The following is a 448,355-nucleotide window of genomic DNA, read 5'->3' on the forward strand; positions in this document are numbered from 1 at the left end:
AAGCGCCTCATCGATTCCCCCAAAAGAATCACTGGAGAATCATAACAGCCGCGCAGCGTTTTCACACAGCCAGGGTCATAAGCAGCCTATCGGCCCTCTGATTGCCGACTTCCGGTGCGGGCCGAGAGCGGACATCCTTGGCGCGACCTGCCGGGTTCGGGACAGGCCCACAACCGACCTTGCGCTCAAATTTTGCTCTTCGCCATATGGGGCACGATCTGTCGGCGCAATAGGAATCGGTCCGGTCAGGCTGGCTGGCCGGCCACTTTCGCGAGGTATCTGTTCCTCTGCATTTGGGTGAGGCCGGGTGACTGGCCTGACGCCCAAAGGGCGGCCAGCGACTCGGCCGAAGCGAGATGCTCCATCTCCGGCAGAGCGGCCGTCTCAAGCAACATCGCGATCCTCTTTCCCGCCTGAACAGCGTCCTCGCTATTTCGGCATGTCCACCAATAGTCGCTCGGCTTGTCCATAAACTCACCAATTCGCTTCCGCCAGTGCCCATCACCTGGGAAGATGCTCGGGTCGCGGTCCAGTTTGCCAAGCCGTATGCTCAGGTTGATCGTGATCAATAGGCGGGTCTTGTTGCTCATTTGGCTGCTCTGGAACTCGACAAGGAGCTTCGCGTCGCCGCGATCGGCCGAGAAGCGCAGCCCGTTCTTTCGGAATCCGCGCTTCTCGAGAAGTTCGGCTACGGACGCCGCGATGATCTTCTTCCAATCTTCGAGTGCCATCAGCCGACCTAAGCGCTGCAGGATGGCGCAGCTTCAGTGTTGCTGCGCGTGAGTTTCAGTCACGCCTTAGCAGCCACGACAGATGCCGCGAATTTTTGCGTCAATCTTCTTCTGCTCGTCGACCCACTCAGCAGGCCAATGTCCGCCTGCCCAAGGCAACTGCTTCCCGCCTGCAAAGTTGATGGGTAATGTAAAGGCGAAGCTATCGTCGCTCAACTCTGCGGGCGGCTCCGGAAATGGCTCCGCTCGCTCAATCATACTGAGGGCCGCCGTATCGAGTAACGCGGAGCCGGTGCTTTCCACCAGTTCTCTGGAAATCAGTTTTCCCTGCCGATCGATGACAAACTTGACCTTGGCCGTGCCACTTTGACCGGCCGCCCCGGGCGGAAACGTTCTCTTGCTAACTAACAGTATGACAATCTTCTTTTTCCACGCTTCGAGCGCACTTGCCTGAGCGCCGACACTTTCCGTTTGCGCATATGAGAAAGACGCCGAAGCCAATAGAAGTACGAACAGGCCGGCCAGCAAGGGGATTCTCGCGTTCATAAGCTGATGTCATCACACGCAAAGATAATTCATCACCAAGAATGCGATACGGCGCAGTCGCATAAAGCGCCCGTCCGCTATGGACGGGTGGGCGCTTCGGGTCAGAAGCACACCTACGGGGGGGTGACGGTATCGCGGTTCGTTCGTCAGCCCCCGGGACCGTCTTTCATGATGTAGCCCATCAGGCCGTCCACGTTGTGCTCCAGATCCCGGATGATGTTCTTGACGACGTCTCCGATCGAGATCACGCCCACGACCTTGCCCGCGTCCAATGCGGGCAGATGGCGAAAGCTGCGCTGAGCCATCATCGCCATGCAACCGTCCAGCGGATGGTCCGGCTTGACCGTCACCGGGTCGCGCGTCATTTACCTGGCTCACCGGCGTCTGCTTCGCATCGAACCCGGGCAGCAGCACCTTGATGGCGCAGTCACCTTGGGTGACGATGCCGACCAGCACGCCGTCGTCGATGACCAGCACCGACCGGCCCCGATTGTCGCGCATCTGGCGCAAGGCTTCGACGACCATGTCGCCGGAACGAACATGGATCAGGGCGCCGCTCTTCTGGGCCAGAGCGCTTCTGACTGTGCTCATCGATCTCCCTCTCGTGGGCTCTGCCCGACCCTGCCTTGATCAGGATAGTCGAAATATCTCACCTCGTCAGCACCGCGCCGATGCCGTCGGCCTGCCCACGAACCGAACTCGGTCAAGGGTCAAAAGCAGAGATCGGTGGACGTTTCTCGAAACGCCGGCCTCGGGCCGATCGCAGAAGTCCAGCGAGCCTGGAACGGCACCTTAGCCCGCCGGCGCGGGTTCTTCCCGAGTCGGGCACCCAATGGCGCATGGACGCGCCGCAGCGCGAGCGCTGCATGCATCGACTGCCCAGGAAATGAGCCGCTGCCTTCGCGAAGCCCGCGGCCCGGCGACCGCCCCGTTGTCAGCTGCCCTTTCAAGTCATTGAATGAGTTCGGACTTCGTCCGGCCTGCGGCGATGCCGGGGATTGTACACAATGGCATAGCGCTTGCTTCGTCTGTTGCGAGGCATTCTCGTGGAGAGGCAAGCGGCTGGTATGGCGAACTCATCTGCATCGGCAACCGCTACGATCACGGCCGAGCCGGAGCCGATCACGCTCGATCTCTCCAAGACCGCGCTGGTCATCATCGACATGCAGCGCGACTTCATGGAGCCGGGTGGATTCGGCGAGACGCTGGGCAACGACGTCTCGCAGCTCGCCCGTGCGGTTGTCCCGATTGCCAACGTGCTGGCGGCGGCACGCATGAGCGGCATGCTGGTGATCCATACGCGCGAGGGGCACGCGCCGGATCTCTCCGACGCGCCGCCGGCCAAGGTCGAGCGCGGCGCGCCGTCACTTCGCATCGGCGATCCCGGTCCGATGGGGCGCATCCTCATCCGCGGCGAGGCCGGCCACGACATCATTCCCGCGCTCTATCCTGTCGACGGCGAGGTCGTGATCGACAAGCCGGGGAAGGGCGCCTTCTACGCCACCGAACTCGGTGACGTGCTGAAGCATCACGGCGTCGAAAACCTGCTGGTGTGCGGCGTCACCACCGAGGTCTGCGTCAACACCACCGTGCGCGAGGCCAATGACCGCGGCTATCGCTGCGTCGTCATCTCCGACGGCTGCGCGTCCTACTTCCCGGAATTCCACGAGATGGGCCTGAAGATGATCAAGGCCCAGGGCGGCATCTTCGGCTGGGTCGCTGACTCCGCCGCGGTTCTGAAGGCCATGAGCTGAGAGAGAGCTGAGAGACGAGTCGAGACGAATGAGTTCGGTCATGTAGTCGCTGCAAGCAACAGGGGAGCAAGGCGATGAGCGGAAGCGGGACGGCAAGCTCGGTCAAGGCGGATTTCAAGCCGGTGCTGTGGACACCCGGCGACTGGAACGCGTTCTTCGGTTTCGGCACCAACATCCTCGTCAACATGCTCGTCCTCACCGGGCTGTTGCGCTTCGTGCTGAAGATGCCGGACAGCCTGGTGTTCGGCCGCATCCTGCCGGCGCTCGGCCTCATGATGTGCCTGTCGACCCTGTACTACGCCTTCCTCGCCTATCGCCTGGCGCAGAAGACCGGACGCAGCGACGTCTGCGCGCTGCCCTCGGGCGTCAGTGTCCCGCACATGTTCATCGTGACCTTCGTGATCATGCTGCCGATCACGCTCAAGACCGGCGATCCGCTGAAGGGCTGGTCGGCCGGGCTCGTCTGGGTGTTCTTCCAGAGCTTCATCCTGATGATCGGCGGCTTCGTCGCGCCCTATATCCGCAAGATCACGCCGCGGGCGGCGCTGCTCGGCACGCTGGCCGGCGTCTCGGTCACCTTCATCTCGATGCGGCCGGCGCTCGAGATGTACATGACGCCGCAGATCGGGCTGGTCTGCTTCGCGATCATTCTGGTGAGCTGGTTCGGCGGGGTGAAATATCCGAAGGGGCTGCCTGCCGGCCTGGTGGCGATCGCGGTCGGCATGATCATCGCGTGGGGCTCGAACCTGTTCGGCCTCGGTCTCGGCGGGCTCAGCGTCAAGGGCGTCGGGGACGCCTTTGCGAGCTTCGGCTTCTCGGTGCCGCTGCCGGCCTTCGGCACGGTGTTCTCCGGCTTCGAATATCTCGGGATCATCCTGGTGACTGCGATTCCGTTCGGCATCTACGACCTCGTCGAGGCGATGGACAATGTCGAGAGCGCGGAAGCCGCGGGCGACGAATATCCGACCACGCGGGTGCTGACCGCCGACGGCGTCGTCAGCCTGATCGGCTGCATGATGGGCAACCCCTTCATCAACGCCGTCTATATCGGCCATCCCGGCTGGAAGGCGATGGGCGGCCGCATCGGCTATTCGGCAGCGACCGGGCTGATGGTGATCGTGCTGTCCTGGCTCGGCATCATCTCGGTGCTGCTGGCGCTGGTGCCGGTGGTCGCGATCTCGCCGATCCTGCTCTACATCGGCATGCTGATCGGCGCGCAGGCGTTCCAGACCACGCCGGTCAAGCACGCGCCGGCGATCGTGCTCGCCTTCACGCCGCATCTCGCCGCCTGGGCCAAGCTGCAGATCGATACCATGCTGGCCTCGACGGTGGCCGCGGCGCAGAGCGTCGGCGGCCTCGCGGCCGACAAGGTCGATGCGGTCAAGACCGCCGCAATCGCGGCGCTGCCGCAGCAGGGCGTGCTGTATCACGGGCTCGAAGTGATGGGCGGCGGCTCGATCCTCGCCGGCCTCGTGCTCGGCGCGATCGGCGTGTTCGTGATCGAGCGCGACTTCATCAAGGCGGCGGCCTTCGCGCTCGCCGGCGCCGTCATGACCTATTTCGGCTTCATGCATGGCGAGGCCGTCGGCATCGGCGGCGGCTTCGGCGTCACGCCGGCGGTGGCGCTGGCCTATGCGGCTGTCGCAGGCGGGCTGTTCGCACTGGGGCGGCTCGGCACGTCCGAGAGCTACCTGGCGCATGCCGACATGCATGTGGCGCCGGCAGAATAGGTATCTTTTCAACGGGAACGACAACCGGCGGCATGGCCGCCGGTTATGATTTTCACGCGCCCGGCTGATCGAGATAATAGCGCAACAGCGCCTGGCCCGGCTCGGACAGCCATTCGGCCGCCCCGGTGACATAGCCTTCGATCAATCCCCTCGTGCCGACCAGATAGGTGATCGGCATCGCCGGCGTCGCGAAGATCGAGGCATCGGCATTGGCCGGATTGGTCGCTTGCGCATGCGGATCGGCGAAGGAGGCGCGGGGCATCGCGATCGCCTCGGCATAGCGGCGGATGCTCTTGATGTCGCGCCGGTCGGTGCAGATGGTCCAGACGTCGAGCGCCGGAATCCGCATCCGCTCGAGCCCGGCCAGCGTCGGCAGGTCGACCTTGCACGCCGCGCACCAGCTCGCCCAGAGATTGACCAGCGTGACATGGCCGGGCTTGGGCGCGAGCGTCACGTCCTTGCCGCCCATGTCCTGCAGCTTCAACGGCGGCAGCGCCTGGCGCGGCCGCTCGACGATGAACTGGGTGCGGCCGCTGCGGAACACCGGCGGGCTCGGGTCCTGTGCGCCGGCGCAAGCAGGCCTGCTTGTCAGCAGCAGCAGGCTGGCCGCGGCCAGCAGCAGATCGCGCCGTGCGGGCGCGCTCAAAGCCTCAGCCATGGACGTAGGCCCAGCCTTTGCGCTGCAGCTCGACGACGCGGCCGATGCCGAACGGCACCAGCCTGGCGCCGTCGATCAGCTGGATCGTGAGGTTCTCCTTGCTCTCCGCGATCGACTTCGACGAGGCGCACATGCTGAAGCCGATATGCGGATACATCTGCCGCAGCGCCGCGAGCGGCTCCTTGAGCGGTGATTTGTCGGCGCGAAATACGTCGATGCCGGTGCCGTTGGCGACGACCTCGATCGCGGGGGTCTGTCCGAGACTGCCGAAATGCCGCGTCAGATTGCCGGAATAGCTGATGGCGTGACCCATCACATGGGGGTCGTTGCGGTCGATCAGCACGACAATGCCGGCGCGATGCTGGGCGACGGCCGGGACGGCGGGGGCTGGGGCGCCGAGGGCTGTCGCGCCAGCGAGAAAGCCGCGGCGCGACACGTCAGGGATCGGTTCGCTCATCATGGCTTCCTTCAAAGCACGCGATGCGCCGGCGCTGGATGGCCAGCGCCGGCGATGCTCGGATCAGCCGCGCGGCGCGATCGGCGCCTTGCCGTTGCGGCCCCACAGTACGAACAGCGACAGCGCCAGCAGCAGGATGTTCAAGGGCGTGACTGCCGCTTCGCCGCGGGAGATGTGGAAGGCGAACGCGAACACCTGCAGCGTGGCACAGCCGATTGCGGCCAGCACGGTCAGGCGCGGCATGATGCGGGTCAGCGACGGCAACAGGATGCCGAGCCCGCCAGCCAGATCGATCAGGCCGATGGTGCGGACGAAGGCCACCGAATATTCGCCGGTCCACGGCATCATCTGGGCGAGTTCCTCGATCGGCGTGAAGACCTTGGTGACGCCGGCGAAGCAGAACAGGGCGAAGAGCAGGGTCTGGGCGACCCACAGGCCGATGCGCAGCGCCAGCGGGGGCTGGAGTGGGCTGAGATCGGTGGTCGATACGGTGCTGGACATCGTCGGAGCTCCAAATGAAAAGGTGCCCGACATTGATAATTTCTTCTGGTTTGATCATTATGCTTTTCGTTAAGCCATCATTTTCTATGGGTTGATGATAAGTGGATACGCTGGTCAGTATTCGGGTATTCTGCCAGGTCGCGGAGCTCAAGAGCTTCGCGGCCGCCGCCGATCGCCTGGGGCTTTCGCCGGCGATGGCCTCCAAGCATGTCATGCAGCTGGAGCAGCGGCTCTCGACCCGGCTGCTCAACCGCACCAGCCGGCGGGTCGGCCTGACCGAGGCCGGCCAAGTCTATTTCGACCAGGTGCGGCCGATGCTGGAGTCTCTCGACGAGGTCGAGGCCGTCGTCAGCAAGGCGACCGTGATCCCCCGCGGCACCCTGAAGGTCAGCGCGCCGGTATGGTTCGCCAATCCGCTGTTTGCCGGCACGCTCGCAGCGTACCGCGCGCGCTATCCGGACGTGGTGATCGATCTCGATCTCAGCGGACGCCTGGTCAATCTCGTCGACGAGGGGTTTGATCTGGCGCTGCGCGTCTCGGCCACGCCCGGCGATGGGCTGATCGCGCGGCCGCTGTCGCCGGTGCTGATGCAGCTCGTCGCCGCGCCGAGCTATCTCGCCGCCGCCGGGCGGCCGAAGGCGGTGGCCGATCTCAATGGCCATGCAATGCTGAAATACGCGTTGTACCCGCTGCGGGCCATGATCCTGCCGACCGGGGACGGTGAGGTGACGGTCAACTTCAACGAGGTGCTGATCAGCGGCAACGAGACGCTCCTGCATCACGCCGCTGTCGCCGGCATGGGCATGGCGGTGCTGCCGCGCTGGCTGATGGCCGACGACCTCGCCAGCGGCCGGCTCGAGACGGTGCTGCCGGAGATGCTGACGATCAAAGCGCCGCTGATGGCGGTCTATCCCAGCCGAAAATATCTCTCCGCCAAGGTCCGCACCTTCATCGACTTCATCGCCGCCGATCCCCTGATGAAGCAGGCCTCGGACGGACCTCTAGCCGCGATCGATCCGACGGCGGCGGGGGTGAGAAAGGGACGGAAGGCAGGATCTTGAGCATATTGGGTCGCCGGAGGTCTCCATGCCGTCATGGCCGGCCACGACGCGTAACCCATGGCACGGCTCGTTCGTAAGCGGCGTTCTGCAAGCTCGAACGACTGCCTGATAGCTCGCGAGACCTTGCCCGCTCACGGCCGCACCGCCGGCGCCTCCACCGGCATCCCTTGCGCCCGGGACATCAGATACAGCTCCAGCGCGATCATGTCGGGGGCGTCGAAATCGTAGGCCTGGGCGCGCACCCCGGTCATGCAGCCGCGCAGGCGGCGCTGCAGCGAGCCCATGCCTTGCCATTCCAGCCGGTAGATCGGATAGCCCGTCGGCTGTCCCTGCGTGATCGCGGAGCCGGCGAGATGCTTGCTCCAATTGTCATCGTGACAATTGGTGCAGGCGAGATTGAGCTGGCCCTGCCGCTGAAAAAACAGCTCGCGACCGCGCGCGATGAAGGGCTTGAGCCGCGGATCGTCGCCAGCGGTGATCGGCATCCCGCGCGATTGCTTCGCGATCAGCGCCGTCAGTGCCAGCAGCTCGCGGCTCTCTGCTGCGAACGGCGCCGCCTCCTGATGCTGTTTGCGGCAGAGATTGACGCGCTGGCCGAGATCGACCGGCGCACCGCTGGTGGCATTGAAGGCGGGATAGCGCGCGGCGACGCCCTTCATGCTGACATCGACCGGGCCATGACAATCGCCGCACGCCTTGTTGGCCGTGCCTGCCTTCGTCGTCCACAGCGCCTCACCGTCGAGCACCGACAGCATCGCCGGATTGGCGGTGTCGTCGTCCTGCATCGCCCTGGTGTCCGACGACATGAAGTCATAGCCGGAGCGGCGCTCGGACTCAGCGATCTCGCCGGCAAGCACGGGCAAGGTCAGGACGATTGCCGTGACGACAGTGAGAAACGCAGACCGCATCATTCGATCGTGATCGCGGCGGCGGTGGTGGCGACGAACCCGTTGTCGCCGATCCATTCGAACTCGAAGCGGCCGCTCTCGGTAGCCGTGGTGAAGAACGACAGGAACGGATTGGCCGCGATGGCCGGATAGAGATCGGCGCGAAAGATCTCGGTGCCGTTGAAGCGGCAGGTGAAGCTGGTGATGATGTCGCGCGGGATGGCTTCGCCTGCGGCCGTATGGCGATAGCCCGGCTCCATGACGTGGCTCATCAGCGTCTTGATCTCGATGACGGCGCCGCGCTTGGCCTTGGCGGGAACGTTGACGAGGGCGGCAGGCATCACGGCATCTCCTCGGTGCAGGCGGCCAAGGTCACGATGACGTCGGCGCTCGCCGACCAGAACGAGCCGTCGGAGAGCTTTGCGATCGCCACGACCTTCTGGGTGTCGGCGAGCCGGATGCGCGTCGTGACCTGGGCGCGGCCGGCGCTGGCCGTCAGGTGAAAGCTGGCGACGTTGGGCTGCGGGTTCTTCTCGTTGAAGACGTGGATGCTCTTGACGAAATCGTCAGGCGTCATCGGGTGATCGACGCTGACGGTCATCGGCACGGTGTTGCCGTTCTCGACCAGCGGCGGGATGTCGAGTCGGATCTTGCCGGCGTTCACCTTTGCCTCGCCGACGAGGTTGCGGATCGCGGACGCCAGCATCGCCGGGGTCGCCTGCGCAGGCCGGACCGTGATCAGCGGCAGTGCGCCCGCGGCGGTCAGCGTTCCCGCCAGTTGCAGCAGGTGGCGGCGGGACATGTGGGACGGTTCGAACATGCCGGTCATATGGGCTCACTCGCGCAAGGTCGCGAGATAGGCGACGATGTCTTCGATCTGCTCTGCCGACAGGATCGGCTTGTCGCGCCAGGCGGAACCGACGCGCGTCAGCCCGTCAATGCGATAATAGGACGGCATGATCGTTTCCGGATTGAGCCTGGAGGCATCGACCAGCCGCAAGCGGAGCTGCGGGATCGTCGAACGGCTGCCGGCCCCGGCAAGGCTGGGTGCGAGATCGCCCTGGAAGTGCGCTTCCGGAAACGGGCCGGAGTGACAGAGGATGCAGGTCGAGCTGCGCGCGACGACGAGTGCGCGGCCGCGGGTGGCGTCGCCGGGCCGTCCGGTGAGGGACGAGGCGATGCCGTCGCCGGTGATCGTAGCGGGCGCGAGTGTCTGCGCCGCGACAGCGGCGGGCAGGGCGGCCACGAGCGCGGCGATGACAAGGCTAGCCGAAGGCATCGTGGGTCAGCGCCTTAAACCAGGCCGTCGCCGCGGCGGCCTCACGCGCGCGCGTCTCGCGCGATGCGTCGACCGGGCTGGCCCGTCCGCCCTCGATCTCGGCGAAGATGTCTCCCTTGGGCTGGTAGACGCCGGCGAGCGAGAATGCGTCGTCCGGCGCGACGATGCTGTAACAGATGCCGGTCAGCGGCGGCGGCTCCGACCGCCGTCCCGTCAGATCGCGCACGATCACGGCCGCGCACGCCTTGCCCTGCGCCTGGGCGGCGCCGGCCGATTTCGGGATGCCGCCGCCGAGACAGGCGTCGCCGATGACATGGACGTCGGGGACGAGCTTCGAGGCGAAGGTCGCGGCATCGATCGGGCACCAGCCGGTGCGGTCGGCCGCGCCGGCGAGGGCGGCAATGCGGCCGGCCTTCTGCGGCGGGATGATGTTGGTCACATCGGGATTGTAATTGCCGAACTCGGTGACGACGGTACGCGTGGCGATCTCGACGCCGGTGACGCGGCCGCCCTGCGACAGCGGAATGCGCTCGATCATGCCGGGGTAGAGCTGCTGCCACGCCTGCTCGAACAGCTTCTGCTGCGAGAAGCTGTCCTTGGCATCGAGGATCAGCACCTTCGACTTCGGCTTGTGCGCCTTGAGATAATGCGCGATCAGGCTGGCGCGTTCGTAAGGCGCGGGCGGACAGCGCGACGGATTGGCCGGGACGGCGATCGCGACGGTGCCGCCATCCGGCATCGCCTCGATCTGCGTCCGCAGCAGCAGCGTCTGCTCGCCGGCCTTGTAGGCGTGCGGCATGACCGCGGAGGCGGCCTCGTCGTAGCCTTGCAGGGCTGTGAAATCGAGGTCGATGCCGGGCGCCAGCACGAGGCGGTCATAGGCCAGCGCGCTGCCGTCGGCGAGCGTCACCTTGTGGGCGGGCGCATCGACCGCCGTGGCCGCCCGCAGCACAGTGCTCACGCCTTCGGCTGCGATCTTGTCATAGCCGAACTGCTGGGCACTGATATCGCGCAGGCTAGCGATGACCTCGTTGCTGAGCGGACACGCCGTGAAGGTCGTGTTGGCCTCGACCAGCGTGACGTCGAGCTTGCCATCGGCTTGGCGCAGCGCGCGGGCGCAACTGGCGCCGCCGAAGCCGCCGCCGATCACGACGACGCGCGCCATCGCTTGTGCGCGCAGCACGGCAGGGGCGGCGATCATGGCAACTGACGCCGCGATCAGGCCGCCGACCTCTCTGCGCGTGCGCTGCCGGGACATCGTCATCATCCTGCAATAGCACGGCGCCAGCCATTGTTCCCAACGGCCGCCGCCACGCGGGTCATGCGAAGGTGATGTTCTGGTCGCGCAGTGGCAACGAGCGGATGCGTTTCCCAGTGGCGGCAAAATACGCATTCAGCACGGCGGGCGCGGCGACGCCGATGGTCGGCTCGCCGACGCCGCCCCAGAAGCCGCCGCTCGGGATCATGATCGCTTCCACCTTCGGCATCTCGGCGATGCGCATCGAGTTGTAGCTGTCGAAGTTGGTCTCGACGATCCGTCCGTCCTTCACGGTGCAGCCGCCGTAGAACAGCGCCGAGAGGCCGTAGACGAACGAGCCGGCGATCTGCCGCTCCACCTGCGCCGGGTTGACGACGTAGCCGGGATCGGTCGAGGCGACGATGCGGTGGATCTTGATCTTGCTGCCGTCGATCACCGAGATCTCGGCAGCACCCGCGACGTAGCTGCCATAGCCGTGCAGTTGAGCGAGGCCACGGGACACGCCGTCCGGCGCCGGCGTGCCCCAGCCGATCTTCTCCGCGACAGCGTTGAGCACCGCGAGATGCTTGGGATGATCGGCCATCAGCTTGCGGCGGAAGTCCAGCGGATCCTGGCCGGCCGCATCGGCGAGCTCGTCCATGAAGCATTCGAGATAGATCGCGTTCTGGTTCACGTTGACGCCGCGCCAGAAGCCCGGATTGATGTGCGGGTTGCGCATTGCGTGTTCGATCAGCAAATTCGGCACGGAGTAGCCGATCGTGGCTTCGCCCGATGGTGCGAGCCCCTGGAAGGTCGCGGGGTCCTTGCCGTTGACCAGCGCGTCGGGCCGCAGGCTGAACAGGATCGACTGGCCGGAGATGCGCATGTGCAGTGCCGTCAGATTGTTGTCGGCGTCGAAGCCGCCGGTCAGCTTGCACTGCGTGATCGGGTGATAGCGGCCATGGGTCATGTCCTCCTCGCGCGACCACAACAGCTTGATCGGCGTGCCCGGCATCTCCTTGGCGATCTTCACCGCCTGGCGGACATAGTCGGTCTGGCCGCGCCGGCCGAAGCCGCCGCCGAGGATCAGCTTGTGCACCTCGCATTTGTCGGCGGGCAGCCCTGAGGCTTCCAGAACCGCGGCGAACGCCGCCTCGCCGTTCTGCGTGCCGCACCACACCTCGCATCGCTCGGGCGTGTAGAGCGCCGTGGCGTTCATCGGCTCCATCGTGGCGTGGTTCTGATAGGGATAGTTGTAGACGGCCTCGACCTTCCTGACGGCGCTCGCCAGCGCCGCCTTGGCGTCGCCGTTCTCGTTGCCGACAAAGGCGGGGCCGGACTCCAATCCTTCCGCGAGCCATTTGGCGATCGAGGCCGAGGAGACCTTGGCGTTCTCGCCTTCGTCCCACACGATCGGCAGCGCATCGAGCGCCGTCTTCGCGTGCCACCAGGTGTCGGCGACCACGGCCACGGCGGTGCCATCGATCGCGACCACCTTCTTGACGCCCTTCATGCCGGCGATCTTGGCCTCGTCATAGCTCTTCAGCTTGCCGCCGGTGACCGGACAGTCCTTGATCGCGGCGTTGAGCATGTTCGGCAGCTTCATGTCGGCGCCGTAGATCATCGCGCCGGTGACCTTGTCGGCGGTGTCGAGCCGTCTCACGCCCTTGCCGATCAGGGTCCAGTCCTTCGGATCCTTCAGCTTGACGTCGGCAGGCGGCGTCAGCTTCGCGGCGGCTTCCGCCACCTTGCCGTAGGTCGTCGTGCGGCCCGACGCCTTGTGGGTGATGACGCTGTTGGCGGCGGTGCATTCGGCCGCCGGAACCTTCCATTCGTCGGCGGCCGCCTGGATCAGCATCATGCGCGCGGCGGCGCCGCCCTTGCGGACGTAGTCCTGCGACGAGCGGATGCCGCGGCTGCCGCCGGTGGAGAAATCGCCCCACACGCGCTTGCGGGCGACGTTCTGGCCGGGCGTCGGATATTCGGTCGTCACCTTGCTCCAGTCGCAGGCAAGCTCTTCCGCGACGAGCTGGGCGAGCCCGGTCAGCGAGCCCTGGCCCATTTCCGAGCGGGCGATGCGGATCACCACGGTGTCGTCGGGCCGGACGACGACCCATGCATTGACCTCGGGTGAGCCATCGGCTGCGCGCACCACCTGCGGGCCGCCGAAGGGGATATCGAGGCCGAGGGCGAGGCCGCCGCCGAGCGCGGCGGTGCCGATGACGAAGGCGCGGCGGTCGAGGCGCGGCGTCACATGCTGGTTCATGTCGGCCTCCTCAGGCGTTGGCCGCGGCGTGGATCGCCTCGCGCACCTGCGCGAAGGTTCCACAGCGGCAGATGTTGGTGATGGCGTCGTTGATGTCCTGATCGCTCGGCTTCGGATTGTCCTTGAGCAGTGCCGCGACGGCCATGATCATGCCGCTCTGGCAGTAGCCGCATTGCGGAACGTCGTTCTCCACCCAGGCCTGCTGCACCTTGTGCAGCCCGTTGTCGCTCGCGAGCCCCTCGATGGTGGTGATCTGCTTGCCCTGGGCCTCGGAGACGGTGACGCCACAGGAGCGCACGGCCGCGCCGTCGAGATGCACGGTGCAGGCGCCGCATTGTGCAATGCCGCAGCCATATTTGGTGCCGGTCAGTCCGGCGTTCTCGCGGATCGCCCACAGCAGCGGCGTGTCGGGCTCGACGTCCAGAGTATAGGATTGTCCGTTGATCGTGAGGTTTGCCATCGCAGATCCCTTTCGTTCAACTCGCCAGTTGAACAGAGGGCGGCAATGTGGCGCGAACGTTTGCATCCTTCAAATCAAGAATATGCGTTTGCCGCGCGGGAAGATTTGTGATGAGCCGGGGTTGTAGTTGCTTCGGCTCATGGGCCGCGCGGCGGAGCTACGGCAAGCCGCAGAAAGCTCATCACGCTGCCCAGCGCGGCGAAACCTGCGCCGAGGGCCAAGGCAAGGGTGGCTCCGTCGTGCCCCGCAAGGCTGAAGCACAAGGCGGCCAGCGCCGCGCCGGTGGTCTGACCGGTCAACCGGGCCGTGGCGACGATGCCGCTGGCGCCGCCGCTGCGATGGGGCGGGGCGCTCGACATGATAGCCTTCATGTTCGGCGCCTGGAAGAAGCCGAACCCGATGCCGCAGATCAGCATGCGCCAGACGATGTTGGCGACGCTCGGGTTCTCGGGCAGCATGGCGAGCAGGGCCATGCCGGATCCGAGCATCACCAGGCCGATGCCGCCGAGCAGGCCGGCGGGAAAACGGTCCGACAGCCGCCCGGCGATCGGGGCCATGATCGTGACCGCGAGCGGCCAGGGTGTCATGAAGAACCCGGTCTCGACCTGCGAACGCTGGAGAATGTCCTCGAAATAGAACGGCAGCGACACGAAGCCGAGGCCCTGCACCGAGAAGGAGCAAACCGCGGTCGCCGCCGACAGCGCGAAAACCCCGCGGCGGAACAGATCGATCGGCAGCATCGGCGCCGGGTGGTCGGCCTGGCGGCGGGTCAGGATGACGCCGAGCACGAGCGCGCCGACAAGCTCTGCCAACACCATGGCCGGCGTCGCGCCATGCGCTGCGCTGCCGATGCCGGTGATGAACAGGCCGAGGCAGAGCGCAGCGAGCCCGGCGCCGAGAAAGTCGAAGCCATGCTCGGCGCGCGGCGTTCGCGGCAGCATCTTCATGCCGATCGCGATGGCGATCAGGCCGAAGGGGAGGTTGATCGCAAACAGCCAAGGCCAGGAGCCGAGCGAGAGAATGGCGGACGCAATGGTCGGGCCGAAGGTGAAGGAGATGCCGACCACGAGCGCGTTGTGGCCGAGGCCGCGTCCGAGCATCTTTCCGGGATAGACGAAGCGCACCAGCGCGGTGTTGACGCTCATGATGCCGCTGGCGCCGAGGCCCTGCAATGCGCGGGCGACGACCAGGGTCGGTAGCGACCACGCCAGCGCGCAGCCGACCGAGGCCAGCGTGAACAGCAGGAGGCCGCCGAGATAGATGCGCTGATGGCCGACGATCTCGCCGAGCGCGCCGAGCGGCAGCAAGGTCGCCACCAGCGCGATCTGGTAGATGTTGACCACCCAGACCACCTCGGCCGGGGAGACGTGGAGATCGGCCGAGATCGACGGCAGCGCGATGTTGGCGATGGCGACGTCGAGCGAGGCCATCGACAGCGCGGTGAAGATCGCCGCGATCGCCCAGGGACGCTGGCCCGGCGGCAGGCCGTCGGCGGTGCCGTCGCCGGCGAGCCTCGAAGCGTGGTGGCGGTTGGACATGGAGACCTTTGGAGACCTTCGGTTCGCGGGGCGCGTCCGGATCAGCATGTACACGGGAGCAGGCGAGCGCCCCAGCCGTCGCGGGCGCATGGCGGTATGCGCCCGGTCGCAAGGAACGGGTTGAAGCCGGCTACACGCCCGGCCTTGCCAGCCGCTCGATCGTCTGGTTGTGCCGCGTCAGGAGCTCGCAGGCGTGGCCGATCTGGCGGGCGCGCAGGGCCTGCAGGATCAGCCGGTGATCCTGGTTGGTGCGCGGACGCCAGCCGGCATTGCGGGCCATCGCCAGCACGAGGCGCGAATTCGCGAGGCGTAGTCCGTCGAGGCTCGCCAGCAGCCGCGGCATCGCGCAGGGCGCGACCAGCGCGCGATGAAAGGCGCGGTTTGCGGTCTCGAACTCCTGGATGGTCTCCGCATTATCGGCCTCGATCAGCGCCAGCTCGATCGCGGCGAGATGCGCCGGCGTATAGCGCGGCGCGGCATTGCGCAGCGCGATCACCTCGAGCGCTGTGCGCATCTCGACGATCTCCCTGGTCGACTTCGCATCGAGCGGTGCCACGCGTACGCCGCGTCGCGGCGCGGCGACCACGAGATAGAGCGCCTCGAGCTGCCGGAATGCCTCGCGCACCGGCACGTGGCTGGAGTTGAACTCGCGCGCGACGTGGTCCTGCCGCAACGGCGCGTCGGGTGGCAGCGCACCGCTGACGATGCGATCGGTGATGGCTTCGGCGATCCGCTGAGCGGTGGTGAGATTCTCGTCCGGCATAGTCATAGATTATCTATCGAAAAAACCGATGCAGCGGAAGCCCTCGTCCGATACGGTGCTCGAATACAGAGAAATCATAGATAATATCTATGATAATCTATAATTTGGCGTGGAGCGAGCATGGCGGATCGAAGCGGCGCGGGCCCTGATCGAATGGCGGTTGGCAATGCCATCCGTCATGACTGGACCAGAGACGAGGCTGAGGCGCTCTATCGCCTGTCATTTCCGGACCTGATGTTCCTGGCGCAGTCGGCGCATCGCCGGCAGTTCGATCCCACCCGCGTCGAGACGGCGAGCCTGCTCAGCATCAAGACCGGCGGCTGCCCGGAGGATTGCGGCTACTGCTCGCAGAGCGCGCATTACGACACCGGGCTCAAGGCGACCAAGCTGATGGACCGCGACGAGGTGGTCGCCACCGCGCGGCGCGCGAAGGCCGCCGGGGCCGAGCGCTTCTGCATGGCCGCCGCCTGGCGCAGTCCGAAGGACCGCGACCTCGATCAGGTCTGCGACATGGTCAGCGCAGTGAAGGATCTGGGCATGGAGACCTGCGTCACGCTGGGCATGCTGACCCCGCCGCAGGCACAGCGGCTGAGAGAGGCCGGGCTCGACTTCTACAACCACAATGTCGACACCTCGCCCGAATTCTACGACCGCATCATCACCACGCGCGCGCTGCAGGACCGCATCGACACGCTCGCGCATGTCCGTGACGCCGGCATCAAGGTGTGCTGCGGCGGCATCATCGGCATGGGCGAGGAGGTCGATGATCGGCTCGGCATGCTGGTGCTGCTGGCCAATCTCGCTGAGCATCCCGACAGCGTGCCGATCAACATGTGGAACGAGGTCAAGGGCGTGCCGGTCAACGCTACGGCCGCGCGGCCTGATCCGATTGCGCTCGTGCGATTGATCGCGGTGTCCAGGATCATGATGCCGGCCAGCGTGGTGCGGCTGTCCGCGGGCCGGCAATATATGAGCGACGAGCTGCAGACCCTGTGCCTGCTCGCCGGCGCCAATTCCATCTTCATCGGCGACGTGCTGCTGACCACGGCCAATCCGCTCCGCGACCGCGATGCCGATCTGCTCGCGCGGCTCGGCATGACATCGTCGCTGTCGGCGCGCCCGGGCGCGCCGATCGCCGCCGGCGAGGGCGCGGAGGCTTCGTCCCCGGCCTGATTCAACCCTCAGCGCGATCTCGGCGCGACGGCGCCCACGGAACTGCCTTGTCGTGCCGGTCCACGTCCGCGGCTGACCGAAAGAGAGCGGAGCCATGCCCATGCCGCCCGACAGATTGGCGATCTATTCCGACGGTCTGCAGAGACTCGCGGCCGATGACCGGTTGCGGCGCCTCAGTCCACGGGCCGGTCTCGATTTCTCCTCCAACGACTATCTCGGTCTCGCACAGGCCCCGCGGATGAAGCGCGCGGTCGCCGCGGCCATGGAGGCCGGCACGCCGGTCGGCGCCGGCGGCTCGCGCCTGCTGCGGGGCAATTGCGAGGAGCACGAGCGGCTCGAGGCGGAGGCGGCACGCTTCTTCGGTGCCGAGAGCGCGCTGTTCTTCGGCTCCGGCTACATGGCGAACTTCGCCGTGCTGACCACGCTTCCGCAGCGCGACGACCTGCTGGTGCTCGATGCGCTGGTTCATGCCAGCACCCATGAAGGCGCGCGCGCCGGCCGTGCCGAGACGTGCCAGTTCATCCACAACAACGCCCAGTCGGCTGAGGACGCGATCCTGATCTGGCGCAGGGGCGGCGGGGTGGGCCGGCCCTGGATCGTCGTCGAAAGCCTCTACAGCATGGATGGCGATCTCGCGCCGCTGGCGGATTTGATCGCGATCGCCGAGCGCCACGATGCCTTTCTGCTGATCGACGAGGCCCATGCGACCGGGGTCCACGGCGCGCAGGGCCGCGGTCTGGCCGCAGCCTACGAGGGACGCGAGAGCGTCGTGACCGTTCACACCTGCGGCAAAGCGTTGGGCGCAGCCGGTGCGCTGGTCACCGCAAGCCGCGTGCTGCGCGACACGCTGATCAATCGCTGCCGGCCTTTCGTCTTCAGCACGGCGCCGTCGCCGCTGATGGCGGTGGCGGTGATGGAGGCGCTTGCGATCCTGCGGGAAGAGCCGGAGCGGCAGCGGAGGCTGGCGCAGCTCGTTGCCTTCGCCCATGGCGCGATCGCCGCGCGCTTCGGTGAAAGCTGGTCGCCGTCGCAGATCATTCCCTGCGTCGTCGGCGACAATGCGCGCGCGATGAACCTGGCTGCCGCGCTGCAGGCGCGGGGCTTCGACGTCCGCGGCATCCGCCCGCCGACGGTGCCGCCGGGCACGGCGCGGCTCAGGCTGTCGCTGACCTTGAACATCGACGAGCCGGCCATCGCGGCGCTGCTCGACGCGCTCGCCGACGAGATCGGAAGGCCGCGGCCATGACGCTGCGCATCGTGGTCACCGGGACCGACACCGGGATCGGCAAGACGGTGTTCGCCGCCGGCCTCACGGCGCTGCTCGGGGCCTGCTATTGGAAGCCGGTCCAGGCCGGCCTTGCCGAGGAGACGGACTCCTGCTGCGTCCAGCGGCTCGCCGAGCTCGCCGACGACCGCGTGTTGCTTGAAGCCTATCGGCTGGCCGAGCCGGCCTCGCCGGATCGCGCGGCGCGCCTCGCAGGCATCAGCATCGATCCGCTCCGCCTCCGTCCTCCGCGGGCCGCCGGCCGGCCTGTCGTGATCGAGGGAGCCGGCGGCGTCATGGTGCCGCTCGATTCCGGAACGCTCTATCTCGATGTCTTCGCGCGATGGCAGCTGCCGGTCGTGCTCTGCGCGCGCACCAGTCTCGGCACGATCAATCACTCGCTGCTGTCGCTGGCGGCGCTGCGCAGTCGTGGCATCGACGTGCTCGGCATCGCCTTCATCGGCGACGGCCACGACGACAACGAAGATACGATCTGCCGGCTCGGCGAGGTGAGGCGCCTTGGCCGGTTGCCCTGGGTCACGCCGCTGACGGCGCGATCGCTGCAGCACGTGTTCGCCACCCAATTCCAGCGCACGGATTTCGAACCATGATGCGCAAGGCAACCTCGCCGATCTGGCATCCCTTCACGCAGCATGCGCTCCAGCCCGAGATGACGGCGGTCGCGCGCGGCGAGGGCGCCTATCTCTTCACCGCCGACGGCAGGCGGATCATCGACGCGATCGCGTCGTGGTGGGTGGTCACGCACGGCCATTGCCATCCGCATATCGTGCGCGCGATCCAGGACCAGGCCGAGCGGCTGGATCAGGTCATCTTCGCCGGACATAGCCACGAGCCGGCCGAGCAGGTGGCCGCCGGGCTGCTCGCGCTGGTGCCGCCGAGCCTCACGCACGTGTTCTTCTCTGACAGCGGCGCCACCAGCGTGGAGGTCGCGCTGAAGATGGCGCTCGGCTACTTCAAGAACATCGGCGAGCCGCGCTCGCGCATCGTGGTGATGCAGCATTCCTATCACGGCGACACCATCGGCGCGATGTCGGTCGGCGCGCGCGGCGTGTTCAATGCGGCCTATGAGCCGCTGCTGTTCGACGTCGCCGTCGTCCCGTTTCCAGTGCAGGGCCGGGAACAGGCGACTCTGGATGCGCTCGCTACAATTTGCGAGAAGGACCGGCCGGCCGCCTTCATCGTCGAGCCCCTGGTGCTCGGCGCCGGCGGCATGCTGATGTATCCGGCCGAGGTGCTGCGCGAGATGCACCGGATCTGCAAGGCGTTCGGCGTGCTGTTCATCGCCGACGAGGTGATGACCGGCTGGGGCCGCACCGGCACGTTGTTCGCCTGCGAGCAGGCGGACATCGCCCCCGATATCGCCTGCTACGCCAAAGGACTGACTGGAGGCGCGATGCCGCTTGCGGTCACGCTGTGCAGTCCCGCTATCTACGAGGCGCACTATTCGACCGACCGCGCCTGCACGTTCTTTCACTCCAGTTCCTACACCGCCAATCCCATCGCCTGCGCGGCAGCGAGCGCCAATCTCGAGCTGTGGCGGCAGCCGCAGACGCGGGCCCGGGTCGCCTCCGTCGCGGCCGCGCAGGAGCGCTGCCTCGACCGCCTGCGTTACGACGAGCGATTTTCCGACCTGCGGCGCTGCGGTACCATCACCGCGCTCGATCTCCATGCCGACGAGCCGGGCTACCTCGCCGAGGTCGGCCCGAAGCTGCAGGCCTTCTTCCGCGACAGCGACGTCCTGCTGCGTCCGCTTGGCCACACCATCTACGTCATGCCGCCTTACTGCGTCACCGCCGGGGATGTCGAGACGGTCTATGCCGCCATCGACGAGGCCGTCGATCACGTGCTCTGAGGGGCTGTTCTGCGGCCCGCGATTTGCGCTCCGCGATCCCGCGCACTAGCATCGTGCCAACGTCGTTGCAGAGGAAACAGTCATGAGCGCGCCGGTCAGCGGAGATGGCACCAAGGATCCGAAGGAGGCCAGCGCGGCCGTGAGCGCAGCGCAGCAGGCCGTGCTGGAGGCGCTGCCGTTCGGCGACAACGCCGATTTCGATGATGCCGCCCGCGGCTTTCTCGGCACGATCGATCAGGCCAAGGTGACGACGGCGCAGGGGCGCACCGTCTGGAGCCTTGCGCCTTACTACTTCCTTGACGCGGAGCAGGCGCCGCCGACCGTCAATCCCAGCCTGTGGCGGCAGGCGAAGCTCAACATGCATCACGGCCTGTTCGAGGTCGTGCCCGGCGTCTACCAGGTGCGTGGGCTCGACATCGCCAACATGACGCTGATCGAGGGGGACACCGGCGTGATCGTGGTCGACACGCTGACCTCGATCGAGGGCGCGCAGGCCGCATTGGAACTGTACTACCAGCACCGCGGCGTCAGGCCGGTCACGGCGGTGATGTTCACGCATACCCACACCGATCATTGGGGCGGCGCGCGCGGCGTGGTCGACGACGACGCGATGGCCAGCGGCCGCGTGCCGCTGATCGCGCCGAACCTGTTCATCGAGCATGCGGTCTCCGAGAACATCATCGCCGGCCCTGCGATGCTGCGCCGGGCGCAATATCAGTTCGGGCCGCTGCTCGCGAAGGGGCCGAAGGGCCATGTCGATTGTGGGCTCGGCAAGACCATGGCGGCGGGAGCCGTTGCGCTGCTGCGGCCGACCGACCTGATCATGGCGACCGGGGACACCCGGGTCATCGACGGTCTCACCTTCGAATTCCAGATGGCGCCGAACAGCGAGGCGCCGGCGGAAATGCATTTCTTCGTGCCGCGCTATCGCCTGCTGAACCTCGCCGAGAACTGCACGCACAACTTCCACAACCTGCTGCCGTTTCGCGGCGCCGACGTGCGCGACGCGCTGGCGTGGTCGAAATATCTCGGCGAGGCGCTGCAACTGTGGGGCGGCAAGGCGGAGGTGATGTGCGGCCAGCATCATTGGCCGATATGGGGCGCGAGCCGTGTCGACGGCATGATCCGCGAACAGCGCGATCTCTACAAATTTGCCCACGACCAGACCGTGCGGCTGATGAATCATGGCCTGACCGCAAGTGAGATCGCCGAGCAGATCAGGCTGCCCCGGAGCCTCGAAGGGGCATGGCATGCGCGCGGCTATTACGGCCACATCCGCCACAACGTGAAGGCGATCTACCAGAAATATCTCGGCTGGTATGATGCCAATCCGGTCAATCTCGATCCGCTGCCGCCGGTCGAGGCCGGCCGGAAATACGTCTCCTATATGGGCGGGACAGAGGCGCTGCTGGCGCGGGCGCGCGCGGACTTTGCCAACGGCGAATACCGCTTCGTCGCGCAGGTCGTGGGTCATCTCGTCTTCGCCGAGCCGGACAATGCCGAGGCGCGCGCGCTGCTGGCCGACACGCTGGAGCAGCTCGGCTATGCCGCCGAGAGTGCGACCTGGCGCAATGCCTATCTGTTCGGCGCGCAGGAGCTGCGCCAGGGTATGCCGGAGGTTCCGGCTCGGCCCGGCCTGCCGCGCGAGACGCTGGCGGCGCTGCGCACCGAGCAGCTATGGGACGTGCTCGGGGTTAGGCTGAACGGGCCCAAGGCGGAGGGCAAGCATATCGTGCTGAACTGGACGTTCACCGACACCGGCGAGCGCTTCGTGCTCACCTTGCAGAATTGTGCGCTGACCTATGCGGTCGGCGTGCAGGCGTCGACCGCCGATGCGGGGTTCACGCTGGCGCGTTCGACGCTCGATGCGGTCATTGCCAAGGCCACGAGCTTTCCGGAAGCGGTCGCCGCCGGGAAGATCAGCTTCGCGGGCAATCCGATGCGGCTGGCCGAGCTGATGTCGCTGATGGACGAGTTCCCGCGCATGTTCGAGATCGTCGAGCCGAAGCGGGCTGCCGTCACCTGAGATGAGGCGGAGGCCGGGCTCGCCGAACTTGCCCGGCCTCCTCATGCTATTCGGCGCTGCTGACCAGCCGGATGCGCGGCGCAGCGATGTCGATCAGGCTGCGATAGGCCGCGAGATAGTCGAGCGCCATCCGGCGCGCGGTGAAGCGTCGCTCGAACTGCGCGCGCACGCGGGCGCGGCTCAGCTCGGGCAGGCGACTGACGGCCGCTACCGCGCTGAGCTCGTCCTCGACGATGAAGCCGGTCACACCGTCGTCGATCACTTCGGGAACCGAGCCGCGGTTGTAGGCGATCACGGGCGTGCCGCAGGCCATCGATTCGATCATCACCAGGCCGAACGGCTCCGGCCAATCGATCGGCAACAGCAGGCCGAGCGCGCCGGACAGGAACTCCGGCTTCTCGTGATCGCTGATCTCGCCGATGAACTCGACGAGCGGATTGCCGTGGATCAAGGGACGGATCGTCTGCTCATAATAGTCTTGGTCAGCGCGATCGATCTTGGCCGCGATCTTCAGCGGAATCCCGCAGCGCATGGCGATCTTGATGGCACGGTCGACACCCTTTTCCGGGGCGATGCGTCCGAGCACGGCGAGATAGCTCGGCGTCACCGGCTTGGGAATCAGGAGCGTTGCGGGCAGTCCATGCAGCACGGTGCGCACCCAGTTCGCATTCGGCACCGGCCGGCGCTGCGAGTCCGAGATCGAGACGACGGGAACATCCTTGAAGACCGAGAACACCGGCTGGTGCTCCGGAAGATCGAGCCTGCCGTGCAAGGTGGTCAGGAACGGTGTGGGTTGCCGGTGGAACAGGGAGAACGGGTAGTAGTCGAGGTGGAAGTGCAGAATGTCGAACTGTTCGTCGTCGCATTGCTGCCGCACGTTTTCGAGCATCACCATGTGCAGCGCGTTCGGATCCCTCACCGAGCCGTCGAGGCGCAGTGCTTTCGGCCATGTCGGAGAGAGCTTCGCCGAGGTCTGCGAATCGCCGCTGGCGAACAGGGTGACGTCGTGTCCGAGGGCAACGAGCTCTTCGGTCAACCAATGGACGACCCGCTCAGTGCCGCCGTAGAGCTTCGGAGGCACGGCCTCCGTCAATGGAGCTATTTGCGCAATGCGCATCTCATCGTCTCCTGTTCGTGACCGATCATGGATGAATCCCCAATGGCACCGGCACTGCCACAGCGGGAACGTTGTCGCATGTGCGAAGTTCCATTCACGCGATCACTCTTTCTTCGACACAACGTGTTCCGTGCCGTCTCATTGATGCCATCCCCGCTCTCCAACGCTGCTGCCGCGGCATCGTCGGAGGGCAGGTTGCGCCGCGAAGGCGCACGGAACCCGAGAAACCGTTCGTCGTTCATCTGGCCGCATCAGGTGTCGCCACGACCTCGCTCATCAACGGGAAGACCATGGATCAGCTTTCTGGCTACGCGCACCGACCCTTTCCCTTCGTGATGCGCTATCTGCGCAAGCGCCCCACCGCCCACCTCGTGATTCTGATGGCCGTCATCGGTGCGGTTGCCTGTTCGGTAGGCACGCAATATGGCGTGAAATCGCTCGTCGACAGCCTCTCGGCAGGGCCTGCGGGCGGCGGCAACGTCTGGGCCGCGTTCGTGCTGCTGATGGCGCTGATCGCGACCGACAACATTCTTTGGCGTGTTGCCAGCTGGATCGCGAGCTTCACCTTCGTCCGTGTCACCGGAGATCTCCGGCGCGACATCTTCCGTCATCTCACCGGGCATTCGCCGAGCTATTTCGGCGACCGTTTGCCCGGCATGCTGTCGAGCCGCATCACGGCGACGTCGAACGCCGTGTTCACCGTGGAGAACATGTTCGTCTGGAACGTCTTGCCGCCATGCCTCGCCACGGTCGCGGCGATCTGCCTGATCGGAACCGTGAGCGGCCCGATGGCCATCGGCCTGCTGCTGATCGCGGCGATGATGGTGGCGGCGATGTTCCGTCTGGCGGCCGCCGGCAAGCCGCTGCATGACGATTTCGCCGACAAGGCGGCCATGGTCGACGGCGAGATGGTCGACGTGATCTCGAACATGCCGCTGGTGCGCGCGTTCTGCGGCCTGCGCCACGAGCACGACCGGTTCGACGCGACGGTCGACAGGGAGCTGGAGGCACGCGGGCGCAGTCTCCGCTACCTCGAGAAGCTGCGCATTCTGCACGCGACGGTGACGATCGTGCTGACGATCGCGCTCATGGCGTGGGCGATCTCGCTGTGGCAGCGGGGCGGGGCGACGACCGGCGACGTCGTGCTGGTCTGCACGCTCGGCCTCTGCATTCTCAACGCGACGCGGGATCTGGCGGTGGCGCTGGTCGATGTCACCCAGCACGTGGCGCGCATGAGCGAGGCGATCGCGACCCTGCTGCAGCCGCACGAGCTGCGCGATGACCCGCAGGCCGAGCCGCTGGTCAAGAGCGGTGCGGCCATCGCCTTCGACAACATCACCTTCCACTATCCTGGCGGTCACAAGCTGTTCGAGAATTTCACGCTGCGCCTGCAGCCGGGCCAGCGCGTGGGCCTGGTTGGACAGTCCGGCGGCGGCAAGTCGAGCCTGTTCACGCTGCTGCAACGGTTCTATGATCCGCAAGCCGGGCATATCACGATCGACGGCCAGGACATCGCCAAGGTCACCCAGCAGAGCCTGCGCGAGGCGATCTCGGTGGTTCCGCAGGACATCTCGCTGTTTCATCGCTCCATTCTGGAGAACATTCGCTACGGACGTCCGAGTGCGACCGACGACGAGGTGTTGCGGGCGGCGATCGCGGCGCGCTGCGACTTCGTCGAGACGCTGCCGGAGGGATTGCAGACAATGGTCGGGGATCGCGGCGTCAAGCTTTCGGGCGGGCAGCGCCAGCGCATAGCGATCGCGCGCGCCTTCCTCAAGGATGCGCCGATCCTTCTGCTCGACGAGGCCACCGCCGCGCTCGACAGCGAGTCCGAGGAGGCCATACGTGAGGCGTTGAGTCGTCTGATGCGCGGCCGCACCGTCATTGCGATCGCGCATCGCCTTGCGACCTTGCGGAATTTTGACCGCGTGGTGGTGCTGAAATCGGGCAGGATCATCGAGGACGGCGCGCCTGACCGGCTGATGCAGGACGAGGGCCCGTATCGTGAGCTCGTCACCCAGGAGATGAACCGGCTCGCCAAGTTCGCCGCCTGATCGTAGCGTCGGGTCGCGTCGAGAACGTGCACTCTCGGTTGTCTGGGCACTTCAACATCGCATGAGGCCAACATGTCCGCCGAAGTCGCAAGCACACTGTCGTTGATCACCCAGACGGACGAGCCTGTCGAGCAGCCGTTCTATATTCCCATGACGGGGCCGGCGTCCCGGCCGCGGCGCTCGCTCAAGCACGACGATACGTTCATCGTCCTCGACGGCCATGGCGACATCGGCGCCTCGGCCGGCGGACCGGACGGTCTCTTCAACGCCGATACGCGCTATCTCGCGCGGCTCGAATTGACGCTGGACGACGTTCAGCCCCTGCTGCTCGGCTCGAGCCTGCGCGACGACAACTCCGCGCTGACCGTCGATCTCACCAATCCCGACATCTACAGCCAGGGCCGCCTGGTGCTGCCGAAGGATATGCTGCACATCGTGCGCACGATCTTTCTCTGGCATGGCACGGCCTATCAGCGCATCGGGCTGCAGAACCATGGCGATCGCCATGCCAGCTTCGATCTCAAGCTGACATTCGACAATGATTTTGCCGACCTTTTCGAGGTGCGAGGCACCGTGCGGCCGCGGCGCGGCATCGGCTCGAGCCGGCTGGTGGACCCGTCCGAGGTGGTCCTGCACTATCGCGGCCTGGACAATGTCCTGCGCACCACCGACGTGAGCTTCGATCCGCGTCCGACGCATCTCACCGTCAATGTCGCAACCTATCATTTCGACCTTGCCCCGCAGGAATCGGCCTCGCTGTTCGTGGCCGTGATGTGCAACGCCAAGGCCGGCGAGCGGCCCCGGCCCTTCTTCCGCAGCCTGCTCGCCCATCGCCGAGAGATGCGCCGATGCACCGTTGGCGCCGCCAGCATCGAGACCTCCAACGACATCCTCAACGAGGTGCTGTGCCAGGCAGCGGCCGATCTGAACATCCTGATGACGGATACGCCGGAGGGGCGTTATCCCTATGCCGGCATTCCCTGGTATTCGACCACATTCGGTCGCGACGGGCTGATCACCGCGATGCAGATGCTGTGGGTCGATCCGCGCATTGCCCGCGGCGTCCTGCGCCGGCTCGCCGTGCATCAGGCGCGCACGACCGATCCGCTGTCCGATGCCGAGCCCGGCAAGATCCTGCACGAGATGCGCGGCGGCGAGATGGCGGCGCTGCGTGAGGTGCCGTTCGGCTGCTATTATGGCAGCGTCGATTCCACGCCGCTGTTCGTGCTGCTCGCCGGGCTTTATATCGAGCGCACCGGCGACATCGACACCCTGAGGGAGTTATGGCCGGCGATCGAGCTGGCGTTGCGCTGGATCGACGGCCCCGGCGATCCCGATCGCGATGGCTTCGTGGAATATCAGCGCGCCTCCGAGCAGGGTCTCGCCAACCAGGGCTGGAAGGACTCCTACGACGCGGTGTTCCATGCCGATGGACGTCTCGCGGAAGGTTACATCGCGCTTGCGGAGGTGCAGGGCTATGTGTTTGCCGGCAAGCAGCTGGCGGCGCGTTGCGCCCGTCGGCTCGGAAAGGCCGAGATGGCGGACCGGCTCCAGGCCGAGGCCGCTGATCTCGCGGAACGGTTCGAGGACGCCTTCTGGTGCGAGGATCTGAACACCTATGCGCTCGCGCTCGACGGCCACAAGCAGCCCTGCCGCGTCCGGACGTCCAACGCCGGGCAGCTGCTGTTCAGCGGCATGGTGCGCGAGGATCGCGCCCGCAAGCTTGCCGCCGAACTGCTGCGGCCGCATTTCTTCTCGGGCTGGGGCATCCGCACCGTGGCCTGCGGCGAAGCGCGCTACAATCCGATGTCCTACCACGACGGATCGATCTGGCCGCACGACAATGCGCTGATTGCGCTCGGCCTGTCGCGCTATGGCCTCAAGCATGCGGTCGAGCAGGTGTTCGGCGGCCTGTTCGAAGCGGCGTCCTACATGGATCTGCGCCGGCTGCCGGAGCTGTTCTGCGGCTTCCGGCGCGAGAAGCATCGCGGCCCGACGCTCTATCCGGTGGCCTGCGCGCCGCAGGCCTGGGCCAGCGCGACGCCGTTCACCTTGCTCGAGGCGGCGCTCGGGCTCGAGTTCGACGCCGCGCGCGGCGAGATCCGTCTGCGCAATCCGCGGCTGCCCGCCTTCCTGGACTGGGTGGTGCTGCGCGATCTCAGGCTCGGCAGCTCCACGATCGACCTGCGCATTCGCCGCCATGGCGAAGACATCTCCATGGAGGTGCTGCGGCGGCGCGGTCAGATCCAGGTCTCGCTGGTGCTGGCGCAATGATGGCGTTGAAACCCGCTCTCCACCGAGCTGCTTGCGGCTGTCTCGTCACGCTGCCGTTGCTCATCGGTCCGTATGTCGGCGACGGGCATGCGCAGCAGCCGTCGCCGGCACCGCCTGCCAAGGATGCCGCGGCGCCCGCGAAGGAGCCGGCACCGCCGCCCTCGGTCACCATCCTCGGCGCGCGCGATGCGCATGGCGTGCTCGGTCGCGACGTGCGCAGCTCGACCGGCGAGGACATGGGCCACATCGTCGACGTCATCGTCGATCTCACCGGCACGGTGCGCGCCGCGGTGATCGATTTCGGCGGCTTCCTCGGCGTCGGCAGCCGCAAGATCGTGGTCGACTGGACCGCGCTCGATTTCAAGCACATCGCCGAGAAGAGCGACCAGGTCACGCTCGACCTCACCAAGGAGCAGGTGAAGGCCGCGCCCGAATACAAGGAGGACAAGCCCGTCGTCGTGCTCGGCGCGTCCGGCAAGCTGTCTCCCTGGGATTTCGATCATTGAGTTGATGCGTGAGATTGCCGGTCCGGCCTGCGCGTGCAGCGGAACACGGTGGGGATGTTCTGTCCCGTCCGCCTCATGAGTTGAGATGAGTTGAGATGTGAGAGCCATGCCGATTGCACGGCCGTCGAGATCGCCTGACCGGGAGCCCGAGCCTGACGGTGCGGCAGAGGCGGGCGCGCGTCCGGATGCCGGGGAGGATCATGGCCAGACTTCAAGACCAGCGCCGTCGCGGCAGAGCCTGCACGGGCTGGATTGGTTCATCTTCTTCCTGGCCGACGTGCAGACCGGCTTCGGTCCCTTCATCGCGGTCTATCTGACGACGCAGAAATGGACGCAGGCGCAGATCGGCCTGGTGCTGTCGATCGGCGGCATCGTCGGGCTGATCGGGCAGATGCCGGGCGGCGCGATCATCGATGCGGCCAGATCCGAGCGCCGCGTCGCCGGCCTTGCCATCGCGGCCATCGGCGGCTGCGCGCTGGCCTATGCGGCTTGGCCGATCTTTCCCGTGGTCGCGGCTGCCGCAACGTTGCATGCGGCGGCGAGCTGCGTGCTGGGACCCGCGATCGCGGCGATCAGCCTCGGCCTGGTCGGGCCGCGCGGCATGGCGGAGCGGCTCGGCCGCAATGCGCGGTTCGCGTCGCTCGGCAATGGTGTGGCCGCGGCCGTGATGGGCACCTGCGGCTATCTGCTGTCCAGCCGCGCCGTGTTCCTGGTCACCTTCATTCTCGCCTTTCCGACGCTGATCGCGTTGTCGCGAATCCGCGAGCGCGAGATCGACGTCGCGCGGGCGCACGGCCGGGCCGATCACGAGGACAAGGAGGTCGCGCGGCTGTCGAATCTGCTCGGCCTGCTGCGCCAGCGCGCGCTGCTCGTGTTCGCGCTCGGCGTGTTCCTGCTGCAACTCGCCAATGCGGCGATGCTGCCGCTGATGGCCGGCGTGGTGACGACGAAATCGAGCGAATGGGCGCCGATGCTGATCGCGTTCTGCATCGTGGTGCCGCAGGCGATCGTGGCGCTGACCTCGCCCTCGGTCGGCGCGGTGGCGCAGCAATGGGGCCGCAGGCCGCTGCTGATGCTCGGGTTTGCCGCGCTCGCGATGCGCGGCGCGCTGTTCGCGGTCGTGCACGATCCCTACGTGCTGGTGGCGGTGCAGATCTTCGACGGCGTCACGGCGGCCGTGTTCGCCGTCATGATTCCGCTGACGGTGGCCGACGTCGCCTTCGGCAGCGGGCATTTCAATCTGGCGCAGGGAATCGTCGGGACGGCGTCCGGAATCGGCGGATCGCTGTCCACCGTCGTCGCCGGCTTCGCCAGCGACCGCTACGGCAGCGCCACCGCCTTCATCGGTCTGTCGGGCGTGGCGCTGACAGGTCTTCTTCTGATCGCGCTGCTGATGCCCGAGACCGGGCACCGCCGGCGCAGGGCGTGAACGGGCAGGGCGCCTCAGGCGTCCATGCTGCGCAGGCGCTGGCGGTTGCGCAGCACGATCTGGCGGGCACCGGAGAAGCCGAGAACGCCCTGGCTGTGCAACTGCGACAGCGCGCGCGACACGGTCTCCAGGGTCAGGCCGAGATAGTCGCCGATATCGCGGCGGCACATCGGCAGCGCCATCATGCCGGCGACGGCGAGGCGGCGGTCCATCTCGAGCAGGAAGGTCGCGACGCGCTCCATCGCGGTCTTGCGGCCCAGCAGCAGCATGTGGTCCTCGGCATGGCGGAGATCGCCGGCCGTCATGGTCCAGAGCTTGCGGGCGACCGCGACGTCGACGCCTGCGGCCTGTTCGAGGCTGCGGCGTTTCACCAGGCGCACGGTGGTATCGATGATGGCCTCGGCGGCGAGGCGATGCATGGAGCCGAATTCGAGGCCGAAAACGTCACCGGGAAGATGGAAGGCGCCGATCTGGCGGCGGCCGTCGGAGAGCAGCTTGTAGCTGCGAACCGCGCCGGAGATCACCTGGTAGACGTACTCGGCCGGCTCGTCCTCGCCATAGATCTCCTCGTCCTTCTTGTAGGAGAACTCGCTGGCGATGAGCCCGGCATGGCCGGTGATCTCGGCAAAGGGATTGGCGGCAGGAGAGACGACAGGAGAGGGGACGGCGTGGGGGGCGTTGGTGCTGACGACCGAATTGGTAATCGACTGATTGAGCATGACCATCTCCTTGCGGCGGATGGCGATGTGGTACACGGCGGCTCCCGTTAAGGACATTTCGGCCGTTATCTTAAGGGGGGTTCCTTACGTAGATATACGTAGCCGGCCCGCTCAGGAGACGCGCTGGGCGGTACCCGAATGGTCGTTGGCGATCGCCTTGCGGATCCGCTTCACCAGATTGTCGTCGAGCAGCGGCTTGAGCAGGAAATCCTGGATCCCGACGGCCGCCGCGCGCGCCGCAAGCCGGTCATCGTAGTGCCCCGTGATCAGCACCACCGGCGCGGTCGCCCCCTGCTTGCGCAACCGTTCGGCGAGCTCGACGCCGTTGATCTCCGGCATCTTGTAGTCGACCACGAAGCAGTCGACGGGCGCGTGGTCCGAGGCCTTGAGCAGCGCGGTGCCGCTGCGAAACGTGCGCACGTCGAAGCCATCGGCCTCCAGCAGGAAGCGCAGCGAGCCGAGGACGTCAGCATCGTCGTCGGCTACGTAGACCGTAGGTTTTGTGTGAGCCGACATCGCACGTGCCGCGAGAATGTGATGTTGAACCGAGGCGCAAGATAACACTCGATTCTGTCAAGGTAGCTTGATCTAGCTCAATCCTTCAGCGCGCCTGCGCGCATCGCCAGACGCACCAGCTCGGAGAGGCTGTTCGCTCCCATCTTGGTCATCACGTTGGCCCTGTAGACCTCGATGGTGCGCGGACTGATGTCGTATTCGCGCGCGATCAGCTTGTTGGAGAGACCGGCCATCAGTCCATCCATCACCTGGCGCTCACGGGGGCTCAGGCTGGCGACGCGCGCCAGGATGTCCTGCGTGACCGATTCGTTCTTCGCGGCCGGCTCGGCCTGCTGGATGGCCGTTTCGATCATGGCGACCAGTCGCTCGTCCTCGAACGGCTTCTCCAGAAAATCGACCGCGCCGAGCTTCATCGCCTCGACCGCGAGCGGCACGTCGCCATGGCCGGTCATCACCAGGATCGGGAAGCTGCTGCCGGCGGCCTTCATGCGCTTGAGCAGCTCGATGCCGTCGATGCCGGGCATCCGCACGTCCGAGACGACGCAGCCGAAAGGGAGCATCGGCAGTCGGCCGAGAAAGACCTCCGCGTTCTCGAACAGCGTGACGTCAAAGCCTGATGAATCGAGCAGGAAGTTGAGCGAATCCCGCATCGCCTCGTCGTCGTCGATCACATAGACCTTGGCCCGTTCAGCCATCGTGCTCAACCTTGGTGGAGGCCGCGGGCAGGGTGAAGCGGAACGTCGCGCCTCCCGCTTCGTTGTTCTCGGCCCACATGCGCCCGCCATGGGCCTCGATGATGGACCGGCTGATCGAGAGGCCGACTCCCATTCCGGTGTCCTTGGTGGTGAAGAAGGTCTTGAAGAGATTGGGCATGACGTCGTCGTGGAATCCCGTTCCGGTGTCGGACACCGAGACCTCGATCAAGTCGTCGCTGAGTCTGCAATTTGTCGCACTGAGCTCGCGGCGTTCGGAATGAGACATCGCCTCGAGTCCATTGCGGAACAGATTGACCAGGACCTGCTGGATCTGGACCCGGTCGGCGAGCACGAGATCGGCCTCCGGATTGAGTTGGAAGCGCAACTGGACGTTCTGCTCGCGGGCGCCGGAAAGGCCGAGGGCGCCGGCTTCCTCGATCAGCTTCGACAGGCTCTCGACCCGCTTCTCCGATTCGCCGCGCGAGACGAAATCGCGCAGACGGCGGATGATCTGGCCGGCGCGAATCGCCTGCTCGGCGGCGCGGTCCATCGCGCTCTCGATCTTGGGCGTGTTCGGATCACTGCTGCCGGCCAGCAGCCGGCGCGAGCCTTTCATGTAATTGCTGATCGCGGCGAGCGGCTGGTTGAGCTCATGCGCCAGCGCCGAGGCCATCTCGCCCATGGCGCTGAGGCGCGACACGTGGACCAGTTCCGACTGCAGTTCCCGCAGCCGTGCCTGGGTCTGCTGGTGCTCGGTGAGATCATGGGCGAAGCCGGTGAAATAGGGCTTGCCGCCGGACTGCATCTCGCCGATCGACAGATGCATCGGGAATGTCGTGCCGTCGCGGCGGCGGCCGGTCACGATGCGGCCGATGCCGATGATGCGGCGCTCGCGGCTGGCATGGTAGCGGGTGAGGTAGCCGGCATGGCGCGAGCGGTCCGGCTCGGGCATCAATTCGCTGACGTCAAGGCCGACCGCTTCTGCCTCGGTGAGGCCGAACATCCGCTCCGCCGCGGAGCTGAAGAACTGGATGGTGCCGCTGCCGTCGATCACGATCATCGCGTCCGGCACGGTGTCCAGGATCGAGCGGAAATGCTGCTCGCGCAGCCGCAGCGTCTCCTCCAGCCGCTTCTCCTGGTCGATGTCGAGGGCGATGCCGCGCAGATGATGCGGCGCGCCGGCCTCGTCGGGGACCACGCCGGCAAGCACGCGAATCCAGTGGCCGCCGCCGGACACCTTGAACGACATGTCGAACCCGGTGCTCCGATGGCGCGAATCCTCGATCGCCGCCTCGACCGGCGCGCGATCCTCGGGCGCGAGCAGCGCCAGGAAGGACCCGTAGGTCACCGGCTGATCGGCCGCCACGCCGAACAGCTTCCGCGTCGTCACCGACCAGTAGAACTCGCCCGAGGCCAGATCGAGATCCCACGCGCCGAAGCCCAGCCTCCGAGCGTCCTCGGGAGCGTCGTCGAGCCTGGCGGATGCATCCGGGAAGGGGTGGGTGAAGTCGCGCAATTCGAGGCCTTTGATCGATTCGCCGTTGTCCGATTCGCCGTTGCCGCCGCGGCCGGGAGGCCGACCACCGCGGTATCCTATACCAGATTGCGCCCCTGCAACCCGGCCCGACTTAAACTTTGGTTCGACAATTCAAGGCTTTCTCCGATCCTGGGCCGGGTTCCAACGGTGTCCTGCCGCCCGTGCTTCACCGCCGCACCTTGATCTATCTCATCACGGCAGGTGATTTCACCTCTAAGAGCTGCATGGAAGCAATGTTTGGAGAGGCGGGATGACGTTCGCGACTGTCATGGTGAGCCTTGCGCTCAGTCAGCCGAATGAGGCCCGCCTTCAGGTCGCGGCCGACTTGGCGGCGCGCTTTGACGCAGGTGTCATCGGCGTGGCGGCCGCGGAATTCGCGCCGCCGCTGTATTTCACGACCGGCGAGCAGGCGCAGGATCTGATCGAGCAGGGTGAGGCCGCGCTGCGGAATCGATTGGCCGAGCTCGAGCAGCAGTTCCGCACCGCAGTGGGTGACCGGGCTGCGTCGTTGAGCTGGCGCAGCGCCGTGGATTTCCCCGCGCGCTACGTGCTGGCGCAGGCCCGTGCCGCCGACATTCTCGTCACTGGCGGCGTGCCGCCCGGGGTGTCCGATGCGTTCGCGGTGGCCAATCCCAAGGATCTCGTCATGCAGGCCGGGCGCCCGCTGCTCGTGGTGCCGGACAACGTCAGCAGCCTCGATCTCGGGACCGTGCTGGTGGCCTGGAAGGAGACACCGGAGGCGCGCCGCGCTTTGACCGATGCCCTGCCGCTGCTCGCCAAGGCGAGCGGCGTCGTGGTCGCCGAGATCCCGGAGACCGCCTCGGAATATGACGCCTGCGCGGCGCGTCTTGCGGACGTCGTCGCATGGCTCGGCCGTCACAAGATCGTCGCATCGGCGCGCGTCGCGGAACCGGGGCAGGGGCGCAACGTTGCGGCTACGCTCGACGCCGTCGCCATCGATGTTTCGGCCGGTCTCGTCGTGGCGGGCGCCTATGGCCATTCCCGATTCCGCGAGCTCGTGCTCGGCGGGGTCACCGAGCATCTGATGACGCGCAGCGAGCGTTGCGTTCTGCTGTCGCACTGAAATTCGACCCGCTCCATTCGAGAACAGGATTGCCGCCTTGTACAGATTTCTCGAGGAAACCGCCGGCAACTACATGACGCGGAACGTCACGACCGTGACCCGGGAGACGACGATCCGCGAGCTCGGCGAGATGTTCGACCGCGACGATTTCAACACCTACCCCGTCGTCGAGAACGACGAGGTGATCGGCATCGTCACCAAGTTCGACGTGCTGAAATGCTTTGCCTTCACGCCGAATCAGATGCTGCCGCGCTACAGCGACCTGATGAACCGGACGGTCGCCGACGTGATGACGTCCGAGTTCATCTACGTCAGGCCGGATACGAAGCTGACGCGCGTGCTGCAGCTGATGGTCGAGCATCGCATCCGCAGCCTTCCCGTGACCGATGCCGACAACCGCGTGGTCGGGATCGTCGCGCGCGAGGACATCGTGCGAGCGCTGGCGGCTGCCGCCAAGGATTGAGCGCGGCGCGCTGAGTCCGAAGCCTGCTACGAACGTCTAATGACGGCCGGCATGCATCGCTGCATGCCGGCCGTCGCCGTGTCTGCGAGCGAAACCGCGTCGGACCGCGTCGTCGTGCAACACTCCGCCTGTTTACCGGCGAACTGGTCGCAAAGTTGATTTCGATCAATTCCACGTGTGAACGATTGTGGTTGCTGGGCTCGTGTTCTTTCAGCGAGATTCCGCATGAGCGCGTCCTCATCCACAAAATCCATGACCATCGGCGAAAGTGGCTTGTCGCTCACTTTTGCCGTCACCGCCTTCCTGTGCGTCTTCGCTGCGGCGAAGGCACTGGATACGGCCTTCGCGTTCCACGCCTCGCTCGCGGCTGCCGCCAGCGCGGCGTCCGTCTTCTTCATCCTCAACCGCTACTTCGAGCGCCGCGAGCTGCCTCCGCAGGAGATCAATGGTCGGCCGAACTACAATCTCGGTCCGATCAAGTTCGCCTCGTTCATGTCGATGTTCTGGGGCATCGCCGGCTTCACGGTCGGACTCATCATCGCCTCGCAACTGGCCTGGCCCGCGCTGAACTTCGACCTGCCATGGACCAGCTTCGGCCGCCTGCGGCCGCTGCATACCTCGGCGGTGATCTTCGCCTTCGGCGGCAACGTGCTGCTGGCGACGTCGTTCTACGTCGTGCAGCGAACCTGCCGCGTGCGTCTCGCCGGTGATCTCGCGCCCTGGTTCGTGGTGATCGGCTACAACTTCTTCATCCTGATCGCGGGCACGGGCTATCTGCTCGGTGTCACCGAGGGCAAGGAGTATGCCGAGCCCGAATGGTACTCGGATCTTTGGCTGACGATCGTCTGGGTGGTCTACCTGCTGGTCTTCCTGACGACGATCATCAAGCGCAAGGAGCCGCACATCTTCGTGGCGAACTGGTTCTATCTTGCCTTCATCGTCACGATCGCGGTTCTGCACCTCGGCAACAATCCGGCGCTTCCGGTGTCGCTGTTCGGCTCCAAGTCCTACATCGCCTGGGGTGGCGTGCAGGATGCGATGTTCCAGTGGTGGTACGGCCACAACGCGGTCGGCTTCTTCCTGACCGCCGGCTTCCTGGCCATCATGTACTACTTCATCCCGAAGCGGGCTGAGCGTCCGATCTACTCGTATCGGCTGTCGATCATCCACTTCTGGGCGCTGATCTTCCTCTACATCTGGGCCGGCCCGCACCATCTGCACTATACGGCGCTGCCGGACTGGACGCAGACCCTGGGCATGACCTTCTCGATCATGCTGTGGATGCCCTCCTGGGGCGGCATGATCAACGGCCTGATGACCCTGTCGGGAGCGTGGGACAAGCTGCGGACGGACCCCGTGCTGCGCATGCTGGTCGTCTCGGTCGCCTTCTACGGCATGTCGACCTTCGAAGGTCCGATGATGTCGATCAAGGTGGTCAACTCGCTCAGCCACTACACCGACTGGACCATCGGTCACGTGCACTCCGGTGCGCTCGGCTGGGTCGGCTTCGTCTCCTTCGGCGCGCTGTACTGCCTGGTGCCGTGGATCTGGAACCGCAAGGGTCTCTATAGCCTCAAGCTCGTGAACTGGCACTTCTGGACGGCCACGCTGGGCATCGTGCTCTACATCTCCGCGATGTGGGTCTCGGGCATCCTGCAGGGTCTGATGTGGCGGTCCTACACGGCGCTCGGCTTCCTCGAATACTCGTTCATCGAGACCGTCGAGGCGATGCACCCCTTCTACATCATCCGTGCCGCCGGTGGCGCGCTGTTCCTGATCGGCTCACTCATCATGGCCTACAATCTCTGGATGACGGTCCGTGTCGGTGAGGAAGAAGTTCAGTCGCCCGTCGCCCTTCAGCCGGCGGAGTGAGGTATCAACCATGTCTTTCTGGCAACGACACCAAGTCTTCGAGAAGAACTCGATCATCCTGGTCATCGGCATCCTGCTGGTGATCGCGATCGGCGGCCTCGTCGAGATCACTCCGCTCTTCTACCTGAAGAGCACGATCGAGGCGGTCGACGGCGTGCGTCCCTATACGCCGCTCGAGCTGGCCGGCCGCAACATCTACGTCCGCGAGGGCTGCTATCTCTGCCATTCGCAGATGGTTCGTCCGCTGCGCGACGAAGTGGAACGCTACGGCCACTTCTCGCTCGCCGCGGAGAGCATGTACGACCATCCGTTCCAGTGGGGCTCCAAGCGTACGGGTCCTGACCTCGCCCGCGTCGGCAACAAGTACTCCGACGACTGGCATGTCACCCACCTGACCAACCCGCGCGCCATCGTCCCGCAGTCGATCATGCCCGGCTATCCCTTCCTGAAGGAGGCCGAGCTGAACGCCGACAACGTCGCCGATCACCTGAAGACGCTGCGGGCGGTGGGTGTGCCCTACACCGACGACCAGATCGCCAACGCCGCCGCCGACCTCAAGGCGCAGGTCGATCCGGATGGTGCCGGTGCCGAGGCGCTCACCAAACGCTATCCGAAGGCGGTGGTGCGCAACTTCGACGGCAAGGCGGGTGCGCCGACCGAGATGGATGCGCTGGTAGCGTACCTGCAAATGCTCGGCACCTTGGTCGACTTCAAGATCTACAACGAAAAAGCCAATCTGCGCTGAGATCAGAGGCGAACATCATGAAGCCCATCATTGCAGTCGAAAACATCGCGTCGTCACTCGTGACGACGCTGTGGACCCCGATCTTCGTCGCGATCTTCATCGCGATCGTGACCTATGCCCTCTGGCCTCGCAACAAGGCCGCTTTCGACGAGGCGGCGAGCATGCCGTTGCGGGAGGATTAATTCATCATGGCTGACCATACCGAAGTCGACAGTGTCTCCGGCACCCCCACCACCGGCCACGCCTGGGACGGCATCAAGGAGCTCAACACCCCGCTGCCGCGGTGGTGGGTGATCACCTTCTACATCACCATCGTCTGGGCGATCGGCTACTGGATCGTGTATCCGGCCTGGCCGACCATCTCCAGCAACACTCAGGGCCTGTTCGGCTACTCGTCCCGTGCGGACGTGGGGGTCGAGCTTGCCAATCTCGAGAAGATCCGCGGCGCCAAGATGGCCGCGCTCGCGACCGCCTCGCTCGCCGACATCGAGAAGGATCCGGCGATGCTGGCCCTGGCGCGTGCCAAGGGCAAGACCGTGTTCGGCGACAACTGCGCCGCCTGCCACGGGACCGGCGCGGCCGGCGCCAAGGGCTTCCCGAACCTGAACGACGACGACTGGCTGTGGGGCGGCTCGCTGGAGCAGATCCAGCAGACCCTGCTGTACGGCGTGCGCTCGGGTCACCCGAAGACGCGCGAGGGCCAGATGCTCGCCTTCGGCAAGGACGGTGTCCTGAAGCCGGCGGAGATCGTCACGGTCGCCAACTACGTCCGCGAGCTGGCGGGCCTGCCGACCCGGCCGGGTTATGACGCCAAGGCCGGCGCCAAGGTCTTCGCCGAGAACTGCGTGGCCTGCCATGGCGACAACGCCAAGGGCAATCCGGAGCTCGGCGCGCCGAACCTCACGGACAAGATCTGGCTGTACGGCTCCGACGAGGCGACCTTGATCGAGACCATCACCAATGGTCGCGCCGGTGTCATGCCGGCCTGGGAGGGCCGTCTCGACCCGACCACGATCAAGGCGATGGCGGTCTATGTCCACTCGCTCGGTGGCGGAAAGTAGCGGAAATCCAACGGAACTTTCCCTTCGATTGAGCTGGATCAACTGAGCGGCCGGAGGTGGACATACCTTCGGCCGCAACTGCGAGAAGACCCCCAGCCATGATCCGCCAGCCATGAACCAGACGGTAAGACCGGACGACCTGAAGCCTCAGGACCTGCAGCCCGTGGACGATTACGGTCCGCTCTATGCTGCGCACAAGAAGGTCTATCCGCAGAGCGTCTCGGGCACTTTCCGCCGGATCAAATGGGGCCTGATGGGCTTCTGCCTCGGCGTCTATTATTTCCTGCCGTTCGTGCGCTGGAATCGCGGCCTCGGCGCGCCCGACCAGGCGGTGCTGATCGACTTCTCGAACCACCGCTTCTATTTCTTCTTCATCGAGCTGTGGCCGCAGGAGGTGTACTACTTCACCGGCCTCCTGATCATCGCCGCCATCGGCCTGTTCCTGATGAACGCGATCGGCGGCCGTATCTGGTGCGGCTATCTGTGCCCTCAGACGGTGTGGACCGACCTGTTCTATGCCGTCGAGCGCCTGATCGAGGGTGACCGGCGGGAGCGCATGAAGAAGGATGCCTCCGGCGACCCGATGAAGCTGGAGCGGATTTCGGAGCTCGTGCTCAAGCATTCGATCTGGCTGATGATCGCGTGGTGGACCGGCGGCGCCTGGGTGCTGTATTTCAGCGATGCGCCGACGCTCGTGAAGGATCTCATCACCTTCCAGGGGCCGATGCTCGCCTATGTCTGGATCGCGATCCTGACCGCGACGACCTACACGCTCGCCGGCTTCATGCGCGAGCAGGTCTGCGTTTATATGTGCCCGTGGCCGCGCATCCAGGCGGCGCTGACCGACGAATGGGCGCTCAACGTCACCTACCGCTATGACCGCGGCGAGAGCCGCATGTCGGTCAAGAAGGCCGCCGAATTGCGCGCGCTCGGCCAGCCGGCCGGCGACTGCATCGATTGCAAGCAATGCGTGGCGGTGTGCCCGACCGGCATCGACATCCGCGACGGCGCCCAGATGGATTGCATCCAGTGCGGCCTCTGCATCGACGCCTGCGATACCGTCATGACCAAGATCGGCCGCCCGACGCGGCTGATCGGCTATGACAACGACATCAACATCCATCGTCGACAGGAATGCAAGCCGCCGATCTACAAGCTCGTGCGCCCGCGGACCATCGTCTATGCCGCGATCATCGCCGTGGTCGGCGGCGCCATGGTCTACAAGCTCGCGACCCGGTCGCTGCTCGAGGTTAACGTGCTGCACGATCGCAATCCGATCGCGATCAAGCTGTCCGACGGCTCGATCCGCAATGCCTATACGGTGCGCGTCCTCAACAAGCACGGCTTCGATCGCGTCATCGCCATCGACATCGAGGGGCCTGCCAATTCGACCGTCCACGTCGTCGGTGCGGATTCGGTGACGCCGGACCGGCCGATGATCGTGATCGGGCGCGACCAGACCGAGGAGCTGCGCCTCTTGGTGACCGCTCCCGAGGAGAACAATCCCGCGAAGTCCATCCCAGTGAAGTTCCATGTGACGGATATCGGTCTCGGCGTCGTCGCCTCCGCCACCGACAATTTCGTCAGCCCGTAGAGCTAAGGAGCCTGTCAATGGCCAGCCGTTCCAATCCTTCTTTCCAGCTGACCGGAGGCATGGTGCTCGCGATGCTCCTCGCCTTCTTCGGGACCGTGATCGGCGTCAACGTCTACATGATGAAGATGGCGATCTCAACCCTGCCGGGCACCGAGGTCGACAGCGCCTACAGCGCCAGCCTCGGCTACGAGAAGGAGATCGCGGCGGCGCGCGCCCAGGAGGCGCGGCGGTGGCAGGTCGAGGCGCATATCGAGCGTGGCGCCGGCGGCGCCGCCATCCTGCAGGTCAACGCGCGCGACGCGAGCGGCAATCCCGTCTCGGGCCTGACCTTCCAGGGCCGGCTCGAGCGTCCCGCCGACAAGCGCGCCGATCAGGACGTCGCCCTCGCCGAGGTCGGCATCGGCATCTATCGCGGCACGGCGGAGGCGATCGCGCCGGGCCAGTGGGACCTCGTGCTCGAAGGTGATTCCAGCGGCCGCCGCCTGTTCATGTCGAAGAACCGCGTGCTGCTGAACTGAAGGGACTTCCGATCATGCATGTGACGCGTGACTTCTCCCATTACGTCAAGGATCTCGGCGCCGGCCTGAAGCACATCGACCTCGCGGTCGAGGGTGTCAGCTGCGCCGGCTGCATGGCCAAGATCGAGCGCGGCCTCTCGGCACTGCCCGACGTGACGCTCGCGCGGGTCAACCTGACCGACCGCCGCGTCGCGCTGGAATGGAAGCAGGGCACGCTCGATCCGGCCAAGTTCATCGACCGCCTCGCCGAGCTCGGCTACAAGGCCTATCCGTTCGAGAAGGCAAGCGCCGAGGCCACCGAGGCCGAGGAATCGCGCTTCCTGCTGCGCTGTCTCGGCGTCGCCGCTTTCGCGACCATGAACGTGATGATGCTGTCGATCCCGGTGTGGTCCGGCAATGTCAGCGACATGCTGCCGGAGCAGCGCGACTTCTTCCACTGGCTGTCGGCCGTCATCGCATTGCCGGCCGCGGCCTATGCCGGCCAGCCGTTCTTCCGTTCGGCATGGCGCGCGCTCAAGAGCGGCAACGTCAACATGGACGTGCCGATCTGCATCGGCGTGATCCTGGCGCTGGGCATGTCGGTCGTCGAGACCTTCCACCACGCCGAGCACGCCTATTTCGACGCCGCGATCATGCTGCTGACCTTCCTGCTGGTCGGCCGCTATCTCGACCAGAACATGCGGCGGCGGACTCGCGCCGTCGCCGGCAATCTGGCCGCGCTGAAGGCGGAGACCGCGACCAAGTTCATCGGCCCCGACGAGATTTCGGAGGTACCGGTCGCCGCCGTTCGCGCCGGCGATCTCGTGCTGCTGCGGCCCGGCGAGCGCTGCGCCGTCGACGGCGTCGTGGTCGAGGGCCGCTCCGAGATCGACCAGAGCCTGATCACCGGCGAGACGCTGTACGTGCCGGCCGAGCAGGGCACCGCGGTCTATGCCGGTTCGCTCAACATTTCCGGGACGCTGCGCGTCCGGGTCTCGGCCGCGGCCGAGGGCACCTTGCTCGCCGAGATCACGCGCCTGCTCGACAACGCGCTGCAGGCCCGCTCGCGCTACATGCGCCTCGCCGACCGCGCCTCGCGGCTGTATGCGCCGGTGGTGCATGCGACCGCTGCGCTCACCGTGCTCGGCTGGGTGCTGATGGGCGCGAGCTGGCACGACGCCATCGTCACCGGCATCGCCGTGCTGATCATCACCTGCCCCTGCGCCCTCGGGCTCGCGATTCCCACCGTGCAGACCGTGGCGTCGGGCGCGATGTTTAAGTCCGGCGTGCTGCTCAATGCGGGCGATGCGATCGAGCGCCTCGCCGAGGCCGATCACGTCATCTTCGACAAGACCGGCACCTTGACGCTGCCGGAGCTCGAGGTCGTCAACGCCGCCGACATCCCTGCAGATGTGTTCGCGCTGGCCGGCCAGCTAGCGCTGTCGAGCCATCATCCGGTGGCCGCGGCGGTGGCCCAGGCCGCCAATGCGCGGTCGCCGCTGATGGGCGCGGTCGAGGAGCCGGGCCAGGGTGTCCGCGCCGTCGTCGACGGCGTCGAGATCAGGCTGGGACGTCCAACGTTCTGCGGCGCCGAGGCGCTGGTTGCGCAGACCGGCAGCGTCGATCCCGAGGCCTCGGTGGTGGCCTTCAGCCGCGGCGACAGCAAGTACCTGTTCTCGGTGCGCCAGGGCTTGCGCCCCGACGCCGCCAAGATCGTCGCCGGCCTGCAGCGGCGCGGCATCAAGGTCGAGATCCTCTCGGGCGATCGCGAGGCGGCGGTGGCCGCGGCCGCCAAGGCGCTCGGCATCGGCGAGTGGCGCGCCGGCGTCACGCCGGCCGACAAGATCGCGCGCATCGAGGAGCTGAAGCGCGCGGGCGTCAAGGTCATGATGGTCGGCGACGGCATGAACGACGCGCCGTCGCTCGCCGCCGCGCACGTCTCGATGTCGCCGATCTCGGCCGCGCATCTGAGCCAAGCCACCGCGGATCTCGTCTTCCTCGGTCGTCCCCTGGCGCCGGTGCTGGCCGCGATCGACTACGCGCGCAAGGCGCTGCATCTGATGCGGCAGAATCTGTGGCTCGCAGTCGGCTATAACGCCCTGGCGGTGCCGCTGGCGATCAGCGGCGTCGTCACCCCGCTGATCGCGGCAGCCGCGATGTCCGGCTCGTCGATCATCGTCATGCTGAATGCGCTGCGTGCCCGCAAGGTGGCCGGGGAGGCCGCGTCATGGAAGTGATGATCATTCTCGTCCCGCTCGCTCTGGCGCTCGGCCTTGCCGGCCTGGTCGGCTTTCTCTGGTCGCTGAAGAGCGGCCAGTATGAGGATCTCGAAGGGGCGGCCTGGCGCGCCATCGCCGACGACGATGAGCAGGCCCCGCCGGCTCAGCCCGAGGCCGCGCCGAGCCGGTCCTGAACGCCTGGCAGCGTCATCCGACGCGCCAGGTATCCCGCGACCGCGAGCGCGGCGGCGATGCCTGCCACGCAAGCCGTCCAGCCGAACCGGTCGAACAACTGGCCGAGCACGGCCGTTCCGATGATGCCGCCGGCGAAATAGCTGGCGAGGTAAAGACCGCTTGCAACGCCCTGATCGTGGGCGGCGGTCTTTCCGACGAAACCTGTGGTCACGGCCTGGGCGAAGAACGTGCCCGCTCCGACCAGCACCATGCCGGCGAGCACCGCCCCGAGCTGTGACGACAGCATCAGGACGAGGCCGAGGCCTGCGGTTGCGAGTGCGCCCCAGATCGCGCCCTGTGTGCCAATCCTTGCGACCGTCCGGCCGGCGAGCAGCGTGGTGACGATCGAGGGCAGGAAGACGAAATACACCAGTCCGACCTCCATCATGCCGAGCGACAGCGGCGGTCGCACCAGCACGAAGTTCACGAAGGTGAAGGCGCCGATGAAGGCGAACAGGACGCAGAAGCCGACGCCGAAGGCCGCGCGCAGCCGGCGGTCGCGCAGGTGATCGGCGATGGCCCCGCCGCGCAGCCGCATCGTTCCCTGCACACGCATGGCCGCGCCTCCGACCGCGAATGCGGCGAGAAGGGCACCGCAGACATTGAGCGCGGCGAAGACGTAGAAGGTCGGCTTGAGGCCCAGGGCACCGGTGAGACCGGCCGAGAGCAGGCGCCCGACCAGATTGCTGGCGACGTTGCCGGTGATATAGGCCGCGAAGGCGCCGCCGGCCTCGCTGGCGGTGCACTGCTCGCCGAGATAGGCAAGGGTGAGGGCGAACGTCGAGGCCATGCACAGGCCCTGCAGGATGCGCAAGCCTGCGAACACCGTCAGGTCGGGCGCGCTGCCGAGCAAGGCGGTGAAGCCGGCGAGCAGGGCAAGGCTGGCGACGATGCCGATCCGGCGATCGATCAGCGGGCTGAGCAGGCCGATGACCAGGCTCGCGATCGCCATTCCCAGCGTGCAGGCGTTGACGGCAAGCCCCATCTCGGCCGCGCTGACCTGATAGTAGCGCGCGAGGACCGGCAGCATCGCCTGCGCCGCGAACAGATCGACGAGGCTGAAAAAGGCGAGCAGGCCGACCAGGACCGCGCGCCGCGCCGCCCTTCGTGCATTCACATCGGCGGCTCCAATCGGCAACCGTGCGGACAGATCCGTCATGGCAATCTCCTCGGCTCCACAGGCAACGCGGCCGTATCCGGATCGCCTGCCTGAAGGGGGCGATCCGAAGGCGGCTGGCGGAGGCCCGCGATCTACATGTTGTGATCGTGCGGATCCTTGCGAACGTCGCCGACATAGAGGATGACCGTCTCCTTGCCGTCGTTCTTCCACCAATGCGACGTGCCGAACACCTCGGCTCTCAGATCGCCGGCCTTGTGCAGGATCGGCTCGGCGCAGTTGCTGGCATATTCGATGATCTCGCCCTGCTGAACGAAGATCAGCGCCGGGCGATCGTCATGGCTGTGCCACGGCACGATGCCGCCGGGCGCGATGGTCAGCTTGCGGAAGCGCAACTCGCGGTCCTTGATATTGGCGGGCTGCTTGGCGAGATCGATCGCGCCAAGCGTGACGTCGGTAACGCCGACCGCCTTGACGTCGGCTTTCTCACGTACGCCGGCCTTGATCCTGTCGGCCGGACACTCGCCGGCGCGGGCGCCGGACGCCGCGATCACCGTCGTAGCAACGGCCAGGACGAAAGCAGCGCTCAGGCGGCGCGCGCGTGTAGGTGCGATCTGCATCAACATGTCATTGTCTCCTCTGATGGAACAGCGGCCCGCGCCGAGCGGGCATCGCGAGGCGCACCATCGGGGAGCAGGGGACATGATGGAAATGCATCCTTTCTCTGGAGCCGATAGACCGCCGCTATCGATAGGCGGACGCTATCCTCGCGATTGGACAACGGCATTTCTCAAGCAGAGCAGGTCGCGCTTGTAATGCGGACGCCCGATGACGGGCGACAGCATTCATGAGGAGGAGATATCCATGACCCGCCTGTCCAAGACCTTGATCGCCGCGGCCGTGGTCGCGGTCTCTGCCACCGCAGCCATCGCGCAAGGCGGTCTCGATCTCGCGCCCGGCATGGCCTATGTCTACAGCGCCGGCAAGACCAGCATGATGACGATGGCCGCCGGCGACGCCAATCATCGGGCCATGATGCGCCACGCCAGGAAGGTGCCGAACAACACCGTCTTCTTCATGAGCGACGGGCAGCTCTATTCGGCGTCCGGCATGCTCGATCCCACCGGCAATTTCTATCGGCCCTGAGCGCGACGGTCGGGCAGGCCGCCCTTGTGGTCGGCTTGCCCGGGAAACTATCATGGTTGGGGTCCTGAACCTGCCGGAGCTGCTCATGACAGTGCTTTCACCCGCGGATGCCGAGCGGCTCAGACAGGCCTTCCTGCAATGCAGGGAGATGCAGGGCACCCTGCGTCAGCAGCTCGAGGCCTATGCCGCTGCGGGTCGCGAGATCTTTCCGGCCTACGCATCCGCCGTCGACCGCCTGGTGGCGCGGCTCGGAGACAACGGCGGCGGCGAGACTGCGCCGCGGCCCGGTGAGACGATGCCGCCATTCGTCCTGCCCGATGAGGCTGGCCGGCTGGTGAGCCTGCAATCCTGCCTCGTCCGGGGGCCGGTCGCCGTGATGTTCTTCCGCGGCCATTGGTGCCCCTATTGCCGGCTCAACGTTCGCGCGGTGATCAAGGCGCAGGAGCGCATCGACGCCGCGGGCGGCGCGATCGTCGCGATCATGCCGGAGCTGCAGGCGTTCACGCAGCAGTTCAAATCGGACGCCGGCGCCACCTTCCCTGTGTTGACGGACCTCGACAACGGCTATGCCTTGTCGCTCAACCTCGCGATCTGGCTTGGTCGTGAGATCCAGCAACTACTGGCGCACCAGGACCTGGCGAGCTTCCACGGCAATGACGGCTGGGTGTTGCCCATTCCGGCTGCCTTCGTGGTCGGGCGTGACGGTCTCGTAAAGGCGCGTTTCGTCGATCCCGATTTCCGCAAGCGGATGGAAATCGACGATCTGGTCGAAGCGCTTCGCCAGGCCGCGGCTCAGGACAGCTGAGCGAGCCATTCCTGCCAGTTCCTGCCGCGCAGCATGCGCATCACGGTCGAGGCAACCGCCGTGCGTTCACGGCCAGCAACGCCGTAGAGATGAACGGTGCGCCGCACGTCGAGTCCGTCGACGGTGGCCCGATGCAGGGTCTCCGGCAGCGTGGTCGTTTGCGGCACCACACCGATGCCGACTCCGGCTTCCATCAGCGCGATCAGGTCGCGTTCGGAGTGGACATCATGAGTTCGTCCGAGGTCGACGCCGCGTTCGCGGAGCAGCGTGCGCAACCTGTCCGCATGTTCGCAATAGTTGCGGCACAGCAACGCGTCACCGCCCAGATCATCGATCGCGATCGGATCCTGCCCGGCCAGCCGGTGCCGGCTGCTCACGGCGAGCGCGAAGTCCTCCGTGAAGAGAGGCCAGACATCCAGCCGATCCCAGGTCTCGTCGATCTCCGAGGCGATGCCGAGCTCCGCTTCGCCGCTCTTCAGATGCTCTGCGATCATGCGGCTGCTGCCGCGTAGAAACCTGAGCTCGAGCTGGTTGAACTGGCGCTGCAGCTGATCGAGCAGCGGGATCAGCAGCGCAAGGTCGACCGAGTCGGCGAGCGCGATCCGGAGCGTGCCGAGCTCTCCGCTCTTGAAGGACGAGGCGAGGGTTCGCGCGCCAACGGCAGCCTCGTAGCATTGCTTCAGCAGTGGATGCATGCGCTGGCCGAGCTCGGTGAGTTGCGCGGCCGGCCGCTCACGCCGGAACAAGTCGCCACCGAGCTCGGCTTCGAGCTGCTTGATCGCACGCGTCAGCGACGGCTGCGTCACGTTGCATTCCTCGGCCGCGCGCGTGAAGTGCAGCAGCCGGGCAACGGCAAGAAAATACCGAACCTGATGCATTTCCATCGAGGTGCTCCGTTCGATCGGGCTGACGTCCCGGGTGCAATATCCTACCAAGCGGGGCTTGGCACCAGCGATTGCGATAGCGAGCACCTATCGTGTGGCGAGCCAAACGGCATTTCCATTGGTCATGGCGGCCCGGCAATTTGTGCAGGCACGGGGCTCAACTGCTCGGACGAAGGCGACGCCATGGCTGTAGATTCACTGAAAGCCCGATCCACATTACCTCCGTTGTCCGGCAGGGTGGCGGTGATCACCGGCTCGACCAGCGGCATCGGTCTGGGGATTGCGCAGGCACTTGCCGGTGCCGGGGCGCACGTCATGCTGAACGGCTTCGGAGCTCCCGAGGAGATCGGCCGCATCAGGTCGCAGATCGCTGCGGAGTTCGGTGTTCGCACCGGCTATGCTGCGGCCGACATGACGCAGCCGGAAGCGATCGCGAGCATGATGGCCGGTACCCTGCAGGAATTTGGCCGTATCGACATCCTGGTCAACAACGCCGGCATTCAACACGTCGCGCCGCTCGAGCAGTTTCCCGTCGAAAAGTGGGACGCCATCGTTGCGGTCAATCTCTCGTCGGCGTTCCACACGATGCGGTTGGCACTGCCGTCGATGCGGCGGAATAGCTTCGGTCGCATCATCAACATCGCCTCGGCGCATGGCCTCGTCGCGTCGCCGTTCAAATCGGCCTATGTCGCTGCCAAGCATGGCATCATCGGCTTGACCAAGGTCGCGGCGCTGGAGGCGGCCGAGATCGGCATCACCTGCAATGCGATCTGTCCAGGCTACGTCTACACGCCGCTGGTCGAGGCGCAGATCGACGGACAGGCCAGGGCGCACGGCATCTCCCGCGATCAGGTCATCCGCGATGTCCTGCTGGCGCAACAGCCGAACAAGCGCTTTGCAACGGTGGAGGAGATCGGTGCGCTCGCCGTCTTTCTCGCCAGCGATGCCGCCGCATCGATCACCGGTGTTGCCCTGCCGGTCGATGGTGGTTGGACCGCACATTAGCGGTTGGGCGATGTAACAGCGACGGGAAACCTGCGAACAGGACAATGCATCAGGAGGGAGACATGAGGAGGGAGACATGGCCGACGTCGACGACACGATGTGCGCGATGATCGATCGCGGCAGGCTGCCCGGGCAGGTGGTTCTCGTCCTGCAGGGCGGTGGTGCGCTCGGTTCATACCAGGCCGGCGTCTATCAGGCGCTGCACGAGGCTGGTCTGGAGCCGGACTGGGTGATCGGGACATCGATTGGCGCCATCAATGCCGCTCTCATCGCCGGCAGCCCGGTGCAGGAGCGCATGACGCGGCTGCGGGAGTTCTGGAAGCGGATGCACCGGCGGCCAGCCTGGACAGTGCGCACGGCCTTTCCGGATTTCAACGAGCGGCTGTCCTATTGGACGACCGTGACGCATGGGATTCCGGGCTTCTTCCGTCCCAACGCCCTGGCGCATGCCGGGGAGTCCTATCCGCTCGGTGCCGAGCAGGCCGGCTATTACTCGACCGCTCCGCTGCGCGAAACGCTGCAGGAGCTCGTCGACTTCGATCGTCTCAACAATGGCGGTCTACGCCTCACGGTCGGGGCGGCGCATGTCAGGACGAGCCGGATGCGCTATTTCGACAGTCGCGACGAGGTGCTGGATGTCCGCCACATCCTGGCATCGGGCGCGTTGCCTCCCGCGTTTCCGGCAGTTCGCATCGATGGCGAACTGTATTGGGACGGCGGCATCCTGTCGAACACGCCGACCGAGGTCGTGTTCGACGACAATCCGCGAAAGGACTCGCTGATCTTCGCCGTGCATCTGTGGAATCCCGAGGGAGCCGAGCCGACGACCATGGCGGAGGTGTTCAACCGCCACAAGGACGCGCAATATTCGAGCCGGATCTCGAGCCATATCGCGCGCCAGCAGCAGACGCATCGGCTGCGGCATATCATCAATCAGCTTGCGGTTCATTTGCCGGAGTCGGCCCGCAATGATCCGGCGATCCGCGATCTTGTCAGTCACGGTTGCCAGACGCGGATGCATGTCGTCCGGCTGCTGGCCCCGCAACTCGCTCGCGAGAGCCATACCAAGGATATCGATTTCACCGAGCGAGGCATCATCGCGCGCTGGACTGCGGGCTATCAGCACACGCGATCGGTCCTGCAGCGCAGGCCCTGGTCGGGCGAGCACGATCCGCTCTCCGGCGTGGTGTTGCACGATCCCTCGGTGACGCTTGCAGCGGCTGCGGAGTAGAGGGCCCGATGAGCCGAGTCGATCCGATTGGCGCGGTATCGCGGCATTCCGATACCGCTCGGATCAGCTCGGTTTAAGGGATTAGTCGCCATTCGTTCTTAATCATTATGGCGCGGCAGCATCGCCGCGATTCGTGTTTGCCGACCGCGCGGGGACGTCGCCGGAGGCCGCTGCGCCAGCGCGTATCGGCCGACGCGAGCGTGACCGGCCGGGCAGCGATATTTGATTGGGAACGGCCGATGTCCGAGCGCTCGGTGCTGCAGAATGAGACGATCAAGCCGGAGACCGGTGCGGTCAGTCTCAAATGGAAAATTCTTGCCGGCAATCTGCTGACCGGCTTCTTCGCGATGGCCTTCGCCTTTGCCCTCGCATGGAGCGGGTGGGGCGACTTGCGCAAGCGCGAGCGGGCGGAGCAGGTTCTGAACGCCTTCGAGCTCGCACTGAAGGTCAATGCGCAGATCCCGCTCGAGCGCGGCCAGTGGAATCTGCTCGCGGCGGCCGGGTCCGCGTCGGCGGATGATGTCGCCAAGCTCGACACGGCCATCGCCACGACGGACGAGTCGCTGGCACGGGCCAAGACCGCCGCGCAAGTTGCGGGCCTGCCGACGACCAACATCGATGCCGCAGCGACGACACTGCGTGGCGTCCGTTCGGCGGCGCGCAACGCTGTACCGCTTCCGGCCGCGCAGCGTCCGGCGAACATCCAGGCGACGACCACGGATGGCCTCGGTCGGGCGGCCGAGTCCCTGAATGCCGCCATCGACGAGACCGCGATCGAGCTGTCGGGGGCCGGTGGCGAGGTCGAGAACCTGTTGCCTTCGGCTCAGCTTGCGCAGCTGTCGCAATCGATGCGCACGATCAACGGCGCGCGCTCCGCCGTGCTGCGCTTCTTCATCCAGAACGTCAGCTGGACCCCGGCGCGTCTTGCCGAGGTGACCGAGCAGAGCGGACAGGTGACCCTGCTGTGGCAGCAGATCGAGCTCGCGGCGCGCAGCGTTCGCAATACGCCGGAGGTGTCCGCCGCGCTGGAGCACGTGCGCACGACCCTGATGGGTGCTGGCGAACAGCGCTACCGTCAGATCGTCACGGCGGGGCGCGACGGACAGCCGTCGCCGGTCACGGCTGAGGAATGGGGCCGCTGGACCACGCCGATGCTGAACAACGTCATCGTGCTGCGCGATGCGGCGCTGAAGTCCGCGCATCAGGCCATCGATCAGGCGATCGGCGCGGCGCGGCTGCGGCTGTTCATCGCGCTCGGCGTTCTGCTGCTGGTGGCGATCGTGTCGGTCGCCGTGGTCATCGGCGTCGTCCGCGGCGTCATCGGCCCGCTGGTCGGACTGACCGGCGTGACCCTGCGCCTCGCCAATGGCGAGCTGAGCGCCGATATTCCGAACGAGTCCCGCAAGGACGAGATCGGCGCGATGGCGCGCGCCCTGAAGATCTTCAAGGACGCGCTGATCGCCAAGAAGGCCTCGGACGAGGCCGCGCAGCGCGACGCGCAGGCGCAGATCGATCGGGCCCAGCGGCTGGATGCGCTGACGCGCAACTTCGAGTCGACGATTGCCGACATCGTCAACACCGTGTCGTCGGCGGCCTCGGGCCTCGAAACGTCGGCGGATATGCTGACAAACACCGCTAGCCGCTCGCAGGAGCTCAGCACGGTGGTGGCGGCTGCGTCGGAGGAAGCGTCCGCCAACGTTCAGTCGGTCGCCTCCGCCACCGAGGAGCTCTCCTCGTCGGTGACCGAGATCAGCCGTCAGGTCCAGGCGTCGGCCCGCATGGCCGGCGACGCCGTGCAGCAGGTGCGCCAGACCAATGGGCGCGTCGCCGAGTTGTCGCAGGCCGCAGCCCGCATCGGCGACGTCGTCGAGCTCATCAACAGCATTGCCGGACAGACCAATCTCCTCGCACTCAACGCCACCATCGAGGCGGCGCGCGCCGGCGACGCCGGCCGCGGTTTCGCGGTGGTTGCGACCGAGGTGAAGGCGCTTGCGGAACAGACGGCGAAGGCGACCGAGGAGATATCACAGCAGATCTCGGGCGTGCAGGCCGCGACGCAGGAATCGGTGAATTCGATCCAGGCGATCAGCTCGACGATCGAGCGGCTTGCCGAGATCGGAGCAGCCATTGCGGCGGCGGTCGAAGAGCAGGGCGCGGCAACGCAGGAAATCTCGCGTAACGTGCAGCAGGCCGCCCACGGCACCCAGCAGGTCTCGTCCAACATCACGGACGTGCAGCGCGGCGCCTCGCAGACCGGCACGGCCTCCGCCGAGGTGCTGTCGTCGGCCAAGTCGCTGGCTGGAGATTCCAACCGCCTCAAGCGGGAGGTCGGCAGCTTCCTGGAAGCGGTCCGCGCAGCGTAAGAAGCCGTCCTTTCAAGCGGGCTACGACGCCAGCATCTTCCGGTACAGTGCGTTGTAGCAGGCGGCCGACAGGTTCCAGCTGAATGAGCGTGCCATCGCCGACAGCCGCATCTCGTTCAGCCGTTCGGTGCTGGTGAACGCCGAAAACGCGCGCTTCACCCCGCCGAGGAAGGATTCCGCCGACGGCTTCTCGAACAGGAATCCGGTCTCGCCATCGGTGATGGTCTCGGCGAGGCCGCCGGTCTGGTGGCCGATCGGCAGCGAGCCGAAGCGCTGGGCATACATCTGGCTCAGGCCGCATGGCTCGAAGCGCGACGGCATCAGGGTGAAGTCGCTGCCGGCGAAGATGCGCCGCGCCTGTGCATCGTTGAAGCCGATGGCGACCCCGATCGCGTCCGGCCGGCGGCGGTGGGCCTCCATCAGCGCGCGCTCGATGGCGGGCTCGCCGGTGCCGGTGACCACGATCTGGCCGCCGGCGCCGACGATCTCATCGGCGGCTTCCAGCACCAGGTCGATGCCCTTCTGATGGACGAGGCGCGCGACGATGCCGAACATCGGACCGCGCGACACGGCGAGGCCGAACTGCTTGCGGACGTAGTCGGCGTTGGCCTTCTTGCCCTTCCAGTCGCCCGCGGCGAAGGGCTGCGCCAGCTGCTGGCAGTAGCGGGGATCCCAGCTCTCGTCGATGCCGTTGAGAATGCCGGTCAGCTCATCGGCATTGGAGCGCTGCCGGAGCAGGCCCTCCAGCCCGCAGCCGAGCTCGGGCGTCGTGATCTCCTGGGCATAGGTCGAGCTGACCGTGGTGAGATGCGACGCATAGATCAGACCGCCCTTGAGAAAGGACAGTTTGTCGTAGAACTCCAGACCGTCGATGTGGAACGAGGATTCGGGGGCGCCGATCCGGCGCAGCGACTCGCGCGGGAACAGGCCCTGATAGGCGAGGTTGTGGATGGTCAGGATCGACGGTACGTCGACCCCGCGCCACGCCAGATAGGCCGGCACCAATGCGGCCTGCCAATCATTGGCGTGGACCAGATCGGCTGCCCAGTTCTTGTCCAGCGTGCCCGCCGCCAACTCGGCGGCGGCGGCGGCGAGACGGCCGAAGCGGATGTCGTTGTCCGCCCAGTCCTGCCCGCTTTCGTCGCCATAGGGGTTGCCTGGCCGGTCGTAGAGCTCGTCGCAGAGCAGGACGTAGACCGGCAGGCCGTCGCGGGTCGACGACCGCCCCAGGGCGCAGCCCGGCATCTCTGCCAGGGGCGCGCAGTGGCCGACGATCTCGATGTGAGTGAGTTGCTCGATCACGTCCCGGTAGCCGGGCAGCATGATCCTGACATCGGTGTGTGAGCGCAGCGCCCGGGGAAGTGCCGCCGAAACGGCAGCCAGTCCGCCCACCCGGACGAAATCGTCCATTTCGGTCGTAACGAACAGAACCCGCAAGAGATGTCCTCGATCAAGCCCCATGTTCGTCCTATGCAAGAAAAGGTCCAAATTCAGTCATGAAGAAAGGCGCTGCCGCACCGCGGCGGGACGCCAAACGCTTTCGACATCGAATGGTTCGATCTAGAAACGACCTGCACAACGATCGATGGCTTACGCTTTGTGAATCCGCGACGGCAAAGCGGACCTTCGGCCTCGGTGCCGAGCGAGAAGAGTTCAAACCAGGGAGCTGCCAGGGTGAGTCTAGTGGGAAACGATGAGAGCCGTTTGACAGGATGTTTCGAGGGACTGCGCGTCCTCGACTTCTCGACCACCATCGCCGGCCCGCACTGTGCCCGCATGCTTGCCGATATGGGAGCGGAGGTGATCAAGATCGAGTCAGTCGAAGGTGAAACCATGCGCACCCGGCCTCCGATGCGTCATGGCTGCTCTACCGCTTTTGGTCAGCTCAACGTCGGCAAGAAGAGCGTCGCGCTCGACCTCAAGTCGCGCGACGGTGTCGCCGCGGTGCGTCGGCTGGTCGCATCGGCCGATATCCTGGTTGAGAACTTCCGCCCTGGAGTGATGCAGCGGCTCGGGCTGGACTATGCGGCCTTGAGCGCGCTGAATCCGCGGCTGATCTACTGCTCGATCTCGGGCTACGGCCAGACCGGCCCATCGGCGGAACTCCCGGCCTACGCCCCGGTGATCCATGCGGCTTCGGGCTACGACATGGCGCATCTCGCCTACCAGCCGGGGCGCAGCCGACCCGATTATTGCGGCATCTACCATGCCGACGTCGTCACCGGGACCTACGCGTTCGGCGCCATCGCCTCCGCTCTGTATCAGCGCGAACGCAACGGGCGCGGCCAGCACATCGACTGCTCGATGCTGGAATCGATGCTGAGCCTGACACTGAACGAGATCCAATGGTCGCAATTTCCCGTCGCGCAGCCGTCGCGGCCGACCTTCGGCCCGGCGGAGTGTCGCGACGGCTATGTGATGATCGCCATCGCCAGCGAGAAGACGTTCCAGAACCTGATGACCGCGATCGGCCATCCGGACTGGGTCGATGATCCCAGATTCGCAAAATATTCCGACCGGCGGGCAAACTGGGGGGCGCTGATGGATGGCGTGGAAGCCTGGTCGCGCCGGCTCACCGTCGCCCAATGCCTGGAGGCATTGAATGCGGGCGGCGTGCCAAGTTCGGCCTACCGCAGTGTGGCCGATGCGCTGGCTGATCCGCAGATCGCGCATCGCGGCGCGCTGGCCGATGTGGAGGATGCCGCCGGCAACTTCAAGGTCGTCAACCTGCCGTTTCGGATGTCGGAAGCGAAGGTTGCGGCCGGCCCGCGGGCCGCAAGCCTCGGAGAGCACACCGTGGAAATCCTGCGGGGGGCTGGCGTAGGCGACGCTGCAAAACCTTGAGCCCGCTAAGGCAAAACGCTGCAGGGCTGCCATGACCGCAGGCGCTGCGCGCAGCCTTGCCGCTCCTCGCGTTTCCAGCCAATGTCGCGATATCGCAAGAACAGTCCGGACCAGCCGGACGCGCTCATGCCGGGGAGGAGGTCCAAGGCGACGTTGCCGCGCGCAGCCTCGCCGCTCGTCCCGTCGATGCGCCGTCCGGTCGCGCCCGCACCGGACTACGGGAGTGAAACCATGAAGAGCTTCAAGGTCACCGATTTCAATGCGCCGCTGACCGAGGTCGACGAGCCGACACCGCAACCATTCGGCAAACAGGTGCTGATCAAGGTGAAGGCGGCCGGCGTCTGCCACAGCGATCTGCACATCTGGGAAGGCGGCTATGATCTCGGGCACGGCCGCAAGCCGCTGTCCCTCAAGGATCGGGGCGTGTCGCTGCCGCGGACCATGGGCCATGAGAGCGCCGGCGAGATCGTGGCGTTCGGGCCGGAGGTCACCGAGGCGGAGAAGGGCGGGCTGAAGGTCGGCGACGTCGTGCTGGTCTATCCCTGGATCGGCTGCGGCAAGTGCGCGACCTGTCTCGCCGGCGACGAGAACATGTGCCTGAAGCCGGCCTCGCTCGGCGTCTATTGCGACGGCGGCTATGCCGACCACATGACGGTGCCGCATCCGCGCCACCTGATCGATCTCAAGGGGCTCGATCCGGTGACGACCGCGCCTTACGCCTGCTCCGGTGTCACGACCTACAGCGCGCTCAAGAAGGTCGAGAAGGATTTCGACACGCCGATCGTGATCTTCGGCGCCGGCGGCCTCGGGCTGATGGCGCTGTCGCTGTTGAAGGCAATGGGCGGCAAGGGTGCGATCGTGGTCGATATCGACGCGCGCAAGCGCGAGGCGGCGCTGGCGGCCGGCGCGCTGGCGGCGGTCGACGGCAAGGCGCCGGATGCGCTGGAGCAACTGAACAAGGCCGCAGGCGAGCCGATCCGGGCCGTCATCGACCTGGTCGGCAATGCCGCCACCGCGCAGCTGGGCTTCGACTGCCTCACCAAGGGCGGCAAGCTGGTCATCGTCGGCCTGTTCGGCGGCGGCGCGCCGTGGGCGCTGCCGCTCATTCCGATCAAGGCGGTGACGATCCAGGGCAGCTATGTCGGCAATCTCCGCGAGACAAAGAAGCTGCTCGACCTCGTCCGTGCCAAGCACATCGCGCCGATCCCGGTGACGCCGATGCCGCTCGCCAAGGCCAACGATGCTCTGCGTGAGCTGCAGAAGGGTCAGCTGGTCGGCCGCGCCGTGCTGACGCCGTAGGACACACCCTCTCCATCGTCATTGCGAGGAGCGAAGCGACGAAGCAATCCAGAGTCTCAACCTGGGCCCTGGATTGCTTCCGCCGTCGCCCTTCGGGCTAAGGCGGACAAGTCGCTTCGCTCGCAATGACGGCGCTAAATCCCTCGTGTGACGAAGAAAAAAGCATGCCCTCCACCAACGCACTCCACATCGCAGTCCTCCCCGGCGACGGCATCGGGCCGGAGGTCATGGCGCCGGCACTTGAAGTGCTGCGCAAGGTCGAGGCCAAGGCCGGCCTGTCGTTCCGGTTCACCGAGGCCCAGGCCGGTGCGAACAACTATCTCGCGACCGGCGTCTCGATCGCCGACTCCACGATCCGGCTGTGCGAAGAGGCGGACGCGATCCTGCTCGGCGCCTGCGGGCTGCCGTCGGTGCGCTATCCCGACAACACCGAGATCGCGCCGCAGATCGAGCTGCGCTTCCATTTCGACCTCTATGCCGGCGTGCGGCCGGCGCGGCTGATTCCGGGCGTGCCGAGTCCGATCGTCGGCGCCGCCGAGCGCGGCATCGACTTCGTCGTGATCCGCGAGTCCACCGAAGGCCTGTTCGCTTCGATGGGCAAAGGTGTCGTGACACATGAGGAGGCGCGCGAGACCCTCGTCATCACCCGCAAGACATCCGAGCGGCTGTTCAACTTCTCCTTCAAGCTCGCCGCCCGGCGCCGCGCGCGCGGCCGCTCGGGGACTTTAGCCTGCGTCGACAAGGCCAACGTCTTCAAGGCCTTCGCCTACTTCCGTAAGATCTTCGACGAGGTCGCTCAACTTCATCCGGACGTGAAGACGGACCGCCTCTACATCGATGCTTGCGCGCTCATGCTGGTGAAGCGCCCGTGGGATTTCGACGTTCTGGTCACCGAGAACATGTTCGGCGATATCCTGTCCGATCTCGCCGCCGGTCTCGTCGGCGGCATGGGCATGGCGCCGTCGGCCGACATCGGCGATCGCCAAGCCGTGTTCCAGCCCTGCCACGGCACCGCGCCCGACATCATGGGGCAGGGCAAGGCCAACCCGACCGCGATGATCCTGTCGGCCGCGATGATGCTGGACTGGCTGGCGGACACCCATGGCATCGAGGGGGCAGCCGAGGCGGCCCAGCGGATCGAGCAGGCCGTCGACCAGGTCTACGCATCCGGCCTCAAGCCATTCGAGTTCGGTGGCAATGCCGGCACGATCGACGTGACCAGGGCGGTGCTGGAGGCGCTCTAACGTCCCTTGAAGGCTGGCTTGCGCTTCTCCATGAAGGCGCGGCGGCCCTCGCGGAAATCCTCCGAATCCATGCAGATGTCGCCGATCCGCTTGATGGCTTCCATGTCGCGGCGGCTTTCGTCCTTCAGCACCTCGGCGATGGTGATCTTGGCGGCCTTGACCGCCAGCGGCGCATTGACGGCAATGGTGCGGGCGATCTCCAGCGTGGCCGGCAGCAGTTCGTCGTTGCTCATCATCCGGTCGACGAGGCCGATCCGCAGCGCCTCCGCGGCATCGATCCGCAGGCCCGTATAGAGCAGCAGCCGCGCCTGCGACGGGCCGACCAGTGACACCAGGTTGCGCAGGCCGTCATAGCCATAGGCGATGCCGAGCCTGGCGGCGGGGATGCCGAACTGGCTGTCCGCGGCGGCGAAGCGCATGTCGGTCAGCATCGCGATCTGCAGGCCGCCGCCGAGGCAGAAGCCGCTGATGCAGGCGATCGTCGGCTTCGGGTAGCCGGCGAGCAGCGCCCGCTGGGCGGCGCTTCGCTCGGCATAGGCCTCCGAGGCCGCGGCATTGTGGCGGCTCTGCTCGAACTGGCTGATGTCGGCGCCGGACACGAAGGCCTTGCCGCCGGCGCCGGTCAGCACCACGACCCGGATCGCGTCATCGTCGCGCAGCGCGACCAGTGCCTGGCCAAGCCCCTCCCACATCTCCAGCGACATCGCATTGCGCTTGTCCGGGTTGTTGAAGGTGATGATGCCGACGCCATCGCCCGCTCTGGTCATGAGGATCTTGTCCCCGGCGAAGGTGGTGGGGAGCTCGGAGATAGTCGGCATGTGGGTCCGTCCGCAGGAGGGCAGGCGGCCGGCATCGTTCACCGCGCCGGTGACGGCGTCAATGCAAGTTCAGGACATGATGGGCAGGCAAAGGGACGTTCGGGCCGAGCTCTCGACCTGTGCACGGGTGGCCCAGGAGAGGACGCGCAGCGTTCATGATCAGCGTCGGCCGGACGGAACCGAAACGCCGGCATGCGGCCACTTCCTATGACGGCAGAGAGCACGAGATTATAAAAGCGACGAAGCCTCAGACCGCGCAGCGATCGCTGTGCGGACGAGAAGGGCCGGTGTGTCGGCCGCGCCGATCGCTCGGCCTTGAGCCGAGGCAGTGAACTCGCCCGAGCTGGCAGAGCGCCTGGCGCCCCCAAGTTGCGCCCTCGAGCGAAGATGGCCCATATCCATCACGGGCAGACCTGTCTGACGGATCAGACAGCCTTGCCTATTCTTCGTTCGCTGCGATCGATTCCATCAAGGATACCAGCTGACGTTGCACGGTCTGGTCCTTGATCTTGCTGTAGGCGCGCAGCAACCGCAGGCTGAAGGCTGAGTCCAGGAACAGGAGGCTCTCGACCTCGCGCGCCTTGCTGTCGCCGTCGTAGAAGAACGTCACAGGCACGTCGAGCGCGGTGGCGATCTGCTGCAGACGCGCAGCGCCGACCCGGTTGACGCCCTTCTCGTACTTCTGGACCTGCTGGAAGCTCACGCCGAGCTTCTCGCCGAGCTCGGCCTGCGAGATCTTCTGCTCTACACGCCGCAGGCGAATCCGCTTGCCGAGCTCGATGTCGGGCTTGCCCGCACTGCGCTGCTTCATTTTCTTTGCCGCTGATTTGTTCATACTGATTTTACCGTCCTTCCATCGGAAAGCCCCCGAATAGATGGGTCAGGGGTTCACCCATATATACTGTTTTAAGTTGCTGTGGATGAATGAATTCGTCTTTAAACCACGGGTATTTGCCAGGGTTAAAAGCCTCGACCAGCCAGTCGATCATGTGACGCACCCTAGGGATGCGTCCGGTGGTGGCATGATAAGACAGCCAGATGTCGTAGGACCACTTGAGGTCAACCTCCAGTGGTATGATCTTCCCGCCCAGGGCACTCGCATAGGTTGGGAAGACCCCGATGCCGGCGCCGTGCGCCACGGCCCAGTAATTGGCGCTCGAGACATTGGTGGTCATCGCGATCAGGTCCCGCTGTTCGAAACCGGGGAAGATGGTGGCGAAGGCGGCATTGGCGGCGGCTTCGTCCGCCACCTGCAGAACCAAGCGGTGTTTGACGAGATCGTCAATCGTCTTTGGGATGCCAAATATCTCCAAATATTTCTCGCTCGCAAAGCACATCAGGTGCATGCGGCCAAGCCGGACCAGCTTGACGTCGAGCGCCGCCGGCCGGGAGAGGTGGATGGCGACGTCGGCCTCGTGACGCGACACGTCGGCCGAGCGCATCGCGCAATAGAGATCGACCATGACGTTGGGAAAGCTCTGCTGAAATTCGACCAGCCGGGGCGCCAGCCAGAACGTGCCGAGCCCCTCGGTCACCGCGACCCGGACCTCGCCCGACGCAGCGCCGGCGAGACCATCGCCCGCGCGCAGCAACTCGAATGACGCGGCCTCCATGTGCTCGACGGCGGAGACCACCAGCGCGCCTTCGTCGGTCAGCCGAGCGCCGTGGACATCGCGCGTGAACAGCGTCGCGCCGATCTGCCGCTCGAAATCATCGATGCGTCGCCGTACGGCATTGATCGAGAGCGTCAGCCGCTCGGCCGCGGAGCGAAAGCTGCCGGCCCTGACAACCTCGAGGAATATCCGCGCTGCATCCCAGTCGGTGAGGCTTGCCTGCGCCGATTTGCTCACGGTCGACTTGGCCGGGGCGGCCCGGCCCGTCGCAGTTCTTGCCGGCTTGCTCGCCGTTGCGCCCTTGGCGCCGCCACTCTCTCGGCTCAGTTCAATGCTCGATCCTGCCCCAGCAGACGAGCCGCCGTGCTCCCCTGGTGCCAGCGTCGCAGGGGTCTCGGCTAGTTCCCGGCGTTCCTTCTGAGGAACGCCCCGTTCCGCCGCAACGCGCATACAAGCTCTCTCCGCCTGCTAGAGTGATTCCGATAAATTACGGGCAGGGCACGTTCGTGCCATGATTTGGTTGAGCGATCGAGGGTCGATGAGTCTGCCACCTTCAGTTCTCTGCAGCATGGTCTTACCGCCAGCAGATGCGCGGTCTGACACATCATGTAGGACAGGGACACGCTTAACGCGAGTCGAACCTAAGATCGACGGTTTTTGCCTCGACCGCAATGAAATGGTATTCGAAGATGGGCCGTTGTCATGCTATCGTGATGAACGGATCGTGGCGCTAATTCATCGAATGCCGGGGAGCGGTGATGTCTCTTCACCCTGCGTCATGCCAGGACGCCGTCGTGCCGTCCCAGGGGGTAGGTGCATGGCTCGGCTGAGCCGCATCGGCAAAGCGCAGGGGAGCAACGACATGACGTATTTGGAAGCCATCCGCGAGTCGGGAGTTGCTCGGCTCCATCTCGTCGCACGCTACTAGAACGGAAACGACGCCTGTGGCCAATTCAGACGAACAAATGCTTGCAGTGCTTGCGTCCCTCGAGCAGTGCCGCGCCATGCTCGCGGCGACGGGCAATCGCGAATCGGCGCATTTGGTCTCGGTTGCCATCCTCGACCTGCGCATGAAGCTGAACCGTCTGAGCGAGGACGATCTGAAATCGCTTTGCGATGAGATGGTTCAAGCCGACAATCCCGACAAGCTGCGCGATGCGAAGCTGCAGCCAGGTCAGCGCCGGCCACCGTTGCTTCGAGTGGTGAAATAGCACAGTTCGGTGTGTGCACAAGGGTGCATTTGGCGCATTTGTGATATGTCGTGATCCCACGGTGAGGCGCGCGCCGGCTCGCAGACGAGCCGGTTGAAGCGAGGCGACACTCCCATCGGGGCGGGGGGCTTCGCCAATGAGGCCCCGATCCGGGGACGTCGGGCTCTATCCTGGCGAAAGCCCGCAGGCCGTGATCATCGTTGACCGCCGTAACTTCGGCACGTCTGTTGCGTATTCCCCGCATCGGCGGCAAGAAGCGTCGTGCCCCGGCTTGCGCCTGGAGGGGCGTATCGCGGGACTCGCATGATCCAGAACGTATCGATTCCGGCCGCGTTCATTGCTGGCTTGGTCAGTTTTCTTTCGCCCTGCGTGCTACCGCTGGTTCCTCCGTATTTGATCTATCTCACCGGCGCCACGATCGAGCACATCGAGAGCGACGAGCCTCCGGCCGCGTCGCGTCGCGCCGTGATGATCTCGGCCGCACTGTTCGTGCTGGGCTTCTCCACCGTGTTCGTGATGCTGGGGGCGAGCGCCTCGCTGATCGGCGGCCTGATCCGGGCCTGGTCGGAGCAGTTGTCCATCCTCGCCGGCGTCGTCATCATCGTGATGGGCCTGCACTTCCTCGGCCTGACGCGGATCTCGTTCCTGATGCGCGAAGGGCGGCTGCCGATCCCCAAGCCGGTCGGCCTGTGGGGCGCCTATGTCATGGGGCTCGCCTTCGCCTTCGGCTGGACGCCGTGCATCGGGCCGATCCTGGCGGCGATCCTCTCGATCGCAGCTGCGGAGACGACGGTCGCCAAGGGGGCCGGGCTTCTTGCCGTCTATTCCGCCGGCCTCGGCATTCCGTTCCTGGTCGCGGCGTTCATGATCGAACAGTTCTCGGCGCTGTTCATCCGCATGCGTGGCCATCTCGTGAACATCGAGCGCGCGATGGGCGTGCTGATGATCGCCACCGGCATCGGCTTTCTCACTGGCGCGGTCTCGACCTTCAGCATCTGGCTGCTCGAGACGTTCCCGGCGCTGCAGAGGTTCGGCTGACGCGGCTCAATCGTCGAGCTTGCAGGTGATGGTGTAGACCACGCCCGGCGGCAGGAAGTCGACCGTGGCCTCGCCGCCGAGCTGATCGCGCGCGCTGCGCTCGATCAGGCGGGAGCCGAAGCCGCGCTGGATCGGCGCCGAGACCACCGGGCCGCCGGTTTCCTGCCACACCAGCCGCAGCCGTGCCGGCAGCTTCTTCGCCGCGTCGGCCGCGTTCGCCAGCTCCCAGGACAGATCGACCGTGCCGGTGTCGTTGGAGAACGCACCATATTTGGCGGCGTTGGTTGCGATCTCATGCACGATCATCGACAGCACGACGGCGAGCCGCGGCGACAGCGCCACCTTCGGGCCGGAGATCCTGATGCGGTCGGGCGTGTTGAGGCGGTAGGGCTTGAGCACGCGCTCGATCACGTCCTGCAGCTCAGAACCCTGCCATTTCTCCTTGCTGAGCAGATTATGCGCCTCGGCGAGCGCGCCGAGCCGGCCCTCGAACTTCTCACGCTCAAGGCGGCTGGCGCTGCGGAAGGTCTGCACCGCGATCGCCTGCAGGATCGCCAGCGTGTTCTTGACCCGGTGATTGAGCTCCTCGATCAGCAGGTCGTGCAGCATCTCGGCGCGCGCGATCGTCGTCGCCATCCGCACCGCGAAGGCCAGACCGATCGCCAGCATGATGCCGCCGAGCAGGCTGGTGACGGCGAGGTTGCGCCACAACGGCGCAACCAGCGAATCCTCGGCGATGCCGGCGCCGATGGTCCATCCGGTGAGGGTGGAATGGGTGAAGCTCGACAGCAGCGGCACGCCCTCGAGCGATACGCTCGACAGCGTCGCCTCCTGCTCGCTGCGCATGCGATCAAACACCGAGGGCGAGGCCTGCTTGCCTATCGTCTCCGCCGGATTTGGCACGCGCGCGAAGACGGTCGCCTGGCGGTCGAGCAGCGACAAGGTCCAGTCCGGATTCGGCCGCTGCTTTTCCAGGATGGTCTGGAACATCTCGATCGGCGGGCTGAACGAGATGTCATAGACGACCTCGCCGTCGCGAAAGACGGGCACCTCGACGGTGACGATCAGGCTCTTCTTCACGACGCCGTAGAACAGGTCGGAATATTGCGGCTGCCGGGTCTCGAACACGCGGCGGGTGATCTCGCGGTTGTTGCGCGTCGGCAGGTGAGCCGTATCCGTCGTCGCCGACGAGAACAGCTGGCGTCCGTTGCGGTCGGCGACCACGATCGTGCCGTTCTTGCCGTACTGCTCGAGGAAGCCCATCGCGATCGGCCGGAAGCGTTCGAAATCGCCGGTGGTCAGAGCATCGGTCAGCGCCAGGACCTGGACGCCGCCGGTCATGCGCTGCATTTCGGCATCGAGCGTCAGCCGGATGCTGCGCACCGTCTCCAGCACGCGCTGACGGGCGTCGCTGCGATCCTGCATGTAGCTGTGCAAGACGATTCCGCCTGCGAACAGGATGAGCGGCAGTGTGGTCCCTGCGACCAGAAGAGCAAGCCGGATCGGCAGGGAGAGTTTTGGCACGGATGCCCCGTTTGAGCTGGCGCTGCTGATCGCCGTTGGGACTGACGCAGGCGGGAGACGCGTCGGGCGGAGGCGAATTTGTGCGGCGAGCGCATATCAGGCTGGAGCGGCTGCCTCCGCAAGGGCTCGGCGGTTGCAGCCGTTCACATGACTGTCAGCATAAGAGAGCACCGCGTGCACGCCAAGCGCAACGCGCGGGGATCGCCGGTTCCCTGAGCGGCTTTACCGCCACGACGCCGCTCCTAGACGTTGCTTTCGGTGATCGCCGCGTACACCATCGTGCGCAGCTCGCGGCGGATCGGGTAGGCGCTCGACGGCAAGACCTGGGTCATGAAGATCGTGATCAGCTCCTCGGCCGGGTCGATCCAGAACGCCGTGGAGGCCGCACCGCCCCAGGCATATTCGCCGGCGCTGCCGGGAATCAACGTCTTGGCCGGATCCATCGTCACCGAGAAGCCGAGACCGAAGCCGATGCCGTTATAGGCTGCTTCCGCGAACATCGAGCGCGACAGCGCCGGCAGGTCGACGCCGCCCGGCAGATGGTTCGAGGTCATCAGCTTCAGCGTCTTCGGTCCGAGCAGCCTGACGCCGCCGAGCTCGCCGCCATTGAGCAATGCGCGGCAGAACGTCAGATAGTCGGCCGTGGTCGAGCACAGGCCGCCGCCGCCGGAGATGAAGTCGGGCGGGTTCAGGAACGAACTGGTCGCCGGGTCGTCCTGCAAGGTCAGGCCGCCCTTGCGATCGGCGGCGTGGAACGACAAGGCGCCGCCGGCATCGGCCGAGTAGCACGCCGCCAGCCGGTGCGCCTTCGCCGCGGGCACGTGGAAATCGGTGTCGCTCATGCCGAGCGGATCGAAGATGCGCTGCTTCAGGACTTGCTCGAACGGCTGGTCGGCGATCTTGCCGACGAGATAGCCGACCACGTCGGTCGAGACCGAGTAGTTCCAGGCCTCGCCCGGCGAGAATTCGAGCGGAATACGCGAGAGATCATCGATCATCGACTGCAGCGTTCCCGCCTTTTCGACTGCGCCGATCTTGGCGTCGCGATAGGCGGCATCGACGTTCGATCGCTGCTGGAAGCCGTAGGTCAGGCCGGAGGTGTGGCGCAGCAGGTCGACGATCAGCATCGGCCGCGACGGCGGCCGGCTGACAAAGGCCGGCGCGGTGCCGGCGACGAACACGCCGAGATTCTTCCACTCCGGAATGTATTTCGCGACCGGCTCGTCGAGCGCGACCTTGCCTTCCTCGACCAGCATCATGAAGGCGACCGAGGTGATCGGCTTGGTCATCGAATAGATGCGGTAGATCGTGTCGTCCCTGACCGGGACCTTGCGCTCGACGTCGGCATAGCCGAGCGAGCTCGCATGCACGATCTTGCCGCGGCGATAGACCATCAACTGCGTCCCGGGAAAGCGGCCGGCCTCGACATAGCGCTGCCGCAGATGGGCATCGATGCGATCGAGCGCGGCTTTCGACATGCCGACGGTTTCGGGCGAGGCGGGTGTCGGGGCGAGCATCGGGCGTCTCCGCTATGATCGGTTTCTGGCGGCCTGCGCGAGGATCGGCCGCGCATCCCGTTTGTTCCGGGTGATAGCCGAAAATCGCGCCGCGTCCAATGGCAGGCCAGGCATGCGTCGTGTACCCTTTGCGCCGGGAGGAATTGGCAATGACACAATTCAATGAAGGCGAGCTCACGGAGGCCGTCGTCGCGAGCTTCGAACGGACACCCGATCCGCGCGCGAAATTCCTGCTGCAGGAATTGGTGAAGTCGCTGCACGATTATGTGCGCCGGACGGAGCTCACTTTCGACGAATGGGCCGCCGCCATCGACTTTCTCACCCGCACCGGACAGACCTGCACCGCAAGCCGGCAGGAGTTCATCCTGCTGTCCGACGTGCTCGGCGTGTCGATGCTGGTCGACGCCATCAATCATCGCGACCGGGCAGGGGCGACGGAGACGACCGTACTCGGCCCGTTCTACGTCGGCGAGCACAAGGTGACGCCCCACGGCACCGACATCTCGGCGGATCTCAAGGGCGAGAAGATGTTCGTCCAGGGACGGGTGACCGATCTGGCGGGTGCCCCGCTGGCAGGCGCCGCGGTCGATGTCTGGCATGCCGACGACGAGGGCTTCTACGATTCGCAGCGGCCGTCCTATGAAAGCGATGGTCCGTCGTCGCGGGCGCGCTTCATCACCGATGCTGATGGCCGCTTTTTCTTCCGCACCATCCTGCCCTGCAGCTATCCGATCCCGACCGACGGACCGGTGGGACGGATGATCCTCGAGACCAAGCGTCATCCGATGCGCCCGGCCCATGTGCATTTCCTGGTGGACGCCAAGGGCTACGAGCCGCTCATCACCCATGTCTTCGTCGGCGGCGACGAATATCTCGACAGCGACGTCGTCTTTGGCGTCAAGGACGAGCTCATCGCCCAGGTCGAGCGGCGCAGCGACGCGGTGATGCCGGACGGCAAGCTGGCCATCGGGCCATGGCACTTGATGACCTATGATTTCCGCATGAAGCCGGGAGCGGGCGTGGCGCCGAGGCCGCTTGGCGCGATCGCGCCTGAACCCGCCTGATCCGCGGCTGGCAGGTCCGCCTACCAGCCGCCGTGGCGAGCCGCGAGCAGGATGATCACTGCGATCGCGAGCAGCGCAGTCGTCGCCTTCCAGAACAGCAGCGGATTGCGCTCGATCAGGGGCGTCCGGCCGCCGCCGATATAGGCGGGATTGGGGTGCCGAAGGTCGAAGACGAATTCCGAGAGGCTCTCGTAACGTTTGGCGGCGACGGGATGGACGGCGCGCCGGAGTGCGCCATCGATCCAGAGCGGGACGGTTTGGTCATCGCCGGAGGCCGGGTGATAAAGCACCTTGCGAAACTGCGCCCGGGTTCGTGCACGTGCCATCTGCGCGCCGTAGGGCAGCCGGCCCGTCAGCATCTGGTAGGCGATCACGCCGAGCGAGAACTGGTCGGACCATTCGGAGCCGCCCTCGCCGAGAAAATATTCCGGCGCCGTATACTGCTGGGTGCCGAGGATGCTGTCGTGGTCGGCAGCCGGATCGGCCTCGACCACGCCGCTGACCCGCACCGATCCGAAATCGATGATCTTCACCGTCCCGGTCCGGTCGATCATGATGTTTGCAGGCCGCAGATCCTGGTGCAGCACTTCCTTGCGATGCAGCGCCTGCAGCCCCCTGGCGATCTGCTCGATGATGTCTCTGACGGTATCGAGATCGGCTTTGGGATGGTCGATCATCCATTGCGCCAGGGTCTGGCCTTCGACGAATTCGGTGACGACGTAGAGATGATCGCGGCGACGCGTCGATGGGAAGGCCTTCAGCACGTGCGGGTTGTCGATCCGCCGCGCAATCCAGTCTTCCATCAGGAACCGTTTGAGATAGGCCGGGTCGCCGCGCAGGTCGATCGAAGGCACCTTGAGGGCGACGGCGAGCTCCGTCTCGACGTCGACGGCCAGATAAATGTGGCTGCGGCTGCTGGCGTGGATCTCGCGCACGATCCGGTAGCCCTCGAAGATCATCCGCGCGTCCAGCAGCGGCGCCGGCGGCAGCTGCTCGGCCTGGACCGGAATCTCGGCGGCATCGCCGGCACCGAGTTCGTCGATCCGCACGATCTGGATCGTGAGATTGTCCGCGCTGCCCTGCGCCAGCGCCTCAGCGACGATGATACGGGCCGCCTGGTCGAGGTCGTGGGAATTCTCTTTCAACACGTTGGCGACAAAACGATTGCCTACGTGTTCGTGAACGCCGTCGGTCGCGAGCACGAAGATGTCGCCGCGCTCGATCCGAATGGCCTGATAGTCGATTTCGACCTCGGGATTGACCCCGAGCGCACGCCCCAGATAGCTCTGCTGCGACGAGATGATGACGCGATGATCGTCGGTGAGCTGCTCGAGCGAGTGGCCTGCGGGGCGATAGATGCGACAATCGCCGATATGGAAGAGATGCGCCGTGGCCGCCTTGATTACCATCGCACTGAGCGTGCAGACGTAACCCTTGTCGCGGTCATAGGCGTATTGGCTGGCTCTGGTCTGGGCGTAGAGCCAGGAGTTGGCCGCGGCGATCACGCGTCGCGCCGAGGTCTTCACCGACCAGGCATCCGGCGTACAGTAATAGTCGGTCAGGAAGCTCTTGACCGCCGACTCGCTCGCAATGTGGCTGACCTCGCTGCTGCTGATCCCGTCCGCGATGGCGATCGCGATGCCCTTCAGGCTGAGCGCCGGCTCATCGGGAATCAGTGCGCCGTGGAAGTCCTGGTTGCCCGGCTTCTGCCCTTTGTCGGAATGCGCTCCGATGGTGATCCGCAATGGCATTTGGGCTATCGAGCGATTTGAGGAGAGCCCGACCTTAACTGAAGCCGGGCTCTCCAAGGGAGACGGAAATCAAGCCGCGACGCGGGCTGCGATCTTGGCATCACGCTTCGGCTGCGTCCTGACATGGGTGGCGTACAGCGTCAGGCCGGTGAACGAGAGACCGCCGACGAGATTGCCGAGCACGGTCGGGATCTCGTTCCAGATCAGGTAGTCCATGATCGAGAACTTCGCATGGAGCATCAGCCCCGACGGAAACAGGAACATGTTCACCACCGAATGCTCGAACACCATGTAGAAGAACACCAGGATCGGCATCCACATCGCCAGCACCTTGCCCGGGACCGTCGTCGAGATCATCGCGCCGACCACGCCGGTGGAGACCATCCAGTTGCACAGCATGCCGCGGATGAACAGCGTCGCCATGCCGGCCGCGCCATGCGCCGCGTAGCCGAGCGTCCTGCCTTCACCGATATTGCCGATGACAGCGCCGACCTTGTCCGGCTCCTGCGTGAAGCCGAACGTGGTCACGAATGCCATCATGAAGGCAACGGTCAGTGCTCCGGCGAAATTGCCGATGAAGACGAGGCCCCAGTTGCGCAGCACGCCCGCGAGGGTCACGCCCGGACGCTTGTCGATGAGCGCCAGCGGCGACAGCACGAACACGCCAGTCAGCAGATCGAAGCCCAGCAAATAGAGCATGCAGAAGCCGACCGGAAACAACAGCGCGCCGATGATCGGCTGGCCTGTGTTCACATTGATGGTGACGGCAAACCAGGCCGCGAGCGCCAGGATCGCGCCAGCCATGTAGGCGCGGATGACGGTGTCCCGGGTCGACATGAAGATCTTGGACTCACCTGCGTCCACCATCTTGGTCACGAATTCTGAAGGCGCGAGGTACGACATTCAAACGTCCTTTGTTTGCTCTCGGGAATAGATTGCGCGCTGCCTTGCGAGAGGTTCTGGCTCTCGCGGGACATCGCCACGGGCAGGCGGATCGGATGTCGAATGCGGGGAAGGGCGTCACGACGACCGCGCCGAGGTGACCCCAGTCGCGAGCGCGCGTCCGTCCCGGAGATCAGGCGCCATCGGCCTCGACAGTCCGGCGAACCGCAGTCATCGTTGACTTGTAGGCGTCGAAGCAATGCCTGTGCCAATTTTGACGCCAATCAAAAGATCATCGATTTCAATCGATTACGTTTGGACGTCCGGGCCGCGGCTGCTTGAAAGGGCTGATTTGCTGTCCTGGTGCTCATGGAACAATCGCGCCATGCCCACTTTGTGTGCGGCGCACACAAAGTGGGCGAATCGCAAATTTTGGATGCGGGCTTCTGCCTCTGATGGATTGCTGTGCACAGCTAAGCGATTGAATCAGTTCCTGAATTCAAAACTGATGCGTTGGCACGAAGCTTGAAAGAGCATTTGCGACGCCATCGATGCCGTCCGCGCAATCCTCATCCGAATCGTGACGCTGCCCCTTCCGAGGCCACCTCGGAACACGCGCCTTCGTGCGTGGCGCAGCGACCCGCAACGGACGGCCTTTTCACCCATCGAGCGCTCTTCAGACAAAGGACGACAGCACTCATGACGAAGACTGCCAATCCTGCTCGCCGCGACGGCTTCAGCCGTCGTCAGCTTCTCAAGGCGGGCGCCGGCACGGCTGCGCTGCTAGCAGCCGCGAAGCTGAACTTGCCGGGCGGAGCGTTCGCCCAGGGGGCGGGGCCGGAAGTCGCCAGCGCCAAGCTCGGCTTCATCGCGCTCAGCGATGCCGGTCCGCTGTTCGTGGCCAAGGACAAGGGCATCTTCGCCAAATACGGCATGCCCGACGTCGACGTACAGAAGCAGGCCTCGTGGGGCACCACGCGCGACAACCTCGTGCTCGGCTCTGAAGGCAACGGCATCGACGGCGCGCACATCCTGACCCCGATGCCGTACCTGATCTCCTCGGGCAAGGTGACGCAGAACAACCAGCCGACGCCGATGTACATTCTGGCGCGGCTCAATCTCGATGCGCAGTGCATCTCGGTCGGCAAGGAATATGCGGACCTCAAGCTCGGCCTCGATACCGCGCCGTTCAAAGCCGCGCTGGAGAAGAAGAAGGCCTCCGGCAAGTCCGTGAAGGCCGCGATGACCTTCCCGGGCGGCACCCACGATCTCTGGATCCGCTACTGGCTCGCCGCCGGCGGCATCGATCCCGACAAGGACATCGAGACCATCGTGGTGCCGCCGCCGCAGATGGTGGCCAACATGAAGGTCGGCACCATGGACTGCTTCTGCGTCGGCGAGCCGTGGAATGCGCAGCTCGTCAACCAGGGTATCGGCTACACCGCCGTCACGACGGGCGAGATCTGGAACAAGCATCCCGAAAAATCCTTCGCGATGCGCGCCGCCTTTGTCGACAAATATCCGAAGGCCGCGAAAGCGTTGACGATGGCGGTGATGGAAGCGCAGCAGTGGGCCGACAAGATGGAGAACAAGCAGGAGCTTGCGACCATCATGGCCAAGCGGCAGTGGATGAATTGCCCGGTCGAGGACGTCGCCGGACGCACGGCCGGCAAGTTCGACTACGGTACCGGCAAGGTCGTCGAGAACTCGCCGCACATCATGAAGTATTGGCGCGACTTCGCGTCCTATCCATTCCAGAGCCACGATCTCTGGTTCATCACCGAGGACATCCGGTGGGGCAAGTATGAGGCTGGCTTCGACGCCAAGTCGCTGATCGCCAAGGTCAACCGCGAGGACATCTGGCGCGAGGCCGCCAAGGAGATGAACGTCGCAGCCGCCGAGATTCCGACCTCCAAGTCGCGCGGCAAGGAGACCTTCTTCGACGGCAAGGTGTTCGATCCGGAAGATCCCGCCGCCTACCTGAAGTCGCTGTCGATCAAGCGCGTCGACGCCTGATCAGGACCTCCCGCTGCGCGCGCAAGGCGCGCGGCCTCTCTCATTGCACGGAGAAAGATTTCCGATGTCCATGCCAGCGTTGACCAACGATAGCGCTCCCCAGGTCGTGCCGACCGCGGCGGCGTCCACCTCGGCGTCCATCGTGACCATGACGCCCAAGCAGGCGCCGAAAGCCGAACGCTATGGAAAGATGGCCCGCGAGGCCGCGGTGCGCGTGGTGCCGCCGTTGATCGTGCTGGCGCTGTTCCTGCTGATTTGGGAGCTGGTCTGCCGCCGGGCCGGCTCGGCGCTGCCGCCGCCCTCCCGGGTGTTCAGCGATACCCGCGAGCTGATCTTCGATCCGTTCTTCGATCATGGCGGCATCGACAAGGGACTGTTCTGGCATCTCGAGGCCAGCCTGCGCCGCGTCGCCTTCGGCTACGCGATTGCTGCCGTCGTCGGCGTCGGTGTCGGCACGCTGATCGGCCAGTCGGTGTGGGCCATGCGCGGCCTCGATCCGATCTTCCAGGTGCTGCGCACGATCCCGCCGCTCGCCTGGCTGCCGCTGTCGCTGGCGGCGTTCCGCGACGGCCAGCCGTCGGCGATCTTCGTCATCTTCATCACCTCGGTATGGCCGATCATCATCAACACCGCGGTCGGCATCCGCAACATTCCGCAGGACTATCGCAACGTCGCCGCGGTGGTGCAGCTCAATCCGCTGGAGTTCTTCGCCAAGATCATGATTCCGGCGGCCGCGCCCTACATCTTCACCGGCCTGCGCATCGGCATCGGCCTGTCGTGGCTCGCGATCGTCGCGGCCGAGATGCTGATCGGCGGCGTCGGCATCGGTTTCTTCATCTGGGACGCGTGGAATTCCTCGCATATCAGCGAGATCATCCTGGCGCTGTTCTATGTCGGCATCATCGGCTTCGTGCTCGACCGCCTGATTGCGGTCGTCGGCAAGATCGTCACCCGCGGCACCGCGACGAATTGAGAGGTAGAGATCATGGCCTATCTGAAGCTCGACCACGTCGACAAGACCTTCACCCGCGGCACCGCCACCACCGAAGTGCTGAAGGACATCAACCTCTCGATCAACAAGGGCGAATACGTCTCGATCATCGGCCATTCCGGCTGCGGCAAGTCGACGATGCTCAACATCGTGGCGGGGCTCACCACGGCCACGACCGGCGGCGTGCTGCTGGAGGAGCGCGAAGTCAATTCGCCGGGACCCGACCGCGCCGTGGTGTTCCAGAACCACAGCCTGCTGCCCTGGCTGACGGTCTACGAGAACGTGCGGCTCGGCGTCGACAAGGTGTTCGCCAAGACCAAGACCCGCGCCGAGCGCGACGCCTGGACCATGCACAATCTGAACCTGGTGCAGATGGCCCATGCCAAGGACAAGCGGCCCAACGAGGTCTCCGGCGGCATGAAGCAGCGCGTCGGCATTGCCCGTGCGCTCGCCATGGAGCCGAAAGTGCTGCTGCTCGACGAGCCGTTCGGCGCGCTCGACGCGCTGACGCGGGCGCATCTGCAGGACTCGGTGATGGCGCTGCACCAGAAGCTCGGCAATACCATCCTGATGATCACGCACGATGTCGACGAGGCGGTGCTGCTGTCCGACCGCATCGTGATGATGACCAACGGCCCGAGCGCGCATATCGGCGAGGTGCTCGAGGTCGCCCTGCCGCGGCCGCGCAAGCGGCTCGAGCTGGCGACCAACGCCACCTACGTCAAGTGTCGCCAGCGCGTGCTGGAGTTCCTGTATGAGCGGCATCGCTACGTCGAGGCGGCGTGACGATTGGAAAGCGGAGAGCGCATCGAACCGCTCTCCGCGTCGGGCAACTAACGGGTTCTCGTTTCCATCATAAGGATTTCCCATGACGCCGTCTCAGATCGCATTGGTTCAGAATAGCTTTGCCAGGGTCGCGCCGATCTCCGATCAGGCCGCGACCATCTTCTACGATCGGCTGTTCGAGGTCGCGCCGCAGGTGCGCGCGATGTTTCCCGACGATCTCACCGAGCAGCGCAAGAAGCTGATGGCGACCTTGGCGGTCGTCGTCAATGGATTGACGAATCTGCCCGCGATCCTGCCGGCGGCAAGCGCGCTCGCCAAGCGCCACGTCGATTACGGCGCCAAGCCGGAGCACTATCCGGTGGTCGGCGCCGCGCTGCTGTGGACCCTCGAGAAGGGACTTGGCGACGGCTGGACGCCCGATGTCGCCGATGCCTGGACCGCGGCCTACGGCACGCTGTCCGGCTACATGATCGCGGAAGCCCATGGCAAGGCGCAGGCGGCGGAGTAGGCGCTTTGAGTGAACCGCTCGTCATCGTCGGCAACGGCATGGCTGCCGCAAAGCTGGTCGAGGAATTGTCGCAGACTGCGCTCGGCCGCTACGCGATCGCCGTCATCGGCGAGGAGCCGCGGCTCGCCTACAACCGCGTGCTGCTGTCGTCGGTGCTGGCCGGCGAGGCCGCGTCCCACGAGATCGAGCTCAAGCCGGCGGCCTGGTGGCGCGAGCGCGGGGTAACGTTGAAATACGGTGCGCGCGTCACCGCCATCGATGTCGGCCGTCGCGAACTGCGGATCGAGAACGACGAGAACGTGGCGTTCTCGCGCCTGGTCCTCGCCACCGGCTCGCTGCCGCTGCGGCTGCCGGTGCCGGGCGCCGATCTGCCGGGTGTGCACACATTCCGCGACAGCCGGGACACGGATGTGCTTCTGGCGCTGGCGGCGAAGAAGGGGCGCGTGGTGGTCGTCGGCGGCGGGCTGCTCGGGCTGGAAGCGGCCTATGGCCTGGCGCGTGCCGGCGCCAGGGTGACGCTGTTGCATCTGATGGACCGGCTGATGGAGCGGCAGCTCGATGCGCCGGCCGCCGCGTTGCTGAAGGCGCTGGTGGCACGCAAAGGGATCGAGGTTCTGCTCAATGCCAGCACCGCGGCCATCCATGGCGATGGTCGCGTCGAAGGAGTCGAGCTGGCCGATGGGCGGCGCCTCGCTGCGGATGCGGTGATCTTCGCCGCCGGCATCCGGCCGAATGTGACACTGGCGAAGGAGGCGGGGCTCGCCGTCAACCGCGGCATCGTCGTCGACGACGCGATGCAGACCTCGGCCCCCGGGATTTTCGCGCTCGGCGAGTGCGCCGAGCACCGTGGCACCTGTTATGGGCTGGTCGAACCTGCCTATGAGCAGGCGCGGGTGCTGGCGCGGCATCTCGCCGGCCGCCAGGCGGCCTATGGCGGCAGCGTCGTCTCGACCAATCTGAAGGTGTCGGGCGTGTCGGTGTTCTCGGCCGGCGACTTCATGGGCGCCGAGGGCAGCGAGGCGATCGTGCTCAACGACGTCAGGCGCGGCATCTACAAGAAGCTCGTCATCGCCGAGGGACGCCTCACCGGTGCCGTGCTGATCGGTGAGACTCAGGACGCGTTGTGGTATCGCGACCTGATCCGGAGCCGCGAACCGGTCGCAGCGATCCGGACAGCGATGATGTTCGGCCGCGCGGGGGCGCGGCCGCAGGCAGCGTGAGAAGGGGCCACGCACGACGATGACGACGCTCGATCCGAAGCTGCCGATGGTGCGCACCGCCTGTCCCTATTGTGGCGTCGGTTGCGGCGTGCTCGCCACGCCCGACGGTCGCGGCGGCGCGGCGATCTCCGGGGATCCTTCGCATCCGGCCAATCTCGGCCGGCTCTGCTCCAAGGGCTCGGCGCTCGGCGAGACGCTCGGGCTGGAGAGCCGCCTGCTGTACCCGATGATCCGCTGCAAGGGCGGCATGCAGCGGGTGGCCTGGAGCGATGCGCTCGATCACGTCGCGACCCGGCTGAAGCACATCGTCGCCCGCGACGGCGAAGACGCTGTGGCGTTCTATCTTTCCGGCCAGATGCTGACCGAGGACTACTACGTCGCCAACAAGCTGATGAAGGGCTTTCTCGGCTCGGCCAATGTCGACACCAATTCGCGGCTGTGCATGGCCTCGTCGGTCGCCGGCCACCGCCGTGCCTTCGGCGCCGACACCGTGCCCGGCACCTATGAGGATCTCGATCAGGCCGATCTGCTGGTCTTCGTCGGCAGCAACGCCGCCTGGTGCCACCCGGTGCTGTACCAGCGCATGCTGGCCAACAAGCAGGCGCGCGGCGCCAGGTTCGTGGTCATCGATCCGCGTCGCACCGACACGTCGAGCGAAGCCGATCTGTTCCTGGGATTGAAGCCCGGCGCGGATGCGGCGCTGTTCGCCGGCCTGCTGGTGCATCTCGCCGACAGCGGTGCGCTCGATCACGACTACATCAACGCTCACACCGGCGGCTTCGACGAGACCCTGGCCCGCGCCCGGAGCCTCGCCGGCAGCGCCGCGGCGACCGCGCTCGCCACCGGCCTGTCCGAGGTCGACGTCGCCGCCTTCTTCAAGCTGTTCCGCGATACTCCCAAGGTCGTCACCCTCTATTCGCAGGGCGTCAACCAGTCGGCGCAGGGCACCGACAAGGTCAACGCGATCCTCAACTGCCATCTTGCGACCGCGCGCATCGGCAAGCCGGGCATGGGGCCGTTCTCGCTGACCGGCCAACCCAATGCGATGGGCGGCCGCGAGGTCGGCGGGCTCGCCAACCAGCTCGCGGCCCACATGGGCTTCACGCCGCCGGACATCGACCGCGTCCGCCGCTTCTGGAAGGCCAAGGACATCGCCACCCATGAGGGTCTCAAGGCGGTGCAGATGTTCGAGGCGATCGTGCGCGGCGAGATCAAGGCGCTGTGGGTGATCGGCACCAACCCCGCGGTGTCGCTGCCGGACGCCGATCTGGTCCGCGCCGCGCTCAAGAAGCTCGAGCTGCTCGTCGTGTCCGAGAACGTCCGCTCCAACGACACCGTCGATGCTGGCGTCCACGTGCTGCTGCCGGCGCAGGCCTGGGGCGAGAAATCGGGCACGGTCACCAACTCCGAGCGCCGCATCTCGCGCCAGCGCGCCTTCCTTGCGCCGGCCGGCGAGGCCATGCCGGACTGGTGGATCCTGAGCGAGGTCGGCAAACGGCTCGGCCACGCGGGCGCCTTCAATTACAACTCTGCGGCGGACGTGTTCCGCGAGCACGCGGCGTTGTCGGCGTTCGAGAACGACGGCACGCGCGACTTCGACATCGGCGCGCTGGCGACGCTCACCGACGACGAATACGACGCGATGGCGCCGGTGCAATGGCCGGCGCGCGCGGGCAGGCCGCCCGAGCCGCGCTTTTTCGCCGAAGGCGCCTTCTTCACCAACGATCGCAAAGCGCGCTTCGTCGCGCCGGAGGTGCCGGCGCTGCGCGGCGAGACCACCGCCGCCCGCCCGCTGCGCCTGAACACCGGTCGCATCCGCGACCAGTGGCACACGATGACGCGCACCGGCTTGAGCCCGCGGCTATCAGCGCATCTGCCGGAGCCGTTCGTCGAGGTGCACCCGGATGACGCGCTGCGCTATGGCCTGATGCATGACGGTTTCGCCAAGGTCACGACCGAGCACGGCCAGTGCATCCTCAAGGTCGTCGTCAGCGAGCGCCAGCAGCGCGGCATGCTGTTCGCGCCGATCCATTGGAGCGCCACCAACTCATCGCATGGCCGCGTCGGCGCGCTGGTCGCCTCCTACACCGATCCGTTCTCCGGCCAGCCCGAGGCCAAGGCGACCCCGGCTGCGATCAGTTCTTATGAGTACGTATTCCGCGGCTTCATCCTGTCGCGCAACGAGCTCACGCTGCCGTCCAACCTGTGGTGGGCGCGCGCGACGGTGCAGGGCGGCTTCGGCTATCTGTTCGCCGACAACGGCGATCTGTCGCGCTGGCCGGCCTGGTTCAAGGCGCGCGCCACCGACGATGTCACGGACTACATGGATGTCGGCGGCGGCGTCTATCGCGCCGCGTCGTTCGCCGACGATCGCATCGAAACCTGTTTGTTCGTCGGCCCCGGCCATGATGCTGGCGACTGGAACGTCGTGAAGACGATGTTCGCCGCCGACCGCCTCGACGACGACCAGCGTCGCACGCTGCTGTCCGGCCGCGCGCCCGACGGCGTCGGCGGCGGCCCGATCGTCTGCGCCTGCTTCGGCGTCGGCCGCGACACCATCTGCGATGCGATCACGGCAGGTGCGCGCACGCCCGCCGCCATCGGCGCGCAGCTCAAGGCCGGCACCAATTGCGGCTCGTGCATTCCGGAGATGAAGCGGCTGATCGCGCAGACGGCCACGGACGCCCCGCCCATCGCGGCGGCGAGCTAGCCGAGAACACTGTCGTTCCGGGGCGAGGCCAACGGCCTCGAACCCGGAATCTCGACATGGTGGAAATGAAACAGCGCAAGACAAGCTCGGGATTCCGGGTTCGACGCTGACGCGTCGCCCCGGAATGACGTGGGTGTGGAAGCGTGTCAGATGCCTTGAGCAGGGAGGGCACCCAATCGACGCCGTGCGCCTCATCCACTATGCTCCCGCGCATGAAGCACAAGACATTCGGAACCGGCGGCGGCGGCGTCTCCGTCATCGGGCAGGGCACTTGGTATCTCGACCACGCCGATCGCAGCCGCGCCATCGCCACGCTGCGGCGCGGCCTGGATCTCGGCATGAGCCACATCGACACCGCCGAGATGTATGGCGATGCCGAGCTCGTCATCGCCGAGGCCATCGCCGGCCGACGCGACGAGGTGTTCCTGGTGTCGAAGGTGCTGCCGAGCAACGCCTCGCGCAAGGGCACCGTCACCGCCTGCGAGCGCTCGCTGCAGCGGCTGAAGACCGACCGGCTCGACTGCTATCTCCTGCACTGGCCGGGCTCCTATCCACTCGCGGAGACGGTGGCGGCGTTCGAGGAGCTCAAGGCGGCCGGCAAGATCGCGTCCTGGGGCGTCAGCAATTTCGACGTCGACGATCTCGACGAACTGCTGGAGGTCGCAGGCGAGGGCAAGATCGCCTGCAACCAGGTGCTCTATCATCTGCAGGAGCGCGCCATCGAGCATGCCGTCATCCCGTGGTGCGGCCAGCATGGTGTTGCCGTGGTCGCCTACTCGCCGTTCGGCCATGACGACTTTCCGGAACGCCGCAGCGCCGGCGGCGAGGTGCTGCAGCGGATCGCGGAGCAGCATGGTGCAACGCCGCGCCAGGTCGCGCTGGCCTTCCTGACGCGGGCGTCGTCGCTGTTCGCGATCCCCAAGGCGTCGCGGCCCGAGCATGCCGAGCAGAATGCGGCGGCCGGCGACATCGAGCTCACCGCGGCCGAGATCGCCGCGATCGATCGCGCCTTTCCGCGCGGGCCGAAGCCGCGTGGCCTGCCCATGCTGTAATGCAGCATCACGGAAAATTACGGATGTTTGCTACCCCGGCGCGTAGCAACGCATAAGTGCTGCCCGCTTCGATGGGTTGTCGCGGCGTCGCGATTGGCGTCTTGTCGCCACTCACCGAATCGTCCTGTTTCCAAACTTCCGAGTTCGACCGTGACCCCGCCACCGAGTGCGGCCGCCGCCGCGCGCCTCGACGACGTGCCGACATCCGTGCAGGAGAAGCCGCAGGCCACGCGCAAGCGCGCGCCCGCGCGCGCCGACCGGCCGTTCCGCGGCATCGCGCTGATCCTACTGTCGACCGTGTTCCTCGGCACCTCGGACGTCACCGCGAAGTATCTGTCGAAGACGCTGCCCTCGATCGAGATCACCTGGATCCGCTTCGTGGTATTCGCAGCGATCATGGTGCCGGCGATGATCCCGGGCTCGCCGCTGTTCGCGATGCGCACCGAGCAGCTCAAGTTCCAGCTGCTGCGCGGCGTTGCGCTGCTCGGCTCGTCGCTGATGTTCATCACCGGTTTACGCTATCTGCCGATCGCCGAGGCCTCCGCGACCGGCTTCGTCGCGCCGCTGTTCGTCACCGCGCTGTCAATCATCTTCCTCAGCGAGAAGGTCGGCCTGCGCCGCTGGGTCGCAACCGCGGTCGGGCTGTGCGGCGTGCTGATCATCCTCCGCCCCGGCACCGGCGCGTTCCATCTTGCCGCGCTGTTCCCGATCGTCTCGGCGTTCGCCTGGGCCTGCACGCTGATCATGACGCGGATGATGAGCGGCCGCGAGCATGCCATCACCATCATGACCTATTCCTCGATTGCCGGCGTCTGCGTGCTCACGGCAATCGTGCCGTTCGTATGGACCACGCCGTCCTGGCAGGACATCGGCTTCGGCGTGCTGGTCGGCGTCGCCTCGACCATGGGGCAGTGGATCGTGGTGCTGGCATTCCGCTATGCCGACGCCTCGGTGCTGGCGCCGTTCTCCTACACCCAGCTCCTGTGGGTCAGCATCCTCGGCTTCCTGGTGTTCGGCGAGGTACCGGACGTCTGGACCATCGTCGGCGCCGCCTTTATCGTCTCCAGCGGCCTCTACACCGCCCATCGCGAGCGCGTCCGCCGCTCGCAACTGCTCCAGGTCGCCGGCGAGAGCTCGCCGAATCCTTGAGCCATCGGTCGCACGCCCCCAGGCCATTACGGGGGAGCGACTTTTTGGGTGGATGCGTTGCGTGTCCGCTACACCTACGATCAAACGCGTAACGTGCTGATTTCAAATAAGAAACAGTAACGCCGTCGATCTCGGCGGGCGCCGTGCGCCTGCTAGGTCTTGGATTGCATCACGGGGTGCAGAGCAAGATCGGGGGATTGCGTGCGGAGGCGGGTCGAAACGGCGGTGTGTCGGACGGCGCGGGCCGTGTGGGGCGCGCTGGGACTCATGCTCGGGCTCTGTGGGCTCGGGCTGACGACGTCGGCGCAGGCCCAGACCGACTACACCTGGGGCGGCACCGGCTCGTCCACTGCGACCTCCGACTACAATCTCTCGACCAACTGGGAGAGCCCGCCGGCCGGCGCGCCGCCGGCATCGAGCGGCCAGGAGGCGCTGTTCGGCGCCACCGGCGCATCGACCATCACGGTCACCGCGCCGATCAATCCGGATTCCTGGATCTTCCTCAGCAACGCCCAGTCCTATTCGATTGGCGGCGCCGACGTGAATTTCGGCGTCGCCGGCTCCGGCTGGGGCTTCATCAACAACGCCAATTCCGGCCAGACGATCACGATCGGCAACAATCTCGGCGAGACCGTTGCCGGCGTGCGCGCCGAGCTGCTCGGCAACAGCACCACCATCCTGCTCGGCACCAACTCCTATTCCGGCGGCACCTTCATCGGCAGCGTCGCGACGCTGCAGCTCGGCGACGCCACCCACACCGCCCGCATCATCGGTGACGTGTCGAATTTCGGCATCTTCAACATCGTCAGGGCCGACACCTCCGGCATCACCTCGCTCACCAATGACGGCGGCACCACCAACTTCCTCGGCGCGAACTCCGCCGGTGCGATGACGATCGTGAACCAGTCGATCGCCACGACCGCGTTCGGCGTCGCCGGCGGCACCGACACGGCCACGGCGGGGAACGCCGTGATCACCAACCATCAGGGTCGTACGCTGTTCAACGCCAACACCAGCGCCGGCAACGCGACGATCACCAACGATACGTTCAGCATGCTGGCGTTCGTCAATGCCGCCACGGCCGCCAATGCGGTCATCACCAATGGCGGCAATTCGTACGTGATGTTCGGGATCGGCTTCGGCAGCGACACCCCGTCGGCCGGCAATGCCACCATCATCAACAACATGAACGGCCAGGTCCAGTTCAACGCCCATTCCACCGCGGCGAACGCGACCGTCACCACCAATGACGGCGGATCGACGCTGTTCTTCGATCATGCCAGCGCCGGCTCCGCCACGATCATCACCAATGATGGCGGCCGCACCCGCTTCCTCGACAATACGACCGGCGGCACCGCCCAGTTCGTCACCAATGGCACCGGCGTGGTCGATTTCTCCGGTAGCGTGGGTGTCAATGGCGACGGCCGCATCACCGCCGGCTCGCTGGCGGGTTCCGGCAACTACTACATCGGCGCCTTCAACACGCTGGTGGTCGGCGGCAACAATCTCTCCACCGAGGTCTCCGGCGTGATCGGCGACACCGATCCTTGCGGGTGCGGCACCATCGGCCCAGGCTCGCTGACCAAGGTCGGCAGCGGCAAGCTGATATTGTCCGGCATCAACACCTACACCGGCACGACCACGGTCGATGGCGGCATCCTCGCCGTCAACGGCGCCATCGCCGGCAGCAGCGTCACCGTGAATGCCGGCGGGAGGCTCGGCGGCAACGGCATCGTCGGCAGCACGCTGGTCAATGGCGGCGCGCTCGCGCCGGGCAATTCGATCGGGCTGCTCACGGTGCAGGGCAGCCTCACCTTCACGGCGGCCGCGAGCTACATGGTCGAGGTGTCGCCGGCCAATGCCGACCGGGTCAACGTGACGGGCACCGCGACGCTCGGCGGCGCGACCGTGCAGGCGGCGTTCGCCCCTGGCAGCTATGTCAACAAGCAGTACACGATCGTCAACGCCGCCGGCGGCATCAGCGGCACCTTCAACACGCTGATCAACACCAACCTGCCGGCCAACTTCTCTTCGAGCCTGAGCTACGACGCCGACAACGTCTATCTGAACCTGACGCTCGGCACGGCCGGGACCAACACCAACCAGCAGAACGTCACGGACACCACGACCGGCTATTTCAACCGCACCGGCGGCATCCCGCTCGCTTTCGGCGCGTTGACCCCAGCCGGTCTGACACAGGCGTCCGGCGAGATCGCCACCGCCTCGCAGCAGGCGATGTTCGACTCGATGAATATCTTCCTTGGCCTGATGACCGATCCCTTTGTCGCCGGGCGCAGCGCGAACGCATCTGGTCCGGCTGCAGCGTTCGCCGACGCAGGACAGGGCGCCGCGCCGCGCGATGCCTTCGCGCGCATGCCGGTGAAGGCCACACCGGCCCAGCGCTTCGATGAGCGCTGGAGCACCTGGGCGGCGCCGTTCGGTGGCGGTTCGTTCGCCGACGGCAATGCCGCGCTCGGCTCGAACAACGCCACCATCCGCGAGGTCGGCTTCGCCGCGGGCGCCGATTACATCGTGTCGCCGAACTGGCTGGCCGGCTTCGCGCTGTCGGGCGGCGGCACCAGCTTCGGCGTCAATGGCGGCGGCAGCGGCCGCTCCGACCTGTTCCAGGCCGGCGCCTTCGCCCGCTATCGCAGTGGTCCGGACTATCTCTCCGCGGCGCTCGCCTATGGCTGGCACGACGTGACCACCGACCGCGCCGTGACCGTCGCCGGCGTCGACCAGCTCCGCGCCCGCTTCGATGCGTCGGCCTATTCGGCCCGCCTCGAGGGCGGCCGCCGCTATGCCACGCCGTGGGGCGGGATCACGCCCTATCTCGGCGGCCAGGCGACGGCTTACGTGCTGCCGTCCTATGCCGAGCAGGTGCTCTCCGGCGCGGGCACCTTCGCGCTGAGCTATGCCGGCAAGACCGTGACGGATGCGCGCACCGAGCTCGGCGCGCGCGTCGACCGGTCGTTTGCGCTCGCCGACGGCATGCTGTCGCTGCGCGGCCGCGCCGCCTGGGCGCACAATTTCAACCCCGATCGCACCATGACCGCGGGCTTCCAGGCGCTGCCGGGCACGAGCTTCGTCGTCAACGGCGCCGCGCAGTCGCGCGACCTCGCGCTCACCACGGCCTCGGCCGAAATCGCCTGGCGCAACGGCTGGTCGGCGGCCGCCACCTTCGAAGGCGAATTCTCGTCCATCAGCCGCTCCTACGCCGGCAAGGGCGTGGTGCGCTACAGTTGGTGATCGCGCGACGTCGTGTGGCTTGGAGCCGGCGTGCACCGATGCTAGGGGTGCGCTGAGCAACAAGAACAACAGGGAGCACGACGCCATGATCAACCTGACGCCCGAGACCGTCCTGCCCGACGACGGCACCAGCGGCACGCTGGTTGGCCGGGTCTGGCGCCCCGACGTGGACGGACCGGCCGTGGTCGCGGTGCGCGATGACGGTGTTTATGACGTCACCTCGGCTTTCCCCACCGTCAGCGCGCTGTGCGAGCAGGATGATCCGGCGACGGCGCTACGCGGCATGGGCGGGCAGCGCATCGGCGACCTCGCCGCCATCCTCGCCAACACCCCGCCGGATCGCCGCGATCCGGCCAAGCCATGGCTGCTGGCACCGGTCGACCTGCAGGTCCTGAAGGCGGCCGGCGTCACCTTCGCGATCTCGATGCTGGAGCGCGTCATCGAGGAGCGGGCGCGCGGCAATCCGGCCTCGGCCGAGGCGATCCGGAAAGAGGTGGTGCGCCTGGTCGGCGACGATTTCTCCAAGCTGAAGCCCGGCTCCGACCAGGCGATGCACCTCAAGCAGGTGCTGATCGAGCAGAACGCCTGGAGCCAATATCTCGAGGTCGGCATCGGCCCCGATGCCGAGGTCTTCACCAAGGCGCCGACGCTGTCATCTGTCGGCACCGGCATGGATGCCGGGCTGCATCCGAAATCGACCTGGAACAATCCGGAGCCGGAGGTCGTGCTGGCGGTGTCGAGCCGCGGCCGGATCGTCGGCGCGATGCTCGGCAATGACGTCAACCTGCGCGACTTCGAGGGCCGCTCGGCGCTGCTGCTGTCGAAAGCCAAGGACAACAACGCCTCCTGCGCCATCGGCCCCTTGCTGCGCCTGTTCGACAAGACCTTCACGCTGGATGACGTCCGCAAAATGGACGTGGCGCTGAACGTGACCGGCAGCGACGGCTTCGTGCTCGACGGCCATTCCTCCATCAGCAAGATCAGCCGCGATCCGACCGACCTCGTCGCCCAGACCATCGGTGCCGTGCATCAATATCCCGACGGCTTCGCGCTGTTCCTCGGCACGATGTTCGCGCCCGTCAAGGATCGCGACGCACCGGGCCAGGGGTTCACCCACAAGCGCGACGACATCGTCACGATCTCGGCGCCTCAACTCGGTCGTCTCGTCAACCGCATGCGCAACAGCGACGAATGCGAGCCGTGGACGTTCGGCGTGGGTGCGCTGATGCGCAGCCTGGCGCGGCGGAAGCTGATCTGAGGCACGCAGCCTCCACACCCACGATGTCATTCCGGGGCGCGCGACAGCGCGAGCCCGGAATCCATACGCCGCAGCGCTCGTGAGGCAGACGGCCTGAGTTACGATCGCGCTCCATCACGCAGGCTGGTGGTTATGGACTCCGGGCTCGCTCGCTTCGCGAGCGCCCCGGAGTGACGGAGAGACTGGGGGGCTCCTGCGTCATCTCACACATGCCCCGAGGCCATCTGGCTGGCGGCGCGGCGCGGGCGCTCCTGCAGCGATGAGGCGTCGCCCAGCGCGCGCTCGCGCACCAGCGAGAGTGCGTGGTCGCGTTCGGCGGCCGTGCTGCGCCGTGGCTCCGACCGGCGCAGGCCCAGATCGTCGTCGATCGGATCCTTCGGCACCAGCGACAGCGCCCGCTCGAACGGATCGAGCGACGCGTCACGCCCCCTGCCGCCGTCACGGCCCGGCTCAGGCTCGGGCGGACGTCGCGCCACGAGCGTCTTGATGCGGCCGATCAGGCCGGATGGCGCTTCTGGTGGCGCGGAATCGAACGGGTCGGCATAGAACGTCGCGCCGGCCTTCTCGACCATCCCGGCGAGCGCGGTCACCATGCGCGGCGAGCCGCAGGCATAGACGACATCGGAGGCCGTCAGCGTCGGCATGTGCGGCTCGATCCGTCCGGTGCGGATCGAGGGATGATTGACCGGACCTTCCTCGACCGTCGGGATGATCGTGACGTTCGGCAGCCGCGCCAATTGCGCCAGGATCGGCGTCATATAGAGCTGCGGCAGCTTCTTGGCGCCGGCGATGATCACCATGGGACGGCTGCGCTGCTCGCGTAGCGCCATCGCCGCGATCGCCCAGATCGGCGCGAAGCCGGTGCCGCTGCCGGCGAGGACGAGACGGCCGGTGCCGCCCGGGCGCAGGAACGCATGCCCATACGGCCCCTGGATACGCAGCCGATGGCCGGGACGGATGCCGCTGCCGAGCGCGGTCGTGACGCGGCCGCCACGCACGCGCTTGATGTTGAGATGGATGACGCGGCCGCCGATGCGGCCGTCGAACGACGCCGTCGGACTGTAGGCGCGTGCCGGATAGCCGTTGAAGGTGAACTTGAAGTACTGCCCGGGCAGATAGCTGATGCTCTTCTCCGGAGCGATCATCAGCTCCATGATGTCGGGCGCGACCTCGCGCAGGCCGACCAGCCGCGCCTTGCTGGTGTCGATTTCCGGCACGTCCTCCAGCTCGACGTCGAGATCGGAGACGACGCGCGCCTGGCAGGCGTAGATCATGCCCTGCGTATGCGTCTCGCCGCACACCGTCTGGCCCTTGGAGACGTGAACCATGCAGGTGCCGCAGGTGCCGGCGCGACAGTCGAACGGAATCTCGACGCCGTTGGCGAGCGCGCCATCGAGCAGCACGTCACCCGCGCGGACGCGGAACTGGCGGCCCTTGACGGTGACGGTCCTGAAGTTCGACATGGTTCACTCCTCGATCGGATACGCTGTGACGATGGTGGGATGAGACCGCGGGGATTCACGCCTTGCCGGGCGACACGCGGATGAGATTCTTGTTGGCGGTGCTCTCGAACCGGCTCGACCAGTAGTTCGACGCCATCACCGGCCGCTTCAGCCAGCTCACCTTCGGCGAACGCAGCACCAGGAACCAGAAGAAGAACGGCGTCGTGATGAGATGCGAGACCAGCGGAAACCAGTCCGGCAGCAAGGATGCCGGGCCGGGCAGGCGATACCAGTAGTAGGTGCTGATCGCGGCGGCCGCGAAGATGCGATGCATCCGGGTGCGGGCGGCGGGCCTGTAGCGCAGGATATGCTCGCCGATCCTGAAGACGACGTAGCTGACGAGCGCGGCGCCCAGCGGCCACACATAGGCGGTGATGATCGCGGCCTGGTCGACCTGCTGCGGCGGATAGTCCGGCACTTGATACCAGCCCCAGACGAAGCCGGGGAAGCTGCCGATCAGGAAGTTGCCGAGGAACTGCTGGACTTTGGTGGGCACGCCCGCCGTCGGCGTCAGCTCGGGCGTGGAGTCGGGACACGGATTGCTGCAGGCCTCGCAGATGTTGCAGCGGGCATTCTTGAAGGTCAGGGCAGGGTTGGTGCCGTAGAGCCGCTCGACGGGGTGGATCGGACACAGCGAGGTGCACCAGCCCGAGCGCATTTCGAACACAGAGCCCATCGCGAATGCCATGACCGCGGCCGACAGCAGCATGACCGCCGTCAGCGGACCGTCAACATTGAGCCCGATTCGCCGCATCGGCACGACGATGAAAAGAAGCGTCACGCTGATCACCGCGAGCGTCGCCGCGCCCCATTCCGGCATCCGGATGTTCTGCGAGATGCCCATCTTGTTGGGCAACAGATGGAATGTCGCCATTGGACAGATGTTGCGCCACAGGCCGGGCGAGATCGTCACCAGCGCGGGCGCGATCGGAATCAGGAGATTCCACATCAGGGCGATGCCGAGGGGAGGGAAGAACAGCAGCAGATTCACCAGCAGCACGCCGACGACCAGCATGACCGTCTGCATCGTCAGCCAGAATCGCCGCTCGGCCCGTCCGGTGCTGCGGCTGCCGGCCTGTGCGGCCGGCTGATACCTGGCGGGAGCCACCTTCACCGCCACGTGCGCGAGCGGCCGGGCATCTCGATGTTGCGAAGCGTAGTCGTGTCGGGGCGAACGTTGAGCGCTGTTGTTCTGCATTGCTTTCCAGGACGCGAGTTGGTCTTCACGATCGCGCCGACGTCACGTTCACAGGCGCGGAGTTGTTAGTCCCGCAATCCCTGTGACTTCGTGTCGCAGCGCATGCTGTGACGCAGAATCTGACGGCGAGATGTGGCGCTTTTTGACGGCCAATATGGACGTCCCTGGGCCATGCTGCGGTCGGCCTGCGGCCGTTTGATCTGGATCAAATCGAGGAACATCAAGGATTTGATCGGGGGCTGGAGCAGTTTTTCCAGATCGTTTGATCTGGATCAATGACGGCCTCGGCTGTGACGTAGTTCGGGCGTGATCAGGGCAGTGCGCAGATGATTTTCGACGCTGCCATAACGACCCGACGGGCAAATCAGATCGCGCGCTAAAATCCTGTCCAGCCGTCAGGCAAAAAATAAATCGCTTGCCGATTTCGTATAATCAGCATTACAGTCCAGCCCGTTCCGTTGCGTCGGAGGGGACGTATCGCGGTCGTCATGGACGTCGGCAGCGGAATGCGATGGGCGTGTGTCGTTGCAGCGTGATCATTCGCGCCGACGAACAATGATGCACGCACGGTCAAGTCGCGCGGTCCTGGCACCCCGATGCTGGTGTCCCCGCGGCGGCGCGCGGACAGCGCGTCGTCGCGCACGGTGGCCAAAAGCCGGCGCACCGGGGAGAACGCGAAGCAGCCGTCAAAACCATCGCGCAGGGAGGGCCGGGCGTCTTCGGCCAGACCTGTGGTACCTGCCGCCTGCATTTTTTCCGCAGGCGGGCCACGGGCGCGGCCAGCGCCCGGCCTTCCCTGCGCCCTTCACGTCATAAGGGCGATGATATCGGCATCACCCGGACGCAACGCGCCGCGGGAGTGAGAACGCATGTGACCATCCCGGTCGGTCCTGGACTCACGATTGTGGCAAATCCGATGACACAACAAAGGTCGTTATTCCGGGACGCGTCGCGCAGCGGCGCGGGCCCGGAATCCATACGCACGATCGTGGTTATGGATTCCGGGCTCGCCCTGCGGGCGCCCCGGAATGACGGCGCAGGGAGAGGGGCTCATGCGAGGTCTCTCATGGCCGAGCGCCAGAGCTGGCCGAAAGTCTCGCTTGGCTCTCCGCTGTCGTACCGGACAAGCGTGCGCAGCACGCGCAGATCCGGGACCCATAACCCCAGGGAGATGTTGTTGCGCACGATGTTGGACCAGTCGTTCTTCGCAACGTCTGCCGCGGAGTATGGGTCCCTGCGTTCGCAGGGACGACAGCTGAGGTCGTGGCGATGGCCTGCCTCACACCGGCAGCGCGATGGAGTACTTCACCTGGCTCAGCGCAAAGCTCGATTCGATCGAGGCGATGCCGTCGAGGCGGGTCAGCTTGCTCTTCAGGAACGCTTCATAAGAGGAGAGATCGGCCGCGACCACGCGCAGGAGATAGTCGCGATTTCCCGTCATCAGATAGCACTCCAGCACCTCGGGCCAGGCCGAGATCGCCTTTTCGAACCGCTTCAAATCCTCCTCCTTCTGCCGCGCCAGCTTGATGGAGATGAAGACCGAAACGTGCAGCCCGAGCGCCTTTTGGTCGACGGTCGCGAGATAGCGGGTGATGACGCCGCGCTCCTCCAGGAGCTTGACGCGGCGGTGGCAGGGCGAGACCGACAGCCCGACCTTGTCGGCGAGCTCCTGCATGGTGATGCGGCCGTCGGCCTGGAGATGGCCGAGGATCTTGCGGTCGATGGCGTCGAGCTCGGGCATTGGGATAAAATCGCTCAAAGTGGATCCTGAATGGGAAAATATCTCAACAATCGGCAACTGCACGCGAAAAATTGAGAATTATGGCCGGTGCGACAGGATTAAAATCGGCGAATCCAACAAGGCCCCGGGGAGCAGCGCGCCATGGCCACGCCATCCGCATCGTCAGACCGTCTCGACATCCTGAACGCGCTGACCCGCAAGGCGCTGTGGCTGTCGTCCTGGACCATCCATCACGCCAACCACATCCGGCCGAACACCGACGGCCTGAAGGTCGGCGGCCACCAGGCCTCCTCCGCCTCGCTCGCGACCATCATGTCGGCGCTGTACTTCTCGGTGCTGCGCCCGGAGGACCGCGTCGCGGTGAAGCCGCATGCGAGCCCCGTCTTCCATGCCATCCAATATCTGTTCGGCCGGCAGACGCGCGAGAAGCTGGAGAATTTCCGCGGCTTCAAGGGCGCGCAATCCTATCCGTCGCGCACCAAGGATGTCGACGATGTCGACTTCTCGACCGGCTCGGTCGGCCTCGGCGTCGCGCAGACTTTGTTCTCCTCGCTGGTGCAGGACTACGTACACGCGCATGGCTGGATGAAGGGCCGCCGCGAGGGCCGCATGATCGCGCTGGTCGGCGACGCCGAGATGGACGAGGGCAATATCTTCGAGGCCCTGGCCGAGGGCTGGAAGCACGGCCTGCGCAACACCTGGTGGATCGTTGACTACAACCGCCAGAGCCTGGACGCCGTCGTGCGCGAGGGCCTGTGGGAGAAGTTCGAAACCATGTTCCGCAATTTCGGTTGGGACGTGGTGATCGTGAAATACGGCCGGCTGATGCGAGAGGCGTTTGCCGAACCCGGCGGCGAGGCGCTGCGGCGCTGGATCGATAACTGCCCAAACGCGCTTTATGCGGCGCTGTGCTTCCAGGGTGGGGCTGCCTTCCGCAAGCACATCCAGGACGAGATCGGCGATCAGGGCGACGTGACCCGGCTGCTCGACAAGCGCACCGACGACGAGTTGCTGGCGCTGATGAGCAATCTCGGCGGCCACGACATGGCCAGCATGCTTGATGCCTTCGAGTCCATCGACCACGACCGCCCGGTGTGCTTCATCGCCTATACCATCAAGGGCGTCGGCCTGCCGTTCCAGGGCCACAAGGACAATCACGCCGGCCTGATGACCGTCGCCCAGATGGAGAAGTGGCGCGCGCAGCAGAACATTCGCCCGGGCCATGAGTGGGACAAGTTCGAGGGACTGACGCAGGATGCTTCGACGCTGGAGTCGTTCCTCGCGTCGGTGCCGTTCAATCGCGATGGCCGCCGGCTCGATGATGCGGTGTTCGACGTGCCGGAGCGGCTGACCTTCACCGCGGCGGCGCAGATGTCGACGCAGCAGGGCTTTGGCCTGATCCTCAACGATCTCGCCCGCAGCGACACCGCGCTGGCCTCGCGCATCGTGACCTCGTCGCCCGACGTCACCGTCTCGACCAATCTTGGCGCCTGGGTCAACCGCCGTGGCCTGTTCGCCCGCGCGGAGAAGGCGGATTTGTTCCGCAGCGAGAAGATCCCGTCGACCTTCAATTGGGCGGCCTCGCCGAAGGGCCAGCATATCGAGCTGGGGATCGCCGAGATGAACCTGTTCATCATGGCCTCGGCGCTTGGCCTGTCGCACGCCATCAACGGCGCGCGGCTGCTGCCGGTGGTCACCTTGTACGATCCCTTCATCGAGCGCGGCCTCGATGCGCTGAACTACGCCTGCTATCAGGATGCGCGTTTCATGGTGGCGGCCACGCCGTCGGGCGTGACCTTGGCGCCGGAGGGCGGCGCGCATCAGTCGATCGCGACACCGTTGATCGGCATGGCGCAGGACGGGCTGTCGTCGTTCGAGCCGGCCTTCGTCGACGAGCTCGCCGCGATCATGAAATGGGGCTTTGCCCACATGCAGCGCAAGGCAGGCGAGGGCGGCTCGCTCTATCTGCGGCTGTCGACGCGCACCATCGATCAGCCGCAGCGGATCATGACGCCGGAGCTGGAATCCGACATCGCCGCCGGCGCCTATTGGCTGCGCAAGCCGGGACCGAATGCCGAGGTGATCGTCGCCTATACCGGCGCGGTCGCGCCGGAGGCGATCGAGGCCACCGGCCTGATCGGCGAGTCCCGCCGCGACGTCGGCCTGCTCGCGATCACCTCGGCGGACCGGCTGCATGCCGGATGGACGGCGGCGCGCAGCCTGCGGCGGCATCGGCGCGGCGTGCAACATCTCAGCCACATCGAACAACTGCTGGCGCTGCTGCCGCGCGATTGCGGCATCGTCACCGTGATCGACGGCCATCCGGCGACGCTCGGCTGGCTCGGCTCGGTGCGCGGCCATCGCGTCGAGGCGCTGGGGGTTGAGAAATTCGGCCAGACCGGGACGATCGACGACCTCTATCGCCACAATGGGATGGACGCCAACGCGATCATCGATGCGGCCGAGAGCCTCACTGGCGCGCCGGTGCGGCATCGCAAGATGGCAGTGTGAGGGCGGGCCAAAAACGGGGACGCCGTCTCCCTCACCTGGATGAAGGAGACGGCGTCGCAACTTGGATCAAATGTCTACGTACTGAAAGGCTGCGCAATAAGAACTGGCGAAAATATCGGTTCTGAAATCTTATCCGGCGTCCTTTCGAGATGCCGGGATGTCTATGAAGAGGAGATTAGCCAGAGCGATCGAACGGCGATGTGAAGCAGTTCACATCTTGGAAATGAATCTTCGACGGCGGGAATTCTGCCATCCGGAATGATGGCGATCTGGAGGGGGCGAAGGGGACACGCGGTTGCTGCGATGCAAAATGGAGCGGCGACGAAACGCAGGCCGGTCGGCTTGCGCCGGTCGCGGCCTTGCTCCTATATCCGCGGGACGCAACCCCGGTCCCCGCATGTGGCGGGTTCATCCCGCGGATCGCGCGTGCCAGGATGCCGGCCGCGTGCTGCCGCCCCCTCCAGATGCTTCCACGTGAAGAGGTTTTCCGATGGTCAATCGCCTGCAATTCTACATCGACGGCGCCTGGGTCGATCCGGTCGTCAAGAAGTCCACCCAGGTCATCAATCCGGCGACCGAGGAGGCGATGTACGAGGTTGCGCTGGGCTCCAAGGCCGATGTCGACAAGGCCGTCGCCGCCGCCAAGCGCGCCTTCGAGACCTTCTCGCAGACCTCGCGCGAGGAGCGCGTCGCGCTGCTCGAGAAGATCATCACGATCTACAAGGGCCGCATGAAGGAGATCGGCGCCGCCGTCTCCGACGAGATGGGCGCGCCGCTGCCGATGGCGGAGAAGCTGCAGGCCGGCGCCGGCCTCGGCCATCTGATGTCAACGCTCGACGTGCTGAAGAAGTACGAGTTCGAGGAGACGCTGCCTGCGTCCGTGGTGGTGCGCGAGCCGGTCGGCGTGGTCGGCATGATCACGCCCTGGAACTGGCCGCTGAACCAGATCGCCTGCAAGGTCGCGCCGGCGCTGGCCGCGGGCTGCACCATGATCCTGAAGCCGTCGGAATTCACTCCGACCTCGGCGCTGATCTTCGCCGAGATCCTGCATGAAGCCGGCGTGCCGAAGGGCGTGTTCAACCTGATCAACGGCCTCGGGCCGGAGGTCGGCGCTGCGATGAGCGAGCATCCGGACATCGACATGATCTCGTTCACCGGATCGACCCGCGCCGGCATCGACGTCGCCAAGCGCGCGGCGCCGACCGTGAAGCGCGTCAGCCAGGAACTCGGCGGCAAGTCGCCGAACGTGATCCTGGAGGGCTCCGACCTGGTGAAGGCAGTGACCGGCGGCGTCATGCATATGTTCAACAACTCCGGCCAGTCCTGCAACGCGCCGTCGCGCATGATCGTGCCGGCCGCGCGCATGAAGGAAGTCGCTGCCATCGCGAAGGGCGTCGCCGACAAGACCAAGGCGGGTGACCCGCGCGGCGAGGGCACCACGATCGGCCCGGTCGTCAATCGCGGCCAGTGGGACAAGATCCAGGCCCTCATCAATAAGGGTATCGAGGAGGGCGCGACCCTCGTCGCCGGCGGCCCGGGCCTGCCGGAGGGCGTCAACAAGGGCTTCTATGTGCGGCCGACCATCTTCGCCGACGTCAAGCCTGAGATGACGATCTCGCGCGAGGAAATCTTTGGACCAGTGCTCGTGATCATCGGCGCCAAGGACGAGAACGAGGCGGTGCGTATCGCCAACGACACGCCCTATGGTCTTGCCGGCTATGTCACGGCCCCGACGATCGAGAAGGCCCGCGAGGTCGGCCGCAAGATCCGCGCCGGCAACGTCAACCTGCAGGGTGTCCCGAACGACCGCACCGCGCCGTTCGGTGGCTACAAGCAGTCCGGCAACGGCCGCGAATGGGGCCGGTTCGGTCTCGAGGAGTATCTCGAGGTCAAGGCCATCGCGGGCTACAACGCGGCTTGATTGGTCTCCGTCATTGCGAGCGCAGCGAAGCAATCCAGGGGCCGGGAAGGAAGTCTGGATTGCTTCGTCGCTTCGCTCCTCGCAATGACGGCCAATTATCCCCCCAGCGCGCCCTGCGTGTTGACGTAGAGCGCGTAGATCGACTGGCTGGCGGCCATGAACAGCCGGTTGCGCTTCAGCCCGCCGAAGCAGAGATTGGCGCAGCGCTCGGGCAAGGCGATGCGGCCGATCGGGGCGCCGTCGGGCGCGAACACCATGACGCCATCGAGTTCGGGCGAGCCCATCCCCCAGCCGCACCAGAGATTGCCGTCGACGTCACAGCGCATGCCGTCCGGCGTGCCCGGACCGGCATCGATGTGGACGCGCTTGTTGGCGAGCTTGCTGCCATCGGCGGAGACGTCATAGGCGAGGATCTTGCGGTTCGGCACGCCGCGGGATTCGACGATGTAGAGGATGGATTCATCGGGCGAGAAGCACAGCCCGTTCGGTCCCAGCACGCCCTCGGCGACGATGGTCGCCCGGCCCGTGGCCGCGTCGATCCGGTACACGTTGGCGTCGATCTCGGACTCGGCCTTGTAGCCCTCGTAATTGCCGAGCAAGCCGAAGGTCGGATCTGTGAACCAGATCGAGCCGTCCGATTTGACGACGACGTCGTTTGGCGAGTTCAGCCGCTTGCCGTCGAAGGAGTCGATCAGCACGGTGATGGAGCCGTCATACTCGGTCCGCGTGACGCGGCGGCCACCGTGCTCGCAGGTGACGAGCCGGCCCTGGCGATCCCGGGTGTTGCCATTGGCGAAATTGGAGGGCTTGCGAAACACCGAGACCGCGCCGCTTTCCTCCTCCCATTTGAGGATGCGCTGGTTGGGGATATCGCTGCACAGCAGATAGCGCCCGTCGCCGAACCACACTGGCCCCTCCGCCCAGCGCAGGCCCGTCGCCAGCCGCTCCACGGCCGAGAGCTTGAGCCAGTATTTCTCGAAGCGCGGATCCAGCGCCTGGATCGCCGGATCGGGATAGAAGGTGGCAGGGCGCCAGCCCTGCGCGTGAGCGTTTCCGTCGGACATTTGGCCGGTCCTGTTATTGCGCGGTTGCGATCTCTGCTATCATTGGCCCGCCACAACCGCAAACCTGCGGACCCAACACGAGGGATGAAATGCCACGTATCTTGATGACCGGTGCGAGCGGTGGAATCGGCACTTCCTTGCGGAAGCTGCTGCCGCCGATCTATCCGGACCTTCTGCTCAGCGATCTGAAACCGCCTGCCGATCTTTCCAGCCAGGAGACCTTCAAGGCGGCCAATCTTGCCGACCTCGCCCAGGTCGAGGCGCTGTGCGAAGGCGTCGACGGCATCATCCATTTCGGCGGCTATTCGGTCGAGGGACCGTGGAACGACATCCTGCAGGCCAACATCATCGGCGGCTACAACCTGTTCGAGGCGGCCCGCCGCAAGGGCGTCAAGCGCGTGGTGTTCGCGTCGTCGAACCATGCGGTCGGCTTCTACCCGCGGCACCGCAAGATCGACAATGAGGTGCAGCCGCGCCCCGACGGCCGCTACGGCGTCAGCAAGGTGTTCGGTGAGGCGGTCGGCTCGCTCTATGCCGACAAGCATGGGCTGAAGGTGACCTGCATCCGCATCGGCAATTTCGGCGACAAGCCGCTCGACAAGCGCCGGCTGTCGATCTGGCTCAAGCCGGAAGATCTGGTGCAACTTTGCCGCATCGGCCTCGAGCATCCCGACATCCATTTTGAAGTGCTCTATGGCGCATCGCTGAACGAGCGCGCCTGGTGGGACAACCAGCGTGCCTATGACCTCGGCTATCGCCCGACCGGCCGCGCGGAGGATTTCCGCGAGCACGCCTTGGCCGAGCAGGCCAAGCTGCCCGCCGATCCGATCGGCGACTATTTCCAGGGCGGCGCGTTCTGCACCACTGAGTTCGACGGCGACACCAGCCGGATCATCGACTGGGGTTGATCCGACCTCGTCATTCCGGGGCGCGTCCGCAGGACGCGAACCCGGAATCTCGATGTGAGAGCGCAAGACAATGTCTGGATTCCGGGTTCGCGCTTCGCGCGCCCCGGAATGACGTTGAGAATGAAAGAAGAGAAGACCATGACCGATGGATTGCGCAAGGGACTGACCGCTTACGGCGATGCCGGCTTCTCGCTGTTCCTGCGCAAGGCCTTCATCAAGGCGGCCGGCTATTCGGACGACGCGCTCGATCGCCCGATCGTCGGCATCACCAACACCTACAGCGACTACAATCCGTGCCACGGCAACGTGCCGCAGATCCTGGAGGCGGTGAAGCGCGGCGTCATGCTGTCGGGCGCGATGCCGTTCGTGTTTCCGACCATCTCGATCGCCGAGAGTTTTGCGCATCCGACCTCGATGTATCTGCGCAATCTGATGGCGATGGAAACCGAGGAGATGATCCGCGCGCAGCCGATGGATGCGGTGGTGGTTATCGGCGGCTGCGACAAGACCCTGCCCGCGCAGATCATGGCTGCGGTGTCGGCCGATCTGCCGACGGTGGTCATTCCGGTCGGGCCGATGGTGGTCGGGCATCACAAGGGCGAGGTGCTCGGCGCCTGCACCGACTGCCGACGTCTCTGGGCGAAGTATCGCGCCGGTGAGATGGACGGCAGCGAGATCGACGCAGTCAACGGCCGGCTCGCTCCTTCGGTCGGCACCTGCATGGTGATGGGCACGGCCTCGACAATGGCCTGCATCACCGAGGCGCTCGGACTGTCCTTGCCGATGAGCGCGACCATCCCGGCGCCGCATGCCGAGCGCTTCCGCTCGGCCGAGGCCAGCGGCCGGGTCGCGGCCGAGATGGCCAAGGTGAAGGGACCGAAGCCGAGCGAACTGCTGACCCCTGCGGCGTTCCGGAATGCGCAGGTGGTGCTGCAGGCGATCGGCGGCTCGACCAACGGGCTCGTGCATCTCACCGCCATCGCCGGCCGGACGCCGCATAAAATCGACCTCGATGCATTCGACAGCATCGGTCGCGAGGTGCCGGTGCTGGTCGATCTCAAGCCGTCCGGCGATCACTACATGGAGCATTTCCATCACGCCGGTGGCGTGCCAAAGCTGATGAAGCAGCTCGGCGATCTCATCGATCTCGATTGCCGCTCGATCACCGGCCAATCGCTGCGCGACATCGTGGCCGCCGCCGAGGACGTGCCGGGGCAGGACGTGATCCGCGCGCGCGACGACGCGATCAAGCCGGAAGGCGGCCTTGCCGTGCTGCGCGGCAATCTGGCGCCGCGCGGCGCGGTCATCAAGCATTCGGCGGCAAGCCCCAAGCTGCTGCAGCACACCGGGCGCGCCGTCGTGTTCGAGTCGATCGAGGACATGACCTTGCGGGTCGATGCTCCCGATCTCGACGTCTCGGCCGACGACGTCCTGGTGCTGCGCAACGCCGGGCCGAAAGGCGCACCCGGCATGCCGGAGGCGGGGTACCTGCCGATCCCGAAGAAGCTCGCGCGCGGCGGCACGAAGGACATGGTGCGCATCTCCGATGCGCGCATGAGCGGCACCGCCTTCGGCACCATCGTGCTGCATATCACCCCGGAGTCCGCGGTTGGCGGCCCGCTGGCGCTGGTGCGGAGCGGCGACATGATCCGGCTCGATGTTCCCAAGCGCAGCATCGACCTGCTGGTCGACGACGCCGAGTTGGACCGGCGTCGCGCTGCGCTGAAGCAAGCCGCAACGCCCGAATGGGCGGAGCGCGGCTATGCGCATCTCTTCCATGAAACGATCCTGCAGGCCGACGACGGCTGCGATTTCGATTTCATGCGCCGGAAAGGGAAGGGGTGAGCGCAGTCCTACTTTCCCTTGCTGGTGAACCGCTTCACGGCGGCGCGGAATTCATCCGTGTGCATGCAGTTGATGATGGCATCGCGCTCGGCGGCGAGCTGGTCTTCGACCGAGCTGGTCGGCGCGCGATGGATCAGCGCCTTGGTCGCCGCGATCCCCGCCGGCACATTCTGCGCCAGCCGCGCAGCCAGCGCGTCGGTGGCTGCCGCGAGCTCGGGGGCGGGGACGACTTTCGCGACCAAGCCCCATTCATGGGCCTGCGCGGCCGTGAAGCTGTCCTCCGCCAGGAAGATCTGCAGCGCCCGCCTGATGCCCACAGTGGCGACCACGCCAACTGTACCGCCGCCGTCGGGCGACACGCCGAGCTTGGCATAGGCCGGCGTGAAGCGCGCGTCCTCGGCGGCAATGCAGAGATCGGCGGCGAAGGCGAGCGACATCCCCGCGCCGGCGGCGGAGCCGTGCACGCTCGCCAGCACGATCTTGGGCATGCGCCGCAGGCTCGCGATGAAGGCATGGTAGTGATGCAGCAGTTCGCTGACGACAGGCGTGATGGCGTCGGCCTCGGCGGCAGCGCCGATCGTCTGCAGGTCGCCGCCGGCGCAGAAGGCGCGGCCTTCGCCTTTCAGGATCAGCACGCGGATGGTCTCGTCGGCCTCTACTTGGGCCGCAAGCAGCTCCAAGCGCTTCGCAATCGCAAGGTTGATGGCGTTGAACGCTGCCGGGCGGTCGAGCGTGATGGTCGCGATCGCACCTTCGATAGTCAGGCGGGCAGGTTCCGCTACGGCGTCCGACATTCATACCTCCCGGGCGTGGTTCTTGTTGCCGCATTTAAACCGTACGGCGGGACCGGTGACAATGCCGGGCAAGTCTGCCAAAACCCGGTTCCGTCGGCATGGACAGTGACAGAATGGGGCAGGGTGCAGTGACGAAGGGACCGGTGGTGATCGTGGGTGCGGGGCATGCGGGATTCCAGCTCGCGACCTCGCTGCGTCAGGCAGGCTTTGCTGATCCGATTCATCTGATCAACGACGAGTCGCATCTGCCGTATCAGCGCCCGCCGCTGTCGAAGGCGTATCTGAAGGGCACCGGCGGTCCCGAGACCCTGATGTTCCGACCGCAGAAGTTCTACGCGGACCAGACCATCGATCTCGTCTACGATCGTGCCATCGCTGTTCAGCGCGATCAGCGCCGGGTGCTGCTCGCCTCCGGTAAGACGCTCGACTATGGGCACCTCGTGTTCGCGACCGGTGCGCGCAACCGGCTGCTCGACATCCCCAACGCCAATCTCCCGGCGGTGCGCTATCTGCGCATTCTCGACGACAGCGAAGCGCTGCGAGGCTTGCTCACCGATGCCAAGCGGGCCGTCGTCATTGGCGCCGGCTTCATCGGTCTTGAATTCGCAGCGACCGCGCGGATCAAGGGCCTCGAGGTCGACGTGCTCGAGCTCGGCGCCCGGGTGATGGCGCGGGCAGTGACCGCCGAGATCTCGGACTACTTCCAGAAGCAGCATGCGGAAGCCGGCGTGCGCATCCATCTCGGCGTGCAGGCCACCAGCATCGAGGCCGACGGCAACAAGGTCACCGGCGTCAGCCTCAGCGATGGTCGGCACATCCCCGCTGACCTCGTCGTGGTCGGCGTCGGCGTGCTGCCGAATGTCGAGCTCGCTGCCGAGGCTGGATTGCCGGTCGCCTCCGGCATCGTCGTCGACGAATATCTGCTCACCAGCGATCCGCACATCTCGGCCATCGGCGACTGCGCCCTGTTCGTCAGCCAGCGCTTCGGCGGGACGCTGCGGCTGGAGTCGGTGCAGAACGCCACCGATCACGCCCGCTGCGTCGCGGCGCGGCTGACGGGCGACGTCAAGCCCTATGACGGACAGCCGTGGTTCTGGAGCGACCAGGGCAATGACAAGCTCCAGATCGCGGGGCTCACCACCGGCTATGACCAGGTCGTTCTGCGCGGTGATCCGGCGCAAAAGGCGTTCTCCGCGTTCTGTTACAAGGAGGGCCGGCTGGTCGGCATCGAGTCGGTCAACCGCGCCGGCGACCATATGTTCGGCCGCAAGTTGCTGGCTGCGGGCGGCACCTTGGATGCAGCCAAGGCCGCTGATCCCAGCTTCGACCTGAAGAGCGCTCTGGCCTAGAGCCACGCGCGAACCTCCTCCTCGGTCGGCATCGACGGGCCGGCGCCCATGCGCTGCACCGAGATCGAGGCGGCGACGTTGGCATAGCCGATCGCATCCGCGATATCAGCGCCCTGCGACAGCCGCGCGGCGAGCGCACCGACGAAGCAGTCGCCGGCACCGGTGGTGTCGACGGCCTTCACCGCGCGGCCTTCGACCAGCCGGGCCTCGGCACCAGAAACCGCGACCGCGCCACGCGCGCCGAGCGTGACGCAGACCGTCTGGTCGTCGCGAGGCTTGAGCGCGCGAACCGCCTCATTCACCTGCTGCGGCGTCGGCGCGTCGCCGAGCTCGATGCCGGCCAGGAAACCGAGCTCGGTTTCGTTGAGCACGAGGACATCAACCAGCGCAAACAGCGGGCTGTCGAAGGCGCTCGCGGGGGCGGGGTTGAGGATCGTGGTGGCGCCGGCCGCTTTGGCACGCTGGAAGAACGCGACAATCGTCGCTTGCGGGATCTCGAACTGGCTGACGGCCACGTCTCCCGAGCCAAGAGACACCTGCGCCACATCGTCGGCGCTGACCTCGGCGTTGGCGCCTGATATCACCACGATCGTGTTGTCGGCCTTGGCCAGCGTGATGATCGCGGTGCCGGTCGACGCGCTGGCGCTGTCCTTCACGGCGGTGAGATCGATGCCCTGAGCCGTGAGAAATGCGCGCAACTGCTCCCCGAAGGCGTCGCGACCGAGCCGGCCGATCAGCGCCGTCGGCGCGCCGAGCTTGGCCGCGGCGACGGCCTGGTTCGCTCCCTTCCCGCCCGGAAAGTACATCACCGACCGGCCGGCGACGGTCTCGCCGATGCGCGGATGGCGCTCGGCCGCCGCCACCACATCCATGTTGATGCTGCCGGCGACGACGACCCGCCCCATCCGCCTGCTCCCCACAACCGCTAGACGCGAGCCTCGAATTCCTGCCGGACCAGCTCGATATCGGCGAGCGTCGGCAGGCCGGCCTCGTTGCCGAGCTTCTGGATCTTGAACGTCGAGGCCGCGCGGGCGAACTCGAAATGCTCCTTCCAGCCCTTCGCAGGATTGGCGAGGTACGAATACACATAGGCGCCATGGAAGACGTCGCCGGCGCCGTTGGTGTCGATCACGCGCTCGCGCGGGATCGGATAGGCGGGCAGCGTATGCACGGCGCCGACCTCGTCATACCAGAGCAGGCCCTTTTCGCCCTGGGTGACGCCGCCGATGCGGCAGCCGCGGCTCTTCAGGTAGTCGAGCATCTTCTCCGGCGTGAGGTCCATCTGCTCGCACAGCCGCTCGGCCACGATCGCGACGTCGATATATTCCAGGAGCTCATGGGTGTTGGTGCGCAGGCCGCCGCCGTCCAGCGAGGTCAGGATGCCGGCCTCGCGGCACAGCTTGGCATAATGCAACGCCGCGTCGGGCTGGTGCCCGTCGACATGCAGCGCCTTGCAATTGCCGAGATTGAGCAGCGGGAACGGGTGGATATGCGCATCGTCGCGGCAGCGCACGATGGCGCGCTTGCCGTCCTTCGGCATGATGAAGGACAGCGAGGAGGCATTGACCTTCCGGGGATGGACGGAGATGCCGTATTTCGCGGTCATGTCCTGGAACATCCGCCCGAGCCAGTCATTGGCGACGGTGGCGATCAGGTCGGGCACGATGCCGAGCTTGGCGCAGCAAAATGCCGCAGTCACCGCATTGCCGCCGAACGAGACGGCATAGTCGGATGCCACGTGCTTCTCGTCCCCCGTCGGCATGTGGTCGGTGATGAACGTCACGTCGATGTAGGTCTGTCCGATGAAGAGGGCCTGCATTGCCATTTCTGTCTCACTAAGGGGTGATCGCGGCCCCGGCGCCGCAGATTAGCAAGCGGTCAAAGCGGATCAACGCTGAAATTCTTCGCCAAATCGTCACCTTGGTGGTTGAGATCGGCCGTCTGCTACCGGTGGCCCCCTGCCGCCGGCGCTCGGGTCGCGCTATGGTTGCCGGCCTGCAGAAGCGCAGATTCGGGAGTGGAATATGACTGTCTATGCGGGTCCGGTCTTCGAGATGGCCACCAATCAGTTCAACGTGATCGCCGACCACCTTGGCATCCCAGCCGACGAGCGGGACCGGCTGCTCTTGCCGAAGCGGGCGATCACCGTCTCGTGTCCGATCCACAAGGATGACGGCACGATCGCGGTCTATGAAGGCTACCGGGTCCAGCATCTGCTGACGATGGGGCCGACCAAGGGCGGCACGCGGTTCGCTCCGACGGTCGACATTGGCGAGGTCGCCGCGCTCGCGATCTGGATGAGCTGGAAATGCGCGTTGGTCGGGTTGCCCTATGGCGGCGCCAAGGGCGGCATCAACGTCGATCTCTCCAAACTGTCGAAGCGCGAGCTCGAATCGCTGTCGCGCCGCTACATGCAGGAGATGATCCCGTTCGTCGGCCCGCATACCGACGTGATGGCGCCCGACATGGGCACCAACGAGCAGGTGATGGCGTGGTTCATGGACACGTATTCCATGTACCAGGGGCAGACGGTGATGGAGATCGTGACCGGCAAGCCGGTGTTCTCCGGCGGCACGTTGGGGCGCCGCGAGGCGACCGGCCGCGGCGTCGCCCATGTGTCGCGGCGGGTGATGGATGAGCTGGGCATCGACCCGACCAAGTCCACCGCGGTCGTGCAGGGCTTTGGCAATGTCGGCTCCTATGCCGCGCTCGGCTTCCACCAGATGGGCATGAAGGTGATTGCGGTCAGCGATCACACCGGCGCCCTCCATGATCCGCGCGGCCTCGACATCCCGGCCTTGATGGCGCACGCCGCCAGGCACGGCAGCATTGCCGGCTTCTCCACCGAGCTCGCCTTCGATCCGCGGGAGATCCTGACCCTGGCCTGCGACATCCTCGTGCCGGCCGCGGTCGAGCGGGTGATCGACGCCAAGGTGGCGGCGAACCTGAAATGCCGCGTCATTGCGGAAGCCGCCAACGGCCCGACCACGCCGGATGCCGATCTGGTGCTCGACCAGCGCCGCAACGAGATCTTCCTCATTCCCGACATTCTCTGCAATTCCGGTGGCGTCATCGTCAGCTATTTCGAATGGGTGCAGGACCTGCAGCAGCTGTTCTGGGAGGAAGAGGAGGTGATGCGCAGGGAGTACCAGATCCTTGACCGTGCCTTCGAGCGCATGCTGACGCGCGGCAAGACCGACGGCATCTCCCACCGGACCGCGGCGATGGCGATCGGCGTGGAGAAGGTGCGCGCCGCCAAGAACTCGCGAGGGCTGTTTCCGTGATCACCGGCCTCGACCACGTCGTCGTCCTGCTGCAGGACATCCAGGCCGGCAGCGCCGCGTTCGAGACGCTGCTGGCGCGCAAGCCGTCCTGGCAGAATTCGGGCGAGGGCGCCGATCGCGTCCTGTTCACGCTCGACAATATGAGCCTGGAGCTGATGGCGCCGGCGGGCCAGGGCGTGGCCGCCGACCGCATCCGCAACGTGATCAAGATCTGGGGCGAGGGGCTCGCCAGTATCTGCTTCGCCACCGGCGATATCGGCAAGATGCATCGGCGGCTCGAGCGGGTCGCGCTGAAGCCGGATCCGATTGCCGAGGTCGACAGCACCGACCGCATCTCGGGCCAGACGCTGCATTGGAAGCGCACCCGCGCCATGACCGATCTCACGCGTGGCGTGCGCATGTTCTTCCTCGAGCTCGCCGAGCCGCGCCCGCCGTCCGCCAAGACCGCCGATACGGCCGTGCTCGGCCTCGACCATATCGTGATCTCGACCGAGGATCCCGAACGCGCCGCCGCGCTCTACGGCGCGCGGCTCGGCCTCGACATGGCGCTCGACCGCAGCCATCAGGAATGGGGCCAGTTGATGTTCTTCCGCTGCGGCGACCTGATCGTCGAAGTGGTGAAGCGGCCGGTCGCCGGCAACGACAAGGCCCATGACAAGCTGTGGGGCCTGAGCTGGCGCGTCGCCGACATCGAGGCGACGCGCGCGCGGCTGCTCGCCGCCGGCCTGCAGGTCTCCGAGCCGCGCGCCGGCCGCAAGCCGGGCACACGGGTGATGAGCCTCTACAGCGGCACCTGCGGCATCCACACGCTGATCCTCGAGAAGACCCCGCGCGCGGCGGAGTGAGGTCGAAGCCGAGCCGACGGCGTCATGGGCCAGCCGCCCGTGATATAGGTCGGAACGGCATTCGGAGTCTTTGCCACGCCGATGATCTCTCCTTCCGAACCGGCTCCCGCCACTGTGTCCCGTCCACGCCGCGTCTTCATGCTTGGCGCGACGGGAACGATCGGCCGTGCCACGGTACGCGCGCTCGTCGCGCGCGGGCACGAGGTGGTCTGCTTGGTGCGTCCGCGCCATGACGCCGTGAAGATCGCGGGCGCCACCGTCAGGACGGGGGATGTCACCGATCCCGCCTGCCTCGCACGTGACGGCTTTGGCGGTGAGCGGTTCGACGCCGTGGTGTCCTGCATGGCCTCGCGGACCGGCGTGCCCAGGGATGCCCAGGCGATCGACTACCAAGCCCATGTGAACGTGCTGGATGCCGCGCGGAGTGCCGGTGTGAGTCACTTCGTCCTGCTGTCCGCCATCTGCGTGCAGAAGCCGCTGCTGGCGTTTCAGAGGGCCAAGCTGGCGTTCGAAGCGCATCTGATGGAGCAGGGGCTGACCTACTCGATCGTCCGCCCGACCGCGTTCTTCAAGTCGCTGTCGGGACAGGTCGCGCGGGTGAAGCAGGGCCGGCCCTATATGGTGTTCGGCGACGGCCGGTTGACGGCGTGCAAGCCGATCAGCGACGGGGACCTCGGCGACTATCTGGCCGGATGTCTCGATGACGAGCGCCGCTGGAACCGGGTGCTGCCGATCGGCGGCCCAGGCCCCGCCATCACGCCGATCGAACAGGGCGAGCATCTGTTCGCGCTGCTCGGACGCAAGCCGCACTTCCGGCACGTCCCGGTGGCGCTGCTCGATGTCATCATCGGCGGGCTCGATGTCGCCAAGCGGATCGTGCCGTCGCTGGCCGACAAGGCGGAGCTCGCCCGCATCGGCCGCTACTACGCGACCGAATCCATGCTGGTGCTCGATCCCGCCACCGGCCGCTACGACGCCGACGCCACGCCGTCGACCGGATCGGAGACGCTGTTCGACTACTACGCCAGGCTGATCCGCGGCGAGGCGACCGCCGAGCGCGGCGATCACGCTGTGTTTTAACCTCGATCTCTCCGCGTCATTGCGAGGAGCGCAAGCGACGAAGCAATCCAGAGTCGCGGGCGCGGCCCTGGATTGCTTCCGCCGTCGCCCTTCGGGCTTTGGCGGACAGGTCGCTTCGCTCGCAATGACGGAGAGATGAGACATGCGGTCTTCTTCTCGCGGCGCGTTTCGCGTCCGAGCTTTACCGTTCGTCCTGCCCTCTTCGAGAAGAGGGCACGGGGAATGCCGGGCGCTGGCCGCACCCATGGCCCGCCTGCGGAAAAAATGCAGGCGGCAGGAACCACAGGTTCAGCCGAGAACACCCGGCATTCCCCGCGCGATGGTTGAACGGCTGCTTCGCGTTCTCCCCGGTGCTCCGGGCTTTCTGGCCACCGTTGCCCGCGCGGCGCGTGAGCGCCGGCGCAAGCGTGACACCAGCGTCGGGGTGTCAGGACCACGCGACTTGACCGTGCGCATCGCTGCCGTTCGTCCGCGCGAGGTTCACTCGCGCGCAGCACCGACACGCCCACCGCATCCCGCACCCGACGTTCGTGACGACCGCGAAGCGCCCCTCGTGTGAGGCGGGACGATAGCTCTATAGCATCTTTCCCGGAAAGTCGAAATAGAAATCTTATTAATCGAAGGGAAATTTCCCAATCGTGAGAACCACTATCGCGGCAATCCCTGTATGCCCCATTGATGCCAGCGCAACTCAGGCCTGACTTAAAGTGTACAACAGGATGAATTTTGGCAAATGGGTTCTCGCGAATCTCTACTGTTTGCTTATCCGAAGACTAAGCTCCAGAGCCGCTCCGGCAGATTCAAATCCGCAACGCCACGAGAAACGCCGAGAATATGGAGGCCGAGCCACGGCATTACATATCCGACTATGCCGAGCAATAGCAGTATCTGAGCGGCGACGCCAAGCGTTGCGCCTACGAACGTTTGAGCGGTGAGTACAAGTGCAATCCAGGGGCGATCAAACGATGGCACAGCCTTTCCGTTAGGTAAGAAACGCAGCAACAGAGCGCGTAAACCTGGGACCCCGCGCAAAAATGCGGCGCCTCCAATCATAAGGTTCACAAAGCTTGGTATCATGGAGGAAATCAAGAGCGCGTAGAGCCACCAATACTCCGGCTCGGCAGGGTGGCTAGCAATTCCGTCAAATAGCGATTGTAGCGGCAGAATGGGCTTGCCGCCATGGTGAATCCTGATCGTGTCAAATGCCTGCACAGCAACCACCATCGCGATGGCTAAGATCATAATGATCATTGCTGCTAGGGCCGTATCTAGTAGCGCGAGCAAGTACGGCCACCAGCCGCCTCGTTCGAGGCCTCGGCGTAAGAGCGCCCTAGTCATTCCCAGGGAGGCCCAATCAAAGGGTGCGTTGACGAGCGTAAGAAGACCGAGAAATAGCAACAATGGGCCTGATGGATCTAAGGAACTCGTTGATGTAAGAACCGCTGGTGCAGATAGGCAGAAGGCGGTTAGCGCCATCACGATTGTGGCGAGCAGTAATCCCTCCTTCTGTTTTGCTATGGCAATACGATTAATTAGGCGTAGAGCAATGATAATCGCTGTGAAGGCAAAGTAAAAAGTGACGGCTATGGCGGTGGCCACGGTCAATACAATTAGCGCGATGGTTAAGACGATAGCCGTTGAAGTAGTGCCCGCATAGGCGGAAGCTGCGCTAACAATCGAAAAAGTCCCTGCGACTGCACCGACGAAAATTATCGCGAAAGCGACCGCGAACGCGACAGCTAGAGCGCCAGCATAGGGGAGCGTGATAGACCCGGTTAATGCGACGGCGATTGCGACGGCGCACACCCCATTGATAACGACAGTGCTAGCGCCCGCACCTGCTACGACCGTAGCGAGAACTACAGTCAGGGCTCCCCATGCATAGATATCTAGCTTGTCTTTTTCTTTGTATGATAGCCAAACGACAAAGCCGGTGATAGCGCAGAACGGGGCCGCCAATACTCGCTGCCAGCCCGCTACTCCGGATTGCAAGCCGAGGGCGGTTTCCGCCGGGCCGGCATGGCCGGAGATTATCCAAATTAGTACTATAGTGGCAAAGGGGTAGATCAGGGCAAGCCATAAGCAACGATCAAAAGCTGGCGCTGTCCAGAGCGGCTGCGGTGCGTGAAGTCCAAAAGCTTTTGGAAAGAGCGTGCGATCTGCCATGCCCGTATCCCCAAGAAAGCGTTCAACTTTGTCGAGAAAGGCGGTGAGACGTTCGTGGTAGATTCTTGCCGCAGTATTGTTGCCAGTCAGATTCTGGCGAAGTGCGTCGTAGGACGTGCGCGCTGGACTCCCTATGGGGGCGCCACCTGCGCCAAGCACCGCGACTGTGCGTCGGTAAAGCAAAGAAAATGCTAGCGCTAAGATCGCAGAAATAAGCGTTAGGCCGGTGGTGAGCAGAATCGTTGCCTGGTTTGAACTACCGGCGAGCCAAGCGCCCGTCGCGGCCGCAGCGGTCACCACAATATGAGTTAATGTCTTGAAAATATTGGTATCAAGCGATTGGCTGGTCATCCTGAGCCTTCCCCGTTGGCTCAACCAAAAGTTATATGATAATCATTCGAAAGATTCTGGTTGGGTGTCAATCCTTCAATCAACGGGTAGGTGAGCGGCCGTACTTTGTCGTATTTGTGGGTGGGCGACCGCAGTGGTATGGCCGAAGGTGGAGCACGGTGCTTGGCTGCTCGTTGCAGGACCATAAGATGCAGAGTTTGTGAACAACTTCATCATCAGAGCAAGGAAGCAACGACTCCAGGGCAACTGTTGTCCTCTGTTGATGCTATTCGTTTCCAACTAGTCTCTTACGGCTGGCTCTGAACCACACACGGCACGTTCGCAAACCCGCGAAACCGCACCCGGCCGCCGCGCACTGGCTCGCCCTCGAGCTGATAGTTCGGAAACCGCGCCAAGAACCGCCCAATTGCCACGGCGCCCTCCAGCCTTGCCAGCGCCATCCCTGCGCATTGATGGGCGCCGGTGCCGAAGGCGAGGTGGCGGTTGGCGAGGCGGGTGATGTCGAAGCGTTCGGGATCGTCGAACTGGGCGGGATCGCGGTTGGCAGCGCCGATGCACAGCGTGACCGATGTTCCGGGCGCCAACGCGATGCCGCCAAGCTCGACGGCTTCCGTCGTCATCCGATTGCCGAGCTGGTTGGAGCTCTCGTAGCGCAGGATCTCTTCGACCGCGGTGCGGATCAGGTTGGGGGCCTCGATCAGCCTCCTGCGCTCGGCCGGATGCTGGCCCAGCAGCACGAGGCCGTTGCCGATCAGATTGGTGGTGGTCTCGTGGCCGGCATTGAGGAGGAAGATGCAGTTGTGCAAGAGCTCCGTCTCGCTCAGCCGCTCGCCGTCGGCCTCGCCCTGGATCAGCCGGGTCAGCACGTCGCGTTCGGGATTGCCGGGAGCCGCGCGCCGCCGCGCGACCAGGTCTTTGAGATAAGTCAGCATGTCGCCGACCGCCTGGTTGCCACGGGCGAATTGCTCGGCCGACAGCACCGGCTCGAGCGCGCCGAGGATGGCGAGCGACCAGTCGCGCAAGGGGGCGCGCTCCTCGTGCGGCACGCCGAGCAGGTTGCCGATCACCTCGATCGGAATTGCCGCGGCGAAATCCTCGATCAGCTCGAAGCGGTCCTTGGCGGCGATCCAGTCCAGCAGTCCGTCGACCAGCGCGATCAGCGCCGGCTCCATCTCGGCGATCGCGCGCGGCGACAGCGCGCCCATGATCAGGCGGCGCACCCGGGTGTGCGCCGGAGGATCGTTGAAGACGAGGCTCGTCGTGTGATGCTCGTACAGCAGCGAGTTGCCGTATTTGGGCGCGAACTCGCGCTTCTTGTCCGACGAAAACGTCCTGGTTGCCTTGTAGGCGGTGACCAGATCGTCGTAGCGGGTGAGGAAATAGGAGCCGTTGCGCATGCGCTTGACCGGGGCGTGCCGGCGCAGCGCGCGATAGGTCGGGTAGGGATCGGCGTAGAACTCCGGCGTCAGGCTCTCGAGATCGAACTGGCTGGCGAGCGCTGCGTCGTCGGTCATGTCTGGTCCTCCCGGCCGATTCTTGTTTTTGTCCCGGCGACCGTCGCACGGCGAGCGGCGGAAGAAAATGTGCCCGCCGCGGTGGTCCCCGCGCGGCCTTGCGTCCACCGATGGAGCGGTGCCCCAGATCCGCCGCTTTGAGAGGTATAAAATTGCCTTTGGCGCCGGTGAAATCCCGCCTGCAATTTCAGGGACTTGGCCGCCGACCCTGCTGCGCCGCGGCATCTTTCTTGACACAGATCAAGTGAGTATTTACTCACGGCCGATGTCCACTTTGCGCATGACAAGCGATCTCCGCAGGCAGCTGATCCTCGGTGCAGCCAAGCGCTGCTTCGCGCGTCATGGCTATGCCGGCACCACGACCAAGAGCGTGGCCGCCGCGGCGGCGATCTCGGAAGCGCTGCTGTTCAAACATTTCCCCTCCAAGGCGGCGCTCTATGCGGAGATCCTCACCGAGGAGTGCGAGACCGATCCGGATTTCGAGGTGCTGCTCAGCCAGGAACCTTCGACCGCGACGCTGGTCATGCTGATGGCCGGGATGGTCCGGCATTTCCTCGGCATTGCCGACGGCCCCAATGAGGAAGAAGAGCAGCGGCTGCGGCTGATGGCGTCGAGCCATCTCGACGATGGCGAGTTCGCAAGGCTGCTGTATACGAAGATCGATGATCTGATCGGCGCCAAGTTCGTTAACTCTCTGGACAGCGCCGTTGCCTCCGGTGACGCCGTGCGATTGGCGGCCGCGCCGCGCGATCTGTTCTGGTTCGCGCATCACACGGTCTTGATGGCGGCATTGACGCGGCTTCCATCCATTCCCTGTGTGCCGTATGGAACTGCGGCGAGCCTGGAGCGCCAGCTCAGCGAATTCATCCTGCGCGGCATCGGACTGACCGACGCCGCCATTGCGTGCTACCTCGATCACGAATTGTCGCAACCTCCGGCCCGGCCGGCGACGGCAGAAAGTGCATGACATGAACATTGCGACGGAACCCAAGCTCTCAGGAAAGCCGGTCCACGGCAAGCCGCGCAAGCGCACCCGCCCGGTGCTGTGGTTCATCGTGGTTGGCGGCCTGCTCGTGGCGCTGGTCGGCGGTCTCGTATGGTTCAACATGTTCCGCGACAAGATGATCGCGCAGTTCTTCGCCAACATGAAGCCGCCGCCGCTCAACGTCAGCGTCGCGACGGCGAGTTCGGAGACGGTGCCGAACCTGTTGACCGCAGTCGGCGATCTCGCCGCCGTGCATCAGGTCAACGTGACCTCGGACGTCAGCGGCCGCATCACCGACATCATGTTCACGCCGGGCTCCACGGTGAAGCAGGGCGCGCCGCTGGTGCAGCTCTATGACGCGCCGGATCAGGGCGATCTCGCCAACTACAAGGCCCAGGTGACTGTGGCGCAATTGTCGCTTGATCGCGCCAAGCAGCTGGCGTCGCGCCAGTTCGGGCCGCAGGCGACCGTCGACCAGGCCCAGGCCGCCTACGACCAGGCCCAGGCCGGCATCGCCAAGACCGAGGCGCTGATCGCGCAGAAGCTGGTGCGCGCGCCGTTCGACGGCGATCTCGGCGTCCGCAAGGTCGAGGTTGGCCAGTATCTCAGCGCCGGCACGCAGATCGTGTCGCTGACCGATCTGTCGGAGCTGTGGGTGAACTTCACCGTGACGGAGAAGGACAGCGGCCAGCTCAAGGTCGGCCAGACCGTCCGCATCGGCGTCGATGCCTATCCGGGCCGGACCTTCGAAGGCAAGATCACCACGATTGAGCCGCAGATCGCGACCGACACGCGCAACATCCGCGTGCAGGCGACGATCGCCAATCCGGAGCGCATCCTGAAGCCGGGCATGTTCGCCACCGCCACCGTGGTGCTGCCGGAGAAGCCGCCGGTGCTGACGGTGCCGGAGACCGCGGTCGACTACACGCTCTATGGCGACTCGGTGTTCGTCATCAACGAGAAGAAGACCGACGACGGCAAGACCGCGCTGACGGCCGACCGCATCTATGTGCAGACCGGCGACCGCATCAACGGCCGCGCGGTGATCCTCAAGGGCCTCAAGGAAGGCGATCGCGTCGTCGCCGTCGGCCAGCTCAAGATCCAGTCCGGCGCCGCGGTCGCGATCTCCACCGATCCGCTGCCGCCGGTCCCGGCGAAGCCGCCGCGCTACTGAGCGACCTCTGATCCAATGCCGGGCCGCCCTGAGGCGGCCCGCCCGGACCTCATCTGACTTCTGCTGACGGGATTGCCGCGATGCGTTTCACCGATATCTTCATCAAGCGCCCGGTGCTGTCGGTCGTGGTCAGCCTGCTCATTCTGCTGCTCGGCCTGCGCGCCGCCTTCGTGCTGCCGATCCGGCAATATCCGAAGCTGTCCAACACCGTCGTCAACGTGACGACCGTCTATCCCGGCGCCTCCGCCGACCTGATGCAGGGCTTCATCACCACGCCCTTGGAGCAGGCGGTCGCATCCGCCGAGGGCGTCGACTACATCACCTCGTCCTCGGTGCAGGGCACCAGCACGATCCAGGTGTTCATCAAGCTCAATTTCGATCCGAACCAGGCGCTCACCGAGGTGCTCGCCAAGGTGAACTCGGTCCGCGACCTCATTCCGAAGGAATCCAACGATCCCATCGTCACCAAGACGACGGGACAGACGACCTCGGTGATGTATCTCGGCTTCTCCAGCGAGGAGCTGTCGGGCTCGGCGATATCAGACTATCTGACGCGCGTGGTGCAGCCGGTGCTGTCGACCGTCGATGGTGTCGCTGCGGCGAACATCCTGGGCGGGCAGACCTTTGCGATGCGGATCTGGCTCAATCCGGAGAAGATGGCCGGCCGCAACGTGTCGCCGACGGACGTCGCGGCGGCCATCGCCGCCAACAACTTCCAGTCCGCGGCCGGACAGGCGAAGGGCTATTTCATCGTCTCCAACGTCACGACCAACACCGGCCTCACCGACGTCAACCAGTTCAAGCGGATGATCGTCAAGGCCAAGGACGGCGGCTTCGTCCGCATGGAGGACATCGCCACCGTCGAGCTCGCCGCGCAGAGCACCGACGCCAGCGTCGCCTTCAACGGCGAGCGCGCGATCTTCATCGGCGTCGACGCGACGCCGCAGGGCAACCCGCTCAACATCGTCAAGGGCGTGCGCGCGCTGTTCCCGGACCTCGAGCGCAATTTGCCGCCGTCGATGAAGATGAAGGTGGCCTACGATTCCACCAAGTTCATCCAGTCGTCGATCGACGAGGTCGAGCACACGCTCGGCGAGGCCGTGCTGATCGTCATCGTCGTGATCTTCCTGTTCCTGGCGTCGCTGCGCTCGGTCATCATTCCCGTCGTGACCATCCCGCTGTCCTTGATCGGCGTCTGCACGATGATGCTGGCGTTCGGCTTTTCCATCAACCTGCTGACCCTGCTCGCCATGGTGCTGGCGATCGGCCTCGTCGTCGACGACGCCATCGTGGTGGTGGAGAACATCCATCGCCATCTGGAGGAGGGCAAAGCGCCCGTGCAGGCCGCATTGCAGGGCGCCCGCGAGATCGTCGGTCCCGTCGTCTCGATGACGATCACGCTGGCTGCGGTGTATGCCCCGATCGGCTTCCTCGGCGGTCTCACCGGCTCGCTGTTCCGCGAATTCGCGTTCACGCTCGCCGGCTCGGTCATCGTCTCCGGCGTCATCGCGCTGACCCTGTCGCCGATGATGTGCTCGGTGCTGCTGCGCAGCGCCGAGGAGGGCCGCTTCGCGCGGCTCGTCAACCGGGTGTTCGGCGCGATGACGCGCTGGTACGGCCGCCAGCTCGACCGCTCGCTCGACTACCGGCCGGTGACGGCGCTGTTCGCGCTGACGATCCTCGGCCTCGTCGGCTTCCTCTACATGCACACCTCGAAGGAGCTGGCGCCGGAGGAGGATCAGGGCATCGTGTTCTCGATCACCAAGGCACCGAAATACGCCAACATCGACTACATCAACTTCTACACCGACAAGGTCGACAAGGCGTTCCAGAAGTTCCCCGAGACCGATCTTCGCTTCGTTCTGAACGGCATCCTCGGCCCGCAGGGCGGCTTTGCCGGCATGCTGCTCAAGCCCTGGGATGAGCGCACGCGCTCCTCGATCAAGCTGAAGCCGCTGGTGCAGGCGGAGCTGTCCAAGATCGAGGGCATCAACGCCTTCGCCTTCAACCTGCCGGCGCTGCCGGGCGGCCCCGGCGGCCTGCCGGTGCAGATGGTGATCAGCTCGACCAGCGGCTTCCAGGCGGTCTATGAGCAGATGGCCAAGCTGAAGGACGCCGCCCGCAAGAGCGGCATGTTCATCGTCTCCGACAGCGACCTCGAGTTCAATCAGCCGGTGGTCAAGGTCTGGATCAATCGCAGCAAGGCGAGCGATCTCGGCATCACCATGCAGTCGATCGGCAACACGCTGGCCGTACTGCTCGGCGGCAACTACATCAACCGCTTCAACCTCGAGGGCCGCTCCTATCAGGTGATTCCGCAGGTGCCGCGTGACAAGCGGATCTCGCCGGAATCGCTGTCCGGCTACTATGTCGCGACCTCGGCCGGCCAGCAGGTGCCGCTGTCGACCGTCGTCAACATCGAGACCGCGACCGACCCGAACTCGCTGACGCATTTCAACCAGCTCAACTCGGCGACCTTCTCCGCCGTGCCGATGCCGGGCGTCACCGTCGGGCAGGCGGTCGACTTCCTGGAGAAGCAGGCCAAGAACCTGCCGTCCGGCTTCAGCCACGACTATCTCGCCGACGCCCGTCAATACGTCCAGGAGGGCAATCAGCTTGCCATCACCTTCGGCTTCGCGCTGATCATCATCTTCCTGGTGCTGGCGGCGCAGTTCGAGAGCCTGCGCGATCCGCTGGTGATCATGATCAGCGTACCCATGGCGATCGTCGGCGCGCTGATTCCGCTGTTCTTCGGGCTGGCGACCATGAACATCTACACCCAGGTCGGCCTGCTGACGCTGGTCGGCCTGATCACCAAGCACGGCATCCTGATGGTGGAGTTCGCCAACGAGCTGCAGCTCAACGAGGGGATGGACCGCCGCACCGCCATCGAGACGTCCGCGCGCATCCGCCTGCGGCCGATCCTGATGACCACGGCGGCGATGGTCACCGGCCTGATCCCGCTCTTGACCGCGACCGGCGCCGGCGCCGCCAGCCGCTTCTCGATCGGCCTCGTCGTCGTCGCCGGCATGTCGATCGGCACCTTGTTCACACTGTTCGTGCTGCCGGCCGTCTACACCGTCATCGCCACCAACCACCAGGCCGCCGCCAAGTCGCTGCGCGCCCGGCAGATCGCCCAGTTCGACGCCGAGACCGACCACGCGCTGAAGGCGACGTGAGCGGGCAGTTTCTTTGGGGGGCTGAAGATCAACGGCGGCTGCTCCTGGCAGTCGCCGTTTTTGTCGGGCCGTCTCTTTCTCCCCTTACTGTCGTCACGGCCGGCGGCGCCCGCCGCGGCGCTCAGCACAGCGGCCTCTTGAAGAACAGATGGTCGAGCAGGATCAGCAGAGCGGCGATGCCGATGATGATGAAAAACGCGAAGGCGTAGTGCAATGACCGATGGAAGTGCGCGCGATAGGCGCGGGAATATTCGTCGGCAGTGACACGGCGGAGCGTGAACCAGCCGCGCCATTCCGGTGCATGGCTCGCCATCAAGACCCGCTCGCGAAACGCCAGCGCCCAGATCACGACGCCAGCCCCCATGTCGACGATCGTCAACAATCGCAGGAGATCCTCAGCCATTCGAGCTAGCATGGAGAGACCTCGCTCACTCCTCCTGCTGTGGATCGAGCGCGTCGCGCAGGCCGTCGCCCAGCAGGTTGAGCGACAGCACGACCAGGAAGATCGCAAGCCCCGGCCAGATCGCCATCCACGGCGCGTTGGTGAGGAAGCGCTGGGCGGCGTTGAGCATGCTGCCCCAGGACGGGGCGGGCGGCTGCTGGCCCAGGCCTAGGAATGACAGCGCGGCCTCGGCGATGATGGCGGCGGCGACCGACAACGTCGCCTGAACCAATAGCGCCGGCATGATATTCGGCAGGATGTGCCTGACCGCGATCTGCAGGTCGGTATCGCCGACGCTGCGGGCGGCCTCGACATATTCCTCGACCTTGACGCTCATCACCTCGCCGCGGGTCAGCCGGACGAAGATCGGCGTCGCCGAGATGCCGATCGCGATCATGGCATTGCCGAGGCTCGGTCCCAGGAACGCCGCCAGCGCGATCGCCAGGATCAGGAACGGGCAGGCCAGCATCGCGTCGGTGATGCGGCTGATCAGGGCATCGAGGAAGCCGCCGCGGTAGCCTGCGATCATGCCGATCGGGACGCCGATCGCCAGCGCGATGGCGACCGAGATCGCTCCGGCCAGCAGCGAGGCCCGCGCGCCGTAGATCACGCGGGCCAGCACGTCGCGGCCGAGATCATCGGTGCCGAGCCAATGCGCCGCCGACGGCGCCTTGCGCACCAGCGCCCAGCTCGTCTTGATGGGATCGTAGGGCGCCACCACCGGCGCTGATACGGCGAGCAGGATGAAGGCCGTGATCAGGCAGAACCCGACCATGGCGCCTTTGCGCTTCACCAGTCGGCGCAAGGTGCGCTGCATCGGCCGCTCGAGCGGAGCGAGGGCGCGGGCTCCGTGCGGAGCTGACAGCATCGTCTCGGCCATCTCAGCTCCTCAGCCGCGGATTGACGAGGACATAGGCGAGATCGGCGATCAGGTTCAGCATGATGTAGACGGTGGCGGTGACCAGCACGACGCCCTGCACGACGGCGTAGTCGCGATTGAACACGGCATCGACGATCAGCTTGCCGAAGCCGGGAATCGAGAAGATCTGCTCGGTCAGCACGGCGCCGGACAACAGCGTCCCGAGCTCGAGCGCGCCCAGCGTGATCACCGGCGTCAGGGCATTGCGCAGCGCGTGGCGCAGGATGACCTGGCGTTCGGAGATGCCCTTGGCGCGCGCGGTGCGGATGTAGTCGCTGCCCAGCACCTGCAGCATCGCGCTGCGGGTGTGGCGCATCAGGATCGCGGCGATGGCGTTGCCGAGCACGAAGGCCGGCATGATGGTGGCGGCGAGGCTGGCCCGCCAGTCCTCGGCGGGCGAGACGTAACCGGAGGCGGGGAGCCAGCCGAGCTGGATCGAGAACAGGAAGATCAGCATGATGCCGAGCCAGAAGTTCGGCGTCGAGATGCCCCACAGCGCAAACAGGTTGGCGGCATAGTCCCAGGCCGTCCCGCGCTTCACGGCGGAAACGATGCCGGCGGGAATGCCGATCAGGAACGCGATCACGATCGCCATCGAGGCGAGCTGCAGGGTTACGGGCAGCTTCTGCAGGATGAGGTCGCGCACCGGCATCTTGATGCGCAGCGACTCGCCGAAATCGCCCGAGAGCACGCCCTTGATCCAGTAGCCGTACTGAACCGGAAGCGGCTGGTCGAGCCGATACTGTTTGCGGATCTGCTCGATCACCGCCGGATCGCGCTCCTCGCCGGCCATCACCAGCGCGGGATCGCCGGGCAGGAGCTGTTGCAGCGAGAAGATGAGGATGGAGACAAAGATCAGCGTCGGGATGATCTGGGCGATGCGGCGGGCGAGGAACGTCAGCATGATCTGCGTCCCTCGCGGCAGTCACCCGGCGCGTCATCGGAAACCGGTCGTGCTCCCAGCGTTCCCTCCCCCACAAGGGGCGAGGGAGCGCAGCGCGCGCGAGGCGTCGCGGTCGCGTCCCAACGAAGGGGGGCCAAGTGACTGCTCACTTCAGCTTCAGGCCGATCACGCGCACCAGGCCGTCCGGCATCTGCTTGTAGCCCTCGAGCTTCTTGGTGTGCGCGATCAGGATGCGTCGGTGGTAGAGGTAGAGAATCGGCTCGTCCTCGATCTCGAGCTTGGTCAGCTTCTCGTAAAGCGCCTTGCGCTGGGCCATGTCGGTCACCAGCCGTGCGTCGCTGAGCGCCTTGTCGGCCTCGGCGTTGGCCCAGACGCTGTAGTTCTGCGGCGCGTTGCTGTGCAGGAACACGTAGCTGTTGCCGTCGGGATCGATCCGGCCGCTCCATGACAACATGAACGCCTGATAGTCGCCGGCCTCGGCCTGCTTCAACGAGGTCGCAAACTCCGTCACTCGGATCTTCATGTCGAAGCCGGCCTCGGCGGCCATCGACTGTACGACCTGGGCGGCCGCCTCGGTCTCGGCGCCCTTCGGTACCATGAAGTCGACCGCGACAGGCGTCGTCACGCCGGCCTCCTTCAGCAGCGCCTTTGCCTTCTCGACATCGCGGGCACGCACCGGGAAGGCCTTCTGATAATAGGGATGCGAGGGATTGACCCACTGGTTGCCCGGCATGAATTCGCCGTTGAAGACCACCTGGTTGAGCGCCTCGCGGTCGATCGCGAGATCGAGCGCCTGGCGCACCTTCGCGGACTGGCTGAGTGGGCCCTTGGCCTTGTCCTTGCCGATGTTGAGCGTGATGCCCTGATAGCCGAGCTCGATCGCGGTCGACAGCGCAAGCTTGGAATCGGCGCGCACGTCCTTGATGTCGGTGGCGAGCACGCGCTCGATCAGGTCGAGGGCTCCGGACTTCAGGTTCGCCAGCCGCACCGTGGCGTCGACGATCGGCTGGTAGACGATCCTGTCGATGAAGACGTTGTCCTTGTTCCAGTAGTCGGCGAACTTCTCGAACACGATGCGGTCCTGCTGGACGCGCTCGACGAACTTGTAGGGACCGGCGCAGACCGGATGCAGGCCGAACTTGTCGCCGGCCTCCTTGGCCGCCTTCGGCGACACCATCATGCCGGCGCGGTCGGTGAGCTGGGCGATCAGCGGCGAGAACGGCGCTTTCAACACCAGCTTGATCGTCAAGGGATCGACGACGTCGACATGATCGAGCGAGGCCAGCTCCGGCTTGCGGAACGAGCCGGGGAGGGTGAGATGGCGGTCGAGCGAGAACTTGGCGGCCTCAGCGTCGAACGGCTCGCCGTCATGAAACTTGACGCCGGGCCGGAGCTTGATGGTGACCTCCTTGCCGTCGGCCGAGGTCTGCTGCGACAGCGCGAGCTGCGGCACGATGTTGAGCTTGTCGTCGATGTCGAACAGCTTGTCGCAGGTCGCGGCGAAGACGATGCGGCCGACATAGGTGCGGGCCATGGTCGGATCGAGAACGTCGGGGTCCTCGGCAAGGCCGATGCGCAAGGTGGTCTGCGCCTGCGCGACCGGCCCCCAAGAGGCGACGACAACGGCCGCGACCGCGGCCAAGCACCAGTTCCTCATCATCCGATGTCCCTCACGCGAATGCAGCCTGCGTTGTTGCACTATCAATACCAACCCCGATCACGCGCCGTGCTTCCGGCTCGGTCATGTCTGGTTCGCGAGCGCGGCGGCGATGCCGGCATCAATCGTGGCGCGATCCGTGATCCCTGCCGGATTGTCGCGCGTCGGCATGAACTGCCGGAACACGGCCCAATGCTTGCGGCTAACGCCCTCCAGTCGTTCGAGCTCTGCCAGCGGATCGGGGTGATCATCGACACGCAGATCGAGCTCGGACCATTCCTCCTTGCCGTGGACCAGAAGAGCGGCCGACTGTTTGCCGCGCTTGTCACCGCCGGCGGCCTCGCCGGCCTTCATGGCCGCGATCAGGCGCAGGGCGAGGGGCAGGGCGCTGTTGGCGAGAAAGGCGTTCGCGGTTTCGTTCAGCACCTGCGGGCCGGCCAGCATGTTGCCGGCAATCGAAAAGCCACGGCCTTCGAGATGGCCGCACCAGTCGATGCAGTCGCGGCCGGTGTGGGCGGCAATCTGGCCGTTGTGATCGAGGATGTGGAGCTGGCGGCTCTCGCGGCCGGGATCGGCAGATGTCAGCAGTTGCACGATCTCGCGCGGATGCCGGCCGTCGTGCAGCAGCGTGACGCCGTCGATGCCGTAATAGGGATTGACCAGCGCCTGTGTGGCGATGCCGCCGTGGCCGGCGACGATGAAGGGCACGCGCGCGCCGACGGCGAAGAAGCGGGTGGCGACGGCGATGCCGATCCGGCCGGTGAGATCGTCCTTGGCAATGATCGACCAGGTCATCGTCGCGTTGCTCTCTTATCGTCCGGCGGCGTAACCCTGCATGCCCCGTGGATTGGCCGCGGCGCGGCGGCGGCGGCCGACGCGTGAGGCCGCGGTGAGCCGGCCTTCCGACCAGTCCGGCCCGACCTCGACGACATGGCCGCGGCGGCGCAGCTCCTCGACGGTCGCCTTGGGCACGCGGCCCTCGACCACGAGCACGCCGGGGCGCGCGGTGCGCGGCCAGAACGAGATCGGGAAATGCTCGGAGTGCCACGCCGGGGCGTCGATCGACTCTTGCAGGTTCATGCCGGCATGGACGTGGCGCAGGAAGAACTGCGTGTTCCACTGGTCCTGCTGATCGCCCCCCGGCGACCCCCAGGCGACGTAAGGCTCGCCGTCGCGCAGCGCCATGCTCGGGGACAGCGTGGTGCGCGGCCGCTTGCCCGGCACCAGCGCGGCCGGATGATCCTCCTCGAGCCAGAACATCTGCGCGCGCGTGCCGAGGCAGAAGCCGAGCTCGGGGATGACCGGCGATGATTGCAGCCAGCCGCCGGAGGGCGTCGCCGAGATCATGTTGCCTCGGGAATCGATGATGTCGAAATGCACGGTGTCGCCGCGCACCTCGCCGAAGCGGCCGACGGTCGGCTCGCCCGAGCCCATTGCGCCGACGGCCTCGCGGCGGCCTTGGGCCTCGCGCAGCTTCACCTTGGCGCCGTAGCCGTCGAGCGTGCCGGGACGCAGCTCGAGCGAGGCCTTTTCCGTAATCAGCTTGCGGCGCTCGTCGTTGTAGGCATCCGATAGCAGCGTCTCGATCGGGATGTCGGCGAAAGCAGGATCGCCGTAGAATGCCTCGCGGTCAGCGAACGCCAGCTTCGCCGCTTCGATCTGCCAATGGATGAAGTCGGGTCCGGTTGGATCGAGGCCGTCGAGCGCAAAGCCCTTGAGCAGCGCGAGCTGCTGCAGCAGCACCGGGCCCTGGCTCCAGACGCCGGCCTTGCAAACGGTGTAGCGGCCATACTGATAGGTCAGCGGTGCCTCGATGGTCGGCTGCCAGCGCGCCATGTCGTCGGCTGTCAGCACGCCCTTGTGGCGCGAGCCCGAGACGTCCATCACTTCCTGCGTCCGGCAGAAGCGGTCGATAGCCTCGGCGACGAAGCCCTGCGACCAGGCCTTGCGCGCGCGCTCGATCTGCGCGTCACGATCAGCACCCGCGCTTTCGCCTTCACTCAGGATGCGTGCGTAGGTTTCCGCGAGCTGTGGATTGGTGAACAGCGTGCCCGGCCTCGGCACCTCGCCATTGGGCAGATAGAGCGCGGCCGAGGTCGGCCAATGCGTCTTGAACAGCTGCTCCACGGTCTGGATCGTCGCCGAGATGCGCTCGACAAGCGGATAGCCGTCGCGCGCGTAGGAAATCGCCGGCTCCAGCACGTCGCGCAGCCGCATCGTGCCGTAGTCGCGCAGCAGCAGCATCCAGGACTCGAACGTGCCGGGCACGCAGGCCGCGAGCAGGCCGGTGCCGGGCACCATGTCGAGGCCTTCGTTCCTGTAGTGCGCGATGGTGGCGCCTGATGGCGCCGGGCCCTGGCCGCAGATGACCTCGGTGCGACCGCGCTTGACGTCGTGCAGGATGATCGGCACGTCGCCGCCGGGACCGTTGAGATGCGGCTCCACCACCTGCAGGGTGAAGGCCGCGGCGACGCCGGCATCGAAGGCGTTGCCGCCGCGCTCCAGCATCGCCATGCCTACCGCGGTGGCGAGCCAGTGCGTGGAGGTGACGACGCCGAAGGTGCCGTCGATCTCGGGGCGGGTCGTGAAGGGATCGGGGTTGATGAAGCTCATGTGACTTTCATTCTGATGATCGGTCCGTCCGCATCACGACTCGTTGCCTCATGCAGGAACGGCCGCGCTCGCCGGCTGGTTCACCGCATGGCAGGCCACGCCGCCGATGAGTTCGGGCGACTGCTGCCGACAGAGATCGAATGCAAGGGGACAGCGTGGGTTGAAGGTGCAGCCCGAGGGCGGATTGATCGGGTTCGGGATCTCGCCTTTGACCGGAATGCGCTGGCGGCCGGACATCGACAGGTCCGGCACTGCGCCGAGCAGCATCTTGGTGTAGGGCATGCGCGGGTCGCTGAACAGCGTGCGGCCATCGGCGATCTCGACGATGCGGCCGAGATACATCACGCCGATGCGGCTCGCCATGTGGCGGACGACTGCGAGATTGTGGCTGATGAACAGATAGGTCAGGCCGAACTTGTCCTGCAAATCGCGCATCAGATTGAGGATCTGCGCCTGCACGGAGACGTCGAGCGCCGAGGTCGGCTCGTCGCAGACGATGAACTCGGCCTCAGAGGCGAGCGCGCGCGCGATGGCGATGCGCTGACGCTGCCCGCCAGAGAATTCGTGCGGGAATTTCTGGCCGTCGTCGGGATGCAGGCCGACCAGCGTCAGCAACTCGCCGACGCGGTCCTTGATCTGGCGCTCACCCTCGATGATGTCAAAGGCGCGGATCGGCTCGGCGATGATGCTATCGACGCGGAAGCGCGGATTGAGGCTCGCGTAAGGATCCTGAAACACCATCTGGATGCGGCGGCGCAGCTTGCGCCGCACCTGGGCCTGGCGCGCTTCGCTCATCGACACGCCGTCGATGATGACCTCGCCCGACGTCGGCGCCAGCAGCCCGACCACCATGCGTGCGACCGTGGTCTTGCCAGAACCGGATTCGCCGACCAGCGCGAAGGTCTCGCCCTTCCTGATGCCGAAGCTGACGCCGTCGACCGCCTTCAGGAACTCCTGCGGCTGACGCTCGATCACGCGGTTGAGCCAGGGTTTCGAGACGTCGAAGACCCGGCGCAGGTTCTTGACCTCGACGAAATCGGTCATGCCGCGGTCTCCGTCGCGCGATCGTACAGATGACAGGCGACGGCCTGCGTGCCCTGGCGCAGCGGCTCCGGCCGGTCGACGCGGCAGCGGTCGAAGGCGAAGCTGCAGCGCGGATTGAACGAGCAGCCGGGCGGGATCGCGGACAGTCGCGGCATCGAGCCTGGGATCTGCACCAGCCGCTTCTCCTCGCCCGCGAGCGTCGGGATCGCGCCCATCAGCCCCTTGGCGTAGGGGTGCAGCGGGTTGTTGATCACCTCCTGCACCGGGCCGATCTCGGCGACGCGGCCGGCATACATCACGGCGACGCGGTCGCAGGTCTCGGCGATCACGCCCATGTCGTGGGTCACCAGCATCACGGCGGTGCCGTGGTCGCGGCCGAGCCGCTTGATCAGCGAGATGATTTGCGCCTGCACGGAGACGTCCAGCGCGGTGGTCGGCTCGTCTGCGATGATCAGCTCCGGCTCGGCGCACAGCGCCAGCGCGATCACGACGCGCTGGCGCATGCCGCCGGAGAATTCGTGCGGATAGCCGTCGATGCGCTTCTCGGGCGCCGATATGCCGACCTCGGCGAGCAGGTCGATGGCTCGCTTGCGCGCCTGCTGCTCGGTGAGGTTGGTGTGGGTCCTGATGGTCTCGATGATCTGGTCGCCGACGCGATACAGCGGATTGAGCGAGGTCAGCGGATCCTGGAAGATCATGCCGATGCGCTTGCCGCGCACCTTGCGCATCTCCTCCGGGGGCAGGTTGTCGATCCGCAGGCCGGAGAGCTCAATCTCGCCGCCGGAGATGCGGCCCGGAGGATCGATCAGGCCGATCACGGCAAGGCCGGTGACGGATTTGCCGGCACCGGATTCGCCGACGACGCCGAGCACCTCGCCCTTGGCGATGTCGTAGGAGACGCCGTCGATCGCGCGCAGGGTGCCGCGCCGGGTCGCGAACTCGACCTGCAGGTTGCGCACGGACAGAACGGGGGCGGTCATGAGCTCAAGCCTCGGAAGGACGCATTCACGCGGGTCATCGCAGTTTCGGGTTGAGGGCGTCGCGCAGCCAGTCGCCGAGCAGATTGATGGCGAGGATCAGTCCGGCCAAAGCGATGCCGGGGAAGGCGACGATCCACCATTCGCCGGCGAACAGATAGTTGTTGCCGATCCGGATCAGGGTCCCGAGCGACGGCATCGTCTCCGGCATGCCGGAGCCGAGGAACGACAAGGTCGCCTCGGTGATGATCGCCAGCGCGAGGTTGATGGTGGCGATCACCAGCACGGGACCGGTGGTGTTGGGCAGCACGTGGCGCAGCATGATGACGGGCGCGGGCAGGCCGATCAGTTGTGCCGCGGCGACGTAGTCCTTGTTCTTCTCGACCAGCACTGAGCTCCGCACCGTGCGCGCATATTGCACCCAGAAGGAGAGGCCGATCGCCAGCACCAGCACGACCAGCATGCTGAGCCAGTCCAGCCGGTTGCCGGACACCGACTTGGCGATGCCGTTGACCAGCAGCGCAATCAGGATCGGCGGAAAGGTGAGCTGGACGTCCGCGATGCGCATGATCACTGTGTCGACCCGGCCGCCGAAATAGCCGGCGATCAGGCCGAGGCCGATGCCGAGCGCGCCGGAAAAGGCGACGCCGAGAATGCCGACCAGGAGTGAGATGCGCAGGCCGTAGAGGATGGCCGAGAGCACGTCGCGGCCCTGCTCGTCGGTGCCGAGCAAGAACGGGCTCTGTCCGTCGGCGGTCCACAGCGGCGAAATCCGCGAGTTCAACAGCTGCAATTGGGCCGGGTCGAACGGGTTCTGCGGCGACAGCAGCGGCGCGAAGATCGCCAGCAGGAAGAACAGCAGCGTGATCACGGCCGCGGCGACCGTCAGCTTGGAGCGGCGGAACGAGTAGAACAGGTCGCTCGCAAGCGCACGCTTCAGCCATCCGTCGGCGGCGCGCGGCGTCTCGACGGGCGTGGGGTGGGGAAGGGCTGCGTCGCTCATGATCAGGCCGGACGGCTGATGGTCGCGCGCAGGCGCGGATCGACCACGGTGTAGAGGATATCAACCACGAGATTGATGGTGACGAAGATCAGCGACACCATCATCAGGTAGGCCGCCATGATCGGGATGTCGACATTCTGCACCGCCTGCACGAACAACAGGCCCATGCCCGGCCATTGGAACACCTGCTCGGTGATGATCGAGAACGCGATCACCGAGCCGAACTGCAGGCCGACCACGGTGATCACCGGCACCAGCGTGTTGCGCAGGGCATGGCCGAAATGAATCGCGCGCGTGGTCAGCCCACGGGCACGAGCGAAGCGGATGTAGTCGGTGCGCAGCACCTCGAGCATCTCGGCGCGAACCAGCCGCATGATCAAGGTCATCTGGAACAGGCCGAGCGTGATGGAGGGCATGATCAGCGCCTTCCAGCCGGAGACGGTGAACAGGCCCGATGTCCACCAGCCGAACCTGACGGTGTCGCCGCGGCCGAACGACGGCAGCCAGCCCAGCGTGACCGAGAACAGGTAGATCAGGAGGATGCCGATCAGGAAGGTCGGCAGGGAGATGCCGATCAGCGACAGCATCTGGAACAGCTTGGCGAGCAGGGAGTCGCGGTGCAGCGCCGAGAACACGCCCATCAGGATACCGCAGAACAGCGCCAGGATCGTCGCGCAGACCGCGAGCTCCAGGGTGGCGGGCATGCGCTCCTTGAGCAGATCGGAGACCGGCTGCCGGAACTGATAGGAGACGCCGAACTTGAACTGCGCCGCGTCGAACAGATAGCGACCGAACTGCACGATGAAGGGATCGTCGAGCCCGAGCGACTGGCGGATGCTGGCCCGTTCCGCGGCCGACGCGTCGATCGGCACGATCTGGCTCACCGGGTCTCCGGCGAAGCGGAACATGGCGAACGCGATGATTCCGACGGCGATCATGACGCCGATGGCCTGAATTGCTCGGCGAAGCGCGAAGGCGAGCATCTGATCCTTTCAGGTCCTTCGAGATGCGGCGGCGCGTAGCATCTGCCGCAGGAAATGAAAAGTCCCGAAAAGCAGTTCTGCTTTCCGGGACTTGTCGTTGCGTCTGGACTACTCGGTCTTGGTGGCGAGGAACAGCAGCACGGCGTTGTCGGCGCGCAGCGGAATCTTCACCTTCTTCGAGACGCCCCAGGCCACCGCCTGCTGATGCAGCGGGATGTAGCCGTAATCGTTGATGCCGATCTCGAAGGCCTGCTTGATCAGTTGATTGCGCTTGGCGGTATCGGTCTCGACCAGGACCTTGTCGGTCAGGGCGTCGAACTCCTTGTTGCAGTAATTGCCGAGATTGGCCTCGCCCCGGGTCGGGTCCTTGGCATCGTCACGGCAGCCCATGATGTCGTGCATCACGTTGTGCGCGTCCATCGAGGAGGGCGTCCAGCCGAGCAGGAAGAACGAGGTGTTGTAGCCGCCGGGCTTCAGCACCTTGGCGAAATACTGCGCCTTGGGCTGGGCGTTCAGGTTCACCTTGACCCCGATGCGGGCGAGCATGCCGACCACGGCCTGGCAGATCGCGGCGTCGTTGACGTAGCGGTCGTTCGGGCAATCCATGCCGACCTCGAAGCCGTCGGGATAGCCGGCCTCGGTCAGCAGCTTCTTGGCGGCGTCCGGATCATATTTCGGCCGGGTGAAGTCCTTCGACAGCGCATAGAGCTGCGGAGCGATCATCAGCGCCGACGGGGTCGACAGGCCGCGCATGACGCGGGTCTTGATCAGCTCGACGTCGATCGCCTTGTAGAAGGCCTCGCGGACGCGGATATCCTTGAACGGGTTCTTGCCCTTGACGTTGGAGTACAAGAGCTCGTCGCGCGTCTCGTCCATGCCAAGGAAGATCGTGCGCAGCTCCGGTCCCTTCAGGACCTGGGCATTCGGGCTGGAATCGACGCGGCCGATATCCTGCACCGGGACCGGCTCGATGACGTCGACCTCGCCGGACAGCAGCGCGGCGACGCGCGTGGCGTCGGAGGCGATGGTGGTGAACACGATCTCCTTGAGATTGTGCTCGGGCTTGCCCCACCAGTTCGGATTGACCTTGAACACGGTCTTCACACCGGGCTGATGGCTCTCGATGATGAAGGGGCCGGTGCCGTTCTCATGCAGCGCGGCGTAGCTCGGCGTGGTTGCCGACACCGGCGTCGGCGCGACCGAGTTGTTGTCCTCGCACCACTTCTTGCTCATGATGTACCACGTATCCCATTGCGAGATCAGGATGGGATTGGGGGCATCGAGCTTCACGTCGACTGTGTAGTCGTCGACCTTGATGAATTTTGCGTCCGGCGGAACGTTGGAGAGGAAGTTGGAACCGGTGGCGCGGACGCGATCGGCGGAGAAGATCACGTCGTCGGCCGTGAAGGGTTCGCCATTGTGGAACTTGACGCCCTTGCGCAGATGGAAGCGCCAGCGGGTCGGCTCGGGCGTTTCCCAGCTCTCGGCCAGCGCGGGGATGATCTTGAGATCCTTGTCGCGCGCGGTCAGTCCCTCATAGACGTGAGCATGGTGCGCAATCGTGGTCGATTCCTTGAAGGTGTAGGGATCGAGCGATTTCAGGGTGCCCTGGTTGGCATAGCGCAGGGTCTGGGCCGAAGCCGGCATGACGGCGAGGCCGAATGCGACCGCTGCCGCGATGAGCAGGGATTTGCGTCCCGACATATGTCCAAATTCTCCGCGTTTGACGCTTGGTTTTTCGGCAGGCGCGATTGTGTCCGGCCTGTTTTGCTTCGAAGTTCGTGTTGTCTGCAGCGCCTCTTGCACGAACTTCAAGAAGCAACAAGACGCCGGGCGATATGCCTGCAAGTCTGATGCCGCGCCGGAATGAACTGATCCCGTTGGCTCTGGCCTGGCGGTGCGTCGTGCGACCCGCGGCAGATCGATCCGAATATGTTGCCAGAGTTCAGCGGCGGCACACAAGTGCAGTTTGTTTAAGCCTAAACGATATGGTTATCCCCCCGCCGCCGCTGTGCGGCGCACGCGAGCGGCGGCTTCCGGGATGGGGCTGAGGGCTCGCCGGATTGACCATGTCCCGGGAATTGCGCACCTGCAGCAACGCGCCGCTTGCTAGAGGGGGGCCGGCGCGGTGATACTGGACCCCCCCTGCCGCGAGTCCGGGATGGTCTTCCTGGTGAAGGGAGCCCGGCCCGGGGCTCGCGTCGGGATGGTTCGAACAGCGGAGCGGACATGAAAGTCAATATCGAGATCGATTGCACACCGCTCGAAGCGCGGCAGTTTTTCGGACTTCCCGATGTCGGTCCGATGCAGGCTGCGGTCATGGACCGGCTGCAGAACCAGATGACGAGCAACATCGACAAGCTCACGCCCGAAGCCATCATGCAGAGCTGGTTCACGTTCGATCCCCGCTTGGCCGAACGGTTTCAGGACCTGATGCTGACCATGACAGGCCTCGGCGGCAGCCGCTCGAACGACAAGAAGTCGGCCTGACGCGGCCGACGGCCGCACGGATTACGCTTGCGCGGAACTCCGAAGGGACGTGGCGTGACGTCACGGCATGGAGCAGGCTCCATGCCGGAGCCGAAGACCGGTCGAAAAAGACCGGCTGAACACTTCAGGGGAGGACGCATGACCGATCCGTCTTGGATGCCGGCGCTGCAGTTCGCGACGACCAACGGCATCCGCATGGGCTATTACGAGGCGGGCCCCGTCAGCGACCGGCCGCCGATGATCCTCTGCCACGGCTGGCCGGAGCTGGCCTTCTCCTGGCGGCATCAGATCAAGGCGCTGGCCGAGGCCGGCATCCGCGTCATCGCACCCGATCAGCGCGGCTATGGCGCGACCGACCGGCCGGAGCCGGTCGAGGCCTATGACCTCGAGCATCTCACCGCCGACCTCGTCGGCCTGCTCGATCATCTGAAGATCGACAAGGCGATCTTCGTCGGTCACGATTGGGGCGGCTTCGTCGTCTGGCAGATGCCGCTGCGATACCCCGACCGAGTCGCGGGCGTGGTCGGCATCAACACGCCGCATCTGCCGCGCGCGCCCGCCGATCCCATCGCCATCATGCGCAAGCGGTTCGGCGACATGATGTACATCGTGCAGTTCCAGGATCCCGCACGCGAGCCGGACCGCATCTTCGGCAGCCGTGTCGGGGAGACCTTCGATGCCTTCATGCGCAAGCCGCTGCCGCGCAGCGATACGCCGCCGACGGAGCCGCCGGACGGCGGGATCGCAGCCTCGCCATCGCTCAACCTGGCGTTCCCGCAGATGATCGCAGCCTATGACGCCGCCAAGGACACGCGGCAGCCGATCCTGTCGGAGGCGGAGAAGCAGGTGTTCGTCGACACCTTCACGCGCACCGGCTTCACCGGCGGCATCAATTGGTATCGCAACATGACGCGCAACTGGCAGCGCGCCGAAGGGCTAGATCAAACGGTGCGCGTGCCGTCGCTGATGATCATGGCGGAGAACGACGCCGTGCTGCCGCCCTCGGCCGCCGACGGCATGGAGAAGCTGGTGCCGGACCTGGAGAAACATCTCGTCCGCGACAGCGGCCATTGGACGCAGCAGGAGCAGCCCGCGGAGGTCAGCGCCAAGCTGATCGAATGGCGGCGGCGACGGTTCGGTTGAAGAACGGCCGAGGCAGATTGCACGTCCGAGTGAGAGGCTGCGGCCGAGCCAAACAACAACAGATGTCGTCAAGCCTGCCGACGCAGCGCGTCGGCTCTCCTAAGCCGCCTGCGGATTCGCGCCGTGCGCGTGCTCGGCGATTGCGTCGATGATCTGCGGCCACATCGGCCGCGGAGTAGCGTGACCCATGCCGTCGATCATCAGGAGCTTGGCATTCGGAATCGACTCCGCCGTGTCCTTGCCGGCGGTGGGATGGACCAGCGGGTCGACCTTGCCGTGGATCACGAGTGTCGGCGCCGTCACCAGATGCAGCCGCGGCTTGCGGCTGCCGGAGGCCAGGATCGCGCGCAACTGACGTCCGACGCCGGCGGGATTGATGCCGCGCGCGAAGCAGCGTTCGGCGAGTGCCACGTCATTTACCTCGTCCTCGGGAAATGAGCCGACGCGCAGCGCCTTCCAGGTCTTCTGGAAGCGCTTGATGTAGTCGTCCTTGGTCTTCGGCGGCGGCGCCATCAGCAGCATCGCGACCTCGCGCGTCGGCGGCGGGATGCGCGGATTGCCGGTCGTCGACATGATCGACGTCAGCGAGCGCACGCGATGCGGAAAGGAGATCGCGATCTCCTGCGCGATCATGCCGCCCATCGACGCGCCGACCAGATGCGCCGACTTGATGTCGAGCGCGTCCATCAGGCCGACCGTGTCCTTGGCCATGTCGAGCAGCTTGTAGGGCGCGGAGACGGGAATGTTGAAGAAGCGCAGCTTGATCAGCTCGAACGGGGTCAGCCGGCGGCCGCCATGCAGCTTGCTCGATTGGCCGATGTCGCGGTTGTCGAAGCGGATCACGCGGAAGCCGCGGCTTGCGAGCTGTTCGCAGAACTCGTCGTACCAGATGATCATCTGGCCGCCGAGGCCCATGATCAGCACGAGGGGAGGGGCCGCCGGGTCGCCGAAGATCTCGTAGCAGATGTCGATACCGTTGGCGCGCACAGTCTGCGGCGGCTGATGAGCAGTTGCAGTCACTTGATCCCTCGTTCAAGGCCTTGGAACCCTCTATGGCATGGTTCTGTTGGTCGAGAGAAGCAAGCTACAAGTTCTCCCGCACCGCAGCGAAGGCGTGCTATGATAAGTTGTGTTTGAGTCTTGTATTGGTCTGAAGGAGCGTGCCGATGGCGAACAAAGCTGGCGACCCGATCGCATTCTGGCAGCAGATGGTCGGAGAGATGCAGAAGAGCTTCAGCGCCTTCACGCGGCTGCGCCCGATGGGTGCGACGCCCCGTCCATCCTCCGATGGTCCCGCAACTGGTTCAGGAAACGGACAGAAGCCCATGGTTGATCTGATGGAAAACTACTTCGCCGGCATGAACGTGCCGAGCCGTGGTCAGCTCACCGCCTTGAATGAGCGGCTCGCCTCCATCGAGGGCGAACTGGCGGAGACACGGGTGTTGTTGAAGGAGCTGCTGGCTTCCGCGCAGGTGCCCGCGACGACGCCCGCCGATCTCGCTCCGCAGTTGAATGAGATCAAGAGCGTGCTGGATTCGCTTCTCTCCGCGTCCAAGGCGCCGGCGCCAGTCGTGGCGCCGCCGCGCGACGTCACGCCGGACTTGAAGGCGATCAAGGACTTGCTCAACGAGCTTCTTGCCGCGACCAAGGCTCCGCAACCGGCGGCAAAACCCGCCGTCGACGTCACGCCCCAGTTGAGCGAGATCAAAGCATTGCTCGACCGGACGCTGAACGCCGCCAAAGCACCCGATCCGTCACCGACAGTCGCGATCGAGGCAGAGCTGCGCGAGATCCGGGCCATGCTCGACACGTTGATGAAGCCGTCTCAGCCCGTCGACGCCGCGCCCAAGGCTGATGAGGCGGCTCCAAAGCCGGCCGAGCCGGCCCGGCCGGGGAAGAACCGCAACAAAAAGCACGGCGGCGCCCCTGCCGAGCACTGAGGCTCACCCGAACGTTCCGACGTGCGGCGGGTCGCTCAGCGGTTGCCAGTCCTTTCCTCCCATCCAGGATGGTGCGTTGCAACATTTATGTTGCGTCGCACCATCCAGAATGATATAGCTGAGTCACTCCGGTTTCATAAGGGACGGAGCGAGCCATAGCTCAGAAGCATTGAGGATGGAGACAGCCATGACCACCGAGACCAATACCGTGTTCGACACCGTCAAGGACGCCTTTGCACCGGTGACCGACGCGTTCAAGAATCTGCAGACGATGGAAGTGCCGGAGTCCGCGCGGGAGTTCGTCAAGAAGACCGCGTCGACCGCCAAGGAGCGCGCTGCGGAGGCCCTCGCTGGCTCCGAGAAGGTGACGTCGGCGATCGAGACCGCCGTGTTCGACGGCGTGACCGAGGCCGGCAAGATCAGCCGGAACATTCAGCAGGCGCTGTATCAGGACACCGAGGCCTTCTTCGACGGCATCGACCGGCTGGCGTCCGCCAAGTCGATCAGCGAAGCCGTTCAGATCCAGGGTGAGCTGGCCCGTGCCCGTGGCGAGGCGCTCGTCGCCCGCGCCAAGTCGACCAGCGAGTATGTCGGCAAGCTCGTCACCGAGGGTGCAAAGCTCGCCCAGGAGAACATGGCCAAGGCCTACAACAAGACCGCCTGATCGCCTCGCGCATCAGCCGATCGACCTGCAAGGCCCGCATCGTGCGGGCCTTTTCTTTTGTGACCAGGCGAAACCGGATAAAGCGGAGACATGGCGCAGCCTCTGTCCCGCATCGTCAATCAACTGAAGAGCGAGCCGTCGCGCACGGGCTCGCTGATCATCACCGTGTTCGGCGACGCCATTGTGCCGCGGGGCGGCAGCGTCTGGCTCGGCAGCTTGCTCGCCTTCTTCGAAGGGCTCGCCATCGACGGCAGCGTGGTGCGCACGGCGATGTCGCGGCTGACGGCGGAAGGCTGGTTCGAGCGCAGCAGAATGGGCCGCAACAGTTTCTATCGCCTGACCCGGCGCGGCGAGCAGACCTTCGCCGGCGCCACCCGCCACATCTACGATTCGCCGCCGGCGGAATGGAACGGCAGCTTCGAACTGCTGCTCATCGGCAGCGCCGAGGATCGCGAGCAGGCGCGGACTGCGCTGCGCGATGCGGGCTTCGGCAGCCCGCTGCCCGGTGTGTTCGTGGCCCCCTCGAGCATCGCCGTCCCTGACGCAGTGGAGGGGGCCATCCGCCTGCAGGCGTCCGCCGGCTCCGACATGGCGCGACGGCTGGTCGCCGAGAGCTGGGCGCTGGAGCGGACGGCGGAGGCGTACCGCAAGTTCAGCGCCTCCTTTGCGCCGCTCAAGGACAGCATCGCGCGCGGCGAGGTGTTGTCCGACGGGCAGGCCTTCACCGCCCGGATCCTGCTGATCCACCACTATCGGCGCATCGTGCTGCGCGATCCGCTGCTGCCGGCCGAGCTGCTGCCGGGGAATTGGCCTGGACGGCAGGCCCGGGCGCTGTGCGGCGAGATTTATCGGTTGCTGCTGCCGGGTTCCGAGCGCTGGCTCGACGCGCATGCGACAAATGAGGAGGGGCCTCTGCCGGCGGCCGGAGCGGCGCTGCTGCGGCGTTTCGCCGTTGAGAATGAGGGCCGTTGATATATTACAGAATTCGATTGCACGGATGAAATCTCGTTATATATTGGCGTCAACCAAGTCCTGGGAGGACGCCGCCGCATGTACACGCAGGCGCTCAATTCGCCCGAGGAGGGCAGCTTCGCCGAGGACGCTGGACGCGCCTCGCGCTTTCAGGCGCGCATCGATGCCGAAGAGCGCATCGAGCCGAACGATTGGATGCCGGCGGCCTATCGCAAGACGCTGGTCCGGCAGATCTCGCAACACGCCCATTCCGAAATCGTCGGCATGCTGCCCGAGGGCAACTGGATCACGCGCGCGCCGAGCCTGCGCCGCAAGGCGGCGTTGCTCGCCAAGGTCCAGGACGAGTGCGGCCACGGGCTGTATCTCTACGCCGCCGCCGAGACGCTCGGCGCCTCGCGCGAGGAGCTGGTCGATGCGATGCTCGCCGGCAAGGCCAAGTACTCCTCGATCTTCAACTACCCGACCCTGACCTGGGCAGACATCGGTGTGATCGGCTGGCTGGTCGACGGCGCCGCGATCATGAACCAGATTCCGTTGTGCCGCTGTTCCTATGGTCCCTATGCGCGTGCGATGATCCGCGTCTGCAAGGAGGAATCGTTCCATCAGCGGCAGGGCTACGAGATCATGCTCACGCTCTGCCGCGGCACGCCCGAGCAGAAGGCGATGGCGCAGGACGCGCTGAACCGCTGGTGGTGGCCGGTGCTGATGATGTTCGGCCCGCCCGACCAGGCCAGCCAGCACAGCGACACCTCGACCAAGTGGAAGATCAAGCGCTTCTCGAACGACGAGCTACGCCAGAAGTTCATCGATGCCACCGTGCCGCAGGCGCAGTATCTCGGGCTCACCATTCCCGATCCCGAGATGACGCAGGACGAGCAGGGCCATTGGGTGCACGGCCCGATCGACTGGAACGAGTTCAAGCAGGTGCTGGCCGGCAACGGCCCGTGCAACCGCGATCGCATGGCCGCGCGCCGCAAGGCGCATGCCGAGGGCGCCTGGGTGCGCGAGGCCGCGACCGCCTACGCCGAGAAGCGCGCGCGGCGCCGGATGGCACAGGCTGCCGAATAGGACAGGGAGATCGAAATGGCGACGCCGAACACGCCGTTGTGGGAAGTCTTCATCCGCAGCCGCAACGGGCTTGCGCACAAGCATTGCGGCTCGCTGCACGCGCCGGATGCGACCATGGCATTGCAGGCGGCGCGCGATCTCTACACCCGCCGCGGCGAGGGCCTGTCGATCTGGGTGGTGCCGTCGAGCGCGATCACCGCGTCCGATCCTGCCGACAAGGGCATGATGTTCGAGCCGGCGGAGTCGAAGATCTATCGGCATCCGACGTTCTACGAGGTGCCCGAGGAAGTCGGGCATATGTAAGTGCGGACGGCCGTCAGCCGTCGTTATTGCGAGCGCAGCGAAGCAATCCAGACTGCCGGCTCGGATGAATTCCTGGATTGCTGTGCTCGCAATGGCTGAGTTCGTGGCGGGCCTGATCGGATCACAACCATGACCGCTCCCTCGATCACCGTCTGCGAAACGCCGCTGGTGCTCTACACCTTGCGCCGCGCCGATGATGCGCTGATCCTCGGCCATCGCCTCTCCGAATGGTGCGGCCATGCGCCTGTTCTCGAAGAGGACATGGCGCTCTCCAACATGGCGCTCGACCTGATTGGCCAGGCGCGCGAGCTCTATGGCTACGCCGCCAAGGTGGAGGGTCACGACAATGACGAGGACAAGCTCGCCTATCTTCGTGATGTCAGGCAGTACCGCAACCTGCTGCTGGTCGAGCGTCCCAATGGCGACTTCGCGTACACGATGGTGCGGCAGCTGTTCTACGCGGCCTTCGCCGATCTGTATTGGCGCGGCATGATGGACTCGACCGATGCGACGCTGGCGGCGATCGCGGCCAAGTCGGAGAAGGAATGCGCCTATCATTTGCGCCACGCCAGCGAATGGGTGATCCGGCTCGGTGACGGCACCGACGAAAGCCACGCCCGCGCGCAAGCCGCGATCGATGACCTCTGGGCCTATACCGGCGAGATGTTCAGCGTCGACGAGAGTGAGCGCGGTCTGATCGACGCGGGTATCGCGATCGATCCGACGCAACTGCTGCCGGAATGGCTGTCGATCGTCTCGCATGTCGCGCGCGAGGCGACCCTGGTGCTGCCGGAGAACGAGTGGATGCAGCAGGGCGGCCGCGACGGCCGCCACAGCGAGCATCTCGGCCATCTCCTCTGCGAGCTGCAATACATGCAGCGCAGCTTCCCCGGTGCGACATGGTAGTTCCGGATTTCAGCCCCGCCGAGCTGCGCCAGCGCGCCTGGGACGCCGCGGCATCGGTGGCCGATCCGGAAATCCCGGTGCTGACGATCGACGATCTCGGCGTGCTGCGCGAGGTCGAGGTGGTCGGTGACCGCGTCGACGTCGCGATCACGCCGACCTATTCGGGCTGTCCGGCGATGAACATGATCGCGCTGGAGATCGAGCTGGCGCTCGAGCGCGCCGGCTTCCGTGAGACCCACGTTCGCACAGTGCTGTCGCCGGCCTGGACCACGGACTGGATGAGCGAGGCGGGGCGGCGCAAGCTGCGGGAGTACGGCATCGCGCCGCCGCAGCCGTCGAGCGGGCGCCGCGCTCTGTTCGGCGTGGCCGAGGTCGCGTGTCCGCAATGCGGATCCGTCGACACCGAGCAACTCGCCGAGTTCGGCTCGACCTCGTGCAAGGCGCTGTGGCGCTGCAGATCGTGCCGCGAGCCGTTCGATTATTTCAAGTGTCACTGATGCAGCAGCCGTCATCGCGAGCGCAGCGACTTGTCCGCCGAAGCCCGAAGGGCGTAGGCGGAAGCGATCCAGAGTCCCGCGCGCGGTCCTGGATTGCTTCGTCGCTTCGCTCCTCGCAATGACGGGAGGATGAACCCGATGTCGACCACGCCACGCTTCCACCGTCTCGCTATCCGTGACCTGCGCCGCGAGGCGCCCGATGCCGTGTCGCTGACCTTTGCCATTCCGAACGAGCTGGCGGCGGACTATCAGTTCGCGCCGGGGCAATATCTCACGTTGAAGACCACGCTCGGCGGCGAGGAGGTGCGGCGCTCCTATTCGATCTGCTCCGGCCCCGATGATCACGAGATCCGCATCGCGGTGAAGCGCGTCGATGGAGGCGCGTTCTCCAGCTTCGTCACTGACGAACTGAAGCGCGGCGACGAGATCGACGTGATGACGCCAACTGGACGTTTTGGCGTGGCATTGCAGCCGGAGGCCGCGCGCACCCACGTCGGCTTCGCGGCGGGCTCCGGAATCACGCCGATCCTCTCGATCGTGAAGGCCGTGCTGGCGCGGGAGCCGCACAGCCGCTTCTTCCTGTTCTACGGCAGCCGCACCACCGCAGGCATGCTGTTCCGCGAACAGCTCGAGGAGCTGAAGGATCGCTTTCTCGACCGCTTCTCGCTGTTCCACGTCATCTCCGGCGAGGAGCAGGATCTGCCGATCCTGCACGGCCGGCTCGACGGCGAGAAGGTGCGCGTGCTGCTGCGCTCGCTGGTGCCGGCCGAGAGCGTCGATCACGTCTTCATCTGCGGTCCCACCGGGATGAGCGAGGATATCGAGGCCGCCTGCCGCGCGCTCGGGATCTCCGACGACCGCGTCCATGTCGAGCGCTTCGTCTCCGGCGCCGGCGGCAAGCCGCGGCCCAAGATGGTCGTTCCGGACTCGGCGCCGCCGAAGGCCATCGCCGCCCTGATCATCGACGGCAAGCGCCGCGAGGTTCCGGTCGCCGACGGCGAAGCCATCCTCGACGCCGCGCTGCGCGCCGGCGTCGACCTGCCGTTCGCCTGCAAGGGCGGCATGTGCTCGACCTGCCGCGCCAAGCTGGTGGAGGGGAGAGCGGAGATGGAGCTGAACTACTCGCTGGAGCCATGGGAGCTGCAGGCTGGTTTTGTGCTCACGTGTCAGGCCAGGCCGGTGACGGAGCGGGTGGTGGTGGACTACGATCATGTGTGAGGAACTACGCTCGCCGTCATTGCGAGGAGCGAAGCGACCAAGCAATCCAGAATCTTCGCGCTGCCCTGGATTGCTTCGCTTCGCTCGCAAGGACGAGCCGCGACCATTTGCCGAACCTCACACTCGCGACACCAACAATTACCCCACCGGCCGCTTGTCCTTGATCCGTTTCGCCTTGCCGGCCGAGCGCTCCAGCGTGTCGGGTGGGACGACTTTCACCTTTGCCGTGAGGCCGATGGTGTTCTTGATGTGGATGGAGATGCGCTCGGCGTGCGCGCCGAGGCCGGTCTCGTCCCAATGCTCGGGGCGCGACTCCGCGTAGATGGTCAGCTCGTCCATGCGGCCCTCGCGCGTCAGCTCCAGCATGAAATGGCCGCCGCACCACTCGGTCGACAGCAGGATCTCCTCGATCTGTGACGGGAACAGGTTGACGCCGCGCAGGATGATCATGTCGTCGGAGCGGCCCGTGACCTTCTCCATCCGTCGCATTCCCGGCCGCGCGGTGCCCGGCAGCAGCCGCGTCAGATCGCGGGTGCGATAGCGGATGACGGGAAAGGCCTCCTTGGTCAACGAGGTGAACACCAGTTCGCCCATCTCGCCGTCGGGCAGCACCTTGCCGGTGTCGGGATCGACGATCTCCGGATAGAAATGATCCTCCCAGATGTGCAGCCCGTCCTTGGTCTCCAGGCATTCCTGCGCCACACCAGGGCCGATCACCTCGGACAGGCCGTAGATGTCGGTGGCGTCCATCGCGAACGCATCCTCGATCTCGGCGCGCATCGCATTGGTCCACGGCTCGGCGCCGAAGATGCCGATCCTGAGCGAGCTCTGCCGCGGATCGAGGCCCTGACGCTTGAACTCGTCGAGGATTGCCAGCATGTAGCTTGGCGTCACGGTGATGATGTCAGGGCGGAAATCATTGATCAGCTGCACCTGCCGCTCGGTCATGCCGCCGGAGATGGGCACCACCGTGCAGCCGAGCTGCTCGGCGCCGTAATGGACGCCGAGGCCGCCGGTGAACAGGCCATAGCCGTAGGCGTTGTGGATGATCATGCCGCTCCGGCCGCCGGCGGCGCGGATCGAGCGGGCCATCACGGCCGACCAGGTCGCGATGTCGTTCCTGGTATAGCCGACCACGATCGGCTTGCCGGTCGTGCCCGAGGAGGCGTGTACCCTTACCAGTTGCTCGCGCGGCACGGCGAACATGTTGAACGGGTAATTGTCGCGCAGGTCGGTCTTCACCGTGAACGGAAACTTGGCGAGGTCGGCGAGCTCGCGGAAGTCGGAGGGATGCACCCCCGCCTTGTCGAAGGCGCGGCGGTAATGGGCGACGTTGTCGTAGGCGTGCTTCAGCGACCAGGCGAGCCGGCTCGTCTGCAGCGCCATGATCTCGTCGCGCGAGGCTCGCTCGGCTGCGTCCATCTCGGGAACGTAGCTGCCGGTCGATTGAAGCTTGGTCGATGTCATGGTCAGGTCCTCCGGCAGGGGCGCGGGGCGATAGGGAAGCGGATCAGCTCGCGGCGGCCGGGACCAGCGTGCCGCCGATGCTGCGGGAATGGCCGCGGAATTCGGCGATCACCGTGTCGCCTGCCGTAACGCGGACATCATAGATGCCTGAGCGCCCGCTGCGGGATACCTCGTGCGCGCGAGCAAGCAGAACGTCGCCGAGCTTGCCGGGGCGGATGAAGCTGATGCTGCCCTGCGCCGCCACGGTGCGGTCGTTGTGCGAGTTGCAGGCAAAGGCGAAGGCGGAATCGGCCAGCGTGAAGATGAAGCCGCCATGGGCGATGCCATGGCCGTTGACCATGTGCGGCTGCACCGTCATCTGCAGCGTGGCGCGTCCGGGGCCGATCTCGACGATGTGCATGCCGAGCCCCTGGCTGGCGCGGTCGTCCTGCCACATGGCGTCGGCGCAGGCGCGGGCGAGAGCGTCGGCGGAAAGTGTCGCCACGCCGCTCACCGTGCGGCCTCCATGCATGCGCAATGCGTCGGCCACCCCTCAGGATGCGCTTCTGAAATCACGGCGTTCTCTCCCGTCGATGCTTGTTGGAACAAGCATTCTCATCTAGTTAGGTGCGACATCGTGGCAAATATTCTGCGCGCGTCAAGCGAAAGCGCTGCCTGCGCAACGCGCGTGTTGTCCGCAACCGGAAGGAATCCTGAACGTGCCCGAAGCCGCCAATCTGTCCATGATGGCCGGTCTCATGATCGGCCTGGTCTATGGCGTGGTGGGGCTGCTCAGCGGCTTCTGCATGATGAGCAGCCTGCGCGGCTGGTGGGCCGACGGCGACCGCCGGCTGGTGCGAACTTACGCCCTGGCGATGGGCATCGCCATCATCGCCACGCAGCTGCTCGCGGCCAACGGGGCCGTCGATCTCGGCAAGTCGATCTATCTGCAGCCGACGTTCTCGGTGCCACTGATGCTCTTGGGCGGTGTTCTGTTCGGCTACGGCATGGTGCTCGCCAACGGTTGCGGTTCGCGCGCGCTGGTGCTGCTCGGCCGCGGCAATCTGCGCTCCTTCGTCGTCGTGACCGTGCTCGCGATCGCGGCGGAGATGACGTTGAAGGGCCTGATCGCGCCGCTGCGCATCGCGCTGATGCAGGGCTCGCAGACCACGGCGACCGCGACGTCGCTGCCGGCTGTGCTGTCGGTCGGTGGCCTGCATGGTGCAGCGGCGCGGCTGCTGCCGGCGCTCGGGCTCGGCGGCGCGCTGATCGTCTTCGCCCTTGCGCATGCGCCATTCCGGCGCGCGCCCGGCCAGATGCTCGCCGGTCTCGTCGTCGGCCTGCTGATCGCGGCCGGCTGGTTCGCGACCGGCACTCTCGGCGCGGACGATTTCAACCCCGTGCCGGTCGCGTCCCTGACCTTCGTCGCGCCGATCGCCGATGCCCTGCAATACATCATGCTGTCGACCGGCTCGACTGCCAATTTCGGCATCGCCACCGTGGCCGGGGTGCTCGCCGGCAGCCTCGTCACCGCGTTGGCCACGCGGCGCTTCAGGCTCGAAGGCTTCCACTCTCCGCATCACATGCTGCGCTCGGTTGGCGGCGCCGCGCTGATGGGCATCGGCGGCGTGATGGCGCTGGGCTGCTCGGTCGGGCAGGGCCTGACGGGGCTGTCGACCCTGGCGCTGCCGTCCTTCGTCGCCATCGCGGGAATCTTCATCGGCACGGCGGCCGGCCTGCGCGGAGCGTTGCGCGTCAGGCCGTTGAAGAGCGAGCCGCAGGCGGCGCGTTAGTCTCATTGTGTCACGACCACCGTCATTCCGGGGCAATCGTCGATGCGAAGTCGCGAAGCGGCTGCGCGTCGGCGATTGAACCCGGAATCTCGACATTGCCGGAAATGGACGCAAGGCAATCTCGGGATTCCGGGTTCAAGGCCTCACGGCCTTGCCCCGGAATGACGGTGGTTTGACTCAGTCGAATGAGCTCACTCCGTCGCGCGCGTGACGATACGGATCTCCGACGTCAGCGTCCGGTGCACCGGGCATTTGTCGGCGATCTCCATCAGCTTCCTGCGCTGCTCCTGATCGAGCGCGCCGTCCAGGTGGATCTCGCGGTCGAGCTGATCGATCAGCCCGACCTTGGTCTCGCACTCCGCGCAGTCCTCCGCATGGATCTTGCTGTGGCGCAAGGTGACCGTGATGCGGTCGAGCGGCAGGAATTTGCGGTCGGCATAGAGCCGCATCGTCATCGAGGTGCAGGCGCCGAGCGCCGCGAGCAGGAGGTCGTAGGGGCCCGGGCCGGTGTCCTGGCCGCCGACCGAGAGCGGCTCGTCGGCGGTGAGATGATGCGGGCCGAGCGCGATGGCCTGCTGCAGCTTGCTCGACCGGGTCTCGCGCACGACCACGTCGCGCGGACCATCCTTGGCTGCCGGCTCGGCGGCCGCCGGCGCGACGTAACGGCCGGCCCAGCTCGCGATCACCTCGGCGATGTAGGCTGCGTCCTCCTTCCTGCTGATGAGATGATCAGCGTGATCGAGCGAGATGAAGCTCTTCGGATGCCTGGCGGCGACGAAGATCTTCGTCGCGTTGTCGATGCCGACGGTGTCGTCGACAGGCGAGTGCATCACCAGCAGCGCCTTGTGCAGATGTTTGACCCTGTCGAGCAGGCGCTGCTCGATGACGTCGTCGAGGAACGAGCTGCTGATGCGGAACGGACGGCCCGCGAGCGAGACCTCGGCCGAGCCGTCGCGGCGGATCGCCTCGAGGCTGTCCTTGAATAGCGCGGTGACGTGGCCCGGGTCGGAAGGCGCCGCGATCGTCACCACGGCTTTCGCATCGGGAATGTCGCCGGCGGCGGCCAGCACGGCGGCTCCGCCGAGGCTGTGGCCGATCAGGATCGCCGGCGCCTGTCGGGTCTCGCGCAGATGATTGGCGGCGCGGACGAGGTCGGCGACGTTGGAGGAGAACGTCGTATTGGCGAAGTCGCCTTCGCTGGAGCCCAGGCCGGTGAAGTCGAACCGCAGCACGGCGATGCCATGCGCCGTCAGCGCCATGGCGATGCGCCGCGCCGCATGCGTGTCCTTGCCGCAGGAGAAGCAATGCGCGAACAGCGCATAGGCCCGCGGCGCGCCATCAGGCAGATCGAGCGCCGCGGAGAGCTTGTCGTCGCCTGCGCCTTCAAACTGGAAACGTTCGGTCGGCATGATGTGGTCTCCATCCGTTGCGTCTTAACCGCCGTGCGAGGCGATGACACGGCATCGTTCCCCGTTGTCATACAACAGATCTGGCCATACACGCAGACATGGTGGCGTACCCTCGCGGCCTGCACGGCCCGAGCTCTGCGGATATTCCGCCCTCTTGAAACAAGAGGGCGCAGGGAAGGTCGGGAGCCTGCCGCCCCCATGGCCCGCCTGCGGAAAAAATGCAGGCGGCAGAACCACAGGTACGGCTGAGGACATCCCGGCCTTCCCTGCGCAATGGTTGGAACGGCTTATACGTGCTCTCTCCGGGGAACGGCCTTCTTGCCCCCGTCATCGCGATGCGCGTCATCCGCACCACGACTTGACGCCAGCACCGCGGCGCCGAGACCACACGATTTCACCGTGCGCACCGGATCGTTCGTCCGCACGGAAGACCATGCTGCGACCCGTCGCGCCCACCGCATCCCGCGCTCCACGTCCGTGACGATCGCGATACGCCCCTCTGCAACGAGGCGGGATGGCGAGGAATAAATCACGATTTTCAGAAAAGCGCAAGGGGAGATTATTTAGGGGGCGAGGCTGGACGTGGGACCACATGATTGACGCCAACACCTTCCGGTCAGACCGAGGGCTGTCGCATTTGACGAACGGAGTTTTGTGCCGCCTGTCTCCAGGTCGTCATGGCCGGGCTTGTCCCGGCCATCCACGCCGTTCGGCATGCTGGGAACGACGTGGATGCCCGGGACGAGCCCGGGCATGACGGAGTAACTGGTGTGATGGTTCGTTACGACGTAGGTCAATATGCGATTGGACTGCGGTCGGCCCGGACCAGCGATCGATCTCACGACCAGGCGCCGATCAGTCTCGCGGAGGCAGGAGCTCGATCTCCTGTTCGCCATGCCGGATCGCGGTCGGCAGGTCCTGCGAGACGAGATCGGTAATCCATCGGACGAGCGCCGGCAGCGCTTCGTCCTTCGCTTGCCGGCGGAGTGGGGGTAAATCCCGCTCGTGCGCGGTGCCGACCTTGATGTTGAGACGCTCGTAAGGAATGTCGCCGTCCGGCGGCCGATATCGTGCATCGAACAGACGCCTGCCGTGGCTGCGAACGAGGTGGATGCGAATGCCGCCGAGATCTCTTGCGGTCAGTGCGGCGAGGATGACGCTCGGCTTGAGAAGGTACCCATAGCCTTTGGGGATCTTGCCGGTTTCTGAGGTGAACTCCATGCTGCATCTCTGGCACGTTCGGATATCGCGGTGACCGCGCTTCGGGTCGGAAGCGATAGCATGCAGTCCGTAGGGTGGGCAAAGCGAAGCGTGCCCACCAATCTTTTCTCATCGGCGGGGCGATGGTGGGCACGACGCGTTCCGCGTCTTTGCCCGCCCTACGGCTCCGCGGGCGTGTCGATACGCGAGCCCGTCAGTCCGAATAGCGCTGCTCGGCCCAGGGATCGCCGCGGTTGTGATAGCCGCGCACCTCCCAATAGCCGGGCTTGTCGGAGTCGAGAAACTCGATCGCCTTCAGCCATTTCGCGCTCTTCCAGAAATACAGATGCGGCACGACGACGCGCACGGGGCCGCCATGCTCTCCAGTCAACGGCGCGCCGGACCAGCTATGCGCGAGCAACGCATCCTCGGTCGCGAAGTCTTCGAGCGTCAGGTTCGTCGTGTAGCCGTCATAGGAATGCAGCACGACGAATTCAGCGCTGTCACGCGGCCGGCAGGCGGCGAGCAGGTCACGTGTGGCGAGCCCTTCCCATTGATTGTCGTAGCGCGACCAGGCCGTGACGCAGTGGATGTCGGAGACGAACTGGCGCTGCTCCTGGGCGAGGAAGGCGCGCATGTCCCAGAACAGCGGGTTCTCGACGGCGCCATAGACATCGAGTCGCCAGCGCTCTGATGTGACCGACGGTGTCAGGCCGAGGTCGAGCACCGGCCAGTCGCGGGTCAGATGCTGCCCCGGCGGCAGGCGCTGGTCCTCCGGCCTGATGATGCGGCCGGTCAGGAATTTGCCCTCGCGCGCCCAGCGTTCCTTGCTGCGGGTCAGCTTGCTCTCGGGCGGCAGGCTGGACTCGTCGGCCATCTCGACACCTCGTCAATTCGTGCGGGCTTTTTCGTGCGGGCTCATTCGTGCCGGTGCATCGCAGACGCATGCTTGGTGTCGCGCATGGTCGCATAGATCAGCAGCGACAGGAAGATCACGCCGGTGAGATAATAATAGAACCACGTCTCGTGCCCTATACTCTTGAAGTAGAGGGCGATCGCCGGCGCGGTGCCGCCGAACAGCGATACGGTGATTGCATAGGGCAGGCCGACACCGAGCGCGCGGACATTGGTCGGAAACAGCTCGGCCTTCACCACCGCATTGATCGAGGTGTAGCCCGCCGTGAAGATCCAGGCGCCGCAGATCAGCAGGAAAGCTGTGAACGGCTCCTTGGTGCCCTTCAGTACCGTCAGGATCGGGATCGTCGACAAGGTGCCGGCGACGCCGAAGAAGATCAGCAGCGGCTTGCGACCGATGCGGTCGGAGATCGCGCCATACAGCGGCTGCAGCACGCAGGCGAACAGCAGCGAGCCGAAGATCACCATCGTGGTCTGGTCCTCGGTGAGGCCGACCGAGAGCTTCACGAAGGTCTGCATGTAGGTGGTGAAGGTGTAGAACGCGGCGGTGCCGCCCGCGGTCAGGCCGACCACCAGCAGCAGCTCCCGCGGATATTTGAACAGGGCGGTGATCGAGCCGGAAGGGCCTACGGTCTTCTTGGCCTCCACGAAGGCTTCGGTCTCGTGCAGGTTCCGCCGCATCACCGCGACGAAGATTGCGAGGCCGGCACCGATCGCGAACGGAATGCGCCAGCCCCAGGCTCTCAATTCTTCCGGGGTCAGGAACACCTTCTGCAACAGCAAAAGCACGATGATCGCGGTGAGCTGCCCGCCGATCAGGGTGACATATTGGAAGCTCGAATAGAAGCCGCGATGCTTGGCGTCGGCGACCTCGGAGAGATAGGTGGCGCTGGCGCCATATTCGCCGCCGAGGCTGAGGCCTTCGATCACGCGGGCGAGCGCCAGGATGATCGGCGCGGCGATGCCGATGGTGGCATAGGTCGGTGTCACCGCGATGATCAGCGAGCCGAAGCACATGCAGAGCACCGAGACGGTCAGCGACAGCCGCCGGCCATGGTGATCGGCGAGATAGCCGAACAGCCAGCCGCCGAGCGGGCGCATCAGGAACGTCGCGGCGAACACAACAGCGGCGTTGAGCTGCTCGACCACCGGGTCCTTCGACGGAAAGAAGGCCGGCGCGAAGTACAGCGCGAACGCCGTATAGGCATAGAAATCGTACCACTCGACCAGGTTGCCGGCCGAGCCGATCAGGATCGCCTTGATGCGCCGCTCGACGTCGGTGAATGTGGTAGTGTCCGCGGCAGGCGGCAGCGCCTGGTCTGTCATATCCGGTCTCCGGCAAGCATGATTTGCGGCCCTTCTACGGCAGCCGCCCGGATTGCCAACAGCCGATAACGGACATGGGTCCCATGTTCAGAGCATGGAACTCGGCGGATGGCGGCCTTGAAAAAAAGCCCCGTTCGTCGGCCATCGCGCCACGAAAGCAAGTCCCGATCCTCATGGTGAGGAGCGCCGCAAGGCGCCTCTCGAACCATGAGGCCGCCGACCAAACTAGCCCTTCGGCGCGCGCGGATCGATCGGGGTCGAGCTGGCCACGCCAAGAACATCTTCCAGCAACTTGGCGCCGGCGAGCAGCTCGGCGTCGGCGCGCGGCGCCGCGATCATTTGCAGGCCGATCGGCAGGCCCGTTTCCGTGAAGCCGCAGGGCAGCGACAGGGCTGGGCAGCAGGCCAGCGTGATCGCATAGACGATGCCGAGCCATTGCACGTAGTTGTCGAACTTCTGCCCGGCGCATTCGGCGACGTAGCGGTTCTCGACCGGGAAGGGGGGCACGATGGTCGCCGGCGCCAGCAGCAGATCATACGTCTCGAAGAACTTCACCGCGCGCGCGGTGATCGCGATGCGCTGCGCCTCGGCGCGCGCGATCTGGGCGACCGTGAGCTTCAGCCCTTCCTCGATGTTCCAGATCACCTCGGGCTTGAGCAGGTCGCGCTTGGTGCGCAGCAGCTCCGCCTTGCTCATCGCGAAGTCGAGCGCGCGCAGCACGTGGAAGCATTCATGCGCCTCGCTGAAATCGGGATGCGCCTCCTCGACGATCACGCCGAGCTCGGCGAAGCGCTGCGCCGCCTTGCGGGTGACGGCAGCGACTTCGGGATCGACGGGCGTGATGCCGAGATCGGGCGAGTAGGCGACGCGGACCGGCTTCTGGCCGGAGCGCGCGGCGGCCAGGAACGACGTCGCAGGCGAGGGCAGCGAGATCGGATCCGCGACGTGCTCGCCGCTCATCGCGTCCAAGAGCAGCGCGAGGTCCGCGACGTTGCGGGCCATCGGGCCCTGGACGGCGAGATTGCGGTCGATGGTCACCGCCGGCGTATTCGCGACGCGGCCGAAGCTCGGGCGCAGGCCGACGATGCCGCAGAAGCTGGCGGGATTGCGCAGCGAGCCGCCCATGTCCGAGCCGTGCGCCAACCAGGCCATGCCGGTGGCGAGCGCCACCGCGGCGCCGCCGGAGGAGCCGGCCGCCGAGCGGGACGTGTCCCAGGGATTGCGCGTCGCGCCGAACACCTCGTTGAAGGTGTTGGCGCCGGCGCCGAACTCCGGCGTGTTCGACTTGGCGTAGATCACGCCGCCATTGGCTTCGAGATGCTCGACCATGAGATCGGAGCGTTCCGGAATCCGGTCCTTGAAGATCGGCGAGCCCTGGGTGGTGAGCACGCCGGCGACGTCGGTGAGATCCTTGATCGGCACGGGCAGCCCGGCCAGCACGCCGCGCTCGGCAGCCGGCTTCTGCATCAGCGCCTTGGCGTGATCGCGCGCGCGATCGAAGCACAGCGTCGGCAGCGCATTGACCTTGCCGTCGACGGCTGCGATGCGCGCTTCCAGCGCGTCGAGGCAATCCAGCGGCGTGACCTTGCCGGACTTCAACTTGTCGACGACGGCGCAGGCGCTCTCGCGGATCAATCCCTGGTCGGCCAAAGCTTAGTTCTCCTGATGGCAAGCGTCCCGGCGCTTCGCTGTAGATCACGTTTCGGCTGAGGTGGAAAGGTCGCGGCGATCAACCCCACCCTGCGCTGATGCCGCCATCGACGGTATAGATCACGCCGGAGGTGTAGCCGGCACGGTCCGAGGCCAGGAACGCCATCAGGTCGGCGATCTCGCTGACATGCGCGGGGCGGCCGAGCGGCAGGGTCTTCTGGAACTCCGTGTAGCGGCTCTCGTCGCCGAACAGGTCGCGGGCCCGCGTCTTCAACAGGGTGACGTGACGATCGGTGCCGACCGGCCCGGGATTGATGCCGACGACGCGGATGTTGTCGGCGAGGCTCTTGGAGCCGAGCGCGCGGGTGAAGGCCATCAACGCCGCATTGCCGGCGCTGCCGCAGATGTAGTTGGCGTCGAACTTCTCGCCGGCCGCGCCGATGTCGTTGATGATCACGCCGCCGCCGCGCGCCTTCATCTGGGCATAGACCAGCCGGGTCAGGTTGATGAAGCCGAACACCTTGAGGTCCCAGGCATGCCGCCAGGCCGCCTCGTCGATCTTGTCGATCGCGCCCCCCGGAATATCGCCGGCATTGTTGACGAGAATGTCGATGTCGGACGCCTCCTGCGCCAGCCGCGCGACGTCTTCGGATTTCCGCAGGTCCACCACATGCGCGGCTGCATCGATCTGGTGCTTCGATCGGAGCTGCTCGACCAGGGCGGAAAGGCGATCGCCGCTGCGCGCAGCGAGCCGGACGTGGCAGCCTTCCTCGGCAAAGGCTTCGGCCGCCGCGGCGCCGATTCCCTTGGACGCGCCGGTGATGAGAACGCGCTTGCCGCGCAGATGAAGGTCCATGGAGGCTCTCGCTGAGGGGAGGGAGACCGGATTGTCGGGCGCGTCAGCCATGCGGTCAATCTTGCACCGCAGCGTTGCGCTTCCCGGCCGTTTGGTCCATTCAGGCGATCGACAAATCAGCCTGGACAACCGGCGCCAACACTCAAGGATCCGCTCGATGAGCAAGAAGCCCTATCGCATCGCAGTCATTCCCGGCGACGGCATCGGCAAGGAGGTCATGCCCGAGGGCATCCGCGTGATCGAGGCCGCCGCCAAGAAGCATGGCGTCGCCGTGCAGTTCGACCATTTCGACTTCTCGAGCTACGACTACTACGAGAAGCACGGCCAGATGATGCCGGACGATTGGAAGGCGCAGATCGGCGGCCATGACGCGATCTATTTCGGCGCCGTCGGCTGGCCGGCCAAGATCGCGGACCACGTCTCGCTGTGGGGCTCGCTGATCAAGTTCCGCCGCGAGTTCGATCAGTACGTGAATCTCAGGCCCGTGCGCCTGATGCCCGGCGTGCCGTCGCCGCTGGCTGGCCGCAAGCCCGGCGATATCGATTTCTGGGTGGTGCGCGAGAACACCGAGGGCGAGTATTCCTCGGTCGGCGGCCGCATGTTTCCGGACACCGACCGCGAGTTCGTGACGCAGCAGACGGTGATGACCCGCACCGGCGTCGACCGCATCCTGAAGTTCGCCTTCGAGCTGGCACAGTCCAGGCCGAAGAAGCATCTGACCTCGGCGACCAAGTCCAACGGCATCTCGATCACGATGCCGTATTGGGACGAGCGCGTCGAGGCGATGGCGAAGAACTATCCGGGCGTGAAGTGGGACAAGTACCACATCGACATCCTCACCGCGAACTTCGTGCTGCACCCGGACTGGTTCGACGTCGTCGTCGGCTCCAACCTGTTCGGCGACATCCTGTCCGATCTCGGCCCGGCCTGCACCGGCACCATCGGCATCGCGCCGTCGGGCAACATCAACCCGGAGCGCCATTTCCCGTCGGTGTTCGAGCCGGTGCACGGCTCGGCGCCCGATATCGCGGGGCAGGGGATCGCCAATCCGATCGGCATGATCTGGTCGGGCGCGATGATGCTGGAGCATCTCGGCGAAAAGACCGCGGCGCAGTCGATCGTCGGCGCGATCGAGCGCACGCTGGCCGAGCGCACCTTGCGCACGCGCGATCTCGGCGGCAATGCCGACACGGTGGCGTGCGGCAAGGCGGTCGCGGAGATGGTGGATTAGGAACGCTGTTTGTCGTCGCTCCGGCGGACGCCGGGTTACATAGCCACGGTTAGTAAGGCGGATTAGCGGAGCGTAACCTGCCTTACTCATCGTTGCTGGACGACGGCGGATTACGCTCCGCTAATCCGCCCTACGCGATTGCCACCGTCCGCTCTCGATCAATCACGCGGTATAGGTTGCCTGCGTTGGCCGGGACGACAGCGGTAGTTTAGGCGACAGCTCGACCAACAACGTCATTGCGAGGAGCGCAGCGACGAAGCAATCAGGGTCGCCGCGGGACTCTGGATTGCGTCGCTGCGCTCGCAATGACGGAGGAGAGAGCGTTTACTCTGTCGCCACCCGCCGGCAGTGCTCCCACGCGGCGTGGATCAGGTTTTCGCTCGCCTCCGGGGTGCGGAAGGCCGAGTGCGCGGACAGCGTCACGTTCGGGATCGTGGTCAGCACGTGACCGGCGGGCAGCGGCTCGGTGTTGAAGACGTCGAGGCCGGCGTGGCGGATGTGGCCGGAACGCAGGGCGTCGATCATCGCGGCCTCGTCGATGATGGCGGCGCGGGCGGTGTTCACGAAGATCACGCCCTTGCGCATCTGCGCGATGCGCTCGCGCGACAGGAAGCCGCGGGTCTCGTCGTTGAGCAGGAGGTGCAGCGAGACGACATGGCTCTGCTGCAGCAGCGTGTCGAGGTTGACGAAGTCGACGCCCGGATGGCTCTTCGGCGAGCGGTTCCAGGCGATCACCTTCATGCCGCTGCCCGACGCGATGCGCGCGACCTCGGCGGCGATGCCGCCGAAGCCGATCAGGCCGAGCGTCTTGCCGGTCAGCTGCATGCCGTCGTCGCGCAGCCAGTTGCCGGCGCGCATCTCGCGGTCCATCTGCGCGATGCCGCGCGCCGAGGCCCACATCAGCGCAATGGCGGCTTCGGCAACCGCCGTGTCGCCATAGCCCTTGATCAAATGCACGGTGATGCCGAGCTGGCTAAGCTCCTCGGGGTTCATGTAGCTGCGCGCGCCGGTGCCGAGAAAGACGACGTGCTTGAGGCCCTTGCACTGCTTCGCGACCTCGGTGGGCAGGGCGGTGTGATCGACCACGCCGATCTCGGCGCCGTCGAGGATCGTGGGCCAGTCCTCCGGCTTGATGTCCGGATCGAGATGCACGCGCATCTCGGGATCGCCCGATTTGCGCTGCCGCTCGAAGATCTCGGCCAGCGACTCGTTGGCGTCGATGAATACTCCGCGCACGGATACCTCCTAGTTGTCCTGCCTGGCTAGTGCGGCAACAGAGGCGAACTCCCTCCCCCCTTGTGGGGGAGGGTTGGGGAGGGGGTAGCCCCGGGCGACACCGCCGTTGTGGACCCCCACCCCCGACCCCTCCCCGCAAGGGGGAGGGGAGCCCAGCGTGCCCGCGCTATTCAGGCTTGTGATTGATCATTGATATTGGAGTAGATTGAAGCAGTAGATCACGACGCCACGCCCGCCAGCGATAGCACGGTGTGCAGCAGCACATTCGCGCCGGCGGCGCAGTCGGATTGCGTCGCGTCCTCCAGCTCGTTGTGGCTGATGCCGTCCTTGCAGGGCACGAACACCATGGCGGCCGGCATGATCGTGTTCAGATTGCAGGCGTCGTGGCCCGCTCCCGACGTGATGCGCCGGTGCGAATAGCCGAGCGTGCCGGCGGCGCGCTCGACGGCATCGACCAGCTTCGGATCGAAATGCGTCGGCGGCTTGCGCCAGACCTGGTCGATCGCGATCTCGACGCGGCGCTTCTTCGCAATTTCACCCGCGGCCGCGCGCAGGCTGGCATCGAGTGCGTCCAGCGTATCGGCATTGGCGCTGCGGCAATCGATGGTGAAGGCGATCTCGCCGGGGATCACGTTGCGCGAGGGATTGGCGATGACGGCCTCGCCGATGGTCGCGACCGCGTTCGGCCCGAGCTTGATCGCGATCTGCTCCAGGGTCAGCGCAAACTCCGACAGCGCCAGCAGCGCGTCGCGGCGCAGCGGCATCGGCGTCGAGCCGGCATGGCTCTCGAAGCCCGTGACCTTGCCGTCGTACCAGAACACGCCCTGGCCGTGGTCGACCACGCCGATGGTCTTGTTCTCGGCCTCCAGGATCGGACCCTGCTCGATGTGCAGCTCGACGAAACCGGAGAATTTCTGCGTGCCGACGGCCGTCGCGCCGCGATAGCCGATCTCGTCCAGCGCCGCGCCCACGGTCATGCCTGCGGCATCTGTCCGCGACAAAATGTCCTCGACCGTGAAGTCGCCGACATAGGCGGCCGAGGCCATCATGGCCGGCGCGAAGCGCGAGCCTTCCTCATTGGTCCAGTTGACGATGCACAGCGGCGCGTCGGTCTCGATGCCGGCGTCGTTGAGGGTGCGGATCACCTCCAGCGCGCCGAGCGTGCCCAGAATGCCGTCGAACTTGCCGCCCGTGGGCTGGGTGTCGAGATGCGAGCCGAGCCCGACCGGCGGCTTCGCCATGTCGCGCCCCTTGCGAAGTGCAAACATCGAGCCGAGCGTGTCGACGCGCACTTCGAGCCCGGCATCCTCGCAGGCTTTCCGGAACCAGTCGCGGACCTGCTTGTCCTCCTGGCTCAGGGTCAGCCGCCGCACGCCGCCCTTCGGCGTGGCGCCGAACCTGGCGGTCTCGTGGATGCTGTCCCAGAGGCGGGCGGAATCGATCTGCAGATTGGTGACGGCGCGGCTCATGCTTGAATTCCCTGTACTCCGGCATCCTGTCCATCGCGCGCCGCGACGAGCCCGTCAACCGATGCAGAGGGATGGCTGGCCGTCTGCGCCGTCCGGACTGCGAGCTCGGCGACGCGCTCGATCGCGATCATCTCGGGCGACGACAGCCAGCTCGCGGTGAAGGTCAGCGGTGGAATCCTCAGGTCCGTCTTCAACTCCTGCAGGCGGCCGCTCTCGATCTCGTTGGCGACGATCGCGGCCGGAATAACGGCGACGCCGAGCCCCTCGACCGCCATGTGGATCACGGTCGCCAGCGAGGCGCTGGCGTGCAGCCGCATCGGCGGCAGATGCGGGCGGTTGAACAGCGAACGCACGTTGTCATAGGGCTGGGTGTTGCGCGGAAAGGTGATGATCGGAAACCGCGCCATCTGCTCGGCGGTGACCACGCCCGTGCCGAAGCCGAGGGCAGGGCTGGCGAGGAAGCTGATCGGATAGTCGCACAGCACGCGGCTGCGGATGCCGGACTCGGAGGGCGCGCCCAGCGCGAAGGCGAGCTCGATCTCCTGCGCCAGCAGCCGCGCGTGCAGATGGGGCGTGACGTCGACCTCGATCTCCAGCGACAGATTCGGATAGCTCTCGTTGACGCTCTTGATCAGCCGCGGCAGCCAGTCGTGCACGATGGTCTCGGCGACGCCGAGCCGGAGCACGCCGCGCATCGCCGAGCGGTCGCCGACCTCGGCCAGCATCTCCGCGCGCAGGCCGATCAGCTTCTCGGCATAGACCAGCATCTGCCGGCCGCTCGCGGTCGGGGACGCCACGCGATGATCGCGGTTGAGCAGCTTGACGCCGAGCTCGCGCTCGAGCTGGGCGATGCGCTGGGAGATGGCGGGCTGGGTCGTATTGAGGCGCTGCGCCGCGCCGCGGAAGCTGCCAAGCTTCACGACCCAGAGGAAGGTCTCGATGGAACGGAAATCCAGCATCGCGCCCCGCTCGGATCAATTTGTCTTATCGATCCTGATTAAAAACGAAGATTAGACTTTATAGCATGGCTGATGTTCAGTGAGTTTGTCGAGATATTAGGCAAGTGGCACAAATGACTGTTTCTGCGGCAGTGCAGCAATCAGCCGGCGAGACGGATCTTCTCCCGAGCCATCGGGCCCGCCTGGATTATCGCGCGGGCAGGGGCTGGAGCACGGCGGGCGTCGCCAACGGCTTCGTCCAGGGCAATCTGGCTGTTATCCCCGAGCAGTACGCCGGCGCCTTCCACCGCTTCTGCCAGCTCAACCCGAAGCCGTGCCCGATCATCGGCATGTCCGATCCGGGCAATCCGCACATTCCGGCGCTCGGCGCCGATCTCGACATCCGCACCGACGTGCCGCGCTATCGCGTCTGGCGCGATGGCGAGATGGTCGAGGAGCCGACCGATCTCATGGCGCATTGGCGCGACGACCTCGTCGCCTTCGTGCTCGGCTGCTCGTTTTCCTTCGAGGAGGCGCTGATGGCCGACGGCCTGCCGATCCGCCACATCGAGCAGGGCTGCCGCGTGCCGATGTATCGCACCAACATCGCCTGCACGCCGTCGGGGCCGTTCGCGGGGCCGATGGTGGTGTCGATGCGTCCGTTCAAGCCGGCGCAGGCGATCCGCGCGGTGCAGATCACGACGCGCTTTCCCGCCGTGCACGGCGCGCCGGTGCATCTCGGCCATCCCGACCAGATCGGCATCGCCGACATCAGCAAGCCGGACTACGGTGACCCGGTGCCGGTTGGCGCCGACGAAATTCCTGTCTTCTGGGCCTGCGGGGTGACGCCGCAGGCGGTCATCGCTGCGGCCAGGCTGCCCTTCGCCATCACCCACGCACCGGGCCTGATGCTGATCACCGATCTCAAGAACAAGGATCTCGCCGTCCTCTAATCAGGCAGCCATGCTGCTCATTGAGCCTTTACCGTCGACCTCAACCGCTTCATCGATGCGCTTTCATCAGAGGATCTTGCCATGACCATCACGCGCCGAAACGTCCTGCTTGGAGCCACCGCCGCCGCTGCGCTCGGTCCGATCGCCGCCCGCGCCCAGACGTCGGAAGTGAAGATCGGCGTCATCTATCCGTTCTCCGGCGCCAGCGCCCAGATCGGCGTCGATGCGCAGCGCGCGTTCGAGACCGCGGCGGAAATCATCAACGGCAAGTATGATTTCGATCTGCCGCTCGCCCGCACCGAAGGCCTGCCTAGTCTCGGCGGCGCCAAGATCAAGCTGGTGTTCGCCGACCACCAGGCCGACCCGCAGAAGGGCCGCGCCGAGGCCGAGCGCCTGATCACCCAGGAGAAGGTCGCAGCCGTCATCGGCTCCTATCAGAGCGCCGTCGCGGTGACGGCGAGCCAGATCTGCGAGCGTTACCAGATCCCGTATCTGTCGGCCGACAATTCCTCGCCGAGCCTGCATCGCCGCGGCCTGAAGTATTATTTCCGCGCCGCCCCGCATGACGAGATGTTCTCGCAGGCGATGTTCGACTTCTTCGACGCGATGAAGAAGAAGGGCACCAAGATCGACACGCTGGCCCTGTTCCACGAGGACACCATCTTCGGCACCGATTCGAGCAATGCCCAGCTCAAGCTCGCCAACGAGCGCGGCTACAAGATCGTCGCCGACATCAAGTACCGCGCCAACTCGCCGTCGCTGTCGGCCGAGGTGCAGCAGCTCAAGGCCGCCAATGCCGACGTGCTGATGCCGTCGAGCTACACCACGGACGGCATCCTGCTGGTCAAGACCATGGCCGAGCTCGGCTACAAGCCGAATGCGATCGTGGCGCAGGACGCCGGCTTCTCCGAGAAGGCGCTGTATGACGCGGTCGGCGACAAGCTCGAAGGCGTGATCTCGCGCGGCTCGTTCTCGCTCGATCTCGCCGCCAAGCGGCCGATGGTCGGCAAGATCAACGACATGTTCAAGGCCAAGTCGGGCAAGGACTTCAACGACTACTCGTCGCGCCAGTTCATGGGCCTGATCGTGATGGCCGACGCCATCAACCGCGCCAAGTCCACCGACGGCGAGAAGATCCGCGACGCGCTGGCCGCGACCGACATGCCGGGCGAGCAGACCATCATGCCGTGGAAGCGGGTGAAGTTCGACGAGAACGGCCAGAACAACGACGCCGATCCGGTGCTGCTGCAATATGTCGGCGGCAAGTTCGTCACCATCTTCCCGACCCAGGCCGCGGTGGCCCAAGCCACCTGGCCGATGAAGTAAGCGTCTTCGGCCCGAGGGGCGGGGAGACCATGGCGGAGCATCTGTCGTGCTCCGTCATTGCGGGGAGCGCAGCGACGAAGCAATCCAGGGGCCGCAAAGAAGGTCTGGATTGCTTCGCTTCGCTCGCAATGACGGGGAGCAAGTGAAGTGACAGCAGAAACAATCATCCAAAGTCTCGCCAGCGGCCTCTTGATGGGCCTGCTCTACGGGCTGATCGCCGTCGGCCTGGCGCTCATCTTCGGCCTGATGGACGTCGTGAACTTCGCCCACGGCGAGTTCCTGATGATCGCGATGTACGCGACCTTCTTCCTGTTCGCCTATTTCGCGCTCGATCCGCTGCTGTCGGCGCCGATCGTCGCCGCTGCTCTCTTCGTGTTCGGCGCGGTGGTCTATCTTCTGATTGTCAGATTTGCGGTCAGGGCGAAGGCCAATACCGGCATGGTGCAGATCTTCTCCACCTTCGGTCTCGCCGTGCTGATGCGCGGTGTCGCGCAGTACTTCTTCACCCCTGACTATCGCAGCATTCCGCACTCCTGGCTGGGCGGCAAGACGATCTCGATCGCCGGCATCTATCTGCCGCAGCCGCAGCTGGTCGGTGCCCTCATTGCGATCGCCGCCTTCGCCGGCCTGTACTTCTTCATCCACCGCACCGATTTCGGCCGCGCGCTGGAGGCGACGCGTGAGGATGCCGGCGCGGTGGCGCTGGTCGGCATCGACAAGAACAAGGTGTTCGCACTCGGCTGGGGCCTTGGTGCGGCGCTGGTCGGCTTTGCCGGTGCGGTCATGGCGATCTTCTTCTATGTCTTTCCCGACGTCGGCGCGTCGTTCGCGACCATCGCCTATGTGACGGTGGCGCTCGGCGGCTTCGGCAGCGTATTCGGCGCCTTTGCCGGCGGCATCGTGGTGGGCCTCGTCGAGGCCATCACCACGCTGATCCTGCCGCCGTCGCTGAAGACTGTCGGAATCTACGGGGTCTATCTCCTCGTCGTCTTCATCCGCCCGCGCGGCCTGTTCGGATCGATCTGATGGACAAGGCATTCATCCAACGCCGTCGGCGCGACCTCGTCCTCGCCGCCTTCCTTGCGGCCATCGCCGCCGTCGTGCCGTTCTTCGTCAAGGACGTCTACGTCCAGAACATCATGGTGCTCACCCTGATGTACGCGGCGCTGTCGCAGAGCTGGAACATCCTGTCCGGCTATTGCGGCCAGATCTCGCTCGGGCACGCGCTGTATTTCGGGCTCGGGGCCTACACCACCGCAATTCTGTTCACCAAGTTCGGCGTGCTGCCGTGGTTCGGCATGCTCGCCGGCGGTCTGATCTCGGCGCTGATCGCCATGGCGCTCGGCTATCCCTGCTTCCGGCTCGGCGGCCATTACTTCGTCATCGCGACCATCGTCATCGCCGAGATCACGCTGCTCTTGTTCCAGAACTGGGATTGGGCGGGGGCGGCACTCGGCATCGACATTCCGGTGCGGCGTGACTCGTGGCTGACCTTCCAGTTCACCCGCTCCAAGCTGCCGTACTTCTACTTTGCACTCGTGCTCGCCTGCGTCGCCTGGTTCGTGACCTGGTGGCTGGAGGATTCGAAGTGGGGCTATTGGTGGCGCGCGGTGAAGGACAACCCGGTCGCCGCCGAGAGCCTCGGCGTCGACGTGTTCAACTCCAAGATGGGCGCGGCGGCCGTCTCGGCCTTCCTGGTCGCGATCGGCGGCAGCTTCTATGCGCAGTTCGTGTCCTACATCGATCCTGAAAGCGTGATGGGATTCCAGTTCTCGCTCTTGATGGCGCTCCCGGCCGTGCTCGGCGGCATCGGCACGCTGTGGGGACCGATGCTGGGCGCGGTCATCCTGATCCCGCTGACCGAGTTGACCCGCTCCTTCATCGGCGGCTCCGGCCGCGGCGTCGACCTGATCGTGTATGGCGGCCTGATCGTTGCGATCTCGCTGGCGCGGCCGCAAGGTCTGGTCAGCCTGTTCTCCCGCAAGCCGAAGCCGGCCGTTCAGCCCGCGAGAGAGGCGGTGGCGTCATGACCGCGCTGCTGGAAACCCGTAAAATCACCCAGCGCTTCTCGGGCCTGACCGCCAACTCCGACGTCTCCATCAAGGTGGGGCATGGCGAGATCGTTGGCCTGATCGGTCCGAACGGCGCCGGCAAGTCGACCTTGTTCAACCTGATCGCCGGTGCGTTCAAGCCGACCGAAGGCGCCATCATCTTCGACGGCGAGGACGTCACCGCGCTGCCGGCCGCCGAACGCTGCCAGCGCGGCATCGGCCGCACCTTCCAGGTGGTGAAAAGCTTCGAAAGCATGACGGTGATCGAGAACGTCATCGTCGGCGCGCTCGTCCGCACCACCAACATGCGCGAGGCGCGGCGGAAGGCGCATGAGGTCTTGGAGTTCTGTGGCCTCGGCGCCCGCGCCGATGTGCTCGCCAGCGATCTCGTGCCTTCGGAGAAGCGGCGCCTGGAAGTGGCGCGTGCGCTCGCCACTGAGCCGAAGCTGCTGCTGCTCGACGAGGTCCTGACCGGCCTGACGCCGGTCGAGTCACAGAAGGGCGTCGAGCTCGTGCGCCGCGTGCGCGACACCGGCATCACGGTGCTGATGGTCGAGCATGTCATGGAGATCGTGATGCCGCTGGTCGATCGCGCCATCGTGCTCGATCTCGGCAAGGTGCTGATCGAAGGCAAGCCCACGGACGTCGTCCGCGATCCCAAAGTCATTTCCGCCTATCTCGGAGACCGCCATGCTGTCGGTGCGTGACATCACCACCGCCTATCAGGGCCTGGTTGCGATCTCGAATATCTCGATCGATGTCGAGAAGGGCGAGATCGTCTGCGTCGCCGGCGCCAATGGCGCGGGCAAGTCGACCTTGTTGAAGTCGATCGCCGGGGCCGAGCGGCCGCGTGCCGGCAGCATCACCTTCGACGGCAGCCGCATCGACGGCATGGCGCAGCACCTGATCACGGCCAGGGGCATCGCCTATGTGCCGGAGAACCGCCGGCTGTTCCCGCGGCTCTCGGTGCGCGACAATCTGCGGCTCGGCAGCTATCTCTATCGCGGCGAGGCCAACCGCGAGGAGCCGCTCGACTTCGTATTCACACTGTTTCCGCGGCTGTCCGAGCGGCTCGAGCAGCGCGCCGAGACCTTGTCCGGCGGCGAGCAGCAGATGCTGGCGATCGGCCGCGCTCTGATGACCCGGCCGCGGCTTCTGATGCTCGACGAGCCGTCGCAGGGCATCATGCCGAAGCTGGTCGACGAGATCTTCCAGGCCGTCAAGCGCATCCGCGACGCCGGCATGACCGTGCTGATCGTCGAGCAACGCATGGCCGAATGCCTGGAGATCGCCGACCGCGCCTACATCCTCCAGACCGGCCGCGTGCTGATGCAGGGCACGGCAGCGGAGATCAGCGGCAACAAGGATGTGCGGAAGGCGTATTTGGGGCTGTGAGGCGATATGTTCAATTGCCTGCTCTGCGTCGTTGTGTTCGCGGCGCGTAGCGAAGCCATCTAGAGTCCCGTCCGAGGCCCCTGGATCGCGTCGCTGCGCTCGCGATGACAGCGTTCGTGGAAGGCGCGGTGTCCGCCACAACCGTCATTGCGAGCGCAGCGAAGCAATCCAGGGGCCAAGGCAAAGTTCTCTTTGGCTAAGATGTCGAGCAACAGCGGCGACTGTTCGGTCAGCCGCCGCGGCTACACCATCCCCTTGCCGGCGTCGGACCCCTGGCGGCGCTGCCGCGCCTGCAGCATCAGGATCACCGACAGCGCGGCGAAGATCACGACGAAGGACACCGCCGATGTCAGCGTGCCCAGCGCGTAGATGTCGGGCTTGGTGACGGTCGTCGTCAGGCCCTGCAATTCCAGCGGAAGCGTATTCACCGAGCCGATCGCCTGGCTGGAGCGGGCGAGTTCGTCCCAGGACAGGGTGAAGCCGAACAGGCCGATGCCGACCACGGATGGCAGGATGATCGGCAGCACGACGTGGCGGAAGGTCTGCCAGGGCGTGGCGCCGAGGTCGCGTGCGGCTTCCTCCAGCCGGCCGTCGAAGCGGTTGAAGATCGCGAACATGATCAGGAGTCCGAACGGCAAGGTCCAGGTCAGATGCGCGCCGAGGCCCGAGGTGAACAGGCCCATCGCGGTGGTGTAGCCGTCTGCGAGCCAGCCGAGCCCGACATCGGCGCCGTGCTTGTTGATGAAGTCGTCGATCAGCCGGAACTCCAGCGCGATGCCGAGCGAGGTGATGATCGAGGGCATGATCAGGCTGGCGATCGCTGTGTAGAACAGGATCGAGGCGCCACGGAACGGCTTGCGGAACGCCATGCCGGCCGCGACCGACAGCACCACCGTGATTACCATCACCACGAGGCCGAGCGCCAGCGAGCGCTTGAACGCGGCGCCGATGTCGACGATGCCGCCGCCGGAAAACACCTTGCCGAACCAGGTCAGCGACACGCCGTTCATCGGAAACGTCAGGCCGCCATCCGGTCCTTGGAACGACAAGATGTAGATCGCGATCATCGGCCCGTACAGGAACAGCACATAGGCTGCGAAGAAGGCCGCAAGGATGTAGAAGGAGCGGGGGCGCTTGTCTCCCATCTCAGAGCTCCTTGCGCACGTCGACGATCCGCGTCAGCGCGGAGATGATGATGATGGTGATGCCGAGCAGGATCACGGCATTGGCCGCGGCGGCCGGGAATTGCAGTGCCGACAGCCGGGACTCGATGATCTTGCCGGCGGAGGCGATCTGCTGGCCGCCCATCACGCCGACGGTGACGAAGTCGCCCATCACGATGGTGATGACGAAGATCGAGCCGATCACGATGCCGGGCTTCGACAGCGGAATGACGATGTTGACCAGTGTCTGCCAGCCCGATGCGCCGGCATCATAGGCGGCCTCGATCAGGCGCTTGTCGATGCGGATCATCGAATTGAAGATCGGCACCACCATGAAGAACGTGAACAGGTGCACCAGCGCCAGCACCACCGAAAATTCGGAGAACAGCAGCCATTCGATCGGCTTGTTGACGATGCCCACACCTTGCAGGCCCTGATTGACGAGGCCGTTGCGTCCCAGCAGCGGGATCCAGGCGATCATCCGGATCACGTTGGAGGTCCAGAACGGGATCGTGCACAACAGCGACAGCACGATCTGCCAGGTCTTGCTGCGAACGTGGAAGGCGAGGAAATAGGCGACCCAGAAGCCGATCATCAACGTCAGGCCCCAGGTCAGCAGGCACAGCTTCAGCGTCTTCAGATAGGTCTTCAGGATCGTGCACAGTTCGGGCAGGTTGGCGACGCAGCCTTCGAAGGTGTCGGTATAGCCGCGGAAGCTGAACGCCGGGATCATCTCATATTCGTTGTAGTCCCAGGCGCTGACGACGACGACGAGCACCAGCGGCAACAGGAAGAACAGCGCGAATACCAGCATCATCGGGCCGGCCTGCAGCCACGCGATCGAGCGCTGGGTCAGCTTGCGGAAGGTGCTCTCCGCGGGCGCTACGGTGTCGGGCGAATTGTCGATCGTCACGGCCACGTGGGGAAACCTGTCGTCCGGTGCGGATGTTTCGAAACGTCTGAGACGAGCTGCCGCGCCCACGACGTCGCGGGCGCGGCAGCAATGGCGGTCACATCAGGCGGCGATGAACTCGTTCCACTTGCGGACCATGTAGTCGTTCTCGTCCATGACGGCGTTCCAGCAGACGACGTTGCCCATGCGGTCCTCGTAGGAGCCGCCGTCGCGCACGGCGCCGGCCTTTTCCATCAGGGTGCCGTCGGGGGCCTTGATGTCGTTCTTCGCCGGCTTGCCTTCCATCCAGTAGCCCCACTCGTCCTCGGTCATGTTGGCCTTGGCGGTGGAGAGCACGGCCGAGTAGTAGCCCTGGCGGTTGAGATAGGCGCCGGCCCAGCCGGACAGGTACCAGTTGACGAACTCATAGGCCCAGTCGAGCTTCGGGCTGCCGCCCACCGCCTTGGAGACGCAGAAGCCCGAGGCCCAGGAGCGATAGCCTTCCTTGAGCGGCTGGAACACGCAGGGGATGCCCATCGAGCGCACCTTGGTGACGGCCGGCGACCACATCGACTGGATCACGGTCTCACCCGAGGCCATCAGGTTGACGGACTCGTTGAAGTCCTTCCAGAACGCGCGGAACTGGCCGGCCTTCTTGGCCTCGGTCAGCACCTTCATCGTCAGGTCGATCTCGGCCTTGGTCATGTTGCCCTTGTCGGCATATTTGTATTGGCCGGTCGCCTCGACGACGAGGGCGGCATCCATGATGCCAATCGAGGGAATGTTGAGGATCGAGGCCTTGCCCTTGAATTCGGGGTTGAGCAGCTCGGCCCAGGAGTTGATCGGGCGCTTGATCAGGTCGGGGCGGATGCCGAGCGTGTCGGCGTTGTAGACGGTCGGGATCAGCGTGACCCATTCGGTCGGGGTTGCCGAGAAGGTCTTGGAGTTTGCGCCGTCGAGATAGAGCACCTTCCAGGGCGCGGTGCCCTGGCCGCCGATCTTCTTGCCGTTCGGCAGCTCGCCCTTGGTGAAGACGGGCGTGATGTTGTCGAATTCCTTGATCTTGCGCGCGTCGAGCGGGAAGATGTTGCCCGACGGCACCAGCTTCTTGAGCGAGAAATATTCGGTGTCGAGCACGTCGAAGGAGTTCGGCTGGGTGATGACGCGCTTGGTGACGTCGTCGGTCGTCGCCGTGATGTATTCGATCTTGATGCCGGTGTCGGCGAGGCACTTCTTGGAGATCTCGTCGCCCTCGTTCACGGCGGTGCCGAGATAGCGCAGCACCTTGGCGTCGGCGGCGTGGACGTAGGGCGCGCTGAGCAGCGTGCCGGAGCCGGCGAGACCGGCAACGCCCGCCGCGCCCTTGAGCAGCGAGCGGCGGCTGATGGATGTCGTCTTCGATCGATCAGTCATGATCATCTCCTTGGGAAAGAACGAGCAAACGAAAATCAGGTGACCAGCTCCGCAGCCGGAGCGGCTGCGGCAGGGCGGGGCGTCAGTGCGTCAGCGAAGGCCATGTTCCAGGTGACGACGACGCGCTCGCCGATGCTGTGGGTCTGTGCATCGAACTGATCGTCGCTGAGCTGCGCCGAGATCTCGGGGCCACCGTCGGTCGCGACCGCGACCAGCACATAGGTGCCCTGATATTCGATCTTGCTGATGGTGCCGGGCACCACCGGGCCGTCGATCGCCGCATTCGGCGCCTTGAGCTGGATGCGGTCGACGCGCACGGCGAAGGTCTCGCCGTTCAGCGGGATCACGTTGTGGCCGCCGATGAAGCGGGCGGCGAATTCGGTGCGCGGATGATTGAAGATGTCGCGCGGGCTGCCCTGCTGCTCGATGCGGCCGCCATTCATCAGCACCACGAGGTCGGACAGCGCCATGGCCTCGTCCTGGCCATGGGTGACGTGAACGAAGGTGAGCCCGAGCTCGCGCTGCAGTCGCTTCAGCTCGGCGCGCATGCGCAGGCGCAGGAACGGGTCGAGCGCCGACAGCGGCTCGTCGAGCAGCAGGATCTGCGGCGAGGTGATCAGCGCACGGGCCAGCGCCACGCGCTGCTGCTGGCCGCCGGAAAGCTGCGCCGGCAGGCGGCCAGCATAGCTCTGCATGTCCACCAGTTCGAGCAGCTCGCGTGCCTTGGCGTGGCGCTCGGGCTTGGACACGCCTTTCATCTTCAATGCAAACGCGACGTTGTCGATCACCGACAGATGCGGAAACAGCGCATAGGACTGGAACATCATCGCGGTGCCGCGTCCTGCGGGCGGCAGCTCGGTCACGTTCCTGGCGCCGACGATGATGTCGCCCGACGTCGCGGATTCGTGGCCGGCGATCATGCGCAGGGTGGAGGTCTTGCCGCAGCCGGACGGGCCGAGCAGACAGCAATAGGAGCCGGCGGGAATCCGCAGGTCGATTGCGTCGACGGCGGTGACGTGACCGTACATCTTCGTCACCTTCACCAGTTCCAAGCTCGCGCCCGCCGCCATCCGCCCTCCGTCGTCCTGTCCCGTGTCGGTCATGATCGCAGCTCGCTCCGTCGGGCGCCCGCGATCCGGCCCGTCTGATGTCTGCAACGGATATGCCAAGGGTCGCCGTGGGCGCGGAGCAGCGCGTGAAAATTGCGCGCTGGATGAGATGCGTATGCAACGCTCGAAAGGGCATTCCCCGGTCCCGGCGTCAGTCCGCTCAGATGGGCCGCCGATCCGGCCAAACAGCCGCGCCCACGCCGATGTGGAGGCATTTTGCCCTGTCCTTTCGTGCTCCGGGCGTGCTCAGCGATAGGCTGCAATCGATGGTGGAAGAGCGGGGCGCATCCGCGCGCCGCGGCAGCGATGAGCTGCCGGTGTTGTCCCTGCTCGACCGATCCGTCCCTGATTGCTGCCGAAGTCGCACTTTGCCTGAATATTAGGCATCGTTGTCCTCCCGAGGCAAGGCAGCTTGATGAGCGACAAGGCGGCGCAGGCTACCTCGCATGCAGGCCGGGCTGGCGGGACGCTAGATCCGCCGTGCCCGCGATCTCGCCTGCGCGGCGGCCACCAGCATGCGCTCGGCAATGCCGCGCAGCTCGCTGACCGCGATCGGATCAGAGGCGGCGAACGCGTCATAGGAGTCGGCTGCGATCGGAAACCAGCGATAGAAGCGGGCCTCCTCGTAGAGCACCCGGGCAGCGGCATCGATCTCGGCCGGCGTCGTTGCGAAATATTGCATGCCCATCCATCCGCCGGCGGGATCAGTGATGACCGTTGTGATCGGGCAGGGTGAGGCCGAAGACTTTGACCAGATCGTCGACCTGCTGCGGCGACAGATGACGCGGGTTGAGCCCGCGCAGCAGCAGATAGAGCTTTGCGGTCTCCTCGAGCTCCTCCATCGCGAACACGGCGGCTTCCAGCGTGTCACCGGACACGACGGGCCCGTGATTTGCGAGCAGCACCGAGGCGTATTTGCCGGCGAGACCCTTGATGGCATCGGCTACCGCGGGATCGCCCGGACGATGATAGGGCACCAGCGCGGTCTGGCCGCAGCGCATCAAGTAATAAGGTGTCAGCGGCGGCAGCGCGGCGCGCGGATCGATCTCCGGCAGCATCGAGATCGCGACCGAATGGGTCGAGTGCAGATGCACGACGGCGCGCGCGGCGTCGCGCGTCTGGTACAGCGCCGTGTGCAGCGGCACCTCCTTGGTCGGCGCATCGCCCGAGACCAGTCGCCCTTCGGCATCGAGCCGCGACAAACGGGCCGGATCGAGGAAGCCGAGCGAGGCATTGGTCGGCGTCACCAGCCAGCCGCCATCATCGAGTCGCACGCTGATGTTGCCGGACGAGCCCGGCGTCAGTCCGCGCTCGAACAGCGAGCGGCCGAACCGGCAGATGGCCTCGCGAATCGCAGTTTCCGCCACGGGTCTTTCCTCGCATGTCGCTGTTTTGCCGCTTTGTCTCACGCTTTGGCAACGCGGCCAAGCCGTGATACCCAGAGTGCAGTCCGGGGCAACCGGACGTCTCCGGGAAACGCTTCAGGGATCTGCCGCATGCCGTCGCCATCGCAATTGAAAGTCGCCGTGATCGGGCTTGGCTCGATGGGATTCGGCATGGCGACCTCGCTGAAGCGCGCAGGCTTCGAGGTGACCGGATGCGACGTCTCGGCGGACGCGGTGGCGCGTTTCGTGGCCGACGGCGGCAAGGGCGCGACGACTCCCGCCGAGGCGGCTGATGGCGCCGACATCGTGGTCAGCGTCGTGGTCAATGCGGCGCAGACGGAAGCCATCCTGTTCGGCCCGGGCGGTGCTGCCGAAACCATGCCGAAGGACGCCGTGTTCGTCTCCTCCGCGACCATGGATCCTGACGTTGCGCGGCGGCTGGCGAAGCAGCTCGAAGCCACCGGCCGGCACTACCTCGACGCGCCGATCTCCGGCGGCGCGCAGCGCGCCGCGCAAGGCGAGCTGACGATCCTGGCCTCGGGCAGCGCGGCGGCGTTTGCCAAGGCGCGGCCGGCGCTCGATGCGATGGCGGCCAAGCTCTATGAGCTCGGCGATGCCGCCGGGCAGGGCGCTGCGTTCAAGATGATCAACCAGCTTCTCGCCGGCGTGCACATCGCAGCGGCGAGCGAGGCCATCGCCTTCGCCGCCAAGCAGGGCCTCGACATCCGCAAGGTCTATGAGGTCATCACCGCCTCGGCCGGCAATTCCTGGATGTTCGAGAACCGCATGCCGCACGTGCTCGACGGCGACTACACGCCGCGCAGCGCGGTCGAGATCTTCGTCAAGGACCTCGGCATCATCCAGGACATGGCACGCAGCCATCGTTTTCCGGTGCCGGTCTCGGCCGCCGCGCTGCAGATGTTCCTGATGACGTCGGCCGCCGGCATGGGCCGCGACGACGACGCCTCTGTGGCGCGGATGTATGCGCAGGTCACCGGCACGACGCTGCCGGGCCCCTCCAAGTAGCAGCACGACGAGTATTCACGCCATGCCCCGCTTCGCCGCCAATCTCTCGATGATGTTCACCGAGCATCCGTTCCTCGACCGCTTCACGGCCGCCGCCAAGGCCGGCTTCACTGCGGTCGAATTCCTGTTTCCGTATGACCATCCGGCCGAGGAGGTCGGCCAACGGCTGCATGGCAACGGCTTGACCCAGGCGCTGTTCAACCTGCCGCCCGGCAATTGGGATGCCGGCGAGAAGGGCTTTGCGGCGCTGCCGGAGCGCTTCGACGATCTCAAGGCGAGCCTCGAGACCGCGCTGCCCTATGCCATGGCGACCGGCGTGAAGCGGCTGCACATGATGGCGGGGATCGCCGAGCGCAGCGATCCGAGGGCGGTGGAGGCGTACTACAAATCGGTCGCATGGGCGGCCGAGTTCTTCGCGCCCCACGGCCTCGACGTCGTGATCGAGCCGATCAATCCGCGCAACGTGCCCGGCTACTTCCTCAACGATTTCGGCTTCGCCCGCGATCTGATCCGTGAGCTGAAGATTCCGAACCTGAAGCTGCAGTTCGACATCTATCATTGCCAGATCATCCATGGCGACGTCACGATGCGGCTGCGCGAGATGATGGACATCATCGGCCACATCCAGATCGCCAGCGTTCCCTCGCGCAACGAGCCCGACGGCGAGGAGCTCAACTATCCGTTCCTGTTCGGGGAGCTCGACCGGCTCGGCTATGCCGGCTTCGTCGGCTGCGAGTACAATCCGCGCGGCCGCACCGAGGACGGGCTCGGCTGGTTCGCGCCCTACAAGGGAGTGAAGCCGTGAGCCTGAAGCTCGGCTGCATCGCCGATGACTACACCGGCGCCTCCGATCTCGCCAACACCCTGACCCGCGCCGGCCTGCGCACGGTGCAGACCATCGGCGTACCGGCTGATGACCTCACGCTGCCCGAGGTCGATGCCGTCGTGGTGTCGCTGAAGAGCCGCTCGATTGAGGCGTCGCTTGCCGTGGCCCGCTCACGCGAGGCCGACACATGGCTGCGCGCACGAGGCGCCGACCACGTGCTGTTCAAGATCTGCTCGACGTTCGATTCCACCGACGCCGGCAATATCGGTCCTGTCATGGACGCGCTGGCGGGCGATGCCGGTGAAACGATCGTGCTGGTGACGCCGGCGTTCCCGGAAACCAGGCGGACCGTCTATCAGGGCAACCTGTTCGTCGGCGGCGTGCCGCTCAATGAGAGCCCGCTCAAGGATCATCCGCTCAACCCGATGCATGACGCCAATCTGGTGCGCGTGCTCGGCCGGCAAAGCCGACGGAAGATCGGTCTGGTCGATCTCGCCACCGTGGTGCATGGGCCGGAGGCGATCAGCCACCGGCTGCAGGAACTGGCCGGGCAGGGCATGGGTGCCGCGATCGTCGACGCCGTGTTCGATGCGGACCTGACCGCGATCGGTGCGGCCGCCTTGAAGAGCCGGGTCTCCGTCGGCGCGTCCGGCATCGGGCTCGGTCTGGCGCGCGCTTTGGTCGAGGCCGGGCGCGTGCATTCCCACGGCTTGGCGCATCACGCCGATGCCCCCGTCGGCGGCTTGGCCGCCTGCCTCGCCGGCAGCTGCTCGCAGGCGACGTTGCAGCAGATCGCGCAGGCCGAGACCATCATGCCGGTGCTGCATCTCGATGCGGCGGGTCTGGTCGCCGGTCCGGACGAGACGCAGCGCGCGCTCGCCTGGGCGCGTGAGCGCATCGCCAAGGGGCCTGTGCTGATTGCCTCCAGCGCGACGCCGGATCAGGTCAGCGCGCTGCAATCCAGGCACGGCCGCGAGGCGGCGGGGCACGCCATCGAGCAGGCGATGGCCGATCTCGCCGAGGGGCTGATCCAGGCCGGCGTGCGGCGGTTGATCGTCGCCGGCGGCGAGACCTCGGGCGCTGTCGTTGATCGGCTGGGGATTCCGGGCTTCCTCGTCGGTCCGGAGATCGCGGCCGGCGTGCCCGTGCTTCGCACGATCGGCGCCGACGCAGGCGACATGCTGCTGGCGCTGAAGTCCGGCAATTTCGGTGGGCCGCAGTTTTTCGCCGACGCGCTCGGGCTGATGCGCTAACTGCGCGTCAGCCGACTCCCGGCTGCGTCGGCCCGTGCCGGATTTTGGAACGACGTGCTTGGCCTCGGTCCCGATCTCATCATCTGCTTAGTTTGTGAGCCGTCGCTCGGCGCGGCAGCGCCGTCGTGCCGCCATAAGCATCGGGACGCACACTGAAAAAGCAGAAGTTTTTTGCGTGTAATGCCCGATAACTCCCGTAAATTAACGGTCTCTAGGGACCTCACCGCTATACCTCCAGTACGGACCGTCGCGTGACGCGTTCATCTGTGGGTAGGGCAATGAAACTGAATCGGATCGGCTACAAACTCGGGCTCGCTGGCGCCATCGGCGCATCTCTCGCCGTCGGCATGATCGCTAACCAGTTGATGGCGGAAAGAGCGGTCAACCACGCCAATCAGCAGGCCGAGCGCGCGCGGCGCGTCGTCGAGAGCGTGCTGTCGGCCAGCATCAACATGCAGCAGACCCAGCTCGGTGGCCGTTCGGCGCGGCTGGCGCGTGCGCCGGCCGAGGCAGAGAAGGCAGCCGCCGACATTCAGCAGTTCTCGACCGGGATGGTGACGGACATCGACGCCGCACTCGCCAACGTGTCGACCGCCGACAATCGCGCCCGGCTGACCCGGATCAAGGAGCTGATGACGAGCTATGCCGCGGGAGCGGTCGATCTCGCCGAGGCGCAGAAGAAGTTGCTGACGCAGATCGAAAAGCGCAGTGCTGTCTCCAACGACTGGAACACCAGCCTGAAGGCTCTGCTCGCCTCGCCGTCGCTGCCGAAGCTCGCCTTCCGCGAGCGGGTCGAGCGCCAGCTTCACGCTGCCGATGCCAAGTTGAACTACATGCGGTCGCAGGCCTGGCGGTTCGGTATGACTGGCGATGCCGCGACGATCCTGACGGTGAAGCAGACGGTGCCGGGGCTGAAGAGCTCGCTGACCGACGCCCGCATGCTGGCCGACGACCGCGAGATCCAGGCCACGATCACCAAGCTCAATGGCCTCGCCTCGGACTTCGTCGCCGCGAACGACGAGGTGGTGAAGACCGAGGGGATCAAGGAGGCCGTGCTGCGCGACCGCACGCTCATCTATCTCGGCGAGGCCGGCGAGCTGATGTCCTCTGCGATCCAGGACGCGCGCGCGCGCAACGCGAGCGCGCGGTTCGAGGCAGACCAGGTCGCCGCGCAGGCGAGCTATATCACGCTGTTTGTCGGATTGGCGGTTCTGTTGTCGGTGATCGGTTCGGTCGTGTTCTCGTTCCTCGGGATCGCGCGGCCGTTGACGCGGCTGAACGCGGCGCTCGGCGAGATGGCGCGCGGCCGGCTCGACATCGCCATTCCCGGCGCATCGCGGGGTGACGAAATCGGCGATCTCGCCAAGACCGTAACGGTGATCCGTGGCAATGCGGAGGAGAAGGCGCGCGCCGAGGCCGAGGAAAAGAGCGCGCAGGACGCGATCACGGCGCGCCAGCGCAAGGCCGACATGCAGCGGCTGGCCGAGCAGTTCGAAGCCGCGGTCGGCGAGATCGTGAACACCGTCTCGTCGGCCTCGAGCCAGCTCGAGCAGTCCGCCACCACGCTGACCCAGGCCGCGACGCGCTCGCAAGGCTTGACGACGGCGGTTGCGTCCGCCTCGGAGGAAGCCACGACCAACGTCCAGTCGGTGGCGTCTGCGACCGAGCAGATGGCCTCGTCGGTCACCGAGATCAGCCGCCAGGTGCAGGAATCGGCGCGCATCGCCAACGACGCCGTCGGCCAGGCCCGCACCACGACCGGGCGCGTCAGCGAGCTGTCCAAGGCTGCCACCCGCATCGGCGACGTCGTCGAACTGATCAACACGATTGCCGGCCAGACCAACCTGCTGGCGCTCAACGCCACCATCGAGGCCGCACGCGCCGGCGACGCCGGCCGCGGCTTCGCGGTCGTCGCCTCGGAGGTCAAGGCGCTGGCGGAGCAGACCGCGAGGGCGACTGGCGAGATCGGCCAGCAGATCTCGAGCATCCAGGTCGCAACGCAGGAGTCGGTCAGCGCGATCAAGGAGATCTCCTCCACGATCGAGAAGCTGTCGGAAATCTCCTCGACCATCGCAGCCGCCGTCGAAGAGCAGGGCGCGGCGACGCAGGAGATCTCGCGCAACGTCCAGCAGGCGGCGCATGGCACGCAGCAGGTCTCGTCCAACATCGCCGACGTCGAGCGCGGTGCGGCCGAGACCGGGTCGGCCTCGGCCCAGGTGCTCTCAGCGGCACAGGCGCTGTCCGGCGACAGCAACCGTCTCAAGCAGGAGGTCGCGAGCTTCCTCGGTTCGGTGCGGGCGGCGTAACGCCGAGACGCGGAAGCGGCCAACTCGGATTGCGCAGGGGATTAAAAGGCCGGAGCATCGAACGCTCCGGCCTTTTGCGTTGTCACGCGTTGCATCGACGCCGGCAAACTAACCTGCGTAGTCAATCTGCGTTTTTAACTTGTGTTAAGAATCGGCGCGTAGGGTCCGGACGTTCGCGGCCAACGCGCAGTCGAGTCCCACGGGCAGACGGCGCTTCTCTCGTTCGGTCGCATGGCACGAGACGACGCGTCGCACGGCAAGCCGGAGCGCGTTACCGATCTGGACGGGCAACGATCAGTTTTCGATCGTTGCTCCGTATTTGCACGGACATCGTCTTAACCAGACTTAATATTGGGTTCCGTAGCTTCCACGCGTGGGCTGCGGGCCCGTTTGCGTGACGACGAGGGCGAGCCCCCCGACCGTCGACGTGATCTGTCCCCGAGCGCCCCAAGCATGAGTCGCGCCCGTGGAGACTGACATGTCGTTTGCAATGCCTCATCGCCTCAAGCTCACCATCGGGATCAAGATCTACGCCCTGATCGGTCTGAGCTTCCTCGGTCTGATCGGCCTGACTGCCTTCAATTCCCGTGAGCTCGCTGCCGGCCTCAAGCAGCAGAAGCAGCTCGAGCTGCGGCATCTGACCGAGCTCGCGCTCGCCATCTTCGCCGAGGAGCATGCTGCCGCGCAGAAGGGGACGATCTCGGTCGCCGACGCGCAGAAGCGCGCTCTGGAGCGCGCCTCCCAGCTCCGCTATGGCGGCAACGAGTATTTCTTCGTCACGGACATGACCGCGAAGATGCTGATGCATCCGATCTCGACCAAGCTGATCGGGCAGGACGTCGCGGACATGAAGGATCCGAACGGCAAGAAGCTGTTCCAAGAGATGATCGACGTGGTTCGCCAGCATGGCCGCGGCTTCGTCGACTACGATTGGCCGAAGCCCGGCTCCGAGACGCCGCAGCCCAAGCTCACCCATGTCGCAGGCTTCGCACCCTGGAATTGGCTGGTCGGGACCGGCGTCTATATCGATGACCTCTCGGCTCAGGCCTGGGCCTCGACGCGGCAGTCGTTGATGGCGGCCGGGATCGTGCTGCTGATCCTGCTCGTCGTGTCGACGCTCGTCGGGCGCGGCATCACCAGCCCTCTGCATCGCATGACCAGCGCGATGAAGAGCCTCGCCGGCGGCCGTCTCGACGTCGAGGTCCCCGGCGTAGGACGCGGCGACGAGATCGGCGAGATGGCCGGCGCCGTCGAGGTGTTCAAGAGCAATGCGGTCGCACGTCACGCGCTGGAAGCGGAGCAGAAGGAAGCCGAGCAGCGGGCGCTGGCCCGCCGCAAGGCCGACATGCACAAGATGGCCGACGACTTCGAAAGCGCCGTTGGCGAGATCGTCGAGACGGTCTCGTCGGCTTCGTCCAGACTGGAAGTCTCGGCGGATACCTTGAGCAAGACGGCGGTCCGCGCCGGCGAGCTCGCAACCACGGTGGCGGCTGCGTCGGAGGAAGCGTCGACCAACGTGCAATCCGTCGCCTCGGCCACCGAGGAGATGACGTCCTCGGTCACCGAGATCGGCCGCCAGGTGCATGAATCGGCGCGCATGGCCAACGAAGCGGTCGAGCAGGCGAAGAAGACCAACGAGCGGGTGAGCGAGCTGTCGCGCGCGGCGAGCCGCATCGGCGACGTGGTCGAGCTGATCAACAGCATTGCCGGGCAGACCAATCTGCTGGCGCTGAACGCCACGATCGAGGCGGCGCGTGCCGGCGAGGCGGGGCGGGGCTTCGCCGTGGTCGCCGCCGAGGTCAAGGCGCTGGCGGAGCAGACCGCCAAGGCGACCGATGAGATCGGCCAGCAGGTGGCCGGCATCCAGGCGGCGACACAGGAATCGGTTGCGGCGATCAGGCTGATCTCCGGCAGCATCGAGCGGCTGTCGGAGGTTTCCTCGACGATTGCAGCCGCTGTCGAAGAGCAGAACGCCGCGACCAAGGAGATCTCGCGCAACGTGCAGCAGGCGGCGCACGGCACGCAGCAGGTCTCCGTCAACATCACCGACGTGCAGCGCGGCGCCACCGAGACCGGCTCGGCCTCGACCCAGGTGCTGGAGGCGGCCCAGGGGCTGTCGACAGACAGCAACCGCCTCAAGCGCGAGGTCAGCCGCTTCCTGCAGACGGTCCGCGCGGCCTGACAGGCCGGGGCAATCTCACTAGCTCAATTAACGATCCGACCAGCGTGTCTCAACGAGTTCAAATCCCGTCATGATGGCCTTCCTTGACCTCCGGCCCCGCCACGAGGTGGTGAACCGGATGCGATCGCTCGCGACTTCCTCGGTGATCATCCTCACCCTCATGCTCACGACCTCGGTCGGTGCCGCGCCCGGCGACAACCTCGCCGTCGTGCGCGACCTCGGCGGCAGGATCGGTCCCGCCATCGGAGCGGCCCTTGCCTGCAGCGAGATCCCTCGGCCGCGGATCCAGGCCATCATCGGCAAGTTCCAGGCCGTCATCCGGGAGGCGTCGAGCGACGACGGCGATCGCAACGAGCTGACGCGCGAGTTCGACCGCTCCATCGCCGACGGTCGCGCGGCCGTGGCGAGTGGCCGTCAGGACTGCCGGCGGGCCGAGCTTCAGCTCGCAGACATCGAGCGATCGATCGGCGCGCCCGCAACGGCGGCCGGCGCGCTGCCGGACTCTGCGCCCTCCATCGCTGCGGCTGGTGCGACGAGCGCCGTGCCTGCTCCATCGGTTCGCGGCGTCACGGAGCGCGACATCACGTTCGGCAGCGTCTTGCCACTGTCGGGCGCGAACAAGGAATCGGGTCGGCTGCTCAAGGTCGGCATCGAAGCCGCCTTCAACCGCGCCAACGACGCCGGCGGGGTCAATGGCCGGATGCTCAAGCTCGTCGTCGCCGATGACGGCTATGATCCGAACCGCACGCTCGACGCCATGAAGCAGCTCTACGAAAAGGAGCGCGTGTTCGGCTTCGTCGGCAGTTTCGGGACCGCGACGGCGGCCGTCGCGATCCCATATTCGCTCGAGCGCCGGATGCTGTTCTTCAGCCCCTATACCGGTGCGAACGTCTCGCGCCACGATCCGCCGGACCGCTACGTCTTCAACTATCGTCCGAGCTATTCGGAAGAAGCCGATGCGCTGGTCCGTTACCTGGTGAAGCTGCGCCGCGTGCCGCCACGCCAGATTGCGCTGTTCGCGCAGGACGATTCGTTCGGCGATGCAGGCTTTGCCGGCGTGGCAAAGGCGTTTCGCGTCCTCGGCCTCAGCGACGCCGCGATCCTGCGCGTCAACTACACCCGCAATACCGTCGATGTGGAGCCGGCGATCAACCAGCTCAAGGCCCAGAAGGTGCCCGTCCGCGCGGTCATCATGGTCGCGACCTCGCGCGCGGCGGCGAAGTTCATCGAAAAGGCGCGCGACGCGCTTCCCGGCGTCCTCTTCGTCAATGTGTCGGCGGTCGGCGCATCGGCGCTTGCCAATGAGCTCATGCTGCTCGGTTCGCGCTACGCGGCCGGGGTCGTCGTGACCCAGACCGTTCCCGCCGTCTCCGGCTATTCGAGCGTGGTGCTCGACTACAAGGCCGCGCTGGCTCGACACTTCCCCGGCGAACCGCCGGACTACACCTCGCTCGAGGGCTACATCGAGGCGAGTATCCTGGTTCAGGCCCTGAAGCAGGCCGGTCCGCAGCTCGATACCGAGCGGCTGATCGATACGCTGGAGTCGATGCGCAACATCGATCTCGGTCTTGGCGCCTCGCTCAACTTCGGCCCCGCCGAACATCAGGCCTCGCACAAGATCTGGGGCACGGCGCTCGACGAGACCGGCGCCTATCAGCCGATCGAGCTGGAATGACGCGGCTATCGCCGGGGTGCAGCGCGGCTCCGGCGAGACCGGCTCGGCGTCGTCCCAGGTGCTCTCGGCGGCGCAAATGCTGTCCGGCGACAGCAACCGACTGAAGCTCGAGGTTGGACGTTTCCTGGACACCGTGCGCGCAGCCTGATCCCGGCGCGCAGATCCCGACCAGACCAGGGCGTGGCCGCGAGGCCGCGCCCTTTTTTCGTGGGCCGGTCGGCGCGGATGGCGGGCGAGGCAGCCGGCCAGGCGCGCGGGACCACCGATCGCCTCGGCGGGCTGTCGAAGGCCGCGACCCGCATCGGCAAAATCGTCGAGCCGATCAACATCACCGCCGGCCGAACCAACCTGCTGGCGCTCTTGCGCTTCCTGCAAACGGTTCGCACCGATTGATCCAGTTTCCTGCATCAACGGCGGCAACATGGTTGGGCCGTTCTGTCTGGCTCGTATCGAGGAGACACGCCGGCGACAGGTCTTGTGAGATTGCGGCCGTCCGTGAACGGGGTCCAGCGACCCGTATTTCAACGGTTGCGGCATTTTATCTTAGGTTAATCGGCGACTGCGACAATCGATGCATCGTTTGCAGCAAAATTAGTCATGCCGATGCCGGCATGACTCGCGGCCATCATCGTCGATTGAAAGACTCGCCATGCGTAAGAATTTGCCCGTCACCAACGTCGAGTATCCGATCACGGATGACACGCTGATCGTGTCCAAGACCGACACGAAGGGCAAGTTGACCTTCTTCAACCAGGATTTTGTCGATGCGGCCGGCTTCACCGAAGCCGAGCTGATGGGGCAGCCGCACAACATCGTGCGTCATCCGGACATGCCGCCTGAAGCTTTCGACAATCTCTGGACCACGCTCAAGGCCGGCCGTCCCTGGGTCGGAGCGGTCAAGAACCGCCGCAAGAACGGCGACTATTACTGGGTGCTGGCGACGGCGTCGCCGATCTGCAAAGACGGCCAAGTCGTCGGCTACACCTCGGTGCGCACCAAGCTGCCCGCCGACCAGCGCGCAGAGGCCGAGCAGGTCTATGCGGCGATCCGCGAAAAGCGGCCACATGGTTACAAGATCGACGACGGCATCGTCCGCCGCCGCTCGGTGTTCGACCATCTCTCGATGTTCACCGGCACGATCGCGGCAAGGCTGCGAACGCTGGTCGGATTGCAGACGCTGTTCCTGCTCGTGCTTGGTGTCATCTCGTTCGGGGAGGGCGGGCTCGCCGGAATGACCGCCGTGGCGATTGCTGCTACCGGTGTCGTGCTGTGTGGCATGGTCGGACTGCGCACGATGAACGTGATCGTGGCGCCGCTCGATCATGTGAACGAGACGATGGAAAGCATCACCCAGGGCAAGCTCGACACCCGCATGCACATCGAGCGCGACGACGAGATCGGCCGCGCCTTGCGTAACCTGCAGACCGTCCAGACGATGGTGCGGTTCAACGCCAGGGAGCTCGGTGAGCAGGAGCGGCGCGCAGCCGCCTCGCGCAAGCGGGAGATGTCGGAGCTCGCCAACAGTTTCGAAGGCGCCATCGGCAACATCGTCAATACGGTGTCCTCGGCCTCCAGCGAGCTCGAGAGCTCGGCCAACTCGCTGTCGAGCACCGCCGTGCGAGGGCAGGAGCTTTCCACCACCGTCGCCGCGGCCTCCGAAGAGGCGTCGGCCAATGTTCAGGCCGTCGCCTCGGCGACCGAGGAACTCACTTCGTCGGTCCGTGAGATCAGCCGCCAGGTGCAGGAGTCCGCGCGCATCGCCTCCGATGCGGTCGAGCAGGCACGCCGCACCAATGATCGTGTCGGCGAGCTGTCGAAGGCGGCGACCCGCATTGGCGACGTCGTCGAACTGATCAACACGATCGCCGGGCAGACCAATCTGCTGGCGCTCAATGCCACGATCGAGGCCGCGCGGGCGGGCGAAGCCGGCCGCGGCTTTGCCGTCGTCGCCTCCGAGGTCAAGGCGCTGGCCGAACAGACCGCCAAGGCGACCGGCGAGATCGGCCAACAGATTTCTGGCATCCAGGGGGCCACGCAGGAGTCGGTCGGCGCCATCAGAGAGATCTCGACGACGATCGAGCGGCTGTCGGAGATCGCCGCGACGGTGGCGGCCGCGGTCGAGGAGCAGGGCGCAGCAACCGCCGAGATCTCGCGCAACATCCAGCACGCCGCCGCAGGTACACAGCAGGTGTCCGCCAACATTTCCAATGTCCAGCGCGGCGCCAGCGAGACCGGCGACACCTCGGGGCAGGTGCTCAGCGCCGCGCGCCAGCTCTCCGGTGATAGCCAGCGTCTCAAGCTGGAGGTCAGCCGCTTCCTGCAATCGGTTCGCGCCGCCTGACCCAAGACATTGACGAAGCGGAGGACAGCGGCCGAGATTGGCCGCTGTCGCATCCGATAGTCGAACGACACAGCCCTAACGATAGCCGCGGACAGAGCCGACGACGCCCCCGCGAACCACGTCGACGCTCATGCGTGCGCCGTTCGTCAGGCGGCGCCCCGCTCGACCGGATCATCCCCCACCGTTGCAGACTCCCCACACCTGACGCCCCGGCCAGAAAGGCCGTTGTCGCGCCATAATCCCGCTAAGGTGCGGAGATTAACTTGTGTTAGGCATTTATTCAACCGACGGTATATTTGAGTGGCAGGCAATGTGATTGCGGGTGGTTTTTCGCGAAGGACCCTGGTGCTATCGGCCGCGACGGCCGCGGCTGCTTTGGGTCTCGATGCGGGACTAGCCGTCGTTGCCGCCAAGCCGCACCGCCGCACTGAGGATCCCGCACGCGGCTATCGCCGGATCACGATCGGCGAGGCGGAGGTGATCGCCCTCTACGACGGCGTGTGGGAAAAGCCGCACGAGGCCGGCTTCATCAGCAATGCCAGCATCAGCGACGTGAAGGACGCACTGCGCGCCGCTGGTCTGAGCCCGGCCTTCGTCCCGGTCCCGATCTCCACCTTCGTGGTGCGGCTGAAGGGCAAGACCGTGCTCTGCGATGCCGGCGGCGGTGGTCAGGTGCAGGGCTACAATTCCGACTCGATCTTCGTTTCGGGTCGCATGCTGGACAATCTGAAGGCAGCCGGCATTCGCCCGGAAGACATCGACACCATCCTGATCTCGCACTTCCATCCCGATCATATCTTCGGCCTGCTCGGCGAGAACACCGACGCGCCGGTGTTTCCCACCGCCGAGATCATCGTGGCTGCGGCCGAGTACAAATTCTGGACCGATGCATCTCTGACCAGCCGGCTGCCGCCGTGGCGGCAGGCGCTGGCGCGCCGCATCCAGAGCGTGATCCCGGGCTGGAAGAACGTGCTGCCGGTCGAGGGCGAGGACGAGGTGGTGCCCGGCATCCGCTTCGTCAGCGTCCCCGGTCATACCCCGGGGCACACCGCGTTTCATCTCGGCTCCGGAGCGGAGCAACTGATGATCTCCGGCGACACCGCCTATGTGCCGGCGTTGTGCCTGCGCCATCCGGAATGGCACGGCGCCTATGACCAGGACGGCGCGGCTGCCGAGGTCAGCCGGCGCAGATTGCTCGATCGTATCGTTGCAGAAAAGATGTTGGTTTGTGGATCTCATTTTCCGTGGGCCGCGTTCGGTCGGCTCACCCGCGATGGCGCCCATTATGCGCTCGACCTGCTCCCCGCGTGATCCCGGACCGGCCTCGGAAGAGAGGTTCGGGATCGCGCCATGACGACGCATTATGAGGTGCTCGGCGTATCGCCGCGGGCCGATCTCGACACGATCAAGCGGGCGTTCCGCCAGGCCGCCAAGGCGCACCATCCCGACCTCCGGGGCAGCGCCGATGCGGCGTCGGAGCATCAGCTCAAGCTGATCATCGTCGCCTACAACGTGCTGCGCGACGCGGGCCTGCGTGCCGAATACGACGCCCATCTCGCCTCCGAGCGCGACCGCGTCCGCCGCGAACGCTGGGACGCCATCCTGCAGTTTACCGCGGCGACCGCCGTGCTCAGCGCGGTCCTGATCGGCCTCGAGATTCTGCTGTTGCCCTCCGCCGGTGACTGGATGAGCAGGCAGGCGACGCGCTCGATCGTGACACCGTCGCCGCAGGCCCGATCGGGGCCGCAGCGCAAGGTCGCAGGTGAGACCGTCCCGGCGCCTGCCGTCCAGGACGCGACCGGAGCCGTGCTCCCGGTGCCGCCTCCGGCGGCGGAGGCGCCGCCTCCGCCGGCAGAGCCGAAAGCGGCAGAGCCGGTCGTCCCGGCTGCGCCGATGACCGCCGCATCCTTGGTGAAGCGCGCGATGGACCGCAGCCGGCAGGGCGATCTCGAGGGCGCCGTCGCCGATTTCGACGAAGCAATCCGGCTCGCGCCCCGCAATGCCGATCTTTATCACTACCGCGCCAGGGATCTGGTCCGCATGGGTCGCTTCGACCGGGCGCTTGGCGATTATGAGCGGGCGATCCGGCTGGATCCGCACAACCCGATGCTGTTCCACGATCGTGGACTTGCGTTCCAGCGCAAGGGAGATCTCGACGAAGCCCTTGTCGATCTCGACCACGCCGTGCGCATGGGCTTCAGCGATGCCGCAACGTACAGCGACCGGGGCACGGTGTGGCTGGCAAAGGGGCACTACGACCGCGCGCTCGCCGACTTCAACCAGGCGCTCAAGCTGGATCCGGAATTGGCGGTCGCGGCCGCCCGGCGTGACGAGGCGCTCGCGCGCAAGCGCGACCAGCAATTGGCGGGCGACGACAGCGCGCCTCCGGCGGCTGCGGAGACCACGGGCACGGTGCCTGCCAACGTGAAGCCCAGGCGAAGTGGGCGCTGAGCGCCGGCCCGTGATCCGCACTCCGACATCCAGGACGCGGCGGGCAGCGTTGTGCTCACACCTGTCGGCGCGACCGTTCCATCGCGCGGCGGTTTGCGATCCAGGAGCGCGCCATGAGCGTCTACGTGTCCGTCACCGGCTTCCGCCCGCATCGCGGCCTCACGCGGCGGGCGCGATTCTGGTGGCACACGCTGCGCGCCGTCCGCCAGGCGCGTGCGGCTCCCGGGAATCTGCGCGTCGAGCTTCGTCCGGTGAATGGCATCTATCACACGCTGACGGTCTGGACCGACGAAGCCAGCATGCGCGCCTATGTCAGAAGCGGCGCGCACCGCCGCGCCATGATCGGCTTCCACGACCTCGGTGGCGGCAGGACGCTCGGCTTCGCGGCGGAGCGCGATCCCGATTGGGAGACGGCCTATGCGCGCTGGCAGCACGAGGCGCGGGAGGTGTGAGTCGACGGAAGCGAACTAATTCGTCCGCCACTCCGGCACACCATCGGCGACCATCGTGATCGTGCCGAGCGCGCCGACCGGCGACCGGTCCTGATCCATCAGCCGCGCCAGCGTGGCTGCGTCCTGCGCCGGCACGCGCGCCAGCGTGCGCGTGTCCTGCTCGGTGCGCAGCATCACCACGCCATGCTCGACTTCGCCGTTGCGATCGAACAGCGCGGTGAAGCTCTCGACCCTGCCGCCGCCGCCGGCCTCGCTGACGAACTCCGGCGCGGCGGCGCGATGCCGATCGGCCTCGGCCTGCACGCTCACCTCCTGCGACAGCGATGACGGCGGCTCGCGCGAGATCACCAGCGCATGATGCTTGGTGACGAAGCCGCCCTGGCCGTACAGCAGGCCGCGCCTGGCGCCGCCGCGCAGCCGCCGCACCATCGCGCAGGCGGCATGCGTCATGTAGGTGTTGAGCGGCGCGCCGAAGAAGGTCAGCCCGCCGGTGACGGTCGGCTCCACGTCAGCGCCGAGGCCGAGGATCCGCCGCGCCATCTTCGGCACGCAGGGAAAGCAGCTGTAGAGCTCGATGACGTCGAACGCCGCGCCGTTGCCGCCGACGATGTTCATCGCGGCCCGCAGCACGGCGTTCTGCGGATGACTTTCGGCGAACTGATCGCGCGTGAGGTAGTCGCGCGGATCCTCCGCCGATGCGCCGCCGAGCGGATAGATCATGCGGCTGTCGGCAATGCCCGCCGCACGCGCCTTGGCCAGGCTGGTCAGGATCAGCGCCGCGCCCATGTTGACCATGGGATTGGCGACCATCAGCTTGGTGTAGGGCCAGGCGATCGGGCGGTTGTCGGCCGACGGAGTCGTGATCTCCTCGGGCGCGAAGTGCCGCTTCAGCCAGGCGTTGGGATTGTAGGCGGCAACCGCGGAAAAGCGCGACCACAGCTCGCAGGATTCGGCGAGCGCCTGCCGCGTCGTCTGGCCCCATTTGGCTGCGCTCGCGACTTCGTAGAACGGATAGACCGTGACCGGACGGAACACGCCGAGCTTCACCGCCAGCGGCTTCTGGAATGCAGCGCCGCGCTTCGGCTCCTCGACATCATGCGCGAACGGCGTCCACGGCAGGGTCACGCCGGCGCGTTCGGCCTTGGTCGCCGTCGATTGCGCCTCGGCGCCGCAGACCACGGCGACCTCGCATTCGCCGCGCGCGATGCGCAAGGCGGCCTCGTGCAGAAAGCGGATCGGGCTCTCGCCGCCGACGGGACCGCAGTGGCAGTGCGCCGGGCTCACGCCGAGCCGCTGCGCGAGAAGCTGCTCGGGATCGCGGTAGCGCCAGCTCAGGAAGTTGACGACGTCGAGCGAGCCGGTGTCCTGGATGAGCTTGGCGCCCGCGTCATTTTCCGCGCGGCGGATCGCCTGTTCGAGCAGCGCCAGCGGCTCGAGACCGTCGCCGATGTTCTTGGGGCGATCGACGATCTCGCCCACGCCGACGATCACGGGAATGCGGTCGGGGGGCAGGGGACTTGCAGTCATCGGCGTTTCCAGGAGCCGGCCCGCGACGGACCGTCATTGTTGTCTTGTCTCCGTTCTGTCATCGCAGGTTCGACCGCGCAATGCAGAAAATGCTGATGGCGCCCGCGCGCAGCGTGGCTTCCGCTCGACGGCATATGCGCCTAAAACGCTCGCTCCTGACGCTCACGCCGGAGTCTGCCGTGTCTGAACAGAACAGCTATGTGCCGCCCAAGGTCTGGACCTGGAACAAGGCCAGCGGCGGCCGCTTCGCCAACATCAACCGGCCGATCGCAGGTCCGACGCACGAGAAGGAATTGCCTGTCGGTCGTCATCCCTTGCAGCTTTATTCTCTGGGAACGCCGAACGGCGTAAAGGTCACAGTGATGCTCGAGGAGCTGCTGGCGCTCGGCCACAGCGGCGCCGAATATGACGCCTGGCTGATCCGGATCGGCGAGGGCGATCAGTTCGGTTCGGGCTTCGTCGCCATCAATCCCAATTCCAAGATCCCGGCGCTGCTGGATCGCAGCGGGCCGGAGCCGATCCGCGTGTTCGAGTCCGGCGCGATCCTGGTTCATCTGGCCGAGAAGTTCGGCGCCTTCCTGCCGACCGAGCCGGCCAAGCGCGCCGAATGCCTGTCCTGGCTGTTCTGGCAGATGGGGGCTGCGCCCTATCTCGGCGGCGGCTTCGGCCATTTCTATGCCTATGCGCCGACCAAGATCGAGTATGCCATCGACCGCTTCGCGATGGAGGTGAAGCGCCAGCTCGACGTGCTCGACCGCCGCCTGGCCGAAAGCGAGTATCTCGCCGGCCCCGACTACACCATCGCCGACATCGCGGTGTGGCCGTGGTACGGCGCGCTCGCCAAGGGCCTGCTCTACGAAGGCGGCGAGTTCCTCTCGGTGCAGGACTACAGGAATGTCCAGCGCTGGACCGACCAGATCGCGCAGCGCACCGCTGTGAAGCGCGGCCGCATGGTCAACCGCGTCTCCGGCGATCCCAAGAGCCAGCTCCACGAGCGCCACGACGCCAGCGATTTCGATACCAAGACGCAGGACAAGATCGGGCAGGGCACGTAGTTGCGCCTGTAGGGTGCACAAAGGAGCGGCGAGCTCATCGCGGCGTGCAACAACCGTGGAGCGCGCCGTGCCCAACGTCATCCCTCGCCGGCGCCGTCGGTGGGCACGCGCCGCCTGACGGCCCCGATTGCCCGCCCCTGCGGTTCGATGCACGATTGCTCTTGTTGCACGTGCGAAGTCTCGGCCGTTGCCGCGCTGCGATGCTATGATTGCGGACGTTCGCGGCTTTTCTCGCAGTGAGAGAATGTGCAACGATCAATTCGCAGCGGCCGTGCATGCCGCCAGATTTCGATGAGAGCCGGCGGTGATGACCGCGGGTTCAAAACGACCACTCCGGAGGGAGAGCCATGATCGACAGACGTGATCTGCTCAAGGGAGCAGGGCTGGCGGCGCTGCTGGGCGGGTTTGGCGCGACGCGCGCGCTGGCCGAGGACACCGTGACGTTGCCCTTCGCCAACGGCGAGCGCCCGCTGGTGAAGTATCCGCAGAAGCGGCCGATGATCGGCCTGACCAGCCGGCCGCCGCAACTCGAAACGCCATTCGGGGTGTTCAATGACGGCGTGATCACACCGAACAATGCCTTCTTCGTCCGCTATCATCTGGCGGGCCTGCCTTACGATCTCGATCCGGACAGGTTCACGCTCGCGATCAAGGGGAAGGTCGACAAGCCGCTCAAGCTGTCGCTCAAGGACATCCGGAAGATGAAGGCGACCGAGATCGTCGCCGTCAACCAATGCTCCGGCAACAGCCGCGGCTTCTTCGAGCCGCGCGTCGCAGGTGGCCAGCTTGGCAACGGCGCCATGGGCAATGCGCGCTGGCGGGGCGTGCCGCTCAAGACCGTGCTCGACATGGCGGGTGTCCAGGCCGGCGCCAGACAGGTCACCTTCGGCGGCATGGACGGCCCGGTGATCGACAAGACGCCGGACTTCGTCAAGGCGCTCGACCTCGATCACGCCATGAATGGCGAGGTGATGCTGGCCTACGGCATGAACGGCGAGGATCTGCCGTTCCTCAACGGCTTTCCGCTGCGCCTGATCGTGCCCGGCTATTACGGCACCTACTGGGTCAAGCACCTCAACGAGATCACCGTCATCGACAACGTGTTCGACGGCTTCTGGATGAAATCGGCCTATCGGATTCCGGACACGCCGAACAATGCGATCGAGCCCGGGACCGCGCCGAAGGCGACGATTCCGATCAATCGCTTTACGGTCCGTTCCTTCATCACCAGCGTGAGCGATGGCGCGAAGCTGAAGGCGGGCAGGGCGGTGCTGCGCGGCATCGCATTCGACGGCGGGGCGGGAATCAAGCAGGTCGCGGTCTCGACCGACGGCGGCAAGACCTGGACCGACGCCAAGCTCGGCAGGGATCTCGGGAAATATTCCTTCCGCGAGTGGAAGCTGGCGGTGAAGCTTGCCGCGGGATCCCACGATCTCAAGGTGCGTGCCACCAGCAATTCCGGCGAGACGCAGCCGGAGACGCCGCGCTGGAATCCGGCCGGCTATCTGCGCAACGTCATCGAAACCGTCCGCGTCACGGCGGCCTGAGGAGCAGCACCCATGCAGCGGACGTTTTTCCTCGTCGCCACGCTAGCCACCGGACTTGGCTGCCTTGCGGGCAGCCCCATCGCCCTGACCGCGGCGCCGGTCAACTACCAGGTTCCGCAGGAGACTGCCGCCTTCAAGCCCGGGCCCGATCTCGCCGTAGTGCAGGGCAACTGCACGGCCTGTCACTCCTCCGACTATATCAAGACGCAACCGCCGATGCAGAACAAGAAGGAGTTCTGGCAGGCCGAAGTCACCAAGATGATCAAGGTTTATGGCGCCCCGATCGACGCGGCCGATGTCGGCAAGATCGTCGACTATCTCGCCGCAACCTACTGACGCCCGGGCCCGGCGGCCAGGGCGTTCAGCCAGCGCCCTTCGCCGGCGGGAAATCCATCCGGTCGTCGGTGCGGCAATAGCGGTCGGCGAACATGCGCCCGACAGGATGGAATAACTCCATCTCGACCCGCATCTTCTCGGTGTCCCACAATTCGTCACGGATGTGGAAGGCGAGGCCTTCGCCGAGCACCAGCACGCGATCGCCATTGACGTCGATGAGCTGCCAGGTCTTGCACTCCATCGCGAACGGTGCCTCCGCCAACCGCGGAACGCCGATCATCCGGGACGGTTTGAGCTTGAGCCCAAGGTGATCCGGCTCGCCGATCTCGGGCGGAAAGTCGCCGCCGGTCTCGTGCATCGCCTGCGCCAGGGGCTCGTCGGTGATGTGGACCACGAACTCGCCTGAGCGGCGGATGTTGACCAGCGTGTCCTTGATCCGGCCGTCCGGCCGCAGGTTGATCGCGAACACGCACAGCGGCGGGTCCTCGCCGAGCACGTTGAAGAAAGAGAACGGTGCGGCGTTGACCACCCCGGTCTCGCCTCTCGTCGTAACCCAGGCGATCGGCCGTGGCAGCACGAAGGAGGTCAGGATCTTGTAGCGCTCGCGCGGGCTGAGATCGGTGGCGAGGTATTCCATGTAGAGGCCTCTGATGCGTCGGTTCCCCGACCGTAGTGGGCCGTGACGCGATCCGGAAGCCAATAAAGCGGGCAGGAGTGCGCCCCTCGGCGTCGTCGCGGGAAATTCCCATGTTTCCGGGAACGGCTCCGCCAGCGCCACGTTCGGACAGCACGGCAACTACAAATGGAGGTCGCCCATGAAACAAATGATCAGTCTGGTTGCTTGCGCATTCGTCGTCTCGGCCACGTCAGCGCTGGCGCAGGGCAGCCCACAGACCACGCCGCCGCCGAGTGCGCAGAATTCCGGAGCAGGCATCCAGGGCGCGCCTGGCAACAAGAACGGACCGGGCACTGAGAGGAAAGGCGGCACCGTCGGCTCGTCCACGATCAACCGCCATAATCCGGACGTCAGCGCTCAGGACCCGTCGAACATCAAGGGCATGCCGGGGAATAAGAACGGCCCACCGGCCAAGAAACCGCAGGACTGACGCCTGCGATGGCAGCTGCGCAATCGCGCAGCTGCCATCGCACGCCAGCGCTGAGGTGTCGTCAGATCAGGGCAGGGCCGCTGCGCCGTTGGTCACGATCAGATTGTCGGTGTCTGCCGGGGCCAGTTCGCTTGTCGCATCGCCGCCGAGATATTTGTCGAGCGTCGCCTGGATCCGTTCCCGCGCCGTGTAGGGGCCGCGGTCGCTCATCCAGGTGTGCTGGAACTCGGTCTTGATGATGTCGATGCCGCTCTTCTTGTCGACATGCGTTGGCAGAACGCCGGGGTCGGTCTTGAACTGCGGATCATCCGAGCGGAACGACAGGATCTTGAGCTTGTCCCTGATGACGAAAGGAACGCGCAGATTGTCGAGCGTCACCACCTGCGAGACGATGTTCGGATGCTCCTTGGCGAAATACATCGCGGTATCGCCGCCATTGGAGTGGCCGACCAGGGTCAGGTGATCGTAGTCGGCATTCGGATGACGCTTCTTCATCTCGTTCAGCACGCAGAGGATGTTGGCCTCGCCTTTCCGGTAGACGTCGAGCCGGCCGACATAAGGCATCCCGACCTTGGTGACGAGCGGCGGATCAGTCGGAAGGTCCTGCTGGACGCTGGCGACAAGGTAGCCGCGCGCGGCGAACACGTTCGCGAGGAAGGAGTACTCGGTGTTCTTCACTGTGTTGCCGTTGCTGATGATGGCGACCGGCAGCCGCCACAGCCCGGCATTGGCCTTCATCTCGTAGTCCTTGCGCACGGCGACATCGACATTGATCGACCGCTGCCGCGCGGCATCGAAGAACTCGCGGCTTTCGTGCTGAATGCCCCATTTGGCCATTGCAAAGTAACCGGCCACAGCCAGGGCAGACACACAGGCCAAAACCGTCACACCGCGCTTCATGGTATCCTTCCTTGGACGTCTCTCCGTTATGTGATGGAAGACAACGCCCGGGTCACGGGGGTGTGGCAGCCAGGGGTGGATTAAATTTCCGAAATCTTGCAGTGCAGCACGGGAACAATCCGCGGTTGGTGAACCGGCGCACCGGCTCACCTCCCACTGCGAGGAGTCAGAATGCGGTATAGCCGCCGTCGATCACGAGGCAGTCTGCGGTGTGATAGGACGACGCCTTGCTCATGAGGTAGACGGCGATGCCGCCGAAATCCGACGGCTCGCCGAAGCGGCGCACCGGGATACGCGGCATGACGTTGGCGACGAACTTCTCGTTTCCCATGATGCCTGCGGTCATGTCGCTCTTGATCCAGCCAGGCAGGATCGCATTCGCGGTGACGCCGTGGCGTGCGAGTTCGACCGCGAGCGCGCGGCACAGCGCATTGATTGCCGCCTTGGTTGCCGCATAGTGCTCGTTCCGCGCGGTGCCGAACAGCGAGGCGAGGCTGGAGGTCGCGACCAGGCGGCCGAACGGATCGCCGGCTTCGGCGCGCGCGGTCATGTGCTTGGCGGCGGCCTGGAAGGCATGGAAGACGCCGTCGAGATTGGTCGCGAACATTGTGCGCCATTCCTCCTCGCTGCGCTCGATGAAGGGCTTGCGGCCGCCGCCGCCGATGCCGGCGTTGGCAAAGCAGCCGTCGACGCGACCGAAGGTGTCCAGTGTCGCCTTCATCGCCGCGTTGACGGAAGCAGGGCTCGTCACGTCGCAGACATGGGTATCGACCCTGCCGGGCCCCGCGGCCATCGACGCCGCAGCCGCCTTGTTCTTCTCGGCGTTGCGGCCCCAGATCGAGACGTTGCAGCCACTGGACGCAAGTGCCTGGGCGATTCCGAGGCCTATGCCTCCATTGCCGCCGGTGACGACGGCCACACGGCCGGTGAGGTCGAACATGCTCATGGGGTTCTCTTGGGCGTTTCCGTGATGATGTGAGCGCGCTGCGCGCCGCTTCGGTTATTGGGATGATCCAACCATGGACAAGCGAAGCGCAAAAATCAAATATGCTGACAGAACCATGCCGCGCTTCAAATTTCCGCGGCGAAGAATGCACTGACCGAAAAGCTCTTGAGAGGAAAACATGCAGTTCAAGCACGTCACGCTCGATTTCGACGGGCCCGTCGCCGTCCTCACGCTCGATCATCAGGAGGTCATGAACGCGGTCTCGATCGACATGCTTGGCGGGCTCGCCGAGGCGCTCGACGAGATCGAGGAGAAGAAGGCCGAGGTGCGCTGCCTGGTCGTAACCGGCGCGGGGCGAGCGTTCTGCACCGGTGCCAATCTGCAGGGCCGCAATGCGCAGGCCAAGCCCGGCCGCAGCAATGCCGGCGCCGCGCTCGAGACCGCCTTTCATCCGTTCCTGCGCCGCTTGCGCAATCTACATTGCCCGATCGTGACGTCGGTCAACGGCCCGGCCGCCGGTGCTGGCATGAGCTTCGCGCTGATGGGCGACATGATCCTGTGCGCGAAGTCCGCGTATTTCCTGCAAGCCTTCCGCCGCATCGGTCTCGTTCCCGACTGCGGCTCGACCTGGCTGTTGCCGCGCCTCGTCGGCAAGGCGCGCGCGATCGAGCTGTCGCTGCTCGGCGAGAAGCTGCCGGCCGAGACGGCGCTGCAATGGGGCCTCGTCAACCGCGTCTATGACGATGCGGCCCTCAAGGAGGAAACGATGAAGCTCGCGCACGAGCTCGCCAACGGGCCGACGGTGGCGCTGGCGCAGATCCGCAAGCTTTACTGGGACAGCCCGGAGAACTCGTTCGAGGAGCAGCTCAACGCCGAATTCCAGTCGCAGCGCATCGCGGGCGGCACGTCGGATTTCAAGGAGGGCGTCACCGCGTTCCTCGAAAAGCGCCCGGCCAAGTTCAAGGGCCAATGATCGAGGCCGAGCTGTCGCGCTGCGTCGCCTCGTTCATGCCGGGGGCGACCGGCGTGCGCGGCGCCGCGAAACTCTCCGGCGGCGCCAGCCAGGAGACTTGGCGCTTCGACATCGTCCATCCCGGTGGTGATGTCGGCGCCATCCTGCGCCGCTCGCCGAAGGGCTACGGCGCCGCGCCCGGGCGTGCCGCCGGGCTCGACAACGAGGCGGCGCTGATGCGGCTCGCTTGTGCGGCCGGCGTGCCGTCGCCCGAGGTACTGCACGTGCTACGGCCGGAGGACGATCTCGGCGCCGGTTTCATCATGCGCCGCGTCGAGGGCGAGACCATCGCGCGCAAGATCCTGCGCGATGCCGAATTCGCCGAGGCGCGGCCGCGCCTCGCGCGCCAGCTCGGCGGCATCGCTGCCGGCATCCACGGGATTCGACGCGAGACGCTGCCCGCGTTGCGCGAGATGAACGCGACCAGGGAGATCGCGGAGCTCGAGCGCGAATATCAAAGCTTCGACTGGCCGCGCCCGGTGTTCGATCTCGCGCTGCGCTGGCTGTCGCACAACGATCCCGGCCCCTCGGCGGAGGTGACGCTGGTGCATGGCGATTTCCGCAACGGCAATCTCATCATCGGCCCCGACGGGGTGCGCGCTGTGCTCGACTGGGAGCTCGCCCATCTCGGCGATCCCATGGAGGATCTCGGCTGGATCTGCGTCAACTCCTGGCGCTTCGGCGAGATCGACAAGCCCGTCGGCGGCTTTGGCTCGCGCGAGGAGCTGTACGCGGGCTACGAGGCCGCTGGCCGCAAGGTCGATGCCGGCAGGGTGAAGTTCTGGGAGGTCATGGGCACGTTGCGCTGGGGCGTGATGTGTTGCGGCATGATGCAGCGGTTTCGCTTGGGTCCCGACCACTCGATGGAGCGCGCCATGATCGGCCGCCGCGCGTCGGAGACAGAGATCGATCTGCTGCGGCTGCTGGCGCCGAGAGGAGAGGGCTGATGCAGGACGAACCGACGCCGACGGAGCTGGTGAAGGCGGTCGCGGATTTCCTGCGCACCGACATCGCGCCGCAGATTTCGGGACACCAGGCGTTCAAGCTGCGCGTGGGACTCAACGCGCTCGATCTGGTGGTGCGGCAGTTGACGCAGGCTGCTCCGGCTGATGCCGCGGAGCACGCGCGGCTGAAACAGCTATTGAGACGAGACGGTGACTTGCTCGAACTGAATCGTGTGCTTTCCGAGCAGATCGCCAGTGGTGCCGTCGATCTCGGCACGCCGGGCCTGAAGGACCACCTCTGGCAGACCACGCTCGACAAGCTCGCTGTCGATCAGCCCAACTACGCGTCCTACAGGCGCGAGGCGGGGAGGGGCACCAGCGATGCTTAGCTCTCCGCCGTCATTGCGAGGAGCGCCAGCGACGAAGCAATCCAGACTGCTTTGGGACTCTGGATTGCTTCGCTTCGCTCGCAATGACGGCGGCGGGAGCTGGACAGGCGTTGCGATCACCTCGGCCGTCGTCCCGGGGCGCGACGCAGTCGCGAGCCCGGAATCCAGACTCCCGTTCGTGGTCACGGATTCCGGGCGCGCGCTCCGCGTGTCCCGGAATGATCACCTTGGCGATGCGCTACCGCCCCAGCCATTTCGGCGGTCGCTTCTCGGAAAACGCCTTCGGCCCCTCAATGTAGTCCTGCGAGTGGATCATCGCCTGCACCGCCGCGTAGTCGCGCTGCTCGGTGATGGCCTGCTCCAGCGACACCGCGAGGCCCTTCTCGATCGCCTGTTTGGAGGCGCGGATCGACATCGGCGAGTTCTTGGCGATGGTCTCGGCCCAACGCTCCGCGGCCGCCAGCGCCTCGCCCTGCGGTACGACCTCGTTGACGAAGCCGAGCTCGTGGCCCTCGCGGGCGCCGACGTGGCGGCCGGTCAGGATCATGCCCATCGCGCGCTTCATGCCGATCTGGCGCGGCAGCCGCTGCAGTCCGCCGGCGAGCGCGGCGAGGCCGACGCGCGGCTCGGGCAACGCGAAGGTCGCGTTCTCGGAGGCGATGATCAGGTCGCAGGCCAGCGCGATCTCGAAGCCGCCGCCCATCGCAACGCCGTTGACGGCCGCGATCAGCGGCTTGTCGCAATCGAAGCGCGAGGTCAGTCCGCCGAAGCCGCTTTTGCCCCAGCCGCGCGCGCCGCCGGCCGCCTGCCATTTCAGATCGTTGCCGGCGCAGAATGCCTTGTCGCCCTCGCCGGTGACGATCGCCACCCATTGCTCGGGATCGGCGGCGAAGCCGTCGAACACGCGCTCGAGCTCGTAATGCGCCTCGATGTGCAGGGCGTTGTAGACCTCGGGGCGCGCCAGGGTGACGATCGTGATCGGCCCCTTGCGCGTCACTCTCGAAAACTTCAGCTCCATCGGCCGTTCCTCCTGTTTTCTGATTGGCTGTCGCGCATCAGCTTAGCGCCTGCGCAGGTGTCGCAGTCATCCAAATACGCAACGGCGCTGCGCGCCACAAGCGCGCGACGGGAGGTCGCGCCCATCAGGACCAAGAACAACAACGAAACGCACAGGGAGACACGCCATGGATTTTTCCTTGCCGAAGGAATTGGTCGCCTACCTCGACGAGCTCGATCGCTTCATCGCCGCCGAGATCAAGCCGCTGGAGCAGGCCGACGACAACATCCGCTTCTTCGATCATCGTCGCGAATGGGCGCGCACCGATTTCGAGAATGGCGGCCTGCCGCGGCATGAGTGGGAGCAGCTGCTGCGCAAGGCCAAGGATCGTGCCGACGCGGCCGGGCACCTGCGCTTTGCGATCCCGAAGCGCTACGGCGGCAAGGACGGCTCGAACCTCTGGATGGCGGTGATCCGCGAGCATTTCGCGTCGAAGGGCCTCGGCCTGCACAACGACCTGCAGAACGAGCACTCGATCGTCGGCAATCTGCCGATCGTCACCATGCTCGACCGCTATGGCCGCGACGACCAGAAGGCGATGATCGACGGCTCGATCACCGGCAAGTACCGCATCACCTTCGGTCTCACCGAGCCGCATCACGGCTCGGACGCGACCCACATGGAAACCAAGGCCGTCCCAGCCACCCGCGACAACGTCAAGGGCTGGCTGATCAACGGCGAGAAGATGTGGACCACGGGCATGCACGTCGCCACCCATTGCGCGCTGTTCGCGCGCACCTCGGGCAAGGACGGCGATGCCCGCGGCATCACCTGCTTCCTGGTGCCGGCCAAGACCGAGGGTGTCAAGGTCGAGGAATATCTCTGGACCTTCAACATGCCGACCGATCATCCGCGCGTCAGCTTCACCGACGTGTTCGTGCCGGAGGATGCGCAGTTCGGCGAAGTCGGTCGCGGCCTGTCGCTGGCGCAGTGCTTCGTGCACGAGAACCGCATCCGGCAGGCGGCGAGCTCGCTCGGTGCGGCCGTATTCTGCATCAATGAGAGCGTGAACTACGCGCGTGAGCGCAAACCGTTCGGGAAGGCGCTGGCCGAGAACCAGGCGATCCAGTGGCCGCTGGTCGAGCTGGCGACGCAGGCCGAGATGCTGCGGCTGCTGATCCGCAAGACCGCCTGGGAGATGGACCAGCTCACCCAGGCGCAGGTCGAGCACACACTCTCCGACAAGGTCTCGATGTGCAACTACTGGGCTAACCGTCTGTGCTGCGAGGCGGCCGACCGCGCCATCCAGGTTCATGGCGGTATGGGCTACTCGCGCCACAAGCCGTTTGAGCACATCTACCGCCACCACCGCCGCTACCGCATCACCGAAGGCAGCGAGGAGATCCAAATGCGCAAGGTGGCGGGCTTCCTGTTCGGGTATATGGGGGTGAACAAGAGGTGAGGCGGTTGTAGTTGGAAGGCGGCCATCGTGAGCGTCAGCCAGCAATCCAGACCTTGTTGTTTGGCCCCTGGATTGCTTCGGCGCAAGGGCGCCTCGCAATGACGGCGTGGAAGGAGCGTACCCTCTCTCCACGCCATCGCGAGCGTGGCGAAGCGATCCAGAATGTCTCAGCGAGCACCTCGTTCTTGATCAATTCACCTGCCGATCCTTGCCCGCCCAGTACGGGTCGCGCAGATTCCGCCGCAGGATCTTGCCGGACGGGTTGCGCGGCAGGGCGTCGAGGAAGTCCACGCTCTTCGGCGTCTTGAAGCCGGCGATGCGGGTGCGGGTGAAATTGATGATGTCGGTCTCGGTGGCGCGCTTGCCGGGCTTCATTACGACGATCGCCTTGACGGCCTCGCCCCATTTCTCGTCGGGAATGCCGATCACGGCGGCCTCGGCGACATCGGGGTGGTCGCAGATCGCGCTCTCGACCTCGGCCGGATAGATGTTCTCGCCGCCGGAGATGATCATGTCCTTGATGCGGTCGTGGATGTAGACGTAGCCGTCCTCGTCCATGTAGCCGGCATCACCCGTGCGCAGCCAGCCGTCCTTACCGAGCGTGCGTGCGGTCGCCTCCGGCAGGTTCCAGTAGCCGGTCATGTTGGAGCCGGAGCGGGTGGCGATCTCGCCGACCTGCCGCGGCGGCAGCGGGTTGCCCGAGGGATCGATGATCGCGACTTCGACGCCCGGCAGCGGCTTGCCGGCCGAGCGCATCCGCTCCAGCCCTTCGACGTGATCCTCGGGCGGCAGCGCGATGATGGTGCCCGTGGTCTCGGTCATGCCGTACATCTGCACGAAGCCGCATTTGAACACCTCGATGCATTCCTTCAGCAGCGCCGCCGGGATCGGCGAGGCGCCGTAGAGCATGTATTTGAGCCGCGAGAAGTCGACCTGCCGCGCTCGCGGCTGCCGGACCACGAACTGCATCGCGGCGGGCACCATGAACAGCTTGGTGATGCCGGACTGTTCGAAGAAGTCGAGGATCTTCGTGGGATCGAACTCGCGCGCGATCACGCCGCGGGCGCCGTGGTAGAGGCTCATCAGGCCCCAGCCGGAGCCGCCGATGTGGAAGATCGGCATCGCGATCAGCGAGACGTCGTCGGTCGTCCATTTATTCCAGTCCGGCTTCTCCTCGGGATTGCCGGTGTTGACGAGGTTGAGGAAGTTGGCGTGCGACAGCATCGCGCCTTTCGGCTTGCCGGTGGTACCGGAGGTGTAGAGCTGCAGCGCGATGTCCTTCGGCGTGATCGCCTCGCCGGGAGCGTCGGCGCTCTGCGCGTCGCGCCAAGCCGTGTAGTCCTGCCATTCCGGCGCGCCGCCTTCGGTGGTGATGATGTGCCGCACGCTCGGAATCTGGTCGCGGATGTTGCGGATCATCGTGATGAACTCGGGACCGACGAACAGGGCAGGCGCCTTGCAGTCCTCGACGATGAAGGCGACCTCGGGACCGGCGAGGCGCCAGTTCACCGGCGCCATGACGACGTTGGCCTTCATGGCGCCGACCAGCAGCTCGAAATAGATGTCGCTGTTCTTGCCGAAATAGGCGATCCGCTCATGCGGCTTGATGCCGATCGCCTTCAGCGCGTTGGCAACCTGGTTGGTCTTGCGGTCGAATGCGGCGAAGCTGGTGAGGCGGCCTTCGAACTCATAGGCGGTGGCGGAGCCAAGCGCTTCCGCCTGCCTGCGCACGACGTCGACGAGCGTCGACGCTGCCGTCGTGACGGACATGTTTCCCCTCCGATTGCGTCTTGTTCTTTGTTCGATGTCTTGTCGTGGTCCTCGCCCCGGATTGCGCCGGAGCAAGCATCTCTCGATCAGTCTACAGGGAGCAGGTCGCCGATCAACAGGGTGATTGCGCCAATCAGCTCGTGCGCGTCGCGCGATCCTTTTCGTTCTGCGCCTTGATCGACTCCTTGGCCTTGGTCCAGTCGTCGTCGCTCCAGTCGCGCAGCTGATAGAAGTTGCCGCCCATTGCCAGCGCTTGGGCGCCGTCCATCGCGATGGTCTCGCCGTTGATCCAGTTGCAGCCGCCGGAGATCAGGAACACCGCGAGGTTCTGCAGCTCCTCCATGGTGCCGACCCGACCCATCGGGTTCATCGCCTTGGTCCGCGCGCCGGCCTCGTCACCGGGCTTGATGCGCTTGCTCATGCCTTCGGTCGGGATTTCGCCGGGTGCGATGGTGTTGAGGCGGATGCCGTAGCGGCCCCATTCAGTCGCGAGCGACATCGTCATGGCGTGGATCGCCGACTTGCTCATCGCCGAGGGCACCACGTAAGGCGAGCCGTTGCGCACCCAGGTTACCGTGATCGACACGACGTTGCCCGGCTGCTTCGCGGCGATCCAGCGCTTGCCGACGGCGTGCGTCACGTAGAACGTGCCGTGCATCACGATGTTGGCGACGGCATCGAAGCCGCGCGGGCTCAATTCCTCGGTGCGGGAAATGAAGTTGCCGGCCGCGTTGTTGATGAGGTCTGTGAGACCGCCTTCCTGGAAGATGGCCTCGATCATGTCCTCCACCGCCATGGCATTGCGGATGTCGACGCCATGGCTGGTCACACGGCCGCCGTAGAGGTCCATCAGTTCGGTCGCGGTCTCGTCGCAGACGATTTTCCGCCGGCCGCAAATATGCACTTCGGCGCCGAGTTGCAGGAAGCGTGCAGCCATTGCTTTGCCAAGGCCCGTGCCGCCGCCGGTCACCAGAATGCGTCGACCTTCGAGGAGATTGTCCTTGAACATGGGAGTTTCCGCCTGACATGTTGTGAGTTAATTGGTCGATTGACTAAATCGCTCCGACAGCCTTCTGTAAAGTCACAAAGACATCCGTAGGGAGACCGCTCGATGGACAACCGCCTCGCGATCGAGATCAAGGACGGCGTCGCCGATGTTCGCCTGGTTCGCGCCGACAAGATGAATGCGTTGGACATGGAGATGTTCGAGGCGCTGGTCGCGGCGACCGACCGGCTGTCGAAGGAGAAGGGCCTGCGGGCGGTGGTGCTGTCCGGCGAGGGCCGCGCCTTCTGCGCTGGCCTCGACATGGGCCGCTTCGCGGCGATGAAGGATTCCGGCGGCAACGGCATACCCGGCGGCGAGAAGCGCGACCTCACCGTTCGCACCCACGGCAAGGCCAACTTCGCGCAGCAAGCGGTATGGGGCTGGCGGCAGTTGCCGGTGCCGGTGATTGCTGCAGTGCATGGCGTCGCCTATGGCGGCGGCTTCCAGCTCGCACTCGGCGCCGACATGCGCTACGTCGCGCCGGACACCAAGATGTCGATCATGGAGATCAAGTGGGGTCTGGTGCCCGACATGGCGGGCACGCCGATCCTGGCCACCCTGATGCGCGACGACATCCTGCGCGAGCTGACCTACACGGGCCGGGTGTTCTCGCCGGAGGAAGGCCAGTCCTACGGCCTCGTCACCCGCATCTGCGCCGATCCGCGCGCGGCTGCGCTGGAGACCGCACGTGAGATCGCCGGCAAGAATCCGGATGCGATCCGCGCCGCCAAGCGGATGCTGAACAATCTCTCGGTCGATCCGGGGCCGGCGCTGCTCGCCGAATCGGTCGAGCAGCAGAAGCTGATCGGCAGCCCGAACCAGCTCGAATCGGTGCGCGCCAACATCGAGAAGCGCGCGCCGAAGTTTGCGGACTGAGTCCGTCATTCCGGGATGCTCCGAAGGAGCAGGCCCGGAATCTCGAGATTCTCCGGTGCGCAACTGCGCACCTGAGTTCGATGCTCCGCGCAAAACGGCACCGCCGTTTTGTCGCGGCGCATCGCCCCGGATTGATGGCGGAAACTCAAACCGACGCCAGATCGGATAACAAAGAAAATGGAAACGTCCTCCCTGTTCTGCGGCATCATCTCCGGCGAGCGCCGGCGCAGCCACGCCGAAATCGCCGACCGCGCCGCGCGGATCGCCAGCGGCCTCGCGCAACTCGGCGTACGCCAGGGCGATTGCGTCTGCATGCTGATGCGCAACGACATCGCCTTCATCGAGGCGGCCTATGGCGCGATGCGGCTGGGCGCCTATGGCGTGCCGGTGAACTGGCACTTCAAGCCGGAGGAGATCGACTACATCCTCAAGGACTCCGCGACGCGCGTGCTGATCGCTCACGCCGATCTGCTGCATCAGCTTCGCGGCCTGATTCCACCTGGAGGCACCGTGCTCAGCGTGCCGACGCCGCCGGAGATCCTGTCCAACTACAAGATCGACGCGGATCTGCTCGCAACACCGGAGTTCGCGACCGACCTGGAAAGCTGGCTGACACAGCAGAGCCCTTACGAAGGGCCGCAGGTGCCGCAGCCGCAGAACATGATCTACACCTCCGGCACGACCGGTCATCCCAAGGGCGTTCGCCGCAGTGCGCCGACGGTGGAGCAGGCCGCCTCGGCCGAGCGCATGCGCGCGTTGATCTACGGGCTGAAGCCGAACGCGCGCGCGCTGCTGCCGGGGCCGCTGTATCATTCGGCGCCGAACGCCTTCGGCCTGCGGGCGGGCCGGCTCGGCGGCGCGCTGGTGCTGATGCCGCGCTTCGAGCCGGAGGCGTTTCTCGACGTCATCCAGACAGAGCGGATCGATACCATCTTCATGGTGCCGACCATGTTCATCCGGCTGATGAAGCTGCCGGAGGAGGTTCGCCGCCGCTACGACGTCTCGTCGTTGCGCCATGTCATTCACGCTGCCGCGCCGTGCCCGGCCGACGTCAAGCGCGCGATGATCGACTGGTGGGGGCCGGTCATCTACGAGTTCTACGGCTCGACCGAATCCGGTGCCGTGACCTTCGCGACCTCCGAGGACGCGCTGCGCAAGCCCGGCACCGTCGGCAAGGTCTCGCCGGGCGCGGAGCTGCGCTTTCTCGGCGAGGACGGTCGCATCCTGCCGCAGGGCGAGATCGGCGAGATCTATTCGCGCATCGCGGGCAATCCGGATTTCACCTATCACAACAAGCCGGAGAAGCGTGCCGAGATCGACCGCGACGGCTTCATCACCTCGGGCGATGTCGGCTACATCGATGCCGAGGGCTACGTCTTCCTGTGCGACCGCAAGCGCGACATGGTGATCTCTGGCGGCGTAAACATCTATCCCGCCGAGATCGAAGCCGTGCTGCATGCCGTGCCCGGCGTGCATGATTGCGCCGTGTTCGGCATCCCCGATGCCGAGTTCGGAGAAGCCCTGATGGCCGTGGTCGAGCCGCAGCCGGGCGTGACGCTTGACATTGGGGAGATGAGGGCCCGGCTGAGAGCGTCGCTGGCCGATTACAAGGTGCCCAAGCACATCGAGATCCACGAGAAGCTGCCGCGCGAGGATTCCGGCAAGATCTTCAAGCGGCGGCTGCGCGATCCCCATTGGGAGCAGGCGGGGCGGAAAATATGATGATGGGCCCGCACTTGGCGGCGAAAGGAGGCGAGACCGACATTGAATAGGGCAGGCGACGCCTCTTTCTTGATCTTGCGCTGCGGTATAGATACGGCAGACTGACCCGTAAATGGGCAGCTGCTGGAGAGCGCATCCATGTCGCCGCAAGCCATGACAGAGGAAATCCGTCCCAACCGCGCCGCCGAGGCGCAGGCCATGGAGGAGGACGCGCGGCTCCGGGACGATATCCGGCTGCTCGGCCGCATCCTCGGCGATACCGTCCGCGACCAGGAAGGCGCCGAATTGTTCGACCTCGTCGAGCGCATCCGCCAGACCTCGGTGCGCTTCCACCGCGACGAGGACCGCCAGGCGCGGCGCGAGCTGGAGCAGATCCTCGACGGCATGACGACGGCTGAGACGGTCCGCATCGTCCGCGCCTTCAGCTATTTCTCGCACCTCGCCAACATTGCCGAGGACCAGAACAACATCCGGCGCATGCGTGCCAGGAGCGATTCCAATGGCGGGGCCGGCATGCTGGCGGCGACGCTCGCTCACGCCAAATCCGCCGGGTTCGAGGCTTCCGATCTGCGCAAGTTCTTCTCGACGGCGCTGGTCAGCCCGGTCCTGACCGCGCACCCGACCGAGGTGCGGCGCAAGAGCACGATGGATCGCGAGATGGAGATCGCGATGCTGCTCGACCGCCGCGAGCGGATGCAGTTGACGCCGGATGAGCGCGAGGCCAATGACGAGGCGCTGCGCCGCGCCGTGCTGACGCTGTGGCAGACCAACCTGCTGCGCCGGACCAAGCTGACGGTGCTCGACGAGGTCACCAACGGCCTGTCGTTCTACGACTACACGTTTCTGCGTGAGGTGCCGCGTCTGCTGTGCTCGCTCGAGGATCGGCTCAATGACGGAGCGGAGGTGGCAGGCGATCTCGCCTCGTTCCTGCGAATGGGGAGCTGGATCGGCGGCGACCGCGACGGCAATCCGTTCGTCACCGCCGAGGTGATGCGCGGGACGCTCAAGCTGCAATCCAGCCTGGCGCTGCACTACTATCTCGAGGAACTGCATCTGCTCGGCAGCGAGCTGTCCATCGCCGCGCATCTCGCCGATGTCTCCGAGGAGCTGCGTGCGCTGGCCGAGCGCTCGCCGGACACGTCGCCGCATCGTCGCGGCGAGCCATATCGTCTGGCGGTGTCCGGCATCTATGCGCGCTTGGCAGCGACGGCGAAGAAGCTCGGTATCCAGATCAGCCGGCTTCCCGTGGCGGCGGTGGCGCCTTACGACAGCGTCAAGCAGATGCAGGATGATCTCGACGTGCTGCATCACTCGCTGATCGCCAACAATGCCGAGGTGATCGCCCGCGGGCGGCTGCGGCTGCTGCGGCGTGCCGTGGATTGCTTCGGCTTCCATCTGGCCCGGCTCGACATCCGCCAGAATTCGGCGGTGCACGAGCGCACCGTCGCCGAGCTGATCGACACCGCGATGCCCGGCATGTCCTACATGGCGCTGAGCGAGGATGCCAGGGTCGGCCTGCTTGTCAGCGAGCTGCGCAATGCGCGGCCGCTGGTGTCGCAATTCGTCAAGTACAGCGACGAGACCGTCGGCGAGCTTGCGCTGTTCCGCGCCGCCGCCGAGGCGCACGCGACGTTCGGCGCCGACGTGATTCCCCAGTGCATCATCTCGATGTGCAAGGGCATGTCGGACATGCTCGAGGTGGCACTGCTGCTCAAGGAGGTCGGCCTGATCGACCCTTCGGGCCGCTGCGCCGTCAACATCGTGCCGCTGTTCGAGACGATCGAGGACCTGCAGGCGTCCAGCGGCATCATGGACCGCATGCTGGCGCTGCACGATTACCGCCGCCTGGTCGACAGCCGCGGCGCCGTGCAGGAGGTCATGCTCGGCTATTCCGACAGCAACAAGGACGGCGGTTTCGTCACCTCGGGCTGGGAGCTCTACAAGGCGGAGATCGGCCTCGTCGACATCTTCGAGCGCCACGGCATCCGGCTCAGGCTGTTCCACGGCCGCGGTGGATCGGTCGGCCGCGGCGGCGGACCGAGCTACGACGCCATCATCGCCCAGCCGGGCGGCGCGGTGAACGGCCAGATCCGCATCACCGAGCAGGGCGAGATCATCTCCAGCAAATATTCCAACGCCGAGGTCGGACGTAACAATCTGGAAATTCTCGCCGCCGCGACGCTCGAGGCCAGCCTGCTGCATCCGCGGCAGCCGGCGCCGAAGCGCGAATATCTCACCGCGATGGACCGGCTCTCGGAGCTCGCGTTCAAGGCCTATCGCGGCCTGGTCTACGAGACCGACGGCTTCGTCGACTATTTCTGGGCCTCGACCGTCATCAACGAGATCGCGACCTTGAACATCGGCAGCCGCCCGGCCTCGCGCAAGAAAACCCGCGCGATCGAGGACCTGCGTGCGATCCCCTGGGTGTTCTCCTGGGCGCAGTGCCGGCTGATGCTGCCGGGCTGGTACGGCTTCGGCAGCGCGGTCGAGACCTGGATCGCGGAAAATCCGGAGCAGGGCATGCCGTTCCTGCGCGAACTTTATCAGGAATGGCCGTTCTTCCGCATGCTGCTGTCGAACATGGACATGGTGCTCGCCAAGAGCTCGATCGCCATCGCCTCGCGCTATGCCGAGCTGGTCCCGGACGAGGCCCTGCGCGAAAAGATCTTCGGCCGCATCCGGCGCGAATGGAATCTGGTGATCGAGACTTTGCTCGACATCACGGGGCAGGAGCGGCTGCTGCAGGGCAACCCGCTGCTGGAGCGCTCGGTGCGCAACCGCTTTCCCTATCTCGATCCGCTCAACCACGTGCAGGTCGAGCTGCTCAAGGAGCATCGCGCGCAGAACCCGGACGAGCAGGTGCTGCGCGGGATTCAACTGACGATCAACGGCATCTCGGCGGGGTTGAGAAATACCGGATGAGGGCGAGTGGGGAGTAGCGAATAGAGGGTCTATTCGCTACTCCCTATTCGCCATTCGCTATCTTCAGGGCTTCAGCGCACCCTGCGCACTCGTATAGACCGCATAGAGCGACGTCGAGCCGCAGATGTAGAGCCGATTACGCTGCTGGCCGCCGAAGCACAGATTGGCGACGGTTTCCGGAATGTGAATCTTGCCCAGCAAGGTTCCGTCCGGGGCATAGCAGCGTACGCCGTCCTCGTTCGGATCGCCCCAGCCGACCGAGCACCAGACCCGCCCGTCGCGATCACATCGGACGCCGTCGGAGATGCTGGGCTTAGGCATTTCGGCGAAGACCTTGCTGTTCGCCAGCTTGCCGGCGGCGTGATCGACGTCGAACACGCGGATATGCGCGGGATTGTCGGGCCCGTCGGTGAAGCCAGTGTCGATGACGTAAAGCTTCGTTTCGTCGGGTGAGAAGGCGAGCCCATTGGGCTCGACGAAGTCGTCGGCAACGACCTTGACCTCTCCCGATTTCGGATCGACCCGATAGACATTGTGCTTGTCCTGCTCGGGCGCCGCCTTGAGGCCCTCATAGAAGCCACCGATGCCGTAGACCGGATCGGTGAACCATATTGCGCCGTCGGCCGCGACCACTGCATCGTTCGGCGAATTCAATCGCTTTCCATTATAGCTGTCGGCGATGATCGTGATCGAGCCATCGAGCTCGGTGCGAGTGACCCGCCGACCGCTATGTTCACACGTGATCAGCCGTCCTTCTCGATCGATGGTGTTGCCGTTGGAATTCATCGACGGCTGCCGATAGACGCTGAGGTGACCATCGTCCTCGGAGAACCGCATGATGCGATTGTTCGGGATGTCGCTGAACAGCAGATAGCGACCGGCGGCAAAATAGACCGGGCCTTCGGCCCAGCGCATTCCGGTCGCGACGCGTTCTACGGCCATCGTGCCCGCGAAGGCCGGAAACTCCGCCGGCCCGAATGACAGCTTGGGCTTTTTCGACGACTCCAGGTGAGAGTCCGGATAGCGGCTGCCCGGCAAGGGACCGAGAGGCAGCGGATCTGTCGAGATTGTCGGTGCCCCGGTCTGGCCGAAGGGCGTGACGGTTGCAGCCGATGCTGACGTCACGGTTGCCGCGGCAGCGGCGAATGCCGCGGCTCCTTTCAGCAACCTGCGCCTGTCGAAGCCATCTGCTCCGACCAGCGAGTTCTGCGCGACGTCGTGTCGTAGAGTCGTCATATGTGTCCTCCCATTTTTTTGTTGGGAGGCGACCATACGACAGAATCGTGGCGACGTGCGGGTCGTCTCGATAAAAAACAACTTGAGAGTGTGTGCGCTGCGAATGGACTTTGCGCGCTGCAAATCTCAGATCGGGTCCCAGCCGAACACGTCGGCGGAACGATCGAGCTTGTAGAACGACGGCTTCAGTGCCGGCATGCCATGCTCCGCAATGGTCTGCGGCGTCCAGCCTTCGCCGCGGTGCACCGAGCGCAATGGGCGCGACTGGCTCATCAGGAAGATCTCGTTCATGCGAACGGCGAAGATCTGGCCGGTGACGTCTTTCGAGGCATCGCTGAGCAGATAGGCGACGACGGGCGCGATCTTCTCGGGCCCCATCCGCTTCATGCGTTCGACGCGTTCCTTCTCGGCCTCGGTCTCCGCCGGGATGGTGCCGATCATTCGGCTCCAGGCAAACGGCGAGACGCAATTGGAACGCACGTTGAAGCGGCCCATGTCGAGCGCGATCGACTTCGACAGGCCGACGATGCCGAGCTTCGCCGCGGCGTAATTGGCCTGGCCATAATTGCCGATCAGGCCCGAGGTCGAGGTGAAATGGACGAAGGAGCCGCTCTCCTGCTCGCGGAACAGCCGCGCGGCGGAGTGAGCGACATAGAACGACCCCATCAGGTGGACCTTGATGACGGCTTCGAACGCCTCGATGCTCATCTTGTGGAAGATCATGTCGCGCAGGATGCCGGCATTGTTGACCACGCCGTCGAGCTTGCCGAAGTGGTCGGTCGCGGCCTTCACGATCTTGCTGGCCGGGATCGCTTCGGACACGCTCTCGAAATTCGCCACCGCCGTGCCGCCGCGCTTCTTGATTTCCTCGACCACTTCCTCCGCCGGCGCTGCGCTGGTGCCCGAGCCGTCGGACGCCACGCCGGGATCGTTGACGACGACCTTGGCGCCTTCGGCGGCGCACAGCAGCGCGATCTCGCGGCCGATGCCGCGGCCGGCGCCGGTGACGATGACGACTTTGTCCTGCAGCGATTTGGTCATGAGAGGTTCTCCTTAGCGTGATGTGCTGTTCATCCTGCCCCGTTTGCGTCAGGGCTATTGCATTTGACGAGACGGCTCAGATCAGCCGGGCTGCCTGCCAATATGTTGCTCCGTCATGCCCGGGCTTGTCCCGGGCATCCACGTCGTTCCGAGGGCGCCGGACGACGTGGATGGCCGGGACAAGCCCGGCCATGACGACAAAACGAAAGAGAGCGACCGGAACGGCGAGCGTCGTTACCTCTCGTTGGTGAAGATGATCGTCCCCGATGCGGCGAACATGCCGCCGACGCCGTGGCACACCGAGATCTTGGCTCCTGGTACCTGCGCCGGGGCGATGCCACGCATCTGGCGCACGCTCTCCTGCAACGCATACATGCCGTACATGCCCGAATGCATGTAGGACAGGCCGCCGCCATTGGTGTTGAGCGGCAGCTTGCCGCCGGGCCGTGTGTGACCGGCGGCGATGAACGGCCCGGTCTCCTCATGCGGCATGAAGCCGAGATCACCGAGACCGAACAGCGGCAGATGCGCGAACGCGTCGTAGATCATGAGATGGTCGACGTCGGCATGGCCGATGCCGGCCTCCTTGAAGGCGAGGGGGCCCGCGACCTTGAAGGCGCGCGATGAATTGAACGTCTCCATCTGGCTGACCATCGGCGTCTCCACGCTTTCGCCGGTGCCGAGAACATAGACTGGCCTCTGCGGAAAATCCTTGGCGCGATCGGCCGAGGTCAGGATCAGCGCGCCGCCGCCGTCGGTGACGAGGCAGCATTGCAGCAGCCGGAACGGATAGGCGATCATGCGCGAGTTCAGCACGTCCTCGACGGTGATCGGGTCCTTCATCATCGCGCGCGGGTTCTTTGCCGCCCATTCGCGCTGTACGACCGCAACCATCGCCAGCTGCTCATGGGTGATGCCGTACGTCTTCATGTAGCGCAGCACGGGGATCGGGAACATGCTGGGCGGCCCGTAGACGCCGAACGGCGCCTCGAACTGGCCCTGCAGGCTGTCCGGCGGGATCGAGCGCGGCAGCTTGCCGATCATCGATTTGCCGCTCTCGGCGTGGGTGATCAGCACGGTCTTGCATAGCCCGGCTTCGATCGCAGCCGCGGCGTGGCGGACATGCAGCATGAAGGAGCAGCCGCCGACCGAGGTGCCATCGACCCAGGTCGGTGTGATGCCGAGATAATGGCAGATCTGCTGCGGCGTCTCGACCGCGGTGGCGAAGCCGTCGATGTCCGACAGCTTGAGCCCGGCATCGGCGATGGCATTCAGTGCCGCGTCCGCATGCAGCTGGATCTGCGACATCGTCGGGATGATTCCGAGCTCGGTGGTCTCGGCCGCGCCGACCACGGCCACCTGGTTTCGACGCATGGCGCTATCCTTTCGCCGGCCGGAACAGGGGCAGGGTGATCTGCTCGTCCATTTTCTCGAATGTGACTTCGAGGGCCATGCCGAGCTCCAATGCCTCCGGTGTCTGCGGGCAGCCCGTGATGTTGCTCATCATGCGCGGGCCCTCTTCGAGCGCCACGACGGCAATGGCGTAGGGCGGCGTGAAGCCGGGCGCAGGGGGACGATGGTTGATGACGTAGCTGTAGAGCGTGCCTTTGCCCGTGGCCTTGAAGATGCTGACCTTGCGGCTGGCGCAGGCCGGACAGAATGGGCGCGGCGGGAAGTAGACGTGGGCACAGGCGTCGCAGCGCTGCAGCCGCAATTCGCCGGCCCGGGTGCCGTCCCAGAAATGCTGCGTCTCGGGTGTCGGTTTGGGGCGTGCACGCATCGGCTCGGCCATCCCGGTTGATCCTCCCTGCGGCGGGCTCCGTCGCCCGCTCCTTTGCATCCGTGATGCGCCATTTGACGCAGACGCGTCAACGGTCCATCACGCCACGCATGCGGCCCTCCGGGAGGCGCAGAGGTGTTTGGACGGCAATTGCCGCCTGATGAAAATTGGTCTTTGATGCTGGGAGTATGATCGGAGCCGAGATGAAGCTGCGTGACATCGCCCATTCCAGAACTGGCGACAAGGGTGACACCTCGAACATCTCGGTCATCGCCTACGACCCCAAGGATTACCCGCTGCTGCTCGCACAAGTCACGGCCGAGCGGGTGAAGGCGCACTTCGCCGGCATTGTCCAGGGCGGGGTGGTCCGCTATGAGCTGCCCAACATTGCGGCGCTGAATTTCGTGATGAGCCGGGCGCTCGGCGGCGGGGTCACCCGGTCGCTCGCGCTGGATGCGCACGGCAAGTCGCTGAGTTCCGCGCTGCTCGATCTGGACATCGCGGCCGATGCCGCAGACACGCGATAGGATGCCATGACCGTTTCGAATCCGACCCTGGCCGCGCTGGCCGACGATCTCGCCGCCGGTCGCACCACGTCCCGCAAGCTGGTGGAGGAGTGTCTCGCCCGGATCGCCGATCCCGCCGGTGAGGGCCAGCGCGCCTTCATCCATGTCGACAAGGAGGCCGCGCTGGCGGCGGCCGACGGCATGGACGCGCTGCGCAAGGCCAATGCGGCGCCGTCGCCCTACGCCGGCATTCCGGTCTCGATCAAGGACCTGTTCGACATCAAGGGCCAGGTCACCCGCGCCGGCTCGCGGGCGCTGGAGGATTCCGCGCCGGCCGAGGCCGATGCGCCGGCGGTGGCGCGGCTGCGCCGGGCCGGCTTCGTCGTGATCGGCCGCACCAACATGACCGAGTTCGCTTATTCCGGCATCGGCATCAACCCGCATTACGGCACGCCGAAGAGCGCCTGGAAGCGCGACGTCGGCCATGTGCCCGGCGGCTCGTCGTCGGGCGCCGCGGTCTCGATCGTCGATCGCATGGCCTATGGCGCGCTCGGCACCGACACCGGCGGCTCCTGCCGCATTCCCGCGGCCTTCAACGGCATCACGGGCTACAAGCCGACGCAGGCCCGCGTGCCGCTCGACGGCGGCGTGCCGCTGTCGACCACGCTCGACAGCTTTGGGCCGCTCGCCAACACGGTCGCCTGCTGTGCCGTCCTCGATTCCGTGCTGGCCGACGAGCCGGTCCGCCCGCTCGCGTCGCGCCCGGTGAAGGGTTTGCGGCTTGCGGTGCCCACCACGGTCGTGCTCGACGAGCTCGATGTCGAGGTCGCCGAGACCTTTGAGCGGGCGCTGCAGACGCTGGCGAAGCAGGGGGCGCTCATCGAGCGTATCGAATTCCCCGAGTTCCTCGACGTCGGCCTGATCGGCATGAAGGGCGGCTTCGCCGCCGCCGAGAGCTACGCCTGGCACCGCTTCCTGCTGACAGCCAAGGGCGACGTCTACGATCCGCGCGTGTCCGTCCGTATCATGCGCGGCGAGGCGATCACCGTGCCGGATTACATCGAGATGCTCAACGCGCGCCGCTCGCTGGTGAAGCGCGCCGCTGCACGCATCGCGCCCTACGATGCGCTGGCGATGCCGACCACGGCCAACGCGCCGCCTGTCATCGCCGATCTCGCCGACGACCAGGCCTTCGCCCGCGAGAACATCCGCGCTTTGCGCAATTGCACCTTCATCAACATGATCGACGGCTGCGCCATCTCGCTGCCGGCGCACCGCCACGGCGAGGTCCCGGTCGGCCTGATGCTGGCGCAGTCCGGCGGCCAGGACCGCAAACTGCTGGAGATCGCGGCTGGGGTCGAGGGCGTGGTGCGGGGCTGAGTAGGGAAAGAGCCCGGCGTTCCGACGCCGGATGGGAACCTGTCGTCGTTACGGTATCATCGACATGGATGCTACCGGAAATCGGGTGGTGCCCCGCTGGCCACTCCGTAACACTGTCGTCATTCCGGGATGCGCGCCCTTGCGCGCAGGCGCGGAATACATGACCACGATCGTACGTATGGATTCCGGGCTCGTCGCTTCGCGCCGCTCCGGAATGACAGCTGGAATGTCCGAATGACCAGGCTCAAACAGGCTGCGCTCGACATCGATACTCCCGCCGCGATCGGGATCGACCAGCTCGATTGGGCGATGGTCGAACGCGATCTCGATTCCAGCGGCTGCGCCGTGTTGACGCAGCTGCTGTCGTCGGAGGATTGCCGCGCCCTGGCGGCGCTCTATCCGGACGACCGGCACTTCCGCAGCCGCGTCGTCATGGCGCGGCATGGTTTCGGCCGCGGCGAGTACAAATATTTCAGTTATCCGCTGCCCGATCCGATCGCGCAGTTGCGGCCGCGGCTCTATTCGCATCTGGTGGCGATCGCCAACCGCTGGAATGCGACGATGGGGATCGACATCCAATTTCCCGCCGAGCACGACGACTTCCTGGCGCGCTGTCATGAGGCCGGCCAGATCAGGCCAACGCCGCTCTTGCTGCAATATGTCGAGGGCGACTACAACTGCCTGCACCAGGATCTCTATGGCGAGCACGTGTTTCCGCTGCAGGTCGCGATCCTGCTGTCGGAGCCGGGGCGCGATTTCGAGGGAGGCGAGTTCGTGCTGACCGAGCAGCGGCCGCGCATGCAGTCGCGCGCCGAGGTGGTGCCGCTCCGGCAGGGCGATGCGGTGGTGTTCGCGGTCCACAATCGCCCGGTCCAGGGCACGCGCGGCAGCTACCGTGTCAACATGCGTCATGGCGTGAGCCGGCTGCGTTCCGGCCGGCGGCATACGCTCGGCGTGATCTTTCACGATGCGAAGTAGCATATGACGGATCTGTTCGATGGATTTGAGATCGCCGGACCGGCGCGCGAGCCGCTCGCGCCCGGCGCGGTGCTGCTGCGTGGTTTTGCGCAGCCACATGCGACGGAGCTTCTGGCCGCGATCGAGGCGATCACCGCGCAGGCGCCGTTCCGCCGGATGATCACGCCCGGCGGGCACCAGATGTCGGTGGCCATGACGAATTGCGGCTCGGTCGGCTGGGTGACGGACCGCAGCGGCTATCGCTACGATCCCGTTGATCCAGACAGCGGACAGAGGTGGCCGGCGATGCCGCCGCTGTTGCGACAGCTCGCCGAGCAGGCGGCGAGCGAGGCAGGCTTTGCCGCCTTCGCGCCCGATGCCTGCCTGATCAATTGCTACGAGCCCGGCGCCAAGATGTCGCTGCATCAGGATCGCGACGAGCGCGACGTCGGCGCGCCGATCGTCTCGGTGTCATTGGGCCTTCCCGCGACGTTCCTGTTCGGCGGCCTCAAGCGCTCCGACAAGACGCAACGCTATCGGCTGGCCCATGGCGACGTCGTCGTCTGGGGCGGCCCGGCGCGGCTCGCCTTTCACGGCGTCGCGCCGCTCGCCGATGGCGAGCATGCTCGGCTCGGCCGCCGGCGCATCAACCTGACGTTCCGCCGCGCCCGATAGTCCTGGCCGCTCTGTGACGTTCCTCATTTTGCAGCGGGCATCCCTGGCTCTATGCTGCGCCCGGGAGAGGGGCCATGAGCACTGTCGAACTTGCGGACGAGCGGGCGCCTGCGGCGGCGCGAATAGGACTTCACCTTGCGCTGCTGCAGCTGGTGTTCACGCTGCTGTGGACGACCTACGTGATCTATCTGCCGAAGCTCGCCGCCCAGGCCGGCATCGCGCCCTCCGCCGTCGTTCTGATCCTGATGCTGGACCAGGCGATCTTCACATTGTCCGATACCGCGATGGGACTTGCGGCCGATCGCATCGGGCGCGCCGCCGCGCGGTTCGGTCTCTTCATCGGCCTGCTGACTGCGGTATCCTGCGCCGCCTTTGTCGCGCTGCCTTTCGTGGCGGCGTCCGCAGGTCCAGCGGTCTTCATCGGACTGATCGCGATCTGGGCGCTGACCTCGTCGGTCTTGCGCGCGCCGCCCTTGACGCTGCTCGGGCGCCATGCGGCCCGGCCGGCCATTCCGTTCCTGGCAGCGCTGGTCATGCTCGGCTATGGCGTGGCCGGCGCCGTGTCGCCCTATCTCGGCGTGATCCTGCGCGACTACGATCCGCGCCTGCCGTTCGTCATCTCATCGGCCGTGCTGCTGCTGACGGCGCTCGGTCTCTCGCGCATTCCGCAGGATAGCGGTCGGGCAGCGCAAGCAGCGGCCAAGCTCGAGCCCAGGCCACTGCGGGGACTGCCCCTGCTGTTCATCGGCGCCATGGTGATCCTCGCGCTCGGCTACCAGCTGCATTTCAGCATCAACAGCTCGGCCTTCTATCTCCGCTTCGCCAGGCCGGAGGACCTTTCCTGGCTGATGCCGGTGTTCTGGATCGGCTTCAACCTCGTGCTGTTCCCGGCCAGCGTGGTCGTCAAGCATCGCGGCGGGCTCATCGTGATGGGATTCGCCGGTCTGCTCGGTGCGCTCGCGATCGTGATCGCCGAGCTCGCGGGCGCATTGACCGTGCTGATCGTGGCGCAGTTCATCGCCGGGGCGGCCTGGGGCTGCATGATGATGAGCGCCATTTCCGCGGCGCTCGCGATCGGGACGAACGGCGCCGAGGGCAAGGTGACCGGGCTCGTGTTCTCGGCGCTGGCGCTGGCAACCTTCGCGCGGATCGCTGCCGTCGCCGGCGGTCTGCAGAAGTTGCCAGACTATGCGCCGCTGGTGCAGTGGGCGCCGGTCGCGTGCTGGCTCGTGGCCGGCGCGGGCCTGCTGGCGATGGCCGCCGCCGGATTGCAGGGACGCCGCGCGTCCCCGCCGTGAGGTCGATCAGATCCCTGGAGGCTTCGACGGATGGATGAAGGCCCAGGGCGAGACCTCGGAGTCGCGCGGCACCTCGATGTCGATCAGATATGGCCCGCCATGCGCCAGCGCCGTCTCAAGCGCGGATTTGAACTGATCGGGTGACGTGACCTTGCTGGCGGCGACGCCGAAGGATTCGGCGAGCGTGACGAAATCCGGATTGACGAGATCGGAGGCGACGACGCGGCCGTCGAAGCGTTCACGCTGGTCGCGCCGGACATTGCCATAGGAATTGTTGTTGAACACCAGGGTGACGACGCCGATGTTGTATTGCACGGCAGTCGCCAGCTCCTGCACGGCGAACATGAAACCGCCATCGCCGGTGATCGCGACCACAGGTCTGTCGGGATGCGCCACCTTGGCACCGAGCGCGGTGGGAAAACCCGCGCCGAGCGTGCCCTGATAGCCCGAGGTGATGAAGGTGCGCGGCTCGTAGACGGGAAAGCCGTACCAGGAGGCGAAGCCGACCTGCGACAGTTCGTCGGTGACGATGGCGTCGCGCGGCAGCACCTCGCGGAGCACGTTCAGATAGGCCATCTGCGGCTGTACCTTCTGGATCTCCTGCAAGGTCGCTGCGGTGACCTCCCGGATCGCGGCGCGGCGTCCCGAGCTCTTGCGGTACCCCGCCTTGCTCACAGCCGCGATGAGCGCGGCCGTGCCCGCCTTGGCATCGGCGACGATGCCGGCGTCGACGATCAGGCGCCGCATCTCCACCGGGTCGATGTCGATGCGGATCGACTTCAATCCATCCGGCTTGAACGGCCAGCGGAACGTGGTCGGCAGCTCCATGCGGGTGCCGATGCCGATCATCAGATCGGTGGTCGGCCACAGCTTGTAGGCTGAGGCCATGGTAAGCCCGAGCTCGTGTGCATTGGAGACGATGCCGCGTCCTGACCGGAAGGCGACGACCGGCGCGTCGATCATCTCGGCGAGCTCGAGGATGTCCTCGCGCGCCTCGATTGCGCCTGAGCCGACGAAGATCATCGGCGCCTTCGCGGACGTGATCAGCCCGGCCGCCTTGGCGATGCGGTCGGGATCGGGCTGCGGCGGCGCGAACTGTGCCAGCGGCATCGCCGCGGCGGTGGCCGCCTTCTGCGTGAACACGTCCCACGGCATCTCGAGCGCAGCGGGGCCGCGCCGCCCCGACATCATCTCCTGGAACGCGCGCGCGACCTGCGTCGGCGCGCAGTCGGGATATTCGATGCGCTCGGCCCATTTGACGAAGGTGCGCAGGGTCGCGAGCTGGTCCGGCATCTCGTGCAGATGGCCGCGGCCGCGGCCGAGATAGTCGGTCGGCACCTGGCCCGTGAGGCACAGCACCGGCTCGTTGCAGCCGAAGGCGGTGAGCAGTGCCGCGCCGGCGTTGAGCACGCCGGGACCCGGCACGACGCTGAACACGCCGGGCCTGCCGCTGGCGCGGGCATAGCCGAACGCCATGTAGCCGCAGGCCTGTTCGTGGCGGGCGCCGACGACCTTGAGCTGCGCCTGGTGGAAGGCATCGAACAGGCCATAGACCTGCGCTCCAGGCAGGCCGAACACGGTGTCGACGCCGTGGGCGACGAGCCCGCTGACGATGGCTTCGCCGCCGGTCATGGTGGTCATGCTGACATTCCGTTGCTGACTTTACAGAGCTTCGTCGACGACGCCATTGCGCAAGGTGCCGACGCCCTCGGCTTCGATCTCGATGACGTCGCCGGGCTTCAGATAACGCGGCGGATCGAACCGTGCACCGGCGCCGGTGGGCGTGCCCGTCACGATCACGTCACCGGGGACGAGCGTGGTGAAGGTCGAGATGTAGTTGATGAGGTAGCGGAAGCCGAAGATCAGCCGTGACGTGCGGTCGTCCTGGCGCAACTCGCCATTGACGCGCGTCGTCAGCCGGATATCGGCAATCTGGCTCTCATTCGTGTAGGGCACGATCCAAGGCCCGAGGCTGCCGGTCGAATCGAAGTTCTTGCCTTGGGTGACGTTGAACTTGGCATGCCGCACCCAGTCGCGGATGGTGCCCTCGTTGCAAAGCGTGAGTGCGGCGATGTGATCCAGCGCCTGGGCCTCCGGGATGTGACGGCCGGCCTTGCCGATGATCAGCACGAGCTCGCCTTCATAGTCGAGCTGCGGCGAGGCGCGGGGACGCACCAGGGGCGTTTCATGGCCGACGAAGGAGCGCGGCGTCCGCATGAACATCGACGGATATTTCGGCGCGTCCTGGCCATCCTTGTATTCGGCATTGCGGTCCGGATAGTTGACGCCGATGCAGATGATCTTCTCCGGCGAGGGGATCGGCGGCTGCCAGGTGATCGCGTCGAGGCCGTGATCCGGCGACAAGCCGGCTGCAGCATCGATCAGCCGGGGCAGGGCGCCGGCGGCAATCGCTTCGCGCAGGGTCGGATAGTCCTTGGCAAAGCGCGCGGAGAGATCGACGAGGCCCTTGTCGGTCACGAGCCCGTAGCGGACCGAACCATCGACGGCATAGGTGGCGAGGCGAGGGGAGGTCATGGGCAGTTCTCCTTAGACGCCGAGCCGCTGGATCTTGTGGGTGCCGCGCGCGAGCGAAACGTGCTTGGTCTCCATGTAGAAGTCGAACGAATAGTCGCCGCCGTCGCGGCCGATGCCCGATGCCTTCATGCCGCCGAACGGGGTTGGCAGGTGGCGGACATTCTCCGAGTTCAGCCAGATCATGCCGGCTTCCAGCGCGTCGGCGACGCGCAGCGCGCGGCCCATGTCGCCGGTCCAGACATAGCCGGTGAGGCCGTATTGCACGTCATTGGCGACCGCGATCGCGTCAGCCTCGTCGCGGAACGGGATCACGGTGAGGAACGGCCCGAACACCTCTTCTTGCGCCACGCGCATGGTCTGGCGCGCGCCGGTCACCAGTGTCGGCTCGACGTAATGCCCGCCGCCCGGGCCGTCGAACCGCTTGCCGCCGACGGCGATGATCGCACCGTCCTCGCGTGCAACGTCGACATAGGAGCAGACCTTGGCGAGATGCCGCTCGTGGATCAGCGGCCCGATCTCGGTGGCGGGATCGAGCGGATGACCCACTTTCAGCGCACGCACGCGCGCCGCAAGCTTGGCCGTGAAGGTCTCGGCGATGCTCTGCTGCACCAGCAGGCGGCTGGATGAGGTGCAGCGCTCACCGTTGAGCGAGTAGATCATGAACACGACGGCGTCGAGCGCGCGGTCGAGATCGGCATCGTCGAACACGATCACCGGGTTCTTGCCGCCGAGCTCGAAATGCACCCGCTTCAGGGTCGGTGCGCCCTGCGCCATGATCGCAGATCCCGTCGAGCTCTCGCCGACGAAGCCGATTGCCTTGATCGCGGGATGCTCGGTCAGCGCCTTGCCGGCCTCCTCCCCGAAGCCATGAACGGTGTTGAGGACGCCGTCGGGAATGCCGGCGTCCTTGGCGAGCTTGGCCAGCCACTGCGCCGTGATCGGCGACCATTCCGCCGGCTTGTGTACGACCGTGCAGCCGGCCGCGAGCGCCGGGGCGATCTTCCAGGTCGACAGCATGAACGGCGTGTTCCATGGCGTGATCACGCCGACCGGGCCGATCGGCACCCGCGTCGAGATGTTCCAATGCTCGTCGCTCGGCGTACTCAGGCCGTCACGCGCCTCGGTGCATTTGTCGGCGAAGAAGCGGAAGTTTTCCGCCGCGCGGACCGCGGCCTTGGCCATGAAGCGATAGGCCTGCCCGGTGTCGATGCATTCGAGCACGGCGATGTCGTCGGCATGGTCCTCGATCGCGTCGGCCACGCGATGCAGCAGCTTGCGCCGCATCGCCGGCGCCATGTCGCGCCAGGATCTGAAGGCGAGTGCGGCCGATGTCGCCGCGCGGTCGATGTCCTCTGCATTGCCGCGAGCGACCTTGGCCAGAACAGTGCCGTCGATCGGGGACTTCGTCTCGAACGTCGCGCCCGAGATCGCCGGCACCACCTTGCCGTCGATGAAGTGGCCGATGCCCTCGTCCTTCAGCTTCGCGAGCAGGGGAGCGGCACGGTCGAGATTGGCCTTGTAGATGTCGGTCTTGGGGCTGGCCTTATCCATGGGATGCCTCCGCTTTCAGGGCGTCGTGGATGTTGTTGCGCTTCCAGCTGGTCGCGGCGTCGTTGATCTGCATGTCGAAGGACAATGCGAACTTGGTGCTTGCGAAGACCGGATCGAGATACGCCGAGAGTGCCTTGAAGACGTGCTCGCCGGCCTTCTGCCGTGCCGCGAGGTCGCGGCCTTCGCCGAGCCGCAGCAGCATGGCGAGGAAGGCGGAGTCGGGCTTGCCGTCGGCGATCGCGTAGTGCTCGCAGCGGATCGCGCGCACGCGGATGCCGCCGATCGGAAAGATCCCGGTCTCGCTGGCGGCCTTGCGGACCACTTCGCAGACGTTGGCCATCACGACAAAGGCGTCGAGATTGGCGGAGTATTCGATGCTGAAATGCGGCATGATGCGGTCGCTCCGGGGCAGGCTTCAGGCGAAGTAACAGCTCACCGTCCCATACGGGCCGTAGTCGGCCTGGATCGTGTCGCCCTTGCGCGCCTCGATCGGCCGGATGAACGAGCCGGCAAGGACCACCTGTCCCGGCTCCAGCGCGAATCCATTTGCCGCGATCTTGTTGGCGAGCCACGCAACGGCCGTTGCCGGGTTGTTCAGCACGCCGGCGGCCAAGCCGGTCTCTTCCAGTTGACCGTTCTTATAACAGAGTGCGCCGATCCAGCGCAGGTCGGCATCGAGCGGCCGCAGCGGCCGGCCGCCGAGCACGATGCCGGCATTTGCGGCGTTGTCGGCGATCGTATCGAAGATCTTGCGGGTCGCCTTGGTCGCGGGATCCACCCGCTCGATCCGCGTATCCAGGATCTCGAGTGCCGGCACCACGAAATCCGTCGCGTTGAGTACGTCGAACAAGGTGCAGTCCGGTCCAGACAGACGGTGCTTCATGACGAAGGCAAGCTCCGCCTCGATACGCGTCGCGATGAAGCGGTCGGACGGCACCAGCCCGCCATCGGCAAAGAACATGTCGTCGAGCAGCACGCCCGAATCCGGTTCATCGATGTTCAGCGCGCTCTGCATCGCCTTCGATGTCAACCCGATCTTGTGACCCTTGATGACGCGGCCCGCGGCCACCTTGATGCTGATCCAGGCTTCCTGGATCGCATAGGCATCTGCGATGGTGATATCGGGAAACTCCTGCGACAACTGCCTGATCTGGCGGCGGCTCTTTTCGGCCTGATCCAGGCGTAAGGCGCAGCTATGAATCTGGTCGCTCGCAAGAGGCATGGTCTATCGCTCAGAAAAGAGATGGCGGCAGATGATTAACATGTTAAGTTTCAGTCGGCAAACCGAAAGGACGTTTGCTGCAGTGCAAATGTTCAGAATGGCCCACGGGAGATTGAGGAGATTGATGTGAGCGAGACCAGGGCCAAGGTCGCCAGGCAGGCTGCGAAGGAAGCGCGCAAGGTGCCGATGCGCGACTTCTCGCAGTCGCTGCCGATGGCCTTGTTGCGGGCGCGTGAGGCCGTGATGCGGCAGTTTCGCCCCAATCTGCGACAGCACGGCCTGACCGAGCAGCAATGGCGTATCTTGCGCGCGCTGGCGGCGGTCGATGTGATCGAGGTGACGGAGCTGGCGAGGGTCGCGTTCCTGCTCGGGCCCAGCCTGTCCCGCATCCTGCGCGATCTCGAGGCGCGCGGCCTGATTCAGCGCGAAGTCGATAGCCGCGACATGCGCAGGGGCGTGTTGTCGATCTCGGCCAAGGGCATGAAGCTGATCGCACAGGTCGCGCCGAGCTCAGAGGCGATCTATGCATCGATTGCCAGCCGGTATGGCGCCCGCAAGCTTGCCGCATTGCACAAGATGCTGGGCGAGCTGGAGCAGAGCATCGGCGGCGATCTCGACGCCTCCGACGACGGCGATGGCTGATCTGCCGCGGACCAAGCGCAATGACGCGGTCTCATGCTTGGCAGGCCGTTCGGCGTTTTGATAAGAAGCGATGCAGTCGAGCGGAGAGGGCGTGCGTCGCAGGCATGGCAAACCATGCTAACTCTGTTTTCGCATGCTGATCGAACCCGCGAGTTGTCATGGTCACTATCAAGGTTGCGCATCTCATCGATTTCGTTGCCGACGTCTTTGAACACGCCAATTCCTCGCCGGAGGAGGCCCGCCGGATCGCGACCTATCTGACGACGGCCAACCTGACAGGGCATGACAGCCACGGTGTGATCCGCGTGCCCGTCTATATCCGTTGGCAGAAGATGGGTTCGATCGTGCCCAACCAGACCGCAGAGGTCGTGGTCGACACCCCGTCGCTGGTGGTCGTCGACGGCAAGTTCGGCTACGGTCAGACCGTGACACCACAGGCCGTGAGGATCGGCATCGAGCGTTGCAAGAAGGGCGGCTTGGCTGCGTTGGCGCTGCGCAATTCCGGCCATCTCGGCCGGGTCGGCGACTGGGCGGAAATGGCCGCCGCCGAGGGGCTCGTCTCCATTCATTTCGTCACGGCCGCAGGTTCACTGCTGGTGGCGCCCTATGGCGGAGTCGAGAAGCGGTTCTCCACCGCGCCATATTGTGTCGGCATTCCGCGCCAGGGAAAGGATCCCATCGTGCTCGATTTCGCGACCTCGATCGTGGCCGAGGGAAAGGTCTTGGTGGCGAGCCGCGGCGGCAAGAAGCTGCCCAAGGGCGCCTTGATCGATGCCGACGGGACGCTCAGCGAGGATCCGGCGGTGCTCTATGGACCCTATGAGGCCGAGGGGACGCGCGACCACACCAAGGGGACGGGAGCGATCCGCGCCTTCGGCGAGCACAAGGGCTCTGGTCTCGCCTTCATCTGCGAGCTGCTCGGCGGCGCCTTGACCGGCACCGGGGCGACGTCGGCAAATCGGCGCTTTGCCAACGGCATGCTCGCGATCTACATCGACCCGAAGGTGGTCGATCCGGCGAGCTTCTTTGATGGTGAGATCAGCCGCTATACGGATTTCATCCGGGCGACCAAGCCGGTCTCCGGCGTTGATCAGGTGCTGGTGCCGGGCGATCCCGAGCGCAAGATGCGGGCCGAGCGTACGGCCAATGGCGTGCCCTTGCCCGATGACACCTGGGCGGCAATAGTGAACACGGCACGCGAAGTGGGTGTCAGCGAAGCGAGCATTCAGCGGGCGACATCGTGAAATCAGTGTGACTGCGGGTGGTGCGAAGCATCCATGCTCAGATTGAGCGGGATTGCATTGCGTTGCGCCATCGGCGAGAACGAATTCTAACGAGACGGATCGGTTGAACAACAAGGGAAGGAAACGCAGTCGTGGCGAACAATAAGGTCAAGCAACTCTGGGCCGAAGGCAAGACGGTGGTGAATGCCTGGCTCGCGATCCCCTCGGGCTTCTCCGCGGAGGTCGTGGCTCAGTGCGGCTTCGACAGCGTCACCGTGGACATGCAGCACGGGGTGCAGGACTATCTGTCGATGGTGCAATGCTTCCAGGCCATGCATGGCCATCCGGTCACGCCGATGGTGCGCGTGCCGTGGAATGAGCCCGGCATCATCGGCAAGGTGCTCGATGGCGGCGCCTATGGTGTCATCTGCCCGATGGTCAACACAGCGCAGGAAGCGCGCAACCTCGTTTCCTATTCCAAATATCCGCCGAAGGGTGTGCGCTCCAACGGTCCGATCCGCTCGGGCATGTATGGTGGTGCGGGCGAGTATCAGAAGACGGCCAACGACGAGATCGTGCTGCTGCCGATGATGGAGACCAGGACCGCGGTCGAGAACATGGAAGCCATTCTCGATGTCGAAGGCATCGACGGCGTCTATATCGGGCCCTCCGATCTCGGCTTTTCCTATGGCCTGGTGCCGAAGCTCGATCGTGACGAGCCGGAAATCCTCAAGATCTATGAGAAGATCGTGAAGGAGTGTGGCAAGCGTGGGCTCAATCCCGGCATTCACTGCAGCGGCGCCGAGGGTGCGGTCCGCGCCATCAACATGGGCTTCAAGCTCGTGACCTTGTCGAACGAGGTCGGCCTGATGCAGGTCTATGCCCGCCAGCAGGTCGCGCAGACCCGCAAGGAATCCGGCGGCAAAGCGTAACGAGAAAGGCGAATGGCGAGGAGGGCGTAGCGAACGGGGATCCGTCCATTCGCTATGAGCCGCTCGCCATTCGCATATGTGTTCGCGATCGACGTATTGATACGAGAGAGACAGCCATGGCTCCCACCCCCGTCATCCGTCTTCATCCCGAGGACAGCGTCCTGATCGCGCGCGCCAGCCTGCCCCCGGGGCTGTCGATCGCCGATGGGGTCACCACGACCGACCGGATTCCGGCCGGTCACAAGGTCGCGGTGCGTCCGATCGCACAGGGCGAGCCCATCCGCCGCTACGGCCAGATCATCGGCTTCGCGACCGCGCCGATCGCGCCCGGGCAGCACGTTCATACGCAGAACTGCGGCATGGGCGATTTCGCCAAGGACTACGCCTATGGCGTTGACGTGAAGCCGACGCCGAATTTCGATCTTCCGGCGACGTTCGAGGGCATTCGCCGGCCCGATGGCCGGGTCGCGACCCGCAACTACATCGGCATTCTGACCTCGGTGAACTGCAGCGCGCATGTCGCGGGCCTCGTTGCCGACGTGTTCAAGCGCAATCCCTTCACCGGTGACGATCCGCTCGCCGACTTCCCGAACGTCGACGGCGTCGTGGCGCTGACGCACAAGACCGGCTGCGGCATGACGCTCGACGAGCCGCTGAAGCTGCTGCGGCGAACCCTCGGCGGCTACGCGCGGCACGCGAACTTCTCTGCGGTGATCGTGCTCGGCCTTGGTTGCGAGGCCAATCAGATCGGCGGATTGATGGAGGAGCAGAAGCTCGCCGGCCGCCTGCGCGCCATGGACATCCAGGAGGTCGGCGGCACCCGCAAGACCGTCGAGGCCGGCATCGCTTTCGTCAGGGAAGCGCTCGCCGACGCCAACAGGGTCAAGCGCGAGACGGTTCCGGCTAGCGAGCTGACTGTCGCCCTTCAATGTGGTGGGTCCGACGGCTATTCCGGCATCTCGGCCAATCCGGCGCTCGGTGCGGCAAGCGATCTGCTGGTGCGACATGGTGGCACAGTGATCCTGTCGGAGACACCCGAGACCTACGGCGCCGAGCATCTGCTGACGCGCCGCGCAGTCAGCCGCGACGTCGGCGAGAAACTCGTCTCCCTGATGCGCTGGTGGGAAGAGTATACCGCGCGTGAAGGGGCGGAGATGAACGCCAATCCCAGCCCGGGCAACAAGGCCGGCGGCCTGACGACGATTCTCGAGAAGTCGCTCGGCGCGATGGCCAAGGCCGGCAGCACCAATCTGGTCGATGTGCTGCATTATGCGGAAGCCGTCACCAAGAAGGGCTTCGTGTTCATGGACACGCCCGGTTACGACCCGGTTGCGGCGACGGGGCAGGTGGCCGGCGGCGCCAATCTCGTCTGCTTCACCACCGGCCGCGGCAGCGTGTTCGGCTGCAAACCGGCGCCGTCCATCAAGCTCGCGACCAACACGCCGATGTACAAGCGGATGGAAGACGACATGGACGTGAATTGCGGCACGATCCTCGACGGCGAGGAGACGGTGCAGGAATGCGGCCAGCGCATCTTCGAATTGATGTTGAAGACCGCCTCGGGGCAGCCGACCAAGAGCGAGAGCTTCGATTTCGGCGGGGCCGAGTTCGCGCCCTGGGTGCTCGGCGCGACGATGTAGCTGGATCACTCAGCTATTCGGCGGCCCTATCGGGGCTGCGGTTCGGTGTCCCGGCATCTGATCGCAGCTGAGATCGCAAGTTAACTGAGACTGGATCGCAACTGAGATCAGATGACAGGTGAGCGCGCCGCCATGGGCTGGCTGTCGTGGGCAGTCCGTCATGGGCTGGCCCTGCCGACGCTCGCGCGACAGCGGCGCCGAGCAATTTACCGCTGGTGGCCCAGGCCGATGCCGAGCGCCAGAGCCTTCTGACGGAGCGAGCCTTCGGTCCGCTTCATCGCCTTGGCGATCTTGGCAACCGGGGTCTTGGACTTCGAGTGCTGTTTCAGCAGCTTGATGTCGGCGGGCGTGTAGGGTTTCCGCGCCAACTTCTTGGTAGCTGCCTTCTTAGCTGTCTTCGCCACTTGATTCTCCTTTTGGCAATGATGGTCCTAAATAGCATGTGTAGTCGAGCTATCAAGCGATTGCGGCAAATGCAACGCTATTAGTTCTTGTTAGTTCATCATTCGGGGTTAATCCCTGCTTTGAGGGACTGGTCAATCTTCCGTGAGCGCCTGCGCGTCGTCCTGTGGACAACTCTCCGCGTGCGGCCGGATAGGTTGTTTGTTCTTCTCTCGTTCTTCGTGACGGGCCTGATTGAGGCGCGCAGCGGCCGGAAAAGCGACCGGTGCGTGCAGCGGAGACACCTGATAGGGCGGCTCAACTGGGCCGGCGCGGTCCAAATGCCGCCTTTCGGGCTTAGGATCGTCCAATAGGCAGCTCTGCCCTTTGTTAGTGCTTGATCCCTAAGCACAGCAATGTTCTGCTTAAAAAAGTTGCTGGAGCGCCGAAGCCTCGTGTCAATCTACGTCGCATTACATCACGTCACTCATTACAAATATGATCGTCCGGTCGAACTGGGTCCGCAGACCATCCGCCTGCGTCCTGCACCACATACCAGGACCCCCGTGCTGAGCTATTCGCTCAAGGTCACGCCGCCCAACCATTTCGTGAACTGGCAGCAGGATCCGCAAGGCAATTGGCTGGCCCGCTACGTTTTCCCCGAGAAGGTGAACGAACTCAAAATCGAGGTCGACTTCACGGCGCAGATGACCGTGATCAATCCGTTCGACTTCTTCGTCGAGCCTTACGCCGACAGTTTTCCCTTCGCCTATCCGGAGGGCCTCAAGGTGGAACTGGCGCCCTATCTCGAGACAATCGAGCCGGGGCCGTTGTTCGCGGAATACTTGAAGTCGATTCCCCGCGATGCGGACAACACGGTCAACTATCTCGTCGAACTCAATGCGCAGTTGCAGAAAAAGATTCGTTATATCATCCGGATGGAGCCTGGCGTTCAAACGCCGGAGGAGACGCTGTCGTCGGCCGCCGGCTCCTGCCGCGACTCGGCGTGGCTGCTGATCCAGACGCTGCGGCATCTCGGGCTCGCCGCCCGCTTCGTCTCCGGCTATTTGATTCAGCTTCGTCCCGACATCGATCCGATCGAGGGGCCGGTCGAGGTCGAGAATGATTTCACCGATCTGCATGCCTGGGCCGAGGTCTATCTGCCCGGCGCTGGATGGATAGGCTTCGACGTCACCTCGGGCATGCTGGCGGGCGAGGGACACATCCCCGTTGCAGCGACTCCCCACTATCACTCGGCCGCGCCGATCAGCGGGAGTGCCGGAGTTGCCGAGGTCAACTTCAACTTCGAGATGAATGTGAGGCGCATCCGCGAAGCGCCGCGGATTACCCGGCCATTTTCGGATGAGGCGTGGGACCGGCTCGACCGCCTCGGCGAAGCCGTCGATGCCGATCTCGCCGAAAACGACGTGCGCCTCACGATGGGCGGCGAGCCGACCTTCGTGTCGATCGACGACATGGAATCGGCGGAGTGGAATACGGCTGCCGTCGGCCCGGCCAAGCGCGGGCTCGCGGACAGCCTGATCCGGCGTCTGCGCGCGCGTTTCGCGCCCGGTGGCCTGCTGCATTACGGACAGGGCAAGTGGTATCCCGGCGAAAGCCTGCCGCGCTGGGCGTTCGGACTGTATTGGCGCAAGGACGGTGAGCCGATCTGGCGCAATCCGGATCTGATCGCCAACGTCGATGGCCCGCGCAGGGCGACGATCCAGGATGCAGAGCGTTTCCTGGACACGGCCGCCGAGACGCTCGGGCTCGAACCGGACTACGTGCTGCCCGCGTTCGAAGATCCCGCGCATTGGCTGCAGAAGGAAGCCGCACTGCCCGAGAACGTCGATGCGCTCGACTCCAAGCTCGCCGATCCCGAGGAACGCGCGCGGATGGCGCGGGTGTTCGATGAAGGGCTGCACATTCCGCGCGGCTTCGTGCTGCCGATCCAGCGCTGGAATGCACAGCCGCGGCGCTGGCGCAGCGAGCGCTGGGGCCTGCGGCGCAAGCGGCTGTTCCTGATTCCCGGCGACTCACCGCTCGGCCTGCGGCTGCCGATCGGCTCGCTGGCCCACATTCCGCCGAAGGATTTCCCGTACATCCACGAGCAGGACCCGATGGAGCAGCGCGGGCCGCTGCCGATGTTCACGCAGGGGCGTCCGGTGATCGTGCCGCAGGTACCGCCGCTGCCGAAGCTCGATCGCGCGCCGAAGCCGCAGCAGGACGTTCAGTATCAGTACTGGGGAGGGCTCGGCGTCCGCACTGCGATGTCGGTCGAGATCCGCGATGGCATTCTGTGCGTGTTCATGCCGCCGGTCGAAACCATCGAGGACTACCTGGAGTTGGTCGCAACGGTCGAAGCGACGGCCGAGTCGATGCAGATCAAGGTTCACGTGGAGGGCTATGCACCGCCGTTCGATCCGCGCATCGAGGTCATCAAGGTGACGCCCGATCCCGGCGTGATCGAGGTCAACATCCAGCCGGCCGCGAGCTGGCGGCAATCGGTCGACATCACCTTCGGACTTTATGAGGATGCCGCGAAGGTGAGGCTCGGCGCCAATCGCTTCCTGATCGATGGCCGCCACACCGGCACCGGCGGCGGCAATCATGTCGTCGTCGGCGGCAGCTCGCCGCAGGATTCGCCCTTCCTGCGCCGCCCCGATCTGCTGAAGAGTCTCGTCCTGTATTGGCAGCGGCACCCGTCGCTGTCTTATTTGTTCTCCGGCATGTTCATCGGGCCGACCAGCCAGGCTCCGCGCATCGATGAGGCGCGCCACGACAGCCTTTATGAGCTCGAGATCGCGCTCGCCAACGTGCCAAGGATCGGGCAGAGCGTGCCGCTGTGGCTGGTCGACCGGCTGTTCAGGCATCTGCTCGTCGACATCACCGGCAATACCCACCGCTCGGAGATCTGCATCGACAAGCTGTACTCGCCGGAGGGACCGACGGGCCGGCTCGGACTCGTGGAGTTCCGCGCGCTGGAAATGCCGCCCGATCCGCGGATGTCGCTGGCGCAGCAGCTTCTCATCCGTGCGCTGATCGCCAAATTGTGGCGTGAGCCGCAAGACGGCCGGTTCGTGCGTTGGGGCACGGCGCTGCACGACCGCTTCATGCTGCCCCACTTCATCTGGGAAGACTTTCTTGATGTCCTGGATGAGCTGCGGTCGTCCGGCTACGACTTCTCGCCGGAATGGTACCAGGCGCAGCTCGAATTTCGCTTTCCGACCTTCGGCCGCGTGCAGCATGGCGGCGTGACCCTGGAGCTGCGGCAGGCGCTGGAGCCCTGGCACGTGCTGGGCGAGGAGGGCGCCGCGGGCGGCACCGTGCGCTATGTCGATTCCTCGGTCGAGCGACTTCAGGTCAAAGCCGAAGGTTTCATCGAAGGCCGCCACCTCATCACCTGCAATGGTAGGAGGATGCCGATGACCTCGACCGGACGGTCGGCGGAAGCGGTGGCGGCGGTTCGTTTCAAGGCATGGCAGCCGGCCTCCGGCCTGCACCCGACGATCCCGGTGCATGCGCCGCTGACCTTCGACCTGATCGACACCTGGAACGGCCGTTCGCTGGGCGGCTGCGTCTATCACGTCGCCCATCCCGGCGGCCGCAACTACGATACCAAGCCGATCAACTCCTACGAGGCGGAGGCACGGCGGCTCGCCCGCTTCCAGGATCACGGCCACACTCCGGGACGAATCGCGCTGCCGCCGGAGGAACGCACAAATGAATTCCCGATGACCCTCGACTTGCGCAGGCCGCTCCTGCATTGATGGCACGGAGTTTGTGCGGAGGACCAGGGTATGGACGGCTCGAGCGGCCAGGACCAGGGAGCGAGCGCCGCCGGTCGGCCGGCGGCACGTTCTCCGCTGCGCCGGGCCGAGCATTGGGCCCGCGACTATGCCCGGCTCCCCGGCATCCCCGATGAGTTCATCGGGGCCGACGGCCGTCCGCGACCGGTCTGGACCCGCTTTGCCGAGACCTTCGCCGCACTCGCGCCGAGTGACATCGAGCGCCGCTTCGCCTCCGCCGATCGCCATCTGCGCGAAGCCGGCGTCACCTATCGCTCGCCGGGCGACAACGCCGAGCGATCGTGGCCGCTGAGCCATCTGCCGCTGCTGATCGACGAGTCCGAATGGGCGCAACTGTCCCAGGGCATCGTCCAGCGCGCCGAACTGTTCGAACGGGTGCTGCAGGACATCTATGGCGAGGGACGGCTGGTGGCGAGCGGCGCGCTGCCGGCAGCCGCCGTCGCCGGGTCCAGCGAATATCTGCGCCCGGTCTGCGGCGTCAAACCGCCCGGCGGCCGCTTCCTCAGCATCTACGCCGCCGATATCGGCCGCGGGCCCGACGGCGGCTGGTGGGTGCTCAACGACCGCACCCAGGCGCCGTCCGGCATGGGCTATGCGCTGGAAAATCGGCTCGTGCTGTCGCGCGCCTTCTCCTCGATCTACAAGTCCATGAACGTGGAGCGGCTCGCGCCGTTCTTCGAAGCATTCCGCGATGCTCTGCGCGCCAGCGCCGATCGTGACGAGCCGCGCATCGGCGTGCTCACGCCGGGCATGTTCAGCGAGACCTATTTCGAGCACGCGACGCTGGCGCGCTATCTCGGCTTTCTGTTGGTCGAGGGCGACGATCTCGCTGTCAGCGGCGACCGCGTGCATATCCGCACCGTCGCCGGCCTGAAGCGCGTCGACGTGCTGCTGCGGCGGCTCGATTCCAACTCGCTCGATCCGCTCGAACTCGATGCCGGCTCGCGACTCGGCGTCGCCGGCCTGATGGACGTCGTGCGCAAGGGCGGTGTGGTGATCGCCAACATGCCGGGTTCTGGTGTGCTCGAGGCGCGCGCGCTGCTCGGCTTCCTGCCGAGCCTTGCGCGGCGCGTGCTCGGTGAGGATCTCAAGATCCCGCACATCGCGACCTGGTGGTGCGGCCAGAAGTCCGCACGCGACGAGGTGCTGTCGCGGCTCGAGGAGTTCGCGATCGAAGGCGCCTATGGCCGCGCCGTGCCGGGCTTCGCAAGCAGCGGTCCGGTGCTGGCTGGTGAGCTCTCGGCCGCCGAGCGCGAGCGGCTGCGCGCTGCGATCAGCCAGCGCGGCATCGATTATGTCGGACAGGAGGTGGTGCGGCTGTCGACCACGCCGGTGTGGGAGGACGGTCGGATCGCGCCGCGGCCGTTCGTGCTGCGGGTGTTCGCGGCCGCCACGCCCGACGGCTGGACCGTGATGCCCGGCGGCTTCTGCCGCATCGCCGACAAGCTCGATGCGCGCGCGGTGTCGATGGGCGATGGCGCGCGCGCCGCCGACGTCTGGGTGGTCGCCGACAAGGCGGTGGCGGCGCGCACCTTGCTGCCGGGCTCCGACAACGTGCGGATACGCCGCATCGCCGGCGTGCTGCCGAGCCGCGCCGCCGACAATCTGTTCTGGCTCGGACGCTATCTGGAGCGCGCCGAGGCCACCGTGCGGCTGATCCGGGCGCTCGCAGCCCAGCATCGTGATCCCGGCAAGGGATCGCCGGCGCAGCTCAACACCTCCGAGCGCATCCAGCGGCTGTTGTTGACGTGGGGCGCGGTTGAGCAGACCTCGCGCAGCAAGGGATTCCAGGTGGCGGCTGAGGCCCTGCAGGCCGAGGCGCAGTTCGGCTCGGCGCTGTCGCTGCTCAGATCGGCTCAGCGCACCGCGACCTCGCTGCGCGAGCGCCTCTCGCCCGACGCCTGGCAGGTCATCACCGAGATGCCGAATCGCCTGGCGCAGGAGGCCGAGGATGAGGACGCCGTCGTCAGCATCGCCGAGCTCACGCTCGACCGGCTTGCGAGCTTCGCCGGCCTTGCCCAGGAGAACATGAACCGCGCCGCCGGCTGGCGCTTCCTCGACATGGGGCGCCGCGCCGAACGCGCCATCAACACCGCGCGGTTCGCGCGCCAGTTCGGCTATGACGAGGCGACGCCCGAGGATCTCGACGTCCTGCTCACGCTGGTCGACTGCCAGATCACCTACCGCTCGCGCTATCTGATCGGCCCGTCGCTGGCGCCGATCCGCGATCTCGTCGTGCTCGACCTCTACAATCCGCGCTCGGTCGCGTTCCAGGTCGAGCTGCTCAACGAGCACATCGCGAGCCTCCCGGTGCTGAAGGAGAACGGGCTGATCGAGCGGCCGCAACGCCTCGCGATCTCGCTGGGCGCGCGGCTGACCGCGGCGGAGGCGGCCCATCTCGATGGCCGCACGCTGTTTGCACTGGAGCAGGACCTGCTCAATCTGGCGGAGGCGATTGGCCAGCACTATTTCCCGCACGGTCCGAACGCGACGCGGCCGGAAAAGCTGACGGGCCTCGCGTGATCTACGACATCCGGCATGTCACGACCTATGAGTATGAGAGCGCCGTCAGCTTTGCGCGCTGCTCGCTGCGGCTGGAGCCGCTCAGCGGCGACGGCCAGGAGTTGATCTCGCACAGCGTCGACATCCGGCCGCGGCCCTCGGAGCGGACGGCGCGGCGCGATTTCTTCGGCACACTGACCGAGAGCATCGTGATCGATACCCAGCACCGCCACCTGCGCATCGACTCGCGCTCGCGGGTGAGGCTGTCGCGCACACCGCCGGAGCGCGATGCGCCGAGCGCGGCCTGGGAGGACGTGCGCGATGCCGCCTTCGAGGCGACGAGCCTCGGCCCGTCGTCGCCGATCGGCTACGTCTTCGCCAGCGCGCTGGTGCCGGTGCTGGAGCCGGTGACGGACTATGCCGCGGCAAGCTTCTCCGCCGAGACGGGGATCGTAGCCGGCGCCGCCGATCTGATGCGGCGCATCCGCAAGGAGTTCAGATACGATCCGAAGGCGACCGTGATCTCGACCCCGCTGCGCGAGGTGTTCGACAATCGCCACGGCGTCTGCCAGGACTTTGCTCACGTCATGATTGCCGGCCTGCGCGGTCTCGGTCTCCCCGCGGCCTATGTCAGCGGCTATCTGCGCACCATCCCGCCCGAGGGCCGGCCGCCGCTGCAGGGCGCCGACGCCACCCATGCCTGGGTGTCGCTGTGGTGCGGCGACGACCTCGGCTGGATCGGCTTCGATCCGACCAACGATCTCCTGGTCGGCAATGATCACATCATCCTCGGCATGGGCCGCGACTTCTCCGACGTCTCGCCGGTCGATGGCATCATCGTCGGCTCGCGCAAGCAGAAGCTCGGCGTCGCCGTCGATGTCGTGATGGTCGAGTAGGGTTCCCTGACCGGGAACGGTCGGAACATTTTTCCCGCATCGCACTTGATCCGCCCGAGGGGCCCGAATGGGGGCTGGCTGACCCTTTCGAGCGATGGAGTGATCGACATGAAACGTGTTGCAATCGTCATTGGCCTGGTCGGCGCCTGCGTCGCCGGCAGCGCCTCGGCCCAGCCGAGTGCGAACCTCACCGGCACCTACCGCTGCATCCAGATGTGCCGCGACGGAATGATCGGCGCGCCGGCCTTCGTGACGCAGAACGGCGATGCCGTGAACCTGACCACCGAAACCGGCGAGTCCCTCCAGGCCTGGCCGGACTGGAATGCTCCCAATAGCCGGCTTTGGATCGACGCACGTGACGAAAGCGCAGTGTATTCGCCCGACGGCATGCGCATCCAGTTCGACGACGGCCGTGTCTGGGAGCGCGACCTGCCGCCGCCGCTCATCGTCCGCCGCGCGCCGGTGGTGTACGGGCGATAAGCGATCGCCATTGCTATCGAGGCTCTCGCGCACGCGGGGGCCTTGATTTGCGGGTGAGATGAACGGTGCCGGCCTCACGATCCAGTACTCGCCGGAAGGGGTGATGAATCGAGACGCCGCGGCGTACCGGATGCCCGCCTGCGCGGACATGACACGGGGTACGGGGCGGCGTTCTCGCGACACGATCTGTCCGAGTCATGAAGGATAGCTCGAACCCTCTGAGAACAAGAGGGCGCAGGGAATGCCGGGTGATGGCCTCACCCATGGCCCGCCTGCGAAAAGAATGCAGGCGGCAGGAACCACAGGTCCAGCCGGATCAACCCGGCATTCCCTGCGCGATGGCTTTACGGCTTATACGTGGTCTCCCTGGTGCGCCGGGCTTTCTGGCCACCATCCCCAGCGCGATCGTATTGCGCCAGGTTGACACCAGCATCGGGGTGTCGGGACATCACGACTTCACCGTGCGCATCATGCCGTTCGTCCGCGCGACTGATCACGCTGCAGCACCACACGCCCACCGCTCCCCAGGGCTCCACGTTCGTGACGATCGCGATACGCCCCTCTCACGAGCCCGGGATGGCCGGAAACATCGGTCTGATTTGCCCGACGACACAAGTGGGCAAGCGTGCGACAAACTGGCACGACGGGTAATTCGGGCATGGCGGATATGCGCGATCTATTAGTTGCCGTTCAGACAGCGAGCGCCATGCTGAATCCGGCACCAGCAGAGAAGCTCAGCACTTCCGCATCTGCAAACAATGCTCTCGCCCCTCGACATCAGTCCGAAACGACTCGATGAAGCCGCCCTGGCGCTGGGTCACATACACGGTCTTGCCGTCGCTGCCGCCGAAGGCGAGGTTGGTCGGCTCCCTGGCTTTCAGCGCGATCTCCCGGATCATGCGCCCATCCGGCGCCAGCATGGCGATGCTGCTCTTGAGGATGTGCGCGACCAGCAGCCGGCCGCTGGCGTCGGTGCGCAGTCCGTCGATCGTGTTCGGCTCGAAGGTCTTGATCAGCTTTGGCCGTGTCAGCGCGTCGCCGTCGATCGCATAGGACCAGATCTCGCCGCTGTTGGATTCGCCGACATAGAGCGTGCGGCCGTCGGGGCTGAGATCGATGCCGTTGGCGGTGCCCATGGCACGCGGCGCCGACATGGCTGCGCCTTGCAGGGATCCGTCGGGTCCTTTCGCGATCCGCCAGATGCGGCCGCTGCGCGCCTTCCAGTTGGGATCGCTCGCATAGATCGTGCCGTCGCGCGCCAGCGTGATGTCGTTGGGCTGGCTCATGTCATCGGCATGGAAGACGAGGCGGGGCTCGGTCGTACCGGGGGCGATGGCGAAGATGTTGTGGCGCTTGTAGTCGGCGACGAACATCGTGCCTGTGGCGTCGATGCGGATGGCGTTGCCAATGCTGTTGTCGGGCAGCTCGGTGAATTTTTCGGAGGCCGTCGCCTCCGGCGCGAGCTTGCCGATCGTGCCGGCCTTGCCGAGATTGACGACGAACAGATTGCCGTCGCGGTCGACGGCGGGCCCCTCGATGCCGAAGGTGTATTCGCCGGATGGAGTGAGCTGGGTGCTCTCGAACAGTTTTGGTGCGGCGAGGGTGGGCGCGCTCGCAAGCAAGAGCATGAGAACAGTCGCCAAACCCGAGATGCGTAGGGTGGACAAAGGCGCAGGACGACGCCGCTTGCGCCCGAACGCACGCTCGTTCGCGCCGTGCCCACCAGCCGCAGCACCGGTGCGCGCGGCCGGTGGGCACGCGCCGCCTGCGGCGGTCGCTTTGCCCACCCTACGGGCCATCGCAAGCCGGTCAGAGCGGCACCAGAAACTGCTGTTGGATGTAATAGCCATTGTCGTCCGTACAGGTGCCGTTGAGGTAGGTATCGGCGGGCCGGAAGAAACGGCTGAAGCCGGGCTTATTGACGGCAGACCTCTCGGTCATCACGACGACCTTGCCGAACGGGATCTCGCCGCATTCGCGGCCGTCGCCGGCGAAGAACTTGCGATGCGGAGGGCCGCCCGGTTTCACCCGCATCCTGGTTCCTGGAATCATGCGCGCGACCAGATCGTCCGCCACATCAAGCACCCTGGCGTAGCCTGGTTCCGTCTTGATGAGGTTGGCGCCCGGCGGCATCTGCCGCTCGGCACCCAATCCGCGCAATCGTTGACGCAGCCGGCCGGCTTCGGGATCGCCCGGATAGATCCAGCCGTCTTGCGCCAGCATGAAGCGCAGCACGGCGCGGTCCTTGTCGTCATCGGATTGCCCGGCCTTGAGGCCGAAATCCGAATGGCAGCCGCTGCAATGTTTTTCGATCAGGCTCCTGCGCACGGTCGTGAGCCGCGCGCGACTCGCCGCGTCCTGCATCACGAAAGCCGCAAGCCGGTCGATCAGCGCCTCGCTCCTGATGTCGCAGGGCAGGGGTTCGGGGGCAGCCTCGCCAGAGCGGTCGATGCGGATCACGGTCTGGTTCTTGTCCTCGACCAGCCAGATCGCGCCGTCGTCGGCGATGGTCATGCCGACCGGCGCGCCCTGCGGCCGGATGCCGTTGACGCGATGCCACCCCGTGATGATCTCGTCGAACGCCGCGGCCGGCGCGGGACCGGCTGCGGTCTGGAAAGCGCGGGTTGGCTCGGCGGCGCAGCTCACATGGTAGCGCACCGGCGCCGGGCTCGGCTTGGGCAAGCCGTGGTCGTCGACCTCGAAGGCGAGTAGCCGGCTGCCGGTCGGCCGATAGCCATGCAGGCCGACCAGCAGCTTGCCCTTCAGGTCGTCGAAGCGATCGCCGGTGTAGTAGAGCATGCCGAGCGGCGCGCCATGCGGCGGCAGCAGCGACCAGGGCTGCTTGTAGAGCGTGGTGGTGTTGCAGAGGTTCTTGAGCGCGCCGGACTGCAGCACACGCTTGAATTCCGGGCTCGGCGTCGTCAGGTCGTAGCAATAGGGCCAGCCATAGTGGCGGCCTTGCTCGATCGCGTTGATCTCCTCGTTGGGCGCGAAGATGTCCTGCAGGTCGCGCGCGTTCTCGCCCTGCAGGAACGCGGTGCCGGGATCGGGAAAGCGCGGATGCAGCGCCAGCGCCATCGAGTTGCGCAAGCCGCGCGCGAACACCTCATGAGGCGGAGCGGAATCGCCGGGTTTCAGCGCTGGAAAGAGGCCGCCGGCGGGCGGCGTGAACAACCAGATGGAAGCCAGCGGCGAGGTGCCGTCGCCCGCCGCGCAGGGTCGCGTGATCGGCGCCGGCGACAGGCAATTGTCGCTGTGCGAGCCGATGTTGACGAACAGCCGCCCGTTGCGGTCGAAAGCGAAGGCCTTCAGCGGATGCGCACTCTCCGCGATCCGGGTGCCGTCCGGCAAGGTCAGGCGGCGCCCAGGCAGATCGCGGATGATGGTCTCGATGGTCGCTCTCGGGTTCGCGGCGAGCGGATCGAAGCGGAAGATCGCGGTGTCGGTCGAGGCGTAGATCCTGCCGTCGAGGCCCGCGGCGAGGCCGAATGGATAGGACAGTCGCGTGACCGCCTCGCGGATGCGCTGGCCCGCGGGCGCTACGGGATCGAGGATGAGGAGGCGGCCGTCGTCATGGCCCCAGCCGCCCATGTCCGCGACCACGAACAGTTGATGGCCGGGAATCTGCACGATGCTGCGGGGAAATCGCAGGCCGTCGTCGCGACTGGCGACGAGGCCGGCGCAGAAGCCGGGCTTCATGTCGATCTGGAGGCGCGGAAAGGTGAGGGCGCCGTCGCCGCAACTGGCCGGGCCGAGCGCGTAGCCGCTGCGGATCGTCGCGTCGTCGGCGTGGCCAGCTCCGATGCCGATGAGCATGGCGGTCGCGACGGCTGCAAGACTGTGCCACGACCATTCCATGCGTCGGTCCCGCTCAGTGAAGCAGATTGTATTGGATGATGTAGGCGGCGGCGCCGGCAAAATAGCCGAGCAGGGCGATGCCGCTGATGCGGCGCACGTACCAGAAGAAGTGGATGTTCTCGAGCCCCATCGCGGCGACGCCGGCCGCCGAGCCGATGATCAGGATCGAGCCGCCGGTGCCGGCGCAGTAGGCGACGAACTCCCACAGGAAACTGTCCGGCGGAAACTGGCTCAGGCTGTACATGCCCATGGATGCTGCGACCAGCGGCACGTTGTCGATGACCGCGCTGGCGAGGCCGAGCACGATCACGATCAGGTCGAGCCGGCCGACGGTGCGATCGAGCCATTGCGCCAGCGCCTGCAGGATGTGGGTGTGCTCCAGCGCTGCGACGGCCAGCAGGATGCCGATGAAGAACACGATCGAGGGCATGTCGATGCGGGTCAGCGCATGTACGAGCGTCAGGCGCTGCTTCTGCTCCGAGGCCTTCTCGCGATGGATGATCTCGCCGACCATCCAGAGCAGGCCGAGGCCGAACAGGATGCCCATGAACGGCGGCAGGTGCGTCAGCGCCTTGAACACCGGCACGGCGACCAGGATGCCAAGGCCCATGAAGAACATCAAATTGCGCTCGAACGGCAGGATCGGGCTGATCGAGGCGAGCCCTGCGCTCGCCGGAGGCGCGAGCTGCTTGCCGCGCAGCGTGACGCTGACGACCGCGAGCGGCACCAGCAGGTTCAGGAGCGAGGGGATGAAGACCGACTTCATGATCGCGAGCGGCGTGATCTGGCCGCCGATCCACAGCATGGTGGTGGTGACGTCGCCGATCGCCGACCACGCGCCGCCGGCATTGGCGGCAATCACGATGATGGCGGCGAACACGAGACGATCTTCGTCACGCCCCGACAGCTTCTTCATCAGCGACACCATCACGATCGCGGTGGTGAGGTTGTCGAGCATGGCGCTGAGGAAGAAGGTCACGAAGCCGACCAGCCAGACCAGCGTGACCTGATTCCTGGTGCTGATCAGCGAGGTCACGACCTCGAAGCCGTTGTGCGCGTCGATGACCTCGACGATGGTCATCGCCCCGATCAGGAAGAAGATGATCTGCGCGGTCGAGGCCACGGACTCGTTGAGTTCAGCCGCAACGGCCGGCGCGGTCCCGCCCATGACGGCGTAGATGGTCCACATCAGGCCGGCACCGACCAGGGCGGTGGCTGCCTTGTTGATCCGGAACGGATGCTCCAGCGCCACCACGGCATAGGCGAGCGTGAAGACGGCGACGATGGCGGCGGTCATGGGCAGGGCATTCCGGGCTGGATCGGCGGGAGACGGATGGAACTGCCCAAGATATGACCGATCGGCGTCCGGCCAGCAAGCCGTGAGCGCTGTTCAGGCTGGACGAACGCCGGTTACACCAGGGCCGACGCGATCGCGTCGGCGTGGCTCCGGATGGCGCGGATCTCCGCCGCGCTGCGGCGCTCGAGATTGACGTACTGGTTGCGCATGCGGCCATTATTGGCGAAACGCCGGCGGTGCTTGGCAAGGAAGCTCCAATACAGCGTCGTGAACGGGCAGGCCCTGTCGCCGGTCGCCTGCTTCGGATCGTAGCGGCAGTTGCGGCAATGGTCGCTCATGCGGTCGACGTAGTGGCCCGACGCCGCATAGGGCTTGGTGCCGACCACGCCGCCGTCGCCATGCTGGCTCATGCCGAGCGTGTTGGGCAGCGACACCCAGTCGATGGCGTCGTGAAACATCGACATGTGCCAGAGGTGCACATCGTAGGGCCGGACGCCGAGCAGCATCGCGAACAGGCCGAGCACCATCAGCCGCTCGATGTGATGCGCATAGGCGTGATCGATGGTATGGCCGATCGCCTGCGCCAGGCAGCGCATGTCGGTCTCGCCGGTCCAGTAGAAGCGCGGCATCGGCAGGCCGGCGTCGAGCGCGTTCTCATCGGCGTAGTGAGGCATGCGCTGCCAATAGATGCCGCGCACGAATTCCCGCCAGCCGATGATCTGGCGGACGAAGCCCTCGAGCGCGTTCAGCGGCGCGTTGCGGCTCTGAAGCGCGGCCGCGACCACTTCGCGCGGATTCAGCATGTGCAGGTTCAGCGCGCCCGACAGCCGCGAGTGATACAGGAACGGCTCGTCGCTCAGCATCGCGTCCTGATAGGTGCCGAACAAGGAGAGGCGCCAGGCGACGAAATCGGAAAGCTCGGTCAGCGCGTCGACGCGCGACACCGGCAGGTCGAAGCGGTCGAGCTTGCCGGGACTGTTGGAGAAGCGCGCCGCGACCAGCTTGAGCACGTCGCGCGTGATCGCGTCGGGCGCATAGGATCTGGCGACGGGGATCGGCGGGCGCGACTTGCCGAATCCCTTGCGGTTCTCGGCGTCGAAATTCCAGCTGCCGCCGACCGGGCGGCCGCTCTCGTCGATCAGGATGCCGGTCTTGCGCCGCATCGCGCGGTAGAACGTCTCCATGATCGGGCGCGGATGGCGCCCGGTGAAGGCGTCGAACTCCTCCGCCGTGCACAGGAAGTGGCGGTCGGCGCGGATGTCGGGCCGCTGCGGCAGCTTGCGCAAGCCCTCGCGCACGCGAAAATCGCCGGGCTCCAGCACGATGGTCGCCGCAGGCCGCAGCGCCGCCTGATGCCGCGCGATCTCGCTGTCGAGTGCGCCGGTGTTGGCGGGATCATCGAGCCGGACGTAATGGACGGTGCGGCCGCGGCTCTCGAGATCGGCGCGGAAGTGGCGCATCGCCGCGAAGAAATACGCGATGCGCATCTTGTGCTGCGGAACGTAGCTGGCCTCGTCGCTGACCTCCATCTGCAGCACGGCGTCCTGCTCCGGGTCGAAACCGTCGAAGGCCGCCGAGTCCGCATCGAGCTGGTCGCCCAGCACGATGACAAGGTGTCTTACGGCACGTGTCCTGGTCATGGGACCTTGGTCATCACGCCATGCAGCCGATCAGGCGGCCGCCGCGGTAACCGCGTGGGCCTGGCCAAGACAGTCCTTGCGCACCGTGAGCAGGCTGCGATGCAGCCAGGTCTTGATGGTGCCGACCGGCACGCCAAACCGTTCCGACAGACGCGTCCGGCTTTCGCCCTCGAGATAGGCGAGCGCCAGCAGCCGTCGGCGCTCCTCCGGCAGCCGCCCAAGCGCCTCGCGGGCGATCGGTTCCGCCAGCGCGTAGTCGAATTCGTCGGCGGCGCTGTCGGCGGGATCGGGGATCGCGAGGGCCTCATCGAGCTCCGAGGTCGGCACGCCGGTGGCGCGCAGCGCGTCGATCGCGGTGTTGCGCATGATGCTGCACATCCAGGTGATGGGCGAGGCGCGCGTCGGGTCGAAGCTCGCGGCATGCCGCCAGATCTTCAGGTAGCCATCCTGCAGGATGTCGTCGAGGTCAGCCGCGGACGGCAGCAAGGCGCGCACGGTCTTCCGCATCTTCAAGATCGTTGCAGCATGGAGCTCGGCAAAGGCTTGCTCATCGTTGCGTCCGGCACGGGCCAGCAGGCTGCCAAGATGCGCGACGCAACCCTTCTGATCCGCGCTTGCTGATCGCATCATTCTCCTCCATGCGCTCTCTCTGAACGGAAACGGGTCAGAGTCAGATGCGGATCACCGCCAGCGTGCTGTCGGTATCGCGCGGAGGGAAGTGGCGAATCGTCCAGCCGATCTAGCTCGTCTTGATTGCTCCGCGGCGGCTCGCCACGATGCGATCAGAGCTCAGAGCCGGACGAAGGGGCTGATGAGGCGGCCGAGCAGGCCGTGCATGCGCAGGTCGCCGGTCATGGCGACGAGGCAGAGGCAGGGGCCCTCGTCACCGACCACCGGACGATGGTCGACCTCGTCGTCGCCATAGTCGAAGTCGCCGGGTCCGTAATAGCCGCCGAGATGGCTGAAGCTGCCCTTCAGCACGCAGGTCAGCTCATTGCCGGAATGCGTATGCTCCAGCATCCGCGCCCCTGGCTCCGAGCGCAGCAGGAAGGCGCGCGATTTGCCGGTGCCAGGCAGCAGGATCGGGCGCATGCTGATGCCGGGCGCCACGCGCCGGCGCTTGCCGATCTTGCAGCGCTTGACCATCTCGGGCAAATCCGCGAGCTCGGGATCGTGCTCGGCGACCTCGCTCACCTGCGGCGCCGCCTGCGGGCGTCGATCGATGCGGGCCATCACGGCATCGAAAGCGTCCGCGCCCGTCGCGATCGGCTCGGCCGCGTCCAGCGAGGCGCCAGCGAGCTGCTCGATGGCGCGGACGAAGCGCTGGCATCGGCCGCAATCGGCGACATGGACACCGACGACCAGCCGCTCGGCCTCGTCGAGCGCACCAGTGGCGAAGTCGGCCAGCAGGTCTTCCGGCGGGTGGTGGCTGATCGTCATGTCGCGTCGTCCAACAGGTCTCTCAGGCGATTCATCGCCAGTCTGATTCGTGACTTTACCGTACCCAGCGGCAGGCCGAGCACCGCCGCGATTTCCGAATGCGGTCGTTCCTCAACGAACGACAGGCGGATCACGGTGGATTGCTCCGCCGATAATCTTTCGATCGCGGCCGCTACCCGTGTGGCATCTTCGACACGCGAGACGATCTGGTCGGCTGCGAGCGTCGGATCGGCTTCCTCGTCGCGCCCCACTTCTCTGCTCAGCCGGCTGTCGCGGGCGGCCTTGCGCACGGCGTCGATCCGCTGGTTGCGCGCGATCGTGAAGATCCAGGCGGCCGCGCCGGCCGTCGACGGATCGAATTGCCCCGCCTTCGTCCACACCGCCACCATGGTGGATTGGGCGATTTCCTCGGCGTCGTCGGCGTTGCAGCCGGTCTTGATGAGGAAACCTTTGATGCGGGGCGCAAAATGCGCGAACAGGGCCTTGAACGCCTCGCGGTCGCCGCGCGCGGCGACGCGTCCGATCAATTCAGCCCAATCCACAGTCGCCTTCGGCCCTCTGCTCACATTCACCTTGGTACGGGCGCCCAAGGCCCGTGCAAATCGATGCCGGGACGATGCCACGTTCCATTGCGCTAATCCAGCCGCTCTCATCGCGTGGTCATGGTCCCCGGCACGCATGCTTGATCCCGGATAACGTGGCTCATGGACGGCTGGATCACAGCGGGCGGACGATTTTCCGTGCCCCTCAATCCTTCAGATCGGAATTGACCATCGCCAGGAACTCCTGGCGGCTCATCGGGTCGGTGCGGAAGCAGCCGAGCATGCGGCTGGTGGTGAGATCGACGCCGTGCTTCTTGACGCCGCGCGAGCTGATGCAGTGATGGGCTGCCTTGATCACGACCGCCACGCCCTGCGGCTGCAGCACCTCGTCGATGATGTTGGCGATCTCGGCGGTCATGCGTTCCTGGATCTGCAGCCGACTGGCATAGGCCTCGACGACCCGGGCGAGCTTGGAAATCCCGACCACGCGGTTGCGCGGCACGTAGCCGACCCAGGCGCGGCCGATGATGGGCGCCATGTGGTGCTCGCAATGGCTCTGGAACGGGATGTTCCGCAACAGCACCATCTCGTCGTAGCCGGCGGTCTCCTCGAACGTCTTGCGCAGATACTCCTCGGGGTTCTGCTCATAGCCGGAAAAATAGCTCTTGTAGGCCCGCGCGACGCGGGCCGGGGTCTCGGAGAGACCCTCGCGTGACGGGTCCTCGCCGATCCAGGTCAGGATGGTGCGGATGGCGTCCTCGACGTCATCCTGGGTGACCGCAACCGGGTCGCAGGCGAACGGAAGTTTCTTGGCTGTCTGGCGCACGATGGCTCTCCAAAAACCAAGAAACGGTTCCGGTGTCGGAACGGATCACGTCTTGTGGGGGCGATTTCCGCAACCGATGGCTCGCCGCCGTCAGCTCGCCTTGCGCAGCCGCATCTCCGCGGACGGACCCGAGCGGAGGTTCTGGAAGAACTTCTCGACCTCGTTGGCGAGCGTCTGCGCGGTCGCGTTGAGGTCGCCGGACGCCGACAGGACGGAGGCGGCGGCTGTCGAGGTCTCGCTGATGGCGTCGCGGAGCGAGTCGATGTTCATGACCAGCGTCTGGTTGCCCTGGGCGGTTGACTGCGCGTTGGTCGAGATCTCCCGCGTCGCCTGGTCCTGTTGCTGGATGGCATTGGAGATGTTCGAGGTGATCTCGTTGATGCCGCGGACCGCCTGGCCAATCTCGCGGACGGCGTCGACCGCGGTCTTGGTCGAGGCCTGGATCAGGCCGACGTTCTGGCTGATCTCCTCGGTCGCCTTGGCCGTCTGCCCGGCCAGCGCCTTGACCTCGTGAGCGACCACGGCAAAGCCACGGCCGGCCTCGCCGGCGCGGGCGGCCTCGATGGTCGCATTCAGAGCGAGGAGATTGGTCTGCTCGGCGATGGTCTGGATCAGGGTCAGCACGCCGTCGATGCGCTGGGTGGCGGCGGCAAGGCCCTCGATCTCCGTGACCGACTTCTCGGTGCGCTGGCCGGTCTGCTCGACGGCGCCGGCCGACTGCCGGATCTGCCGGCCGATCTCCTCGACCGACGTCGACAGCTCCTCGGCGGCGCTGGCGACGGCGGAGACGTTGGTCGAGGCCTGCGACGTGGCGCCGGCCGCGGTGACCGCGCGCTCGTTGGCATCGGCCGTCAGCCGCGTGATCATCTCGGCGGTTTGGCGCATCGCGGCGGCGTTCTCGGTGACGGTCCGCATCACGCTGCCGATCGCGGTGCGGAATTGCTCGACCGCGGTCTCGATGTGGCGGGCCCGGGCTTCGCGGATTTCCGAGTCCTGCGAGACCTGGGCATTGAGGTCGCGGTTGTGGGCCATCGCCTGCTGGAACACGCCGATGGCGCGGGCCAGTTCGCCGACCTCGTCGGCGCGCCCGGCATGCGGCACCTCGACGTTCTCGGCGCCGGTCGCGACCCGGCGGATCGTATCGGTGATCTGAGACAGCGGCCGAGCGATCGAGCGGGCGATGATCACCACGCCGGCTGCGACCAGAACCAGCATCAGGCCGCCAAGACCGGTCAGCACGAGCGAGAGCTTGTTGTTCAGCGCCGTTTCCTCGGCGATCTTTCCTGCGCGCTCGACATAGACCTTGGACAGCGCCTCGAGATCCGTGTTGAGCGCCTTGCGCACGGAGCGATTGGCATCGTTGTCGCCCCACTCGCGTCCCGCAGCCGGGCTGATTTCATTGGCGCGGCGGACCAGTTCGGCGCGGAATTCGACGAATTGCTCGATCCGCTTCTTGAACGTTGCGAATTGCTGGGCGTCGTCGGCCTGGACGATCGCCTGCCACTTGTCGACGACCTTCAGGATCTCGGCGTTGAACTTGAGCAAGCCGTTGCCGTATTGCTTCACGACGGCCGGGTCTGTCGACATATAGACGCCGCGCGACTCCATGACGACGGCATAGACGAGGCCGTTGACCAGCTGAACGTTGTGAGCGGCGAGATTGGCTGTCTCGATGGCTTTGATGAGCTCCGTGGCCCGCCGCGAGTTGTAGTCGGACAGCCAGGTGATTGCGGCGGTCAATAGCGCAAACAATGCAAAGATTGCATAGAGCTTGACTGCGATGGACTGGCGCGTGGCCGTCTTCGTTGACGTCGGGCGTGAGGTCATGAGGTGAGATACCGCGAGTTTTTGCTACGACGGAGGAGGCGCTGATTGTTAATAGTTATGCAAAACCTTCATGGAGAAAGCGTTAAGTGGACACCGTCAGTATTATGCAACCACAGCGTACTTTGCTTGGCGTTTCAATCGATTAGTTGGTGCTCCGCAGCAGGGGCGGGCGCCGGGGCATCCGGTCGACTACGGAGGGCATGCGCCATTTCGAGGCTCCTCGTTCCCCTGCAAATGCATTGCAAACCAGTGGCCGCGCACGCGCGCTCCGCAATTGGTTCGTCGGTCGGAGACAGGCGGGAGCAGTCGTCGCGCTCGACCGATCAATTATCCATCCGATTGGAACTTTGGATCGCCCTTCGCATTCCGCCATCCGTATTGCGATGCATCGGATCAGGTTGCCTCGTCAGGTCGCGTCTGATCATGCCAGGCAGCGTGAGCATCTGGCACGCGGCGGGACCTCGCGCCTTGCGACAGGAGCGGAAGGCGCGATCGCACTCAACTTTTCCGGAAGGGGTAGCGAAGCCTTATCTTCGGCCGTAAGGTAACCGGTTAGCGGGTTGTCGCGAGGGGCAGTCGATGAGATTCGAGGGCATCGAAACGGTACGTCGCATTCTCTGTGTGTTTCCGCGCTACACCTCGTCGTTCGGAACCTTCGAGCATGCCTATCCGCTCACCGACGGCATCCAGGCTTTCATGCCGCCGCAGGGGCTGCTGCTGATCGCGGCCTATCTTCCGGGTTCCTGGCAGGTGCGCTTCATCGATGAGAACATCCGCCCGGCGCAGGACGAGGATTTCTCATGGGCCGAAGCGGTGTTCGTCAGCGGCATGCACATCCAGCGTCAGCAGATGAACGACATCTGCCAGCGGGCGCACGCGTTCGACCTGCCGGTCGCGCTCGGCGGCCCCTCGGTCAGCGCCTGTCCGGACTACTACCCGAGCTTCGACTATCTGCATGTCGGCGAGCTCGGTGATGCGACCGACGAGCTGATCGCGCGGCTGGCGCGGGATCCGTCACGGCCTGCGCAGCAGGTCGTGCTGCGGACCAACGAGCGGGTGGCGATGACGGATTTCCCGGTGCCGGCCTACGAGCTCGCCGAGGTGAAGAAGTACTTTCTCGGCAGTATCCAGTATTCCAGCGGCTGCCCCTATCAGTGCGAGTTCTGCGACATCCCCGGCCTCTATGGGCGCAACCCGCGCATCAAGTCGCCGCAGCAGATCATCGCCGAGCTGGACAAGCTCAGGGAATGCGGCGTCACCGGCTCGGTCTATTTCGTCGACGACAACTTCATCGGCAACCGCAAAGCCGCGACGGAGCTGCTGCCGCATCTGATCGAATGGCAGAAGCGCACCGGCTATGTGATGCGGCTCGCCTGCGAGGCCACGCTCAACATCGCCAAGCGGCCCGAGATCCTGGAGAAGATGCGTGAGGCCTATTTCATCACCATCTTCTGCGGCATCGAGACGCCCGATCCGGATGCGCTGACGGCGATGCAGAAAGATCACAACATGATGGTGCCGATCCTGGAGGGGATCAGGACCATCAACAGCTACGGCATGGAGGTCGTCTCCGGTATCATCATGGGGCTGGACACCGACACGCCGCAGACCGCGGACGCGCTGCTGCAGTTCGTCGAGGAGAGCCGGATCCCGCTGCTCACGATCAATCTGCTGCAGGCGCTGCCGAAGACGCCCCTGTGGGATCGCCTCGAGCGCGAGGGCAGGCTGGTCCACGATGACGGTCGCGACTCCAACGTGAAATTCCTGATGCCCTATGACGAGGTGGTCACGGCGTGGCGGCGCTGCATGGAGGTTGCCTACGAGCCGGAGCGGCTGTTCGCGCGCTACAAGCACCAATGCGACACCACCTATGCCAACCGCATCGAGGTGCCGGTCAGCGACGAGATGAAGAGTTGGCCGAACATCAGGCGCGGCCTGGTCATGATGGGCAAGATCTTCTGGAAGGTGGGCGTGCTCGGCGACTACAAGCGGCCGTTCTGGCGCTTTGCCTGGAGCCAGCTCAAGCGAGGCGAGATCGAGAATTTCATCGCCGTGGCGCTGATCGCGCATCACCTCATCATGTTTGCGCGCGCCGCCTCGCGCGGGCATCAGAACGCGTCGAACTACTCGATCCGGCTGCGCGAGGCCGCCCTTCCCGCAGGGTGATGGTCCTCTCTGGAGCAGGGGGCGGCGGGTGGTGCTCGCCAGCACCGGCTCGCGGCCTGAGCAAGGGGACGGCGCGGTCGGATACCGGTCCTTGAGTCGTTCAGGTTTCGAGCCCCGCGTCCGCCTGGGCCATCCACGCTCTTTTCAAGCACGGCAGAATCGTGGCGTGATCGGAAGCCGTGGCGGCTCGCCGTATTGTGTGGCCGCGCATGGTTGCGGCCGGGGAGTGAACCCTGCTAGATCGCCTCGACGAATTTTCACGTGTTTTCAAGGATTAGCTTGGGCTGCGGGCCACAATGCGGTCATCTCTGCTTCGCTGAGCGGCCTTATTTCTGCCCTATGCGCTCAGGCCCTCCGAATTGGGCCGCACCCCAACCACTGGACACCGCATGCTGGAAGTCAGGCACGACAACGAAGTCCATGTCGAGAAGGTCGAGCACCGGCCGGCCGACAGCATCGCTTTTGGCATCGAACGACTCGGCCTCCTCGCGGTCAAGGCGCCGATCTTCTCCTGCGTCGTCCTGCTCGTCCTCATCGTGGCGGCGGTGTTCGGCATCAAGCGCATCCAGATCGACGATTCGCTCAGCCAGCTGTTTCGCTCCGACAGCAAGGAATTCCACCAGTACGAGGAGGTGACGAAGAAGTTCCCGGCCGAGGAATTCGACGTCCTCGTCGTGGTCGAGGGCAAGACCCTGCTGGCCCGCCAGAACCTCGAGAAGCTTCGTGACTTCGTGACCGACCTGCAACTGGTCGAGGGTACCCGTGGCCTGGTGTCGCTGTTCTCGGCCCGTCAGGCGCCGGCGCCCGGCAAGCTGCCGGCCGCGCTGTTTCCGTCGGATCTGCCGGAGGGCGAGGCCTACGACAAGTTCATCGAAACGGTGAAGTCGAACGAGATCATCCGCGGCAAGCTGTTGTCGGAGGACGGTACGCTCGCCCTGATCGTGCTGTCGCTCGAGCCCAAGGTGGTGGCCTCGAACGATCTCGGGAAGGTGGTGGGCGACATCCGGAAGCTGATGGCGGAGGACCTCGGCGACACCGGCCTGAATGTCCAGCTTTCCGGCGTGCCGGTCATGCAGCTCGAGATCCGCAACGCGGTGGAACGTGACGGGCTGACCTACAACATTCTCGGCATTCTCGCCGGCTGCATCATCGCCATCATCTTCTTCCGCAAGGTCTCCTTCATGATCGCAGCGGCGTTTCCGCCGCTGATCGCGATCATGCTCGCGCTCGGCGCGCTCGGCTGGGCCAATTTCAATCTCAACATGTTCCTGAACGTGATGACGCCGCTCATCATGGTCATCAGCTTCTCCGATTCGATGCAGCTTACCTTCGCCGCCCGCGACCGCCTGATCGCGGGGCAGGACAAGGTGACGGCGTTCAAGAACGCCGTGCTGGTCGTCGGCCCGGCTTGCGTGCTGACCCACGCCACCGCCGGCATTTCCTTCATCGCCCTGCAGTTTTCCGACAGCGACCTGATCCGCAAGTTCGGCGAGGCGGGGCTCGCAGCCACCATCATCGCGCTGGTCGCGGTGCTGTCGCTGGTGCCGGTGTTCGGCGTGCTGCTGGTGCGCAACGAGAAGACATTCGCGGTCAAATTCCAGGGCGCCGACGCCGGCGTCCAGGCGCTGCGCAATTTCTGCTACTGGATCGCGGTGCGCATGGTCGGCCGTCCCGGCCTGTTCAGCCTGATCGCGGTGCTGTTCGTCGGCTCGCTCGCGGTGGTGTATTCGACCCTGGAGCCGCGCTATCGCCTCGCCGACCAGGTGCCTGACAAGCAGCAGGCGGTTGCAGCGAGCAACCGGCTCGATGCCAAGCTGACCGGCGCCAATCCGGTCAACGTGCTCATCCAGTTTCCGAAGGGCGCCTCGCTCTATGCGCCGGAGACGTTGCAGGCGATCGCCGACGTCCATGCCACCGTCGAAAAGACCGCTGGTGTCGGCAACGTCTGGTCGGTCGAGACGCTCCGGCGCTGGCTGGCCGAGAAGGCCGGCTCGTCGGATACGGCGACGTTGCAGGAATATGTCAATCTGATCCCCGAGCACCTCGTGCGCCGCTTCATCGACAAGGAACAGGATGCCGTGGTGGTCGCCGGCCGCGTGCCGGATGTCGATTCCAGCCAGCTGCTGCCGGTGGTCGACAAGCTCGACCGCGAGCTCGATGCGGTGAGAAAGAAGCATCCCGGCTATGAAATCGCCGTTACCGGTCTCGCCGCCATCGCCGCGCGCAACTCCGCCGGCATGATCGAAAAGCTCAACCATGGGCTGACGATCGAGTTCGCGCTGGTCGCGATGTTCATCGGGCTGGCCTTCCGCTCCTGGGTGGTGATGCTCGCCTGCATCCTGCCCGGCATTTTCCCTGTCGTGATGTCGGGCACCGTGCTGTGGGCAATGGGTGAGGGGCTGCAATTTGCCAGCGTGGTGGCGCTCACGGTCTCTTTCGGCCTTGGCCTGTCGGCGACTATCCACTTCCTGAACCGGCTGCGGATGGAAAGCGCGCCCGGCGTCAGTGCCGCCGTCGCAGTGGAGCGCGCCACCGTGCTGGTCGGACCGGCGCTGATCCTCACCACCGTGGTGCTGGCCTGCGGCCTGGTCGTCACCGTGTTCTCGGATCTGCCGTCGCTGCGGCTGTTCGGTTGGCTCAGCGCGTTCTCGATGGTGGCGGCGCTGTTTGCCGACCTCTTCATCCTCCGCCCGACCGCGATGTTCCTGATCAACCTGTCGCAGAAGCTGAAGCGCAAGCCGCTTTAGCCCAGGCTATTGCGTAAACCAGGCCGTCATCACCCGTGAAAGCGGGTGATCCAGCACGCCGCGGCCTATCGGTTCAATCAGGACAGCCTCTGGAATACTGGAGCGCCCGGTCCCGTCTGCGCCTTCGGCTTCGACGCGGCTATAAGTTCAAGGGCGCGCCGGAGCTTTAGCGAAGGCGGCAAGCCGGGCGACGACAGCGGCGGGTCTCATTCGTATCCGAGGGCTGCGGAAGCACCGCAAAACAAAACGGCCCTGACATTGTCAGGGCCGTTTGCGCATTCGACTGCCCGTGAGCGCGCGACACGCTCCGGTCCAAGGATCAGGTCTTCGACATCGTGATGTTGACGCCGCGGATCTCGCCCTTGGAGGAAATCTGCACGACCTGCTTGTTGCCGCTGGTCCTCAGGGTGATGCTGGCGGCGAAGCCGGCGGCCTGCACGAACACGTCGATCTGGCCGTTGCCGGCGGTGCCCTGCAATTCGCCGTTCACGTTGCGGCTGGATTCGCTCCAGTTGCCGGAGATGCGGTCGCCCTGGCTGGTGACGTCACTGGACAGGAGGAACTTGTAGCTGTCGCTGGCGCATTGCAGGCTCTGCTTCAGATTGGCGCCGGCCACCTTGTAGCTGGCCTTGCAGCGGATGCGCTCGGTGGTGCCGTCCGACAGCGCGACCGTGCCGTTGCCCGACCACGAGCCGTCGAAGCCGGCGAACGGGCCCGACTGAGCCTGAACTGCGGTCGCCGCCACGAACAGTGCCGCTCCGAGACCGGCGGCCTTGATGACGTGCCCCGAGAAAGATGAGCCGAACAGTTTCATATCGAGTTTCCCATCCAAAATGACACCGCTGTGTCGGCGTATGCCGCCGCTTCGAACACTTGGTGTTCTCGCCGAAGGTTAGGTTCAAATGACGGCCGGTCGGGCGCTGCGACCGGATGCCATGATGCCCGCCGACACCGTGCGACGGGTCGGCGCCGAATGGTCGTCCTCGCAAGACGGCTGCACGCAAGCCGCCTCGACGGCGCTGCATCTAACGGTCCGCGCGGCAAGCTTGCAACAGCCAAATGCGAAAAACGTGTTCCGAGAATAACGCCCTAGTATCAACGCCTTGTTTGTGCCAAAGCTGTGATCTCCGAGCTTGATCCGCTCGGGATCATAGGGCGCAAATTTGGCCGCATTTGGCAGCGTACCTCCGGCGCTGGGGGGCTTGCGGTCCTTGCCAAACCAAACAGGTGTTTCCCGGGCAGCATCGGCGATCCGGGAGGTCTCCTCTGCTGTCAAAATGAAGGAACACGATGCGTAAGATTTTCCTGGCACTTTCCCTGCTGTCGTCGGTGTCCGTTTCCACCGGTGCGTTCGCGCAAGGCCGCGGCGGCACGCCCGAAGAGCAGGCGGCCTGCACGCGTGACGTTCAGAAGTTCTGTCGTGCCGTCATCGATCAGGGTGACTTCACGATCCTTGCGTGCCTGAAGGAGAACCGCCCCAAGATCAGCCCGGCCTGCGATCAGGTGCTGAAGACCCACAACCAGTAAGTGGTTGCCGTTCGGAACGGTTGTTTCCGAACTCTTTTGGTTAACGACCGCCGGCCCGCCCCTCGGGGGAGGGCGGCGGTTCGATCCTATGGGCTGCCCGACATCGATTGCATTGGTTTTGGCTGGATCTTCGCCTATATGGGGGCGAGCAATCCGTTCGCATGAGCGAAGCGGCGGGCATTGTTTTCGGTAGCGCCCTTTCAACCTGATAGCTGTTTCGTCCATGACCACCGCGAGCGATTTGCGATCCGGCAAGACACACCGGGACGAGAACTTTCCGGTGGCGTCGTGGATCATCCGTCCCGAGCACCGGGCGCTGATCCTCGCCTTCTACAATTTCGTGCGCACCGCCGACGACATCGCCGACCATCCGAGCCTGCCGGGTGAGGAGAAGCTGCGGCTGCTCGATCTGCTCGAAGCCGAGCTGACCGGGACGGGCGAGACCCAGGACGTCGCCGTCAGCCTGCGCCGGGCGCTCGCCGAGCGCGGCATGCCGCCTCGGCACGCGCTCGATCTGCTGGTTGCCTTCCGGATGGACGTGACCAAGCTGCGCTACGAGAACTGGGACGAGGTCATCCACTACTGCCGCTACTCGGCGATGCCGGTCGGCCGCTTCATGCTCGACGTGCACGGCGAGTCCACCGCGACCTGGCCGGCCTCGGACGCGATCTGTGCGGGCCTGCAGATCAACAACCACCTGCAGGACTGCGGCAAGGACTACAAGGCGCTCAACCGCGTGTATCTGCCGCGCGATGCGCTGGCGGAAGCCGGCGCGACCGTCGAGATGCTCGGCGAGGCCAAGTCGCCGCCGCCTCTGCTGGCCTGCCTGCAGAAGCTCGCGGTGCGCAACGCGGCGCTGCTCGATGAGGGCAGGGACCTCAACAGCGGCGTCAAGGATTTCCGCTTCGGACTGGAGATCGCCGTGATCCAGGCTTTCGCCGACCGCATCGTGGCGTTGCTGAAGGTGCGCGATCCGCTGAGCGAGCGCGTGCACCTGTCGCCCGTCGGCATGCTCGGCCTCACCTTCACGTCGGTCATGGGCGAGATCGGCCGCCGCGTGGCCGGGCGTCATCCCGTCACCAAATCGGCAGCCGGCGCATGACCCTCGAGGCAACCGCAGACAATATCGATCACGGCACGGCGGCCTCCGGCAGCTCGTTCTATGCCGCCATGCGCATCCTGCCGCGCGCCCAGCGCGACGCGATGTTCCAGGTCTACAGCTTCTGCCGCGAGGTCGACGACATCGCCGATTCCGACGGCCCGCGGCCCGAGCGGCTGGCGGCGCTGCAGAAATGGCGCGACGACATCGACGCGCTGTACCAGGGCAACCCGCCGCCGCGGCTGCGCGACTATGTCAGCTCGGTGAAGACCTTCGGGCTGAAGCGCGAGGACTTCCTCGCCATCATCGACGGCATGGAGATGGACGTGCCGCAGGAGATCCGCGCGCCGGATCTCGCGACGCTCGACCTTTATTGCGACCGCGTGGCGAGCGCGGTCGGCCGCCTCTCGGTGCGCATCTTCGGCATGCCCGAGGAGGACGGCATCCTGCTCGCGCACCATCTCGGCCGCGCGCTGCAGCTCACCAACATCCTGCGCGACATCGACGAGGATGCCGGCATCGGCCGGCTCTATCTGCCGCGCGAGGCGCTGCTGTTCGCCGGCATCACCGGCGACGATCCGGTCAAGGTCACGCAGGAGCGCGCGCTGCCCAAGGTCTGCAACTCGGTTGCGGTCAGGGCCAAGACGCATTTCGAGAAGGCCGACGAGATCATGCGGCGAAATCGCCGGCGCGCCGTGCGGGCGCCGCGGATCATGTCAAAATATTATCGTGCCGTGTTCGACCTCTTGCTCGAACGAGGCTTCGCGCCGCCGCGCGAGCCTGTCCGCGTGAGCAAGCTCACGAAGATCGGCATCATCCTTCGTTACGCAATCATCTGATGCAGAAGACAGCTCACATCATCGGCGCCGGCGTGTCCGGCCTTTCCGCCGGCGTGCGGCTCGCCAATGCGGGCTACATCGTCCATGTCCACGAGGCGACGCAGCAGCTCGGCGGCCGCTGCCGGTCCTATTACGACGCCGCGACCGACCTGGTGATCGACAACGGCAACCATCTGCTGCTGTCGGCCAATCATCACGTGTTGGCCTATGCCCGCGCGATCGGCTCGGAGGCGGGGCTCGTGGGGCCGGCGAAGGCAGAGTTCGCCTTCGTCGACATCCGCAGCGGCCAGCGCTGGCTGCTCGATCTCGGCAACGGCCGGCTGCCGCTGTGGGTGTTCGACGAGGGCCGCCGCGTGCCGGATACCAAGCTCGGCGACTATCTCGCGCTGTCGCCGCTGATCTGGGCCGGTACGTCCAGGACGATCGGCAGCACGATTCCCTGCAAGGGTACGCTGTATGACCGTCTGGTGCAGCCGCTGCTGCTTGCGGCGCTCAACTGCGATCCGCCGGAGGGGTCGGCGGGGCTGGCCGGCGCCATCGTCCGCGAGACCTTGCTCGCCGGCGGCCAGGCCTGCCGGCCGTTGATCGCGCGCGACGGCTTGTCGGGCGTGCTGATCGATCCGGCCGTGAAATTCCTGGAAGGCAAGGGCGGCAGCGTGCGGATCGGCCGCGAGCTGCGCGGCCTCGACGATGGGGGCGGTCGCGTCACCGGGCTCAGGTTCGGCGGCGATGAAACCGTCGCGCTCGGTCCTTCCGATGTCGTGGTGCTCGCCGTGCCGCCGCGGCCGGCGATGGCCCTGCTGCCGGGGCTCACGGGGCCGACGAAATATCGTGCCATCGTCAATGCCCATTTCCGCATCACGCCGCCGCGCGATGCACCAGCTCTGCTCGGGGTGGTCGGCGGCCTGGTCGAGTGGCTGTTCGCCTTCCCGCAACGGCTCTCGGTCACCATCAGCAATGGCGATCGCCTCGTCGACATGCCGCGCGAGGAGCTCGCCGCCGCGATCTGGGCCGACGTCTGCAAGGCCGCCGGGATCACGGCGGAGCTGCCGCCGTGGCAGATCGTGCGCGAGCGTCGCGCCACCTTCGAGGCGACGCCCGAGCAGAACGCGCTCCGACCGGGAGCGAAGACGGCGTTCGGCAATCTCGCTCTGGCGGGGGACTGGACCGATACCGGCCTGCCGGCAACCATCGAAGGCTCGGTGCGCTCCGGCGACCGCGCTGCGAATCTCCTGCTCGGGCACGGTTGACCCGCGCAGGGGCGGCCGAATCTGCCCGCGCCGTCATGCCGCCTGCCGTGAGTCTCACATTTTCGTGGCGTGGTTCTTGCTTAAAGTTCCACGCCCGGTGGCACCGGCGCAATCTGTTCCAGGACGGAACAGGGATCGGCGGGGCCAAATGGCAACACCGGGCAAAAAACGCATCAGGTGCCGGTGCAGTGCGGCGCAAACGGGGTTTCCTCGCGGATTTTTTCTGCGTAATCCTCGGTTTGTTAAGGCCTTTCCGCTCTGGCGCCGCCGTGGCTGAGGCTTTGGAACAAGAGACGGAGACGTCGGATCACGCGACGTCCGAGAAGGTGTCAGGGGTCGGATTGTGAAGTTGGGGATGGGGGACGACACGTCCGCGGATCGCCCGATTGATTCGCGGCCGGTCTTGGTCGTGACGGGCTTGGTGCAGGAGGCCCGGATTGCTGCCGGGCCCGGCATGATGGTGATCTGCAGCTCGAGCGACCCCAGGCAGTTGCGCTCGCTGCTCACCGTGTTCGATCCGACCTCGATCCGCGGCGTCGTCAGCTTCGGCGTGGCCGGCGGTCTCGATCCGAGCCTCAAGGCCGGCGACATCGTCGTCGCCACCGAAGTGACCGCCGGCGATGCCCGCTGGCTGTCGGGCCTGTCGCTGCGCGAGGAGCACATCGCCCGCGCCGCCCTGAAGAAGCGCCGCGTTGTGCGCGGCGTGCTCGCCGGGGCCGAAGAGGTGGTGGTGGCCCAGGCCCGCAAGGCGGCGCTGCGCATGAAGACCGGTGCGGCCGCGGTCGACATGGAGAGCCACATCGCCGCCGCCTATGCCGCCGAGTACGGGCTGCCGTTCGCGGCGCTGCGGGTGATCTCCGATCCCGCCCATCGCACCCTCCCGTCGCTTGCCAAGGACGCCATCAAGCCAAACGGCGACATCGACCTGCCGATGATCCTGCGCGGCGTCGCCCGCAATCCGGCCGTACTGCGCGGCCTGGTGTCGACGGGCATCGAGTTCAATCGCGCCCTGCGCTCGCTGCGCGGCGCGCGCGACCTGCTGCTGAGCGGCATGCTGGCGGCTGAGCATTTCCTCGAGACCGAGACGCTGGCCGCTGCCGAGGCGTGAGCCGTTTGCTCATCGCCGAGCGTAGCGTCCATCCCGATCCACAGATCAGTTCAATGAAAAAGGCCGCCGATCACTCGGCGGCCTTTTGATTGATCAGAGCCGTGAAGATCAGGCGGCCGTCGAGGCCTTCTGCTGCGCCTCGATCGCCTCGTCGTGACGGATCTCGGAGAGGCGCTTCTGCACCTCCGACGAGAACACGTACTGCGCCGGGCGCTGCTTGGAGAGATCGATCTCCGGTGCCATCGGACCCTCGGTCTTGATGCCGCGCAGCGACACGAACATCGCCTTGATCGGGTTGGTCAGCGCCGCATTGGCGGCGGTGGCCTCGTAACCGCAATGCGCCATGCAGTCGGCACACTTCTCGTACTTGCCGGTGCCGTAGGAGTCCCAGTCGGTGGTCTCCATCAGCTCCTTGAAGGTCTTGGTGTAGCCTTCGCCGAGCAGATAGCAGGGCTTCTGCCAGCCGAAGATGTTGCGCGCAGGCATGCCCCAGGGGGTGCACTCGAACTCCTGGTTGCCGGCCAGGAAGTCGAGGAACAGACCGGAATGCATGAAATTCCACTTCTTGCCCTTGCCGAGCTTGAAGACGTCGCGGAACAGCTGCTTGGTCTTGGTGCGGTTGAGGAAGTGCTCCTGGTCCGGCGCGCGCTCATAGGCATAGCCGGGCGACATGGTCACGCCGACGCCGAGCTCGGTCGTGAAGTCCAGGAACTTGGCGATCTCCTCGGCGGGATGGCCGTCGAACACCGTGGCGTTGACGTTGACGGTGAAGCCGCGCGCCTTGGCGGCCTTGATCGCGGAGACGGCGCGGTCGAACACGCCCTTCTGCGACACCGCCTTGTCGTGATGCTCGCGCAGGCCGTCGAGGTGCACCGAGAAGAACAAATACGGCGACGGCTCGAACAGGTCGAGCTTCTTCTCCAGCAGCAGCGCGTTGGTGCAGAGCGAGACGAACTTCTTGCGGGCGACCAGGCCGCGCACGATCTCGCCGATCTCCTTGTGGATCAGCGGCTCGCCGCCGGGGATCGCGACCATCGGCGCGCCGCACTCGTCGGCCGCGTCCCAGCACTCCTGCGCGCTCATGCGGCGGTTGAGGATCGCGTCGGGATAATCGATCTTGCCGCAGCCGGCGCACGCCAGGTTGCAGCGGAACAGCGGCTCCAGCATCAGCACGAGCGGATAGCGTTTCCGGCCGAGAAGCTTCTGCTTCATCAGATAGGCCCCGATACGCAGTTCCTTATGGAAGGGGATTGCCATTACGTCTCTTCTTTCTGGACCAAACGAGGACCGATCAGCCCGCGACCAATTCGGCCGGCAGGCGGAATTCGATGTTTTCTTCCCGCCCCGGGACCACCGCGACCTCGACCGGTCCGATGCGCCGCAGGGCTTCGATGACGTCGTCGACGAGAACTTCGGGAGCCGAGGCGCCGGCGGTGATGCCGACGGCCTTGGCATCCTTCAGCCAAACCGGATCGAGCTCGCTGCCATCAGCGATCAGATAGCTTGCGACCCCGGCCTCGGTGCCGATCTCGCGCAGTCTGTTCGAGTTGGAGCTGTTGGCGGCGCCCACCACCAGGATGACGTCCACCAGCTTGCTTAAGTCCCTTACCGCAGATTGCCGGTTCTGTGTCGCATAGCAGATATCCCGGATATCGGGACCTTGAAGGTCTGTAAAGCGGGCTTGAAGGGCTAAAATGATGTCCTTGGTGTCGTCCACGCTGAGCGTGGTCTGGGTAATATAGGCCAGCGGGGTATCGACCGGCAGGGGCAGGGTGGCCACATCGGCCACGTTCTGCACCAGATGGACCGGGCCGGGAACTTGGCCCATGGTTCCCTCGACTTCCGGGTGGCCGGCATGGCCGATAAGTACCAGGGTACGGCCTTTGGACATGTAGCGCTTGCCCTGGTTGTGGACCTTGGTCACCAGCGGGCAGGTGGCATTGAGCACCGGCAGCCCGCGGGCGGCCGCTTCCTCCTCCACCGTCCGGGCGACGCCGTGGGCGCTGAACACGGTGACGGCGCGCGGGGGGACCTCGGAGAGGTCCTCGACGAAGATGGCGCCCTTGGCCTTCAGGCTCTCGACCACGTGCTTGTTGTGGACGATCTCATGACGCACATAGACCGGCGGGCCATACTTCTCCAGCGCGCGCTCCACGATCTCGATCGCACGCACGACTCCAGCACAAAAACCGCGCGGCTGCGCGAGATACACCTGCATTGGACGTCCAGCCACGTTGCCTCACTTTCGACCTGGCACCTCCGTGCGTGCGACAGGGTTGCAATAATCGCACCAGCGAATGCCCAATGGCCCGCCACACGGATGGAAACGCAGGACTTTGTGTCAAAAATCGAGCGAAGAAGAAAGCCGGTCTGCAAGTGGCTCGCATGTGACACGTCGCACACAGCTCGCGACAGGTCGCCGGTAATTTGGTAATTATAAATTAGATCAATTAATTGAGTTGGTTATGCTCTCACTCGTTCGTCACTTTACCGCCGAGAACAGCCGCTATATCAGCCGCCCCGACGGTTCCGTGCATCGTTCGACCTGATCCGCCGTCGACGGACCACCCTCGTCTTCAAGGTTGGGCCAGGCCGGGTCGGGGCGCCGCTCAGGATGTGTGCGTCCGGGGCTCGCCCTGATCGGGGAACTCCGCCATGAAGCGGACGTTTCCGCCCAGCTCTCTAAACATTAGAAAGTCACGAAGTGCTGACCACGTTTGTCGTCTCGATCGTCAAGGCCTGCACCCGGTTTGCCTGGCCGACATTGATTGCGGCCCTGCTGCTCTCCGTAGGTGCGGGCTTCTATACGGCGCGTCATTTCTCGATCAATACCGACATCAACAAGCTGATTTCGCCTGATCTCGACTGGCGCAAGCGCGACCAGCAATATGAGCAGGCCTTCGATCGCGATCGGATGATCCTGGCGGTGGTCGAAGCGGCGACGCCCGAGATGACAGGTGTGGCGGCCGATGCGCTCGCCAAGAAGCTCAAGGGCGACACCGCGAACTTCTCATCGGTCGAGTTGCTCGGCGGCGGCGAGTTCTTCGCCAGGAACGGCCTGCTGTTCCTGCCGACCGAGGAGGTCAAGCAGCTCACGGACCAGTTCGCGGCGGCAGCGCCGCTCGTCGAGATCATGGCCGGGGACCCCTCGATCCGCGGCCTGACCGGTGCGCTGGAGACCGGCCTTGCCGGCGTCAAGCGCGGCCAGGTCAAGCTCGACAATGCCGCACGGCCGTTCGACTACATCTCCCAGACGGTGGAGACCGTGCTCGACAAGGGCGATGCGACCTTTTCCTGGCGCCAGCTGATCTCCGACAAGCCGCTCGAAGACAGCGACAAGCGCGCCTTCATCCAGTTCAAGCCGATCCTCGACTACCAGGCCCTGGAGCCCGGCAAGGCCGCCACCGATGCGATCCGGCAGGCCGCGGCCGAGCTCGATTTCCCCAACCGCTTTCACGCGCGCGTGCGGCTGACCGGTCCGGTGCCGATCGCCAACGAGGAATACGCCACCGTGCAGGAGGGCGCCGTCGTCAACGGCATCGGCACCGTGGTCGTCGTGCTGATCATCCTGTGGCTGGCGCTGCATTCGGCCAAGATCATCTCGGCCGTGTTCATCAACCTGTTCATCGGCCTCGCCCTCACCACGGCCGTCGGCCTGATGATGGTCGGCTCGCTCAATCTGCTGTCGGTTGCGTTCGCCGTGCTGTTCATCGGCCTGGGCGTCGATTTCGGCATCCAGTTCAGCGTGCGCTACCGCTCCGAGCGATTCAAGAACGACAATCTGCCGGAGGCGCTGGCGGAAGCCGCGCGCCGCTCCGCGGTGCCGCTGTCGCTCGCGGCGATGGCAACGGCTGCCGGCTTCCTGTGCTTCCTGCCGACCGACTACAAGGGCATCTCCGAGCTCGGCGCCATCGCCGGCGCCGGCATGATCATCGCGTTCCTGTCGTCGATCACGGTGCTGCCGGCGCTGCTGAGGATTCTCAATCCGCCTGGCGAGAAGGAGCCGGTCGGCTATGCCTTCCTGGCGCCGGTCGATCATTTCCTGGAGAAGCACCGCGTGCCGATCATCGTCGGCACGCTCGGTCTGGTCGTCGCCGGCCTGCCGCTGCTCTACTACATGAAGTTCGACTTCAACCCGATGAACCTGCGCAATCCGCGCGCCGAGTCGATCGCGACCTATCTCGACCTGCGAAAGGATCCGAACACGGGCGCCAACGCGATCGACGTGCTGACGCGCTCCGAGACCGAGGCCAAGGCGATCGAGGCCAAGCTCGAGAAGCTCCCCGAAGTGGCGCGCGTGATGTCGCTCGACAGCTTCGTTCCCGAGGACCAGCCGGCCAAGCTGAAGCTGATCGCGCAGGGCGCGAAGGTGCTGGGGCCTGCGCTCAATCCGGATCAGGTCGATGCGGCGCCGAGCGACAAGGAGAATGTCGACGCCCTGAACTCGACCGTCGACAATCTCCGGCGCACCGCGGGCGAGAGCAGTGGGCCGGGCGCGGTCGCGTCGCGGCGGCTCGCAGACGCGCTTGCCAGGCTCGCGGGCGCGAGCGAGGCGGTTCGCAACAAGGCACAGGCGGTGTTCGTCGAGCCGTGGAAGATCACGCTGACGCAGCTCAGCGCCACCCTGCAGGCGCAGCCGGTCAGCCTCGCGAACCTGCCGCCGGAACTGGTGTCGCAGTGGAAGAGCAAGGACGGACTGATTCGGGTCGAGGCCCAGCCCAAGGGCGATCCGAACGACAACGACAATCTCAGGCGATTCGCCAACGCCGTCCTGACGGCCGAGCCCAACGCGATCGGCGGGCCGGTCTCGATCCTGAAGTCCGGTGACACGATCGTTAAGGCATTCATCCACGCCGGCATCTACTCGCTGGTCGTGATCAGCCTGCTGCTGTGGGTGACCTTGAAGCGCTTCACCGACGTGCTGATGACGATCGTGCCGCTGCTGGTCGCAGGCGCCGTGACGTTGGAGATCTGCGTGCTGATCAAGCTGCCGCTGAACTTCGCCAACATCGTCGCTCTGCCGCTCCTGCTTGGCATTGGCGTCGCGTTCAAGATCTACTACGTGGTGGCGTGGCGCGGCGGCCGCACCAATTTGCTCCAGACCAGCCTGACCCGGGCGATCTTCTTCAGCGCACTGACGACGGCGACCGCATTCGGCAGCCTGTGGCTGTCGAGCCATCCCGGCACGTCCAGCATGGGCAAGCTGCTGGCGCTGTCGCTGGTCACCACGCTCGCCGCCGTGCTGCTGTTCCAGCCGGCCCTGATGGGCAAGCCTCGCGAGGTCAAGGAGCAAGAGGGCTCTTGATCACCGAATAGAAAAAGCGGCCGATCTCTCGGCCGCTTTTTTGTTCGGGTGACGGACGCCAACTAGCGGGCGCGCGCAATATCGGGCAGCAGGCAGATATCGCCGACCTGGTCCGCGGGCTTGTGTCCCGGCTTGGCCGATGCGGTTGCGCCACTGCCGACGCCGGTCGTGGTCTTGGCCGCCGGGGCAGGGGCCGGCGCGATTGGTTTCTGTGTACCTTTGGCCATGCTGTTTACGGGGCTCGACGGGATCGGCGGAGCAACCCGCGTCCAGGTCTCGCCGCCGCACAGGAAGCCGAGCACGCAGCCCTTGATCTCCAGGTGATCGGGGTCGACCGGCGTGATGGTGGAGCTGTAGAGCTGCCCATCCTTGGCGTTGTAGACTTGGCCTTCCCACGCGTCTGCGCCGGGCTTCTTCTTCATGTCGATCAGGATCGGCATGCCGAGCGTCGGCCGGCTCTGGCGGGCCGGATCGGGGTTGTTGCTGTCGCGTCCGCCCGGGGTCTTCTCCCAGGCCACGACGCCCCACATGCTGCCATTACATTGTGCGACTCGGATGTTAGCGACGCCGTCGGCGACCCGCCAGTCGCCGGTGGGGTCGGCCGCGAGCGCGGAAGAAATTCCTGCTGCGAACACGACTGCGGAGTATGCTAGTGTCGTCGACATGAGATATCTAAGGCGATGCAACATTGGCAGAAACCCGTGCTTGCTTTGATGGTGCGAATGAGGGCAAAACGCCGCATTGCGCGTTTTCAGTTGACGTCACGTCCATCAACCGAAGTATGTAGCCGATGCTAAAACCCAATCTAGACGTTTCCGAGATGTTTGTGGAGCGCCAAGCGCAGCGCAGCACGATGCACTCTCGGCATCTGAACGAGCAGCTTGTCCGCGTTCTAAAGACGATTGGATATGATGTTGGGTTCCAGAAGGGACAAGGGCAATATCTCTACGATCGTGATGGCGCCCGTTATCTTGACCTGCTCAGCGGTTTTGGCGTCTTTGCAATCGGCCGCAATCATCCGACGCTGCGCGCCGCGCTGAAAAGCGTCCTCGACACCGATCTGCCGAATCTCGTTCAGCTCGACGTCTCGACCTTGGCGGGCGTTCTTGCCGAGCGGCTGCTGGAATATGTCCCGTATCTGGACAAGGTGTTCTTCGCCAATTCCGGCGCCGAGACGGTGGAAGCCGCGATCAAATTCGCGCGTGGCGCGACCGGCCGGCCCGGCATCGTCTATTGCGGGCACTCCTATCACGGTCTCACCTACGGCGCGTTGTCGCTGACCGATGATTCGAACTTCCGCAACGGCTTCGAGCCGCTGCTGCCGGGCTGCACGGCGATCCCCTTCAACGATCTGGCCGCGCTCGAGCAGGCGCTGTCGTCGCGCGAGATCGCAGCGTTCATCGTCGAGCCGATCCAGGGCAAGGGCGTCAACATGCCCTCCGACGAGTTCCTGCCCGGCGCCGCGGCGCTCTGCAAGAAATACGGCACCATCTTCATCGCCGACGAGATCCAGACCGGCATGGGCCGCACCGGCCGGTTCCTTGCGGTGGAACATTGGAACGTCGAACCCGACATGGTGCTGCTGTCGAAGGCGCTGTCCGGCGGCCATGTCCCGGTCGGCGCGCTGCTGACGCGCAAGCAGATCTTCGACAAGATCTTCAACCGCATGGACCGCGCCGTGGTGCACGGCTCGACCTTCGCCAAGAACGACCTCGCGATGGCCGCCGGCATTGCCACGCTCGAGGTGATGAAGGCCGAGAAGCTGGTGGAGGCCGCAGCCAAGCGCGGCGCCGAGCTGCGGCTGGCGCTGACGCGGATGGTGCCGGGCTACGAGCTGCTCAAGGAAGTGCGCGGCAAGGGACTGATGATCGGCGTCGAGTTCGGTCCGCCGAAATCGCTGCGCCTCAAGGCGTCGTGGACCATGCTGGAGAGCGCCAACAAGGGCCTGTTCTGCCAGCTCATCACGGTGCCGCTGTTCAAGGATCACAAGATCCTGACCCAGGTCGCCGGCCACGGCTTGCACACGATCAAGCTGCTGCCGCCGCTGACCATCACCGAAGAGGACTGCGCCTGGATCGAGCGCGCCTTCGACGACGTCATCGCGCAGAGCCACAAGGTCCCCGGCGCGATCTGGTCGCTCGGCAAGACCCTCGTCGACAACGCGATCCGCAAGTCGGCGTGATGTTCGCATTGGGTGGGCAAAGGCGCGTGGCGCCGTGCCCACCGTTTCAGTTCGTCTCCGGACAGACCGTGGGCACGCTTCGCTCGCAATGACTGAAGCGCAAGAGCGCTTCACCCCTCCTTGTTCGCACCCATCGCGCGCTCGAACCGCTCGCCGAACTCGTTGAGTTCGTCGGCGCCGATATCGCTGACCGCCCAATAGCTCAGGCCGCGGTCGCGCCAAGAGCGGATGTTGAAGCCCTGGATCGTGTCCATCCGTGCGGCGCGGCGCTCGGTGGACGAGGTCTGCGCCACGAACAGATTGATCACGTGCTGGCGGCGGCGATAGACCACCGCGCCGATCGCGCGTGCGTCGACGTAATCGAGCCGCCCGCCGATGAGGGTGAAGCCCTGCGCGGTCAGATCGATCACCGGCGGCGCGACGTCGAGCTTGCCGTTGAACCAGGGCTTGACGGTGTGCTGGTCGGTCGAGATGACGTCGGTGAGGTGGCCGGCCTGTAGCGAGCGCAGATGCGCCGAGACGATCTCGGCCTCGATCCGCTGCTGGTCGTCATTGCGCAGCACGATGGCGACGAGGCCGGTGGCGGCCAGCGCCGACACCGCCGAGCCCAGGGCGAAGCCTCGCAGCAGCGTGCGGCGGCTCGGCGGCACTGCAGCGAGCGGGATGATGGAGGCCGCATCGGCCGGCGGCAGGGCGGCTTCGATGCGCTGGCGCAAGGCAGGGGACGCCCTGTAGCCGAGGTCGGTGCCGGCGAGCATCTGCTTCATCTGCCTGACCGCGGCAAGCTCCGCGGCGCAGCGCGGGCAGGTCGCAACATGGGCTTCGACCTCACGAGCGTGGCCGGCATCGAGCTCGCCATCGGCCAGCGCGTGGATCAGGATCTCGGCTTTATCGCAGGTCATGGCTTATGCTCCTCCTGCGCGAGCCAGGCGGCGCGCAGCATCGCGCGGGCGCGGGCAAGACGCGACATCACGGTGCCGACCGGCACGCCGGCGGCCTCCGCGATCTCGCGATAGGACAGATTGTTGACCTCGCGCATGACGAACGTCTCGCGAAACGGCTCGGCCAGCGTGTCGATCAGCCGGCGGATCGCCGAGGCATCACGTTCCCGCAACACGGCGCCTTCCGGCGTCTCGGCGCTCTCCTGCCACAGCGGGGGCTGCTCGGCCGCTTCCGGCGCGTCATCGAGCGCCTTGACCGGCGCGCCGGCCCGGCGCGCGAATTCGGCGTGGCAGACATTGCGCAGGATCGCGAACAGCCACGGTTTCATCGCCGGGCCGCGATAGGTGTCGAAATGCTTCAGCGCGCGCAGGTAGCATTCCTGCACCGCGTCCTCGGCGTCGGCGGCGTTGCGCAGCAGATAGCGCGCCAGCGTGTAGGCATCGTCGAGATAGGGCAGCGCCGCCTCGCGGAAGCGTCGCGCCTTCTCGGGATCGTCACTGGCTGTCGTCACCGGCGAGGTCTCCGGCCCGGTTCGCGGTCGCACGGCGCGGCCGGCGGTACGCCGCCGACCGGCCCATCCGACGATGCTCATGCCCTGGTTCGCGATGCTACTCAACCTTGACCAGCCCCGTCATGTGCGGATGCAGCGAACAGAAATATTTGTAGTCGCCGGCGGCTGCGAACGTGAAGGAGAAGCTGTCGTCGGTGTCGAGCGTTTTCGATCGGTATTTCCCGGCCGACACCACCGTGTGCGGAATGTCGTCGTGGTTGGTCCAGGTGACGGTGTCGCCGACCTTCACCGTCACTTCGGTCGGGGTGAAGGTGAAATTGTCGATCGTGACCTTGATGGTCTCGGCGCGCAGCGGCGTGGCGCAAACAAGCAGTACGGCGGCCAAGCCGGCACCGCGAAGAACAGGCTGGATCATCGCGTTTTCGTCCCTCAGCCCGCAAGCGGCGTGTCGATGATCGCGAGCCGCTCGGCCCCGACCTTGAAGTCGATGCTGGCAATGCCGAGCAGGCTGCGCAGCCTGGCGTCCTCGACCTTCATCGGGCCGGGCGAGGGCGCCGTGCCCGGCGCCGGCTGCGGAAAGGCGGTCGAGCGCGCGGTATGGAAGGTGACGTTGCCTTCGACCTTCTGCATCACCTGATGGATATGGCCGTTCAGCACCGTCACCGAGCCGAAGCCCTTCAGGCTGTCGAGCGCGCGCCCGCCATCCTCGGTCCCCCAGCCCCATTGCGGATACACCGTCCACAGCGGGATGTGCGCGAACACGACGATCGGCGTCGATTTCGAGCGGCCCTTGAGATCCTGCTCGAGCCAGGCAAGCTGCTCGGCGCCGAGATTGCCGAGCCCGCCGGCCTTGAGATCGACCACGTTGACGAGCCCGACGAAGTGCACGCCATTGGCATCGAACGAATACCAGCCGGCACCGCGCGTGCCCTTGCCGTAGCGCTCCTTGTAGAGCTTGACGTCCTCGTCGAGGAAGTCGTGCTCGCCCGGCACGTAGTGCACGTCGAGCCTGGACTGCGAGATGATGCGGTCGGCATCGTCGAACTCGGCTGCCTTCGACAGATGCGAGATGTCGCCGGTATGGATCATGAAGGCCGGCTTCACCGGCATCGCCTTGATGCGGTTGACGGCCTCCTCGAGCGTGCCGGTCGCGTTGGGATTGGCCGGCTTGTCGAAGCCGACATGGCTGTCGCTGATCTGCAGGAAGGTCAGGCCGGAGGCGGGCTGCTCGGCCGCCCGCGCCGCGTCGACCAGGCCGAGCGAACGTGGCACGCCGCCCGACAGCGTCCAGAGCACGCCCGTGCCCGCCCATGTCATGCACTCCAGCACCTTGCGGCGGCTGACGCCGTTCTCGTCATGATCACCAAGGCTCATCGTCATCTCCCGTTGCCCGTCATCGGGCTTGCGGGTGAGAAGAGCGGTCGCGGCCCGGTTTTATTCCCGGCTTCTCGCGATCGAAACGCGATGACGTGTTCGTGATCATGGCGGCAATGGCCGACGGCTCACCTGGTCACGCAGGATGTCGGCGCAGGGCCGGGCGAATGATATGAGCGGCGCGCGCCGCCGAGGGGCGGCTGATGGACTGGATGCGACGTCGATGCATGAGCGCGTGACCCCGACCCTGCAACGAACCGAGACGTCGCGCGATCGGATCGTGCCGCTCGACCGCGCCAGGACCTTCATCACGCTCTCGGTCGTGCTCTATCACTCCGCCATCAACTACACCGATTTCGGCCAGGGCGGCGACCGCATGCACTGGCTCGGCTTCGATCTCGTCGCGCTGTTCAACGACAGCTACTTCATGTCGTGCATGTTCTTCATCTCCGGCCTGTTCGTGCCGACAAGCCTGGCGGGCAGGGGCGCGTCGGACTATGTCGGGCGCCGTGCGCTGCGGCTCGGCGTGCCCTATATGGTGTCGATCTTCGTGATCATGCCGATCGCCTACTACCGCTACTACGTGGCGGAGGATCAGTTCAGCGCGGTGTGGTGGCGGATGATCAGAGAGGGGCCGTGGCCGTCCGGCTCGGCCTGGTTTCTCGGCGTACTGCTGGGGTTTGATATGCTGGCTGCGTTCGTCTGGGTCCTGGCACCGCAGGCGGTCGGCGCACTCGGGCGTTGGGCCGGAATGGTGCTGCACTATCCGCTCACTGGCTTCCTGATCTTCCTCGTGATCGCCAACCTGGTCTATCTGCCGCCGCATCTCGGCTTCGGTGACGGATTCTGGTTCATGCCCGGACATTTTCCGCTGCCGCTGCAGGCGAGCCGGGTGCTGCTCTATCCGGCCTTCTTCGTCGGCGGCGTCGCGATCGGCGCAGCCGGGCTGCGGACGGGGCCGTTCGCAGCCGACGGCGCGCTGGTGCGGCGCTGGTGGACCTGGTTCGGTCTTTCCTACGGCTGCTATGGCGCGATCCTGTTGCTGGCCTACGCGCATCACAACTGGATCGCCGATTTCGATTCCCCGCCACCGTGGTGGCGCGCGGCCTATGGCATGGCGGTGGCGAGCTTCTGCGCCGCGATGGCGTTCGGCGTGCCGACCTTCTTCCTGCGCTGGGCGAAGGCGCCGCTGACGCTGATGGATCGCCTGCAGCCGTCGGCCTACGGCATCTACCTGCTGCACTTCCTGCCGCTGCTGTGGCTGCAATATCTGGTCTACGACCCGGCGTGGCCGGCGGGAGTGAAGTTCGCGATCGTGCTGATCGGCACGCTGTCGGTGAGCTGGCTCGCAGCAGCACTGTTGCGCCGGGTTCCGCTGGTGGCGCGGATCATTTGAAGCTGAACCTCTCTGACGTCAAAGGCCACCGTTCATTGATGGTGTCATTGCGAGCGAAGCCGACGAAGCAATCCAGAGTGGGGACGAGGCTCTGGATTGCTTCGGTTCGCCGCTTCGCTCCCAATGACGGCAGCGGTGGTTGCTGGACGTGAGCGCCTAGCGCCCATCCTCCAAGATCATCGACGCCGCCTTCTCCGCGATCATCGCCGTCGGCGTGTTGGTGTTGCCTGACGTGATGGTCGGCATGATCGAGGCATCGGCGACGCGCAGCCGTTCGATGCCGCGAAAGCGCAGCCGCTCGTCGACCACGGCCATCGGATCATCAGGGGAGCCCATCTTCGCCGTGCCGACCGGATGAAAGATCGTCGTGCCGATGTCACCGGCGGCCTTGGCCAGCGCCGCGTCGTCATCGCCGACGGATGGGCCGGGCAGATATTCCTCCGGCCTGTAGGCGGCGAGCGCATTCTGCTTCATCAGCCGGCGGGTGACGCGGATGGCGTCGGCCGCCACCTGGCGGTCGTCCTCGGTCGCCAGGTAGTTCGGCGCGATCGATGGCGCCTCGTCTATCCCCGCCGACCTGATCCGGACCGTGCCGCGCGAGGTCGGACGCAGGTTGCAGGCGCTGACCGTGATCGCGGGAAAGCGATGCAGGGGATCGCCGAACTTGTCGAGCGACAGCGGCTGCACGTGGAACTGGATGTTGGCGCGGTCGCGCGTCGCATCCGAGCGCGTGAAGATGCCGAGCTGCGACGGGGCCATGGTCAGCGGCCCGCGGCGCCGGAACGCGTAGTCGAGCCCCATCAGGCCGCGCCGCACCAGCGAGTAGTACGTCTCGTTCAGCGTCTTCACGCCCGTGACCTTGTAGATCGCGCGCTGCTGCAGATGGTCCTGCAGGTTGCGTCCCACGCCCGGTCTGTCGAGGACGACATCGATGCCGAGCTCGCCGAGCCAGTCGGCCGGGCCGATGCCCGAGCGCTGCAACACCTGCACCGAGCCGATCGAGCCGGCGCTGAGGATCACCTCGCCCCTGCTGCGCGCCTCGATGGTCTCGCCGTTCTGCCGGTAGCGCACGCCGACGGCGCGGCCGTTCTCGACGATCAGGCGGTCGACGAGGACGTTGGTTTCGAGCCGCAGGTTCGGCCGGTTCAGCGCCGGCTTGAGGAAGCCCCGCGCGGAAGACCAGCGCCGGCCGCGCTTCTGGTTGACGTGGAAATAGCTGATGCCTTCATTGTCGCCGGTATTGAAGTCGGGGATGCGGCGGAGGCCCATCTGCTCGGCGGCATCGCCGACCGCGTCCAGCACCGCCCAGGACAGCCGGGGCGCCTCGATGCGCCAGCCGCCGCCGGTGCCGTGATGCTCGCTCTCGCCGAGAAAATGATCCTCCAGCCGTTTGAACACCGGGAGCACGTCGGCATAGCTCCAACCGGCGAGACCGAGCTGGCGCCAATGGTCGTAGTCAGCGGCCTGGCCGCGCATCGAGATCATGGCGTTGATCGCCGAGCAGCCGCCGATCACCTTGCCGCGGGGGTAGGCCAGCGAGCGGCCGTTCAGCCCCGGCTCGGCCTCGGTGCGAAACATCCAGTCCGAGCGCGGATTGCCGATCGCGAAGAGGTAGCCGACCGGAATATGGAACCAGATCCAATTGTCATTGCCGCCGGCCTCGAGAATCAGGACGCGGCGCTTCGGATCGGCCGACAGCCGGTTGGCGAGGATGCAGCCGGCGGTGCCGGCGCCCACCACGATATAGTCGTAATCCCCCTCGAGCTGTCTCGGCATCGGCATTCCCTTCCCATCGTTGCCAGCTTTTAGTCAGCTCAGACGGGGCCGGACAAGCGCCACGTTCATGGCTGGTTGACCGAGCCATGAGACGGGCGCAGCCCTTATCTTGGGCGGTGCGGCTTTTGCATGCTAAACAGGCGCAAAGTCCCACCGGAGTTACGAGATTCCCCATGCCCATCGTCAACCGCGTCGCCGATCTGCAGCCCGATATCCAGGCCTGGAGGCGGGATATCCATTCGCATCCGGAGCTGCTCTACGACGTGCACCGGACGGCGGCCTTCGTCACCGAGCGGCTGCGCGAGTTCGGCTGCGATGAGGTCGTGACGGGCCTCGGCAAGACCGGCGTGGTCGGCGTCATCAAGGGCCGCAAGCCCGGCCACGGCGAGGTGAAGGTGCTCGGACTGCGCGCCGACATGGACGCGCTGCCGATCGAGGAGGCGACCGGGCTGCCCTATGCCTCGAAGACCCCGGGCATGATGCATGCCTGCGGCCACGACGGTCACACCGCGATGCTGCTCGGCGCCGCGCGCTATCTCGCCGAGACCCGCAACTTCGCCGGCGAGGTCGCGGTGATCTTCCAGCCCGCCGAGGAGGGCGGCGGCGGTGCGGACGCGATGATCAAGGACGGGCTGATCGACCGTTTCAAGATCGACCAGGTTTACGGAATGCACAACGGGCCCGGCCTGCCGGTCGGCGCGTTTGCCATTCGCCAGGGGCCGCTGATGGCATCGACCGATGCGGTCGACATCACGATCGAGGGCCATGGCGGTCATGCCGCCAAGCCGCACAATTGCATCGACTCCCTTCTGGTCGGCGCCCAGCTTGTCACCGCGCTGCAGCAGATCGTGTCGCGCAGCGTCGACCCGCTGGAGGCCGCGGTGCTGTCGATCTGCGAGTTCCACGCCGGCAATGCCCGCAATGTGATTCCGCAGAGCGCGGTGCTGCGCGGCACCGTGCGGACGCTGACGCCGAAGGTGCGTGAGCTGATGGAGAAGCGCGTGCGCGAGGTCGTGACCGGCGTCGCCCAGATGACCGGCGCCAAGATCGACCTGAACTATGCACGCGGCTATCCTGTCGTCATCAATCACGCCGAGCAGACCGAGATCGCGATCCGCGCCGCCAAGGAGGTCGCGGGCGACGCCAATGTGCACGAGATGCCGCCGATGATGGGCGGCGAGGACTTCGCCTACATGCTCGAGGCGCGCCCCGGCGCCTTCATCTTCGTCGGCAATGGCGACAGCGCCGGCCTGCATCACCCCGCCTACAACTTCAATGACGAGGCGATCGTCTACGGCACCTCGTTCTTCATCAAGGTGGTGGAGAATACGCTGGCGGCGTGAGGCTCGCGGCCGCGTGCAGCGGCACCGCCGCGATCAGGCACGAAAGTGGACTGGCAGGGCCCGTGCGATGAGCGCGGGCCTTTTGCTTTCCATATGCACGTCGAGCTTCATGAGCTACGCGAGAATGTGCGCTGCCGCGGAATGAGGTGCGACAATATGCCTGGCGGGTGACATCCGAGAGCGCAAGACGTCATCACGCGTGGTCACTGCCGGCCTGAGACGACCGCAGTGCGTCGCTCATTCGAGCAATCAACAGGTGTATCTGACAAACTACTCTATTGTTAAAGAACTAGCTTCATGTTAGTTTTTTTCTGGCTTCGACGACTGGCGAATTGGGACAGCCTGAGCGAAGTGCTTAGCACAGCTACATTGCTTCAGGTTCTGTGAGTTCAGGGCGCGAGATCACAGAGCTTGTACCGGGACGTTGCTATTTCCTTTCTGAACGATGGCGGTTCTCAACCGACTGGGAGTATAGGAATGGCTGATCGCGATCCGGCGGAAATGCGCAAGAAGGTCGATCTGGCGCTGAAATCCGTAGTCGACTCAGAGATCGCACGCGCGTCTCTGAAGATCGACATCATGGCAGAAGGCGTTCCATTCTCGCGTGGAGCGATCTTCAGCAAGACCAATCCATTCTCGCGCGGCATCGTCTTCAGCCGCCTTGCGGCGATGGAGCGTCCGGACGAGATGGAACGTGAAATCGCCAACGATCCCGCGGTGTTGGGGGCTCTTGCGGAGCGTCTCACGCAGGTACGGGCGGTGAAGGACCTCAAGGGTCAATTTAGCGTGCCGCAGGCGGGGGGCGCGCCGAAATCGGTCAGGTGAATGGATCGATCGTTCGGCTCAGACGGAGCGAAGCGGGCCTGCGATGTCGGATCTTTCCGACGTGACGTGTCGTGGGCCCGCCCGCGACTCGCTGGTGCGGATGACGGGCAATGGTCGCCGTCATCAGCGTGACCTTTCCTGATAGCTGCTCTTGATTCCGGCATCGGTTGCGGTCCTGTCTGACGGCGGGACAGCTTGCGGCCGGCTTCGTTGGCGTATTTCCGGAGGCATGCTCGATCATGAGTGACGCGTGGACCTGGCGACCGTCGAAATCTGCCTGGCATGAAAAATTCAACGACAGGATCCTGAGATGGCAGCCGGAGGATCGCCTCGGCCTCGACTGCGAGCCGCTCAAGGCGTCGCTCATCGAAGCCAACGCGCGTGAAGCGGACTGGCTTCGTCATCCCTGCATGAACTCCATCACCTATGAAGGGCATGACAAGAGCCCGCAGCGTGATCTGCAGGTGGCGATCTGGACGGCGGCGAATGCGCCGACCGCATCCACCTCGCTGACGACGCCGGAGCCGCTGACCTTGTGGTCGCCGGTCGGAGGCTACCGGATCGAGGCCGGCAGCTATGACCTGAACGAGCTCGCTGGGCTGCTCCCGATGAAGGAATGGCCCTACGACATATCGGTCGACGTGGGGTGCCACTCCCTCGGATTTCCGATTCCCGACACCTGGGCCGAGCACACCGATCTCTCGGCCGACGAGCAGGCCCGGATGACGCGCGAGGTGACGAACGCGCTCGAGATCCTCGTGACCGCCGCGAAGAAGTTTCCCGAGTGCGTGAATTGGGTGTCCGATGTGACGCGGGTCCTGATCCCCCTGCGCAGCAGCGAGCGATCCTATTTCCGCAGCGGGTCGCAAGCCGATGTGCCCGGGATGGTTTACGCCGACCTGTTCGGCGGCCTGATGCAGGTGATGGAGGCCATCGTCCACGAATCCGCGCATCTGCATCTGTTCATGGCGGAGGCGTCGGGACCCCTGGTGGATCCGCAGCACCAGGGGCGCTACGCATCGCCGTTGCGGCCGGAGCCGCGGCCCTTGCGCGGGATCCTGCTGGCCTTTCACGCCATCGCCTATATCTGCGCCTTCTATCGTGAGGCCGAGAAGCAAGGGTTCGGCGGATCAGCCGAGTATCAGGCCGAGCTTGCCAATATGCTGACCAAGCTCAAGGAGGCGCAGGTCGTACTGGACGGTGCCCGGCCGTTCCTGACCGAGGACGGCCGCATCTTCGTCGATCGCACCGCCGAGATTGCGTACCAATGAACGACGGTCCCCATCTTCACTTCGTGTTCAAGGTCGCGTCGCGCTGCAATCTGAACTGCTCCTATTGCTACGTCTACAACAAGGGCGACAGCACGTGGAGAGAGCGGCCCGCGATCATGGATGATGAGGTCGTCGAGATCGCGATCCACCGCATCCGCCGCCATTGCCAGGCAACGGGTCAGAGCTATCTGACGATCACCTTTCATGGCGGCGAGCCGTGCCTGGTCAAGCAGGAGCGGTTCAGCTCATGGTGCCGGAAGATCAAGGAGGGGCTGTCGGGCGTCGCGCGGGTGCAGCTCTGCATGCAGACCAACGGCACGCTGCTCGACGACGGCTGGGCCGAGATCATCAAGAGGTTCGACATCGATCTCGGGATCAGCATCGACGGAACCCCCGAGGTGCATGATGCCCTGCGCGTCGATCATGCCGGGCGTGGCTCCTATCGCGATGTCGAGCAGGGCCTTGCCGTGCTGCGCCGCGCCGGGATTCCGCTGCGCTTCCTGTCGGTGATCCAGCTCGGGGCGAGCGGTGCCGCGGTGCATCGCCATCTGACGAGCCTGGGCCCGGCCTCCATCGACTATCTGCTGCCGGATTTCACCCACGACACCATCGCGGCGGTTCGCGACCGGTATGGACCGACACCCTGTGCCGATTTCCTGATCCCGATCTTCGAGGATTGGTGGCGGGACGGCACGCTGGACCTCCGGATCAAGATCTTCTGGAACATCGCGTGGCTGGTCCAGGGCGGGGAGAGCCGCATCGACATGCTCGGCAACCAGCCGCTGACCTTCCTGTTCGTCAACACCGATGGCGAGATCGAAGGGCTGGATGTGCTGCGGGTCTGCTACGACGGCGCCGCGCGCACCGGCCTGAATGTGCGGACGTCCGACTTCATGGACGTCCGGCACGCCGGCGAATTCCATCGTGCGGCGGTGTTCGAGGGCATGCCGCTGCCCGACGGCTGTCGCGCGTGCCGCGAGCGCGACACGTGTGCCGGCGGCTATCTTCCGCATCGCTATGCATCGCGGACGGGCTTCAACAATCCGACGGTGTGGTGCGCCGATCTCCTGAAACTGTTCGATCACGTCCGCGAGCGGCTGGGAACGTCGGTGGAGGAAACGAAGCTGCGCCGGGCTCATCTCCTCGACACCGCCCTGCGGCGGGCGGTGGGGCTGCAGCAGGAATCTCCGGCCATCGGCTGAGGTCGGACCTCGATCGCCGACTTATGCGCGCTGTCGCGCGGGCCTGCTGCAAGGCGGCGTGGTCGAGAGTGGAACGTGGAAGGAGTGCGCACGATGACGATCACCCTGATGCCTGACGTTCTGCGCTGGAATGACTACGAGGCGGTGTGTGACGGCGTGCTTGCGACCTATGGCGACCGGCTCGCGCAGAAGCTGGGCGAAGCCCTCGGCGAGATCGGCCGCGACGACCCTGCGGGCGGGGACGAGCTGCGCAGCCTGATGGATCGCGTGGCGGACGACGGCTTCATGCGGGTTCTCGATGCCCCCGAGACCTCGTTCCGTCTGCTGTCGGCGCCGGGCCGGTACGCCGAGGACAAGGGACGATTTCTGCGCGATTCATTCGTGGCTGAGGCCTTGCGCCAGGGACTCGAGATCACCGCCGATCGGGAGGTGTGGACCGCGCTCGGCGATCGCGGCTATCGGCGTGACGGCGCCTGCATCTGGCCGCAGATCGAGGGCATGCCCGTGACCGATTACGGCAGCCCGCATGCGGTCAAGGTGGATCTGTCCGGCCAGGACCGGCCGGTCCCGCCGCAGCGCCCGCCGTTCTCCGAGGACGAAATCGACCGGCTGCATGATCTGCTGCGCCGGTCGCGGGCGGCGCTCGAACGGACCGAAGCGGGGCTTCCCCGCTTCGTGGCGCGCTTCAACATCGCGCTCATCCTGCAGAAGGATCCGGAGAGCCCGGGCAGCTTCTCGTCAGGATCGAACGGCTACTACATCGGCCGCACCTTCCTCGCCAACCCGCATCTTCCCGAGATCGACGAGTCCCACATCGCCGATGCGCTTGTCCATGAGGGCATCCACGCGCTGCTCTACATGCAGGAGCAGGAACAGCCCTGGTTCCTCGATTCGACGGCGAAGGGCTCGCTGCCGCGCATCACCTCGCCCTGGAGCGGCAGCCGGCTGCCGTTTCCGTCCTTTCTACAGGCCTGTTTCGTCTGGTACGGCCTGCTGCACTTCTGGAGCCTGGCGATGCAGTCCGGCGCGTTCGAGCAGGGCGTCGCGATGAAGCGCATCCAGCTCTGCCTACGCGGCTTCTGCAGGCAGCCGCTGCTCGACAGCATCGCGGAGTTTTCGTCGGTGGTCGACGCCGACGTGCAGAAGACGATCGAGGAGATGCAGAACGTCGTGGTCGGCGCCTTTGCCGATGTCCGCCGTGCGGGCTGATGCGACGACGTCAGCGGCGGTTGAGTGTGGAGGCTGCGGATGGCGAATGGAACGGCACTGCATCGGGATCGTCTGGCGCGTCCGGTCCCGAAGAGCTTTCGATGGGGAACTCAGCGGTCGGTGCCGCCGTCGCAGACGGTCGAGCGGGTGCGTCCGTTCCTGGGAGAAATGGGAATCACGCGCATTGCTGACGTCACGGGTCTCGACCGCGTCGGCATTCCCGTCACCATGGTCTGCCGGCCGAACTCGCGCTCGGTCTCGGTGTCGCAGGGCAAGGGGCTGACCCTGGATGCTGCGAAGGCGTCGGGCGTGATGGAATCGATCGAGCTGTTTCACGCCGAGACGATCACATTGCCGCTGAAGCTTGCGACCTATGCCGAGCTGATCAGCGACCATGAGGTGGTCGACGTGGCGGACTTGCCGCTGATCGCCGGCGGGCGTTTCCATCCCGATCTGCAGATGCTGTGGATCGAAGGGCGCGATCTCATGGCCGATGCCGACGTCTGGGTGCCGTTCGAGATGGTGAACCTGTCGACCTCGCGGCCGGAGATGCCGGCCGGCAGCTTCATCTCGTCGTCGAACGGGCTGGCGTCCGGCAACCAGCTGATCGAGGCGGTCCTGCACGGCATCTGCGAGGTCGTGGAGCGCGATGCGACCACGCTCTGGCACCTCCGCAGTCCGGACGAGCAGCAGAGCCGGCGCGTCGCGCTCGAGACGGTTCAGGACGAAGGCAACCGGCGGCTCCTGGAGATGTGCGAGCGCGCGGGCCTCGAGGTCGTGGCGTGGGACATCAGCTCCGATGTCGGGCTCGCCGCCTGCCAGTGCCTGATCTTCGATCGTGACGAGGAGCTGGGGCGGGATCTCTACGCGGCGTTGGGCATGGGCGCGCATCTGTCGCCAGAGATCGCCTTCCTGCGGGCGCTGACGGAAGCCGCGCAGAGCCGGCTGACGCTGATCGCGGGCGCGCGCGACGACGTGTTCCGCGAGGAATATGACGAGAAGGCATTGGCCGCACAGTTTCTCGGCGAGCAGCGGGCGCTGCTGCGAAACAGCCCGCCGACGCGAAGCCTGCGCGAAACTCCGTCGCTGGCAGCGGAGACGTTCAACGATGATCTCGCCGTGGTTCTCGAACGGCTGCAATCCGCCGGTGTCCGGCAGGTGATTGCGGTCGATCTCACCAAGAGCAGGTTCGAGATCCCCGTGGTGAGGATCATCATTCCGGGGCTCGAAACCTTCGACAAGAATCCTGACTACAGCCCGGGGCGCAGAGCGCGGGCGTTCGCCGGCGATCAGATCTCGCGGCATCAGCCATCGGGGCATCCGCTATGACGTGCATCGTATTCACCGGGCCGACGCTGCATCCGCGCGACGCGGCGCTCGAATTGGAGGCCGAGTATCTCCCGCCGGTGCAGCAGGGCGACGTCTATCGTGCCGCGCTGGCGAAGCCTGCGGCGATCGGAATCATCGACGGCTATTTCGAGCAGGTGCCCTCGGTGTGGCACAAGGAGATCCTGTGGGCGATGGCCAACGGCATCCACGTGTTCGGCAGCGCCAGCATGGGCGCGCTGCGCGCGGCCGAGCTGCACGCGTTCGGCATGGAAGGCGTCGGCAAGGTGTTCGCGGCGTATCGCGACGGCGTGTTCGAGGCCGACGACGAGGTCGCCCTGATTCACGGACCGGCTGAGCTCGGCTTTCCCGCGCTGTCCGAGCCGCTGGTCAACATCCGCTTCACCCTGCAGAAGGCGGTCGACCATGGCGTGATCTCGGAGGCGTCCCGCCTGGTCCTGGAGGCGCTCGGCAAGGCGAGCTTCTATCCCGAGCGCAGCTACCCGGCGCTGCTGCAGGGCGCGCGGTCCGACGGCAGCCTGGCCGCGCAGGAGATCGACGCGCTGGAGGCGTGGCTGCCGGATCACCGCGTCGACCAGAAGCGCGAGGATGCGCTGGAGATGCTGCAGACGATGCGGCGCCGGTTTGCCGGAGACACGGTGCCCAAGGCGGTCGATTACGCCTTCGAGCACACCCAGCTATGGGACGGCCTGATGCAGGACGCGCAGCGTTCGGCGGCCGCAGCGCGCGAGACGGTGATGCCGGACGGAACGCCGCACCTGCTGGACGAGCTGCGCCTGCTGGCCGTGCGCGGCAGCGACCTGTCCGACAAGGCGATCGCGCGATTTCTCGCGGCATCGGAGGCGAAGCGCCGCGGCATCAGGGTCGACGCCCAAGCGCTGAGCGCGGAGATCATCCGGTTTCGGCAGAGCAGGGATTTGATGGACCCGGCCGAGCTCGAGGCATGGATCGCGCGCAACCGCCTGACCCGGTCGGAATTTCTGGAGCTGATGCTGGACGAGGCGCGCATTCGATCGTTCAGGAAGGGGCTCAACGGCTCGGCCCTGAATGCGCTGGCCGACTGGGCGCGGATCGACGGCCATTTCGAGGATCTGCTGGCGCGCGCGCGCGACAAATGCGACGTGCTGAAGCAGACGGAACTCGACGGCGGTGGCAGTCCGGCGGACTATGGCCTCAGCGAGGGCGAGCTGATGGCGAGATACCTGCCCGCGATGCAGGCCGGCGCACCCGACCGGGACGAGACGGACGTGGCGGTGTCGCTCGGCTTTCCCGACCGAGCAGCGCTGATCCAGGCCTTGCTGCGTGAGCACGTCTACACGTCGCGCAAATCCTGAGGCCCCGTTGTCGCGTGGGGGCGGCCCGGTCGAGGCCATGCCGGCCCGTCACGCCGCATGTGCGCGCTTGATCGCGGCCGCGGCAATCTTCAGGTCCTCGACGAAGCGCTCATACTCCCGCGCCTTGGCGTCGGCATCCGGCAGCCGCAGCAGGTAGGACGGGTGCACCGTCACCATCGCCTTGGGGCCGTCGGGCAGGTCGGCGACATGACCGCGGTTCTTGGTGACCTGCGTGATCTTGCCGAACACCGCTTGCACGGCGGTCGCGCCCATCGCCACCACCAGCGCCGGACGCACGGCGGCGAGCTCGCGCTCGTACCATTGCCGGCAGGCCTTGATCTCCGGCGTGTTCGGCTTCTGGTGCAGCCGGATCTTGCCGCGCGGCACGAACTTGAAGTGCTTCACCGCATTGGTGACGTAGACCTTGGACCGGTCGATGCCGGCCTCTTCAAGCGCGCGGTCCAGCATCTGGCCGGCCGGGCCGACGAAGGGATGGCCGGCGAGATCCTCCTTGTCGCCGGGCTGCTCGCCGACCAGCATCAGCGGCGCATGCGCGGGGCCTTCGCCGAACACGGTTTGCGTGGCGTCCTTCCACAGCGGGCAGGCGCGGCAGGAAGCGGCTTCTTCGCGCAAGGTCTCAAGATCGGCGGCCTCGACATCACGTGAGGTCTCGGCAGCCGGTGCGTGGGCTTTCGGCTTGCGGCTCATCGCGGTCTCCTCGACGCGTTTCTGCGGCTTGTGGGGTTCAGTGCCGGCTTCGGCGATCATCGATGACGTGCGCCGGCTGGCTGCCGCGATCAGCGGCTGGATCAGCTTGGCCTCGGGCAGGTTCTGCCAATATTTCTTCGGCATCTCCTTCTCCATCGCCTTCACTTTCAGCCGTGCCGGATTGAAAATGCTGGCGTAATAACGCAGCCAGACCTCTTCGAGCCGGTCCTCCGACGGCGCTTCAGCCTTGCTCACACCGGGCGTGAAGCTGACGCGGCTGCCGTCCCAATGCGCACAGAGTTTGGGCGTCAGGATCGACCACGGCATGTCGGCGAAGCGGCGGGCGAAGAACGGCGCGGCGCGCTCGACGATGTGGTGCTCCGGCTCGAACCAGGCGACGTAGCGCGCCTCGCGCTCGCGGCCGACCTCGCGGAAGCGGACGAAGGCGTGCATCTTGTGGACGTCGCGGCGCACGGCCCGGGCGAGCGCGTTGGCCTGCGCGACATCAGGATCGGTCGCGATCTCCATGAGATCGTGGTTGGTCCGCAGACGCCACAGCAGCCGGTAGAGCAGGGCGAAGCGGTTGGGATCATTGTGCAGAATCGCGCTCTCGGCGAGCTCCATGAAGCTCGCCGGCACTGAGAACGCGCCCTTTGGCACCTCGGGAAGCTGCGTGTCGGCCTGATCGTCGAACAGGTCGGGCGCCGCGCCCTTGACGCGCCAGCTGACATCGGCCGGCTTGACGTCGTTCATCGCCAGCGCCCGCGCCGCCTGACGCCAGCCGTCGAAATCAGTGTCGCTGTCGAGGGTTACGACGTGCATCTCATCTCTCTCGTCATTGCGAGCGAAGCCGCCGCGTCATTCCGGGATGGTCCGAAGGACCAGACCCGGAATCTCGAGATTCCGGGTTCGCCTCTTCGAGGCGCCCCGGAATGACGGCAGCTATGTCACTGCGCTCGCGATGACGGTTTCCGTTAGAATCCGAATCCCAGCTGCTGCGGTTTGGGCCGCAGCCGGGCTCTGAGGCTGGCACCGTCGAGCAGGGACGGCTGTGGCCGGTGGTCGGAGAGAACGATGAACGGCAAGACCTTGTTCCGGACAACGTTGAGCCGGGCCAGATCCGCAAACCGGATCGTGGTGGTGCGGCGGGTGGCGAGGATGCGCTGCACGGTGCGGGTGCCGAAGCCGGGCACGCGCAACAGCTCCTCGCGGCTTGCTGTGTTGATGTCGAGCGGGAAGCGGTCGCGGTGGCGCAAGGCCCAGGCGAGCTTGGGGTCGATGTCGAGCGGCAGCATGCCTTCGTTCTCCTCGACGATCTCGTCGGCATCGAAGCCGTAGAACCGCATCAGCCAGTCGGCCTGGTACAGCCGGTGCTCGCGCACCAGGGGCGGCGCCTGCAGCGGTAGCGCGCGGCTGGCATCGGGGATCGGGCTGAAGGCGGAGTAATAGACGCGCTTGAGCTTGTAGGCGCCGTAGAGATTGGCCGAGGTCGACAGGATGACGCGGTCGTTGGCGTCGTCGGCGCCGACGATCATCTGCGTGCTCTGGCCGGCCGGCGCGAAGCGCGGCGGCTTGGCCCGGCGCACCGTCTTCTTCGCCTCCGCCGTCTCGTCGAGCTTGAGCCGGAGACGGCCCATGGTGCGGCGGATGGCGCGCTGGTCCTTCTCCGGCGCGAGCGTCGTCAGGCTCGCCTCCAGCGGCGTCTCGATGTTGATGCTGAGCCGGTCGGCATAGCGGCCGGCCTCGGCGATCAGCGCCTCGTCAGCCTCCGGAATCGTCTTCAGATGGATGTAGCCGCGGAAGCGATGCTCCTCGCGCAATTTGCGCGCGACGCTCACGACCTGCTCCATCGTGTAGTCGGGGCTGCGGATGATGCCCGACGACAGGAACAGCCCCTCGATGTAGTTGCGGCGATAGAAGTCGATGGTCAGCTTCACCACCTCGTCGACCGTGAAGCGCGCGCGGGCCACGTTGGAGGAGGCGCGGTTGACGCAATACAGGCAGTCGAAGTTGCAGGCATTGGTCAGCAGAATCTTGAGCAGCGAGATGCAGCGTCCGTCCGGCGCATAGGAATGGCAGATGCCCATGCCGGGCGAGGTCGAGCCGAGCCCCTTGCCGTCGCGGGAATCCCGCATCTCGGTACCGCTGGAGGCGCAGGACGCGTCGTACTTGGCGGCATCGGCCAGGATCTCCAGTTTGCGCAACAGCTCCATGCGTTCGAATCCCTTTGATTCCATTGCCTGAATCACACCCGGGGCAATCCCGATTGACTCATCGTCCGGCGTTAGCTTTATATTAGAACGTATCATGAACAAAGAGGGTCGTCGCGGGTTCACTGCCAAGTTCGTTTTTCGCTTCCCTGCACAGAACGGCAGCGCCGGCACGATGGATTGAAAGGAGCGGCGACGGATGACCGGCGCACGCATGGACACGCTCGCGCAATTGCGCGGCCGCATTGCCCGTCTCGAAGTGGCCGATGGCGCACACGACCTGCGCCGGGTCGCGCTCGGCCATGACGAGGTGGATGCAACCCTGCAAGGCGGACTCGCCACCGGCGCGCTGCACGAGGTGTTCGCCGAGACCGGCCGCCAGGCGGTAGCCGCGACCGGCTTCCTGTGCGGGCTTGCCGCGCGTGTCGCCGCGCGCCGGCCCCTGATCTGGATCCGGCAGGATTTCGCCGAGCGCGAGATGGGCGCGCTGTCGATGAGCGGGCTCGCCGAGCTCGGCCTCGATCCGCGCCGCATCGTCATCGTGCGCGCGCCCGATCTCGACCACGCCTTGCGCACCGCCGCCGACGCGCTCGCCTGCGATGCGCTCGGCAGCGTGATGCTGGAGGTGTGGGGCGAGACGCAAAAGCTCGATCTCGTCGCCAGCCGCAAGCTGACCCTGGCGGCGCAGGAATCCGGCGTCACCGCGCTCATGTTGCGCATTGCGGCTGCGCCCGAGCCGTCGACCGCGGAGACGCGCTGGATCGTGCGAACCGCGCCGTCGCTGCCCTCGGCGCCCTGGATGGCGTGGGGCGCGCCGCGCCTCGATGCCGAGCTCATTCGCAACCGTCACGGCCAGACCGGACGATGGATCATGGAGTGGACCCCCGATGCATGCCGTTTCAGCGAACCGGCGGCGGATCCTCAGCCTGTGGCTGCCGCGCCTGCCCATCGATCGCATCAAAAGACAGCGGGCACTCACAGGCGCTCCGCCTGAGAGCAAGCCGCAGGTCGTCGTCATCAAGGACGCCAATGCGCTCTTGATCCATGCGCTGGACGAAGCGGCGGCGTGCCACGGTGTGTCGCTCGACCAGCCCTTGGCGAATGCCCGCGCGGTCTGTCCCGACCTCGTCGCGCACGAAGCCGATTTGGCGGCTGATGCAAAGATGCTGGAGAGCATCGCCGACTGGTGCGACCGCTTCACGCCGCTGGTGGCGCTCGACCCGCCGCATGGGTTGTCGCTCGACATCACCGGCTGCGTGCATCTGTTCGGCGGCGAAGCTAGGCTGATGCAGTCGGTCTGCGACGCGCTGACCGCGCATGGCCTCATTGTGTCGGCGGCGATCGCCTCCAACGCCGTCTGTGCGCGTACACTGAACCGCCAGGTGCATGGCCGCATCGTGTCCGACGGCGAGGAGGCGGCCGCGGTGGCGCCGCTGCCGGTGGCCGCCCTCGGCGGCAGCGAGGCCATTACGCTCGGCCTGCGCCGAGCCGGCCTCAAGACCATCGGTGACGTCGCCGCGCGCGGCCGCAACGAGATCACCGCGCGGTTCGGCGCCGCCTTCACCCGCGTGCTGGCGCAGGCGCTGGGCGAGGCCGATGCGCCGATCAGCCCGCGCAAGGTCCCGCCGGACTACATCGTCGACAAGCGTTTTGCCGAGCCGGTCGCGACCGACACGGTGATTGCGGCCAGCCTCTCCCGTCTGGCCGCGATGCTGGTGGCGGCGATGGCGCAGCAGGGTAAGGGCGCGCGGCGGCTGGAGGCCTGCTTCTTCCGCACCGATGGAATGGTGCGCGTGATCACGGTCGACACCGGCCAGCCGGTCACCGAGGCCGCAATCATCGACCGGCTGTTCCGCGAGCGGCTCGAGGCGCTGAACGATCCGCTCGATCCCGGCTTCGGCTTCGACATGATCCGGCTCGCTGCTGGCCGCAGCGAGATCGTGGTGCAGCAGCAGCGCGATCTCGATGCCCATGTCCACGACAATGACGAGCTGTCGGCACTGATCGACCGCATCGCCGCGCGCATCGGCGGCAAGCGCGTGGTCGTGCATCTGCCGGTCGATACCCATGTTCCGGAGCGCGTGGCGCTGCCGCTGCCGGCGCAGCAAAATCTCGCCGCCGCCACTGCTGCCGCCTGGCCGGAGCGCGCCGAGGGCGAGCCGCCGCTGCGACCTCTGCGGCTGTTCGCGCACCCCGAGGCGATCCAGGTCATTGCCGGCGTGCCGGACGGCCCGCCCGCGCGCTTCGTCTGGCGCCGTGCCGCGCATGCCGTGGTCCGCGCCGAGGGCCCGGAGCGCATCGCGATGGAATGGTGGCGGCCGGACGGGCAGGGCCTCACGCGCGATTATTTCCGCGTCGAGGACGAGCACGGCCTGCGCTTCTGGCTCTATCGCGACGGGTTGTATGATCGTGAGTTCGAGCAGCCGGAGGGCCTGCCGGTGCAGCCCGCCTGGTACATGCATGGCCTGTTCGCATGAGGGCCGGGATCGCACATCTCTCGCGGCGATCTCGCTGCTCACCCTCCCCTGGAGGGGGAGGGTCGGCTCGCATGCGCGCATGCGAGCCGGGGTGGGGTGACGGACCATCCGCACCTGCGGTGCTCGTCGAAGCCAACTCACGCACGGCTGAGAAGAGCGGGCCCAATGACGACCGGTTGCTGGGCTCACCCCACCCCGCCGCGCGCTGTGCGCGCGTCGACCCTCCCCCTCCAGGGGAGGGTGGGCAGCTGCGCAAGCCGCTTGGTGAGGGGCTGTCTTTCGTATCGCATGGGCAACGCGCCGCCCCAGCCTTCGCAGCCGCGCCATGACTCCCATCCCCTATGCCGAGATCGGCGTCACCACCAATTTCTCCTTCCTGCATGGTGGTTCGCATCCGCAGGACTATGTGCACCAGGCCGCCGAATATGGCCTCACCGCCATCGGCATCGCCGACCACAACACGCTGGCCGGCGTCGTGCGCGCCTATAGCGAGCTGAATAACGACCGGCTCAGCTACAAGCCGAAGCTGCTCTACGGCGCGCGGCTGGTGTTCACCTGCGGCACGCCGGACATCCTGGTCTATCCGTGCGACCGCGCGGCCTACGGCCGGCTGTGCCAGCTGCTCACCCGCGGCAAGCGCGGCAGTGACGCGGACAAGGTCGCCAAGGGTGATTGCCGCCTGAGCTTCGAGGACCTGTTTGAGTTCATCGAGGGACAGTTGCTGGTGCTGATGCCGCCGCATCGCTTCGACGAAGCCGCGCTCACCACCATTCTCACGCGGCTGAAAGACAGTCCCGCCGAAGGCGTGTGGCTGGCCGGCAGCCTGCTGTATCGCGGCGACGATCGGCGCCGGCTGGCGCGGCTGTCGCGCCTCGCAGCTTCAAGCAAGGTGCCGCTGATCGCCACCAATGACGTGCTCTATCATCATCCTCGACAGCGGATGCTGCAGGATGTGCTGACCTGCATCCGCGAGAAAGCCTCGATCGAGGCCATCGGCCGAAGGCTCCAGGCCAATGCCGAGCGCCATCTCAAGCCGGGACACGAGATGGCGCGGCTGTTCCGTGACCACCCCGACGCCGTGACCGAGACCCTCCGTTTCACCGACCGCATCGTGTTCTCGCTCGACCAGCTCAAATATCAATATCCCGACGAGCCGGTGCCGCCGGGCAAGACCGCGCAGGGGCAGCTGCAGGATTTGACCTGGGTCGGCGCCAAGACCTATTTCGGCGACCATCTCGATGACAAACTGCGCGCTGTCCTCGACAAGGAGCTGGCGCTGATCGCCGAGCTCAACTACGCGCATTACTTCCTCACGGTTCACGACATCGTGCGCTACGCCCGCAGCCAAGGCATCCTGTGCCAGGGCCGCGGCTCAGCGGCGAACTCGGCCGTGTGCTACGTGCTCGGCATCACCTCGGTCGATCCGACCAAGATCGATCTGCTGTTCGAGCGCTTCATCTCCAAGGAGCGGCTGGAGCCGCCCGATATCGACGTCGATTTCGAGCATTCGCGACGCGAGGAGGTGATGCAATATGTCTATCGCCGCTACGGACGGCACCGCGCGGCGATCATCGCCACTGTCATCCATTATCGTCCGCGCAGCGCCATTCGCGACGTCGGCAAGGCGCTGGGCCTGACCGAGGACGTCACCTCGGTGCTCGCCGACACCGTGTGGGGCAGCTGGGGCGACGGCCTCTCCGACATGCAGGTGCGCCAGGCCGGGCTCGATCCCGCCAATCCGATGATCCGCCGCGCCGTGGAGCTGGCATCGGAGCTGATCACCTTCCCGCGTCATCTGTCGCAGCATGTCGGCGGCTACGTGCTGACGCAGGATAGACTTGATAGTTACGTCCCGATCGGCAATGCCGCGATGGACGACCGCACCTTCATCGAGTGGGACAAGGACGACGTCGATGCGTTGTCGATGATGAAGGTCGACGTGCTCGCGCTGGGCATGCTGACCTGCATCCGCAAATGCTTCGACCTGATCGCCGATCACAAGGGCAAGCGATACGTGCTCTCCGATATCCGCTCGGAGGACGACAACGAAGTCTACCGGATGCTGCAGCGAGGCGAGTCGCTCGGCGTGTTCCAGGTCGAGAGCCGCGCGCAGATGAACATGCTGCCGCGGCTGAAGCCGCGCACCTTCTATGATCTCGTCATCGAGGTCGCGATCGTCCGGCCCGGGCCGATCCAGGGCGACATGGTGCATCCCTATCTGCGCCGCCGCAACAAACTGGAGAAGGTGAGCTATCCGTCGCCGTCGCCGGATCACGGCCCGGCGGATGAGCTCTACAAGGTGCTGCACAAGACGCTCGGCGTGCCCTTGTTCCAGGAGCAGGCGATGCGGATCGCGATCGAAGCCGCCAAATTCTCGCCCGAGGAGGCCAACGGCCTGCGCCGCGCGATGGCGACCTTCCGCAACGTCGGCACCATCGGCTCTTATGAAGAGAAGATGGTCAGCAGCATGATCGCGCGCGGCTACGATCCCGCTTTCGCCAAGAGCTGCTTCGACCAGATCAAGGGCTTTGGTTCCTACGGCTTTCCGGAAAGCCATGCCGCGAGCTTCGCCCAGCTCGTCTATGTCTCGTCCTGGCTGAAATGCTTCCACCCCGACGCGTTCTGCTGCGCGCTCTTGAACTCGCAGCCGATGGGTTTCTATGCGCCGGCCCAGATCGTCGGCGACGCCCGCAAGAACGGCGTCGAGATCCGCAACATCGACGTGTCCTACAGCTTCGCCGACAACACGCTGGAGGAAATGGGTGGCAAATACTGCGCCGTTCGCCTCGGCTTCCGCCAGATCGACGGCTTCCGCTGGATCGACCGCGACGAGGAGCGGATCAGGAAATTGTCGGAGGCGCTGCGGAGGAAGGCGCAGCCTGCTCCAACATCTTCAAAAGGTGCTGGGGAGGCTCTCTCCCCATCGTCATTCCGGGGCGCGCGCAGCGCGAGCCCGGAATCCATACTCCCGATCGTGGTTATGGATTCCGGGCTCGCCCTCCGGGCGCCCCGGAATGACGGCGTGGGTGGAGTTGTTTCTAACTCGCAAACGCTTGGTGCATTTGGAGAGCATGCAAACGCATCGCCCCGCAACGATAACGAGACACAAGCCGACATCTTCGACCGCGAGGACGACTGGGCCGACCGCATCATCCGGGCGCGCGGCCGCGGCCCCTTCACCTCGCTGGAAGACTTCGCTCGCGACACCGCTCTGCCCAAGCGCGCGCTGCTGCTGCTGGCCGATGCCGATGCGTTCCGCTCGCTCGGGCTCGACCGTCGCGCCGCGCTCTGGGCCGTGCGCCGGCTGCCCGACGACGTGCCGCTGCCGCTGTTCGAGGCTGCCATCGCCCGCGAGCAGCCGGACGAGGGCGCCAGGCCCCTGCCCGAGATGCCTCTACCGGAGCACGTCGTCGCGGACTATCAGACCATCCGCCTGTCGTTGAAGGGGCACCCGATGGAGTTCCTGCGCGAGCGTTTCGCTGCCGAAGGCGTGCTGGCCTGCTGCGACGTCAATGATGCCAACGACCGCCGTCGCGTCCGGTGCGCCGGCGTGGTGCTGGTGCGGCAGCGGCCGGGCAGCGCCAAGGGCGTCGTGTTCATGACCCTGGAGGACGAGACCGGCATCGCCAACATCGTGGTGTGGCCGAAGGTGATGGAGACCTTCCGCAAGGAGGTCATGGGCGCGCGCCTGGTGCTGGTCGAAGGCCGCATCCAGAGCAGCCCGGAGAAAGTGGTCCATCTCGTCGCCGAGCGCCTGGTCGACCGCAGCGCCGATCTCACCTTGCTGTCGGACGACCGCCTCGGCGCCGTGCCGCACGGCCCGATGCCCGTCGAGCCGCTCAACGACGACCGCCGCGATCATCCCGACACTCCCTCCCAGCGCGTCAGCCACCCCCGCAACGTCCGCATCCTGCCGCGCTCGCGGGATTTCCATTGAGGGAGTGTGAATTCGTAGAGTGGGCAAAGACGCGCCGCGCATCGCTCGTCGCGACGTGCCTACTGGCCGCGAGTACGACGCTCACTATCATCGCAAGCGTAGCGACGCGATCCAAACGTCCCACGACATTTCAGCACCCGCCTAAAAATTCCAATTTCTTTTTTTCAGAAATTGTGCTTTATTCCGCGCATCCCGCTCCATGAAGGGGCGTTGCGCGCGATCGTCACGACACGCGGGGCGGGGAGCGATGGCCGTGTTTGTGCCGCAGCGTGCGTCATGCACGCCGACGAACGGCATGGCGCGGACGTGAAGTCGCAGCGTCCTGGCACCCCGATGCTGGTGTCAAGTTCGCGACGGCGCTGGCGCGCCGCGCGGATGATGGTGGCCAAAAAGCCCGGCGCACCAGGGAGACTGCGTATAAGCGTGAAAACCGTCGCGCAGGGAAGGCCGGGTGATCTCGGCTGCACCTGTGGTACCTGCCGCCTGCATTCTTTTCGCAGGCGGGCCGCAGGCGTCAGTCGGCGCCTGGCCTTCCCTGCGCCCTCCTCACGAGAGGGTGAAACGGTCAGCACAACTCGAACGCATCCGCGCCGCGAGGCGGCGTTCCAATGTTCATTGCGCAATTGATGAATCTCGGAGACCCGCGATGCACCGTGTCACCATCTCTCTCGCACCAGGATCGGTCAGACCCGCCGCGCACGTGTGAAACATGGCTCCGAAGCCGGGGGTAGGCGCGTACCCGCAGAGGTTGGCTTGTGAAGTCGGGACATCGTCCCGGCGATCCCCTATGCTCAGACGACGTCATGGTGCGTCGCGAAGAAAAGCGCCATTGTCCAAAACCAACTGAATGCAAGCTGAACGGCTGTCGTTCAACTTTCAAATTTTTAAAGCAAAACAGAGGCGGGTTGGGCGATTTTTAGGTTGTTTAAAGCTCCAGTTCCGCACTATTAGCGCGACGATGAGACCGCCAGAGCCGGAATCGTCGACCGATCACGCGAGCCGATCTGACCAGCCATGGCGTCTGACATGAACCCATCCCCCCAGATGCTCAGCACCAAGCGGCTGCTGATCGGCCTTGCTGCCCTGGCGATGGCCGGCGCGGGCGGCTATGGCTACATGCAAGTCCGGTCGGAGACGGCTGCGAAAGACAATATCGAGCTCTCCAGCCAGTCCAAACGCAACGGCACCACCTTTACGCCGTCGGCAGCGGAATGGTCGACGCTGACGATCGAGCCGGTGTGTGAGAAGATATTTCGTGCCGAGCATATTACCGAGGGCAAGGTTGCCGTCGACGAGGATCGCTCGACACCGGTTTTCTCGCCCTATGCCGGCCGCGTGACCAAGCTGCTGGCGCGCCCGGGTGAGACGGTGCGCCAGGGCCAGCCGCTGTTCGTGATCGAGGCCGCCGACACCGTGCAGGCCCAGAACGATTTCATCGCCGCCATCACCGCGATGAACAAGGCGAAGTCCGCGCTCGACCTCGCCGATATCCAGTACAAGCGCGCCAAGGACCTGTTCGAAGGCCGGGCGATCCCGCTGAAGGATTTTCAGCAAGCGGAGGCGACCTCCGTTCAGGCCCAGAACGACATGCGGTCGTCACAAACGGCCCTGGAGGCGGCGCGCAACAAGCTGCGCATCCTCGGCTTCACGGATGCTGCGATCACCGATTTTCAGAGCAAGGGCGTGATCGACCGCGAGATCACGATCTACTCGCCGATCACCGGTACGGTCGTGCAGCGCAAGGTCGGCCCCGGACAATATGTCAACTCCGGCGCGAGCGACCCGGTCTTCGTGATCGGCGATCTCTCCACCGTCTGGCTCACGGCGTTCGTCCGCGAGAGCGACGCGGCGCTGGTGAACATCGGCGAGGAGATTCTCGTCAACGTGCTGGCGCTGCCCGGCCGACCGCTCAAGGCCAGCATCAACTACGTCGCCGCTTCGATCGATCCGGCGAGCCGCAGGCTGCTCGTCCGCGCGACCATCGACAACAAGGATGGCCTGCTGAAGCCCGAGATGTTCGCCAATGTGACGATCTATTCGCCGGGCGAACAGCCCGCGGTCGCGGTGCCCCGCCAGGCACTGATCTACGAAGGCAATCAGGTCCGCGTCTGGGTCGCCCGTCCCGACAAGTCGATCGAGCTGCGCAAGATCAAGACCGGTTTGATCAACGGCGACCAGGTCGCGGTCGAAAGCAATCTGAGCGCGGGCGAGCAGATCGTCACCAAGGGCAGCCTGTTCATTGATCGCGCAGCCTCGGGCAGCTGAGATGCGCTTCTCCTGCATGCCTTCCTGAAAGTGCCGATCTGAATGGACCGTCTCGTCGCCATCGCCGTTCAGCGGCGCTTCCTGATGGTCGGAATGTTCGTCGCCGTCCTGATCGGGGGTCTGATCGCATTCCGCCAGCTCAACATCGAGGCCTATCCCGATCCGACCCCGCCGATGGTCGACATCGTGACGCAGAGCCCCGGCCTCTCGGCCGAGGAGATCGAGCGTTACATCACGATCCCGATCGAGACCCAGGTCGCCGGCATCAAGAACCTGCGCACCATCCGGACGATCTCGTTGTACGGCCTGTCCGACGTCAAGCTGCAGTTTTCGTTCGACTACACCTACGACGAAGCCTTGCAGCAGGTGCTGAATCGCCTGTCGCAACTGTCGCCGCTGCCGGGCAATGTCACGCCACAGATCTCGCCGCTCAGCGCGGTCGGCGAAATCTATCGCTATCGCTTGCGCGGCCCGCCGGGCTACAGCGTGCTCGACCTCAAGACCTTGCAGGACTGGGTGCTGCAGCGGCGCTTCCGCGCCGTGCCGGGTGTCATCGACGTTACCGGCTGGGGCGGCAAGACCAAGACCTATGAGATCCAGGTCGACTTCAACAAGCTGGTCGCCAACGGCCTGACCCTGCCGCAGCTGTTGCAGGCGGTCGGCAACTCCAACATCAATGTCGGCGGCAACACCGTCGAGATCGGCACCCAGTCTGCCGTGGTGCGCGGCGTCGGCCTGATCCGCTCGATGGACGATCTCGCCAACACCATGGTGTCGCAGAGCGGCGGCAATCCGGTGCTGGTCAAGGACGTCGCCAACGTCACGGTGGCCGAGAAGCCGCGGCTCGGCATCGCCGGCCTGAACAACAATGACGACATCGTCCAGGGCATCGTGCTGATGCGCCGCGGCGAGCAGAGCTCGCCGACCATCGCCCGCGTCGAGCAGCTCGTCGACCAGATCAACAATTCGACGATCCTGCCGCCGGGCGTGCGGATCGAACGCATCTACGACCGCAAGGACCTGATCGACACCACGACGCACACCGTGCTGCACAACATGGTGGTCGGCATCGGCCTGATCGTGCTGCTGCAGTGGGTGTTCCTCGGCAATCTCAGAAGCGCGCTGATCGTCGGCGCCACGATTCCCTTCGCGCTGTTCTTCGCCGTCATCATCCTGGTGCTGCGCGGCGAGTCCGCCAACCTGCTGTCGGTCGGCGCGATCGATTTCGGCCTGATCGTCGATGCCACGGTGATCATGGTGGAGGCGATCTTCCGACGATTGACGCAGACCACGCCGCTGTCCGAGGCCGAGGAAAGTCACATCTCGCCGGAGACGATGATGGGCATGAAGAGCCACGCGATCCTGTCGGCGGCCGCCGACGTGTCGCGCTCGATCTTCTTCGCCGCCGCGATCATCATCGCCGCCTTCCTGCCGCTGTTCACCTTGAGCGGCGTCGAGGGCAACATCTTCGGGCCGATGGCGCGCACCTATGCTTACGCGCTCGCCGGTGGCCTGCTCGCGACTTTCACGGTCACGCCGGCGCTGAGCGCCATCATCCTGCCTGCGCATGTCGAGGAGACCGAGACGCGCCTGATGCGGTTCTTGCACGCGATCTACGCCCCGGTGCTGCGCTGGGCGGTGGGCAACCGCAACCTGGTGATGACCGGCGCGATCGCCCTTGTGCTGCTGACCGCGGTGGTCGGCCGGCTGCTCGGCCTGGAATTCCTGCCGAAGCTGGAAGAGGGCAACCTCTGGATACGCGCGACTCTGCCGCCGACGATCTCGCTGCAGGAGGGCAATGCCTACGTCAACGAGATGCGCAAGATGATCCGCGCGCGTCCCGAGGTCGAGGCCGTCGTCTCGCAGCATGGCCGTCCCGATGACGGCACCGATGCCGCCGGCTTCTTCAATGCCGAGTTCTTCGCACCCCTGAAGCCCGTGAAGGACTGGCCAGGCACCAAGGACAAGGACCAGCTCACGGCGGAACTGTTGAAGCAGCTCGACGACCGCTTCCCCGGGGTCGAGTTCAACTTCTCGCAGTATCTGCAGGACAACGTCTCCGAAGCCGTCTCCGGCGTGAAGGGCGAGAACTCGATCAAGCTCTATGGCAATGACCTGCAGGCGCTGACCGACACCGCCAACAAGATCAAGCAGGTGCTGTCGACGGTGCAGGGCGTCACCGATCTTGCGGTGTTCACCTCGCTCGGCCAGCCGACGGTGCAGATCGACATCGATCGGGCCAAGGCCGCGCGCTACGGGCTGGCGCCCGGTGACATCAACGCCACCATCAAGGTGGCGATCGGCGGCGACACTGCGGGCGATCTCTACGAGCCCGGCTCCGACCGGCATTTCCCGATCATCGTTCGTCTGGCGCCGGAATATCGCAAGAGCGCGGAGGCGATCGAGAATTTGCGCATCGGCGCGCAGGGGCCGAACGGCATCACCCAGATTCCGCTGAGCGAGGTCGCGACCATCAAGCTGGTCTCGGGCGCAGCCTATATCTATCGCGAGCAGCAGGAGCGCTACCTGCCGATCAAGTTCTCGGTGCGCGAGCGCGACCTCGGCAGCGCGATCCAGGAGGCGCAGCAGAAGGTCGCCGATCAGGTGCAGCTGCCGCCGGGCTCGCGCGTCGAGTGGGTCGGCGAGTTCGGCAATCTCCAGGACGCGATCAAACGGCTGTCGATCGTGGTGCCGATCAGCCTCGCACTGATCGGCGTGCTCCTGTGGTTCAATTTCGGCTCGATGGCCGACACCTTGCTCGCCATGAGCGTGATCCCGATGGCGATCTTCGGCGGCGTGGTCGGCCTCGTTTTGACCGGCATTCCGTTCAGCGTGTCGGCGGCGATCGGCTTCATCGCGCTGTTCGGCATCGCCGTGATGGACGGCATCATCATCCTTTCGCAGTTCAACCAGCTGATCGACGAGGGCGTCGACCGCATCGAGGCGGTCATCCGCACCGGCGAATTGCAGCTTCGTCCGGTGCTGATGACCTGCGTCGTCGCCGGCATCGGGCTGATGCCGGCCGCGGTGTCGACCGGCATCGGCTCGCAGGTGCAGAAGCCGCTCGCGATCGTCGTGGTCACCGGCATGATGCTGGCGCCGGTGGTCATCCTCATCACGCTGCCGGTCCTGATCTCGCTGTTCTCGCGGCGACGGGTCCGCTAGATGCGCATGTGCTCGTCTATGCGCGCGGCGGAGTCACGATCGACCGCGGCGGCATCGACGATCTCGCCGCGCTTGAACACGAGGTATCTGTCGCTGATCGACAGCGCGAATGGAAGATGCTGCTCGACCACGATCATGGAGGTGCCGATCTCGCGTCGGACGCGCACCAGCACCTCGGACAGCCGGTCGACGACGGACGGCTGCAGACCTTCCGTGACCTCGTCGAGCAGCAGCACGTCGGGCTTCGCCATCAGCGCGCGCGCCACGATCAGCATCTTCTGCTCGCCGCCGGACAGCGTGCCGGCCCGCTGGCTCAACCGCTTGGTCAGCACCGGAAACCAGCCTCCGACCTGCTCGAAACGCGCGCTCATGTCACCGTCCGTGAGCACGCCAAGTCTGAGATTGTCGCGGACCGACAGGTCCTGGAACAGCGCATGTTCCTGGGGAACATAGACCAGCCCCATCTTCCGCTTCAGATGCGGCGCTATTCGCGTCACGTCCTTGCCTGCAAGTTTCACTCGGCCGCGCCAGGCCGGCAGGAAGCCGACGATGGCCTTGAGCAGCGAGGTCTTGCCCATGCCGTTCTTGCCGACGATGGCGAGGGTTTCGGCTTTGCCGAGCGCAAAACCGACGTTGCTGATCACCTCCGACGAGCCGTAGCCGCTTGCGCGCTCGTCGACGTCCAGAACTCTGCTCGTTTGCTGATTTTCAGAAGCGATTTATTTGTCGCGCAGGCTCTTGAAATCGGCGTTGTTGCTGGAGCGGCAGACAAATTCGGCATTCTGGAGCATGTTTTCGCCGGCAACATCGCGTCGTGGCGGGGGCCAAAGTCGAATTCGAACGTTGACCATCTCGCGACCAGGCGGCAAACCGTCCGCCGTGGAGGAAGGAACGGTCCAACTCACGGTCCCGGTCCGATAGGAAAGCCAGATGCGTAGCCTCGAAGACCGAGCCCTGCTTCTCTTGCTCGTCGCGATATCGCTGATGTTCGGGTGGATCCTGCTGCCGTTCTACGGCGCGGTTCTGTGGGGCATCATCGGCGTCATCGTCTTCGTTCCGCTGCACCGCTGGCTGTCGCGATCGATGCACGGCCGACACGGCCTGGCGGCGGCCGTCGTGGTGTTGATCTTCGTCGTGATCGTCATCCTTCCGCTGTCACTGATCGGGGCGTCGCTGGCGCAGGAGGCCTCCGGAGTCTACAAACAGATGCAGTCCGGTCAGCTCGACATCGGACAGTACTTTCGGAAGATGCTGGCCGCGCTTCCGACATGGGTGGTCGATATGCTCAACCGATTCGGGCTCGGCAGCCTCGCCGGAATGAAGGACAAGCTGTCGGCCGGCCTGCTGAAGGGCAGCGAGGTCATTGCGAGCCAGGCGCTCGTGATCGGACAGGGGACGTTCGAGGTCTTCGTCAATCTGTTCATCATGGTCTATCTGCTGTTCTTCCTGCTGCGTGACGAAGAGACGCTATCGGAGCGCATCAAGAGCGCCATTCCCCTGCGCCCGGAGCAACGCGATGCGCTGCTGCGCAAATTCACGGTGGTCATCCGCGCGACGGTGAAGGGCAGTCTGCTCGTCGCTCTGGCGCAAGGCGCGCTGGGCGGCCTGATGTTCTGGTTTCTCGGCATCAACGCGCCCCTGCTGTGGGCGGTCGTGATGGCCTTCCTGTCCCTGCTTCCGGCAGTGGGAGCGGGCCTCGTCTGGTTTCCGGTCGCGCTCTATCTCCTGGCCACCGGATCGATCTGGCAGGGCGTGGCCCTGATCGCCTATGGCGCCCTCGTCATCGGCCTCGTCGACAATGTCCTGCGTCCGATCCTGGTCGGACAGGACACCAAGATGCCCGACTATGTGGTGCTGATTTCGACATTGGGCGGGATCGAGGCATTCGGCCTCAACGGGTTCGTCATCGGGCCCGTGATCGCGGCAATGTTCATCGCAATCTGGGACATTTTCTCCACCTCGCGTCGCGAGGGGGCCGTGGCGCAGGATGCCTCGCGCGGGACGGGGTGAAGGGAACGCGGTGCACAATCGAAGCGGCATTTCATCGGGCGGATTAACGGATCGTAACCCGTCCTCTCCTAGCAATGAGGCGTTCGACGGGTTAAGTTCCATTGATCCGCCGCACGCGCTCTTTACCCGTCTCCTGACGGGCGTCCGCATCCCAGACTTTCTCTTCCAGAGCGGTTCATCGCCGGGCGCAACCATTTGGCTTCGACGGCGGTTAAACCGACGAAAGCTCGTGATTTCGAACTCCTGCAGCCCGTTCGGCGCTGCGTAGGGGTCCATTTGGCCGCGGTCGCGCCATGCGCGATCGCCAAGAACACAAGGTGGAGACGACATTGCAGTTCGATCAGCCAGTCGCGATGGCGACTGTGCCGCCCAAGGACCGCGCCACGCTGCGCGCCGGCGACGACGAGGGCCGCGCGGCGGCCGACGCCCGCTACTGGATGCAGATTCTCAGCAGCTATCGCACGCCAAACCGCGTCCGCAGCGTCACCGAGCTGGTGATCACGGCGGTGCCGCTGGTGGCGCTGTGGGCGGCAGCCTGGTTCGCATTCTCGCTCGGCCATGCCTGGGCGTCGTTGCTCATCGCGATTCCTGCTGGCGCCTTCCTGGTGCGCCTGTTCATGATCCAGCACGATTGCGGCCACGGCACCTTCTTCGCCGGGCGTCAGGCGAACGACTGGGTCGGCCGCGTCCTCGGCGTGCTGACCCTGACACCTTACGACTGGTGGCGGCGCACCCACGCGATCCACCACGCCAGCAGCGGCAACCTCGACCGGCGCGGCATCGGCGACATCGATACGTTGACGGTGCGGGAATATCAGGCGCGATCGACCTGGGGCCGTCTGCGCTACCGGCTGTACCGCCACCCGCTGGTCATGTTCGTCGCCGGACCCGCCTACCTGTTCTTCCTGCAGCACCGCCTGCCGTTCGGCCTCATGCGCGCCGGCTGGTCGCCCTGGGTCAGCACGATGGCGACCAATTTCGGCATCGCCCTGATCGTCGCCGGGCTGGTGTGGCTGATCGGCATCCAGGCGTTCCTGGTCGTACATCTCCCGATCATGCTGCTCGCCGCCATGGCCGGGGTGTGGCTGTTCTATGTCCAGCATCAGTTCGAGCACACCGTCTGGGAGCGGAGCGAGCGCTGGACGCAGCAGCAGGCCGCGCTCTACGGCAGCTCACATTACGACCTGCCGGCATGGCTGCACTGGCTCACCGCCAATATCGGCATCCACCACGTCCACCATCTCTCGAGCCGGATTCCCTATTACAGGCTGCCGGTGGTGCTGCGCGATCATCCCGAGCTGCGCGAGATCGGCCGCATCACGCTGCCCGAGAGCCTGCGCTGCGTCCGGCTGGTGCTGTGGGACGAGTCGCAGCGCCGGCTGGTGTCGTTCCGCGAAGCCGGAGCGGGAGCATTGGAGCTTCGGACAACGACACCGAAGCTCGCTGGGCCACAACCATAGTACGCAGATTAGGCAGAGGCGCGCGAACGACCTGCCCACATACAAGTTCTGAGCCGGCGGATTGAGCCGTCAGATGGAAACCCAGGCGCGACCGCGCGCGTCTCAGGCCGCGCCGCTTTGTTTGGCCGGTGCCTGTCGTTGGGCCGCCGACCAGGATGCGTGGAACCAGCCGCCGAGGCCCCAGGGGTGAGTCCGTTCCAACCAGATGAACGGTCCCATCGGCGTTTCAAACTTGCCGGGCTGGGGCCCGACCACACCCCGACCATGCAGCAACTCGCCCTGCCAGCCTTCGTTCTTGGAGCCTTCCGCGCCGACATGAAGCCGGTAGGCCCAGGGCTCGGTGTCCATGATGACGTTGCCCTGCGCCGTCTTCATCCAGGCGATGGTGTCGGCGTGGATCGCACCAAAGGGATGGAAAGGACGGTCCTCGGGGACGCCGACGAACACGCCGACGCCGGTCTTGACCGTCGCGCCGGCGGCGATCGTCACGGGCTCGCCTTTCCGATCGTACAGCACGCCGTGCCAGTTCTGCGATTTCGTGCCCGGCGCAGTGACGATGATCTGGTAGGCGAGGCGCGGCTCGTCGAGGAGCGGCTTTTGTGACATGATCGTCTCCCATCCATGCGGGCCGGGCGTGACCGCCGGGACACGTGCGGCCCTATGCTGACGCAGTATCGGCACGGCGCTAGATCGGGCGTTGATCTGAATCAACCATCACGAGTGGAATGCAATTTCAGATTGAGTAAAGGCTGGTGCGGAGTGTCAGCGGACGCGCCGTGCCCACCGCCCGTCGGTCGTAGTAATCGACCTCATAGTAGGACGGCGGGCACGCATCTCCCTTCACTCTGTCGAGCGAAGGCAGATGCCTTGTCCGTCCTGCGGGCTAAAGGCTCAATCCCTCACCACGCGCACGGCGCCCTTCGCGGCGCCTGAGGCGAACGCGGCGTAGGCCTTCAGGGCGGCGTAGCATCGTGCGGCGGGTTACGCTGCGCTAACCCGCCCTACGGACTAACAACGCCATCAAAACCCGTACAGCTTCGCCGGATTATCGACCAGGATCTTCTCGCGGACCGCGGCGTCCGGCGCCCAGACCGGGAGCTGGTTCATCAGGCGGCCGTCGTCGATGGGATAGAAGGGCCTGATATCCGTGACCTTCAGTTCGGGATGCGGCGACGAATCCGGGTGGGGCCAGTCGGTGCCCCAGACGATGCGGTCCGGGTTGGCTTCGATCAGGGCCTTCGCGAACGGGATCACATCGGTGTAGTCGGGACCGCGGGTCGAGGCGCGGTAGGCGCCGGAGATCTTCACATAGGCCTTGCCGCTGCGGACGAGCTCGACCAGATCGGCAAAGCCCGGCTGCCCGAGGCCGAGATCGGCCTGCGCGCCGCCGAAATGGTCGAACACGGCCGGCACGGGCGATTGCATCACGAGGTCCTTGATGGCCGCGATCATCGCCGTGTTGGTGTAGAGCTGGACGTGCCAGCCCCGCGCCTTCATCCGCTCGACCGCGGCCTGGAAGCGGGCGCGGCCGACATTGGGGTCATTGATGCCACCGGTCGCGAGATTGAGGCGGATGCCGCGGAAGCCCTCGGCATGCATGGCATCCAATTGCGCCTCGGTGGTCTTGTCGTCGATGACGGCGACGCCGCGCGCGTCATTGCCGCGCGCCTTCATCCCGTACAGCGTCGCGGAGTTGTCGGTGCCGTAGACGCTTGGCGTCACGATCACCACGCGCTGGATGTGCAGGGCCTTGTGCAGCGCCGCCATCTCCTCGGGCAGGGCCGGCTCCGGCGTGTAGACGCGGTTCGCTGCAAACGGGAATTGTTTCGGATCACCGTGGATATGGGTGTGGCAGTCGCAGGCTTGCGCCGGCACGTCGAAATCGACCGGGGTCGAAGGTTGCGCCGGCTTGGCGCGCGCGGCTGTCGTGGTCATCGTCACTCCGGCGGCAAGCGAGGCGAGCAGCAGGCTGCGGCGGTTCAGCATGGCGATCCTTCCCAGGGCCTGGCGCGTGCATTGTGGCTGACGCGCTCATTGTCGATGAAGGGAGCCTGAACCCGCTGTCGTCAGTGGGCAACAACGAAGTGCGGCATGGCTGTTCGCAGGACGAGAGCGAGACGAGGAAGTCTATGGTGAGGCCGCGGCCGCCGGCCGCAGCAACCGGTCGGAAAGGACCGGTGCTGCCGACCGAACAGATCGGTCTTACTCCTTGACGATCCGCACGGCGCCCTTGGCGGCGCTCGACGCGAACGCGGCGTAGGCCTTCAGCGCGGTCGAGACCTTGCGGGCGCGCGTCTTCGGTTTCCAGGCTTGATCGCCCTTCGCCTCCATCGCGGCGCGGCGGTTGGCGAGCTCCTCGTCGGACACTGCGAGATGAATGGTGCGGCTGGGAATGTCGATCTCGATGCGGTCGCCGTCCTGCACCAGGCCGATCAGGCCGCCCTCGGCGGCTTCCGGCGAGACGTGGCCGATCGACAGCCCCGAGGTGCCGCCGGAGAAGCGGCCGTCGGTGATCAGGGCACAGGCCTTGCCGAGGCCCTTCGACTTCAGATAGCTGGTCGGATACAGCATCTCCTGCATGCCCGGGCCGCCGCGCGGGCCCTCATAGATGATGACGACGACGTCGCCGGCCTTGATCTTGTTGGTCAGGATCGCTTCGACCGCGGCGTCCTGGCTCTCCATCACGCGCGCAGGACCCGAGAACTTCAGGATCGAGGCATCGACGCCCGCGGTCTTCACGATGCAGCCGTCGCGCGCGATGTTGCCGGTCAGCACCGCGAGGCCGCCATCCTTGGAATAGGCATGCGCGAGGTCGCGGATGCAGCCCTTCTCGCGATCGAGATCGAGCTCCTGATAGCGGCGGTCCTGGCTGAACGCGACCTGCGTCGGCACGCCGCCGGGGGCGGCCATGTAGAAGTTCTTCACGCTCTCGCTCGACGTTTGGCGGATGTCCCAGCGCTCCAGCGCTGCTGCCAGCGAGGCCGAATGCACGCTCGGCAATTCGGTGTGCAGCAGGCCGGCGCGGGCGAGCTCGCCGAGGATGCCCATCACGCCGCCGGCGCGATGCACGTCCTCCATGTGCACGTCGGCCACGGCCGGCGCGACCTTGCACAGGCAGGGGACCTTGCGCGAGAGGCGATCGATGTCGGTCATGGTGAACGGGATCTCGCCCTCATGGGCGGCGGCGAGCAGATGCAGCACGGTGTTGGTCGAGCCGCCCATCGCGATGTCCATGCTCATCGCGTTCTCGAACGCCTTGAAGTTGGCGATGTTGCGGGGGAGCACGGACGCATCGTCCTGCTCGTAATAGCGGCGGGCGAGGTCGACGACGAGATGACCGGCCTCGACGAACAGGCCGCGGCGGTCGGCATGGGTCGCCAGCACCGAGCCGTTGCCGGGCAGCGACAGGCCGAGCGCCTCGGTCAGGCAGTTCATCGAATTCGCCGTGAACATGCCCGAGCAGGAGCCGCAGGTCGGGCAGGCCGAGCGCTCCATCACCTCGACATCGGCATCCGACACCTTGTCGTCGGCGGCCACGATCATCGCGTCGATCAGGTCGACCTTGCGCAGCTTGCCTTCGATGTTGACCTTGCCGGCCTCCATCGGGCCGCCGGAGACGAATACCGCGGGGATGTTGAGGCGCATCGCGGCCATCAGCATGCCGGGCGTGATCTTGTCGCAGTTGGAGATGCAGACCATGGCGTCGGCGCAGTGCGCGTTGACCATGTATTCGACGCTGTCGGCGATCAGCTCGCGCGACGGCAGGCTGTAGAGCATGCCGTCATGGCCCATCGCGATGCCGTCGTCGACGGCGATCGTGTTGAACTCCTTGGCGACGCCGCCGGCCTTCTCGATCTCGCGGGCGACCAGCTGGCCGAGGTCCTTGAGGTGGACATGGCCGGGCACGAACTGGGTGAAGGAGTTGACGACGGCGATGATCGGCTTGCCGAAATCCTCGTTGGTCATGCCGGTGGCGCGCCACAGGCCACGGGCGCCGGCCATGTTGCGGCCATGGGTGGAGGTGCGGGAGCGATAGGCGGGCATGACGGTTTCCTTAGGCGTTCCTCGGGATCAGGCAATGTTGGTCCGCGGGCGGAAGGGTCCCGCCAACCGACGGACGGCAATGATGCGGCGAGGCATACAGCGAAGTGCTTGATGATTCGACCCTAAATTTCGCTGTTCCGGGATGCCCTGCGGGCAGGGCCGGGGCCTCGTGCCGCTGCCGCAGGGGCCGGCCGGCCCCGGTCACGCGTTTGTGGCTACGTGGGGAACAGGAAGGTCGCTTAGATTAGAACGGTCGAGTTTTGTTCGCCCCGATCCAGCCCGAACGTTCCTGCCGCAGCCTCCGCCGCCCGCGCGTCCCATGCCGTCCGTCATCCGCTTCCGCCACCTGCCGACCCTTGCCGCGCTGCTTCTGGGCGTTCCCGGCGCCGCCTCGGCCCATGCCATCATCGTCTCGTCGCAGCCCGCGGCGGGTGGCACCATCGAGACGCAGGCGACAATGATCCGGCTGCGCTTCAACAGCCGCATCGATCACGCCCGCTCGCGGCTGAAGCTGCGCGCGCCCGACGGTGCCGAGCAGGCGCTTACTCCGGCAGTCGATGCGCCGGCCGACGAGATCGACGCCGAGGCCAAGGCGCTCAGCCCTGGCGCCTGGCACCTGCAATGGCAGGTGCTCAGCGTCGATGGCCACATCACCCGCGGCGACATTCCTTTCAACGTGCGCTAGCCGTGTCGCTGTTGCTCGACATCTTCGGCTATCTCTCGGTGGTGCTGCGCGGCCTGACCCTGCTGGCACAGTCCTTCACCATCGGCGGCTTGGCATTTCTGCTGTTGCTGCTGCGCCCGCTACAGCAAAGGCTGTCCGCTGACGCGATCGTGGTCGGGAAGCGCGGCCAGCGCTTCCTGCGCCGAAGCGCATTCGGCTGGTTCGCGGTCGTGCTGGCTTCGCTCGCAGTCAACATGGGCGCGCTGATCGGGACGCTCGATCTGTCGCTCGGCGCGGCGGCGAGCGCGGATTTCGCGCGCTCCGGCCTGGCTGTTGCCGCGTGCGCGCTCGGCATCGCCGTGCTCGCCCGGACCGGCAGCTGGGCCGCCTGGCGCGTCCTGACGCTGACCGTGCTGGCCGTCTCAGCGCTGCTGCTGCAGCTCAACCTGACGCACGCGGCGAGCCGGCTCGAGGTGCGCTGGCCGCTGCTCGCCGCCGACTTCCTTCACATGCTCGGCGCCGGCGTCTGGATCGGCGGCCTGCCGTATTTCATGATGGCGCTGAACGGCTGCAAGGCGGATGACGATCAGCGCAGAATCGGACGGCGCTACTCGTTGATGTCGATGGTCTCGGTGGCGGCGATCGTGCTCGGCGGCATCGTGATGGCGGTCGCCTATCTCGGCTCGTTCGCGGCGATCTACGGTACGGCCTATGGTGTGATGACCTCGGCCAAGGTCGCGATGCTGCTGATGCTGCTCGCGCTCGGGGCGGGCAATTTCCTGGCTGTGGAGCGCCTGCGCCGCCGTGATCCCGCAGCGCCGCTGCTGCGGATGAAGCGCTTCGTCGAGGTCGAGCTCGGCATCGGGTTGACGGTGCTCCTGACGGCGGGCTCGCTGACGTCGCTGCCGCCGGGCATCGACCTCAGCCAGAACCGCCTGAACTGGGCCGAGATCGTCGAGCGCGCCGCGCCGCAACGGCCGCGGCTGACCAGCCCCTCGGTCGACCAGCTCACGATCTCGCAGTTGCAGGCGAGGATCGACGCCGCCGACGCGCAGCGCGTGACGGCGCCGCAAGCCTACGTGCCGGGCGAGGGCGTGATCCTGCCGCGCAGCGCCGCCGACATCGCCTGGTCGGAATACAACCACCATTGGGCCGGCATCTTCGTCGTGCTGATCGGGCTGCTCGCGCTGATCGAACGCTTCGCCTGGGGACGCTGGGCGCGGCACTGGCCGTTGCTGTTCCTGGTGATGGCGGCGTTCCTGTTTCTCCGCGCCGACGAGATGGCCTGGCCGCTCGGCCCGATCGGCTTCTTCGCGTCGCTGCGCGATCCCGAAGTGGCGCAGCACCGGCTGTTCGTGGTGCTGATCGTCCTGTTCGGCCTGTTCGAATGGCGGGTGCGGCTGCGCGGGCAACAGGCGGGGCGGGCGGCGCTGGTGTTTCCGCTGACGGTCGCCGCCGGCGGCGCGCTGCTGCTGACCCATTCGCACGCCATCGCCAACATCAAGGATCAGCTCCTGATCGAGATGAGCCACACGCCGCTGGCGCTGTGCGGCATCATCGCCGGCTGGGCGCGCTGGCTCGAGCTGCGCCTGGACGGCCGCATCAGCCGCGCCGCCGCCTGGGTCTGGCCGGTGGCCTTCGTGCTGGTCGGGCTGATCCTGCTGGATTATCGCGAGGCGTGAGCAGCCTTACTGCTTCTGCAGGAACACGTAGTCCGCGGAATAGGCCACGCTGCGGAGTTGCCCGGCGGTCTCGCAGGCGCCCTCCAGCTTGCCGCCCGACGTGTTGATCCGCTGCACGGTGGTGACGTCCGACAGCACGCCCTTGCTGCCGCGGTGGGAGACGACGGCGAGCTTCAGCCAGGGGATGTCGTTGTCGGTGGCGCCGATGGCGGTGCCCTGGACGCGGCCGCCGACGATCGAGCCGTCCTGGTGCTCCCAGCTCGGGCCGGCGTAGTGCCGACCGACGGTCTTGCCGTCCTCGAACAGACTGGCGATCGGTTCGCGAAAGGTCCAGGCGAGCTTGCCGTCCTTGTCGGTCTTGCAGTCGTAGACCTGCGCGCCTTCGGCATGCAGCGTCAGCACGGCCTTTTCGCCGGCGGCGATCAGCGCGTCGGGAATCGTGGTCTCTGCAGCGTGGGAGGAGCCGATCTGGGCCCCGAGCAACAGCAGGGCGAGCGATGAGGTCAAGCGCATGATCAGGTTCCTCGACAGCAGGAGTGAAACAGAAACGGGCCACGCTTGTGGCGCGGCCCGTTGATAGGTGACGAAACCAGAAGGCGAAAGTGGGGAAACTTACGCCGCCATCGCCTTGGTCAGGTTCTCGGCGATCTTGTCGAGGAAGCCGGTGGTCGAGAGCCAGCGCTGATCGGCGCCGACCAGGAGCGCGAGGTCTTTGGTCATGTAGCCGGACTCGACGGTGTCGACGCAGACCTTCTCCAGGGTGGCGGCGAACTTCGCCAGTTCGGCGTTGTTGTCGAGCTTGGCGCGGTGCGACAGGCCGCGGGTCCAGGCGAAGATCGAGGCGATCGAGTTGGTCGAGGTCTCCTTGCCCTTCTGGTGCTCGCGGAAGTGGCGGGTCACCGTGCCGTGGGCCGCCTCGGCCTCGACGGTCTGGCCGTCCGGGGTCATCAGCACCGAGGTCATCAGGCCGAGCGAGCCGTAGCCCTGCGCCACGGTGTCGGACTGCACGTCGCCGTCATAGTTCTTGCAGGCCCAGACATAGCCGCCCGACCACTTCAGCGCCGCGGCGACCATGTCGTCGATCAGGCGGTGCTCATAGGTGATCTTCTTGGCCTCGAACTTGTCCTTGAACTCCTTCTCGTACACCTCCTGGAAGATGTCCTTGAAGCGGCCGTCATAGACCTTCAGGATGGTGTTCTTGGTCGACAGGTAGACCGAGTAGTTCTTGGCGAGGCCCATGTTGAGCGAGGCGCGGGCGAAGTCGTAGATCGACTCGTCGAGGTTGTACATCTCCATCGCGACGCCGGCGCCGGGCGCCTTGAAGACCTCCTTCTCGATCACGGTGCCGTCGTCGCCGACGAACTTCATCGTCAGCACGCCCTTGCCGGGGAACTTGAAGTCGGTGGCGCGGTACTGGTCGCCATAGGCGTGGCGGCCGATGATGATCGGCTTGGTCCAGCCGGGAACGAGGCGCGGCACGTTCTTGCAGATGATCGGCTCGCGGAACACGACGCCGCCGAGGATGTTGCGGATGGTGCCGTTCGGCGACTTCCACATCTCCTTGAGACCGAACTCCTTCACCCGGGCCTCGTCGGGGGTGATGGTGGCGCACTTGACGCCGACGCCGACCTTCTTGATGGCGTTGGCGGCATCGATCGTGATCTGGTCGTTGGTCTTGTCGCGGCTCTCCATCCCCAGGTCGAAATACATCAGGTCGATATCAAGGAAGGGGTTGATCAGCTTGTCCTTGATGTACTGCCAGATGATCCGGGTCATCTCGTCGCCGTCGAGCTCGACGACCGGGTTGGTCACCTTGATTTTTGCCATGATCGATGGGGCCTTCTTGGGAACAGCGCGCCAGGAATGGAAAGCGCTTGTGAAATCAAGCGCGTCATAGCACTGCTGCACCGCGGGCGGAAGCGCACCCGGTATGCGTCCGGTGCTGATTTTCGCAGCCCGCTCATGCGGTGGGCAACGGCGGCCGCGGGCCGGCCTGCCGTTTCGCGGAAACTGCAAAATTCAAGTGTAAGCCGATTATTTTGCTTGAGAATTCTCATCAGCCGGGCCAACGAGCGGGCAGGGCGCGATCGGCGCTTCAACCGGATCTGCAAGTCGAGGATTGAGCGTGTCGGGCACCGACAAGACGAAGGCGGGCGTAGAGATCGCAGGGCCAGTGGTGATCCTGGTCGAGCCGCAGCTCGGCGAGAACATCGGCATGGCCGCGCGCGCCATGGGCAATTTTGCGTTGTCGGAGCTGCGACTGGTCAACCCGCGCGACGGCTGGCCGAACATCGCCGCCCAACGGGCGGCCGCCGGGGCCGACCACATCATCGATCATGTCCGGCTGTTCGACACCCTGCCGGAGGCGATCGCCGACCTCGACCTGGTGTTCGCGACCACCGCCCGCGCCCACGACCAGGCCAAGCCGGTGATGGGACCAGAGGCGGCCGCCCGCGAGATGCAGGGCCAGATCGCCGGCGGCGGCCGGGCCGGCATCCTGTTCGGCCGCGAGCGGGCGGGGCTCACCAACGAGGAGGTCGCCCGCGCCAACCGCATCATCACCTACCCGGTCAACCCCGGCTTTGCCTCGCTGAACCTCGCCCAGGCGGTGCTGCTGATGGGCTATGAATGGTTCAAGCTGGTGACATCGGGCGCGCTGCCCTTCGCCATGCCCGAACGCTCGGAGCGCGCCAGCCAGGGACAGATGGAGGCGTTCTTCGAGAACCTGGTGCGCGAGCTCGACCGGGTCGAATTTCTGCGGCCCGCCGAGAAGCGCGAGACCATGCTGGTCAACCTGCGCAACATCTTCTTCCGCATGGAGCCGTCGCGGCAGGACATCCACACCCTGCACGGCGTGGTCATGGCGATCGCCGAGGGGCGCAAGGGGCCGGCCAAGGGCGGCGTGCTCGACAGCGAGCAGGCGACGCGGCTGCGGGCGCTGATCGCCGAGCAGGGCACGGTGGCCAACCTGCCGGATTCGCGCGGTTCGCTGCGCGGGCTGGCGCGGCTGCTCCGCCGCAACCCGACCGACGCCGAGCGCGCGCTGTGGCACGCGCTGTCGCGCGACCGCCGCTTCGCCGGCCAGTTCAAGCGCCAGACCCCGGTCGGCCGCCACATCCCCGATTTCGTCTCCTTCATCCACCGCCTCGCCATCGAGCTGGTCGGCCCGGACGAGAGCGAAGGCGTGGTGGCGGATCGCAGCGCAAGGCGGGCGTGGCTGGAAAGCCGCGACTATCGCGTCACCGAGGTGAAGGCGGCTGATGTCGAGGCGAATCTGGAGGCCGAGCTGGTGCGGCTGCAGGCGGTGATCGCCGCAGCCAAGTAGTCGCCGACGGTCGCATCGCGAGCCGCGTGGCGGCTATCAATGGCTTCGCGCGTCCGTTCATCACGCGCAAGCGTCGATTGAGTTGCCGCGTGGCATGCGCGGCCCTCGCAACTCATCCGCGCCCGGCAGGCCCCGAGTCTGCGATCTCGTTTACACCGGCTGAACGATGATTTGTGAACGCAATTCCAGATTGTGGTTCTCCCAATCGGTTCTGGTTAGATCGCAGCACCAAGAGCAAGACCTAAGGGGGCATTCATGGCTACGCGACGATGGCGCTCGATTCTGTGTTGTGCGTTGATCATCGGCTCGATCTTCGGCTTGTCGGCAAGCGCCGAACCGGCGGCACCGAAGCGGTGCACGACGGCGGCCGATCTCGGTGCCGACGAGCGCATCGCCGGCTGCACTGTCGTGATCGAGCGCGGCAAGCCGGCGACGCCGCAGGTGATCGAAGCCCGTTTCGCACGCGCCGGCGCCTACTTCCACAAGGGAGACGTCGAGCATGCGATCGACGACTACAAGATCGTCATCGAGCAGTCCTCGGCTGGTCTTCTTGCCGCATTCGATCGCGCCGCTCCTGATCTGCGCGAGAGCGAGCCGCAGCCGGGGTCGGGTTTCGGGCGGGCGTTCGGTCGCAACGGCTACCGCGCGCAGGCCTATCGCGCGCTGGGGATCGCAAGCTTCCAGGCCGGTCTCCTGGAGGAGGCGCAGGACGATTTCAGATGGCTCAGCGAGATCGATCCCCACAATGCCGAGGCGGCCTTGTGGCTGGATCTGGCGCGCCGCCGTGCCGGGCTGGGGAGCGAGCTCGCCGACCACGCGAAGCGGCTCGACATGGGTAAATGGCCGGCCCCGATCGTCCGTCTCTTCCTCGGGCAGGAAACGCCAGAGGCTGTGCTTGCGGCGGCCGACCGCGGTGCTCCCGTCACGCGCCGGGCACGGCGTTGCGAGGCGAGCTTCTTCGCCGCCGAGCTGATGCTCGACCAGAGTCGTGAGCGCGACGCCATGCAACTGATCGACCGGGCTCTCGCCGAGTGTCCGTTGACATCGCGCGAACGCTCGGTCGCCGAGGCGGAGGCGCGCGCGCTCCGCATCATGCCGTAAAAGTCATGCGGAGAGGCACGGCAATCCCGCAGCGAGCTGTTCTCCGGCCGCATGCTTAACGCGCGCGTGCGCATTTGAGTGAAAATGCCCGGTCAAATCCGCACGCGGCGGGTTACGGAACGCTCGGGTTCGAACGGTATGGTCTGCGCATTGCCCTTTCATCGTTGCAACTGTGCGGCCTTTCATCATGAACGAAACCAGATCCGTGTTGCGGGACCTCGAGGATGCGATTGCGCGGGGGACCGCGGACAGCCGCGAGCGCGCGCTGTGGCATGCGACCGACCTGCTGATCGCGGGGCGCTACTGCGAGGAGGAGATCGCCACCTTCGGCGAGGTGATCGGCCGGCTCGCCGACGAGATCGAGATCGAAGCGCGCGCCAAGCTCGCGGATCGCCTCGCCAGGATCGAATATTCGCCGGCCAGCGTCATCCGCAAGCTCGCCTTCGACGACGAGATCTGGGTCGCCGGCCCGGTGTTGCGCGAATCCGAGCGGCTCGATGACGCCACGCTGGTCGAGAACGCCAGCACCAAGAGCCAGGACCATCTGCTCGCGATCGCCGAACGAAAGACGTTGAGCCCGGCCGTGACCGACGTGCTGGCGACGCGCGGCGACCGTGCCGTCGCCACGGCGGTGGCGCGCAATCAGGGCGCCCAGTTCTCCGGCGCCGGATTCCTGCACATGGTCAAGCGGGCCGAGAACGACTCGATTCTCGCCGAGCATCTCGGCCGCCGGCTCGACATCCCCCGCCATCTGTTCCAGCAACTCATCGCCAAGGCCTCGGACGATGTCGGCAAGCGGCTGGCAGGGGAGCGGCCGGAGCTGCTTGGCGAGATCAACAGCTCGGTCGCCAACATCGCCGGCGACCTGCAGTCGAAGTTCGGACCCGGCTCGCGCAACTACTTCGTCGCCAAGCGGACCGTGACGATCCAGCACCGCCTCGGCAATCTGCACGAGAGCACCATCGCCGGCTATGCGACCGCGCACAAGGTCGAGGAGGTGACGATCGGCCTCGCGCTGCTGTCGGGATTGCCGGTCGACGTCGTCGAGCGCGCCTTGTTCGACCGCAACCGCGAGATGCTGCTGATGCTCGCCAAGGCGCTTGGCTTTACCTGGGATACGATGATGGCGCTCGCGTTCCTCGGCGCCCGCGACCACCGCATCACGGCCGGCGAGTTGCAGGAGCTGGAGCGTGACTATGCCAAGCTCCAGTCGCTGACATCGCGCAGCGTGCTCGAATTCTATCAGTCCCGCAAGAATCCAGGCAAAGGCGGCAAAGCATCCGCGCCGCGCGCCGTAGCCTATTGAACCTGCAGCGACGGATGGAGGTGATCGCGGATGAAGGGTATGGGACTTCCTCTTCGCAGAGAGCAACGGCTCGGCCATCGCGAGGCGCCTGCGGACCGCGCGGCGGTCGATGCGGCTTGGCACGTGCTCGAAGCGGCCAACGAGCTCGGCGATGAGGCTGCAGTGGCCGCCTGCCGCCGCGTCATCGATGCGAGCCTCAACGGCGCGGGCGCAGACCAGGCGGACCTGAAGCTGGTGACGGAGTATTTCCGCTAGTTCTGTCGCTCGGTTCGCGGGGCAGGGCGGCTCAGACCGCAGCGAGCTGCGGGCCCGCCGCCTTGCTGTTGCGCTGGCCCGCCTTCAGCTTCGCCGGCTCGATCAGCGCCTTCGCCGCCAGCCCGGCGGTGTCCGCGACCTCGGGATTGCGCGACACCATCGCCGCCACGATCGCGCCGTCGATCAGCAGTGCAAGCTGATGCGAGAAGCTCTCCGGCTCGGCAGCGCCCATCTCACGGGCGAGCTTCTCGATATGCGCCAGCACCACTTTCTTGTGGCGCATTGCGATGGTGCGAAACTGCTTCTGGTCCTTGTCGTGCTCGCCGACCGCATTGATGAAGGGGCAGCCGTAGAAGCGCTCCTCGCCGAACCAGCTCTTCAGCGCCGGAAAGATGCGTGCCAGCTTGGTCTCGGCGTCACCGCCGCCGCTCTCCATTTCCGCGATGAACCATTCGCGCCACTGCTTGCCTTCGCTTTCCAGCACGGCGGTGACCAGCGCGGTCTTCGATCCGAACAGCTTGTAGAGCGTGGTCTTCGCGGTGCCGGCCTCGCTGATGATCGCATCGATCCCGGTGGCATTGATGCCGTTCTTGCAGAACAGCCGCGTGGCGGCGCCGAGCAGACGGCCGCGCGCGGATTCGTCATCGCCAGCCGAGATCGTCCTCGCGATCGCCTGCTTCTTGCCGGTTTGTTTGCCCGCAACTGACTTTGCCATGCGTGCAAGCTTAATCGCTGTGCGCGTGAGTCAGCAAGACTGCTGATGTGCTCGAGGCAGCGTTGCGCTCAATTTGATCTCCGAAGGCGGCATTCTGCACTGCGCTTGGGCAGCGGAGGGGACGCAGCGGCTCGCCACTTGCCGCGATGACCGCGTAAGCCGCGAGGATCACTCCGGCTTTTGATTTTCGGCCTCTCTGGCACGCTTCGTGCAGGATACAGACCGTTCGGTATCCTCATCCCAGGGAGAGAAATGAGATGACCGCTGTGGTTCAGAAGACGGCGCTGACGGGCTGCCTCGCACCCATCGACAAGAACGGGCTTGAACAGCTCATCGTCAACGGCAAGGCCAACCCCAAGGTCATCAAGACCCTGAAGTGCAAGACCGTCGCCGAGGGCAAGTTCCGCCACGCCAACTACATCCGCAACCTCGCGCCCTACATCGTCGACGAGCCGCCGGGGCTGCTCGGTGACGACACCGCGCCGAATCCGTCGGAAGCCTCGCTCGCCGCGCTCGGCTCCTGCCTGGCCGTCGGCCTGCATGCCAATGCGGTGCATCGCGGTTGGATCGTCAACAAGCTCGAGCTGGAGCTCGAGGGCGATCTCAACATCACGGCAGTCTGGGGCACCGGCGACGTCAGCGAGAAGCCGGTCGGCTTCACCGACGTCCGCGTCAAGGTCGACATGGAGTGCGAGGGCATTCCGCAGGAGGAGGTCAAGGCGCTGATCGACCACGTCAAGAAGTGGTCGCCGGTCGCCAACACCTTCACGCGTCCGGTCAATCTCGAGGTCGGGATCTGAGGCGGCCCTCGAGGTCAGCGTAGCGGAGGACGTCATGAACTCAGTAGTCTCGGGTTCACTCGGACAGCATCTGGCGGTCGATGGCGCGGGCGTCATGCCCATACCGTCGACCGTGGAGCAGGTCACGGCGATCGCGCGCAAGGAGCTCGCGCCGCTGGCCGCTGGCATCGACGCCGGGACGGTGTACCCGGCCGACGTGCTCCGCCGCTTCGGCGACGTCGGCGCGTGGAGCAGCCACGTGCCGGAAAATGGCGCGGCGGATCTCAACTGCGCGATCGACACCATCGGCGCGATCGGTGAGGTCTGCGGCGCCTCTGCCTTCATGGCGTGGTGCCAGAACACGCTGGTCTGGTACATCGCCAACTCGCCCAACAAGGCGCTCGTCGGCCGTCTTCTCGACGACGCCGCCAGCGGCCGGTTGCTCGGTGGCACCGGCTTGTCCAATCCGATGAAGAGCTTCTTCGGCATCGAGAAGCTCAAGCTCAGGGGTCGCAAGGTCGAGGGCGGCTACGTCGTGCGCGGCGTGCTGCCCTGGGTCTCGAACCTCGGGCCGGACCACATGTTCGGTACGATCTTCGAGCGTGAGGACGCGCCCGGCGAGATCGTGATGTTCATCGCCGACTGTGCCGATCCGGCGGTGACCCTGCAGCCATGCCAGCCGTTCCTGGCGATGGACGGCACCGGCACCTACGGCATCCAGTTTCGCGACCTGTTCGTGCCGGACGAACTGATCCTGGCCGATCCCGCGGGGCCCTTCGTCAAGAAGATCCGCGCCGGCTTCATCCTGCTGCAGGCCGGCATGGCGCTGGGCCTGATCAAGGACTGCATCAAGATCATGCAGGAGGTCGAGGCGCCGCTCGGCCACGTCAACCGCTATCTGCCGCAGCAGCCGGTCGATTTCAGCGCGCTCGCCGATGAACTCGCGAAGGAGACGGCTGAACTCGCCAGCGATCCGTTCAACCCCGACGAGACCTATTGGCGCAAGGTCGTGGCGCTGCGCCTGCGTGCCGGCGAGGCCAGCGTCGCTGCCGCTCATGCCGCGATGCTCCATTGCGGAGCCCGCGGCTACCTCAAGGGCAATCGCGCCGAACGTCGCCTGCGCGAGGCCTATTTCGTCGCGATCGTGACTCCCGCGACCAAGCAGCTCCGCAAGATGCTCGCCGACGGCTGACGCCGGCGAGAACGGCAAACCAACAAATCCCAACCAGGAGAGGCCTGCCATGACGGACGTTCTGATTACAGCCGGCGAACTCGCTGAGTTCATCAAGACCGAGCCGTGTGTCGTGATCGACACCCGCAATCCCGATGCCTACGCCGCGGGACATCTTCCCGGCGCCGTCAACGTCCACGAGATATTCACCTATCTCGCGACGTCCACACCGGAAGGCATGGAGGAATTGAAGACGAAGTTTGCGGACGCGTTCGGCGCCGCCGGCCTTTCGGGCGCCGAGACCGCCGTCGTCTACGAACAGTCGATGAACTCCGGCTTCGGCCAGTCGTGCCGCGGCTATTTCCTGCTCACGATGCTCGGCTATCCCAAGGTCAAGGTGCTGCATGGCGGCTACGATGCCTGGGTGGCCGCCGGCATGCCGGTGACGACCGACGTGCCGTCGCCGGCCAAGGCCTCGTTCGCCATCGTGCCGGAGGCGGGCAGCATCCTGATCGACGCCAAGGCGATGCTGGCGGCGGTTGGCAATCCCGCTATCGCGATCCTCGACGTCCGCGATGTCGATGAGTGGATCGGCGATTCCTCCTCGCCCTACGGCAAGGATTTCTGTCCGCGCAAAGGCCGCATCCCCGGCGCCGTCTGGCTCGAATGGTACCGCATGATGAAGCCGACCGCCGAAGGCCCGCGCTTCAAGTCGAAGGACGAGATCCTCGCCGAATGCGCCACCGTCGGCATCACGGTCGACACGCCGGTTTATCTCTACTGCTTCAAGGGCGCGCGGGCCTCGAACACCTTCCTGGCGCTGAAGAACGCCGGCGTGAAGGATGTGCGGATGTACTTCGGCTCGTGGAACGAGTGGTCGCGCGACCCGTCGCTGCCGATCGAGGAAGGACTTCCGATGCCGGCGATGACCAGCAAGGCGGCATAGAAGCTGCATGTTAAGCACGTCCGGCCGCTGAAAAATGCGGCCGGACGAGCAGTTCGAAGGCGCTGACAGCGCAGGTGTGACAAAAGGGGCGCAGCACATGTCGATTTTCGATGATCCGTTCGATGCCGATTCACGCGTGAATGCCGGTTGTATCTGCGGCCAGCATCGCAGCCCGGCCGAACATGAGCACGCCGCGCTGGCGCTGCGCTGCGAGCCCGTGGCGGACTCCACCGAGAAGCGCTACGAGAACGTGGTCGCGTCAGCCGTGCTGCGCGCGGTGTTTCCGCAAGCTGCCACCCGCCGCGCGTTTCTGAAGTCGGTCGGCGCCGCCACCGCGCTCGCCGCAGTGTCCCAGTTCTTCCCGCTGAAGACCGCGACCGAGGCGTTCGCCGAAGCGGGCGCGCCCGAGAAGAAGGATCTCAAGGTCGGCTTCATCCCGATCACCTGCGCGACCCCGATCATCATGGCGGCGCCGCTCGGCTTCTATGCCAAGGCCGGGCTGAACGTCGAGGTCGTCAAGACCGCCGGCTGGGCCGTCATCCGCGACAAGACCATCAACAAGGAATACGACGCCTCGCACATGCTGGCGCCGATGCCGATCGCGATCTCGCTCGGCCTCGGTGCACAGCCGATCCCGTTCACCGTGCCCGCGATCGAGAACATCAACGGGCAGGGCATTACGCTTGCGATGAAGCACAAGGACAAGCGCAATCCGAAGGACTGGAAGGGCATGAAGCTCGCCATTCCGTTCGACTATTCGATGCACAACTATCTCCTGCGCTATTATCTCGCCGAGCACGGCATCGATCCCGACACCGACGTGCAACTGCGCTCGGTTCCGCCGCCGGAGATGGTCGCGAACCTGCGCGCCGACAACATCGACGGCTTCCTCGCGCCCGACAACATCTGCCAGCGCGCGATCTTTGACGGCGTCGGCTTCCTGCACATCCTGTCGAAGGAGATCTGGGACGGTCACCCCTGCTGCAGCTTCGCGGCGAGCCGCGAGTTCATCACGACGGCGCCGAACAGCTTTGCCGCTCTCACCCGCGCCATCGTCGATGCCACCGCGTACGCGTCGAAGGCTGAGAACCGCAAGCAGATCGCGGAGGCGATCGCTCCGGCGAATTACATCAATGCGCCGGTGACCGTCATGGAGCAGGTCTTGACCGGCACCTACGCCGATGGCCTCGGCGGCGTGAAGACCGATCCGAAGCGCGTCGATTTCGATCCGTTCCCGTGGCAGTCCTTCGCGGTGTGGATGCTGACGCAGATGAAGCGCTGGGGCCAGATCAAGGGCGACGTCGACTACAAGGCGGTCGCGGAGCAGATCTATCTCGCCACCGACACCCGCAAGGTCATGACCGAGATGGGCCTGACGCCGCCGACGGACTCCTACAAATCGTTCTCGGTGATGGGCAAGCCGTTCGATCCGACCAAGCCGGACGACTACGTCGCCAGCTTCAAGATCAAGAAGGCGTCGTGATGGGGGGGATGGGCGCGACGCTGCTGGCCGCGACAATCGCGATGGACACGACGCTGCCGATCAAATCATCGGTGTCGTCCCCGCGAACGCGGGGACCCATACGCCGTGAACCCGCTTGTGGCAGGAATGGCGACGACGATCTTTTTTACCAAGTCTGGACGGTGGTTATGGGTCCCTGCGTTCGCAGGGACGACACCGTGAGTGGAGCGCCGGCATGACCGCCTCTCTTCGCCTCCGCGCCGCCGTGGTTTCCATCGTGCTGCTGGCCGTGTTCCTCGGCGCCTGGCATATCGCGACGCGCAGCACGGGCGCCGCGGCCAACATGAGCCCGGAATACGCCAAGCTGATGGGCATGACGGCCACGCAGGGCAAGTCGGCGATGCCCGGGCCGCTCGATGTCGGTGCCAAGCTGTGGGAGCATCTGCGGCGGCCGTTCTACGACAATGGTCCGAACGACAAGGGGCTCGGCATCCAGCTCGCCTTCTCGCTCGGGCGGGTCATGCTCGGCTATTTGATCGCAGTCGCGGTCGCGATCCCGCTCGGCTTCCTGATCGGCATGTCGCCCTTGATGAGCAAGGCGCTCGATCCGTTCATCCAGATTCTCAAGCCCATCTCGCCGCTCGCCTGGATGCCGCTCGCGCTCTACACCATCAAGGATTCCAGCCTGTCGGCGATCTTCGTGATCTTCATCTGCTCGGTGTGGCCGATGCTCATCAACACCGCCTTCGGCGTCGCCGGCGTGCGCAAGGAATGGATCAACGTCGCCCGCACGCTCGAGGTCGGGAATTTCCGCCGGGCCTTCACGGTCATCCTGCCGGCTGCGGCGCCGACGATCCTCACCGGCATGCGGATCTCGATCGGCATCGCCTGGCTCGTCATCGTCGCCGCCGAGATGCTCGTCGGGGGCACCGGCATCGGCTACTTCGTCTGGAACGAGTGGAACAACCTCTCGATCACCAACGTGATCATCGCGATCCTGTTGATCGGCCTGGTCGGCATGGTGCTGGATCAGATCCTGGCCCGCGTGTCGCGGCTCGTGACGTTTCCGGAGTAGGGCATGATCAGGCGAACTGCTGCAAGGTGCGCAACTCCGTTCCCCTCCCCCTTGCGGGGAGGGGTCAGGGGTGGGGGTGCCCCAGGCGCGAGTCTTCGTGGGGGACCCCCCTCCCTGACCCTCCCCCACAAGGGGGGAGGGAACGGAAAGACCTTCCTATGACCGACAAGTTCATCTCCATCGAAGGGATCGCCAAGCGCTATGATGGGGCGCGCAGCACGACGATCTTCGAGAATCTCTGGCTCGCGATGGCGCGCGGCGAGTTCGTCTGCGTGATCGGGCATTCCGGCTGCGGCAAGACTACGGTGCTGAATGTTCTTGCCGGCCTCGACGTGCCGAGCGAAGGCGCCGTCATCGTCGACGGCCAGGCCATCGAAGGTCCGAGTCTCGACCGAGCGGTCATCTTCCAGAGCCATGCGCTGCTGCCGTGGCGAACGGTGCTCGGCAACGTCGCCTATGCCGTCTCGTCGAAATGGCGCAAATGGGATCGCGCCAAGGTCAAGGCGCATGCGCTGAAATACATCGAGCTCGTCGGCCTGTCCGGCTCCGAGCACAAGCGGCCGTCGGAGCTGTCCGGCGGCATGAAGCAGCGCGTCGGGATTGCCCGCGCGCTCTCGATCACGCCGAAGATCATGCTGATGGACGAGCCGTTCTCCGCGCTCGATGCGCTGACGCGCGGCACCCTGCAGGACGAGGTCCGCCGCATCTGCGTCGAGACCGGGCAGACCGTGTTCATGATCACCCACGACGTGGACGAAGCGATCTATCTCGCCGACAAGATCGTGCTGATGACCAACGGACCCGGCGCGGTGCTCGCGGAGATCGTCGAGAACCCGCTGCCGAAGGACCGGCTGCGCGGCGACCTGCATCGCCATCCGCTGTACTACGCGCTGCGCAACCATATCATCGATTTCCTGGTCAGCCGCAGCAGGACCTTCACTGCCGAGACGCCGGATCACGATCCGCGTAAGGTGCCGGTGGTGAAGATCGGGCGCAGCGAGCCGACGATCGTCGCGTCCAACCCGGTCGAGAACGACGCGCCGCAGGCGATCGCCCGCTGACGCCCAGCCGGAAGAAACCCATCAACGAAGACTTTCAAGGGAGACCAAGCATGAAGCGATCCGACCTCACCGAGAAGCTGCTCGACATCAAGCGCGAGAAGGGCTGGAGCTGGAAATACATCTGCGAGCAGATCGGCGGCTATTCCGAGGTGCTGATTGTCGGCGCCGTTCTCGGCCAGATGAAGCTGACCAAGCCGCAGGCGGCGAACGCCGGCGAGCTGTTCGGCCTGTCCAAATCCGAGATCGCGATGCTGAACGAGACGCCGATGCGCGGCGAGGGCGTGCAGATGCCGCCGACCGATCCCTTGATCTACCGCTTCTACGAGCTCGTGATGATCAACGGCCCGGCGTGGAAGGAGCTGATCCAGGAGGAATTCGGCGACGGCATCATGTCGGCGATCGACTTCGACATGGTGATGGAGCGCCTGCCCAATGCCAAGGGAGACCGCGTCAAGATCACGATGTCGGGCAAGTTCCTGCCTTACAAATATTACGGCGCCAGCGGCAACGTGCCGGAATACGGCTTCAAGGAAGAGTAAGCGAGTAGCGAATTGCGGGTAGCGAATAGGGGCAGGAGATCCCTATTCGCTACTCCCTATTCGCTATTCGCCTCTCACTGTCCCGCCTTGACCTGCGCCACGGCGGTCACCAGCAGCTCGCTCATCTTCGCGCGCACGTCCGCCTCGGTGACGGCCGCGCCCTTGGCGGTGAGGTCTCCCAGCACCTTGCGCAGCACGTCGGCATCGCCCGCTTCCTCGAAATCGGCCGCGACGACCTCCTTGGCGTAGGCGTCGGCGTCAGCGCCGGACTTGCCGAGCTTTTCGGCTGCCCACAGGCCGAGCAGCTTGTTGCGGCGGGCTTCTGCCTTGAACTTCAATTCCTCGTCATGGGCGAATTGCTTCTCGAAGGCGTCCTCGCGCTTGTCGAACGTGGTCATGGTCGGAACTTCCAGTGTTGCCGAAGAGGGTTAACCGCGCAGGCGGTTGCGGGGCGGTGGCCGCACGCCTAAATAATTGGAACATCTTGCCAATACAACGGGTACGAGGCCGCAGGGAAGGGCGGTAAAACTCCGCTCCCGAGGCCCGGATCGATTGTGCTCGGGACACCAATGAGATAGGTTTCCCACAGGCCCGGTTCTTGTTCTGTTTCCGTCCGTCCGGGCCCTCGCGGCAGCTCCGTCGTGGTCCTGTCCAAAGTCATCCGGAGCCCACCATTTCATGGATTTCAACAAAACACGGTACATCCCAATGAGCCGTCGGCGTCGCATTTATGAAGGCAAGGCCAAGGTCCTGTATGAAGGCCCCGAGCCGGGCACCCTGATCCAGCACTTCAAGGACGACGCCACCGCCTTCAATGCCAAGAAGCACCAGGTGATTGAAGGCAAGGGCGTCCTCAACAACCGGATCTCGGAGTACCTGTTTCAGCACCTCAACGACATCGGGGTTCCGACTCACTTCATCCGCCGGCTCAACATGCGCGAGCAGTTGATTCGCGAGGTCGAGATCGTGCCGCTCGAGGTCGTCGTCCGCAATGTGGCGGCGGGCTCGCTGTCGCAGCGCCTCGGCATCGAGGAAGGCACCCAGCTGCCGCGTTCGATCATCGAATTCTATTACAAGAACGACCAGCTCAACGACCCCATGGTGTCGGAGGAGCACATCACCGCGTTCGGCTGGGCGACGCCCCAGGAAATCGACGACATCATGGCGCTTGCCATTCGCGTCAACGACTTCCTGACCGGGCTTTTCCTCGGCATCGGCATCCGCCTGGTCGACTTCAAGATGGAATGCGGCCGGCTGTTCGAGAACGAGATGATGCGCATCATCGTCGCCGACGAGATTTCCCCCGATTCCTGCCGGCTGTGGGACATCAAGTCGAACGAGAAGCTCGACAAGGACCGCTTCCGTCGTGATCTTGGCGGCCTTCTGGAGGCCTATACCGAGGTCGCCAAGCGGCTCGGCATCCTCATCGAGAACGAGCGCCCGGCGGGCTCCGGCCCGGTCCTGGTCAAGAGCTAAAAGGGAACAAGACGTGAAAGCGCGTGTCACGGTGACGCTGAAAGCCGGCATCCTCGATCCGCAGGGCAAGGCGATCGAGGGCGCCCTGAAATCGCTCGGCGTCGACGGCGTCGCCAGCGTGCGGCAGGGCAAGGTGTTCGACATCGAGCTCGCCGGTGCCGACAAGGCCAAGGCGGAGGCCGCCCTGAAGGCGGCCGCCGACAAGCTGCTGGCGAATACGGTGATCGAGAATTACCGGGTGGAGTTGCTGGGGTAGGGAATGGCCGTGATCGACCGCGAGATCTACGAGCTTCTGCTGGAAATCCCGCGTGATCAGGTCCGTGTCGAACATTCTGTCGATGAGCTGCTTGCTGGTGCGCGAGCGTTGAACAGAGAGCTCTCGTCGGACTCACACACTCTCGCGACGCTGCGAGGGGATCATTATCGAGCAAACACGTAGCATCATGAAATCCGCCGTCCTCGTCTTCCCCGGCATCAACCGCGAACGCGACATGGCCCGCGCGCTGCGCATGATCTCCGGCCATGAGCCTGCGATGGTCTGGCACGCCGAGACGTCGCTGCCGAAGGGCACCGACCTCGTCGTGGTGCCCGGCGGCTTCTCCTATGGCGACTATCTGCGCTGTGGCGCGATCGCGGCACGGGCCCCGGTGATGGACGCAGTACGCGATTTCGCCGCCAAGGGCGGCTTGGTGCTCGGCGTCTGCAACGGCTTCCAGATCCTGTGCGAGTCCGGCCTGCTGCCGGGCGTGCTGATGCGCAACGATAAGCTGAAGTTCATCTGCAAGGACGTGCATCTGCGGGTCGAGCGCTCCGATTCGCCGTTCACCCGCGGCTACAATGCGGGTCAGGTCATCCGCGTGCCGGTCGCTCACGGCGAGGGCAATTATGCGGCCGACGAGGAGACCTTGAAGCGGCTCAATGGCGATGGGCGCGTGCTCTATCGTTACTGCTCAGCCGATGGCGAGGTCGGCGACCTCAGCAACATCAATGGCGCTGCGCATTCCATCGCCGGCATCGTCAACGAGAACGGGAATGTGCTCGGCATGATGCCGCATCCCGAGAATCACGTCGAGGACATCATGGGCTGCACCGACGGCCGTGGCCTGTTCGCCGGCCTCGTCGCCCATCTCGACCGCGCGGCCTGATCGGCGGGCTGCGCCCGTGACGTTTCCGTCGGGCCGCTCGCCCGGCCCGACCCACAAACGACCGATTGGTGATCGAGGTTGCGGGACGTCCTCCATCTCCCGGATCGTCCCTGACGTCCGTCCTGCCTGCCACTTCCTCGATCCCGACGGTGCCTTGATGTCGACGCTGCCTCTCACTCAGCGCGCCCTGCGCTGGCTTCTCCTGTCCGTGTCGCTCTCGCTCGTCACGGGCGTTGGCGCCGCTCGGGCCGAGACCCCGTCGACGACGCCGTCGGTCGCCACACCGACTCTGCCGTTCACCGTGGGCGGCTGGAAACCGCAGCGGCCGAACGGCACCGATGTGACCTTCTTCCTGTGCGACGATGCGAAATGCGGCCCTGGCTCGAAGGTGAGCTACCGGCTCTACGGACCCAACACGACGATGACGATCGAGCAATTCCGCGCCTCCCAGGACCAGACCGTCAAGCTGCTCGACCAGCGCGTGCCGGGTCAGAGCACGACGATTCTGGGCGTCGAGGGCGGCAAGGGCAGCGGGCTGCCGCGCATGTTCTATGCACGGCGCCTGAAAGTGTCGCCAGGCGGAGAGAAGGAATATCAAGTGAGCGGCATGCTGTTCGGCGCGAGAGGCAGTGCCAGCCTGATCAGCTCCGCGACTGGCGAGGCGAACAGCACGGCCAACTTCAAGCAATTCGCGGTCCCGGTCATGCTTCTGCTCGCGCCACGGTCAAAATGATCGCGTGACGGCGCGCCGAAGCCGTTCATCAAAATCGTTCCGGAGTTTTTTCTCGCGCCGTCCGGCAACGCCGGGCGGCTGTTTGCGTTGTCCGCCAGCGAATGGGGCAGGGATCCAAGGAGGTTCTCATATGACGACGAAACATTGGCTGGGAACGGCCGCGATCATCCTGGCGATCGGCACGGCATCAGGTGTATCGGCGCAAGGCGACATGAAGCGCGAGGGAGGCCCGGCCGCTGCGACGGCGCACGAGGCCACGCGTCCGGCTGCCGAGGCGAAGGGAGAGGCAAAGGGCGGCGCCGCCGCGGCGGAACGTGCCGGCGCCGAGGCAAAGCAGAGCGCGCAGGAGCAGCGCCGTGGCGAGCCTTCATCCGCAGCAGGACGCGAGCAGGCTCAGGAAAGGTCCTCCGAGCGGTCGGCACATGATGCCAAGCAGAGCGCCGAGAGCAAGGGCGGTGCGGCCGCCGAGCGTGGCCGCGAGGCCAAGGAGAGCGCCGAGTCGAAGTCGTCGACTGACAGCAAGCAGGCCGACAAGCAGTCTGACAGCAAGAGCAAGGCCGAGTCGAAGCAACAGCAGGGGCGCGCCGACGAGCCGCGCAAGGGCGAGGATCGCGCCGCCGAGAGCAAGTCGGGGGCGACGGATCGGAAGTCCGACCGTGAGGCCGATCGCGCTGATCACGATAAGGACAAGACCCGGCAGAGCCAGGACGAGCGCAAGACCGGCACGTCCGACGAGGCCGCGGACAAGCAGACCGGCGACCGCAACAAGCAGGCCAACCAGCCGAACGCGGCCGACAGCAAGAACACGACCGCGCAGCAGAACCAGCCGACCGGCGCCGGTCAGCGTGATCAGACCGGGCAGGCCAACAATCAGACCCAGTCCAATGGCAGCCGCTCCAGCACGCAGGTGTCGGTCAACGAGCAGCAGAAGACCCGCGTGGTCGATCAGCTCAAGCGCGATCACGACTTCGACCAGGCGCGCACCAATCTCAACATCAACATCAATGTCGGCGAGCGCCTGCCGGAGCGCGTGCGGCCGCGTCCGCTGCCGTCGGACATCGTGACGATCGTGCCGGAATATCGCGGCTACGAGTACACCGTGATCCATGACGAGATCGCGATCGTCGACCCGCGCAGCCGCGAGATCGTCGACGTAATCCCGCAGAACGGCATGCGCGCGGACCGCGGCTATGATCGCGGCGGCTATGGCGTCGGCTCGACCCGGATCGTGCTGTCGGACGATCAGCGCCAGATTCTGCGCCGCGCCGCCACCGAGACGGGCACTGTGGGCTCGACGACATCGTCGTCGTCCTCGTCCGGATCGAGCTGCCTGAGCCTGCGCCGCGTGCCCGATGAGCTCGCGCGCAGCAATCCGGAGCTGGCCAACTACCAGTATCTGGCGATCGGCGAGCAGGTCGTGCTGGTCGACCCGCGCGATCAGAAGGTGGTGCAGGTCATCGACCAGCAGCAGTAGGGCCGAGGCGCGGCTGCGCCTTGTCTCATCGATGGCCTCCCTTGCCGCTGCGGCATGGGGGGCCATCGAAAGATTGATTTGGACATAGCACGTCCGGCTCTGCTTCAGTTCGCTCACAACGGGGAACGAGATTCCATCTCGTCCACAAGGGGAGCGAAACGAGCCATGGCGATCATCCGCCAGCTGTATGTCCAAGTCCTGATCGCGATCCTGCTCGCGATCGCCGTCGGCCTGCTGGCGCCAGAGGCGGCCGTTCAGATGAAGCCGCTCGGCGATGCGTTCATCGCACTTCTGCGCATGATGCTCGGGCCGATCATCTTCTGCTCGGTGGTGCTCGGGCTGACGCATGTCCGCGATATGAGGCAGCTCGGCCGGCTCGCGTTCAAGTCGCTGCTGTATTTCGAGACCCTGACCACGCTCGGCATGGTCGTCGGCTTCATCGCGGTCAACGTGTTCCAGCCCGGCGACGGGCTCCATGCCGGCAACCTCGCGCTCAATGACAGCGTGACGCGCATCTCCAACGCCGCGAGCAATTTCACGGCTATCGGCTTCTTCCTCAGCATCATCCCGACCACGATCGTCGACGCCTTCGCCAAGGGCGAGATTCTCCAGATCCTGTTCATCTCGGTGATGGTGGGCGCGGCGCTGAGCGTCGGCCTGAAGACGGAGTCGGCGATCCTGCGCGGCATCGAGGAGGGGCAGGACGTGCTGTTCCGCATGCTGGGTTTCATCATGAAGCTGGCGCCACTCGGGGCGTTCGGCGCCATGGCGGCGGCGATCGGCACGCATGGCGGCGCCACGCTGCTCTATCTCGGCAAGGTCGTGCTGCTGTACTGGATCACGGCGGTCGTCTTCGTCGCAGTCGTGCTCGGCGGCGTGTGCGCCATCATGCGGCTGTCGCTGCTCAAGCTGCTGCGGCTGATCCGCGAGGAGCTGCTGCTGGTGCTCGGGACCGCGTCCGGCGAGGTTGCGCTGCCGCGGCTGATGCAGAAGCTCGAGCAGGCCGGCTGCGACGGCGCCATCGTCGGTTTCGTGCTGCCGGCCGGCTACAGCTTCAATCTCGACGGCACGGGCATCTACATGGCGATTGCCGTCGGCTTCATCGCCCAGGCCACCGACACGCCATTCAGCTACGGCCAGCAGCTGGCGGTGCTCGCGGTCATGCTGCTGACCTCGAAGGGCGGCACCACCGTCGCGGGCGGCGCCTTCATCAAGCTCGCGGCGACCCTGCAATCCGTCCGCGTGCTGCCGCTCAACGGCCTCGGCCTGCTGTTCGGCATCGACCGCCTGATGGCGACCTGCACCGCGCTCACCAACGTCGTCGGCAACACCGTTGCCGTGTTCGTCATCGCGCGCTGGGAAAATGCGCTGGATGCCGCCAGGCTCGATGCCTATCTCGCGGGCGGCACCGCGTTGACGGCCGCGGAGGCGGCGGTCGACGAGGGCCGCGCTGCAATCGCCGGTGCGGGCGAATGAGCTCAGCGCACGTAGTCGCCGATGATCTTGGCGCCGGGCCAGGCGCCGTCCGCCACGCTCTGCGCGATCACCTCGCGCATCAGCGCCAGCAGCTCGTCGGCAAGCCAGGTCGGCTGGCGTTCCCGCGGCATGCCGATCGAGACGGTCGAGATCAGCGGCGGCCGCTCGATCGACCGCACGGTGAGCTCGCCGCGCTTCGCCTCGGCGACGACCGCGGCATGGGCGAGGATCGTTGCGCCGAGACCGCGCCGAACCATGGCCTTCGTCATGCTCACGCTGTCGACCTCGAAGGCGACGTTGAGCCGCGTGCCGTTCTGGATCGCCGCCTGCTCGATCAGCCGCCGGTTGCTGTGCGGAAGACTCGGCAGGATCAGCGACAGCCCGGCCAGCTCGCGCCAGCGGATCGTCTCGGCCACGGTGTCGCCGCGCTTGGCCGGCGGCAGGGCGACGACCATCCGCTCGTGCAGGATGGGGGTCAGCGCGATGCCGTCGAGCGGCGGCGGATTGTAGAGCACGGCGATGTCGAGCCGGCGGTCCAGCAGCCATTCCTCCAGCGACGAGCTGATGCCCTCGCGGACCTGCACGGAGGCCTGCGGCCAGCGCCGGCGCAGTTCGACCACCACGGACGGCGCGATGCGCAGGCCCGCGACCGGCGGCACCCCGAGCGCGATGTGACCGGCGAAGCTCGAATCCGGCGAGCGCACCGCGCCGGGCATCTGGTCGATCTGCAGCAGGACGGCATGGGCGTGCTCGAGGAACGTCGTGCCGGCGCGGGTCAGGCGGACGCCGCGGCCGTGCCGCACCAGCAGCGCGACGCCAAGCTCGTCCTCCAGCTTCATCAGCTGCCGGCTGAGCGCGGATTGCGCGACATTAAGCAATGCCGATGCCCGGCTCAGGCTGCCGGCGCGCGCCACCTGCACGAAGTAACGAAGCTCGCGGATGTCGATGGCCGTGTCCTCCGCGCCGCTGCCCGCCGCAGTTTATTGCAAGCGGCCCAGGGCGAGTCAAACCGCGCGCCGACAACGATGAGACGGGCGCCTTGCCGATGAACTTCATCCATCTCGACGGCTTGACGCTGCGCTATGAGCTGCGCGGCGGTGGCGCGAGGACGCTGGTGTTGCTGCATGAGCTCGGCGGCAGCCTCGAAAGCTTCGATGCCTTGATGCTAGAGCTGCCCGGCGACCTGCGGGTGCTGCGCTATGATCTGCGCGGCGCCGGCCTGTCGGAAAAGCCGCGCGCGCCGTTCGGCTTCGCCGATCACGTCGGCGACCTCGACCGGCTGCTGAGGGCGCTCGGCGCCGATGGACCGGTCGATATCGCCGGCGTCGCCGCCGGTGCGGCGCTCGCCGTCAGCTTCGCGCTCGCGCATCCGCAGCGCGTGAGCGCGCTGGCGCTGTGCGCGCCGGCCCTCAGCGTCGATGCTGGTCGCGTGCAGTATCTGGCGGCGCGCTCCGCGCTCTGCATGCGCGCCGGCATGCGCGCCGTGGCGGCTGATACGCTCGATCGTTCCTATCCGCCGGTGCTGCGAACCGACCGCAATGCCTACCTCGCTTATCTCGGCCGCTTCCTCGGCAACGATCCGGTCGGATATGCCCATAACAACCTGGCGTTCGCTGAGGTCGATCTGCGCGAACGGCTCGCGGAGGTTCGGCAGCGCTGCCTGCTGCTTGCCGGCGCGCATGATCTGTTGCGGCCGCAGGCGCAGGTCGAGGCGCTCGCCCGTCTCATTCCCGGCGCGGCGTTCGCGACCGTCGACACGGCCGGTCATCTGATGCAGGTGCAGGCCCCCGCCGAGCTGGCGGGGCGGCTGACGGCTTTTCTTGCCAGGCCCGGGACACAGCCGATTCCTCGCGCCTCGTGACCAGGAGCATCGCATGCGCATCAAGGACCTTGCCCTGGCCGAGATGGACGAGACGCAGCGCGCGGTGGCCGAAGAGGCCATCGCCGGCCGGCGCGGCCGGATCCCGGCGCCGCTGCGGGCCTGGCTGCACAGTCCGGAGCTCGGACGCCGGGCCCAGAAGCTCGGCGAGTTCGCCCGCTACGAGACGTCATTGCCGCCTGCGCTGTCCGAGCTCGCGATCCTCGTGACGGCACGGCACTGGACCTCGCATGTCGAATGGTATGCCCACAAGCGGGATGGGCTCGAGGCGGGCATCGCCCCGTCGGTCATCGACGCGATCGCGCAACGGCGTGATCCAGAGTTCACCGATCCGGCCGCGAAGCTCGTTCACGACTACACCCGGCAGCTGCTCGCCAGCGGCCGCGTGCCGGACGCTCTGCACGCGCTGGCGGCCGCAACCCTCGGCACGCGCGGCGTCGTCGATCTCGTCGGCATCATCGGCTATTACGGGCTGGTGGCGCTGACCCTCAACGCGTTCGACATCGGCCTGCCCGATGGCGAGACGCCGGAGCTGGAGCCATGACCATGACGAAGCGCCTGGAGGGCAAGGTCGCGATCATCACCGGGGCCGGCTGCGTCGGTCCGGGCTGGGGCAACGGCCGCGCCGCGGCGGTCATCTTCGCGCGCGAGGGCGCCAGGGTCCTCGCCGTCGACCGCGATGGCAGCCGCATGGACGAGACGCTGGCGCGCGCCCTGGACCACGGCGGCGTCATCCAGGCCCACCGCTGCGACGTCACCGATGCGGCGGATGTCGCCGCGATGGTCGACGCCTGTATCGCAGCGTTCGGCCGCGTCGATATTCTGGTCAACAATGTCGGTGGCTCGGCGCCGGGAGGCCCGGTCGAGCTGAGCGAGCAGGGCTGGGACGCGCAGCTCGATCTCAACGTGAAGAGCGTCTTCCTCACCTGCAAGGCGGTGCTGCCGCACATGGCGGCGCAGGGCGGCGGGGCCATCGTCAACACGGCCTCCACCTCGGGCATCCGCTGGACCGGATCGGCGCAGGTCGGCTACGCCTCGGCCAAGGCCGCGGTGATCCAGTTCTCGCGCGTCGTTGCCGTGCAGTATGCCCCGCAGCGCGTGCGCGTGAACACGGTGGTGCCTGGCCAGATGCACACGCCGATGGTCGAGGCGCGCCTCGCCGGGCAGCGCGCCGGCGGCGATGTCGCGGCGCTGCTGCGGACGCGGCAGGCTCGCATCCCGCTCGGCTTCATGGGCGACGGCCGCGACACCGCCCACGCCGCGCTGTTCCTCGCCTCCGACGAGGCGCGCTTCGTTACCGGCACCGAGATCGTTGTCGATGGCGGCATGAGCGCCCGCTGTGACTGAACCCATGAGCACGGGCATGGCTGCCGTTTCCCGCGCATGGCCGGCGGGGGCCTGCGATGCGCATTGTCACATCTTCGGTCCGTTCGACCGCTTTCCGCTGCCCGACGATCGCAGCTTCACGCCGCCGGAGGCGCCGGAAACGGCGCTGCGCCGTTTGCACGATCGGCTGGGCATCGATCGCGCGGTCATCGTCCACAGCCAGGGTCATGGCCGCGACCATCGCCCGCTGCTCGATGCGCTGGCCGTGGGAGAAGGCCGCTACCGCGGCGTCGCCGTGCTCGGAGCGGAGGTCACGGCTGCGGAGGTCGCGCGCCTCGATAAAGCCGGCGTCTGCGGTGCCCGCTTCAACTTCCTGGCGCATCTCGGCGGCGCGCCGTCGGCGGAGCGCATGCGGGCCGTGCTCGCGCTGGTGAGGCCGTTCGACTGGCATGTCGCCATTCATGTCACGGCCGCCGATCTCATCCGCTATGCCGAGCTGATCGCGGCCATCGAGCTGCGCATGGTGATCGACCACATGGCCCGGCCGGACCTCGGCCGGAATCTCGGCGCCTGTCAGGCGATCCTGTGTCGCTTGCTCGACAGCGGGCGGGTCTGGATCAAGCTCAGCGGTGCCGATCGCATCTCGCGCGAGGGCGCGCCCTATCATGACGTTGTGCCGTTCGCCCGAAGCGTTGCCGCGCACGCCCCTGAGCGCGTGCTGTGGGGCAGCGACTGGCCGCACGTCAACATCACGGGACAAATGCCGGACGATGCGGTGCTGGCCGACCTCGTGGCCGAGATCGCGCCGTCGGAGACGGCGCGACAGCGGCTTCTGGTCGACAATCCCTCGGCGTTCTTTCGCTTCGATGAATCTCGCCGGGGCCCCGTGGGAGCTTAGCTACGAGCGTCGCGGAGGCCGCCGCCACAGGCGTGCGTCCATTGAACCTGCTGTGGCCGTGATGCGTCAAAACGGGATCGTCCGCAACGGCCTGCGTGAGCGCGGGATTGTCCGGGCTGGCCGGCCACGCTATCAACGTCGGCGTGTAAAATCTCGCCGTGAGTTGGGGATCTGCCGTGCCTATCGCGCTCGTCGTACTTCTGCTCGACATTTCGCTGATCTACCATGCGTCGCGGACCGGCCGTCTGCAGCCCTGGGCCTTCATCATCCTGATGGTGCCGATGATCGGCGCGCTCGCCTACATCGTCGTCGAGCTGGTGCCTGAATGGCTCGGCAGCCACGACGTCCAGAAGGCGCGCAAGCGCGTCGCCAACAAGCTGGACCCCGAGAAAGACTACCGCGAGCTGTCCGATCGTGTCGCGATCACGGACACGATCGCCAACCGCGCGGCGCTGGCCGAGGAATGCGTTGCGGTCGGGCGTTATGACGAGGCCGAGCAGCATTACGATCACATCCTGAGCCTGCCGATGGGCCACGAGCCGCTGTTCGCGCTGGGCAAGGCCAAGGCGCAGTTCGCGCGCCGCCGCCCAGCGGATGCGCTGGCGACGCTCGACGAGCTGCAGAAGAGCTGGCCGGACTACAATTCGGCCGAGGCGCATCTGCTCTATGCACGGGCTTTGCAGGAAGCCGGCCGCATCGATGAGGCCATCGAGGAGTACCAGGCGCTGCTGGACTATGCGCCGGGCAGCGAGGCGAAGGTCCGCTACGGCACGCTGCTCAAGCTGGTCGGCCGGATCGATGAAGCCAAGGTCGTGTTCACGGAGCTGCTGATCCAGATGAAGCGCGCGCCACGACATGTGCGCAAGGCGCAGGCCGAGTGGATCGCGATCGCCGAGAAGCAGATCGCGGGGTAGCTCCGCAACGGCAGGGTACATCTTCTCCGCGCGTCATTCCGGGGCGCGCGAAGCGCGAGCCCGGAATCCATAACCACGCATGTCTTGGGAGGCGGGATGCGCGTGGCGCTGTTCTTCGACCATTTTGCGGCTGCCGGCTCATTCGCGCTGCTTCAAAATGGCTACGCCATTTTGCGCGCGAATGCCCCGGAACGACGGAGAGGGTTGAGCGCGATCCCCCTTGCTCCGTCCCTACGGCGAGTTCGCCGCCTCCGGTGTCCGCCGCCTGATGCGCTTGATGGTGCCGGAAAACGAGAACAGCGGCTTTGGGCCGGAATGCAGCATGCCGCGCAGGAAGATCAGCGAGGCGCCGGCGCGGGTGACCTCGCCGGTAGCCTCGATCAGTTCGCCCTCACGCGCGGCATCGAGGAACTCGGACGAGAACGACACCGTGACACCCGGGCCCTGCATGATCGGCGCGGCGAAGGCGAACAGGCAGTAGTCGGCGAAGGTCATCAGGCAGCCGCCATGGACGTTGCCGCCGCCGTTGAGGTGCTTCTTCTCGACCCGGAAGGCGCAGCGGATCGAGCCATCGTCCTCCATCCGGTGCCAGAATGGCCCGGTGTGGGATTCGTAGCTGTCGCGCATCCAGGTCCGCCAGCCGGCGAACTCGCCGTCGGTCGCGATGTGGATGCCAGGGCGGTTCTCGAAGGCGGAACGGGACAGGTCGTGCACGTGTCAGGGCCTTTAACTGTTGATTTACCGTCTTAAATCCGATTGGTCGCCAATCTGCAAATATCCCTTCTGGCGGTCCGGGCCAAAGCTCTGGACAGGGCGGAATAGGGCCGTAAAAGGCCTTTTCCCGCCCTGGCGATCTTTCTATGAAGCAGGCTTCAAGGGACCAGCGGCCCACGGGCAAAGGCATTTCTCCATGCGCAATGAACCGCAGATCACCCCCGAGCTCGTCGCCGCCCACGGGCTGAAGCCCGATGAATATGAGCGCATCCTGAAGCTGATCGGGCGGGTGCCGACCTTCACCGAGCTCGGCATCTTCTCGGCGATGTGGAACGAGCACTGCTCGTACAAGTCGTCCCGCATCCATCTGCGGGGACTGCCGACCAAGGCGCCCTGGGTGATCCAGGGCCCCGGCGAAAACGCCGGCGTGATCGACATCGGCGACGGCCAGGCCGTCGTGTTCAAGATGGAGAGCCACAACCACCCGAGCTACATCGAGCCGTATCAGGGTGCGACCACCGGCGTCGGCGGCATCCTGCGAGACGTGTTCACCATGGGCGCACGCCCGATCGCGTGCCTGAACGCGCTGTCGTTCGGCGCGCCGGAGCATCCCAAGACCCGGCATCTGGTGTCCGGGGTGGTGGCCGGCATCGGCGGCTATGGCAACTCGTTTGGCGTTCCGACGGTCGGCGGCCAGACCCGCTTCCACACCCGCTATGACGGCAATATCCTGGTCAACGCCATGGCGGTCGGCCTCGCCGACGCCGACAAGATCTTCTATGCGGCGGCTTCCGGCGTGAACATGCCGATCGTCTATCTCGGCTCCAAGACCGGCCGCGACGGCATCCACGGCGCCTCGATGGCCTCGGCCGAGTTCGACGATTCCTCGGAGGAGAAGCGCCCGACGGTGCAGGTCGGCGACCCCTTCGCCGAGAAGCTGCTGCTGGAGGCGTGCCTGGAGATCATGGCCGCCGATTGCGTGATCGCGATCCAGGACATGGGTGCGGCCGGCCTGACCTGCTCGGCGGTCGAGATGGGCGCCAAGGGCGACCTCGGCGTCGATCTCGATCTCGATGCCGTGCCGACCCGCGAGATCGGCATGAGCGCCTACGAGATGATGCTCTCCGAGAGCCAGGAGCGCATGCTCATGGTGCTGAAGCCGGAGAAGGAGAAGGAGGCGGAAGCGATCTTCCGCAAATGGGGGCTCGATTTCGCGGTGGTCGGCTACACCACGCCGAGCAAGCGGTTCGTGGTGAAGCATGGCGGCGACGTCATGGCCGACCTGCCGATCAAGGAGCTCGGCGACGAGGCGCCGCTGTACGACCGGCCGCACGTGGCCTCATCGACGCTGCCGGTGATCCACGCCCGCGAGGTCAAGGCGCCCCTGGACATCATCCCGGCCCTGGAGAAGCTGATCGCCACGCCCGATCTGTGCTCCAAGCGCTGGATCTGGGAGCAGTACGACCATGTGATCCTCGGCAACACCGTGCAGCGCCCGGGCGGCGATGCCGCCGTGGTGCGCGTGCAGGATGGCCCGAAGGGGCTTGCGCTCACCGTCGACGTCACGCCCCGCTATTGCGAGGCCGACCCGTTCGAGGGTGGCAAGCAGGCCGTCGCCGAAGCCTGGCGCAACATCACCGCGGTCGGTGGCCGGCCGCTCGCGATCACCGACAATCTCAATTTCGGCAACCCGGAGCGGCCCGAGATCATGGGCCAGTTCGTCGGCTGCCTGAAAGGCATTTCGGAGGCCTGCCGCGCGCTCGACTTCCCCGTCGTCTCCGGGAACGTCTCGCTCTACAACGAGACCAACGGCCGCGCGATCCTGCCGACGCCCTCGATCGGCGGCGTCGGCCTGCTCGATGATTTCACCAAGTCGGCGAGCATCGCCTTCAAGGCCGAGGGCGAGGCGATCCTGTTGATCGGCGAGACCCATGGCTGGCTCGGCCAGTCGGTCTACTTGCGCGACGTCTGCGGCCGGGAGGAGGGCGCTCCGCCGCCTGTCGACCTCGCCGCCGAGAAGCGCATCGGCGATGTCGTCCGCGGCATGATCCATGCGGGCACGGCGACAGCTGCGCATGATCTGGCCGACGGTGGTCTGCTCGTCGCGCTCGCCGAGATGGCAATGGCCTCCGGCATCGGCGCGCGGCTGCTGGCCGCGCCTGCCTCGATCGTGCCGCATGCCTATTGGTTCGGCGAGGACCAGGCGCGCTATCTCGTGACGGTGCCGGAGACCGAGGCTGGCCGCGTGCTGGCCAAGATGCGCGGCGCCGGCGTGCCGTGCACGCGCATCGGCACGACAGGCGGCACTACGCTGGCGATCGCCGGCGATGGTGCCGTCGAGGTCGCCGCGCTCAAGACGGGATTCGAAAGCTGGCTGCCCAAATACATGGGCGGGTCAGCCGCCTGACCCCGGACGCACGCCGCGGCGGTCACGGTCAGGCACGCTGGCAAACGACGACCGAGTTCGTCGTGAGAGCGTTGGCCTCGCCCAGCGTCATTGCGGGCGCAGCGTAGCAATCCAGGAACGCCATCCGCGGATGCGGTCTGGATTGCGTCGTCGCTGCGCTCCTCGCAATGACGGAGGAGGCAGGACCGTCCTACAACACGTTCTTCGCCCCCGGAATCTGCCTGAGCACCCAGGTCGCGCCCCAGCTCAGCAGCATGCTGCCGACAAAGGCGATCGTCGCCTTGGCGATGGCTGGCAGGCCGAAGTCGAACAGCCAGTACTGGATCCACAGCACGATCGGATAGTGTACCAGGAACATGCCATAGGCATCGGCCTGCATGCGATCGAGCACGGAGAATTCCGAGCGGCGGTTGTTCAGGAAGTAGGACAGGATCGCAAACAGGATCGCGGCGCTGAAGATGACGAACAAGAAGCCATAGGCCGCCTCGTACCATTGCGGCAACACGGGCGGATTGCCCAGCACTTGGCGCTTGATCGTGATAAGCACCCAGAGCAGCGCATAGGGCACGAGCGTGACCACGATCCAGGCCCCGAGTCCGCGCTGCGACATCTGCCCTTCTGCGGCCAGCAGGCCGCGTTCGAAATTGGCCGAGCCGATGCCAGCCCCGACGTAGAAATAGGCGGCGTAGAGCAAGACGCGGCTGGCCTGCACCGAGAGCGGCCCTGCCTCGAACCACAACGTCGGGCCGAAATAGAGCCGGGACGGGATGTAGAGCCCGCCCGTGATCAGCAGGAAGACGAAGAAGAAGTCGCGCGGATGCTCGAAGGCGCGCTGCGACAGCCGATTGATCGGATCCAGCAGGCGCGGCGAGACGCGGTACAAAAGGGCTGCCGAGGTGTCGAACGCCAGCAGCACCCAGATGAACCAGATCGGCCCGCTCGGCCATGGGCCGACCGTGACCGTCTTCCACCAGAAGGAAGCGAAGCGGGCGTCGGGATTGGCGCGCAGCTCGATCGCGTAATAGGCAAGCGGAATGACGGTCAGGGCCGCGATGGCGAAGGGCAGGCCAAGGCGCAATAGCCGGTCACGCAGGAACTGCAGCGTCGACTTGTGGGCAAGGCCCGACCACACGAACAGGCCCGACAGAAAGAAGAACATGGCCATGAAGAAGCTGTCGGTGGCCAGCACGATGGCGTCGAAACCGAGGAAGGACGTCGGATCGGTGTGCCCGAAATAGGTATAGGGAATCACGGCGTGGTGGAGCAGCACCACCAGCGTCAGGAATGTCCGGGCGTGATCGAGCGCGGCGTTGCGTGCCCGAGCGCGCGGGCGGGCCTGAAGCTCGACCTTTGCGGCCGCCGCCGATTGTGTAACCGATATGACCATACGCCCCCCGGCGTCGCTGCTGCCCGGCCCGTGCAGCGGATGTGACGTTCGCATCCCCCTTCGGCCGCGGGGCGTCATGCAAACGTCGTCCAAGGCTGCGCGAGCTGGAATGAGTGGATGAGCTCGTGTGACCCTCTGGCACCGCCATTCGCTGGAGTCGCCCAAAAGCGAGCGAATGACGGCGCCGGACTACCAGATGTCGTCGTTGGTGCTGCAAATCAGCAAGTGCCGCGGTCCGCAAGCCGGTTTCTCACACACTCTGCCGATTTCCGCTCCGGATATCCTTACGAACCGACGACCTACGAAGTTACGGCCGGGACTGTCGTGGGTTGCGCATTTCTTCGGCACCGGGACCGATGGCCGAAGGAACCGGTTCCCCGCGTCATCGTTAGTGAGGCGCCGCGCCGGCGCGGCGCAGAACCGGAGGACCATACCGTGACTATTCTCAAATGGGCGCTGCTGTTCTTCGTGATCTCGGTGGTGGCCGGTATTCTCGGCTTCACCGGCATCTCGGCAGCTTCCGCCGACATTGCGCGGATCCTGTTCTATATCTTCCTGGTGATCTTCCTCGTGCTGCTGATTCTCGGGCTTACGATTTTCAGAGTGTAGCACGCCATCAGGTCAGTGACCGAAACGACCGCCGCGCCGGTATGGGCCTCGTGCCGGCCGCGCGGCGGGCTGTCACCGCAGTTCAATCAGCTGCGACCTCCTCGATCCGCACCTTGTCCGGATAGAACGCCAGGTGGCCCGAGATCTCGGTCATCGCCGGGAAGGGCGCCTCGTAGCTCCAGATCGCATTGTCCAATGTCTTGCCGTTGGCGACGACGCTAAAATAGCTCGCATCCCCCTTGTACGGACAATGGGTGACACGATCGGTCTTCTGCAGGGCCGCCATGTCGGCGTCGGCCCGCGGCACGTATTGAACAGCGGGGTAGCTCGCTTCCTTCAGCGTCAACGCGCGGGTGGTGTCGGCAATCACGACGCCGTCGGCGATCACCCGCACACGTTTCGGATTGGGGGTGATGGTGATCGGGTGATCCGGTCCTGGAAGCTTCATGTCGCCCTCACGATTCAGCCTTTTGGGTGCGTCACCCGGTCCGACGTATCTCGTTTGACCCGGTATATAGTGGTTCCGCGCGTGACCTCGAAAGCGGTTCGCGCTAGATTTCGCCATCACGGTCCCGCGAGAACGCCTTGATTCGCCGTGCTCGGCGGGCCACTGATGGGAGTGCAGCCAAGCCGCGGGCCCTGCGGGCTACATCGTCCACGGGATGCGGCGCCTGCCCGACACAAGGAGATGCACCGGGATGCCCATGGATGCCCACGATATCGAGCAGATGATCAAGTCTGCCATCCCTGACGCACAGGTGACGATTCGCGATCTCGCTGGCGACGGCGACCATTACGCCGCGACGGTGATCTCGGAATCGTTCCGCGGCAAATCCCGCGTTCAGCAGCATCAGCTCGTCTATCAATCGCTGCGCGGCCAGATGGGTGACGTGCTGCATGCTCTGGCCCTGCAGACCGGGGTGCCGGACCAGCGCTGACTGCTTAGGGGGAGATCGCGCATCCGGGGGAGATGGCGGTGGACAATCCGCGTGGTGCGCTGTTTCGCGTCATCGAGCCGAACCGGCACAGCCGGGTCACGTTCGTCGAGCTGTTCTTCGATCTCGTCTTCGTCTACGCGGTCACGCAGATCTCGCACTATCTGATCGGCCATTTCTCGCCGCTCGGCGCCGCCCAGACGGCCGTTCTGTTTCTCGCGGTCTGGTGGGTGTGGGTCTACACCGCCTGGGTTACCAACTGGCTCGATCCCGAGAAGGCGCTGGTCCGAGGTCTCTTGTTCGCGCTGATGCTGGCGGGCCTCGTTCTGTCGATGTCGATCCCGCGGGCGTTCGAGGACCGCGGCCTGTGGTTCGCCATGGCCTACGCCGCCATGCAGGTCGGCCGGACCGCGTTCTGGCTGACCGCGACGCCGCCGCAGCGATCTGCCGTCCGCCGCAACGCCGCCCGCATTCTCTCCTGGCTCAGTGCCTCCGCCCTGCTCTGGCTGCTCGGCGGCCTTGCCGAGGGCCCGGCACGGATGGGGCTGTGGGGGGCGGCGCTCACCCTGGAATATGCGTCGCCGGCCGTCCGCTTCTGGGTCCCCGGGCTGGGTGCCTCCACCGTCGAGGACTGGATGGTCGAAGGCGGCCACATGGCGGAGCGCTGTGCGCTGTTCATCATCATCGCGCTCGGCGAATCCATCGTCGTCACCGGCGCGACCTTTGCCGAGCTCGACTGGACCGGAGCCAACATTGCCGCCTTCGCCAGCGCCTTCATCGGCACGGTGGCGATGTGGGCGGTGTACTTCAACCGCGGCGCTGAGGCGGGATCGGAAGTGATTTCGCAGTCGGCGCAATCCGGGCTGATGGCGCGCTCGGCCTACACCTACTTGCACATGCCGATCGTCGCCGGCATCATCGTGTCGGCGGTGTCGGACGAGATCGTTCTGAAGCACCCGCTCGGGCATACCGACCTGAATACGGCGGCGACGACGATCGGCGGTCCGTTCGTGTTTCTGCTCGGGACCATCCTCTTCAAGTTCAACATCCGCGGCTTCCTGCAGTTGTCGCACGGCGCCGGACTGCTCGCGCTGATCGGGCTCGGCTGGTTCGCGACCGAACTGTCGCCTCTCGTGCTTTCGGCGCTGACGAGCGCGCTACTGGCGATCGTCGCGCTGTGGGAGACGCTGTCGTTGCGGTCGAAGCCGGAGCCTCACGCCTCGGCGACGAGCGCCTGAACCGAGAACATCTTCTCGGCATCCGTCCACACGGTCTGGACTTTCCAGCCGGATCCGCGGGCCAGCGCGCCGAAGCGCGCGATGCTGTATTTGTAGCTGTTCTCGGTGTGAATGCTCTCGCCGGCCCGGAACGAGATGGTGGTGCCGAGTAGCCGCACCGTTTGCGGCTTCCGCGCCACCAGATGCATCTCGATGCGGTGCTGCTCGCGATTGTAGATCGCGCGGTGGACGAAGGCGGACAGGTCGAAATTGCCGCCGAGTTCGCGGTTGATCCGCAGCAGCAGGTTGAGATTGAAGCGCGCGGTCACGCCGGCCGCGTCGTTGTAGGCGGCGTGCAGCACACGTTCGTCCTTCTCCAGGTCGACGCCGACGATCATCCGTGCGCCGGTCCCCAAGATCTCGCGTGCCGAGCGCAGGAAGCGGCACGCCTCATGCGGCTCGAAATTGCCGATCGTCGATCCCGGAAAGAAGCCGACCTTCGGCTTGCCTTCGATGGCGTCAGGTAGTTTGAACGCCGTCGTGAAGTCGGCGACGACCGGGTGCACGGCGAGCTGTGGGAAGTCGCGGCGCAGGCTGTCGGCCTGTGCGGTCAGGAACTCGCCGGAAATATCGACCGGCACGTAGGCCGCGAAGCGGCAGCTTTCCAGCAGCAGCCGCACCTTGGTGGTGGCGCCGGCGCCGAACTCGACCAGGGCGGCATCGTCGGGAATGACTGCCGCGATCTCGGCGCCGCGATCCCTCAAGATGCCGAGCTCGGTCCGCGTCGGATAGTACTCCGGCAGGCGCGTGATCTGCTCGAACAGATCGGATCCGGCGGCATCGTAGAAATATTTCGGCGATAGCTGCTTGGGCTGCTGGGCGAGGCCTGCGACGGCGTCCGTCGCAAAGGCCGACGTCTTGTCGTCGGGGAGATGGGCGTCGAGCAGCGCGTTGACGTGCACGTTCATGATACTCTCCTGGACGCGCACACACGCGCGACTGTCGGGCAACGAATGCTGATAGCTCAGGTGTAGTCGGCGAGCCGGAGCCCGGTGAATTGCCAGCGATGATGCGGATAGAAGAAGTTGCGATAGGTGACACGGCTGTGGCCCACCGGCGTCGCGAGCGATGAGCCGCGCAGCACCAGTTGATTGACCATGAACTTGCCGTTGTACTCGCCGAGCGCACCCTCCATGGCACGATAGCCGGGATAGGGACTGTAGGCGCTGCGGGTCCACTGCCAGACAATGCCGAAGGCATCGTTGAGCTGGTTGCCGCGCGCGGCGACCTCCCATTCCATCTCGGTCGGCAGATGCTTGCCGCGCCAGCGGGCAAAGGCGTCAGCTTCGTAGTAGCTGACGTGGCACACCGGAGCAGCGGGATCGACCGGCCGCAGTCCGCCCAGCGTCATGATGCGCCATTCGCCCTCGACCTTGTACCAATGCCCGGGAGCCTGCCAGCCCTCGCGGCTGGCGGTGGCGAAGCCGTCCATGAGCCAGAGTGTGGCGGTCCGGTAGCCGCCGTCATCCATGAAGGCGAGCCACTCGGCATTGGTGACGAGATTGCGCGCGATGCCCACCGGCCCGACCAGCGCGCGATGGGCCGGCTCCTCATTGTCGAAATGGTAACCATCGCCGGCGTGCCCAACGGTATGGATGCCCTCGGGGAGGTGAACCCAATCCTCGCCCGTTTCCGTGGGGGCAGGGAAGGTCCAGGAAGGATCGTAGGCCGGGGCCGTCGGGTTCTGCGCGAACGCATGCAGGATATCGGTCAGCATCAGCTCCTGATGCTGCTGCTCATGGTTGAGGCCGACCTCCACGAGCGGCGCCACCGCGGCCAATGTGGCGGTATCGGCGCTGCCCAGGAAGTCCACCATCGCCGCATCGACATGCCGCCGATATGCCGTGACGTCGGCCACGCCCGGGCGGGTGATCAGGCCGCGCTCGCCCCGCGTGTGGCGCGGGCCGGCACTGACGTAATAGGAATTGAACAGGAACGCGTAGTCGGCGTGAAAAGGGGTATATCCCCGGCAGTGCTCGCCCAGCACGAACTGCTCGAAAAACCAGGTCGTATGGGCGCGATGCCACTTGGCCGGACTGGCGTCCGGCATCGACTGGATGACCTGATCTTCCGGGCTCAGCGGCGCCGCGCGCCGCTCGGTCTCGCCCCGGACGGCGAGGTACGCATCGGTCAGGCGCCCGGCGAGGGAGCCGGACCTGGTCTGAAGCGCATCAGTAACGGGGATCGGGGCCGTAGCGGAGGCAGAACTGGTCACGAGGGTCTCCGTTTGCCAGCAGAAAACGATGTTCGACGGAACAAGTTCCTTTCGACAGTTCGTCCTAAATAGGGGCTTGGTTACGGGATGAAACCCTCGTGCCGGCTATAATATTGCTGCCGTCAGCCTATGGTCCGGCCGGGGCCTGGGTCGCCGGCCGATCCTCGGCATTTTACTTTGGTTGAACAACGGTTTGCGCTACATATAGAGGAGTGACGGTCGGCTGCGGACGAAACCCGTCCGGTGGCGATCAGCGCGCACCGAGCCCCAGGCGTTCCTTGAGGCGCCCTAGAGGAAGCGAAGATGAGCATTGAGCAATTCATTGACAATGAAGTGAAGTCGAACGACGTCGTCCTGTTCATGAAGGGGACGCCGCAGTTTCCGCAGTGCGGATTTTCCGGCCAGGTCGTGCAGATCCTGGACCACGTCGGCGTCGGCTATAAGGGCCTCAACGTTCTCGAATCCGCCGAGCTGCGCAACGGCATCAAGACGTTCTCGAACTGGCCGACGATTCCGCAGCTCTATGTGAAGGGCGAGTTCGTCGGCGGCTGCGATATCGTACGCGAGATGTTCCAGAGCGGCGAGCTGCAGCAGCTGTTCAGCGACAAGGGCATCCCGGTCGGCACGGCGGCCTCTGTCTGAGCTATCCGGCTGAGCTATCCGGTCCGAAAGGTCGGCGCGACCCGATTCGAGGTCATCGTCGCCGACATCACCAAGCTCGGCGTTGACGCCATCGTCAACGCCGCGAACTCGTCTCTGCTCGGTGGTGGAGGCGTCGACGGTGCGATCCACCGTGCGGCGGGACCGGACCTCGTCATGGAGTGCCGCATGCTCCATGGCTGCAAGACCGGCGAGGCCAAGATCACCAAGGGCTACCGGCTGCCGGCCCGCCACGTGATCCACACCGTTGGCCCGGTCTGGCAGGGCGGCGACCGCGGCGAGCCGGAGCTGCTGGCCTCGTGCTACCGGCGCTCGATCGAGCTGTGTCACAAGCATCGTTTGGACTCGGTCGCGTTCCCCGCGATCTCGACGGGCATCTTCCGCTTCCCTGCGGATCGTGCGGCATCGATAGCGGTCGCCACTTCGATCGAGACCATCAGCGCGGAGACGTCGCTGTCGCAGATCGTGTTCTGCTGCTTTTCCGATGCGAGTGCCGAGTTGCACGATGAGGCGTTGAGCCGGGCCGTCGAGAGCCGCGCTCGCAAGGGATCGCCGCGCTGACAGCGGCGTGCCCTGTGCGGCATTAGGTCTGCCGGGCGCGCGCGCGATGGTCCTCATGCCCTGCGTACGATCTCCCTGACGTGGCCGATCGTCTCTTCGATCATGGCGGCTGTCACGTCGAGATGGGTGCAGGCGCGGATGCGGCCGTCCATCATCGCCAGCAGCACGCCGCGCTTGCGCAATTCACTCACCATCGTCTCGCCGGACACGCCGGCGCCGTCAGGCTTGAAGAACACCAGATTGGTCTCGGGCTCCTGGACCTCGACGCCCTGGATCTGCGACAGCCCGCGTGCCAGCGCCCGCGCATTGGCGTGATCCTCGGCGAGCCGGTCGACGTGATGATCGAGCGCATAGATGCAGGCCGCGGCGACCACGCCGGCCTGGCGCATCGCGCCGCCGAGCCGCTGCTTCCAGCGCCACACCTCGTCGATGAAGGCGGCGCTGCCGGCGAGCACGCCGCCGATCGGCGCGCCCAGCCCCTTAGAGAAATCGATCCAGGCCGAATCCCAGCCTGCGGTCATCTCGGCCGCCGGAATGCCGGTGGCAACCGTCGCGTTGAGCAGCCTTGCGCCGTCCATATGCGTCGCCATGCCGTTCGCCTTGGCGATCTCGGCGATCTCGTCGAGCGCGGCCTTCTTCCAGATCGTGCCGCCGCCGATATTGGCGGTCTGCTCGACGCTGACGACGGTCTGCGGCGGCTGGTAGCGCGAGCGCGGATGCAGCGCGGCGCGGAACGTCTCCGGTGTGAACTGTCCGTCGGGCCCCTTCAACTGCGTCACCTGGAAACCGCCGAGCGCCGCATGCGCGCCGCCCTCGCGCGAGATGATGTGCGCGGTCTCGTGTGCCAGGATCTCGTCGCCTGGGCGGCAATGCACCAACGTCGCAGCGACATTGCACATCGTCCCCGACGGCATCAGCACCGCGGCCTCCTTGCCGAGCAGCGCGGCGACGCGGCCGCACAATTCATGCACGGTCGGATCGTCGCCGATCTGCTCGTCGCCGACCTCGGCCCGCGCCATGGCCTCGCGCATCGCGGGCGTCGGGCGGGTCTGCGTGTCCGACAACAGATTGACGCGCAAGGGTGGCGCCTTGGGATCGCGCGGGGGCGGGGTGTAATACATCGGCGGTCCTCGTTCGGCTTATCACGACCCGGACCTTACCCAACTCGCATCGCCCCCGCAAAACGCCTCCTCGATTACGCCGCGCGCGGCGGGTTGAGCCAGATGTCCGGCCGCCGCAACGGCTTGCTCTCGATCGGCTCGGCGACCAGCGGCGGCGCCTCGGTGCAATCGAACACCCAGGGTTCGAGCGGGCTCTGCCGCGACGGTGAAAGAAGCAGCGCGGCGCCCGGGCGTTGCCGCTTGATGTTCCAGCCCATGTTCACCGCGGCCCAGCCGACCAGCATGGTGTGCCATTCGTCGGCGAGCTCGCGCGAGTCGTCGAAACAGTGGAGGAGCTCGAGCGCGTAGGGATCGTGGCGAAGCTGCGCATCGGCGAAGGTGAGCCCGGTCCCGACATGGCGGATCACATGGGCTGTCGCATCGGACTGGACGTGCCAGCAGGAGCGTTCGAGGAGGTCGAAGACCGTCGAGGGATAGAGGCCGTCGTTGAAGCGGTAGCGGACGCCGGATGTCCGTGCGCGTAACGGCGGAGCGCTGAGCGGCGGCGCCCGCAACGGCGGCAGAGGCGGGGCACCGACCGCACCGGTCGGCAACGCACCGAAGATGATATTGCGCCTGTTGAACTCCATGGCGAACGCCCCGCTACTTTACAACTGCAGACAGTGAATCACGGGACGGAGTAGCTGTCAGCCCAGGTTGGGGCGAATTCGTGGCAGGTGTGGCATTCGGGAATCGGTTCGCCCCATCCGAAAACAAGCCCAAAAAGAAAAGGCCCCGGCGCGTGCCAGGGCCTTCGGATTATCAGATGGGACCGGACCGCGGTCCGGTCAAGATCAGCGCGAGTAGAACTCGACGATCAGATGCGGCTCCATCTGCACCGCGAACGGCACGTCCGACAGCGCGGGGATGCGGATGAACTTCGCGGTCATCTTGGAGTGATCGGCCTCGATGTAGTCGGGCACGTCACGCTCGGCGAGCTGGGTCGCTTCCAGCACCACGGCGAGCTGCTTCGAGGCTTCCTTGACCTCGATCACGTCGCCCGGCTTGACCTGGTAGCTCGCGATGTTGACCTTGCGGCCGTTCACCTTGATGTGGCCGTGGTTGATGAACTGGCGCGCCGCGAACATGGTCGAGACGAACTTGGCGCGGAAAACCACCGTGTCGAGACGGCGCTCGAGAATGCCGATCAGGTTCTCGCCGGTGTCGCCCTTGAGACGGCCGGCCTCGACATAGATGCCGTGGAACTGGCGCTCGGAGATGTTGGCGTAATAGCCCTTCAGCTTCTGCTTGGCGCGCAGCTGCACGCCGAAGTCCGAGAGCTTGCCCTTGCGGCGCTGGCCGTGCTGGCCGGGGCCGTATTCGCGGCGGTTGACGGGGCTCTTCGGGCGGCCCCAGATGTTCTGGCCCATGCGGCGATCGATCTTGTACTTCGCCTCACTGCGCTTAGTCATCGCGTCCTCTTCGATCAAGTTAGGGTTTGAGGAAACGCGCCCTCCTGTGTGTCCGGGAAATCCGGTCCACCGACAGGCCCCTCCCCAAAGCATGAAGGGAGAAGGCCACGGGTCGCGAAACGCAACGCGGGCCGAAAGCGGCCCGCGAGCAGGGGGGTCTTAGGCGAGAAAGCGCCGGTTTGTCAAACCGCAACCGCCGCTTTTGCCGACAAATCACCCTTTCGGCCCCCTCAGGACGGTCATTTTCTGCCGCGCCGCCTCGCATCCCAGGTCGGCCTCCGCCGGCCCGCGCCCGGGAACCGGGCGGGCCCGCAGCTCGGCCGCGATCTCGCCATTCAGCACCTGCTCGAGCCGGATCGCCGTCCGGGCGATCATGGCGCCGTCGGTAACCCGGTGATCCCAACGGATCAGGATGGGAATCGTCTGGTCCGGCCCGACGACGTCGTAATTGATGATGAACGGTCCCGGGCTCAGGGCAAGGAGCTGGCCGCCGCCGCAGGCCGCGACGCTGGTGACGGAGAAATTGCCGAACCAGTTGGCGCGCTGGCGGCCGAAATTCAGCCCGACCCACCAGGCGAACCGGCGCAGTGGCAACGGCAGCCGGGTCGCCCGCATGATCTTGCGGAACATGGCGACGTCCCCGACCGGCGCCTCCTTGCCCTGCCGGATCACCGCGTCGATCTCGGCCAGCGACATGTCCTCCGGCCCGGAGACGCGCTGCGGCAGCACGCAATCCTCGCCATTCTCGACCCGGGCAATGGTGACGGTGGCGACGCTGCGCGGCAGCTCGTAGAGGCAGCGCCGCGGCCACCCGGTGTAGAGCGTGCGCAGGACCGGCTCGTCGCGGGCGACCAGGGCGAACGCCTTGACGAAGAGCGCGGCGAAACCGGGCGGGCGGACGGCCGCGGCGCGGGCCTCCAGCAGCGGCCCGATCTGGATCGTCCGGGCCAGCGAGACGAACGGCACACCACGGGAGGCGAGCATCAGATCGATGATCAGACGGCGGTGCAGCGAAATCGGCCTGGTGGTTCCGCGCATCCTGAACCTGTCGCTCCCGTTCGTTCTGCTTGGCCTGGTCCGGCTCCCCGGCGGCGGCTGCTGTTAACACCGCAGGCCGGGTTACGGAAGCGCCGTTCGAGGGCGCCGGCGAGGCGAGCGGCTTGGCCTCACACCCCGAGCACGGCCGGCGACAGACCGAAAATCATCTTCTTCCTCATGGTCTTCTTCCGCAAAGTTGTTTTTCGTTTGAAACATGAAGCGCGGCTCGAAACGGCGCGAATCAGCGCTTGATCCCCTCGAAGCTCGCGGCGATGCCGCGCTGGAACAAGGACCAGTCGAAGCCGAGCGCCAGCGCCACGTAACCGCGCGCGATCATCGCATTGGCCTGATCGGCCGAGCGCGCGGCGCCGCCGATCGGCACGCCTGATCTGAGGATGCCGGCCTCGGCGCGGGCGATCAGGGATTTCACTTCGGGATCATCGAGCTGGCCGCGCTTGTTGATCGAGGTGGCGAGATCGCCCGGGCCGATCACCGCGATGTCGATGCCGGGCGTGGCCATGATCTCGTCGATCCGCTCGACCGCCTCGACATGCTCGATCGTGACCATGCAGACCATGTCGTCGTCGGCGGTGGCCATGTAGTCGGCCATCGAGACGTTCCAGTGGAACGGCGCGTGGAACGGACCCCACAGGCGGTCGCCGCGCGGCGGATAGCGCACGCTGCGCACGGCCTTCTCGGCGTCCGCGCGGCTGGAAATCATCGGGAAGTTGATGCCGAGCGCGCCGAGGTCCATCGGCGCCTTGGCGAGATGCGGCTCGTTGGCGGCGATGCGCACCAGCGGCACGCAGGGCGTGCCTGCGGTGGCCGTGATCATCGCGTGCGCGGTGGAGAGATCGATCGGCCCATGCTCGAGGTCGACGATGATCCAGTCGAGCGACTGCGCCATGATGCGCACGGTCTGGATGCTCGGGATGGTGGCGATGGCGCCGAAGGTCGGCCGCTTGTCGCGCCAGGCCTGCTTGAGGCGGTTGAGCGGTTTGGGCGCTGCGGCCATCGGCGGTCTCCGTCAGGCCGGGACGCGGCCGCCGAAATAGGGCGTGAGCGCGCGGCCGAGCTGATGTGGCTTGCTCGAGGTGAAGATCATGGTGGCGCCGCCATTGTCGGGGCCGCCGGCCGAGGGGCCCAGCAGGTCGACGACACGGCGCGCGATGGCGGGCGCGGGATCTATCCAGGTCACCGGCCAGGGCGCCAGGCGTTCGAGCCGGTCGAGCAGCAGCGGATAATGCGTGCAGGCGAGCACGACGGTGTCGGTCCGGCCCGCGGGATCGGCGGCGTCGCCCACGAAGCAAGGCGCGATCTCGGCGGCAATGGCCGCGTCGCTGACCTGGGTTCCGCTGAGCGCGGCCTCCGCCAGTGACGCGAGTTCCGGCGAGCCGACCAGCGTGACGGCGCAGCCCCGCGCGAAGTCGCGGATGAGGGCGTGGGTGTATTCGCGCTGCACCGTCGCCTTGGTGCCGAGCACGGAGACGCGCTTCGTCAGGGATTGCGCGCAGGCCGGCTTGATCGCCGGCACGGTGCCGACGAACGGCGTCGCGTAGGCCGCGCGCAGCGGCGCCAGCGTCTGCACCGAGGCGGTGTTGCAGGCGATCACGACGAGGTCCGGCTCGTGCGCGGCGATCAACTCGCCCATCAGCGGCACCACGCGGGCGATCAGCGCCGCCTCGCTGTGATGGCCGTACGGAAAGAACGCGTCGTCGGCGACATAGACGTAGTGGGCATCGGGCCGCGCCCGCACCACCTCGCGCAGCACGGACAGGCCGCCGAGGCCTGAGTCGAAGACGAGAATCGTAGGGCGATGGGTCACGCGGCGAGTCTACCGGATCGGGGAGGCGGATTCAGTCGGTTTTTCTGCGGGATTTGGCGGGAATGAGGCGCTTGGGTGTGTTCGGGCAGCGGGGGCGAAGGTTCAAAGCTGCGCATTGGGGCCACGGTGGCTGTCAAAATCTCAGTGTCATCCGGCGAACGCCGGGATCCATAACCACCGGCGGGGTTGGGCGTGCGAGCTGGACGCTCCAGCGTGCGTCACACGACCGCTGCGGAGTATGGTCCCGGGGGCGGCGCCGCGCCAACGCTGACGCGTTGCCGCAGCTTGCCCGGGACGACAGTGGAGATGGAGGCGTCATGCCGAGCGAAGCAATCCAGAGTCTCGCGACGACTCTGGATTGCTTCGTCGCTGCGCTCCTCGCAATGACGCTGAAACATGAATGACGCTGAAACATGTGCTCTCATCCTCGCGCCCGCTTCCGCGTCCGAGTGTTGCTCGTCTGATCGCCCTCTTCAGAATGAGGGCGCGGGAAAGGCCGGGTGCCGGTCGCACCCATGGCCCGCCTGCGAAAAAAATGCAGGCGGCAGGAACCACAGGTACGGGCCGGATCATCCCGGCCTTCCCCGCGCAATGGTTTGAACGGCTTATACGTGATCTCCCCGGGGATCGGCTTTCTTGCCCCCGTCGCCAGCGCGCTCGTCGTACTTGCAGCGCCGGCTTGGCATCAGCACCGGGATGCCAGGACCACACGATTTCGCCGTGCGCATCGGATCGTTCGTCGGCATGATTGCTCATGCTGCAACCCGACACGCCCACCGCATCCCGCACCCAACGTTCGTGACGATCGCGAAACGCCCCTCAATCGAGGCGGGACGCGACACCATAGCATCAAATTCTGAAAAACGGAAGAACAAAAATTCGGATTTTCGAGTGGGCGATTTAGCCGTGAGGTTGGCTCCCCTTGCCATGGCGAAATGCCAGGCGGTCTTTCCAATAATATTAGCATTGACTAATTGATTAGTGATTGCTATTGTTTTTCCATGATCCAGCCTGAACCCATCACTGCCGTCATGCGCGCGCTGGCCGATCCGACGCGGCGTGCGGTGTTCGAGCGCATCGTCGAGGCCGACGAGATCACCGTCGTCGAACTCACCCGCGGCAGCACCGTCACGCAGGGCGCGATCTCCCAGCATCTGAAATCCTTGAAACAGGCCGGCCTGGTCTGCGAGCGCCCCGAGGGCCGCAAGGTCTATTACCGCGCGGAGCCACGCGGCCTGGAGCCGCTGGCCGACTGGATGAGCCATTACGGCGCGTTCTGGCGCGACCGCTTTGCCAATCTGAGAAACCTGCTGAAGGACATCGATCCATGAACCAAGCCGTGAACGCGGATACGCGGGCCATTGTCGTCGAGAACATCTTTCCGCATGCGCCGGAGATCATCTGGAAAGCCTTGACCAACGGCGAGCTGATCGGCCGCTGGCTGATGGCGCCCAAGGGCTTTGAGCCGATCATCGGCAATCGGTTCACCTTTCAAACGACGCCGGCCGGCCAATGGGATGGCACCATTCACTGCGAGGTGCTGGAGGTCGTGCCGAACGAGCGGCTGTCCTACGCGTGGAAGGGCGGCCACGACAGCAATGTCGGCTACGGCGCGAAGCTGGAGACGGTGGTCACCTTCAGTCTTTCCAAGGCGGACACGGGCACGCGCCTTCGCCTGGTGCATTCCGGCTTCGTGCTGCCGACCAATGACACCGCCTATCGCAAGATGGGCGAGGGCTGGAAGACGGTCGTCAAGAAGCTCGATCAGATCGCCGCCGAACAGGCGTCATCGCAGCGGCCGCATTGAAACAAGCAGGAGAGCGACATGACGAAGTCCTATGCCGGCGGCTGCGCCTGCGGCGCGGTGCGTTACGAGATCACGGGCGAGCCGGCCGTGATGCTGGACTGCCAATGTCGGCAATGCCAGCGCGACAGCGGCACCGGGCATCAATCGCACCTGACCTTCGTCGCGGCGGAGGTGAGGGTCGAAGGCGAGGTGTCGCATTGGCAGACCACAGGCGACGGCGGCACCGTCAAGCGGCGCGCGTTCTGTCCGACCTGCGGCTCGCACGTTCACCTGACATTTCCCGCGATGCCCGAGGTGTTCATCGTCCCGCCGGCCAGCCTCGACGACCCCGGCCGCTACAAGCCGCAACTGGTGTCGTGGACATCAGCCGGATACGCCTGGGATCACCTCGATCCGGCGCTGCCGAAATTCGAGAAGATGCCGCCCCGGTGAGTCTTGGTGCTTGGGGCGAACGAGACGAGCATTTCCTGAGAATCGGCAATTGGCCGTGGGATGAGCTCTCGCCGTCTCCAATGCTGTCATGCTCCGCCAAAAGCGGAGCATCCAGTATTCTGCTGCAGAAGATACCGAACCGAAAAACCTCGGCGTACTGGATCGTCCGCCTTCGACGATGACCAGGGTTACGGCCCCGGGGTTACTGTGCACTACACTAACGACGGCGTGCGCGGCGGTGGGGCAGTGGCGACTGCACGCTCTATCTTGCCCCTCCGATGTTGGACCGGCCCTTTCCTCGGTTGCTGCATCGAGCCGGGCCGCGCTGGCAGGCGATAGGATCGACAGGAAGCTCGCGGCATCACCGGTTCCCTGGCGGAACATTGCGCTTGCGCCTTGAATGTCAACGGTGGGCATCCATATGCCATCCATGCACCATCCCGGTGGATGGTGGAATTGGATGCCGCTGTGCCCGACAACGTCCACCCACTCCGCGGGAAAGTCCCGGACACCGAGAAGATCACCGTCAATCTCGGCTACGTCGATCTCGGTCAGGTCGATCTGATGGTGCGGGAAGGGTTCTATTCCAACCGCACCGATTTCATCCGCACGGCGATCCGCAACCAGCTCGACCGGCACGCCGACGTGGTCAGGCAGTCGACGGTGCGCAACAGCCTGGACCTCGGCTTGCGGCATTACAGCCGCGCCGATCTCGAAGCGGCGCAGCGGGCAGGGCAGATGCTGCAAATCAACGTGCTTGGGCTTGCCACCATCGCCGCCGATGTGACGCCCGAGCTGGCCCGCGCCACCGTCGCCTCGGTCTCCGTGCTGGGCGCACTCCATGCCACCCCCGCGGTCAAGGCCGCTCTCGCCGACAGAATGAGGTAGCGCGATGCTGAACCCAGAGATCATGCGCGAAGCGACGCGCCTGACGCGGGCCGGCCAGTTGGGCGAGGCCACGGCGTTGCTGCAACGTATGCTGCGCGGCGACAGCGCACCGGCGGCAGCGGCGGATCCAGTGCGATCAGCGCCGGCGCGGCTCGCGCCCCCGACCATCGAGGGACAGGCGACGCGCGTCAGTGAGCGCGACCGGCCGTCCGCGAAGGTTGCCCCGGCGCAAGCGCGCGCCATGCAGGCCAAGCCATCGCACAAGCCATCGCAAGCCAAACCATGGCAAGCCAAGCCCGCTCAGGCGCGCCAGCGACCCGTCCGGCGCGAAGATCTCGGCGAGCTGCCGGGCTTCGGCCTGCGAGGTCCGCATCTGCGCGCGCCTTCGGCGCGCGACACCCCCCCCGAAGGTGCAAGATTCGTCCAGGCCAGCTTCGGCAATGCGGCGGGACGCCGGAGCTACAAGCTGTTGATCCCCAGCAGGGCCGAGGGCCGTCAGCTTCCGCTCGTCGTCATGCTGCATGGCTGCACACAGTCGGCGGACGATTTCGCGGCCGGCACACGGATGAACTTCCTGGGCGAGGAGCAGAGCTGCCTCGTCGTCTATCCGGAGCAGCCGAGCGGTGCCAATCAGTCGAAATGCTGGAACTGGTTTCGCACCGGCGACCAGCAGCGCGAGGGCGGCGAGCCGTCGCTGATCGCGGGCATCACCCGCCAGGTGATGCGCGACCATGCTGTAGATCCCAGGCGCGTCTATGTCGCCGGCCTGTCGGCCGGAGGCGCCACGGCCGCCATCATGGCCGCGACCTATCCCGATCTCTACGCCGCGGCGGGCGTCCATTCCGGTCTCGCCTGCGGGGCCGCGCGCGATCTTCCCTCGGCGTTGATGGCGATGCGCCAAGGCGCCGGCCACACGGCGGATCGGAGATCGGCTGTGCCGACGATCGTCTTCCATGGCGATCGCGACACGACCGTGCATCCCGCCAACGGCGACCGGGTCGTTGCGCAGGCGACCGGCGCCATGCGCGGGACATCGTCGGTCGTGCACGGGCGGGTGCCTGGTGGCCATGCCTATACGCGGACGATTCTGACCGAGCCGAGCGGGAAGGTGACGTCGGAGCACTGGACCATCCACGGTGCCGCTCACGCCTGGTCCGGCGGCAGTCCGGCCGGATCCTACACCGATCCGAAAGGACCGGATGCGACGCGGGAGATGCTGCGGTTCTTCCTCGCGCAGTCACGCGCGGACTAGCAAAACGGTGGCGCCCGTGAATATGCCGGTGGCGCTGCATTCCATCGTGCGGGGGCAATACATCTGCACATCTGCGCGTCGCTGCTACCGGCAACCATGATGCATCTCCCCCGTTAAGCGGGCACGAATATCCTGGCGGGTGTCGTCCTCGGGAGGGCGCATGACCATGTCACGACCAACGCGGGTGGTCCGATGTCGCGATTCCTGAACTGGTTCTTCCGCAATCGCGCGACCGGCGAGATCACGATCGCCCAGATGCCGAACCCCGCTCTTTGGATCGTGCTGGCGGGCAGCCTCGTCGGCTGGGTCTGGCATCCGCCGGGTCAGACAGGCGCCAATCTGGATTGTCTGGTCAAAGCCAGTCTCTTCGTCTGGGCGTTCGACGAACTCCTGCGCGGCGTCAACCCCTGGCGCCGCTGCCTCGGCGCAGCCGTGCTGGTGTATGTGATCGCGACCGCGGTCTGATGGGCATCAGCGCGCTGGCCGCGTGATGATGTGGCCCGCTTGACATGCATCAACGGATGACGATCGCTGCCGACCGATGGTCGGGGATGTCATCCGATGTCGAGGATTCAGGCGTGAGACGTCTCGCACGTTCGATGCGGGCCTTTGGTGCAGGAACCGCAGCCCGATGAGTTCGGCCGTCACCAACGACGGGGGCCCCGCCGCGCCTTCTGATCGGCCCGGCGCCGCCCCGGTGTTCCGCGCGCGCAAGCTCTCGAAGACCTATCGGATGGGCGAGGTCGAGGTGCATGCGCTGCGCGATGTCGACCTCGACATCTACGAGGGGGAGCTCGTGGTGCTGCTCGGGCCGTCGGGATCGGGCAAGTCGACCCTGCTCAACATCCTCGGCGGACTGGACAGCCCGACGTCGGGCGAAGCGCAATGGCGCGATCATCAACTGGTTGGCGCCGGCGATGCCGAGCTGACGCGCTACCGGCGCGAGCATGTCGGCTTCGTGTTTCAGTTCTACAACCTGATCCCGAGTCTGACGGTCCTCGAGAACGTCGCGCTGGTCACCGAGATCGCCGACAAGCCGCTCGATCCGCTCGAGGTGCTCAAGCTCGTCGGCCTCGAGCGGCGGATCGACCACTTTCCCTCGCAACTGTCCGGCGGCGAGCAGCAGCGCGTCGCGGTGGCCCGCGCCATGGTCAAGGCGCCCGACGTGCTGTTGTGCGACGAGCCGACCGGCGCGCTGGACTATGAGACGGGAAAGGTCGTGCTCGCCGCGATCGCCCGCGCCAACGCGCAGCTCGGGACGACCACCATCATCATCACGCACAATGCGGCGATCGCCGGCATGGCCGATCGCGTGCTCCGGCTCGGCGGCGGGCGCATCGTCGGCGAGACGCGCAATGCGCGGCGCCTCTCGGCCGATGAGGTGCGCTGGTGAGCCTGCTGGACCGCAAGCTGTGGCGCGACGTCGGCGCGATGCGCGGACAGGTGGTCACGATCGCGCTGCTGGTGGCGGCCGGTGTCGCCGTGTTCGTCGGCTCGGTCTCGACCTATTTGTCCCTGCGCGGCGGCTGCGAGCAGTTCTATGCCGACGGCCGGTTTCCGCAGATCTTCGTCACGCTGAAGCGGGCGCCGCTCGCGCTGGTGCCGCGGCTCAATTCCATTCCTGGCGTGGTCGCGGTCGAGCCGCGCATCGTGCGCGAGGTCATCGTCGATTGGCCGGCCGTCTCGCAACCGGTCTCGGCCCGCCTGGTGTCGCTGACCCATGCCGGCGACGAGCCCCTGGCGCGGTTGCATCTGCGCCGCGGCGCCGCGCCCGAGCCGGGTGCCGCCCGCAGCGCCGCGGTCAACGAGGCGTTTGCCGAGGCCAATGGCGTCAGTCCGGGTGACGACATCCGCGTGCTGCTCAATGGCCGCGTGCAGGGCTTCCGGGTTTCCGGCATCGCGTTGTCGCCGGAATATGTCTACGCGGTGAAGCCGGGATTGCCGATCCCCGACGATCGCCTCTACGCCATCCTGTGGGTCGACCGGAGCGCGGCCGAGGCCGCCTTCGACATGAAAGGGGCGTTCAACGATGCCGTGGTCGCGCTCGCTCCGGGTGTCGATCCCAAGCCCGTGATCGAGGAGCTCGACCGGCTGCTCGAGCCCTATGGCTCGATCGGCGCGATCGCGCGGCGGGATCAGCCGTCGAACCGCTTTCTCGAGGACGAGCTGAACCAGCAGAAGGTGATGTCGATCACCATCCCCATCATCTTCTTCGGTGTCGCCACGTTCCTGCTCAACGGCGCGCTCGGGCGGCTGGTCGCCGCGCAGCGCGAGCAGATCGCGGCGCTGAAGGCGCTCGGCTTTCCGACGCTGCGGCTCACCTTCCACTATCTCAAGCTGATGCTGGTCATCGTGCTGATCGGATCGGTGCTCGGCATCGCCGGCGGCGTCGGCTTCGGCCATGCCATGATCGCGAGCTATCAGGGGTTCTTCCGTCTTCCGGAGCTGCCGTTTCGGCTGGCGCCATGGGCGGCGGTGGCCGGTGTCGCGATCAGCGTCGCGGCGGGCGCCCTCGGTGTCGTCACGGCGCTTCAGGAGGTCGTCGGCCTTGCGCCGGCGGAGGCGATGCGGCCCGCGATGCCGCTGGGGTTCCGCCGCTCCTGGATCGAGCGCATCCTGCCCGGCACGGCGTTCGGCGCGCGGCGGATGATGATGCTGCGCAACGTCGCTGGGCGGCCGTTCCGTTCGCTGTTCACCATCGTCGGCATCGCCTTCGCGGTGCCGATGATGGTGCTCGGGATCTTCTGGCGCGACGCCATCGGCGAGATGATCGAGCTGCAGTTCAATCTGGTCGAGCGCGGCAACGCCACGATCACTTTCATCCATCCGATGGACCGCGCGATCCTGCGTGACCTGGCGCGCCAGCCTGGTGTGCTCGCGATCGAGGGCCAGCGCATCGTTCCGGTGCGCCTGCGCGCCGGGCACCAAAGCTACCTCACCTCGGTGATCGGACTGGCGGCCACCGACGAGCTGCGGCGACCGCACGATTCCGCGCGTCGTCCGATCGTCGCGGCGCCCGATGGCATCACGCTGACCCGACGCCTTGCCGAGCGCCTGGCGCTGAGCGCAGGGCAGGTCGTGACGGTGGAGGCGATGGAAGGCCACCGCCGGCGGCGCGACCTGCCGGTGAGCGCCATCGTCGACGAGGCGATCGGCATGGCGTCCTACATGGACATCGACACGCTCAACCGCTTCACCGGCGAAGGCGCGGTGATCTCGGCGGCGAGCCTCCAGGTCGAGCCGGCGGCGCTGGTTGCGCTCGGCGCGAGGTTCAAGAGCATGCCGAAAATCGAATCCGTGACGATGAAGGCCTACACCCTCGCATCCTTCATCGAGAAGATCGCGGGCCTCGTGTTCGTCACCGCCGGCATCCTCACCGGCTTCGCCGCGATCATCACCGTGGGCGTGGTCTACAACAGCGCCCGCATCAGCCTGCAGGAGCGCGCCTGGGAGCTCGCGAGCCTGCGGGTGCTGGGCTTCACTCGCGGCGAGGTCGCGGGCATCCTGTTCGGCGAGTTCGCGCTGGACATCGCGGTCGGGATTCCGCTCGGCCTGTGGCTGTCGCACGCCATCATCGGGCTGATCGCGCGCCTGCATTCCAGCGAGAGCTTCCAGATCCCGGGCGTGATCGCGCCGCAGACCTACCTGATCGCGACAGCGGTGGTCTTGGCCAGCGCCGCGATCAGCGCCATCATCGTCCGCAGGAGGGTGGATCAGCTCGATCTGGTCGCGGCCCTCAAGACCAGGGAATGAGCATGCCACCCGTTTTGCGCCGCGTCGTCATCGTATCGAGCGTTCTGGCGGCGGCCGCCGTCATCGCCTGGATGCTGATGCCCGGCCCCGTCCCGGTGGAGACGGCCGCGGTGACGAAAGGGCGGTTCGTTGCCACCGTCGAGGACGACGGCAAGACGCGGGTGCGCCAGCGCTACGTCGTGGCCGCGCCGCTCGCCGGCCGTCTCGGCCGCATCCGCTTCAAGGCCGGCGACCAGGTCAAGGCCGACGACGTGGTCGCCACAATCATGCCGGCGCCGGCGCCGCTGCTCGATCCGCGGGCCCGCCGCGAGGTCGAGGAGCTGCTCGGTGCGGCCGAGGCCAATGTCGAGCGCGCCAAGGAGGTAGTGGCCCGAGCGCAGGCGCAGAGCGCACAGGCGAGCGCCGATCTGGCGCGTACCACGGCGCTGGCCGCCAGCGGAGCCGCGACGGCGCAGGCCCGGGAGCGCGCCGAGCTCGCGATGCGGATTGCCGAACGTGACCTGCGCGCCGCCGAATATGCCGACCATGCCGCCGAGCACGAGCTCAGCCAGCTCAGGGCGATGCTGGCGCGCTACGGGAGCAAGACCGATGCCGATGCGCCGGCGGATAGCTGGAGCGTGACCGCGCCGGTCGGCGGGCTGGTGCTGAAAGTGATCCAGGAAAGCGAGACGACGGTGCAGCCAGGCGCGGCGCTGCTCGAGCTCGGCGATCCCCGTGATCTCGAAGTGGTCATCGACGTGCTGAGCACCGACGCGGTCGAGATCCGTCCCGGCGCCGAGGTCACGATCGATCGCTGGGGCGGGGCAGGCCGCCTGTCGGGCCGGGTTCGCCGGGTCGAGCCGGCGGCCTTCACGAAGATCTCCACGCTCGGCGTCGAGGAGCAGCGGGTCAACGTGCTGATCGACATCGTCTCGCCGGCCGAGCAATGGCAGCGGCTCGGCGATGCCTATCAGCTCGATGCGCAGATCGTCGTCTTCACGCAGGAGGATGCGACCATCGTTCCGACCGGCGCGCTGTTCAAGCGCGGTGACGACTGGTCGGTGTTCGCGCTGAAGGATGGGCGCGCCGAGTTGCGCACCGTCCGGCTCATCCGGCGCTCGGGCCGGTTCGCCGCCGTGGCCGACGGCGTCGCCAGCGGCGATGTCGTGATCATCTATCCCAGTGACCGGGTCGCCGCCGGCGTCAAGGTGGCGCCGCGCTGACCTGCGGCGGCCGCAGACGCGTTCCTCAGCGCTGCGACGCCAGTTGCCTGAGCCGGGCATGGCGCGCCAGCGCGTGTGCGACCAGGCTGTCCATCAGCGCCGGCTGGGGCAGGCCGGTGGCCTCCCACATCTTCGGGTACATGCTGATGTTGGTGAAGCCCGGCAGGGTGTTCACCTCGTTGACGTAGACCTCCTCGCCGCGGACGAAGAAGTCGACGCGCGCGAGACTCTCGCAGCAGAGCACGCCGAACACCTCGGTGGCCATTTTGCGGATGCGCGCGGCGAGAGCGGGTTCGACCTGCGCCGGGACGTGCAGCGAGGCGCCCTTGGCATCGGTGTATTTGGCCTCATAGGAATAGAAGCCGTGGCTGTCGGCGGGCACGATCTCGCCGAGCTCGGAGGCGGCGACCTCGCCGTCGGCATGCTCCAGCACCGCGCATTCGATCTCGCGCACCGGGCTGATGCAGCGCTCGATCAGGATCTTCAGGTCGAAGCGCAGCGCCAGGCGGCAGGCGGCTTCGAACTCCTCGGCACTGCGCGCCTTGGAGATGCCGACGGAGGAGCCGAGATTGGCCGGCTTGACGAACAGCTCGGATGACCCGACGGCGTCGACCGCCGCCGCATAGGTCACAGGCGACGCTTCCGTCATGGTGACGAACGGCACGATCGGCAGGCCGGCATCGCGCAGCAGGCGCTTGGCGACGTCCTTGTCCATCGCCGCCGCCGATCCCATCACGCGGCCGCCGACATAGGCGACATCGGCGAGCTCCAGCGCGCCCTGCACGGTGCCGTCCTCGCCGTTCGGACCGTGCAGCACCGGAAACACGACGTCGAAGGCGAGCTCGCGCGGGGCGCCGTCGCCGATGACCAGCGCGCGGCCCTGGCCGGCCGGCAGCAGCACGATCTGCGGGCCGTCAGCGGGTACGGTCAGCGCCGCGCCCGTGCCGTCATTCGCAGCGTCGGCGAGCACCCAGCGTCCGTCGGTGGTGATGCCGATCAGCGTGACGGCGTAGCGACCGGCATCGAGCGAGCGGACGATGTTGGCCGCCGAGGCCCGCGAGACGTCGTGCTCCGCCGAGCGCCCGCCGAACAGGATCGCCACGCGCGTCTTTGTCTCCGTCATCGTCCTCATCCAGCCCTGATCTCTGCGATGCGCGACCGTACAGCCAGAGGCCAACGCGTGGCAATTGAGGTGTTGTGTCGGGTGTGGTGGAAGGCGACGTCGTCATGCGGCGGCGCTCACCGCCAGCCGATCCCGCCGTCCGAGCACACCGACGTCGTACCGCCGGCATGCATGCAGCTCCGATAGAGCGGCGGCGCGATGAAGCGGCCCGACCAGATGCCGCGGCCGGCGCGGCGGGCGGCGCGCTGATCGGCGGTGTAAACGCCGCGCGAATATTGCGGCTCCTCGACCGCAAGCCCGCGCGACACCATGAACTGGCCGAGATCCGTCGCGCCGGCGGCGCAACGCGCGACGATGCGGCCGTAGCGATCGCCATCGACCGGCAGGCAGCGCAGAACCTTGCTGCGCGTGAACGCGTCCAGCGTGTTGGCGGCCAGCGCGCCGCAGCGATATGGCTTGCGGTCGCGGCCGCGGCAGAGCTGCGCGCTTTCGGGCGCGTCGATGCCCCACAGGCGAATCCGTTCGCCGTGAATGTCCAGCGTGTCGCCATCGACGATGCTGACGCGGCCGACGAGCTCAGCGGCTGTGGCGGGGAAAGCGAGGAGAAGCGGCAGAACGAGGCAGGCGAGACGGGGGAGGAGACGTCGCAAGATCGGCACCTGTGGCGCTGAGAGGGGCGTGATCGCTCGCTGCGCGAATCGATCGCGGATCATCCCGATCTATAGCGAATGGGAGGTGCGCGATTGTGTGGCGAGCACCGCAACAGCAGCGGAGCGCAATCGGCGCAGTTCGTCCGGCGAGCGTCGCGGTTCAGCGCAGGCTCGCATTCTCTGCGTGCCCATCCCGTGCGCGCGCCGCGTGCTCGACCTCGGCGGCGAGCATGCTCAGATGCTCGGCCAGGCGCGCGAACAGCTCGCGCTTGTCGCGGTCGGTGGCGAGATCACGAATGAGGGCGCATTCCGCTGCGTCGGCCCGCAGCTTGTCCGGCTGGGTCATCAACTCTGACATGTTCCGCTTCCCTGCCGCGCCGGCAAGTTTTCGAAACAACGGATCGTCATGATTGTTCCGGGTGTCCATGCATTTTTTCGAGCGGCGCCGTCAGCGCCTGATCGGAGTACCTCTATGGGGATGCGAGATGACGCGACGCTCGGCATTCGACTGTCTATCGTTCACCGGGCCACCATGTCGAGGCCGGATGCGCGGCCGAGATCTTGGTCGCGCGCAATGCCACCAGCGCGCTGCGCTTGTAGGGACGACCGCGCAGCCGCGAGCAGTCCTGGCAGCGCATGTAGCGCTCGAGTTCATGGATTGGCGTCGTCTTGGCGCGCCTGATGATGTCGAGCGCAACGGTCTGATTGGTGTCGCAGCCGAGGCAGCGCACTTCGAGATAGTAATAGCCCGCGTTGAGCGCGTCGCCGAGCAGCGGCGACGGCTGCGCCGGTCCCTTGTAGCCGAGCATCCGCTTGTTCCAGGCGTCGCAGGCCAGACGATCCGCTTCCTTGCGCGCGCGCGCGGCCTGCTCCTGCGCGATGCGGATGCCGGCACCGTAGAGTCTCTCGCGCGATTTCGTCGTCATGACCGCCATGATCGACGCTGCGGCGCTCAGCGGCAAGCCGCTAGGGTTAGCGCAGCAAGAGGCGCCGGATACAAGCTCTCTCGCGTGCAGCGTTCCGATACCGTTGTCTTTCAGTTCATCGGCGCAGCCGGCGACGAGCTCATCATGCAACGTCCAGCATTCGTGCTGCGCCGACGCGACGCGGAGTAGCACTGATGGTGTCGAGCAGAGGCGCTGGGGGCGCAGGGGCCATGTAGTCACGCTTGCCGGTGGCGGCGCAGCGGTCGCTTCTCCCACCACGCGGCATGATGCGTTCCGTCTGGCGCAACAGGGCCGTCAAACGCAACGGCGCGGCAAAAGTTCCTAAAATTTTTGCGCCCATGCGGCAGTTGCTTCAGCTTGTTCCTGCAGGCGTCCGGCGATAGACCTTGCGCTCGGGGTCAATCGTGCGCGCGGGTCGGAGTTTCTCAGATTGGATCGTTCGGGGCAGACAGTGGTCGGCGACCACGTTTCTGCTCACCATGCTCGCCGTCGCGATTTCGACCGCGGGCCGGATCGGGCTGGACTATGCCGGCGCGACGCTGCCCTACGCGACGTTCTACCCTGCGGTGGTGTTCGCCGCGCTGCTCGGCGGCATTCCCGCGGCCATTTTTGCCGCCTGGCTGTCTGCCACCGTGGTGCTCGTCGGCTTCACCGATCGTCCCGATCATGCCGAGGCGATCAACCTCGTCGGATTCCTGAGCACCGCGGCGCTGATCATCTGGCTCGGGCATCTCTGTCGCGGCGCGCTGATGGAGCTGAAGCGCAGCGAGCATGCGCGCGAGTTGCTGCTCGGCGAGCTGAGACATCGCGTGAACAATCAGCTCGCGTTGTTTCAGGCGATCGTCAGATCGAGCCTGTCGGGCGAGGATCGCGCCAAAGGGGAAGCGATCGCGCTGCGGCTCGACGCCGTCGCGCGCGCCAACAGTCTCGCCTGGTCGGACCACCGCCTGATGACCTTGCGCATGCTGCTCGACGTCGAGCTGCAGCCGTATCGCGCCTCCGGCGCCGTGACGGTGGACGGCCCGGACATGCCGTTGGGGCCGGAAGCGGTGCGTAATCTCGCGCTGGTGTTCCACGAACTTGCGACCAACGCCGTCAAATACGGCGCGCTGCGCGGCCAGGGTGGACGACTCGAGGTCCAGATCGCGCAGGAGGGCGGCCGCGGCAGCGTGGCCTGGCGCGAGCTCGGTCCGCACCCGATCGAGCCGCCCGGGAAAGAGGGCTTCGGCACGCGCATGATCCGTGCGAGCCTTGCGGCGATCGGCGGCAGCATCGAGCAGGATTATCGCGACGAAGGTCTGGTCTGCCGGATCAGGTTCGACGCGGCGATGTGAAGGCCCGGTTCCTCGCAGGCGTCGCATGTCTCGCGGCGCGTGGCATGGCTGCGATGCGAAACGCGCAGCGGCGTTGCTGCGTATGTGTTCGATGGAACGGCGCGACATGCTGCTGCTGGCTGGATTGCTGCTGCTGGCACTCACCATTACCTGGGTTGGCACGGAATATGTGCTGAACCATGTCGTGATCCCGCTGATCGATGACTGAGAGCCGGCGGCGCCGCGACCATCGGATTTGCGTTGCGTTCGCGTTGTCTGTCCGCCGCGCGGAACGAGGCTCGGCTTGATCGCCGGCACGAAACGCTTCACCATTCCCGGCAGAACAACGAAGCGGCGACGCCGCTTGGGCGGGAGACATCGGATGCAATGTTACGAGCTGCAGGGGCCCGGCGGAATCGATGCGCTGGCGCTGGTCGACAAGCCCGTGCCGCAGCCGGGGAGGGGCGAGGTGCTGGTGCGGCTGACGGCGGCGAGCATCAACTATCGTGACCTGATCACGGTGAGGGGCGGCTACGGCTCGCGGCAGAAATTTCCGCTGGTGCCGCTGTCCGACGGCGCAGGCGTGGTCGAGGCGGTCGGTGAGGGCGTCACAGCATTCGCGACCGGCGACCGAGTCATCGGCAGCTTCTTCGAGAGCTGGACCGGCGGCGAGCCGAGCGAAGCGAAGATGCGTGCGGCGCTGGGCGGCGCCGTCGACGGCACGTTGACGGAGTATCGGGTGTTTCCCATGCACGCGCTGGTGCGGACGCCGGCGCATCTCACCGACGTCGAGGCCGCGACATTGCCGTGCGCCGGCGTCACCGCCTGGAGCGCGGTGATCAAGCTCGGCGGCATCAGGCCCGGCCACACCGTGCTGACGCAAGGCAGCGGCGGCGTCTCGATCTTTGCGCTGCTGATCGCGAAGATGGCCGGCGCGCGGGTGATCGCGACGTCGTCGAGTGAAGCCAAGATCGCGCGGCTGACGGCGCTCGGCGCCGATGTCACGCTGAACTACAAGCAGGTGCCGGATTGGGGCAAGAAGGCGCGCGAGATCACCGGGCAGGGCGTCGATCTCGTGGTCGAGGTCGGCGGCGTCGGCACCTTGAACGAGTCGATCCGCGCCACCCGGATCGGCGGCACCATCGCCTTCATCGGCGTGCTCGCCGGTGCGCCGGCCTCGGAGCTGCGGCTGCCGCTGATGGTGATGCAGCAGCAGCGGCTGCAGGGCGTCACGGTCGGCTCGGTCGACGATCTCCAGGCGCTGGCGAACGCGCTGACGCTGCATCAGGTGAAGCCGGTGGTCGACCGCGTGTTTCCGTTCAGCGAGGCGCGCGAGGCGTTCCACTACATGGCGAGCGGCGCGCATCTCGGCAAGGTGACGATCGCGATCGGGGGATGAGTGACCACGCTGCTGTCGGCGACTGCGTCATCGAAGCAGGGCAGCACTCTTAGCCTCACTCTCTCCGCCGTCATTCCGGGGCGCGTCGCGCAGCGGCGCGAGCCCGGAATCCATAGCCACAGGATGCTGTGCGACGCGAGCTGGCCGGTATGCTCGTCTTCGCCACATGCACAGTCGTGGTTATGGATTCCGGGCTCGTCGCTGCGCGCCGCCCCGGAATGACGGCGAGAGAAACGGGCTGCTAATGACGTGGCGGTTTGCGGTGCTGTTTTGGCAGCTTCAATTGCCAGCGGCCGTTGCTGCGTTCGACAGAGGCCGGGAATGGCTTCATCTCGGTGCCGACCTTGAAGGTGGCGATGAGCTTGACGCGGTCGTCGCCGTCCCAGCCGTCGAACTCGTAGAAGGTGTAGTCGTCGTCAGGGGTGAGATAGGACCAGCCCCCCAGCTTGAGGTCGAACGGCGCGGCAACGATCTCCATCCCGTTGCCGCAGCCGGAGGGACCTTCGCTGGAGCAGACCGAAAACAGCCAGCGGCGGCTTGGCGAGGCGTGCGGCGGCGAATGGATCTTGGTCTCGATGACGCGATTGAGCCACAGCAGCATCCATTGCACGCCTTCCCAATAGCCGATCTCGATCAGCAGGAGTTCGTGCTCCGGAAAGTAGCTGACGAGCTTGTACTCGACCGAGTCGTCCTCATGTCCGGGTAGGTCATCCGGAAGTCGGGTCACGTAGCTTCTGGTGGAACCATCCTTGAATGTGATTTCCAGCGACTTGCCGTTGCGCCTGACGACATCGTTCAACTGAGCGAGGCAGGCCTGCTCGTCGCGGTCGAGGTCGGCCTTGCCGGTGTCTCCTTTGCAGCGGCCGTCTTGTGAAGGATGCTCCGACATCGCGTAGGGGATGTCGGCCGAGGCCGCGGCCGGACCAATCGTGGTTGCCAGCGCGACAAGAAGCAAAACGAAGATGCATTGCATTTTATTGATCCAGCGTTGCCGCTTTGGGTTCAAAGCAGCGCTGGTGCGTGCGGTCAACCTTGGATCGGATCGCCTGTCGGCTTCTTGCGCGCGGGCAGCGTCATCGCGATCACACCAATGAGGACACAGGCGAGGCCGATCCAGGCGGTCGGCGCGAGGTGCTCGCCGAGCCCGGCCGCGGCGATCGCAACGCCGATCGGCACCCGCAGATAGGATTGCGCGGTGGCGCCGATCGAGCCGAGCGTCTGCACCAGGCGGAAATAGATCACCATCGCGGCCGCAGTCGAGACGGTCGCGAGCGCGACCAGCGCCAGCACCGAGCGCAGTGACGGTGCCAGCGTCCACGGATGGTCGACGACCAGCGCAAGCGGGATCAGCACCGCGGCGCCCGACAGCAGCGATCCCGCGGCCGGCAACATCGGATCGAGTCCCTTGAAGCTCTTTCCCATGATCGCCGCACCGGCATAGCAGATGGTGGCGGCGACGATCGCAATCTGCGCCCACAGCTCGCGGCCAAGCCCGCCCAGCGCCTCGGTGCCGACGATGAGGCAGGTGCCGGCGAGTCCGGCGGCGACGCCGACCAGCTTGCGCAGGGTGACAGGCTCGTGGTGCGTCACCAGCGCGGTCAGCAGGAAGGTGAAGATCGGCGAGGTCGCGTTGAGGATCGTCGCAAGACCCGCCTCGACGGTGCGCTCGGCCCAGGCGATCAGCGTGAATGGCACGACGCTGTTGAGACCGGCCTGGATCACGAAGCGACGCCAAATCGTCCGGTCACGCGGCCAAGCGAGGCCGCGGCTGCGGATGATCGCGGCCAGCAGCAGCCCCGCAATCAGCGTGCGCGCGGCGATCAGGGTCAGCGGCGGAATGGTTTCGACGCCGATCTTGATGAAGGTGTATGAGGCGCCCCACAAGGTGGACAGAACGAGCAGGAGGGCGAATTCTGTCGTGAGATCGGAGCGGCTCTGCATGGTGCCTCGCGGGCGGGAGAATGGCTTCTCCTAGCCGGGCGGCGGCGCGTGATGTTTCGATACGGGGCGAACTGTTCGTGGAAGGAAGCCGAAGCCATTCCGATCGGTGCATAGCGTCCCTGGATCGCTTCGCTGGCGCTCGCGATGACGGAGCCTGTGGGGCCGGCGATGTCAGCCACACCCGTCATTGCGAGCGGAGCGCGGAGCGAAGCAATCCAGACTGGCGATCCGATGAAGATCCTGGATTGCTTCGTCGCCTACGGCTCCTCGCAATGACGCTCGTTGCGAGCTTGCGCGGTCGCTCCGATCAGTTCGCCGGCATGCTCTTCTCGACCAGCTTCACCCAGTACGATGCGCCGGCGCTGAGGATGTTGTCGTTGAAGCGGTAGGCCGGGTGGTGGCACTCGTTGCCGGGGCCCATGCCGAGGAACACGAAGGCGCCCGGACGCGCCTCCAGCATGAACGCGAAATCCTCGCCGCCCATCAGCGGAATGGCGCGGTCGTTGACACGCTCAGCGCCGGCGACGTCGCGGGCGACGTCGGCGGCGAAAGCCGCCTGCGCAGGGTGATTCATCGTCACCGGATATTTGCGCTCGTAGATCGCCTCGGCCGAGCCGCCATAGGCGCGCGCGGTGGCCTCGGCGACCTCGACGATGCGCCTCTCGACGAGATCGCGGATCTCCGGATCGAGCGTGCGCACGGTGCCCAGCATCTCGACCGTCTCGGGGATCACGTTGAAGGTGGTGCCGCCATGGATCGAGCACACCGAGATCACCGCCGACTTCAACGGATCGACGTTGCGGGCGACGATCGACTGCAGCGCGTTGACGATCTGCGAGGCGATCAGGATGCTGTCGACCGCCCGGTGCGGGCCGGCGCCGCCATGGCCGCCCTTGCCGGTGACCTTGATGTGGATCGCATCAGCCGAGGCCAGCATCGCGCCGGGCGAGATTTCGAAATGGCCTTCGGGCACGCCCGGCATGTTGTGCATGCCGTAGACCTCCTGGATGCCCCAGCGCGTCATCAGCCCGTCATCGACCATCGCCTTGCCGCCGGCGCCGCCTTCCTCGGCCGGCTGGAAGATGACGATGGCGGTGCCGTCGAAATTGCGGGTCTCGGCGAGATATTTCGCAGCGCCCAGCAGCATCGCGGTGTGGCCGTCATGGCCGCAGGCATGCATCAGGCCGGGTGTCTTCGAGGCGTAGGGCACGCCTGAGGTTTCCTCGATCGGGAGCGCATCCATGTCGGCGCGCAGCCCGATGGTCCTGCCGGAGGCGGACTTGCGGCCGCGGATCACGCCGACGACGCCGGTGCGGCCGATGCCCGTCACCACCTCGTCGCAGCCAAATGCGCGCAGCTTGTCGGCGACGATGCCGGCGGTGCGATGCACCTCGTACAGCAGCTCGGGATGTTCGTGGAAGTCGTGGCGCCAGGCGGCCATTTCGTCGGAGAGCGCGGCGATGCTGTTGAGGATGGGCATGAGGACCGGATGACTCGCTGAAGTGGATCGGGACGCTGCAGTGGATGCGGCCAAGCCAGCCGGCAGCACCGCGCGGTGACCGACTATGACCCGGTCAAAAAAGCCAGGCAAGTTGCCGCCGGCCATGGCGCCATGCGCGGATGCGCGGTCACCTCGACGGACCACGCCGGGCGTTCCGGATTGCGGAACGGGAGTCAGGTGAGCGGGGCGGGGGCCGGCACGCGGGGATATTTGCGCTCGGGTGGTACCTCCAGGCGGAAGGCCCGCAGCTTCGGCTCGTCCCACGCCGCCAATGGCGTGCCGCAGACGCCGCAGTCGAACCGCCCGGCAGCGCCAATGGCGGAGGTCGATTCCGCGATCTCGTAGGCGGCACGGCAATGGGGACACGTCACGCTGGATATCTTCATGAGATCACGCTCCCAAACAGCTCGACCAGACGCCTTGAACCAGATCAATGCGGTCCATGAACCGACGTCACCGCGTCCGGTCGTCACGCCTCCTCGGCCTGCCATGGCGTCGGCGCCTTGGTGAAGGCGCGCCACGCCTCGCGCAACGGCTCCTCCACGCCGGCCATGGCATGCGACTGCCAGCCGGTGATCGCGGCGGCCGCGATCGCCGCCTCGGTGGAGGTGGTGCCGAGGGTCTCGATCACGCCGGCGGTGACCGCCATGTCGTTGTAGTGGCCAAGCTGTTCCTGGAAGCCGGCGAGCGTCCTGGCATATTTCTTCGCCGATTTGCTCGCGCCGTAGAGCGGCAGCAGGAAGTCGATGCTGTAGCGCAGCTTCTTCAGCGCGAGACGCAGCCGGTGGCGCCGCTCGGCCGACAGCTTCTTGAAGCGGCGGCCGCGCTTGAGCACCTTCTGGTGGCGCTCCGACAGGACAGGCCCGGCAAAATCGATCGCGGGCGCCGCGAGGCGTCGGAGATCGTCGGGGGAGACGTCGTTGCGCCAGCCGCGGGTCTCGATCCATTCGCCGAGGCCGAGCACGAAAGCGGCGCAGCGGCGCTCGGCAAGCGCGATGCGCAGCGTGCGATAGGCGAGATCGCGCCGCCGCTCGGCGAGCGCCCGGAGCGAGTCGAAGCCTGCAACAGTGGGGCAGGCCTCGGCGATCTCGGGCAGCGTATCGGTCAGGAACACGTCGAGGTCGCGCGCCGCCGAGAGGCTCTGTGCCAGCCAGCGCGCATCCGCCTCGAGACCGTCGAGCGTCGCCGAGGTCCCGAGCGGCCGCATCAGGTGCAACGCGGCGCGCAGGCGGCGCAGCGCCACCCGCAACTGATGCACGCCTTCCGTATCGCGTCCGTCCTCTGCCGCAGGCATGGCCTGCAGCAGATGATGCAGGCTGCCGCGCAGGACGAGGGCGAAGCTCTCGTCGAGAGACACCGCCGGATCGAGACGCAGCTTGGGCGGCTTTTCGGCCCCCGGCGCTGCTCCGGCTGCGAGGTCGAAACCGCGCGCGGATTTGCTGCGGATCGAAGGTCTGATCGGTCCGTGATCGGCGATGCGCTGTGCGATCTCGTAGATGGCGGCGGGGTTGCCGCTCTTGAGCTCCAGCTCGATCTCGCTCACGATCTCACGGTGCTCGCCGGCCTTGATGACACCGCTGTCGAACGCGATCTCGATCGTCGCGCCGGGCACGTCGAGCATGCGCGCGTGACGATGCACGTCGGCCGTGAACACCGCCTCGAGCGTTGCCTCGGCCAGCGCGGAGCGAAGCTCCTCCGGCAGCAGCGCGGCCGCCAGCACCGGATCTGGCGCCAGCGAGCTGACGCTGGCCTCCCACTCTCCGCGCTTGAGCGGGTCGTCGCTGTGCTGCTCTTTCACGGTCTGCACGAAGCGCGAGCCGCTCTGGCGCACCCGCAAGGTGAAGCCGTTCTTCCACAGCGTGCGCTTCGGCGTGTCGTAGTAGACCGATGTCAGATGCTTGCGCGAGCCCTTGTTGCGCGCATGCGCGGTGACGACCGGTGCGTTGTTGAAGCCGGCGAGTTGATCGGGCGCGACGAGGAGTTTCAGCTCGATCTCGTGGCCGCTGCCGGCCGCCGGATCCGGCAAGGACGGCGCCGCGACCTCCACGCCAAGCGCTGCGGCATCCTCCTGCGTGGCCGCGTGATCGGCTAGGTGCTGCGCAGTCAAGCGATCGGCGGCGCCACCGGGATCGCAGCTCGCCGACTCACCACTCTCCCGCACGCCGACCGCATGGCCACTGCCGTGGATCGACGCCGGTGCGTTCGAATCGGGCATGTGTCGATTCTGTAACCGTTTAATGACAGTCATCTCTCGTATAGCTGCAGCCGGCACAAAGGGACAGTGGCATTTCTCGCAGGCCGTCGACGATGCGCGACGCGCCAGAGCTTACCGGTCGCATTTTTTGTTGCTGCTTCAATGACAAGTGCTCGCGCTTCCGGCCGGCAGGTGCTCACGAAGATATGTCCGTCGCAGCCGCAATGCACTGTCGTGCGGCCGCGCCGCCACAGGCGGAACTTCAGATCGAGCCGGTGAGCATGAAACGCGTGGCGATGAAGACGGCGGCTGCGGTGGTCGCAATGCTCGCGGCGGCCACGAGGCCGCGGCCGCGACGCGCCAGCGCGCGGGAGCGCTCGCGCGGATCCTGCGCCGGATCGAAGGATGCGCGCCGGCTGCGCCGGTGGCGTACCGCCTGCACCCAGAAGGCAAGCGCAGCGATGCCGGTTACCACTGCAAATACGGTCGTCACGCCTGCGGCAAAGCCGAGATCGACACCGACGCTTTCCAACATCGCCCGCAGATGCACAGCTAAGCGGGCCAGGAGAGTTGCGGCATAGTCGGCTGCTGCGGCGCCGGTGTAGAGCAGAACGGCAGTCCAGACCACCGCAGCCATCGCAATCAGGATCGACACGAGCACGGCGAGGCCGTCGCCTGCCATGAAGCCGATCGAGGCGGCGATCAGCGCCAGCGCCGGCATCACGTTGCCCATCGGGATCGGCAGGATGATGGTGACCGCCATCAGAAGCAGCGGCAGCGCGAGCAGCATCCGCGCCGGCCGGCCGGTCAGCCAGACCAGCCGGTCCTCGCGCAGGCCGCGTTCGGCATAGCCCGCCCAGTCGAGACCGGCGCGGATGATCTTGCGCAGCAGCCGCTGCGGCACCGGCCGGCGGCGCAACTGTTCGGGCAGCCATAGCCGCTCGGCGCCGAACAGGATCTGCAGCGCGACCAGCGCGACAAAGGTGCCGAACACCATGCCGAATGGGCCCGGCAACGGGATCAGCGCCGGCAGGGTCAGCAGCAGCAGGGTCAGGCCAAGACCTTCCGATTCCAGCCGGTCGAACAACTCGCCGATCGACGGCTCCTCGGACCGCACCGTCCGGGCGATCGCGAGCAGCCGGCGGCTGATCGGCCCGTTGTGACGGCGCGGCGCCGAGGAGTCCTCGTCGTCGGATGTGACATCATTCATTGTCACGCAGCAACCTCATGTCCTCTGATCGGCCTCACTTCATCTGCTCGACCGCAGGCCGCGTCTTCCATAGCGAGTACGCGATACCTGCGCCGAGCAGACTGAAGGTGATGCCGAGCGAAATCGCGGGCGGAAACTTCTCCAGCCCGAGCAGGTCGGCCAGGAAGATCTTCGAGCCGATGAAGATCAGCACCGCCGCCAGCGTCAGCTTGAGATACTGGAAGCGATCGACCATCGCGGCCAACGCAAAATAAAGCGCGCGCAGGCCGAGGATCGCGAAGATGTTCGAGGTGTAGACCACGAACGGGTCGGTCGAGATCGCGAAGATCGCCGGCACCGAGTCGACGGCGAAGATGACGTCGGCGAACTCGATCAGGATCAGCGCCAGGAACAGCGGCGTCATGAACCAGGTCGGCTTGCCGCGCGCATCAGGCTGGCGCACGAAGAAGCGCTCTTCGTGCAGGCGGTCGGTGACGTCGAAGCGGCGGCGCACCCAGGCCAGCGCCGGGTTGGCGCCGATGTCGTGCGGCGTGTCCTTGAACACCAGCATCTTGATGCCGGTCGCGACCAGGAACAGCGCGAACAGATACAGCACCCAGCTCGCCTGGGCGACGATCGCGGCGCCGAGCCCGATCATGATCGCGCGCAGCACGATGACGCCGACGATGCCCCAGAACAGCACGCGGTGCTGATAGGCGCGCGGGATCGAGAAGTAGCTGAAGATCATGGCGATGACGAAGACGTTGTCCATCGCCAGCGCCTTCTCGATCGTGAACGCGGTGAGATAGGCGGTGCCGGCCTCGGCGCCGATTTGCCACCATACCCAGGCGCCGAAGGCGAGGGCGAGCATGATGTAGATGCCGCTCATGACGAGGCTCTCGCGTACCGAGATCTCGCGCGTCTTGCGATGGAGGATGCCGAGATCGAAGACGAGGAGGGCGAGCACGATTGCGAGGAAGGCGAGCCACATCCAGACGGGCTTGCCGGCAAACGCGATGAGCAGGAATTCCACGACGGGTCCCTCTTTCAAGCCGGTGAGATTGATGTCAGGTCCGACATCGTGAGCGCACCGGCAGCTTCACCAGAGGGGCCCGGACCAGGGGTAGGCGACGGACGTATGTGTCTGCCGATTGGTTTTCAAGAGCCTGCGGTTTTCAAGAGCCCGCCGTTCGCATCTGCGTTCAGCAAGATGAACGGCGAGGTGCGACAGAGTGTCTGCTGCCCGGCGGCCGTCTTGCGGCCGTGCGGCGGTGAACTAATTCCAGAGGGCCGGAGATCCGGGCCCCTCTGATAGTCCGTGAGACTATGATGTCGGACTCTCTTTCATGACCGCTGCCGCTGGCGGTATTGCGCACTTCGGGCGCTATTGAGGAGTTTGACGAGATGCGGCCCCACGCGTCGCTTGTTGCTATCGGGCCTTGCGGCTCTCGCCCCCACATCACCATCCCAACAATCGTTACCCCGCTGAAACCTCCCGGCATCGCCTGGATGGGCGGCGGTGATCGTGATGGAACCGGAGCGCCTGCTCGCCACTTTGTATGGAACCTGTGCGCTGGAGCGCGCTGGCATTTTGTGTACGGGAGACAATCGTGACCACGGGGGGTGACCAGGTATCGATCGCGAAGGCGCCGCCGTCGCGCCCGGCCGTGGCAACGCGCCGCCTCTTGATGATCATCAATCGCGGCAGCCGCTCCGGCGGCGAGGCGGCCGGCGTTGCCGTGTCGCGGCTGAGCGCAGCCGGCTATGATCTCGTGATCTCGGCGCCGCATAGTCCGCGCGAGGTGGCGCCGTGGATCGAAGCCCATGCCGACGATGCGGAAGCGGTCGTCGTCGCCGGGGGGGACGGCAGCCTGAACGCGGCTGCGCCTGCACTGCTCAAGACCGGCCTGCCGCTGGGCATCATTCCGGCTGGCACCGCCAATGACCTTGCCCGCACGCTTGGCCTGCCGGCGGATATGGAGGCCGCGGTCGATGTGATTGCGGCCGGCCATCGCCGCCGGATCGATCTCGGCGAGGTCAACGGGCACCCGTTCTTCAACGTCGCCAGCCTCGGCTTGAGCGCCGAGCTCGCGCGGCAGCTGACCAAGGAAACCAAGCGGAGGTTCGGCCGGCTCGGCTATGCGCTCACGGCGCTGAAGGTGCTGACCAATGCACGGCCGTTCCGCGCGATGATCGTATCGTCCGACGGCGCGGTGCGGGTGAAGACACTGCAGATCGCGGTCGGCAATGGCCGCTACTACGGCGGCGGCATGGCGGTCGATCACCGCGCCGAGATCGACGATTCCCATCTCGATCTGTATTCGCTGGAGATCGGCCGCATCTGGAAGCTGCTGGCGATGGCCTATGACTTCCGCAAAGGCCGCCACGGCCTGTGGCAGGAGGTGCGGGCCTCGCGTGATACATCGTTCGAGATCCGCACGCGCCGTCCGCGCCGGATCAATGCCGATGGCGAGCTCGTCACCTTCACGCCGGCGCGCTTCTCCGTGCTGCCGCGTGCGGTCACGGTGTTCGTGCCCGAGGTCGCAGCGCAGGACCGCACCTGACGCGTGGCCGCTTGATCCGCCGTTCGCGGACACTCGATTTCGACTGATCACCCGATTGAGAGACCCATGACCAAGCAGACCCGCTTCAATCTCTGGTACGCGATCGTCGCGATCTTCGTCGCGATGATGATCCACAATGCGTGGACGAGCTATCGCCAGGTCGCCGTCATTCCCTACAGTCAATTCCAGGACCTGCTCGCAGCCGGCAAGGTGAAGGAGGTCGGCGTCTCCGAGAACTACCTGGAAGGCACGCTGAAGGAGCCGCTGCCCAGCGGCCAGTCGCGCTTCGCGACGACGCGCGTCGACCAGGAGTTCGCCAAGGAGCTCAGCAAGGCCAACGTCACCTTCACCGGTCGCGTCGAGAGCAATATCCTCGGCGACATCCTCTCGCTGGTGATGCCGATCGCGCTGTTCTTCGGCGTCTGGTACTGGCTGTCGCGCCGGATGATGGGTGGCGCCGGCGGGCTCGGCGGCGGCCTGATGCAGATCGGCAAGAGCAAGGCCAAGGTCTACGTCGAATCCAACACGGGCGTCCGATTCGACGACGTTGCCGGCGTCGACGAGGCCAAGGACGAACTGCGCGAGATCGTCTCGTTCCTGAAGGATCCGAAATCCTATGGCCGTCTCGGCGGCCGCATGCCCAAGGGCGTGCTGCTGGTCGGCCCGCCCGGCACCGGCAAGACGCTGCTCGCCAAGGCGGTCGCGGGCGAGGCCGGCGTGCCATTCTTCTCGATCTCGGGCTCGGAATTCGTCGAGATGTTCGTCGGCGTCGGTGCCGCGCGCGTGCGCGACCTGTTCGAGCAGGCCCGCGCCAAGGCGCCCGCGATCATCTTCATCGACGAGCTCGATGCGCTCGGCCGCGCCCGCGGCATGGGCCCGTTCGCCGGCGGCCATGACGAGAAGGAGCAGACCTTGAACCAGTTGCTGGTCGAGCTCGACGGCTTCGATTCCTCGACCGGTCTCGTGCTGCTCGCGGCGACCAACCGGCCGGAGATTCTCGATCCGGCGCTGCTGCGGGCCGGCCGCTTCGACCGCCAGGTGCTGGTCGACCGGCCCGACAAGCCGGGTCGCATCCAGATCCTGCAGGTGCATCTGAAGAAGGCCAAGCTCGCCGCCGACGTCGATCCGGAGAAGGTCGCGGCGCTGACGCCCGGCTTCACCGGCGCCGATCTCGCCAACCTCGTCAACGAGGCGACCTTGCTGGCGACGCGGCGCGGCGGCGACGAGGTCACGCTCGATGATTTCAACAATGCGATCGAGCGCATCGTCGCCGGATTGGAGAAGCGCAACCGGCTGCTCAATCCGAAGGAGCGCGAGATCGTCGCCTATCACGAGATGGGGCATGCGATCGTCGCGATGAGCCTGCCGGGCACCGATCCCGTGCACAAGGTGTCGATCATCCCGCGCGGCGTCGGCGCGCTCGGCTACACCATCCAGCGCCCGACGGAAGATCGCTTCCTGATGACGCGCGAGGAGCTCGAGAACAAGATGGCGGTGCTGCTCGGCGGCCGCGCCGCGGAGCTCGTGGTCTACGGCCATCTGTCGACGGGCGCCGCCGACGATCTGCGCCGCGTCACCGACATCGCGCGCTCGATGGTGACCCGCTACGGCATGTCGGAGCAACTGGGCTCGGTCGCCTATGAGCGCGACAACCAGTCGTTTCTTGCGCCGGGCGTCTCACGCAGCGCCGAGTATGGCGAGGCCGCAGGGGATGCGATCGACGCCGAGGTGCGTGCGATCGTGACGAACGCGCTGGAGCGCACCCGCAAGCTGCTCCAGGACAAGCGCGACGTGCTGGAGCGCGCGGCGCGCCGCCTGCTGGTCAAGGAGACGCTCGACGAGAGCGAGCTCGCCGCCCTGCTGAAGCAGGACCAGCGCGCCGGCGATCTCGTTGTGGCAGCGAAGCCGATATAGTTGTCGAGTCGGGGAGCAAAGGCGCGGCCGTGCGGTCTCCACTATCGAGATTGTGTGGCGCCGTGCCCATCGTCTTGGCAATGAGCTCGCCGCACGACGATGGGCACGCTGCCGGTTGACGGCGGCTGCTTTGCCCACCCTACGGCGGCCACGCTCACCGCCGCGGCCACATCCGGGCCAGCGCCTCGTCCTTCTTGACAAACGCGTGCCAGAGCGTGGCCGCAATGTGCAGGCCGACCACGAGATAGACCAGATAGGCCAGCGTATCATGCGTGATCTCGCCGGCATGGGCGATCGTCCTGTCGCCGGCGAACAGGCGCGGCCAGCTGAAGGTCCCGAAATAACGCAGCGAATAGCCGCCGGCCGACGAGAACATGTAGCCGGTGACGGGCATGATCAGCAGCAGCGCATAGAGCGCCCAATGATTGAGCTGCGACAGCGCGCGGACCATCGGTCCGAACGTGGCCGGAGCGGCCGGCGCCGTGGTGCGAGCCCGCACGATCACGCGGAGAATGGCCAGCATAAACAGCGTGACGCCGAGCGATTTGTGAACCTCCAGCAACTCGCGCCGCGGCGACGTGCCGGCCGGCTGAAGGCCGCAATAGAGCCCGATCAGCATCGCTGCGATGAACAGCAGGGCGGTCGCCCAATGAATCCACCGCAGCAGGGGATCGTAGCTCGCGATCGTCTCGGGCATGTCGGGCTCGTCAGTGCTGAATTCCGGCGACCTGCTTAGTCGCGGATCTGACCTCTGTCGAAGGATCAGAGGTCGACGACGAGATGTCGGACAACCGCACAAAGGCATCTGCTGATCATTTTTGAGTGATTCCATGCGTGCCGCTCTGTCAGTCGCGCCTCGATAAGCCGTCCCCCGTTCGATGACTGCATTGGATCAAGCGACGATGTTGCCTTGCGGATGACGGGCGGTGCTGAGAACTGAGCGGGTGGTCCTGCGGGCTCGCGCAGGGATTGTGCCTTGATTTTCCTGCAATTGCGGACCAATCTCCCTGCCGGCATTCTGGTCGGGGGGCCTCGTGTCCAATCCTGTTGCAAAGAACATCGTGCTGTTGTCGGACGGGACCGGCAACAGCGCCAAGGCCGTGTTCAAGACCAATGTCTGGCGCCTGTTCCAGCTGCTGGACCTGCGCGATCCGCGCCGGCAAGTCGCCTTTTATGACGATGGCGTCGGAACGTCCTCCTTCAAGCTGTTCGCAGCCCTCGGCGGCATCTTCGGCTTCGGCCTGAAGCGGAATGTGATTGCGATCTACAGCTTCTGCTGTCGCAACTACAAGCCGGGCGACCGCATCTACTGCTTCGGGTTCAGCCGCGGTGCCTTCACCATCCGTATCGTGGCGGCAATGATCGCGGGGCAGGGGCTCGTCGCCTACGACGACAATGAAGCCGATCTCGCCCGGTTCGCCGCAGACGCCTATCGCCGCTATCGGCGTCGCTACAATAGCGGAATTCTCAGATATCTCGGCAAGATCGGCCTGGACCTGCGCGGAGTGCGCGACTGGGGAATCAGAACGCTGCGCAGAGTGCAGGGCGTGGCGCTGCAGGCTCCGCCAGCAGTCGAGGTCGAGAGCGTGCATTTCGTCGGCATTTGGGACACCGTTGACGCCTACGGCGGGCCGATCGAGGAGATGACGCGCGCCATTGACTATTGGATCTGGCCGCTGTCGATGCCGGACCAGTTCATGAATTCCAAGATCCATCGCGCTTGCCACGCCCTCGCGATCGAAGAGGAGCGTGACGCCTTCCGCCCGGTGATCTGGGATGAGCGCTATGTGTGGGGACGGGACGAGGCTGTTTCAGGCCGCAGTGACAAGAAGGACTGGCTGTTCGGCATCGACCACGATCCGCGCAGCGCGGCTGCGAAACTGGCCGAGCCGCCGCCGCATCTGCGCACCGATCTGCCGCCACGTGACCGCGAGCGCATCAGCCAGGTGTGGTTTACCGGCGTGCATTCCGACATCGGCGGCGGCTATCCGCAGGATGGCCTTTCCTATGTGACGCTCGATTGGATGCTCGACCGCGCCCAGGCCTATGGTCTCGTCTATCTCGACGGGCGGCGCAGGCTGCTCTACGATCCCGAGATCGATCCGCTCGACACGCTGAACGACTCGCGCAAGGGGCTTGCGGCCTACTACCGCTACAAGCCGCGCAATCTGCGCGAGATCTATGACGCGCCGCCCTACAAGCTATCGCTCCGGTACGATGTCAGTCGCATCAAGTGGCTGCTTCATTCGCCGTTCAAGGCCCAGACCGGGCTTCTTGCTGACGATCTGCATCCGAGCCTGCCGCAGCCACCTCTGCCGCCGGTGAAGCCGACGATCCACCGCACCGTGTTCGAACGCATTGGGTCGGGTCCCGATCACTATGCACCGGTGGTCGTACCCGCCGCTTACCGCGTCACGGATGAGACCGATACGCCGGTCGATGCGCTGCATCCGCTCGATCACGGGCACGCGCGGACGCGGGTGCAGGACGATGTCTGGAATTGGGTCTGGCTGCGCCGCGTGGTCTATTTCGCCACCATGTTCGCGCTGCTGTTCGTCGCGGCGATCCCATATTTCGTCATCTATTGGCCGCGCGTGCTTTATGAGCCCTTGCATGGGCTGGTAAATCCGCTGGTCAACGGAGCGGCAGCCTTCTTGCCCAAATTTCTCGACCCATGGTTCGTCGCGTTTCGGGATTCGCCGGGTTTGCTGGTGGTCGGTGTGGCCGCTGCGCTCGGCTTGACGGCGTGGGGCACCTCACTGCAGCGAACGATCCGCGACGCCGCACGCATCGCCTGGAACGATCCATCCCGGCACAAGCCGGTGACCGGCTGGCGCGCGACGGTTTATTCGCTGCGACGCCAGGGCTGGTATGTTGCCGGTTTCTATCTGCTGAAAACGTGGATCTTCCCGTTCGCCATCATGTTCTGGCTGTTCTGGTGGCTGGGGTTCGGCGCGGCCAATACGGCCGGGCTGTTCTGCAAGGAGACGCTGAGGCCGATCGAGGTCGAGGAGACAGAGATCGGCGCATACCCTGGTGGAAGCATCCGGCCAGTATTCGAGACGCGTCACCATTGCTATCCGACAGCGCTGACCGTGGCGCAGGGCGAGACCTATCAGATCGTGCTCGTCGTCGGGGAGGCATGGAGCGACGGCGGCATCCCTGCGACTCCGGCCGGCTTCGGTTACGGCACCTGGACCCAATTGCCTGGGATACCCTTCAAGCGGCTGATCTGGTCGAACTGGTTCGCACCGATCGTGCGGGTGGGCAGCACCGGGCTGGAGGAGCATCTCCCGGCTTTCCAGCAGGAAACGCCCGGCAGCAGCCGCTGGACAGCCAGGTTCACGGCCCGCAGCGATGGGGAGGTGTTCGTCTACGTCAACGACACGTCCATCATGCTTCCTTGGCTGCTGTTGTATCGATTCTACTTCAACAACAAGGGCAACGCGGTCGTCTCGTTGAAGAAGCTGTAGCTGCAAGCGCTGCCAGGTCTGGCACTTGTCGAGCGTGACGTCGTCACGCTTCAGATGCTGCGCGGCACGGGCTGGTGTTGGCGTCGGGGCTGGGTAGGATACAGGCATTGATCGACTGCGAAGAGTACCATGACCCGACGAAGCTGGACAGGATGGACCGCACGCTTGGCGCTCGCCGCCGTCACGCTCGCCGGTGCCAGCGCCCATGCCGCCGAGCGGACGATGTCCTGGGACAGCGGCTGCCGTTTCACGGTCCGGTGCGATCCCGCCAAGCACGACGAGACGCGGCTGCGCAACACCGTCCGTCTGCTGTTTGGCCCGTCCGATTTCGACTCGCCGGGCACGTTGCCGGCATTCGACCCGAAGGCGGTCGCGGCGCTCGACGCCGACAAGATCGACCGCGCCTGCAAGGCCACGCTCGACGCTGCCGCGCGGCTGGAGTTCATCGCGCTGCCCGGCATCGATGACTATCGGCGCGCCAGGGTGGCGGAGCTGAAGGACAGTTGCGATTTCGACCTGGTGCAGACCCGCGGATTCAAGACGCCCTCTACGCTGCGCGACTACCAGCCTGCCGCCGCCTGCGCGCGCTTCGTCGACGCGATCGAGGGCAAGACCGACCTGCAGCAGATGTTTCGCCAGACCGTCGACAAGGGCTGCGCCGACAACGCCAGCCCGAAGGCCTGCGTCGCCCGCTACGTCGCCGAGGCGCAGAAGCCGGACGGCCAGGAGCGCATGCGGATCTATCTGGTCAATTTCGGCTGGAGCAATTGCGCTATCAACTACAACCTCCGCAACACCGGCGAGAAGAAGATGGAGGCGATGCGGAGCGCGCTCGAGACCCAGTTCCGGAAGATGTTCAAGGTCAAGCAGGACAAGTGCGAGGAGGCGGACTGAGGCGTCCGCCCGCTCGACGCGCGCTCAGCTCTCCCCGAACACGCGCTTGAAGATCGTGTCGACGTGCTTGAGGTGATAGCCGAGGTCGAACTGCTCGTCGATCTCGGCGTCGGTCAGGTACTTCTTCACGTCAGCATCGGCCTTGAGCAGGGTGCGGAAGTCGCCTTCGCCGCGCCAGACCGGCATCGCGTTGCGCTGGACCAGTCTGTAGGAGTCCTCGCGGCTCGCGCCCTTCTGGGTCAACGCGATGAGCACGCGCTGCGAGTGGACGAGGCCGCCGAGCTTGTCGAGGTTCTTCTCCATGTTGGCCGGGTAGACCAGGAGCTTCTCGATCAGGCCGGCGAGGCGGATCAGCGCGAAGTCGAGCGTGACGGTGGCATCGGGGCCGATCATGCGCTCGACCGAGGAGTGCGAGATGTCGCGCTCGTGCCAGAGCACGACGTTCTCCATCGCGGGCGTCACATAGGCGCGCACCATGCGGGCGAGACCGGTGAGGTTCTCCGACAGCACCGGATTGCGCTTGTGCGGCATCGCCGACGAGCCCTTCTGGCCCTCCGAGAAGAACTCCTCGGCTTCGAGCACCTCGGTGCGCTGCAGATGGCGCACTTCGGTCGCCAGGCGCTCCACGGACGATGCGATGACGCCAAGGGTCGCAAAGAACATCGCGTGGCGGTCGCGCGGAATCACCTGGGTCGAGATCGGCTCGGGGCTGAGGCCCATCGCCTTGGCGACGTGCTCCTCCACCCGCGGATCGATCTGCGCGAAGGTGCCGACGGCGCCGGAAATCGCGCAGGTCGCGACTTCCTTCCGCGCGGCGACCAGGCGCTCGCGCGCGCGAGAGAATTCGGCATAGGCATAAGCGAGCTTGAGACCGAACGTCACCGGCTCGGCGTGGATGCCGTGCGAGCGGCCGATGGTCGGCGTCATCTTGTGCTCGAAGGCGCGCGTCTTCAGCGCCGCCAGCACGCGGTCGAGATCGGCGAGCAGCAGGTCGGCCGCACGGGTGAGCTGGACGTTGAGGCAGGTGTCGAGCACGTCCGATGACGTCATGCCCTGGTGCACGAAGCGCGCCTCGGGACCGACGATCTCGGCGAGATGGGTCAGGAAGGCGATGACGTCGTGCTTGGTCTCGCGCTCGATCTCATCGATGCGGGCGACGTCGAAGGTGGCGTCCTTGGCCTTGGCCCAGATCGTCTTGGCGGCCTCCTTCGGGATCACGCCGAGCTCCGCCAGCGCGTCCGCCGCATGCGCCTCGATCTCGAACCAGATCTTGAACCGGGTCTGCGGCTCCCAGATCGAGGCCATTTCGGGACGGGAATAGCGGGGGATCATCGACGGCGCTCCGAGGCGGGAGGGAAGGTGGGCGGGACCAAGCGTCCGCGCCGGCATTTTACGCCGCGCTTTACCAGAGCGGCCGGATCGACACAAACGGCGGTCTTTCCGGCCGCTCGGCATGCCGTTACCGGATCATAATACCATTTTCAAAAAATCGCGCTGACAGATATTGAAATCTGTCAGCGCGATGGTGTATGTCGATCCTGCCATCTTGCTTAAGACCAACTTCCACTGTCTGACCTTGGGTTCAGCGGTTTCAACTGCGAAGGACCGCTTCGATGAAGATTGAAAAGCGATTGTTGCACTCACAATTTCAGGACTGGCTGAATCTCCAGGTCGCGCGTCACCTGGAGGCCCAGGCCACCAGGTTTCGCGCGCCATCGTCCACCGACCAGGCTGAGACGATCCAGATCAAGGCGAATTCGTCCGACGCCGATATGGTGCACGCATGAATGAGGCCGTGGTTCTGACATCCGAGCGCATCCTCGAAGTCACCGAGGACGTGTTGCGCCGTTATGGGCTCGCCAAAGCGACGGTCGTCGACGTCGCGAGAGCGCTCGATGTCAGCCACGGCTCCGTCTACCGTCACTTTCCGAGCAAGGCGTCGCTGCGTGAGGCGGTTGCCAAGCGCTGGCTCGAGCGGGTCAGCGCGCCGCTGGCGCAGATCGCGGCCGAGCCGGGACCGGCGCCGGCGAAGCTGGAGCGCTGGCTGCGCGAGCTGTTCGGCGCCAAGCAGAAACGGGTCTGTGAAGATCCGGAGATGTTCGCGACCTATCTCACCCTGGCGCGCGAGGCGTGCTCGGTAGTCAAGGCGCACAAGCAGAACCTGATCGCCCAGGTCGAGGGCATGATCGCTGAGGGGGTCGCGCAGGGGACGTTCGATGTCGCTGATCCCAAGACCGCGGCCGCGGCGATCTTCGACGCGACCCGAAGCTTCCATCATCCCGCCCACGCTGACGAATGGGGCGAATGCACCTGCTCGGCCCGCGTCGATGCCGTGCTGACCCTGCTGCTCCGTGGACTTCAGGCGCGCTAGGCGCGCGCTCATCCGGGCTACAAATCCGTCAGCCCGCTGGTCACCGCCAGCCGCACCAGCTGCGCATCCGTCTGCAGTCCCGTCTTGGCCTTCACCAGATAATGATAGTTCTGCACCGTCTTGACGCTGAGGTGCAGGTTCGTGGCGATCTGCTCGGTGGTCAGGCCCGACGCGAACTGGCGCAGGATTTCGATCTCACGCTCGCCGAGCCGGTCGAGCACGGTCTGCTGCGGATCGAGACTGTCGGCGGCCAGCACATGGGCGACGTCGTCGCTGAGCGCGCGCTCCCCGCTGATCACCATGCGGATGGCACGGACCAGCGCCGACGGCTCGCTGCTCTTGGTGACGAAGCCGCTCGCGCCGGCGGCGAACGCCGCCTTCACCAACGGCGCCTCGCCATGCATCGAGAACACGAGGATGCAGGCGCGATTGTCGCGAGCGCGGATATTGCGGATCGCCTCCAGCCCGCTGGCGCCCTTCATCGAGATGTCGAGCACGACCACGTCGGGCGCATGCGCCTTGAACGCGGCATAGGCCGCCGCGGCGCTGTCGGCCTCGGCGATGACTCGAAACCCGTCCTGGCTCTCCAGCACGCGGCGATAGCCTTGCCGGACCACCGGGTGGTCGTCGACCAGCAGGATCGAAATGCCTGTGCGCTCGGGCATCCCCGTAATCTCAGGCGGCCAGTGGAATTGTCGCGGAGACGCTGAGCCCGCGCGCGGCCGGTCCGATCGACAGCGAGCCGCCGACGGCGGCGATGCGCTCGCGGATTCCGGTCAGGCCGAAGCCGCTCGATTGCGCCAGCAGGGTCGCATCGCCGCCGCCGTCGTCCTCGACTGAAATCAGCAGCGCACCGTCGGGCCCGGAGCGCCGCTCGACCCGCAACGACACCTCGCTCGCACTGGTGTGGCGCAGGGCGTTGGTCAGGCACTCCTGCGCCATCCGGTAGGCGGTGACCGCGACCGGGCCCTGGATGTCGGCGAGATCACCGTGGAGGTCGAGCCGGATCGCCGGTCGCGCGGCGTGCTGATAGTTCTCGGTCAGCGCGATCAGGCCTGCGGCGAGGCCGAGCTCCTCGGTGAGCGGACGGCGCAGTCGGCTCAAGGTGCCGCGCAGGCACGCCATCAGATGGCTGACGGATCGCGTGATCATGCGTGCGTCCTGGGCGATCTGATCGTTGCGGCCGTTGCCGGCGCTCTCGATCGTCGAGGCAAAAGCGAGGATCGCCGTGAGGTTCTGCCCGAACTCGTCGTGCAGCTCGCGGGCGAGCGCCCGCCGCTCCTCGTCGCGGATGTCGAGCAGGCGCTCGGTCAGCGCGGCGCGCTGCTCATTGGCCTGCGCCAGCCGGTCGCCGAGCTCGCCGACGGCGCGGCCGATCATCGCGAGCTCCATCGAGCGGAAGCGCGGCAGCGAGGGGCGGTGGTCGCCCTCGGCCATCCGCTGCAGCGCCGAGACGATGCTGCGCGCCGGCGCCAGCGCATGGGCGATCGCCAGCGAGGCCAGTACGCCGATCGCGACCGCCATCGCCAGCGCCACGCCAAAGCTGTCCTGGATGCGCAGCCAGGCGAGCTGGATCGCCGCATCGGGATCGGCGATCGCCGAGACGGTTCCCGCCGTGGTGGCGCGCGCGCTGATCGGCTGCGCGACCGCCGCGTGATCGCCGAGGATGGCTTCCACGGCGCTTGAGAACCAGCGCGGCGGCGCGGCGCCGAGGCCCTTGCTCTGGCCGCACAGCGGCTTCTCGAATGCGGCCTCGGGCTTGAACTGTACGCAGATGCCGGGCGCGATCAGCTTCATGGTCTCGGTCGTGCGCCAGTCGGGCAGCGGCAGCAGCCGCTCGCGCGATCGGTTGCCGCGCAGCAGCAGCTCGCGCCAGTACAGCGCCTCCAGCGCCTGCGAGACCCGGTCTGCCGATGCCGCGGTGGCGCGGTCGACGCTGCGATAGGCGTCGACGGTGACCCATATGGCCGCGGCGGCCAGACACAGCAGCACGATCAGCGCGAGGCGCGCAATGAGCTGGAGCACGAGACGCATGCGATCCTCTCCACGGCTTTTGCCGCAGCGTAACAATGGGCTGGTGCTCCGCCAAGCAAATGCACTGCAGCAAGTGGCAGGTTGGGAAATTTTCCCGAGAGCCTCGAGGCAGATGTCTTTGGACGCTGTTCCGCCGCTCTGCTTAACTCGCCTGCGAAGCGCCGAACGAAACGGCGCGCATCGGGAGTTCATGCATGAGCGTGGTCAGCAGTGCCGAACGAGTGGAACCTGCGCGCGACGCAGCCGAGCGCGGGCCGCTGCTGCTCTGGATGATCTTCACCGGCCTCACGATATTCGCCGCCGTGGTGCTCGCCCGCTACGGCTATTTCCACCTGATGGTCGCCTCCGACCGCACCTACATCTCCAGCGTCATCGCCGTGCTCTACGTCGCCACGTGCTGCCATTGCTTCTGGCGCACCAGAGCGATCGCGCGCGAGGCGGATGCGGCGCGGCGCTGCCGCGCCGTGCTGATCGGGCCCGATGCGGCGCGCGCGCTCGAACCTGATGCGCAGTTGCTTCCCAAAGGGCTGGTCACCAACCACATCCGCAGCCTCGTCACCAAGGCGCAAACGCAAGGGGCAGGGCGGCTCGACCAGACGCTGCTGCTGCGGACGCTCGCCGACCGCCTGCGCGGCTCCAACGGCTTCGGCGGCTTCGCCTCGGACACGCTGATGAAGCTCGGCCTGCTCGGCACCATCATCGGCTTCATCATCATGCTGGCGCCGATTGCCGGCCTCGACGTCAACGACAAGCTGGCGATGAAATCCTCGATGGGGCTGATGAGCGACGGCATGGCGGTGGCGATGTACACGACGCTCGCCGGCCTCGTCGGCTCGATCCTGGTGCGCATCCAGTACTACATGCTGGACGCGGCGACCGGGCGCGTGTTTTCGGACGCGGTCATGCTCACCGAGACGCGGGTGACGCCGCGGCTCGAGCGCGCGATGGATCGCGCGCCGGAGCAGGGCGCATGATGGACGATTTCGGGCTCTATCCGCGCGAGGAGCAGTTCGACCCGTTCAGCGTCATGCTGTTCAAGGCGCTGCAGATCGTCGCGTTCTTCTTCTTCATCGCGGTGCTCGCGATCTCGCCGGACGCCAAGGACGGCAAGGTCGACTCGAAGGCCGAGTTCCTGATCACGATGGACTGGCCGGATAACCATCCCGACGATCTCGACCTGTTCGTGCAGGACCCCGTCGGCAACATCGCCTGGTACCGGCATCGCGAGGCCGGCTTCCTCACCCTCGATCGCGACGACCGCGGCGGCGCCAACGATTTCATCCTGGTCAACGGTCTGAAGATCCCGTCGCCGATCCGCGAGGAGATCGTGACCATCAGAGGCATCGTCGCCGGCGAATACACCGTCAACATCTCGCATTTCCAGAACGTCAGCGGCGCGCCGGTCGAGGCCACCGTGAAGGTGCAGAAGCTCAACCCGACCGCGCAGGTGATCTTCGACGACAAGGTCGTGCTCGACCATTCCGGCGACGAGAAGACGGCGCTGCGCTTCAAGCTCAATGCCGAGGGCAAGGTGATCGACGTGCAGCGCCGACCGAAATCGCTTTTGGAGACGTTCCGCAGCAATTGGCGCAACGGCGCCGATCTCGATCCCAAGACCGGCGTCAGGGTGATCAGGCGATGATGAGCAGTCTGCAGACCGTCATCGTCACGCTGTCCGTGTGCTACGCGCTGATCGGCGCGCTGCTCTTGCTGGTGCTGGTCTATGCAAGGCTGCCTTGGCAGGCCAAGGCGGTCGCCGTGGTCATCACCAGTGCGTTCTATGTCGGCAGCTTCGCCGGCGCCCGCGGCCTGCTCGGCTGGGCCAGCGTCGACCGGCTGCCGAGGAGCTTCAAGGTGCTGCAGGTGCGGATCGTCGATCCGCACTCCGTCGAGGGCGATCCCGGCGCGGTCTATCTGTGGGTCGAGGCGCTGGACGACGACAACCGTCCGAGCGGCGTGCCGCGCGCCTATCGTATTCCCTACAGCGACACACTTGCCGACAAGGCGCAGCACGCCGCCGACCAGATCGCGGCGGGCCATCCGCAGGGCGGCCGCGCCGCCGATTTCGGCACCGGCGACGGCGGGGTCATCGACGCCGCGCGCGAATACATTCTGCCGAAGACGATCATCGAGACCGCCGGCGGTGATCCCTCCACCGGCGAGTTCAAGGCGGCCAACGCCGGCGACGGCGTCTCGTTCACGCCACTGCTGCCGCCGCGCATGCCGCCGAAGGACGAGCAGTAGGCGGCTGCAGCCGTATCCTCCCGCGCGAAGCTCGCGCGCGGGTGATGGCGAGCATCGGGACGTTCCTGGCACGGCGCCTCGAGCTCAAGGTCAACAAGGTCAAGAGTGCGGTCGCCAGACCGAACCACCGCAAGTTCCTGGGCTTCGGCTTTACCCAGGGAAGAAAGCCGCACCGGCGCATCGCAGGGGACCTGCAACGCTGACATTCCGCATCTCTCCGCCTATCTTGTTTGATGTTCCTCAAGTCTCGTGTGGCCACGGCCGCTAGCCTTGAGAACCGGAGGACACGGGTTGCTGCTGGCGATTTTCACCGATATCCATGCCAATCGGCAGGCCTTCGCGGCCTGCCTGGAGGCGGCGCGTGCGCGTGGCGCGGATCGTCTCATCTGTCTCGGCGACATCGTCGGCTATGGCGCCGATCCGGAATGGTCGGTCGACACCGTCATGGAGATCGTCGCCGGTGGCGGGCTGGCGGTGCGCGGCAACCACGACAATGCCGTCTCGACGGCAAGCGAGAGCATGAATGCCGAGGCGCAGGCGGCGATGGAGTGGACGCGCGGGCGGCTCAGCGCCGAGCAACGCCGCTTTCTCGCCGAGCTGCCGATGAGCATCGGTGACGACGACCGGTTGTTCGTGCATGCGGAGGCCTCGAGCCCGCCGCGCTGGCGCTATGTGCAGTCGTCGGCCGACGCGGCCCGCAGCATGATCGCGACCGAGGCGCAGGTGACGTTCTGCGGCCACATCCACCGTCCGGCGCTGTACTCGATGTCCGCCACCGCGAAGATGACGAGCTTCACCCCGACCGCCAACATGCCCATTCAGCTGTTGCGCGGCCGGCAATGGCTGGCCGTGGTCGGCTCGGTCGGCCAGCCGCGCGACGGTGATCCGGCCGCGTCGTTCGTGACCTTCGACACCAGGACCCGCGAGCTGACCTATTGCCGCGTGCCCTATGACGTCGAGGCGGCGGCGCAGCGCATTCGCGACAACGGCCTGCCGCCCTGGCTGGCGCAGCGGCTCTCGATGGGGCGCTAGAGCATGACGAAATCAAGGCTCAAGCCGGGCGTCGTGATCGACGGCTTCACGGTGGGTGAATGCGTGCATTCCGGCGGCATGGCGACGTTGTGGAGTGTCACCCACCCGGACATCGACCGGCCCATCCTGATGAAGGTGCCGCGCGTCTCCGAGGGCGAGGATCCTGCGGCGATCGTCAGCTTCGAGATGGAGCAGATGATTCTGCCAAAACTGTCGGGACCGCACGTGCCGGCCTGTTTCGGCACCGGCGATTTCGCCACCCAGGCCTATGTGGTGATCGAGCAGATTCCAGGCGATACGCTGTACAAGCGGCTGCCCGAGCTGCCGCTGGCTTACGAGGAGGCGCGGGTGCTGGTCGCGAAGATCGCGACCGCGCTCGCCGATATTCACCGGCAGCACGTCATCCATCACGACATCAAGCCCTCCAGCATCATGTTCCGGCCGACGGGGGAGGCGGTGCTGATCGACTACGGCCTGTCCTGCCACAAGCACTTGCCGGATCTCTTGCAGGAGGAGTTCCGCCTGCCTTACGGCACCGCGCCCTACATGGCGCCGGAGCGCATGATGGGCACGCGTAGCGATCCGCGCAGCGACATCTTTTCGCTCGGCGTGCTGCTCTACTTCTTCACCACCGGCGTGCGGCCGTTCGGCGAGACCGAGACCCTGCGCGGCATGCGCCGGCGGCTGTGGCGCGATCCCTATCCACCGCGACAGCTGAAGCCGGACTATCCGCCGTGGCTGCAGGAGATCGTGCTGCGCTGCCTGGAGATCGAGCCGGTGTGGCGCTATCCGACCGCGGCGCAGCTCGCCTTCGATCTCGGCCATCCCGACCAGGTCAAGCTGACGGCGCGTGCGGAGAAGGTCAAGCGCGACCCGATCACGGCCGTGTGGCGCCGCCGCTTCAACCGCGGCCTGGTGCAGCCGGAACAGAAAACATCCGACGTCGCGGTGCAGATCGCCTCCAGCCCGATCGTGGCGGTCGCGATCGACACCGTGGAAGGCGGCGAGGAGCTCAACGGCGCGCTGCGGCTGACCGCGCAGCGCATCCTCGCCACTTTGCCCGCGGCTCGGCTCGCCTGCGTCAACGTGCTGAAGCTCGGGCGTCTCACCATCGACCGCACCCTGGACGAGGAGGGCAACAACAAGCACATCGACCGCATGGTCGCGCTGAAGCACTGGGCGACGCCGCTCAAGCTCGACACGAGCCGGCTGACGGTGCACGTGCTGGAGGCGGTCGATCCGGCGGCCTCCATCATCGAATTCGCCGAGGCCAACCAGGTCGACCACATCATCATCGGCGCCCGCCGCGATTCCGTGCTGCGCTCGCTGCTCGGCAGCGTCTCGGCGAAGGTCGCCGCGGAGGCGGGGTGTACGGTGACCGTGGTGCGGACACGGCTCGCGGCACGGGAAGCCGAGGGCGACGATGATGATGCGCCGGCAAGGGTCGTGTCGGGGGAATGATGGACATGCGATGAAGATCCACGGCGCCTCCAAGCACGACAGTCAGAACGGCATGCACAGGCTGAAAAGTGAGGCGCGGCTGCGGTTGCGTTTCGAAAGTTCCCCCTCCAAAGTGATCCGGCGCGTGCGGAACGTGTCGGTTTTTTTCTGAGGGGGGACGATCAATGGCGGCAACGGATGTGAGCATGGCGGGGACAGCCGCGCCGAAGCGAGGCCTGTTCGGCTCGCTCTTCTTTCAGGTCGTGGCTGCGCTCGTGCTCGGCATCCTGATCGGCGTCTTCGCGCCCGAGACCGCCCAGGGGCTCAAATTCTTCAGCGACGCTTTCCTGCGTCTGATCGCCATGGTGGTCGCGCCGATCGTGTTCTGCGTCGTCGTGCACGGCATTGCGAGCGCCGGCGATCTCAGGAAGGTCGGCCGCGTCGGCGTCAAGTCGCTGGTCTATTTCGAGGGCATGACCACGATCGCGCTGGCCTTCGGCCTCGTGCTGGCGCTGGTCTTCAGCCCCGGCCACGGCATGAACATCGACGTCTCCAAGCTCGACGCCAAGCAGCTCGCGAGCTTCGCCGACAACGCCCACAAGCTGCAGGGCGGCGGCTTCGGCGGCTTCATCCTCAACATCATTCCGCCGACGGCGTTCGACGCCTTTGCCCGCAACGACGTGCTGCAGGTGCTGTTCTTCGCGGTGATCTTCGGCGTCAGCCTGGCGCTGGTCGGCGAGCCCGGCAAGCCCGTGGTCGACCTGATCGAGTCCGTCGCCAAGGTGCTGTTCAAGGCGATGGGGCTGATCGTGCGCGTCGCGCCGCTCGGCGTGCTCGGCGCCATCGGCTTCACCGTCGGCAAATATGGCGTCGGCTCGCTCAAGCAGCTCTTGGCGCTGGTCGTGCTGTTCTACGTCTCGGTGGCGCTGTTCGTCGTGACCGCGCTTGGCCTCGTGATGCGCATGGCCGGCCTCAGCCTGTTCAAGTTCCTGCGCTATTTGAAGGAGGAGCTGCTGATCGTGCTGGCGACGGCGTCGTCCGACTCCGTGCTGCCGCAGATCATGCGCAAGCTCGAGGCGATGGGCGTCAAGCAGGAGGTCGTCGGCCTGGTCATCCCGACCGGCTATTCCTTCAACCTCGATGCGTTCTCGATCTACCTGACGCTCGCCGTCGTCTTCATCGCCCAGGCCACCAACACGCCGCTGTCGGTCAGCGACCTGCTGCTGGTGCTCGGCGTGTCGCTGGTCACGTCCAAGGGCGCCCATGGCGTGCCCGGCTCGGCCATCGTCATCCTGGCCGCAACGCTCGGCGCCGTGCCGGCTATCCCCGCCATCGGTCTGGTGCTGGTGCTGTCCGTCGACTGGTTCGTCGGCATCGCGCGCGCCGTCGGCAACCTGATCGGCAACTGCGTCGCCACCGTCGTCGTCGCCGCCTGGGAGGACGACCTCGACCATGCCAAGGCGAAGGCCGTGCTCGACCGCGGCACGGCGGAAGAGGTGGAGTATCAGGGGGCGTGAGGGAGGATCACTAGGGGGAGAATGAGGGAGCGAGTACGGCGTGGATTGGTCGATCGCGCGATCGAGCCGGTGTTCGAGGCCGATGAGGAGAAGCTCTTCGTCGGCGGTTGCGGCCGAAGATTCGACGAGCGCATCAGGTGGCAGTCTTGCGATAGCCGATGTCGTGGCCGCATTCATAGCGGCCGCTCGGATCATGATTGCGCAATTCGTAGACCCGCTGCCATGTGCTCTCCCACGCGCCTTCGGCGGTCAGACAGGTCCGGGTTCCGTCAGCATCGATGTTGATCACCTTCCAGATTAGAAGCGCCACGCAGGCGAAAGAATCGAAAAATGCATCCAGAAACGAGGTGAACCAGCCGGAGTCCATGCCCATATGGCGGAACTCCGGTTCGTGCGCAGAACTCACCAGGCCCCAGGGGCAGCCCGGTCCGAAGCCGTGCTCACAATAGGCGATCTCGGCACCGGATTGTGCATCGCGAAGCACGAACCAGCAGGGATATTGCTCCCCCGGTTGGCCATAGTCCCAATCGCGCAGCACCATGTGAGGTGCGACGAGCATGCCGCGGATATGCGAGAGCACACGCTTGTCGGACAGCTCAGCCAATTCCCCTTCGATCAAGCTCTCCAGGCGTTCGGGAACGGTCGACATCAGCCGTGTATCCAGGACTCATTCAGCGGATGCTGCTGGCCTTCACCTGAACGGCCGCAGCTTCATGTGCCGGTTGGCGTCCTTGTAGAGCAGGTAGCGGAAGCGGCCGGGGCCACCGGCGTAGCAGGCCTGCGGGCAGAAGGCGCGCAGCCACATGAAGTCGCCGGCCTCGACCTCGACCCAGTCGCGGTTGAGCTTGTAGACCGCCTTTCCCTCGAGCACATAGAGCCCGTGCTCCATCACATGCGTCTCCAGGAACGGGATCACGGCGCCGGGCTCGAAGGTGACGATGTTGACGTGCATGTCGTGGCGAACGTCGAGCGGATCGACGAAGCGCGTGGTGGCCCAGCGGCCCTGCGTCTCCGGCATCGCGGCAGGGGCGATCGTCGCCTCGTTGGTGACGAAGGCCTCGGGCACGGCGATGCCGGGAACGGCCTCATAGGCCTTGCGGATCCAGTGGAAGGTCGCGGGCGCCTGGCTGTCGTTGCGCATCGTCCACTTGCAGGACGGCGGCAGGAAGGCGTAGCCGCCATGGCCCAGGCGATGCTCTTTGCCGGCGATGGTGAGCATGATCTCGCCTGACACCACGAACAGCACGCCCTCGGCCTCCGGATCCGGCTCGGGCTGGGCGCTGCCGCCGCCGGGCGAGACCTCGACGATGTATTGCGAGAACGTTTCCGAGAAGCCGGAGAGGGGACGCGCGATCACCCAGGTTCGCGTCTTGTCCCAGAACGGCAGCGCCGAGGTGACGATGTCGCGCATCACGCCCTTCGGGATGACGGCATACGCCTCGGTGAACACGGCGCGGCCGGTCAGCAGGTCGGTCTGCGGCGGGTGGCCGCCATGCGGCACGAAGTAGTTCGGCTTGTCCATCATCGTCTCTCCACGGCGCGGATGATCAACCGGCGCGCCATCGGTCATCAGGGAATGGCAAGGTAGAGCGGCTCGTCGAGCCACAGCTCCTCGAGATTGTCGGGGCTGATGCGGTCGACCACCATGAAGCGCGAGGCCTCGTCGAACACCAAGAGCGGATGATGCCAGACGTTGCGCGCGTAGTTGACGCCCTGGCGGCCGGTTGCCGTGAAGGCGTGGTAGCTCGCGGGATCGCGCGGATCGGCGCAGACCAGCACCAGCCACGGCCGGTCCTGCAACGGCATGAACAGCTGGCTGCCGAGCGGGTGCCGCTCCATCAGCTTGATCTCGATCGGCAACGGCCGCGGCTTGGCCTCGAACAGGCTGATGTTCACGGCCGCGCCGCCCGATGTCACGTCGACAGCAGCGAGGCCGTTGCAGCGGCGGGCGAAGCCCTGGTTGATGTCGATGGGCTGGGCGCCATCGGTCTCGACGACGTCGCCGAAAGCAGCGAAGGCCGCTTTCGTCAGCGGCTGCGGCGTGAGCGTGTGCATCCCGTCTCGCGTGCCTCAGATCGCTTCGCCGCGCGCCAACGCGGCGGCGCTGCGGATCGCGGCGATGTTGCTGCGATAGGCTTCCATCGTGCCGCCCTTGAAGACGGCGGAGCCTGCGACGAAGGCGTTGGCGCCAGCGGCGGCGAGTGCGCCGGCATTGTCGCGGCCGACGCCGCCATCGACCTCGATATCGATCGGCCGGCCCGCGGTCATCGCGCGCAGATCCTGGATCTTGCCAATCGCCGAGGGGATGAAGGCCTGGCCGCCGAAGCCGGGATTGACCGACATGATCAGCACGAGGTCGACGAGGTCGAGCACATATTCGATGACGTTGAGCGGGGTCGACGGGTTGAGCGAGACGCCGGCCTTCTTGCCGAGCGCGCGGATTGCCTGCAGCGAGCGATGCAGATGCGGGCCGGCCTCGGCGTGGACCGTGATGTGGTCGCAGCCGGCCTTGGCGAAGGCCTCGAGATAGGGATCGCACGGCGTGATCATCAGATGCGCGTCGAAGATCTTGGTGGTGTGTGGGCGCAGCGCCTTGATGACATCCGGGCCATAGGAAATGTTCGGGACGAAATGCCCGTCCATGACGTCGAGATGGATCCAGTCGGCCCCGGCGGCATCGACGGCGCGCACCTCTTCGCCGAGCTTGGAGAAATCCGACGCCAGGATCGATGGCGCGATGACGAGCGGACGCGGCGTGAAGGACTGGGTCATGGGCGGCTGTTCCAGGACGATCGGGGATGTCGCCGTATCATGCAGGGCCGGCTGCGGCAACGCGAGCGGGAAAAATCTGCCGGGCGCGGCACGATCTGCCGGGTTCAGGCCACCGTAACATCGCGAAATATCCGGACATATCAGCGGTTTGGCGCTGGCATGGGGATTGCGACGGCGGTGGGAAGATGTTCTGCCGCCGCGTGGGCGGCCTTGCGGGAGTTTCGCCATGTGGTTTGCACTGGGGGCCGCCTCGTCGGTCCTGGACAGCCTGCAGTCGCTCGGCTCGACCAAGTCGGGCTCCGGCAAGTCGGGCGGCGGTCCGTTCAGCCTCGACACCAAGGGGGCGAGCGGCTCCGGCAATTTCAGCCCGTGGTCGAGCGCGGGCGGCAGCAGCAGCTCGGGGCAGATCGCGCCGGAGACCATGAGCGCGCTGCTCGCAGCGCAGAGCCAGTCGGGCGCGTCGTCGAGCGCAAGCTCATCGACCAATCCGCTACAGGACCTGTTCTCGCAGATCGACGGCGATGGCGATGGTCAGATCAGCAAATCGGAGTTCGAGAGCGCGCTCGGCGCCGGCGGCACCAACGTCGCCAATGCCGACAAGGTGTTCGGCAAGCTGGATACGAACGGCGACGGCAGTGTCAGCCTCGACGAGCTGTCCTCGGCGCTGCAGGGCGCCAAGGGGCGACGTGGCCACCATCATCACCAGGAGGCGGGCGGGAGCGGCGGCTCGGGCACCTCATCCAGCGCGGGCGCAGATGCGCTGATGCAGGCGCTGTCGGGCGCCTCGAGTTCCTCGTCCACCAACAGCGACGGCTCGACCACGACCACCATCACCTATGCCGACGGCTCCAAGGTGACGCTGACGACGCCGGCAGCCACAACCGCGTCCAACGCTGCGACCTCGTCCTACAACATGATCGAGAAGCTGATCCAGCGGCAGTCCAACATGCTGTCGGCCTCCACGTCTTCAACGACCGCGGTCAGCGCGTAAGCTCAACTGCCGAAGCGGCCTTGCCAGGACGGCAGCGCGCCGGCGAACGGCAGCGGCCTCGCGTGATAGACGCCGCGGGCGATCGCGCGCGCCAGGACGTTGGCCGCGACCATGCCGAGCTCACTCAGCTCGACCAGCGGCTCGATCGGCCTGGTGCAGGTCGCGGCCGCGAACACGATGTCGCCGTCGAGCGGCAGATGCACTGGATAGATCGCGCGCGCCATGCCGGTCTGCGCCATCATCGCGAGCCGCTTGGCCTGCGCCTTAGTCAGGATGGCATCGGTCACGACGAGGCTGATCGTCGTGTTCTCGGAGGCCGATGCTGCCGGGCCGCCCTTGATGCGCATCGCCAGCATGTCCGGCGTGAAGGCGGCCGGCAGGCCGCGGCCGCCGAACTCGCCGTCGATCTCGTACGGTGCCGCCCAGAACCAGGGACCGTCGCCGACAGTGACGCTGCCGACCGCATTCACCACAACAATGGCCGCAACCTTGATGCCGCCTGTCGTCGTCGCCGACGCCGAGCCGAGCCCGCCCTGCAGGTTGGCCGTGGTGGCGCCGAGCCCGGCACCGACGCTGCCGAGCGCGAAGGTCGTGCTGGCCGCCGCCGCCGCCGCGTAGCCGAGCTCGCGATACGGCGCGTAGCGGCCCCAGGCCTTGTTGCCGCCGTTCAAGAGGTCGAACACGATCGCGCCGGGGACGATCGGGATCAGCGCGTCGCGCACGGCAAAGCCGCGCCCCTGTTCCGCCAGCCAGGCCTGAATGCCGCTCGCGGCCTCGAGCCCGAACGCCGAGCCTCCCGACAGGGCAATGCCGTCGACCCGTTCCACCGTATTCGCAGGATCGAGCAGCGCATCCTCGCGCACCCCGGGTCCGCCGCCACGGATGTCGATCGCGGCGACCGCCGGCTGATCGAACAGGATCGCGGTCACGCCGGAAGCGAGCGCGGCGTCATGGGCATGGCCTACGCGTACGCCGGGGATGTCGGTGAGGAGGTTCTGCACGATCGTCCCTCGCTGCAGATGATGATGCCGGATGGATAGCGCGGCCGGCGCGAGGCCTCAATGCAGGAGGGCACGCGCCTCGGCGCTGGTATGAGCGCCCCGCTTGCGTCCAGCGGGCGCGAAGGGGCAGGCGACATCCGGGTCTCAAGTGCCGCGCCGGTGGGCCCGGATGTCGCTTACGCCGATCCGGGCGCGTGCTTCAGCGCTCCAGCGCGATACGGATCATGCGGGCCAGCTCTGGCTTCCGGTAAGGCTTGGGCAGCAGCAGCACGCCGGCGTCGAGGCGGCCGTGGTGCACGATCGCGTTCTCGGTATAGCCCGAGGTGAACAGCGTCCGCAGCGCCGGCCGCCGCACCCGCGCGGCGTCGGCGAGCTGGCGGCCGTTCATGGCGCCGGGCATGATGACGTCGGTGAACAGCAGGTCGATCTCCGGATGGCGATCGAGCACGTCGAGCGCCTCGGCGGCATTGGCTGCAGCCAGGGTGGTGTAGCCGAGGCTGCCGACCTGGGCGATCACGTGCTGGCGTACCAGCGGATCGTCCTCCACGATCAGGATCGTCTCATTGCCGCCGCGCGCGTCTGGCGCCTGCAAGCCCGCGCTGGCCGCCGGAGCGGACGCCGAGCGCGGCAGATACAGCTTGATCGAGGTGCCGTGGCCGACCTCGCTGTAGATCTTGATGTGGCCGCCGGACTGCTTGACGAAACCGAACACCATGCTGAGGCCGAGCCCCGTGCCCTTGCCGGAGCCCTTGGTCGAGAAGAACGGATCGAACACCTTCTCGAGATAGGCCGGCGGAATGCCACAGCCGGTGTCGCTCACGGCGATCATCACGTAGTCACCGACGATGACCTCGCTATGGACGTCGGCATAGTCCCGGTCGAGCGTGACGTTCGCTGTCTCCAGCGTGAGCTTGCCGCCCTGCGGCATCGCATCACGCGCATTGAGCGCGAGATTGATGACCGCGGTGGCGAGCTGGTTCGGATCGGCGAGCGCAGTGCAGGGATCGGCGTCAAGGATACGCTCGATCTCGATCTGCGCGCCGAGCGTCGGCTGCAGCAAGGCTGCGGTCTCGTTCAACAGGGCGTTGACGTCGAGATCCGTCGGCTGCAGCGGCTGCTTGCGGGCGAAGGCCAGCAACTGCCGCGTGAGCTGCGCGCCGCGGTCGGCGGAGTCGTCGATCAGCTTGGCGACGGAGGCGAGCTCCGGCCGGTCGGACACGGCGTCGGCAAGAATGCCGATGCTGCCGGTGATGACGGTGAGGATGTTGTTGAAGTCGTGGGCGACGCCGCCGGTGAGCTGACCGACCGCCTCCATCTTCTGCGCCTGGCGGAACTGCGCCTCGGCCGCGCGCTTCTCGGTGAGGTCGCGGCCGACGAAGAAGTGGCGCTGCACCGGCTCCGACCAGCTCGCCATCCAGTTCAGGACGACGCCGCGGCCTTCCTTGTGCATGAGCTGCGCTTCGAAATTACGGACGTCGCGGCCGCGGCGGCAGGCGCGGATCTGGCTACGGACCGCCTCGAGCTCGGGCGGATAGACGAAGTCGCTGGCATTGCGGCCGACCATCTCCTCCGGCCGGTAGCCGAGCACGTCCACCGCGCTCGGGCTGACCTGCATCAATTGTCCGTAGGAGTTGGCAACCAGGATCAGGTCCTGCGAGGTCTCGAAGATGCGGCGGCGCTCCTCGGTCTCACGGGTCAGGGCGGTTCGGGTGCGCTTGCTTTCGGTGATGTCGTGCGCCACCTTCGAGGCGCCGATGATCACACCATGCGCGTCGAGGATCGGCGACACGCCGAGCGATACTTCGATCTCGCGGCCGTCCTTGTGGCGGCGGATCGTCTCGTGATGCTCGATCTTCTCGCCGCCGCCGATCCGGCTCAGGATGCGATCGACTTCGCTGCGCCGTTCGGCGGGCACGATCAGGCCGATGTCGTTGCCAAGCGCCTCGTCTGCGCCGTATCCGAACAGGTGTTCGGCGGCGCGATTCCAGGACGTGATCTTGCCCTGCAGCGTCAGCGTGATGATGGCGTCGTTGGAGGATTCCACCACAGCGCTGAACAGCCGCTCCCGCGCGATGAAGCGGGCCCGCTCGCTTTCGCTCTGCCGGCGCTGCTGCTGCAGCAGCCGCGTGAGCCTCGTCTGCAGCCTGACATTGTCGGCGAGCAGGACGCCGAGGACGAAGCTCGCTGCCAGCAAGCCATAGATGCGGCCCGCATAGTAGCCGAGGTCGAACCGGGCGGCGTTGAGCAGCGAGGAGAGCGAGAGATCGAACAGCCAAGCGCACAGCGCCACCATGACCCAGAGGTCGAGAATGCTGTGCGGCCTGCGCAACGCCAGGACGAGCAGGGCAGCCGATGTTACGCACCAGATGGCGCCGATCACGATCTTCAAAGCCGGAGTGGCAGCGTCATCGCGGACGAGCGCAGGCAGCGCCGTATCATGGGCGATCACCGCCCAGGTGAGTGCCGCAAGTGCAATCGCCACGCCGAGCACGGCGACCGAGAGAGACAGCGCAACCGACCCAACGGGCGCCGGACGGAGACGGTCGTGCAGCGCATAGACCAGAACGAACAAGGGGAACGCGCCGTGCCAGATCATGTAGATCCAGGCTGCGGTCTGCGGCCCTGCATCGAGCAGGCCGGTCTGAGAATACAGGCCTGGGAACACCAGCGTGTGCAGCAGCGAGGCTGGCGCGGTAAACAGGTAACCGGAGGCCAACCACAGCAACGGTCGCGAGCGAAGCAGCACGAACTGGGAGAACAGCAGGAACGCGGTGATGAGATCGTTCAGCGCCAGCGCCGACTGGTAGCTCGCGACGAACGCAGGCACCGGCGGCAACTGCACCTTGGCAAAGGGAGCGGCGGCGGCAAACAGCAAGGTCGAGATCGCAACCGCGGCGAGTGCTGCGATTTGGTCTCGGCGCGTCGCGGTGGACGTCGACAGGAGGACTTCGCGATGATCCTTGATGCTCTGCATCTCCAAGGGTCCTGCGCAACAGAGCCGACGTGCAAGCAGGGAGGTTTACAGCTCGCGCGCGAAGAAAATCACTATTCTAATGAAGGTTGTATGGTACCAGATCGGATCGTTCTGTAGAATGAGTCAATAGTTGGAGTAACCGCACCTTTACCGCAAATGAGATAAATATACTCATAGTTGTGTCCGATTTCTTTCTACGTTGTAGGCTGTCCAACGGAAAAATTCTGGAGAAGTTGATGCCACGGATTCTGGTGGTCGACGATCAGAAGGATGTGCGCGCCATGATCTGTATGGTGCTGCGCGTCAATCAGTTCGACGTGGTCGAAGCGGGAACCGCTGCGTCCGGACTGCAGTTGTTCCGCGACCAGGCATTCGATGCCGTCATCGTCGACATCTATCTCGATGATTCCAACGGGCTCGATCTGGTCAGCAGTATGCGCGCGCTGGTTCCCGACGTTCCGGTGGTCGCCGTCTCCGGCATGACTGCCTTCGATGGCGCGTCGATGTCGGACGAGCTGACCCGTGTCGTTTACCTGCAGAAACCGTTCCGCCCGGCCGAGCTGATGCGTGCCGTTGAAACGGCCCGTGCAGCAGTGGCGGCGAAGGGGACCCCATCGCTTTCGGCCTGTGCCGGCTGAGCCGGTCTGTTGCTCCGTACGACGTGGTTCCCCACGGTCGGGGGGCTCAGCGACGAAACAAGCGCTCAGCAGAACGCCCCGGTCCTGGACCGGGGCGTTTGCATTTTGCTGATGATGATCGAGACGGTCAAAGTTCCTATCAGGATCCCTTGCCGCCGAGCTCGGCGTAGCCGCCCTTGGCGTCCCACTTGTAGACGACGTAGTCGATCTGCTTGATGTCGCCCTTGGCGTCGAAGCCGAGCTTGCCCAGCACCGTGTCCCACTCGCCGGCCTTGATGGTGTCCATCACCTTCTTGGCGTCGGTGGTGTTGGCCTTCTTGACGGCCTGCGACCAGACCTGGATCGCGGCGTAGGTGTAGAGCGTATAGCCCTCGGGATCGATGTTCTTGGCCTTGAACTTGTCCACGATCGCCTTCGCGGTCGGCTTGTTGCGCGGCTCGGGGCCGAAGGTGAACAGCGTGCCTTCCGCGGCCGGACCGGTGATCGAAGCGAACTCCTTGTCGTTCATCGCGTCGCCCGCCATCAGGATGGTCTTGAGGCCCTGGTCGCGCATCTGGCGCAGGATGAGGCCGGCTTCCTGATGATAGCCGCCGACATAGACGAGATCGATGTTGTCACGCTTCAAGCGGGAGACGATGGCGTTGAAGTCCTTGTCGCCCTTGTTGTAGGACTCGAACATCTTCTCGGTGACGCCGGCCTTGTTCAGCGCCTTCTTGGTCTCGTCGGCGAGACCCTTGCCGTAGGTGGTCTTGTCGTTGAGGATCGCGATGTTCTTGCCCTTGAAGTTCTTCGCGATGTAGTTGGCGGCAACGAGACCCTGCTGGTCGTCACGGCCGCAGACGCGCGCCACGTTCCACAGCTTGCGCTCGGTGAACAGCGGGTTGGTCGAGGCCGGCGTGATCTGCAGCACGTTGCTGTCGGCATAGGCCTCGGAGGCCGGGATCGACGACGACGAGCAGAAATGGCCGGCGACGAACGGAATGCCGGAGCCGGCGAGCTTTTCGGCAACCGAACGCGCCTGCTTCGGATCGCAGGCATCGTCACCGACCTGCAGTGCGAGCTTCTTGCCGAGCACGCCACCGGCGGCATTGAGGTCGGCGACCGCCATCTCGGCGCCGTTCTGCATCTGGCGGCCGAAGGCCGATTCACTGCCGGTCATCGGGCCGGCCACGGCGATGTTGATGTCTTCGGCGAAGGCAGCAGTCGAGAGCGCCAGCGATGCGCCCAGAGCCAAGCCGATGAGTTTGAGTGGTTTCATGAGAAATCCTCGCGGGGGTAGGTCGACACGGAACGGCCCGAACGGCGGGCCGCAGACCGCGCGCATTGTGGCTGATTTTCCGGCGAAGTCACCGGCAATTTTTGACCACACCTACGAAGGACTAAGGCCATTCTGACCGCGTTTTGAGGGCCCGCCTCAGTGGCGGCCGCCCTCCAGATAGGCAGCGCGGATCTCCGGTCGCTGCAGCAGCTCGGTGCCGGTGCCCGACAGCGTAATCAGGCCGTTGACCAGCACGTAGCCGCGATGGGCGAGCTTCAGCGCGTGATTGGCGTTCTGCTCGACGATCAGCACGGTCAGACCGTCCTGGCGGTTGAGTGTCCGAATGGCGTCGAAAATCTGGCGGGCGATCAGCGGCGCCAGGCCAAGCGAGGGCTCATCCAGAAGCAGCAGGCGCGGCCGGCTCATCAGCGCGCGTCCGATCGCCAGCATCTGCTGCTCGCCACCGGATAGCGTGCCGCCGCGCTGGTCGACGCGCTCCTTCAGGCGCGGAAACAGGGCGAAGACGCGCTCCAGCGTGCTGGCCCGCTCCGCGTCGGTCGTCTCGCCGGCGTCGGCGCCCATCTGCAGGTTTTCCGCCACGCTCATGCGCGGAAAGATGCGGCGTCCCTCCGGCGACTGCGCGATGCGCAGCCGCGCGATCTGATGCGTCGGCACCTGTGTGATGTCGTTGCCGTCGTAGACGATGTTGCCGGAGCTTGCGCGCGGGCGGCCGAAGATCGACATCATCAGCGTCGACTTGCCGGCGCCGTTGGCGCCGATCAGCGCGACGATCTCGCCCGGCCTGATGTCGAGATCGACGCCCTTCAGCGCTTCGATCTTGCCGTAGGACGCGCGCAGATTGCGAATCGCGAGCAGGGACGCACTCACGCCTCGGCCTCCATCACGGCTGCGGCCTCTTCCTCATCGGTGCCGAGATAGGCGGCGATGACCTTCGGATCGTCGCGGATCTCGCGCGGCGTGCCCTCGGCGATCTTGACGCCGTAGTCCATCACGACGACGCGGTCGGAGATTTCCATCACGACGCTCATGTCGTGCTCGATCAGCAGGATCGACGTGGCGTGATCGGCCCGGATCGACAGCAGCAACTCGCTGAGGGCCGCACTCTCGCGCGCGTTGAGGCCGGCGGCCGGTTCGTCGAGGCAGAGCAGGGCCGGCGAGGTGCACATCGCGCGCGCGATCTCCAGCCGACGCTGGTCGCCATAGGCGAGATTGCCGGCCGCGTCGTCGGCGCGGTCGATCAGCCCGACGCGCTTCAGCCAGAACACGGCCGCATCGATCGCGTTCCGCTCGGCCGCGCGCCACGAGGGCACGCCGAGCAGCCCGAGCACCGTCATGCCGGACGCGCGCATCAGCGCGTTGTGCTGCGCGACCATCAGGTTTTCGAGCGCCGTCATGCCCGGAAACAGCCGGATGTTCTGGAACGTCCGCGCCACCTTGGCCTGCTTGGAGATGTTGAAGTCCTTCAGCTTCTGCATCTCGAACTGCGCGCCGTCATCATGGGTCAGGCGGATGACGCCGGAGGTCGGCTTGTAGAAGCCGGTAATGCAGTTGAACACGGTGGTCTTGCCGGCGCCGTTGGGGCCGATCAGGGCCGTGATCTGCGTGCGTTGCGCGGTGAACGACAGCGCATTGACGGCGACGATGCCGCCGAAGCGCATGGTGAGGTTTTCGAGTGCGAGAATGGGAGCGGAGCTCATCCGTGGCCTTCCTTGACGAGGTCCGAAGAGATGCTCTTGGATTTTTCCAGGAATACGGTCGGCGCGCGATGGCCGACAATGCCGCGCGGCCGCCAGATCATCACCAGCACCATGGCGAGACCGAACACCAGCATGCGGTAGCCCTCGAGGCTTCTGAACAGCTCGAAGCCGCCGATCATGGCGAGCGCCGCCAGCGCCACGCCGAGCTGCGACCCCATGCCGCCGAGCACGACGATGGCGAGCACCAGCGCCGATTCCTGGAAGGTGAAGGATTCCGGGCTGATGAAGCCCTGGCGCGTGGCGAAGAAGGCACCGGCGAAACCGCCGAACATCGCGCCGGTCGCAAATGCGGTCAGCTTGGTGGTGGTGATGTTGATGCCGAGCGCGCGGCAGGCGACCTCGTCCTCGCGCAGCGCTTCCCAGGCCCGGCCGATCGGCAGCCGGCGCAGCCGGATGGTGACCCAGTTGGTCAAGAGCGCCAGCGCCAGGATCAGATAGAACAGAAAAACGATGCGATGCGTCGGCGAGAACGGGATGCCGAGCATCGATGCAAGGCCGCCTTCGCCCGGCGCGAGCGGAATGCCGAACAACGTCGGTCGCGGAATCCCGGAGACGCCGTTGGGACCGCCGGTCACGTCCTGCCAGTTGATGAGGACGAGGCGGATGATCTCGCCAAAGGCCAGGGTGACGATGGCGAGGTAGTCGCCGCGCAGCCGCAGCACCGGAAAGCCGAGCAGCACGCCCCAGAAGGCGGCGAGAATGCCGGCGAGCGGCAGGCAGACCCAGAACGACAGGCCGAAGGTGGTCGAGAGCAGGCCGTAGGAATAGGCGCCGACGGCGTAGAACGCGACGTAGCCGAGGTCGAGCAGGCCGGCGAGACCGACCACGACGTTGAGGCCCCAACCCAGCATGACGTAGGTGAGGACCAAAATGCCGAGGTCGAGAATGTAACGCTGATTGTAGAAGATCACCGGCACCAGCAAGGTGAAGATCAGCAGCGCCGGCGCGAGATAGCGACCGGCTACGGACATGCCGCTCCGCACGGACGGCGGCACGAAGCTGCCGAGGCCGCCGCGCGGTCCGAGCCACAGCCGCAGCAGCTCGACCGCGATCGAGCCGACGAACACCGCCACAACCAGGCTGGCGAGGTCGCCGAAGCGGGTCCAGTATACGAGCTGGCCGCTCTGACCCGCTTCGGTGCGGATGCCGACCATCAGGGAGAACAGACCGAGAGCGACCAGTGCGCTGAGAAAGGCCTTCTTGAGGATGAAGGCGGCTCCGACCGGTTCGGAGCCTTTCGACGAGGCGGGAAGGGACGCGCTCACGCGGACTCCATCTTCAGACTTTTTCGACTTCGGGCCGGCCGAGCAGGCCGGTTGGCAGGAAAATCAGCACCACGATCAGGATCGAGAATGCCGCGACGTCCTTGTACTCCACCGAAAAATAAGCCGACCAGAACGTCTCGATCAGTCCGATCGCGAGGCCTCCGAGCATCGCGCCCGGCAGCGAGCCAATGCCGCCGAGCACCGCCGCCGTGAACGCCTTGATGCCGGCGACGAAGCCCATGAAGAAATCGACCAGGCCGTAATACAGCAGGTACATCATGCCGGCGACGGCCGCGAGCGCCGCGCCGATCACGAAGGTCATCGAGATGGTGCGGTCGACGTCGACGCCCAGCAGTGCCGCCATGGTCTGATCCTGCTCGCAGGCGCGCATGTCGCGGCCGAGCCGCGTGCGGGATACCAGCCAGGTGAACAGCGCGAGCAGAACGATGGTGGTGATGACCACCACGATCTGGATGTTGGAGAGCTGGACGACGAAGCCGCCCGCGCCCTCGTGCAGCGTGTAGCCGCCGGTGATGATCGGCGGCACCGGCTTGACGCGCGCGCCCTGCGACACCTGCGAATAGTTGGTGAGGACGAACGACATGCCGATGGCGGACAGCATCGGCGCCAGGCGGAACGAGTGCCGCAGCGGGCGATAGGCGATGCGTTCGATGGTCCACCCATAGAGCGCCGTGATGGCCATCGACACCAGCAGCACGATCAGCAGGATCACCGGAACCGCGGTCAGGCCCAGCGACACCAGGACCAGGAAGCAGATCAGCGCGATGAAGCCGCCGATCATGAAGATGTCGCCATGGGCGAAATTGATCATGCCGACGATGCCGTAGACCATGGTGTAGCCGATGGCGATCAGGCCGTAGATCGAGCCAAGGACGAGGCCGTTGATGAGCTGTTGCGCGAAATAATCCATGAACTGCCGTGAGTGAGACTGCCGATACCGGTTCGCAACGCGGCGGGGGCCTTGTAGAGCGGGTGCCGGTATGCCTGGAGACGCACCCGCGCCCAAGGCGACGCGTGCGGCAGTACTAACAGTTCGGAACCGGGTGCCGCAACAGCGTGCAGTGCCACAATTGCGGGCTTATCCCGCCTCCTTTGATGGCGCGGTTCCCCTGCCTTCCTCGGGGCCGGCCGTCGCCATCAAATGACCGCTTGGGAACCCAGCACGTAGCGCCGAAAAGGAGGGTTCTCGCACCGGTTGCTGGCGCCGCTATATGCCGCTACCGCTGTCTTCCGTCGAACCAGGCACTTTTGCCATCAGCTTCGACTGGAGCCTGACCAAGGCGTCGCGCAGCCGCGTCGCCTCATCGTACCGGGTTTCCCGCGCCACCATGCCAGAAAACGGATCTTTCACCATGGTCTCGGCGGCCTGGGCAAGACGGCGCATCGGCGTCACCACCCATTTCGCGGCGAAATTGAGCAGCACCAGGATCGAGAACACGCCACCGGCAACGTTGAACCAAAACGAGCGCACAAGCTGGCGGGTCGGCACCATCGCGGCAACGGCGTCCTGCCGGATCAGAAGGGACCAGCCGAAGCTCGGCAGATCGGCGTACTTCACGGTGGGGAACGTGAGGGTGAAATAATCCTTGCCGTCGGGCCATCGCTCGATGAGCGCGACCGAGGCCCCGCGGCTTGCGGCCTGCGCCGAGCCGATCGTCAGTTGCTTGCCGACGAGATCCGGCGGGCCGAACAGCACGATGCTCTCGCGCGACAGCAACACCAGATCGATGTCGCGCGACGCCAGCGCCGCGACGGATTCGATCACCCATTTCCAATCGATCTGGGCCCCGATGACGCCGGCGGGGGCGCCGTCGTGCACGAGCGGAGCCGACATTGCGATCAAGCGGTCCGGTCCCGAAGCGGCCTGCAACATCCGGCCCAGGGCCTCTGATTCGCGATCATCGACCGCCGTCGGCACCCCGAGTCCATGCCGGAACCAGCGCAGGTCGGCGACGTTTTGTCCTTCCAGCATCCGGTCCTTGCTCGCGATGACCTTGCCGCCGGAGTCGGCGATGCCGAGCCAGGCATAGCGCGGCTGGAACTGGCTCACGAACTGGATCTGCCGGCGCGCCTCGGCGACGTCGGCGGGGTCGATGATCGCGGCGAGCCGCGACACGTCGCTCCACGTGCCGTACAACTGTCGCGCCAGCAGGTTTGCGCTGAGCTCACCGCGCGTCCTCAGCTGCTCGATCGCGAGCTCCTCGCCGCGCCGCTGCAGCGACGCCGAATAGAGGATGGCAACGGCCAGCGCCGTCACGACGATCAGTGTCGTGCCGCCGAGGAACACCGCTGTCTGTAAGCTCCACCGTCGCCTCGTCATTGTCTTCTCCTCAATCGGCCACGGCTCGCGCGATTTCTTTCAGCATGCGGCCGAGATCGCCGCTGTCGGCGCCGGGCACTCCGCTCGCGGTGTGCAGCCGCTCGATGATCTGGGCGCGCTGCTGCGGCGTCACCGCAAATATGAGCCGGTAGCCGTCGTTCGTCGGAGCCGCGACCTTGGTCTGGATATCGCCGATCAGGGGCAGGGTGAGCGTGCCGATGGCGCCGGTCGCAAGGCCGACCGGACCGCTGACGCGTGCGCCGCCGGGGCCGAGATTGACGATCCAGCCGCGTTGCGGCTCGCCGTCGACCGTCAGGGTTATCGGCTCGACGATCTGGCGTTGCGGCCGGTTGTAGCGTGGACGGTCGATGCACACGGCGATCGCCACCGACAGCACCAGAATGTTGTAGATCGTCCAGAACATCACGACGATGACGCCGTCTCCCGCGGTCCCCGTGGTATTGAAGACGAAATCGGACGTCAGCGACACGATCATGCCACCGATCGTCAGCGCCATCAGGATCAGGAAGGGCCGCATCAGCGGCCATTGGACGATGATCTTGGCGCGGTCGCCGCCCTTGGCGGTCACCGAGAATTTGTGCGGACCGGGGGAGAGCAGGCCGAGAGCGGCGGCGCGGAGCACGGGCCAGGCGGCGACGATCTGCGAGACATCGTTGACGATCGGAATGAACAGTCCCTTGGACAGCCAGTTCAGCGTGTACATGATCGAGAGATAATAGGGGCCGTAATACCGGATGATATCGGCGATCGAGGCGTTCACCACCGTCACCCCGCCCCACCAGTAGAGCAGTGGACAGATCAGCGCGGCGAGGCGGAACGGATAGGTCGACGTCCAATAGAGCAGCGAGTCGAGCACGCTGAGCCGGTGGAAGAAATCGAGACCATGGGAGCCGAATGGATTGTAGACGTTGCGCACGATCTGCATGAGGCCGAGGCACCAGCGGCCGCGCTGCGTGACGTATTCCGCAAGGCCTTCCGGCGCCAATCCCTCCGACAACGCCTCGTTCAGGTACACGGTCTGGTAGCCGTGCGCGGACAGGCGCAGTGTGAGCAGGAAATCCTCGGTGACGCTCTCGGTGGGCACGCCGCCGATCATCTCCACGGCGGAGACGCGGAATATCGAGGAGGTGCCGCAGCACATTGCGATGCCCCAGGCGTCGCGCGCCGGCTCGACGTTGTCGAAGAAGTGGCGCTGCTCGTCGGGATAGGCCGCGCCGATGCCGAGATTGTGCTGGATCGGGTCCGGGTTGAAGAAGTGCTGGGGCGTCTGTACGAGGCCGACAGCCGGATCGTGGAACAACGCCAGCGTCCGCTCGACGAAGTCGAGATGAGGCACGAAATCGGCGTCGAGAACGGCGACGAAATCCGGCCGGTCCGCATCCGCCGCGCGCAGCCGCAAGGCATTGTTGATGTTGCCGGCCTTGGCGTGCGACTTGTCGGTACGGGCGACATAGCCGATGCCGTGCTCGGTGCAGTAATCCCGGAGCCAGGCCCGGCTGCCGTCGTCGAGGACGAAGACGCGCAACGCCGCATAGGTGATCGCCTTGGCGCCGACGATGGTTCGCTCCAGCACCTCGAGCTGCTCGTTGTAGGTCGTGATGAAGATGTCGACCCGAGGCGGCGGCCTCGGAAGCCACCAGCCGGCATGGCGATCAGCCTCCGTCGTCCGCTCCTTGGTCCTGGTCAGGATCAGGAAGGCGAAGGACGACGAAACAACGGTGAGCGCTTCGAGAATGGCGAAGCCCCAGCTGAGGATCCCATCCGGCGTGAGGCCGGGCGGAGCAAGGGTCTCGGTGAAGCGCCAGACGACATAGCGCCAGGCCAGCAGGATCGAGCCGCTGAGGAGCAGGGTCCGCCAGTACCATATCTTCGGGTCCAGGAGGGGCAACGCCAGGACGCGCAGCCCTACGATGATCGCAACGACTGCGAATGCGGACAGGAATGGTGACAGCGTCGGCATCAGTAGCCGTACCGGGCGACGAAGCCGCGCAATGCCGCGATCGGTCCGCTGGTGAAGATCACCCGGCCGGTGCGCCCGATGGCGCAGGACAGATCCGGCTGCTTGGCGAGATCTGGCACCGCAACGGTGACGTCGAAGCGCTGCAAGTGCTGCGGCGTCGGGCCGACAGCGAGATTGGCGTAGAGTTGCGAGGCGCCCGAGCCGCCGAGACGTGTCACCGTCCCATCGAATATCCGGTCGTCTCCGAACAGACGGAACTGCACCGGGGCGCCGATCGACAGGCGGGCGTAGAGACTTTCGGGAACGCTCGCGGTCACCACGAGACTGTTGCAGTCCACCAGCTTGACGAGATCCTGACCGCGACGGGCATATTCGCCATCGTCGACGAGGAAATCCCAGGCCATGCCCAGGACGCGGGCCCTCAGCGTCGCCGAGGTCAGCCGGTTGATCCGGACGCGTTCGGCGTTGATCTGCTGCTCGTATTGGACCAGGCGGGATTGGATCTGCTGCTCGTCCACGGCAAGTTCGGCGAGGCGCAGGTCGAGCTCGTGAATGCGCTGCATCGAGAACGGCACGTCGTTGTAGGAGTCGCCGATGAAGACCCCTGATTGCGCGGAGCCGAGCTCGGTCTCAACATAGTTGGTGCGCTGTTTCGCGCTTTCCAAATCCTGCTTGGCGATATCGAGCGAGGCGCTGGCCTGGTCGAGGCCGGCGACCGTCTGGACCCCGCGTTCCTTCAGCTCGTTGGCCCGCGTGAAGGTGAGATCCGCGAGCTTCAGCCGGGCGGCCGCGGCATCCTCCGCCGCCTTGGCCTCGGCGATGCGCGCCGCGATCTGGCGGACGCGGCCGGTCTTGTAGTTGGCCGACTGGGCCGCGAAGGCGGCCCGCGCCTGCTCGAGCGCCGAACGCTGCGCCGGAACCCGCTTGAGCGCGATCTTCTGCTCGTCACGGTCGCGCTCGAGATTGAGCAGGCGCGTGGTGTCGAACCGGTCGTCGACGATCTCGGCCATGAGTTCCCCGGCATTGACCCTGGCGCCGATATTGCTCACCCCCAGCGTCACGCGGCCTTCGATCGGCGCGCGCACGACGTAAAGCCGGGCATTGACGGTCGCGTCTCCCGAAGTTCCGGCGAAATGTTCGCCGACCAGGATGTAGAGGCCGCCGGCCAGCAGGAGGATGCCGATGAAGATCCGAGCTACTCTCATGCGGTACTCCCGCTCGGCAGCTGCCTGCCGCATCACGATCCCGCTGTGCGAAACGCAGCGGCGTTCGCCTCTAAGGTAGTATATCTGTTTCAGACTACTTTGACGCTAGTCAAGAACACCGATGGCGTGGCGCACAGAGTTGCGAGGCGCATGGACGTGAATCAGCGGCCGCCGACGGACGCAATGTCGGATGCGATGCAGATGTTCGAGGAGGCGTCGATGAGGCCCGGAAAGGCCGCTATCACGCGGGAATTCGGGGCCTGATCGGCGAGGTCATCAGCACGGTCTCTGCGGCGATTGGACGGTGGGCTCTCGCGCCCGTCGCCCCCCTGTTAAGGTAAACGAATGGTTTAAATTGCCGGGCGCGTTTGCCGGGCGTTAGCTCGTCTGGAAATCGGCCGGACGGGCGGTTTGTGGGATGCAAAGGTGGGCGTGACATGATCAAGGATTGCGTGATCAGGAATTGGCGGCTCAGCTGCGTCAACGGTGTGCTGCTGGCGCTCTATTTCGTGCCCGCCTGGACCATCATCGCGTTTCAGATCATGGTGTCGCCGATCCAGGGGTTGTTCGCGCGGCCGAATATCGCGGTGGCCTTGTTCATCAGCGACCACCTGCAGCTGTCGGGCATCGAGACGGTTCGCGCCGCCTGGCTGCTTGCGCTGGCGCGACTGACGGTCGCAGGCTTCTTCGCGATGTTCCTGGTGCTGATCCTGGTTCCGCGGGTGCGAAAGGTGGCCGGCTATGTCGAGGCACTGTCGATCGGGCTCGGCTTCGGCAGCATGCTCGCCTTCTTCAGCATGATCATGGCTGCCAAAGTCGGGGAGCCCCAGGCGTTGCGTCTGCATGCCACGGAACTCCTGATGCTGCTCGGCACGGCCATCGTCATGCTGGTGGAGAAGCCGACGACGCAAGCCTCGCCGTCTTCCGCATCCGCTTCGCCGAAGATGGAGCCCGCGGCGACGCCGTCGCCGCAGCAGGCATGACGCCCCGATCCATCGCGGTGCATCAGTGCTGGGTCAGAAAGCCCAGCACCGCATCGTTGAACTGGCCCGCCGCTTCGACATTCGAGATGTGCGCGGCATCGACGATGGTCATGCTGGCGCCGGGGATGCGGCTGCGGATTGCTTCCGCCATCGCGATCGGCGTCGATTTGTCGTAGCGGCCGGCCACGACGAGGGTCGGGCTCTTGATGGCCGGCAGATCCTCACGCAGGTCCAGGGCACGCAGCGCCGCGCAGCAGGCAAGATAGCCGCCGACAGGGGTGGCCACGAGCATTGCCTTCATCCGGTCGGCGACATCAGGATTGTGATCACGAAACTCCTGCGTCAGCCAGCCAGCGATGACCGTGTCGGCGATTCCAGCGAGTCCGCTGTCCTCGACCGCCTTGATGCGGGCGTCCCAGATTGCCGGATCGGGGTAGTAGCAGGTGGTGTTGGCGAGCACGAGCTTGCCGATGCGTTCAGGAGCATGGGCGGCGAGCCACTGTCCGACCATGCCGCCCATCGACACGCCGCACCAGTGCACCTTCTCGATGTTGAGGTCATCGAGAATCGCCAGCGCATCGCGGCCAAATCGCTCGATCGAGTAGGGCCCGGGCGGCACTTGCGATTTGCCATGACCGCGCCGGTCATAGCGGATCACGCGGAACACCTGCGTGAAGGCGCGCATCTGCGGCTCCCACATCTGCAGGGTCGAGCCGAGCGAGTTCGAGAGCATCAGGGTCGGCCCGCCGTCGCGGCCCTCGACGGTGACATTCAACAGACAGCCGTCGGCATCGATCATCGGCATGGGCGGAATCCTTGTCGCAGGCGGCCGCGCCGCCGGAGGAATCGTGCAGATTTGATGGCGAACTAACCACCGCCGCCGCCGTCTGCCAATCAAAACCCGACGGCGGCGAGGTCCGGAATGCTGCGGTGCCCGGCTTTTCTGCAACGCTTCCGGGCGCTGCTCGCCCTTCCTTTTGGGCGTTCGGTGCTTTACTTGAATGCCTCTAACCGCGCCAATCGGGGGGAGATGCACATGGCTATGACGATGACGGGCGAAGTCCAGCTGGCCGCTCCGCGAGAGCAGGTCTGGGACAAGCTGAATGATCCGGAGGTGCTCAAGGCCTGCATTCCCGGCTGCGAGGAGCTGGAGAGGACCGAGGATGGCGGCCTCCGCGCCGTTGCCAAGATGAAGGTCGGACCGGTCTCTGCGCGCTTCAAAGGCAAGGTGACCTTGAGCGATCTCGATCCGCCGAACGGCTACAAGATCTCCGGCGAAGGCGAGGGCGGTGTCGCCGGATTCGCCAAGGGTGGCGCGGTCGTCGCGCTGGCGGACAAGGACGGCGGCACGCTGCTGACCTACAATGTCGAAGCGCAGATCGGCGGCAAGCTGGCGCAGCTCGGCCAGCGGCTGATCAACGGCACCGCAAAGAAGCTCGCCGACGAATTCTTCGCCAACTTCGCCAAAGCCGTTCAAGGCTGACCGCAACCGACCCATGCGCGGCCGGGGGCGAGGTTGCCCGCCGCCGGGAGCGCCCATATGATGGTTTTCGACTGATTTTGCTGGGCTGCGCTGCAGTGCAACGCTGTCGCGCGGATAATAGAGAGTCCTGAATGGCCAAGATTTCCATGATTGTGAACGGTAATCCCGTCACGGCGAACGTCGACCCGCGGACGCTGCTGGTGCAGTTCCTGCGCGAGAATCTGCGCCTCACCGGCACCCATGTCGGCTGCGACACGTCGCAATGCGGAGCCTGCGTCGTCCATCTCGACGGCAAGGCAGTGAAGTCCTGCACGACCTTGGCCGTGATGGCCGATGGTCATGAGGTCAGGACGATCGAGGGACTCGCTGCCGACGGCGCGCCGCTGCATCCGATGCAGGAGGCGTTTCGCGAGCATCATGGCCTGCAATGCGGTTTCTGCACGCCGGGCATGATCATGACCGCGGTCGACCTCGTCCACCGTAAGGGACATGAGCTCAGCGACGAGACCATTCGCGAGGAGCTCGAGGGCAATCTCTGCCGCTGCACCGGCTATCAGAACATCGTGCAATCGATCGCCGCCGGCGCCAAGGCGATGGCCAAATCGGACCTCGCCTAAACGTCTGACCTTGCCTTAGTCGGCCCGCTGCGCACAGGACATTCCCCTATGTACGAATTCAAATATCATCGGCCGGCGACCGTGCGCCAGGCCGCCAATCTCCTCACCAAGAACGAAGACGCCAAGCTGGTCGCCGGCGGCCACACGCTGGTGCCGGTCATGAAGCAGCGACTCGCGAGCCCGCCGCATCTGGTCGATCTCTCCCATGTCGAGGGGCTCGATACGATCGAGGTGAAGGGCCGAAACCTCGTCATCGGCGCGATGGCGCGTCACGCCGACGTCGCCAACTCCGCAACCGTCGGCGAGGCCATTCCGGCGCTCGCCCATCTGGCGAGCCTGATCGGCGATCCCGCGGTGCGCCATCGCGGCACCATCGGCGGCTCGATCGCCAACAACGATCCGACCGCGGACTATCCGGCCGCATGCCTCGCGCTCGGCGCCACCATCGTCACCAACAAGCGCAAGCTGAAGGCCGAGGAGTTCTTCCTCGGGCTGTTCACGACCGCGCTGGAGCCGGACGAGATCATCACCAAGGTGAGCTTCCCGCTGGCCAAGAAGGCGGCCTACGTCAAGTTCCGCAACCAGGCCTCCCGCTACGCGCTGGTCGGTGTGTTCGTCGCCCGCCGTCCGTCCGACGTGCGCGTTGCGGTGACCGGGGCCGGCGGCAATGGCGTGTTCCGCGTCACCGCCTTCGAGGAGGCGCTGCAGAAGCGCTTCTCGCCGAAGGTGCTGGAGGGCATTACGGTCTCGGCTGAAGGCCTCAACAGCGATATTCACGGCAGCGCCGAATATCGTGCCCATCTGATCGGCGTGCTGGCGCGCCGTGCGGTCGATGCGGCCAATACCGGCGCCAAGGCCTCAACCGCGTCGGAGGGAGCCGCCGAACCCGAGGCTCCGGCTTCGTGACGGACGCGTGAAGAAGGAAGCGGTCTCGCCCATGAGTGCTCCGGCCCTGCCAGCATCGGTCGACGCGATGCTCGAATTGTTGTCCTCGCGCGGCTATCTGGCCGAGCGATCGCTGGCGACGGTGACCTATCTGTCGTTGCGCATGGGCCGGCCGCTGTTCCTCGAAGGCGAGGCCGGCGTCGGCAAGACCGAGATCGCCAAGGTCCTGTCGGCGGCGCTCGGCCGCAAGCTGATCCGGCTGCAGTGCTACGAGGGTCTCGACGTCGCCTCCGCCGTCTACGAATGGAATTCAGCGGCGCAGATGATCGCGATCCGGCTGGCGGAAGCGGGCGGCGAGGTCGACCGCGATCAATTGACGTCGGACATCTTCGCCGACCGCTACCTGATCAAGCGCCCGCTGCTGCAGGCGCTGGAGCCGGATGTCGCCGGCGCGCCGGTTCTGCTCATTGACGAGCTCGACCGCGCGGACGAGGCGTTCGAGGCCTATCTGCTCGAGATCCTCTCCGACTTCCAGGTCACGATCCCGGAGTTCGGCACCGTCAAGGCGCCGCATCCGCCGATCGTCATCATCACCTCGAACCGGACCCGCGAGATCCATGACGCGCTGAAGCGGCGCTGCCTGTATCACTGGGTCGATTATCCCTCCGCCGAGCGCGAGCTTGCCATCGTCAAAACCCGGCTGCCCGGCATCTCGCAGCGGCTGTCGCAGCAGATCGTGCGCTTCGTCCAGGCGCTGCGCGACCAGGACTTCTACAAGTCGCCGGGGGTCGCCGAGACGCTCGACTGGGCCACGGCGCTGACGGAGCTCGATGCGCGCTCGCTGAACGCCGAGGTCGTCGGCGACACGCTGGGCGCGCTGTTGAAATATCAGGACGACATCGCCCGCATGCAGGGCGATGCGTTGCAGAAGGCGATCAAGGACGCGACCAACGAGACGTAGTTCACGCCGGTGCCCACAATAAAGGTCGTCATTCCGGGATGCGTGCGCAGCACGCAGGCCCGGAATCCATAACCACGATCGTGAGTATGGATTCCGGGCTCACCCTCCGGGCGCCCCGGAATGACGAGCTCAATTTGAGGCGTGTGCGAAGCGGACGAGGGATCAGAACGTGCCCACAAGCATCAATCACCTCGCGCCGCCAACCGGCGGCATCGCCGACAACATCGCGGGCTTTGCGCGGGCGCTGCGTGCCGCCGGCCTGCCGGTCGGTCCGGGTGCCGTGATCGACGCGATGACCGCGCTCGAGGTCATCGACATCGGCAAGCGTGCGGACGTCTTCACCACGCTCGAATCGATCTTCGTCAAGCGCCACGAGCATGCGCTGATCTTCTCTCAGGCCTTCGACCTGTTCTTCCGCCCGGCCGAGGAGTGGAAGTCGATGCTCGATTCGGTGCCGCTGCCGGATCACGCCAAGAAGAAGCCGCCGCCGGCCTCGCGCCGGGTCCAGGAGGCGATGTCGCAGCCGCAGACCCATGAGGAGCCGAAGGCGCAGGAGCAGGACCTGCGGCTCGCGGTGTCCGACCGCGAGGTGCTGCAGAAGAAGGACTTTGCGCAGATGAGCGCGGCGGAGATCGCCGAGGTTGCGCGCGCCATCGCCAAGATGCGGCTCCCGCAGGCCGAGCTGAAGACCCGCCGCCACACCGCCGATCCGCGCGGCCGTCGCATCGACATGCGCAAGACGCTGCGTCAGGCGCTGCGCACCGAAGGCGAGATCATCAACTTTCATCGCTTGGGGAGAATCGAGAAGCCGGCGCCGATCGTGGCCTTGCTCGACATCTCCGGCTCGATGAGCGAGTACACCCGCCTGTTCCTGCATTTCCTCCACGCCATCACCGACGCGCGCAAGCGCGTCTCGGTGTTCCTGTTCGGCACGAGGCTGACCAACGTGACCCGGGCGCTGCGCCAGCGCGATCCCGACGAGGCGCTGGCGAGCTGCTCGGCCAATGTCGAGGACTGGGCCGGCGGGACCCGGATCGCCACCTCGCTGCAGACCTTCAACAAGCAGTGGGCGCGCCGCGTGCTCGGGCAGGGCGCGATCGTGCTGTTGATCTCCGACGGGCTGGAGCGCGAGGCCGACAGCAAGCTTGCCTTCGAGATGGACCGGCTGCACCGCTCCTGCCGGCGGCTGATCTGGCTCAATCCGCTGCTGCGCTATTCCGGCTTCGAGGCGAAGGCGCAGGGCATCAAAACCATGCTGCCCCACGTTGACGAATTCCGCCCGGTACATAACTTGACTTCGATCGAGACGCTGATCTCGGCGCTGTCGTCGCCGCTGCCGCCCCACCAGCGCAGCGCGATCCGGCCCGCCGCCTGAGAGGGAGATGACCATGCTCAACCGCGACGAAGACATCCTCAGGGCCGCCGAGGACTGGCACAAATCCGGTCACGGCGTGGCGCTCGCCACCGTGGTCGAGACCTGGGGCTCGGCGCCGCGCCCGGTCGGGTCCAACCTCGTGATCAACGACGAGGGCACGTTCTTAGGGTCCGTGTCCGGCGGCTGCGTGGAGGGCGCTGTCGTTACCGAGGCGCTCGACGTGATCACCAGCGGCCAGCCCAAGATGCTGGAGTTCGGCGTCGCCGACGAGACGGCCTGGAATGTCGGGCTGTCCTGCGGCGGCACCATCCGCGTGTTCGTCGAGAAGGTGGGTTGATCCATGCAGCCTGCAACGCTGGCCGAACTGAACGCCGAGCGTGCCGCGCGTCGCCCGGCGATTCTCGTCACCGACGTCGGCTCCGGGGCGCAGCGCCTGGTCAGGGCCGCCGCCATCGCCACCGATCCGCTGCGCAACGAGCTGTCGACCCATCTGCGTATGGGCAAGAGCGGCATGGTCGAGGTGGACGGCAAGCGGCTGTTCCTGAACGTCTACGCGCCGACGGCCAAGCTCGTGATCGTCGGCGCCGTCCATATCAGCCAGGCGTTGGCGCCGATCGCCAAGTCGCTGGGCTATGACGTCACCGTCGTCGATCCGCGCACGGCTTTCGCCAGCCCCGAGCGCTTCCCTGACGTGCCGCTGATCGCCGAATGGCCCGACGTGGCGCTGCCCCCGCTCAACGTCGATCACTACACCGCCTTTGTCGCGCTGACGCATGATCCGAAGATCGACGATCCGGCGCTGCTGCACGCCTTCTCGCGCGACTGCTTCTATATCGGCGCGCTCGGCTCGCGGAAGACGCACGCCAAGCGCGGTGATCGGCTGCGCGCGCAGGGCGCCAGCGATGCCGACATTGCCCGCATCCATGCGCCGATCGGGCTCGCCATCGGCGCGGTGTCGCCGTCGGAGATCGCGGTCTCGATCATGGCCGAGATCACCGCCACGTTGCGGCTGCCGGCCAAGGAGAAAGAGCAGGCGGCATGAAGTTCGGTCCTGCCAGTCCAGCCGAGGCGATCGGCGGGGTGACGGTGCACACCCTGCGCAAAGGATCATTGGTGCTGAAGAAGGGCACGCTGATCGGTCCCGCGGAGGTCGAGGCGCTGGTCCGGGAAGGCGTCAAGGAGATCGTCGTCGTCCGGCTCGAGGCCGGCGACGTCTCCGAGGACGAGGCGGCCGCCGACGTCGCCAAGGTCGTCGCCGGCGCGGGCATTCACGTCGATCGCGCCTTCACCGGGCGCGCCAATCTGTTCGCGGCGCAGGCCGGCGTGCTGATGATCGACCGCGCCGCGGTCGAGCGCATCAACGGCGTCGACGAGGCCATCACCTTTGCGACCCTGCCGGCGTTCAAGCCGGTGGTCGAAGGCGAGATGGTCGGCACCGTCAAGCTGATCCCGTTCGGCGTCGAAGGCCGCCTGCGCGATGTCGCCGTCGCGGCGGCGGGCAGGGGCGCGCTCAGCATCGCCTCCTATGTGATCAAGCGCGTCGGCGTGGTCTCGACGCTTCTTCCGGGGCTCGCACCCAAGGTCATCGACAAGACGCTGCGCGTCACCGCAGAGCGGCTCGCACCGGCCGGCGCCACCATCATCGCCGAGCGCCGCGCGCCGCATGAGCAGGCCGCGCTGGCTGCTGCGATCAGGGAGCTGCTGGCGCTGGGCGCCGAGCTCGTCATCGTGTTCGGCGCGTCCGCCATCGCCGACCGCCGCGACGTCATTCCAGCCGCAATCACCGGCATTGGCGGTGCCATCGAGCATTTCGGCATGCCGGTCGATCCCGGCAATCTGCTCTTGATCGGCAATGCCGGCGGTGTGCCGGTGCTCGGCGCGCCCGGCTGCGCCCGTTCGCCGGCGGAGAACGGTTTTGACTGGGTGCTGATGCGGCTGCTCGCCGGCATCAAGGTCAGCCGCGCCGAGCTCACGGCCATGGGTGTGGGTGGCCTCCTCATGGAGATCGTGACGCGGCCGCAGCCGCGCGCCACGCCGGAGGCCGAGGGCGAACGCAAGGTCGCCGCCGTCGTGCTTGCCGCCGGACGCTCGACCCGCATGGGGGGGCCGAACAAGCTGCTGGCCGAGCTCGACGGCAAGAAGCTGGTGCGCATCGTGACCGAGCAGGCGCTGGCCTCCAAGGCCGGTGAGGTCATCGTCGTCACCGGTCATCAGGCCGAGCTGGTCGAACAGGCGCTGTCCGACCTCAACGTCCGCTTCGTCCGCAACCCGGATTTCGCCGGCGGCCTCGCCAGCTCGGTGAAATCGGGCATTGCCGCGGTGCCTGAGGGCGTCGATGGCGCGGTGGTGTGCCTGGGTGACATGCCGATGGTGTCCTCGGATCTGCTCGACCGCCTGATCGGCGCGTTCGCGCCGGATCGCGGCAATTTGATCGTGGTGCCTGTGTCCGAGGGACGCCGCGGCAACCCCGTGCTGTGGTCGCGCCGCTTCTTCGCCGAGCTGATGACGCTGGACGGCGACGTCGGCGCGCGGCACCTGATCGCCAAGCACACCGAGGCCGTCGCCGAGGTGCCGGTCGATGGTGACAGTGCGTTTCTCGACATCGACACGCCGCAGGCGCTGGAAGCCGCGCGGCGCGGTTGAAGCCCGTAGCCCGCGTGAGCGTAAGCGACATGCGGGTTCACCGACGCCGTTCGCGAGAGCCCGCATGTCGACTACGCTCATGCGGGCTACGACTTCCCTCCGACTCAACCTCTCATTCACCAAGTTTCAACGACCCCCGGCTAGATTTGCCGACATTGGGCCTCGGGGGAGGAGAGAGTGATCATTTCGACCGCCGCGCGACGTTTCGCGCTGTTTGCATTTGGCTTGACCGTGATCGTTGGTGCCGCGCGCATCGCGAGCACCAGCGCTATCAGCCCGGCGCATGCGGCCGGCGCGTTCGCCATTGGCCAGTGCGCCGCCTATGGCCAGGCGTTCGACTATCCGGCGGAGCATCTCGCCAAGGCCGCGGCGCTCAAGCAGTGCAAGGGCGACTGCACCGCGGTGACGATGAAGAAGGCCTGCGCCGCGTTCGCGGTCGATCTCACCAATCCCTGCGGCGCCCACGGCTATGCTGTTCGGCCGACGATCTCGACCTCGCTCAACGAAGCGACCCGGGAATGCTACAAATATGGCGGCAAGGAATGCGTCATCCGCGCCTGGGTATGCGACGCCAAGGGTTGATTCAAGTCTGATGATCTCAGCGGCTCCGCTGCCGGGGTTCCGCTTCCGCTTTCATTTCGATGCTTCACCCTGAGAACGGCTCGGCTATTCTCGGGGTTCGATGACATCGAACCCTGGAAGTGGCATGCAATTCGACACCAAGATCGCGCTGATCATCCGCAACGATCTCGAGGCCTGGCAGAAGCTCAACGTCGCGGCGTTTCTTTCCAGCGGCATCGCCGCGGCATTTCCCGAATGCATCGGCGCACCTTATGAGGACGGCTCGGCAACCCTGTATCACGCGTTGATCGGACAGCCGATCCTGATCTACGGCGCGCCGGATCGTGCCGCGCTGGCGCGTGCTCTGGATCGGGCGCTGTCGCGCAGCGTGAAGCCGGCGCTCTACACCGAGGACATGTTCAAGACCGCGCATGACGAGGCCAACCGTGATGCCGTGAAGGCGGTGGCGCGCACCGATCTCAATCTGGTGGGATTGGCGTTTCGTGCGGAGCGCAGGGTGGTCGACAAGGTCGTCGACGGACTCAAATTTCACGCCTGACAGCCATGGGCACATTGCGCTGTCATCAAACTGTTACTTCATGCAGCGGCGCGGCTTGATGCCGATCAAGCCCGGAATACGCCGACGTCGTTAGTTTGCGCCGCGACATGAGGAGCAGACAGATGCAGACCATGAAAGCCGCCGTCGTCAAAGCCTTCGGCAAGCCGCTCGACATCGAGGACGTTCCGATTCCTGTGCCGGGACCCGGCGAGCTTCTGGTCAGGGTGAAGGCGTGCGGCGTCTGCCACACCGACCTTCACGCCGCCTCCGGCGATTGGCCGGTGAAGCCGGTGCCGCCATTCATCCCAGGACACGAGGCGGCCGGGATCGTCGCGGCGCTCGGGCCCGGGGTCACCGACTTCAAGGTCGGCGACGCCGTGGGCGTGGCGTGGCTGCACGATGCCTGCCTGCGCTGCGAGTATTGCGAGACCGGCTGGGAGACCTTGTGCGAGCACCAGCACAACACCGGCTACAGCGTGAATGGCGGCTTTGCCGAATACGTGATCGCATCCGCGGCGTTCGCTGCGCGTCTGCCGGCCAATGTGGACTTCGCCAGGATCGCGCCGATCCTCTGCGCCGGCGTCACCACCTACAAGGGTTTGAAGGAGACCGACGCGCGGCCGGGCGAGTGGGTGGTGGTCTCCGGCGTCGGCGGCCTCGGTCATGTTGCAATCCAGTATGCGAAGGCGATGGGGCTGAAGGCGATCGGTCTCGACATCGCCGAGGACAAGCTGAAACTCGCGCTGGAGGCCGGCGCCGAACATGCCGTCAACGCGCTCGACAAGGATGCCGTGGCGCAGGTGATCGCAATCACCGGCGGCGGCGCGCATGGCGTGCTGGTCACTGCGGTGTCGACGCCGGCTTTTGCCCAGGCGCTGCACATGGTCCGCCGCAAGGGGACGGTCAGCCTCGTCGGCTTGCCGCCGGGCGAATTCCCGACACCGATCTTCGATGTCGTGCTGAAGCGCATCACCGTGCGCGGCTCGATCGTCGGCACCAGGCGTGATCTCGACGAAGCCATCGCGTTCGCCGCGGACGGCAAGGTGACGGCCGAGGTGACCACGGCGCCATTGTCGGAGATCAACACCGTCTTCGACCGCATGAAGGCCGGCAAGATCGACGGTCGCGTAGTGCTCGACTTCGGCTGATCGCAAGACCGATCGACGCGCCGCCGTGCCGAACATTGGGGCGGCGGTTTGATCTGGATCAGGAATGGGGACGCGCGGCGCTGGCACAAATTGCTCATGGCAGCCGTCACCAAGATCGTCTTCCTCGGCGCGAGCAGCGCGTCCTTTGGACTCAGCGTGTTCCGGGACCTGTTCTCGACGCATGATCTCGCTGGTTCGACGCTCGTGCTGGTCGGCCGCGACCCGACCCGGCTTGCCCGGTCGGAAGCGCTGGCCCGGCTGCTCAACGACCTCTCCGGCGCCGGCCTTAAGATCGAGGCGACCACGGATTGGCGCGCGGCGCTCGACGGCGCCGGCTTCGTGATCCATGCCACCGCGATCGACCGCAACCGCCTGTGGAAGCTCGATTTCGAGGTGCCGCGCAAATACGGCATCCGTCACACGCTGGGCGAGAATGGCGGGCCGGGCGCATTGTTCTTCACGCTCCGCACCTTGCCGGTCGTATTCGACTTCGTGCGCGAGATGGAGCGGCGCTGTCCGGACGCGCTGTTCATCAACTTCTCCAATCCCGAGAGCCGCATCATCCTCGCGCTGGGGCTTCACAGCCGCCTCGCGCATATCGGCCTGTGCCACGGCATCTTCATCGCGCGCAGCCAGGTGGCTTCCATTCTGGGACTGGCCGAGGAGCGCGTGGACGTGTGGGGCGCCGGGCTCAACCATTTCCAATGTCTCGTGCAGATCCGGGATCGCGACACCGGGGCCGATCTCTATCCACTACTCCGCGAAAAGGCTGGGAGCCACGACCCCAAGGACGCGCCGTTGACGCGGGCGCTGTTGCGCGACTTCGGCTTCTGGCTGGGCTGCGGCGACAGCCATGTCGGCGAGTATCTCGCCTATGGCTGGGAAGCGGGCGAGAGCGGGTACGACTTCGCCTGGGACGAGGCGGAGCGGGCCAAGCTGATCCGGCAGATCGACGAGGTCCTGGCAGGCAAAGCCGGCATGCCGGACTGGTGGCGAATGCCGTCCGGAGAGCGCGCGGTCACCGTGATCGGCTCGGTGCTGCACGATCGGAAGCAGGTCATCGAGTCCGGCGTCGTTCTGAACCGTCACGTCATTCCCAACCTGGCTGCCGAGGCCGCGGTCGAAGTGCCCGTTGTCGCCGATCGCGTCGGTATCCATCCGGTGTCGCTGGGCCCGCTTCCAGATGCAGTCGCCAAGCTGATGTCGGTCCAGGTTCAGGTTCAGCAACTGGCGGTGCAGGCGGCCATGACCGCCTCCAAGGATCTCGCGCTGCAGGCGCTGCTCATCGATCCCGTCGTCAACTCGGCGGCCGCCGCGCGCCAGATCGTGGACGAACTCTGGGAGGTCAATCGGCCTTACATCAGGTCCTGCGCGTGATCGCGCCGACTTCGTCTGACGAGGGGGCCGCGCGCGGTCGGGTAGGGCTCCTGACCCGCGCCGATAGATCTGCGAGGCCTCTTTACAATGACTGACTAGTCAGTCATAATTGTTCAATGTCGAAGCCGTCGAAATTGTCCGAGCGCAGAGTTCAGGCCGCCAAGCCAGCGGGAGCTGGCGCGTCGCGCCGGGCGGATCGCTCCGCCGAGCGCCGCGCGGCGATCGTGCAGGCGGCGATGGACGAGTTCATCGCCCGAGGCTTCGCGGCGACCCGGCTGGACGACGTCGCCAAGCGGGCCGGGGTCGCCAAGGGGACGATCTATCTGCACTTCAAGGACAAGGAATCGATGTTCGAGGAATTGATCCGGACCGCGATCGTGCCCTACGTCGGCCGTCTTGCGGCGCCGCCGCCGGCCGGCGGCTCGGTGCGCGACATGGTCGAGGCGTTGGCGCGCATGTTCCTGCAGGAGGTCGCCGGCACCCGGCGGGCCGATCTCGTCCGGCTCATCATCGCGGAAGGGCCGCGCTTTCCGGCCATTGCCGATTTCTATTATCGCGAGGTCGTCTCCCGCGGTCTCGCGGCCATGCGCGCGCTGATCCAGTTGGCGATCACGCGCGGCGAGATCCGCGAGCCCAAGCTGGTGCAACACCCGCAATTGATGATCGCGCCAATGATGGTCGCGGTGCTGTGGAAGAGCCTGTTCGAGCGACATGCGCCGCTCGACGCCGAAGCGATGCTGCAGACCCATCTCGATCTGATCTTTGGCACGAGGAGGCCGACATGAGCCTGCTGCATTGCCTCGCCGTGCTGGTCACGGCCTTCACGTTCAACGCCTGCAAGGAGACGCGCGATCCCGGCTATCAAGGCTGGGTCGAGGCCGACATGATCTTCGTCAGCCCGGACGAAGCGGGTCGGATCACGAAGCTGAACGTGCATGAGGGCGACGTGGTCAAGGTCGGCGATCCGCTCTATTCGGTCGACGACGATCTGCAGCAGGCCGATCTCAACCAGACCAAGGCGACGCTGGCCAACGCGCAGCAGACCTATGACCGCGCCGCGGCCCTGAGCAAGACGGGCGCGGGGACACAGGCGACGCTCGACTCCGCCGTTTCGGCGCTGCGCGTCGCCGAGGCCCATCTCGTGACCTCGCAGACGCGGCTGGCACGGCGCAAGGGCGTGGCGCCGGTCGCGGGCACCATCCAGCAGATCTACTTCCGCGAGGGCGAGATGGTCGCGGCGCAACGGCCGGTGCTGTCGATCATGCCGCCGGGCAACATGAAGCTGCGCTTCTACGTGCCCGAGCCTGATCTGCCGAAGCTCGCGATCGGTGACGAGGTCCGCGTCACCTGCGACAACTGTGCTGATGATCTGACGGCCAGAATCTATTTCCTCGCGACCTCGGCGGAATACACGCCGCCGGTGATCTACAGCCTCGATGAGCGCAACAAGCTCGTCTATCTGATCCAGGCGCGGCCGTCGCGGCCGGATGCGCTGCGCGTCGGCCAGCCGGTCAGCATCTATCCGCATTCCAGGACGCCTGATCCGAAGACCCCGGTGGCGGACAAGCAATGAACGGAACGGGTCCCGCCGAGATCGCGATCGACGTCCAGGGATTGACCAAGTCCTTCGACGGCCGCGAGGTCGTGCATGATCTGTCGATGCAAGTGAAGCGCGGCTCGATCTACGGCTTTCTCGGCCCGAACGGCTCGGGCAAGACCACGACCATCCGGATGCTGTGCGGCCTGCTGACACCCGACGGCGGCGAGGGCACCTGCCTCGGCTTCGACATCCGTCGCGACGCCGACAAGATCAAGCGCCGGGTGGGCTACATGACGCAGCGCTTCAGCCTCTATCAGGACCTCTCGGTGCGGGAGAACCTCGAATTCGTGGCGCGCCTCTATGGCATGTCCGATCCGCGCCGGGCCGCGCGCGACATGGTGCAGCGGCTCGGGCTTGCCGGCCGCGAGCGGCAGCTCGCCGGCGAGTTGTCGGGCGGCTGGAAGCAGCGGCTGGCGCTCGGGGCCTGCACCCTGCCGAACCCGCAACTGCTGCTGCTCGACGAGCCCACCGCCGGGGTCGATCCCAAGGCGCGGCGCGACTTCTGGAACGAGATCCATGCGCTCGCCGGCGAAGGGCTGACCGTGCTGGTCTCGACCCACTACATGGACGAGGCCGAGCGCTGTCACGAGATCGCCTATATCGCCTATGGTCATCTGCTGGTGCACGGCACCGTCTCGGAGGTGATCGCGCAATCGGCGCTCACCACGTATACGGTGAGCGGCGACGATCTGCGCGAGCTCGCGGCGGACCTCACCGGCAAGCCGGGGGTCGACATGGTGGCGCCGTTCGGCACCAGCCTGCACGTGTCCGGCCGCGACCGCGACGCGCTGGACGCTGCGATCGCGCCCTGGCGCGACAAGGCTGATCTGCACTGGCAGCCCGCCGCGCCCTCGCTCGAGGACGTCTTCATCGACCTGATGAACCGTTCACGGGACAATTTCCAATGAGCGACGCAGCCGTCCATCACGCGTCTTCCGAGCCGCGCTTCGGCTTCTGGCGGCGCACCTATGCGATGCTGGTCAAGGAGTTCATCCAGCTCAAGCGCGACCGGGTCTCGTTTGCGATGATCGTGATGATCCCGGTGATGCAACTGATGTTGTTCGGCTACGCGATCAACACCACGCCGCATCATCTGCCGGCGGCGGTGCTGCTGCAGGAGGACAGCGATCTCGGCCGCTCGATCCTGAAGGCGATGGAGAACACCGCCTATTTCCGCTTCACCCGGGAGGTCAGCAGCGTCGCCGAGTTCGACGATCTCCTGCTGTCCGGCAAGGTCCTGTTCGGCGTCGAGATCCCGCGTGGCTTCGAGCGCGCGGTCCGCCGCGGCGACCGGCCGGCCCTGCTCGTCGCGGCCGACGCGACCGATCCGGTCGCGGCGTCATCGGCGCTGTCCTCGCTCGGCATGATCGTGCAGACCGCGCTCGCGCACGATCTCTACACCGGCAATCCCGTCACGACGCCGTTCGAGATCAGGGCCCACGCGCGCTACAACCCGGCGGCGTCGTCGCGGCTCAACATCGTGCCGGGCCTCGTCGGCACCATCCTGACCATGACCATGCTGATCTTCACCGCGCTCTCGGTGACGCGCGAGATCGAGCGCGGCACGATGGAGAGCCTGCTGTCGATGCCGATCAAGCCGGTCGAGGTCATGCTCGGCAAGATCATCCCCTATGTGATGGTCGGCTTCCTGCAGGCGACGATCATCATCGGCATCGGCGTCCTGCTGTTCGGCGTTCCGATCATGGGCAACCTGCTGCTTTTGGCGCTGCTGTCGACGCTGTTCATCGCGACCAACCTCTCGATCGGCTACACCTTCTCGACCCTGGCGCAGAACCAGCTGCAGGCAATGCAGCTTTCGATGATGTTCTTCCTGCCGAGCATCCTGTTGTCCGGATTCATGTTTCCCTTTCTCGGCATGCCGCAATGGGCGCAAGTGCTCGGTGAATGCCTGCCGCTGACGCACTATCTGCGGATCGTCCGCGCCATCATGCTGAAGGGCTCGACGCTCCAGAACCTGCAGCATGATACGATCGCCCTGTTCGGCCTCATGCTGTTCGCCATGACGGTCGCCGTCCTGCGCTTCCGCCGCACCCTCGATTGAGGCACAATGGCGGCCGGGAGCAGGAACGGCTGAGGCAAGATGCAGATCGTGGGAGGAGCAGGACAGGCGAACGAAGCGCCGGCCGAGTTCGACCAGGCGCTGATGCGTCAGACGTTGAACACCGAGCTGCTGCGGGTGAGGGCGCTGATCGCCACTGCGGCTCTGTTTCTCGTGATATCGGTGCTGGTCGAAATCTTCGAGCCGAAGATCTCGGAGTGGATCTGGCCGACCCGAACCGGGGTCCTCTACGTCTACGCGATCATCGTCGCATTCATCAGCTTCCAGACTCTCATCCTGTTCAGGATCAAGGCGGACATCCGCCACGGCCGGGACGTGCCGGTGATCTGGCGCTATGTCAGCGCCCCGGTCGAGACCTCGCTGCCAACGTTCGTCCTCATCCTGCAGATCGAGGGCATCGGCCACGACAAGGCGCTGGGCTTCGGCGCGCCGCTGGTCTATTTCATCTTCATCGTTCTCTCGACGCTTCGTCTCGATTTCTGGCTGTCGAGCTTCACCGGTCTGGTTGCTGCGGTGGAGCTGCTGGTGGTGGCGCTGTTCGACCGGCCTTCGATCGATCTCAGCCAGAATCCGGAGATCTATTATCACGGTGAGCGCAGCTTCATCATCCTGTTGTGCGGGATGCTCGCCGGTGCCGTCAGCGTGCAGCTGCGACGCCAGTTCGCGGCGAGCATCGAGGCCGCGTCGGCGCGCGACCGCGTCACGGATTTGTTTGGCCAGCACGTCTCGCCCCAGGTCGTCGAGCGCCTGATGAAGGAGGGGACGGCGGAGGCGCGCGACATCCACGAGGTCGCGGTGATGTTCGTCGACTTCCGCGGCTTCACCGCGGCGGCGCGGTCGAAGACGCCGCAGCAGGTTGTCGATCGTCTCGACGGAGCGTTCGCGGTGCTGGTGGAGATCCTCGAGCGTCATGGCGGCATCGTCAACAAATTCCTCGGCGATGGCTTCCTGGCGCTGTTCGGCGCGCCGTTCGAGTCGCGCGATGCCGCCGTGCAGGCGGTCGTGGCTGCGCGCGAGATGGTGGCTGCGATGGAGCGCGTCAACGCATCGTCGTCCTGGCAGCTCAGGATCGGGATCGGCATACATCTGGGCGAGGTGGTCGCCGGCAGCATCGGCTCACCGCGGCGCAAAGAGTATACCGTCATCGGTGACACCGTGAACTTCGCCTCGCGGCTCGAGGCGCTGAACAAGGAGTTCGATTCGCAACTCCTGATCTCGAGCGAGGTGCGGCAGGCGGCCGGCGACGGGGCGCGCGACGCCGTCTTCCACGGCGCGGTGTCGGTGCGCGGCTACGACCGGCCGTTCGAGATCTGGCAATTGCACTGACACAGGCGATACGGCGCGATGTCGGAGATTTACATTGGCTGGCCTCCGCGTTTAACTGCCCCCAACGAGAAGCATCATCAGGGGGAATGCATGATCCGAACCGGGGCGTCGTTTTTGGCCGCAGCAGGGATCTTGTGCGTAACCGGGATGGAGGCGGTGCGGGCTGAGGATGTTGCCTGCAGCAAGGTGACGGCCGAGGCGTTGAAGGTCCCCGGGCTGACCTTGACGGGATCGAAGCTGCAGGAGGCCGCCGACGGGCTGCCGCGGCATTGCATTCTCTCCGGCAAGGTCAACGAGCGCACCGGCGTCGATGGCCATGCCTATGCGATCCAGTTCGAGATCAGGCTGCCGGAGACCTGGAACGGCCGCTTCCTGCATCAGGTCAATGGCGGCAATGACGGCGTGGTGGTGCCGGCGCTCGGCGACAAGGCCGACGGTCTCGTCAGCGGCGGTGTGACGCCGCTCGCCCGCGGCTTTGCCGTGCTGTCGTCGGACAGCGGCCACTCCGGCAGCGATCCCGCCAACAAGCCGCGCGGGCTTGCGTCCGGCTCAGCCTTCGGGCTCGATCCGCAGGCGCGCCGCGACTACGGCTATTCGGCCGACATCACGCTGGCGCCGATCGCCAAGGCGATCATCTCGGCGCATTACAGCAGGAAGCCGGACTACTCCTACATCGCCGGCTGTTCCAATGGCGGCCGCCACACCATGGTGGCTGCCGAGCGCATGCCCGAGCAGTATGACGGCTTCCTGGTCGGCAATCCCGGCTTCAACCTGCCGCGCGCTGCCGTGCAGCACGCCTGGGACGTGCAGGCGCTGACCAAGGCCGATGTCGACATCCGCAAGTCGATCACGCGGGAGGATGCCAAGCTGATCGCTTCCAAGATCACGGAGGTCTGCGACGAGCTCGACGGCGCCAAGGACGGCCTCACGGCCAACCTGAAAGCCTGCCAGAAGGCGTTCAATTTCGACAGCCTGCGCTGCGCCGCTGGGGCAACCGAAGCCTGTCTGCCGGCCGCCAAGGTCGATGCCTTGAAGAAAGTCTTCGCGGGCCCCCACAATTCCAAGGGCGAGCCGCTGTATTCCGACTGGCCGGTGGATGGTGGCGTCGGCACCGGCAACTGGCGCGCCTGGAAGGTCGAAAGCCCGGTGGCGCCGTGGAACAACCTTCCGATCATTGCCACCATGGGCGGCGCCTCGCTCAACTACATCTTCTCGACGCCGCCGGTCGAGATCGAAGGCTCGCCCGACAAGCTCGTCGAGAAGCTGCAGACCTACGACTTCGACAAGGACGCACCGAAGATCTACGCCAAGGAAGGCCCCTTCACGGAGTCGGCGATGGACTTCATGGCTCCGCCCGCGGTCGATCACCCGACTTTGCCGGCGTTCCAGAACGGTGCCCGCAAGATGCTGATCTACCACGGCCAGGCTGATCCGGTGTTCTCAATCAACGACACGATCCGCTGGTATGAGAAGCTCAACGCCAACGTCCAGGGCAAGGCCGACGGTTTCGCGCGGCTGTTTGCGCTGCCCGGCGAGACCCATTGCGGCGGCGGCGTCACGCTGGAGAAGTTCGATGCGCTGGGCGCGCTGATGGACTGGGTCGAGAAGGGCAAGGCGCCGGAGGCGATCACGGCCTCGGTCAATGCGGCCAACAAGGAGCTCCCATCGACATGGAGCCCGCAGCGGACTCGGCCGCTGTGCCCGTGGCCGAAATTCGCCAAGTATGTCGGCGGCGACGTCGAGCAGGCGTCATCCTTCACCTGCGCGGCGGAGTGAAACGTCAGACCTGCGGCGCGATCAGATTCTCGACTCGGACCTGGTCGCGCTCCTCGATGATCTCCGCGATCCATTGCCGGTGGCAATGAGCGTGGTCGCGCTCGTAGCAGAGCAGGCAGACGGGACCGGCGCTCTTCACCAGCGAGGCCAGCTCGTCCATCTGCTCCTTCGCCTGCGGCGTCTTCAGATGGGCGCTGTAGATCTTGTGCAGCGTGTCGTAATGACCGCTGCGGGCGGCCTCGCGGCCCTCCTTCGGCGTGCCGAGCCCGCGCAGGTGCACATAGCCGATGCCTCGCTCGTCGAGCCCGGCCGCAAGCTGGCTCTTGGAGAAGCCCGGTCGGCGCGAGGCCGCCACCGCGCGCACATCGACCAGCAGCTTGACGCCGGCGGCCTGCAACTCATCGAGCACGGCCTTGGCCGGCGTGTGCTCATAGCCGATGGTGAACAGGGTCTTGCTCTTGGCCATCATGCGTCCCCTCGCGTCAGCTCACGCGCTCGATGAGCTCCATCGCGCCAGCCGGCGCGCGCACCTTGCCCTCGTGGATGACATAGGCGAACACGTCGCGCGGCATCTTCTTCGCCGGCTTGTCGTCAACCCGTGGCAGGTCGTCCGGTTCGCCGCCGCCGGCCCACAGTTGCAATCGCTTCGCCCAGGCGTCGAGCTGCTTCGGCGGATAGCAGGTCGCAAGCTCGTCATTGCCCTTCTGCAGTCGGGCGTAGACGAAGTCACCCACGACATCGGCGATCGCCGGATATTTGCCGTGCTCGGCGAACACGACCGGCGTTGCAAACTCGCGCAGCAGCGCGACGAAGCCGGGCACGCAGAAACTGTCGTGGCGGACCTCGACGACGTGGCGCAGCTTGCGGCCGTCGAGCTCGCGCGGCAACAGCTCAAGGAACTTGCCGAAATCGGCCTCGTCGAACTTCTTGGTTGGCGCGAACTGCCACAGCACCGGGCCGAGCCGGTCGCCGAGCTCGAGCACGCCGGTGTCGTAGAAGCGCTTCACGGAATCGCTGGCCTCGGCGAGCACGCGGCGGTTGGTGGCGAAGCGCGGCCCCTTCAGCGAGAAGATGAAGCCGTCCGGCACCTCGCGCGCCCATTTGCGGAAGCTCTCCGGCTTCTGCGAGCCATAATAGGTGCCGTTGATCTCGATCGAGGTCAGCTTCGAGGCGGCGTATTCGAGCTCCTTCGATTGCGGCAGCTTGTCCGGATAGAACACACCGCGCCACGGCGCGAAGGTCCAGCCGCCGATGCCGATGTAGATGTGGCTCTTGGATTGCGAGGCGCGTGCGGGGGCTTTGCTCACGGACCAATTCCGATGCTGATTGCCGAGGGTGTTGCGGTAGGGGAGACGATAGTCAACCGGGCCGGTTCTGACCAGTTCGGTGCGGTCGCGCCGTCGCTCTTCCCGTGCTCCGGAGCCTCGTGTATCCAGGGCGGGGGCCGGGAAGGGGAGATAGGACAATGAGAGCGGAATCGGTCGGCGGCCTGCTGGGGGCAATCGTCGCCGCTGTCGTGCTTGCGGCAGCCTTCTACTATGTTCCCGTCGGGCCGATGGCCCGTCAGATGCAGCCGGCCAAGGTCGAGGTGCCGCCCACGCCGGTGCAGACGGTTCCGGTGGCTCCGGCCGTACGCGGACCCGTGGTCCGGGAGGTTCCGAACTAGGCCGGCCAGGGACCCCTTGCAATCCCGCCGAGGTACCCCATTTTCGTCGGGACGGTGACGTCGAGCTGTAACGGCTCCGGCACCGAGACGACCACGGCAGAGCGGTTGCGCCGGATGTACGCGCGCCCTTTGTTTGTGGTCGTTGGCATTTTGGGCCGCCCGTTCGGCAGCGGTGCACGCCGGCACCACAGTCGGGGCTTTTTGCGCCTTCCTTCAGCCGTTGCGCTTGGCAGTGTGGAACGCGGCAGATATACGCATCCGCACCATGAACGATGTCCTCCGACCGGCCATGCCCGCGCCGCCGCAAACCGCTGATATTCCGATCGTTTCGGTGGTCGTTCCGACCTTCAACGAGCGCGACAATGTCACCACGCTGTACCGGCGGCTGGAGGCGGCGTTCAAGGATGTGCCGTGGGAGGTGGTGTTCGTCGACGACAACTCCCCGGACGGCACCTGGCAGGTGGTGCGCGAATTGTCGCGCAGCGACAAACGCGTCCGCTGCGTCCGCCGGGTCGGCCGGCGCGGCCTGTCCGGCGCCTGCATCGAGGGCATCCTGGCCGCCAGCGCGCCCTTTGCCGCCGTGATCGACGCCGATCTGCAGCATGACGAGACCCAGCTGCCGAAGATGCTGTCGCTGCTGCAGAGCGGCGCGGCCGAGCTCGTCGTCGGCAGCCGCTACATCGAGGGCGGCAGCGCCGCGAGCTTCGACAGCAAGCGGGCCGGTGCCAGCGCCTTCGCCACCGAGATCGCGCGCCGCGCGCTCAAGGTCGAGGTCAACGATCCCATGAGCGGCTTCTTCATGATCCGCCGCGACCGCTTCGAGGCGATCGCGCCGAAGCTCTCCACGCAGGGCTTCAAGATCCTGCTCGACATCATCGCCAGCGCCGAGGGTGGTCTGAAGACGGTCGAGGTGCCCTATACGTTCGGCTCGCGCCTGCACGGCGAGAGCAAGCTCGACTCGATGGTCGCGCTCGACTTCCTCGGCCTCGTGCTGGCCAAGATGACCAACGACGTGGTGTCGCTGCGCTTCCTGTTGTTCGCGATGGTCGGCGGCACCGGCCTGGTGGTCCATCTCGCCACGCTGTTCCTCGGTCTCAATTTGTTCGACCTTCCGTTCGCGGAGTCGCAGGCGCTCGGCGCCTTCGTCGCGATGACCTCGAACTTCATCCTCAACAACTTCCTCACCTATCGCGACCAGCGGCTGAAGGGCTTTGCCATCCTGCGTGGCCTGCTCGTCTTCTATCTGGTCTGCTCGGTCGGCCTGCTGGCCAATGTCGGCGTCGCCTTCTCGGTCTATGACCAGGAGCCGATCTGGTGGCTGGCGGGCGCCGCCGGCGCGCTGATGGGCGTGGTGTGGAATTACGCGATCTCCGGATTGTTCGTCTGGCGCAAGCGATGACCCCTGCGGCAGGTGCCGAGGACGCCCGGCTGGTCCGCAATGTCTGGCTGACCATCGCGGGCCTCGTCGTTGTCCGGCTGATCGCGGCCGCGGTCACGCCGATCACCTTCGACGAAGCCTATTACTGGATGTGGTCGAAGCATCTCGCGGGCGGCTATTACGACCACCCGCCGATGGTTGCGGTCGTGATCCGGCTGGGCACCTTGATCGCCGGCGACAGCGAGCTCGGCGTGCGCCTGGTCTCGATCCTGCTCGGCCTGCCGATGAGCTATGCGGTGTATCGCACGGCCGAGATCCTGTTCGGCGGCGTGCGCGTGGCGGCGACCGCGGCGCTGCTGCTCAACGTCACCCTGATGGCGGCGGTCGGCACCTTGATCGTGACCCCCGACGCGCCGCTCTTGGTCGCCTCCAGCTTCGTGCTGTTCTTCTGCGCCAAGGTGCTGGAGACGGGGAGAGGCGCGTGGTGGCTCGCGGTCGGCGCAGCCGTCGGTGCGGCGCTGCTGTCGAAATACACCGCGATGTTCTTCGGCGCGGCGATCCTGATCTGGCTCGTCGCCGTGCCGAAACTGCGCCATTGGCTGGCCTCGCCCTGGCCCTATCTCGGCGGCCTCGTGGCATTCGCGCTGTTCGCGCCGGTGATCCTGTGGAATGCCGATCACCAATGGGTGTCGTTCATCAAGCAGCTCGGCCGTGCCAGGGTCGAGGCGGTCAGGCCTGTCTACATCGCCGAGATCATCCCGACGCAGTTCGCCTTCGCGACGCCGCTGGTCTTCATCCTCGGCCTGATGGGCCTCTACGGCCTGGCCCGGCGCAGGGCAGGGGATGCGGCGGCGCGCGTCCTGATCGAGGCGATGGTCTGGGTCATCGTCGCCTATTTCGTCTGGCATTCGCTGCATGCCCGGGTCGAGGCCAACTGGTTCGCGCCGGTCTATCCGGCGTTCGTGGTAGCTGCCGCGGCGGCGGCCCATCTCGTCGCCTGGTCGGCGCGCGAGCAGCGCACCGCGACCTTCTGTCTGCGCTGGGCCGTGCCCGTCGGCGTCGTGATGTTCGTCGCGCTGATCGTGCAGGCCGACACGGGCCTGCTGTCCGGCTACCGGCGCGATGCCACGGTGCGCAGCGTCGGCGTCGGCTGGCGGCCGCTGGCTGCCGAGATCGAGGCGGCGCGGGTGCGCGCCGACGCCTCCTGCGTGCTGGCGATGGATTATGGCACCACCGCCTGGCTGTCGTTCTATCTGCCGCCGGGGACCTGCGTGCTGCAGCCGATCCAGCGCATCCGCTGGGTCAATTTCCCGGAGCCGGATCCGGCCAAGCTCGCGGGCACGCAGCTGTTCGTCGACGAGGCCCAGATCGCGACGCGGGTCTATGTCAGCAACACGTTCGGCCGCATCGAGAAGGTCGGCGAGGCCGCGCGCATGCGCGGGTCCTTGACCATCGAGACCTACGCCTTCTACGCGCTCAGCGAGCCGAAGGGCGATCTCCTCGACCGCACGCCGCCGCCGGAGCTGCAGCGCTGACACGCGCCTCAGGCCTGCTGCGGAATGATGTCCGCCAGCGCCTTGTCCCCGCCGTGGATCGCGACCATGTTGATGTCGGCGTCGATGGTCTTGTAGCCGCGGCGATCGAACCATTGCCGCAACTGGTCGGCATCGGTCTTGATCTTCTCGACCAGCATGATCGGCGTGCAGCGTTCGATCGTCGCCGCCGCACCTTCGAGCGCCTCGAGCTCCATGCCCTCGACGTCGAGCTTGATCAGGTCGCAACGCGGCAGGTTGAAATCGTCCAGCGGAAGCTTGCGCACCTCGACCGTGTCGTTGTCATAGTCGATGGCCTGGCCAATGAACTCGGTGTTGGGACGCTGGCGCAGCTCGAGGCTGCCGAAGCTCGACGGGGTCAGATAGTTCGGGCTCGGGATGTTGAGCACGCCGCGCTCGGAGGATACCGCGGCATGGATCGCAATCGCGTTGAAGCAGTTGTTGATCGCGATATTGCCGGCGAGCGCGTAGTAGATCCGCTCCTGCGCCTCGATCGAGAGCACGGATCCCCAGCCGGTCATCGCCTTCGCCCATTCGATCGTGTGGACGCCGATATTGGCGCCGCAGTCGATCGCGACCGCGCCGTCCCCATGGTGCCTGCGGCGCACGCCGAGCAGGCGGACGGCCAGCTGCACCTCTCCCGGATCGAAGGCGCCGGTGTTGAGGATCTGGAAGCCGACGCCGTAGCCGCGGTTGGCGTCGATCATGCGATAGTCGAGCCGGTTGACGATCATCGTACCTTGATTGGTCGAGGCCAGCACGAAGGCCAGCTTCCGGCCGGGGATCTGCATGGAGAGGTCCTCTCGTGTCGTCTCGGCAGGGAGCGGACGCGGTACGATTCGCCGACGGAGTGTCGCAGAGAATCGTCCCGTACCATACTGTCGCCAGCGGCCACAGCGCCTGTAACTCCGGGTTGCTACGGATGCGCTTGTCGCGCACCCGGCCTGCCGGAGCAGGGGCTTTCGACCGGCGAGACCTGCGGCCTTTACCTCGTCAGCGCACGCATACGAGAGATCATCGATCGCTCGCCGCCGCCCCGGCCCAATCGTTAACGCGGCGTGCGCTGTTTTACGGATCGGCGCGACCGACGGATGCTGCCTCTCCCTATTTTTCCGGTACGGCAATATTGCCTCCGGCTGCAGTTTTGCCCTGTTTCTGCCCTGTTTGCCGGCAAAACAGGCCCTGATGGTTAACCCGCCTCTAATCCGCCAAAACTTAATCAGCATTTAACTAAAAGTCGCCTTAATGAAGCTCTGTGCTTCTGCGAGATGCAAAGCGGGTGTCCGTGGCGCATCGAGCGAGAGTTGTCGAGTATTCGTTCGGGCGTGAGTGAATGAGTAACAGTCGAGCTGCGTTGGCCGCACGAAATCGCAGGAAGTCCTCCCTGATCGCGTTCTCTCACAAATTGATCGGTGGCGCGGCAATCGCATGCCTGATCGGGGGCTGCGCCGTAACGGTCTATACCAAGATCATCGCGGCCGACGCCTATCCGACCCTGGGCAGCATCGAGCAGGATGAGCCCGTCGTGCGCCCGGCGCCGCGGCTCGCGACGCGCAGCGCCGCCGATGCGGTGGGTGAGGCCTTCTCGGCATTCCCGGAATCTCCGCCCGTCACCACGGCCGCCGCCATCACGCCGCAGATGTTCAACGACCGCTTCGGCGCGGCCGTGCCGCAGGGCGTCGCCTCCAACGCCGCGAACGGCGCGCCGCCGCTGCCCAAGCTCGCCGAAGCCGCGCCCAAGCAGATCGAGACCAGGCAGATCGAGACCAAGTCGGCCGAGGCCAAGCCGGCCGAGCCTGCGAAGGTCGCCGAGGCGTCGAAGAAGGATGCCCGGCCGCCAATGCAGCTGGCGCTCGCCAACACCAGGCCGGCCGCGCAGCCCGCGACGCCGGCGCAGGCTGCCGAGGCCAATGCGCCGAAGAGCAGCGGCTTCTCGCTGCGCGCGATGACCGAGCGTGCCAAGGCGGCGGTGCTGTCGATCGCGGGTGAGCGCCACTCGATCCAGGAAAAGCTCTGGGGCAAGCCGGAGAACCAGGATGGCGGGCTCCTGGCCTATGCCTCGGCTGATTCCAACATCACTGCCAGCATCGCCAAGGATCCGACCCGCGGCGGCCGGCCGCCGTACGATTTGAGCACGGCCGTGTACGACATCTCGGCCAAGGCGGTGTATCTGCCCGACGGCACCAAGCTCGAGGCGCATTCCGGCCTCGGCGACAACCTCGACAAGCCGAGCTCGGAGAAGATCAAGATGCGCGGCGTCACCCCGCCGCACATCTACGAGCTGAAGCCGCGCGAGGCGCTGTTCCATGGCGTGCCGGCGCTGCGGCTCAACCCGATCGGCGGCGAGGACGCCATCCACGGTCGCAACGGCCTGCTGGCGCACACCTTCATGCTCGGCCCGAACGGCGACTCCAACGGCTGCGTCTCGTTCCGCGACTACTATGCGTTCCTCGATGCCTACAAGAACAAGGGTATCCGCAAGCTCGCCGTGCTCGCCCGCATCGAGTGAGCCGGACGGGAGGCGTTGAGGTGGGATCTGCATGGTCGCCCTCACACACTCAGCAGTAGTTCCGAACTGTAGGGCGTGCAAAGGTGCGCCGTGATTCCCGTCGCACGAGTGCTATATCGCTAACTACTACGCTGCGCGATACAGCGTCCTCTCCCCTTGTGGGAGAGGGCGCATTCACTTGCAGCGCTCGTCCGATCTCCCAATCTCCAAGAGCACGCACTTTTAGAGCTACAAGATCGAGAATCCGCCGGCTGCCGTGCAGTCACGAGCGCACGATTTCTGATGCGGCTTCGGGATCGGCGTCGCTCCGGGCGACCGCTTCATGCGATCGTACGGAAAGAAGGGAAAACGGATACACAGCTCGAACACTCCTGGACACGACATCGCATTCTCGCGGCGAACGACGCCCGAGGCTTGCCAGCGACGTCGCCCTCGAAAATCAGGAGAGGGCGCGGGGAATGCCGGGTGAGGGCCTCACCCATGGCCCGCCTGCAACAAAGAAAGCAGGCGGCAGTCACCACAGGTTCAGCCGCATCATCCGGCATTCCCCGCGCGATGGACCTACGGCTTATACGTGGTCTCCCTGGTGCGCCGGGCTTTCTGGCCACCATCGGTCGGAGCATTCGTCTCCCTCGACCTTGACACCAGCATCGGGGTGTCAGGACATCACGACTTCGCCGTGCGCGCCGGATCGTTCGTCCGCATGATCAGATCACGCTGCAACCCGACGCGCCCACCGCATCCCGCCCTCCACGTTCATGACGATCGCGAAGCGCCCCTCTCATGAGGGCGGGACCGGCATAGAATGCATGATTTCCGATTTTTGGAAACAAGAAAATGCGGGGCACAGGAGGCGAGCGGGGCGATCTGATTGACCCGGCTCAACAAATCAGCCTTCGCGCGCGCGCGTCTTCGATCGTTCGAGCGGGCGACAGTGCTCTTGTCGTGCGCGAAAATGCGCAACTGATTTGCCCGACGAGCAGTCCGGCTGTTGCAGATCCGTCGCATTGCGGAAGCCGGCAACGTCATCGCTTCACGCTTTGGTCTTGACGGTTTCGGAAAATTCTGCGCATAGCTCTGCCCCATCGCAATCGGCCGCCGATCATCACCGGCGCGCTCTTGAGGACTACGACCGTGTTGAGCCTACGCTCACATCTCGCGAACGCCGCCACCAACGAACGACCCTTTAATCGGTCGAGCGATTGGTCGGGTCTGCGCGTCGCCTGTCAGGGTCCAAGCGATCTCGTGAAAATCCTGGCCCGACCGGGGCTCCAGATTTCAGCAAGAGCATAACAGCGGCGGGACTGCACCCTCCGCGCACCAAGCGGAGGGTTGGATGACCCGGACGTCAGGCGAAGATCCCGAGACTTGCGACATTGCGCGCGCACTGGATTCACCGGTGGCAGCAGCTTTCGTGCGCATCGTCATGACGTGCCGAGGCGTGACCGAGGCGCGCGCGCGGCAGCTCTATCTCGACTACCTCAATCGCACCGATCCGGACGCGTTTCATCCGCACGCGGTGGACGGCGGGCGCGATGGCCGGCGAGCGTCGAGCGGTGCGCCGGGTAGACCATGAGGCCCATGTCCCCATCTGGCGAAGGGACCGGACCGTCGATCCGGGAAGGCGGGTTCGATTCCCGCCATGGGCGCCAGAACGACCAGGCGGTTGAAGCGAAGAGAGGAGGTCGACGATGTCAGCAACAAATCCGGCGCTGGTTCTCAACGCCGACTTCCAGCCGCTGAGCTACTTCCCGCTGTCAGTGGTCAGCTGGGAGGATGCGATCAGGGCAGTCGTCAGCGGCTCTCACGTCGTCGTCGCGGAATACGACCGGGTCGTTCGTAGCCCGAGCGTCACCATGCGGCTGCCGGCGGTGATCGCGCTGCGCAACTACGTCAGGCCCGCGATGCGCGTGCCTTTCACGCGGTTCAACGTGTTCCTGCGCGATCGCTTCGAATGTCAGTATTGCGGCGGCCGCTATCTGCACGGCGAGTTGACGTTCGACCACGTGGTACCGCGGGCCGATGGCGGCGAGACGTCGTGGACCAACATCGTCGCCGCTTGCAGTCCATGCAACGCGCGCAAGGACCGGCGCTATCTCAAGCCGCGACGGCCGCCCTTCGAGCCGACGCGGCACGAGCTGATGGCCGCGCAGCGCCTGTTTCCGCCGAGATTCCTGCACGAGACGTGGCAGGATTATCTCTATTGGGACGTGGAGCTGGAGCGGTGAGGAGAGGTGGCCCAGATGAGCGTGCGCCGAGGTCCAACGGGCCTCGGCGTAAGCGACATCCGGGCTACGAAATTGCGTCGCCCGCATTTGCATGCGAGCGACGTCGTTATGAGTAGATCGATATGTAGACGATTAGTTACGGAATGAGATCGTTCGAAAATAATCGATGTCTACGTCTTGCGCGTGCCGTTGATTGTGTGTAGTAGCACGGTCCTTCGTGATGACTTTGGTTCGGGCTCGCTGAAATCCCGACTGGCGCGGCCGGTGTCCGGTCCCGTGTTCCGTCGTCGCAAAGAACAAGGAGTCTGTAGCTCATGGAGAGCGTCGGGTTGAAGGCCCGAAGGCATCGGTTCGATTCCGATCGACACCACCAAAGGATAGCTCAGTTAGGTAGAGCAGATGACTGTGAATCATCGGGTCGCGGGTTCGACTCCCGCTCCAGCGCTTCGGTTTAGCCTGAAAAGCTAATCGCCTCTGACGAGGACCGGACGCGCGCTTCAGTCGCGGTCCGGCCGTTTTGCCCAAGAAGAAAGTTCTAGGGCATTTCGACCAGATCAAGACACTGCAGAACCGGCTCTGTGCCGCGGTGGATACCGCGTCTGAAGATGCCGGGAAGGCTGCGCAAGGACGCTCGGGCTGATAGCTCGTGTGACCGCGCGCGTGCGCCCGGCATCGTCAGATGCTCAAGCCTCGGTCCGCTCGGTTCACGCAGGAAGCGTCGTCCGGTCCTCACGTCCTTTGATCAATGAATCGCGTTTCGGCCGATGGGCCGGACGCAAGCTGTGGGAGTGTGTTGTGACTTGGCATCTGGTGACGAAGACCGTGACGGTGGAGGATGGCGAGCGGGCGCTGGTGTGGCGTGACGGCCAGCTCGTGCGCGTGCTCGGTCCTGGCCGTCATGCGCTGCTCGATCCGCTGCACCGGCTGATGGTGCAAGTGTACGACGTGGTCAGGGCCGAATACCCGGCCGAGCGCTACGCGGTGCTGAAGGCCGCGCGGCCCGATCTCGCCGCCGAACTCTTCGAGGCCGTGGAGACCGGCGCGAACGAGATCGCGATCGTCAGCCTCGACGGCCGGCCGACGCATCTGCTCACGCCGTGGCAGACACGTGTCTACTGGAAGGTGGCGACGCAGGTCGAGGTCGAGCGCATCGACATCGCAAGCGACGTGCGTGTGAGCGCGCGGCATCTGGCGATGATCGAGCGTAACCGGCCGAGCGTTGTGACCGAGGTCGTGGTCGAGAACCACGAGGCCGGTCTGCTCCATGTCGACGGCAAGCTGACGGAGCGGCTGGCGCCGGGCCGGCACGCCTTCTGGGCGGTCGGCCGCAAGATCGAGGTCAAGCGCCTGGATATGCGGCCCACAGTGCTGGAGATCACCGCGCAGGAGATGCTGACCAAGGATCGCATCGCGCTGCGGGTGACGCTCACGGCGTTCCGGCGGATTGCCGACGCGGAGGCGGCTGTCGCGACCACGCCCGATGTGGATGCGTGGCTGTACCGGCTGGTGCAGTTCGCGATCCGCGAGGCGGTGGCGTCACGCACGCTCGACGAGGTGCTGGCCGCCAAGGCCTCGCTCGATGCCGAGCTGCGCGACTACGTGCGCGCGCGGCTCGGCGGCTCGGGCGTGGAGGTGACGGAGCTCGGCGTGAAGGACGTGATCCTGCCCGGCGAGATCCGCGAGCTCGTCAACAAGGTGGTGGAGGCGGAGCGGCTGGCCAAGGCCAACCTGATCCGTCGCCAGGAGGAGACCGCGGCGACGCGCTCGCTCCTGAACACTGCCAGGCTGATGGAGGAGAACCCGCTGCTGCTGCGGCTCAAGGAGCTGGAGTCGCTGGAGCGCCTAGTCGAGAAGGTCGGCCGCATCGACCTGCATGCCGGCGACGGCGCCGGCCTCGATGCGCTGCTGACGCGGCTGGTCCGGCTGAAGGCGCCGGAGACGGCGTGATCGAAGAGAGGCCGCCCAAGGGCGGCCTCTCGCTTGGAAGTGAGAGGGCGTAGGACAGAATTGAAATTGCAGCTCAGTTTCGTGAGTATGGATTCCGAGCTCTCGCTGCGAGCCCCGGAATGACGGGAGGAGAGATCACACCTCTCTCCACGCGTCATTCCGGGGCAGCCGCGTAGCGGCTGAGCCCGGAATCCATAACCACGGCTCTCGGATGGCATACTACGTCTATCTACTGGCGAGCAAAAAACACGGGACGCTCTATCTGGGCATCACGAATGATCTCATTCGACGCGTCTACGAACACCGAACCAAGGCGGCTCCGGGCTTCACCTCGCGCTATGACATCGGCAAGCTCGTCTGGTTCGAGATCTACGACAACGCGATCACGGCCATCGCGCGCGAGAAGGAGCTGAAGAAGTGGCGGCGCGACTGGAAAATCAGGCTGATCGAGGAGAACAACCCGAATTGGGACGATCTGTATCCGGGGATTTGTGGTTGAGACGGTGCCTCACACTGACCGTCGGGAGTATGGATTCCGGGCTCGCGCCGTCTGCGCAAATGGCTTTGCCATTTGCTTGCCGACGCGCCCCGGAATGACGCATCGAGAGATCACGCGCTCTTTCCTCCGCCATTCTCGGCCAGCACAGTGTCGGGGGTATAGATCATCGACGGATGCCATATGCTTGGCCGGCGATGAGCGCAACATCTTGGTGTCACGAACTACGCACGCACAGGCGCCACTGATCGCGCTACGAGCGGCGAATGAACGCAGCTGCCGCTGGATGTTACAAACTGACCTGATTGGAATGTGAGACGAGCCATGATCGACGGAAACACCCTGATCGCCTGGGGCTTCAAGCCCGGTCGCTGGTTCAAGGAGGGACTGGCGACGGCCAATGCGATGCGGGCCGATGGCGCCGATGATGACGCGATCTTCGCCGCGCTGCAGGAACTGCAGCCGGCGGAGACGCTGATGCGCACCAACGGCGTGCCGTTCGCGATGCTGATCGAGGCCGACAACGAGCTGGAGCGCGCCAATGTCGCGGCGGTGACCCAGCACATGGATGCGTTGATGCGGGTGCCGACCATCGTAGCCGGCGCCGTGATGCCGGACGCCTGTCCGTCGGGAACGGCGCTCGGCACCATCCCGGTCGGCGGCGTGGTCGCCTGTGAGGACGCGATCCATCCGGGCTTCCATTCCTCCGACATTTGCTGCTCGGTGGCGGTGACGGTGTTCGCGCGCAAGGACGATCCCAAGCGCATTCTCGATGCGGTTCACGCCGTGACCCATTTCGGTCCCGGCGGACGCGACCGGCTGCATCAGCCGCCCGACGAGGTGATGGCAGGGTTCGAGGCCAATCCCTTCCTGAAGGGGCTCGAGCGCTTCGCGATCGGCCACTTCGCCACGCAGGGCGACGGCAACCACTTCGCCTATGTCGGCCATCTCAGGTCGACCGGGCAGGCGGCGCTGGTGACGCATCACGGCTCGCGCGGCTTCGGCGCACAGCTCTACAAGCGCGGCATGGCGGTGGCGAAGCGGCACACCGCGATCCATGCGCCGAAGGTCCCGGAGCACAGCGCCTGGATCAAGGCGTCGAGCGACGACGGCCGCGCCTATTGGGAGGCGTTGCAGGTCGCGCGGCTGTGGACCAGGGCCAATCACCACGCGATTCACGATCTCGCTGCGGCGAAGCTCGGCAACGCCGTCGCCGACCGGTTCTGGAACGAGCACAACTTCGTCTTCCAGAAGAGCGACGGCCTGTTCTACCACGGCAAGGGGGCGACGCCGAACTGGTCCGGCTTCTCGGCTGACGATGACGGACGCACGATCGTGCCGCTCAACATGGCCGAGCCGGTGCTGATCCTGAAGCATCGCGACAACAAGGATGCGCTCGGCTTCGCGCCGCACGGCGCTGGCCGCAATCTCGGTCGGAAGGCGTTTTTGCGCGCGCATCGCCCGGAGATGCCCGAGGGCATCGATGCGCGGTTCTATTGCGGCAAGCCTGATTTGTCGGAGCTGCCGCAGGCCTACAAGAACGCGGCGTCGGTACGGGCGCAGATCGCACGCTACGGCCTCGGCGAGGTGACCGACGAGGTGATCCCTTACGGCTCGATCATGGCCGGTGACTGGGAAGCCGACGCGCCGTGGCGGAAGGGGCGGTGAAGACTCCAAATCGGTGAGGTCGCCCACGGGCGGCCTCCTGTTGACGGGGCGGCAGGCGCCGGAGGTGATCAGCGGCCGCGTGGCCGCCGGTTCATTTGGCGATTGCGCATGGCCGGGCCTTCCATCATCCTCAGGCTGTGAAGAAGGGGGGAGACGCGATGACGAGCCTGGATGCGGGTGCAATCGGGCCGAAGCGCGAGCCGTGGTGGGCGATCGCGGGGATCTTCATCGCGGGCTTTGCGCTGCTGTGCCTGCTGCTGGCCTCACCGGTACTGATCCGCTCCTTCCTGTATCAGCCGTTCAACATCCCTTCATCCTCGAACATTCCAACGCTTCGCGTCGGCGATGTCTTCTTCGTGTCGAAATATCCCTACGGCTACAGCCGCTTCACTTGGCCGTTGTCATGGCCTTCCTCGTTGCCGCCGTCGGCGCGCATCTGGGGCGCGACACCTGCGCGCGGTGATGTGGTCGCGTTCTTCCTGCCGAAAGACAATGCGACCGTCTACATCAAGCGCGTCGTCGGACTGCCCGGCGATCGCGTCCAGATGAAGGATGGAGTGCTCTACATCAACGATACGGCCGTCGAGCGCGAGCGGGTCGAGGATCTGACCGGAGAGGCTGCCTGCGGCGGCGATGCCAACGAGCGCGTCAAGCGTTGGCGCGAGACGTTGCCGAACGGGGCAAGCTACGAGACGCTGGATTGCCTGGACCACGGCTTCTTCGACAATACCAACGTCTTCGTCGTGCCGCCCGGGCGGCTGTTCATGCTCGGCGACAACCGCGACAACTCGACCGACAGCCGTGTGCTTGGCACCATCGGCTATGTGCCGATCGAGAATGTCATCGGCCGCGCCGCGATGATCTTCTTCTCGGCCACCAGCGCCGAGAAAGGCAAGCCGGGCCGGATCCGTTTCGAGCGGATCGGGACGATGGTGAAGTAGGGCGGCGCGGAGCCCGTAGCCCGCATGAGCGAAGCGACATGCGGGATCACCTGGTCGGTTCGTGACACCCCGGATGTCGCTCCCGCCTGCGCCCTTCGGGATGCGGCGTGCGCTCATCTGAACTACGCATTGAATGCATCGGGGGCATGAGCCCGAAACCGAGGCTGGCGATGTGACAATTCCAGCACAAACGAAAACCCCGGCATCGCTGCCGGGGTTTTGCAATTGTCGTCTGCGACGAAGCGTCGGACTTAGAAGTCCATGCCGCCCATGCCGCCGCCCGGAGGCATCGCGGGGCCGCCGGCGTTCTTCTTCGGCAGCTCGGCGACCATGGCTTCGGTCGTGATCAGCAGCGCGGCCACGGAGGCGGCGTTCTGGATCGCGGCGCGAACCACCTTGGTCGGGTCGATGATGCCCTTGGAGACCAGGTTGCCGTACTCGCCGGTCTGGCTGTCGAAGCCATAGGCGTACTGGTCCTTCTCCAGGATCTTGCCGACGATGACCGAGCCGTCCTCGCCCGCGTTGATCGCGATCTGGCGGGCCGGAGCGGAGAGCGCCTTGCGGACGATCTCGATGCCGGTCTTCTGGTCGTCGTTCTTGGTGCGCAGGCCCTTGAGCTGCTCGGACGCCCGGAGCAGGGCGACGCCGCCGCCCGGCAGGATGCCTTCCTCGACAGCCGCGCGGGTCGCATGCATCGCGTCATCCACGCGATCCTTGCGCTCCTTGACCTCGACCTCGGTCGCGCCGCCGACGCGGATCACCGCGACGCCGCCCGCGAGCTTGGCCAGACGCTCCTGCAGCTTTTCACGGTCGTAGTCCGAGGTGGTCTCCTCGATCTGCGCCTTGATCTGCTGAACGCGCGCCTCGATGTCGGCCTTCTTGCCGGCGCCGTTGACGATCGTGGTGTTCTCCTTGTCGATCATCACCTTCTTGGCGCGGCCGAGCATCGAGAGGTTGACGTTCTCGAGCTTGATGCCGAGATCTTCCGAGATCGCCTGGCCGCCGGTCAGGATCGCGATGTCCTGCAGCATGGCCTTGCGGCGATCGCCGAAGCCCGGAGCCTTGACGGCCGCGACCTTCAGGCCGCCACGCAGGCGGTTGACGACGAGCGTAGCCAGCGCCTCGCCCTCGACGTCCTCGGCGACGATCACCAGCGGCTTGCCGGTCTGCACCACGGCCTCGAGCAGCGGCAGCAGCTCGTTCAGCGACGACAGCTTCTTCTCGTTGATCAGGATGTAGGCGTCATCCATCTCGACGCGCATCTTGTCGGCGTTGGTGACGAAGTAGGGCGAGATGTAGCCGCGGTCGAACTGCATGCCCTCGACGACGTCGAGCTCGGTCTCGAGCGACTTGGCTTCCTCGACGGTGATGACACCCTCGTTGCCGACCTTCTTCATGGCGTCGGCGAGGAACTTGCCGATCTCGGCGTCGCCGTTGGCGGAGATGGTGCCGACCTGGGCGATCTCGTCGTTCGACGTGACCTTCTTGGAGTTCTTGACGAGGTCGGCAACGACCGCCTCGACCGCGAGGTCGATGCCGCGCTTCAGATCCATCGGGTTCATGCCGGCGGCAACCGCCTTGGCGCCTTCACGCACGATGGCCTGGGCCAGCACGGTCGCGGTGGTGGTGCCGTCGCCGGCCGCATCAGCGGACTTCGAGGCGACCTCGCGCACCATCTGCGCGCCCATGTTCTCGAACTTGTCGTCGAGCTCGATCTCCTTGGCGACGGTGACGCCGTCCTTGGTGATGCGCGGCGCGCCGAACGACTTGTCGAGGACGACGTTGCGGCCCTTCGGACCGAGCGTGACCTTGACGGCATTGGCGAGGATGTCCACGCCGCGCAGCATGCGGTCGCGAGCGTCGACGCCGAACTTTACGTCTTTTGCTGACATATTGGGTTTCCCTGAGTTGAATTGGTCGTCTCACCCTGGGCAGGGCGCCCGCAGGCGCTCCTCAGGGTGAGCGTTGAGCGGGTTGGCTTAGGCGGCCTTCTTCTTCGACGCGGTGTCGGTGAGCACGCCCATGATGTCGCTTTCCTTCATGATCAGCAGCTCGTGGCCGTCGATCTTGACCTCGGTGCCCGACCACTTGCCGAACAGCACGCGATCACCGACCTGGACGTCGAGCGGGACCAGCTTGCCGCTCTCGTCGCGGGCGCCCGGGCCCACCGCGATCACTTCGCCCTGCGAGGGCTTTTCCTTGGCCGAGTCGGGGATGATGATGCCGCCAGCGGTCTTCTCTTCGGCGTCGATGCGCTTGACCACGACGCGGTCGTGAAGCGGACGGAAAGCCATACAGTCCTCCTAAGCTATTGAGGCGATTGTCAGTTTCTGGAAATTTGGCAGTCGGCGCCGGCGAGTGCCAGCACGCAGGCTGGATTTAGGGGAGAGCATTCAGCCGGGCAAGGGCTTGTAGCAGAAAAATTAGCAGTCAACTGCGGGCTCTGCCAAAGCGTTCCGATAGCGTTAACGGGAGCGGAACGGACCGTGAAACCCCGTATTAGCACCTGGGCTAAGTGGCTGCTAATGCAGCATTTTTCAACATGTCGTTAAACATTTAAGCTTGAGATGGGTTGAGGACATGCGTCACATTTCTAGGCAGTGAGCGCATCTTTGCCGGGTGGCTCCATCCCGGATGGCCACACGGACATGCGCTCCAGAAACGGAGGTTGGCATGGTGTCGAAGGTTGAGGTTTCCGAGGACTTTCGGAAACAGGTGCTGGGTTACGGGCTGACGACGGCGCAGATCCTGTATCGGATGCCGGACCATCGCTCGCTGCTGCAGACCTATGTCTGGCAGAACTACGACCTGTTTCCGAAATTCCCGGCGCTGCAGGACTTCCTGGCGTTCTGGCAGGAGAAGATCGAGGGTCCGCTGTATTCGGTCACGGTGGCGCATTCCAAGCTGATCAAGCCGGCCGAGCTGCGCGCCGTCGACGGCGTCTTCCGGCTGCATTGAGGCTGACAGCCACCGCTGCCGCCTCATGAGATTCCGGGGCGCGCGAAGCGCGAGCCCGGAATCCATCGGGCGGCAGAACGCGCGGAGGAATGGATTCCGGGCTCGTGCTTCGCACGCCCTGGAATGACGACCTTTGTTGGAGCGGCTGCTGGGACTCTCCATATGTGCTACCCTCGCGACGAGGATACGCAGGGAGAGCACCATGGCCACCAAGAGCCGGACGACCAAGCCCGCATCACGCGCCGCCGCCAAGTCAGCGGCGCTGAAGACCGGCAAGAGCAGTAAGGCGACGGCGAAGGCCGTTACGAGAACTAGCGCCAAGCCGCTGGCGAAGACGCCCGCCAAGCCGGGCCGGGCGGCTGCGCCCTCGGCGCGCAAGGCGCTGGCGAGCAAGGGGCGACCAGCGCCGGCGCCGCGCCGCCGCAAACAGAAGGTCGCGATCAGCCATCACCGCGAGGAGGACTTCAAGGCCGACGGCCTGCGCGCCTATGCCCATTACCGCGACCTCGGCATCGCCGACGCGACGCACGGTTTGGCGCGCGCGCATGTCATCCGCATGCTGCCGCCGTGCAATCCGCAGGAAGTCTCCAAGCTGCACACCCATGCGGTCGACTTCCAGATGGTCTATGTGCTCAAGGGCTGGGTGAAGAGCTACCTCGAAGGCGTCGGCGAGACGCTGATGCAGGAGGGCAGCTGCTGGACCCAGCCGCCGAAGATCCGGCACATGATCCTCGACTATTCCGACGACGTCGAGCTGCTGGAAGTGATCCTGCCGGCCGACTTCAAAACCGTCGAACTGTCGACGTAAAGCCGACAGAAATGGATGGAAACATTTGCGTGCGATGGACGGCGGTCCCATCGCGCGTGTGTGTTGACATCCGGTCTCGCGTCACTGGGACGGATGGGCCGGCGACGAATCCGTAAGAGGTGTTCGCCGCGGGCTTGCGTAAAGGCGTACCCGTCCCGTTGCCGCGCTTCGTCGTCCAGTTCGCTCCCACGATCCCGCGCGCGCCTCGCACGCGCGCATCGATGCAGCCCCGCTTCGCCAGCGCGGGCGCCGGCTCGGCTTCGGGTGTAGGACATCGCGAGGACATCGACTGGCTGCGCGCCATCGCGGTGCTCTCCGTCGTCGCATTCCATTTCGAGGCGCCGGCGATCTTCGGCGGCTTCGTCGGCGTCGACATCTTCTTCGTCATCTCCGGCTACCTGATCACCGGCATCATCGCCGCGGAGATCGCGGCGGGCCGCTTCTCGTTCGTGCAATTCTACGAGCGGAGGGTGCGGCGGCTGCTGCCGGCGCTCTACGCCATGGTGGCGTTCGCGGCGCTCCCGGCGTCGCAGGACATGCTGGGCTCCGAGCGCGCCGAATTCTTCCGTTCCGCGGCCGCCGTCGTCACCTTCACTTCGAACATCTTCTTCTGGCAGCAGTCGGGCTATTTCGACCACGCCGCGGTGGAGAAGCCGCTGCTGCACGCCTGGTCGCTCGCGGTCGAGGAGCAGTTCTATCTGGTGCTGCCGATCGTGGTCTGGGCCGTGTTGCTGCTAGCGCGCGGCCGCAGGCTGGCGCTGACTTTCACGCTGGCGCTGCTGGCTGCCGGCTCGTTCGCGCTCGGTTTGCTGCTGATGCGAGGCGGCGCGTCCGCGAGCGCATTCTTCCTCAGCCCGCCGCGCGCCTGGGAATTCCTGCTCGGCAGCCTGGTCGCGATATCCGGCCTTCCCGCACCGCGGCCTGGTCTCGCCCGGCGCGGCGCCCGCGCGCTGTCGCTGCTGCTGATGGCGGTGCCGATTCTGGCGCTGCGCCCCGGACCGGGTTTCCCCGGCGTCGACGCGCTGGCGCCATGCCTCGGCGCCGCGCTGTTCCTGTGGAGCGGCGCCCGCGTGGCCAACGTGCCGCGTAGCCCGCTATCGCCGCTCGGCGTGGCGGCGTTCTTCGGCCGCATTTCCTATTCGCTGTATCTGTGGCACTGGCCGTTGTTCGCCTTCGCGCGCTTCGCCAAGCCCGGCCTCGCGCTCGACGGCTGGGAGCGGGCGGCCCTGTTCGTCCTGACGGTCGCGGTCGCCACGCTGTCGTGGCGCTTCATCGAGCAACCGTTCCGCAACCGCCGGCTCGCGGCGACTCCGCGCGCCGCGTTCGGTCTCGCGGCGGTGGCGAGCCTGCTGCTGCTGGCCGGCAGCGGCGTCGGCCTGCTGCGCGCCGGCGCCGTGTCGGACGCCGACCGCGCGGCGCAGCGGCTGGACGCCTACAACGCCTACGACATGAAGCCGGTCTATCGCTACGGCACCTGCTTCACGACGCCGGACGGGCGCGTGCCCGAGGATTGTCTCCGTCCAGTGCCAGGCAAGACCAATTTGCTGCTGTGGGGCGACAGCTTTGCGGCGCACTACTACCACGGCCTCAAGGCCGAGCTCGATCCGGACACCGTCAACATCATGCAGGCGAGCCAGCCCACCTGCATGCCGACCTTCAGCGCGGAGACGCAGGGCGTGGCCGCCTGCCGCGCGCTGGCGGCCCAGATGCGCGACTACTTCGCGGCACACCGGCCCGATCTGGTGGTGATGTCAGCAGATTGGCTCGAAGATGCCCGATCGCCGCGCTTTGCCGGAATGGTGCGCGACCTCAGGTCGACCCTGTCTCGGCTCAATGATGCCGGCATTCCGGTGGTGCTGCTCGGCCCCTCCGTGCAATTCCGGGCGCGGCTGCCGTCGATGCTGGCGCGCGCCACCTTGCGCGGCGCGACTCCGGATCCCGTGGCTTTCGTCCGCTCGGACATCTTCGCGCTGGATGCGGCCATGCAGGCGGCGCTGCCGAGTGGCGAAGGCCTGTCCTACATCTCGATCCTGTCGGCGGTCTGCGAGAACAGCCGCTGTCCGCTCACGGTCGGCGACGTCCCGCTGTCGTTCGATCATGCGCATCTCACGGCGGAGGGCTCCCAGCTCGTGATGGCGAGGATCGTGCCGCAACTGCTGCCGATGACGACCGAGCTCAGCTCACGTCAGCAGGCCGACGATCGCACCCATCAGGCAGGTGGTGAGGGTGCCGGAGACGATTGATTTCAGGCCGAGCGCGTTGATCTCGTCGCGCCGGGTCGGCGCCATGGTGCCGAGGCCGCCGATCATGATGCCGAGGCTGGCGAAGTTGGCGAAGCCGCACATCGCGTACAGCATGATCAGCCGCGCGCGCGGATCGAGCGCGCCTGCATCGAGCTTGGCCAGCTCGACATAGGCGATCAGCTCGTTCAGCACCGTCTTGGTGCCCATCAGGCCGCCGGCGGTGACGGCCTCCGACCACGGCAGGCCCATCAGCCAGCACACCGGCGCCATCACGAGGCCGAGCAGCCGCTGCAGCGAGATGTCGGCGCCGCCGATGGCGGGCAAGAGCGACAGGATCGCGTTGGCGAGATGCACCAGCGCGACCAGCACCAGCAGCAGCGCCACGATGTTCATCAAGAGTTCGAGCCCGGCGCTGGTACCCTTGACGATCGCGTCCATGGTCGAGGTGGCCTGAGTCCCAGGATCGCCGAGCGCGCCGCCGGTGAGCTGCTTCGACGTCTCCGGCACCATGATCAGGCTGACCAAGATCGACGCCGGCGCGCCGAGCACCGAGGCGATGACGAAATGCGCGGCGGCATCCGGGATCAGTGGCGCCAGCAGCGTGGCGTAGAGCACCAGCACGGTGCCGGCGATGCCGGCCATGCCGCCGGTCATGACGAGAAACAATTCGCTTCGCGTCATCTGCGCCAGATACGGCCGGATGAACAGCGGCGCTTCGACCATGCCGAGGAAGACATTAGCGGCGGTCGACAGGCCGACCGCGCCGCCGACGCCGAGGGTGCGCTCCAGCAGCCAGGCCATGCCGCGCACCAAGGGCGGCAGCACGCGCCAGTAGAACAACAGCGTCGTGAGCACGCTCATGACCAGCACGATCGGCAGCGCCTGGAAGGCGAGCACGAAATCGGCACCGGGCGCCTTCAGCTCGAAGGGCAGGGCGCCGCCGCCGACATAGCCGAAGACGAAGGAGGTGCCGGCCCGGGAGGCCGACGAGATGGCGCCCACGACGTCGTTGATGGCGCCGAACGCGCGGGCGACGGCGGGCACCTTGAGCAGGACGATGGCCGTCACGAGCGTCACCACCAGCCCGAGCCCGGCCTGCTTCAACGACACCGCGCGCCGGTTTTCACCGAGCGCCCATGCGATCGCGAGCAGTGCGATTATCCCGAACGCCGATTGCAGCTGAAGCATCAGATCCCCCGAACCCCGTTTCATTATGGGCGCAGGGAACTGCCGCGTGCAATGCCGCGCGGCCATGCGGGGCCCGCGATTGACAAGCAGTGAGGGCTGCGTCACGCAGGCGCCATCATGTCGTCCACCGTCCCGATCGGCGCGCGCGATCTCTTGAAGCAAAGCGCGTTCCTGTTCTTCCTGTCGTCCCGCAGCCTGTCGCGCTTTGCGAGCCAGATCGCGGCGGTGGCGATCGGCTGGCAGATCTACGACCTGACCGGGCGCGCCTTCGATCTCGGCATGGTCGGGCTGATCCAGTTCCTGCCAACGGCACTGCTGGTGTTCGTCGCCGGCAGCGCCGCCGACCGATTCCAGCGCAAGCGCGTCGTGCAGCTCTGTCAGCTCGTCGAGGCGCTGACGGCGCTCTATCTGTGCTGGGGCGCTTACGCCGGTCAGCTCGGCGAATTCCAGCTGTTCGCGGCCGTCTTCGTGCTCGGCATTGCCGGCGCCTTCGAAAGCCCGGCCACGGCGGCGCTGCTGCCGCTGATCGCGCCGTCCGGGACCTTGCAGCGGGCCAGCGCGCTGTCCAGCGGTGCAGCGCAGCTCGCGACCATCGCGGGGCCTGCGATCGGCGGCTTCGCCTATGCGGTCGCGCCCGGTGTGCCCTACGGCATCATGATGCTGTTCTGGATCGGAGGCATGGCCCTGACCGGCCTGATGCAGGTGCCTGATGACGTGCCGGCCGAGCGGCTCGAGGGCAGCAAGGACGATCTGTTCGCCGGCGTCCGCTTCATCCGCGCCAATCCGGCGATCCTCGGCACCATCTCGCTCGATCTGTTCGCGGTGTTGCTCGGCGGCGTCACTGCGCTGCTGCCGATCTACGCGCGCGATATTCTCGACACCGGGCCGTTCGGGCTCGGCGTGCTGCGCGCCGCGCCCGCGGTCGGCGCGCTGGCGATGACGGCGGTGCTGGCGCGCTACACCATTCGGCGGCGCGTCGGCCTGCGCATGTTCCAGGCGGTCATCGTGTTCGGTGCGGCGACGGTCGTGTTCGCCGTCTCGCATGTGATGTGGATCTCGGTCGCTGCGCTCGCCGTTCTCGGCGCCGCCGACACCGTCAGCGTCGTGATCCGCTTTTCTCTCGTTCAGCTCGCCACGCCCAACGAGATGCGCGGTCGCGTCGGCGCGGTGAACTTCCTGTTCATCAACGCCTCCAACCAGCTCGGCCAGTTCGAGAGCGGCGTCACCGCCGCGCTGCTAGGGGCCATGCCCGCCGCCATCCTCGGCGGCGTCGGCACCATCGCGATCGCGCTGGCGTGGATGACGCTGTTTCCCGAGCTGCGGAAGGTGGAGCGGTTGGAGTAGGGCGAGCCGGCCGCGCTCTCTCCGTCATTCCGGGGCATCGCGCAGCGATGAGCCCGGAATCCACCACCATGAGACGTCGTGTGACGAAGATAAATGCCACATCCATCTCGCGCCACACCACCGCGTGTGGCTATGGATTCCGGGCTCGCGCTGCGCGATGCCCCGGAATGACGAGTGGAGAGAGCAGGGAGCGGGATCTGAAAGAAGTGATCACCCCCGTCCGACGAACGGCATCTTTGTCGCCATCACCGTGATGAACAGGACGTTGGCGTCGAGCGGCAGGCTGGCCATGTAGGCGACGGCGTCGCCGACCGCCTTCACGTCCATGCGCGGCTCCGGCATCATGCGGCCGTCGGGCTGCAGCACGCCGCCGACCATGCGCTCGGTCATCGGCGTCTCGGCGTTGCCGATGTCGATCTGGCCGACCGCGATGTCATAGGCGCGGCCGTCGAGGTTCGACGCTTTCGTCAGACCCGTGATCGCGTGCTTCGTCGAGGTGTAGGGCGAGGAGAACGGCCGCGGCGCGTGCGCCGAGATCGAGCCGTTGTTGATGATGCGGCCGCCGCGCGGCGATTGATCCTTCATGATGCGGAAGGCGTGCTGCGTGCACAGGAACGGCGCAGTGAGGTTGGTCGCCACCACCGACTGCCATTGCTGCAGGGTGAGGTCCTCGAATGGCACCGGTGGCGCGCCCATGCCGGCATTGTTGAACAGCACGTCGAGCCGGCCGTAGGTCGACTTCACGGTGTCGAACAGCGCCGCGATCGAGGCGGGGTCCATCATATCGGCGGAGACGGGGAGGCTCATGCCGGCTGGGCCGAGCTTGGCGGTCTCCTCCAGCATCTCCTTGCGGCGACCGGCCAGCACCACGGTGAAGCCGGAGTTCATCAACGCGAGCGATGCGGCGCGGCCGACCCCCGTGCCTGCGCCTGTCACCAGCGCGATCTTCTTTGCCGCTTCAGCCATGTTTCCTCACCTTCAGTTCAAGTGTTTTGCAGTTTCAGTGTTTTGACTCGCTCTGAGTCTTATAGGGCGGCCTTGGAATGTTGTTATGCGCAGCGCGCAGGGCCGCCGACCAGCGCGAGCGGAGATCGTGGAAATAGGGCTCGCCGGCCTCGATGCGATGATTGAGGTCGGCCTCGCAGGCCTCCGCGCGCACGACCAGCACGTCGATCGGCAGGCCGACGCCGAGATTGGAGCGCATCGTCGAGTCCATCGAGATCAGGCCCGTCTTCAGCGCCTCGTAGAGCTCGACGTCGTAATGCATGGCGCGGTCGAGCACCGGCTTGCCGTATTTGTGCTCGCCGATCTGCAGATAGGGCGTGTCGGTGGTGCATTCGATGAAGTTGCCGGCGGTGTAGACCATGAACAGCCGCATCCGCGAGCCCTTGATCTGGCCGCCGAACAGGAACGAGACGTCGAACGAGATGTCCTCGGCCTTCAGGGCCGGCCCTTCGGTGGCGTGCACCATGCGGATCGCCTTGCCGATACGCTGCGCCGCCTGGAACATGGTCGGCGCGTTCATCAGCGTCTCCACCTCGCCGGTGTCGGGGTCTTCCATCCCTTCAGTCAAGGTCGATAGGACGGACTGGCTGATGGCGAGATTGCCGGCGCTGGCGACCGCCACGATGCGCTCGCCCGGATTGGAGAAGATGTGCAGCTTGCGGAAGGTCGAGACGTTGTCGAGACCGGCATTGGTTCGGGTGTCCGCGATCATGACGAGGCCGTCACGCACCAGAATTCCGCAGCAATAGGTCATCTCAGTCCCCTCGAGCCATTGCGCGAATTACTAGCGAAAATCGGCCTCCCGTCCACCCCCGCCAATGTCGAAGCCGGAATGAGCGGTCGCTCCACAAAAGGTCGTCATTCCGGGGCGGAGCGAAGCGACGAGCCCGGAATCCATCCCTCCGTGCATTCTGCCGCCCGATGGATTCCGGGCACGCGCTTCGCGCGCCCCGGAACGACACCATGGCTGGAGCGCGCGTTCCAGAATTCAGGACTGCCGCTGCGACTGGGATTGCGACGGACCGCCGCGGCCGACCTGCTCGACCTTCACTTTCACGGTGAGCGTCTCGGTGCCGCCGCCATAGCGTGTGCCGCGCACCGGCGCCGCACCGAGATAATCGAGCCCGATCGCGACCCGGACATGAGCGTCGGTGGTGCAGATGCAGTTGGCGGCATCGAAACCGACCCAGCCGAGATCCGGTACATAGGCTTCCGCCCAGGCATGGCCGGCCTCCTGGTGCACTGCACCATCGGAACGCAGGAAGTGGCCGGATACGAAACGCGCGGGAATGCCGGCGGCGCGCGCGCAGGCGATGAAGATATGCGCATAGTCCTGGCAGACGCCGCGCTTCAGCACGAAGGCTTCCGCTGCCGAGGTGCCGCTGTGGGTCGGATCCTCGTCGAAGGTCATGTGCTCGTAGACCTGCATCATCAGCGTGTGCAGGAGGCCGAGTACGTCGCTCTCCGACTCCGCGCGCAGATCGCGCACGACGGCGGCCATGGCCGCATTTGCGGCCGTGAGCGGCGTCTGCCGGAGGAAGAAGCTGGGCGGGAAGCGTTCGTCCGCTCCCTTCAGCACGCCGCCGGTGTCGTGGGTCTCGACCAGTCCTTCGGCGGTGATCGTGAGGTCCTCGAGCGCGCCATGCGTGATCACGTGGGTGATGTTGCCGAATGCGTCCTCGTGCATGTCGAGGCGGGAATCGGTCGACACGTCGATCTGCCACTCCGCCACATATTGGCCGTCATTGCTGCCGGGCGTCATGCGGATGATCTGGATCGCGCCGGTCGCCGCCGGCTCGTAGCGGTAGGTGGTGGAATGGGAGATACGCAGGCGCATGGCGGTCGACCAGTCTTCGTCAGATGTACTGTCCGCGGTAGCTCGTTTCACCTCTCCCTGAAAGGGGGAAGGAGGATCCCTCGGGCGGAGGGTAGGGGCCGGGTGCCGGACGTGGTCTCGCAGTCACAGTCCGACGGCCGCCCATCGCCGTATTCGCCGCGCTCCAGGCGCTCAGATCAGATACTGCTTGGTGATGATCTCTCCGAGCCGTGAATTGTCGGCGATGAACTCCTGGATGAACTCGTGCACGCCGCGCTGGAAAATGTCGTCCATGTTGGAGTGGTCGAGCCGGTTGCGGACGCCGCGGGCATGGCGCTGCGCGGCCCCCTGGCGGCCATAGGCGACGCCGATCTGGTCGAGATTGCGGACGAGGTTGCCGTAGCAGCTTGCCAGCGAGCGCGGCAGCGTGTCGTTGAGGATCAGCAGGTCCGCGATCAGCCAGGGCTTCAGCGTCTCGCGATAGACCCAGTGATAGGCCGTGAGCGCCGAGACCGAACGCAGGATCGAGGTCCACTGATAATAGTCCAGCGGGCCGCCGACATGCTCCTCCTCGGGCAGTAACACGTGATATTTGACGTCGAGGATGCGGGCGGTGTTGTCGGCGCGCTCCAGATGCAGCCCGAGCCGCGAGAACCAGTAGGCGTCGTTGCGCAGCATGGTCCGGTAGGCCGAGCCGTCGAAGCGCAGCGAGGTTTCCTGCACGAAGCGCAGGAAGCGCGCCAGCTCCTCGCGCGTCTTGGTGCCCTTGCTCCAGACCTCCTGGAGCTCGATCCAGGAGCCGTTGAGGGTGTCCCACATCTCCGACGTCAGCGCCGTCCGCACCGAGCGGGCGTTGAGGCGGGCGGCCTCGATGCAGTTCTTGATCGAGGACGGGTTCGACTGGTTGAACGAGAGATATTCGACGACGTTCTGCTCGTTGGCCTCGGAGTAATGCTCGTAGAAGCTGACGTTGACGCCGGCGGTCATCAGCGCCGATTCCCACTCATTGGTCTTGCCGATATAGGCCGCGGGAAGCGCCGTGACGCGCAGGGTGGCGTCGATGGTGCGGGCGAGGTACTCGGCGCGCTCGACGTAGCGGGCCAGCCAGTACAGATTTTCGGCGGTGCGCGACAGCATGGGCAATCTATGAGGTGCGATGTGAACCCGCCCCGGCGAGGGGGAAGGCATGCACGGGAACGAAGCGCGTGAAGCGAGGGCGGCGAGGCTTACTCATCCAGCACCCATGTGTCCTTGGTGCCGCCGCCCTGGCTGGAATTCACCACCAGCGAGCCTTCCTTCAGCGCCACGCGGGTGAGGCCGCCGGGCACGATGGTGGTGCGGTCGCGGCCGGTCAGCACGAACGGGCGCAAATCGACATGGCGCGGTGCCAGCCCTGACGTGACGCAGGTCGGGCAGGTCGACAGCGCCAGCGTCGGCTGCGCGATGAAGCCCTCCGGCTCGCGCTTCAGCTTGTCGCGGAACGCCTCGATGGTCGCCTTGGTGGCGGCCGGGCCGATCAGCATGCCGTAGCCGCCGGAGCCGTGCACCTCCTTGACGACGAGCTCGCCGAGATGGTCGAGCACGTAGGACAGATCCTGCGGCTCACGGCAGCGCCAGGTCTGCACGTTCTTCAGGATCGGCTCCTCGCCGAGATAGAACTTCACGACATCGGGCATGTAGGAGTAGATCGCCTTGTCGTCGGCGATGCCGGTGCCGACCGCGTTGGCGAGCGTCACGTTGCCGGCAACATAGGCCGACATCAGGCCGGGCACGCCGAGCGCCGAGTCCGGGCGGAAGGTGAGGGGGTCGAGGAAGTCGTCGTCGACGCGGCGGTAGATCACGTCGACCCGCTTCAGCCCCTCGGTAGTGCGCATGAACACCTCGTCGTTCTTGACGATGAGGTCGCGGCCCTCGACCAGCTCGATGCCGAGCTTGTCGGCCAGGAACGAGTGCTCGTAATAGGCGGAGTTGTAGATGCCCGGCGTCATCAGCGCTACCGTCGGCTCGGCCGAGGCGCTGAGCGGCGCCACCGAGCGCAACGCCGACAGCAATTCGTCCGGATAGCGCTCGACCGGCGCGACGCGGTGGCGCGCGAACAGGTCCGGAAACAGCCGCATCATGATCTCGCGGTTTTCCAGCATGTAGGACACGCCCGACGGCGTGCGCGCGTTGTCCTCGAGCACGATGAAGTCGTTGGCGTCGACGCGGACGATGTCGATGCCGGCGATATGGACGTAGACGTCGTGCGGCACGTCCTGGCCGTTCATCTCCGGGCGGAACACCGGGTTCTGGAAGATCAAGTCATCCGGGATGACGTTGGCGCGGAGGATGTCCCGGCCATGATAGATGTCGCGCAGGAACATGTTCAGCGCCTTGACGCGCTGCTTCAGTCCCTTCTCCAGCAGGGTCCATTCCTTGCCCGAGAGGATGCGCGGGATGACGTCGAACGGGATCAGCCGCTCCTGCGCCTCCGCCTCGCCGTAGACCGCGAAGGTGATGCCGATTCGCCGGAACAACAGCTCCGCTTCGTGGCGGCGATACTCTAGCGCCTCCGGCGGCGTTTCCTTCAGCCACCGCGACAGCTCCTGATACGCCTGACGGACCTCGCCGCCCGGCCCGTTCATTTCGTCGAACGCAACTGCCATAGATGCCCGTGTGTCCCAGCCTCGCCATACACTGCATGACTCCTCGGGATGGTAGCAAGGGGCGGGCCAGCGCGATATGCATTCTCCTGCGGCATTTCGTGGGGGGGTGCGAAGGCCGTGCCCGAAAAACCGGCTGCGTGGTGCTCAAATCCGCGGCATAGACTGCGACGTTCCGGATGACATTGGCGCCGTGGCGGGCCAAAAGAGACGACAGATGCGAGGAGAAACCATGAGCGAGATCGTCACCGCGGGGTTGCTGGTCATCGGCGACGAGATCCTGTCCGGCCGCACCAAGGACAAGAACATCGGCTTCATCGCCGAATACCTCACCAATCTCGGCATCGACCTCAAGGAGGTCCGGGTGGTCTCCGACGACGAGCCGGACATCATCGCGGCGCTCGATGCGCTGCGGCATCGCTACACCTATGTGTTCACCACCGGCGGCATCGGTCCGACCCATGACGACATCACCGCGGATGCGATCGCCAAGGCGTTCGGCGTCGGCATCGACCACCATCCCGAGGTGGTGGCGCGCTTCCGCGAGCGCTGGAGCGAGCAGGAGCTCAACGAGGCGCGGCTGCGCATGGCGCGCATCCCCGACGGCGCCGAGCTGATCCAGAGCGCCACCATCCTGGCGCCCGGCTTCAAGCTCGGCAACGTCATCGTCATGGCCGGCGTGCCGTCGATCATGCAGGCGATGATGGACATCGTCGCGCCGAAGCTGAAATCGGGCGTGCGCATGCTGTCGGAGACCGTGCGCGCCAATGCCCGCGAGGGCGATATCGGCGGCCCCCTGCGCGAGATCGCCAAGGCGCACCCCGAGACCATCATCGGCAGCTATCCCTTCATCGACGAGGACCAGAAGCCGAACACGCATCTGGTGGTGCGCTCGCGCGACCAGGACAAGCTGTCGGCCGCGATGGCGGCCGTGAAGGAGATGCTCGCCGGGCTGAATGTGACGCGCTAAAGCAGGTGCAGCTTTCGAGAACTCACGGACGAGATGAGATGCCAGACAAGACTTTGAGTGCAGAGGAGCGCGCAGGCCGGGCCTTCCCGGTGTCCTGGGACCAGTTTCATCGCGATTGCCGGGCGCTGACCTGGCGGCTGAACGAGATCGGGCCGTTTCATGCCGTCGTGGCCATCACCCGCGGCGGACTGGTGCCGGCGGCGATCGTGGCGCGCGAGCTTGGCGTGCGCGTCATCGATACGATCTGCATCGCGAGCTATGACCACACCAAGCAGGGCGAGCTGCAGGTCCTGAAGGGCATCTCGGCCGACACGGCGCAACTCGGCGGCGGCACCGGCAAGGGGCTCCTGATCGTCGATGATCTCGTCGATACCGGCAAGACCGGACGCATGGTCCGCGAGATCCTCCCCGACGCCCATTTCGCCACCGTCTACGCCAAGCCGAAGGGCCGGCCGCTGGTCGACACCTTCATCACCGAGGTGTCGCAGGACACCTGGATCTTCTTCCCCTGGGACACCGCGCTGTCGTTCGCGCCGCCGCTGCGCGACGGGGCGGCGTAAGCCCGGAGAGTGGCGAATAGGGAGTAGCGAATAGGGAATTCGGGTGGGCGAGGCGTTCGCTATTCGCTACTCCCCATTCGCTATTCGCCAGCCGAAGGCTCGCCATGCCGCTGCAGAACCGCGTCACGCCGATGGGCGATATCGTCGCCGCGCCGCATCGCGGCCTCTTCACCGGAAATCGCGGCATCATCCACGACCCCGCGACGAAGACGCTGCTGAACCGGCGCTGGTCGAGTCCCGCCTGGCTGGTCTGCCTGTGCGAGTTTCGCGGCAAGCGCCGCAAGGTCATGGCAACGCAAAGCTGGACCGAGCTGTTCTTCCTTGACGAGGCGACCGCGCTCGCCGCCGGTCATCGCCCCTGCTTCTACTGCCGCCGCGACGACGCCAAGAGGTTTCGTGCGGCGTGGGAGGAGGGCAACGGCGTCGGGGCACTGCGCATCTCCGAGATTGATCGCGTGCTCCATCGCGAGCGCCTCGATCGCGGTCGCAAGCGCCTGCATCCGCTGCCGGCGCCGCTCGCCGCCTTGCCTGACGGGGCCATGGTGCAGTCAGGCGAGGAGAGCTTTCTGATCCGAAAAGGCAGGGCGCTGCCCTGGTCGGCGGCGGGCTATGACGCGCCACGCGCAGGGATCACCGACGCGTTGCTGCTGACCCCGCCCTCGACGCTGCGCGCGATCAAGGCGGGCTACGCGCCGGTGCTGCATCCGAGCGCGATGACCGTCGGGTGATCGGGGCGCCGTGCGGATGTGCCGCGCGGAGCTCCGCGCGTCACCACGTGTAGCGCACGATGCCCTTGCCGGCGTAGCTGCGGGTCACATCCGAGAACTCGCCCTCGAAGCTCGCGGCGGCCGACCAGCCATTCCGCCACTTCATTTCAGCGGAGACCGTGGTCAGCGCTGAATTCTGCGCCTGCCGCGCGCCGTTGACGACGAAGGATGCGCCCGGAAGGGTCTGGAACGTGGCCCCGGCCGACCGGCTGGGGTTGAAGTCATAGGCCCAGGCGAAGCGGCTGCGCAGCGTGAAAACGCCGTCAGCCAGCGCATAGGCCTTGTCGGTGCGCAGGCCCAGCTCCGACCGCGTATCGGTGACGTTCTGCGATCCAAAGCGCAGCGCGAAGGTATTGGCGCCGGAGACCGCATTCTCCGCATAGCCCGGCAGGCTGAACGTCGTGAACTGCGCCGCGGCGTAGGGCGTGATCCCGAACCCCATCCAGGGCGACACGAAGCGATAGCCGCCCTCGACCCGGCCGGCAAAGGTGTTGGCGTCGAAATTGGCCCGCAGCTGGTCGACGCCGGCCACGGTCACGGTGCGGTTGGTGGTGATGTTCTGCCAGCCATAGGCCAATGCCGCGGAGATATAGGCCGGGCCGACCGTGTGCCGGACGAAGGCGCCGGCCTGGAACAGGTCGGACCGGCCGCTGCCGCCATTGGCGACGCTGAACGTGGTGCCGCCGCCGGCCATCGAGAACCCGGCGATCGTGGACGGCGAGAAGCGGTAGTCGGCGCCGACGGCCGTGCCGTAGATGTTGCTGGTGGTATTGTTGGACCCGAGCGCGGTGTTGCCATCAGTGGTCTGCGAGCCGCCGAAGCCGGCTGCCCACACGCTCCAGCCCGGCCTGACCACGGGCGCGGCCGGCGCCTTGGTGTAGATCGCGGCCAGCGCGTCGTTCGGATTGCGCTTGGACGCAAAAGCAAGCGTCTCCTCCGCGTAGCCGATCGCGCCGCTGGGCGCAGAGCCCTGGTCGCCGCGGCCGCCGATGAACGGATCGGTCATGACGCCCATGAATTGCGTCATCGCATTGAACGTCGTCTGCTGCGAGCCGGTCGCGGTCTCGCCCGAGATCTGCGTCAGTCCCGCTGGCGTCAAGCCGGTGAAGACGACGGGAATGCTGCCGTTCGTGTTGAAGTAGTTGCTGAGCGCGTTGCTGACGTTCTGCTGGTTGATGTTCCCCGACGAGCCCATCGTCAGATTGAGGAAGGCGTTGTTGGCGTCGTAGCTCAACGTCGCGCTGAAGCCCGCCGGCAGGTTGGTGTTGGTGACGCCGCCGAAGGTGCCGCTGACGCCGCCGGTGGCGGTGAGAATGGTGTATTGCTTGGAGATGTAGCTGCCGTTTGCGAAGGTCGCGGTGACGGCGGCGCCCCCGAGCGTCGCAGTGCCGGTGACGGTGGCGAACGACGCCGTGCTCGGATTCACCTGCACCAGGTATTGCGCGCCCGACTGGAACGCGAGGTTGCCGACGATAGCCATGGAGGACGCCGGGGTGCCGTTGCCCGGCGCGAACGAACCTGAGATCGTCGCGTTGGCGCCGGTGACGGTGCCATCTCCGCTCAGCGTGCCGAACGTCTTGTTGAAGCCGTTGAGATCCAGCGTGGCGCCGGACAGCACGCTGAACACCGTGCTGGCGCCGAACGCGCCGGCCGAGCCCGCGCGCAGCGTACCGGCGTCGACATTGGTCGCGCCGGTGTAGGTGTTGGTGCCCGAGAGCAGCAGGATGCCGCCGCCCGCCTTCACCAGGGTGCCGGCGGAGGCGCCGTCGCCGACGATGCCTTGCAACGTGGTCGTGGTCGCGCCGGCTACGTCGATCGTCGACAGCCCGGCAATCTTGAAGTCGCGGCCGTTGGCGAACGTCGTCGTGCCGGTGACCGCCAAAGTGCCGCCATTGGAAATGATCACGTCGTTGGCGACGTTGCCGAGATTGGCGGTGGCGCCGACCGAGAGCGTGCCGGCGCTGATGTTGACGTTGCCGGTGAACGTATTGGTCGCCGACAGCACCAACGTGCCGATGCCGGTCTTGTTGATCGCCGTGTTGACGCCGCCGGTCGTCAGTCCGGTGCCGCCGATGGAGTCGCCGTAGGTCACGGTGCCGCCGGACACGCTGATATTGGCCGTCACGCCGCTCAGGAAGATGCCGGCGCCCTGCGCTGCACCGGCCGCTGCCGAAAACCCGTTGATGGCGCTTGGCCCGATGCCGATGCCGGGGGTGCCGGCGGCGCCACCGGTGACGGTGTTGCCCGAAATCGGCGAGTCGAGAATCGTCAGCGTGCCGCCGGTGGCGACATAGATGGCGCCGCCATTGGCTGCGCCGCCATTGCCGCCGGCGCCGCCGTCGGAGCCGGGCCCAGGCCCGCCCGCGCCGCTGGCATTCGTCGCGCCGTCGCCGCCGGTGCCGCCGTTGCCGCCATTGGCGTTGCCGGTGCCGCCCGGATTGTTGTTGGTGTAGGTGTTGCTGTTGGTGGTGCCTGAGCCGCCGCCGCCACCGCCGCCGTCGCCGAGCGCGGCGCCCGCGGTGCCGGCCGTGCCTTGCGTGCCGGTATGTCCGCCGGTGCCGCCCGCGCCGCCGCCGCCGCTGGCACCGCCGTTGTTCGCGGCACCGCCCGCGCCGCCGTTGCCGCCATTCACCGGGTCGGCCGCCGCATTCTGTGCGCTGCCGCCATTGCCGCCGGCGCCACCGGTGGCGCTGTTGCTGGTGAAGGTCACCGCGGCGATCGTGACGTTGGCGCCGCTGCCGACCAGCAGGCCGCCGCCGGCACCGAGACCGCCACCGCCGCCGCCGCCGGAGCCATAGGCCAGACCGCCGCTATAATAGCCGTTCTGGCCGTTCTGGCCGTTGCCGCCGATCGCGGCCGTGTTGGTGATCGCCAGGCTGGAGATGTTCACGGTCGGCGCGTTGGCACCGTTGACGACGATGCCCTGAAACGAGGAGGCGCCGTTGATCGTCTGGCCGTTGCCGGTGATGTTCACCGTGACGTTGCTGTTGGCGGCCTGCAGTTGCGCAAGCGAGCTCGACAGCGTGAAGCCGCTGGTGATGTTGATGGTGACGGTCGAGTTGGCGCCGGCGGCCGCGACCGCTGCCACCGCCGTATTCCAGTCGGTCTGGTTGGCGACATCGATCGCCAGGGCCTGGGTGCTCAACATGGTGCCCGCAAGAAGAACCGAGAGGGTCAGCCAGCGCCGCGACTTCGGCGCAGCAAACATCGTTCTCGCAAGGCAAGCCATTGCATTCCCCAATAATGAAAGCGGAGGTCAGATACGAACTGGATTAAGCAGCAAAAAATTCACGCCACACTTGTGGCCAAGAAATGAAATGTTAGGACACATACTGTCAAGCGCAGCAAAGACACACAGCGTCGGGAATGTTGTGCGTCTGGTATTTTGCTACCAAGGATAGATTTTCCGCATCCGGCGACCGTGATCGATGATCGCTGCGATCTGCCGCAAAACACAGAGCAGTGCATATGAAAGGCTGACGTGGCCATCGCGGCGGTCGTGCAGGGGCAGCAAAGGCGCGGCCGTGCTGTTGCGGCGAATCGCGCGTGGTGAGGCCGTGCTCACCTCGGATGCGCTCTTACTTTGATTCCAGGCCCGTGTGCGTGTCGCCTCCCGGCGCGATCGCGATTGAGCCAGGGCCCCGAGCGCGATGCCTCGGGGGGCGGCGAGCCGTCGACGCCCTTGCCTCGGGTCTGACCTGACATCTGAGTCAGGCAAACCTTTGCCGTGCCAGCTTTGCGCCGGTGCCGAGCGCCATCAGCTTGGCCTCGGCGATCTCGCGCCGCATCGGCGCCATGCCGCAATTGGTGGTGGCGATGATGTTCTCCTTCGGCACCACCTTCATGACGTCCTCGAGGGTCTTGCAGACGTCCTCGGCGGTCTCGATCGCGTCGCTGGCGACGTCGATGACGCCGGCCTGCACGATCTTGTTCTTGAGCAGGCCGAGCAGCTCGATCGGCACCTTCGAATTGCGGCATTCGACGGCGACCTGCTGGATGGTGCTGGCGTCGATGACCGGGAAGGTCTCCTCATACTGCCGCCACTCGCCGCCCAGCGTCTCCTTCCAGTCGGTGTTGGCCTTGATGCCGTAGCCGTAGCAGATGTGCACGGCAGTCGGGCAGGTCAGCCCTTCGGCGGCGCGCTCCAACGCCTTGATGCCCCAGTCGCGCACCTCGTCCATGTAGACGTTGAAGGCGGGCTCGTCGAACTGGATCATGTCGATGCCGTCGTCGTGCAGCGCCTTGGCCTCCTGGTTCAGCAGCTCGGCGAAGGCGAACGCCATCTTCACACGGTCGCCGTAGTAATTGTCGGCGATGGTGTCGATGATGGTCATCGGTCCGGGCAGCGTGAACTTCAGCGCGCGCGTGGTGTGCGTGCGCGCGATCCGCGCCTCGTCGCCATGGACGCGGCCCTTCAGCGACAGCGGCGCCACCACCTGCGGTACCATCGCCTTGTAGCGGTCCTTGCGGATGCCCATCTCGACCTTGTGGGCGAAGTCGATGCCCTCGACACGTTCCAGGAAACCGTGCACGAAATGCTGGCGCGACTGCTCGCCCTCGGTGAGGATGTCGATGCCGGAATCCTCCTGCAGCTTCAGCGCCAGGATCGTCGCATCGCGCTTGGCACGCGCCAGCTCCTCGCCCTTCGACTTCCACGGAGCCCACAGCACGTTGGGCTCGGCCAGCCATTCCGGCTTCGGCAGCGAGCCTGCGATGGTCGATGGAAACAGCATGGTCGAACTCTCCAGCATAAAGGCGGTCAGGCTTGAGCGCCTGTCTGCCATGGCTTACCCTTCAGGTACAGAAGAACGAAGCCGCCTCGCGTGTTCCGCAGCGCGGCATAATGGTCCGGGGAAGGAATCGTGGAAGGATGATCGATCTCCATTATGCGCCGACGCCGAACGGCTGGAAGATCTCGATCATGCTCGAGGAACTCGGGCTGCCCTATACCGTCATTCCCGTCGACATCCGCGCCGGCGACCAGTTCAAGCCAGAGTTCCTGGCGATCAGCCCGAACAACCGGATTCCCGCGATCGTCGATCACGCGCCGGCCGACGGCGGCGCGCCGTTCCCGGTGTTCGAGACCGGTGCCATCCTGATCTATCTCGCCGACAAGACCGGCCGTTTCCTGCCGCAGGAGACGCGGGCGCGCTCGCGTGTCATCCAATGGGTGATGTGGCAGATGGCCGGACTGGGACCGATGATGGGGCAGCACGGCCATTTCGCGCTCTATGCGGCTGAGAAGATCCCTTACGCGATCCAGCGCTACCGCGACGAGGTCGCACGGCTGTTCCACGTGCTCGACGTGCAGCTCGGCAAGACCGGCGCCTATGTCGCCGGCGACGACTATTCGATCGCGGACATCGCCTGCTTTCCCTGGATGATGACGCATAAGGCCCAGGGATTCACGCTCGACGACTATCCCGACATCCAGCGCTGGTACGCGGACCTGCGCGCGCGGCCCAAGCTGCAGGCGGGGCTGGCGATCGGCAAGTTCGTCAAGGAGCCGTTCAACGAGCAGTCGCGTCATGTGATGTTCGGCGCGCGCGCGAAGGAGATGACGGGGCGGTCGTGAGCGAGCTCCGCGGCATCGCGAGGAGCATGGGGATAAGCCATCCAGACCGTATGTTGCAGCCCCTGGATTGCTTCGTCGCTACGCTCCTCGCAATGACGGAAAGAGTGGTTTGCACCAACTCTCTCCGTCATTGCGAGCGAAGTGTTCAGCCCGGAGACATAGCTTACACCTGTTCGGGGACATAGTTGACAGTTTTGGGGT

The 448,355-nt window shown here is 65.8% G+C and carries 395 protein-coding genes, 3 tRNA genes and 1 pseudogene; 228 read left to right on the forward strand and 171 right to left on the reverse strand.

Annotated features, from left to right (window positions below):
* Positions 1-245 precede the first annotated feature (245 nt).
* The 4 genes and pseudogenes from ACQR0U_RS16025 to ACQR0U_RS16040 form a co-directional block, all read right to left on the reverse strand.
* Positions 246-731 (reverse strand): DUF4304 domain-containing protein, encoded by a 486-nt coding sequence (locus tag ACQR0U_RS16025; RefSeq protein ID WP_434843584.1) that lies wholly within the window; start codon positions 729-731, stop codon positions 246-248.
* 66 nt (positions 732-797) lie between these two features.
* Positions 798-1,259: an energy transducer TonB family protein gene (locus tag ACQR0U_RS16030; protein WP_316225084.1), complete on the reverse strand. Its 462-nt coding sequence runs from the start codon at positions 1,257-1,259 to the stop codon at positions 798-800.
* 164 nt (positions 1,260-1,423) lie between these two features.
* Positions 1,424-1,642, reverse strand: a complete 219-nt coding sequence (locus ACQR0U_RS16035) for a CBS domain-containing protein (RefSeq protein ID WP_315754236.1) — start codon at positions 1,640-1,642, stop codon at positions 1,424-1,426.
* Between the two features lie 118 nt (positions 1,643-1,760).
* A pseudogene (locus tag ACQR0U_RS16040) lies at positions 1,761-1,868 on the reverse strand (CBS domain-containing protein); the annotation flags it as partial.
* 476 nt (positions 1,869-2,344) lie between these two features.
* Here ACQR0U_RS16040 and ACQR0U_RS16045 point away from each other — a divergent pair.
* Both ACQR0U_RS16045 and ACQR0U_RS16050 read left to right on the forward strand, forming a co-directional pair.
* Entirely contained in the window at positions 2,345-3,031 is a 687-nt protein-coding gene (locus ACQR0U_RS16045) for a cysteine hydrolase family protein (protein ID WP_316170634.1), read from the forward strand.
* A gap of 74 nt (positions 3,032-3,105) precedes the next feature.
* Positions 3,106-4,761, forward strand: coding sequence for a regulator (locus tag ACQR0U_RS16050; RefSeq protein WP_316170633.1), 1,656 nt, complete (start codon positions 3,106-3,108; stop codon positions 4,759-4,761).
* A 52-nt stretch (positions 4,762-4,813) separates the two neighbouring features.
* On the opposite strand, the gene ACQR0U_RS16055 is transcribed toward ACQR0U_RS16050, so the two are convergent.
* The 3 genes from ACQR0U_RS16055 to ACQR0U_RS16065 form a co-directional block, all read right to left on the reverse strand.
* Positions 4,814-5,305, reverse strand: a complete 492-nt coding sequence (locus ACQR0U_RS16055) for a TlpA disulfide reductase family protein (RefSeq protein WP_434843596.1) — start codon at positions 5,303-5,305, stop codon at positions 4,814-4,816.
* A 106-nt stretch (positions 5,306-5,411) separates the two neighbouring features.
* Positions 5,412-5,876, reverse strand: a complete 465-nt coding sequence (locus tag ACQR0U_RS16060; protein WP_315715677.1) for a DsrE family protein — start codon at positions 5,874-5,876, stop codon at positions 5,412-5,414.
* Between the two features lie 63 nt (positions 5,877-5,939).
* A complete protein-coding gene (locus ACQR0U_RS16065; protein WP_434843583.1) occupies positions 5,940-6,377 on the reverse strand; it encodes a DoxX family protein in 438 nt (145 codons plus the stop codon).
* A 101-nt stretch (positions 6,378-6,478) separates the two neighbouring features.
* Here ACQR0U_RS16065 and ACQR0U_RS16070 point away from each other — a divergent pair, with 101 nt between their 5' ends.
* A complete protein-coding gene (locus tag ACQR0U_RS16070; RefSeq protein WP_316170631.1) occupies positions 6,479-7,438 on the forward strand; it encodes a LysR family transcriptional regulator in 960 nt (319 codons plus the stop codon).
* Positions 7,439-7,569: 131 nt separating this feature from the next.
* Here ACQR0U_RS16070 and soxA read toward each other — a convergent pair whose 3' ends face one another.
* The 9 genes from soxA to ACQR0U_RS16115 form a co-directional block, all read right to left on the reverse strand.
* Positions 7,570-8,346 (reverse strand): sulfur oxidation c-type cytochrome SoxA, encoded by a 777-nt coding sequence (gene soxA, locus ACQR0U_RS16075; RefSeq protein WP_434843582.1) that lies wholly within the window; start codon positions 8,344-8,346, stop codon positions 7,570-7,572.
* A complete protein-coding gene (soxZ, locus tag ACQR0U_RS16080) occupies positions 8,346-8,666 on the reverse strand; it encodes a thiosulfate oxidation carrier complex protein SoxZ (protein ID WP_315715681.1) in 321 nt (106 codons plus the stop codon). Before soxZ ends, soxA begins: the two co-directional genes overlap by 1 nt.
* The gene (locus tag ACQR0U_RS16085; RefSeq protein ID WP_434872184.1) at positions 8,666-9,154 is read right to left on the reverse strand and encodes a SoxY-related AACIE arm protein; all 489 of its coding nucleotides are present in this window, start codon (positions 9,152-9,154) and stop codon (positions 8,666-8,668) included. The genes soxZ and ACQR0U_RS16085 overlap by 1 nt, the downstream gene beginning before the upstream one ends.
* 6 nt (positions 9,155-9,160) lie before the next feature.
* On the reverse strand, positions 9,161-9,604 hold the full coding sequence (soxX, locus tag ACQR0U_RS16090; RefSeq protein ID WP_434843581.1) for a sulfur oxidation c-type cytochrome SoxX: 444 nt from the start codon (positions 9,602-9,604) through the stop codon (positions 9,161-9,163).
* Positions 9,591-10,868 (reverse strand): FCSD flavin-binding domain-containing protein, encoded by a 1,278-nt coding sequence (locus ACQR0U_RS16095; RefSeq protein ID WP_434843595.1) that lies wholly within the window; start codon positions 10,866-10,868, stop codon positions 9,591-9,593. The genes soxX and ACQR0U_RS16095 overlap by 14 nt, the downstream gene beginning before the upstream one ends.
* A gap of 55 nt (positions 10,869-10,923) precedes the next feature.
* Positions 10,924-13,107, reverse strand: a complete 2,184-nt coding sequence (locus ACQR0U_RS16100; RefSeq protein WP_434843580.1) for a molybdopterin cofactor-binding domain-containing protein — start codon at positions 13,105-13,107, stop codon at positions 10,924-10,926.
* A gap of 10 nt (positions 13,108-13,117) precedes the next feature.
* A complete protein-coding gene (locus tag ACQR0U_RS16105) occupies positions 13,118-13,567 on the reverse strand; it encodes a (2Fe-2S)-binding protein (protein WP_315715685.1) in 450 nt (149 codons plus the stop codon).
* A gap of 137 nt (positions 13,568-13,704) precedes the next feature.
* Complete coding sequence (locus tag ACQR0U_RS16110; protein ID WP_434842225.1) at positions 13,705-15,105, reverse strand: MFS transporter; 1,401 nt, start codon at positions 15,103-15,105, stop codon at positions 13,705-13,707.
* Positions 15,106-15,235: 130 nt separating this feature from the next.
* On the reverse strand, positions 15,236-15,868 hold the full coding sequence (locus ACQR0U_RS16115; RefSeq protein WP_315715813.1) for a GntR family transcriptional regulator: 633 nt from the start codon (positions 15,866-15,868) through the stop codon (positions 15,236-15,238).
* Between the two features lie 120 nt (positions 15,869-15,988).
* Between ACQR0U_RS16115 and bioB the strand changes: the two genes are divergently transcribed.
* The 5 genes from bioB to ACQR0U_RS16140 all read left to right on the forward strand — a co-directional run bounded on the left by bioB (position 15,989) and on the right by ACQR0U_RS16140 (position 22,204).
* On the forward strand, positions 15,989-17,041 hold the full coding sequence (gene bioB, locus ACQR0U_RS16120; RefSeq protein ID WP_434843579.1) for a biotin synthase BioB: 1,053 nt from the start codon (positions 15,989-15,991) through the stop codon (positions 17,039-17,041).
* A gap of 100 nt (positions 17,042-17,141) precedes the next feature.
* Positions 17,142-18,287: an 8-amino-7-oxononanoate synthase gene (locus tag ACQR0U_RS16125; protein WP_434843594.1), complete on the forward strand. Its 1,146-nt coding sequence runs from the start codon at positions 17,142-17,144 to the stop codon at positions 18,285-18,287.
* Positions 18,284-18,916, forward strand: a complete 633-nt coding sequence (bioD, locus tag ACQR0U_RS16130) for a dethiobiotin synthase (RefSeq protein ID WP_434843578.1) — start codon at positions 18,284-18,286, stop codon at positions 18,914-18,916. Before ACQR0U_RS16125 ends, bioD begins: the two co-directional genes overlap by 4 nt.
* Positions 18,913-20,178, forward strand: coding sequence for an adenosylmethionine--8-amino-7-oxononanoate transaminase (locus ACQR0U_RS16135; protein WP_434843577.1), 1,266 nt, complete (start codon positions 18,913-18,915; stop codon positions 20,176-20,178). Before bioD ends, ACQR0U_RS16135 begins: the two co-directional genes overlap by 4 nt.
* Before the next feature lie 82 nt (positions 20,179-20,260).
* Complete coding sequence (locus ACQR0U_RS16140) at positions 20,261-22,204, forward strand: alkyl/aryl-sulfatase (protein WP_434843576.1); 1,944 nt, start codon at positions 20,261-20,263, stop codon at positions 22,202-22,204.
* 46 nt (positions 22,205-22,250) lie between these two features.
* On the opposite strand, the gene ACQR0U_RS16145 is transcribed toward ACQR0U_RS16140, so the two are convergent.
* Complete coding sequence (locus tag ACQR0U_RS16145) at positions 22,251-23,321, reverse strand: glycosyltransferase family 4 protein (RefSeq protein WP_315754208.1); 1,071 nt, start codon at positions 23,319-23,321, stop codon at positions 22,251-22,253.
* 290 nt (positions 23,322-23,611) lie between these two features.
* Between ACQR0U_RS16145 and ACQR0U_RS16150 the strand changes: the two genes are divergently transcribed.
* The 4 genes from ACQR0U_RS16150 (at position 23,612) to ACQR0U_RS16165 (ending at position 29,584) form a co-directional block, all read left to right on the forward strand.
* Entirely contained in the window at positions 23,612-25,375 is a 1,764-nt protein-coding gene (locus ACQR0U_RS16150; RefSeq protein ID WP_315754206.1) for an ABC transporter ATP-binding protein, read from the forward strand.
* A 72-nt stretch (positions 25,376-25,447) separates the two neighbouring features.
* Positions 25,448-27,649: an amylo-alpha-1,6-glucosidase gene (locus ACQR0U_RS16155; protein ID WP_315754204.1), complete on the forward strand. Its 2,202-nt coding sequence runs from the start codon at positions 25,448-25,450 to the stop codon at positions 27,647-27,649.
* Positions 27,646-28,155, forward strand: a complete 510-nt coding sequence (locus tag ACQR0U_RS16160; protein WP_434842222.1) for a PRC-barrel domain-containing protein — start codon at positions 27,646-27,648, stop codon at positions 28,153-28,155. The genes ACQR0U_RS16155 and ACQR0U_RS16160 overlap by 4 nt, the downstream gene beginning before the upstream one ends.
* A gap of 106 nt (positions 28,156-28,261) precedes the next feature.
* Positions 28,262-29,584, forward strand: a complete 1,323-nt coding sequence (locus ACQR0U_RS16165) for an MFS transporter (RefSeq protein ID WP_434843575.1) — start codon at positions 28,262-28,264, stop codon at positions 29,582-29,584.
* A gap of 14 nt (positions 29,585-29,598) precedes the next feature.
* On the opposite strand, the gene ACQR0U_RS16170 is transcribed toward ACQR0U_RS16165, so the two are convergent.
* The 4 genes from ACQR0U_RS16170 to fixL form a co-directional block, all read right to left on the reverse strand.
* Positions 29,599-30,303 (reverse strand): helix-turn-helix domain-containing protein, encoded by a 705-nt coding sequence (locus ACQR0U_RS16170; RefSeq protein ID WP_315715816.1) that lies wholly within the window; start codon positions 30,301-30,303, stop codon positions 29,599-29,601.
* A 111-nt stretch (positions 30,304-30,414) separates the two neighbouring features.
* On the reverse strand, positions 30,415-30,819 hold the full coding sequence (locus tag ACQR0U_RS16175) for a response regulator (protein ID WP_315715697.1): 405 nt from the start codon (positions 30,817-30,819) through the stop codon (positions 30,415-30,417).
* Positions 30,820-30,896: 77 nt separating this feature from the next.
* Entirely contained in the window at positions 30,897-31,514 is a 618-nt protein-coding gene (gene fixJ, locus ACQR0U_RS16180) for a response regulator FixJ (protein WP_315715698.1), read from the reverse strand.
* Positions 31,507-33,030 carry a sensor protein FixL gene (fixL, locus tag ACQR0U_RS16185; RefSeq protein WP_409999224.1) on the reverse strand — a complete coding sequence of 508 codons (1,524 nt, stop codon included), beginning with the start codon at positions 33,028-33,030 and terminating at the stop codon, positions 31,507-31,509. Before fixL ends, fixJ begins: the two co-directional genes overlap by 8 nt.
* 271 nt (positions 33,031-33,301) lie before the next feature.
* Between fixL and ACQR0U_RS16190 the strand changes: the two genes are divergently transcribed.
* From ACQR0U_RS16190 to ccoS, 10 genes are all read left to right on the forward strand, one after another.
* Positions 33,302-34,135, forward strand: a complete 834-nt coding sequence (locus ACQR0U_RS16190; RefSeq protein WP_434843574.1) for a universal stress protein — start codon at positions 33,302-33,304, stop codon at positions 34,133-34,135.
* A 37-nt stretch (positions 34,136-34,172) separates the two neighbouring features.
* Positions 34,173-34,598 carry a CBS domain-containing protein gene (locus ACQR0U_RS16195; protein ID WP_315715700.1) on the forward strand — a complete coding sequence of 142 codons (426 nt, stop codon included), beginning with the start codon at positions 34,173-34,175 and terminating at the stop codon, positions 34,596-34,598.
* Positions 34,599-34,823: 225 nt separating this feature from the next.
* Positions 34,824-36,470 (forward strand): cytochrome-c oxidase, cbb3-type subunit I, encoded by a 1,647-nt coding sequence (gene ccoN / locus ACQR0U_RS16200; protein ID WP_315715701.1) that lies wholly within the window; start codon positions 34,824-34,826, stop codon positions 36,468-36,470.
* A 10-nt stretch (positions 36,471-36,480) separates the two neighbouring features.
* Positions 36,481-37,215: a cytochrome-c oxidase, cbb3-type subunit II gene (gene ccoO / locus ACQR0U_RS16205; RefSeq protein ID WP_316170621.1), complete on the forward strand. Its 735-nt coding sequence runs from the start codon at positions 36,481-36,483 to the stop codon at positions 37,213-37,215.
* A gap of 17 nt (positions 37,216-37,232) precedes the next feature.
* Positions 37,233-37,397 carry a cbb3-type cytochrome oxidase subunit 3 gene (locus tag ACQR0U_RS16210; protein ID WP_315715702.1) on the forward strand — a complete coding sequence of 55 codons (165 nt, stop codon included), beginning with the start codon at positions 37,233-37,235 and terminating at the stop codon, positions 37,395-37,397.
* Positions 37,398-37,403: 6 nt separating this feature from the next.
* Positions 37,404-38,276, forward strand: a complete 873-nt coding sequence (ccoP, locus tag ACQR0U_RS16215) for a cytochrome-c oxidase, cbb3-type subunit III (protein WP_316164330.1) — start codon at positions 37,404-37,406, stop codon at positions 38,274-38,276.
* Positions 38,277-38,388: 112 nt separating this feature from the next.
* The gene (gene ccoG / locus ACQR0U_RS16220; RefSeq protein ID WP_434843573.1) at positions 38,389-39,870 is read left to right on the forward strand and encodes a cytochrome c oxidase accessory protein CcoG; all 1,482 of its coding nucleotides are present in this window, start codon (positions 38,389-38,391) and stop codon (positions 39,868-39,870) included.
* A gap of 17 nt (positions 39,871-39,887) precedes the next feature.
* Positions 39,888-40,388 carry a FixH family protein gene (locus ACQR0U_RS16225; protein ID WP_315826421.1) on the forward strand — a complete coding sequence of 167 codons (501 nt, stop codon included), beginning with the start codon at positions 39,888-39,890 and terminating at the stop codon, positions 40,386-40,388.
* A 14-nt stretch (positions 40,389-40,402) separates the two neighbouring features.
* Positions 40,403-42,604, forward strand: coding sequence for a cation-translocating P-type ATPase (locus tag ACQR0U_RS16230; RefSeq protein WP_315715706.1), 2,202 nt, complete (start codon positions 40,403-40,405; stop codon positions 42,602-42,604).
* The gene (gene ccoS, locus ACQR0U_RS16235; protein WP_315715707.1) at positions 42,595-42,780 is read left to right on the forward strand and encodes a cbb3-type cytochrome oxidase assembly protein CcoS; all 186 of its coding nucleotides are present in this window, start codon (positions 42,595-42,597) and stop codon (positions 42,778-42,780) included. Before ACQR0U_RS16230 ends, ccoS begins: the two co-directional genes overlap by 10 nt.
* Here ccoS and ACQR0U_RS16240 read toward each other — a convergent pair.
* Together ACQR0U_RS16240 and ACQR0U_RS16245 are read right to left on the reverse strand one after the other, a co-directional pair.
* Entirely contained in the window at positions 42,750-43,979 is a 1,230-nt protein-coding gene (locus tag ACQR0U_RS16240) for an MFS transporter (protein WP_434843572.1), read from the reverse strand. The genes ccoS and ACQR0U_RS16240 overlap by 31 nt on opposite strands.
* Positions 43,980-44,071: 92 nt before the next feature.
* Positions 44,072-44,557: a cupin domain-containing protein gene (locus tag ACQR0U_RS16245; RefSeq protein ID WP_434843593.1), complete on the reverse strand. Its 486-nt coding sequence runs from the start codon at positions 44,555-44,557 to the stop codon at positions 44,072-44,074.
* 244 nt (positions 44,558-44,801) lie between these two features.
* Between ACQR0U_RS16245 and ACQR0U_RS16250 the strand changes: the two genes are divergently transcribed.
* Positions 44,802-45,083 carry a hypothetical protein gene (locus tag ACQR0U_RS16250; protein ID WP_315715711.1) on the forward strand — a complete coding sequence of 94 codons (282 nt, stop codon included), beginning with the start codon at positions 44,802-44,804 and terminating at the stop codon, positions 45,081-45,083.
* Between the two features lie 85 nt (positions 45,084-45,168).
* The gene (locus ACQR0U_RS16255; protein WP_315715712.1) at positions 45,169-45,888 is read left to right on the forward strand and encodes a peroxiredoxin-like family protein; all 720 of its coding nucleotides are present in this window, start codon (positions 45,169-45,171) and stop codon (positions 45,886-45,888) included.
* Here the strand turns inward: ACQR0U_RS16255 and ACQR0U_RS16260 are convergent.
* Positions 45,876-46,772 carry a LysR family transcriptional regulator gene (locus ACQR0U_RS16260; RefSeq protein WP_315715713.1) on the reverse strand — a complete coding sequence of 299 codons (897 nt, stop codon included), beginning with the start codon at positions 46,770-46,772 and terminating at the stop codon, positions 45,876-45,878. The two genes, ACQR0U_RS16255 and ACQR0U_RS16260, sit on opposite strands and share 13 nt — an antisense overlap.
* A gap of 183 nt (positions 46,773-46,955) precedes the next feature.
* On the opposite strand from ACQR0U_RS16260, the gene ACQR0U_RS16265 reads away from it, so the two are divergent.
* From ACQR0U_RS16265 to ACQR0U_RS16275, 3 genes are all read left to right on the forward strand, one after another.
* On the forward strand, positions 46,956-47,777 hold the full coding sequence (locus ACQR0U_RS16265) for a 3-hydroxybutyrate dehydrogenase (protein WP_434843571.1): 822 nt from the start codon (positions 46,956-46,958) through the stop codon (positions 47,775-47,777).
* A 76-nt stretch (positions 47,778-47,853) separates the two neighbouring features.
* Positions 47,854-49,008 carry a patatin-like phospholipase family protein gene (locus ACQR0U_RS16270; protein ID WP_434843570.1) on the forward strand — a complete coding sequence of 385 codons (1,155 nt, stop codon included), beginning with the start codon at positions 47,854-47,856 and terminating at the stop codon, positions 49,006-49,008.
* Positions 49,009-49,247: 239 nt separating this feature from the next.
* Positions 49,248-51,371 (forward strand): methyl-accepting chemotaxis protein, encoded by a 2,124-nt coding sequence (locus ACQR0U_RS16275; protein WP_434872185.1) that lies wholly within the window; start codon positions 49,248-49,250, stop codon positions 51,369-51,371.
* Positions 51,372-51,392: 21 nt separating this feature from the next.
* Here ACQR0U_RS16275 and glgA read toward each other — a convergent pair whose 3' ends face one another.
* Positions 51,393-52,808, reverse strand: coding sequence for a glycogen synthase GlgA (gene glgA / locus ACQR0U_RS16280; RefSeq protein WP_315715717.1), 1,416 nt, complete (start codon positions 52,806-52,808; stop codon positions 51,393-51,395).
* A 339-nt stretch (positions 52,809-53,147) separates the two neighbouring features.
* Here glgA and ACQR0U_RS16285 point away from each other — a divergent pair, with 339 nt between their 5' ends.
* The 3 genes from ACQR0U_RS16285 (at position 53,148) to ACQR0U_RS16295 (ending at position 56,758) form a co-directional block, all read left to right on the forward strand.
* The gene (locus ACQR0U_RS16285; protein WP_434872203.1) at positions 53,148-54,215 is read left to right on the forward strand and encodes a CaiB/BaiF CoA transferase family protein; all 1,068 of its coding nucleotides are present in this window, start codon (positions 53,148-53,150) and stop codon (positions 54,213-54,215) included.
* Positions 54,216-54,446: 231 nt separating this feature from the next.
* Positions 54,447-55,514: an alcohol dehydrogenase gene (locus tag ACQR0U_RS16290; protein WP_434872186.1), complete on the forward strand. Its 1,068-nt coding sequence runs from the start codon at positions 54,447-54,449 to the stop codon at positions 55,512-55,514.
* 164 nt (positions 55,515-55,678) lie between these two features.
* On the forward strand, positions 55,679-56,758 hold the full coding sequence (locus ACQR0U_RS16295) for an isocitrate/isopropylmalate dehydrogenase family protein (RefSeq protein ID WP_316170615.1): 1,080 nt from the start codon (positions 55,679-55,681) through the stop codon (positions 56,756-56,758).
* Here ACQR0U_RS16295 and ACQR0U_RS16300 read toward each other — a convergent pair.
* From ACQR0U_RS16300 to ACQR0U_RS16310, 3 genes are all read right to left on the reverse strand, one after another.
* On the reverse strand, positions 56,755-57,576 hold the full coding sequence (locus ACQR0U_RS16300; RefSeq protein WP_316225098.1) for an enoyl-CoA hydratase: 822 nt from the start codon (positions 57,574-57,576) through the stop codon (positions 56,755-56,757). The two genes, ACQR0U_RS16295 and ACQR0U_RS16300, sit on opposite strands and share 4 nt — an antisense overlap.
* Positions 57,577-58,015: 439 nt before the next feature.
* Entirely contained in the window at positions 58,016-58,411 is a 396-nt protein-coding gene (locus tag ACQR0U_RS16305) for a helix-turn-helix domain-containing protein (protein WP_015668220.1), read from the reverse strand.
* Between the two features lie 7 nt (positions 58,412-58,418).
* Positions 58,419-59,639 (reverse strand): LysR family transcriptional regulator, encoded by a 1,221-nt coding sequence (locus tag ACQR0U_RS16310; RefSeq protein ID WP_315715722.1) that lies wholly within the window; start codon positions 59,637-59,639, stop codon positions 58,419-58,421.
* Positions 59,640-60,154: 515 nt separating this feature from the next.
* Here ACQR0U_RS16310 and ACQR0U_RS16315 point away from each other — a divergent pair.
* Both ACQR0U_RS16315 and ACQR0U_RS16320 read left to right on the forward strand, forming a co-directional pair.
* Positions 60,155-60,400, forward strand: coding sequence for a hypothetical protein (locus tag ACQR0U_RS16315; RefSeq protein ID WP_315737708.1), 246 nt, complete (start codon positions 60,155-60,157; stop codon positions 60,398-60,400).
* 303 nt (positions 60,401-60,703) lie between these two features.
* Positions 60,704-61,438, forward strand: coding sequence for a cytochrome c biogenesis CcdA family protein (locus ACQR0U_RS16320; protein ID WP_315715723.1), 735 nt, complete (start codon positions 60,704-60,706; stop codon positions 61,436-61,438).
* 6 nt (positions 61,439-61,444) lie between these two features.
* Here ACQR0U_RS16320 and ACQR0U_RS16325 read toward each other — a convergent pair whose 3' ends face one another.
* Together ACQR0U_RS16325 and ACQR0U_RS16330 are read right to left on the reverse strand one after the other, a co-directional pair.
* Positions 61,445-62,962, reverse strand: a complete 1,518-nt coding sequence (locus ACQR0U_RS16325) for a sensor histidine kinase (RefSeq protein ID WP_316225100.1) — start codon at positions 62,960-62,962, stop codon at positions 61,445-61,447.
* A 242-nt stretch (positions 62,963-63,204) separates the two neighbouring features.
* Positions 63,205-64,479, reverse strand: a complete 1,275-nt coding sequence (locus ACQR0U_RS16330) for a serine hydrolase domain-containing protein (RefSeq protein ID WP_315826414.1) — start codon at positions 64,477-64,479, stop codon at positions 63,205-63,207.
* A gap of 149 nt (positions 64,480-64,628) precedes the next feature.
* Between ACQR0U_RS16330 and ACQR0U_RS16335 the strand changes: the two genes are divergently transcribed.
* The gene (locus ACQR0U_RS16335) at positions 64,629-65,543 is read left to right on the forward strand and encodes a dioxygenase (RefSeq protein ID WP_315826413.1); all 915 of its coding nucleotides are present in this window, start codon (positions 64,629-64,631) and stop codon (positions 65,541-65,543) included.
* A 20-nt stretch (positions 65,544-65,563) separates the two neighbouring features.
* On the opposite strand, the gene ACQR0U_RS16340 is transcribed toward ACQR0U_RS16335, so the two are convergent.
* Both ACQR0U_RS16340 and ACQR0U_RS16345 read right to left on the reverse strand, forming a co-directional pair.
* Positions 65,564-67,294: a bifunctional protein-serine/threonine kinase/phosphatase gene (locus tag ACQR0U_RS16340; RefSeq protein WP_316225102.1), complete on the reverse strand. Its 1,731-nt coding sequence runs from the start codon at positions 67,292-67,294 to the stop codon at positions 65,564-65,566.
* 69 nt (positions 67,295-67,363) lie between these two features.
* Complete coding sequence (locus ACQR0U_RS16345; protein WP_316225104.1) at positions 67,364-68,197, reverse strand: formate/nitrite transporter family protein; 834 nt, start codon at positions 68,195-68,197, stop codon at positions 67,364-67,366.
* A 678-nt stretch (positions 68,198-68,875) separates the two neighbouring features.
* Between ACQR0U_RS16345 and ACQR0U_RS16350 the strand changes: the two genes are divergently transcribed.
* The 10 genes from ACQR0U_RS16350 (at position 68,876) to ACQR0U_RS16395 (ending at position 83,115) form a co-directional block, all read left to right on the forward strand.
* On the forward strand, positions 68,876-70,192 hold the full coding sequence (locus tag ACQR0U_RS16350) for a CmpA/NrtA family ABC transporter substrate-binding protein (RefSeq protein WP_316225106.1): 1,317 nt from the start codon (positions 68,876-68,878) through the stop codon (positions 70,190-70,192).
* Between the two features lie 64 nt (positions 70,193-70,256).
* The gene (ntrB, locus tag ACQR0U_RS16355) at positions 70,257-71,165 is read left to right on the forward strand and encodes a nitrate ABC transporter permease (protein WP_315715730.1); all 909 of its coding nucleotides are present in this window, start codon (positions 70,257-70,259) and stop codon (positions 71,163-71,165) included.
* 9 nt (positions 71,166-71,174) lie between these two features.
* Positions 71,175-71,969 (forward strand): ABC transporter ATP-binding protein, encoded by a 795-nt coding sequence (locus ACQR0U_RS16360; RefSeq protein ID WP_315715819.1) that lies wholly within the window; start codon positions 71,175-71,177, stop codon positions 71,967-71,969.
* 82 nt (positions 71,970-72,051) lie between these two features.
* The gene (locus ACQR0U_RS16365) at positions 72,052-72,477 is read left to right on the forward strand and encodes a globin family protein (protein ID WP_315715731.1); all 426 of its coding nucleotides are present in this window, start codon (positions 72,052-72,054) and stop codon (positions 72,475-72,477) included.
* Between the two features lie 5 nt (positions 72,478-72,482).
* Positions 72,483-73,697, forward strand: coding sequence for an NAD(P)/FAD-dependent oxidoreductase (locus ACQR0U_RS16370; protein ID WP_434872187.1), 1,215 nt, complete (start codon positions 72,483-72,485; stop codon positions 73,695-73,697).
* A 19-nt stretch (positions 73,698-73,716) separates the two neighbouring features.
* Complete coding sequence (locus ACQR0U_RS16375) at positions 73,717-76,407, forward strand: nitrate reductase (protein WP_315754170.1); 2,691 nt, start codon at positions 73,717-73,719, stop codon at positions 76,405-76,407.
* A 212-nt stretch (positions 76,408-76,619) separates the two neighbouring features.
* Complete coding sequence (locus tag ACQR0U_RS16380; protein WP_316191785.1) at positions 76,620-77,459, forward strand: aldo/keto reductase; 840 nt, start codon at positions 76,620-76,622, stop codon at positions 77,457-77,459.
* A 195-nt stretch (positions 77,460-77,654) separates the two neighbouring features.
* Entirely contained in the window at positions 77,655-78,608 is a 954-nt protein-coding gene (locus ACQR0U_RS16385; protein ID WP_315715821.1) for a DMT family transporter, read from the forward strand.
* Between the two features lie 267 nt (positions 78,609-78,875).
* Positions 78,876-81,857 carry an autotransporter outer membrane beta-barrel domain-containing protein gene (locus ACQR0U_RS16390; protein ID WP_434872188.1) on the forward strand — a complete coding sequence of 994 codons (2,982 nt, stop codon included), beginning with the start codon at positions 78,876-78,878 and terminating at the stop codon, positions 81,855-81,857.
* Positions 81,858-81,942: 85 nt separating this feature from the next.
* Entirely contained in the window at positions 81,943-83,115 is a 1,173-nt protein-coding gene (locus tag ACQR0U_RS16395; RefSeq protein ID WP_315715735.1) for a fumarylacetoacetate hydrolase family protein, read from the forward strand.
* 203 nt (positions 83,116-83,318) lie between these two features.
* Here the strand turns inward: ACQR0U_RS16395 and ACQR0U_RS16400 are convergent, their stop codons facing one another.
* From ACQR0U_RS16400 to ACQR0U_RS16415, 4 genes are all read right to left on the reverse strand, one after another.
* On the reverse strand, positions 83,319-84,578 hold the full coding sequence (locus ACQR0U_RS16400) for a 2Fe-2S iron-sulfur cluster-binding protein (RefSeq protein WP_315754164.1): 1,260 nt from the start codon (positions 84,576-84,578) through the stop codon (positions 83,319-83,321).
* Positions 84,579-84,633: 55 nt separating this feature from the next.
* Positions 84,634-85,737, reverse strand: coding sequence for a ferredoxin (locus ACQR0U_RS16405; protein ID WP_315754163.1), 1,104 nt, complete (start codon positions 85,735-85,737; stop codon positions 84,634-84,636).
* A gap of 454 nt (positions 85,738-86,191) precedes the next feature.
* Complete coding sequence (locus ACQR0U_RS16410) at positions 86,192-86,566, reverse strand: hypothetical protein (RefSeq protein ID WP_315715738.1); 375 nt, start codon at positions 86,564-86,566, stop codon at positions 86,192-86,194.
* A 528-nt stretch (positions 86,567-87,094) separates the two neighbouring features.
* The gene (locus ACQR0U_RS16415; RefSeq protein WP_315715739.1) at positions 87,095-87,556 is read right to left on the reverse strand and encodes an Lrp/AsnC family transcriptional regulator; all 462 of its coding nucleotides are present in this window, start codon (positions 87,554-87,556) and stop codon (positions 87,095-87,097) included.
* Positions 87,557-87,697: 141 nt separating this feature from the next.
* Here ACQR0U_RS16415 and ACQR0U_RS16420 point away from each other — a divergent pair, with 141 nt between their 5' ends.
* The gene (locus ACQR0U_RS16420) at positions 87,698-90,067 is read left to right on the forward strand and encodes a transketolase (protein WP_434843563.1); all 2,370 of its coding nucleotides are present in this window, start codon (positions 87,698-87,700) and stop codon (positions 90,065-90,067) included.
* A gap of 490 nt (positions 90,068-90,557) precedes the next feature.
* Positions 90,558-91,988, forward strand: coding sequence for an aldehyde dehydrogenase family protein (locus tag ACQR0U_RS16425; protein WP_315754729.1), 1,431 nt, complete (start codon positions 90,558-90,560; stop codon positions 91,986-91,988).
* Between the two features lie 95 nt (positions 91,989-92,083).
* Here the strand turns inward: ACQR0U_RS16425 and ACQR0U_RS16430 are convergent, their stop codons facing one another.
* Positions 92,084-93,052, reverse strand: a complete 969-nt coding sequence (locus ACQR0U_RS16430; RefSeq protein WP_315754727.1) for an SMP-30/gluconolactonase/LRE family protein — start codon at positions 93,050-93,052, stop codon at positions 92,084-92,086.
* Between the two features lie 89 nt (positions 93,053-93,141).
* On the opposite strand from ACQR0U_RS16430, the gene ACQR0U_RS16435 reads away from it, so the two are divergent.
* Together ACQR0U_RS16435 and ACQR0U_RS16440 are read left to right on the forward strand one after the other, a co-directional pair.
* The gene (locus ACQR0U_RS16435; RefSeq protein WP_315826402.1) at positions 93,142-93,960 is read left to right on the forward strand and encodes an NAD-dependent epimerase/dehydratase family protein; all 819 of its coding nucleotides are present in this window, start codon (positions 93,142-93,144) and stop codon (positions 93,958-93,960) included.
* A gap of 138 nt (positions 93,961-94,098) precedes the next feature.
* Entirely contained in the window at positions 94,099-95,805 is a 1,707-nt protein-coding gene (locus ACQR0U_RS16440) for an IlvD/Edd family dehydratase (protein ID WP_315826401.1), read from the forward strand.
* An 8-nt stretch (positions 95,806-95,813) separates the two neighbouring features.
* Here ACQR0U_RS16440 and ACQR0U_RS16445 read toward each other — a convergent pair whose 3' ends face one another.
* On the reverse strand, positions 95,814-96,599 hold the full coding sequence (locus tag ACQR0U_RS16445; RefSeq protein ID WP_434843562.1) for an enoyl-CoA hydratase/isomerase family protein: 786 nt from the start codon (positions 96,597-96,599) through the stop codon (positions 95,814-95,816).
* Positions 96,600-96,712: 113 nt separating this feature from the next.
* On the opposite strand from ACQR0U_RS16445, the gene ACQR0U_RS16450 reads away from it, so the two are divergent.
* Positions 96,713-97,948: an NAD(P)/FAD-dependent oxidoreductase gene (locus tag ACQR0U_RS16450; protein WP_434843561.1), complete on the forward strand. Its 1,236-nt coding sequence runs from the start codon at positions 96,713-96,715 to the stop codon at positions 97,946-97,948.
* On the opposite strand, the gene rbsK is transcribed toward ACQR0U_RS16450, so the two are convergent.
* Both rbsK and ACQR0U_RS16460 read right to left on the reverse strand, forming a co-directional pair.
* Complete coding sequence (rbsK, locus tag ACQR0U_RS16455; RefSeq protein WP_434872189.1) at positions 97,945-98,853, reverse strand: ribokinase; 909 nt, start codon at positions 98,851-98,853, stop codon at positions 97,945-97,947. The genes ACQR0U_RS16450 and rbsK overlap by 4 nt on opposite strands.
* A gap of 20 nt (positions 98,854-98,873) precedes the next feature.
* The gene (locus tag ACQR0U_RS16460; protein WP_315715822.1) at positions 98,874-99,767 is read right to left on the reverse strand and encodes a sugar kinase; all 894 of its coding nucleotides are present in this window, start codon (positions 99,765-99,767) and stop codon (positions 98,874-98,876) included.
* Between the two features lie 205 nt (positions 99,768-99,972).
* Between ACQR0U_RS16460 and ACQR0U_RS16465 the strand changes: the two genes are divergently transcribed.
* From ACQR0U_RS16465 to ACQR0U_RS16475, 3 genes are all read left to right on the forward strand, one after another.
* Positions 99,973-101,232 (forward strand): Glu/Leu/Phe/Val family dehydrogenase, encoded by a 1,260-nt coding sequence (locus ACQR0U_RS16465; protein ID WP_315754716.1) that lies wholly within the window; start codon positions 99,973-99,975, stop codon positions 101,230-101,232.
* Positions 101,229-102,077 carry a VOC family protein gene (locus tag ACQR0U_RS16470; protein ID WP_315754715.1) on the forward strand — a complete coding sequence of 283 codons (849 nt, stop codon included), beginning with the start codon at positions 101,229-101,231 and terminating at the stop codon, positions 102,075-102,077. The genes ACQR0U_RS16465 and ACQR0U_RS16470 overlap by 4 nt, the downstream gene beginning before the upstream one ends.
* Positions 102,078-102,215: 138 nt before the next feature.
* Positions 102,216-103,157, forward strand: coding sequence for an NAD(P)H-binding protein (locus ACQR0U_RS16475; RefSeq protein WP_434872204.1), 942 nt, complete (start codon positions 102,216-102,218; stop codon positions 103,155-103,157).
* Positions 103,158-103,919: 762 nt separating this feature from the next.
* Here the strand turns inward: ACQR0U_RS16475 and ACQR0U_RS16480 are convergent.
* Complete coding sequence (locus tag ACQR0U_RS16480; protein ID WP_434872190.1) at positions 103,920-105,674, reverse strand: hypothetical protein; 1,755 nt, start codon at positions 105,672-105,674, stop codon at positions 103,920-103,922.
* Between the two features lie 287 nt (positions 105,675-105,961).
* On the reverse strand, positions 105,962-107,188 hold the full coding sequence (locus tag ACQR0U_RS16485) for a cytochrome P450 (protein WP_434872191.1): 1,227 nt from the start codon (positions 107,186-107,188) through the stop codon (positions 105,962-105,964).
* Positions 107,189-107,468: 280 nt separating this feature from the next.
* On the opposite strand from ACQR0U_RS16485, the gene ACQR0U_RS16490 reads away from it, so the two are divergent.
* The 3 genes from ACQR0U_RS16490 to ACQR0U_RS16500 all read left to right on the forward strand — a co-directional run bounded on the left by ACQR0U_RS16490 (position 107,469) and on the right by ACQR0U_RS16500 (position 112,526).
* Positions 107,469-108,155, forward strand: coding sequence for a TetR/AcrR family transcriptional regulator (locus tag ACQR0U_RS16490; protein ID WP_315715751.1), 687 nt, complete (start codon positions 107,469-107,471; stop codon positions 108,153-108,155).
* 1 nt (position 108,156) lies between these two features.
* Positions 108,157-109,347 carry an efflux RND transporter periplasmic adaptor subunit gene (locus ACQR0U_RS16495; protein WP_315715752.1) on the forward strand — a complete coding sequence of 397 codons (1,191 nt, stop codon included), beginning with the start codon at positions 108,157-108,159 and terminating at the stop codon, positions 109,345-109,347.
* Positions 109,348-109,427: 80 nt separating this feature from the next.
* On the forward strand, positions 109,428-112,526 hold the full coding sequence (locus tag ACQR0U_RS16500) for a MexW/MexI family multidrug efflux RND transporter permease subunit (protein ID WP_434872192.1): 3,099 nt from the start codon (positions 109,428-109,430) through the stop codon (positions 112,524-112,526).
* A gap of 121 nt (positions 112,527-112,647) precedes the next feature.
* Here ACQR0U_RS16500 and ACQR0U_RS16505 read toward each other — a convergent pair whose 3' ends face one another.
* The 11 genes from ACQR0U_RS16505 to ACQR0U_RS16555 form a co-directional block, all read right to left on the reverse strand.
* Positions 112,648-112,929, reverse strand: coding sequence for a hypothetical protein (locus ACQR0U_RS16505; RefSeq protein WP_315776418.1), 282 nt, complete (start codon positions 112,927-112,929; stop codon positions 112,648-112,650).
* 25 nt (positions 112,930-112,954) lie between these two features.
* A complete protein-coding gene (locus tag ACQR0U_RS16510) occupies positions 112,955-113,785 on the reverse strand; it encodes an ABC transporter permease (RefSeq protein WP_434843590.1) in 831 nt (276 codons plus the stop codon).
* A 64-nt stretch (positions 113,786-113,849) separates the two neighbouring features.
* The gene (locus ACQR0U_RS16515; RefSeq protein WP_315715755.1) at positions 113,850-114,791 is read right to left on the reverse strand and encodes an ABC transporter permease; all 942 of its coding nucleotides are present in this window, start codon (positions 114,789-114,791) and stop codon (positions 113,850-113,852) included.
* A gap of 145 nt (positions 114,792-114,936) precedes the next feature.
* Entirely contained in the window at positions 114,937-116,448 is a 1,512-nt protein-coding gene (locus ACQR0U_RS16520) for an ABC transporter substrate-binding protein (protein WP_315715826.1), read from the reverse strand.
* An 84-nt stretch (positions 116,449-116,532) separates the two neighbouring features.
* A complete protein-coding gene (locus ACQR0U_RS16525) occupies positions 116,533-117,243 on the reverse strand; it encodes a DUF1028 domain-containing protein (protein WP_316186855.1) in 711 nt (236 codons plus the stop codon).
* Between the two features lie 15 nt (positions 117,244-117,258).
* Positions 117,259-119,061 carry a gamma-glutamyltransferase family protein gene (locus ACQR0U_RS16530; RefSeq protein ID WP_434843557.1) on the reverse strand — a complete coding sequence of 601 codons (1,803 nt, stop codon included), beginning with the start codon at positions 119,059-119,061 and terminating at the stop codon, positions 117,259-117,261.
* Positions 119,062-119,109: 48 nt separating this feature from the next.
* Positions 119,110-120,105 (reverse strand): ABC transporter ATP-binding protein, encoded by a 996-nt coding sequence (locus ACQR0U_RS16535; RefSeq protein WP_315715758.1) that lies wholly within the window; start codon positions 120,103-120,105, stop codon positions 119,110-119,112.
* Positions 120,102-121,085: an ABC transporter ATP-binding protein gene (locus ACQR0U_RS16540; RefSeq protein WP_316225133.1), complete on the reverse strand. Its 984-nt coding sequence runs from the start codon at positions 121,083-121,085 to the stop codon at positions 120,102-120,104. Before ACQR0U_RS16540 ends, ACQR0U_RS16535 begins: the two co-directional genes overlap by 4 nt.
* Positions 121,086-121,119: 34 nt before the next feature.
* Entirely contained in the window at positions 121,120-122,085 is a 966-nt protein-coding gene (locus ACQR0U_RS16545) for an ABC transporter permease (protein ID WP_315715760.1), read from the reverse strand.
* A 2-nt stretch (positions 122,086-122,087) separates the two neighbouring features.
* On the reverse strand, positions 122,088-123,068 hold the full coding sequence (locus tag ACQR0U_RS16550) for an ABC transporter permease (protein ID WP_315715761.1): 981 nt from the start codon (positions 123,066-123,068) through the stop codon (positions 122,088-122,090).
* Between the two features lie 108 nt (positions 123,069-123,176).
* Positions 123,177-124,772, reverse strand: coding sequence for an ABC transporter substrate-binding protein (locus ACQR0U_RS16555; protein WP_316186852.1), 1,596 nt, complete (start codon positions 124,770-124,772; stop codon positions 123,177-123,179).
* Between the two features lie 525 nt (positions 124,773-125,297).
* Here ACQR0U_RS16555 and ACQR0U_RS16560 point away from each other — a divergent pair.
* Together ACQR0U_RS16560 and ACQR0U_RS16565 are read left to right on the forward strand one after the other, a co-directional pair.
* Positions 125,298-125,558 carry a DUF6489 family protein gene (locus tag ACQR0U_RS16560; protein WP_315715763.1) on the forward strand — a complete coding sequence of 87 codons (261 nt, stop codon included), beginning with the start codon at positions 125,298-125,300 and terminating at the stop codon, positions 125,556-125,558.
* Positions 125,559-125,696: 138 nt separating this feature from the next.
* Entirely contained in the window at positions 125,697-126,701 is a 1,005-nt protein-coding gene (locus ACQR0U_RS16565) for an alpha/beta fold hydrolase (RefSeq protein WP_315715764.1), read from the forward strand.
* A 99-nt stretch (positions 126,702-126,800) separates the two neighbouring features.
* Here ACQR0U_RS16565 and ACQR0U_RS16570 read toward each other — a convergent pair whose 3' ends face one another.
* Positions 126,801-127,721, reverse strand: a complete 921-nt coding sequence (locus ACQR0U_RS16570; protein WP_315826389.1) for an alpha/beta fold hydrolase — start codon at positions 127,719-127,721, stop codon at positions 126,801-126,803.
* A 146-nt stretch (positions 127,722-127,867) separates the two neighbouring features.
* On the opposite strand from ACQR0U_RS16570, the gene ACQR0U_RS16575 reads away from it, so the two are divergent.
* From ACQR0U_RS16575 to paaE, 8 genes are all read left to right on the forward strand, one after another.
* Entirely contained in the window at positions 127,868-128,641 is a 774-nt protein-coding gene (locus ACQR0U_RS16575) for a hypothetical protein (protein WP_315826485.1), read from the forward strand.
* A 187-nt stretch (positions 128,642-128,828) separates the two neighbouring features.
* A complete protein-coding gene (locus ACQR0U_RS16580) occupies positions 128,829-129,305 on the forward strand; it encodes a phasin (RefSeq protein WP_315715766.1) in 477 nt (158 codons plus the stop codon).
* A gap of 90 nt (positions 129,306-129,395) precedes the next feature.
* Positions 129,396-130,277 carry a phenylacetic acid degradation operon negative regulatory protein PaaX gene (gene paaX / locus ACQR0U_RS16585; RefSeq protein WP_315826388.1) on the forward strand — a complete coding sequence of 294 codons (882 nt, stop codon included), beginning with the start codon at positions 129,396-129,398 and terminating at the stop codon, positions 130,275-130,277.
* Between the two features lie 78 nt (positions 130,278-130,355).
* Complete coding sequence (gene paaA / locus ACQR0U_RS16590; RefSeq protein ID WP_315715768.1) at positions 130,356-131,345, forward strand: 1,2-phenylacetyl-CoA epoxidase subunit PaaA; 990 nt, start codon at positions 130,356-130,358, stop codon at positions 131,343-131,345.
* Between the two features lie 15 nt (positions 131,346-131,360).
* Complete coding sequence (paaB, locus tag ACQR0U_RS16595) at positions 131,361-131,648, forward strand: 1,2-phenylacetyl-CoA epoxidase subunit PaaB (RefSeq protein WP_009025702.1); 288 nt, start codon at positions 131,361-131,363, stop codon at positions 131,646-131,648.
* Positions 131,649-131,777: 129 nt separating this feature from the next.
* Positions 131,778-132,554 (forward strand): 1,2-phenylacetyl-CoA epoxidase subunit PaaC, encoded by a 777-nt coding sequence (gene paaC / locus ACQR0U_RS16600; RefSeq protein ID WP_315826387.1) that lies wholly within the window; start codon positions 131,778-131,780, stop codon positions 132,552-132,554.
* A complete protein-coding gene (gene paaD, locus ACQR0U_RS16605) occupies positions 132,548-133,051 on the forward strand; it encodes a 1,2-phenylacetyl-CoA epoxidase subunit PaaD (RefSeq protein ID WP_315754688.1) in 504 nt (167 codons plus the stop codon). The genes paaC and paaD overlap by 7 nt, the downstream gene beginning before the upstream one ends.
* A 138-nt stretch (positions 133,052-133,189) precedes the next feature.
* Positions 133,190-134,269 (forward strand): 1,2-phenylacetyl-CoA epoxidase subunit PaaE, encoded by a 1,080-nt coding sequence (gene paaE / locus ACQR0U_RS16610; RefSeq protein WP_434843551.1) that lies wholly within the window; start codon positions 133,190-133,192, stop codon positions 134,267-134,269.
* Positions 134,270-134,407: 138 nt separating this feature from the next.
* Here paaE and paaK read toward each other — a convergent pair whose 3' ends face one another.
* The gene (gene paaK, locus ACQR0U_RS16615) at positions 134,408-135,736 is read right to left on the reverse strand and encodes a phenylacetate--CoA ligase PaaK (protein ID WP_315757796.1); all 1,329 of its coding nucleotides are present in this window, start codon (positions 135,734-135,736) and stop codon (positions 134,408-134,410) included.
* 43 nt (positions 135,737-135,779) lie between these two features.
* Positions 135,780-136,229 (reverse strand): hydroxyphenylacetyl-CoA thioesterase PaaI, encoded by a 450-nt coding sequence (gene paaI / locus ACQR0U_RS16620; protein ID WP_315754681.1) that lies wholly within the window; start codon positions 136,227-136,229, stop codon positions 135,780-135,782.
* A 232-nt stretch (positions 136,230-136,461) separates the two neighbouring features.
* On the opposite strand from paaI, the gene ACQR0U_RS16625 reads away from it, so the two are divergent.
* On the forward strand, positions 136,462-137,508 hold the full coding sequence (locus tag ACQR0U_RS16625) for a YeeE/YedE family protein (RefSeq protein ID WP_316170687.1): 1,047 nt from the start codon (positions 136,462-136,464) through the stop codon (positions 137,506-137,508).
* Between the two features lie 191 nt (positions 137,509-137,699).
* On the opposite strand, the gene ACQR0U_RS16630 is transcribed toward ACQR0U_RS16625, so the two are convergent.
* From ACQR0U_RS16630 to ACQR0U_RS16655, 6 genes are all read right to left on the reverse strand, one after another.
* Positions 137,700-138,917, reverse strand: a complete 1,218-nt coding sequence (locus ACQR0U_RS16630) for a bifunctional alpha/beta hydrolase/OsmC family protein (RefSeq protein WP_316170590.1) — start codon at positions 138,915-138,917, stop codon at positions 137,700-137,702.
* A gap of 855 nt (positions 138,918-139,772) precedes the next feature.
* The gene (locus tag ACQR0U_RS16635) at positions 139,773-140,138 is read right to left on the reverse strand and encodes a hypothetical protein (RefSeq protein WP_315754677.1); all 366 of its coding nucleotides are present in this window, start codon (positions 140,136-140,138) and stop codon (positions 139,773-139,775) included.
* A gap of 193 nt (positions 140,139-140,331) precedes the next feature.
* On the reverse strand, positions 140,332-140,994 hold the full coding sequence (locus ACQR0U_RS16640; protein WP_316170589.1) for a sulfite oxidase-like oxidoreductase: 663 nt from the start codon (positions 140,992-140,994) through the stop codon (positions 140,332-140,334).
* 41 nt (positions 140,995-141,035) lie between these two features.
* A complete protein-coding gene (locus ACQR0U_RS16645) occupies positions 141,036-142,358 on the reverse strand; it encodes an MFS transporter (RefSeq protein ID WP_315754675.1) in 1,323 nt (440 codons plus the stop codon).
* 225 nt (positions 142,359-142,583) lie between these two features.
* Positions 142,584-144,008: an amidase gene (locus ACQR0U_RS16650; protein WP_316170587.1), complete on the reverse strand. Its 1,425-nt coding sequence runs from the start codon at positions 144,006-144,008 to the stop codon at positions 142,584-142,586.
* A gap of 79 nt (positions 144,009-144,087) precedes the next feature.
* Positions 144,088-144,864 carry an SDR family oxidoreductase gene (locus ACQR0U_RS16655; RefSeq protein WP_315754671.1) on the reverse strand — a complete coding sequence of 259 codons (777 nt, stop codon included), beginning with the start codon at positions 144,862-144,864 and terminating at the stop codon, positions 144,088-144,090.
* Between the two features lie 157 nt (positions 144,865-145,021).
* Between ACQR0U_RS16655 and ACQR0U_RS16660 the strand changes: the two genes are divergently transcribed.
* Complete coding sequence (locus ACQR0U_RS16660) at positions 145,022-146,095, forward strand: tartrate dehydrogenase (protein ID WP_315754669.1); 1,074 nt, start codon at positions 145,022-145,024, stop codon at positions 146,093-146,095.
* Positions 146,096-146,419: 324 nt separating this feature from the next.
* Here ACQR0U_RS16660 and ACQR0U_RS16665 read toward each other — a convergent pair whose 3' ends face one another.
* The 3 genes from ACQR0U_RS16665 to ACQR0U_RS16675 all read right to left on the reverse strand — a co-directional run bounded on the left by ACQR0U_RS16665 (position 146,420) and on the right by ACQR0U_RS16675 (position 149,759).
* Entirely contained in the window at positions 146,420-147,331 is a 912-nt protein-coding gene (locus tag ACQR0U_RS16665; protein ID WP_434843550.1) for an NAD(P)-dependent oxidoreductase, read from the reverse strand.
* Between the two features lie 218 nt (positions 147,332-147,549).
* Positions 147,550-148,800 (reverse strand): Zn-dependent hydrolase, encoded by a 1,251-nt coding sequence (locus ACQR0U_RS16670; protein WP_315749150.1) that lies wholly within the window; start codon positions 148,798-148,800, stop codon positions 147,550-147,552.
* A complete protein-coding gene (locus ACQR0U_RS16675; protein WP_315715785.1) occupies positions 148,797-149,759 on the reverse strand; it encodes a LysR family transcriptional regulator in 963 nt (320 codons plus the stop codon). Before ACQR0U_RS16675 ends, ACQR0U_RS16670 begins: the two co-directional genes overlap by 4 nt.
* A 113-nt stretch (positions 149,760-149,872) precedes the next feature.
* Here ACQR0U_RS16675 and ACQR0U_RS16680 point away from each other — a divergent pair, with 113 nt between their 5' ends.
* From ACQR0U_RS16680 to ACQR0U_RS16705, 6 genes are all read left to right on the forward strand, one after another.
* Positions 149,873-150,691 (forward strand): putative hydro-lyase, encoded by an 819-nt coding sequence (locus ACQR0U_RS16680; protein WP_316185165.1) that lies wholly within the window; start codon positions 149,873-149,875, stop codon positions 150,689-150,691.
* 81 nt (positions 150,692-150,772) lie between these two features.
* Positions 150,773-152,017, forward strand: a complete 1,245-nt coding sequence (locus tag ACQR0U_RS16685) for an ABC transporter substrate-binding protein (RefSeq protein WP_316185167.1) — start codon at positions 150,773-150,775, stop codon at positions 152,015-152,017.
* A gap of 147 nt (positions 152,018-152,164) precedes the next feature.
* Positions 152,165-153,043, forward strand: coding sequence for a branched-chain amino acid ABC transporter permease (locus tag ACQR0U_RS16690; RefSeq protein ID WP_434872193.1), 879 nt, complete (start codon positions 152,165-152,167; stop codon positions 153,041-153,043).
* Positions 153,043-154,047, forward strand: coding sequence for a branched-chain amino acid ABC transporter permease (locus ACQR0U_RS16695; RefSeq protein ID WP_315715790.1), 1,005 nt, complete (start codon positions 153,043-153,045; stop codon positions 154,045-154,047). The genes ACQR0U_RS16690 and ACQR0U_RS16695 overlap by 1 nt, the downstream gene beginning before the upstream one ends.
* Complete coding sequence (locus tag ACQR0U_RS16700; protein ID WP_316164358.1) at positions 154,044-154,775, forward strand: ABC transporter ATP-binding protein; 732 nt, start codon at positions 154,044-154,046, stop codon at positions 154,773-154,775. The genes ACQR0U_RS16695 and ACQR0U_RS16700 overlap by 4 nt, the downstream gene beginning before the upstream one ends.
* Positions 154,759-155,463, forward strand: a complete 705-nt coding sequence (locus tag ACQR0U_RS16705) for an ABC transporter ATP-binding protein (protein WP_316164359.1) — start codon at positions 154,759-154,761, stop codon at positions 155,461-155,463. Before ACQR0U_RS16700 ends, ACQR0U_RS16705 begins: the two co-directional genes overlap by 17 nt.
* A gap of 242 nt (positions 155,464-155,705) precedes the next feature.
* On the opposite strand, the gene ACQR0U_RS16710 is transcribed toward ACQR0U_RS16705, so the two are convergent.
* The 6 genes from ACQR0U_RS16710 to otnC form a co-directional block, all read right to left on the reverse strand.
* Complete coding sequence (locus ACQR0U_RS16710; RefSeq protein ID WP_315749155.1) at positions 155,706-156,608, reverse strand: ABC transporter permease; 903 nt, start codon at positions 156,606-156,608, stop codon at positions 155,706-155,708.
* Position 156,609: 1 nt separating this feature from the next.
* Positions 156,610-157,545 carry an ABC transporter permease gene (locus tag ACQR0U_RS16715; protein WP_315749156.1) on the reverse strand — a complete coding sequence of 312 codons (936 nt, stop codon included), beginning with the start codon at positions 157,543-157,545 and terminating at the stop codon, positions 156,610-156,612.
* A 96-nt stretch (positions 157,546-157,641) separates the two neighbouring features.
* A complete protein-coding gene (locus tag ACQR0U_RS16720; RefSeq protein WP_315714958.1) occupies positions 157,642-158,931 on the reverse strand; it encodes an ABC transporter substrate-binding protein in 1,290 nt (429 codons plus the stop codon).
* Positions 158,932-158,966: 35 nt separating this feature from the next.
* Positions 158,967-160,001 carry an ABC transporter ATP-binding protein gene (locus ACQR0U_RS16725; RefSeq protein ID WP_315826484.1) on the reverse strand — a complete coding sequence of 345 codons (1,035 nt, stop codon included), beginning with the start codon at positions 159,999-160,001 and terminating at the stop codon, positions 158,967-158,969.
* 508 nt (positions 160,002-160,509) lie between these two features.
* The gene (locus ACQR0U_RS16730) at positions 160,510-160,722 is read right to left on the reverse strand and encodes a hypothetical protein (protein ID WP_316164362.1); all 213 of its coding nucleotides are present in this window, start codon (positions 160,720-160,722) and stop codon (positions 160,510-160,512) included.
* Positions 160,723-160,744: 22 nt separating this feature from the next.
* Positions 160,745-161,407 carry a 3-oxo-tetronate 4-phosphate decarboxylase gene (gene otnC, locus ACQR0U_RS16735; RefSeq protein WP_434843549.1) on the reverse strand — a complete coding sequence of 221 codons (663 nt, stop codon included), beginning with the start codon at positions 161,405-161,407 and terminating at the stop codon, positions 160,745-160,747.
* A gap of 120 nt (positions 161,408-161,527) precedes the next feature.
* On the opposite strand from otnC, the gene ltnD reads away from it, so the two are divergent.
* The 11 genes from ltnD (at position 161,528) to ACQR0U_RS16790 (ending at position 175,937) form a co-directional block, all read left to right on the forward strand.
* The gene (gene ltnD, locus ACQR0U_RS16740) at positions 161,528-162,451 is read left to right on the forward strand and encodes an L-threonate dehydrogenase (RefSeq protein ID WP_410052268.1); all 924 of its coding nucleotides are present in this window, start codon (positions 161,528-161,530) and stop codon (positions 162,449-162,451) included.
* Positions 162,452-162,473: 22 nt separating this feature from the next.
* Positions 162,474-163,256, forward strand: coding sequence for a 2-oxo-tetronate isomerase (gene otnI, locus ACQR0U_RS16745; RefSeq protein WP_315826372.1), 783 nt, complete (start codon positions 162,474-162,476; stop codon positions 163,254-163,256).
* Positions 163,253-164,530 carry a 3-oxo-tetronate kinase gene (gene otnK / locus ACQR0U_RS16750; protein ID WP_315826371.1) on the forward strand — a complete coding sequence of 426 codons (1,278 nt, stop codon included), beginning with the start codon at positions 163,253-163,255 and terminating at the stop codon, positions 164,528-164,530. Before otnI ends, otnK begins: the two co-directional genes overlap by 4 nt.
* A gap of 278 nt (positions 164,531-164,808) precedes the next feature.
* Positions 164,809-166,836: a methyl-accepting chemotaxis protein gene (locus tag ACQR0U_RS16755; RefSeq protein ID WP_315749165.1), complete on the forward strand. Its 2,028-nt coding sequence runs from the start codon at positions 164,809-164,811 to the stop codon at positions 166,834-166,836.
* A 478-nt stretch (positions 166,837-167,314) separates the two neighbouring features.
* Positions 167,315-169,018 carry a methyl-accepting chemotaxis protein gene (locus ACQR0U_RS16760; RefSeq protein WP_315714951.1) on the forward strand — a complete coding sequence of 568 codons (1,704 nt, stop codon included), beginning with the start codon at positions 167,315-167,317 and terminating at the stop codon, positions 169,016-169,018.
* 118 nt (positions 169,019-169,136) lie between these two features.
* On the forward strand, positions 169,137-170,693 hold the full coding sequence (locus ACQR0U_RS16765; RefSeq protein ID WP_316194553.1) for an ABC transporter substrate-binding protein: 1,557 nt from the start codon (positions 169,137-169,139) through the stop codon (positions 170,691-170,693).
* Between the two features lie 180 nt (positions 170,694-170,873).
* Entirely contained in the window at positions 170,874-171,086 is a 213-nt protein-coding gene (locus ACQR0U_RS16770; RefSeq protein ID WP_409998600.1) for a hypothetical protein, read from the forward strand.
* 256 nt (positions 171,087-171,342) lie between these two features.
* Positions 171,343-173,034: a methyl-accepting chemotaxis protein gene (locus tag ACQR0U_RS16775; protein ID WP_434841569.1), complete on the forward strand. Its 1,692-nt coding sequence runs from the start codon at positions 171,343-171,345 to the stop codon at positions 173,032-173,034.
* A gap of 345 nt (positions 173,035-173,379) precedes the next feature.
* Positions 173,380-174,345, forward strand: coding sequence for an MBL fold metallo-hydrolase (locus ACQR0U_RS16780; RefSeq protein ID WP_315714948.1), 966 nt, complete (start codon positions 173,380-173,382; stop codon positions 174,343-174,345).
* A gap of 39 nt (positions 174,346-174,384) precedes the next feature.
* Complete coding sequence (locus ACQR0U_RS16785) at positions 174,385-175,485, forward strand: tetratricopeptide repeat protein (RefSeq protein ID WP_316174662.1); 1,101 nt, start codon at positions 174,385-174,387, stop codon at positions 175,483-175,485.
* A 113-nt stretch (positions 175,486-175,598) separates the two neighbouring features.
* Entirely contained in the window at positions 175,599-175,937 is a 339-nt protein-coding gene (locus tag ACQR0U_RS16790; RefSeq protein ID WP_434843548.1) for an antibiotic biosynthesis monooxygenase, read from the forward strand.
* 15 nt (positions 175,938-175,952) lie between these two features.
* Here the strand turns inward: ACQR0U_RS16790 and ACQR0U_RS16795 are convergent, their stop codons facing one another.
* Positions 175,953-177,464, reverse strand: coding sequence for an acetyl-CoA acetyltransferase (locus ACQR0U_RS16795; RefSeq protein WP_434843547.1), 1,512 nt, complete (start codon positions 177,462-177,464; stop codon positions 175,953-175,955).
* A gap of 134 nt (positions 177,465-177,598) precedes the next feature.
* Here ACQR0U_RS16795 and yghU point away from each other — a divergent pair, with 134 nt between their 5' ends.
* The 3 genes from yghU to ACQR0U_RS16810 all read left to right on the forward strand — a co-directional run bounded on the left by yghU (position 177,599) and on the right by ACQR0U_RS16810 (position 180,402).
* Positions 177,599-178,519 (forward strand): glutathione-dependent disulfide-bond oxidoreductase, encoded by a 921-nt coding sequence (gene yghU, locus ACQR0U_RS16800; protein ID WP_410053094.1) that lies wholly within the window; start codon positions 177,599-177,601, stop codon positions 178,517-178,519.
* Between the two features lie 347 nt (positions 178,520-178,866).
* Positions 178,867-180,066, forward strand: coding sequence for a molybdopterin-dependent oxidoreductase (locus tag ACQR0U_RS16805; RefSeq protein WP_434872194.1), 1,200 nt, complete (start codon positions 178,867-178,869; stop codon positions 180,064-180,066).
* A gap of 12 nt (positions 180,067-180,078) precedes the next feature.
* On the forward strand, positions 180,079-180,402 hold the full coding sequence (locus ACQR0U_RS16810) for a cytochrome c (protein ID WP_316170577.1): 324 nt from the start codon (positions 180,079-180,081) through the stop codon (positions 180,400-180,402).
* Between the two features lie 25 nt (positions 180,403-180,427).
* On the opposite strand, the gene ACQR0U_RS16815 is transcribed toward ACQR0U_RS16810, so the two are convergent.
* Complete coding sequence (locus ACQR0U_RS16815; RefSeq protein ID WP_434843546.1) at positions 180,428-181,039, reverse strand: flavin reductase family protein; 612 nt, start codon at positions 181,037-181,039, stop codon at positions 180,428-180,430.
* Between the two features lie 178 nt (positions 181,040-181,217).
* Here ACQR0U_RS16815 and ACQR0U_RS16820 point away from each other — a divergent pair, with 178 nt between their 5' ends.
* On the forward strand, positions 181,218-181,508 hold the full coding sequence (locus ACQR0U_RS16820) for a hypothetical protein (protein ID WP_316170575.1): 291 nt from the start codon (positions 181,218-181,220) through the stop codon (positions 181,506-181,508).
* Between the two features lie 66 nt (positions 181,509-181,574).
* Here ACQR0U_RS16820 and ACQR0U_RS16825 read toward each other — a convergent pair whose 3' ends face one another.
* Together ACQR0U_RS16825 and ACQR0U_RS16830 are read right to left on the reverse strand one after the other, a co-directional pair.
* Complete coding sequence (locus ACQR0U_RS16825) at positions 181,575-182,408, reverse strand: alpha/beta hydrolase (protein WP_315714939.1); 834 nt, start codon at positions 182,406-182,408, stop codon at positions 181,575-181,577.
* Between the two features lie 166 nt (positions 182,409-182,574).
* The gene (locus tag ACQR0U_RS16830; RefSeq protein WP_315714938.1) at positions 182,575-183,354 is read right to left on the reverse strand and encodes an SDR family NAD(P)-dependent oxidoreductase; all 780 of its coding nucleotides are present in this window, start codon (positions 183,352-183,354) and stop codon (positions 182,575-182,577) included.
* A gap of 178 nt (positions 183,355-183,532) precedes the next feature.
* Here ACQR0U_RS16830 and ACQR0U_RS16835 point away from each other — a divergent pair, with 178 nt between their 5' ends.
* The 3 genes from ACQR0U_RS16835 to ACQR0U_RS16845 are packed head-to-tail and all read left to right on the forward strand — an operon-like array spanning position 183,533 to position 185,699.
* Positions 183,533-184,327, forward strand: coding sequence for an enoyl-CoA hydratase/isomerase (locus tag ACQR0U_RS16835; RefSeq protein ID WP_434843545.1), 795 nt, complete (start codon positions 183,533-183,535; stop codon positions 184,325-184,327).
* Positions 184,324-185,313, forward strand: coding sequence for a phosphotransferase family protein (locus tag ACQR0U_RS16840; RefSeq protein ID WP_434843544.1), 990 nt, complete (start codon positions 184,324-184,326; stop codon positions 185,311-185,313). Before ACQR0U_RS16835 ends, ACQR0U_RS16840 begins: the two co-directional genes overlap by 4 nt.
* On the forward strand, positions 185,313-185,699 hold the full coding sequence (locus ACQR0U_RS16845; RefSeq protein ID WP_434843543.1) for a DUF6285 domain-containing protein: 387 nt from the start codon (positions 185,313-185,315) through the stop codon (positions 185,697-185,699). Before ACQR0U_RS16840 ends, ACQR0U_RS16845 begins: the two co-directional genes overlap by 1 nt.
* A gap of 238 nt (positions 185,700-185,937) precedes the next feature.
* On the opposite strand, the gene ACQR0U_RS16850 is transcribed toward ACQR0U_RS16845, so the two are convergent.
* Positions 185,938-186,717: an enoyl-CoA hydratase-related protein gene (locus tag ACQR0U_RS16850; protein WP_316170572.1), complete on the reverse strand. Its 780-nt coding sequence runs from the start codon at positions 186,715-186,717 to the stop codon at positions 185,938-185,940.
* A 166-nt stretch (positions 186,718-186,883) separates the two neighbouring features.
* Here ACQR0U_RS16850 and ACQR0U_RS16855 point away from each other — a divergent pair, with 166 nt between their 5' ends.
* The gene (locus tag ACQR0U_RS16855) at positions 186,884-188,158 is read left to right on the forward strand and encodes an acyl-CoA dehydrogenase family protein (protein WP_434843542.1); all 1,275 of its coding nucleotides are present in this window, start codon (positions 186,884-186,886) and stop codon (positions 188,156-188,158) included.
* Positions 188,159-188,347: 189 nt separating this feature from the next.
* Here ACQR0U_RS16855 and ACQR0U_RS16860 read toward each other — a convergent pair whose 3' ends face one another.
* Positions 188,348-189,928: a fatty acid--CoA ligase gene (locus tag ACQR0U_RS16860; RefSeq protein WP_315826367.1), complete on the reverse strand. Its 1,581-nt coding sequence runs from the start codon at positions 189,926-189,928 to the stop codon at positions 188,348-188,350.
* A gap of 133 nt (positions 189,929-190,061) precedes the next feature.
* Entirely contained in the window at positions 190,062-190,937 is an 876-nt protein-coding gene (locus ACQR0U_RS16865; protein WP_315749193.1) for an SDR family oxidoreductase, read from the reverse strand.
* A gap of 102 nt (positions 190,938-191,039) precedes the next feature.
* On the opposite strand from ACQR0U_RS16865, the gene ACQR0U_RS16870 reads away from it, so the two are divergent.
* The 3 genes from ACQR0U_RS16870 to ppc all read left to right on the forward strand — a co-directional run bounded on the left by ACQR0U_RS16870 (position 191,040) and on the right by ppc (position 196,493).
* Positions 191,040-191,849, forward strand: a complete 810-nt coding sequence (locus tag ACQR0U_RS16870; protein ID WP_315826366.1) for a crotonase/enoyl-CoA hydratase family protein — start codon at positions 191,040-191,042, stop codon at positions 191,847-191,849.
* Between the two features lie 177 nt (positions 191,850-192,026).
* Positions 192,027-193,571: an acyl-CoA synthetase gene (locus ACQR0U_RS16875; protein WP_315714929.1), complete on the forward strand. Its 1,545-nt coding sequence runs from the start codon at positions 192,027-192,029 to the stop codon at positions 193,569-193,571.
* Between the two features lie 138 nt (positions 193,572-193,709).
* Positions 193,710-196,493, forward strand: coding sequence for a phosphoenolpyruvate carboxylase (gene ppc / locus ACQR0U_RS16880; protein WP_315749197.1), 2,784 nt, complete (start codon positions 193,710-193,712; stop codon positions 196,491-196,493).
* A gap of 63 nt (positions 196,494-196,556) precedes the next feature.
* Here the strand turns inward: ppc and ACQR0U_RS16885 are convergent, their stop codons facing one another.
* The 4 genes from ACQR0U_RS16885 to ACQR0U_RS16900 all read right to left on the reverse strand — a co-directional run bounded on the left by ACQR0U_RS16885 (position 196,557) and on the right by ACQR0U_RS16900 (position 200,562).
* Positions 196,557-197,729: an SMP-30/gluconolactonase/LRE family protein gene (locus tag ACQR0U_RS16885; protein WP_409999231.1), complete on the reverse strand. Its 1,173-nt coding sequence runs from the start codon at positions 197,727-197,729 to the stop codon at positions 196,557-196,559.
* 126 nt (positions 197,730-197,855) lie between these two features.
* Positions 197,856-198,770 carry an SDR family oxidoreductase gene (locus ACQR0U_RS16890; protein ID WP_315714927.1) on the reverse strand — a complete coding sequence of 305 codons (915 nt, stop codon included), beginning with the start codon at positions 198,768-198,770 and terminating at the stop codon, positions 197,856-197,858.
* A gap of 234 nt (positions 198,771-199,004) precedes the next feature.
* Positions 199,005-200,144, reverse strand: a complete 1,140-nt coding sequence (locus tag ACQR0U_RS16895; RefSeq protein WP_315749200.1) for a thiolase C-terminal domain-containing protein — start codon at positions 200,142-200,144, stop codon at positions 199,005-199,007.
* Positions 200,145-200,148: 4 nt separating this feature from the next.
* Complete coding sequence (locus ACQR0U_RS16900) at positions 200,149-200,562, reverse strand: Zn-ribbon domain-containing OB-fold protein (RefSeq protein ID WP_434843541.1); 414 nt, start codon at positions 200,560-200,562, stop codon at positions 200,149-200,151.
* A gap of 191 nt (positions 200,563-200,753) precedes the next feature.
* Between ACQR0U_RS16900 and ACQR0U_RS16905 the strand changes: the two genes are divergently transcribed.
* The 5 genes from ACQR0U_RS16905 (at position 200,754) to ACQR0U_RS16925 (ending at position 205,366) form a co-directional block, all read left to right on the forward strand.
* Positions 200,754-201,077, forward strand: a complete 324-nt coding sequence (locus ACQR0U_RS16905) for an AtuA-related protein (RefSeq protein WP_315714924.1) — start codon at positions 200,754-200,756, stop codon at positions 201,075-201,077.
* A 6-nt stretch (positions 201,078-201,083) separates the two neighbouring features.
* Positions 201,084-202,436 (forward strand): amidase, encoded by a 1,353-nt coding sequence (locus ACQR0U_RS16910; RefSeq protein ID WP_315714923.1) that lies wholly within the window; start codon positions 201,084-201,086, stop codon positions 202,434-202,436.
* Positions 202,437-202,670: 234 nt separating this feature from the next.
* Positions 202,671-203,414, forward strand: a complete 744-nt coding sequence (locus ACQR0U_RS16915) for a 2OG-Fe(II) oxygenase (protein WP_434843540.1) — start codon at positions 202,671-202,673, stop codon at positions 203,412-203,414.
* Between the two features lie 3 nt (positions 203,415-203,417).
* Complete coding sequence (gene alkB / locus ACQR0U_RS16920; RefSeq protein ID WP_315714921.1) at positions 203,418-204,068, forward strand: DNA oxidative demethylase AlkB; 651 nt, start codon at positions 203,418-203,420, stop codon at positions 204,066-204,068.
* Between the two features lie 74 nt (positions 204,069-204,142).
* Positions 204,143-205,366: an MFS transporter gene (locus ACQR0U_RS16925; protein WP_315714920.1), complete on the forward strand. Its 1,224-nt coding sequence runs from the start codon at positions 204,143-204,145 to the stop codon at positions 205,364-205,366.
* Between the two features lie 6 nt (positions 205,367-205,372).
* Here the strand turns inward: ACQR0U_RS16925 and ACQR0U_RS16930 are convergent, their stop codons facing one another.
* From ACQR0U_RS16930 to hpaH, 5 genes are read right to left on the reverse strand one after another with little or no spacing between them, the layout of a single operon-like run.
* On the reverse strand, positions 205,373-207,007 hold the full coding sequence (locus ACQR0U_RS16930; protein WP_316185192.1) for a thiamine pyrophosphate-dependent enzyme: 1,635 nt from the start codon (positions 207,005-207,007) through the stop codon (positions 205,373-205,375).
* Between the two features lie 21 nt (positions 207,008-207,028).
* Entirely contained in the window at positions 207,029-207,901 is an 873-nt protein-coding gene (locus ACQR0U_RS16935) for a fumarylacetoacetate hydrolase family protein (protein ID WP_315826359.1), read from the reverse strand.
* A 12-nt stretch (positions 207,902-207,913) separates the two neighbouring features.
* A complete protein-coding gene (hpaE, locus tag ACQR0U_RS16940) occupies positions 207,914-209,452 on the reverse strand; it encodes a 5-carboxymethyl-2-hydroxymuconate semialdehyde dehydrogenase (protein WP_316202250.1) in 1,539 nt (512 codons plus the stop codon).
* Positions 209,445-209,843, reverse strand: coding sequence for a 5-carboxymethyl-2-hydroxymuconate Delta-isomerase (locus ACQR0U_RS16945; protein WP_315826358.1), 399 nt, complete (start codon positions 209,841-209,843; stop codon positions 209,445-209,447). Before ACQR0U_RS16945 ends, hpaE begins: the two co-directional genes overlap by 8 nt.
* Positions 209,844-209,867: 24 nt before the next feature.
* Positions 209,868-210,674, reverse strand: a complete 807-nt coding sequence (gene hpaH / locus ACQR0U_RS16950) for a 2-oxo-hept-4-ene-1,7-dioate hydratase (protein ID WP_316164391.1) — start codon at positions 210,672-210,674, stop codon at positions 209,868-209,870.
* A 186-nt stretch (positions 210,675-210,860) separates the two neighbouring features.
* Between hpaH and hpaR the strand changes: the two genes are divergently transcribed.
* From hpaR to ACQR0U_RS16970, 4 genes are all read left to right on the forward strand, one after another.
* Positions 210,861-211,316 carry a homoprotocatechuate degradation operon regulator HpaR gene (gene hpaR, locus ACQR0U_RS16955; protein WP_409977900.1) on the forward strand — a complete coding sequence of 152 codons (456 nt, stop codon included), beginning with the start codon at positions 210,861-210,863 and terminating at the stop codon, positions 211,314-211,316.
* A 158-nt stretch (positions 211,317-211,474) separates the two neighbouring features.
* Entirely contained in the window at positions 211,475-212,560 is a 1,086-nt protein-coding gene (locus tag ACQR0U_RS16960) for a malate/lactate/ureidoglycolate dehydrogenase (protein WP_315749216.1), read from the forward strand.
* A gap of 131 nt (positions 212,561-212,691) precedes the next feature.
* The gene (locus tag ACQR0U_RS16965) at positions 212,692-213,471 is read left to right on the forward strand and encodes an HpcH/HpaI aldolase family protein (RefSeq protein WP_315749218.1); all 780 of its coding nucleotides are present in this window, start codon (positions 212,692-212,694) and stop codon (positions 213,469-213,471) included.
* A 116-nt stretch (positions 213,472-213,587) separates the two neighbouring features.
* Entirely contained in the window at positions 213,588-215,111 is a 1,524-nt protein-coding gene (locus tag ACQR0U_RS16970; protein WP_315826354.1) for a UxaA family hydrolase, read from the forward strand.
* A 206-nt stretch (positions 215,112-215,317) separates the two neighbouring features.
* On the opposite strand, the gene ACQR0U_RS16975 is transcribed toward ACQR0U_RS16970, so the two are convergent.
* Positions 215,318-215,515: a hypothetical protein gene (locus ACQR0U_RS16975; RefSeq protein ID WP_008964013.1), complete on the reverse strand. Its 198-nt coding sequence runs from the start codon at positions 215,513-215,515 to the stop codon at positions 215,318-215,320.
* A 432-nt stretch (positions 215,516-215,947) separates the two neighbouring features.
* On the opposite strand from ACQR0U_RS16975, the gene ACQR0U_RS16980 reads away from it, so the two are divergent.
* The 4 genes from ACQR0U_RS16980 to ACQR0U_RS16995 all read left to right on the forward strand — a co-directional run bounded on the left by ACQR0U_RS16980 (position 215,948) and on the right by ACQR0U_RS16995 (position 223,179).
* Positions 215,948-219,262 (forward strand): DUF2126 domain-containing protein, encoded by a 3,315-nt coding sequence (locus tag ACQR0U_RS16980; protein ID WP_316202249.1) that lies wholly within the window; start codon positions 215,948-215,950, stop codon positions 219,260-219,262.
* A 30-nt stretch (positions 219,263-219,292) separates the two neighbouring features.
* Positions 219,293-221,824, forward strand: a complete 2,532-nt coding sequence (locus ACQR0U_RS16985) for a circularly permuted type 2 ATP-grasp protein (protein WP_434843539.1) — start codon at positions 219,293-219,295, stop codon at positions 221,822-221,824.
* Positions 221,821-222,699, forward strand: coding sequence for a transglutaminase family protein (locus ACQR0U_RS16990; protein ID WP_316172782.1), 879 nt, complete (start codon positions 221,821-221,823; stop codon positions 222,697-222,699). Before ACQR0U_RS16985 ends, ACQR0U_RS16990 begins: the two co-directional genes overlap by 4 nt.
* A gap of 99 nt (positions 222,700-222,798) precedes the next feature.
* Positions 222,799-223,179 carry a hypothetical protein gene (locus ACQR0U_RS16995; protein ID WP_315714907.1) on the forward strand — a complete coding sequence of 127 codons (381 nt, stop codon included), beginning with the start codon at positions 222,799-222,801 and terminating at the stop codon, positions 223,177-223,179.
* 734 nt (positions 223,180-223,913) lie between these two features.
* On the opposite strand, the gene ACQR0U_RS17000 is transcribed toward ACQR0U_RS16995, so the two are convergent.
* From ACQR0U_RS17000 to ACQR0U_RS17040, 9 genes are all read right to left on the reverse strand, one after another.
* Positions 223,914-224,807: an SMP-30/gluconolactonase/LRE family protein gene (locus ACQR0U_RS17000; protein WP_434843538.1), complete on the reverse strand. Its 894-nt coding sequence runs from the start codon at positions 224,805-224,807 to the stop codon at positions 223,914-223,916.
* Between the two features lie 181 nt (positions 224,808-224,988).
* Entirely contained in the window at positions 224,989-227,037 is a 2,049-nt protein-coding gene (locus ACQR0U_RS17005; RefSeq protein ID WP_434843537.1) for a PQQ-dependent sugar dehydrogenase, read from the reverse strand.
* A gap of 13 nt (positions 227,038-227,050) precedes the next feature.
* On the reverse strand, positions 227,051-228,334 hold the full coding sequence (gene nhaD, locus ACQR0U_RS17010) for a sodium:proton antiporter NhaD (RefSeq protein ID WP_315749228.1): 1,284 nt from the start codon (positions 228,332-228,334) through the stop codon (positions 227,051-227,053).
* A 113-nt stretch (positions 228,335-228,447) separates the two neighbouring features.
* Entirely contained in the window at positions 228,448-229,974 is a 1,527-nt protein-coding gene (locus ACQR0U_RS17015; RefSeq protein WP_434843536.1) for a cryptochrome/photolyase family protein, read from the reverse strand.
* Positions 229,975-230,004: 30 nt separating this feature from the next.
* Positions 230,005-230,601: an RNA polymerase sigma factor gene (locus ACQR0U_RS17020; protein WP_315749230.1), complete on the reverse strand. Its 597-nt coding sequence runs from the start codon at positions 230,599-230,601 to the stop codon at positions 230,005-230,007.
* A 162-nt stretch (positions 230,602-230,763) separates the two neighbouring features.
* Positions 230,764-231,414, reverse strand: a complete 651-nt coding sequence (locus ACQR0U_RS17025) for a ChrR family anti-sigma-E factor (RefSeq protein ID WP_315749232.1) — start codon at positions 231,412-231,414, stop codon at positions 230,764-230,766.
* Entirely contained in the window at positions 231,411-231,956 is a 546-nt protein-coding gene (locus ACQR0U_RS17030) for a sigma-70 family RNA polymerase sigma factor (protein ID WP_315826481.1), read from the reverse strand. Before ACQR0U_RS17030 ends, ACQR0U_RS17025 begins: the two co-directional genes overlap by 4 nt.
* Before the next feature lie 205 nt (positions 231,957-232,161).
* Positions 232,162-232,782 carry a GTP cyclohydrolase I FolE gene (gene folE / locus ACQR0U_RS17035; RefSeq protein ID WP_315714899.1) on the reverse strand — a complete coding sequence of 207 codons (621 nt, stop codon included), beginning with the start codon at positions 232,780-232,782 and terminating at the stop codon, positions 232,162-232,164.
* 90 nt (positions 232,783-232,872) lie between these two features.
* Positions 232,873-234,609, reverse strand: a complete 1,737-nt coding sequence (locus tag ACQR0U_RS17040; RefSeq protein WP_434843535.1) for a methyl-accepting chemotaxis protein — start codon at positions 234,607-234,609, stop codon at positions 232,873-232,875.
* A gap of 579 nt (positions 234,610-235,188) precedes the next feature.
* On the opposite strand from ACQR0U_RS17040, the gene ACQR0U_RS17045 reads away from it, so the two are divergent.
* Positions 235,189-236,775, forward strand: coding sequence for a B12-binding domain-containing radical SAM protein (locus ACQR0U_RS17045; RefSeq protein ID WP_315714897.1), 1,587 nt, complete (start codon positions 235,189-235,191; stop codon positions 236,773-236,775).
* A 389-nt stretch (positions 236,776-237,164) separates the two neighbouring features.
* Positions 237,165-239,522, forward strand: coding sequence for an efflux RND transporter permease subunit (locus tag ACQR0U_RS17050; protein ID WP_315714896.1), 2,358 nt, complete (start codon positions 237,165-237,167; stop codon positions 239,520-239,522).
* Between the two features lie 319 nt (positions 239,523-239,841).
* Here ACQR0U_RS17050 and ACQR0U_RS17055 read toward each other — a convergent pair whose 3' ends face one another.
* Complete coding sequence (locus ACQR0U_RS17055; RefSeq protein ID WP_315714895.1) at positions 239,842-240,336, reverse strand: hypothetical protein; 495 nt, start codon at positions 240,334-240,336, stop codon at positions 239,842-239,844.
* Between the two features lie 476 nt (positions 240,337-240,812).
* On the opposite strand from ACQR0U_RS17055, the gene ACQR0U_RS17060 reads away from it, so the two are divergent.
* The 5 genes from ACQR0U_RS17060 to ACQR0U_RS17080 all read left to right on the forward strand — a co-directional run bounded on the left by ACQR0U_RS17060 (position 240,813) and on the right by ACQR0U_RS17080 (position 245,345).
* Complete coding sequence (locus tag ACQR0U_RS17060) at positions 240,813-241,049, forward strand: hypothetical protein (RefSeq protein WP_315714894.1); 237 nt, start codon at positions 240,813-240,815, stop codon at positions 241,047-241,049.
* Between the two features lie 223 nt (positions 241,050-241,272).
* On the forward strand, positions 241,273-242,151 hold the full coding sequence (gene hpnC, locus ACQR0U_RS17065; protein WP_315749238.1) for a squalene synthase HpnC: 879 nt from the start codon (positions 241,273-241,275) through the stop codon (positions 242,149-242,151).
* On the forward strand, positions 242,148-242,987 hold the full coding sequence (hpnD, locus tag ACQR0U_RS17070) for a presqualene diphosphate synthase HpnD (protein ID WP_316188177.1): 840 nt from the start codon (positions 242,148-242,150) through the stop codon (positions 242,985-242,987). Before hpnC ends, hpnD begins: the two co-directional genes overlap by 4 nt.
* The gene (gene hpnE, locus ACQR0U_RS17075) at positions 242,987-244,237 is read left to right on the forward strand and encodes a hydroxysqualene dehydroxylase HpnE (protein ID WP_434843534.1); all 1,251 of its coding nucleotides are present in this window, start codon (positions 242,987-242,989) and stop codon (positions 244,235-244,237) included. The genes hpnD and hpnE overlap by 1 nt, the downstream gene beginning before the upstream one ends.
* A gap of 343 nt (positions 244,238-244,580) precedes the next feature.
* Positions 244,581-245,345, forward strand: a complete 765-nt coding sequence (locus ACQR0U_RS17080; protein WP_409977888.1) for a phosphorylase — start codon at positions 244,581-244,583, stop codon at positions 245,343-245,345.
* A gap of 108 nt (positions 245,346-245,453) precedes the next feature.
* Here ACQR0U_RS17080 and hpnH read toward each other — a convergent pair whose 3' ends face one another.
* Together hpnH and ispH are read right to left on the reverse strand one after the other, a co-directional pair.
* Entirely contained in the window at positions 245,454-246,602 is a 1,149-nt protein-coding gene (hpnH, locus tag ACQR0U_RS17085; RefSeq protein ID WP_315714889.1) for an adenosyl-hopene transferase HpnH, read from the reverse strand.
* A 34-nt stretch (positions 246,603-246,636) separates the two neighbouring features.
* Positions 246,637-247,563, reverse strand: coding sequence for a 4-hydroxy-3-methylbut-2-enyl diphosphate reductase (gene ispH, locus ACQR0U_RS17090; RefSeq protein WP_315749245.1), 927 nt, complete (start codon positions 247,561-247,563; stop codon positions 246,637-246,639).
* A 486-nt stretch (positions 247,564-248,049) separates the two neighbouring features.
* Here ispH and ACQR0U_RS17095 point away from each other — a divergent pair, with 486 nt between their 5' ends.
* Positions 248,050-250,650, forward strand: coding sequence for an MMPL family transporter (locus ACQR0U_RS17095; RefSeq protein WP_315714887.1), 2,601 nt, complete (start codon positions 248,050-248,052; stop codon positions 250,648-250,650).
* A 62-nt stretch (positions 250,651-250,712) separates the two neighbouring features.
* On the opposite strand, the gene ACQR0U_RS17100 is transcribed toward ACQR0U_RS17095, so the two are convergent.
* Positions 250,713-251,339 (reverse strand): DUF2147 domain-containing protein, encoded by a 627-nt coding sequence (locus ACQR0U_RS17100; protein ID WP_409977889.1) that lies wholly within the window; start codon positions 251,337-251,339, stop codon positions 250,713-250,715.
* A gap of 101 nt (positions 251,340-251,440) precedes the next feature.
* Between ACQR0U_RS17100 and hpnO the strand changes: the two genes are divergently transcribed.
* A complete protein-coding gene (gene hpnO / locus ACQR0U_RS17105; RefSeq protein WP_315714885.1) occupies positions 251,441-252,832 on the forward strand; it encodes an aminobacteriohopanetriol synthase HpnO in 1,392 nt (463 codons plus the stop codon).
* Positions 252,833-252,942: 110 nt separating this feature from the next.
* On the opposite strand, the gene ACQR0U_RS17110 is transcribed toward hpnO, so the two are convergent.
* From ACQR0U_RS17110 to ACQR0U_RS17125, 4 genes are all read right to left on the reverse strand, one after another.
* A complete protein-coding gene (locus ACQR0U_RS17110; RefSeq protein WP_434843533.1) occupies positions 252,943-253,734 on the reverse strand; it encodes an anti-sigma factor family protein in 792 nt (263 codons plus the stop codon).
* Entirely contained in the window at positions 253,731-254,285 is a 555-nt protein-coding gene (locus ACQR0U_RS17115; RefSeq protein WP_434843587.1) for a sigma-70 family RNA polymerase sigma factor, read from the reverse strand. Before ACQR0U_RS17115 ends, ACQR0U_RS17110 begins: the two co-directional genes overlap by 4 nt.
* Positions 254,286-254,382: 97 nt before the next feature.
* Positions 254,383-254,700 (reverse strand): cupredoxin domain-containing protein, encoded by a 318-nt coding sequence (locus tag ACQR0U_RS17120; protein ID WP_315714883.1) that lies wholly within the window; start codon positions 254,698-254,700, stop codon positions 254,383-254,385.
* A 14-nt stretch (positions 254,701-254,714) separates the two neighbouring features.
* Positions 254,715-255,659, reverse strand: a complete 945-nt coding sequence (locus ACQR0U_RS17125; RefSeq protein WP_315714882.1) for a metallophosphoesterase family protein — start codon at positions 255,657-255,659, stop codon at positions 254,715-254,717.
* Positions 255,660-255,882: 223 nt separating this feature from the next.
* Here ACQR0U_RS17125 and ACQR0U_RS17130 point away from each other — a divergent pair, with 223 nt between their 5' ends.
* Positions 255,883-257,055 (forward strand): acyltransferase, encoded by a 1,173-nt coding sequence (locus tag ACQR0U_RS17130; RefSeq protein ID WP_315714881.1) that lies wholly within the window; start codon positions 255,883-255,885, stop codon positions 257,053-257,055.
* A gap of 156 nt (positions 257,056-257,211) precedes the next feature.
* Here ACQR0U_RS17130 and ACQR0U_RS17135 read toward each other — a convergent pair whose 3' ends face one another.
* Complete coding sequence (locus ACQR0U_RS17135; protein ID WP_315714880.1) at positions 257,212-258,831, reverse strand: GMC family oxidoreductase; 1,620 nt, start codon at positions 258,829-258,831, stop codon at positions 257,212-257,214.
* A 173-nt stretch (positions 258,832-259,004) separates the two neighbouring features.
* Between ACQR0U_RS17135 and ACQR0U_RS17140 the strand changes: the two genes are divergently transcribed.
* The 7 genes from ACQR0U_RS17140 (at position 259,005) to ACQR0U_RS17170 (ending at position 267,362) form a co-directional block, all read left to right on the forward strand.
* Complete coding sequence (locus ACQR0U_RS17140; RefSeq protein ID WP_315714879.1) at positions 259,005-260,174, forward strand: M20 aminoacylase family protein; 1,170 nt, start codon at positions 259,005-259,007, stop codon at positions 260,172-260,174.
* A gap of 477 nt (positions 260,175-260,651) precedes the next feature.
* Positions 260,652-260,999 carry a hypothetical protein gene (locus tag ACQR0U_RS17145; RefSeq protein WP_315714878.1) on the forward strand — a complete coding sequence of 116 codons (348 nt, stop codon included), beginning with the start codon at positions 260,652-260,654 and terminating at the stop codon, positions 260,997-260,999.
* Positions 261,000-261,238: 239 nt separating this feature from the next.
* Positions 261,239-262,270, forward strand: coding sequence for an aKG-HExxH-type peptide beta-hydroxylase (locus tag ACQR0U_RS17150; protein WP_315714877.1), 1,032 nt, complete (start codon positions 261,239-261,241; stop codon positions 262,268-262,270).
* Positions 262,267-263,472, forward strand: coding sequence for a radical SAM protein (locus tag ACQR0U_RS17155; protein WP_434843531.1), 1,206 nt, complete (start codon positions 262,267-262,269; stop codon positions 263,470-263,472). The genes ACQR0U_RS17150 and ACQR0U_RS17155 overlap by 4 nt, the downstream gene beginning before the upstream one ends.
* Positions 263,473-263,565: 93 nt before the next feature.
* Complete coding sequence (locus ACQR0U_RS17160; protein WP_316202244.1) at positions 263,566-264,681, forward strand: aKG-HExxH-type peptide beta-hydroxylase; 1,116 nt, start codon at positions 263,566-263,568, stop codon at positions 264,679-264,681.
* A gap of 39 nt (positions 264,682-264,720) precedes the next feature.
* On the forward strand, positions 264,721-266,010 hold the full coding sequence (locus ACQR0U_RS17165) for a YcaO-like family protein (protein ID WP_315714874.1): 1,290 nt from the start codon (positions 264,721-264,723) through the stop codon (positions 266,008-266,010).
* The gene (locus ACQR0U_RS17170) at positions 266,007-267,362 is read left to right on the forward strand and encodes a TfuA-like protein (protein WP_434843530.1); all 1,356 of its coding nucleotides are present in this window, start codon (positions 266,007-266,009) and stop codon (positions 267,360-267,362) included. The genes ACQR0U_RS17165 and ACQR0U_RS17170 overlap by 4 nt, the downstream gene beginning before the upstream one ends.
* A 48-nt stretch (positions 267,363-267,410) precedes the next feature.
* Here the strand turns inward: ACQR0U_RS17170 and ACQR0U_RS17175 are convergent, their stop codons facing one another.
* Positions 267,411-268,892: a UdgX family uracil-DNA binding protein gene (locus tag ACQR0U_RS17175; RefSeq protein ID WP_434843529.1), complete on the reverse strand. Its 1,482-nt coding sequence runs from the start codon at positions 268,890-268,892 to the stop codon at positions 267,411-267,413.
* A gap of 152 nt (positions 268,893-269,044) precedes the next feature.
* A complete protein-coding gene (locus ACQR0U_RS17180; RefSeq protein WP_434843528.1) occupies positions 269,045-270,283 on the reverse strand; it encodes a putative DNA modification/repair radical SAM protein in 1,239 nt (412 codons plus the stop codon).
* 196 nt (positions 270,284-270,479) lie between these two features.
* Here ACQR0U_RS17180 and ACQR0U_RS17185 point away from each other — a divergent pair, with 196 nt between their 5' ends.
* The 5 genes from ACQR0U_RS17185 (at position 270,480) to ACQR0U_RS17205 (ending at position 282,124) form a co-directional block, all read left to right on the forward strand.
* Complete coding sequence (locus ACQR0U_RS17185) at positions 270,480-271,274, forward strand: ImuA family protein (RefSeq protein ID WP_434843527.1); 795 nt, start codon at positions 270,480-270,482, stop codon at positions 271,272-271,274.
* Positions 271,168-272,757: a Y-family DNA polymerase gene (locus ACQR0U_RS17190; protein ID WP_434843526.1), complete on the forward strand. Its 1,590-nt coding sequence runs from the start codon at positions 271,168-271,170 to the stop codon at positions 272,755-272,757. Before ACQR0U_RS17185 ends, ACQR0U_RS17190 begins: the two co-directional genes overlap by 107 nt.
* A gap of 325 nt (positions 272,758-273,082) precedes the next feature.
* The gene (locus ACQR0U_RS17195) at positions 273,083-276,694 is read left to right on the forward strand and encodes an error-prone DNA polymerase (protein WP_434843525.1); all 3,612 of its coding nucleotides are present in this window, start codon (positions 273,083-273,085) and stop codon (positions 276,692-276,694) included.
* 1,026 nt (positions 276,695-277,720) lie between these two features.
* Positions 277,721-278,959, forward strand: a complete 1,239-nt coding sequence (locus ACQR0U_RS17200; RefSeq protein ID WP_409999221.1) for an efflux RND transporter periplasmic adaptor subunit — start codon at positions 277,721-277,723, stop codon at positions 278,957-278,959.
* Positions 278,960-279,001: 42 nt separating this feature from the next.
* On the forward strand, positions 279,002-282,124 hold the full coding sequence (locus ACQR0U_RS17205; protein ID WP_315749273.1) for an efflux RND transporter permease subunit: 3,123 nt from the start codon (positions 279,002-279,004) through the stop codon (positions 282,122-282,124).
* Here ACQR0U_RS17205 and ACQR0U_RS17210 read toward each other — a convergent pair.
* Complete coding sequence (locus tag ACQR0U_RS17210) at positions 282,121-282,768, reverse strand: branched-chain amino acid ABC transporter ATP-binding protein (protein WP_434843524.1); 648 nt, start codon at positions 282,766-282,768, stop codon at positions 282,121-282,123. The genes ACQR0U_RS17205 and ACQR0U_RS17210 overlap by 4 nt on opposite strands.
* Before the next feature lie 286 nt (positions 282,769-283,054).
* Here ACQR0U_RS17210 and ACQR0U_RS17215 point away from each other — a divergent pair, with 286 nt between their 5' ends.
* Together ACQR0U_RS17215 and ACQR0U_RS17220 are read left to right on the forward strand one after the other, a co-directional pair.
* The gene (locus tag ACQR0U_RS17215) at positions 283,055-284,134 is read left to right on the forward strand and encodes an AI-2E family transporter (RefSeq protein ID WP_434843523.1); all 1,080 of its coding nucleotides are present in this window, start codon (positions 283,055-283,057) and stop codon (positions 284,132-284,134) included.
* A 293-nt stretch (positions 284,135-284,427) separates the two neighbouring features.
* Positions 284,428-285,594: a fatty acid desaturase gene (locus ACQR0U_RS17220; protein WP_409998604.1), complete on the forward strand. Its 1,167-nt coding sequence runs from the start codon at positions 284,428-284,430 to the stop codon at positions 285,592-285,594.
* A gap of 102 nt (positions 285,595-285,696) precedes the next feature.
* On the opposite strand, the gene ACQR0U_RS17225 is transcribed toward ACQR0U_RS17220, so the two are convergent.
* The 3 genes from ACQR0U_RS17225 to ilvD form a co-directional block, all read right to left on the reverse strand.
* Entirely contained in the window at positions 285,697-286,200 is a 504-nt protein-coding gene (locus ACQR0U_RS17225; protein WP_316225208.1) for a hypothetical protein, read from the reverse strand.
* A 414-nt stretch (positions 286,201-286,614) separates the two neighbouring features.
* A complete protein-coding gene (locus ACQR0U_RS17230) occupies positions 286,615-287,580 on the reverse strand; it encodes an amidohydrolase family protein (protein ID WP_315714862.1) in 966 nt (321 codons plus the stop codon).
* A 216-nt stretch (positions 287,581-287,796) separates the two neighbouring features.
* Positions 287,797-289,638 (reverse strand): dihydroxy-acid dehydratase, encoded by a 1,842-nt coding sequence (gene ilvD, locus ACQR0U_RS17235; RefSeq protein WP_316202234.1) that lies wholly within the window; start codon positions 289,636-289,638, stop codon positions 287,797-287,799.
* A 319-nt stretch (positions 289,639-289,957) separates the two neighbouring features.
* On the opposite strand from ilvD, the gene ACQR0U_RS17240 reads away from it, so the two are divergent.
* Together ACQR0U_RS17240 and ACQR0U_RS17245 are read left to right on the forward strand one after the other, a co-directional pair.
* Entirely contained in the window at positions 289,958-290,323 is a 366-nt protein-coding gene (locus ACQR0U_RS17240) for a copper resistance CopC family protein (protein WP_316176612.1), read from the forward strand.
* 2 nt (positions 290,324-290,325) lie between these two features.
* Positions 290,326-291,984 (forward strand): copper resistance D family protein, encoded by a 1,659-nt coding sequence (locus ACQR0U_RS17245; RefSeq protein ID WP_434872195.1) that lies wholly within the window; start codon positions 290,326-290,328, stop codon positions 291,982-291,984.
* A 6-nt stretch (positions 291,985-291,990) separates the two neighbouring features.
* Here ACQR0U_RS17245 and ACQR0U_RS17250 read toward each other — a convergent pair whose 3' ends face one another.
* The gene (locus tag ACQR0U_RS17250) at positions 291,991-292,497 is read right to left on the reverse strand and encodes a DUF3455 domain-containing protein (protein ID WP_315714858.1); all 507 of its coding nucleotides are present in this window, start codon (positions 292,495-292,497) and stop codon (positions 291,991-291,993) included.
* Positions 292,498-292,596: 99 nt separating this feature from the next.
* Positions 292,597-293,811 carry an NADP-dependent isocitrate dehydrogenase gene (locus ACQR0U_RS17255; RefSeq protein ID WP_315714857.1) on the reverse strand — a complete coding sequence of 405 codons (1,215 nt, stop codon included), beginning with the start codon at positions 293,809-293,811 and terminating at the stop codon, positions 292,597-292,599.
* A gap of 298 nt (positions 293,812-294,109) precedes the next feature.
* Between ACQR0U_RS17255 and ACQR0U_RS17260 the strand changes: the two genes are divergently transcribed.
* The 4 genes from ACQR0U_RS17260 to ACQR0U_RS17275 all read left to right on the forward strand — a co-directional run bounded on the left by ACQR0U_RS17260 (position 294,110) and on the right by ACQR0U_RS17275 (position 297,971).
* Positions 294,110-295,309, forward strand: a complete 1,200-nt coding sequence (locus ACQR0U_RS17260; RefSeq protein ID WP_315749285.1) for a TrmJ/YjtD family RNA methyltransferase — start codon at positions 294,110-294,112, stop codon at positions 295,307-295,309.
* 255 nt (positions 295,310-295,564) lie between these two features.
* A complete protein-coding gene (locus ACQR0U_RS17265; protein WP_315749286.1) occupies positions 295,565-296,410 on the forward strand; it encodes a hypothetical protein in 846 nt (281 codons plus the stop codon).
* A 187-nt stretch (positions 296,411-296,597) separates the two neighbouring features.
* On the forward strand, positions 296,598-297,716 hold the full coding sequence (locus tag ACQR0U_RS17270; RefSeq protein ID WP_315714854.1) for a DUF2336 domain-containing protein: 1,119 nt from the start codon (positions 296,598-296,600) through the stop codon (positions 297,714-297,716).
* Positions 297,717-297,755: 39 nt separating this feature from the next.
* Positions 297,756-297,971, forward strand: a complete 216-nt coding sequence (locus ACQR0U_RS17275) for a hypothetical protein (RefSeq protein WP_315714853.1) — start codon at positions 297,756-297,758, stop codon at positions 297,969-297,971.
* Between the two features lie 31 nt (positions 297,972-298,002).
* Here ACQR0U_RS17275 and ACQR0U_RS17280 read toward each other — a convergent pair whose 3' ends face one another.
* On the reverse strand, positions 298,003-298,686 hold the full coding sequence (locus ACQR0U_RS17280) for a TetR/AcrR family transcriptional regulator (protein WP_315714852.1): 684 nt from the start codon (positions 298,684-298,686) through the stop codon (positions 298,003-298,005).
* A 257-nt stretch (positions 298,687-298,943) separates the two neighbouring features.
* Between ACQR0U_RS17280 and ACQR0U_RS17285 the strand changes: the two genes are divergently transcribed.
* From ACQR0U_RS17285 to cynS, 7 genes are all read left to right on the forward strand, one after another.
* Positions 298,944-299,486 (forward strand): OsmC family protein, encoded by a 543-nt coding sequence (locus ACQR0U_RS17285; RefSeq protein WP_172113730.1) that lies wholly within the window; start codon positions 298,944-298,946, stop codon positions 299,484-299,486.
* A 34-nt stretch (positions 299,487-299,520) separates the two neighbouring features.
* Positions 299,521-300,657 (forward strand): acyl-CoA dehydrogenase family protein, encoded by a 1,137-nt coding sequence (locus tag ACQR0U_RS17290; protein WP_410052265.1) that lies wholly within the window; start codon positions 299,521-299,523, stop codon positions 300,655-300,657.
* A gap of 49 nt (positions 300,658-300,706) precedes the next feature.
* Positions 300,707-301,582 (forward strand): sulfurtransferase, encoded by an 876-nt coding sequence (locus tag ACQR0U_RS17295; RefSeq protein ID WP_315749287.1) that lies wholly within the window; start codon positions 300,707-300,709, stop codon positions 301,580-301,582.
* Between the two features lie 97 nt (positions 301,583-301,679).
* Positions 301,680-303,065: a CmpA/NrtA family ABC transporter substrate-binding protein gene (locus tag ACQR0U_RS17300; RefSeq protein WP_316192775.1), complete on the forward strand. Its 1,386-nt coding sequence runs from the start codon at positions 301,680-301,682 to the stop codon at positions 303,063-303,065.
* Positions 303,066-303,279: 214 nt separating this feature from the next.
* Entirely contained in the window at positions 303,280-304,119 is an 840-nt protein-coding gene (gene ntrB / locus ACQR0U_RS17305; RefSeq protein ID WP_315826315.1) for a nitrate ABC transporter permease, read from the forward strand.
* 158 nt (positions 304,120-304,277) lie between these two features.
* Positions 304,278-305,180, forward strand: a complete 903-nt coding sequence (locus ACQR0U_RS17310; RefSeq protein ID WP_316192774.1) for an ABC transporter ATP-binding protein — start codon at positions 304,278-304,280, stop codon at positions 305,178-305,180.
* 50 nt (positions 305,181-305,230) lie between these two features.
* Positions 305,231-305,719, forward strand: coding sequence for a cyanase (cynS, locus tag ACQR0U_RS17315; protein WP_315749292.1), 489 nt, complete (start codon positions 305,231-305,233; stop codon positions 305,717-305,719).
* 74 nt (positions 305,720-305,793) lie between these two features.
* On the opposite strand, the gene ACQR0U_RS17320 is transcribed toward cynS, so the two are convergent.
* Positions 305,794-306,117 carry a DUF1476 domain-containing protein gene (locus tag ACQR0U_RS17320; protein WP_315714845.1) on the reverse strand — a complete coding sequence of 108 codons (324 nt, stop codon included), beginning with the start codon at positions 306,115-306,117 and terminating at the stop codon, positions 305,794-305,796.
* A 310-nt stretch (positions 306,118-306,427) separates the two neighbouring features.
* Here ACQR0U_RS17320 and purC point away from each other — a divergent pair, with 310 nt between their 5' ends.
* The 7 genes from purC (at position 306,428) to ACQR0U_RS17355 (ending at position 312,023) form a co-directional block, all read left to right on the forward strand.
* Positions 306,428-307,195 carry a phosphoribosylaminoimidazolesuccinocarboxamide synthase gene (gene purC, locus ACQR0U_RS17325; protein ID WP_016843454.1) on the forward strand — a complete coding sequence of 256 codons (768 nt, stop codon included), beginning with the start codon at positions 306,428-306,430 and terminating at the stop codon, positions 307,193-307,195.
* Between the two features lie 13 nt (positions 307,196-307,208).
* Positions 307,209-307,451, forward strand: coding sequence for a phosphoribosylformylglycinamidine synthase subunit PurS (purS, locus tag ACQR0U_RS17330; protein ID WP_316170533.1), 243 nt, complete (start codon positions 307,209-307,211; stop codon positions 307,449-307,451).
* 3 nt (positions 307,452-307,454) lie between these two features.
* The gene (locus ACQR0U_RS17335; protein WP_315749293.1) at positions 307,455-307,634 is read left to right on the forward strand and encodes a hypothetical protein; all 180 of its coding nucleotides are present in this window, start codon (positions 307,455-307,457) and stop codon (positions 307,632-307,634) included.
* Between the two features lie 4 nt (positions 307,635-307,638).
* Positions 307,639-308,340 carry a phosphoribosylformylglycinamidine synthase subunit PurQ gene (gene purQ, locus ACQR0U_RS17340; protein ID WP_315714844.1) on the forward strand — a complete coding sequence of 234 codons (702 nt, stop codon included), beginning with the start codon at positions 307,639-307,641 and terminating at the stop codon, positions 308,338-308,340.
* Between the two features lie 157 nt (positions 308,341-308,497).
* Positions 308,498-309,073 (forward strand): hypothetical protein, encoded by a 576-nt coding sequence (locus tag ACQR0U_RS17345; RefSeq protein WP_315750008.1) that lies wholly within the window; start codon positions 308,498-308,500, stop codon positions 309,071-309,073.
* A 211-nt stretch (positions 309,074-309,284) separates the two neighbouring features.
* Complete coding sequence (locus ACQR0U_RS17350; RefSeq protein ID WP_315750009.1) at positions 309,285-310,547, forward strand: DUF1236 domain-containing protein; 1,263 nt, start codon at positions 309,285-309,287, stop codon at positions 310,545-310,547.
* 165 nt (positions 310,548-310,712) lie between these two features.
* Positions 310,713-312,023: a cation:dicarboxylate symporter family transporter gene (locus ACQR0U_RS17355; protein ID WP_434872196.1), complete on the forward strand. Its 1,311-nt coding sequence runs from the start codon at positions 310,713-310,715 to the stop codon at positions 312,021-312,023.
* Between the two features lie 2 nt (positions 312,024-312,025).
* On the opposite strand, the gene ACQR0U_RS17360 is transcribed toward ACQR0U_RS17355, so the two are convergent.
* On the reverse strand, positions 312,026-312,970 hold the full coding sequence (locus tag ACQR0U_RS17360; protein WP_315750010.1) for a LysR family transcriptional regulator: 945 nt from the start codon (positions 312,968-312,970) through the stop codon (positions 312,026-312,028).
* Between the two features lie 98 nt (positions 312,971-313,068).
* On the opposite strand from ACQR0U_RS17360, the gene ACQR0U_RS17365 reads away from it, so the two are divergent.
* From ACQR0U_RS17365 to ACQR0U_RS17385, 5 genes are all read left to right on the forward strand, one after another.
* Positions 313,069-313,884 (forward strand): alpha/beta fold hydrolase, encoded by an 816-nt coding sequence (locus ACQR0U_RS17365; RefSeq protein ID WP_316192773.1) that lies wholly within the window; start codon positions 313,069-313,071, stop codon positions 313,882-313,884.
* A 13-nt stretch (positions 313,885-313,897) separates the two neighbouring features.
* Positions 313,898-314,446: a carboxymuconolactone decarboxylase family protein gene (locus ACQR0U_RS17370; RefSeq protein ID WP_315749298.1), complete on the forward strand. Its 549-nt coding sequence runs from the start codon at positions 313,898-313,900 to the stop codon at positions 314,444-314,446.
* A 2-nt stretch (positions 314,447-314,448) separates the two neighbouring features.
* The gene (locus ACQR0U_RS17375; RefSeq protein ID WP_315750012.1) at positions 314,449-315,249 is read left to right on the forward strand and encodes an SDR family NAD(P)-dependent oxidoreductase; all 801 of its coding nucleotides are present in this window, start codon (positions 314,449-314,451) and stop codon (positions 315,247-315,249) included.
* Between the two features lie 16 nt (positions 315,250-315,265).
* Complete coding sequence (locus ACQR0U_RS17380; RefSeq protein WP_315749300.1) at positions 315,266-316,126, forward strand: amidohydrolase family protein; 861 nt, start codon at positions 315,266-315,268, stop codon at positions 316,124-316,126.
* 176 nt (positions 316,127-316,302) lie between these two features.
* Positions 316,303-317,040 carry a tetratricopeptide repeat protein gene (locus ACQR0U_RS17385; RefSeq protein WP_315826311.1) on the forward strand — a complete coding sequence of 246 codons (738 nt, stop codon included), beginning with the start codon at positions 316,303-316,305 and terminating at the stop codon, positions 317,038-317,040.
* A 231-nt stretch (positions 317,041-317,271) separates the two neighbouring features.
* Here the strand turns inward: ACQR0U_RS17385 and ACQR0U_RS17390 are convergent, their stop codons facing one another.
* Positions 317,272-317,754 (reverse strand): PaaI family thioesterase, encoded by a 483-nt coding sequence (locus ACQR0U_RS17390; RefSeq protein WP_315714838.1) that lies wholly within the window; start codon positions 317,752-317,754, stop codon positions 317,272-317,274.
* Positions 317,755-317,950: 196 nt separating this feature from the next.
* On the opposite strand from ACQR0U_RS17390, the gene purL reads away from it, so the two are divergent.
* On the forward strand, positions 317,951-320,161 hold the full coding sequence (purL, locus tag ACQR0U_RS17395; protein WP_315749302.1) for a phosphoribosylformylglycinamidine synthase subunit PurL: 2,211 nt from the start codon (positions 317,951-317,953) through the stop codon (positions 320,159-320,161).
* 190 nt (positions 320,162-320,351) lie between these two features.
* Here purL and ACQR0U_RS17400 read toward each other — a convergent pair whose 3' ends face one another.
* A complete protein-coding gene (locus tag ACQR0U_RS17400) occupies positions 320,352-321,548 on the reverse strand; it encodes an acyltransferase family protein (protein WP_315714836.1) in 1,197 nt (398 codons plus the stop codon).
* Between the two features lie 435 nt (positions 321,549-321,983).
* Between ACQR0U_RS17400 and ACQR0U_RS17405 the strand changes: the two genes are divergently transcribed.
* A complete protein-coding gene (locus ACQR0U_RS17405) occupies positions 321,984-322,157 on the forward strand; it encodes a DUF1328 domain-containing protein (protein ID WP_012045337.1) in 174 nt (57 codons plus the stop codon).
* Positions 322,158-322,239: 82 nt separating this feature from the next.
* Here the strand turns inward: ACQR0U_RS17405 and ACQR0U_RS17410 are convergent, their stop codons facing one another.
* Complete coding sequence (locus tag ACQR0U_RS17410) at positions 322,240-322,605, reverse strand: DUF427 domain-containing protein (protein WP_315749303.1); 366 nt, start codon at positions 322,603-322,605, stop codon at positions 322,240-322,242.
* A gap of 250 nt (positions 322,606-322,855) precedes the next feature.
* Between ACQR0U_RS17410 and ACQR0U_RS17415 the strand changes: the two genes are divergently transcribed.
* Together ACQR0U_RS17415 and ACQR0U_RS17420 are read left to right on the forward strand one after the other, a co-directional pair.
* Positions 322,856-323,095 carry a BolA family protein gene (locus ACQR0U_RS17415; protein WP_315714834.1) on the forward strand — a complete coding sequence of 80 codons (240 nt, stop codon included), beginning with the start codon at positions 322,856-322,858 and terminating at the stop codon, positions 323,093-323,095.
* Positions 323,096-323,127: 32 nt separating this feature from the next.
* Entirely contained in the window at positions 323,128-324,330 is a 1,203-nt protein-coding gene (locus ACQR0U_RS17420) for a low temperature requirement protein A (RefSeq protein WP_434843521.1), read from the forward strand.
* On the opposite strand, the gene egtD is transcribed toward ACQR0U_RS17420, so the two are convergent.
* Together egtD and egtB are read right to left on the reverse strand one after the other, a co-directional pair.
* Positions 324,306-325,277 carry an L-histidine N(alpha)-methyltransferase gene (egtD, locus tag ACQR0U_RS17425; RefSeq protein ID WP_316202227.1) on the reverse strand — a complete coding sequence of 324 codons (972 nt, stop codon included), beginning with the start codon at positions 325,275-325,277 and terminating at the stop codon, positions 324,306-324,308. The two genes, ACQR0U_RS17420 and egtD, sit on opposite strands and share 25 nt — an antisense overlap.
* 56 nt (positions 325,278-325,333) lie before the next feature.
* Positions 325,334-326,584: an ergothioneine biosynthesis protein EgtB gene (gene egtB / locus ACQR0U_RS17430; RefSeq protein WP_434843520.1), complete on the reverse strand. Its 1,251-nt coding sequence runs from the start codon at positions 326,582-326,584 to the stop codon at positions 325,334-325,336.
* A gap of 303 nt (positions 326,585-326,887) precedes the next feature.
* Here egtB and grxD point away from each other — a divergent pair, with 303 nt between their 5' ends.
* Together grxD and ACQR0U_RS17440 are read left to right on the forward strand one after the other, a co-directional pair.
* A complete protein-coding gene (grxD, locus tag ACQR0U_RS17435) occupies positions 326,888-327,226 on the forward strand; it encodes a Grx4 family monothiol glutaredoxin (RefSeq protein WP_315826304.1) in 339 nt (112 codons plus the stop codon).
* A 9-nt stretch (positions 327,227-327,235) separates the two neighbouring features.
* Positions 327,236-327,805, forward strand: coding sequence for an O-acetyl-ADP-ribose deacetylase (locus ACQR0U_RS17440; RefSeq protein WP_434843586.1), 570 nt, complete (start codon positions 327,236-327,238; stop codon positions 327,803-327,805).
* Positions 327,806-327,858: 53 nt separating this feature from the next.
* Here ACQR0U_RS17440 and ACQR0U_RS17445 read toward each other — a convergent pair whose 3' ends face one another.
* The 6 genes from ACQR0U_RS17445 to murI all read right to left on the reverse strand — a co-directional run bounded on the left by ACQR0U_RS17445 (position 327,859) and on the right by murI (position 333,240).
* The gene (locus ACQR0U_RS17445) at positions 327,859-328,926 is read right to left on the reverse strand and encodes a threonine aldolase family protein (protein WP_434843519.1); all 1,068 of its coding nucleotides are present in this window, start codon (positions 328,924-328,926) and stop codon (positions 327,859-327,861) included.
* 74 nt (positions 328,927-329,000) lie between these two features.
* Positions 329,001-329,555, reverse strand: a complete 555-nt coding sequence (locus ACQR0U_RS17450) for a hypothetical protein (RefSeq protein WP_434843518.1) — start codon at positions 329,553-329,555, stop codon at positions 329,001-329,003.
* Between the two features lie 204 nt (positions 329,556-329,759).
* On the reverse strand, positions 329,760-330,377 hold the full coding sequence (gene rpsD, locus ACQR0U_RS17455; protein ID WP_011925811.1) for a 30S ribosomal protein S4: 618 nt from the start codon (positions 330,375-330,377) through the stop codon (positions 329,760-329,762).
* A gap of 213 nt (positions 330,378-330,590) precedes the next feature.
* A complete protein-coding gene (locus tag ACQR0U_RS17460; protein WP_315749314.1) occupies positions 330,591-331,415 on the reverse strand; it encodes an acyltransferase in 825 nt (274 codons plus the stop codon).
* A 241-nt stretch (positions 331,416-331,656) separates the two neighbouring features.
* Positions 331,657-332,430 (reverse strand): HpcH/HpaI aldolase family protein, encoded by a 774-nt coding sequence (locus ACQR0U_RS17465; protein ID WP_434843517.1) that lies wholly within the window; start codon positions 332,428-332,430, stop codon positions 331,657-331,659.
* A gap of 12 nt (positions 332,431-332,442) precedes the next feature.
* Positions 332,443-333,240 carry a glutamate racemase gene (gene murI / locus ACQR0U_RS17470; protein WP_316202225.1) on the reverse strand — a complete coding sequence of 266 codons (798 nt, stop codon included), beginning with the start codon at positions 333,238-333,240 and terminating at the stop codon, positions 332,443-332,445.
* Between the two features lie 1,001 nt (positions 333,241-334,241).
* Between murI and ACQR0U_RS17475 the strand changes: the two genes are divergently transcribed.
* The 9 genes from ACQR0U_RS17475 (at position 334,242) to ACQR0U_RS17515 (ending at position 342,574) form a co-directional block, all read left to right on the forward strand.
* Entirely contained in the window at positions 334,242-334,571 is a 330-nt protein-coding gene (locus ACQR0U_RS17475; RefSeq protein ID WP_315714817.1) for an ArsR/SmtB family transcription factor, read from the forward strand.
* Entirely contained in the window at positions 334,568-335,047 is a 480-nt protein-coding gene (locus tag ACQR0U_RS17480; RefSeq protein WP_315826298.1) for an SRPBCC family protein, read from the forward strand. Before ACQR0U_RS17475 ends, ACQR0U_RS17480 begins: the two co-directional genes overlap by 4 nt.
* An 18-nt stretch (positions 335,048-335,065) precedes the next feature.
* Positions 335,066-335,479: a GFA family protein gene (locus ACQR0U_RS17485; RefSeq protein ID WP_315826297.1), complete on the forward strand. Its 414-nt coding sequence runs from the start codon at positions 335,066-335,068 to the stop codon at positions 335,477-335,479.
* Between the two features lie 447 nt (positions 335,480-335,926).
* Positions 335,927-336,367: a CopG family transcriptional regulator gene (locus ACQR0U_RS17490; RefSeq protein ID WP_315714988.1), complete on the forward strand. Its 441-nt coding sequence runs from the start codon at positions 335,927-335,929 to the stop codon at positions 336,365-336,367.
* Positions 336,368-336,371: 4 nt separating this feature from the next.
* Positions 336,372-337,619: an extracellular catalytic domain type 1 short-chain-length polyhydroxyalkanoate depolymerase gene (locus ACQR0U_RS17495; RefSeq protein WP_434872197.1), complete on the forward strand. Its 1,248-nt coding sequence runs from the start codon at positions 336,372-336,374 to the stop codon at positions 337,617-337,619.
* A gap of 192 nt (positions 337,620-337,811) precedes the next feature.
* A complete protein-coding gene (locus tag ACQR0U_RS17500) occupies positions 337,812-338,084 on the forward strand; it encodes a hypothetical protein (RefSeq protein WP_315714813.1) in 273 nt (90 codons plus the stop codon).
* 166 nt (positions 338,085-338,250) lie between these two features.
* Positions 338,251-339,012, forward strand: a complete 762-nt coding sequence (locus ACQR0U_RS17505) for an ABC transporter ATP-binding protein (RefSeq protein ID WP_315714812.1) — start codon at positions 338,251-338,253, stop codon at positions 339,010-339,012.
* The gene (locus ACQR0U_RS17510; protein WP_316202319.1) at positions 339,006-341,372 is read left to right on the forward strand and encodes an ABC transporter permease; all 2,367 of its coding nucleotides are present in this window, start codon (positions 339,006-339,008) and stop codon (positions 341,370-341,372) included. Before ACQR0U_RS17505 ends, ACQR0U_RS17510 begins: the two co-directional genes overlap by 7 nt.
* Before the next feature lie 2 nt (positions 341,373-341,374).
* Complete coding sequence (locus ACQR0U_RS17515; RefSeq protein WP_316202224.1) at positions 341,375-342,574, forward strand: efflux RND transporter periplasmic adaptor subunit; 1,200 nt, start codon at positions 341,375-341,377, stop codon at positions 342,572-342,574.
* Positions 342,575-342,599: 25 nt separating this feature from the next.
* On the opposite strand, the gene ACQR0U_RS17520 is transcribed toward ACQR0U_RS17515, so the two are convergent.
* The 4 genes from ACQR0U_RS17520 to ACQR0U_RS17535 form a co-directional block, all read right to left on the reverse strand.
* Positions 342,600-343,697: a D-alanine--D-alanine ligase family protein gene (locus tag ACQR0U_RS17520; RefSeq protein WP_316170309.1), complete on the reverse strand. Its 1,098-nt coding sequence runs from the start codon at positions 343,695-343,697 to the stop codon at positions 342,600-342,602.
* A gap of 116 nt (positions 343,698-343,813) precedes the next feature.
* Positions 343,814-344,350, reverse strand: coding sequence for a thermonuclease family protein (locus ACQR0U_RS17525; RefSeq protein WP_315714986.1), 537 nt, complete (start codon positions 344,348-344,350; stop codon positions 343,814-343,816).
* Positions 344,351-344,507: 157 nt separating this feature from the next.
* On the reverse strand, positions 344,508-344,693 hold the full coding sequence (locus ACQR0U_RS17530; protein WP_315714985.1) for a hypothetical protein: 186 nt from the start codon (positions 344,691-344,693) through the stop codon (positions 344,508-344,510).
* A gap of 166 nt (positions 344,694-344,859) precedes the next feature.
* The gene (locus tag ACQR0U_RS17535) at positions 344,860-345,273 is read right to left on the reverse strand and encodes a hypothetical protein (protein ID WP_316164436.1); all 414 of its coding nucleotides are present in this window, start codon (positions 345,271-345,273) and stop codon (positions 344,860-344,862) included.
* Between the two features lie 500 nt (positions 345,274-345,773).
* Here ACQR0U_RS17535 and ACQR0U_RS17540 point away from each other — a divergent pair, with 500 nt between their 5' ends.
* Together ACQR0U_RS17540 and ACQR0U_RS17545 are read left to right on the forward strand one after the other, a co-directional pair.
* On the forward strand, positions 345,774-346,628 hold the full coding sequence (locus ACQR0U_RS17540) for an HWE histidine kinase domain-containing protein (RefSeq protein WP_315714808.1): 855 nt from the start codon (positions 345,774-345,776) through the stop codon (positions 346,626-346,628).
* Between the two features lie 361 nt (positions 346,629-346,989).
* Positions 346,990-348,006: a zinc-dependent alcohol dehydrogenase family protein gene (locus ACQR0U_RS17545; protein WP_315749326.1), complete on the forward strand. Its 1,017-nt coding sequence runs from the start codon at positions 346,990-346,992 to the stop codon at positions 348,004-348,006.
* Positions 348,007-348,247: 241 nt separating this feature from the next.
* On the opposite strand, the gene ACQR0U_RS17550 is transcribed toward ACQR0U_RS17545, so the two are convergent.
* The 7 genes from ACQR0U_RS17550 to ACQR0U_RS17580 all read right to left on the reverse strand — a co-directional run bounded on the left by ACQR0U_RS17550 (position 348,248) and on the right by ACQR0U_RS17580 (position 355,864).
* Positions 348,248-348,979, reverse strand: a complete 732-nt coding sequence (locus ACQR0U_RS17550; RefSeq protein WP_434843508.1) for a hypothetical protein — start codon at positions 348,977-348,979, stop codon at positions 348,248-348,250.
* A 53-nt stretch (positions 348,980-349,032) separates the two neighbouring features.
* Positions 349,033-349,947 (reverse strand): DMT family transporter, encoded by a 915-nt coding sequence (locus tag ACQR0U_RS17555; protein WP_434843507.1) that lies wholly within the window; start codon positions 349,945-349,947, stop codon positions 349,033-349,035.
* 307 nt (positions 349,948-350,254) lie between these two features.
* On the reverse strand, positions 350,255-351,427 hold the full coding sequence (locus tag ACQR0U_RS17560; RefSeq protein WP_315714803.1) for a M20 aminoacylase family protein: 1,173 nt from the start codon (positions 351,425-351,427) through the stop codon (positions 350,255-350,257).
* Between the two features lie 194 nt (positions 351,428-351,621).
* Positions 351,622-351,834, reverse strand: a complete 213-nt coding sequence (locus tag ACQR0U_RS17565) for an MJ0042-type zinc finger domain-containing protein (RefSeq protein WP_315749332.1) — start codon at positions 351,832-351,834, stop codon at positions 351,622-351,624.
* Between the two features lie 83 nt (positions 351,835-351,917).
* Positions 351,918-353,663, reverse strand: coding sequence for a CHAD domain-containing protein (locus ACQR0U_RS17570; RefSeq protein WP_316194585.1), 1,746 nt, complete (start codon positions 353,661-353,663; stop codon positions 351,918-351,920).
* 241 nt (positions 353,664-353,904) lie between these two features.
* Positions 353,905-354,858: an exopolysaccharide biosynthesis protein gene (locus ACQR0U_RS17575; RefSeq protein ID WP_410051845.1), complete on the reverse strand. Its 954-nt coding sequence runs from the start codon at positions 354,856-354,858 to the stop codon at positions 353,905-353,907.
* Positions 354,859-354,886: 28 nt separating this feature from the next.
* Positions 354,887-355,864, reverse strand: a complete 978-nt coding sequence (locus ACQR0U_RS17580; RefSeq protein ID WP_316194586.1) for a TerC family protein — start codon at positions 355,862-355,864, stop codon at positions 354,887-354,889.
* A 577-nt stretch (positions 355,865-356,441) separates the two neighbouring features.
* Here ACQR0U_RS17580 and ACQR0U_RS17585 point away from each other — a divergent pair.
* Both ACQR0U_RS17585 and ftsH read left to right on the forward strand, forming a co-directional pair.
* Positions 356,442-357,395 (forward strand): lipid kinase, encoded by a 954-nt coding sequence (locus ACQR0U_RS17585; protein ID WP_315749338.1) that lies wholly within the window; start codon positions 356,442-356,444, stop codon positions 357,393-357,395.
* 66 nt (positions 357,396-357,461) lie between these two features.
* Entirely contained in the window at positions 357,462-359,309 is a 1,848-nt protein-coding gene (gene ftsH, locus ACQR0U_RS17590; RefSeq protein ID WP_315714798.1) for an ATP-dependent zinc metalloprotease FtsH, read from the forward strand.
* Positions 359,310-359,463: 154 nt separating this feature from the next.
* Here ftsH and ACQR0U_RS17595 read toward each other — a convergent pair whose 3' ends face one another.
* On the reverse strand, positions 359,464-360,006 hold the full coding sequence (locus ACQR0U_RS17595; protein WP_316194587.1) for a cytochrome b: 543 nt from the start codon (positions 360,004-360,006) through the stop codon (positions 359,464-359,466).
* Positions 360,007-360,343: 337 nt separating this feature from the next.
* Between ACQR0U_RS17595 and ACQR0U_RS17600 the strand changes: the two genes are divergently transcribed.
* The gene (locus tag ACQR0U_RS17600) at positions 360,344-362,782 is read left to right on the forward strand and encodes a DUF2235 domain-containing protein (protein ID WP_434872198.1); all 2,439 of its coding nucleotides are present in this window, start codon (positions 360,344-360,346) and stop codon (positions 362,780-362,782) included.
* Positions 362,783-362,911: 129 nt separating this feature from the next.
* Entirely contained in the window at positions 362,912-363,676 is a 765-nt protein-coding gene (locus tag ACQR0U_RS17605) for a hypothetical protein (protein WP_434843505.1), read from the forward strand.
* A 24-nt stretch (positions 363,677-363,700) separates the two neighbouring features.
* Here the strand turns inward: ACQR0U_RS17605 and purB are convergent, their stop codons facing one another.
* Complete coding sequence (gene purB / locus ACQR0U_RS17610) at positions 363,701-365,008, reverse strand: adenylosuccinate lyase (protein ID WP_316225233.1); 1,308 nt, start codon at positions 365,006-365,008, stop codon at positions 363,701-363,703.
* Between the two features lie 281 nt (positions 365,009-365,289).
* Here purB and ACQR0U_RS17615 point away from each other — a divergent pair, with 281 nt between their 5' ends.
* On the forward strand, positions 365,290-365,463 hold the full coding sequence (locus ACQR0U_RS17615; protein WP_316225234.1) for a hypothetical protein: 174 nt from the start codon (positions 365,290-365,292) through the stop codon (positions 365,461-365,463).
* Complete coding sequence (locus tag ACQR0U_RS17620) at positions 365,460-366,047, forward strand: TetR family transcriptional regulator (RefSeq protein WP_315714792.1); 588 nt, start codon at positions 365,460-365,462, stop codon at positions 366,045-366,047. The genes ACQR0U_RS17615 and ACQR0U_RS17620 overlap by 4 nt, the downstream gene beginning before the upstream one ends.
* Before the next feature lie 17 nt (positions 366,048-366,064).
* Here ACQR0U_RS17620 and ACQR0U_RS17625 read toward each other — a convergent pair whose 3' ends face one another.
* Positions 366,065-366,712 carry a response regulator transcription factor gene (locus ACQR0U_RS17625; RefSeq protein ID WP_315714791.1) on the reverse strand — a complete coding sequence of 216 codons (648 nt, stop codon included), beginning with the start codon at positions 366,710-366,712 and terminating at the stop codon, positions 366,065-366,067.
* Between the two features lie 10 nt (positions 366,713-366,722).
* Positions 366,723-368,081 carry a sensor histidine kinase gene (locus tag ACQR0U_RS17630; RefSeq protein WP_316164443.1) on the reverse strand — a complete coding sequence of 453 codons (1,359 nt, stop codon included), beginning with the start codon at positions 368,079-368,081 and terminating at the stop codon, positions 366,723-366,725.
* 194 nt (positions 368,082-368,275) lie between these two features.
* Here ACQR0U_RS17630 and ACQR0U_RS17635 point away from each other — a divergent pair, with 194 nt between their 5' ends.
* The 7 genes from ACQR0U_RS17635 (at position 368,276) to ACQR0U_RS17665 (ending at position 374,314) form a co-directional block, all read left to right on the forward strand.
* On the forward strand, positions 368,276-369,055 hold the full coding sequence (locus ACQR0U_RS17635; RefSeq protein WP_316164444.1) for a MotA/TolQ/ExbB proton channel family protein: 780 nt from the start codon (positions 368,276-368,278) through the stop codon (positions 369,053-369,055).
* A complete protein-coding gene (locus ACQR0U_RS17640; protein WP_315714788.1) occupies positions 369,052-369,723 on the forward strand; it encodes a hypothetical protein in 672 nt (223 codons plus the stop codon). The genes ACQR0U_RS17635 and ACQR0U_RS17640 overlap by 4 nt, the downstream gene beginning before the upstream one ends.
* A complete protein-coding gene (locus ACQR0U_RS17645; protein WP_434872199.1) occupies positions 369,720-370,325 on the forward strand; it encodes a hypothetical protein in 606 nt (201 codons plus the stop codon). Before ACQR0U_RS17640 ends, ACQR0U_RS17645 begins: the two co-directional genes overlap by 4 nt.
* A 44-nt stretch (positions 370,326-370,369) precedes the next feature.
* A complete protein-coding gene (locus ACQR0U_RS17650) occupies positions 370,370-370,528 on the forward strand; it encodes a hypothetical protein (RefSeq protein WP_315714786.1) in 159 nt (52 codons plus the stop codon).
* An 88-nt stretch (positions 370,529-370,616) separates the two neighbouring features.
* Positions 370,617-371,357 (forward strand): metallophosphoesterase family protein, encoded by a 741-nt coding sequence (locus tag ACQR0U_RS17655; RefSeq protein ID WP_316170295.1) that lies wholly within the window; start codon positions 370,617-370,619, stop codon positions 371,355-371,357.
* 3 nt (positions 371,358-371,360) lie between these two features.
* The gene (locus ACQR0U_RS17660) at positions 371,361-372,818 is read left to right on the forward strand and encodes a serine/threonine protein kinase (RefSeq protein WP_315714784.1); all 1,458 of its coding nucleotides are present in this window, start codon (positions 371,361-371,363) and stop codon (positions 372,816-372,818) included.
* A gap of 164 nt (positions 372,819-372,982) precedes the next feature.
* Entirely contained in the window at positions 372,983-374,314 is a 1,332-nt protein-coding gene (locus ACQR0U_RS17665) for a dicarboxylate/amino acid:cation symporter (RefSeq protein ID WP_315714783.1), read from the forward strand.
* Between the two features lie 133 nt (positions 374,315-374,447).
* Here the strand turns inward: ACQR0U_RS17665 and ACQR0U_RS17670 are convergent, their stop codons facing one another.
* From ACQR0U_RS17670 to rpe, 4 genes are read right to left on the reverse strand one after another with little or no spacing between them, the layout of a single operon-like run.
* A complete protein-coding gene (locus ACQR0U_RS17670) occupies positions 374,448-374,963 on the reverse strand; it encodes a hypothetical protein (protein WP_315714782.1) in 516 nt (171 codons plus the stop codon).
* A 42-nt stretch (positions 374,964-375,005) separates the two neighbouring features.
* Positions 375,006-375,836 carry a bifunctional allantoicase/(S)-ureidoglycine aminohydrolase gene (locus tag ACQR0U_RS17675; RefSeq protein WP_315714982.1) on the reverse strand — a complete coding sequence of 277 codons (831 nt, stop codon included), beginning with the start codon at positions 375,834-375,836 and terminating at the stop codon, positions 375,006-375,008.
* Between the two features lie 47 nt (positions 375,837-375,883).
* Positions 375,884-376,369, reverse strand: coding sequence for an ureidoglycolate lyase (locus ACQR0U_RS17680; protein ID WP_315714781.1), 486 nt, complete (start codon positions 376,367-376,369; stop codon positions 375,884-375,886).
* 15 nt (positions 376,370-376,384) lie between these two features.
* Positions 376,385-377,086 (reverse strand): ribulose-phosphate 3-epimerase, encoded by a 702-nt coding sequence (gene rpe / locus ACQR0U_RS17685; RefSeq protein ID WP_315714981.1) that lies wholly within the window; start codon positions 377,084-377,086, stop codon positions 376,385-376,387.
* A gap of 226 nt (positions 377,087-377,312) precedes the next feature.
* Between rpe and ACQR0U_RS17690 the strand changes: the two genes are divergently transcribed.
* Entirely contained in the window at positions 377,313-378,077 is a 765-nt protein-coding gene (locus ACQR0U_RS17690; protein ID WP_316225235.1) for an EF-hand domain-containing protein, read from the forward strand.
* Positions 378,078-378,079: 2 nt separating this feature from the next.
* Here ACQR0U_RS17690 and ACQR0U_RS17695 read toward each other — a convergent pair whose 3' ends face one another.
* Together ACQR0U_RS17695 and ACQR0U_RS17700 are read right to left on the reverse strand one after the other, a co-directional pair.
* Positions 378,080-379,078: a P1 family peptidase gene (locus ACQR0U_RS17695; protein WP_316225236.1), complete on the reverse strand. Its 999-nt coding sequence runs from the start codon at positions 379,076-379,078 to the stop codon at positions 378,080-378,082.
* 199 nt (positions 379,079-379,277) lie between these two features.
* Positions 379,278-382,052, reverse strand: coding sequence for a PAS domain S-box protein (locus tag ACQR0U_RS17700; RefSeq protein ID WP_434872200.1), 2,775 nt, complete (start codon positions 382,050-382,052; stop codon positions 379,278-379,280).
* A gap of 236 nt (positions 382,053-382,288) precedes the next feature.
* Here ACQR0U_RS17700 and ACQR0U_RS17705 point away from each other — a divergent pair, with 236 nt between their 5' ends.
* Complete coding sequence (locus ACQR0U_RS17705; RefSeq protein ID WP_315714777.1) at positions 382,289-382,690, forward strand: response regulator; 402 nt, start codon at positions 382,289-382,291, stop codon at positions 382,688-382,690.
* Between the two features lie 139 nt (positions 382,691-382,829).
* Here ACQR0U_RS17705 and ACQR0U_RS17710 read toward each other — a convergent pair whose 3' ends face one another.
* The 8 genes from ACQR0U_RS17710 to ACQR0U_RS17745 all read right to left on the reverse strand — a co-directional run bounded on the left by ACQR0U_RS17710 (position 382,830) and on the right by ACQR0U_RS17745 (position 392,518).
* Entirely contained in the window at positions 382,830-383,948 is a 1,119-nt protein-coding gene (locus ACQR0U_RS17710; protein WP_315737407.1) for a branched-chain amino acid ABC transporter substrate-binding protein, read from the reverse strand.
* Between the two features lie 156 nt (positions 383,949-384,104).
* Complete coding sequence (locus ACQR0U_RS17715) at positions 384,105-384,836, reverse strand: ABC transporter ATP-binding protein (RefSeq protein WP_434872201.1); 732 nt, start codon at positions 384,834-384,836, stop codon at positions 384,105-384,107.
* On the reverse strand, positions 384,833-385,666 hold the full coding sequence (locus tag ACQR0U_RS17720) for an ABC transporter ATP-binding protein (RefSeq protein WP_315714774.1): 834 nt from the start codon (positions 385,664-385,666) through the stop codon (positions 384,833-384,835). Before ACQR0U_RS17720 ends, ACQR0U_RS17715 begins: the two co-directional genes overlap by 4 nt.
* Complete coding sequence (livM, locus tag ACQR0U_RS17725; RefSeq protein ID WP_315714773.1) at positions 385,663-386,991, reverse strand: high-affinity branched-chain amino acid ABC transporter permease LivM; 1,329 nt, start codon at positions 386,989-386,991, stop codon at positions 385,663-385,665. The genes ACQR0U_RS17720 and livM overlap by 4 nt, the downstream gene beginning before the upstream one ends.
* 13 nt (positions 386,992-387,004) lie before the next feature.
* Complete coding sequence (locus tag ACQR0U_RS17730) at positions 387,005-387,922, reverse strand: ABC transporter permease subunit (protein ID WP_315714772.1); 918 nt, start codon at positions 387,920-387,922, stop codon at positions 387,005-387,007.
* A gap of 297 nt (positions 387,923-388,219) precedes the next feature.
* Positions 388,220-389,299 carry a hypothetical protein gene (locus tag ACQR0U_RS17735; protein WP_315714771.1) on the reverse strand — a complete coding sequence of 360 codons (1,080 nt, stop codon included), beginning with the start codon at positions 389,297-389,299 and terminating at the stop codon, positions 388,220-388,222.
* A gap of 43 nt (positions 389,300-389,342) precedes the next feature.
* Positions 389,343-391,313, reverse strand: a complete 1,971-nt coding sequence (locus ACQR0U_RS17740) for a glycosyltransferase family 2 protein (RefSeq protein ID WP_316192762.1) — start codon at positions 391,311-391,313, stop codon at positions 389,343-389,345.
* Positions 391,313-392,518, reverse strand: a complete 1,206-nt coding sequence (locus ACQR0U_RS17745) for an HlyD family secretion protein (RefSeq protein ID WP_315714768.1) — start codon at positions 392,516-392,518, stop codon at positions 391,313-391,315. The genes ACQR0U_RS17740 and ACQR0U_RS17745 overlap by 1 nt, the downstream gene beginning before the upstream one ends.
* A gap of 437 nt (positions 392,519-392,955) precedes the next feature.
* Here ACQR0U_RS17745 and ACQR0U_RS17750 point away from each other — a divergent pair, with 437 nt between their 5' ends.
* Positions 392,956-393,501, forward strand: coding sequence for a hypothetical protein (locus ACQR0U_RS17750; RefSeq protein WP_316192761.1), 546 nt, complete (start codon positions 392,956-392,958; stop codon positions 393,499-393,501).
* A 22-nt stretch (positions 393,502-393,523) separates the two neighbouring features.
* On the opposite strand, the gene pcaD is transcribed toward ACQR0U_RS17750, so the two are convergent.
* Positions 393,524-394,306 (reverse strand): 3-oxoadipate enol-lactonase, encoded by a 783-nt coding sequence (gene pcaD / locus ACQR0U_RS17755; RefSeq protein WP_315749364.1) that lies wholly within the window; start codon positions 394,304-394,306, stop codon positions 393,524-393,526.
* A 231-nt stretch (positions 394,307-394,537) separates the two neighbouring features.
* Between pcaD and ACQR0U_RS17760 the strand changes: the two genes are divergently transcribed.
* The 18 genes from ACQR0U_RS17760 to ACQR0U_RS17845 all read left to right on the forward strand — a co-directional run bounded on the left by ACQR0U_RS17760 (position 394,538) and on the right by ACQR0U_RS17845 (position 411,892).
* Positions 394,538-394,984 (forward strand): SRPBCC family protein, encoded by a 447-nt coding sequence (locus ACQR0U_RS17760; protein WP_315714765.1) that lies wholly within the window; start codon positions 394,538-394,540, stop codon positions 394,982-394,984.
* 131 nt (positions 394,985-395,115) lie between these two features.
* Complete coding sequence (locus tag ACQR0U_RS17765) at positions 395,116-395,601, forward strand: (2Fe-2S)-binding protein (RefSeq protein ID WP_172180444.1); 486 nt, start codon at positions 395,116-395,118, stop codon at positions 395,599-395,601.
* A 48-nt stretch (positions 395,602-395,649) separates the two neighbouring features.
* Complete coding sequence (locus tag ACQR0U_RS17770) at positions 395,650-396,507, forward strand: FAD binding domain-containing protein (RefSeq protein WP_316192760.1); 858 nt, start codon at positions 395,650-395,652, stop codon at positions 396,505-396,507.
* 31 nt (positions 396,508-396,538) lie between these two features.
* Positions 396,539-397,447 carry an AAA family ATPase gene (locus ACQR0U_RS17775; RefSeq protein WP_315714763.1) on the forward strand — a complete coding sequence of 303 codons (909 nt, stop codon included), beginning with the start codon at positions 396,539-396,541 and terminating at the stop codon, positions 397,445-397,447.
* A gap of 169 nt (positions 397,448-397,616) precedes the next feature.
* Complete coding sequence (locus ACQR0U_RS17780; RefSeq protein ID WP_315749367.1) at positions 397,617-398,822, forward strand: vWA domain-containing protein; 1,206 nt, start codon at positions 397,617-397,619, stop codon at positions 398,820-398,822.
* 13 nt (positions 398,823-398,835) lie between these two features.
* Positions 398,836-399,159 carry an XdhC family protein gene (locus ACQR0U_RS17785; RefSeq protein ID WP_315826273.1) on the forward strand — a complete coding sequence of 108 codons (324 nt, stop codon included), beginning with the start codon at positions 398,836-398,838 and terminating at the stop codon, positions 399,157-399,159.
* 3 nt (positions 399,160-399,162) lie between these two features.
* Positions 399,163-399,864 (forward strand): XdhC family protein, encoded by a 702-nt coding sequence (locus tag ACQR0U_RS17790; RefSeq protein WP_315826272.1) that lies wholly within the window; start codon positions 399,163-399,165, stop codon positions 399,862-399,864.
* Positions 399,861-401,465: an NTP transferase domain-containing protein gene (locus ACQR0U_RS17795; RefSeq protein WP_434843496.1), complete on the forward strand. Its 1,605-nt coding sequence runs from the start codon at positions 399,861-399,863 to the stop codon at positions 401,463-401,465. Before ACQR0U_RS17790 ends, ACQR0U_RS17795 begins: the two co-directional genes overlap by 4 nt.
* A 177-nt stretch (positions 401,466-401,642) precedes the next feature.
* Positions 401,643-402,047 (forward strand): DUF4189 domain-containing protein, encoded by a 405-nt coding sequence (locus ACQR0U_RS17800; protein WP_315826270.1) that lies wholly within the window; start codon positions 401,643-401,645, stop codon positions 402,045-402,047.
* Positions 402,048-402,171: 124 nt separating this feature from the next.
* Positions 402,172-402,585 carry a DUF2000 family protein gene (locus tag ACQR0U_RS17805; protein WP_315826269.1) on the forward strand — a complete coding sequence of 138 codons (414 nt, stop codon included), beginning with the start codon at positions 402,172-402,174 and terminating at the stop codon, positions 402,583-402,585.
* Between the two features lie 122 nt (positions 402,586-402,707).
* On the forward strand, positions 402,708-403,733 hold the full coding sequence (gene adhP / locus ACQR0U_RS17810) for an alcohol dehydrogenase AdhP (RefSeq protein WP_315826268.1): 1,026 nt from the start codon (positions 402,708-402,710) through the stop codon (positions 403,731-403,733).
* A 96-nt stretch (positions 403,734-403,829) separates the two neighbouring features.
* The gene (locus ACQR0U_RS17815; RefSeq protein WP_434843495.1) at positions 403,830-405,110 is read left to right on the forward strand and encodes an alpha-glucosidase/alpha-galactosidase; all 1,281 of its coding nucleotides are present in this window, start codon (positions 403,830-403,832) and stop codon (positions 405,108-405,110) included.
* Between the two features lie 116 nt (positions 405,111-405,226).
* Positions 405,227-405,895 (forward strand): TetR/AcrR family transcriptional regulator, encoded by a 669-nt coding sequence (locus tag ACQR0U_RS17820; RefSeq protein WP_315826266.1) that lies wholly within the window; start codon positions 405,227-405,229, stop codon positions 405,893-405,895.
* Complete coding sequence (locus ACQR0U_RS17825; RefSeq protein WP_315714754.1) at positions 405,892-406,683, forward strand: HlyD family secretion protein; 792 nt, start codon at positions 405,892-405,894, stop codon at positions 406,681-406,683. The genes ACQR0U_RS17820 and ACQR0U_RS17825 overlap by 4 nt, the downstream gene beginning before the upstream one ends.
* On the forward strand, positions 406,680-407,618 hold the full coding sequence (locus tag ACQR0U_RS17830) for an ABC transporter ATP-binding protein (RefSeq protein WP_315749378.1): 939 nt from the start codon (positions 406,680-406,682) through the stop codon (positions 407,616-407,618). Before ACQR0U_RS17825 ends, ACQR0U_RS17830 begins: the two co-directional genes overlap by 4 nt.
* Positions 407,615-408,772, forward strand: a complete 1,158-nt coding sequence (locus tag ACQR0U_RS17835; protein WP_315714752.1) for an ABC transporter permease — start codon at positions 407,615-407,617, stop codon at positions 408,770-408,772. Before ACQR0U_RS17830 ends, ACQR0U_RS17835 begins: the two co-directional genes overlap by 4 nt.
* A gap of 39 nt (positions 408,773-408,811) precedes the next feature.
* Positions 408,812-410,116 carry an adenylate/guanylate cyclase domain-containing protein gene (locus ACQR0U_RS17840; RefSeq protein ID WP_434872202.1) on the forward strand — a complete coding sequence of 435 codons (1,305 nt, stop codon included), beginning with the start codon at positions 408,812-408,814 and terminating at the stop codon, positions 410,114-410,116.
* Between the two features lie 90 nt (positions 410,117-410,206).
* A complete protein-coding gene (locus ACQR0U_RS17845; RefSeq protein ID WP_316186830.1) occupies positions 410,207-411,892 on the forward strand; it encodes a tannase/feruloyl esterase family alpha/beta hydrolase in 1,686 nt (561 codons plus the stop codon).
* 4 nt (positions 411,893-411,896) lie between these two features.
* On the opposite strand, the gene ACQR0U_RS17850 is transcribed toward ACQR0U_RS17845, so the two are convergent.
* Complete coding sequence (locus ACQR0U_RS17850; protein ID WP_315714749.1) at positions 411,897-412,358, reverse strand: DUF488 domain-containing protein; 462 nt, start codon at positions 412,356-412,358, stop codon at positions 411,897-411,899.
* A 16-nt stretch (positions 412,359-412,374) separates the two neighbouring features.
* Positions 412,375-413,199, reverse strand: a complete 825-nt coding sequence (locus ACQR0U_RS17855; protein WP_434843493.1) for a DUF72 domain-containing protein — start codon at positions 413,197-413,199, stop codon at positions 412,375-412,377.
* 158 nt (positions 413,200-413,357) lie between these two features.
* Here ACQR0U_RS17855 and ACQR0U_RS17860 point away from each other — a divergent pair, with 158 nt between their 5' ends.
* The 3 genes from ACQR0U_RS17860 (at position 413,358) to ACQR0U_RS17870 (ending at position 416,471) form a co-directional block, all read left to right on the forward strand.
* Positions 413,358-413,558: a hypothetical protein gene (locus ACQR0U_RS17860; RefSeq protein ID WP_315714746.1), complete on the forward strand. Its 201-nt coding sequence runs from the start codon at positions 413,358-413,360 to the stop codon at positions 413,556-413,558.
* 265 nt (positions 413,559-413,823) lie between these two features.
* Positions 413,824-414,957, forward strand: coding sequence for a glycosyltransferase family 2 protein (locus tag ACQR0U_RS17865; protein WP_316164460.1), 1,134 nt, complete (start codon positions 413,824-413,826; stop codon positions 414,955-414,957).
* Positions 414,954-416,471, forward strand: a complete 1,518-nt coding sequence (locus ACQR0U_RS17870; protein ID WP_434843492.1) for a glycosyltransferase family 39 protein — start codon at positions 414,954-414,956, stop codon at positions 416,469-416,471. The genes ACQR0U_RS17865 and ACQR0U_RS17870 overlap by 4 nt, the downstream gene beginning before the upstream one ends.
* 8 nt (positions 416,472-416,479) lie before the next feature.
* Here ACQR0U_RS17870 and ACQR0U_RS17875 read toward each other — a convergent pair whose 3' ends face one another.
* Positions 416,480-417,280, reverse strand: coding sequence for an FkbM family methyltransferase (locus tag ACQR0U_RS17875; RefSeq protein WP_434843491.1), 801 nt, complete (start codon positions 417,278-417,280; stop codon positions 416,480-416,482).
* Between the two features lie 542 nt (positions 417,281-417,822).
* Between ACQR0U_RS17875 and ACQR0U_RS17880 the strand changes: the two genes are divergently transcribed.
* From ACQR0U_RS17880 to lepB, 10 genes are all read left to right on the forward strand, one after another.
* Positions 417,823-418,998 carry a DUF2778 domain-containing protein gene (locus ACQR0U_RS17880; RefSeq protein WP_315749391.1) on the forward strand — a complete coding sequence of 392 codons (1,176 nt, stop codon included), beginning with the start codon at positions 417,823-417,825 and terminating at the stop codon, positions 418,996-418,998.
* A 1,399-nt stretch (positions 418,999-420,397) separates the two neighbouring features.
* Positions 420,398-420,574: a hypothetical protein gene (locus ACQR0U_RS17885; RefSeq protein ID WP_315749393.1), complete on the forward strand. Its 177-nt coding sequence runs from the start codon at positions 420,398-420,400 to the stop codon at positions 420,572-420,574.
* Between the two features lies 1 nt (position 420,575).
* Positions 420,576-420,650, forward strand: a tRNA-Asp gene (locus tag ACQR0U_RS17890).
* A gap of 39 nt (positions 420,651-420,689) precedes the next feature.
* Positions 420,690-421,226, forward strand: a complete 537-nt coding sequence (locus ACQR0U_RS17895) for an HNH endonuclease (RefSeq protein WP_315749395.1) — start codon at positions 420,690-420,692, stop codon at positions 421,224-421,226.
* A gap of 300 nt (positions 421,227-421,526) precedes the next feature.
* Positions 421,527-421,599 (forward strand) — tRNA-Phe (locus tag ACQR0U_RS17900).
* 2 nt (positions 421,600-421,601) lie between these two features.
* A tRNA-His gene (locus ACQR0U_RS17905) sits at positions 421,602-421,667 on the forward strand.
* 354 nt (positions 421,668-422,021) lie between these two features.
* Positions 422,022-423,173: a slipin family protein gene (locus ACQR0U_RS17910; protein WP_315749397.1), complete on the forward strand. Its 1,152-nt coding sequence runs from the start codon at positions 422,022-422,024 to the stop codon at positions 423,171-423,173.
* A 211-nt stretch (positions 423,174-423,384) separates the two neighbouring features.
* On the forward strand, positions 423,385-423,672 hold the full coding sequence (locus ACQR0U_RS17915) for a GIY-YIG nuclease family protein (RefSeq protein ID WP_315714979.1): 288 nt from the start codon (positions 423,385-423,387) through the stop codon (positions 423,670-423,672).
* 321 nt (positions 423,673-423,993) lie between these two features.
* Positions 423,994-425,337: an RtcB family protein gene (locus tag ACQR0U_RS17920; protein WP_315749400.1), complete on the forward strand. Its 1,344-nt coding sequence runs from the start codon at positions 423,994-423,996 to the stop codon at positions 425,335-425,337.
* Positions 425,338-425,495: 158 nt separating this feature from the next.
* Positions 425,496-426,278, forward strand: a complete 783-nt coding sequence (gene lepB / locus ACQR0U_RS17925) for a signal peptidase I (RefSeq protein ID WP_316202219.1) — start codon at positions 425,496-425,498, stop codon at positions 426,276-426,278.
* A 251-nt stretch (positions 426,279-426,529) separates the two neighbouring features.
* On the opposite strand, the gene groL is transcribed toward lepB, so the two are convergent.
* Together groL and groES are read right to left on the reverse strand one after the other, a co-directional pair.
* On the reverse strand, positions 426,530-428,170 hold the full coding sequence (groL, locus tag ACQR0U_RS17930; protein WP_315714737.1) for a chaperonin GroEL: 1,641 nt from the start codon (positions 428,168-428,170) through the stop codon (positions 426,530-426,532).
* Positions 428,171-428,257: 87 nt separating this feature from the next.
* Positions 428,258-428,572, reverse strand: coding sequence for a co-chaperone GroES (gene groES, locus ACQR0U_RS17935; protein WP_315714736.1), 315 nt, complete (start codon positions 428,570-428,572; stop codon positions 428,258-428,260).
* Positions 428,573-428,951: 379 nt separating this feature from the next.
* On the opposite strand from groES, the gene ACQR0U_RS17940 reads away from it, so the two are divergent.
* The 3 genes from ACQR0U_RS17940 to ACQR0U_RS17950 all read left to right on the forward strand — a co-directional run bounded on the left by ACQR0U_RS17940 (position 428,952) and on the right by ACQR0U_RS17950 (position 432,287).
* A complete protein-coding gene (locus tag ACQR0U_RS17940; protein ID WP_315714735.1) occupies positions 428,952-429,236 on the forward strand; it encodes an usg protein in 285 nt (94 codons plus the stop codon).
* 202 nt (positions 429,237-429,438) lie between these two features.
* Positions 429,439-430,044: a cupin gene (locus ACQR0U_RS17945; protein WP_315749404.1), complete on the forward strand. Its 606-nt coding sequence runs from the start codon at positions 429,439-429,441 to the stop codon at positions 430,042-430,044.
* 221 nt (positions 430,045-430,265) lie between these two features.
* Positions 430,266-432,287 carry an acyltransferase family protein gene (locus tag ACQR0U_RS17950; RefSeq protein ID WP_434841519.1) on the forward strand — a complete coding sequence of 674 codons (2,022 nt, stop codon included), beginning with the start codon at positions 430,266-430,268 and terminating at the stop codon, positions 432,285-432,287.
* On the opposite strand, the gene ACQR0U_RS17955 is transcribed toward ACQR0U_RS17950, so the two are convergent.
* Positions 432,225-433,475 (reverse strand): NupC/NupG family nucleoside CNT transporter, encoded by a 1,251-nt coding sequence (locus tag ACQR0U_RS17955; RefSeq protein WP_316202217.1) that lies wholly within the window; start codon positions 433,473-433,475, stop codon positions 432,225-432,227. The genes ACQR0U_RS17950 and ACQR0U_RS17955 overlap by 63 nt on opposite strands.
* A 117-nt stretch (positions 433,476-433,592) precedes the next feature.
* Here ACQR0U_RS17955 and ACQR0U_RS17960 point away from each other — a divergent pair, with 117 nt between their 5' ends.
* The gene (locus ACQR0U_RS17960; protein ID WP_316202216.1) at positions 433,593-434,819 is read left to right on the forward strand and encodes an MFS transporter; all 1,227 of its coding nucleotides are present in this window, start codon (positions 433,593-433,595) and stop codon (positions 434,817-434,819) included.
* A gap of 210 nt (positions 434,820-435,029) precedes the next feature.
* On the opposite strand, the gene ACQR0U_RS17965 is transcribed toward ACQR0U_RS17960, so the two are convergent.
* The 5 genes from ACQR0U_RS17965 to ACQR0U_RS17985 form a co-directional block, all read right to left on the reverse strand.
* Positions 435,030-435,785, reverse strand: a complete 756-nt coding sequence (locus tag ACQR0U_RS17965) for an SDR family oxidoreductase (RefSeq protein WP_315714730.1) — start codon at positions 435,783-435,785, stop codon at positions 435,030-435,032.
* Between the two features lie 34 nt (positions 435,786-435,819).
* Positions 435,820-436,578, reverse strand: coding sequence for a peptidase (locus ACQR0U_RS17970; RefSeq protein ID WP_315714729.1), 759 nt, complete (start codon positions 436,576-436,578; stop codon positions 435,820-435,822).
* 234 nt (positions 436,579-436,812) lie between these two features.
* Positions 436,813-437,661, reverse strand: a complete 849-nt coding sequence (locus tag ACQR0U_RS17975) for a transglutaminase family protein (RefSeq protein ID WP_315826251.1) — start codon at positions 437,659-437,661, stop codon at positions 436,813-436,815.
* Positions 437,662-437,832: 171 nt separating this feature from the next.
* Positions 437,833-438,777 (reverse strand): alpha-E domain-containing protein, encoded by a 945-nt coding sequence (locus tag ACQR0U_RS17980; protein ID WP_315714727.1) that lies wholly within the window; start codon positions 438,775-438,777, stop codon positions 437,833-437,835.
* A gap of 89 nt (positions 438,778-438,866) precedes the next feature.
* Entirely contained in the window at positions 438,867-440,285 is a 1,419-nt protein-coding gene (locus ACQR0U_RS17985) for a circularly permuted type 2 ATP-grasp protein (protein ID WP_315749414.1), read from the reverse strand.
* Positions 440,286-440,514: 229 nt separating this feature from the next.
* On the opposite strand from ACQR0U_RS17985, the gene ACQR0U_RS17990 reads away from it, so the two are divergent.
* From ACQR0U_RS17990 to ACQR0U_RS18000, 3 genes are all read left to right on the forward strand, one after another.
* A complete protein-coding gene (locus ACQR0U_RS17990; RefSeq protein ID WP_315714725.1) occupies positions 440,515-441,252 on the forward strand; it encodes a competence/damage-inducible protein A in 738 nt (245 codons plus the stop codon).
* A 38-nt stretch (positions 441,253-441,290) separates the two neighbouring features.
* Complete coding sequence (gene gpt / locus ACQR0U_RS17995; protein WP_315714724.1) at positions 441,291-441,812, forward strand: xanthine phosphoribosyltransferase; 522 nt, start codon at positions 441,291-441,293, stop codon at positions 441,810-441,812.
* A gap of 104 nt (positions 441,813-441,916) precedes the next feature.
* Positions 441,917-442,540: a hypothetical protein gene (locus ACQR0U_RS18000; RefSeq protein WP_434843490.1), complete on the forward strand. Its 624-nt coding sequence runs from the start codon at positions 441,917-441,919 to the stop codon at positions 442,538-442,540.
* Between the two features lie 40 nt (positions 442,541-442,580).
* On the opposite strand, the gene ACQR0U_RS18005 is transcribed toward ACQR0U_RS18000, so the two are convergent.
* Positions 442,581-445,787 carry an autotransporter domain-containing protein gene (locus ACQR0U_RS18005; RefSeq protein ID WP_316185308.1) on the reverse strand — a complete coding sequence of 1,069 codons (3,207 nt, stop codon included), beginning with the start codon at positions 445,785-445,787 and terminating at the stop codon, positions 442,581-442,583.
* Positions 445,788-446,289: 502 nt separating this feature from the next.
* Entirely contained in the window at positions 446,290-447,312 is a 1,023-nt protein-coding gene (locus tag ACQR0U_RS18010; protein WP_315714721.1) for a methionine synthase, read from the reverse strand.
* Positions 447,313-447,449: 137 nt separating this feature from the next.
* Between ACQR0U_RS18010 and ACQR0U_RS18015 the strand changes: the two genes are divergently transcribed.
* On the forward strand, positions 447,450-448,154 hold the full coding sequence (locus ACQR0U_RS18015; RefSeq protein ID WP_315749420.1) for a glutathione binding-like protein: 705 nt from the start codon (positions 447,450-447,452) through the stop codon (positions 448,152-448,154).
* Positions 448,155-448,355 lie beyond the last annotated feature (201 nt).

It is taken from the genome of Bradyrhizobium sp. HKCCYLRH3097 (assembly GCF_051167875.1).
Taxonomy (GTDB): Bacteria; Pseudomonadota; Alphaproteobacteria; order Rhizobiales; family Xanthobacteraceae; genus Bradyrhizobium.

What these genes read in the sequence shown, in the direction of transcription:
- ACQR0U_RS16025 (WP_434843584.1), bottom strand. Translation starts at nt 731, where the DNA reads ATGGCACTCGAAGATTGGAAGAAGATCATCGCGGCGTCCGTAGCCGAA.
- ACQR0U_RS16035 (WP_315754236.1), bottom strand. Translation starts at nt 1,642, where the DNA reads ATGACGCGCGACCCGGTGACGGTCAAGCCGGACCATCCGCTGGACGGT.
- ACQR0U_RS16045 (WP_316170634.1), top strand. Translation starts at nt 2,345, where the DNA reads ATGGCGAACTCATCTGCATCGGCAACCGCTACGATCACGGCCGAGCCG.
- ACQR0U_RS16050 (WP_316170633.1), top strand. Translation starts at nt 3,106, where the DNA reads ATGAGCGGAAGCGGGACGGCAAGCTCGGTCAAGGCGGATTTCAAGCCG.
- ACQR0U_RS16060 (WP_315715677.1), bottom strand. Translation starts at nt 5,876, where the DNA reads ATGAGCGAACCGATCCCTGACGTGTCGCGCCGCGGCTTTCTCGCTGGC.
- ACQR0U_RS16065 (WP_434843583.1), bottom strand. Translation starts at nt 6,377, where the DNA reads ATGTCCAGCACCGTATCGACCACCGATCTCAGCCCACTCCAGCCCCCG.
- soxA (WP_434843582.1), bottom strand. Translation starts at nt 8,346, where the DNA reads ATGCGGTCTGCGTTTCTCACTGTCGTCACGGCAATCGTCCTGACCTTG.
- soxZ (WP_315715681.1), bottom strand. Translation starts at nt 8,666, where the DNA reads ATGCCTGCCGCCCTCGTCAACGTTCCCGCCAAGGCCAAGCGCGGCGCC.
- ACQR0U_RS16085 (WP_434872184.1), bottom strand. Translation starts at nt 9,154, where the DNA reads ATGACCGGCATGTTCGAACCGTCCCACATGTCCCGCCGCCACCTGCTG.
- soxX (WP_434843581.1), bottom strand. Translation starts at nt 9,604, where the DNA reads ATGCCTTCGGCTAGCCTTGTCATCGCCGCGCTCGTGGCCGCCCTGCCC.
- ACQR0U_RS16095 (WP_434843595.1), bottom strand. Translation starts at nt 10,868, where the DNA reads ATGACGATGTCCCGGCAGCGCACGCGCAGAGAGGTCGGCGGCCTGATC.
- ACQR0U_RS16100 (WP_434843580.1), bottom strand. Translation starts at nt 13,107, where the DNA reads ATGAACCAGCATGTGACGCCGCGCCTCGACCGCCGCGCCTTCGTCATC.
- ACQR0U_RS16105 (WP_315715685.1), bottom strand. Translation starts at nt 13,567, where the DNA reads ATGGCAAACCTCACGATCAACGGACAATCCTATACTCTGGACGTCGAG.
- ACQR0U_RS16110 (WP_434842225.1), bottom strand. Translation starts at nt 15,105, where the DNA reads ATGTCCAACCGCCACCACGCTTCGAGGCTCGCCGGCGACGGCACCGCC.
- ACQR0U_RS16115 (WP_315715813.1), bottom strand. Translation starts at nt 15,868, where the DNA reads ATGCCGGACGAGAATCTCACCACCGCTCAGCGGATCGCCGAAGCCATC.
- bioB (WP_434843579.1), top strand. Translation starts at nt 15,989, where the DNA reads ATGGCGGATCGAAGCGGCGCGGGCCCTGATCGAATGGCGGTTGGCAAT.
- ACQR0U_RS16125 (WP_434843594.1), top strand. Translation starts at nt 17,142, where the DNA reads ATGCCGCCCGACAGATTGGCGATCTATTCCGACGGTCTGCAGAGACTC.
- bioD (WP_434843578.1), top strand. Translation starts at nt 18,284, where the DNA reads ATGACGCTGCGCATCGTGGTCACCGGGACCGACACCGGGATCGGCAAG.
- ACQR0U_RS16135 (WP_434843577.1), top strand. Translation starts at nt 18,913, where the DNA reads ATGATGCGCAAGGCAACCTCGCCGATCTGGCATCCCTTCACGCAGCAT.
- ACQR0U_RS16140 (WP_434843576.1), top strand. Translation starts at nt 20,261, where the DNA reads ATGAGCGCGCCGGTCAGCGGAGATGGCACCAAGGATCCGAAGGAGGCC.
- ACQR0U_RS16145 (WP_315754208.1), bottom strand. Translation starts at nt 23,321, where the DNA reads ATGCGCATTGCGCAAATAGCTCCATTGACGGAGGCCGTGCCTCCGAAG.
- ACQR0U_RS16150 (WP_315754206.1), top strand. Translation starts at nt 23,612, where the DNA reads ATGGATCAGCTTTCTGGCTACGCGCACCGACCCTTTCCCTTCGTGATG.
- ACQR0U_RS16155 (WP_315754204.1), top strand. Translation starts at nt 25,448, where the DNA reads ATGTCCGCCGAAGTCGCAAGCACACTGTCGTTGATCACCCAGACGGAC.
- ACQR0U_RS16160 (WP_434842222.1), top strand. Translation starts at nt 27,646, where the DNA reads ATGATGGCGTTGAAACCCGCTCTCCACCGAGCTGCTTGCGGCTGTCTC.
- ACQR0U_RS16165 (WP_434843575.1), top strand. Translation starts at nt 28,262, where the DNA reads ATGCCGATTGCACGGCCGTCGAGATCGCCTGACCGGGAGCCCGAGCCT.
- ACQR0U_RS16170 (WP_315715816.1), bottom strand. Translation starts at nt 30,303, where the DNA reads ATGCTCAATCAGTCGATTACCAATTCGGTCGTCAGCACCAACGCCCCC.
- ACQR0U_RS16175 (WP_315715697.1), bottom strand. Translation starts at nt 30,819, where the DNA reads ATGTCGGCTCACACAAAACCTACGGTCTACGTAGCCGACGACGATGCT.
- fixJ (WP_315715698.1), bottom strand. Translation starts at nt 31,514, where the DNA reads ATGGCTGAACGGGCCAAGGTCTATGTGATCGACGACGACGAGGCGATG.
- ACQR0U_RS16190 (WP_434843574.1), top strand. Translation starts at nt 33,302, where the DNA reads ATGACGTTCGCGACTGTCATGGTGAGCCTTGCGCTCAGTCAGCCGAAT.
- ccoN (WP_315715701.1), top strand. Translation starts at nt 34,824, where the DNA reads ATGAGCGCGTCCTCATCCACAAAATCCATGACCATCGGCGAAAGTGGC.
- ccoO (WP_316170621.1), top strand. Translation starts at nt 36,481, where the DNA reads ATGTCTTTCTGGCAACGACACCAAGTCTTCGAGAAGAACTCGATCATC.
- ACQR0U_RS16210 (WP_315715702.1), top strand. Translation starts at nt 37,233, where the DNA reads ATGAAGCCCATCATTGCAGTCGAAAACATCGCGTCGTCACTCGTGACG.
- ccoP (WP_316164330.1), top strand. Translation starts at nt 37,404, where the DNA reads ATGGCTGACCATACCGAAGTCGACAGTGTCTCCGGCACCCCCACCACC.
- ccoG (WP_434843573.1), top strand. Translation starts at nt 38,389, where the DNA reads ATGAACCAGACGGTAAGACCGGACGACCTGAAGCCTCAGGACCTGCAG.
- ACQR0U_RS16225 (WP_315826421.1), top strand. Translation starts at nt 39,888, where the DNA reads ATGGCCAGCCGTTCCAATCCTTCTTTCCAGCTGACCGGAGGCATGGTG.
- ACQR0U_RS16230 (WP_315715706.1), top strand. Translation starts at nt 40,403, where the DNA reads ATGCATGTGACGCGTGACTTCTCCCATTACGTCAAGGATCTCGGCGCC.
- ccoS (WP_315715707.1), top strand. Translation starts at nt 42,595, where the DNA reads ATGGAAGTGATGATCATTCTCGTCCCGCTCGCTCTGGCGCTCGGCCTT.
- ACQR0U_RS16240 (WP_434843572.1), bottom strand. Translation starts at nt 43,979, where the DNA reads ATGACGGATCTGTCCGCACGGTTGCCGATTGGAGCCGCCGATGTGAAT.
- ACQR0U_RS16245 (WP_434843593.1), bottom strand. Translation starts at nt 44,557, where the DNA reads ATGCAGATCGCACCTACACGCGCGCGCCGCCTGAGCGCTGCTTTCGTC.
- ACQR0U_RS16250 (WP_315715711.1), top strand. Translation starts at nt 44,802, where the DNA reads ATGACCCGCCTGTCCAAGACCTTGATCGCCGCGGCCGTGGTCGCGGTC.
- ACQR0U_RS16255 (WP_315715712.1), top strand. Translation starts at nt 45,169, where the DNA reads ATGACAGTGCTTTCACCCGCGGATGCCGAGCGGCTCAGACAGGCCTTC.
- ACQR0U_RS16260 (WP_315715713.1), bottom strand. Translation starts at nt 46,772, where the DNA reads ATGGAAATGCATCAGGTTCGGTATTTTCTTGCCGTTGCCCGGCTGCTG.
- ACQR0U_RS16265 (WP_434843571.1), top strand. Translation starts at nt 46,956, where the DNA reads ATGGCTGTAGATTCACTGAAAGCCCGATCCACATTACCTCCGTTGTCC.
- ACQR0U_RS16270 (WP_434843570.1), top strand. Translation starts at nt 47,854, where the DNA reads ATGGCCGACGTCGACGACACGATGTGCGCGATGATCGATCGCGGCAGG.
- ACQR0U_RS16275 (WP_434872185.1), top strand. Translation starts at nt 49,248, where the DNA reads ATGTCCGAGCGCTCGGTGCTGCAGAATGAGACGATCAAGCCGGAGACC.
- ACQR0U_RS16285 (WP_434872203.1), top strand. Translation starts at nt 53,148, where the DNA reads ATGCTTGCCGATATGGGAGCGGAGGTGATCAAGATCGAGTCAGTCGAA.
- ACQR0U_RS16290 (WP_434872186.1), top strand. Translation starts at nt 54,447, where the DNA reads ATGAAGAGCTTCAAGGTCACCGATTTCAATGCGCCGCTGACCGAGGTC.
- ACQR0U_RS16295 (WP_316170615.1), top strand. Translation starts at nt 55,679, where the DNA reads ATGCCCTCCACCAACGCACTCCACATCGCAGTCCTCCCCGGCGACGGC.
- ACQR0U_RS16300 (WP_316225098.1), bottom strand. Translation starts at nt 57,576, where the DNA reads ATGCCGACTATCTCCGAGCTCCCCACCACCTTCGCCGGGGACAAGATC.
- ACQR0U_RS16305 (WP_015668220.1), bottom strand. Translation starts at nt 58,411, where the DNA reads ATGAACAAATCAGCGGCAAAGAAAATGAAGCAGCGCAGTGCGGGCAAG.
- ACQR0U_RS16310 (WP_315715722.1), bottom strand. Translation starts at nt 59,639, where the DNA reads ATGCGCGTTGCGGCGGAACGGGGCGTTCCTCAGAAGGAACGCCGGGAA.
- ACQR0U_RS16315 (WP_315737708.1), top strand. Translation starts at nt 60,155, where the DNA reads ATGCTTGCAGTGCTTGCGTCCCTCGAGCAGTGCCGCGCCATGCTCGCG.
- ACQR0U_RS16320 (WP_315715723.1), top strand. Translation starts at nt 60,704, where the DNA reads ATGATCCAGAACGTATCGATTCCGGCCGCGTTCATTGCTGGCTTGGTC.
- ACQR0U_RS16330 (WP_315826414.1), bottom strand. Translation starts at nt 64,479, where the DNA reads ATGCTCGCCCCGACACCCGCCTCGCCCGAAACCGTCGGCATGTCGAAA.
- ACQR0U_RS16335 (WP_315826413.1), top strand. Translation starts at nt 64,629, where the DNA reads ATGACACAATTCAATGAAGGCGAGCTCACGGAGGCCGTCGTCGCGAGC.
- ACQR0U_RS16340 (WP_316225102.1), bottom strand. Translation starts at nt 67,294, where the DNA reads ATGCCATTGCGGATCACCATCGGAGCGCATTCCGACAAAGGGCAGAAG.
- ACQR0U_RS16345 (WP_316225104.1), bottom strand. Translation starts at nt 68,197, where the DNA reads ATGTCGTACCTCGCGCCTTCAGAATTCGTGACCAAGATGGTGGACGCA.
- ACQR0U_RS16350 (WP_316225106.1), top strand. Translation starts at nt 68,876, where the DNA reads ATGACGAAGACTGCCAATCCTGCTCGCCGCGACGGCTTCAGCCGTCGT.
- ntrB (WP_315715730.1), top strand. Translation starts at nt 70,257, where the DNA reads ATGTCCATGCCAGCGTTGACCAACGATAGCGCTCCCCAGGTCGTGCCG.
- ACQR0U_RS16365 (WP_315715731.1), top strand. Translation starts at nt 72,052, where the DNA reads ATGACGCCGTCTCAGATCGCATTGGTTCAGAATAGCTTTGCCAGGGTC.
- ACQR0U_RS16375 (WP_315754170.1), top strand. Translation starts at nt 73,717, where the DNA reads ATGACGACGCTCGATCCGAAGCTGCCGATGGTGCGCACCGCCTGTCCC.
- ACQR0U_RS16380 (WP_316191785.1), top strand. Translation starts at nt 76,620, where the DNA reads ATGAAGCACAAGACATTCGGAACCGGCGGCGGCGGCGTCTCCGTCATC.
- ACQR0U_RS16390 (WP_434872188.1), top strand. Translation starts at nt 78,876, where the DNA reads ATGCTCGGGCTCTGTGGGCTCGGGCTGACGACGTCGGCGCAGGCCCAG.
- ACQR0U_RS16395 (WP_315715735.1), top strand. Translation starts at nt 81,943, where the DNA reads ATGATCAACCTGACGCCCGAGACCGTCCTGCCCGACGACGGCACCAGC.
- ACQR0U_RS16400 (WP_315754164.1), bottom strand. Translation starts at nt 84,578, where the DNA reads ATGTCGAACTTCAGGACCGTCACCGTCAAGGGCCGCCAGTTCCGCGTC.
- ACQR0U_RS16410 (WP_315715738.1), bottom strand. Translation starts at nt 86,566, where the DNA reads ATGCAGGCGGCAGGTACCACAGGTCTGGCCGAAGACGCCCGGCCCTCC.
- ACQR0U_RS16415 (WP_315715739.1), bottom strand. Translation starts at nt 87,556, where the DNA reads ATGCCCGAGCTCGACGCCATCGACCGCAAGATCCTCGGCCATCTCCAG.
- ACQR0U_RS16420 (WP_434843563.1), top strand. Translation starts at nt 87,698, where the DNA reads ATGGCCACGCCATCCGCATCGTCAGACCGTCTCGACATCCTGAACGCG.
- ACQR0U_RS16425 (WP_315754729.1), top strand. Translation starts at nt 90,558, where the DNA reads ATGGTCAATCGCCTGCAATTCTACATCGACGGCGCCTGGGTCGATCCG.
- ACQR0U_RS16430 (WP_315754727.1), bottom strand. Translation starts at nt 93,052, where the DNA reads ATGTCCGACGGAAACGCTCACGCGCAGGGCTGGCGCCCTGCCACCTTC.
- ACQR0U_RS16435 (WP_315826402.1), top strand. Translation starts at nt 93,142, where the DNA reads ATGCCACGTATCTTGATGACCGGTGCGAGCGGTGGAATCGGCACTTCC.
- ACQR0U_RS16440 (WP_315826401.1), top strand. Translation starts at nt 94,099, where the DNA reads ATGACCGATGGATTGCGCAAGGGACTGACCGCTTACGGCGATGCCGGC.
- ACQR0U_RS16445 (WP_434843562.1), bottom strand. Translation starts at nt 96,599, where the DNA reads ATGTCGGACGCCGTAGCGGAACCTGCCCGCCTGACTATCGAAGGTGCG.
- ACQR0U_RS16450 (WP_434843561.1), top strand. Translation starts at nt 96,713, where the DNA reads ATGGGGCAGGGTGCAGTGACGAAGGGACCGGTGGTGATCGTGGGTGCG.
- rbsK (WP_434872189.1), bottom strand. Translation starts at nt 98,853, where the DNA reads ATGGGGCGGGTCGTCGTCGCCGGCAGCATCAACATGGATGTGGTGGCG.
- ACQR0U_RS16460 (WP_315715822.1), bottom strand. Translation starts at nt 99,767, where the DNA reads ATGCAGGCCCTCTTCATCGGACAGACCTACATCGACGTGACGTTCATC.
- ACQR0U_RS16465 (WP_315754716.1), top strand. Translation starts at nt 99,973, where the DNA reads ATGACTGTCTATGCGGGTCCGGTCTTCGAGATGGCCACCAATCAGTTC.
- ACQR0U_RS16475 (WP_434872204.1), top strand. Translation starts at nt 102,216, where the DNA reads ATGCTTGGCGCGACGGGAACGATCGGCCGTGCCACGGTACGCGCGCTC.
- ACQR0U_RS16480 (WP_434872190.1), bottom strand. Translation starts at nt 105,674, where the DNA reads ATGACCAGCCAATCGCTTGATACCAATATTTTCAAGACATTAACTCAT.
- ACQR0U_RS16485 (WP_434872191.1), bottom strand. Translation starts at nt 107,188, where the DNA reads ATGACCGACGACGCAGCGCTCGCCAGCCAGTTCGATCTCGAGAGCCTG.
- ACQR0U_RS16490 (WP_315715751.1), top strand. Translation starts at nt 107,469, where the DNA reads ATGACAAGCGATCTCCGCAGGCAGCTGATCCTCGGTGCAGCCAAGCGC.
- ACQR0U_RS16495 (WP_315715752.1), top strand. Translation starts at nt 108,157, where the DNA reads ATGAACATTGCGACGGAACCCAAGCTCTCAGGAAAGCCGGTCCACGGC.
- ACQR0U_RS16500 (WP_434872192.1), top strand. Translation starts at nt 109,428, where the DNA reads ATGCGTTTCACCGATATCTTCATCAAGCGCCCGGTGCTGTCGGTCGTG.
- ACQR0U_RS16505 (WP_315776418.1), bottom strand. Translation starts at nt 112,929, where the DNA reads ATGGCTGAGGATCTCCTGCGATTGTTGACGATCGTCGACATGGGGGCT.
- ACQR0U_RS16510 (WP_434843590.1), bottom strand. Translation starts at nt 113,785, where the DNA reads ATGCAGCGCACCTTGCGCCGACTGGTGAAGCGCAAAGGCGCCATGGTC.
- ACQR0U_RS16515 (WP_315715755.1), bottom strand. Translation starts at nt 114,791, where the DNA reads ATGCTGACGTTCCTCGCCCGCCGCATCGCCCAGATCATCCCGACGCTG.
- ACQR0U_RS16520 (WP_315715826.1), bottom strand. Translation starts at nt 116,448, where the DNA reads ATGAGGAACTGGTGCTTGGCCGCGGTCGCGGCCGTTGTCGTCGCCTCT.
- ACQR0U_RS16525 (WP_316186855.1), bottom strand. Translation starts at nt 117,243, where the DNA reads ATGACCTGGTCGATCATTGCCAAGGACGATCTCACCGGCCGGATCGGC.
- ACQR0U_RS16530 (WP_434843557.1), bottom strand. Translation starts at nt 119,061, where the DNA reads ATGAGCTTCATCAACCCCGATCCCTTCACGACCCGCCCCGAGATCGAC.
- ACQR0U_RS16535 (WP_315715758.1), bottom strand. Translation starts at nt 120,105, where the DNA reads ATGACCGATTTCGTCGAGGTCAAGAACCTGCGCCGGGTCTTCGACGTC.
- ACQR0U_RS16540 (WP_316225133.1), bottom strand. Translation starts at nt 121,085, where the DNA reads ATGACCGCCCCCGTTCTGTCCGTGCGCAACCTGCAGGTCGAGTTCGCG.
- ACQR0U_RS16545 (WP_315715760.1), bottom strand. Translation starts at nt 122,085, where the DNA reads ATGAGCGACGCAGCCCTTCCCCACCCCACGCCCGTCGAGACGCCGCGC.
- ACQR0U_RS16550 (WP_315715761.1), bottom strand. Translation starts at nt 123,068, where the DNA reads ATGCTCGCCTTCGCGCTTCGCCGAGCAATTCAGGCCATCGGCGTCATG.
- ACQR0U_RS16555 (WP_316186852.1), bottom strand. Translation starts at nt 124,772, where the DNA reads ATGTCGGGACGCAAATCCCTGCTCATCGCGGCAGCGGTCGCATTCGGC.
- ACQR0U_RS16560 (WP_315715763.1), top strand. Translation starts at nt 125,298, where the DNA reads ATGAAAGTCAATATCGAGATCGATTGCACACCGCTCGAAGCGCGGCAG.
- ACQR0U_RS16565 (WP_315715764.1), top strand. Translation starts at nt 125,697, where the DNA reads ATGACCGATCCGTCTTGGATGCCGGCGCTGCAGTTCGCGACGACCAAC.
- ACQR0U_RS16575 (WP_315826485.1), top strand. Translation starts at nt 127,868, where the DNA reads ATGGCGAACAAAGCTGGCGACCCGATCGCATTCTGGCAGCAGATGGTC.
- ACQR0U_RS16580 (WP_315715766.1), top strand. Translation starts at nt 128,829, where the DNA reads ATGACCACCGAGACCAATACCGTGTTCGACACCGTCAAGGACGCCTTT.
- paaX (WP_315826388.1), top strand. Translation starts at nt 129,396, where the DNA reads ATGGCGCAGCCTCTGTCCCGCATCGTCAATCAACTGAAGAGCGAGCCG.
- paaA (WP_315715768.1), top strand. Translation starts at nt 130,356, where the DNA reads ATGTACACGCAGGCGCTCAATTCGCCCGAGGAGGGCAGCTTCGCCGAG.
- paaB (WP_009025702.1), top strand. Translation starts at nt 131,361, where the DNA reads ATGGCGACGCCGAACACGCCGTTGTGGGAAGTCTTCATCCGCAGCCGC.
- paaC (WP_315826387.1), top strand. Translation starts at nt 131,778, where the DNA reads ATGACCGCTCCCTCGATCACCGTCTGCGAAACGCCGCTGGTGCTCTAC.
- paaD (WP_315754688.1), top strand. Translation starts at nt 132,548, where the DNA reads ATGGTAGTTCCGGATTTCAGCCCCGCCGAGCTGCGCCAGCGCGCCTGG.
- paaE (WP_434843551.1), top strand. Translation starts at nt 133,190, where the DNA reads ATGTCGACCACGCCACGCTTCCACCGTCTCGCTATCCGTGACCTGCGC.
- paaK (WP_315757796.1), bottom strand. Translation starts at nt 135,736, where the DNA reads ATGACATCGACCAAGCTTCAATCGACCGGCAGCTACGTTCCCGAGATG.
- ACQR0U_RS16625 (WP_316170687.1), top strand. Translation starts at nt 136,462, where the DNA reads ATGGCCGGTCTCATGATCGGCCTGGTCTATGGCGTGGTGGGGCTGCTC.
- ACQR0U_RS16630 (WP_316170590.1), bottom strand. Translation starts at nt 138,917, where the DNA reads ATGCCGACCGAACGTTTCCAGTTTGAAGGCGCAGGCGACGACAAGCTC.
- ACQR0U_RS16635 (WP_315754677.1), bottom strand. Translation starts at nt 140,138, where the DNA reads ATGGAGTTCACCTCAGAAACCGGCAAGATCCCCAAAGGCTATGGGTAC.
- ACQR0U_RS16640 (WP_316170589.1), bottom strand. Translation starts at nt 140,994, where the DNA reads ATGGCCGACGAGTCCAGCCTGCCGCCCGAGAGCAAGCTGACCCGCAGC.
- ACQR0U_RS16645 (WP_315754675.1), bottom strand. Translation starts at nt 142,358, where the DNA reads ATGACAGACCAGGCGCTGCCGCCTGCCGCGGACACTACCACATTCACC.
- ACQR0U_RS16655 (WP_315754671.1), bottom strand. Translation starts at nt 144,864, where the DNA reads ATGGACCTTCATCTGCGCGGCAAGCGCGTTCTCATCACCGGCGCGTCC.
- ACQR0U_RS16660 (WP_315754669.1), top strand. Translation starts at nt 145,022, where the DNA reads ATGAGCAAGAAGCCCTATCGCATCGCAGTCATTCCCGGCGACGGCATC.
- ACQR0U_RS16670 (WP_315749150.1), bottom strand. Translation starts at nt 148,800, where the DNA reads ATGAGCCGCGCCGTCACCAATCTGCAGATCGATTCCGCCCGCCTCTGG.
- ACQR0U_RS16675 (WP_315715785.1), bottom strand. Translation starts at nt 149,759, where the DNA reads ATGCTGGATTTCCGTTCCATCGAGACCTTCCTCTGGGTCGTGAAGCTT.
- ACQR0U_RS16680 (WP_316185165.1), top strand. Translation starts at nt 149,873, where the DNA reads ATGACTGTTTCTGCGGCAGTGCAGCAATCAGCCGGCGAGACGGATCTT.
- ACQR0U_RS16685 (WP_316185167.1), top strand. Translation starts at nt 150,773, where the DNA reads ATGACCATCACGCGCCGAAACGTCCTGCTTGGAGCCACCGCCGCCGCT.
- ACQR0U_RS16695 (WP_315715790.1), top strand. Translation starts at nt 153,043, where the DNA reads ATGGACAAGGCATTCATCCAACGCCGTCGGCGCGACCTCGTCCTCGCC.
- ACQR0U_RS16700 (WP_316164358.1), top strand. Translation starts at nt 154,044, where the DNA reads ATGACCGCGCTGCTGGAAACCCGTAAAATCACCCAGCGCTTCTCGGGC.
- ACQR0U_RS16705 (WP_316164359.1), top strand. Translation starts at nt 154,759, where the DNA reads ATGCTGTCGGTGCGTGACATCACCACCGCCTATCAGGGCCTGGTTGCG.
- ACQR0U_RS16710 (WP_315749155.1), bottom strand. Translation starts at nt 156,608, where the DNA reads ATGGGAGACAAGCGCCCCCGCTCCTTCTACATCCTTGCGGCCTTCTTC.
- ACQR0U_RS16720 (WP_315714958.1), bottom strand. Translation starts at nt 158,931, where the DNA reads ATGACTGATCGATCGAAGACGACATCCATCAGCCGCCGCTCGCTGCTC.
- ACQR0U_RS16725 (WP_315826484.1), bottom strand. Translation starts at nt 160,001, where the DNA reads ATGGCGGCGGGCGCGAGCTTGGAACTGGTGAAGGTGACGAAGATGTAC.
- ACQR0U_RS16730 (WP_316164362.1), bottom strand. Translation starts at nt 160,722, where the DNA reads ATGCAATATTTCGCAACGACGCCGGCCGAGATCGATGCCGCTGCCCGG.
- otnI (WP_315826372.1), top strand. Translation starts at nt 162,474, where the DNA reads ATGCCCCGCTTCGCCGCCAATCTCTCGATGATGTTCACCGAGCATCCG.
- ACQR0U_RS16755 (WP_315749165.1), top strand. Translation starts at nt 164,809, where the DNA reads ATGAAACTGAATCGGATCGGCTACAAACTCGGGCTCGCTGGCGCCATC.
- ACQR0U_RS16760 (WP_315714951.1), top strand. Translation starts at nt 167,315, where the DNA reads ATGTCGTTTGCAATGCCTCATCGCCTCAAGCTCACCATCGGGATCAAG.
- ACQR0U_RS16765 (WP_316194553.1), top strand. Translation starts at nt 169,137, where the DNA reads ATGCGATCGCTCGCGACTTCCTCGGTGATCATCCTCACCCTCATGCTC.
- ACQR0U_RS16775 (WP_434841569.1), top strand. Translation starts at nt 171,343, where the DNA reads ATGCGTAAGAATTTGCCCGTCACCAACGTCGAGTATCCGATCACGGAT.
- ACQR0U_RS16785 (WP_316174662.1), top strand. Translation starts at nt 174,385, where the DNA reads ATGACGACGCATTATGAGGTGCTCGGCGTATCGCCGCGGGCCGATCTC.
- ACQR0U_RS16790 (WP_434843548.1), top strand. Translation starts at nt 175,599, where the DNA reads ATGAGCGTCTACGTGTCCGTCACCGGCTTCCGCCCGCATCGCGGCCTC.
- ACQR0U_RS16795 (WP_434843547.1), bottom strand. Translation starts at nt 177,464, where the DNA reads ATGACTGCAAGTCCCCTGCCCCCCGACCGCATTCCCGTGATCGTCGGC.
- yghU (WP_410053094.1), top strand. Translation starts at nt 177,599, where the DNA reads ATGCGCCTAAAACGCTCGCTCCTGACGCTCACGCCGGAGTCTGCCGTG.
- ACQR0U_RS16805 (WP_434872194.1), top strand. Translation starts at nt 178,867, where the DNA reads ATGATCGACAGACGTGATCTGCTCAAGGGAGCAGGGCTGGCGGCGCTG.
- ACQR0U_RS16810 (WP_316170577.1), top strand. Translation starts at nt 180,079, where the DNA reads ATGCAGCGGACGTTTTTCCTCGTCGCCACGCTAGCCACCGGACTTGGC.
- ACQR0U_RS16815 (WP_434843546.1), bottom strand. Translation starts at nt 181,039, where the DNA reads ATGGAATACCTCGCCACCGATCTCAGCCCGCGCGAGCGCTACAAGATC.
- ACQR0U_RS16820 (WP_316170575.1), top strand. Translation starts at nt 181,218, where the DNA reads ATGAAACAAATGATCAGTCTGGTTGCTTGCGCATTCGTCGTCTCGGCC.
- ACQR0U_RS16825 (WP_315714939.1), bottom strand. Translation starts at nt 182,408, where the DNA reads ATGAAGCGCGGTGTGACGGTTTTGGCCTGTGTGTCTGCCCTGGCTGTG.
- ACQR0U_RS16830 (WP_315714938.1), bottom strand. Translation starts at nt 183,354, where the DNA reads ATGAGCATGTTCGACCTCACCGGCCGTGTGGCCGTCGTCACCGGCGGC.
- ACQR0U_RS16835 (WP_434843545.1), top strand. Translation starts at nt 183,533, where the DNA reads ATGCAGTTCAAGCACGTCACGCTCGATTTCGACGGGCCCGTCGCCGTC.
- ACQR0U_RS16840 (WP_434843544.1), top strand. Translation starts at nt 184,324, where the DNA reads ATGATCGAGGCCGAGCTGTCGCGCTGCGTCGCCTCGTTCATGCCGGGG.
- ACQR0U_RS16845 (WP_434843543.1), top strand. Translation starts at nt 185,313, where the DNA reads ATGCAGGACGAACCGACGCCGACGGAGCTGGTGAAGGCGGTCGCGGAT.
- ACQR0U_RS16850 (WP_316170572.1), bottom strand. Translation starts at nt 186,717, where the DNA reads ATGGAGCTGAAGTTTTCGAGAGTGACGCGCAAGGGGCCGATCACGATC.
- ACQR0U_RS16855 (WP_434843542.1), top strand. Translation starts at nt 186,884, where the DNA reads ATGGATTTTTCCTTGCCGAAGGAATTGGTCGCCTACCTCGACGAGCTC.
- ACQR0U_RS16860 (WP_315826367.1), bottom strand. Translation starts at nt 189,928, where the DNA reads ATGTCCGTCACGACGGCAGCGTCGACGCTCGTCGACGTCGTGCGCAGG.
- ACQR0U_RS16865 (WP_315749193.1), bottom strand. Translation starts at nt 190,937, where the DNA reads ATGTTCAAGGACAATCTCCTCGAAGGTCGACGCATTCTGGTGACCGGC.
- ACQR0U_RS16870 (WP_315826366.1), top strand. Translation starts at nt 191,040, where the DNA reads ATGGACAACCGCCTCGCGATCGAGATCAAGGACGGCGTCGCCGATGTT.
- ACQR0U_RS16875 (WP_315714929.1), top strand. Translation starts at nt 192,027, where the DNA reads ATGGAAACGTCCTCCCTGTTCTGCGGCATCATCTCCGGCGAGCGCCGG.
- ppc (WP_315749197.1), top strand. Translation starts at nt 193,710, where the DNA reads ATGTCGCCGCAAGCCATGACAGAGGAAATCCGTCCCAACCGCGCCGCC.
- ACQR0U_RS16885 (WP_409999231.1), bottom strand. Translation starts at nt 197,729, where the DNA reads ATGACGACTCTACGACACGACGTCGCGCAGAACTCGCTGGTCGGAGCA.
- ACQR0U_RS16890 (WP_315714927.1), bottom strand. Translation starts at nt 198,770, where the DNA reads ATGACCAAATCGCTGCAGGACAAAGTCGTCATCGTCACCGGCGCCGGC.
- ACQR0U_RS16895 (WP_315749200.1), bottom strand. Translation starts at nt 200,144, where the DNA reads ATGCGTCGAAACCAGGTGGCCGTGGTCGGCGCGGCCGAGACCACCGAG.
- ACQR0U_RS16900 (WP_434843541.1), bottom strand. Translation starts at nt 200,562, where the DNA reads ATGGCCGAGCCGATGCGTGCACGCCCCAAACCGACACCCGAGACGCAG.
- ACQR0U_RS16905 (WP_315714924.1), top strand. Translation starts at nt 200,754, where the DNA reads ATGAAGCTGCGTGACATCGCCCATTCCAGAACTGGCGACAAGGGTGAC.
- ACQR0U_RS16910 (WP_315714923.1), top strand. Translation starts at nt 201,084, where the DNA reads ATGACCGTTTCGAATCCGACCCTGGCCGCGCTGGCCGACGATCTCGCC.
- ACQR0U_RS16915 (WP_434843540.1), top strand. Translation starts at nt 202,671, where the DNA reads ATGACCAGGCTCAAACAGGCTGCGCTCGACATCGATACTCCCGCCGCG.
- alkB (WP_315714921.1), top strand. Translation starts at nt 203,418, where the DNA reads ATGACGGATCTGTTCGATGGATTTGAGATCGCCGGACCGGCGCGCGAG.
- ACQR0U_RS16925 (WP_315714920.1), top strand. Translation starts at nt 204,143, where the DNA reads ATGAGCACTGTCGAACTTGCGGACGAGCGGGCGCCTGCGGCGGCGCGA.
- ACQR0U_RS16930 (WP_316185192.1), bottom strand. Translation starts at nt 207,007, where the DNA reads ATGACCACCATGACCGGCGGCGAAGCCATCGTCAGCGGGCTCGTCGCC.
- ACQR0U_RS16935 (WP_315826359.1), bottom strand. Translation starts at nt 207,901, where the DNA reads ATGACCTCCCCTCGCCTCGCCACCTATGCCGTCGATGGTTCGGTCCGC.
- hpaE (WP_316202250.1), bottom strand. Translation starts at nt 209,452, where the DNA reads ATGGATAAGGCCAGCCCCAAGACCGACATCTACAAGGCCAATCTCGAC.
- ACQR0U_RS16945 (WP_315826358.1), bottom strand. Translation starts at nt 209,843, where the DNA reads ATGCCGCATTTCAGCATCGAATACTCCGCCAATCTCGACGCCTTTGTC.
- hpaH (WP_316164391.1), bottom strand. Translation starts at nt 210,674, where the DNA reads ATGCCTCTTGCGAGCGACCAGATTCATAGCTGCGCCTTACGCCTGGAT.
- hpaR (WP_409977900.1), top strand. Translation starts at nt 210,861, where the DNA reads ATGCGCGACTTCTCGCAGTCGCTGCCGATGGCCTTGTTGCGGGCGCGT.
- ACQR0U_RS16960 (WP_315749216.1), top strand. Translation starts at nt 211,475, where the DNA reads ATGGTCACTATCAAGGTTGCGCATCTCATCGATTTCGTTGCCGACGTC.
- ACQR0U_RS16970 (WP_315826354.1), top strand. Translation starts at nt 213,588, where the DNA reads ATGGCTCCCACCCCCGTCATCCGTCTTCATCCCGAGGACAGCGTCCTG.
- ACQR0U_RS16985 (WP_434843539.1), top strand. Translation starts at nt 219,293, where the DNA reads ATGGACGGCTCGAGCGGCCAGGACCAGGGAGCGAGCGCCGCCGGTCGG.
- ACQR0U_RS17000 (WP_434843538.1), bottom strand. Translation starts at nt 224,807, where the DNA reads ATGCTCTTGCTTGCGAGCGCGCCCACCCTCGCCGCACCAAAACTGTTC.
- ACQR0U_RS17005 (WP_434843537.1), bottom strand. Translation starts at nt 227,037, where the DNA reads ATGGAATGGTCGTGGCACAGTCTTGCAGCCGTCGCGACCGCCATGCTC.
- nhaD (WP_315749228.1), bottom strand. Translation starts at nt 228,334, where the DNA reads ATGACCGCCGCCATCGTCGCCGTCTTCACGCTCGCCTATGCCGTGGTG.
- ACQR0U_RS17015 (WP_434843536.1), bottom strand. Translation starts at nt 229,974, where the DNA reads ATGACCAGGACACGTGCCGTAAGACACCTTGTCATCGTGCTGGGCGAC.
- ACQR0U_RS17020 (WP_315749230.1), bottom strand. Translation starts at nt 230,601, where the DNA reads ATGCGATCAGCAAGCGCGGATCAGAAGGGTTGCGTCGCGCATCTTGGC.
- ACQR0U_RS17025 (WP_315749232.1), bottom strand. Translation starts at nt 231,414, where the DNA reads ATGACGATCAGCCACCACCCGCCGGAAGACCTGCTGGCCGACTTCGCC.
- ACQR0U_RS17040 (WP_434843535.1), bottom strand. Translation starts at nt 234,609, where the DNA reads ATGACCTCACGCCCGACGTCAACGAAGACGGCCACGCGCCAGTCCATC.
- ACQR0U_RS17045 (WP_315714897.1), top strand. Translation starts at nt 235,189, where the DNA reads ATGAGATTCGAGGGCATCGAAACGGTACGTCGCATTCTCTGTGTGTTT.
- ACQR0U_RS17050 (WP_315714896.1), top strand. Translation starts at nt 237,165, where the DNA reads ATGCTGGAAGTCAGGCACGACAACGAAGTCCATGTCGAGAAGGTCGAG.
- ACQR0U_RS17055 (WP_315714895.1), bottom strand. Translation starts at nt 240,336, where the DNA reads ATGAAACTGTTCGGCTCATCTTTCTCGGGGCACGTCATCAAGGCCGCC.
- ACQR0U_RS17060 (WP_315714894.1), top strand. Translation starts at nt 240,813, where the DNA reads ATGCGTAAGATTTTCCTGGCACTTTCCCTGCTGTCGTCGGTGTCCGTT.
- hpnC (WP_315749238.1), top strand. Translation starts at nt 241,273, where the DNA reads ATGACCACCGCGAGCGATTTGCGATCCGGCAAGACACACCGGGACGAG.
- hpnD (WP_316188177.1), top strand. Translation starts at nt 242,148, where the DNA reads ATGACCCTCGAGGCAACCGCAGACAATATCGATCACGGCACGGCGGCC.
- hpnE (WP_434843534.1), top strand. Translation starts at nt 242,987, where the DNA reads ATGCAGAAGACAGCTCACATCATCGGCGCCGGCGTGTCCGGCCTTTCC.
- hpnH (WP_315714889.1), bottom strand. Translation starts at nt 246,602, where the DNA reads ATGGCAATCCCCTTCCATAAGGAACTGCGTATCGGGGCCTATCTGATG.
- ispH (WP_315749245.1), bottom strand. Translation starts at nt 247,563, where the DNA reads ATGCAGGTGTATCTCGCGCAGCCGCGCGGTTTTTGTGCTGGAGTCGTG.
- ACQR0U_RS17100 (WP_409977889.1), bottom strand. Translation starts at nt 251,339, where the DNA reads ATGTTGCATCGCCTTAGATATCTCATGTCGACGACACTAGCATACTCC.
- hpnO (WP_315714885.1), top strand. Translation starts at nt 251,441, where the DNA reads ATGCTAAAACCCAATCTAGACGTTTCCGAGATGTTTGTGGAGCGCCAA.
- ACQR0U_RS17110 (WP_434843533.1), bottom strand. Translation starts at nt 253,734, where the DNA reads ATGACCTGCGATAAAGCCGAGATCCTGATCCACGCGCTGGCCGATGGC.
- ACQR0U_RS17120 (WP_315714883.1), bottom strand. Translation starts at nt 254,700, where the DNA reads ATGATCCAGCCTGTTCTTCGCGGTGCCGGCTTGGCCGCCGTACTGCTT.
- ACQR0U_RS17125 (WP_315714882.1), bottom strand. Translation starts at nt 255,659, where the DNA reads ATGAGCCTTGGTGATCATGACGAGAACGGCGTCAGCCGCCGCAAGGTG.
- ACQR0U_RS17130 (WP_315714881.1), top strand. Translation starts at nt 255,883, where the DNA reads ATGCATGAGCGCGTGACCCCGACCCTGCAACGAACCGAGACGTCGCGC.
- ACQR0U_RS17135 (WP_315714880.1), bottom strand. Translation starts at nt 258,831, where the DNA reads ATGCCGAGACAGCTCGAGGGGGATTACGACTATATCGTGGTGGGCGCC.
- ACQR0U_RS17140 (WP_315714879.1), top strand. Translation starts at nt 259,005, where the DNA reads ATGCCCATCGTCAACCGCGTCGCCGATCTGCAGCCCGATATCCAGGCC.
- ACQR0U_RS17145 (WP_315714878.1), top strand. Translation starts at nt 260,652, where the DNA reads ATGGCTGATCGCGATCCGGCGGAAATGCGCAAGAAGGTCGATCTGGCG.
- ACQR0U_RS17150 (WP_315714877.1), top strand. Translation starts at nt 261,239, where the DNA reads ATGAGTGACGCGTGGACCTGGCGACCGTCGAAATCTGCCTGGCATGAA.
- ACQR0U_RS17155 (WP_434843531.1), top strand. Translation starts at nt 262,267, where the DNA reads ATGAACGACGGTCCCCATCTTCACTTCGTGTTCAAGGTCGCGTCGCGC.
- ACQR0U_RS17160 (WP_316202244.1), top strand. Translation starts at nt 263,566, where the DNA reads ATGACGATCACCCTGATGCCTGACGTTCTGCGCTGGAATGACTACGAG.
- ACQR0U_RS17165 (WP_315714874.1), top strand. Translation starts at nt 264,721, where the DNA reads ATGGCGAATGGAACGGCACTGCATCGGGATCGTCTGGCGCGTCCGGTC.
- ACQR0U_RS17170 (WP_434843530.1), top strand. Translation starts at nt 266,007, where the DNA reads ATGACGTGCATCGTATTCACCGGGCCGACGCTGCATCCGCGCGACGCG.
- ACQR0U_RS17175 (WP_434843529.1), bottom strand. Translation starts at nt 268,892, where the DNA reads ATGCACGTCGTAACCCTCGACAGCGACACTGATTTCGACGGCTGGCGT.
- ACQR0U_RS17180 (WP_434843528.1), bottom strand. Translation starts at nt 270,283, where the DNA reads ATGGAGCTGTTGCGCAAACTGGAGATCCTGGCCGATGCCGCCAAGTAC.
- ACQR0U_RS17185 (WP_434843527.1), top strand. Translation starts at nt 270,480, where the DNA reads ATGACCGGCGCACGCATGGACACGCTCGCGCAATTGCGCGGCCGCATT.
- ACQR0U_RS17190 (WP_434843526.1), top strand. Translation starts at nt 271,168, where the DNA reads ATGCATGCCGTTTCAGCGAACCGGCGGCGGATCCTCAGCCTGTGGCTG.
- ACQR0U_RS17195 (WP_434843525.1), top strand. Translation starts at nt 273,083, where the DNA reads ATGACTCCCATCCCCTATGCCGAGATCGGCGTCACCACCAATTTCTCC.
- ACQR0U_RS17200 (WP_409999221.1), top strand. Translation starts at nt 277,721, where the DNA reads ATGAACCCATCCCCCCAGATGCTCAGCACCAAGCGGCTGCTGATCGGC.
- ACQR0U_RS17205 (WP_315749273.1), top strand. Translation starts at nt 279,002, where the DNA reads ATGGACCGTCTCGTCGCCATCGCCGTTCAGCGGCGCTTCCTGATGGTC.
- ACQR0U_RS17215 (WP_434843523.1), top strand. Translation starts at nt 283,055, where the DNA reads ATGCGTAGCCTCGAAGACCGAGCCCTGCTTCTCTTGCTCGTCGCGATA.
- ACQR0U_RS17220 (WP_409998604.1), top strand. Translation starts at nt 284,428, where the DNA reads ATGCGCGATCGCCAAGAACACAAGGTGGAGACGACATTGCAGTTCGAT.
- ACQR0U_RS17225 (WP_316225208.1), bottom strand. Translation starts at nt 286,200, where the DNA reads ATGTCACAAAAGCCGCTCCTCGACGAGCCGCGCCTCGCCTACCAGATC.
- ACQR0U_RS17230 (WP_315714862.1), bottom strand. Translation starts at nt 287,580, where the DNA reads ATGCTGAACCGCCGCAGCCTGCTGCTCGCCTCGCTTGCCGCCGGAGTG.
- ilvD (WP_316202234.1), bottom strand. Translation starts at nt 289,638, where the DNA reads ATGCCCGCCTATCGCTCCCGCACCTCCACCCATGGCCGCAACATGGCC.
- ACQR0U_RS17240 (WP_316176612.1), top strand. Translation starts at nt 289,958, where the DNA reads ATGCCGTCCGTCATCCGCTTCCGCCACCTGCCGACCCTTGCCGCGCTG.
- ACQR0U_RS17250 (WP_315714858.1), bottom strand. Translation starts at nt 292,497, where the DNA reads ATGCGCTTGACCTCATCGCTCGCCCTGCTGTTGCTCGGGGCCCAGATC.
- ACQR0U_RS17255 (WP_315714857.1), bottom strand. Translation starts at nt 293,811, where the DNA reads ATGGCAAAAATCAAGGTGACCAACCCGGTCGTCGAGCTCGACGGCGAC.
- ACQR0U_RS17265 (WP_315749286.1), top strand. Translation starts at nt 295,565, where the DNA reads ATGGCTACGCGACGATGGCGCTCGATTCTGTGTTGTGCGTTGATCATC.
- ACQR0U_RS17270 (WP_315714854.1), top strand. Translation starts at nt 296,598, where the DNA reads ATGAACGAAACCAGATCCGTGTTGCGGGACCTCGAGGATGCGATTGCG.
- ACQR0U_RS17275 (WP_315714853.1), top strand. Translation starts at nt 297,756, where the DNA reads ATGGGACTTCCTCTTCGCAGAGAGCAACGGCTCGGCCATCGCGAGGCG.
- ACQR0U_RS17280 (WP_315714852.1), bottom strand. Translation starts at nt 298,686, where the DNA reads ATGGCAAAGTCAGTTGCGGGCAAACAAACCGGCAAGAAGCAGGCGATC.
- ACQR0U_RS17285 (WP_172113730.1), top strand. Translation starts at nt 298,944, where the DNA reads ATGACCGCTGTGGTTCAGAAGACGGCGCTGACGGGCTGCCTCGCACCC.
- ACQR0U_RS17290 (WP_410052265.1), top strand. Translation starts at nt 299,521, where the DNA reads ATGAACTCAGTAGTCTCGGGTTCACTCGGACAGCATCTGGCGGTCGAT.
- ACQR0U_RS17295 (WP_315749287.1), top strand. Translation starts at nt 300,707, where the DNA reads ATGACGGACGTTCTGATTACAGCCGGCGAACTCGCTGAGTTCATCAAG.
- ACQR0U_RS17300 (WP_316192775.1), top strand. Translation starts at nt 301,680, where the DNA reads ATGTCGATTTTCGATGATCCGTTCGATGCCGATTCACGCGTGAATGCC.
- ntrB (WP_315826315.1), top strand. Translation starts at nt 303,280, where the DNA reads ATGACCGCCTCTCTTCGCCTCCGCGCCGCCGTGGTTTCCATCGTGCTG.
- ACQR0U_RS17310 (WP_316192774.1), top strand. Translation starts at nt 304,278, where the DNA reads ATGACCGACAAGTTCATCTCCATCGAAGGGATCGCCAAGCGCTATGAT.
- cynS (WP_315749292.1), top strand. Translation starts at nt 305,231, where the DNA reads ATGAAGCGATCCGACCTCACCGAGAAGCTGCTCGACATCAAGCGCGAG.
- ACQR0U_RS17320 (WP_315714845.1), bottom strand. Translation starts at nt 306,117, where the DNA reads ATGACCACGTTCGACAAGCGCGAGGACGCCTTCGAGAAGCAATTCGCC.
- purC (WP_016843454.1), top strand. Translation starts at nt 306,428, where the DNA reads ATGAGCCGTCGGCGTCGCATTTATGAAGGCAAGGCCAAGGTCCTGTAT.
- ACQR0U_RS17335 (WP_315749293.1), top strand. Translation starts at nt 307,455, where the DNA reads ATGGCCGTGATCGACCGCGAGATCTACGAGCTTCTGCTGGAAATCCCG.
- purQ (WP_315714844.1), top strand. Translation starts at nt 307,639, where the DNA reads ATGAAATCCGCCGTCCTCGTCTTCCCCGGCATCAACCGCGAACGCGAC.
- ACQR0U_RS17345 (WP_315750008.1), top strand. Translation starts at nt 308,498, where the DNA reads ATGTCGACGCTGCCTCTCACTCAGCGCGCCCTGCGCTGGCTTCTCCTG.
- ACQR0U_RS17350 (WP_315750009.1), top strand. Translation starts at nt 309,285, where the DNA reads ATGAAGCGCGAGGGAGGCCCGGCCGCTGCGACGGCGCACGAGGCCACG.
- ACQR0U_RS17355 (WP_434872196.1), top strand. Translation starts at nt 310,713, where the DNA reads ATGGCGATCATCCGCCAGCTGTATGTCCAAGTCCTGATCGCGATCCTG.
- ACQR0U_RS17365 (WP_316192773.1), top strand. Translation starts at nt 313,069, where the DNA reads ATGAACTTCATCCATCTCGACGGCTTGACGCTGCGCTATGAGCTGCGC.
- ACQR0U_RS17370 (WP_315749298.1), top strand. Translation starts at nt 313,898, where the DNA reads ATGCGCATCAAGGACCTTGCCCTGGCCGAGATGGACGAGACGCAGCGC.
- ACQR0U_RS17375 (WP_315750012.1), top strand. Translation starts at nt 314,449, where the DNA reads ATGACGAAGCGCCTGGAGGGCAAGGTCGCGATCATCACCGGGGCCGGC.
- ACQR0U_RS17380 (WP_315749300.1), top strand. Translation starts at nt 315,266, where the DNA reads ATGGCTGCCGTTTCCCGCGCATGGCCGGCGGGGGCCTGCGATGCGCAT.
- purL (WP_315749302.1), top strand. Translation starts at nt 317,951, where the DNA reads ATGCGCAATGAACCGCAGATCACCCCCGAGCTCGTCGCCGCCCACGGG.
- ACQR0U_RS17400 (WP_315714836.1), bottom strand. Translation starts at nt 321,548, where the DNA reads ATGGTCATATCGGTTACACAATCGGCGGCGGCCGCAAAGGTCGAGCTT.
- ACQR0U_RS17410 (WP_315749303.1), bottom strand. Translation starts at nt 322,605, where the DNA reads ATGAAGCTTCCAGGACCGGATCACCCGATCACCATCACCCCCAATCCG.
- ACQR0U_RS17415 (WP_315714834.1), top strand. Translation starts at nt 322,856, where the DNA reads ATGCCCATGGATGCCCACGATATCGAGCAGATGATCAAGTCTGCCATC.
- ACQR0U_RS17420 (WP_434843521.1), top strand. Translation starts at nt 323,128, where the DNA reads ATGGCGGTGGACAATCCGCGTGGTGCGCTGTTTCGCGTCATCGAGCCG.
- egtD (WP_316202227.1), bottom strand. Translation starts at nt 325,277, where the DNA reads ATGAACGTGCACGTCAACGCGCTGCTCGACGCCCATCTCCCCGACGAC.
- grxD (WP_315826304.1), top strand. Translation starts at nt 326,888, where the DNA reads ATGAGCATTGAGCAATTCATTGACAATGAAGTGAAGTCGAACGACGTC.
- ACQR0U_RS17445 (WP_434843519.1), bottom strand. Translation starts at nt 328,926, where the DNA reads ATGTATTACACCCCGCCCCCGCGCGATCCCAAGGCGCCACCCTTGCGC.
- ACQR0U_RS17450 (WP_434843518.1), bottom strand. Translation starts at nt 329,555, where the DNA reads ATGGAGTTCAACAGGCGCAATATCATCTTCGGTGCGTTGCCGACCGGT.
- rpsD (WP_011925811.1), bottom strand. Translation starts at nt 330,377, where the DNA reads ATGACTAAGCGCAGTGAGGCGAAGTACAAGATCGATCGCCGCATGGGC.
- ACQR0U_RS17460 (WP_315749314.1), bottom strand. Translation starts at nt 331,415, where the DNA reads ATGCGCGGAACCACCAGGCCGATTTCGCTGCACCGCCGTCTGATCATC.
- ACQR0U_RS17465 (WP_434843517.1), bottom strand. Translation starts at nt 332,430, where the DNA reads ATGGCCGCAGCGCCCAAACCGCTCAACCGCCTCAAGCAGGCCTGGCGC.
- ACQR0U_RS17475 (WP_315714817.1), top strand. Translation starts at nt 334,242, where the DNA reads ATGATCCAGCCTGAACCCATCACTGCCGTCATGCGCGCGCTGGCCGAT.
- ACQR0U_RS17480 (WP_315826298.1), top strand. Translation starts at nt 334,568, where the DNA reads ATGAACCAAGCCGTGAACGCGGATACGCGGGCCATTGTCGTCGAGAAC.
- ACQR0U_RS17485 (WP_315826297.1), top strand. Translation starts at nt 335,066, where the DNA reads ATGACGAAGTCCTATGCCGGCGGCTGCGCCTGCGGCGCGGTGCGTTAC.
- ACQR0U_RS17490 (WP_315714988.1), top strand. Translation starts at nt 335,927, where the DNA reads ATGGTGGAATTGGATGCCGCTGTGCCCGACAACGTCCACCCACTCCGC.
- ACQR0U_RS17495 (WP_434872197.1), top strand. Translation starts at nt 336,372, where the DNA reads ATGCTGAACCCAGAGATCATGCGCGAAGCGACGCGCCTGACGCGGGCC.
- ACQR0U_RS17500 (WP_315714813.1), top strand. Translation starts at nt 337,812, where the DNA reads ATGTCGCGATTCCTGAACTGGTTCTTCCGCAATCGCGCGACCGGCGAG.
- ACQR0U_RS17505 (WP_315714812.1), top strand. Translation starts at nt 338,251, where the DNA reads ATGAGTTCGGCCGTCACCAACGACGGGGGCCCCGCCGCGCCTTCTGAT.
- ACQR0U_RS17515 (WP_316202224.1), top strand. Translation starts at nt 341,375, where the DNA reads ATGCCACCCGTTTTGCGCCGCGTCGTCATCGTATCGAGCGTTCTGGCG.
- ACQR0U_RS17520 (WP_316170309.1), bottom strand. Translation starts at nt 343,697, where the DNA reads ATGACGGAGACAAAGACGCGCGTGGCGATCCTGTTCGGCGGGCGCTCG.
- ACQR0U_RS17530 (WP_315714985.1), bottom strand. Translation starts at nt 344,693, where the DNA reads ATGACCCAGCCGGACAAGCTGCGGGCCGACGCAGCGGAATGCGCCCTC.
- ACQR0U_RS17535 (WP_316164436.1), bottom strand. Translation starts at nt 345,273, where the DNA reads ATGACGACGAAATCGCGCGAGAGACTCTACGGTGCCGGCATCCGCATC.
- ACQR0U_RS17540 (WP_315714808.1), top strand. Translation starts at nt 345,774, where the DNA reads ATGCTCGCCGTCGCGATTTCGACCGCGGGCCGGATCGGGCTGGACTAT.
- ACQR0U_RS17545 (WP_315749326.1), top strand. Translation starts at nt 346,990, where the DNA reads ATGCAATGTTACGAGCTGCAGGGGCCCGGCGGAATCGATGCGCTGGCG.
- ACQR0U_RS17550 (WP_434843508.1), bottom strand. Translation starts at nt 348,979, where the DNA reads ATGCAATGCATCTTCGTTTTGCTTCTTGTCGCGCTGGCAACCACGATT.
- ACQR0U_RS17555 (WP_434843507.1), bottom strand. Translation starts at nt 349,947, where the DNA reads ATGCAGAGCCGCTCCGATCTCACGACAGAATTCGCCCTCCTGCTCGTT.
- ACQR0U_RS17560 (WP_315714803.1), bottom strand. Translation starts at nt 351,427, where the DNA reads ATGCCCATCCTCAACAGCATCGCCGCGCTCTCCGACGAAATGGCCGCC.
- ACQR0U_RS17565 (WP_315749332.1), bottom strand. Translation starts at nt 351,834, where the DNA reads ATGAAGATATCCAGCGTGACGTGTCCCCATTGCCGTGCCGCCTACGAG.
- ACQR0U_RS17570 (WP_316194585.1), bottom strand. Translation starts at nt 353,663, where the DNA reads ATGCCCGATTCGAACGCACCGGCGTCGATCCACGGCAGTGGCCATGCG.
- ftsH (WP_315714798.1), top strand. Translation starts at nt 357,462, where the DNA reads ATGACCAAGCAGACCCGCTTCAATCTCTGGTACGCGATCGTCGCGATC.
- ACQR0U_RS17595 (WP_316194587.1), bottom strand. Translation starts at nt 360,006, where the DNA reads ATGCCCGAGACGATCGCGAGCTACGATCCCCTGCTGCGGTGGATTCAT.
- ACQR0U_RS17605 (WP_434843505.1), top strand. Translation starts at nt 362,912, where the DNA reads ATGACCCGACGAAGCTGGACAGGATGGACCGCACGCTTGGCGCTCGCC.
- purB (WP_316225233.1), bottom strand. Translation starts at nt 365,008, where the DNA reads ATGATCCCCCGCTATTCCCGTCCCGAAATGGCCTCGATCTGGGAGCCG.
- ACQR0U_RS17615 (WP_316225234.1), top strand. Translation starts at nt 365,290, where the DNA reads ATGAAGATTGAAAAGCGATTGTTGCACTCACAATTTCAGGACTGGCTG.
- ACQR0U_RS17620 (WP_315714792.1), top strand. Translation starts at nt 365,460, where the DNA reads ATGAATGAGGCCGTGGTTCTGACATCCGAGCGCATCCTCGAAGTCACC.
- ACQR0U_RS17625 (WP_315714791.1), bottom strand. Translation starts at nt 366,712, where the DNA reads ATGCCCGAGCGCACAGGCATTTCGATCCTGCTGGTCGACGACCACCCG.
- ACQR0U_RS17630 (WP_316164443.1), bottom strand. Translation starts at nt 368,081, where the DNA reads ATGCGTCTCGTGCTCCAGCTCATTGCGCGCCTCGCGCTGATCGTGCTG.
- ACQR0U_RS17635 (WP_316164444.1), top strand. Translation starts at nt 368,276, where the DNA reads ATGAGCGTGGTCAGCAGTGCCGAACGAGTGGAACCTGCGCGCGACGCA.
- ACQR0U_RS17640 (WP_315714788.1), top strand. Translation starts at nt 369,052, where the DNA reads ATGATGGACGATTTCGGGCTCTATCCGCGCGAGGAGCAGTTCGACCCG.
- ACQR0U_RS17645 (WP_434872199.1), top strand. Translation starts at nt 369,720, where the DNA reads ATGATGAGCAGTCTGCAGACCGTCATCGTCACGCTGTCCGTGTGCTAC.
- ACQR0U_RS17650 (WP_315714786.1), top strand. Translation starts at nt 370,370, where the DNA reads ATGGCGAGCATCGGGACGTTCCTGGCACGGCGCCTCGAGCTCAAGGTC.
- ACQR0U_RS17660 (WP_315714784.1), top strand. Translation starts at nt 371,361, where the DNA reads ATGACGAAATCAAGGCTCAAGCCGGGCGTCGTGATCGACGGCTTCACG.
- ACQR0U_RS17665 (WP_315714783.1), top strand. Translation starts at nt 372,983, where the DNA reads ATGGCGGCAACGGATGTGAGCATGGCGGGGACAGCCGCGCCGAAGCGA.
- ACQR0U_RS17670 (WP_315714782.1), bottom strand. Translation starts at nt 374,963, where the DNA reads ATGTCGACCGTTCCCGAACGCCTGGAGAGCTTGATCGAAGGGGAATTG.
- ACQR0U_RS17675 (WP_315714982.1), bottom strand. Translation starts at nt 375,836, where the DNA reads ATGGACAAGCCGAACTACTTCGTGCCGCATGGCGGCCACCCGCCGCAG.
- ACQR0U_RS17680 (WP_315714781.1), bottom strand. Translation starts at nt 376,369, where the DNA reads ATGCACACGCTCACGCCGCAGCCGCTGACGAAAGCGGCCTTCGCTGCT.
- rpe (WP_315714981.1), bottom strand. Translation starts at nt 377,086, where the DNA reads ATGACCCAGTCCTTCACGCCGCGTCCGCTCGTCATCGCGCCATCGATC.
- ACQR0U_RS17690 (WP_316225235.1), top strand. Translation starts at nt 377,313, where the DNA reads ATGTGGTTTGCACTGGGGGCCGCCTCGTCGGTCCTGGACAGCCTGCAG.
- ACQR0U_RS17700 (WP_434872200.1), bottom strand. Translation starts at nt 382,052, where the DNA reads ATGCAGAGCATCAAGGATCATCGCGAAGTCCTCCTGTCGACGTCCACC.
- ACQR0U_RS17705 (WP_315714777.1), top strand. Translation starts at nt 382,289, where the DNA reads ATGCCACGGATTCTGGTGGTCGACGATCAGAAGGATGTGCGCGCCATG.
- ACQR0U_RS17710 (WP_315737407.1), bottom strand. Translation starts at nt 383,948, where the DNA reads ATGAAACCACTCAAACTCATCGGCTTGGCTCTGGGCGCATCGCTGGCG.
- ACQR0U_RS17720 (WP_315714774.1), bottom strand. Translation starts at nt 385,666, where the DNA reads ATGAGCTCCGCTCCCATTCTCGCACTCGAAAACCTCACCATGCGCTTC.
- ACQR0U_RS17730 (WP_315714772.1), bottom strand. Translation starts at nt 387,922, where the DNA reads ATGGATTATTTCGCGCAACAGCTCATCAACGGCCTCGTCCTTGGCTCG.
- ACQR0U_RS17740 (WP_316192762.1), bottom strand. Translation starts at nt 391,313, where the DNA reads ATGCCGACGCTGTCACCATTCCTGTCCGCATTCGCAGTCGTTGCGATC.
- ACQR0U_RS17745 (WP_315714768.1), bottom strand. Translation starts at nt 392,518, where the DNA reads ATGAGAGTAGCTCGGATCTTCATCGGCATCCTCCTGCTGGCCGGCGGC.
- ACQR0U_RS17750 (WP_316192761.1), top strand. Translation starts at nt 392,956, where the DNA reads ATGATCAAGGATTGCGTGATCAGGAATTGGCGGCTCAGCTGCGTCAAC.
- pcaD (WP_315749364.1), bottom strand. Translation starts at nt 394,306, where the DNA reads ATGCCGATGATCGATGCCGACGGCTGTCTGTTGAATGTCACCGTCGAG.
- ACQR0U_RS17760 (WP_315714765.1), top strand. Translation starts at nt 394,538, where the DNA reads ATGGCTATGACGATGACGGGCGAAGTCCAGCTGGCCGCTCCGCGAGAG.
- ACQR0U_RS17765 (WP_172180444.1), top strand. Translation starts at nt 395,116, where the DNA reads ATGGCCAAGATTTCCATGATTGTGAACGGTAATCCCGTCACGGCGAAC.
- ACQR0U_RS17770 (WP_316192760.1), top strand. Translation starts at nt 395,650, where the DNA reads ATGTACGAATTCAAATATCATCGGCCGGCGACCGTGCGCCAGGCCGCC.
- ACQR0U_RS17775 (WP_315714763.1), top strand. Translation starts at nt 396,539, where the DNA reads ATGAGTGCTCCGGCCCTGCCAGCATCGGTCGACGCGATGCTCGAATTG.
- ACQR0U_RS17785 (WP_315826273.1), top strand. Translation starts at nt 398,836, where the DNA reads ATGCTCAACCGCGACGAAGACATCCTCAGGGCCGCCGAGGACTGGCAC.
- ACQR0U_RS17790 (WP_315826272.1), top strand. Translation starts at nt 399,163, where the DNA reads ATGCAGCCTGCAACGCTGGCCGAACTGAACGCCGAGCGTGCCGCGCGT.
- ACQR0U_RS17795 (WP_434843496.1), top strand. Translation starts at nt 399,861, where the DNA reads ATGAAGTTCGGTCCTGCCAGTCCAGCCGAGGCGATCGGCGGGGTGACG.
- ACQR0U_RS17805 (WP_315826269.1), top strand. Translation starts at nt 402,172, where the DNA reads ATGCAATTCGACACCAAGATCGCGCTGATCATCCGCAACGATCTCGAG.
- adhP (WP_315826268.1), top strand. Translation starts at nt 402,708, where the DNA reads ATGCAGACCATGAAAGCCGCCGTCGTCAAAGCCTTCGGCAAGCCGCTC.
- ACQR0U_RS17815 (WP_434843495.1), top strand. Translation starts at nt 403,830, where the DNA reads ATGGCAGCCGTCACCAAGATCGTCTTCCTCGGCGCGAGCAGCGCGTCC.
- ACQR0U_RS17820 (WP_315826266.1), top strand. Translation starts at nt 405,227, where the DNA reads ATGTCGAAGCCGTCGAAATTGTCCGAGCGCAGAGTTCAGGCCGCCAAG.
- ACQR0U_RS17825 (WP_315714754.1), top strand. Translation starts at nt 405,892, where the DNA reads ATGAGCCTGCTGCATTGCCTCGCCGTGCTGGTCACGGCCTTCACGTTC.
- ACQR0U_RS17830 (WP_315749378.1), top strand. Translation starts at nt 406,680, where the DNA reads ATGAACGGAACGGGTCCCGCCGAGATCGCGATCGACGTCCAGGGATTG.
- ACQR0U_RS17835 (WP_315714752.1), top strand. Translation starts at nt 407,615, where the DNA reads ATGAGCGACGCAGCCGTCCATCACGCGTCTTCCGAGCCGCGCTTCGGC.
- ACQR0U_RS17840 (WP_434872202.1), top strand. Translation starts at nt 408,812, where the DNA reads ATGCAGATCGTGGGAGGAGCAGGACAGGCGAACGAAGCGCCGGCCGAG.
- ACQR0U_RS17845 (WP_316186830.1), top strand. Translation starts at nt 410,207, where the DNA reads ATGATCCGAACCGGGGCGTCGTTTTTGGCCGCAGCAGGGATCTTGTGC.
- ACQR0U_RS17850 (WP_315714749.1), bottom strand. Translation starts at nt 412,358, where the DNA reads ATGGCCAAGAGCAAGACCCTGTTCACCATCGGCTATGAGCACACGCCG.
- ACQR0U_RS17860 (WP_315714746.1), top strand. Translation starts at nt 413,358, where the DNA reads ATGAGAGCGGAATCGGTCGGCGGCCTGCTGGGGGCAATCGTCGCCGCT.
- ACQR0U_RS17865 (WP_316164460.1), top strand. Translation starts at nt 413,824, where the DNA reads ATGAACGATGTCCTCCGACCGGCCATGCCCGCGCCGCCGCAAACCGCT.
- ACQR0U_RS17870 (WP_434843492.1), top strand. Translation starts at nt 414,954, where the DNA reads ATGACCCCTGCGGCAGGTGCCGAGGACGCCCGGCTGGTCCGCAATGTC.
- ACQR0U_RS17875 (WP_434843491.1), bottom strand. Translation starts at nt 417,280, where the DNA reads ATGCAGATCCCCGGCCGGAAGCTGGCCTTCGTGCTGGCCTCGACCAAT.
- ACQR0U_RS17880 (WP_315749391.1), top strand. Translation starts at nt 417,823, where the DNA reads ATGAGTAACAGTCGAGCTGCGTTGGCCGCACGAAATCGCAGGAAGTCC.
- ACQR0U_RS17895 (WP_315749395.1), top strand. Translation starts at nt 420,690, where the DNA reads ATGTCAGCAACAAATCCGGCGCTGGTTCTCAACGCCGACTTCCAGCCG.
- ACQR0U_RS17915 (WP_315714979.1), top strand. Translation starts at nt 423,385, where the DNA reads ATGGCATACTACGTCTATCTACTGGCGAGCAAAAAACACGGGACGCTC.
- ACQR0U_RS17920 (WP_315749400.1), top strand. Translation starts at nt 423,994, where the DNA reads ATGATCGACGGAAACACCCTGATCGCCTGGGGCTTCAAGCCCGGTCGC.
- lepB (WP_316202219.1), top strand. Translation starts at nt 425,496, where the DNA reads ATGACGAGCCTGGATGCGGGTGCAATCGGGCCGAAGCGCGAGCCGTGG.
- groL (WP_315714737.1), bottom strand. Translation starts at nt 428,170, where the DNA reads ATGTCAGCAAAAGACGTAAAGTTCGGCGTCGACGCTCGCGACCGCATG.
- groES (WP_315714736.1), bottom strand. Translation starts at nt 428,572, where the DNA reads ATGGCTTTCCGTCCGCTTCACGACCGCGTCGTGGTCAAGCGCATCGAC.
- ACQR0U_RS17940 (WP_315714735.1), top strand. Translation starts at nt 428,952, where the DNA reads ATGGTGTCGAAGGTTGAGGTTTCCGAGGACTTTCGGAAACAGGTGCTG.
- ACQR0U_RS17945 (WP_315749404.1), top strand. Translation starts at nt 429,439, where the DNA reads ATGGCCACCAAGAGCCGGACGACCAAGCCCGCATCACGCGCCGCCGCC.
- ACQR0U_RS17950 (WP_434841519.1), top strand. Translation starts at nt 430,266, where the DNA reads ATGCAGCCCCGCTTCGCCAGCGCGGGCGCCGGCTCGGCTTCGGGTGTA.
- ACQR0U_RS17955 (WP_316202217.1), bottom strand. Translation starts at nt 433,475, where the DNA reads ATGCTTCAGCTGCAATCGGCGTTCGGGATAATCGCACTGCTCGCGATC.
- ACQR0U_RS17960 (WP_316202216.1), top strand. Translation starts at nt 433,593, where the DNA reads ATGTCGTCCACCGTCCCGATCGGCGCGCGCGATCTCTTGAAGCAAAGC.
- ACQR0U_RS17965 (WP_315714730.1), bottom strand. Translation starts at nt 435,785, where the DNA reads ATGGCTGAAGCGGCAAAGAAGATCGCGCTGGTGACAGGCGCAGGCACG.
- ACQR0U_RS17970 (WP_315714729.1), bottom strand. Translation starts at nt 436,578, where the DNA reads ATGACCTATTGCTGCGGAATTCTGGTGCGTGACGGCCTCGTCATGATC.
- ACQR0U_RS17975 (WP_315826251.1), bottom strand. Translation starts at nt 437,661, where the DNA reads ATGCGCCTGCGTATCTCCCATTCCACCACCTACCGCTACGAGCCGGCG.
- ACQR0U_RS17980 (WP_315714727.1), bottom strand. Translation starts at nt 438,777, where the DNA reads ATGCTGTCGCGCACCGCCGAAAATCTGTACTGGCTGGCCCGCTACGTC.
- ACQR0U_RS17985 (WP_315749414.1), bottom strand. Translation starts at nt 440,285, where the DNA reads ATGGCAGTTGCGTTCGACGAAATGAACGGGCCGGGCGGCGAGGTCCGT.
- ACQR0U_RS17990 (WP_315714725.1), top strand. Translation starts at nt 440,515, where the DNA reads ATGAGCGAGATCGTCACCGCGGGGTTGCTGGTCATCGGCGACGAGATC.
- gpt (WP_315714724.1), top strand. Translation starts at nt 441,291, where the DNA reads ATGCCAGACAAGACTTTGAGTGCAGAGGAGCGCGCAGGCCGGGCCTTC.
- ACQR0U_RS18000 (WP_434843490.1), top strand. Translation starts at nt 441,917, where the DNA reads ATGCCGCTGCAGAACCGCGTCACGCCGATGGGCGATATCGTCGCCGCG.
- ACQR0U_RS18005 (WP_316185308.1), bottom strand. Translation starts at nt 445,787, where the DNA reads ATGTTTGCTGCGCCGAAGTCGCGGCGCTGGCTGACCCTCTCGGTTCTT.
- ACQR0U_RS18010 (WP_315714721.1), bottom strand. Translation starts at nt 447,312, where the DNA reads ATGCTGTTTCCATCGACCATCGCAGGCTCGCTGCCGAAGCCGGAATGG.
- ACQR0U_RS18015 (WP_315749420.1), top strand. Translation starts at nt 447,450, where the DNA reads ATGATCGATCTCCATTATGCGCCGACGCCGAACGGCTGGAAGATCTCG.